This window comes from Flavimaricola marinus, from assembly GCF_900184895.1.
Lineage (GTDB): Bacteria > Pseudomonadota > Alphaproteobacteria > Rhodobacterales > Rhodobacteraceae > Flavimaricola > Flavimaricola marinus.
Map to the genome: position 1 here is coordinate 1 of NZ_FXZK01000003.1, position 435,495 is coordinate 435,495.

At 62.7% G+C, this 435,495-nt stretch carries 414 protein-coding genes, 9 tRNA genes and 3 pseudogenes; 235 read left to right on the forward strand and 191 right to left on the reverse strand.

All coding sequences use genetic code 11. The annotated features are described in order from the left end of the window. A pseudogene (locus tag LOM8899_RS23385) lies at positions 1–1,168 on the reverse strand (hypothetical protein); the annotation flags it as partial. A 183-nt stretch (positions 1,169–1,351) separates the two neighbouring features. Here LOM8899_RS23385 and LOM8899_RS08950 point away from each other — a divergent pair. Beyond that, positions 1,352–2,050, forward strand: coding sequence for an SIMPL domain-containing protein (locus tag LOM8899_RS08950; protein WP_168770509.1), 699 nt, complete (start codon positions 1,352–1,354; stop codon positions 2,048–2,050). Between the two features lie 48 nt (positions 2,051–2,098). On the opposite strand, the gene LOM8899_RS08955 is transcribed toward LOM8899_RS08950, so the two are convergent. Beyond that, positions 2,099–3,397 (reverse strand): O-acetylhomoserine aminocarboxypropyltransferase/cysteine synthase family protein, encoded by a 1,299-nt coding sequence (locus LOM8899_RS08955; RefSeq protein WP_093991888.1) that lies wholly within the window; start codon positions 3,395–3,397, stop codon positions 2,099–2,101. Positions 3,398–3,485: 88 nt separating this feature from the next. Between LOM8899_RS08955 and LOM8899_RS08960 the strand changes: the two genes are divergently transcribed. After that, positions 3,486–3,974 carry a hypothetical protein gene (locus LOM8899_RS08960; protein WP_133065000.1) on the forward strand — a complete coding sequence of 163 codons (489 nt, stop codon included), beginning with the start codon at positions 3,486–3,488 and terminating at the stop codon, positions 3,972–3,974. Here LOM8899_RS08960 and LOM8899_RS08965 read toward each other — a convergent pair. Then, on the reverse strand, positions 3,971–4,972 hold the full coding sequence (locus tag LOM8899_RS08965) for a GT-B fold glycosyltransferase domain-containing protein (protein WP_093991890.1): 1,002 nt from the start codon (positions 4,970–4,972) through the stop codon (positions 3,971–3,973). The genes LOM8899_RS08960 and LOM8899_RS08965 overlap by 4 nt on opposite strands. Before the next feature lie 88 nt (positions 4,973–5,060). Here LOM8899_RS08965 and LOM8899_RS08970 point away from each other — a divergent pair, with 88 nt between their 5' ends. After that, on the forward strand, positions 5,061–5,618 hold the full coding sequence (locus LOM8899_RS08970; RefSeq protein WP_093991891.1) for a hypothetical protein: 558 nt from the start codon (positions 5,061–5,063) through the stop codon (positions 5,616–5,618). A gap of 405 nt (positions 5,619–6,023) precedes the next feature. Beyond that, a tRNA-Gly gene (locus LOM8899_RS08975) sits at positions 6,024–6,098 on the forward strand. 307 nt (positions 6,099–6,405) lie between these two features. On the opposite strand, the gene LOM8899_RS08980 is transcribed toward LOM8899_RS08975, so the two are convergent. From LOM8899_RS08980 to LOM8899_RS09035, 12 genes are all read right to left on the reverse strand, one after another. Further along, a complete protein-coding gene (locus tag LOM8899_RS08980) occupies positions 6,406–7,854 on the reverse strand; it encodes an NAD-dependent succinate-semialdehyde dehydrogenase (RefSeq protein WP_093992256.1) in 1,449 nt (482 codons plus the stop codon). A gap of 29 nt (positions 7,855–7,883) precedes the next feature. Further along, positions 7,884–8,939 carry a biotin/lipoyl-containing protein gene (locus LOM8899_RS08985; RefSeq protein WP_093991892.1) on the reverse strand — a complete coding sequence of 352 codons (1,056 nt, stop codon included), beginning with the start codon at positions 8,937–8,939 and terminating at the stop codon, positions 7,884–7,886. After that, complete coding sequence (locus LOM8899_RS08990) at positions 8,929–9,924, reverse strand: alpha-ketoacid dehydrogenase subunit beta (RefSeq protein ID WP_093991893.1); 996 nt, start codon at positions 9,922–9,924, stop codon at positions 8,929–8,931. The genes LOM8899_RS08985 and LOM8899_RS08990 overlap by 11 nt, the downstream gene beginning before the upstream one ends. Position 9,925: 1 nt before the next feature. After that, positions 9,926–10,930: a thiamine pyrophosphate-dependent dehydrogenase E1 component subunit alpha gene (locus tag LOM8899_RS08995; RefSeq protein ID WP_093991894.1), complete on the reverse strand. Its 1,005-nt coding sequence runs from the start codon at positions 10,928–10,930 to the stop codon at positions 9,926–9,928. 78 nt (positions 10,931–11,008) lie between these two features. Beyond that, positions 11,009–12,313, reverse strand: coding sequence for a M24 family metallopeptidase (locus LOM8899_RS09000; protein ID WP_093991895.1), 1,305 nt, complete (start codon positions 12,311–12,313; stop codon positions 11,009–11,011). 69 nt (positions 12,314–12,382) lie between these two features. Then, positions 12,383–13,453, reverse strand: a complete 1,071-nt coding sequence (locus LOM8899_RS09005) for an alpha/beta hydrolase family protein (RefSeq protein WP_093991896.1) — start codon at positions 13,451–13,453, stop codon at positions 12,383–12,385. Between the two features lie 51 nt (positions 13,454–13,504). Beyond that, positions 13,505–14,536 (reverse strand): ABC transporter substrate-binding protein, encoded by a 1,032-nt coding sequence (locus LOM8899_RS09010; RefSeq protein WP_093991897.1) that lies wholly within the window; start codon positions 14,534–14,536, stop codon positions 13,505–13,507. Positions 14,537–14,561: 25 nt separating this feature from the next. Next, positions 14,562–15,452 carry an ABC transporter permease gene (locus LOM8899_RS09015; protein ID WP_093991898.1) on the reverse strand — a complete coding sequence of 297 codons (891 nt, stop codon included), beginning with the start codon at positions 15,450–15,452 and terminating at the stop codon, positions 14,562–14,564. Continuing rightward, positions 15,449–16,249 carry an ABC transporter ATP-binding protein gene (locus LOM8899_RS09020; RefSeq protein ID WP_168770510.1) on the reverse strand — a complete coding sequence of 267 codons (801 nt, stop codon included), beginning with the start codon at positions 16,247–16,249 and terminating at the stop codon, positions 15,449–15,451. The genes LOM8899_RS09015 and LOM8899_RS09020 overlap by 4 nt, the downstream gene beginning before the upstream one ends. 15 nt (positions 16,250–16,264) lie before the next feature. Beyond that, entirely contained in the window at positions 16,265–17,305 is a 1,041-nt protein-coding gene (locus tag LOM8899_RS09025; protein WP_093991899.1) for an alpha/beta hydrolase family protein, read from the reverse strand. A gap of 11 nt (positions 17,306–17,316) precedes the next feature. Further along, positions 17,317–18,093, reverse strand: a complete 777-nt coding sequence (locus LOM8899_RS09030) for a glutathione S-transferase family protein (RefSeq protein WP_093991900.1) — start codon at positions 18,091–18,093, stop codon at positions 17,317–17,319. Positions 18,094–18,097: 4 nt separating this feature from the next. Further along, on the reverse strand, positions 18,098–19,081 hold the full coding sequence (locus LOM8899_RS09035) for an NAD(P)-dependent oxidoreductase (RefSeq protein WP_093992258.1): 984 nt from the start codon (positions 19,079–19,081) through the stop codon (positions 18,098–18,100). Positions 19,082–19,627: 546 nt separating this feature from the next. On the opposite strand from LOM8899_RS09035, the gene LOM8899_RS09040 reads away from it, so the two are divergent. Beyond that, positions 19,628–20,656 carry a LacI family DNA-binding transcriptional regulator gene (locus LOM8899_RS09040; RefSeq protein WP_093991901.1) on the forward strand — a complete coding sequence of 343 codons (1,029 nt, stop codon included), beginning with the start codon at positions 19,628–19,630 and terminating at the stop codon, positions 20,654–20,656. Positions 20,657–20,661: 5 nt separating this feature from the next. On the opposite strand, the gene LOM8899_RS09045 is transcribed toward LOM8899_RS09040, so the two are convergent. From LOM8899_RS09045 to LOM8899_RS09065, 5 genes are all read right to left on the reverse strand, one after another. Next, positions 20,662–21,699, reverse strand: a complete 1,038-nt coding sequence (locus tag LOM8899_RS09045) for a branched-chain amino acid ABC transporter permease (RefSeq protein WP_093991902.1) — start codon at positions 21,697–21,699, stop codon at positions 20,662–20,664. Then, positions 21,700–22,578: a branched-chain amino acid ABC transporter permease gene (locus LOM8899_RS09050; protein WP_093991903.1), complete on the reverse strand. Its 879-nt coding sequence runs from the start codon at positions 22,576–22,578 to the stop codon at positions 21,700–21,702. Positions 22,579–22,593: 15 nt separating this feature from the next. Beyond that, positions 22,594–23,322, reverse strand: coding sequence for an ABC transporter ATP-binding protein (locus tag LOM8899_RS09055; protein ID WP_093991904.1), 729 nt, complete (start codon positions 23,320–23,322; stop codon positions 22,594–22,596). Beyond that, a complete protein-coding gene (locus LOM8899_RS09060) occupies positions 23,319–24,059 on the reverse strand; it encodes an ABC transporter ATP-binding protein (protein WP_093991905.1) in 741 nt (246 codons plus the stop codon). The genes LOM8899_RS09055 and LOM8899_RS09060 overlap by 4 nt, the downstream gene beginning before the upstream one ends. Positions 24,060–24,143: 84 nt before the next feature. After that, positions 24,144–25,424, reverse strand: a complete 1,281-nt coding sequence (locus tag LOM8899_RS09065; RefSeq protein ID WP_093991906.1) for an amino acid ABC transporter substrate-binding protein — start codon at positions 25,422–25,424, stop codon at positions 24,144–24,146. Positions 25,425–25,700: 276 nt separating this feature from the next. Here LOM8899_RS09065 and LOM8899_RS09070 point away from each other — a divergent pair, with 276 nt between their 5' ends. Together LOM8899_RS09070 and LOM8899_RS09075 are read left to right on the forward strand one after the other, a co-directional pair. After that, entirely contained in the window at positions 25,701–26,177 is a 477-nt protein-coding gene (locus LOM8899_RS09070; protein ID WP_093991907.1) for a (2Fe-2S)-binding protein, read from the forward strand. Continuing rightward, positions 26,174–28,249: a molybdopterin cofactor-binding domain-containing protein gene (locus LOM8899_RS09075; protein WP_093991908.1), complete on the forward strand. Its 2,076-nt coding sequence runs from the start codon at positions 26,174–26,176 to the stop codon at positions 28,247–28,249. Before LOM8899_RS09070 ends, LOM8899_RS09075 begins: the two co-directional genes overlap by 4 nt. Before the next feature lie 45 nt (positions 28,250–28,294). Here LOM8899_RS09075 and LOM8899_RS09080 read toward each other — a convergent pair whose 3' ends face one another. Next, the gene (locus tag LOM8899_RS09080) at positions 28,295–28,837 is read right to left on the reverse strand and encodes an AAA family ATPase (protein WP_093991909.1); all 543 of its coding nucleotides are present in this window, start codon (positions 28,835–28,837) and stop codon (positions 28,295–28,297) included. 12 nt (positions 28,838–28,849) lie between these two features. Then, positions 28,850–32,293 (reverse strand): pyruvate carboxylase, encoded by a 3,444-nt coding sequence (locus tag LOM8899_RS09085; RefSeq protein WP_093991910.1) that lies wholly within the window; start codon positions 32,291–32,293, stop codon positions 28,850–28,852. 170 nt (positions 32,294–32,463) lie between these two features. On the opposite strand from LOM8899_RS09085, the gene LOM8899_RS09090 reads away from it, so the two are divergent. Together LOM8899_RS09090 and LOM8899_RS09095 are read left to right on the forward strand one after the other, a co-directional pair. Further along, on the forward strand, positions 32,464–32,871 hold the full coding sequence (locus LOM8899_RS09090; protein WP_093991911.1) for a hypothetical protein: 408 nt from the start codon (positions 32,464–32,466) through the stop codon (positions 32,869–32,871). A 108-nt stretch (positions 32,872–32,979) separates the two neighbouring features. Then, complete coding sequence (locus LOM8899_RS09095) at positions 32,980–35,373, forward strand: ATP-dependent helicase (RefSeq protein ID WP_093991912.1); 2,394 nt, start codon at positions 32,980–32,982, stop codon at positions 35,371–35,373. A gap of 27 nt (positions 35,374–35,400) precedes the next feature. On the opposite strand, the gene LOM8899_RS09100 is transcribed toward LOM8899_RS09095, so the two are convergent. Beyond that, the gene (locus LOM8899_RS09100; RefSeq protein WP_093991913.1) at positions 35,401–35,997 is read right to left on the reverse strand and encodes a LysE family translocator; all 597 of its coding nucleotides are present in this window, start codon (positions 35,995–35,997) and stop codon (positions 35,401–35,403) included. A gap of 823 nt (positions 35,998–36,820) precedes the next feature. Then, complete coding sequence (locus LOM8899_RS09105) at positions 36,821–37,039, reverse strand: DUF1127 domain-containing protein (RefSeq protein ID WP_093991914.1); 219 nt, start codon at positions 37,037–37,039, stop codon at positions 36,821–36,823. A 357-nt stretch (positions 37,040–37,396) separates the two neighbouring features. Between LOM8899_RS09105 and LOM8899_RS09110 the strand changes: the two genes are divergently transcribed. The 9 genes from LOM8899_RS09110 to murD all read left to right on the forward strand — a co-directional run bounded on the left by LOM8899_RS09110 (position 37,397) and on the right by murD (position 49,018). Then, positions 37,397–38,491, forward strand: coding sequence for an Mrp/NBP35 family ATP-binding protein (locus LOM8899_RS09110; RefSeq protein WP_093992259.1), 1,095 nt, complete (start codon positions 37,397–37,399; stop codon positions 38,489–38,491). Between the two features lie 882 nt (positions 38,492–39,373). Next, a complete protein-coding gene (locus LOM8899_RS09115; RefSeq protein ID WP_093992260.1) occupies positions 39,374–39,823 on the forward strand; it encodes a division/cell wall cluster transcriptional repressor MraZ in 450 nt (149 codons plus the stop codon). A 3-nt stretch (positions 39,824–39,826) separates the two neighbouring features. After that, complete coding sequence (gene rsmH / locus LOM8899_RS09120) at positions 39,827–40,813, forward strand: 16S rRNA (cytosine(1402)-N(4))-methyltransferase RsmH (protein WP_093991915.1); 987 nt, start codon at positions 39,827–39,829, stop codon at positions 40,811–40,813. Continuing rightward, positions 40,813–41,175 carry a cell division protein FtsL gene (gene ftsL, locus LOM8899_RS09125; RefSeq protein ID WP_093991916.1) on the forward strand — a complete coding sequence of 121 codons (363 nt, stop codon included), beginning with the start codon at positions 40,813–40,815 and terminating at the stop codon, positions 41,173–41,175. Before rsmH ends, ftsL begins: the two co-directional genes overlap by 1 nt. Further along, positions 41,172–42,971, forward strand: coding sequence for a peptidoglycan D,D-transpeptidase FtsI family protein (locus tag LOM8899_RS09130; protein WP_093991917.1), 1,800 nt, complete (start codon positions 41,172–41,174; stop codon positions 42,969–42,971). Before ftsL ends, LOM8899_RS09130 begins: the two co-directional genes overlap by 4 nt. An 83-nt stretch (positions 42,972–43,054) precedes the next feature. Further along, entirely contained in the window at positions 43,055–44,557 is a 1,503-nt protein-coding gene (locus tag LOM8899_RS09135) for a UDP-N-acetylmuramoyl-L-alanyl-D-glutamate--2,6-diaminopimelate ligase (protein WP_093991918.1), read from the forward strand. A 28-nt stretch (positions 44,558–44,585) separates the two neighbouring features. Further along, positions 44,586–46,031, forward strand: a complete 1,446-nt coding sequence (locus LOM8899_RS09140) for a UDP-N-acetylmuramoyl-tripeptide--D-alanyl-D-alanine ligase (RefSeq protein WP_093991919.1) — start codon at positions 44,586–44,588, stop codon at positions 46,029–46,031. 4 nt (positions 46,032–46,035) lie between these two features. Further along, positions 46,036–47,118 carry a phospho-N-acetylmuramoyl-pentapeptide-transferase gene (gene mraY, locus LOM8899_RS09145; RefSeq protein ID WP_093991920.1) on the forward strand — a complete coding sequence of 361 codons (1,083 nt, stop codon included), beginning with the start codon at positions 46,036–46,038 and terminating at the stop codon, positions 47,116–47,118. Between the two features lie 493 nt (positions 47,119–47,611). Then, positions 47,612–49,018 carry a UDP-N-acetylmuramoyl-L-alanine--D-glutamate ligase gene (murD, locus tag LOM8899_RS09150; RefSeq protein WP_093991921.1) on the forward strand — a complete coding sequence of 469 codons (1,407 nt, stop codon included), beginning with the start codon at positions 47,612–47,614 and terminating at the stop codon, positions 49,016–49,018. Between the two features lie 81 nt (positions 49,019–49,099). Here the strand turns inward: murD and LOM8899_RS09155 are convergent, their stop codons facing one another. Continuing rightward, positions 49,100–50,281: a BaiN/RdsA family NAD(P)/FAD-dependent oxidoreductase gene (locus LOM8899_RS09155; protein WP_093991922.1), complete on the reverse strand. Its 1,182-nt coding sequence runs from the start codon at positions 50,279–50,281 to the stop codon at positions 49,100–49,102. A gap of 192 nt (positions 50,282–50,473) precedes the next feature. Here LOM8899_RS09155 and ftsW point away from each other — a divergent pair, with 192 nt between their 5' ends. The 14 genes from ftsW (at position 50,474) to recN (ending at position 65,179) form a co-directional block, all read left to right on the forward strand. Further along, a complete protein-coding gene (gene ftsW / locus LOM8899_RS09160; protein ID WP_093991923.1) occupies positions 50,474–51,640 on the forward strand; it encodes a putative lipid II flippase FtsW in 1,167 nt (388 codons plus the stop codon). Then, positions 51,637–52,743, forward strand: a complete 1,107-nt coding sequence (locus LOM8899_RS09165) for a UDP-N-acetylglucosamine--N-acetylmuramyl-(pentapeptide) pyrophosphoryl-undecaprenol N-acetylglucosamine transferase (RefSeq protein ID WP_093991924.1) — start codon at positions 51,637–51,639, stop codon at positions 52,741–52,743. Before ftsW ends, LOM8899_RS09165 begins: the two co-directional genes overlap by 4 nt. 17 nt (positions 52,744–52,760) lie before the next feature. Then, complete coding sequence (gene murC / locus LOM8899_RS09170) at positions 52,761–54,176, forward strand: UDP-N-acetylmuramate--L-alanine ligase (protein ID WP_211096190.1); 1,416 nt, start codon at positions 52,761–52,763, stop codon at positions 54,174–54,176. A 97-nt stretch (positions 54,177–54,273) separates the two neighbouring features. Further along, positions 54,274–54,540: a DUF2484 family protein gene (locus tag LOM8899_RS09175; RefSeq protein WP_093991926.1), complete on the forward strand. Its 267-nt coding sequence runs from the start codon at positions 54,274–54,276 to the stop codon at positions 54,538–54,540. Next, positions 54,537–54,803, forward strand: coding sequence for a DUF2484 family protein (locus LOM8899_RS09180; RefSeq protein WP_093991927.1), 267 nt, complete (start codon positions 54,537–54,539; stop codon positions 54,801–54,803). Before LOM8899_RS09175 ends, LOM8899_RS09180 begins: the two co-directional genes overlap by 4 nt. Then, a complete protein-coding gene (locus LOM8899_RS09185; RefSeq protein ID WP_093991928.1) occupies positions 54,803–55,069 on the forward strand; it encodes a hypothetical protein in 267 nt (88 codons plus the stop codon). The genes LOM8899_RS09180 and LOM8899_RS09185 overlap by 1 nt, the downstream gene beginning before the upstream one ends. Beyond that, entirely contained in the window at positions 55,066–55,989 is a 924-nt protein-coding gene (murB, locus tag LOM8899_RS09190) for a UDP-N-acetylmuramate dehydrogenase (protein WP_093991929.1), read from the forward strand. The genes LOM8899_RS09185 and murB overlap by 4 nt, the downstream gene beginning before the upstream one ends. Positions 55,990–56,107: 118 nt before the next feature. Beyond that, positions 56,108–56,986, forward strand: coding sequence for a D-alanine--D-alanine ligase (locus tag LOM8899_RS09195; RefSeq protein WP_245820488.1), 879 nt, complete (start codon positions 56,108–56,110; stop codon positions 56,984–56,986). Continuing rightward, complete coding sequence (locus LOM8899_RS09200) at positions 56,974–57,885, forward strand: cell division protein FtsQ/DivIB (protein ID WP_093991930.1); 912 nt, start codon at positions 56,974–56,976, stop codon at positions 57,883–57,885. The genes LOM8899_RS09195 and LOM8899_RS09200 overlap by 13 nt, the downstream gene beginning before the upstream one ends. A 49-nt stretch (positions 57,886–57,934) precedes the next feature. Then, complete coding sequence (gene ftsA / locus LOM8899_RS09205) at positions 57,935–59,269, forward strand: cell division protein FtsA (RefSeq protein ID WP_093991931.1); 1,335 nt, start codon at positions 57,935–57,937, stop codon at positions 59,267–59,269. 374 nt (positions 59,270–59,643) lie between these two features. Further along, complete coding sequence (gene ftsZ / locus LOM8899_RS09210) at positions 59,644–61,227, forward strand: cell division protein FtsZ (RefSeq protein ID WP_093992262.1); 1,584 nt, start codon at positions 59,644–59,646, stop codon at positions 61,225–61,227. A 208-nt stretch (positions 61,228–61,435) separates the two neighbouring features. Next, on the forward strand, positions 61,436–62,356 hold the full coding sequence (gene lpxC / locus LOM8899_RS09215; protein WP_093991932.1) for a UDP-3-O-acyl-N-acetylglucosamine deacetylase: 921 nt from the start codon (positions 61,436–61,438) through the stop codon (positions 62,354–62,356). Positions 62,357–62,494: 138 nt separating this feature from the next. Beyond that, a complete protein-coding gene (locus LOM8899_RS09220) occupies positions 62,495–63,361 on the forward strand; it encodes an outer membrane protein assembly factor BamD (protein WP_093992263.1) in 867 nt (288 codons plus the stop codon). 144 nt (positions 63,362–63,505) lie between these two features. After that, positions 63,506–65,179: a DNA repair protein RecN gene (recN, locus tag LOM8899_RS09225; RefSeq protein WP_093991933.1), complete on the forward strand. Its 1,674-nt coding sequence runs from the start codon at positions 63,506–63,508 to the stop codon at positions 65,177–65,179. A gap of 4 nt (positions 65,180–65,183) precedes the next feature. Here recN and LOM8899_RS09230 read toward each other — a convergent pair whose 3' ends face one another. The 3 genes from LOM8899_RS09230 to LOM8899_RS09240 all read right to left on the reverse strand — a co-directional run bounded on the left by LOM8899_RS09230 (position 65,184) and on the right by LOM8899_RS09240 (position 68,836). Further along, the gene (locus LOM8899_RS09230; RefSeq protein WP_093991934.1) at positions 65,184–65,396 is read right to left on the reverse strand and encodes a hypothetical protein; all 213 of its coding nucleotides are present in this window, start codon (positions 65,394–65,396) and stop codon (positions 65,184–65,186) included. Between the two features lie 182 nt (positions 65,397–65,578). After that, positions 65,579–67,384 carry an alpha/beta fold hydrolase gene (locus LOM8899_RS09235; protein ID WP_093991935.1) on the reverse strand — a complete coding sequence of 602 codons (1,806 nt, stop codon included), beginning with the start codon at positions 67,382–67,384 and terminating at the stop codon, positions 65,579–65,581. A gap of 78 nt (positions 67,385–67,462) precedes the next feature. After that, on the reverse strand, positions 67,463–68,836 hold the full coding sequence (locus tag LOM8899_RS09240) for an FAD-binding oxidoreductase (protein ID WP_093991936.1): 1,374 nt from the start codon (positions 68,834–68,836) through the stop codon (positions 67,463–67,465). A gap of 79 nt (positions 68,837–68,915) precedes the next feature. Between LOM8899_RS09240 and LOM8899_RS09245 the strand changes: the two genes are divergently transcribed. Then, positions 68,916–70,613 (forward strand): chloride channel protein, encoded by a 1,698-nt coding sequence (locus tag LOM8899_RS09245; RefSeq protein ID WP_093991937.1) that lies wholly within the window; start codon positions 68,916–68,918, stop codon positions 70,611–70,613. Between the two features lie 72 nt (positions 70,614–70,685). On the opposite strand, the gene LOM8899_RS09250 is transcribed toward LOM8899_RS09245, so the two are convergent. The 4 genes from LOM8899_RS09250 to LOM8899_RS09265 form a co-directional block, all read right to left on the reverse strand. Beyond that, complete coding sequence (locus tag LOM8899_RS09250; RefSeq protein ID WP_093991938.1) at positions 70,686–71,027, reverse strand: DUF427 domain-containing protein; 342 nt, start codon at positions 71,025–71,027, stop codon at positions 70,686–70,688. A gap of 90 nt (positions 71,028–71,117) precedes the next feature. Next, complete coding sequence (locus LOM8899_RS09255; protein ID WP_093991939.1) at positions 71,118–72,917, reverse strand: aminopeptidase P family protein; 1,800 nt, start codon at positions 72,915–72,917, stop codon at positions 71,118–71,120. A gap of 32 nt (positions 72,918–72,949) precedes the next feature. Continuing rightward, positions 72,950–74,827, reverse strand: a complete 1,878-nt coding sequence (gene cobT, locus LOM8899_RS09260) for a cobaltochelatase subunit CobT (RefSeq protein ID WP_093991940.1) — start codon at positions 74,825–74,827, stop codon at positions 72,950–72,952. A gap of 101 nt (positions 74,828–74,928) precedes the next feature. Further along, on the reverse strand, positions 74,929–75,315 hold the full coding sequence (locus LOM8899_RS09265; protein WP_133065001.1) for a hypothetical protein: 387 nt from the start codon (positions 75,313–75,315) through the stop codon (positions 74,929–74,931). Between the two features lie 205 nt (positions 75,316–75,520). Between LOM8899_RS09265 and LOM8899_RS09270 the strand changes: the two genes are divergently transcribed. Next, positions 75,521–76,129 carry an NADPH-dependent FMN reductase gene (locus tag LOM8899_RS09270; protein WP_093991942.1) on the forward strand — a complete coding sequence of 203 codons (609 nt, stop codon included), beginning with the start codon at positions 75,521–75,523 and terminating at the stop codon, positions 76,127–76,129. A 114-nt stretch (positions 76,130–76,243) separates the two neighbouring features. Here the strand turns inward: LOM8899_RS09270 and cobS are convergent, their stop codons facing one another. Beyond that, a complete protein-coding gene (gene cobS / locus LOM8899_RS09275; RefSeq protein ID WP_093992264.1) occupies positions 76,244–77,230 on the reverse strand; it encodes a cobaltochelatase subunit CobS in 987 nt (328 codons plus the stop codon). 380 nt (positions 77,231–77,610) lie between these two features. On the opposite strand from cobS, the gene LOM8899_RS09280 reads away from it, so the two are divergent. The 5 genes from LOM8899_RS09280 (at position 77,611) to LOM8899_RS09300 (ending at position 80,875) form a co-directional block, all read left to right on the forward strand. Then, a complete protein-coding gene (locus LOM8899_RS09280; RefSeq protein ID WP_093991943.1) occupies positions 77,611–78,183 on the forward strand; it encodes a sigma-70 family RNA polymerase sigma factor in 573 nt (190 codons plus the stop codon). Further along, the gene (locus tag LOM8899_RS09285) at positions 78,180–78,875 is read left to right on the forward strand and encodes an anti-sigma factor (RefSeq protein WP_168770511.1); all 696 of its coding nucleotides are present in this window, start codon (positions 78,180–78,182) and stop codon (positions 78,873–78,875) included. Before LOM8899_RS09280 ends, LOM8899_RS09285 begins: the two co-directional genes overlap by 4 nt. A gap of 110 nt (positions 78,876–78,985) precedes the next feature. Further along, positions 78,986–79,546, forward strand: a complete 561-nt coding sequence (locus LOM8899_RS09290; RefSeq protein ID WP_093992266.1) for a fasciclin domain-containing protein — start codon at positions 78,986–78,988, stop codon at positions 79,544–79,546. 200 nt (positions 79,547–79,746) lie between these two features. After that, on the forward strand, positions 79,747–80,211 hold the full coding sequence (gene msrB, locus LOM8899_RS09295; protein WP_093991944.1) for a peptide-methionine (R)-S-oxide reductase MsrB: 465 nt from the start codon (positions 79,747–79,749) through the stop codon (positions 80,209–80,211). A 127-nt stretch (positions 80,212–80,338) separates the two neighbouring features. Next, positions 80,339–80,875: a hypothetical protein gene (locus tag LOM8899_RS09300; RefSeq protein WP_093991945.1), complete on the forward strand. Its 537-nt coding sequence runs from the start codon at positions 80,339–80,341 to the stop codon at positions 80,873–80,875. On the opposite strand, the gene LOM8899_RS09305 is transcribed toward LOM8899_RS09300, so the two are convergent. Then, positions 80,865–81,497, reverse strand: a complete 633-nt coding sequence (locus LOM8899_RS09305) for a J domain-containing protein (RefSeq protein WP_093991946.1) — start codon at positions 81,495–81,497, stop codon at positions 80,865–80,867. The two genes, LOM8899_RS09300 and LOM8899_RS09305, sit on opposite strands and share 11 nt — an antisense overlap. A 75-nt stretch (positions 81,498–81,572) precedes the next feature. On the opposite strand from LOM8899_RS09305, the gene LOM8899_RS09310 reads away from it, so the two are divergent. Next, a complete protein-coding gene (locus LOM8899_RS09310) occupies positions 81,573–81,827 on the forward strand; it encodes a BolA family protein (protein ID WP_093991947.1) in 255 nt (84 codons plus the stop codon). Between the two features lie 3 nt (positions 81,828–81,830). Here LOM8899_RS09310 and LOM8899_RS23065 read toward each other — a convergent pair whose 3' ends face one another. Then, a complete protein-coding gene (locus tag LOM8899_RS23065; protein ID WP_110521979.1) occupies positions 81,831–82,298 on the reverse strand; it encodes a DUF4177 domain-containing protein in 468 nt (155 codons plus the stop codon). Between the two features lie 350 nt (positions 82,299–82,648). Next, positions 82,649–84,160 carry an Asp-tRNA(Asn)/Glu-tRNA(Gln) amidotransferase subunit GatB gene (gatB, locus tag LOM8899_RS09325; RefSeq protein WP_093992267.1) on the reverse strand — a complete coding sequence of 504 codons (1,512 nt, stop codon included), beginning with the start codon at positions 84,158–84,160 and terminating at the stop codon, positions 82,649–82,651. Between the two features lie 223 nt (positions 84,161–84,383). Between gatB and LOM8899_RS09330 the strand changes: the two genes are divergently transcribed. After that, positions 84,384–85,217 carry a transglycosylase SLT domain-containing protein gene (locus tag LOM8899_RS09330; RefSeq protein ID WP_093991949.1) on the forward strand — a complete coding sequence of 278 codons (834 nt, stop codon included), beginning with the start codon at positions 84,384–84,386 and terminating at the stop codon, positions 85,215–85,217. A gap of 12 nt (positions 85,218–85,229) precedes the next feature. On the opposite strand, the gene LOM8899_RS09335 is transcribed toward LOM8899_RS09330, so the two are convergent. Further along, a complete protein-coding gene (locus LOM8899_RS09335; RefSeq protein WP_093991950.1) occupies positions 85,230–86,096 on the reverse strand; it encodes a lysophospholipid acyltransferase family protein in 867 nt (288 codons plus the stop codon). A gap of 116 nt (positions 86,097–86,212) precedes the next feature. Beyond that, positions 86,213–88,762, reverse strand: coding sequence for an aminopeptidase N (gene pepN, locus LOM8899_RS09340; protein WP_093991951.1), 2,550 nt, complete (start codon positions 88,760–88,762; stop codon positions 86,213–86,215). A gap of 96 nt (positions 88,763–88,858) precedes the next feature. Here pepN and LOM8899_RS09345 point away from each other — a divergent pair, with 96 nt between their 5' ends. The 3 genes from LOM8899_RS09345 (at position 88,859) to LOM8899_RS09355 (ending at position 92,424) form a co-directional block, all read left to right on the forward strand. Beyond that, the gene (locus LOM8899_RS09345) at positions 88,859–88,999 is read left to right on the forward strand and encodes a DUF2256 domain-containing protein (protein ID WP_093991952.1); all 141 of its coding nucleotides are present in this window, start codon (positions 88,859–88,861) and stop codon (positions 88,997–88,999) included. A gap of 79 nt (positions 89,000–89,078) precedes the next feature. Continuing rightward, positions 89,079–91,217, forward strand: coding sequence for a malate synthase G (locus LOM8899_RS09350; protein WP_093991953.1), 2,139 nt, complete (start codon positions 89,079–89,081; stop codon positions 91,215–91,217). Positions 91,218–91,374: 157 nt separating this feature from the next. Further along, entirely contained in the window at positions 91,375–92,424 is a 1,050-nt protein-coding gene (locus tag LOM8899_RS09355; protein WP_093991954.1) for an alpha/beta hydrolase, read from the forward strand. A gap of 4 nt (positions 92,425–92,428) precedes the next feature. On the opposite strand, the gene LOM8899_RS09360 is transcribed toward LOM8899_RS09355, so the two are convergent. After that, a complete protein-coding gene (locus LOM8899_RS09360) occupies positions 92,429–93,676 on the reverse strand; it encodes a cytochrome P450 (protein ID WP_168770512.1) in 1,248 nt (415 codons plus the stop codon). A 99-nt stretch (positions 93,677–93,775) separates the two neighbouring features. Here LOM8899_RS09360 and LOM8899_RS09365 point away from each other — a divergent pair, with 99 nt between their 5' ends. Then, a complete protein-coding gene (locus LOM8899_RS09365) occupies positions 93,776–94,555 on the forward strand; it encodes a gamma-glutamyl-gamma-aminobutyrate hydrolase family protein (RefSeq protein ID WP_093991956.1) in 780 nt (259 codons plus the stop codon). A gap of 102 nt (positions 94,556–94,657) precedes the next feature. Here LOM8899_RS09365 and LOM8899_RS09370 read toward each other — a convergent pair whose 3' ends face one another. Further along, the gene (locus LOM8899_RS09370; protein WP_093991957.1) at positions 94,658–103,501 is read right to left on the reverse strand and encodes a Hint domain-containing protein; all 8,844 of its coding nucleotides are present in this window, start codon (positions 103,499–103,501) and stop codon (positions 94,658–94,660) included. A 279-nt stretch (positions 103,502–103,780) separates the two neighbouring features. Here LOM8899_RS09370 and LOM8899_RS09375 point away from each other — a divergent pair, with 279 nt between their 5' ends. From LOM8899_RS09375 to LOM8899_RS09390, 4 genes are all read left to right on the forward strand, one after another. Further along, entirely contained in the window at positions 103,781–104,206 is a 426-nt protein-coding gene (locus LOM8899_RS09375; RefSeq protein ID WP_093991958.1) for a methyltransferase family protein, read from the forward strand. A 126-nt stretch (positions 104,207–104,332) separates the two neighbouring features. After that, positions 104,333–105,910: a Re/Si-specific NAD(P)(+) transhydrogenase subunit alpha gene (locus LOM8899_RS09380; protein WP_093991959.1), complete on the forward strand. Its 1,578-nt coding sequence runs from the start codon at positions 104,333–104,335 to the stop codon at positions 105,908–105,910. A gap of 13 nt (positions 105,911–105,923) precedes the next feature. Beyond that, positions 105,924–107,363, forward strand: a complete 1,440-nt coding sequence (locus LOM8899_RS09385) for an NAD(P)(+) transhydrogenase (Re/Si-specific) subunit beta (RefSeq protein ID WP_093991960.1) — start codon at positions 105,924–105,926, stop codon at positions 107,361–107,363. 133 nt (positions 107,364–107,496) lie between these two features. Then, positions 107,497–108,294, forward strand: coding sequence for a dioxygenase family protein (locus LOM8899_RS09390; RefSeq protein ID WP_093991961.1), 798 nt, complete (start codon positions 107,497–107,499; stop codon positions 108,292–108,294). A 74-nt stretch (positions 108,295–108,368) separates the two neighbouring features. On the opposite strand, the gene LOM8899_RS09395 is transcribed toward LOM8899_RS09390, so the two are convergent. From LOM8899_RS09395 to LOM8899_RS09410, 4 genes are all read right to left on the reverse strand, one after another. Continuing rightward, positions 108,369–108,893: a VPLPA-CTERM sorting domain-containing protein gene (locus LOM8899_RS09395; RefSeq protein WP_093991962.1), complete on the reverse strand. Its 525-nt coding sequence runs from the start codon at positions 108,891–108,893 to the stop codon at positions 108,369–108,371. A gap of 159 nt (positions 108,894–109,052) precedes the next feature. Continuing rightward, the gene (gene yghX / locus LOM8899_RS09400) at positions 109,053–109,940 is read right to left on the reverse strand and encodes a YghX family hydrolase (RefSeq protein ID WP_093992268.1); all 888 of its coding nucleotides are present in this window, start codon (positions 109,938–109,940) and stop codon (positions 109,053–109,055) included. A gap of 118 nt (positions 109,941–110,058) precedes the next feature. After that, positions 110,059–110,601 carry a pseudouridine synthase gene (locus LOM8899_RS09405; protein ID WP_093991963.1) on the reverse strand — a complete coding sequence of 181 codons (543 nt, stop codon included), beginning with the start codon at positions 110,599–110,601 and terminating at the stop codon, positions 110,059–110,061. Positions 110,602–110,642: 41 nt separating this feature from the next. Further along, positions 110,643–111,713 carry a MerR family transcriptional regulator gene (locus tag LOM8899_RS09410; RefSeq protein WP_093992269.1) on the reverse strand — a complete coding sequence of 357 codons (1,071 nt, stop codon included), beginning with the start codon at positions 111,711–111,713 and terminating at the stop codon, positions 110,643–110,645. A gap of 316 nt (positions 111,714–112,029) precedes the next feature. Here LOM8899_RS09410 and LOM8899_RS09415 point away from each other — a divergent pair, with 316 nt between their 5' ends. From LOM8899_RS09415 to LOM8899_RS09435, 5 genes are all read left to right on the forward strand, one after another. Continuing rightward, the gene (locus LOM8899_RS09415) at positions 112,030–113,196 is read left to right on the forward strand and encodes a type III PLP-dependent enzyme (protein WP_093991964.1); all 1,167 of its coding nucleotides are present in this window, start codon (positions 112,030–112,032) and stop codon (positions 113,194–113,196) included. Between the two features lie 137 nt (positions 113,197–113,333). After that, positions 113,334–114,614, forward strand: coding sequence for a DUF3422 family protein (locus LOM8899_RS09420; protein ID WP_093991965.1), 1,281 nt, complete (start codon positions 113,334–113,336; stop codon positions 114,612–114,614). A gap of 84 nt (positions 114,615–114,698) precedes the next feature. After that, positions 114,699–115,505 carry a glycosyl transferase gene (locus tag LOM8899_RS09425; RefSeq protein WP_093992270.1) on the forward strand — a complete coding sequence of 269 codons (807 nt, stop codon included), beginning with the start codon at positions 114,699–114,701 and terminating at the stop codon, positions 115,503–115,505. After that, positions 115,502–116,848 carry an NAD(P)/FAD-dependent oxidoreductase gene (locus LOM8899_RS09430; RefSeq protein ID WP_093991966.1) on the forward strand — a complete coding sequence of 449 codons (1,347 nt, stop codon included), beginning with the start codon at positions 115,502–115,504 and terminating at the stop codon, positions 116,846–116,848. The genes LOM8899_RS09425 and LOM8899_RS09430 overlap by 4 nt, the downstream gene beginning before the upstream one ends. A 128-nt stretch (positions 116,849–116,976) precedes the next feature. Further along, the gene (locus LOM8899_RS09435; protein ID WP_093991967.1) at positions 116,977–118,140 is read left to right on the forward strand and encodes a M20 aminoacylase family protein; all 1,164 of its coding nucleotides are present in this window, start codon (positions 116,977–116,979) and stop codon (positions 118,138–118,140) included. Between the two features lie 55 nt (positions 118,141–118,195). Here LOM8899_RS09435 and LOM8899_RS09440 read toward each other — a convergent pair whose 3' ends face one another. The 3 genes from LOM8899_RS09440 to moaA are packed head-to-tail and all read right to left on the reverse strand — an operon-like array spanning position 118,196 to position 121,516. Continuing rightward, on the reverse strand, positions 118,196–119,233 hold the full coding sequence (locus LOM8899_RS09440; RefSeq protein ID WP_093991968.1) for a glycosyltransferase family 4 protein: 1,038 nt from the start codon (positions 119,231–119,233) through the stop codon (positions 118,196–118,198). After that, positions 119,230–120,504 carry a 3-deoxy-D-manno-octulosonic acid transferase gene (locus LOM8899_RS09445; protein WP_093991969.1) on the reverse strand — a complete coding sequence of 425 codons (1,275 nt, stop codon included), beginning with the start codon at positions 120,502–120,504 and terminating at the stop codon, positions 119,230–119,232. Before LOM8899_RS09445 ends, LOM8899_RS09440 begins: the two co-directional genes overlap by 4 nt. A gap of 1 nt (position 120,505) precedes the next feature. Then, entirely contained in the window at positions 120,506–121,516 is a 1,011-nt protein-coding gene (moaA, locus tag LOM8899_RS09450) for a GTP 3',8-cyclase MoaA (protein ID WP_093991970.1), read from the reverse strand. A gap of 90 nt (positions 121,517–121,606) precedes the next feature. On the opposite strand from moaA, the gene LOM8899_RS09455 reads away from it, so the two are divergent. Further along, complete coding sequence (locus tag LOM8899_RS09455) at positions 121,607–122,116, forward strand: D-galactarate dehydratase (RefSeq protein ID WP_245820489.1); 510 nt, start codon at positions 121,607–121,609, stop codon at positions 122,114–122,116. A gap of 137 nt (positions 122,117–122,253) precedes the next feature. On the opposite strand, the gene LOM8899_RS09460 is transcribed toward LOM8899_RS09455, so the two are convergent. Genes LOM8899_RS09460 through glmU form a run of 4 tightly spaced genes read right to left on the reverse strand, consistent with a single transcriptional unit; the run spans position 122,254 to position 126,325 of the window. Further along, on the reverse strand, positions 122,254–123,024 hold the full coding sequence (locus LOM8899_RS09460) for a DNA alkylation repair protein (protein ID WP_093991971.1): 771 nt from the start codon (positions 123,022–123,024) through the stop codon (positions 122,254–122,256). Further along, a complete protein-coding gene (locus tag LOM8899_RS23855) occupies positions 123,021–123,152 on the reverse strand; it encodes a hypothetical protein (RefSeq protein ID WP_281253213.1) in 132 nt (43 codons plus the stop codon). The genes LOM8899_RS09460 and LOM8899_RS23855 overlap by 4 nt, the downstream gene beginning before the upstream one ends. Then, a complete protein-coding gene (glmS, locus tag LOM8899_RS09465) occupies positions 123,153–124,964 on the reverse strand; it encodes a glutamine--fructose-6-phosphate transaminase (isomerizing) (protein ID WP_093991972.1) in 1,812 nt (603 codons plus the stop codon). After that, positions 124,964–126,325, reverse strand: coding sequence for a bifunctional UDP-N-acetylglucosamine diphosphorylase/glucosamine-1-phosphate N-acetyltransferase GlmU (gene glmU / locus LOM8899_RS09470; RefSeq protein ID WP_281253214.1), 1,362 nt, complete (start codon positions 126,323–126,325; stop codon positions 124,964–124,966). Before glmU ends, glmS begins: the two co-directional genes overlap by 1 nt. Positions 126,326–126,442: 117 nt before the next feature. On the opposite strand from glmU, the gene LOM8899_RS09475 reads away from it, so the two are divergent. From LOM8899_RS09475 to LOM8899_RS09490, 4 genes are all read left to right on the forward strand, one after another. Continuing rightward, positions 126,443–127,105 (forward strand): HAD-IA family hydrolase, encoded by a 663-nt coding sequence (locus LOM8899_RS09475; protein ID WP_093991973.1) that lies wholly within the window; start codon positions 126,443–126,445, stop codon positions 127,103–127,105. Between the two features lie 92 nt (positions 127,106–127,197). Continuing rightward, positions 127,198–128,400 (forward strand): DegT/DnrJ/EryC1/StrS family aminotransferase, encoded by a 1,203-nt coding sequence (locus tag LOM8899_RS09480; RefSeq protein WP_093991974.1) that lies wholly within the window; start codon positions 127,198–127,200, stop codon positions 128,398–128,400. Positions 128,401–128,546: 146 nt separating this feature from the next. After that, positions 128,547–129,005 carry a thermonuclease family protein gene (locus LOM8899_RS09485; protein WP_168770513.1) on the forward strand — a complete coding sequence of 153 codons (459 nt, stop codon included), beginning with the start codon at positions 128,547–128,549 and terminating at the stop codon, positions 129,003–129,005. 171 nt (positions 129,006–129,176) lie between these two features. Continuing rightward, the gene (locus LOM8899_RS09490) at positions 129,177–129,542 is read left to right on the forward strand and encodes an NADH-quinone oxidoreductase subunit A (protein WP_093991976.1); all 366 of its coding nucleotides are present in this window, start codon (positions 129,177–129,179) and stop codon (positions 129,540–129,542) included. Positions 129,543–129,772: 230 nt separating this feature from the next. On the opposite strand, the gene LOM8899_RS09495 is transcribed toward LOM8899_RS09490, so the two are convergent. Beyond that, the gene (locus tag LOM8899_RS09495) at positions 129,773–131,119 is read right to left on the reverse strand and encodes a GGDEF domain-containing protein (protein ID WP_168770514.1); all 1,347 of its coding nucleotides are present in this window, start codon (positions 131,117–131,119) and stop codon (positions 129,773–129,775) included. Positions 131,120–131,356: 237 nt separating this feature from the next. Between LOM8899_RS09495 and LOM8899_RS09500 the strand changes: the two genes are divergently transcribed. From LOM8899_RS09500 to LOM8899_RS09640, 30 genes are all read left to right on the forward strand, one after another. Further along, a complete protein-coding gene (locus LOM8899_RS09500; protein WP_093991978.1) occupies positions 131,357–131,890 on the forward strand; it encodes a NuoB/complex I 20 kDa subunit family protein in 534 nt (177 codons plus the stop codon). A gap of 9 nt (positions 131,891–131,899) precedes the next feature. Continuing rightward, positions 131,900–132,514 carry an NADH-quinone oxidoreductase subunit C gene (locus LOM8899_RS09505; protein WP_093991979.1) on the forward strand — a complete coding sequence of 205 codons (615 nt, stop codon included), beginning with the start codon at positions 131,900–131,902 and terminating at the stop codon, positions 132,512–132,514. Positions 132,515–132,519: 5 nt separating this feature from the next. Continuing rightward, positions 132,520–133,419, forward strand: coding sequence for a sulfotransferase (locus tag LOM8899_RS09510; RefSeq protein WP_168770515.1), 900 nt, complete (start codon positions 132,520–132,522; stop codon positions 133,417–133,419). Next, on the forward strand, positions 133,412–134,308 hold the full coding sequence (locus LOM8899_RS09515) for a sulfotransferase (protein WP_093991981.1): 897 nt from the start codon (positions 133,412–133,414) through the stop codon (positions 134,306–134,308). Before LOM8899_RS09510 ends, LOM8899_RS09515 begins: the two co-directional genes overlap by 8 nt. Further along, entirely contained in the window at positions 134,305–135,543 is a 1,239-nt protein-coding gene (locus LOM8899_RS09520; RefSeq protein WP_093991982.1) for an NADH-quinone oxidoreductase subunit D, read from the forward strand. The genes LOM8899_RS09515 and LOM8899_RS09520 overlap by 4 nt, the downstream gene beginning before the upstream one ends. A gap of 199 nt (positions 135,544–135,742) precedes the next feature. Then, positions 135,743–137,194, forward strand: a complete 1,452-nt coding sequence (locus LOM8899_RS09525; RefSeq protein ID WP_093991983.1) for a hypothetical protein — start codon at positions 135,743–135,745, stop codon at positions 137,192–137,194. A gap of 190 nt (positions 137,195–137,384) precedes the next feature. Then, entirely contained in the window at positions 137,385–137,723 is a 339-nt protein-coding gene (locus LOM8899_RS09530; RefSeq protein ID WP_093991984.1) for a hypothetical protein, read from the forward strand. 121 nt (positions 137,724–137,844) lie between these two features. Continuing rightward, complete coding sequence (locus tag LOM8899_RS09535) at positions 137,845–139,074, forward strand: NADH-quinone oxidoreductase subunit E (protein WP_093991985.1); 1,230 nt, start codon at positions 137,845–137,847, stop codon at positions 139,072–139,074. A gap of 139 nt (positions 139,075–139,213) precedes the next feature. Continuing rightward, positions 139,214–139,987, forward strand: coding sequence for a helix-hairpin-helix domain-containing protein (locus LOM8899_RS23575; protein ID WP_211096180.1), 774 nt, complete (start codon positions 139,214–139,216; stop codon positions 139,985–139,987). Positions 139,988–140,008: 21 nt separating this feature from the next. Next, entirely contained in the window at positions 140,009–140,242 is a 234-nt protein-coding gene (locus tag LOM8899_RS09545) for a DUF5337 domain-containing protein (RefSeq protein WP_306456500.1), read from the forward strand. Positions 140,243–140,301: 59 nt separating this feature from the next. After that, positions 140,302–141,585 carry an NADH-quinone oxidoreductase subunit NuoF gene (gene nuoF / locus LOM8899_RS09550; protein ID WP_093992273.1) on the forward strand — a complete coding sequence of 428 codons (1,284 nt, stop codon included), beginning with the start codon at positions 140,302–140,304 and terminating at the stop codon, positions 141,583–141,585. A 127-nt stretch (positions 141,586–141,712) separates the two neighbouring features. Further along, positions 141,713–141,883, forward strand: coding sequence for a hypothetical protein (locus LOM8899_RS23390; RefSeq protein WP_168770516.1), 171 nt, complete (start codon positions 141,713–141,715; stop codon positions 141,881–141,883). After that, complete coding sequence (locus LOM8899_RS09555) at positions 141,880–142,335, forward strand: DUF3291 domain-containing protein (RefSeq protein ID WP_093991987.1); 456 nt, start codon at positions 141,880–141,882, stop codon at positions 142,333–142,335. The genes LOM8899_RS23390 and LOM8899_RS09555 overlap by 4 nt, the downstream gene beginning before the upstream one ends. A gap of 47 nt (positions 142,336–142,382) precedes the next feature. Next, positions 142,383–142,742, forward strand: a complete 360-nt coding sequence (locus LOM8899_RS09560) for a hypothetical protein (protein WP_093991988.1) — start codon at positions 142,383–142,385, stop codon at positions 142,740–142,742. Between the two features lie 63 nt (positions 142,743–142,805). Continuing rightward, entirely contained in the window at positions 142,806–143,270 is a 465-nt protein-coding gene (locus LOM8899_RS09565) for a DUF3291 domain-containing protein (RefSeq protein ID WP_168770517.1), read from the forward strand. A 155-nt stretch (positions 143,271–143,425) separates the two neighbouring features. After that, on the forward strand, positions 143,426–143,839 hold the full coding sequence (locus LOM8899_RS09570; RefSeq protein WP_093991990.1) for a DUF5333 domain-containing protein: 414 nt from the start codon (positions 143,426–143,428) through the stop codon (positions 143,837–143,839). A 174-nt stretch (positions 143,840–144,013) separates the two neighbouring features. After that, positions 144,014–146,032, forward strand: a complete 2,019-nt coding sequence (gene nuoG, locus LOM8899_RS09575; RefSeq protein ID WP_093991991.1) for an NADH-quinone oxidoreductase subunit NuoG — start codon at positions 144,014–144,016, stop codon at positions 146,030–146,032. Positions 146,033–146,042: 10 nt separating this feature from the next. Further along, complete coding sequence (locus LOM8899_RS09580) at positions 146,043–146,435, forward strand: YNQ4 family lipoprotein (RefSeq protein ID WP_370739320.1); 393 nt, start codon at positions 146,043–146,045, stop codon at positions 146,433–146,435. A 39-nt stretch (positions 146,436–146,474) separates the two neighbouring features. Further along, positions 146,475–147,515 carry an NADH-quinone oxidoreductase subunit NuoH gene (gene nuoH, locus LOM8899_RS09585; RefSeq protein ID WP_093991993.1) on the forward strand — a complete coding sequence of 347 codons (1,041 nt, stop codon included), beginning with the start codon at positions 146,475–146,477 and terminating at the stop codon, positions 147,513–147,515. 1 nt (position 147,516) lies between these two features. Then, on the forward strand, positions 147,517–148,011 hold the full coding sequence (gene nuoI / locus LOM8899_RS09590) for an NADH-quinone oxidoreductase subunit NuoI (protein ID WP_093991994.1): 495 nt from the start codon (positions 147,517–147,519) through the stop codon (positions 148,009–148,011). After that, a complete protein-coding gene (locus tag LOM8899_RS09595) occupies positions 148,008–148,289 on the forward strand; it encodes a hypothetical protein (protein WP_093991995.1) in 282 nt (93 codons plus the stop codon). Before nuoI ends, LOM8899_RS09595 begins: the two co-directional genes overlap by 4 nt. A 4-nt stretch (positions 148,290–148,293) precedes the next feature. After that, on the forward strand, positions 148,294–148,689 hold the full coding sequence (locus LOM8899_RS09600) for a carboxymuconolactone decarboxylase family protein (RefSeq protein WP_093991996.1): 396 nt from the start codon (positions 148,294–148,296) through the stop codon (positions 148,687–148,689). Then, positions 148,686–149,291 (forward strand): NADH-quinone oxidoreductase subunit J, encoded by a 606-nt coding sequence (locus LOM8899_RS09605; RefSeq protein WP_093991997.1) that lies wholly within the window; start codon positions 148,686–148,688, stop codon positions 149,289–149,291. Before LOM8899_RS09600 ends, LOM8899_RS09605 begins: the two co-directional genes overlap by 4 nt. Positions 149,292–149,372: 81 nt before the next feature. Further along, a complete protein-coding gene (gene nuoK / locus LOM8899_RS09610) occupies positions 149,373–149,678 on the forward strand; it encodes an NADH-quinone oxidoreductase subunit NuoK (RefSeq protein WP_093991998.1) in 306 nt (101 codons plus the stop codon). 5 nt (positions 149,679–149,683) lie between these two features. Then, the gene (gene nuoL / locus LOM8899_RS09615; protein WP_093991999.1) at positions 149,684–151,810 is read left to right on the forward strand and encodes an NADH-quinone oxidoreductase subunit L; all 2,127 of its coding nucleotides are present in this window, start codon (positions 149,684–149,686) and stop codon (positions 151,808–151,810) included. Continuing rightward, positions 151,810–153,378, forward strand: a complete 1,569-nt coding sequence (locus LOM8899_RS09620; protein ID WP_093992000.1) for an NADH-quinone oxidoreductase subunit M — start codon at positions 151,810–151,812, stop codon at positions 153,376–153,378. The genes nuoL and LOM8899_RS09620 overlap by 1 nt, the downstream gene beginning before the upstream one ends. A gap of 3 nt (positions 153,379–153,381) precedes the next feature. After that, positions 153,382–154,815, forward strand: a complete 1,434-nt coding sequence (nuoN, locus tag LOM8899_RS09625; protein WP_093992001.1) for an NADH-quinone oxidoreductase subunit NuoN — start codon at positions 153,382–153,384, stop codon at positions 154,813–154,815. After that, positions 154,805–155,581: a biotin--[acetyl-CoA-carboxylase] ligase gene (locus LOM8899_RS09630; protein WP_281253216.1), complete on the forward strand. Its 777-nt coding sequence runs from the start codon at positions 154,805–154,807 to the stop codon at positions 155,579–155,581. The genes nuoN and LOM8899_RS09630 overlap by 11 nt, the downstream gene beginning before the upstream one ends. 11 nt (positions 155,582–155,592) lie before the next feature. Further along, the gene (locus LOM8899_RS09635) at positions 155,593–156,366 is read left to right on the forward strand and encodes a type III pantothenate kinase (protein ID WP_093992002.1); all 774 of its coding nucleotides are present in this window, start codon (positions 155,593–155,595) and stop codon (positions 156,364–156,366) included. Continuing rightward, on the forward strand, positions 156,363–158,054 hold the full coding sequence (locus LOM8899_RS09640) for a ribonuclease J (protein ID WP_093992003.1): 1,692 nt from the start codon (positions 156,363–156,365) through the stop codon (positions 158,052–158,054). Before LOM8899_RS09635 ends, LOM8899_RS09640 begins: the two co-directional genes overlap by 4 nt. A 126-nt stretch (positions 158,055–158,180) precedes the next feature. On the opposite strand, the gene LOM8899_RS09645 is transcribed toward LOM8899_RS09640, so the two are convergent. Beyond that, complete coding sequence (locus tag LOM8899_RS09645; protein ID WP_245820491.1) at positions 158,181–159,779, reverse strand: DEAD/DEAH box helicase; 1,599 nt, start codon at positions 159,777–159,779, stop codon at positions 158,181–158,183. Between the two features lie 185 nt (positions 159,780–159,964). Here LOM8899_RS09645 and LOM8899_RS09650 point away from each other — a divergent pair, with 185 nt between their 5' ends. Next, positions 159,965–160,393 (forward strand): OsmC family protein, encoded by a 429-nt coding sequence (locus LOM8899_RS09650; protein ID WP_093992005.1) that lies wholly within the window; start codon positions 159,965–159,967, stop codon positions 160,391–160,393. A 56-nt stretch (positions 160,394–160,449) separates the two neighbouring features. On the opposite strand, the gene LOM8899_RS09655 is transcribed toward LOM8899_RS09650, so the two are convergent. Continuing rightward, entirely contained in the window at positions 160,450–162,045 is a 1,596-nt protein-coding gene (locus LOM8899_RS09655) for a peptide chain release factor 3 (protein ID WP_093992006.1), read from the reverse strand. 164 nt (positions 162,046–162,209) lie between these two features. Between LOM8899_RS09655 and LOM8899_RS09660 the strand changes: the two genes are divergently transcribed. Continuing rightward, positions 162,210–162,857, forward strand: a complete 648-nt coding sequence (locus LOM8899_RS09660; RefSeq protein ID WP_133065004.1) for a hypothetical protein — start codon at positions 162,210–162,212, stop codon at positions 162,855–162,857. A 218-nt stretch (positions 162,858–163,075) separates the two neighbouring features. Next, on the forward strand, positions 163,076–163,663 hold the full coding sequence (locus LOM8899_RS09665) for a hypothetical protein (RefSeq protein WP_133065005.1): 588 nt from the start codon (positions 163,076–163,078) through the stop codon (positions 163,661–163,663). Positions 163,664–163,666: 3 nt separating this feature from the next. Here the strand turns inward: LOM8899_RS09665 and LOM8899_RS09670 are convergent, their stop codons facing one another. Further along, a complete protein-coding gene (locus LOM8899_RS09670; RefSeq protein WP_093992009.1) occupies positions 163,667–164,677 on the reverse strand; it encodes a Hint domain-containing protein in 1,011 nt (336 codons plus the stop codon). A gap of 147 nt (positions 164,678–164,824) precedes the next feature. On the opposite strand from LOM8899_RS09670, the gene LOM8899_RS09675 reads away from it, so the two are divergent. From LOM8899_RS09675 to LOM8899_RS09685, 3 genes are all read left to right on the forward strand, one after another. Then, positions 164,825–165,604: an SDR family oxidoreductase gene (locus LOM8899_RS09675; protein WP_093992010.1), complete on the forward strand. Its 780-nt coding sequence runs from the start codon at positions 164,825–164,827 to the stop codon at positions 165,602–165,604. Next, positions 165,604–166,167, forward strand: a complete 564-nt coding sequence (locus tag LOM8899_RS09680) for a histidine phosphatase family protein (RefSeq protein WP_093992011.1) — start codon at positions 165,604–165,606, stop codon at positions 166,165–166,167. The genes LOM8899_RS09675 and LOM8899_RS09680 overlap by 1 nt, the downstream gene beginning before the upstream one ends. 82 nt (positions 166,168–166,249) lie before the next feature. Further along, entirely contained in the window at positions 166,250–167,329 is a 1,080-nt protein-coding gene (locus LOM8899_RS09685) for an ABC transporter ATP-binding protein (RefSeq protein WP_093992012.1), read from the forward strand. Here the strand turns inward: LOM8899_RS09685 and LOM8899_RS09690 are convergent. Continuing rightward, on the reverse strand, positions 167,326–167,985 hold the full coding sequence (locus tag LOM8899_RS09690) for a helix-turn-helix transcriptional regulator (protein WP_093992013.1): 660 nt from the start codon (positions 167,983–167,985) through the stop codon (positions 167,326–167,328). The two genes, LOM8899_RS09685 and LOM8899_RS09690, sit on opposite strands and share 4 nt — an antisense overlap. Before the next feature lie 174 nt (positions 167,986–168,159). On the opposite strand from LOM8899_RS09690, the gene LOM8899_RS09695 reads away from it, so the two are divergent. Genes LOM8899_RS09695 through LOM8899_RS09710 form a run of 4 tightly spaced genes read left to right on the forward strand, consistent with a single transcriptional unit; the run spans position 168,160 to position 170,779 of the window. Then, the gene (locus LOM8899_RS09695) at positions 168,160–168,375 is read left to right on the forward strand and encodes a twin-arginine translocase TatA/TatE family subunit (RefSeq protein ID WP_093992014.1); all 216 of its coding nucleotides are present in this window, start codon (positions 168,160–168,162) and stop codon (positions 168,373–168,375) included. 40 nt (positions 168,376–168,415) lie between these two features. After that, positions 168,416–169,033, forward strand: a complete 618-nt coding sequence (gene tatB, locus LOM8899_RS09700; protein ID WP_093992015.1) for a Sec-independent protein translocase protein TatB — start codon at positions 168,416–168,418, stop codon at positions 169,031–169,033. Positions 169,034–169,040: 7 nt separating this feature from the next. Further along, positions 169,041–169,943 (forward strand): twin-arginine translocase subunit TatC, encoded by a 903-nt coding sequence (gene tatC, locus LOM8899_RS09705; RefSeq protein ID WP_093992016.1) that lies wholly within the window; start codon positions 169,041–169,043, stop codon positions 169,941–169,943. Then, entirely contained in the window at positions 169,940–170,779 is an 840-nt protein-coding gene (locus LOM8899_RS09710; protein ID WP_093992017.1) for an ATP-binding protein, read from the forward strand. Before tatC ends, LOM8899_RS09710 begins: the two co-directional genes overlap by 4 nt. Positions 170,780–170,860: 81 nt before the next feature. On the opposite strand, the gene LOM8899_RS09715 is transcribed toward LOM8899_RS09710, so the two are convergent. From LOM8899_RS09715 to LOM8899_RS09800, 18 genes are all read right to left on the reverse strand, one after another. Further along, positions 170,861–172,054 carry a LysM peptidoglycan-binding domain-containing M23 family metallopeptidase gene (locus tag LOM8899_RS09715; protein WP_093992018.1) on the reverse strand — a complete coding sequence of 398 codons (1,194 nt, stop codon included), beginning with the start codon at positions 172,052–172,054 and terminating at the stop codon, positions 170,861–170,863. Between the two features lie 126 nt (positions 172,055–172,180). Further along, positions 172,181–172,822, reverse strand: coding sequence for a protein-L-isoaspartate(D-aspartate) O-methyltransferase (locus tag LOM8899_RS09720; RefSeq protein ID WP_093992019.1), 642 nt, complete (start codon positions 172,820–172,822; stop codon positions 172,181–172,183). Next, positions 172,819–173,604, reverse strand: coding sequence for a 5'/3'-nucleotidase SurE (surE, locus tag LOM8899_RS09725; RefSeq protein ID WP_093992020.1), 786 nt, complete (start codon positions 173,602–173,604; stop codon positions 172,819–172,821). Before surE ends, LOM8899_RS09720 begins: the two co-directional genes overlap by 4 nt. A gap of 73 nt (positions 173,605–173,677) precedes the next feature. Further along, positions 173,678–174,241, reverse strand: a complete 564-nt coding sequence (locus LOM8899_RS09730) for a uridine kinase family protein (protein WP_093992021.1) — start codon at positions 174,239–174,241, stop codon at positions 173,678–173,680. Beyond that, positions 174,238–174,879, reverse strand: a complete 642-nt coding sequence (locus LOM8899_RS09735; protein ID WP_093992022.1) for an SDR family NAD(P)-dependent oxidoreductase — start codon at positions 174,877–174,879, stop codon at positions 174,238–174,240. Before LOM8899_RS09735 ends, LOM8899_RS09730 begins: the two co-directional genes overlap by 4 nt. After that, entirely contained in the window at positions 174,876–175,439 is a 564-nt protein-coding gene (locus LOM8899_RS09740) for a hypothetical protein (RefSeq protein WP_093992023.1), read from the reverse strand. The genes LOM8899_RS09735 and LOM8899_RS09740 overlap by 4 nt, the downstream gene beginning before the upstream one ends. Then, a complete protein-coding gene (locus tag LOM8899_RS09745) occupies positions 175,436–175,792 on the reverse strand; it encodes an iron chaperone (RefSeq protein ID WP_093992024.1) in 357 nt (118 codons plus the stop codon). The genes LOM8899_RS09740 and LOM8899_RS09745 overlap by 4 nt, the downstream gene beginning before the upstream one ends. A 76-nt stretch (positions 175,793–175,868) precedes the next feature. Then, positions 175,869–177,329 (reverse strand): amidophosphoribosyltransferase, encoded by a 1,461-nt coding sequence (gene purF / locus LOM8899_RS09750; RefSeq protein WP_093992275.1) that lies wholly within the window; start codon positions 177,327–177,329, stop codon positions 175,869–175,871. Between the two features lie 112 nt (positions 177,330–177,441). Further along, positions 177,442–178,005, reverse strand: a complete 564-nt coding sequence (locus LOM8899_RS09755) for a CvpA family protein (protein WP_093992025.1) — start codon at positions 178,003–178,005, stop codon at positions 177,442–177,444. Between the two features lie 13 nt (positions 178,006–178,018). Next, on the reverse strand, positions 178,019–179,398 hold the full coding sequence (radA, locus tag LOM8899_RS09760) for a DNA repair protein RadA (RefSeq protein ID WP_093992026.1): 1,380 nt from the start codon (positions 179,396–179,398) through the stop codon (positions 178,019–178,021). A gap of 97 nt (positions 179,399–179,495) precedes the next feature. Then, the gene (locus tag LOM8899_RS09765) at positions 179,496–179,939 is read right to left on the reverse strand and encodes a paraquat-inducible protein A (RefSeq protein ID WP_093992027.1); all 444 of its coding nucleotides are present in this window, start codon (positions 179,937–179,939) and stop codon (positions 179,496–179,498) included. A 66-nt stretch (positions 179,940–180,005) separates the two neighbouring features. After that, a complete protein-coding gene (locus tag LOM8899_RS09770) occupies positions 180,006–180,794 on the reverse strand; it encodes a DNA repair protein (protein ID WP_211096181.1) in 789 nt (262 codons plus the stop codon). A gap of 181 nt (positions 180,795–180,975) precedes the next feature. After that, positions 180,976–181,722: an ABC transporter ATP-binding protein gene (locus LOM8899_RS09775; RefSeq protein ID WP_093992028.1), complete on the reverse strand. Its 747-nt coding sequence runs from the start codon at positions 181,720–181,722 to the stop codon at positions 180,976–180,978. After that, a complete protein-coding gene (locus LOM8899_RS09780) occupies positions 181,719–182,495 on the reverse strand; it encodes an MlaE family ABC transporter permease (protein ID WP_093992029.1) in 777 nt (258 codons plus the stop codon). Before LOM8899_RS09780 ends, LOM8899_RS09775 begins: the two co-directional genes overlap by 4 nt. Then, positions 182,492–183,529 carry an alanine racemase gene (gene alr, locus LOM8899_RS09785; RefSeq protein WP_093992030.1) on the reverse strand — a complete coding sequence of 346 codons (1,038 nt, stop codon included), beginning with the start codon at positions 183,527–183,529 and terminating at the stop codon, positions 182,492–182,494. The genes LOM8899_RS09780 and alr overlap by 4 nt, the downstream gene beginning before the upstream one ends. Before the next feature lie 195 nt (positions 183,530–183,724). Further along, entirely contained in the window at positions 183,725–184,516 is a 792-nt protein-coding gene (locus LOM8899_RS09790) for a COG3904 family protein (protein WP_093992031.1), read from the reverse strand. Continuing rightward, the gene (locus LOM8899_RS09795) at positions 184,513–185,838 is read right to left on the reverse strand and encodes a hypothetical protein (RefSeq protein WP_093992032.1); all 1,326 of its coding nucleotides are present in this window, start codon (positions 185,836–185,838) and stop codon (positions 184,513–184,515) included. The genes LOM8899_RS09790 and LOM8899_RS09795 overlap by 4 nt, the downstream gene beginning before the upstream one ends. Positions 185,839–185,927: 89 nt before the next feature. After that, a complete protein-coding gene (locus tag LOM8899_RS09800; protein ID WP_245820492.1) occupies positions 185,928–186,803 on the reverse strand; it encodes a DUF1194 domain-containing protein in 876 nt (291 codons plus the stop codon). Here LOM8899_RS09800 and LOM8899_RS09805 point away from each other — a divergent pair. Continuing rightward, entirely contained in the window at positions 186,802–187,347 is a 546-nt protein-coding gene (locus LOM8899_RS09805) for a cupin domain-containing protein (RefSeq protein WP_093992033.1), read from the forward strand. The genes LOM8899_RS09800 and LOM8899_RS09805 overlap by 2 nt on opposite strands. 24 nt (positions 187,348–187,371) lie before the next feature. Here the strand turns inward: LOM8899_RS09805 and LOM8899_RS09810 are convergent, their stop codons facing one another. The 3 genes from LOM8899_RS09810 to pyrC all read right to left on the reverse strand — a co-directional run bounded on the left by LOM8899_RS09810 (position 187,372) and on the right by pyrC (position 190,902). Next, entirely contained in the window at positions 187,372–188,865 is a 1,494-nt protein-coding gene (locus LOM8899_RS09810; RefSeq protein ID WP_093992035.1) for a replicative DNA helicase, read from the reverse strand. A gap of 246 nt (positions 188,866–189,111) precedes the next feature. Then, positions 189,112–189,783 (reverse strand): orotate phosphoribosyltransferase, encoded by a 672-nt coding sequence (locus tag LOM8899_RS09815; RefSeq protein ID WP_093992036.1) that lies wholly within the window; start codon positions 189,781–189,783, stop codon positions 189,112–189,114. Positions 189,784–189,834: 51 nt separating this feature from the next. Beyond that, entirely contained in the window at positions 189,835–190,902 is a 1,068-nt protein-coding gene (gene pyrC, locus LOM8899_RS09820; protein WP_093992037.1) for a dihydroorotase, read from the reverse strand. Positions 190,903–191,003: 101 nt separating this feature from the next. Between pyrC and LOM8899_RS09825 the strand changes: the two genes are divergently transcribed. Then, a complete protein-coding gene (locus LOM8899_RS09825) occupies positions 191,004–191,282 on the forward strand; it encodes a hypothetical protein (RefSeq protein ID WP_093992038.1) in 279 nt (92 codons plus the stop codon). Positions 191,283–191,307: 25 nt separating this feature from the next. Beyond that, the gene (locus tag LOM8899_RS09830; protein WP_093992039.1) at positions 191,308–191,919 is read left to right on the forward strand and encodes a hypothetical protein; all 612 of its coding nucleotides are present in this window, start codon (positions 191,308–191,310) and stop codon (positions 191,917–191,919) included. 19 nt (positions 191,920–191,938) lie between these two features. On the opposite strand, the gene LOM8899_RS09835 is transcribed toward LOM8899_RS09830, so the two are convergent. Together LOM8899_RS09835 and LOM8899_RS09840 are read right to left on the reverse strand one after the other, a co-directional pair. After that, positions 191,939–192,874: a hypothetical protein gene (locus tag LOM8899_RS09835; RefSeq protein WP_093992040.1), complete on the reverse strand. Its 936-nt coding sequence runs from the start codon at positions 192,872–192,874 to the stop codon at positions 191,939–191,941. Between the two features lie 112 nt (positions 192,875–192,986). Then, positions 192,987–194,210 (reverse strand): acyl-CoA dehydrogenase, encoded by a 1,224-nt coding sequence (locus tag LOM8899_RS09840; RefSeq protein ID WP_093992041.1) that lies wholly within the window; start codon positions 194,208–194,210, stop codon positions 192,987–192,989. Between the two features lie 289 nt (positions 194,211–194,499). Here LOM8899_RS09840 and LOM8899_RS09845 point away from each other — a divergent pair, with 289 nt between their 5' ends. From LOM8899_RS09845 to LOM8899_RS09865, 5 genes are all read left to right on the forward strand, one after another. After that, on the forward strand, positions 194,500–194,964 hold the full coding sequence (locus LOM8899_RS09845) for a peptidase S1 (RefSeq protein WP_093992042.1): 465 nt from the start codon (positions 194,500–194,502) through the stop codon (positions 194,962–194,964). Between the two features lie 169 nt (positions 194,965–195,133). After that, positions 195,134–196,105, forward strand: a complete 972-nt coding sequence (locus LOM8899_RS09850; RefSeq protein WP_093992043.1) for an XdhC family protein — start codon at positions 195,134–195,136, stop codon at positions 196,103–196,105. Further along, on the forward strand, positions 196,102–197,100 hold the full coding sequence (locus LOM8899_RS09855; protein WP_093992044.1) for a molybdopterin-binding protein: 999 nt from the start codon (positions 196,102–196,104) through the stop codon (positions 197,098–197,100). The genes LOM8899_RS09850 and LOM8899_RS09855 overlap by 4 nt, the downstream gene beginning before the upstream one ends. Positions 197,101–197,198: 98 nt before the next feature. Beyond that, entirely contained in the window at positions 197,199–197,681 is a 483-nt protein-coding gene (locus LOM8899_RS09860; protein WP_093992045.1) for a (2Fe-2S)-binding protein, read from the forward strand. A gap of 120 nt (positions 197,682–197,801) precedes the next feature. Next, positions 197,802–198,590 carry an FAD binding domain-containing protein gene (locus LOM8899_RS09865; RefSeq protein ID WP_093992046.1) on the forward strand — a complete coding sequence of 263 codons (789 nt, stop codon included), beginning with the start codon at positions 197,802–197,804 and terminating at the stop codon, positions 198,588–198,590. A 96-nt stretch (positions 198,591–198,686) separates the two neighbouring features. Here the strand turns inward: LOM8899_RS09865 and infC are convergent, their stop codons facing one another. Continuing rightward, positions 198,687–199,199: a translation initiation factor IF-3 gene (gene infC / locus LOM8899_RS09870; RefSeq protein ID WP_245820493.1), complete on the reverse strand. Its 513-nt coding sequence runs from the start codon at positions 199,197–199,199 to the stop codon at positions 198,687–198,689. Between the two features lie 213 nt (positions 199,200–199,412). Between infC and LOM8899_RS23580 the strand changes: the two genes are divergently transcribed. Further along, entirely contained in the window at positions 199,413–200,327 is a 915-nt protein-coding gene (locus LOM8899_RS23580; RefSeq protein WP_211096182.1) for a hypothetical protein, read from the forward strand. 73 nt (positions 200,328–200,400) lie between these two features. On the opposite strand, the gene LOM8899_RS09880 is transcribed toward LOM8899_RS23580, so the two are convergent. From LOM8899_RS09880 to cysG, 6 genes are all read right to left on the reverse strand, one after another. Beyond that, positions 200,401–201,243, reverse strand: a complete 843-nt coding sequence (locus LOM8899_RS09880) for a ferredoxin--NADP reductase (RefSeq protein ID WP_093992277.1) — start codon at positions 201,241–201,243, stop codon at positions 200,401–200,403. Between the two features lie 67 nt (positions 201,244–201,310). After that, a complete protein-coding gene (locus LOM8899_RS09885) occupies positions 201,311–201,739 on the reverse strand; it encodes a DUF934 domain-containing protein (protein WP_093992048.1) in 429 nt (142 codons plus the stop codon). A 67-nt stretch (positions 201,740–201,806) separates the two neighbouring features. Continuing rightward, positions 201,807–202,544, reverse strand: coding sequence for a phosphoadenylyl-sulfate reductase (locus tag LOM8899_RS09890; protein ID WP_093992049.1), 738 nt, complete (start codon positions 202,542–202,544; stop codon positions 201,807–201,809). Continuing rightward, entirely contained in the window at positions 202,534–204,207 is a 1,674-nt protein-coding gene (locus tag LOM8899_RS09895; RefSeq protein ID WP_093992050.1) for a nitrite/sulfite reductase, read from the reverse strand. The genes LOM8899_RS09890 and LOM8899_RS09895 overlap by 11 nt, the downstream gene beginning before the upstream one ends. Before the next feature lie 3 nt (positions 204,208–204,210). Continuing rightward, positions 204,211–204,510 carry a DUF2849 domain-containing protein gene (locus tag LOM8899_RS09900; RefSeq protein ID WP_093992051.1) on the reverse strand — a complete coding sequence of 100 codons (300 nt, stop codon included), beginning with the start codon at positions 204,508–204,510 and terminating at the stop codon, positions 204,211–204,213. Next, a complete protein-coding gene (gene cysG / locus LOM8899_RS09905) occupies positions 204,507–205,907 on the reverse strand; it encodes a siroheme synthase CysG (protein ID WP_093992052.1) in 1,401 nt (466 codons plus the stop codon). Before cysG ends, LOM8899_RS09900 begins: the two co-directional genes overlap by 4 nt. A gap of 137 nt (positions 205,908–206,044) precedes the next feature. Here cysG and LOM8899_RS09910 point away from each other — a divergent pair, with 137 nt between their 5' ends. Next, positions 206,045–206,506, forward strand: coding sequence for an Lrp/AsnC family transcriptional regulator (locus tag LOM8899_RS09910; protein ID WP_093992053.1), 462 nt, complete (start codon positions 206,045–206,047; stop codon positions 206,504–206,506). 143 nt (positions 206,507–206,649) lie between these two features. On the opposite strand, the gene LOM8899_RS09915 is transcribed toward LOM8899_RS09910, so the two are convergent. Further along, entirely contained in the window at positions 206,650–207,819 is a 1,170-nt protein-coding gene (locus tag LOM8899_RS09915; RefSeq protein WP_093992054.1) for a cytochrome P450, read from the reverse strand. Between the two features lie 59 nt (positions 207,820–207,878). On the opposite strand from LOM8899_RS09915, the gene LOM8899_RS09920 reads away from it, so the two are divergent. From LOM8899_RS09920 to LOM8899_RS09940, 5 genes are all read left to right on the forward strand, one after another. Continuing rightward, positions 207,879–209,666 (forward strand): sensor histidine kinase, encoded by a 1,788-nt coding sequence (locus LOM8899_RS09920; protein WP_093992055.1) that lies wholly within the window; start codon positions 207,879–207,881, stop codon positions 209,664–209,666. Further along, a complete protein-coding gene (locus tag LOM8899_RS09925; protein ID WP_093992056.1) occupies positions 209,663–210,886 on the forward strand; it encodes a sigma-54-dependent transcriptional regulator in 1,224 nt (407 codons plus the stop codon). Before LOM8899_RS09920 ends, LOM8899_RS09925 begins: the two co-directional genes overlap by 4 nt. A gap of 280 nt (positions 210,887–211,166) precedes the next feature. Then, positions 211,167–212,177 carry a DctP family TRAP transporter solute-binding subunit gene (locus LOM8899_RS09930; RefSeq protein ID WP_093992057.1) on the forward strand — a complete coding sequence of 337 codons (1,011 nt, stop codon included), beginning with the start codon at positions 211,167–211,169 and terminating at the stop codon, positions 212,175–212,177. An 80-nt stretch (positions 212,178–212,257) separates the two neighbouring features. Next, entirely contained in the window at positions 212,258–212,974 is a 717-nt protein-coding gene (locus LOM8899_RS09935) for a TRAP transporter small permease (RefSeq protein ID WP_093992058.1), read from the forward strand. Positions 212,975–212,977: 3 nt separating this feature from the next. Beyond that, entirely contained in the window at positions 212,978–214,405 is a 1,428-nt protein-coding gene (locus LOM8899_RS09940) for a TRAP transporter large permease (protein WP_093992059.1), read from the forward strand. A 129-nt stretch (positions 214,406–214,534) separates the two neighbouring features. Here the strand turns inward: LOM8899_RS09940 and tpiA are convergent, their stop codons facing one another. Continuing rightward, positions 214,535–215,278 carry a triose-phosphate isomerase gene (gene tpiA / locus LOM8899_RS09945; RefSeq protein ID WP_093992060.1) on the reverse strand — a complete coding sequence of 248 codons (744 nt, stop codon included), beginning with the start codon at positions 215,276–215,278 and terminating at the stop codon, positions 214,535–214,537. Between the two features lie 90 nt (positions 215,279–215,368). On the opposite strand from tpiA, the gene LOM8899_RS09950 reads away from it, so the two are divergent. After that, positions 215,369–216,292, forward strand: a complete 924-nt coding sequence (locus LOM8899_RS09950) for an isopenicillin N synthase family dioxygenase (protein WP_093992061.1) — start codon at positions 215,369–215,371, stop codon at positions 216,290–216,292. 2 nt (positions 216,293–216,294) lie between these two features. Here the strand turns inward: LOM8899_RS09950 and LOM8899_RS09955 are convergent, their stop codons facing one another. From LOM8899_RS09955 to LOM8899_RS09980, 6 genes are all read right to left on the reverse strand, one after another. Beyond that, positions 216,295–216,585, reverse strand: a complete 291-nt coding sequence (locus tag LOM8899_RS09955) for a TfoX/Sxy family protein (protein ID WP_093992062.1) — start codon at positions 216,583–216,585, stop codon at positions 216,295–216,297. Beyond that, positions 216,582–216,947, reverse strand: a complete 366-nt coding sequence (locus LOM8899_RS09960) for a HesB/IscA family protein (protein ID WP_093992063.1) — start codon at positions 216,945–216,947, stop codon at positions 216,582–216,584. Before LOM8899_RS09960 ends, LOM8899_RS09955 begins: the two co-directional genes overlap by 4 nt. A gap of 216 nt (positions 216,948–217,163) precedes the next feature. After that, positions 217,164–217,520, reverse strand: coding sequence for an SUF system Fe-S cluster assembly protein (locus tag LOM8899_RS09965; RefSeq protein ID WP_093992064.1), 357 nt, complete (start codon positions 217,518–217,520; stop codon positions 217,164–217,166). Between the two features lie 115 nt (positions 217,521–217,635). After that, complete coding sequence (gene arsC, locus LOM8899_RS09970; RefSeq protein ID WP_093992065.1) at positions 217,636–218,040, reverse strand: arsenate reductase (glutaredoxin); 405 nt, start codon at positions 218,038–218,040, stop codon at positions 217,636–217,638. A gap of 30 nt (positions 218,041–218,070) precedes the next feature. Beyond that, a complete protein-coding gene (locus tag LOM8899_RS09975) occupies positions 218,071–218,724 on the reverse strand; it encodes an MIP/aquaporin family protein (protein WP_093992066.1) in 654 nt (217 codons plus the stop codon). Between the two features lie 9 nt (positions 218,725–218,733). Next, positions 218,734–219,063 (reverse strand): ArsR/SmtB family transcription factor, encoded by a 330-nt coding sequence (locus LOM8899_RS09980; RefSeq protein ID WP_093992067.1) that lies wholly within the window; start codon positions 219,061–219,063, stop codon positions 218,734–218,736. Positions 219,064–219,252: 189 nt separating this feature from the next. On the opposite strand from LOM8899_RS09980, the gene tgt reads away from it, so the two are divergent. The 7 genes from tgt (at position 219,253) to LOM8899_RS10015 (ending at position 225,634) form a co-directional block, all read left to right on the forward strand. Continuing rightward, positions 219,253–220,383, forward strand: a complete 1,131-nt coding sequence (gene tgt, locus LOM8899_RS09985) for a tRNA guanosine(34) transglycosylase Tgt (RefSeq protein WP_093992068.1) — start codon at positions 219,253–219,255, stop codon at positions 220,381–220,383. 408 nt (positions 220,384–220,791) lie between these two features. Further along, positions 220,792–223,200, forward strand: coding sequence for an endopeptidase La (lon, locus tag LOM8899_RS09990; RefSeq protein ID WP_093992069.1), 2,409 nt, complete (start codon positions 220,792–220,794; stop codon positions 223,198–223,200). 178 nt (positions 223,201–223,378) lie between these two features. After that, on the forward strand, positions 223,379–223,750 hold the full coding sequence (locus tag LOM8899_RS09995) for an HU family DNA-binding protein (protein ID WP_093992070.1): 372 nt from the start codon (positions 223,379–223,381) through the stop codon (positions 223,748–223,750). A 12-nt stretch (positions 223,751–223,762) separates the two neighbouring features. After that, a tRNA-Val gene (locus LOM8899_RS10000) sits at positions 223,763–223,837 on the forward strand. A gap of 53 nt (positions 223,838–223,890) precedes the next feature. Then, positions 223,891–224,466 (forward strand): histidine phosphatase family protein, encoded by a 576-nt coding sequence (locus tag LOM8899_RS10005; RefSeq protein ID WP_093992071.1) that lies wholly within the window; start codon positions 223,891–223,893, stop codon positions 224,464–224,466. A 51-nt stretch (positions 224,467–224,517) separates the two neighbouring features. Beyond that, positions 224,518–224,593, forward strand: a tRNA-Val gene (locus LOM8899_RS10010). A 111-nt stretch (positions 224,594–224,704) separates the two neighbouring features. Further along, complete coding sequence (locus LOM8899_RS10015) at positions 224,705–225,634, forward strand: pirin family protein (protein ID WP_093992072.1); 930 nt, start codon at positions 224,705–224,707, stop codon at positions 225,632–225,634. Between the two features lie 50 nt (positions 225,635–225,684). Here the strand turns inward: LOM8899_RS10015 and LOM8899_RS10020 are convergent. Both LOM8899_RS10020 and LOM8899_RS10025 read right to left on the reverse strand, forming a co-directional pair. Further along, positions 225,685–225,761 (reverse strand) — tRNA-Ile (locus LOM8899_RS10020). 43 nt (positions 225,762–225,804) lie between these two features. Beyond that, positions 225,805–226,083, reverse strand: a complete 279-nt coding sequence (locus tag LOM8899_RS10025) for a hypothetical protein (RefSeq protein WP_133065006.1) — start codon at positions 226,081–226,083, stop codon at positions 225,805–225,807. A 105-nt stretch (positions 226,084–226,188) separates the two neighbouring features. Here LOM8899_RS10025 and purM point away from each other — a divergent pair, with 105 nt between their 5' ends. Continuing rightward, on the forward strand, positions 226,189–227,232 hold the full coding sequence (purM, locus tag LOM8899_RS10030) for a phosphoribosylformylglycinamidine cyclo-ligase (protein WP_093992074.1): 1,044 nt from the start codon (positions 226,189–226,191) through the stop codon (positions 227,230–227,232). Further along, positions 227,229–227,828: a phosphoribosylglycinamide formyltransferase gene (gene purN / locus LOM8899_RS10035; RefSeq protein WP_093992075.1), complete on the forward strand. Its 600-nt coding sequence runs from the start codon at positions 227,229–227,231 to the stop codon at positions 227,826–227,828. Before purM ends, purN begins: the two co-directional genes overlap by 4 nt. Here the strand turns inward: purN and LOM8899_RS10040 are convergent. After that, a complete protein-coding gene (locus LOM8899_RS10040) occupies positions 227,825–228,817 on the reverse strand; it encodes a Hint domain-containing protein (protein ID WP_093992076.1) in 993 nt (330 codons plus the stop codon). The two genes, purN and LOM8899_RS10040, sit on opposite strands and share 4 nt — an antisense overlap. Positions 228,818–228,912: 95 nt before the next feature. Continuing rightward, on the reverse strand, positions 228,913–230,082 hold the full coding sequence (locus tag LOM8899_RS10045; protein ID WP_211096183.1) for an MFS transporter: 1,170 nt from the start codon (positions 230,080–230,082) through the stop codon (positions 228,913–228,915). 300 nt (positions 230,083–230,382) lie between these two features. Here LOM8899_RS10045 and rnd point away from each other — a divergent pair, with 300 nt between their 5' ends. Further along, positions 230,383–231,540, forward strand: a complete 1,158-nt coding sequence (rnd, locus tag LOM8899_RS10050; protein ID WP_093992078.1) for a ribonuclease D — start codon at positions 230,383–230,385, stop codon at positions 231,538–231,540. A gap of 89 nt (positions 231,541–231,629) precedes the next feature. Then, a complete protein-coding gene (locus LOM8899_RS10055) occupies positions 231,630–232,034 on the forward strand; it encodes a SufE family protein (protein WP_093992079.1) in 405 nt (134 codons plus the stop codon). Between the two features lie 34 nt (positions 232,035–232,068). Here the strand turns inward: LOM8899_RS10055 and LOM8899_RS10060 are convergent, their stop codons facing one another. Genes LOM8899_RS10060 through LOM8899_RS10075 form a run of 4 tightly spaced genes read right to left on the reverse strand, consistent with a single transcriptional unit; the run spans position 232,069 to position 233,996 of the window. Continuing rightward, positions 232,069–232,710, reverse strand: coding sequence for a DUF1638 domain-containing protein (locus LOM8899_RS10060; RefSeq protein ID WP_093992080.1), 642 nt, complete (start codon positions 232,708–232,710; stop codon positions 232,069–232,071). Then, a complete protein-coding gene (locus LOM8899_RS10065) occupies positions 232,707–233,021 on the reverse strand; it encodes a YbjQ family protein (protein WP_093992081.1) in 315 nt (104 codons plus the stop codon). Before LOM8899_RS10065 ends, LOM8899_RS10060 begins: the two co-directional genes overlap by 4 nt. After that, the gene (locus tag LOM8899_RS10070) at positions 233,021–233,239 is read right to left on the reverse strand and encodes a hypothetical protein (RefSeq protein ID WP_093992278.1); all 219 of its coding nucleotides are present in this window, start codon (positions 233,237–233,239) and stop codon (positions 233,021–233,023) included. Before LOM8899_RS10070 ends, LOM8899_RS10065 begins: the two co-directional genes overlap by 1 nt. Before the next feature lie 55 nt (positions 233,240–233,294). Then, positions 233,295–233,996: a cobalamin B12-binding domain-containing protein gene (locus LOM8899_RS10075; RefSeq protein ID WP_093992082.1), complete on the reverse strand. Its 702-nt coding sequence runs from the start codon at positions 233,994–233,996 to the stop codon at positions 233,295–233,297. 176 nt (positions 233,997–234,172) lie between these two features. On the opposite strand from LOM8899_RS10075, the gene LOM8899_RS10080 reads away from it, so the two are divergent. The 3 genes from LOM8899_RS10080 to LOM8899_RS10090 all read left to right on the forward strand — a co-directional run bounded on the left by LOM8899_RS10080 (position 234,173) and on the right by LOM8899_RS10090 (position 235,770). Next, positions 234,173–235,270: a PA0069 family radical SAM protein gene (locus LOM8899_RS10080; protein WP_211096184.1), complete on the forward strand. Its 1,098-nt coding sequence runs from the start codon at positions 234,173–234,175 to the stop codon at positions 235,268–235,270. Between the two features lie 314 nt (positions 235,271–235,584). Further along, positions 235,585–235,661, forward strand: a tRNA-Asp gene (locus tag LOM8899_RS10085). A 32-nt stretch (positions 235,662–235,693) separates the two neighbouring features. Beyond that, positions 235,694–235,770: transfer RNA gene (locus tag LOM8899_RS10090), tRNA-Asp, on the forward strand. Positions 235,771–235,929: 159 nt separating this feature from the next. On the opposite strand, the gene LOM8899_RS10095 is transcribed toward LOM8899_RS10090, so the two are convergent. Then, on the reverse strand, positions 235,930–237,315 hold the full coding sequence (locus LOM8899_RS10095) for a M20/M25/M40 family metallo-hydrolase (protein ID WP_093992280.1): 1,386 nt from the start codon (positions 237,313–237,315) through the stop codon (positions 235,930–235,932). Positions 237,316–237,509: 194 nt separating this feature from the next. Between LOM8899_RS10095 and hemA the strand changes: the two genes are divergently transcribed. The 3 genes from hemA (at position 237,510) to ispG (ending at position 241,294) form a co-directional block, all read left to right on the forward strand. Further along, complete coding sequence (gene hemA / locus LOM8899_RS10100) at positions 237,510–238,733, forward strand: 5-aminolevulinate synthase (protein WP_093992281.1); 1,224 nt, start codon at positions 237,510–237,512, stop codon at positions 238,731–238,733. A 111-nt stretch (positions 238,734–238,844) separates the two neighbouring features. Continuing rightward, the gene (locus LOM8899_RS10105; RefSeq protein WP_093992083.1) at positions 238,845–240,053 is read left to right on the forward strand and encodes a helix-turn-helix domain-containing protein; all 1,209 of its coding nucleotides are present in this window, start codon (positions 238,845–238,847) and stop codon (positions 240,051–240,053) included. Between the two features lie 113 nt (positions 240,054–240,166). Then, positions 240,167–241,294: a flavodoxin-dependent (E)-4-hydroxy-3-methylbut-2-enyl-diphosphate synthase gene (gene ispG, locus LOM8899_RS10110; protein ID WP_093992084.1), complete on the forward strand. Its 1,128-nt coding sequence runs from the start codon at positions 240,167–240,169 to the stop codon at positions 241,292–241,294. Between the two features lie 93 nt (positions 241,295–241,387). Here ispG and LOM8899_RS10115 read toward each other — a convergent pair whose 3' ends face one another. After that, positions 241,388–242,137, reverse strand: a complete 750-nt coding sequence (locus LOM8899_RS10115) for a DsbA family protein (RefSeq protein ID WP_093992085.1) — start codon at positions 242,135–242,137, stop codon at positions 241,388–241,390. Positions 242,138–242,280: 143 nt separating this feature from the next. On the opposite strand from LOM8899_RS10115, the gene LOM8899_RS10120 reads away from it, so the two are divergent. The 5 genes from LOM8899_RS10120 (at position 242,281) to LOM8899_RS10140 (ending at position 249,497) form a co-directional block, all read left to right on the forward strand. Beyond that, the gene (locus LOM8899_RS10120) at positions 242,281–243,441 is read left to right on the forward strand and encodes a pyridoxal phosphate-dependent aminotransferase (RefSeq protein WP_093992086.1); all 1,161 of its coding nucleotides are present in this window, start codon (positions 242,281–242,283) and stop codon (positions 243,439–243,441) included. After that, positions 243,438–244,655: an N-acetylmuramoyl-L-alanine amidase gene (locus LOM8899_RS10125; protein WP_093992087.1), complete on the forward strand. Its 1,218-nt coding sequence runs from the start codon at positions 243,438–243,440 to the stop codon at positions 244,653–244,655. The genes LOM8899_RS10120 and LOM8899_RS10125 overlap by 4 nt, the downstream gene beginning before the upstream one ends. Positions 244,656–244,804: 149 nt before the next feature. After that, positions 244,805–247,306, forward strand: coding sequence for a penicillin-binding protein 1A (locus tag LOM8899_RS10130; RefSeq protein ID WP_093992088.1), 2,502 nt, complete (start codon positions 244,805–244,807; stop codon positions 247,304–247,306). 100 nt (positions 247,307–247,406) lie between these two features. Further along, on the forward strand, positions 247,407–248,534 hold the full coding sequence (gene prfB, locus LOM8899_RS10135; RefSeq protein WP_093992089.1) for a peptide chain release factor 2: 1,128 nt from the start codon (positions 247,407–247,409) through the stop codon (positions 248,532–248,534). Positions 248,535–248,714: 180 nt separating this feature from the next. Further along, positions 248,715–249,497: a DUF2189 domain-containing protein gene (locus LOM8899_RS10140; RefSeq protein WP_093992090.1), complete on the forward strand. Its 783-nt coding sequence runs from the start codon at positions 248,715–248,717 to the stop codon at positions 249,495–249,497. Between the two features lie 169 nt (positions 249,498–249,666). On the opposite strand, the gene LOM8899_RS10145 is transcribed toward LOM8899_RS10140, so the two are convergent. The 4 genes from LOM8899_RS10145 to bcp form a co-directional block, all read right to left on the reverse strand. Then, entirely contained in the window at positions 249,667–250,227 is a 561-nt protein-coding gene (locus LOM8899_RS10145; RefSeq protein WP_093992091.1) for a bactofilin family protein, read from the reverse strand. Then, a complete protein-coding gene (locus tag LOM8899_RS10150) occupies positions 250,217–251,536 on the reverse strand; it encodes a M23 family metallopeptidase (protein ID WP_245820495.1) in 1,320 nt (439 codons plus the stop codon). Before LOM8899_RS10150 ends, LOM8899_RS10145 begins: the two co-directional genes overlap by 11 nt. 224 nt (positions 251,537–251,760) lie before the next feature. Then, the gene (locus LOM8899_RS10155) at positions 251,761–252,570 is read right to left on the reverse strand and encodes a ferritin-like domain-containing protein (RefSeq protein WP_093992093.1); all 810 of its coding nucleotides are present in this window, start codon (positions 252,568–252,570) and stop codon (positions 251,761–251,763) included. A gap of 113 nt (positions 252,571–252,683) precedes the next feature. Further along, entirely contained in the window at positions 252,684–253,157 is a 474-nt protein-coding gene (gene bcp / locus LOM8899_RS10160) for a thioredoxin-dependent thiol peroxidase (RefSeq protein ID WP_093992094.1), read from the reverse strand. Positions 253,158–253,438: 281 nt separating this feature from the next. Between bcp and LOM8899_RS10165 the strand changes: the two genes are divergently transcribed. The 11 genes from LOM8899_RS10165 (at position 253,439) to LOM8899_RS10215 (ending at position 268,729) form a co-directional block, all read left to right on the forward strand. Then, positions 253,439–256,723: a DUF3971 domain-containing protein gene (locus LOM8899_RS10165; protein ID WP_168770518.1), complete on the forward strand. Its 3,285-nt coding sequence runs from the start codon at positions 253,439–253,441 to the stop codon at positions 256,721–256,723. 21 nt (positions 256,724–256,744) lie between these two features. Next, positions 256,745–257,797: a tRNA preQ1(34) S-adenosylmethionine ribosyltransferase-isomerase QueA gene (queA, locus tag LOM8899_RS10170; RefSeq protein ID WP_093992096.1), complete on the forward strand. Its 1,053-nt coding sequence runs from the start codon at positions 256,745–256,747 to the stop codon at positions 257,795–257,797. A 211-nt stretch (positions 257,798–258,008) separates the two neighbouring features. Then, positions 258,009–259,322 (forward strand): MFS transporter, encoded by a 1,314-nt coding sequence (locus LOM8899_RS10175; RefSeq protein ID WP_093992097.1) that lies wholly within the window; start codon positions 258,009–258,011, stop codon positions 259,320–259,322. A gap of 94 nt (positions 259,323–259,416) precedes the next feature. Further along, on the forward strand, positions 259,417–260,004 hold the full coding sequence (locus LOM8899_RS10180; protein ID WP_093992098.1) for a DUF924 family protein: 588 nt from the start codon (positions 259,417–259,419) through the stop codon (positions 260,002–260,004). 120 nt (positions 260,005–260,124) lie between these two features. Beyond that, entirely contained in the window at positions 260,125–261,633 is a 1,509-nt protein-coding gene (locus LOM8899_RS10185; RefSeq protein WP_168770519.1) for a diguanylate cyclase, read from the forward strand. A gap of 105 nt (positions 261,634–261,738) precedes the next feature. Continuing rightward, a complete protein-coding gene (gene lpdA / locus LOM8899_RS10190; RefSeq protein WP_093992100.1) occupies positions 261,739–263,133 on the forward strand; it encodes a dihydrolipoyl dehydrogenase in 1,395 nt (464 codons plus the stop codon). 92 nt (positions 263,134–263,225) lie between these two features. Next, complete coding sequence (locus tag LOM8899_RS23215; RefSeq protein ID WP_133065007.1) at positions 263,226–263,609, forward strand: hypothetical protein; 384 nt, start codon at positions 263,226–263,228, stop codon at positions 263,607–263,609. 85 nt (positions 263,610–263,694) lie between these two features. Continuing rightward, entirely contained in the window at positions 263,695–264,522 is an 828-nt protein-coding gene (locus LOM8899_RS10200) for a methyltransferase domain-containing protein (RefSeq protein ID WP_093992102.1), read from the forward strand. Positions 264,523–264,657: 135 nt separating this feature from the next. Further along, a complete protein-coding gene (locus LOM8899_RS10205) occupies positions 264,658–265,296 on the forward strand; it encodes a hypothetical protein (RefSeq protein ID WP_133065008.1) in 639 nt (212 codons plus the stop codon). Positions 265,297–265,426: 130 nt separating this feature from the next. After that, positions 265,427–268,309, forward strand: coding sequence for an excinuclease ABC subunit UvrA (gene uvrA / locus LOM8899_RS10210; RefSeq protein ID WP_093992282.1), 2,883 nt, complete (start codon positions 265,427–265,429; stop codon positions 268,307–268,309). Positions 268,310–268,369: 60 nt separating this feature from the next. Continuing rightward, on the forward strand, positions 268,370–268,729 hold the full coding sequence (locus tag LOM8899_RS10215; RefSeq protein ID WP_093992104.1) for a hypothetical protein: 360 nt from the start codon (positions 268,370–268,372) through the stop codon (positions 268,727–268,729). A gap of 52 nt (positions 268,730–268,781) precedes the next feature. Here the strand turns inward: LOM8899_RS10215 and LOM8899_RS10220 are convergent, their stop codons facing one another. Further along, on the reverse strand, positions 268,782–268,985 hold the full coding sequence (locus LOM8899_RS10220) for a YgaP family membrane protein (RefSeq protein WP_093992105.1): 204 nt from the start codon (positions 268,983–268,985) through the stop codon (positions 268,782–268,784). Positions 268,986–269,137: 152 nt separating this feature from the next. Between LOM8899_RS10220 and LOM8899_RS10225 the strand changes: the two genes are divergently transcribed. Both LOM8899_RS10225 and LOM8899_RS10230 read left to right on the forward strand, forming a co-directional pair. Then, a complete protein-coding gene (locus LOM8899_RS10225; protein WP_093992106.1) occupies positions 269,138–269,530 on the forward strand; it encodes a hypothetical protein in 393 nt (130 codons plus the stop codon). A gap of 361 nt (positions 269,531–269,891) precedes the next feature. Next, positions 269,892–270,275 carry a hypothetical protein gene (locus LOM8899_RS10230; protein WP_093992107.1) on the forward strand — a complete coding sequence of 128 codons (384 nt, stop codon included), beginning with the start codon at positions 269,892–269,894 and terminating at the stop codon, positions 270,273–270,275. A gap of 126 nt (positions 270,276–270,401) precedes the next feature. Here LOM8899_RS10230 and mmsB read toward each other — a convergent pair whose 3' ends face one another. The 4 genes and pseudogenes from mmsB to LOM8899_RS10245 form a co-directional block, all read right to left on the reverse strand. Then, on the reverse strand, positions 270,402–271,271 hold the full coding sequence (gene mmsB / locus LOM8899_RS23890; protein ID WP_306456513.1) for a 3-hydroxyisobutyrate dehydrogenase: 870 nt from the start codon (positions 271,269–271,271) through the stop codon (positions 270,402–270,404). Between the two features lie 33 nt (positions 271,272–271,304). Next, positions 271,305–272,306: pseudogene (locus tag LOM8899_RS23895) on the reverse strand (enoyl-CoA hydratase/isomerase family protein); the annotation flags it as partial. A 9-nt stretch (positions 272,307–272,315) separates the two neighbouring features. Next, positions 272,316–272,651, reverse strand: a complete 336-nt coding sequence (locus LOM8899_RS10240) for a cupredoxin domain-containing protein (RefSeq protein WP_093992109.1) — start codon at positions 272,649–272,651, stop codon at positions 272,316–272,318. An 82-nt stretch (positions 272,652–272,733) separates the two neighbouring features. Then, positions 272,734–274,233 (reverse strand): CoA-acylating methylmalonate-semialdehyde dehydrogenase, encoded by a 1,500-nt coding sequence (locus LOM8899_RS10245; protein ID WP_093992110.1) that lies wholly within the window; start codon positions 274,231–274,233, stop codon positions 272,734–272,736. A gap of 162 nt (positions 274,234–274,395) precedes the next feature. Here LOM8899_RS10245 and LOM8899_RS10250 point away from each other — a divergent pair, with 162 nt between their 5' ends. From LOM8899_RS10250 to LOM8899_RS10265, 4 genes are all read left to right on the forward strand, one after another. After that, positions 274,396–275,286: a LysR family transcriptional regulator gene (locus LOM8899_RS10250; protein ID WP_093992111.1), complete on the forward strand. Its 891-nt coding sequence runs from the start codon at positions 274,396–274,398 to the stop codon at positions 275,284–275,286. Between the two features lie 46 nt (positions 275,287–275,332). Then, positions 275,333–275,767, forward strand: coding sequence for a CBS domain-containing protein (locus tag LOM8899_RS10255; protein WP_093992112.1), 435 nt, complete (start codon positions 275,333–275,335; stop codon positions 275,765–275,767). A 70-nt stretch (positions 275,768–275,837) separates the two neighbouring features. Beyond that, positions 275,838–276,329 (forward strand): pantetheine-phosphate adenylyltransferase, encoded by a 492-nt coding sequence (gene coaD / locus LOM8899_RS10260; protein WP_093992113.1) that lies wholly within the window; start codon positions 275,838–275,840, stop codon positions 276,327–276,329. Between the two features lie 121 nt (positions 276,330–276,450). After that, complete coding sequence (locus LOM8899_RS10265) at positions 276,451–277,176, forward strand: GGDEF domain-containing protein (RefSeq protein WP_093992114.1); 726 nt, start codon at positions 276,451–276,453, stop codon at positions 277,174–277,176. Here the strand turns inward: LOM8899_RS10265 and LOM8899_RS23395 are convergent. From LOM8899_RS23395 to LOM8899_RS23400, 3 genes are all read right to left on the reverse strand, one after another. After that, positions 277,173–277,331, reverse strand: a complete 159-nt coding sequence (locus LOM8899_RS23395; protein ID WP_168770520.1) for a hypothetical protein — start codon at positions 277,329–277,331, stop codon at positions 277,173–277,175. The genes LOM8899_RS10265 and LOM8899_RS23395 overlap by 4 nt on opposite strands. Before the next feature lie 229 nt (positions 277,332–277,560). Continuing rightward, positions 277,561–278,562, reverse strand: coding sequence for a type I glyceraldehyde-3-phosphate dehydrogenase (gene gap, locus LOM8899_RS10270; RefSeq protein WP_093992283.1), 1,002 nt, complete (start codon positions 278,560–278,562; stop codon positions 277,561–277,563). 105 nt (positions 278,563–278,667) lie between these two features. Further along, positions 278,668–278,811, reverse strand: a complete 144-nt coding sequence (locus LOM8899_RS23400; protein ID WP_168770521.1) for a hypothetical protein — start codon at positions 278,809–278,811, stop codon at positions 278,668–278,670. 320 nt (positions 278,812–279,131) lie between these two features. Between LOM8899_RS23400 and LOM8899_RS10275 the strand changes: the two genes are divergently transcribed. Beyond that, positions 279,132–280,115 carry a DUF808 domain-containing protein gene (locus LOM8899_RS10275; RefSeq protein ID WP_093992115.1) on the forward strand — a complete coding sequence of 328 codons (984 nt, stop codon included), beginning with the start codon at positions 279,132–279,134 and terminating at the stop codon, positions 280,113–280,115. After that, a complete protein-coding gene (locus tag LOM8899_RS10280; protein WP_245820496.1) occupies positions 280,112–280,495 on the forward strand; it encodes a DoxX family protein in 384 nt (127 codons plus the stop codon). The genes LOM8899_RS10275 and LOM8899_RS10280 overlap by 4 nt, the downstream gene beginning before the upstream one ends. Here LOM8899_RS10280 and LOM8899_RS10285 read toward each other — a convergent pair. Both LOM8899_RS10285 and tkt read right to left on the reverse strand, forming a co-directional pair. Then, a complete protein-coding gene (locus LOM8899_RS10285; protein WP_093992116.1) occupies positions 280,470–281,144 on the reverse strand; it encodes a DUF4329 domain-containing protein in 675 nt (224 codons plus the stop codon). The two genes, LOM8899_RS10280 and LOM8899_RS10285, sit on opposite strands and share 26 nt — an antisense overlap. Before the next feature lie 30 nt (positions 281,145–281,174). After that, on the reverse strand, positions 281,175–283,193 hold the full coding sequence (gene tkt / locus LOM8899_RS10290; protein ID WP_093992117.1) for a transketolase: 2,019 nt from the start codon (positions 283,191–283,193) through the stop codon (positions 281,175–281,177). Between the two features lie 311 nt (positions 283,194–283,504). On the opposite strand from tkt, the gene LOM8899_RS10295 reads away from it, so the two are divergent. Together LOM8899_RS10295 and LOM8899_RS10300 are read left to right on the forward strand one after the other, a co-directional pair. Next, positions 283,505–283,996, forward strand: coding sequence for a hypothetical protein (locus LOM8899_RS10295; RefSeq protein ID WP_093992118.1), 492 nt, complete (start codon positions 283,505–283,507; stop codon positions 283,994–283,996). Further along, positions 283,996–284,397 carry a cell division protein ZapA gene (locus tag LOM8899_RS10300; RefSeq protein ID WP_093992119.1) on the forward strand — a complete coding sequence of 134 codons (402 nt, stop codon included), beginning with the start codon at positions 283,996–283,998 and terminating at the stop codon, positions 284,395–284,397. Before LOM8899_RS10295 ends, LOM8899_RS10300 begins: the two co-directional genes overlap by 1 nt. Before the next feature lie 63 nt (positions 284,398–284,460). Here the strand turns inward: LOM8899_RS10300 and LOM8899_RS10305 are convergent, their stop codons facing one another. From LOM8899_RS10305 to LOM8899_RS10340, 8 genes are all read right to left on the reverse strand, one after another. Beyond that, positions 284,461–285,156 (reverse strand): hypothetical protein, encoded by a 696-nt coding sequence (locus tag LOM8899_RS10305; protein ID WP_093992120.1) that lies wholly within the window; start codon positions 285,154–285,156, stop codon positions 284,461–284,463. A 267-nt stretch (positions 285,157–285,423) separates the two neighbouring features. After that, the gene (gene grxD / locus LOM8899_RS10310) at positions 285,424–285,804 is read right to left on the reverse strand and encodes a Grx4 family monothiol glutaredoxin (protein WP_370739328.1); all 381 of its coding nucleotides are present in this window, start codon (positions 285,802–285,804) and stop codon (positions 285,424–285,426) included. A gap of 53 nt (positions 285,805–285,857) precedes the next feature. Beyond that, entirely contained in the window at positions 285,858–286,079 is a 222-nt protein-coding gene (locus tag LOM8899_RS10315) for a hypothetical protein (RefSeq protein WP_093992121.1), read from the reverse strand. A gap of 7 nt (positions 286,080–286,086) precedes the next feature. Then, the gene (locus LOM8899_RS10320; protein WP_093992122.1) at positions 286,087–286,323 is read right to left on the reverse strand and encodes a BolA/IbaG family iron-sulfur metabolism protein; all 237 of its coding nucleotides are present in this window, start codon (positions 286,321–286,323) and stop codon (positions 286,087–286,089) included. A gap of 131 nt (positions 286,324–286,454) precedes the next feature. Next, complete coding sequence (purL, locus tag LOM8899_RS10325; RefSeq protein ID WP_093992123.1) at positions 286,455–288,617, reverse strand: phosphoribosylformylglycinamidine synthase subunit PurL; 2,163 nt, start codon at positions 288,615–288,617, stop codon at positions 286,455–286,457. A 110-nt stretch (positions 288,618–288,727) separates the two neighbouring features. Continuing rightward, positions 288,728–288,943, reverse strand: a complete 216-nt coding sequence (locus tag LOM8899_RS10330; RefSeq protein ID WP_093992124.1) for a DUF6552 family protein — start codon at positions 288,941–288,943, stop codon at positions 288,728–288,730. Between the two features lie 29 nt (positions 288,944–288,972). Continuing rightward, entirely contained in the window at positions 288,973–290,340 is a 1,368-nt protein-coding gene (locus LOM8899_RS10335; RefSeq protein WP_168770522.1) for an ATP-binding protein, read from the reverse strand. A gap of 273 nt (positions 290,341–290,613) precedes the next feature. Further along, positions 290,614–291,519, reverse strand: a complete 906-nt coding sequence (locus LOM8899_RS10340; RefSeq protein WP_093992126.1) for a LysR family transcriptional regulator — start codon at positions 291,517–291,519, stop codon at positions 290,614–290,616. Between the two features lie 158 nt (positions 291,520–291,677). Between LOM8899_RS10340 and LOM8899_RS10345 the strand changes: the two genes are divergently transcribed. The 11 genes from LOM8899_RS10345 to LOM8899_RS10395 all read left to right on the forward strand — a co-directional run bounded on the left by LOM8899_RS10345 (position 291,678) and on the right by LOM8899_RS10395 (position 305,036). After that, complete coding sequence (locus LOM8899_RS10345; protein WP_093992127.1) at positions 291,678–295,073, forward strand: indolepyruvate ferredoxin oxidoreductase family protein; 3,396 nt, start codon at positions 291,678–291,680, stop codon at positions 295,071–295,073. A gap of 93 nt (positions 295,074–295,166) precedes the next feature. Next, on the forward strand, positions 295,167–296,048 hold the full coding sequence (locus LOM8899_RS10350; protein WP_093992128.1) for a lysophospholipid acyltransferase family protein: 882 nt from the start codon (positions 295,167–295,169) through the stop codon (positions 296,046–296,048). Between the two features lie 21 nt (positions 296,049–296,069). Further along, positions 296,070–296,882 (forward strand): glutamate racemase, encoded by an 813-nt coding sequence (locus tag LOM8899_RS10355; RefSeq protein ID WP_093992286.1) that lies wholly within the window; start codon positions 296,070–296,072, stop codon positions 296,880–296,882. Positions 296,883–296,939: 57 nt separating this feature from the next. Further along, positions 296,940–297,968, forward strand: a complete 1,029-nt coding sequence (gene argC / locus LOM8899_RS10360) for an N-acetyl-gamma-glutamyl-phosphate reductase (protein ID WP_093992129.1) — start codon at positions 296,940–296,942, stop codon at positions 297,966–297,968. Continuing rightward, a complete protein-coding gene (ccmE, locus tag LOM8899_RS10365; protein WP_093992130.1) occupies positions 297,965–298,444 on the forward strand; it encodes a cytochrome c maturation protein CcmE in 480 nt (159 codons plus the stop codon). Before argC ends, ccmE begins: the two co-directional genes overlap by 4 nt. Before the next feature lie 49 nt (positions 298,445–298,493). Continuing rightward, complete coding sequence (locus tag LOM8899_RS10370) at positions 298,494–299,105, forward strand: holin-associated N-acetylmuramidase (RefSeq protein ID WP_093992131.1); 612 nt, start codon at positions 298,494–298,496, stop codon at positions 299,103–299,105. Next, on the forward strand, positions 299,096–299,677 hold the full coding sequence (locus tag LOM8899_RS10375) for a holin family protein (RefSeq protein WP_211096185.1): 582 nt from the start codon (positions 299,096–299,098) through the stop codon (positions 299,675–299,677). The genes LOM8899_RS10370 and LOM8899_RS10375 overlap by 10 nt, the downstream gene beginning before the upstream one ends. A gap of 77 nt (positions 299,678–299,754) precedes the next feature. Further along, positions 299,755–301,722, forward strand: coding sequence for a heme lyase CcmF/NrfE family subunit (locus LOM8899_RS10380; RefSeq protein WP_093992132.1), 1,968 nt, complete (start codon positions 299,755–299,757; stop codon positions 301,720–301,722). Continuing rightward, on the forward strand, positions 301,719–302,180 hold the full coding sequence (locus LOM8899_RS10385) for a cytochrome c-type biogenesis protein (protein ID WP_093992133.1): 462 nt from the start codon (positions 301,719–301,721) through the stop codon (positions 302,178–302,180). The genes LOM8899_RS10380 and LOM8899_RS10385 overlap by 4 nt, the downstream gene beginning before the upstream one ends. Before the next feature lie 71 nt (positions 302,181–302,251). Then, positions 302,252–303,028 (forward strand): enoyl-CoA hydratase-related protein, encoded by a 777-nt coding sequence (locus LOM8899_RS10390; protein ID WP_093992134.1) that lies wholly within the window; start codon positions 302,252–302,254, stop codon positions 303,026–303,028. Between the two features lie 442 nt (positions 303,029–303,470). Further along, positions 303,471–305,036: a hypothetical protein gene (locus tag LOM8899_RS10395; protein ID WP_093992135.1), complete on the forward strand. Its 1,566-nt coding sequence runs from the start codon at positions 303,471–303,473 to the stop codon at positions 305,034–305,036. Positions 305,037–305,060: 24 nt separating this feature from the next. On the opposite strand, the gene LOM8899_RS10400 is transcribed toward LOM8899_RS10395, so the two are convergent. The 4 genes from LOM8899_RS10400 to gltX form a co-directional block, all read right to left on the reverse strand. Further along, positions 305,061–305,579, reverse strand: coding sequence for a GNAT family N-acetyltransferase (locus LOM8899_RS10400; RefSeq protein ID WP_093992136.1), 519 nt, complete (start codon positions 305,577–305,579; stop codon positions 305,061–305,063). Positions 305,580–305,694: 115 nt separating this feature from the next. Further along, on the reverse strand, positions 305,695–306,561 hold the full coding sequence (locus LOM8899_RS10405) for a hypothetical protein (RefSeq protein WP_093992137.1): 867 nt from the start codon (positions 306,559–306,561) through the stop codon (positions 305,695–305,697). A 160-nt stretch (positions 306,562–306,721) separates the two neighbouring features. Next, complete coding sequence (locus LOM8899_RS10410) at positions 306,722–308,017, reverse strand: citrate synthase (protein ID WP_093992138.1); 1,296 nt, start codon at positions 308,015–308,017, stop codon at positions 306,722–306,724. Positions 308,018–308,118: 101 nt separating this feature from the next. Beyond that, positions 308,119–309,522 carry a glutamate--tRNA ligase gene (gene gltX / locus LOM8899_RS10415; protein ID WP_093992139.1) on the reverse strand — a complete coding sequence of 468 codons (1,404 nt, stop codon included), beginning with the start codon at positions 309,520–309,522 and terminating at the stop codon, positions 308,119–308,121. Here gltX and LOM8899_RS10420 point away from each other — a divergent pair. Beyond that, entirely contained in the window at positions 309,522–311,714 is a 2,193-nt protein-coding gene (locus tag LOM8899_RS10420; protein ID WP_245820497.1) for a ComEC/Rec2 family competence protein, read from the forward strand. The genes gltX and LOM8899_RS10420 overlap by 1 nt on opposite strands. Here LOM8899_RS10420 and lexA read toward each other — a convergent pair. From lexA to LOM8899_RS10455, 7 genes are all read right to left on the reverse strand, one after another. Then, positions 311,708–312,421, reverse strand: coding sequence for a transcriptional repressor LexA (lexA, locus tag LOM8899_RS10425; protein ID WP_093992141.1), 714 nt, complete (start codon positions 312,419–312,421; stop codon positions 311,708–311,710). The genes LOM8899_RS10420 and lexA overlap by 7 nt on opposite strands. Positions 312,422–312,490: 69 nt before the next feature. Next, a complete protein-coding gene (locus LOM8899_RS10430) occupies positions 312,491–313,684 on the reverse strand; it encodes a molybdopterin molybdotransferase MoeA (protein WP_093992142.1) in 1,194 nt (397 codons plus the stop codon). Continuing rightward, positions 313,681–314,157, reverse strand: coding sequence for a cyclic pyranopterin monophosphate synthase MoaC (moaC, locus tag LOM8899_RS10435; RefSeq protein WP_093992143.1), 477 nt, complete (start codon positions 314,155–314,157; stop codon positions 313,681–313,683). Before moaC ends, LOM8899_RS10430 begins: the two co-directional genes overlap by 4 nt. Further along, a complete protein-coding gene (gene trpC, locus LOM8899_RS10440) occupies positions 314,154–314,960 on the reverse strand; it encodes an indole-3-glycerol phosphate synthase TrpC (RefSeq protein WP_093992144.1) in 807 nt (268 codons plus the stop codon). Before trpC ends, moaC begins: the two co-directional genes overlap by 4 nt. Before the next feature lie 43 nt (positions 314,961–315,003). Further along, positions 315,004–315,714, reverse strand: coding sequence for a DUF3592 domain-containing protein (locus tag LOM8899_RS10445; RefSeq protein WP_093992145.1), 711 nt, complete (start codon positions 315,712–315,714; stop codon positions 315,004–315,006). A gap of 146 nt (positions 315,715–315,860) precedes the next feature. Continuing rightward, positions 315,861–316,877, reverse strand: coding sequence for an anthranilate phosphoribosyltransferase (gene trpD, locus LOM8899_RS10450; protein WP_093992146.1), 1,017 nt, complete (start codon positions 316,875–316,877; stop codon positions 315,861–315,863). Next, positions 316,874–317,455 (reverse strand): anthranilate synthase component II, encoded by a 582-nt coding sequence (locus LOM8899_RS10455; protein ID WP_093992147.1) that lies wholly within the window; start codon positions 317,453–317,455, stop codon positions 316,874–316,876. The genes trpD and LOM8899_RS10455 overlap by 4 nt, the downstream gene beginning before the upstream one ends. 158 nt (positions 317,456–317,613) lie before the next feature. Between LOM8899_RS10455 and LOM8899_RS10460 the strand changes: the two genes are divergently transcribed. Continuing rightward, entirely contained in the window at positions 317,614–319,326 is a 1,713-nt protein-coding gene (locus LOM8899_RS10460; RefSeq protein WP_133065009.1) for a polysaccharide deacteylase family 2 protein, read from the forward strand. A 322-nt stretch (positions 319,327–319,648) separates the two neighbouring features. Here the strand turns inward: LOM8899_RS10460 and trpE are convergent, their stop codons facing one another. The 6 genes from trpE to fabI form a co-directional block, all read right to left on the reverse strand. Further along, positions 319,649–321,160 carry an anthranilate synthase component I gene (trpE, locus tag LOM8899_RS10465; protein ID WP_093992149.1) on the reverse strand — a complete coding sequence of 504 codons (1,512 nt, stop codon included), beginning with the start codon at positions 321,158–321,160 and terminating at the stop codon, positions 319,649–319,651. A 1-nt stretch (position 321,161) separates the two neighbouring features. Next, positions 321,162–323,006: a peptidylprolyl isomerase gene (locus LOM8899_RS10470; RefSeq protein ID WP_093992150.1), complete on the reverse strand. Its 1,845-nt coding sequence runs from the start codon at positions 323,004–323,006 to the stop codon at positions 321,162–321,164. A gap of 60 nt (positions 323,007–323,066) precedes the next feature. Next, on the reverse strand, positions 323,067–324,266 hold the full coding sequence (locus tag LOM8899_RS10475) for an aminotransferase (RefSeq protein ID WP_245820498.1): 1,200 nt from the start codon (positions 324,264–324,266) through the stop codon (positions 323,067–323,069). A 183-nt stretch (positions 324,267–324,449) separates the two neighbouring features. After that, a complete protein-coding gene (locus tag LOM8899_RS10480) occupies positions 324,450–324,950 on the reverse strand; it encodes a DUF2127 domain-containing protein (RefSeq protein WP_093992151.1) in 501 nt (166 codons plus the stop codon). 127 nt (positions 324,951–325,077) lie between these two features. Next, a complete protein-coding gene (gpt, locus tag LOM8899_RS10485; protein WP_093992152.1) occupies positions 325,078–325,593 on the reverse strand; it encodes a xanthine phosphoribosyltransferase in 516 nt (171 codons plus the stop codon). Between the two features lie 32 nt (positions 325,594–325,625). After that, positions 325,626–326,450, reverse strand: coding sequence for an enoyl-ACP reductase FabI (gene fabI / locus LOM8899_RS10490; RefSeq protein ID WP_093992153.1), 825 nt, complete (start codon positions 326,448–326,450; stop codon positions 325,626–325,628). A 187-nt stretch (positions 326,451–326,637) separates the two neighbouring features. Between fabI and pdxH the strand changes: the two genes are divergently transcribed. The 4 genes from pdxH to LOM8899_RS10510 all read left to right on the forward strand — a co-directional run bounded on the left by pdxH (position 326,638) and on the right by LOM8899_RS10510 (position 328,512). Next, complete coding sequence (gene pdxH, locus LOM8899_RS10495) at positions 326,638–327,243, forward strand: pyridoxamine 5'-phosphate oxidase (RefSeq protein ID WP_093992154.1); 606 nt, start codon at positions 326,638–326,640, stop codon at positions 327,241–327,243. Positions 327,244–327,364: 121 nt separating this feature from the next. Next, positions 327,365–327,913 carry a cold-shock protein gene (locus LOM8899_RS10500; protein ID WP_093992155.1) on the forward strand — a complete coding sequence of 183 codons (549 nt, stop codon included), beginning with the start codon at positions 327,365–327,367 and terminating at the stop codon, positions 327,911–327,913. Then, a complete protein-coding gene (locus LOM8899_RS10505; protein WP_093992156.1) occupies positions 327,910–328,383 on the forward strand; it encodes a DUF192 domain-containing protein in 474 nt (157 codons plus the stop codon). Before LOM8899_RS10500 ends, LOM8899_RS10505 begins: the two co-directional genes overlap by 4 nt. 52 nt (positions 328,384–328,435) lie before the next feature. Beyond that, positions 328,436–328,512 (forward strand) — tRNA-Pro (locus tag LOM8899_RS10510). A gap of 24 nt (positions 328,513–328,536) precedes the next feature. Here the strand turns inward: LOM8899_RS10510 and LOM8899_RS10515 are convergent. Continuing rightward, positions 328,537–328,887, reverse strand: a complete 351-nt coding sequence (locus LOM8899_RS10515; protein WP_093992157.1) for an MmcQ/YjbR family DNA-binding protein — start codon at positions 328,885–328,887, stop codon at positions 328,537–328,539. A gap of 19 nt (positions 328,888–328,906) precedes the next feature. Between LOM8899_RS10515 and LOM8899_RS10520 the strand changes: the two genes are divergently transcribed. The 6 genes from LOM8899_RS10520 to LOM8899_RS10545 all read left to right on the forward strand — a co-directional run bounded on the left by LOM8899_RS10520 (position 328,907) and on the right by LOM8899_RS10545 (position 335,245). Then, the gene (locus tag LOM8899_RS10520; protein ID WP_168770523.1) at positions 328,907–329,455 is read left to right on the forward strand and encodes a DUF1697 domain-containing protein; all 549 of its coding nucleotides are present in this window, start codon (positions 328,907–328,909) and stop codon (positions 329,453–329,455) included. 264 nt (positions 329,456–329,719) lie between these two features. Further along, positions 329,720–330,319 (forward strand): HupA family protein, encoded by a 600-nt coding sequence (locus LOM8899_RS10525; RefSeq protein ID WP_133065010.1) that lies wholly within the window; start codon positions 329,720–329,722, stop codon positions 330,317–330,319. Positions 330,320–330,577: 258 nt separating this feature from the next. Beyond that, complete coding sequence (cysS, locus tag LOM8899_RS10530) at positions 330,578–332,041, forward strand: cysteine--tRNA ligase (protein WP_093992160.1); 1,464 nt, start codon at positions 330,578–330,580, stop codon at positions 332,039–332,041. 67 nt (positions 332,042–332,108) lie between these two features. After that, a complete protein-coding gene (cimA, locus tag LOM8899_RS10535) occupies positions 332,109–333,728 on the forward strand; it encodes a citramalate synthase (protein ID WP_093992161.1) in 1,620 nt (539 codons plus the stop codon). 42 nt (positions 333,729–333,770) lie between these two features. Continuing rightward, positions 333,771–334,481: a class I SAM-dependent methyltransferase gene (locus tag LOM8899_RS10540; protein WP_093992162.1), complete on the forward strand. Its 711-nt coding sequence runs from the start codon at positions 333,771–333,773 to the stop codon at positions 334,479–334,481. After that, on the forward strand, positions 334,478–335,245 hold the full coding sequence (locus tag LOM8899_RS10545) for a phytoene/squalene synthase family protein (RefSeq protein WP_093992163.1): 768 nt from the start codon (positions 334,478–334,480) through the stop codon (positions 335,243–335,245). The genes LOM8899_RS10540 and LOM8899_RS10545 overlap by 4 nt, the downstream gene beginning before the upstream one ends. Before the next feature lie 10 nt (positions 335,246–335,255). Here the strand turns inward: LOM8899_RS10545 and LOM8899_RS10550 are convergent, their stop codons facing one another. The 4 genes from LOM8899_RS10550 to cobA all read right to left on the reverse strand — a co-directional run bounded on the left by LOM8899_RS10550 (position 335,256) and on the right by cobA (position 339,210). Then, a complete protein-coding gene (locus tag LOM8899_RS10550) occupies positions 335,256–335,660 on the reverse strand; it encodes a DUF6157 family protein (protein ID WP_093992164.1) in 405 nt (134 codons plus the stop codon). 69 nt (positions 335,661–335,729) lie between these two features. After that, entirely contained in the window at positions 335,730–336,965 is a 1,236-nt protein-coding gene (locus LOM8899_RS10555; protein ID WP_093992165.1) for an MFS transporter, read from the reverse strand. Between the two features lie 43 nt (positions 336,966–337,008). Beyond that, positions 337,009–338,286 carry a cobyrinic acid a,c-diamide synthase CobB gene (locus LOM8899_RS10560; RefSeq protein WP_093992166.1) on the reverse strand — a complete coding sequence of 426 codons (1,278 nt, stop codon included), beginning with the start codon at positions 338,284–338,286 and terminating at the stop codon, positions 337,009–337,011. Positions 338,287–338,361: 75 nt separating this feature from the next. Continuing rightward, complete coding sequence (gene cobA, locus LOM8899_RS10565; protein ID WP_093992167.1) at positions 338,362–339,210, reverse strand: uroporphyrinogen-III C-methyltransferase; 849 nt, start codon at positions 339,208–339,210, stop codon at positions 338,362–338,364. Positions 339,211–339,307: 97 nt separating this feature from the next. Here cobA and LOM8899_RS10570 point away from each other — a divergent pair, with 97 nt between their 5' ends. The 9 genes from LOM8899_RS10570 (at position 339,308) to pgi (ending at position 348,284) form a co-directional block, all read left to right on the forward strand. Then, a complete protein-coding gene (locus LOM8899_RS10570; protein ID WP_093992168.1) occupies positions 339,308–340,357 on the forward strand; it encodes a cobalt-precorrin-5B (C(1))-methyltransferase in 1,050 nt (349 codons plus the stop codon). After that, on the forward strand, positions 340,354–341,082 hold the full coding sequence (locus LOM8899_RS10575) for a cobalt-precorrin-6A reductase (protein ID WP_093992169.1): 729 nt from the start codon (positions 340,354–340,356) through the stop codon (positions 341,080–341,082). The genes LOM8899_RS10570 and LOM8899_RS10575 overlap by 4 nt, the downstream gene beginning before the upstream one ends. Continuing rightward, positions 341,079–341,708: a DNA-3-methyladenine glycosylase family protein gene (locus LOM8899_RS10580; protein ID WP_093992170.1), complete on the forward strand. Its 630-nt coding sequence runs from the start codon at positions 341,079–341,081 to the stop codon at positions 341,706–341,708. Before LOM8899_RS10575 ends, LOM8899_RS10580 begins: the two co-directional genes overlap by 4 nt. Continuing rightward, positions 341,705–342,649 carry a fatty acid desaturase gene (locus tag LOM8899_RS10585; RefSeq protein WP_211096186.1) on the forward strand — a complete coding sequence of 315 codons (945 nt, stop codon included), beginning with the start codon at positions 341,705–341,707 and terminating at the stop codon, positions 342,647–342,649. Before LOM8899_RS10580 ends, LOM8899_RS10585 begins: the two co-directional genes overlap by 4 nt. A gap of 13 nt (positions 342,650–342,662) precedes the next feature. Then, positions 342,663–343,331 carry an alpha/beta hydrolase gene (locus tag LOM8899_RS10590; RefSeq protein WP_093992171.1) on the forward strand — a complete coding sequence of 223 codons (669 nt, stop codon included), beginning with the start codon at positions 342,663–342,665 and terminating at the stop codon, positions 343,329–343,331. A gap of 251 nt (positions 343,332–343,582) precedes the next feature. Next, complete coding sequence (locus tag LOM8899_RS10595; RefSeq protein ID WP_093992290.1) at positions 343,583–344,167, forward strand: HNH endonuclease; 585 nt, start codon at positions 343,583–343,585, stop codon at positions 344,165–344,167. A 331-nt stretch (positions 344,168–344,498) separates the two neighbouring features. After that, positions 344,499–345,953, forward strand: coding sequence for a glucose-6-phosphate dehydrogenase (gene zwf / locus LOM8899_RS10600; protein WP_093992172.1), 1,455 nt, complete (start codon positions 344,499–344,501; stop codon positions 345,951–345,953). 53 nt (positions 345,954–346,006) lie between these two features. After that, the gene (pgl, locus tag LOM8899_RS10605) at positions 346,007–346,678 is read left to right on the forward strand and encodes a 6-phosphogluconolactonase (protein WP_093992173.1); all 672 of its coding nucleotides are present in this window, start codon (positions 346,007–346,009) and stop codon (positions 346,676–346,678) included. Positions 346,679–346,682: 4 nt separating this feature from the next. Further along, positions 346,683–348,284: a glucose-6-phosphate isomerase gene (pgi, locus tag LOM8899_RS10610; RefSeq protein ID WP_093992174.1), complete on the forward strand. Its 1,602-nt coding sequence runs from the start codon at positions 346,683–346,685 to the stop codon at positions 348,282–348,284. Here pgi and LOM8899_RS10615 read toward each other — a convergent pair. Next, the gene (locus LOM8899_RS10615) at positions 348,281–348,883 is read right to left on the reverse strand and encodes a hypothetical protein (RefSeq protein ID WP_093992175.1); all 603 of its coding nucleotides are present in this window, start codon (positions 348,881–348,883) and stop codon (positions 348,281–348,283) included. The genes pgi and LOM8899_RS10615 overlap by 4 nt on opposite strands. Positions 348,884–349,325: 442 nt before the next feature. Between LOM8899_RS10615 and LOM8899_RS10620 the strand changes: the two genes are divergently transcribed. From LOM8899_RS10620 to LOM8899_RS10630, 3 genes are all read left to right on the forward strand, one after another. Further along, entirely contained in the window at positions 349,326–353,006 is a 3,681-nt protein-coding gene (locus tag LOM8899_RS10620; protein ID WP_093992176.1) for a vitamin B12-dependent ribonucleotide reductase, read from the forward strand. 214 nt (positions 353,007–353,220) lie between these two features. Next, positions 353,221–353,925 carry a hypothetical protein gene (locus LOM8899_RS10625; protein ID WP_093992177.1) on the forward strand — a complete coding sequence of 235 codons (705 nt, stop codon included), beginning with the start codon at positions 353,221–353,223 and terminating at the stop codon, positions 353,923–353,925. A gap of 173 nt (positions 353,926–354,098) precedes the next feature. After that, complete coding sequence (locus LOM8899_RS10630) at positions 354,099–356,288, forward strand: NADP-dependent isocitrate dehydrogenase (RefSeq protein WP_093992178.1); 2,190 nt, start codon at positions 354,099–354,101, stop codon at positions 356,286–356,288. Between the two features lie 78 nt (positions 356,289–356,366). On the opposite strand, the gene LOM8899_RS10635 is transcribed toward LOM8899_RS10630, so the two are convergent. From LOM8899_RS10635 to LOM8899_RS10665, 7 genes are all read right to left on the reverse strand, one after another. Beyond that, positions 356,367–357,698 carry an ABC transporter ATP-binding protein gene (locus tag LOM8899_RS10635; protein WP_093992179.1) on the reverse strand — a complete coding sequence of 444 codons (1,332 nt, stop codon included), beginning with the start codon at positions 357,696–357,698 and terminating at the stop codon, positions 356,367–356,369. Continuing rightward, positions 357,695–359,008: an oligopeptide/dipeptide ABC transporter ATP-binding protein gene (locus LOM8899_RS10640; protein ID WP_093992180.1), complete on the reverse strand. Its 1,314-nt coding sequence runs from the start codon at positions 359,006–359,008 to the stop codon at positions 357,695–357,697. The genes LOM8899_RS10635 and LOM8899_RS10640 overlap by 4 nt, the downstream gene beginning before the upstream one ends. Continuing rightward, on the reverse strand, positions 359,008–359,934 hold the full coding sequence (locus LOM8899_RS10645) for an ABC transporter permease (RefSeq protein ID WP_093992181.1): 927 nt from the start codon (positions 359,932–359,934) through the stop codon (positions 359,008–359,010). The genes LOM8899_RS10640 and LOM8899_RS10645 overlap by 1 nt, the downstream gene beginning before the upstream one ends. Positions 359,935–359,936: 2 nt before the next feature. After that, a complete protein-coding gene (locus LOM8899_RS10650; protein ID WP_093992182.1) occupies positions 359,937–360,950 on the reverse strand; it encodes an ABC transporter permease in 1,014 nt (337 codons plus the stop codon). Positions 360,951–361,041: 91 nt separating this feature from the next. Further along, the gene (locus LOM8899_RS10655; RefSeq protein WP_093992183.1) at positions 361,042–362,700 is read right to left on the reverse strand and encodes an ABC transporter substrate-binding protein; all 1,659 of its coding nucleotides are present in this window, start codon (positions 362,698–362,700) and stop codon (positions 361,042–361,044) included. A gap of 475 nt (positions 362,701–363,175) precedes the next feature. Then, positions 363,176–364,117, reverse strand: a complete 942-nt coding sequence (locus LOM8899_RS10660) for a hypothetical protein (protein WP_093992184.1) — start codon at positions 364,115–364,117, stop codon at positions 363,176–363,178. Beyond that, positions 364,114–364,830: a hypothetical protein gene (locus LOM8899_RS10665; RefSeq protein WP_133065011.1), complete on the reverse strand. Its 717-nt coding sequence runs from the start codon at positions 364,828–364,830 to the stop codon at positions 364,114–364,116. The genes LOM8899_RS10660 and LOM8899_RS10665 overlap by 4 nt, the downstream gene beginning before the upstream one ends. A 106-nt stretch (positions 364,831–364,936) precedes the next feature. On the opposite strand from LOM8899_RS10665, the gene LOM8899_RS10670 reads away from it, so the two are divergent. Beyond that, positions 364,937–365,857 (forward strand): hypothetical protein, encoded by a 921-nt coding sequence (locus LOM8899_RS10670; RefSeq protein ID WP_133065012.1) that lies wholly within the window; start codon positions 364,937–364,939, stop codon positions 365,855–365,857. Here the strand turns inward: LOM8899_RS10670 and LOM8899_RS10675 are convergent. From LOM8899_RS10675 to LOM8899_RS10685, 3 genes are all read right to left on the reverse strand, one after another. Further along, a complete protein-coding gene (locus tag LOM8899_RS10675) occupies positions 365,851–366,480 on the reverse strand; it encodes a hypothetical protein (protein ID WP_133065013.1) in 630 nt (209 codons plus the stop codon). The genes LOM8899_RS10670 and LOM8899_RS10675 overlap by 7 nt on opposite strands. Beyond that, on the reverse strand, positions 366,477–367,091 hold the full coding sequence (locus LOM8899_RS10680) for a HEAT repeat domain-containing protein (protein ID WP_133065014.1): 615 nt from the start codon (positions 367,089–367,091) through the stop codon (positions 366,477–366,479). The genes LOM8899_RS10675 and LOM8899_RS10680 overlap by 4 nt, the downstream gene beginning before the upstream one ends. 354 nt (positions 367,092–367,445) lie before the next feature. Continuing rightward, positions 367,446–367,520 (reverse strand) — tRNA-Thr (locus tag LOM8899_RS10685). 284 nt (positions 367,521–367,804) lie between these two features. Between LOM8899_RS10685 and murA the strand changes: the two genes are divergently transcribed. From murA to LOM8899_RS10750, 13 genes are all read left to right on the forward strand, one after another. Beyond that, the gene (gene murA / locus LOM8899_RS10690; protein WP_093992189.1) at positions 367,805–369,073 is read left to right on the forward strand and encodes a UDP-N-acetylglucosamine 1-carboxyvinyltransferase; all 1,269 of its coding nucleotides are present in this window, start codon (positions 367,805–367,807) and stop codon (positions 369,071–369,073) included. Next, positions 369,070–369,537, forward strand: a complete 468-nt coding sequence (locus LOM8899_RS10695; protein ID WP_093992190.1) for a DUF2948 family protein — start codon at positions 369,070–369,072, stop codon at positions 369,535–369,537. The genes murA and LOM8899_RS10695 overlap by 4 nt, the downstream gene beginning before the upstream one ends. Beyond that, on the forward strand, positions 369,534–370,031 hold the full coding sequence (locus LOM8899_RS10700; protein WP_093992191.1) for a GNAT family N-acetyltransferase: 498 nt from the start codon (positions 369,534–369,536) through the stop codon (positions 370,029–370,031). The genes LOM8899_RS10695 and LOM8899_RS10700 overlap by 4 nt, the downstream gene beginning before the upstream one ends. Positions 370,032–370,144: 113 nt before the next feature. Continuing rightward, positions 370,145–371,446, forward strand: a complete 1,302-nt coding sequence (gene hisD / locus LOM8899_RS10705) for a histidinol dehydrogenase (protein WP_093992192.1) — start codon at positions 370,145–370,147, stop codon at positions 371,444–371,446. A gap of 219 nt (positions 371,447–371,665) precedes the next feature. Further along, positions 371,666–372,361: a hypothetical protein gene (locus tag LOM8899_RS10710; protein WP_133065015.1), complete on the forward strand. Its 696-nt coding sequence runs from the start codon at positions 371,666–371,668 to the stop codon at positions 372,359–372,361. 66 nt (positions 372,362–372,427) lie between these two features. Continuing rightward, complete coding sequence (locus LOM8899_RS10715; RefSeq protein ID WP_093992194.1) at positions 372,428–372,907, forward strand: UPF0262 family protein; 480 nt, start codon at positions 372,428–372,430, stop codon at positions 372,905–372,907. A 4-nt stretch (positions 372,908–372,911) separates the two neighbouring features. After that, on the forward strand, positions 372,912–373,397 hold the full coding sequence (locus tag LOM8899_RS10720) for an arsenate-mycothiol transferase ArsC (protein WP_093992291.1): 486 nt from the start codon (positions 372,912–372,914) through the stop codon (positions 373,395–373,397). Then, on the forward strand, positions 373,397–373,798 hold the full coding sequence (locus LOM8899_RS10725) for a ketosteroid isomerase-related protein (RefSeq protein WP_093992195.1): 402 nt from the start codon (positions 373,397–373,399) through the stop codon (positions 373,796–373,798). Before LOM8899_RS10720 ends, LOM8899_RS10725 begins: the two co-directional genes overlap by 1 nt. Then, positions 373,798–374,376: a GNAT family N-acetyltransferase gene (locus LOM8899_RS10730; RefSeq protein WP_093992196.1), complete on the forward strand. Its 579-nt coding sequence runs from the start codon at positions 373,798–373,800 to the stop codon at positions 374,374–374,376. Before LOM8899_RS10725 ends, LOM8899_RS10730 begins: the two co-directional genes overlap by 1 nt. A 147-nt stretch (positions 374,377–374,523) precedes the next feature. Continuing rightward, positions 374,524–374,742: a translation initiation factor IF-1 gene (infA, locus tag LOM8899_RS10735; protein WP_013384801.1), complete on the forward strand. Its 219-nt coding sequence runs from the start codon at positions 374,524–374,526 to the stop codon at positions 374,740–374,742. Further along, entirely contained in the window at positions 374,739–375,344 is a 606-nt protein-coding gene (locus tag LOM8899_RS10740; RefSeq protein WP_093992197.1) for a Maf family protein, read from the forward strand. Before infA ends, LOM8899_RS10740 begins: the two co-directional genes overlap by 4 nt. Next, positions 375,341–376,366: a ribonuclease E/G gene (locus LOM8899_RS10745; RefSeq protein ID WP_093992198.1), complete on the forward strand. Its 1,026-nt coding sequence runs from the start codon at positions 375,341–375,343 to the stop codon at positions 376,364–376,366. Before LOM8899_RS10740 ends, LOM8899_RS10745 begins: the two co-directional genes overlap by 4 nt. After that, a complete protein-coding gene (locus LOM8899_RS10750; RefSeq protein ID WP_093992199.1) occupies positions 376,366–376,545 on the forward strand; it encodes a DNA gyrase inhibitor YacG in 180 nt (59 codons plus the stop codon). Before LOM8899_RS10745 ends, LOM8899_RS10750 begins: the two co-directional genes overlap by 1 nt. On the opposite strand, the gene LOM8899_RS10755 is transcribed toward LOM8899_RS10750, so the two are convergent. Then, complete coding sequence (locus tag LOM8899_RS10755; RefSeq protein WP_093992200.1) at positions 376,542–377,936, reverse strand: SLC13 family permease; 1,395 nt, start codon at positions 377,934–377,936, stop codon at positions 376,542–376,544. The two genes, LOM8899_RS10750 and LOM8899_RS10755, sit on opposite strands and share 4 nt — an antisense overlap. Before the next feature lie 4 nt (positions 377,937–377,940). Beyond that, on the reverse strand, positions 377,941–378,912 hold the full coding sequence (locus tag LOM8899_RS10760) for a quinone oxidoreductase family protein (RefSeq protein WP_093992201.1): 972 nt from the start codon (positions 378,910–378,912) through the stop codon (positions 377,941–377,943). Between the two features lie 155 nt (positions 378,913–379,067). On the opposite strand from LOM8899_RS10760, the gene LOM8899_RS10765 reads away from it, so the two are divergent. The 9 genes from LOM8899_RS10765 (at position 379,068) to LOM8899_RS10805 (ending at position 387,146) form a co-directional block, all read left to right on the forward strand. Further along, the gene (locus LOM8899_RS10765; protein WP_093992202.1) at positions 379,068–379,694 is read left to right on the forward strand and encodes a glutathione S-transferase family protein; all 627 of its coding nucleotides are present in this window, start codon (positions 379,068–379,070) and stop codon (positions 379,692–379,694) included. Positions 379,695–379,705: 11 nt separating this feature from the next. Continuing rightward, positions 379,706–380,587, forward strand: coding sequence for an MBL fold metallo-hydrolase (locus LOM8899_RS10770; RefSeq protein WP_133065016.1), 882 nt, complete (start codon positions 379,706–379,708; stop codon positions 380,585–380,587). A 274-nt stretch (positions 380,588–380,861) separates the two neighbouring features. Beyond that, entirely contained in the window at positions 380,862–381,509 is a 648-nt protein-coding gene (locus tag LOM8899_RS10775) for a GntR family transcriptional regulator (RefSeq protein WP_168770524.1), read from the forward strand. 25 nt (positions 381,510–381,534) lie between these two features. Continuing rightward, the gene (locus tag LOM8899_RS10780) at positions 381,535–382,320 is read left to right on the forward strand and encodes an ABC transporter ATP-binding protein (RefSeq protein ID WP_093992205.1); all 786 of its coding nucleotides are present in this window, start codon (positions 381,535–381,537) and stop codon (positions 382,318–382,320) included. Continuing rightward, a complete protein-coding gene (locus tag LOM8899_RS10785) occupies positions 382,320–383,183 on the forward strand; it encodes an ABC transporter permease (protein WP_093992206.1) in 864 nt (287 codons plus the stop codon). The genes LOM8899_RS10780 and LOM8899_RS10785 overlap by 1 nt, the downstream gene beginning before the upstream one ends. Continuing rightward, positions 383,176–384,033, forward strand: a complete 858-nt coding sequence (locus LOM8899_RS10790; RefSeq protein ID WP_093992207.1) for an ABC transporter permease — start codon at positions 383,176–383,178, stop codon at positions 384,031–384,033. The genes LOM8899_RS10785 and LOM8899_RS10790 overlap by 8 nt, the downstream gene beginning before the upstream one ends. A gap of 27 nt (positions 384,034–384,060) precedes the next feature. Further along, positions 384,061–385,095 (forward strand): ABC transporter substrate-binding protein, encoded by a 1,035-nt coding sequence (locus tag LOM8899_RS10795; protein WP_093992208.1) that lies wholly within the window; start codon positions 384,061–384,063, stop codon positions 385,093–385,095. 94 nt (positions 385,096–385,189) lie between these two features. Further along, the gene (locus LOM8899_RS10800; protein WP_093992209.1) at positions 385,190–386,278 is read left to right on the forward strand and encodes an amidohydrolase family protein; all 1,089 of its coding nucleotides are present in this window, start codon (positions 385,190–385,192) and stop codon (positions 386,276–386,278) included. 1 nt (position 386,279) lies between these two features. Further along, positions 386,280–387,146, forward strand: coding sequence for an NAD(P)-dependent oxidoreductase (locus LOM8899_RS10805; protein WP_168770525.1), 867 nt, complete (start codon positions 386,280–386,282; stop codon positions 387,144–387,146). Positions 387,147–387,246: 100 nt separating this feature from the next. On the opposite strand, the gene LOM8899_RS10810 is transcribed toward LOM8899_RS10805, so the two are convergent. From LOM8899_RS10810 to LOM8899_RS10820, 3 genes are all read right to left on the reverse strand, one after another. Continuing rightward, complete coding sequence (locus LOM8899_RS10810) at positions 387,247–388,236, reverse strand: Gfo/Idh/MocA family protein (protein ID WP_093992211.1); 990 nt, start codon at positions 388,234–388,236, stop codon at positions 387,247–387,249. Continuing rightward, positions 388,236–389,117 carry an NAD(P)-dependent oxidoreductase gene (locus tag LOM8899_RS10815; RefSeq protein ID WP_168770526.1) on the reverse strand — a complete coding sequence of 294 codons (882 nt, stop codon included), beginning with the start codon at positions 389,115–389,117 and terminating at the stop codon, positions 388,236–388,238. Before LOM8899_RS10815 ends, LOM8899_RS10810 begins: the two co-directional genes overlap by 1 nt. A 102-nt stretch (positions 389,118–389,219) precedes the next feature. Next, positions 389,220–390,170, reverse strand: coding sequence for a LysR family transcriptional regulator (locus LOM8899_RS10820; protein WP_093992213.1), 951 nt, complete (start codon positions 390,168–390,170; stop codon positions 389,220–389,222). 92 nt (positions 390,171–390,262) lie between these two features. Between LOM8899_RS10820 and LOM8899_RS10825 the strand changes: the two genes are divergently transcribed. Then, positions 390,263–390,769: a flavin reductase family protein gene (locus LOM8899_RS10825; protein ID WP_093992214.1), complete on the forward strand. Its 507-nt coding sequence runs from the start codon at positions 390,263–390,265 to the stop codon at positions 390,767–390,769. Further along, positions 390,766–391,347, forward strand: coding sequence for a carboxymuconolactone decarboxylase family protein (locus LOM8899_RS10830; protein ID WP_093992215.1), 582 nt, complete (start codon positions 390,766–390,768; stop codon positions 391,345–391,347). Before LOM8899_RS10825 ends, LOM8899_RS10830 begins: the two co-directional genes overlap by 4 nt. On the opposite strand, the gene LOM8899_RS10835 is transcribed toward LOM8899_RS10830, so the two are convergent. Continuing rightward, complete coding sequence (locus tag LOM8899_RS10835; RefSeq protein WP_093992216.1) at positions 391,344–391,736, reverse strand: cupin domain-containing protein; 393 nt, start codon at positions 391,734–391,736, stop codon at positions 391,344–391,346. The two genes, LOM8899_RS10830 and LOM8899_RS10835, sit on opposite strands and share 4 nt — an antisense overlap. A gap of 77 nt (positions 391,737–391,813) precedes the next feature. On the opposite strand from LOM8899_RS10835, the gene LOM8899_RS10840 reads away from it, so the two are divergent. Further along, positions 391,814–393,001: an FAD binding domain-containing protein gene (locus tag LOM8899_RS10840; protein ID WP_093992217.1), complete on the forward strand. Its 1,188-nt coding sequence runs from the start codon at positions 391,814–391,816 to the stop codon at positions 392,999–393,001. 9 nt (positions 393,002–393,010) lie between these two features. Here LOM8899_RS10840 and LOM8899_RS10845 read toward each other — a convergent pair whose 3' ends face one another. The 5 genes from LOM8899_RS10845 to LOM8899_RS10865 all read right to left on the reverse strand — a co-directional run bounded on the left by LOM8899_RS10845 (position 393,011) and on the right by LOM8899_RS10865 (position 397,758). Continuing rightward, positions 393,011–393,904, reverse strand: coding sequence for a polysaccharide deacetylase family protein (locus LOM8899_RS10845; RefSeq protein ID WP_093992218.1), 894 nt, complete (start codon positions 393,902–393,904; stop codon positions 393,011–393,013). A gap of 4 nt (positions 393,905–393,908) precedes the next feature. Next, entirely contained in the window at positions 393,909–394,709 is an 801-nt protein-coding gene (locus tag LOM8899_RS10850; protein ID WP_093992219.1) for an alpha/beta fold hydrolase, read from the reverse strand. Next, positions 394,706–395,812, reverse strand: a complete 1,107-nt coding sequence (locus tag LOM8899_RS10855; RefSeq protein ID WP_093992220.1) for an LLM class flavin-dependent oxidoreductase — start codon at positions 395,810–395,812, stop codon at positions 394,706–394,708. Before LOM8899_RS10855 ends, LOM8899_RS10850 begins: the two co-directional genes overlap by 4 nt. A gap of 93 nt (positions 395,813–395,905) precedes the next feature. Beyond that, entirely contained in the window at positions 395,906–397,225 is a 1,320-nt protein-coding gene (locus LOM8899_RS10860; protein WP_093992221.1) for a TRAP transporter large permease, read from the reverse strand. A gap of 11 nt (positions 397,226–397,236) precedes the next feature. Then, entirely contained in the window at positions 397,237–397,758 is a 522-nt protein-coding gene (locus tag LOM8899_RS10865; RefSeq protein WP_093992222.1) for a TRAP transporter small permease, read from the reverse strand. A 240-nt stretch (positions 397,759–397,998) separates the two neighbouring features. On the opposite strand from LOM8899_RS10865, the gene LOM8899_RS10870 reads away from it, so the two are divergent. Beyond that, positions 397,999–399,075, forward strand: a complete 1,077-nt coding sequence (locus tag LOM8899_RS10870; RefSeq protein WP_093992223.1) for a C4-dicarboxylate TRAP transporter substrate-binding protein — start codon at positions 397,999–398,001, stop codon at positions 399,073–399,075. 153 nt (positions 399,076–399,228) lie between these two features. On the opposite strand, the gene LOM8899_RS10875 is transcribed toward LOM8899_RS10870, so the two are convergent. From LOM8899_RS10875 to LOM8899_RS10895, 5 genes are all read right to left on the reverse strand, one after another. Further along, on the reverse strand, positions 399,229–401,607 hold the full coding sequence (locus tag LOM8899_RS10875; protein ID WP_093992224.1) for a xanthine dehydrogenase family protein molybdopterin-binding subunit: 2,379 nt from the start codon (positions 401,605–401,607) through the stop codon (positions 399,229–399,231). Beyond that, the gene (locus tag LOM8899_RS10880) at positions 401,604–402,098 is read right to left on the reverse strand and encodes a (2Fe-2S)-binding protein (protein ID WP_093992225.1); all 495 of its coding nucleotides are present in this window, start codon (positions 402,096–402,098) and stop codon (positions 401,604–401,606) included. The genes LOM8899_RS10875 and LOM8899_RS10880 overlap by 4 nt, the downstream gene beginning before the upstream one ends. Next, positions 402,095–402,937 carry an FAD binding domain-containing protein gene (locus LOM8899_RS10885; RefSeq protein ID WP_093992226.1) on the reverse strand — a complete coding sequence of 281 codons (843 nt, stop codon included), beginning with the start codon at positions 402,935–402,937 and terminating at the stop codon, positions 402,095–402,097. Before LOM8899_RS10885 ends, LOM8899_RS10880 begins: the two co-directional genes overlap by 4 nt. 182 nt (positions 402,938–403,119) lie before the next feature. Further along, the gene (locus LOM8899_RS10890) at positions 403,120–403,767 is read right to left on the reverse strand and encodes a TetR/AcrR family transcriptional regulator (protein ID WP_093992292.1); all 648 of its coding nucleotides are present in this window, start codon (positions 403,765–403,767) and stop codon (positions 403,120–403,122) included. Between the two features lie 2 nt (positions 403,768–403,769). Continuing rightward, positions 403,770–404,261: an OsmC family protein gene (locus LOM8899_RS10895; RefSeq protein WP_168770527.1), complete on the reverse strand. Its 492-nt coding sequence runs from the start codon at positions 404,259–404,261 to the stop codon at positions 403,770–403,772. Positions 404,262–404,396: 135 nt separating this feature from the next. Here LOM8899_RS10895 and LOM8899_RS10900 point away from each other — a divergent pair, with 135 nt between their 5' ends. The 4 genes from LOM8899_RS10900 to LOM8899_RS10915 all read left to right on the forward strand — a co-directional run bounded on the left by LOM8899_RS10900 (position 404,397) and on the right by LOM8899_RS10915 (position 407,103). Next, positions 404,397–405,353, forward strand: coding sequence for a cyclase family protein (locus tag LOM8899_RS10900; protein ID WP_093992228.1), 957 nt, complete (start codon positions 404,397–404,399; stop codon positions 405,351–405,353). After that, positions 405,350–405,994, forward strand: a complete 645-nt coding sequence (locus tag LOM8899_RS10905; RefSeq protein WP_093992229.1) for a glutathione S-transferase family protein — start codon at positions 405,350–405,352, stop codon at positions 405,992–405,994. Before LOM8899_RS10900 ends, LOM8899_RS10905 begins: the two co-directional genes overlap by 4 nt. A gap of 26 nt (positions 405,995–406,020) precedes the next feature. Then, positions 406,021–406,857, forward strand: a complete 837-nt coding sequence (locus tag LOM8899_RS10910; RefSeq protein ID WP_093992230.1) for a sulfite exporter TauE/SafE family protein — start codon at positions 406,021–406,023, stop codon at positions 406,855–406,857. Between the two features lie 171 nt (positions 406,858–407,028). Continuing rightward, positions 407,029–407,103: transfer RNA gene (locus tag LOM8899_RS10915), tRNA-Phe, on the forward strand. Positions 407,104–407,245: 142 nt separating this feature from the next. Here the strand turns inward: LOM8899_RS10915 and LOM8899_RS10920 are convergent. Beyond that, positions 407,246–408,856 (reverse strand): reverse transcriptase domain-containing protein, encoded by a 1,611-nt coding sequence (locus LOM8899_RS10920; protein WP_211096187.1) that lies wholly within the window; start codon positions 408,854–408,856, stop codon positions 407,246–407,248. A gap of 304 nt (positions 408,857–409,160) precedes the next feature. Between LOM8899_RS10920 and LOM8899_RS10925 the strand changes: the two genes are divergently transcribed. Together LOM8899_RS10925 and LOM8899_RS10930 are read left to right on the forward strand one after the other, a co-directional pair. Further along, positions 409,161–410,471 (forward strand): DUF4365 domain-containing protein, encoded by a 1,311-nt coding sequence (locus tag LOM8899_RS10925; RefSeq protein ID WP_093992232.1) that lies wholly within the window; start codon positions 409,161–409,163, stop codon positions 410,469–410,471. Then, on the forward strand, positions 410,468–411,916 hold the full coding sequence (locus LOM8899_RS10930) for an argonaute/piwi family protein (protein ID WP_211096188.1): 1,449 nt from the start codon (positions 410,468–410,470) through the stop codon (positions 411,914–411,916). The genes LOM8899_RS10925 and LOM8899_RS10930 overlap by 4 nt, the downstream gene beginning before the upstream one ends. A gap of 116 nt (positions 411,917–412,032) precedes the next feature. On the opposite strand, the gene LOM8899_RS10935 is transcribed toward LOM8899_RS10930, so the two are convergent. Continuing rightward, entirely contained in the window at positions 412,033–412,251 is a 219-nt protein-coding gene (locus tag LOM8899_RS10935) for a hypothetical protein (protein WP_093992234.1), read from the reverse strand. A 312-nt stretch (positions 412,252–412,563) separates the two neighbouring features. Here LOM8899_RS10935 and LOM8899_RS23220 point away from each other — a divergent pair, with 312 nt between their 5' ends. Continuing rightward, positions 412,564–412,944 (forward strand): hypothetical protein, encoded by a 381-nt coding sequence (locus tag LOM8899_RS23220; RefSeq protein WP_133065018.1) that lies wholly within the window; start codon positions 412,564–412,566, stop codon positions 412,942–412,944. Between the two features lie 299 nt (positions 412,945–413,243). Then, entirely contained in the window at positions 413,244–413,474 is a 231-nt protein-coding gene (locus LOM8899_RS10945; protein WP_093992236.1) for a hypothetical protein, read from the forward strand. A gap of 28 nt (positions 413,475–413,502) precedes the next feature. Here LOM8899_RS10945 and LOM8899_RS23225 read toward each other — a convergent pair whose 3' ends face one another. From LOM8899_RS23225 to LOM8899_RS10970, 6 genes are all read right to left on the reverse strand, one after another. Then, positions 413,503–413,883 (reverse strand): hypothetical protein, encoded by a 381-nt coding sequence (locus LOM8899_RS23225; RefSeq protein WP_133065019.1) that lies wholly within the window; start codon positions 413,881–413,883, stop codon positions 413,503–413,505. Between the two features lie 8 nt (positions 413,884–413,891). Continuing rightward, positions 413,892–414,863 carry an AAA family ATPase gene (locus LOM8899_RS10950; RefSeq protein WP_093992237.1) on the reverse strand — a complete coding sequence of 324 codons (972 nt, stop codon included), beginning with the start codon at positions 414,861–414,863 and terminating at the stop codon, positions 413,892–413,894. Next, positions 414,860–415,816 carry a DNA-primase RepB domain-containing protein gene (locus LOM8899_RS10955; RefSeq protein ID WP_245820499.1) on the reverse strand — a complete coding sequence of 319 codons (957 nt, stop codon included), beginning with the start codon at positions 415,814–415,816 and terminating at the stop codon, positions 414,860–414,862. Before LOM8899_RS10955 ends, LOM8899_RS10950 begins: the two co-directional genes overlap by 4 nt. A gap of 84 nt (positions 415,817–415,900) precedes the next feature. Further along, on the reverse strand, positions 415,901–416,125 hold the full coding sequence (locus LOM8899_RS10960; RefSeq protein ID WP_093992239.1) for a helix-turn-helix transcriptional regulator: 225 nt from the start codon (positions 416,123–416,125) through the stop codon (positions 415,901–415,903). Between the two features lie 125 nt (positions 416,126–416,250). Next, entirely contained in the window at positions 416,251–416,787 is a 537-nt protein-coding gene (locus LOM8899_RS23230; RefSeq protein ID WP_133065020.1) for a hypothetical protein, read from the reverse strand. A gap of 4 nt (positions 416,788–416,791) precedes the next feature. Further along, complete coding sequence (locus LOM8899_RS10970; protein WP_093992241.1) at positions 416,792–418,009, reverse strand: tyrosine-type recombinase/integrase; 1,218 nt, start codon at positions 418,007–418,009, stop codon at positions 416,792–416,794. Positions 418,010–418,523: 514 nt separating this feature from the next. Between LOM8899_RS10970 and LOM8899_RS10975 the strand changes: the two genes are divergently transcribed. After that, positions 418,524–418,700, forward strand: a complete 177-nt coding sequence (locus LOM8899_RS10975; protein WP_093992293.1) for a helix-turn-helix transcriptional regulator — start codon at positions 418,524–418,526, stop codon at positions 418,698–418,700. Positions 418,701–419,073: 373 nt separating this feature from the next. Next, positions 419,074–419,802, forward strand: coding sequence for a DNA/RNA non-specific endonuclease (locus tag LOM8899_RS10980; protein ID WP_093992242.1), 729 nt, complete (start codon positions 419,074–419,076; stop codon positions 419,800–419,802). 223 nt (positions 419,803–420,025) lie between these two features. Here LOM8899_RS10980 and LOM8899_RS10985 read toward each other — a convergent pair whose 3' ends face one another. Continuing rightward, a complete protein-coding gene (locus tag LOM8899_RS10985) occupies positions 420,026–421,198 on the reverse strand; it encodes an acyl-CoA dehydrogenase family protein (protein WP_093992243.1) in 1,173 nt (390 codons plus the stop codon). 46 nt (positions 421,199–421,244) lie between these two features. Then, positions 421,245–421,571 carry a DUF1330 domain-containing protein gene (locus tag LOM8899_RS10990; protein ID WP_093992244.1) on the reverse strand — a complete coding sequence of 109 codons (327 nt, stop codon included), beginning with the start codon at positions 421,569–421,571 and terminating at the stop codon, positions 421,245–421,247. 168 nt (positions 421,572–421,739) lie between these two features. On the opposite strand from LOM8899_RS10990, the gene LOM8899_RS10995 reads away from it, so the two are divergent. Continuing rightward, positions 421,740–422,432 (forward strand): winged helix-turn-helix transcriptional regulator, encoded by a 693-nt coding sequence (locus LOM8899_RS10995; protein WP_093992245.1) that lies wholly within the window; start codon positions 421,740–421,742, stop codon positions 422,430–422,432. Positions 422,433–422,760: 328 nt separating this feature from the next. Here the strand turns inward: LOM8899_RS10995 and LOM8899_RS11000 are convergent, their stop codons facing one another. The 5 genes from LOM8899_RS11000 to LOM8899_RS11020 all read right to left on the reverse strand — a co-directional run bounded on the left by LOM8899_RS11000 (position 422,761) and on the right by LOM8899_RS11020 (position 430,926). After that, complete coding sequence (locus tag LOM8899_RS11000) at positions 422,761–424,104, reverse strand: TrkH family potassium uptake protein (protein ID WP_093992246.1); 1,344 nt, start codon at positions 424,102–424,104, stop codon at positions 422,761–422,763. A 2-nt stretch (positions 424,105–424,106) separates the two neighbouring features. Then, complete coding sequence (locus LOM8899_RS11005; protein WP_245820500.1) at positions 424,107–424,772, reverse strand: potassium channel family protein; 666 nt, start codon at positions 424,770–424,772, stop codon at positions 424,107–424,109. 143 nt (positions 424,773–424,915) lie between these two features. Beyond that, on the reverse strand, positions 424,916–426,562 hold the full coding sequence (locus LOM8899_RS11010) for a BCCT family transporter (protein ID WP_093992248.1): 1,647 nt from the start codon (positions 426,560–426,562) through the stop codon (positions 424,916–424,918). 160 nt (positions 426,563–426,722) lie between these two features. Then, complete coding sequence (locus tag LOM8899_RS11015) at positions 426,723–429,233, reverse strand: CoA transferase (protein ID WP_093992249.1); 2,511 nt, start codon at positions 429,231–429,233, stop codon at positions 426,723–426,725. Positions 429,234–429,261: 28 nt separating this feature from the next. Next, entirely contained in the window at positions 429,262–430,926 is a 1,665-nt protein-coding gene (locus tag LOM8899_RS11020) for a GMC family oxidoreductase (RefSeq protein ID WP_093992250.1), read from the reverse strand. A 190-nt stretch (positions 430,927–431,116) separates the two neighbouring features. On the opposite strand from LOM8899_RS11020, the gene LOM8899_RS11025 reads away from it, so the two are divergent. From LOM8899_RS11025 to LOM8899_RS23700, 3 genes and pseudogenes are all read left to right on the forward strand, one after another. Next, complete coding sequence (locus LOM8899_RS11025) at positions 431,117–432,022, forward strand: LysR family transcriptional regulator (protein ID WP_093992251.1); 906 nt, start codon at positions 431,117–431,119, stop codon at positions 432,020–432,022. A 265-nt stretch (positions 432,023–432,287) separates the two neighbouring features. Continuing rightward, positions 432,288–432,494, forward strand: coding sequence for a hypothetical protein (locus LOM8899_RS11030; RefSeq protein ID WP_093992252.1), 207 nt, complete (start codon positions 432,288–432,290; stop codon positions 432,492–432,494). Between the two features lie 147 nt (positions 432,495–432,641). Further along, positions 432,642–432,827: pseudogene (locus LOM8899_RS23700) on the forward strand (integrase core domain-containing protein); the annotation flags it as partial. Between the two features lie 226 nt (positions 432,828–433,053). Here the strand turns inward: LOM8899_RS23700 and LOM8899_RS11040 are convergent. Beyond that, positions 433,054–433,593: a recombinase family protein gene (locus LOM8899_RS11040; protein WP_093992254.1), complete on the reverse strand. Its 540-nt coding sequence runs from the start codon at positions 433,591–433,593 to the stop codon at positions 433,054–433,056. Positions 433,594–433,878: 285 nt separating this feature from the next. On the opposite strand from LOM8899_RS11040, the gene LOM8899_RS11045 reads away from it, so the two are divergent. Continuing rightward, on the forward strand, positions 433,879–434,961 hold the full coding sequence (locus tag LOM8899_RS11045; RefSeq protein WP_133065021.1) for a hypothetical protein: 1,083 nt from the start codon (positions 433,879–433,881) through the stop codon (positions 434,959–434,961). The last annotated feature ends 534 nt before the right edge of the window (positions 434,962–435,495 follow it).

Genomic DNA, 435,495 nt, shown 5'->3' on the forward strand with positions numbered 1-435,495 from the left:
GGAGCCATCGCGGAGGCGCCGCCTGCGGCACCGCCGCCGGAGCCGCAGGCGGCTGCGGCGCTGGCTCTGGCTCTGGCTCTGGCTCTGGCTCTGGCTCTGGCTCTGGCTCTGGCGCTGGCTCTGGCTCTGGCTCTGGCTCTGGCTCTGGCTCTGGCTCTGCCTCTGGCTCTGGCTCTGGCTCTGGCTCTGGCTCTGGCTCTGGCTCTGGCTCTGGCTCTGGCTCTGGCTCTGGCGCGACGACCTCGCTCTCGATCGAAGCTAGCTCTTTGTCATCTTCGACTTCTGCCGTTTCCGCGATGACAGCGGGTTTCGCGCCTTCGTATGCAGGCGCATCCTTTGAAGCCGTGGCTGATCCGACGCTATGCGCGATTTCGGCAGCGGAGTCTTCTCCGGCCTTTGAGGTTTCTGCAGGTTGATCCGGGCCTGTCGCATTAAGCGGTTCGGCAGCCTCTTCCGCGAGGGGCGCGGGGTCGAACGGCAACTCAGGCGCATCCGGATCGGGCCGCGCTGTCGAAAGGACGACTTCTTTCGGTTTCGGCCGATTCTCGGCCAGCGGGGCATCTTCCGTTTGCTTTTCTGGCGGAGCAGCGGCGGCTGCGCTTGCCGATGCCGCGGCGGCCCCAGTGGGGGCCTTGTCGGATTTGGCCAGCTTGGCCGGATCGTTGTCGCGCACGAACCGCCGCCCCTTGCCGATCAGTTTCGGGGCATCCTTTGCGAGACCAAAGAGGGGCTCACCGGGAAAGGTCCCGCTTGGAGGCTGCGAAACAAAGGAAATCGGACCGAAATCATGCTCCAGACCGAAGCTTTCGGCCTCGTCCAGTGTTTCGCGGGCAACTGCCGCAACGTGGGTCTGCCCGCCGTAGGATACGAAATCAAAGGCCAAATCGTCGACGGCATAGGGGGTTGCGCCATCCAATGCGGCGCGAACGTCCTCTTCGGATGCGTCGACCTTGTCGATCGTCAGATACTTGACCTGCTCGTTGGGCAGAATCATCTTGCTGTGCATCTCGGCACCGTCTGCAACCGCTTGCGCACGCAGCGCCGCAACATCGGCCGCAAAGTCCTCTGCCTCCAGAGTCACTTCACCGACCGGCTCCCAACGCGACTTGGCGCGGCGCAACAGCCGGAGACCTTCAAACGATAATGACAGCGCGAAATTCGGTTTCATCAGTTGGCTTTAGCATTCCAGTGAACAGGACGAAACACGCCTAGGCGCGCGATCACTTAATTACAGCAGTTTCCCGCCAATGCAAAGAAAGGTGCATTGCACAGAATTGTTGCCTGCGTACCAAGGATCCCGTTGTGAGCGACGTCCCAAGGAGCAATAACAATGTTATCAAAGGAGCTTGTGATGCCCAAATTGTTAAGGCCGATTCTGTTCTGCGCGCTGTTGTTCGCGACGACCGCAACGGCACAGACGTCGGATACGGCCGTAATAACGGTGACAGCTGAAGGTTCGGTTACCGCAGCGCCGGATATGGCTTTCATCAGTGTCGGGGTGGCCGAGCGGCGACCCTCGGCCAATCAGGCACTGGAGGCGATGAGCCTCGGGACCCAGCAAGTGCTCGACCGGTTGACCACCGCCGGCATCGCGTCCGAAGACATGCAAACCGGGCAGTTGTCGCTTCAACCCTACTACGAGTCGTCGAGCCTCGATCGGGAACCGAAGGTGGCCGGATTCGAAGCATACACGACGATCAATGTCAGGGTTCGAGACCTGCCGATTCTCGGGAAAGTGCTGGATGCGGCGGTGCAAGATGGCGCGAATCGCTTGGGTGGCATCCGATTCGACGTATCAGATGCAGAGCCGCTTCTCGATGATGCCCGTCGTGATGCGGTTCGGCGTGCTCAAGCGAAGGCGGAGTTGTTTGTCCAAGCGGCCGGCGTGGAGCTTGGCGCACTGTTGTCCCTCACCGAAGAGGGCGGGCAATTCGGTGGACCCATGGCGATGGAGATGCGGATGATGGACGCCGCGTCCAGCGTGCCGATTGCTGAAGGTGAAATGACGCTGACGGCCACGGTCACGATGATCTACGAAATCGCCCAGTGAACGTAATGTCGGGGGCGGTAGCCCCCGACATGTCCGGTTTGAACCGTGTTAGGCGGTCGCCGCTGCGAGGGCTTGATCGAGATCAGCGATCAGGTCCGCCGCATCCTCGATACCGATAGAAAGCCGCACGACGTTCGGCGCGGCTCCGGCGGCTTCCTGCTGCTCGGGGGTCAATTGGCGATGGGTCGTCGAAGCCGAGTGGATCACGAGGCTGCGGGTATCGCCGAGATTGGCCACATGGCTGAAGATTTTCAGCGCGTTGACCAGCTTAACACAAGCCTCGTAGCCCCCTTTGACCGCAAAGGTGAAGAGACCGCCAGCGCCTTTCGGGCAAATCTTGGCGACGCGATCATGGTAGGGCGAAGAGGGCAGCCCCGCATAGGTGACGAAATCGACCCGTGGATCGTTTTCCAGCCACGTGGCCACCTTTACGGCGTTCTCGACGTGGCGTGCCATGCGCAGCGACAGCGTCTCGATACCCATCAGGGTATAGTGCGCGGCTTGCGGGTTCATCGTCATCCCAAGGTCGCGAAGACCGACGGCAATGCCGTGAAAGGTGAATGCCATCGGGCCGAGAGCCTCATGGAACTTGATGCCGTGATAGGCGGGCTCGGGCGCGCTGAGGGAGGGGAACTTGTCGTTGGCAGACCAATTAAACTTGCCCGAATCGACAATCGCTCCACCGGTGACGGTGCCGTTGCCGGTCAGGTACTTGGTGGTCGAGTGAACGACCAGTGTCGCGCCAAGCTCGATCGGGCGGCACAGGTATGGCGTCGCAGAGGTGTTGTCCACGATCAACGGAATGCCCGCGTCGTCGCTGATGGCCGCAATGGCGGGAATATCGGTGATGTAGCCGCCCGGATTAGCGACGCTTTCACAGAACACCGCCCGAGTGTCGTCGTCGATGGCCGCCTTGACGGCATCCAGATCGTCAAAATCGACAAACTTCGCGGACCAGCCGAATTTGCGGATCGTGTTCGAGAACTGCTGAACAGTCCCGCCGTAGAGTTTGGTCGAGGCAACGACGTTCTTGCCCGGAGCCATCAACGGGAACAGCGCCATGATCTGTGCGGCGTGGCCCGACGAGCAGCAGACCGCCCCCGCGCCGCCCTCAAGGGTGGCAATACGTGTTTGCAGCGCGGCTACTGTGGGGTTCGTCAAGCGGGAGTAGATGTATCCGACTTCCTGCAGGTTGAACAATGCGGCGGCGTGGTCTGCGTCGCGGAATACATATGCGGTGGTCTGGTAGATAGGGACCTGCCGCGCGCCCGTCGCCGGGTCAGGATCGGCGCCGGCATGGACCTGCAGAGTGTCAAAGCCAAGCTTCGGTTCGGTTTCGGTGGACATGGTTTTCTCCCTTGAACAGTGATCGACGTGACGCTAGCTGACGTCGCGTCCTACTACAACGTCGTCCGGTCGAAAGAGGCTGACCAGAATGAAAGAACCATTTGGGCCGATCCGAAGAACACCGTGGACGATGATGTTCTTTGTCGGACCCGCCGTGGCGATGACTGGCGTCATGCTCTGGTTGACGCTCGAAGAGACCGGATCACTTGAAGCGGCCCTTCGATCCGGGGCGACCTTGTCGATCGGGGTCGTCGCCCTGATCTTTGTGATCTGGGGAACGGTAGTGACCAAGCGGCCGATCGTCGTCTTGAGCGAGAAGGGCCTCAGCCTGCCGAACGGCGTGGTGATCGAGTGGGCCGACATCTCCAAGATTGCAACGGGCCAGGACCTCACGATCGTCGTTTCGCAAAACACCGGAGCACGGACAGTGAAACACGAGACTGTCCGTCTGACACATGTGGATGGCGAGGAGACGAAAGTGGTCCTCACCTGGGCCGCCGAAGGGCCGACCGCTGCTGCCGACAGAATAAGGGCGGCGTATGAGTCGCGCGCTGATGAGTCGCGCGCTGAGGCTTAGCGCATCCAAAACTTCTTTTCGCGCAAGACCCTGCGATAGCCTTGCTCCTTGCGTGGCAGGTCGTTTCGATCAAACAGAGCGCGCGCCTTGTGGCCCTGCCCATGGTAGACCATCCGCTTAATCGGGTTGTAATCCTTCAGGATACGCTTGATCCGGTTCGGCGCCGCAACCGCTTCAAGAACCTCGATGGCCCGCTCGTCCTCACGGGCGTAGAGCAATGGGAACATGCGGTAGTGGCAACTCAGATCGCCGTCCAACCCGTCCAGTTCCGGTCCGGGGCGACCGCCGCCTAGGCTGTGGATGACAAGGGGCAGGGCGACCTGATCGAGCCATGGATGGAGCGGCTGCGCAACCATCGGTTCAGGCGGATCAGCCTTGATCCGCGTGGCGTAGTCCGTGAAACGGCTGCCGAATGCATGCGGATCCTGCCCAAGGAACCAGCCAGCATTGAAATAGAGGTAGCGCCGCCAGAACTCATCCGGCTGGGTCAGGTCGAGACTACTTTCGAAATCGAGATCGAACTTGTCATAGAGCGATTTCCAGATGGCTGTGTAGCCGGGCCAATAGAGCTCTTCGACCGGCCAAGTCCCTTCCCGCCGCATCGAGGCACTCGGGCGGTCAAAGCTGCACTTTAGTCGTCCGATATCCCCCGTGATCAGCGTGTCGGAGTCGAAAAAGATGAACGGCTCGTCCGCCGGCAGCGTGGCCAAACCCTCGATCTTGTTGCCATAGGGATAACCCTCACCGAAATGCTTGCTCTGAAAAGGAACAACCTCAGCACCAAGATCATTCAGGGCCGAGACGATGTCTGGACGCATCGTAGGATCGCGCTGCCACAAAGGGCCGCGCTCAGGTTGGGCGACGACCATTTTGCCTGAAAACGTCGGGGAGCATTGTCTCAATGACAGCACAAACAGCAGTGCTTCGTACTGCAGCCGCCCATTGTGGCCCACGATCATGATGTTGAAAGGCTGGCCACCTTTAGGCTTTCGCGCCATTATCTCGCTGTCCGTCAATGATTTTCAGGACAGTATAGATTGAGATGTCAGAGGGCAAAAGCCCAACCGGCATGTGAAAGGAAGAGATATGATTCAACTGTTTATTCCCTTTGTCATCGGGCTTGCCATCGGGATCGAGCCGCCAGAGAAATCCATGCCTATGGCCCAAGCCGGCACAGATGAAATGGTCACGCCAGAGGCGACAGCTGCGCCGCAGGTCACTTTGCCGGGTCAGGCTCTGGCCGATGAATACGCCAACCGTGAGCCGGAGCCGCAAATGGCCACCGGCAAGTTCACGACCGCCATCGAAATCAAGCAAATCATGCTGATGACCAAAGGCAGTTGGGTGGCCATCAACGATAACGACGGTCAGGATATCCTGTACTTCACCCACCTCCTGGCCTGGCGCTGCGGGATGTGGGCAATCCGCTACGGGCTGAACGGCGAGCCCGCCAATACCGAATTGCCGCTCGAAGAATGCCACGAAGATACGACGTCGCCGAATGCAATGACGGATATGGACAACTTTCCGCCCTACGTCTTCCTGCCGCACAACAGCATCGAGTCGGTCTATGTGGAGATCGTCTTCGACGACGGCACCACCGATTTTGCCGTATTTCCGCGGGCATCTGTCTTACTGCCGTAACAAGCCGACGACGCAGGAATGTCGGACGCGAAGGGGGAGGGCGATTGAGCGCTCTCCGGCACGGCGAAGGTCGAGGATAATCGCAACAGATCGGCTTCGATTCAGGACTCTGATACGCCGTGTCTCCGCGGCTGACCGATTCTCGGTCCGAATACCGATCAGTCGGGGCCGACAGCTACGACGGTTCTGATTGGACCCGCGTCGATGGTGGCCCCGACCCGGAATGTCCGCTTGCAAACATGCTATCATTTGGCGGCTAACGCCGGCGATGGGCCGGCTGCGTTCAGTATTCTTGAGCATGCGATCCGCCAAAATCGGTCCGAAGAAAAATTTCTGTCCTGATCGTGCGGTTTTCGCTTGCAGCGCCCGGCGTCTCTTTATAATTCACGCCTCACGATACGGAGTGCGGGCGTAGCTCAGGGGTAGAGCATAACCTTGCCAAGGTTAGGGTCGTGAGTTCGAATCTCATCGCCCGCTCCAATATCCGCCATACCCCGGCGGACATCGATAGGGTCGCCCTCGGGCGACCCTTCGTCGTTTCAGGGCGGCGCTCTCTTGATCCCTTGAAGCCATCAAGTTGTCCATTTCGGTTGCGCTGGCGGTAAGGGCGCATATGCCGACGGCAGTCCGAACTGGCCGCGCGGTGCCAAAGCAGCAAGGAAAGATCGGGTAGGGGCGCCCATCTGGTGCAGTGCAGAGGGCCACGTGGCGCAACACCTCAATAAAAAGCACCGTGGTTCGATTTCAGAACCACGGTGCCATTTGCTTCGGTGCTGGGCTTGCTGAGTTACCAGCTGGCCGAGATATACTGCGTCTCGGTGAATTCCTTGATGCCTTCGTGGCCACCTTCGCGCCCCAACCCGGATTGCTTCGTGCCACCGAAGGGCGCTGCCGGATCCGAGACCAACCCGCGATTCAGGCCGGTCATACCGTAGTCCAACGCTTCGCAGACCTGCAGACCACGCTTGAAATTCTCCGTAAAGACATAAGCGACGAGGCCATATTCCGTATCATTGGCGCGGGCGATGACGTCGTCCTGATCCGTAAAGGTCTGGATCGCCGCCACAGGTCCGAAGATCTCGTCATGCACACAGTTCGCATTTTGCGGCACGTGCGTCAGAACGGTTGGCGGATAAAAGAAGCCTTTTCCATTTGGGCGCTGGCCGCCAAGAACGCATTTCGCGCCCTTCGCAATGGCATCGTCAACGAACTCGGCGACCTTGTCGCGCGTGCTGGCGTTGACGAGCGGACCGACATCGACACCGTCGTCCAGCCCATTGCCCACCTTGAGCGCAGCCATCGCCTCGGTGAATTTCTTGGTGAAGGCTTCTGCGATATCCTCGTGCACATAGAACCGGTTGGCCGCTGTGCAGGCTTCTCCCAGGTTGCGCATCTTGGCTTGCATCGCGCCGGTTACGGCGACATCGAGGTCGGCGTCTTCAAACACGATCAAAGGGGCATTACCGCCCAACTCCATCGCGGGCTTCAGAACCTGATCGGCAGCGGACCGCAGAAGCGTCCGTCCGACGCCGGTCGAGCCTGTGAACGACACCACGCGCACACGCGGATCATGCAGCAAATGATCGACGATGGGCCCGGATTTGCGCGAGGGCAGCACCTGCACGACGCCCGGCGGCACGCCTGCCTCTTCGAGCAGCGGCATCAGCGCCAACATGGTCAGTGGCGTCTCAGACGCCGGCTTGAGGATCACGGGGCAGCCAGCCGCCAGAGCAGGTGCGATCTTACGCGTGGCCATGGCGGCGGGGTAGTTCCACGGTGTGACCAGCACGGCGATGCCCGCCGGCTTGTGCTGCACGATGATCCGCGCACCCGAGGCAGGTGCATGGGTGATCAGCCCGTCGGCGCGGACGGCTTCCTCCGAGAACCAGCGAAAGAACTCGGCGGCGTATGTCGCCTCGCCCATCGCATCGCCTGTAGCCTTGCCGTTCTCCAACGTGATAATGCGGGCAAACTCAGGAAGTCGCGCCGACATCAATTCAAAGGCCTTGCGCAGGATGATCGACCGGTCGCGCGGTGTGCGTTGGGCCCAATCCGCGAAGGCAGCATCAGCCGCATCGAGTGCCACATCCGCATCGGCGATCTCGGCAGAAGCGACAGAGGCCAGAACCTCTTCCGTGGCAGGGTTGATCACGTCAAACCGCTCACCGTCGGCACCGGCTTGCCAGCCGCCGTTGATATAGAGGTCCGTCTGTGGAAAATCGATCTTGTCATTCATGGCGGCGCTCCGCGTCATTAAGGTGCATTTCAAGCGAGGTGGACTAGTGGATCGGCCAATGCCCCAGCGAAATAGGTGAGAACCGCAATCGCAGCGTCATTGGTGAGGTGCTCTGTGCCATAGTCCAAGCCCAAGATGAAGAGACCTCTGCCCTCATCGCGCGCCACAGTCAGAATCGGACCGGAGAAATCGTCGATCAACATCACGCCGGACAGAGCGCTATCCGTGAGATCGCGGAGGATGAGCGTGGCTTCGGCCTCGCTCTCGGTGGGATCGGTGGTGAGTCGGCTCTGGTCCGGATCGATGTAAAGCGTCGGTTGGGCAAATTTCGCTCCCTCCAGCTTTTCCAAGCGGATCACAAGCTCGTCAGTTCGATCCATGGATGCTCTTAGCGCCTGCGCGGCAAATCGGGCAAAGAACACGCCGGGCGGCAGGTCGAGCTTGGCTTGCGACGAGAATTGTTCGCGCAAAGTGGCCAGATTCCTGGCATCGCATACGGCGTCGAGGCGGCCGCGACGCGCTCCGGCGGATGCGGGCGCTATGCTCTGAGCCGCCGTTTCGGTGGCAATGCTTCGCAAGGCAGTCAGGTCTGAAACGTGAAACGGCTGCGAATATCCGGCCTGCACCAAAAGCTCCAGGTCCAGACCTTCTTCCGCGGCGAGCCTGCGGACTTTGGGAGAGGCGAGCACGCGGCCTGAGTGCGTCTTGACGCCGAGAGAATTGCTCGCTTGTGGCGCCTCGGTTTTCGGGGCGGTCGAAGCAGGCTCCGGCGAGGGTGCCGGTTCCGGCCCGGAACGGGATGGCTCCGGCACCGTTTCGTCCCTCTCCCGCGATGCCGCCGCGGAGGCGTCTACATAAATCTTGCCGATCACTTGGCCGACAGGAACCTCGTCTCCTGCTGCCGCGCTGACGCTGCCAAGAAATCCATCCGCCTGCGCCTCGACCTCTTGAACGGCCTTGTCCGTCTCAACCTCGATCAGCGGTTCGCCCTTGACGACTGGATCACCCGGCTCCTTGAGCCATCGGACCAGGACGCCGGTTTCCTGCGCCATCCCCAGCGCGGGCATGATGACCTCATGCGTCATGAAGCATCTCTCCCGCAACCAAACGCGCCGCAAGGGCTGCCACCCGTTCCGGTGTCGGCACGGTCAAATCCTCGAGCGCGGGCGAGAAAGGCACAGGCACGTCCATGGCGCCCATGCGGCACACCGGCGCATCAAGGTGGTAGAAGGCTTTCTCATTCAGACGAGCGGCAATCTCGCCGGTGATCCCATAGCCTTGATGCCCTTCGTCGATGACGATGGCTCGGCTGGTCTTCTTGACGGAGGCCAGAAGGGTCGCCTCATCCAGCGGCACGATGGTGCGGGGATCGATAACCTCGGCGCTGATGCCCTGGCCGGCCAAGATCTCGGCGGCTTTCTCTGCCACCTGCACCATCGACGACGTTCCGATCAGGGTGATGTCGGTGCCCTCTCGCTTGACGTTGGCCTGACCGAAGGGGATCAGATACTCTTCCTCGGGCACCGGGGCCTTGTCCTGATACATCAGCTTGTCTTCAAAGATGACGACCGGATTGTTTTCGCGGATCGCCGTCTTCATCAGCCCCTTTGCCTCGTAGGCGCTGGACGGCATCGCGACCATCAGGCCCGGAATATGCGCAACTAGCGCGTGCAGGGATTGGCTGTGTTGGGCAGCAGAGCGCCGGGTGGCGCCCATATTCGTGCGCAAGACCAAAGGCACGCTGAGCTTGCCGCCTGACATGTAGTGGGTTTTGGCGGCCTGATTGCAGAGCTGGTCCATGACGAGAAAAAGGAAGTCGCCAAACATCAGATCGACGATGGGCCGCATACCGGTCATGGCTGCACCGACGGCGATCCCCATGAAGCCCGGTTCGGCGATCGGTGTATCGACAATGCGGTCGGTGCCAAATTCCTCGACGAGCCCGGAGAGCACCTTGAACGGCGTGCCTGCCTCGGCAACATCCTCGCCGATGACAAAAACGGTCGGATCGCGGCGCATCTCCTCGGCAATGGCTTCGTTGACGGCTTTGGATAGGGTTATCTCACGCATGTCAGCCACCCACCCGCAAAGTTGCGGGGTCGGTCGGGGCATAGACATGCATATCGACCTCGGAGCCGTCGGGATAGGCGGCAGCCAAGGCATAGGCGACAGCATCCTCGGCGTCCTTATACACATCCGCGTCGATCGCCGCCAAATCCTCCGGCGCGACAAGGCCCTGTTCGGTCAGCCAGCGGCCGAAGTTGGTGATTGGATCGCGGTTGCTTTTCCAGTCGGATTCTTCGTCCTTCGTGCGGTAATACTCGCGGTTGATGTCACCCACATGGTGCCCGTGGTAGCGGTAGGTCATCAATTCAATGAAGAACGGACCTTCCCCCTTTCGGGCGCGGGCGATGAGCTTTTGGGACAACTCGTTGACCGCAAGCACGTCCTGACCGTCGACCTGATGAGCTTCGATCCCGAAGGCTTCGGCGCGTGCAACAATAGATCCGGCGGCGATCTCGTCCGTACGGGTATACTCCGAATAGCCATTGTTCTCGCAGGCATAGATCACGGGCAGCTTCCATAGTGCGGCCATGTTCATGACCTCGTACATGAGCCCCTGCGCCGTCGCGCCGTCGCCAAAGAAGCACACGGCCACCTCACCGGAACCGCGGGCCCTCGCACTCATTGCGGCGCCGGTGGCGATCCCCATGGATCCACCCACGATGGCATTCGCTCCCAGATTGCCATTGGACTGGTCGGCGATATGCATCGATCCGCCCTTGCCCCGGCAATAGCCTTCTTCCTTGCCAAGCAATTCGCAAAACATCTGTTTGAACTCCGCGCCTTTCGCCACGCAATGGCCGTGGCCACGATGGGTCGAGGTGATCTTGTCATCTGAGGTAAGAGCCTCGCAGATCCCCACAGCAACGGCTTCTTGGCCGCTATACATATGGGTCAATCCCGGCATCTTCGCGCTCAGGTAAAGCTGGTTTGCCTGATCCTCGAAGGCGCGGATACGAACCATTTGCGTATACATCCGCAGATAGCTTTCGGTGTTTGACGGCTGTGTCATCTGGTGCGACCTGCTCTTTTCTTTGGGTCAAAAATATCCCCGCCGGAGGCTCCGAACCAAGCCTCCGGCGGGCCGTTCTCAGTATCGCGCGGCGATCGGCAACTCTTCGGCGGGGAAAAGGCTGATGACCTCGCAACCGGTGTCGGTGACAACGACTTCCTCTTCGATGCGGGCTGCGGAATAGCCGTCGGAGGCGGGGCAATAGGTCTCGAGGGCAAAGACCATGCCGGTCTCGATCTCCATCGGGTTCTCCATGCTGACCGCGCGGCTGATGATCGGCCGCTCATGCAGCGCAAGGCCAAGGCCGTGGCCGAACTGCAGGCCGAAGGCCGCCAATTCGTTGGGGAAACCAAGGCTTTCCGCGGTGGGCCAAACAGCGGCGACCTTGTCGGTCGTGACCCCCGGTTTGATCAACGCAATTGCCGCATCCAACCACTCTCGCGCCTTCACATAGGCATCCACCTGTGCCGGGGTCGACCGGCCAATGTTGAAGGTCCGGTAGTAGCAGGTCCGATAGCCCTGATAACTTTGCAGGATGTCAAAGAACGCCTGATCGCCGGGGCGGAAATAGCGGTCTGTAAAGTTGTGTGGATGCGGGTTGCAGCGCTCGCCCGCGATTGCGTTGATCGCCTCTACGTCGTCAGAGCCCATCTCGTAGAGCATCTTGTTGGCCATCGCCACAATGTCGTTCTCACGAATGCCCGGCTTCAGCTCCTCCCAAATCATGTGATAGACCCCGTCGACCATGCTGGCCGCTTGAGTCAGCAGATGGATCTCGTCGACATTCTTGATTTCGCGCGCGCCCAGCATGATTTGCTGGCCGTCCACCACCTTCACACCCGCTTCCTGCAAGGCAAAGAACATGGCAGTTTCGGCGTAGTCGACGCCCACGGGCATGTCCGCCACGCCCGCCTTCTTCAGCAACCCATAGATCTCTTCGGCGTAGAGCTTCATCAGGCCAAAACTGGGAGGGATCGTGCCGCGCATACCGACTACGCCGGCGCGCATCCGCTCCGGGTCGAGCCAGTCGCAATACTCGCGGTGGTGGACGGCGGCAGAGCCGAAATCCCAGACATAGGGCTCCTCGTCACCGGCCAGCAGCGCAAACCGGCACATCTTGTCGCGCTCCCACTCGCCGATCTTGGTGCCAGAGATGTATCGGATATTGTTCACGTCAAAGGTCAGCAAAGCGCCACAGCCGCTCTTCTTGAGCGCGTCCTTGGTGCGGCTCAGACGATATCGCCGGAGCCTGTCGTGATCGACGCGGCGTTCAAAATCCACCGCCGTATGTCCCAGTGCGGGCAGATGCCTGTCCCAGCGCCAGTTCGGATCGATATCGCCGGGTTGCAGGATCCGGGGGTTCAGGGCGTTGGTGAGGGTCATGTCTGCATTCCTTTTTGAGACCGGTCTTTTTTGGGTTTGGCATTTGGATCGAGCAAAGGCTCTTTCCTGTCAGGGCGTTAGGATGTCCGCCAGCCAGTCCGCGACTTGCGGCCGGTAGGCATAGGGGCGGTTGTTGGCGACGTGGCCGCCATCCTCGACCATGTTCAGCACGACGGGCCCGCTGACGGCGTCGGCCAGGGCTTCGGCATGGGCCGGCGGGATGACACGGTCCAGCCTGCCGCCGACGACGTATGTGGGGCAGGTGATCTGGTCGGCGACGTCGCGTAGAGACATCCGCGCGGCAACCGCACGAGCGCCGGCGTCGTCGGACGCGCCAGAGCGTGCAACGAAGGCAGCCCGTGTCAGGCCGGGTGCGCGGTCGAAGGCTTCGGCAAAATCGAAGGGGCCGGTCAGGCTGACGCAGGCCTTTATCCGCGGCTCAAAGGCCGCAGCGCGCGGGGCATAGTACCCGCCAAGACTGACACCCCAAACCGCCGCACGGTCTGCGTTCAGATCGGGCCGGGTTTCGAGCCAATCCATCACTGCAGAAACCGGTCGTTCATAGGCAGGCTCGATCGGCAGTTCGAACTCGGCTTCGCCTTGACCCGGACCATCGAACGCCAGCGTGGCCAGACCGCGATCCAGAAACACCTGCTCGTTGGTGTGCATCTCTTCCTTGGTGCTATCCAGCCCCATCACCATGACGACAACGGGGGGGCGCTCTACGCCGTTGGGCCGACGAAGATTGCCGAACAGAGTGTGCGTCTCGAAAGGTATCGACACCCGTTCGCCGGGGGGATCCAGATAGGGCAGGGCGCGTGACCGGCAGGCCACGGCCTTGAGGTGCGCAGCCCGCAACTGATCCTTGTCATGCACGAACAGGAACTTGGCGAAATGGTAGCAGACTCCCGCTGTGGTCAGATGTTCGGCAGCACTCCGGACATGGCCGTCGGCCATAGCGGCATCGCCCATCGCCTCGTGGCGGGCAGCACGCTCCGACCAAGCGGCGCACCATTGGTCCCAGTGGTCCAATCCGCCTGTCACATCCTGAAAGTCGGCCAAAGGCACGCCATTGGTCACAAACCGATGTGACCAGTGAGCGCTGGCAGACGCGATGCGAGGATCCTTGGTGTCGGTCATTCTGTTTCCCAAGTGAGGAGGCGCCGCAGGATGCGGCACCTCCGGTCGCAATCACATGTTGGCGGCTTTCCATTCCGCGACTTCGGCCTCGATTTCGGCGCCGTCGAAGTCATTGGCGCCGTCGATGTAGGCACGGTTCAGCACCTCGGACGGGTCGATCGGCTCGTCGATCATGCCGACTGCCGCCATTTCGGCTATGACACCGGTCCAGATATCGGTGCGCAGGTCGCCGAAGACCTCACCGTCCGGGCGGTGCAGGTCTTGGGCAGCAGTCAGGAAGATCGTCCCAAGCTCTTCGTTGATCCAGTTTTCGGGATCAGCCTCCATCGCCATGGCGCGGGTGGCATCAAGATCGACCAAGCCAGCATATCCCGATTTTGCCCAAGCGCGCAGGAAGCCTTGGATCACTTCGTCACGGTCACCGCCCACGGCGTCGGCGCGAACCGCAAAGTTGTTGGCTGGAGATTCAGACATTTCCGGTGGCAACAGGTTCTTTGTCGTGATGCCCTGCGAGGTGATCGCGACAAAATCGGAAATCGCGCCGACAAGCCCGGACACTTGCCCGGTGGAGAGCGAGTTGGCCAAAAGCGGCGCACTTTCACCAAGCACCGCGATCGTAACGTCGTCTTCGCTCAGGCCGGCGTGGCCGAGAGCCGCGAGGAGCAGCCCTCTGTCGCTCTCGCCCACGATCCCGATGGTTGTGCCGCCAAGATCGCTGAGCGACGTTGCGGGATTGTCCTCGAGAACAAAGATGCCCTCAACGGCGCCGTGCATCACTTCGTAGACCACGTCGAAGTCGAAGCCGCGCACGCTGGCAATGACAACCTCGGAGGGGTCAAGCGAAGCCATATCCACCTGACCATTCTCAAGGAAAGCCGTGGCTGGCAGATCGCCGCCATCCACGAGAGTGACAGAGACACCCTCTTCGGCGAAATAGCCCAAGGCTTCGCCGACGATCAGCGGATACCAGGCGGTGTGACGTGGAAGCGGGGTCAGAACTGTGATTTCCGTCAGGTCTTGGGCCGTCGCGGGCAGCGCGCTGGCCATGACCGCGGTGATAGCGCCAAAAGTCGCGTATTTCATAAGTTATCCTCCCAGATAATGGTCGTTAGACCGGTTCCTTCACTGCCTGAACGGACCGATCTCGCGAGAGGAGGTCGGCATATCGCGTTCGCAGCCGGCGCGATATCTTGGCCAAGAGGGCGTCGTGCTTCCAGAACACGACATGGCGATCAACAAGGCTTGCAGCGCCATAGAGGGTGAGGCCCATCACGGTGAGCATGATCAAACAGGCGAAGGCCTGCGGCAGCAGCAATTGAAAGCTGAACCGCTGGATCAGAACACCGATGCCAACACTTGCGGAGACAAACTCGCCGACGATGGCGCCGATCAGCGCAAGGCTGATCCCGGTCTTGTAACCTGCCATGATGACAGGCATGGCGCCGGGCAATTGCAGGTGGCGAAAGACCTGCCAGCGGCTGGCCCGCAAGGAGGCAAACATCTCCATCCGGTCTTCGTCGACCTGCATCAAGCCGGTCAAGGTGTTGATGAATATCGGGAAAAAGCAAATGATGGCGGCAATGGCGATCTTGGGCTCCATCCCAAATCCGAGCCACGCCACGATGATCGGGGCCACCGCGATGCGGGGCGTGACCTGTAAAGCCACCATATACGGCGACACAAGCCGGCGAAACGTCGGTTGCATTGCGCTGAACACGGCGATCACGGTCCCGAATGCGGCGCCAAAACCGAAACCGATCAGCACTTCGGTCAGTGTGACGAAGAAATCATCCCAGATCAGCTTACGGACGATGGCGAGATCCCACCACGCCACGACCACGTCGAAAGGGGAAGGCAGGATGAGGGCCGAGACCCACTGAAACTGAACCGATGCCTCCCAGATAGCGATGAACACCGCAAACACGATCAGGTGCTGAACCCACGACGGCATGCCCTTCGGTTTTTCCATCGGCACGTCGGAAATCGATGGTTCGGTCATATGAAGCCCCCCAGTGTGTCGCGGATATTGAATGCGGTGTCCGTGAATTCGCGGCTTTTCATCTGTTCGATGGTGCGGGGCCGGGGGAGGGCCACTTCGACTTCGGCGGCAATCCGGCCGGGCCGGGGCGTCATCACGAAGACCCTGTCCGCAAGAAAGACGGCTTCCTGAATGTTGTGCGTGACAAACATGATCGTGGCGCCGATCTGCGATTGAATGCGCATCAGTTCGAGGTTGAGGCGCTCGCGCGTGAACTCGTCCAGCGCACCAAAGGGCTCGTCCAAGAGCAGCAGCTCCGCCCCGGAATTGAGAAGCCGCGCCAGTGCCACCCGCTGCTGCATGCCGCCTGACAACTGCCGGGGAAAGGCCACTTCAAACCCGCGCAGCCCGACCAGATGGAGCAAATCCACGGCCCGTTCCCTGTCCGCCTTGGTAACGGACCCCGCCAGCGTGTTTGGCAAAAGGACATTGTCGAGCACGGATTTCCAATCGAGCAGGGTGGCCTTCTGAAACATCATTCCGATTTCAGGCCGCGGCCCGACCATCGGTGAACCAAGCACGTTGACCCGGCCGGATGTCGGCTTCAGCAATCCTGCGACGATCCTGAGCAAAGTTGATTTGCCACAGCCGGAAGGGCCAATCAGGGAAATGAACTCGCCCTTCTTGATACCGAACGTCGCCTCATGCAGTGCGGTTACCGGGCCGGGGAACTCCATTCCCACCGTATGCCCCGTCACGATGCTCGCACCCTCGCGAGAGGCGCCATTCAGGTCATGTATCTTGGCTTGCGCGGTCATTTCGTCGTCCTTTAGTCAGGATATGAGAACGCGTCCGATCCAGTCGGCCACAAGTGGTCGGTAGAGAAATGGCAAGTTGTTGCAGACGTGATTGCCGTTCGGATAGAGCTGCAACTCGGCTTTCGGCCCGGCCCAGTCGACTTGCGCCTGAGCCTGTTCGGGAGGAAAGATCCGGTCGAGGCCGCCATGAATGACGAGAGCAGGGATATCGCGCGGGGACGTCCCGGACAGTGTGAACCCACCAGCGATATCCCGGGCTTGCTCGGCACTGTCGGCGCCGAGCGTGTAGAGCATATTGTCGCGGTAGACCGGTGGAAAAGCGTCCCACATCTGGCCCAGATCGAAGAACCCGTTGATCGAGACAGCGCAGCCGATCTGATCGATTTGCGCAGCCGCACGAAGCGCGAGCTGCCCGCCAAAGGCCATCCCGACAAGTGCAACGGGACCGGGAAGTGTCACATGATCGAGGATCGCCTGAACGGCAGGTGCAAACTCGTTGCGGAGCGGCCCATGGGCGCGGCCCTCGCCCTGGCCGGGCCCGTCAAACGAAATGGTGGCAATGCCGCGTTTGTGGAAATGCGCTTCAAGCGACGGAAACTCTTCCTTCGTGGAATCCGATCCGGGGATCAGAACGGCCGTGATGCCGCTGCTGTCCGCGGGCACTCGGTGATAGGCAGATAGATGCCCACCTTCGAACGGCACTTTCAGTGGCGTCGCCGGGGGCGCCAGCAATGGCGCGGCCTTGGCGTAAAGCGCCAGTTTCTGCTCAGCTGCCGCAGCCTTTTGCGTCAAATCGTCAAAGAACATGAACTGGGCAAAGTGATAGAGAAGGGATGCACGCGAATAGGCCTCGCCCGCGGTGACAAGGTATCCGGCCTCGAAGGCTGCGTCGCCGTGACCTGCCTGGCTGGCCCCTTCTTCAGACCATGCGGCGCACCAGTTGTCCCATGTTCCGGCGCGTTCCATGATGGACTTGGAAAGGCTCGATGGAATTCCGGCGACCTCCATCCTTGGCAGCCAATGGCCGGCAACTTCGGTCAGTCGATTCTCAGCCATATCGCCTCCAACTAGGTCGCCGCATCAGCGCGGACTTTCGCCAAATGTGGGTATTTCTCAGTGAGCAACGCGCCGTGGTAATATGCGGGCTTGAACGCAGGGGTTGCGCGGATGTTGTCGAGCCACTTGCCGATCTGCGGATGGCGGTCCCACAGGTAACCCAGATTGATGTCGTCCATTCGGACGATCACGGGCATCACCGCGATGTCGGCAAGCGTGATGTCGGGCCCCAACAGCCACGGCCCACCACCTTGATCCAGCCACAGATCCATTCGTTCGATGCCGCGGCTGAGACGTCCCAAAGCTTCGGACATATCGGCGTCTGAAAATCCGGTTTTGCCCATGCGCATCAGGAATTCGCGGCGCAACGGCTTGCTGTCGCACAGGGCCTGGAATTCCGCATCCGACATCGCCTGAAAGTGCGGCAAGAATGCCAGATTATACGATGGCGTCCGGATCGCGGGCGTGGGCACCTCGTCGATGAAGCGCATCATTGCTCGCATGCGAGCAGCTTCGATCGGCGCGGTGGGGCGCAGTGGCGCGATATCCGGAGCGATGTCCTCAAGATACTCGAGGATCACCGCGCTATCGAGCACCGGTCGGCCGTCGTCCAGCAATGCCGGAACGACGCCGTTGGGATTGATCGCAAGGTATTCCGGGCGAAGCTGGTCGCCCGAAAACAGATCCAACTTGTGCTCTTCGAACGCCATCCCCTTGGCGTGCAACGTGTATCGGACGCGTTGGCTACAGGTGGATTGCGGGGCATTATAGAGCACTAATCGGGTCATATCGTCATTCCGCCGCTTGCGCGGGAACTTCCAGCCCGGTCGGGTAGGGCGTTTCCTCACTCTTTAGCTCCAGGCCCGAATGGATCGCGACCGTCTCGAGCATCGTCGTGAAATCGAGCGCCAGATATGCGTCCGTATCTTCCTTTAGCGTCGCCATGCCGAAATGCGCCTGCAGAGCCTCGCGGGTGGTTGCCGTAACTGGCATCGGAACGCCAAGGCCGCGCCCGGCACTCAACCCGAGATCAAGGTCTTTGCGGAGCAGTTCCGGCGTGAAGGTCGTGGTGTAGTCCAGATTGATCAGGGCGTTGCTCTTGTAGCGCGTAAAGATCGAGCCCATGACCGAATTGTTCATGAAATCAAGGAACGCCGCGCGAGGGACGCCTGCCTTTTCGGCCAACACGACGATCTCGATCAGGTTCTGGATAACCACTCCGAGGTGCACGTTGTGGGCGATCTTGCAGAAGCGAGCCAGCTCGCCTTCGCCGACGTAAGACACGCCTGCGCCGGCAATCGCATTGATCATCGGCTCTACTTTGTCGAATGTCGCCTTGGGGCCAGAACATACCGACGAAAGCTTGCCGGATTTTACACATTTGCCGTTGCCGCTGACCGGAGAGGCGATGAACTCGGCGCCACGCTCCGCCAAGCGGGCGCGCATGTCGACGGATTGCTCAACCGCGATCGAGGAACAGTCGACGAAGATGGCCGGGGTCTTTTCACCGGACAAAACACCGTTTTCGCCAAAGTAGACCTGCTCCAGATCCTTGCCCGTCGATACCATCGTGAACAGAACATCCACCCCCGCCAGATCAGCGGGGCTGTCGACGAGCGTCGCGCCCTTGGCTTCCAAAGGCTCCGCTTTGGATCGGGTGCGGTTCCAGACGTGGACATCATATCCGGCTTTGACCAGTCGCTCGGCCATGGGAAACCCCATCCGGCCCATGCCGATCCACCCAAGGGTCAGTTTTGTCATTGTGGGTCCTTCCATCTCGGTCTGCGTCACATGGTGTAAATCGCCGGAAAGCTATCAGCTTGGGAATCAATCTGCGCAATCGGTTGCATAATTGATAAGTGGCTATTTGCTGCCGGTCAAGCGCCTCTGCAATCGTTTGCGCGGCAATATTGCCGCAGCCGTCGGTTCAAGTCTCGTAATCCTAATGCCAGGACTGTCGCGCCGGGGCATGGCTAAACGAAGGCAAGCAACGCCTTGCCAGGGCGTGGTTGAGCTACTGGTCGCCATTTGCTGCGGGCACTCAATCTGCAACCTCGCGCAGCGTGTGCCGATACAGGGCGTGTCCATGATATGGGGGGCCGTTCAGCGGGGGACCGACCCGTAAGGCCGTCGAGGTGCACCGACCTTGATCAAGTCCAATCGGTCAAAGTGGCAAGCAGCAGCACCTTTCCGCCGTGTCGCTATTTGCAATCGATTGCGTTTCGACTATGCGGTTCAGCTGAAACGACCCTGTGCGGCGTTGAATGCTTGGCCACGAGGACGGCATTAAGTAGTATTGTTGGTGAACTGTATGGAAGACGCATGAAAAAGCAGACCCCGACCCTCAGAGACATTGCTCGGGAAACCGGAGTCCACGTCTCGACCGTCTCCCGCGCGTTGAATCCAGTGACCGGCACATCGATCACCGACGATGTGGTAAAGCGGATCAAGGAAGCTGCAGATCGTCTCGGTTACCGCCCGAACCGGCTGGCTGTCGGGCTCCGGACAAACCGCACAATGACCGTCGGTCTCATGATCCCCGATATCACCAACACCATCTTTCCACCCATCCTGCGCGGCGTCGAAAGCGTGTTGGAGCCGCTGGGGTATGCGGTGATCATTGTGAACACCGACAGTATGGCGGCCCGTGAGCATCAGTTGGTCGACGTCCTGCGCGAGCGCGGGGTCGATGGCATCATCCATGCCGCCGTTTTGCGAGACGACCCCAAGATCATCGAAGTCGTCCGGGGTGGCACTCCGGTCGTTACGGTCAACCGGCGGATCGAAGGGGAGGGCATTCCATCCGTCGTAAACGACGACGCGCTGGGTGTTCGGCTTGTGCTAGGCCATCTCTATGACGAGGGACACCGCCGCATCGCCCACGTTGCTGGACCTGCAAACCTCTCGACCGGTCAGTTCCGGCGCAAGGCCTTCAAGTCGGCGGCGACCGAAATGGGATTGAAACTCCCGGCGAAGGCCATTCAACAGGCCAAGAGATTTGACGAAGCAGAAGGGCGGCGCTGTACCGAGGCGCTGTTGGACAGTTGGAACCCGACAGCCATTCTTTGCGCCAATGACAGGCTCGCACTTGGTGCGCTCGAAGTGCTCGAAGAGCGTGGCATCGAGTGTCCGGGTGAGATTTCGGTGACCGGCTTCAACGACATGCCCTTTCTGGATCGCATTCGGCCCGGTCTGACAACCGTTCGGATCGAGCAATTCGGAGTGGGCCAGGAGAGTGCGCGGCTTCTGGTGCGGATGATGACGGAGCCAGAGACCACCGCCCCGTCGGAAACCATTCTACCCGTGCGCTTGATCAAGCGGGGGAGCGTTGCCCCCCCGCCGGCCGAATAGGGCGTTCAATCCCAATTCAGGATTCGCGGCAAGCGGCCCTTTCGGGCGAGCGAGCCGACGATCCCGTGTGGAAAGAACATCAGGCACACGGCCATGATGACGCCTGTGCCCAGAATGTTGAGCTCCGATGCGCCCATCGTCGCCACGAAAAATTCGTTGAACGCGGTCAACAAAATCGCCCCGATGACAGGCCCCGCAATCGTCCCCTTGCCGCCAAGGATGCACATCAACACCATGTAGGCCGCGATCAGGATCACAAGAAAGATAGATGGCCGGATATAGGTCAGATACTCGCCCCAGACGGCGCCGACCATTCCCACAAAGAAGGCCGACAGAGCGAACGCGGTAACCTTGTAGAACCGTGTATCGATCCCTGCGGCTTCCGCCTTGATTTCATCCTTGGACAAGGCTCGCAGGCCCAGGCCGAACTTCGAATGCTTGATCTTGTAAGAGCACCAGACGGTAAAGGCCGCGATGAACAACATGGCATAGTAGTAGGGTAGCTTCGCCCACTGAACGGACAGTTCGGTCGGCGGCAGGGTGACGCCATTGGCACCGCCCACAAATTTCCAGTGATCGAACAGCAGACGCGCGATCATCACCAGCGCGATGGACGAGATGATGAACGACGGCCCGCGGACCCGCAGCGTGATGAGGCCGATCACATAGCCAAACAGCGCCGCGACAAGACCAGCCAGAGGGGCCAGCGCGATGCCGGACCAGCCGTATCGCGCCACCAACATGCCCGCGAAATATCCGCCGATACAGAAGAACACGTTGTGACCCAGTGAGATGTAACCGGCAAAGCCGCCCAGAATATTCCAGCTCGATGCCAAGGCGACGTAGGAGGCCGTGAGAAGGACCATGTGCAGCAGGTAGTTGTAGTTTCCGGTAAACTGCAGGAGGGGCAGGGCTATCAGCAGGATCATTATTGTGATCGGAAACCACGTCGCACGGGTTTGATCCGCCTTGATCCGGAGGGTTTCGTTGTAGGCTTTGCGTGCCTCTAGGACAGCACCGGTTTCTTGCATGGCATCAGACATCTAGACCAACTCCGGCTTTTCGCCGAACAGGCCCTGGGGCCGGAACAGCAAGACGAGAAACAGGGCGAGGAAGAACGTCATGGTCGACCATGTCGAGCCGATCCAAGTGCCCACGAAGGCGGCGACGATCGACAGCGAGAACGCTGCCACGACCGTGCCCAGAATTGATCCCATGCCGCCCATCACGACGAGCGACATCAGGACCGCCACCCACTCCCAGTGCTTGGCCGGGAAGAAGCTGAAGACGAAGGAGGTGAGTGCGCCGGCGGCCCCGGCAAGTCCGATCCCGATGGCAAAGGACATCAAGCCCACCATGTTGACGTTGACGCCCAAAAGGGCCGCCGCCTCACGGTTCTGAGTGGTGGCGCGGATGGCGTATCCAAGCCGCGAGAACTTGAGAAACGCGGCCAACAACCCGATGATCACGATCGAGGTGATCCCCGCGTAAAGCTGCCCTTTCGGGATGAACACGTTGCCGATGAAGAACGCGTCGGTCGCATAGCTTGGCGACGTGACGCGCTGGGTATTAGAGAAGGCCGCGCCGAGAGCGCCTTCGACAATCATCGCAATGGCGAATGTCAGCAGCACCGTCATTTCGGAATAGGTGGCGCTCTTGGCGTCGCGCTCAAAGAATACCTTGTAAAACAGCACACCCGTCGCGGCCAGCACCAAGGCGCAAACCGGTAGCATGATCAACGGATCGATGCCGTATATCCGAAACCCCCAGTATGCGAGGTAAGCGCCGCCGATGATCAGCGAGGGATGCGCCAGATTGACGATCCGCATGACCCCAAAAACAAGGCTGAGCCCGGCGCCCATCAGCGCGAATACCCCGCCCAGCCCAATGCCCAGCACGGCGACCTGAATGATCTGCTCCATGACGTTCCCTTTAGCTCAGGCGACCTTTTGGCCACCCAGATACAGTTCTTGAATACGTGGATCTGCCAGCACTTCGGCAGACGGCCCTTCAAACAAGGTGCGACCCAAATCGAGGACCACGCCCCAATCGGCATGCCTCAGCCCCATGACGGCGTTCTGTTCGACAAGCAGCACCGTCACCCCGGTGTCCGCAATCAGCCGGACAATCTGAAACATCTCGCGCACGATCTTGGGGGCCAGTCCCAAGGACGGCTCGTCGAACATGACGACATCGGGGCGCAGGATCAGCGTTCGGGCCATAGCCAGCGTCTGCTGCTGGCCGCCCGACATCGTTCCAGCATGTTGATCGGCGCGCTCTCTCAGGATCGGGAACCGGTCGAAAATCTCGTCGATGCGCGATGACAAAGCCTTGTCGTCGTTGAGGATATAGCCGCCCATCCGCAGATTTTCGCGAACGGTCATCTTGGGAAACAAAGCCCGTTCCTGCGGGACAAAGGCGATGCCCCGGCGCAGCATCTGATCCGGGCGCAGACCCGCGATGTTCTCGCCCTTAAACGTGATCTCGCCCTTGCGGAGCGGCAACATCCCGGCAATCGCCTTCATCATGGTCGATTTGCCCGCGCCGTTGGGGCCGATGATGCAGTGCACCTTGCCTTCCTGCACGGTCATCTTGGCATCGTCGAGGATTGCCGGCCCGTCGCCGTAGCCTGCCGTGATCCCCTTGATCGTCAGAAAGTCACTCACGCTGCATCCTCCGGCATTCCAAGATAGGCCTCAAGAACGGCAGGATCGTTGCGGACGACGTCGGGCGTTCCCTCGCAGATCACGGTGCCCTGGGCCATGACGACAACCTTGTGCGACAAGCGCATCACCAGATCCATGTTGTGCTCGACGATCAGCACGGTCAGGCCGCGCTCGTTCAGGCGACGGATGTGGGTCATGATTTCTTCCAGCAGAGACATGTTCACGCCTCCAGCCGGCTCATCCAGCAGGATGATCTTGGGGTCCGACATCAGCAACGCGCCGAAATCCATCAGTTTCTTCTGTCCGTAGGACAGGTTCGATCCGTCTTCGTAGGCAATTCTCGTGATGCCGAGGAAATCCAGTATTTCCATGGCTTTGTCTTTTTCTTCCGGCGAGATCGCGGGGCGGAAGAGGCCACGAAATCCGTCCACTTTTGCCTGGACGATCATGTTCTCCAACACAGTCATCTCAGACAGATTTCGGCTGATCTGAAACGTGCGGCTCAGGCCCATCATGGTGATCTTGTTGGGGCGCAACTGATCGATGCGCTTGCCGTCCAGCCAAACCTCGCCGGATGTGGGTTGAACCGTGCGGCTGATACAGTTGAAAGCGGTGGTCTTGCCGGCACCATTGGGGCCAATAAGTGCAGTGATCGTGCCTTGATCTACCTTGAAACTGCAATCATCGACTGCGCGAATACCGCCGAAGTATTTGCACAGGTTTTTGACTTCAAGCATCTTCCAGACCTTCCGGAGTTTGGACGCGGGGCATTTGGAACGGTGCCGGCCACCACGAAACGTGATGGCCGGTCATGGCGAGGATTATTCCCAGCCGTTCTTCGGATGAACAAGGTCGGCCGTGCCGGGGAACTCATCCAACGGATAGACGAAGTTCAACTCTCCGTCGTTCTGCCACTGTGCCATCAGGAAGGGCTTGCCGATCGGCAGGCCGGTTTCATCCCACGCGAACCGGCCCAGAATCGTGCGGACCGGGTCTTCGAGCGTGCGGGCGCTGAGCCACTCGTCGAGAACCTGATTGTCGGTCGTGCCGGTCGCGTTGATCGCCTGGGCCATGGTCTGACAAACGGCGAACGGAATGGCCGAGTCTTCGTCCGGCGCAAAGCCATTGGCCTCTTCGAACGCTGCAATGAAGTCTGCGTTGGTAAAGGGTGCGTCGCCCAAGACCCCTTCGAACGGGGCGTTCGGGTGCCAGGACGTATGAACGAGCACGCCGTTCGAAGCAGAGCCGACGCCCTCGAAATACTCGGCCTGCGTCCCTTGGCTGAGATAGACCATTTTGGGATCGGCGCGCACGGTCTGCAAGGCGCGGGTCAGCTGCGAGGCTTCCTCGGCAGACGCGGTGAGTCCCACGATCAGCTCGGCCCCGGAGTTCTTGATCGAATTGGCGAGGTTGAGCCAGTCGTTGAAGCCTTCTTCGGGCCAGCGCTCTTCCATCACGATTTCCAGACCGGATTCGACCAGATAACCGGGAGCGAGATCGGCGACGAGGCTGCCATCGGCCGGGTCCATGACCTGCTGGCCGAGCAGACCGGCTGCCACGGCGTTGGCAAAGAAGTCATCCGCCCACACAATGGCGACGCTGGATGGACGCTCCGCTTCGTCGACGCGATCCGCAATCAGATCGCGCAAGCTGGAGCCTACGTATTCCGCAGCGTTGGGCTGAAGATAATAGATGCCCTCATACCCTTGGGTGTAGATCCGCAATGCGCCACCGGCCGGAACCGGATGCACAAATCCGTTGCGCGACAAGATGCTGGCCACGGGAAAGGTCAAGCGGCTGGAAAACGTGCCGAACACCGCTTCGACGCCATTGACGTTGATAAATCGTTCATATTGGCTGATCGCCGTCGCATTGTCAGAGCGGTTGTCACTGACCAACAGCTCGACCTGACGGCCCAGCAAACCGCCACTTTCGTTGATCAAATCGACGCAGAGCGAATAGCCCTGCTCGTGCTTTTCGCCCGATACCGAGAAATTACCGGTCAATGGCAGCGACGCGCCGATCCGCAAAGCATCTTGTGCTATCGCCGGTGAGGCAACTGCCGCGGCAGTGACAACGGCTGTTAATAGTTTAGCGTGCATGGTCTCTCTCCCTTGCTCCAGTCTGTAAATTGACCGGTTCATGTAATTGCGCGCTTCGGCGATAAATCATGCACCCTCCTCGTGCGAATTTATCAGAGTGACGCAATCGTTTGCATGCTAGGCGGGAAATTTTTACTTGGCAAGCCTGTCGATGGTGAAATAATTCTCGTTCAGCTGGATATTGTCCATAAGCGCCCTAAACAAACGGTTGCATTGATCGTCGCCATGAGCGCAGTTTAGCGTCGAGATTGGATGCTTCCCACAAGGATGAATGCAATGAGTTGGACCGATTTCGAGCTGAACGGCACCGCAGTCAGGGTGACCGCGTCTCCCCAGACGCCCTTGATCTATGTGTTGAGAAACGAATTGGGACAGACCGGAACCAGATTCGGTTGCGGGCAGGAGCTTTGCGGCGCATGCAAGGTATCCGTCGATGGCGAGATGCGCTTTGCCTGCACATTGCCACTCTCGGAGGTTGCGGGCCGAGAGGTGCACACCGTGGAGGGGATGGCGGAGGACCCGATTGGCTCCGCCCTCCTGGCGGCATTCGAGGCAGAGCGGGCGGGACAGTGCGGCTACTGCCTGTCGGGCATTCTCGTCCGAGCCAGAGCATTGCTGGGGGAGACCCCAAAACCGGACCGTTCGGCCATTTGCGCGGCATTGGATGACCACCTGTGCCGTTGTGGCGCTCATCCCGGAATCATCCGGGCCGTCGCGCGGGCGGCCTATGCACTTGAGGGGCGATCAGCATGACCAATTCGCTCACCCCGAGCCTGGCCGCCGCTCCGGAACTCGGGCGTTGGATATCGCTGGAACGTCAGGGATTCATTGCCTTTCGCACAGGCAAGGTCGAACTGGGGCAGGGAATCGAGACGGCCTTGGCGCAGATCGTCGCCCATGAGCTTGGGGTCGACCTGTCGCGCGTCGTTCCGTTGCAGGTCGATACCGACAACGCCCCCAACGAAGGCGTCACGGCCGGGAGCCTTTCTGTCGAAATCTCTGGGCGTTCCTTGCGCTTGGCTGCCGCGCAGGCCCATTCGGCCCTGATTGCGGCGGCAGCGACCCGGCTAAGTACCACCCCGCCAGAGCTTTCGCTCAGCGACGGTGGCTTCAAGTTGAACGGCACCCTGACGGATTTGACGATCTGGGCCGTTTCGGCAGATGTGGATTGGTCGCAGCACGTGACCGGAGAGGTCGACCCGAGCGCAGGGGGAAACATCATCGGCACCAGCCCGGCGCGGCCCGATTTGTCGGGCAAGTACCGAGGGGGCGGCTTCATCCATGACCTGATCCTGCCGGAGATGATCCATGCCCGTGTCATTCGACAGCCCACCCGGCTGGCTCGGCTCGTGAGCGTCGATGAGGATTTTCTCGCAAGGCGCTATACCGGTCTTTCGCTCTATCGCCGGGCCGACTTCGTTGCCGTGATGGGCCCCGACGAGGCCAGCGTGTCGCGCGCCCACGATGAAGCTGATCGGTTTACCCGCTGGAGCGACGAGCCCTCCCGTCGGACGACCATGCCGCCAGTGCAGACCGAAAACATCGGCGACACCTATTCCGACACCGTCGAGATGACATACGAGGCCACCTTCAGCCGCCCCAACATCGCGCATGCTTCCATCGGGCCCAGTTGTGCGTTGGCTCAGTTTGCTGACGGTCGGCTGACTGTCTGGACGCATTCTCAGGGGATCTTCGAACTCCGAAAAACAATCGCCATTTGTCTCGACATGGACGAAGCGGACTTGCTCCTGATCCACGCCCATGGCTCCGGGTGCTATGGTCACAACGCAGCCGACGACGTCGCGCTCGATGCGGCGATCTTGGCAATGGCAAAGCCCGGAACGCCTGTCCGGGTGCAATGGTCGCGCCAGGACGAGCTTTCCAAGGGTCCGGTCGGCGCCGGGATGAGCCACCGCATCCGCGCGGCCCTTGTCGATGGCAAGGTGGCGGCGTTGTATTCCGAAATCGACAGCCAACCTCATGCCCAACGCCCCGGAAACGGCGGTTTCCTCAACCTCACATCGGCAGAGGCCCTCGATCCGGCGCGTATCCCGACACATGTTTCTGATTTGCCGCTGACCCGCGGGGGAGGCGCCTCGCGCAATGCAGTCAGCTTCTATGACATCCCTCACCAAGCCATTGTTCGCGTGGATGCCACCTCGAGGATCAGAACCTCGGCGCTTCGATCTCTTGGGGCGCATCTGAACATCTATGCCATCGAGAGCGCGATGGACGATCTGGCCGATCAAGCCGAAGCCGATCCATTGGATTTCCGATTGGCGCATCTGTCGGACCTGAGGGCAAAGGCCGTGCTGGCCAAGGCGGCAGATATGTCCGGCTGGGTCGACGCGGCAGGATCTGAGGATCGCGGGTTCGGCCTTGCGGTTGGGCGATACAAGAACAAGGGGGCCTGGCTCGCCGCCGTCGCCGAGGTGTCGGTGACAGAGGAGGTCTCGGTGTCGCGGCTATGGCTCTGCTGTGACGCAGGCGTGCTGATCAACCCCGAGGGAGCCCGGTCCCAGATCGAAGGCGGCGCCATTCAAGCCATCAGTTGGACATTGAAAGAGGCGGTCCCGATCACGGATGGCGTTATCGCCCCATATGACTGGGAAAAGTACCCGATACTGAGGTTCTCGGAGGTGCCGCGGATCGAAACCGAATTCATCGTTGATCAGAGCGCGTCGCCGCTTGGGGCAGGCGAGGCCGCGCAAGGTCCTGTTGCTGCGGCCATCGGCAATGCCGTCGCGCGGGTGCTGCAAAAGCGGATACACCATCTTCCGCTGAGCCGAGAGCGCATCATGGCCGCGCTTCTGGCAGACGAGTGATGTTCCAGAGTTCGAAGCTCATCGGCATATCGGGGCCAAAGGCAATCATCGGTGTGAGAGGATCGCGGCGACGAGATCCTGAACTGGCGCGCTACTGTCGAGGCAGATGACAGGACAAGCCAAGGTGGCAAGCCATTCCTCATGGCGCTTGCGGCTTCGCCCCTTGAACTCCGGATCGTCGTAGCGGCTCGCCCAACGCAGAAACGCCTGATGAGCCTCATAGAGAGGACCGCCGGCGGCCAAGAGGTCGGCATCCGGGCGATTGGCTTCGCGTGCGGCGAGGCGGGCCAACCGGATGTCAGGGTCAAGGGTGAGGAATACCGCCAGATCGAATTCCGGGATCAGCTGATTGCCCCAGCCCATGAGCGATCCGGTCAGCACCCAAGCAGGGCGGGGAACAAACAAGCTGCGCATCAGAGCCAGCCGTTCGTCATCCGGGCGTTTGGTCTGATAGGGCGGGTTCGACGGATACCAATAGAAGTCGTCGGTATCGTGGCAAGGCACCGACCACGCCGTGGCCAGTGCCCTTCCCAACGTGGTCGTGCCCGATGCGCTTGCCCCGGTGATATGCACCCGGCAGGGCGTCATTTCAGCCGTCGATCATTCAAGTTCGATGAGCAGATCCTTGGCATCGATTTGTGCTCCTGCCGTGACATGAACAGCTTTGATCGTCCCGTCACGTTCTGCGTGGATACCGGTTTCCATCTTCATGGCTTCGATGGTTAGCAGCAAGTCACCCTGCTTGACAGGTTTGCCTTCCTGCGCGGCAATCGTCGCGACGACGCCGGGCATCGGGGCGCCGATATGATTGGGGTTGCCCAATTCAGCTTTCGGACGCCTTGCCGTCGTGGCCGCAGCCTTGCGATTGGGCACGCGCACCGTGCGCGGTTGGCCGTTCAATTCAAAGAACACCCGAACCTCGCCGTCATCCGTGGTGTCGCCAACGGTCTGCAGGCGAATTTCCAGCGTCTTGCCGGGATCGATCTCGGCGGTGATCTCTTCGCCCGGTTCCATGCCGTAGAAGAAGGTCTTCGTGGGCAGAGTGCGCACCGGACCATAGGTCTCGTGGCGATTGGCATAATCGGTGAAGACCTTGGGATACATCAGGTAACCGTTCAGATCTTCGCCGTCGATCTCCTTGCCACCTAGATCAGTGCTGAGCTTGGTGCGGACAGCCTCCAGATCGACAGGGGTAAGGGATTTGCCGGGACGCTCGGTCATCGGCTTCTCACCCTTGAGGATCTTTTTCTGGATCGCCTTCGGCCATCCGCCGGGAGGCTGGCCCAGATTGCCCTTCATCATGTCGATGACAGAATCCGGGAACACAACCTCGACTTTTGGATCCTCGACCTGCGCCCGCGTCAGGTTCTGGCTGACCATCATCAGAGCCATATCGCCGACGACCTTCGAAGACGGGGTAACCTTGACGATATCTCCAAACATCTGGTTCACATCCGCATAAGTCTGAGCGACCTCGTGCCAGCGCTCCTCAAGGCCCAAGGACCGGGCCTGCGCCTTGAGGTTTGTGAACTGACCTCCCGGCATTTCGTGCAGATAAACCTCGGATGCAGGCGCTTGCAGGCCTGACTCAAAGGCGGCGTAGTGGGCGCGCACCTGCTCCCAATAGTTCGAGATTTCGCGGATCGAGCCGATATCCAACCCGGTGTCACGGTCCGTGCGGGCAAGGCTTTCGACGATCGAACCAAGGGTCGGCTGAGAGGTATTTCCCGACAGCGAATCCATCGCCGCATCCACACAGTCGACGCCGGCGGCCGAGGCCGCAAGCACGGTCGAGATTGCGGCACCCGACGTATCATGGGTGTGGAAGTGGATCGGCAATCCGACCTCCTGCTTCAGCGCGGTGACAAGCGCCGTTGCCGCTGGCGCTTTGAGCAGACCCGCCATGTCCTTCAGGCCCAAAACATGGGCGCCCGCGGCCTCAAGCTCTTTGGCCATGCCAACATAGTATTTGAGATCATACTTCGCACGGGCGGGATCATTCAGATCGCCGGTATAGCAGATGGTGCCCTCGCAAACCTTGTTGGCTTCGATGACCGCATCCATCGCAACGCGCATATTTTCGACCCAGTTTAGGGAATCAAACACACGAAACACATCGACGCCGGACGTGGCAGCCTGAGCGACAAAGCTCTGAACCACGTTGTCCGGATAGTTGGTATAGCCAACGCCGTTCGACGCACGGAGCAGCATTTGCGTCAGCACATTCGGCATGGCGGCGCGGATGTCGCGCAGGCGCTGCCAAGGGCATTCCTGCAAGAACCGGTAGGCGACGTCAAAGGTCGCACCGCCCCAGCACTCGACCGAAAACAGGCCGGACATTTTCGCCGCATAGGTCGGCGCAATCCGAATCATATCGATCGAGCGCATACGCGTCGCCAAGAGGCTCTGGTGACCATCGCGCATGGTCGTGTCGGTCATCAGCAGCTGGGGCTGGTCCAACATCCATTGCGCCAGGGCTTTGGGGCCGTTCTCCTCAAGGATTTGGCGGGTGCCGGATGGGGCATTGCCGATCTCCTGCACCGGAGCGCGAGGCACCTTGAGATCCTTGGGAGGGCGCGGGCGGCCGTCCGTCTCTGGGTGACCGTTGACGGTGATGTCGGCCACATAGGTCAGGATCTTGGTGGCGCGGTCGCGGCGGGCCTTGAAATCAAAGAGCTCCGGCGTCTCGTCGATGAACTTGGTGTGGTATTCGTTGTTCAGGAACGTCGGGTGGCGAAGCAGGTTCTCGACGAAAGCGATGTTGGTCGACACGCCGCGAATACGGAATTCGCGCAGAGCGCGGTCCATGCGGGCGATGGCCATCTCGGGCGTCGGGGCGCGGGCGGTCACCTTGGTCAAAAGGGAATCGTAGAAGCGAGTGATCACGGCGCCGGAATAGGCCGTGCCGCCGTCGAGACGGATACCCGGGCCAGTCGCCGAGCGATACATCTGGATGCGGCCATAGTCGGGGATGAAGTTGTTGAGCGGATCCTCGGTCGTGACCCGGCATTGCAGGGCATGACCGTCAAGTTTGACGTCATACTGGCTCGCACATCCGGTGGCCTCGACGATGGACTTGCCCTCTGCAATCATGATCTGGGCGCGGACGATGTCGATGCCGGTGACTTCCTCCGTCACCGTATGCTCGACCTGAACGCGAGGGTTCACTTCGATGAAGTAGAATTCGCCCGAATCCATATCCATCAGGAACTCGACCGTGCCGGCGCATTCGTAGTTGACGTGCTGGCAGATCTTTTTGCCCAGATTGCAGAGCTGCTCGCGCTGGGTCTCGCTCAGGTATGGGGCAGGGGCACGCTCGACGACCTTCTGGTTGCGGCGTTGCACCGAACAGTCACGCTCCCAAAGGTGATAGATCTGGCCATGGCTGTCGCCAAGGATCTGCACCTCGACGTGACGGGCGCGCATGATCATCTTTTCGAGGTAGCCTTCGCCGTTGCCAAAGGCGGCTTCGGCCTCGCGGCGACCTTCGAGAACCTTTTCCTCCAACTCGTCCTCGCTGTTGATCGGGCGCATACCGCGACCGCCGCCGCCCCAGGAGGCTTTGAGCATCAAGGGATAGCCAACCTCTGCGGCCTGTTTCTTGATCAGGGCCATGTCCGTGCCGAGCACTTCCGTGGCGGGGATAACCGGAACATCGGCCTCGATGGCGACGCGACGGGCACTGGCCTTGTCGCCGAGCTGGCGCATGGTCTGGGCCTTGGGGCCGATAAAAGTAATGCCCGCTTCGGTGCAGGCATCAACGAATTCAGGGTTCTCGGACAGAAGGCCATAACCGGGGTGGATCGCGTCGGCGCCCGACATCTTGGCGACGCGAATGATCTCCTCGATGCTCAGGTATGCCGCGACAGGTCCGAGACCTTCGCCGATCCTGTAGGCCTCGTCCGCCTTGAAGCGATGCAGGCCCAACTTGTCTTCCTCGGCATAGACCGCAACGGTCTTTTTGCCCATCTCGTTGGCGGCGCGCATGATCCGGATCGCAATTTCGCCACGGTTCGCGATAAGAATCTTCTCAAAATCAGCCATCTGGGCCCCCGTTGTGCAGTTGCAGCATTATTACGAGGGAAGTGCAGCCGCGTAAAGCATCAGACGAGGTGGCCCGCGACAGCAAGACATTTCAATGCGCCAAGACGGATTGCGATGGCATACTTCGGTCGGCCTTGCCATTTGTTAACCTTTTGTTAACTATTTGATGCATGGCCGGAGAGATCGAACTTGCTGCAATATTGTGCGCCTTCGTTTTCGGGGGCAAAGCCGAACAGGCGCATCACTATGTGGCATCGGGGCAAGATCACTACATCAAGGTGGACTGCGAAACCGACACGCATGTGATAGAAGTCGGTCTCGACAACAAACGCGGGTCGTTCGACAGCGTGCATCAGGCCGTGTTCGCCGCCTATCTGACGGGAAAGGCGCCGATGGTCGTAATTATCGACACCAACGGTCGCGAGGAAAGCCAAGAGTTTCAGATCGAAACCGTGGCTCAGAGTTTCGGCGTGGCCTACGAGACTTGGACGGAAGACGAGCTGGTCAGGATGCAAATGACTTGGCCGTTTCGGGTGGAGAAGCCCGCGCCCTACATCATTGGGGCGGCGCTCAACTGATCCGTTCGGGCCGTTGAGTTTTTTTGCCAAGATGAAAAGGCGGGCGGCGTTGTGAACAGAACGCGAACAAGGCTTTTCCTGACGGGCTTGCTGGGCTAGATTGGGAATATGAGTAGTTTTTCCGATGAAGACGCCTTCGAGGCCGCCACAGTGCCATTGTCGCGTATGGCCATGGCCGCGCGCCCGATGCCCTATCTGGAGGGGTTGAACCCCGCGCAGCGCGCGGCGGTCGAGGCTTTGCAGGGGCCCGTTCTGATGCTGGCGGGTGCCGGAACCGGGAAAACCCGGGCCCTGACGGCCCGGATCGCGCATTTGTTGACGACCGGCACGGCGCGCCCGAATGAAATCCTCGCGGTGACCTTTACCAACAAGGCCGCGCGCGAGATGAAGCACCGGATCGGCAAGCTTCTGGGCGAAGCCGTCGAAGGGATGCCGTGGCTCGGCACCTTTCACTCGATCTGTGTGAAACTGTTGCGCCGTCATGCGGAGCTTGTCGGGCTCAAGTCGAATTTCACCATCCTCGATACCGACGACCAAATCCGCCTACTCAAGCAACTGATCGCGGCGGAAGGCATCGACGACAAGCGCTGGCCCGCCCGGATGCTTGCCGGGATCATCGACAATTGGAAGAACAAGGCGCTGACGCCGGACAAGATCCCGTTGTCCGACAGCGGCGCGTTCGATCACAAGGGCGTCGAACTCTACGGCGCTTATCAGACACGGCTTCGCGAATTGAACGCCTGCGATTTCGGCGATCTGCTGCTGCACATGGTGGTGATCTTCCAATCCCATGAGGATGTGCTCGATCAATACCGGCGCTGGTTCCGGTATATCCTGGTCGACGAGTATCAAGATACCAACGTGGCACAGTATCTCTGGTTGCGGCTCCTGGCGGGCGGGCACAAGAATATCTGCTGTGTGGGCGACGACGATCAGTCCATCTATGGCTGGCGTGGCGCCGAAGTCGGCAACATCCTGCGCTTTGAGCAGGATTTCCCGGGGGCCGAGGTCGTCCGGCTGGAGCAGAACTACCGGTCCACCGCCCATATCCTCGCCGCTGCCTCGGGCGTGATCGCGGCAAACAAAGGACGTCTGGGCAAGACGTTGTTTACCGAGGGCGGCGACGGCGAATTGGTCCGACTGATCGGCCATTGGGACGGCGAGGAAGAGGCCCGCTGGATTGGCGACGAGGTCGAGGCGATGCAGCGCGGCACCCGGGGGATGGACCCGATGGGGCTGGACAGCATGGCCATTCTGGTCCGCGCCAGCCATCAGATGCGCGCTTTCGAGGATCGGTTTCTGACCATTGGCCTGCCTTACAGGGTGATCGGCGGGCCGCGCTTTTACGAGCGTTTGGAGATTCGGGACGCGATGGCCTATTTCCGGCTCGCCGTTTCGCAAGACGACGATCTTGCATTCGAGCGGGTCGTGAACACCCCCAAGCGCGGACTTGGTGATAAGGCCGTGCAGACGATCCAGCGGACGGCTCGGGCCAATGGGGTATCTTTGGTCGAAGGGGCGCGGCTCGTCTGTGAAGGGCGGCTGCTCGGCGGCAAGGGGCTCAAGGAACTGACGCTTCTGGTGCAGGGCCTCGATCGCTGGCACGGTCAGGTCCGCGCCGAGGCGGACACCCATGTCGAGCTGGCCGAAATGATCCTCGACGAAAGCGGCTACACCGGCTTCTGGCAGAACGACAAGACCCCCGAGGCACCCGGGCGGCTGGAAAACCTCAAGGAACTCGTCAAGGCGCTGGAGCAATTCGAGAACCTGCAAGGGTTTCTCGAACACGTCAGCCTGATCATGGACAACGAGACTGAGGAGCAGGGCGAAAAGGTCTCGATCATGACCCTGCACGCCGCCAAGGGGCTGGAATTCCCGGCCGTGTTCCTGCCCGGCTGGGAGGACGGTCTGTTTCCGTCGCAGCGGTCGATGGATGAAAGCGGTCTCAAGGGGCTCGAGGAAGAACGACGGCTCGCTTATGTCGGGATCACGCGGGCCGAGCGGATCTGCACGATTTCCTTTGCCGCGAACCGGCGGGTTTACGGTCAATGGCAATCGGCGCTGCCGTCGCGCTTCATTGACGAACTGCCGGCCGACCATGTCGAGGTGCTGACGCCGCCCGGTCTCTACGGCGGGGGCTACGGCGCGGCGGGCATGGCGGCGCAGGCCTCGCCGCAGATGCAGGGCATGGACCGGTCCGACCTGCATCAAAAAGCGGCGAGCGCCGATGTCTACAATTCGCCGGGCTGGCGCAGGCTGCAATCGCGCAGCCAGCAACGCGGCATGTCGATGCCCTCCGAAGCAAAAAACATGACGATCGATCTCGACGCCGTCAGCGCATTCACCGAGGCGGATCGGGTGTTTCACCAGAAGTTCGGCTATGGCGAAGTCATGGCAATCGAAGGCGACAAACTGGTCATCGAATTCGACAAGGCGGGCGAGAAGAAGGTCGTCGCGCGGTTCGTTGTCAGTGCCGAGGCTGCGGACGACGTCCCGTTTTAGCCCGGCCATCAGGCGAGGCGGGATACCTCACTCGAACAGAATGGGGATCAAGGTCAGAACCAAGAGGCCGGCCATGGTCCAGTTAAAGAGGCGCAATCTGGCGGGGTTCGTCAAAAACCGGCGCAACTGCGTGCCCAACCCAGTCCAGACCGTAATCGACGGGAGATTGGTGCAGGCAAAGATGCCCGCCACGCTCAATGCGCCCCACAGTCCCGATCCGTCTGGCGTATAGGCGGATACCGCCGTCAGCGCCATGTACCACGCCTTTGGATTGACCCATTGAAATGCCGCCGCCTGCAAAAAAGTCAGCGGACTGCCGGTCGTCTCTTTGGATTTGGGCGGCGCAGCGTTGGCGATCTTCCACGCCAGATACAGCAGGTAGAGAACACTCAGGCCGGTCATGACCGCTTTGGCCATGGGGTATAGCGCAAAGATCTGACCCAGTCCGATCCCGACCATCGTGACCATGAATGCATGTCCGAGCGAAATCCCCAGCATATGCGGAATTGTCCGGCGCATGCCGAAATTGGCCCCGGAGGCCATGAGCATGAGATTGTTCGGCCCCGGCGTGATCGAGGACACGAAGGCAAATCCAAGCAGTGCGAGAAAGAGGTCGATCGTCATGGGCGGACAATACGCAGCGCTCCGCCGGATGACAGCGCAAAACAATGCGGTCAGGCGTTTTCCGAGCGGCGTTTCAGGCGGTCCAAGAAACGAAAAGACCGGCTGCGATCCGACCCAGGGAGGAGGAGAGGGGCGGGCCACAGCCGGTCTGGCATTCCCGTGACATCCCTCAGGGAGGAGGAGAGAGGTCTGTCACGCAGCACGGTTCCTCAGGGAGGAGGAGAGAGAAACCGCGATCCTTGGCTGGAGTGCGGCGGCATCAGGGAGGAGGAGAGATGCCGCCGCTCCAGTCAACGAGCGCTCAGGGAGGAGGAGAGAGCGCCCGAATTCTATGTTGGTGCGGCGGCATCAGGGAGGAGGAGAGATGCCGCCGCTCCAGTCAACGAGCGCTCAGGGAGGAGGAGAGAGCGCCCGAATTCTATGTTGGTGCGGCGGCATCAGGGAGGAGGAGAGATGCCGCCGCTCCAGTCAACGAGCGCTCAGGGAGGAGGAGAGAGCGCCCGAATTCTATGTTGGTGCGGCGGCATCAGGGAGGAGGAGAGATGCCGCCGCTCCAGTCAACGAGCGCTCAGGGAGGAGGAGAGAGCGCCCGAATTCTATGTTGGTGCGGCGGCATCAGGGAGGAGGAGAGATGCCGCCGCTCCAGTCAACGAACGCTCAGGGAGGAGGAGAGAGCGTCCGAATTCTATGTTGGTCCAATACGGCGGCACCAGGGAGGAGGAGAGGTGCCGCCGCTTGGTCTTTGCCTTGCGTCTTTCTGGGAGGAAGCAGACGCTTGGCGATACCGGCCGGATTAGGGAGGAGCAATCTGGCCGGAATGGAATTACTTCGTGTCGTAGGCCGCTTCGATTGCGATCGCGCGGATCGAAGAGCGGTGGATGCCCAGATCGGCCAGTTCACGGTCCGAAAGAGTGTCCAGCTCGGTCATTGTAGACCGGTAAACCTTGTATTTTGCATAACGGTCGGCCAGAGAAGCCCGGAGACCGGAGAAACGTTCGCCAAAGGTGGCGCCGAAAGTACGTGTGTCGGTTGCATATGCCATTGCATGCGTCCATTCTGTTCTTGCGGCGTTCAGTGCCGCGGTGTCTGCTCATGTGCCCATCGGGGGCGGTGTTTGGCGTCTCTCTTTCTGAGAAACTGCCGAGCGATGTTTGCGCTCTCAGGAACCAATTTAGGGAAATGCTGCGACTGCACAATCCCAAGAACTCGCAATGCTGCTATGCAGCAATTGCATGTGAATTACTGACCTATAAATGCCCGCTTCCAGCCGACATGCCCAAGCATTGTGCGGGCAACGAACAATGGGGTGGTGAACGGCTTGCGATTCAGGGCGCGTCCAGCGAGTGTGCCGCGCAATACGGCGGTCATCCGGACGCTGCCGATCCTTGGAGGGAACCAAATGAGCGTTACAATACAGGATGTTAGGAGCGCACTCGCGAAACTCGCGCTGCCAAATGGCGGTGATCTGATTTCGCAAGATATGATTCGAGCACTTTCTGTTGATGATGGCGCCGTCCGCTTCGTGATCGAGGCCGCAACGCCGGAATCGGCACAGGGCATGGAGCCATTGCGCAAGGCCGCCCAGGCGATCGTGGAAAGGTTACCCGGCGTCACATCGGCAAGTGTCGTCCTGACAGCGCATGGCCCGTCGGCAAAAGCTCCGCAAAAAGCGCCGGACTCCTCCGAGCCGCCGTCGCTCAAGATCGGTCGCCACCCCACACCGCAGGCCGGCCCGCAGAGAATCGCCGGGGTCGATCGCATTCTGGCGGTAGGATCCGGCAAGGGCGGTGTCGGCAAATCGACCGTCGCGTCGAATCTCGCCGTGGCTCTGGCCAAGCAAGGCCGCAAGGTTGGTCTGCTCGACGCCGATATATACGGCCCCAGTCAGCCGCGGATGATGGGCGTCAGCGACCGGCCGAAATCCCCAGACGGCAAGACCATCATTCCGCTCAAGGCGCATGGGGTCACTATCATGTCGATCGGGCTCATGCTGGATCCGGCCAAGGCCGTAGTATGGCGGGGGCCGATGCTGATGGGCGCGCTGCAGCAGATGCTGGGGCAGGTGGAGTGGGGCGAGCTCGACGTTCTCATCGTCGATCTGCCCCCTGGGACGGGCGACGTGCAGCTCTCGCTTTGCCAAAAGACCGATCTGACCGGGGCGATCATCGTGAGCACCCCGCAGGACGTCGCCCTCATCGATGCGCGCAAGGCCATCGACATGTTCGATACGCTCAAGACGCCGGTGCTAGGGCTGATCGAAAACATGTCTCTCTATATATGCCCCAATTGCGGGCACGAAGCGCACTTGTTCGGGCATGGTGGTGTCGCCGCCGAAGCCGAACGGATCGGTGTGCCGTTCCTTGGTGCCCTGCCCATTGATCTCGACACGCGGCTGGCAGGCGACAACGGAACGCCGGTCGCAGCGGGCGAGGGGGCCATGGCCGCGTCCTATGCCCAGATCGCCAAGGGGCTGATCGCCGGCGGCATCGCCTGATCGGCGAAAAAAAACGTCGACATATAGTAGTGTGAATTTTTCAACGAACGGTCCCGTCGCACATCCGCGGCGGGACCGTTCTCTTTCATGGGTCAGAAATCGGCCTTTGCGCACATTTTCTGTCGAAGTCCGGGGCAAACCTTCCCCTGGAGGGCCGAATGACGGATTCCCGCGGCCGTTCCTGGGATCGGCTGGGTCGCTTGGGATTTCATGGAATCGCGCCGCCGAACGTCGGTTGCGATTGGGTCGATTAGAATCGAATCCCATGATCCTTTCGGATTCGGCCTAGAACCGAGCGAAAACCGTCTGGGATCGGGTGGGTCGGTCTGGGGCAAAGGGGTCGGGGGCGGGATCGAGCGGTCGGCCAGAAAAGAAAAATGCCCAAGACGATACTCGGCGCTACCTGCGACAAAGCACAAGATATTGATTACGCTTCGCTGAAAATCACAATCTAGTGGGTCAAGGATTGTTTTCAATGGATGATCAATTGTGAAAAATGCCGTGGCAAACCGGCACTTCCCATGATTTCCCATTGCCACCCATGGTTTCCCTAGTCATAAAGAGAACACGGAAACGAGAGGCAAACGAACAAGGGGCGACAAAGAACCCCGCTAAGGTAAACGAGGCAGTTTCATACAGGCTCCTCTCATTTTCGAACAACGAGATCCGGCGCGCGAGCGAGCAGACATCCCCCCAGGTGGCGCGCGCAGTCGGACTTCCCGGAAACGGGACGAGGGCGGCGGATCATGCAGTGGCAGCAGCATGATCCGCCGTTTTCACATCCAAAATAGCACAACTGGGCGGGTTACGGAAAGGGTCTAGGAGCCGATGCTCCCCAGCTTTACAGGTGAATACCCGCAGAAGGTGGACGGAAAGGGACGCATGTCCATTCCGGCCGACTTTCGTGGTGTCCTGGAAAGCCGCGACCCAAAGTGGACTTCCGGCCTCGCTCCCCGACTTGTTCTTCAATACGCCGACACCCTCAAGGATCACCTACGCGTCTATGCCATCGACGAGATCGAGCGCATTCGTGCCGGTATCGAGCGGCTGCCTTCGGGCATCAACAAGAGGGGCCTTGCGCACCTCTACATGGCGCAGACCGTAACGATGGAAGTCGACAAGGATGGCCGCATCGTGCTGCCCATCCGCCTGCGGCAGAAGCTCGGGCTCGAGGAGGGCGAAGTCACCTTCCTGGGCTACGGCAGCTATTTCGAGATTTGGCGGACCGAGACCTTCTCGGGCACCAAGGCGATGGAAATCGGCAACTGGATCGAGGCGATGGACCCCGACTTCGATCCGCTCAGCCTCATTGACGCATTGCCGGAGGGTTGACGGATGGCCGCCGCTGCCGCGATGCCAGATAAAAGCCCCCACATCCCCGTTCTGCTTGGCCCGCTGCTGGCCGCTGTCGCGCCCGTCACGGGTGTCTGGCTGGATGGCACCTTCGGGGCAGGGGGCTACTCCAAGGGGTTGCTCGAAGCTGGTGCGGACCGGGTTATCGGTGTCGACCGCGATCCGCTCGCATTTACCCTCGCCGCCGATTGGGCAGACAGCTACGGGGATCGGCTGATCCTGCGCGAGGGGACGTTCTCCAAGTTGGATGACCTGGCGGGGGAGCCGCTCGACGGCATCGTCCTCGATCTCGGGGTCTCCTCGATGCAGATCGACACGGCCGAGCGCGGCTTCTCCTTTCAGAAGGACGGTCCGCTCGACATGCGCATGGGGCGCACCGGTCCGACCGCCGCAGATCTCGTCAACGAGATGGACGAAGCGGACCTTGCCAACATCCTCTATCTCTACGGCGAAGAGCGGGCCTCGCGCCGGATCGCCAAGGCTATCGTAGCTGCCCGGCCGATCACCACGACCTTGGAGCTGGCCGAGATCATCTCGCATTGCCTCCCGCGCAAGAAGCCGGGGCAAAGCCATCCCGCGACCCGCAGCTTTCAGGCGCTCAGAATTGCCGTCAATGACGAGTATGGCGAGCTTTATCAGGGGCTTGCCGCCGCCGAGCGGGCGCTGAAACCCGGCGGGCTTCTAGCTGTCGTCACGTTCCATTCGGTCGAGGACCGGATGGTCAAACGCTTCATCCAGCTGCGGGCAAATGCCGGTGGAAATGCCAATCGCTATGCGCCGGAACTGGAGCGGGCCGCCGCCCAGTTTGAACAGGTCACGCGCAAGGCGATCAGCGCAGATGAGGACGAACTGGCGATCAATCCGCGCTCGCGGTCCGCGCGGCTGCGGGTGGCACGGCGCACCGATGCGCCGGCGGGCGAGATCGCCGCCAGAGATCTTGCTATGCCGATACTGAAGGGAGAGCGTTGATGCGCGGGTTCTTGAATGTTGCGGCCTTCTTGGCCGTCATCGGACTGGCCTTCTGGGCCTATCAGCAAAACTACCAGACTCAGGAGCAGTTGCGCGAGGTGCGCCAGTTGCACGCTCAGATCGGCAGCGCGCACGCCCGGCTCAAGATGCTGAATGCCGAATGGGCTTATCTGAACCGGCCCGACAGACTGCGCGACCTGGCCGACCTCAACTTCGATCGGCTCGGCCTCGTGCCGATGTCGCCCGAGGCCTTTGGGCGGGTCGAGCAGGTCGATTACCCGATCATGCCGCTGGGGCTGATCCTCGATCCGATCGAGGTATCGTCCGACGGCGGTGCCGCGAGTGACGAGGATCCGCTATGAATTATGCCGCTCTCCGTCGCCCGCTGCGCCCGCTCGCCCGCATTCTTCGCGCCCGCGATACCGGCGAAGATCCCGAAGAAATCGCTCGTGAGAACCTGCGGCTGCGCCACGAGCAGATCGCGCTCAAGGCACGGGCCCGCGCCGAATCCCGGCTGCTGGTCATGGGGCTCGCGTTCCTCTGTGCATTCTGTGTGATCGGCCTGCGGATGGGCGTCATCGCCCAGACCGACCCAGAAGAGCCACGCGCCGCCGCAACCGGCAATCCGATCATCGGCCAGCGGGCCGACATCGTCGACCGTAACGGACGGATACTGGCGACCAACCTCGACACGCACGCGCTCTACGCCCAACCGCGCGAAATGATCGATCCGGCCCATGCCGCGACAGAGCTTGTGCGGATTTTCCCCGAATTGGACGAAGAGCGCCTGTTGCGCGATTTCACGGGCGAGCGTCGGTTCTTGTGGATCCGTCGTCAGATCAGCCCAGAGCAGCTTCAGGCCGTCCACGACATCGGCGAGCCCGGCCTGTTGTTCGGGCCCCGCGAGATGCGGCTCTATCCCAACGGACCGATCGCGGCGCATATCCTTGGTGGTGCCAGCTACGGCCGCGAGGGCGTGGACAGCGCCGAAGTGATCGGCACCGCCGGGGTCGAGCGGTTCTTTGACGCCTATCTGCGCGATCCGGCCCGCGAGGGCGAACCCCTGGCGCTCTCCATTGATATGACGGTGCAGGCGGCGATGGAGGAGGTGCTCGGCGGCGGCATGACCCTGCTCAACGCCAAAGGGGCGGCGGCTGTCATCCTCGACGTGCACACCGGCGAGATCATGGCCATGGCCAGTCTGCCCGACTTTGATCCCAACAACCGCCCGCCGGTGCTGACCGAAGGCGATCAATCCGACAGCCCACTGTTCAACCGGGCGCTGCAAGGGGTCTATGAACTCGGCTCCGTGTTCAAGATCTTTGCCGTTGGCCAGGCCGTCGAACTGGGGCTGCTCAACGCCAATACGATGATCGACACTCGCGGCCCGCTCACTTGGGGGCGGTTCCGCATTCGCGATTTCCACGACTACGGCGCGCAACTCAGCGCCACGGACGTCATCGTCAAATCGTCCAATATCGGGACCGCGCGGATTGCCTTGCAGATCGGGGCGGAACGGCAGCGCGATTTCCTCGGGCGGCTCGGCTTTCTCGAACCGACCCAAGTCGAAATGATCGAAGCGCCCACCGGTGCGCCGCTCTTGCCGCGCCAGTGGTCCGAGATTTCGACAATGACGATCTCATACGGCCATGGGCTGAGCGCATCTCCGCTGCATCTCGCGGCAGGATACGCGTCGCTGCTCAACGGCGGGACTCGGATCGTGCCGACATTGCTGCGCCAGGATGGGCCGCAGCAGGGCGAGCGCGTGGTCCGGGAGGACGTCTCGGCCGTCGCACGCGACATGCTGCGCGCAGTGGTCACACGCGGAACGGCCAGCTTTGCCGAAGTGCCGGGCTATGAAGTCGGCGGCAAAACCGGCACGGCGGACAAGCCGCGTCCCAACGGCGGCGGTTACTACGACGACAAGGTCGTGGCGACGTTTGCCGGCGTGTTCCCGGCAAACGACCCGCAGTACGTCATCATCGTGACACTCGACGAACCCGTCGAGACATCGGGCGCGCAACCACGCCGCACCGCCGGTTGGACGGCTGTGCCCGTTGCCGCCGAGATGATCCGGCGGACTGCGCCGCTGCTCGGACTGAGACCGCAGGTTGAACTGGCCACGCTCGACGGTGTAGTGGTGTCTGCAGAAAACTGACCCAACATAAAGTGGTCGTCAGCCCCTCCGGGCGCGGCTGGGGCTGTTGGGCCGGTCTCATTTGGCCGTGGGGTAGGTGCAATATGGTAACGCCGAAACAAAGCACGCTGGCACAACTTGGGCTTCGGGCGCAGGGCGGACGCGAGGCCCAGATCAGCCACCTGACGATTGACAGCCGCGAGGTCAGGGACGGCACGCTGTTCGCCGCGCTGCCCGGCACCCGCGTGCACGGGGGCGAATTTATCCAGTATGCCCTGCGGATGGGCGTCAGCGCGATCCTGACCGATGCCGAAGGTGCGGCCATCGCCGCCGATGTGCTGCAAGGCTCGGACGTCGCGCTGGTTCTGGCCGAAGATGTCAGCGCGACGCTGGCTCAAACCGCGGCGCTCTGGTTCGGTCGGCAGCCCGAAACGATGGTGGCCGTGACGGGCACCAACGGCAAGACCTCGGTCGCATCCTTTGCGCGGCAGATCTGGATCGCGCTGGGACATAAGGCGGTCAACCTCGGCACCACCGGCGTCGAAGGGGCCTGGACGCACCCGCTCAAACATACCACGCCGGACGCGATCACGCTGCAAAGGGCTCTGGCCGAGGCGGCGCAGGCCGGTGTGACCCACGCGGCGATGGAGGCCTCCTCGCATGGGCTGGATCAGCGGCGGCTGGACGGCGTGATGCTGGCGGCGGCTGGCTTCACGAACTTCACTCAGGATCATCTGGACTATCACAAGACCTTCGAGGCGTATTTCGCCGCCAAGGTCGGGCTCTTTGGCCGGGTCTTGGGCGATGACGGGGTGGCTGTCGTGAACCTCGACGATCCCAAGGGGGCCGAAATCGCAGCGCTGGCCACGGCGCGCGGACAGGAGGTCATCGGCACCGGGCGCAGCGCGGACGCCCGTCTGAGGCTGACAGGGCAACGGTTCGACGCCACCGGGCAGGAGCTGGCGTTTACCTGGCAGGGGCGGGCGCATCAGGTGCGGCTCGAGCTGATCGGAGGCTTTCAGGCGCAGAACGTGCTGGTGGCCGCAGGGCTGGTGATCGGGGCAGGGGAAGAGCCCGACGCGGTCTTTGCCGCGCTGCCCGAGCTTGTCACGGTCCGTGGCCGGATGGAGCTTGCCGCGCGGCGCGACAACGGCGCGTCGGTCTTTGTGGACTACGCCCATACCCCAGACGCCGTGGCCACCGCGCTGTCGGCGCTGCGCCCGCATATCATGGGCCGGTTGATTGCAATTATCGGCGCCGGCGGCGACCGCGATGCCAGCAAGCGGCCGTTGATGGGGGCAGCTGCCGCCGAACATGCCGATATCGTCATCGTGACGGACGACAACCCACGTTCCGAAGATCCCGCACAGATACGATCCGAGGTCATGCAGGGTGCGCTGAACCACGGGGATGCCACCAAGGTCACCGAATTCGGAGACAGGGCCGAAGCGATCCTGCGCGGCGTCGATGCCCTGCAGCCGGGCGATGCCCTGCTGGTGTGCGGCAAGGGCCACGAGACCGGACAGATCGTCGGAGACGATGTGCTGCCCTTCGACGACGTAGAACAGGCCAGCGTGGCCGTCGCTGCGCTGGAGGGCCGGCTGTGAACGGCCCCGCCATTCGGAAGGTCGCACCATGACCCCGCTCTGGACGTCCGCCGACGCCGATGCCGCAACCGGGGGGCGCAGTACGCGGCTCTGGCAAGCCAATGGCGTCTCCATCGACACGCGAACCCTGCAACAGGGCGATCTGTTCGTCGCGCTCAAGGCGGCACGCGACGGACACGACTTCGTCGCGCAAGCCTTGGCCGGCGGTGCGGCAGCCGCGCTCGTCACGCACCGTCCCGAAGGCGTGGCCGAGGACGCGCCGCTGCTGATCGTCCCCGATGTCCTGCAGGCCCTCGAGGCTCTCGGGCAGGCCGCCCGCGCCCGCACATCGGCCAAGGTCGTCGCGATCACTGGGTCGGTCGGCAAGACCTCGACCAAAGAGATGTTCCGCGCGGCCCTCTCCGGGCAGGGCCGGACCCATGCCGCAGAGGCCAGCTACAACAACCATTGGGGGGTGCCGCTCACCCTCGCGCGGATGCCGGCCGATACCGAATTCGCGATCCTCGAGATCGGGATGAATCATCCGGGCGAGATCGCACCGCTGGCACGCATGGCTCGGCCCCACGTGGTGATGATCACCACGGTCGCCGCCGCGCATCTCGAAGCATTCGAAAACCTCGATGGTATCGCCGTCGAGAAGGGCTCGATCTGTGAAGGGCTGGAGCCTCATGGCGTCGCCGTGGTCAACGGTGATGTCGAGCAGACCGGGATCCTTCAGGCGGCGGGCCGACATGCCGGAGCCAAGGTGCTGACCTTCGGCGAAAGCGAAGGGGCCGACTACCGGCTGGCCGATATCGTGGTCACGGACGTGGCGACCGTCGGGGCGGCGAAACACGACGGCACCGAATTCGTCGTGAAAGTCAGCACGCCGGGGCGGCATTTTGCAATGAACGCGCTGGGGGTGCTGGCCGCGGCCACCGCGATGGGGGCGGATACGGCCCTCACGCTCATCGGACTGGCCTCGTGGCAGCCGCCCGCCGGGCGGGGCAACCGCGAAAAGGTCGTCATCGATCCGCTCAACGACGGTGAGGTCATCGATCTGATCGACGACGCCTTCAACGCCAACCCCACGTCGCTCGGGGCGTCGCTCGTCGTGCTGGCCGTAGCGCCGACCCATGACGGCGTCGGCCGGGTATCCCGTGGACGGCGGGTCGCGATCCTCGGCGATATGCTGGAACTCGGGCCGGAAGAGATGCGGCTCCACGCCGATCTCGCAAACCTGCCGGCACTCCGGGAACTCGATATGATCCATTGCGTCGGACCGCGCATGCGGCAGCTCTACGACCTGTTGCCAGAGGCGCAACGGGGCCGGTGGGCAGAGACGGCGGAAGCCATGTTGCCGCAAGCCGCCCGGCTCGTGGACAGTGGCGATGTTGTCCTCGTCAAGGGATCAAAGGGGAGCCGGGTCTCGCTGATCGTTGACGCCATCCGGAAATTGGGGCAACGGACGCACTCAGACGATCAAGGGGCCTGATCTTATGTTGTATTGGTTAACCGCTCTGTCGGACGGTGGCGACTTCTTCAACCTGTTTCGCTACATCACCTTTCGCGCCGGCGGCGCGTTCCTGACCGCACTGGTCTTTGGGTTCATCTTCGGATTGCCGCTGATCAACGTGCTGCGGCGGACGCAAGGCAAAGGCCAGCCGATCCGCAGCGACGGGCCCGAAGGGCACTTCGTCAAGGCAGGCACGCCCACCATGGGCGGCCTTCTGATCGTGGGGGCGCTGCTGACCTCCACCTTGCTCTGGGCTCGGCTCGACAATCCGTTCATCTGGATGGTCCTGTTCGTCACCATGTCCTTTGCGTTGATCGGTTTCGCGGATGACTACGCCAAGGTGCGCAAACAGACCTCCGCAGGTGTATCGGGCAAGCTGCGTCTGGCGATCGGCCTGCTTGTGGCCGGGCTCGCCGGCTACTGGGCCGCGCAGTATCACCCGCCGGAGCTGGCCAGCCAACTCGCGCTGCCGATCTTCAAGGACACCCTGATCAACCTCGGCATCCTCTTCGTGCCGTTTTCGATCATCGTCATCGTGGGCGCCGCCAACGCGGTCAACCTGACCGACGGGCTAGACGGGCTTGCCATCATGCCGGTGATGATCGCCGCAGGCACCTTTGGGGTGATCTCCTACGCCGTTGGTCGGACGGACTTCACCGAATACCTCGACGTGCATTATGTCCCCGACACGGGCGAGCTTCTCATCTTCGCCGCAGGGCTGATCGGCGGGGGCCTCGGGTTCCTGTGGTACAACGCCCCTCCCGCGGCTGTCTTCATGGGCGACACCGGTTCACTGGCCCTTGGCGGAGCGCTCGGAGCCATCGCGGTGGCCACCAAGCACGAGATCGTGCTGGCCATCGTCGGCGGCCTCTTCGTCGTCGAAGCACTCTCGGTCATCATCCAAGTGCTCTACTTCAAGCGGACCGGCAAACGGGTGTTCCTCATGGCCCCGATCCACCACCACTACGAAAAGAAGGGATGGGCCGAGCCGCAGATCGTGATCCGGTTCTGGATCATTAGCCTGATCTTGGCGATGATAGGCTTGGCAACGCTGAAGGTCCGCTGACCCTTTTACTGGTCCCGGCTGACAAAGCCGGGACGCGCCCGACCCTCCCCCCGGGAGGGCGCGTGACCACGTCTCAGCCCACACACCCCCAGCAATTGCGTGTCTCCATAAACCGCAAAGCCCAACCGCCCCAAAGCGCCCACCCAAGGCTCAGGCGCGTCCCTCCGCACACCAGTGAGCCCAATTTTGTACCGCCCCAAAGCAATGGGCGGTGATACATCTGAATATCCTCGCGCACCATTTGGATTGGATGGGCCTAACGCCAGAGGCAGAGTTTCTCTGGTGTCATGCGCTGGCATTCCAAAAGGCCACGTTACCCACCGATCAGCCAAACATCGGCAACCTTAGAATGGTCCACGCCACCCACTTCCCCGACCCCTAGCCACCGAAAACGAGACCGACGGGATACCGACGGCAGACCGACGGTTTGTCCAAAGCGCCCTTGCGGCCCCGTCAGATCACAGGAATATGGGGGCAACAAAGGGGTGGTGCGATGATTCCAGTTCGGGGATATGAGGGAAAAACCGTTGCGGTTCTTGGGCTTGGCCGCTCTGGCCGGGCCGCGGCAAGGGCGCTGCGCGACGGAGGAGCCACCCCTGTGGTCTGGGACGACAGCGCAACAGGGCGCGACGCCGCCGAAGCTGACGGTTTCGAGCTGCGCGATCTCACAAAAGCCCAGGCTTTTCAGGATGTTGCGGCCATCATCACTTCCCCCGGTATCCCGCATCTCTACCCCGCACCGCACCCGGTGATCGCCGCAGCATGGGAGGCCGGCGTCCCCGTCGACAACGATATTGGCCTTTTCTTTCAAAGCTTTGCGAGTGAAGGCTTCGAGGATTTCGACACCGCCCCCCGCGTCGTCGCGGTCACCGGCTCCAACGGCAAATCCACTACTTCGGCCTTGATCCACCATATCTTGGCGGAATGTGGGCGGCCCTCCCAATTGGCGGGCAACATAGGGCTTGGGGTGATGGACCTCGAACCGGCCGTCGACGGCGAGGTCGTGGTGCTGGAGTTGTCCAGCTACCAGACCGATCTAGCCCGGTCGCTCACGCCAGATATCGCCGTGTTTACAAACCTTTCGCCCGACCACCTCGACCGGCATGGTGGCCCCGGAGGATACTTTGCGGCCAAGCGGAGGCTGTTTGCCGAAGGCGGCCCTGACCGTGCAATCATCGGAGTGGACGAGCCCGAAGGCTTGTACTTGGCGAACCAACTGGCACAAGGGCCGACGGACGACCGGGTGATCGCGACCTCCGTGACGCAAAAACTCACCGGCCCCGGCTGGCATGTCTTTGCGCGTAAAGGGTTTTTGGCCGAGTGGCGCAAGGGGCGACAGGTCGCCTCAATCGACCTGCGCGACATTCCGGGCCTGCCGGGAAGCCACAATCACCAGAACGCCTGCGCAGCATTCGCGGTCGCGCGCGCCCTCGGTCTCGGCCCCAAAGCCATCGAAGCCGCGCTCCACAGCTACCCCGGCCTGCCCCATCGAAGTCAGAGGATCGCGGAGAAGGACGGCGTCGTTTTCGTCAACGACAGCAAGGCCACGAATGTCGATGCAGCGGCGAAGGCCCTGTCTGCATTTCCGAAAATTCGCTGGATTTGTGGAGGTTTGGAGAAGGAGGGCGGGCTCGAGGCCCTGCTTCCGGCGGCTCGGTCGGTGACGAAGGCATATGTGATCGGCCGCGAAGCAGAAGCCTTTGCGCGGCAGTTGACGGGTATTGCGGCTGAGGTCTGCACCACGATGGAGCGGGCCGTCACGCTAGCCATCGAGGAGGCGGAGCCGGGGGAAACCGTCCTGCTAGCCCCCGCGGCCGCGAGTTTCGACCAGTATGACAATTTCGAACGCCGGGGCGACGACTTTGTTGCCTGCGTCGAGGCGGCGCTCGCGGCGCGATAAACTAAGCCAAGTGCTGCGGAGGGTGCGGGAGCCTTCGGCGAGAGTTTATCTGCCAAGATGAAATGGCAGACGCTCGTCCGTTCAGGATTTGCTCGCGATGGCGGTGCCGGCGGCCCAGCCCGACGACCACGCCCATTGGAAATTGTAGCCCCCGAGCCAGCCCGTCACGTCGACTGCCTCGCCGATGGCATAGAGGCCGGGCAGGGCGGTTGCCTCCATACTGCGGGACGAAAGCCCCTCCGTAGCGATACCGCCCAAGGTCACTTCCGCGGTCCGGTAGCCTTCGGTGCCCGCCGGGCGCACGACCCAATTCTGAAGCGCGTCGGCGATTTCTGTGAGCCGGGCGTCACTTTGGTCGGCAAGATTGCCTTTCCAGCCATGCATGTGGGCCAGATAGTCGATCAACCGGCCGGGGAGCAGTTCGGTCAGCACCGTTGTAAGGTTGCGTTTTCCAGATGTCGCACGTCTGGTCCGGAGCCAGTCGAACGGGTTCTCGGTCGGACAGAGCGTGAGGGTTACGTCATGCCCTTCCTGCCAATAGGAAGAGGCCTGCAATACGGCTGGGCCAGACAAGCCGCGGTGAGTAAACAACAGCGCCTCGTCAAACGCTGCCGCGCCTGTCGACACCCGTGCAGGAGTGGCGATCCCTGCGAGGGACTGAAAACGCTCTGCCGGAAAGGTGAACGGGACGAGAGCGGGGCGGGTCTCTGTCACGCGAAGGCCAAAGCGTTCCGCAATGTCATAAGCCAAGCCGGTCGCCCCCATCTTGGGGATGGATTTACCGCCCGTTGCGAGCACTAGATTGTCTGCCGTCAGCTGGTGAGAAGCGCCCTTGCGGGTCAGCAGGGCGGTGAATTGTGCCCCGTCGTGCCCGACATGTTTCACTGTCGTGTCCAGCCAAAGCTCCGCCCCGGCGTTTTTGACTTCGGTGGTCAGCATGTCGACGATCTGGGTGGCTTTGCCGTCGCAAAACAGTTGTCCCAAGGTCTTTTCGTGCCAGTCTATGCCATAGCGATCGACGAGAGAGATGAAATCCCATTGAGTGTAGCGCTTGAGGGCCGATTTGCAGAAATGCGGATTCTCGGACAGGAAATTCGCCGCACTGGTGCCAAGATTGGTGAAGTTGCATCTTCCGCCGCCTGAGATGCGGATCTTTTCGCCCGGCGCCTTTGCATGATCGATGATCAACGTGCCGGGCCCGGCGTGCGCCGCGCAAAAGAGGCCTGCCGCACCGGCGCCGAGTATGAGCGTTTTGACATGCATGGGCCTGACGTGGCCTGAAATGCCGCTTGGTGCAAGTGGGCAGGTAGCCGTGTCGCCTTGGTTTTCGGCGCATTTGTGGCGGTCTGTCTCTCGGAAAGCCACCAAAAGACTGGCTTCGCAGAGCGTTTGCCGCTAGAATTGCGGCAGACCTGAGGCGAACTCGGGCGTTTTGAGGCAAATGGCGGTCACTCCATGACGGAAATGGTCTATGGGACAGTCCCGGTTCGTACCGGGGATCCAGTAATTCCACGTTGGTGGCGGACAATCGACAAATGGTCGATGTCCTGCATTCTGATGTTGTTCGGCATCGGGCTGATGCTCGGTTTGGCCTCGTCGCCGCCCCTTGCTGCGCGAAACGGGCTGGACCCGTTCTACTATGTCAGTCGGCAGGCCTTCTTTGGCGGAGTGGCGATCGTCGTGATGGTCGTCACGTCGATGATGAACCCGCAGCTGGTTCGTCGTTTGGCTGTCTTGGGCTTTGTCGGAGCCTTTGTCGCGCTCGCCTTGCTGCCGATCTTCGGCACGGATTTCTGCAAGGGGGCTGTGCGCTGGTACAGTTTCGGCTTTGCGTCGGTCCAGCCTTCGGAGTTCCTGAAACCCGGCTTCGTCGTGGTGGCGGCGTGGTTCATGGCGGCTGGCCAAGAGATCGCGGGCCCGCCGGGCAAGACCTATTCCTTCGTTCTTGCTGTGATCATCGTCAGTTTTCTGGCACTCCAGCCCGATTTCGGACAGGCCGCGCTGGTCCTGTTTTCGTGGGGGGTCATGTATTTCGTGGCCGGGGCGCCGATGACGATCTTGGTGGGCCTTGCCGGTCTCGTCGTCTTTGTCGGCACAATCGCATATGCCGAAAGCGAGCACTTCGCCCGGCGTATCGATGGGTTTCTCAATCCCGATGTCGATCCGACGACCCAGCTTGGCTATGCCACCAATGCCATCCGCGAGGGGGGCTTCTTTGGTGTCGGCGTCGGCGAGGGGCAGGTGAAATGGTCGCTGCCCGATGCGCATACCGATTTCATCATTGCCGTTGCGGCCGAGGAATACGGACTGATCTGTGTGCTGGTCATCATCGCGCTCTATACCACCGTTGTCGTTCGGTCTCTGATGCGCTTGATGAAAGAGCGCGATACATTTGTCCGCCTCGCCGGCTGTGGTCTGGCCTGCGCATTCGGGGTGCAGGCAATGATCAACATGGGAGTGGCGGTGCGACTCTTGCCGGCAAAGGGCATGACGCTGCCGTTCGTGAGCTATGGCGGTTCGTCATTGATTGCCGGCGGCATCGCAGTCGGCATGTTGCTCGCGTTTACGCGCACCCGTCCTCAAGGCGGCATGAGTGACATCTTGGGGCGGGCAGGTCGGTGAAAGCGCCTCTTCTGGTCATTGCAGCAGGCGGCACTGGCGGCCATATGTTTCCCGCTCAGGCACTGGCGGAGTCGATGCTTAGCCTTGGTTGGCGGGTGCGGCTCTCGACCGATGCCAGAGGTGCGCGATACGTCGGCGGCTTTCCCAAGGCTGTGGAAATCGACGTGGTGGGCAGCGCGACCTTTGCCAGAGGCGGACTTGCGGCGAAGGCTCTTGTGCCTTTCCGGGTCGCTGGCGGAATTGGTCTTTCGATGGCGAGAATGTTGCGGGATCGGCCCGAAGTGGTCGTGGGCTTTGGCGGCTACCCGACGATTCCCGCGATGAGCGCCGCTTGGACGCTGCGCGTCCCGCGGATGATCCACGAACAGAACGGCGTTCTGGGGCGGGTCAATCAGCTCTTTGCTCGCCGGGTCGACCACGTCGCTTGTGGCACCTGGCCGACGGAACTGCCGACAGGCGTCACCGGGATACACACCGGAAACCCTGTGAGGAGAGCGGTTCTCGACCGAGCCGGGGCACCCTATATTCCGCCCGGGGACTACCCCATGTCGCTGTTGATATTGGGCGGCAGCCAAGGCGCGCGGATCCTATCGGACATTGTGCCCCAAGCCATCGCGAACCTGCCGGATGAAGTGCGGGGCCGGGTCCGGGTCAGCCATCAGGCACGGCCGGAAGACCTTGATCGAGTTGCCGCATTCTATGCCGGCGAAGGGATCACCGCCGACGTGCAAACCTTCTTCGACGATGTGCCCGAGCGCATGGCAGAGGCCCAGTTGGTGATTTCGCGGTCGGGCGCCTCGACGGTCGCGGATGTCAGCATCATCGGCAGGCCCGCGATCTGGGTGCCGCTTGGGCAGGCGATCCGCGACGAGCAGACGGCCAATGCTCGGCAATTGGTTGATGCCGGTGCCGCGATCCTGATCCCGGAAAGCAAACTGACGGCCGAAAGCCTGACCGAGCAGGTCGCCAACGTGCTGGAGAGTGCCGATGGCGCCCAGCAAATGGCGCGCGCCGCTTTGGGCTGTTCGACGCCTGACGCCACAGAACGCCTTGTCGCCCTTGTCGAAGACCTCGCGGTAGGCCAAAAAGGAGACCCCAAATGATGGATGGAAACCCCCTGATGATTGCTGCGACAAAACTTCCAATGGACGTGGGTCCGATCCATTTCGTCGGCATCGGCGGGATCGGCATGTCGGGCATCGCCGAGGTGTTGCTCAATCTGGGCTATGTCGTGCAGGGGTCGGACTCCAAGTCTTCCAAGATCACCAAGCGGCTGCAATCGCTTGGTGCACTGATCTTTGAAGGGCAGCGGGCGGAAAATCTCGAAGGTGCCGAAGTCGTCGTGATTTCCTCGGCGATCAAGCCGGGAAACCCGGAGCTGGACGAAGCGCGGCGGCGGGGCCTGCCCATCGTGCGGCGGGCCGAGATGCTGGCCGAGTTGATGCGCCTCAAGTCCAACATCGCCGTTGCAGGAACACACGGCAAGACCACGACCACGACGATGGTCGCCACCTTGCTGGACGCCGGCGATTTCGATCCGACAGTGGTCAACGGCGGGATCATCCACCGGTTCGACAGCAACGCCCGGATGGGGCAGGGCGAATGGATGGTCGTCGAGGCGGACGAGAGCGACGGCACCTTCAACAGGCTGCCCGCCACCATCGCGATCGTCACCAATATCGACCCCGAGCATATGGAGCACTGGGGCAACATCGAGAATCTGCGTCAGGGGTTCTACGACTTCGTATCGAACATCCCGTTCTACGGTGTGGCGATCTGCTGCACCGACCATCCCGAAGTCCAATCGCTGGTCGGGCGGATTACCGACCGCCGGGTGCTGACCTTTGGATTCAATGCCCAGGCCGACATTCGTGCGACAAACCTGACCTACAAGGGCGGGGTCGCCCATTTCGACATCGCGCTTCAATCCGAAGGTGCGGTGATCGAGGGATGCACATTGCCGATGCCCGGCAATCACAACGTGTCGAACGCCCTCGCCGCCGTTGCCGTGGCGCGGCACCTTGGTATGAAGCGCGACGCGATCCGCGAGGCTTTGGCGGCTTTCGCGGGGGTCAACCGGCGCTTTACCAAGGTGGGCGAAGTGAACGGCGTCACAGTCATCGACGACTATGGCCACCATCCGGTGGAAATCGCCGCGGTTCTCAAGGCGGCGCGGCAAGCGATTGCCGACACCGAAGGGGCGCGGATCATCGCAGTGCATCAGCCGCACAGGTACAGCCGCCTTTCAAGCCTGTTCGAGGATTTCTGCGGCTGCTTCAACGAAGCGGACGTCGTCGGGATTTCCGAAGTCTTCGCAGCAGGTGAAGATCCCATCCCCGGTGCCGGTCGCGACGACCTCGTCGCGGGCCTGATCCGGCATGGACATCGGCATGCTCGTGCGGTCACGTCCGAGGATGATCTTGAGCGTCTCGTGCGCGAACAGGCGCGTCCTGGCGATATCGTGGTCTGCCTTGGGGCGGGTACGATCAGCACCTGGGCCACCGGCTTGCCTGCTCGACTTGAGGCCAAGGCGTGAGGCCGACGCGGCATAAGGGGGGCGCTGCCCCCCGCGCTTTCGGCGCTCCCCCCGGGATATTTGTGACCCAAAGAAGCCAGAACGCGGAGGCGGTCTCGTGAGTACGCCCCTCGTGCTTGGTTGTTTCTGGGTCTTGCTGGCAACGGTGACGGCCCTGCTGCCGATGCGCCGTCAGTTCATTCCGGGATCGGTCCTGTTGCTGAGTGCGCCAGTCCTGCTGGTTTGGATAGGTATCGCCCATGGTTGGGTCTGGGTGGTGGTTGGTCTGCTCGCGTTTGGATCGATGATGCGCAATCCCTTGCGCTATCTCGTCGCGAAAGCACGAGGCCAGGAACCTGAATTGCCGGAGGAGCTACGCTCATGAGCCTGTCGCTGGTTCTTGCCTTTGTCTGGTTGATTGTCGCCAATGTGTTGGCGCTGATCCCGAGCCGTGACAATCATTGGCAGCGGGCCTACGCGCTGATCGCTCTGGGTGTGCCGTTGCTCGGGTTCGTGACCTGGCAAAATGGTCCGATCGTCGGGATCATTCTATTGATCGCAGGCGTCAGCGTCTTGCGATGGCCTGTGATATACCTTGGCCGATGGTTCAGGGCGCGTATTCTGGGCGGCAAGAAAGAAGTCCAGTGATGGCGGCCGTTCTTCCGAGCCTTGCAGCTTGTGTTGCCGGGGCCATTATTGGCTGGGCCTTGGTCCGGTGGGCCAATATCGCGGTCGCGCGGCTTTGGGCCATCGGACTGCTGCTGGCGGTCATCGTGATGTTTGGCATTGGCATTGCCAAGGGCGAGGAAAGCGGTCTGGCCCTCGTGGTGTTGGCCACGATGTTTGTCCTTCCGGGCTTAATTGGATCGGTTTTTGGCATGGTTCTCACCGAATGGCGGATGCGCGACCAATGATGGAGATGCCGCAAGTCCGAGGCGTACTGACCCCGAACCGGCCACTGTCTGACTTGACGTGGCTGCGCGTCGGCGGCCCGGCGGAATGGTTCTTTCAACCGGCCGATGTGTCGGATTTGGCGGCTTTCCTTGCCGCCCTCGATCCGGCGGTGCCGGTGTTTCCGATGGGAGTGGGCTCCAACCTGATCGTGCGCGATGGCGGGGTGCCCGGTGTTGTGATCCGGCTGGGCCGCGGGTTCAACGGGATTTCGATCGAAGGCGATACCGTGCGGGCCGGGGCCGCGGCATTGGATGCCCATGTGGCCCGCAAGGCGGCCGAGGCTGGGCGGAACCTCACGTTCCTGCGGACCATTCCGGGAAGCATCGGCGGGGCGGTTCGCATGAATGCGGGTTGCTATGGCGATTACGTCGCCGACGCGTTGGAAAGCGTGTCGGTGGTCTATCGCGACGGCACCCAAGCGACGATCTCCGCCGCAGATCTGCATTTGGCGTATCGGAGCAGCACCTTGCCCGACGGTGCGATCATCGTCGAAGCACTCTTCCGGGCGCCGGCCGGTGATCCCGCGGCACTGTCAGAGCGAATGGCGGAGCAAATCGCCAAACGGGATGCGACGCAGCCCACCAAGGACCGCACCGCCGGATCGACGTTTCGCAACCCTGCCGGATTTTCCTCCACGGGACAGGCGGATGACAGCCACGATCTCAAGGCGTGGAAGGTGATCGACGACGCGGGGATGCGCGGAGCGCGCCTCGGCGGCGCGGTCATGAACGAGATGCACTCCAATTTCTTGACCAATGCGGGCGGCGCCAGTGCCGCAGACCTCGAAGGATTAGGCGAAGAAGTCCGAAAAAAGGTTTACGCCGCCAGCGGCATCACGCTAGAATGGGAAATCATGCGGATCGGCGTGCCGAAGGCGTGATTTCAAAAAGATAGACGCCCAAAAATGGGTGCTAGGGCAGAATGACGGGCCGAATAATGGCCTGCGATTGAGGCGGTTGGGAATGTCGAGCGGGACAAACCCCAGCGTGGTTGTAATAATGGGTGGCCCGTCAGCAGAGCGCGACGTGTCGCTGAGCTCCGGTCGTGAGTGTGCAGCAGCGTTGCGGGAAGCAGGATATGTGGTGACCGAGGTCGATGCCGGCCCGGACTTGGCCGTGCGCCTGACTGATCTCAAGCCAAATGTCGTCTTCAACGCCCTGCATGGCCGCTGGGGCGAGGATGGTTGTGTTCAGGGCCTGCTGGAATGGCTCCGGATTCCATACACCCACTCTGGCGTTCTGGCGTCTGCCATCGCGATGGACAAGGAAAAGACCAAGGCCGCCTTTCGCGCTGCCGGTTTGCCTGTCGTCACCAGCCAACTTGCCCTCAAGTCCGATATCAGTGCCCGGCACGTGATGGAGCCGCCCTACGTGGTGAAGCCCTACAACGAGGGTTCCTCCGTTGGCGTCTATATCGTGCAGGACAAGGCAAATGGCCCGCCGATGATCGACGAGGCGATGCCCGAGACGTTGATGGTCGAAGCCTATGCGGCGGGGCGCGAGCTGACCACGACGGTCATGGGCGACAGGGCCTTCACCGTCACCGATATCGTGACCGATGGCTGGTATGACTATCATGCGAAATACAGCGTCGGCGGCTCTCGTCATGTGCTGCCCGCCGACGTGCCGGGCGAAATCTTCGATGCCTGTATGGAGTATGCCCTGCGGGCGCATCAGGTGCTGGGCTGCCGTGGTCTGTCGCGCACCGATTTTCGCTGGGACGAAACGCGCGGGCTGGACGGTTTGATCCTGCTCGAGACGAATACTCAGCCGGGCATGACACCCACGTCTCTGGCTCCGGAACAGGCGGCCTTCGTAGGGATCAGCTTCCCGCAATTGTGCCGCTGGTTGGTAGAGGATGCCTCATGCGATCGTTGATCTCTGGCCTGCGCCGCCGCAAACCCGACGTAACCGCCGAGGCCGTGGCGATCCGGCGTGACCCGGCCCCTACCAAGTGGAACTACCGGTATCAGCGCCTGATGCTGACGCCAGCGTTTCGGGCTTCCGTGCGGATCGGCCTGCCTGCGTTTCTGTTGGTGTTCATCGCCGGCGCGTGGTTCAGCAACGAAGCCAACCGTGCGGCCCTCAACGACAAGGTTTCCGAGTTGCGCGAGGCCGTCCAGAACCGGCCCGAGTTCATGGTGACGGACCTCGCTGTCACCGGTGCCGACGTCGCCTTGGCAGCGGCAATCCAGAGCCGGCTGGATGTGGAATTTCCGATTTCATCCTTCGATCTCGAATTGCCCGAGTTGCGGAACACCATTACCGAACTCACCGCGGTTCAGGATGCAATCGTGCGGGTGAAGCCCGGTGGCACGCTGGAAATCGTGGTGACGGAACGGCAGCCCGTTGCGGTCTGGCGGCACACGGATGGGCTTCGGCTCATTGACGCCGAAGGCGTGATGACCGGCATGATCCCATCTCGCGCCGACAGGCCCGATCTGCCATTGATTGCCGGTGACGGGGCCAAGGACGGTATCGCCGAGGCACTGATGCTTTTTGCCGCGGCCTCGCCTGTGCGCGAGCGTATTCGGGGATTGGTGCGCATGGGAGAGCGGCGTTGGGATCTGGTGCTCGACAACGGCCAGCGGATCATGCTGCCGACCGAAGCGCCCATCACGGCGCTCGAACGGGTGATCGCGCTGGACCAGGCACAAGAAATGCTCAGCCGCGATGTCGCCATCGTCGACATGCGCAATGGCGATCGACCGACCTTGCGGCTCAATCCAATGGCGGCGGCAATTCTACGACCCACTGGGGCAGGTGGCGAAAGATGACGACAAAGACAAAGACAACACCAACACTTCAACTTGGGGCAGGGCAGTGATGCGGGATCTATATGACAGCCAGCGGGCGATGCGGCACATGCGCCGGGCGGCGATGCAGCGTGGGGTGGTGGCCATCCTCGATGTAGGCAGCTCGAAGATCGCTTGCCTCGTTTTGCGATTCGATGGTCCGGAACGGTTTCGCGAAAGCGACAGCGTAGGCTCGATGGCCGGACAATCCTCGTTCCGGGTCATCGGGGCCGCGACGACCCGTTCCCGCGGCGTGCGCTTTGGTGAAGTCGATGCCATGCAGGAAACCGAACGGGCAATCCGCACTGCGGTGCAAGCCGCGCAAAAGATGGCCAACGTGCGGGTCGATCACGTCATCGCCTGCCTGTCGGGCGCACGGCCCCGCTCCTATGGTTTGGACGGTGCAGTGAATGTCGAAGGCACAGTGGTCACCGATTCCGATATCGGTCGGGTGCTGGCGGCCTGCGAAGTGCCCGACTTCGGCGTCGACCGCGAAGTCCTGCACGCACAGCCGGTCAATTTCGCGCTCGACCATCGCTCCGGCCTGTCGGACCCCAGAGGGCAGATCGGCAATGAGCTGACCACGGATCTACACCTGCTCACGGTGGACGCCACGATCCTGCAAAACCTGCTGTTCTGCATCAAGCGCTGCGACCTGGAATTGGCCGGTCTGGCATCCTCGGCCTATGTTTCGGGTATCTCCAGCCTCGTCGAAGACGAACAGGAACTGGGCAGCGCCTGCATCGACATGGGCGGCGGCTCGACGGGCATCTCGGTGTTCATCCGCAAACACATGATCTACGCCGACAGCGTGCGGATGGGCGGCGATCACGTCACCTCCGACATCTCCATGGGTCTGCAAGTGCCCATGGCCACCGCGGAACGGATCAAGACGTTCTACGGCGGCGTTGTTGCCACCGGCATGGACGACCGAGAAATGATCGAGATCGGCGGCGACACTGGCGACTGGCACCACGACAGACGCACGGTCAGCCGCGCCGAACTCATCGGTATCATGCGGCCGAGGGTCGAGGAGATCCTTGAAGAAGTGCGGATGCGGCTCGATGCGGCCGGATTTGAATACCTGCCCAGCCAGCAGATCGTCCTGACGGGCGGGGCGAGCCAAATTCCGGGCCTCGACGCTATGGCCTCCAAGATATTGGGGCAGCAGGTGCGCTTGGGGCGGCCATTGCGGGTGCAGGGCTTGCCGCAGGCCGCGACTGGGCCGGCTTTCTCCGGGGCCGTGGGGCTGTGCCTGTTTGCGGCTCATCCACAGGACGAATGGTGGGATTTCGACGTGCCGACCGAACGGCACCCTGCGCGGTCTTTCAAACGTGCCGTGAAATGGTTCAAGGACAACTGGTGAGAGACCGCGATACGCCAAACATGGCGGCGAAAGGCAATTCTTGCGTGACGCAATAGTCGAATTCCGTTAACGTCGTCATTGGCTACATCCGAAAGAGGTGCGCCACAGGCCGAGCAGGGCCCAAACACATTCAATGTCCCGCCTTCCACGTTTCGTGGGGGTGCAAGCCGGTTTCGGCTTGTGGTTCGGTCCGGCAATTACCCTAGATATGACAGTCTTGGCGAAATACCGCGTATTGTGGCACTTTTTGTGCTACATTTTGCGGTTTTTTGGCGTTTTTTCCGTGACGACCCCGTGCACAGCCATTAGTATCGCGCTAAGACAGGCACGAATGCCCGGTGGGACGGGCCCATAACAAACAGGCGGACAGCGCGATGGCACTCAATCTCTCTATGCCGGGGCACGAAGACCTCAAGCCCAGGATCACCGTATTTGGCGTCGGCGGCGCTGGTGGAAACGCGGTCAACAACATGATCGAAAAAGAACTCGATGGTGTCGAGTTCGTGACCGCCAATACCGATGCGCAGGCTTTGCAGCAATCGCGCGCCACGGCGAAAATCCAGATGGGCGTTAAGGTCACCGAAGGGCTCGGCGCTGGCGCGCGGGCGACCGTCGGTGCCGCAGCGGCCGAAGAGAGCATTGAACAGATCGTCGACCACCTCGCGGGCGCACATATGTGCTTTATCACCGCTGGTATGGGCGGCGGCACCGGGACAGGGGCCGCACCGATCATCGCTCAGGCCGCACGCGAACTTGGTGTCCTCACCGTTGGCGTCGTGACCAAGCCGTTCCAGTTCGAGGGCGGCAAGCGCATGAAGCAGGCCGATGAAGGCATCGAAGCCCTTCAGAAGGTCGTCGATACGCTGATCATCATCCCCAACCAGAACCTGTTCCGGTTGGCGAATGAGAACACCACCTTCACCGACGCCTTCGCTCTGGCCGATGACGTGCTCTACCAAGGTGTCAAAGGCGTAACCGATCTGATGGTGCGCCCCGGCCTGATCAACCTCGATTTCGCTGACGTTCGCGCCGTAATGGACGAAATGGGCAAGGCGATGATGGGCACGGGCGAGGCCGAGGGCGACAACCGCGCCGTCGAGGCCGCCGAAAAGGCCATCGCGAACCCGCTTCTCGACGAAATCAGCCTCGAAGGCGCCCGCGGTGTGTTGATCAACATCACCGGCGGCTACGATCTGACGCTGTTCGAACTCGACGAAGCAGCCAACAAGATCCGCGAAAAGGTCGACCCGGAAGCCAACATCATCGTCGGCTCCACCCTCGACACCTCGATGGAAGGCAAGATGCGGGTTTCGGTCGTTGCAACCGGCATCGACGCAGCCGTCAAGAGCGCCGATTTCCCTGTGCCGCGTCGCTCCATGTCGCAGCCCCTGCGGGAGCGCGTCAGCCAGGAAGTCGCACCTGCACCCGCTCCGGCACCCGTGGTCGAGGAAGCGCCCGTCGCAGCACGTATCGCACCTGAGCCTGCACCGGCACCGGAGCCTGTCGTCGAAGAGCCGACCCTGTTCGACGAGCCGGAATACGACGACGTTGCCGAGGATGACAACTACGAAGACGACGCGCTGCCGCCGCCAGCGTATCAGCCACGGCCAGAGCCTGCGATGGATGCCACGCCGGAGAGCTTTGTCGCACCCCGTGCTCCCGCTGCCGGAACCCCGTCGCCCGAAGCACTGGCCCGCCTGCGCGCCGCTGTTCAGCAGGGCGGCGAAAATCGTCGCCCCGTGGCCGAGCCGGTCGCGTCTGCGCCTCGCACAGCCGACGGCGAGCGCCCGCGTTTTGGTATCGGTTCGCTGATCAACCGCATGTCCGGCGGCCAGGGCGAAGCACCGCAAGCAGCACGCCAGCAGCCGCGCGTCAGTGCTCAGCCCGTCGAGGCCGAAGCTGACCCGGATCAGGAGCGGATCGAGATTCCCGCCTTCCTGCGGCGCCAAGCCAACTAAGCAAGACGCAGCGTCATTTCAGAACGGGCCGCCATAGTGCGGCCCGTTTTCCTTTTCAATACAACAAATTACGGACAGGCTGTGGCATCAGTTGACGTGGGCGTCACGGATGTTTCAGACCGTTGCAAAGAGTGAGTTGAGCAATCGGGCGAACCGGATTAACCGAAGATAGGTCAAAATTCGTTAAGAAACCTGAGGCAGAATCCAAGTGCAACGCACGCTCTTAAAGCCAGCTACCTTCGCCGGAACAGGCCTCCATTCGGGGCGTCCTGCCCGTATGGTCGTGCGTCCGGCACCGGCGCATACAGGTATTCTGTTCAAACGAATGGACGTGCCCGCAGTCGAGGCGATCATACCCGCACTTTGGGATCGGGTCATCGTGTCGCCATTGAACACGCGTATTGAAAACGCCTTCGGGCACAGTGTCTCCACGATCGAACATCTGATGGCGGCTTTGGCCGGCTGCGGCGTCCACAATGCGCTGGTCGAGATCGCCGGGCCGGAAGTGCCTGTGCTGGACGGTTCGTCCTCGGGTTTCGTGCGCGGGATCATGGCGGCAGGCCTTCAGCGGCAGGGCGCCGCTCTTGATGTCATTGAAATCCTGCAGCCTGTCGAGGTCTGTCAAGGCGACGCAACCGCCCGGATCGAACCGGCCGCGGGCGTCAGCATGGATTTCACGATCGAGTTTCCCGACGAAGCGATCGGCTATCAGCACAAGTCGCTCGACCTGTCGAACGGCGCATTTGTGCGCGAGCTTTGCGACAGCCGGACCTTCTGCCGCCGCGCAGACATCGACGCGATGCGCGCCGCGGGCAAGGCGCTCGGTGGCACCTTCGACAACGCGGTCGTGGTAGACGGGGCCGAAGTGCTGAGTCCCGGCGGACTGCGTCATCCGGACGAAGCCGTGCGGCATAAGATGCTGGATGCACTTGGCGATCTTTCGACCGCCGGTGTGCCGATCCTCGGGCACTACGTGGGCAACCGGGCAGGTCATGCCCTGACCAACCAGTTGCTCAGAGCGATGTTCGCGGCGCCGGATTCGTGGCGTTTGCGGCGTGCGGATGCGGCCTTGGCGGCGCGGCTTCCGGGTGCGGGGCTTGCCCCTGCCGATCTCGAAGCGGTCGCCTGATACTGCTTCGTGAGCACAGGCCCGCCGCATCGGCGGCAAAAGGCATTTTGCCCCCCGAATTTTCATGTTAGACGTTTGGAAATGTGAGCAAAGAGCTTCGCATCGATGGATGAGGCACAGGCGATCGGAACCCATGGCATGAAATTGTCTGGCCAACGAAAATTGAACCAGCGCATTGGTCGCAAACTCTGGATCGCAGGCGCTCTCGCGCTTGGGGTATTGGCGGGGTGCGATACATTCGATCCCAAGGCTGACGGGGCTTTGGACGGGTTCACGGCCGAACAGATCTTTCAGCGGGGCGAAGCCGAGCTCAATCGCGGCCAAGAGGACGACGCCGCGTTCTATTTCGGTGAAATCGAACGGCTCTATCCGTATTCCGAATGGGCAAAACGCGCGTTGATCATGCAAGCGTTTTCCTATCATCGGGATCAGGATTACCCGAACAGCAGATCCGCCGCTCAGCGGTATCTGGATTTCTATCCTGCCGAAGAGGATGCCGCCTACGCGCAATACCTTCTGGCGCTGTCATACTACGACCAGATCGACGCCATCGGGCGCGATCAAGGGCTGACGTTTCAGGCGCTTCAGGCCCTGCGGGCCGTGATCGAGCGCTATCCGGACAGCGAATATGCCCAAGCGTCCATCCTGAAATTCGATCTGGCGTTCGACCACCTCGCTGCCAAGGAAATGGAGATCGGCCGCTACTACCTCAAGCGGAATCATTTCGCCGCCGCTGCGAACCGGTTCCGGGTGGTCGTCGAGGATTTCCAAACCACGAGCCATACGCCGGAAGCCCTGCATCGTCTGGTGGAAACCTACTTGTCTTTGGGCCTGACCGACGAGGCGCAGACCGCTGGCGCCATTCTGGGATACAACTACCAGTCGACGGAATGGTATCAGGACAGCTTCGCTCTACTGACAGGGCAGGGGCTGGAGATGCGCTCGGTGGGCGATAACTGGCTGTCAGCGATCTACCGGCAGGTTGTCCGGGGCGAGTGGCTCTGACCGGGCGATCTTTCGCCTGACGGTGGGATCGTCCAGTTCGTTTCCAGGCCATCTTACCTTGCCGCACTGGCTTGTGGTAAGCTGTCCCTTGACCCACATGATCTTGCGGTCCATCAAGAATCAACTTTGCCAATTGGGGCCGTCATGCTGCGCAGTCTCGACATTTCGGACATGCTGATTATCGACCGGCTGAACCTCGCGTTTCAGCCCGGATTAAACGTGCTGACCGGTGAAACCGGTGCCGGCAAATCGATCCTGCTCGATTCCCTTGGCTTTGTGCTTGGCTGGCGGGGGCGGGCCGAACTGGTCCGCAAAGGGGCGGCTCAAGGGGAAGTGACCGCGACCTTTGATCTGCCTGATGATCATGCCGCTCATGCGGTTCTGGCAGAGGCCGGGATCACGGCCGAGGACGGCGAATTGATACTGCGTCGCATCAATACACCCGATGGCCGCAAGACTGCGTGGGTCAATTCCGTCCGCACCTCGGGAGAGGTCTTGCGGGCGTTGTCCGACACCCTTGTCGAACTGCACGGTCAGCAGGATGATCGCGGCCTGCTCAATCCACGCGGCCACCGCGCGCTCTTGGACGATTTCGCCGGGGTGACGGCCTTGCTGGAGGATGTTCGCGCAACATGGTCTGCAAGGCGCGCCGCTGACAAGGCTCTGAAAACGGCAATAGAGGCAGCCGAGGCGCTGCGGGCCGAGGAAGACTACCTGCGTCACGCTGTTTCCGAACTTGATGCACTTGCCCCGGAACCGGGGGAAGAGGCGCTCCTCGACAAGGAGCGGCGCGGCATGCAAGCGGCGGAGCGTATCCGCGAGGATGTCGCGCGGGCGCATGCCATCGTCACGGGCGACGGCGCCGAGGGGATGGTCAGCGACGCAATCCGATGGCTGGACGGTGCGGCGGCCTCAGCCGAAGGGCGACTTGAGGCTCCGCTTGAGGCACTCGCGCGGGCCGTGGATGCGCTAGGAGAGGCAGAGCAGGGGATTGCAGCCTGCCTCGACGCGCTGAACTTTGATTCGCACGCATTGGAAGCCGCCGAAGAGCGGCTCTTTGCGATCCGTGCCCTGGCCCGGAAACACGACCAGCTTCCGGACGACCTCGCCGACTTTGCCGAAACCTTGCGCGCTCGGCTGGAGGCGCTCGATGCCTCGGAGAAAGACATCGGAGAGGCGGAGGCCGCCTTGCTGCGTGCGGACAAGGCCTACGACAAGGCCGCGAATGCGCTGACCGCCGCCCGGACCGCAGCCGCCGAAAAACTGGCCAAATCGATGGCGGCAGAACTCGGCCCGCTCAAGATGGAGAGGGCGATCTTCACCGTGCAGATCGAGCCCGGCACACCCGGCCCCGACGGGCGGGATGACGTGTCCTTCCGGGTCGCCACCAATCCGGGGGCACCCGCCGGGCCGTTGGACAAGATCGCGTCGGGCGGCGAATTGAGCCGGTTCTTGCTGGCGCTCAAGGTTTGCCTGACGCAACAGACCGTCGGGCTGACGATGATCTTTGACGAGATCGACCGTGGGGTCGGTGGCGCGACCGCGGACGCCGTCGGTCGGAGGCTCGCGGAACTGGCAGAGGCCGGTCAGGTTCTTGTTGTGACGCACAGCCCGCAGGTTGCAGCTCTCGGAGCGCATCATTGGCGTGTGGAAAAGGCCGTCGAAGGACGCGGCGAGAGCGAGGTCACGACCTCGCGGGTGGTGCCTCTGAACCCGAGCGACAGGGTCGACGAAATCGCGCGGATGCTGGCCGGCGACCGGGTCACCGAGGCGGCCAGAGGTGCGGCACGCGAGCTGCTGTCCGGAACCGCGGCCTGACCGATTATTCGAGACTGAGGTCTCTTCGCTGGCGCACCCGCTGTGCTGGCAAAGGCAGTCTGAGGCCAAAGAACAATCCCAGCTTTTGACCTGTGGCAAACAGGACGAGCCGCCCGGAATGCGAAAAAACAAGCACAGCGGGGGTCTGTTTCGCGCTGAAATACAGTTGCGCCATTGCCAGCCCCCCGCCGGTCTCGTCGCCACGGCGATCTGCCATGACTGGTCTGAATATGGCAGCTCTCAGCGGCAAATACACACCGCGTCGTCCGCCTTTGATCTATGTGCTCTGGTGCCTTTCGGCGATTAGAAACCAATCTACTGAATGACTCCAACCTATCGCCAAGGGCTTTTCGCGCGCATCACCCATTTGGGGTAATTTACCGGAAGGTCAGGAATTCATTACTCAGTCGGCGCCACGATCTTGTCGATTTCCGCGAGGACGTCGCGCCATTTCAAGAAGAAAGCCAATTGGCCGGCATCCGGATAGACCCGGAAGTCGATCCAAGGGTAATCGCGCTGATGATCGGCCAGCGTGTCCCGTGGGACTTCGGGATCCTGCAATCCGTTGAAGAATATGACCTTGACGTGGCCGGGGCTTCCCGCAGGCTTGGTGGCCGCCGCCTCGAGCGCGGCGAGTTCGGCCGTCCAGTTCGAGGTTTCGTAAGCGACGACGAGGCGGGCGAAGGGCTCATGCGCCGAATGACCGTCCGACAAGGCCACCTCCGACCCGCAAACCATCGCCTCGAAGACCTCGTCGATCTCGAACGTCGCGACATCGGCCGCGGATTTCCCATAGACGGCATGGACAAAGGCCGACTTGCCCAACCGGTTGGCCAGAGCAAAGCCAGCCTTGACCATGAATGGCAACAGATGCGGTGTGTATCGCGCTCCAGCGAGAATGAAGCGGTGCCACTTGTCCATCCTGTCGTATTGAGCAGGCAAGGTGAGAGGGAGCACACCGGCGGCACAGAGCACGGCAGACACCCTTTCGGGATAATTCGCGTGCAGGGCAAAGGCGAGATAGCTGTCCGAGCCAAGGCTCAGGACAGGGACCTTCTCGGCGCCGAGATGGTCGAGGACGGCCACCAGATCATCGACGAGTTGTGTCACGAGAGGCGTATCGCGCGGCAAGGGATCGGATTGGCCATACCCGGCTCGGACGGGCACGATGATCTTCAGGCCCTTGCGTGCGGCTTCCGCCTCTGCGCTGGCTGGCCACCGAACAAGGCCATAGTCCAGATGCAGATAGAGACAGGGTCTGCCCTCCGGATCACCTAGTATCAGGAAATCCTGCTGCCGTCCGTCCGGCAGGGTGATGCTTTGGAACAGACGCGGGGCGAGGCTTCCCAGTCCGGTCGAGCTTTCGGGAATTTGTTCCGAAACGCTGCCGGTGTATTGCGCCATTTCCATGGTCGAGAGGGTCAGCCGGATCAATTCCGCCTGCGACCGGGTGCCTGTCTTGGACAGGATCGCCTTCACTTGCGCCCGGATCGTTTCGATCGACCGGCCTCGTTCTTCGGCGATTTGGGCCAGGCTGTGACCTTCGGCGAGGGACCGAACCACCTTGCCTTCTGCCGGTGTCAGAGAAAACGCGCCGCGCAGCAGTTTGGTAAAACCCTTTGGCCAGCCCAGTTCGGATGTGACCGCGATGACGAACGGTTGACCCTGCGCGGGACGAACCACCCGGAGGTGGACAAGCATGATGCGATCATCGCGACGGGTCTGCACACGCAAAATGACAGGCTCGCCAGAGTTTGCGCGCAGCATACGCTCGGTCTGACGCGCCAATTCCTCGGCCTCGCCATCGCCCAGTGCCAGATCGACGAGCTTGGCGCCCTGTGTCACCCCCAGTGCCAGTGCAGCTGCCGCATTGATCCGTGCGACGGTCAGGGTCTGATCGACAACAAACGCAGCAGATCTGTCGATCTTCGCAAGCAGATGGGCAGGATCGACGATCTGGTCCGATCCCGTGACCTGCGCCAACATCCGCTCGGCACGATGAAAATGGCTTTCGAACTCGGCAAGGCGCAGGGAAGGGTTCGACGTGTCGTTGGCCACGCTGCGTTGCGGCCCGATCATCGCTTCCCAATGGTCAAGAAGGGCCTCATAGCGCAGCGGATCGATCGCGACCTCGTAGAGGTCGTCGATCACCTGATCGGTCAGGTCGGTGCTATCGGTAGGAGGGTCTTCCTTGTACGCGTTCATTTGACAGACATCCCTAGGGATTTGACCAAATGGTAAGAACTTTGACCGATTCAGGAAAGGATTCTTTCCTGTCGGTCCCTAGTTCTGGGCGACGAGCTTGCCCGGATTGAGCAGATCCTCCGGGTCGAGCGCGCGCTTGATCGTTCGCATCACGTCCCAACCTGCTCCATGCTCGGCCTGCATGTAGCGCAATTTGCCCATGCCAACGCCATGCTCGCCGCTCACCGTTCCGCCATAATGCAGGGCGCGTTCCGAGATGCGGTGGCTCAGATCGTCGACGGCGGCGCGGTCCTCGGGATCATCGGGATCGAACAAGAGGATCGCGTGAAAGTTTCCGTCGCCCACGTGGCCCAGGATCGGACCGTCGAGCCGGCTTGCGGCGATGTCGGCCTGTGTCTCTGCAACGGCGGCGGCGAGATGAGAGATCGGGACGCAGGCATCCGTCACCAAAGCACGTTTGCCCGGATTTGCTGCCATGACGGCCCAGTGGGCCTTGTGGCGGGCTTCCCACAGCTTGGTGCGGTCTTCCTGCCGGGTGGCCGTGTCGATGCCACGGGCGCCATGATCCGCCGCGATCTCGCCAAAGCGTTCGGCCTGCTCGGCGACGGCCTGATCAGAGCCATGAAACTCCAGCATCAGATGCGGCAACTCCGGCAAACCGAGCCCGGAATAGGCGTTTACGGCAGCCACGGCGACCGCGTCGATGAATTCGATCCGGGCCATTGGTATGCCCATCTGGATCGTTTCGGTGACCGCTTCGACCGCGTCGTTCAGGCTGTCAAAGGCGCATACGGCGGCGCTGATCGCCTCGGGCTGTCCTTGCAGGCGCAGCGTCAGCTCCGTGACAAGGCCCAGCGTCCCTTCAGAGCCGACCATCAGGGCCGTGAGGTCATAGCCCGTCGAGGATTTGCGGGCACGGGTGCCGGTCTGAATCACGCGACCATCGGCCAAGACAACCTCGAGGGCGCGGACGTTGTCACGCATCGTGCCATATCTCACGGCGGTGGTGCCGCTGGCGCGGGTCATCGCCATGCCGCCAAGCGTCGCATTCGCGCCGGGGTCGACCGGAAAGAACAGTCCGGTCGCGCGGAGCGCCTCGTTCAGAGCCTCCCGAGTGACACCGGGCTGGACGCGCACATCCATATCCTCGGCATGAACCTCCAGAATTTGATCCATTCTGGAGAAATCGACCGTGACGCCTCCGCGGATCGCGAGCCCATGGCCCTCCAGTGAGGTGCCGGCGCCCCATCCGATGACGGGGCAGGCCTCCTGCGCACAAATCCTCATGATCTGTGAGACTTCTGCCGTTGAAATCGGCCAAACGACCGCATTGGGCGCAATCGGAGCGAAATGGCTTTCCGACCGACTATGGTGGTCCAGTTCTGCCTTGGTGCGACTAAACCGATCGCCTAAGAGGGTCTTGAGGTGTTCAAGGGCCGTTTCGATGGTCATGATCGCTCCATGGACTTGGGGAGGGCAAGGTGTCGCGAGACAAGGCAAAGGTCAAGGCCGGGGGAGCGGGCGAACCCGCATGATCGAACCGGCTGAAAAGCAGACCAAGGCGCGACCGACGGCGTTCGCAAGCGCGGTGAACGGCATCGCACGTGGTTGGGAGGTCTTGCGCACACGGGGGCCGAGCGAGGTCCAATTCTGGTTCATCGCACTACTTGTCGGGATCGCAAGTGGATTGGCGGCCATCGCCTTTCGCTTTGGGATCGAAAACCTCCAGGCGTGGATTTACGGTACGGACAACGTGCTCCAGTTGCACAGCCATATCGCCGGATTGGACTGGTGGTGGATCTTCCTGATCCCGGTGGGCGGCGGCCTCGCCGTCGGGCTGCTGTTGGACCGATTCACCGACGACGGGCGCGTGCGTGCAGTGGCCGAAGTCATCGAAGCGGCCGCGCTCAACAACGGTCGGGTGCAGCGGCGGCGCGGACTGGTCTCGTCGCTGGCCAGCCTCATCACCCTGTCGACGGGCGGATCATCTGGGCGGGAAGGGCCGGTCGTGCACCTCGCGGCGGTCTTGTCGAGCTATGTGGCTGGCTGGATCCGGGCAGACGGCATTCATGGGCGCGACCTGCTGGGCTGTGCGGTGGCGGCGGCGGTCTCGGCCAGCTTCAACGCCCCGATCGCCGGGGCGCTCTTTGCGCTGGAGGTGGTGCTTCGGCACTTTGCGGTGCATGCGTTTGCTCCGATTGCGATTGCCAGCGTGGCGGGAACGATCATCAACCGCTTGGTTTACGGGGACGTGACCGAGTTCGTCCTGCCGATGCAGTCGGCGTTGGAATTCTATGTCGAGTTGCCTGCGTTCATGATGCTTGGGCTCCTGTCCGGGATCATGGGGGTCGTGCTGATGCGGTCGATCTTCTGGGCCGACGACATCGCCAACGGCTGGCAAACGGCCACCGGGCTGCCGCGCTGGGCACGGCCCGCCGTCGCCGGAGCCATGTTGGGGGCCTTGGCGATCTGGTGGCCTCACATCATCGGGGTCGGCTACGAAACCACATCGCTGGCGCTGACGGGGGACCTCGTGCTGCGAGAAGCCGTCGTGTTCATCGTGCTCAAGGTCGCGGCGGTGGCCATCACGATGGGCGGGCGCATGGGAGGCGGGGTGTTTTCACCATCGCTGATGGTCGGTGCCCTGACGGGACTGGCCTTCGGGCTAGTCGCAACGTCGGTGTTTCCAGAGGTCTCGGGCGAACAATCGCTCTATGCGCTTGCGGGCATGGGCGCGGTGGCTGCCGCGGTGCTCGGGGCGCCGATTTCCACCACTTTGATCGTATTCGAGCTGACCGGCGACTGGCAAACCGGGCTTGCGGTGATGGTGACGGTGTCGCTCTCCTCTGCATTGGCGAGCCGAATGGTGGACCGGTCCTTCTTTTTGACACAGCTGGAGCGCAGGGGGGTGCACCTTGCTGCGGGGCCGGAGGCGTGGCTCTTGGGAACGTTCGACGTGCAAAGCATCATGCGGTCCCCAGACCATCCACGCGGCGCCAAGGCAGAGGCCTGCCAAGAGCTGGTGTTGGCGGGAACCTGGCTGGACAAATCGGCGACGCTCGAAGAGGCGATGCCGCTCTTCGAGAAAACCAATGCCGCATTTCTGCCGGTTGTGCATTTCCCGGGCGACGACGCGCCCCCGGAAGTCTGGGGCGCGCTGTTTCAGGTGGATGCGCTCAAGGCACTGAACAGGGCGCTGGTTTCGACCGCGGTCGAGGAACATTCCTGATAAGGCGAAACACACTTGCGACGCAGCCCGTTGCCGGCGCTGCGTCGTGAGTTTATTGGCCAAGATGAAGGGTCAGACCTCTTCGACAGTGACCTTATCGGCGTAGAATGCCAAATGGCCTGCAATCTCTTCCAAGCCGGGCTTCGGGTTTTCATAGGACCAGACAGCGTCCTTGATCGCACCGCTCTTTGCGATGATCGAGAAATAGGTCGCGTCGCCCTTGTGGGGGCAGGTGGTTTGCGTGTCCGACGGCTCGAGAAAGGCCATCGCGATGTCGGCCCTCGGAAAATAGATCACGCTGGGGTAATCCCCTTCGGTCAGTTGCAGCGCGTTCGTGCTCTCGCCCAGCACCGCACCGCCAGCGCGCACGACCCAAGTGCCGGTCGCGGGCCGTATCGTTATGTGGTCGGCCATAGATCTCTCTCCCCAAGGATTGAGCCGCCATTGGTAGGGCGGCGATATGACACCGAGGTGTCAAAATATGCGATGATTGCCATCGCGACATCAAAGTGCGGCGCAGGCCTGTGTCAGCCAAATAAGTGTGGCGTCGTCGACCCTTGGTCCGATGTGCTGCAACGTAGCGGCATGATACCAGTTGATCCAGTCCCGTTCCTGCGGCGATAGGCGATCGGTCAGGATCAACCGGCGATCGAAAGGGACCCAAGTCAGGGTCTCGAATGCGAGCATGTCGCGGTCGTCGCCGCCGCTGATCTTCGGGGCCGCGATGACGGCGATCAGGTTTTCGATCCGGATACCGAATGCGCCTTCGCGGTAGTAGCCCGGCTCGTTCGACAGGATCATGCCTTCATCCAACGGCACGTCCGAAATCCGCGACAGGCGTTGCGGCCCCTCATGCACGCTCAGGTATGCGCCGACACCGTGGCCCGTGCCGTGATCGTAGTCGCGGCCCAGTGTCCAAAGCGGGAACCGCGCCAGGCTGTCGAGGTGACCGCCGGTCACGCCGCGCGGAAACCGAGCCCGGCTGATCGCGATCATGCCTTGCAGGACAGCGGTATAGCTTTCGGCGGCGTCTTCGGGCGGCGGGCCGACCGCGATTGTCCGGGTGATGTCGGTCGTGCCGTCAAGGTATTGGCCGCCGCTATCGACGAGCAGCAATTCGCCATTCCGCACGGGACGGTCGGTATCCTCCGTCACCCGGTAATGGACAATGGCACCATGCTCACCCGCGCCGCAGATGGTTTCGAAACTGATGTCGCGCAGGGCGTTGGTCGCCCGGCGAAAGCCTTCCAAGGCCTCGACCACGGCGATCTCGGTCAGGCCACCTTTCGGCGCTTCGGCATCCAACCAGGCAAGGAACTGAACCATCGCGGCCCCATCCCGCAGATGGGCCGCTCGGGCTCCCTCCAGCTCTACCGGGTTTTTGCACGCTTTCGGCAGGGAACAGGGGTCCTGGGCTCGGGCGATGTCGGTGCCCGCAGCCTCCAGGATGGCGCGCACCGCTTCGGGGGCCGAGGCGGGATCGAGCCGAACCGGGCCGAACAGGCCGGCCAAAGCCGCTTCGAACTGGTCGATCGGGTGCGTGGTGACGTCCGGACCCAGATGCTGCACGATCACGTCGGTCTTGCCGGGGTGGGCAAACAACAGCACCTTCGCGTCGTCGTAGAGGATGGCATAGCATTGCGGAACGGGGTTCCGCTCTATGTCCGCGCCGCGAATGTTGAGCAGCCACGCGATGCTGTCTGGCAAGGTCAGCACTGCCGCCGGCTGACCGGCATCGCGAAGTGACTTGGCCAATCGCGCGCGTTTCTCGGCGTGGGGCTCACCGGCATTCTCGATGGGATATGCCGAGAAGGGCGGCTTGGGCGGGGCAGGGCGGTCTTCCCAAAGCGGATCGATCAGGTTCGGGCCCGGCCGCAGGGTGATACCTGCGGGCGCCAGCTTTGCCTCCAGATCCGCGATGGCCTTGACCGTATGGAGCCACGGGTCAAAACCGACGACGGCACCGGATGTCAGGTGCTTGGTCAACCAATCCGCCAGATTGACCTCGGGCCAGTTGACCGGCGTGAACTCCGGCGCCACCTGGCTGCACACCTGCACGCGGTAACGGCCGTCCACGAAAACGCCGGCCACATCCCGAGTGACAACGGCAAAGCCCGCAGAACCTGTGAACCCGGTGAGCCACTTCAACCGCTCGTCACAGGGGGCGACGTATTCGCCCTGAAAGGCATCCTCGCGCGGGACGATCAGGGTATCGAGGCCCTGCTCGACCATCGCACGGCGCAGTGCTGCAAGGCGGGGCGGACCCTGCTCAGGACGACTGGTCACTTCAAAGGTCTGAAACATCCTTTGGTCCTCTCTGTCAGGGGTGTGCTGAATTAGCTGACCTTGCGCATTCCCAAGACGCGGGCGCGCTTGCGGGGATCGCTATCGAACAGGCTCGCGAGTTGCTCGGTCATAGCGCCGGCCAGTTGATCGACATCGGTAATGGTCACGGCGCGATCGTAATAGCGGGTCACGTCATGGCCGATGCCTACGGCGATCAGCTCGACGGCTTTGCGACGCTCGACCATATCGATCACATCGCGCAGATGCTTTTCCAGATAGTTGGCGGGGTTCACCGACAAGGTGGAATCGTCCACCGGCGCACCGTCCGAAATCACCATCAGGATCTTGCGCGCCTCGGGGCGATGCATCATCCGGCGATAGGCCCATTCGAGAGCCTCACCGTCGATGTTCTCCTTCAGCAGTCCTTCCTTCATCATCAGGCCCAGATTTGGGCGGGCGCGGCGCCACGGGGCGTCGGCGCTCTTGTAGATGATGTGGCGCAGATCGTTGAGACGGCCCGGCTGGACCGGGCGCCCCTCGGCGAGCCATTTTTCGCGGCTCATGCCACCCTTCCAGGCCTTGGTGGTAAAGCCGAGAATCTCGACCTTGACCTGACAACGCTCCAGCGTGCGGGCGAGCACATCGGCGCAGATCGCGGCAATAGAGATCGGACGGCCGCGCATAGAGCCGGAATTGTCGAGCAGCAGGGTCACGCAGGTATCGCGGAACTCGGTGTCCTTCTCGATCTTGAAGGACAGAGGCGTCGTCGGGTTGGCGACAACGCGGGCCAGACGACCGGCATCCAATGTGCCTTCCTCAAGGTCGAATTCCCATGAGCGGTTCTGCTGGGCCTGCAAACGACGCTGCAGCTTGTTGGCAAGGCGGGACACCGCGCCCTTCAGCGGCTCGAGCTGCTGGTCGAGATAGGCGCGCAACCGCTCGAGCTCGGCAGGTTCGGCCAGATCCTCGGCCCCGATCTCTTCGTCGAATTCGGTCTTGTAGACCTGATAGTTCGGATCGGCGTCCGAAATCGGCTGCGGGGCAGGCGGCTCCAGTGGAGCCTCGCCCTCGGGCATCTCGGTTTCTTCGGCCTGCTCGGAATCGGCCTGATCGTCCATGCTGACCTGCGCCTGCGAAGGATCCTGCTGGTCTTCCTGAGTTTGCTCCGGGCTGGCTTCGGCATCCTCGCTGTCGGATTCGTCCTCGCCCTGGCTGTCCTGCTCTTCCTGATCCTCGCTGCCGTCCTCGGCCTCGTCCTCTTGGTCGTCGTCCTGCTGATCGGGATCGTCACCCAATTGGTCGCCGTAGCCCAGATCCTTGATGATCTCGCGGGCGAGCTTTGCAAAGGCTTTCTGGTCGGACAGCAATTCGTCGATGTTGCTCAAATGGTCGCCACAGTGATCCTCGATAAAGCCGCGCCACAGGTCCATCACGTTGCTGGCGCCCTCGGGCAAATCGCGCCCGGTGGCCAGATGGCGGATCAGGTAGCCGGCGGCCACCGACAAGGGTGCATCAGCGGCATCGCGGATCTGGTCATAGCCTTTGCGGCGGGCCTCAGCGCCGATCTTGGCGTCGATATTGCCCGCGGTGCCGGGCATGTGACGGGCACCGACCGCCTCGACCCGTGCCGTCTCCATTGCATCATAGAGATCACGGGCCATCTGGCCCTGAGGCATATACCGGGCCGACGTCTTGGCGTCGTGAAACTTGTGGCGCAAGGCAAAGGCGTCGGCCGTGCCACGTGCCAACAGAACCTCGTCGCGGGTCATGCGGCGGCTGATCTGCGGCAGACGGATCGTCTCGGCGGTCTGACCCGCCGGATCGACGCTATAGGTCACCGCCAGATCCGGATCGTCGGCCATGACCTTGGTGGCCTCTGCGAGGGCCTTCTTGAAGGGATCGGCGGGATTGTCTGTGGGCTTGCTCATACGCCAGATAAATCACCGGAACAGGGCGGGGGCAAGGGCGGCCTGCATCGGAAGCGCACCGCAAACAGCACGGTCCGTCCGGGGCTGGGCGGCGTGACCGCTCAGCTCAACAGAAGGGATGTGCAGCCGAGGCGCAGGCGCTCGGCAGCGCGTTGCGCCCACAGGGCATCTGCGGGGTCGTCGTTGAACGTCGCTCGGGTCAATAGTGCGGCGTGGGCCATCTTGGCCGAGATGCGCCAATGCAGGATCTGGCGGGCCTGATCCGGGGCCATGGTGGCCTCGATAAGGTCCAGCATGGCGGCGCGCTGCATCTGCGTTTGCTCGGAGCCTTCGCCATCAAACATCCATTGGTATTCCATGAACGCAGACAACCGGCCCGCACAATTCGCGAATGTGCGCAAAGGGTCTGTCGTTTGGGCCTCGGCCACTTCGACGGTCTGAGCCAAGCCCGCCAGACAGAACCCTGCAATGCAAAGAACCTGTCTCATGTTGCCCAGCATACGGGCGGAAAATGAACAAATCGCACATAAAATGAGCGACTTGTGAACAATTTCGGCCGGGATTGCGTTAATGCCACGGCGACCGAGGTGTTCCGCGCAAATCCGCACATTCAGTGCGCGATTACAGGCGATGCACATGGCCGCGCTTCGGCCCAGATATGGGACATCGAATTAAATCCAACCGGAGTTAGACATGTCCACCCAAACCCCCAAAATCGCCGTCATCATCAGTTCCACCCGCGCTGCCCGTTTCGCAGACAAGCCCGCCGCATGGCTGATGGCCCAAGCGGAAAAGCGCGATGACTTCACGGCCGAGCTCGTCGACCTGCGCGATTTCGATCTGCCGTTCTTTGACGAAATGGCATCGAACAAATACATGCCCAGCCAAGATCCCAAGGCATTGGCATGGCAGAAGAAGATCGCGGAATTCGACGGCTACGTCATCGTGACCGCCGAGTATAACCACTCGATCACCGGCGCTCTCAAGAATGCGCTCGACCAGGCCTATGTCGAATGGAATCGCAAGCCTGTCGGCGCGATCGGCTACGGCGGCGTTGGTGCAGCCCGTGCGATCGAGCATCTGCGCGGCATCGCAGTCGAGCTTGAGATGGTGCCAGTGCGGACAGCCGTGCACATCGGCGGCGCCGACTTCATCGCCGTGCACCCGATGGGCGCCAACGGCGAGATGGAGACCATCGAGGCGCACATCAGCGACGCGGCCACCACGATGTTCGACGAGATCGTTTGGTGGGCAAACGCCACCATGGCGGCACGCGCACCCGCAGCGTCCGAGGCAGCCTGATCCGAACGGCCGGGTGGGGGCCGATCCCCACCCATGCGCTCGAAACAAGAACGCCCGGTCTGCATGGCAGGCCGGGCGTTACTTTGCGTGGGTGTCTCGCCTGCGGCGCAGGGATTACTTCATCGCCATCGATGCGGCACTCTCGGGCAATTCCTCGTCGAAACAGCGCTGATAGAATTCGGCCACGGTCTGCCGCTCCAATTCGTCGCACTTGTTCAGGAACGACAGGCGGAACGCATAGCCGATGTTGCGGAAGATCTCGGCGTTCTGGGCCCAGTTGATGACCGTCCGGGGGCTCATGACGGTGGACAGGTCACCGTTCATGAAGGCGGTTCGGGTCAATTCGGCGACAGTGACCATCTGGCTGATGTGCTTGCGGCCTTTGTCGGTGTTGTAGTGCGGGCTCTTCGACAGAACGATCGCCGTCTCGGCATCATGGGACAGATAGTTCAACGTGGCGACCAAGGACCAGCGGTCCATCTGGGCCTGGTTGATCTGCTGGGTGCCGTGGTACAGGCCGGTCGTGTCACCAAGGCCGACAGTGTTGGCGGTGGCAAACAGACGGAAATAGGGGTTCGGGGTGATGATCTCGTTCTGATCCATCAGGGTCAGCTTGCCGTCATGCTCCAGCACACGCTGGATCACGAACATCACGTCGGCGCGGCCGGCGTCGTATTCGTCAAAAACGATGGCGACGGGATTGCGCAGGGCCCAGGGCAGGATGCCTTCGTGGAATTCAGTAACCTGCTTGCCATCGCGCAGCTTGATCGCATCCTTGCCGATCAGGTCGATCCGGCTGATGTGGCTGTCGAGGTTGACGCGCACGGTCGGCCAATTCAGGCGGGCGGCGACCTGCTCGATATGGGTGGATTTGCCAGTGCCGTGATAACCCTGCACCATGACCCGGCGGTTGTGGCTGAAACCTGCGAGAATTGCGAGGGTGGTATCGGGGTCGAACTTGTAGGTCGAATCCACCTCGGGAACGCGGTCGGATCCGGCGGCAAAGCCTTTGACCGTCATGTCGGTGTCAATGCCAAAAACCTCACGCACCGAAATGCTTTCGGTGGGTTTTTCCATCATCTGGCTGTTTCCGTCGGCCATGTCTTCGATCCTTTCCGCCCCAAGGGGCACCATGGATGGCTGCCCTCGTATCGCATTCTCTAGTGAAGCATATGGCGGACGGGTTCAAGGGCAAGGTCGGGGCCGCAAACGATCAGCGCACGGGTCTGCGCAATCGGAGCGAGGGGACGCTGGCAAGCGGTCCCGAGGCGCGAGATCGCGCGGTCTGCCAAGGTCCTCCGCATCGTCCTGCGCGCGCCCGTCGCAGGCAATCCGCGTCAACGGCCTCCTTCGTTCCGCAACGGGCAGGGATGCGGGCCACGGTCCCGCGATGTTGGGTCCGTTCCCCGTAAGAAGAGCATTTGCGGTTCTGCGAACACATAGACCATTGAAAACCCGGTCGGAATGGTGACCATAGGCGCATGGAGTCTGCATCGCCCAAGGGTCCTTCCGCGGCTGCGCGTGAAGTCGAGAATCTGATCCTGCAGGTGGCTCTGCGGGACCGGGCAGCCTTCAAGTCGCTTTATGACAGAACCTCTGCGAAACTATTTGGGGTCTGCCTGCGTGTGTTGACCGACACAGCAGAGGCAGAGGACGCCTTGCAGGAAATATTCGTCAAGGTCTGGGATCGGGCCGACCGGTATCAGGCCAATGGGCTCAGCCCGATGACGTGGCTGATCACCGTGGCGCGAAACCATGCCATCGACCGACTGCGTGCGCGCAAATCGGCCGCTGGTGGCGGGATGGACGAGGCGGTCGATATTGCCGACGGCGCTCCGGGGCCCGAAGCATTGGCCATCGCGTCTTCGGACCGGGGCCGGATCGTGGAGTGTATGGGCCAGCTAGAGCCCGACAAGGCCGACGCCGTGCGCCGTGCCTACCTCGAAGGGGAGAAATACGACGAACTGGCCGCACGCTATAGCGTGCCGCTGAACACTATTCGCACATGGCTGCGCCGCAGCCTGATCAAACTCAGAGAGTGCCTGTCGGCATGATGGATGAACCGGACATGGACGAGCAGGAGGCCCGGATCGCGGAATACGCGCTGGGACTGTTGTCACCGCAGGAGGCAAAGGCCTTCGAAGATGCCATGGCGGGCGACGCCGTGCTGCGGGCGTCCTATGCCATCTGGGTCGAAAACCTCGTCAGCCTCACCGACGACATTGCGCCCGTGGCACCTCCGGCCAGCGTCTGGTCACGAACCGAGGCGAAGCTCTTTGCCGCCGACCCTGGTCGCACCAAGCCGTCTCTCCTACGGCGCTGGGGGCTGGCGCCTGTGGGCTTTGTCGGCCTCGCGGCCGCCGTGGCCTTTGCGGTATTCATCAATATCCCGGTGCAGTCGCCCCCCTTCAACCCGGCCTATCACGCAGAGGTCGTCTCCGAAGACGGGACATTCGTCGTGCAAGCCGGCTTCGATCCGGCCACGGCGACGCTGCGGGTCATTCGCGAAGCTGCCGAGCCACGCCCCGACCGGGTGCTGGAACTTTGGGTGATCGCAGGAGACAATCCGCCTGTGTCTCTCGGCGTGCTGCCCGAGGATCAGACTGTCGATCTGCCTGTTCCGGTTGCCTTGCAGGGGGCCGTGCAGGGCGGCCTGCTGGCGATCTCCGACGAGCCACCGGGCGGATCGCCCACCGGGGCGCCGACCGGCGATGTGCTCGCCGTCGGGCCGCTCACTCTCCTGTGATCGAGAATTCGAACGTCCTCTGAAACTCATTCCTCCGCCGGTCCGTGTCTTCGTCGATCTGGGCAACACCGCTCTGGTTCGAAACGACGAAAGTCACATTGGAGGATACCATGACCATCAAGACCATTCTGAGCGCGACCGCGGCGATCTGTATCGGAACCGGCGCACTGGCCGATGCCCACGCAACAAACCCGATGGTGGGCGGAGCTGAAATGCTGCCCGAAATGAACATCGTGGAGAATGCGGTCAATTCGCCGATCCACACCACGCTCGTCGCCGCCGTTCAGGCCGCCGACCTCGTCGACACGTTGATGGGGCCGGGCCCGTTCACCGTCTTCGCTCCGACCGACGACGCATTCGGCATGATCTCCGAAGACTCGCTCAACGCGCTGCTTCAGCCGGAAGCCAAAGCGCAGCTGCAGACCGTGCTCACCTGCCACGTGGTCGGGGCCGAAGTCTTCTCCGACGCCATCGCCGGCATGATTGCAGACGACAACGGCATGCATCCCGTTCCGACCCTGGGCGGCTGCACCCTGATGGCGCAGATGGACGGCGACAACATCACGCTCACCGACGAAAACGGCCGGGTCGCCACGGTGACCATCGCCGATGTCGATCAGTCGAACGGTGTGATCCACGTCATCGACCGGGTCATGCTGCCCAAGCAATAAGGGCGCTGATCGAGCGGTGCGATCCCCTCCGGGATCGCCAGAGCCCTCCTTTTGGCGGTGTGGTCAAGGCGCCGTCAAAAGGTAAATGTGGCGGGGTCGCCCCCATTACGGCCCTGTCACATCATCGTGCGTCGCGTCCAATTCTCTTTCCTGGGCGCGGCGCACTTTGCTACCCCATAGGAAACCGGAAGGATAGCACGATGAACCGCAGAACCTTTACGCAACTGGGTCTTGCCGGCCTGCTGAGCAGCGCCGCCACCGGGCTTCGGGCTCAGAGCTTCGAAGTCACGCGGACAGATGCGGAATGGCGGGCAATGCTGACCGATCTGCAATACCGAGTGATGCGGCGCGAGGGAACCGAGCGGGCGGGCTCCAGCCCTCTGGACAAGAACTACGCCGCCGGCACCTATATCTGTCGGGGCTGCGCCCTGCCGCTCTACCCCTCGACCACGAAATACGACAGCGGCACCGGCTGGCCCAGCTTTTGGGACAGCCTGCCCGGCGCAATCGGAACCAAGCCGGACAATACTCTGCTGACGGCACGCACAGAAGTGCACTGCCGGCGATGTGGCAGCCATCTCGGGCATATCTTCGACGACGGCCCCGCACCGACGGGCAAGAGGCATTGCCTGAATGGTGTGAGCCTCATCTTCCAAGCGGCCTAGCCCCCCGAGAAACTAGGCATCTCCTGCGAATGGAAACACTTAGTTTCGCATTTTAGGGAATGCGTGGTGCGCTCCAGCCTGTAGGTTGTGGCAATTGTTGGTGTGTATTCGAATCAAGGAGATGCCAATGCGCATGGGTATTGCGCGCTGGCGGAGGCTGAGCCTCGGTGAGCGTCGGCTGGTTTTGGGGTGTTTGATCACCGCGATCCTTGGCGCCTTTCTGGCACTGATCGTCGTGCTTCGGCTCGATCCCGACGCTGTGTTTCAGCGGCCGCTCAGTCTGTATGAGCAGTGGATCTTGGTGGCTGGTGCATTCGGCGGCGGGGCGGGCGTCATTCTGGCGCGCGATCGGCTCGGGCGGGCCGGGATCATCAAGCCATTGGCCGGCCTTGTCATCATGACATTCGTCGCCGCGATCATCGGCGGCACCCTGGCGTTGCCGCTCTATGGAACGATGTTCGGTCCGTTCACGCTTGCCGTGATCTTCACGGCCTCGCCGATGATCGCCGCGCTCTGGTTCGCCAACGGGTTCGCGGTGCACCTCATGGTGCGCAGCTGGCACAGTGAGCGGGACAGCATCTTCGGGGCCGCCCCGCCAAAACCGATCCTCCAAAGCGCAAGCGATCAGATCACCCGGCTCATGCGGTTCGGCATCAATCCTTGAAGCTGCGGCTGCTCTTGATCTGATCCCACGCCCAGACCACTTCGGTGAGCTGTTCTTCCTGACTGCGGTCGCCACCGTTCATGTCAGGATGAAGAACCTTGATGAGCGCCTTGTAGGCTTTGCGGATTTCGGTCTTCGTCCAGTGATCCTTGGCCTCGAGGATCTCGATCGCGCGACGTTCGGTCGGCGGCAGCTTGCGGCCGCCCGAGATGCCTTTGCCGGGGTTGCGCGTGGCGTTCGCCCCCAACACCTGATGCGGGTCGTCGACGCCCAGGCGGGCCCATGCACGCTGCTCCTCGGAGCGTTTGCCGAACGGCTTCGTCTCGCGCTCCCAGACCCGGTCCTTGTCCTGCTGGTCGGTGAATTCCTGTTCGGTCGCACCGTCAAAGAAATTCCACTTCAGGTTGTATTCCCGAACGTGGTCTTTGCAGAACCAATAGTAGTCGTCCAGAATATCCGGGCTTTTCGGTGCGCGATACTTCCCGGCCTCTTCACAACCCGCATGGTCGCATTCACGGGTAGAGGTCTCGAAGGCCCCCGACATGCCACGGCGGCCCCGCGGATTCTTCTTCTTTGAGGAGGACACCGACATATCAAAACCAAAGGGGTCGTTCTTCGCCATGCGCTTTACCTTTCCGACTCGGACGCATGAGTTTAAGCCGGGCAGCGTCAGATAGAAGGGGGCAGAGCAAAAATAATGGGGCTTGAAAAAAAGATTCGCGGCGCGTTAGAGAGCGCGTTCACGACAAAGCACCTCGAAGTGATCAACGAGAGTCATCTACACGCTGGGCATGCAGGCGATGACGGCAGCGGCGAAAGCCATTGGCGGATCGTGATCGAAGCCGAAGAGCTCGGCGGCATGTCGCGACTTGCGCGACACCGGGCGGTGCACGCGGCTCTGGGGCCGCAGATCATCAACCAACTTCACGCGCTGGCTCTCGATATCCGGTGACGATTACTCGGCGGCAACCTGCGACCGGTCCGGCGCCTGCACCGGCGTCGGATTGGCCGTCGGCACCGGGTCGACGCCACGGGTAAGTGTCTCCGCCACGCGCGGATCGGGGCTTTGCAGTTGCGGCGCCGTCCCTGCGGGAGCATCGCGCACGATCACCGGGGCAGGGGCCGTCTGCGCTGGCATGTCCACAGGCACGGCCAGTGTCGGGGCGGGCGCCGGCGCTTCTGCCGGCACGGTCAGCGCCCGGCGAAAGACCAGCATGTTCTGAAATACGGTCACTCGACCGGTCAAACCCTGGCGTTCTTCGCAGGGCAGCGAATCGGTGCGCTGGTATTCCCAGCCGTCCGCGGCCGCGTCGTTCATCAAAGTGGTCAATGCGTTGGCAAACTGGGCCTCTGTGCCCTTGATGCCTTTGGCCTTGAGGCCGCGTTTCGGGGCCGGAACCACCTTGTATTCGAACTGTGCCATGTCAAAAACTCCCCAGATCACCGGGACGTTTTATCAACAACACCCTCCAACTCCAAGGATTCGCTTAACACTTCCAGAAACGACCAATTGAAGCGCGCGATCCATGTGATCCCAGTCACGCGCAACCTCTGTCTGGCCGATGGTGAAGCTGATCAAGGCGGCCATCTGGAAAACACTCTGCCTGACAGTAGCGCACCCGATGGTCGCCGCCTCTATGCCGTTTTGATCGGGTGCTGCGGTTGGCAGTGCCATCTTGGCGTTAACCATTTCGGTGGACCGGGTCGAACCCAATCCACCGAGAATGACACCGAAGGGATACCGACGGCAGACCGACGCTTTTTCCGACGTGCTTAGAGGCCCAGCTTCGCTGCCACGATTTGGTTAACGGCAGCCGGATTCGCCTTGCCGCCTGTCGCTTTCATCACCTGCCCGACAAACCATCCGGCCAGTTTCGGGTTGGCCTTGGCCTTCTCGACCTGAGCTGGATTGGCGGCGATCACCTCGTCGACAGCAGCCTCGATGGCGCCGGTGTCCGTGACCTGCTTCATCCCGCGTTTCTCAACGATTTCAACGGGATCTCCGCCTTCTGTATAGACGATCTCGAAAAGATCCTTGGCAATCTTGCCGCTGATGTCCCCGCTCGAAATCAGGCCCACGATGCCGCCCAGTTGCGCCGGGCTGACCGGGCTTTCGGTGATCGCGCAATCGTCCTTCTTCAGGCGTCCAAACAGCTCGTTGATGACCCAGTTGGCCGCGAGCTTGCCGTCGCGCCCTTGCGCAACCTCTTCAAAGTAAACGGCATTTTCGGCCTCGGCGGTCAAGACGCTGGCGTCATATTCGCTCAGACCAAAGTCCTTGACGAAGCGGGCTTTCTTTTCATCCGGCAACTCAGGAAGTCGGGCCGCAATATCGTCGACCCAGGCCTGATCGATCTCGAGTGGCAGCAGGTCAGGGCACGGGAAGTATCTGTAATCATGCGCTTCTTCCTTGCTGCGCATGGACCGGGTCTCGTTCTTGTCAGGGTCGTAGAGGCGGGTTTCCTGCACCACGGAACCGCCATCCTCGAGGATCGCGATCTGGCGCCGGGCCTCATGATCGATGGCCAGCTGTATGAACCGCATCGAGTTCATGTTCTTGATCTCGCAACGCGTACCGAGGTGGGAAAAGTCCTGAGTTTCCTGATACTTCTCGTAATCGCCGGGGCGACAGACCGAGACGTTCACGTCGGCCCGCAGGTTGCCGTTCTGCATGTTGCCGTCGCATGTTCCGAGATAGCGCAGGATTTGGCGGAGCTTCAGCACGTAGGCCGCAGCCTCTTCCGGGCCGCGGATGTCAGGGCGGCTGACGATTTCCATCAGCGCGACACCCGTCCGGTTGAGGTCCACGAACGACATGGCCGGATCCATATCGTGGATCGACTTGCCGGCGTCTTGCTCAAGGTGAATGCGCTCGATCCGGACCAGCCGGGCCACACCTGGTGCCATATCGACGATCACTTCGCCTTCACCCACGATGGGATGGTAGAGCTGGGAAATCTGATAGCCTTGCGGCAAGTCGGGATAGAAGTAGTTCTTGCGGTCGAATGCGCTGCGCAGATTGATCTCCGCCTTCAATCCAAGCCCGGTGCGCACTGCCTGCGCAATGCAACCCTCGTTGATGACAGGGAGCATGCCGGGCATGCCGGCATCCACGAAGGCCACGTTGGAGTTCGGCTCCGCACCAAACTTCGTCGATGCGCCGGAGAACAGCTTTGCCGCAGTCGCGACCTGGGCATGAACCTCAAGGCCAATCACCAATTCCCAATCGCCAGTCGCACCGGCGATGACTCTAGGGGCAGGGGACTCGTAGGTTAGGTCGAGCATGGCATGGTCCTTTGCGGCGAAGCGGTTGCGATGCACTGTCTAGGCGCAGTCGGGCGGCGCTTCAAGCAGGGGAACCGCTCTGAAATGCGCCGGCGCCGTCAGCAGGATCGCGCATCACCCCCGGCGGGAAATTGCCGAGGATGAAGTGTCGATCGTAAGAATCTGTTTTTGTGCAATTCTTTGCGCTTGCCCACGGGGGTGGTGATCGGGCATTGTCCGCGGCATGCTCGCGTCCAAGAGATTCCTTGGGGGGATACTCTCCGCCTTTCTTTGCCTGTCGCTGCCCGCCAGCGCACAGGTTGCAGCTGCTCCGACAGGTGCAGACGTATTCGAGGCGTTGCCAGCTCTGTCCGGGTTCAGACCAGTGCCGCGTCCCGACCACATACTGCGGTATCCCGTCGAGGTGCAAACCGGAGCGACTCTTCGCCCGAAAGCGCGGATGGCGTTCCTGCCTGCTGCCCAGTGGGATGACCGGCGCGAGGGCGCACTTTGGACACGTGCCGCGATGTCTGCGATCCGTGCGAATGCTCCGTCGCTCGCCACCGTCGTGCCTCGCGATATCGAAACCTGGTGTCCCGGATACGCGTCGAACCCACCGCATCTGCGTCAGGCGTTCTGGGTCGGCATGATGTCGGCCTTGGCATATTATGAAAGTACACACCGCCCGGATGCCGTCGGTGGCGGCAATCGATGGTTTGGACTGCTGCAGATCTATCCGCCCACCGCACGCGGCTATGCATGCCGGGCACGCACCGGCGCCGCGCTGACCGACGCGGAAGACAACCTGAGTTGTGCCGCGCGAATTCTGAATGTCACGGTCGCCCGCGATCGCGCCGTGGCGCTGCACGATGGGCGTTGGCGCGGGGTCGCGGCGGATTGGGGGCCGATGACGACAGCATCCAAGCGGAATGCGATGGCGGCGTGGACCCGAGAGCAAAGCTACTGTCAGGTTCAGTCGGCCGTCGCACGCGTCATCCGTCCCGTCGCTCGTCCTGCTGGGCATGCGTTGACGGCCACATTGAGCACCTCAAATCTGAGCCCGGAATCGTCTCGCTGAAGCGGGCGGACGTCAGGGTCTGGTGAGCGACAAGGGAGACCGTGTCGCCCGAACAAGGCTGACCGTAGGGGCGTCACGCCCGCCGAGAGCAAGCGTGGCCTTGCGCAACATCTCAATCCCTTGCTCGGAGGAGGCGGGCAGAGAAGCGGGCGAAATCGGCTCACCAACTGTTGCCAGATATGGCTGGCGCGACTTGTTCAAGGTCTCATGAAACAGGGTAATGTCCCGCAATGTCGGATGAATGAGGTCGAGGATATAAAACAGCGCCGAATTGCGGGCGCGCAGGTTGACCGGGATCACAGGCAACTCGAACTTACGCGCCAACATGGCAGCGGACGCCATCCACGGACGCTCGTAGAGCCGCAACCCGCGACGCTTTGCCAGCCGACCGGACGGGAAAATCACACCCATGCGGCCGTCCTCGACGGCCTTGCGCGTAAAGGCCATCGTCTCACGGGTCTTGCCGTGACTACGCTTGTCCTTGCGCCATTCGACCGGGGCGATCATGTCTTCCATCTGAGGGAGAATTCTCAGGATGTCGCGGTTCGCGTAAAAGAACAAATCCGGGCGCTCTTTAGCCAAGAGGTGCCAGAGGATGATGCCGTCTGCGATGCCCGTCGGATGGTTGCAGACGATCATTGCCGGGCCATGACGCGGGATGTTCGACAGCCCCGTGACCGATACATCACGGGCCAATAGCTCCGCCATCTTCCACATGATCTCGGACGTCGGCGCATCGCGAAATTGCTCGGCCAGCTCAACCGTCCGACCATAGGAAAGCGACCAGTTCAGAACGTTACGTGCCGGTTTCGCCCAGGGCTTTTCGGCAAATAGCCAAGGAGCGCGCTCCGAAATCAGGGGATCAATGCGTTCTTTCATTCCGGGCCACTACAATTTCTAAATCACGTAATTTTGACACTGCTCTATGAGCAGGATTCCCACAAGTTGACCATAACAGACTGCAAAGGTTTCGGCAAAAGCCGGCTGAGTTGCATTTATCCCAGCAGTCGATCGACCATTTCCGCCGTGTCTCGTGACAAGCCGGGAGCTGTAGCAATTTGGCGCAGGGCGTCGCGCATATGCGCCTGCCGCCCGGCGTCCCAGCGGGACATCGTCTGAAAGGCCGTGGTCATGCGTGCAGCGACCATTGGATTCATGGCATCCAGTCGGATCAGCCAATCGGCCAAGAGCCGATAGCCCGCTCCATCGGCGCGGTGAAAGCCCGCTTGATTGCGTGGCAGAGCACCGACGACGGAACGGAAGCGATTTGGGTTTTTCCAATTGAATGCAGGATGTTGTGTGAGCGCCTCGGTGACGGCGACCGCATTTTCCGGTTCGGCCGAGGCGACTTGGAGAGCGAACCACTTGTTCATCACAAGGCGGTCCTTTGACCAATGCGCCTCAAATGCAGAGAGTGCGTCGCGTCCGGCGTCAATCGACAGGAGGGCGGACAAGGCGGCCAATTGCTGCGTCATATTGTCGGCTGTATCGAACTGGGCCTGAGCTCTGGACGGACCATCGGACAGGCTGAGATATCTCAGCGCCGCATTGGTCAGTGCGCGTTTCCCCGCGGCAGAAGCATCGGGCGAGAATGGTCCCGTCAATTGGTGTTCATCATAGAGCCGGGACAGAATCGCTTGGCAATGGTTCGCGATTGCCTCACGCAAGGCTTTGTGGCTGGCGTAGATGCGGTCCGGATCGGGCGTGTGACCAGCATCGAAGAGCGCCTGAGCGAGGTTTTCTTGAGAGGGGAGCGCCAATAGCATTGCGCGATACGCCGGGTCCTTCTCCTCGTCGGCGATGGCCAGCCTGAGCGCGTCGAGGAACGCGCGGTCAGGCTTCGCGTCATCAAGGATCATCGCCGTCAAGCCAGCCCGCGCGAGGTTTTGCCCGGCTTCCCATGCGTTGAACGGATCGGTGTCGTGCGCGAGCAGGAACGCCTGCTCGGCCCCGGTTTGAGATTGCTTCAAGATCACCGGAGCGGAGAATCCGCGCAGGATGGAGGGCAACGGTCGGCCCGAAAGCCCTTCGAAGTGGAAGCTCTGCTCTGCTTGCGTCAACTCCAGAACAGTGGTCGGCACGACCTCTTGCCCGTTTTGACCAAGCAGCCCAACGGCAACCGGGATGACGAAGGGGTGCTTGACCGATTGGCCGGGCGTGGAAGGCGTCTCTTGCGCCAGATGCAGGGTGTAGGTTCCGTCGACGAAGCTGTCCGTCACTGTGATGCGAGGCGTGCCGGCCTGTTGATACCACCGTTTGAACTGGGCGAGGTCGCGGCCGGTGCTGTCCTCGAACACGGCGAGCCAGTCTTCGATGGTCGCCGCTTCGCCGTCATGCCGGTCGAAGTAGAGATCGAGTGCGCTCTGGTAGGCCGCGTCGCCCACGAGGCGCTTGAGCATGCCAATGACCTCGGCGCCTTTCTCATAGACGGTCGCGGTGTAGAAATTGTTGATCTCGACAAAGCTTTCGGGCCGCACGGGGTGCGACAGCGTGCCGTTGTCTTCTGGAAACTGAAAGGCCCGCAGGTCGATGGCGTCGACGATCCGCTTGACCGCGTGTCCGCGCATATCGCCGGTGAATTGCTGATCGCGAAAAACGGTCAAACCTTCCTTCAGGCAGAGCTGAAACCAATCACGACAAGTGATCCGGTTCCCGGTCCAGTTGTGGAAATACTCGTGGGCGATGATCGCCTCGATCCGCTCAAAATCGGAATCCGTCGCGGTTTCAGGGCTGGCCAGAACGGCGCTGGAGTTGAAAATGTTCAAGCCCTTGTTTTCCATCGCGCCGGCATTGAAATCATCCACGGCAACGATGTTGAAAATGTCTAAGTCATATTCGCGGCCGTAAACCTCTTCGTCCCAACGCATCGACTTTTTCAGGGCGTCCATCCCGAAGGCGCATTTGCCGATGTCATCCTCTCGCACCCAGATGTTGAGCGCGACATCGCGCCCAGATTGCGTCGTAAAGCTGCCCGTATGAGCGATCAGATCGCCGGCCACGAGGGCGAACAGATAGGCAGGCTTCGGCCAGGGATCATGCCACTCGGCCCAGCCTTCGCCGGAGCCTGTGGGGTTGCCGTTCGACAACAGCACGGGCAGATCGCTCTCGATCCGGACCGTGAATACCGCCATCACGTCGGGCCGGTCGGGATAGTAGGTGATCCGGCGAAATCCCTCTGCCTCACATTGGGTGCAATACATGCCGTTCGACATATAGAGCCCCTCCAGCGCGGTGTTGGCATCAGGGGCGATCTCGACCTCGGCTTCCCAAATGAACGGCGCATTGGGCACCTCGCAGGTGAGGCCGGTGGCGCTGATCGAGGGCGTGATTTCGGCGCCGTCGATCTTGGCCCAAAGCAGAGACATGTCACTGCCGTGCAAGACAAAATCCTTGGTGGTCGCATCGGGATTGGGTCGAAAGCTGATCCGCGAAACGACCCGCGTCGCTGCTGGGGCAAGCCGGAAGGTCAACTCTACCGTTTCGACCAGATAGGCCGGCGGGGTGTAGTCCTTGAGGTAGATGGTCTGGGGGCTGGCGTCGTTCATCTCGGAGCCTTTCTTGGGGTCATCGGAAGGTAGGGCGGGCTTGATCGGACGACAAGCTCCCCTTGCGGCCAGAGGGCTGCGCTCTAGCTCAGCCCCATGACCAAGATGCGCAAGAAATCCGATCTGCCGCAAAAGACCTGCCAGACCTGCGGTCGTCCCTTTGTGTGGCGGCGCAAGTGGGCCAAGGTCTGGGATCAGGTTCGCTATTGCTCGGACCGCTGCCGCGCCGGGCGATAGCGGCCGTGTTGCTCCCGTTGGTGGCGTGGCGTATGTCTTTCGCAAGCCGAGGAATTTCTCGATCAGGGGGACAAGCAAAATGACGGATCGCGTGGCACGGGCAGGCCTTCAGGTCGCCAAGGAAATGGCTGACTTCATTGAGCAAAAGGCGCTGCCGGGAACGGGTGTGGAAGTCGACCGGTTCTGGGAGGGTTTCGCCTCGCTTGTCTCTGACCTGAGCCCGGTCAACAGGGATTTACTTGCCCGTCGCGACACGATCCAGCGCCAGATCGACGACTGGCACATCGCCCGCAGAGGGCAGCCCCACGACCCGGATGCCTATTTGGCGTTTCTCAAGGAGATCGGATATCTCGTGCCGGAAGGGGAGGATTTCCAGATCGATACGGCGAATGTCGATCCAGAGATCGCGACCGTGCCTGGCCCGCAGCTGGTTGTTCCCATTACCAACGCCCGCTTTGCCATCAATGCCGCGAATGCCCGGTGGGGCAGCCTCTACGATGCGTTTTACGGCACCGATGCGATGGGGGTGACCCCGCCAAAGGGTGGCTATGACCGGGGCCACGGCGCGCGCGTCGTGGCGCGGGCGCGGGTGTTCCTGGACGATGCCTTCCCGATCAAGGGGGCCAGCCACGGCGACGTTTCGCGCTATTCGGTGCAGAACGGTGCGCTGATGATCGACGACAAGCCGCTGGAAACGACCGAAAAATTCGCGGGCTACCGCGGCCCCGCGCGGGCGCCGGATGCGATCCTGTTGGTCAACCACGGCCTCCATGTCGAGCTGATTTTCGACCGGGCCCACCCGATCGGCAGCCGCGATCGTGCACTCTTGGCCGATGTGCGGTTGGAAAGCGCGATGTCTGCGATCATGGATTGCGAGGACTCCGTCGCCTGCGTCGATGCAGAGGACAAGGTGCAGGCCTATTCCAACTGGCTGGGCCTGATGAAGGGCGATTTGCAGGCGTCCTTCGAGAAGGGCGGCAAGGTGATGACCCGCGTCCTTGCCGACGATCTCGACTATCTGGCGCCCGATGGTAAGCCTTTGAAACTCAAGGGCCGGGCGCTGATGCTGATCCGCAATGTTGGGCATCTGATGACCAACCCCGCGATCCTCGACGCCGACGGCAACGAGGTGTTCGAGGGGCTGATGGACGCTGCCGTGACGACCCTGATCGCGATGCATGACCTCAAGCGCGAGGGCGGCAATTCGCTGCATGGATCGGTTTATGTGGTGAAGCCCAAGATGCATGGGCCCGACGAAGTGGCCTTTGCCGACGAGACGATGACCCGCGTCGAGGCCTTCCTCGGGCTGCCGCAACATACTGTAAAGATTGGCATTATGGATGAGGAGCGGCGCACGTCCGTCAACCTCAAGGAATGCATCCGCGCGGCCAGACATCGGGTCGCGTTTATTAACACCGGGTTTCTCGACCGCACGGGCGACGAGATTCACACCTCGATGGAAGCCGGCCCGTTCAGCCGCAAGGATTTCATCAAGCGCAAATCGTGGATCACGGCCTACGAGAATCAGAACGTCGATATCGGTCTGGAATGTGGCCTGATGGGCAAAGCGCAGATCGGTAAAGGCATGTGGGCGATGCCTGACATGATGGCAGCGATGATTGAACAAAAGATTGAGCACCCGCGCAGCGGTGCCAATTGCGCCTGGGTGCCGAGCCCGACGGCGGCGACGCTGCATGCGTTGCACTATCACAAGGTCGATGTGATCGCCGTCCAGAAGCGGCTCAAAGCGGGTGGCCGCCGCGCCTATGTGACCGCGATCCTCGACATTCCGCTGGCCTCCTATCGCCGCTGGACACCGGCCCAGATCACCCGCGAAGTGGAGAACAATGCGCAGGGCATTCTGGGCTATGTGGTCCGCTGGATCGATCAGGGTGTGGGCTGTTCGAAGGTGCCGGACCTCAATGATATAGGGCTTATGGAGGATCGCGCGACCTGCCGCATCTCGGCTCAGGCCATTGCGAACTGGATGCATCATGGGGTGGTTTCGGAAACCGACGTGATGGAGGCGATGCGCAAGATGGCCGCCGTTGTGGACCGTCAGAACGCGGACGACCCGGCCTATACCCCGATGGCGCCCGGCTATAACGGGATCGCCTTTGCGGCCGCGTGTGACCTTGTTTTCAAGGGCCGCGAGCAGCCCTCGGGCTATACCGAACCGGTGCTGCACGCGCGCAGGCTGGAATACAAATCCGCCTGAGTCGCAAAGAGGTTAACGGGCCGAAATCGGCTGCGGTCTGCCGTCGGTGCGACGTCGGTATCGCGTCGGTGTCGGTGGCCAAATCCGCCCCTTTAATTCAGCGGGCGATCCGATAAGCTGTTGGTGAGCCAACCATATTGGGATCGCGTTTTTTACCATGCCCTTGCCCGTCATCACCCAAGCCCAAACCGTCACCACGCCTCGCCTGACCACCCGTGTTCTGACCCCCGGAGACCCGGCCGGTGTCCCTGTCCTGTTCGTTCACGGCAACCTGTCCGCCGCGACGTGGTGGGAAGAGACGATGCTGCGCCTGCCGCCGGGGTTTCGCGCGATAGCACCCGATCTGCGCGGATATGGCGAGGCCGATCCGGCGGCGCTGATCGACGCCACTCGTGGCCTGCGCGATTTTTCGGACGATCTGGCGGCGCTGATGGATGAGATGGATATTTCCGCCGCGCATATGGTGGGCCATTCGCTCGGCGGCGGCATTCTGTGGCAGATGCTGGCCGATCACCCGGACCGCGTGCTGTCGATGGTGCAGGTGGCCCCGTCGTCGCCTTATGGCTTTGGCGCGTGCAAGGCCGACGGCACCCCCTGTTTCCCGGACAATGCCGGCAGCGGGGCGGGGGCGGTGAACCCGGAGTTTGCCAAGCTGCTTGCCGAAGGAGCCACCGGCGACGAAACCCCGTTTCATCCGCGCGCCATCCTCAACACCTATGTCTGGAAGCCGCCCTTCGTGCCGGAGCGCATGGAGGACATCCTTGCTTCGGCTCTGGCCCAGCAGACCGGCCCGCAGGCCTATCCCGGCGATGCCGCCCCGTCCGAGAATTGGCCCACCGTCGCGCCGGGCAAGTTTGGTGCGATCAACGGGATGGCACCGATCTATCAGACCGACCCGCTGGCCTTTACCCGCGCTCCGAACACGCCGCCGATCCTGTGGATCCGGGGTGCCGACGATCCGATCTGCTCGGATGCGTCGCTGTTCGATTTGGGCACCTTGGGGCAGGCGGGCGCCGTGCCCGGCTGGCCCGGCGACGAGGTGTTTCCGCCGCAGCCGATGATCGCCCAGACCGAAGCCGCATTGGCCGCCTATGAGGCGAATGGCGCCAAGGTCGACCGCGTGGTTCTGTCCGATTGCGGCCATTCGCCGTATCTGGAGCAGCCCGGCCCATTCGATGCCGCCCTTCATGCCCATCTGGCGGGCTAGGGCGCTATTTCGGGGCGAGCCGCACCGGTAGTTTACTGAACCCGTTCAGCCCGACCCGCCGAAGCCGCTGCGCCGCGCCGTCGAGTTGCGCTTGCGGATAGCGGTCGAGCAGCGTCGTGATGGCGACCTGCGCCTCGGCGCGGGCCAGTTGCATCCCGAGGCAGACATGCGGCCCGGTGCCGAAGCCCAGATGCGCGTTGGGGCGTCGGTCTGCGGTGAAGGCCGCGGGCTCTGAATGCCGCGCCGGATCGTGGTTGGCCCCGATCAGCAGCGCCGCCACCTGATCGCCGGCCTTGAGCGCCTGACCCTCGAACGTGGTGTCGCGGGTGGCAAAGAGCGGCTTTGTCATCATCACCGGGCTGTCGTGGCGCAACACCTCTTCGACCAGCAGCCCGACGGTTTCGGGGGCCGCGATCAGCCCCTGCCGCAGCGCGTCGTCTTGCAGCACCCTGTGCAGGGCGTTGCTGATCAGGTGCACCGTCGTTTCGTGTCCGGCGATGAACAGCACCACGACCATCGCGAGCAGTTCGTCGTCGCTGAGCCGGTCTGTTCCGTCGCGGACCTGCACCAGATCGCCGATCAGGCCGGGCCGCGGTGCCGCCCTCTGTGCCGAGAAATCCGCCCGGAAATAGCGCGTCAGCCGCCACAGGCCGGGCAGGGCGCGGGCGATCCCCCACGGCGTCACCGGCCCCGATACGGGGGAGACCCAATGCGCGACCTTGCCCTGATCCTCCTCCGGCACGCCGAGCAGCGTGCAGATTGCCGTCAGCGGCAGCGGCCTGGCATAGCGGCTGACGATGTCGCAAGGCTTTGCCGGATCGGCGCTGTCGAGCAGGGTGTCCGCGATTGACCGCAGCTTTGGCCGCAGATCGTCGATCGAGCTCCGCGCAAAGGCGCTGTCGACCATTCCGCGCAGCCGCGTGTGGTCGGCTCCGTCCTGCCCCAAAATGCCGGCGAGCAGCGGTTTCATGAACCCCGGCAACCACCAGAACTTGGCGCTGAGCGGTTTGCCCCCGACCGTCCCGAAATCGCGCACGAAGAGGTCGGGCGATTTCAGCAAGGCCCGCGCTCCGGCGTCGGTGGTCGTCAGCCAGACCTGCCCGATAAGCGGAATCCGCGTCCGCACCAGCCCGCCTTCGGCCCGCAGCCTCGACAGCGTTTCGTCGGGGTCGGTCAGGAATGCCGGGTCTGTCAGATCGAGCTGCATAGCCGGACTGTCGGTTCTTTGCCCCCATGCCGTCAAGCTGCTCAATATTATGGCATTTGCACCGCATCTTGGCATTGCCTGCCGGAAGTAACCTTTTCATGCCAGTCTCGGCGTTATATTGAGGCCACAAAGAAGGGGAAATGCATGGCCCGTCCAATCATCGGCATTATCAGCAACTCCATTTTGATCAACGAGAGTTACCCGGCCCATGCCAGCGGCATCATCAATGCCGAGGCGGTGTCGCAGGTGTCGCAATGCCTGCCCCTGATGATCCCCGCCGATCCCGATCTCGTCGATCTGCCCGATCTTCTGGACTCGGTCGACGGCATTCTGCTGACCGGTGGTCGCGCCAACGTGCATCCCGACGAATACGGCGAGCCGCCGACCCCGGCCCATGGCGATTTCGACCGTGGCCGCGATGCGCTGGCGCTCGAGCTCGTCCGCGCCTGTGTCGAGCGGGGCCAGCCCCTGATGGGCATTTGCCGCGGATTCCAAGAGGTGAACGTGGCGATGGGCGGCAGCCTCTATCCCGAGATTCGCGATCTGCCGGGCCGTGACAACCACCGGATGCCCCCGGACGGCACGCAGGAGGAGAAGTTCGCCCTGCGCCACGAAGTGACCTTTACCGAGGGTGGCCCGTTTCACCGGTTGATGGGCTCGACCAAGGTGATGACCAACACCCTGCACGGGCAAGGCATCAAGGTGCCGGGTCCGCGTGTGAAGATCGACGGCCATGCCCCTGACGGCACGCCCGAGGCGATCTATATCGACGGCGCCCCTGGATTCACCCTGTCGGTGCAATGGCATCCAGAGTGGAATGCGGCCGCCGATCCGGTGTCGCGTCCGTTGTTCACTGCGTTCGGCGATGCCGCCCGCGCATGGTCGGTTGCCCGCCGCGCCGGCCCGGTTCGGATGAGCGCCTGACGGCGGCTGCCCCGGTTTGGGGCGCGGTTTCTGCTCGATACAGACGAAAAGGCCACCTCGCACATGCTGAGGTGGCCTTTGTCGTTCTGTGGGAGCGCCAGATCAGAGGATCAGCGCCGCCTCGTGTTTCTTGAGGCACCGGCGTGCGGTCTTGCCGTAGCTGCGGGGTAGGGCGCGCAGTTCGGGGAACAGCGTGAACAGCTCTTCGCGGGCGGCCTTCGTCACCGCGGACAGGCCGATTTCGCCGGGGTGGAAGCTTTCGGTGGCGGCCCCTTCGGCAAAGACGATCTCGTGGTCGTCGAACAGCATGTGGATGTAGGTGACTTCGCCACCGGTTTCGATCGTGACGTCGCGCCCGTCGACCAGATGCTTGGCCGCGACGAGCACTTCGCTTTCGCCGAAGAGCAGTTCCGCCCGGTAGCCTTGGAACAGCATCCGGTGCTGTGGCGAGACCAGAAGATCGCTTTCCAGCCCGGTCACGACGCCCGGCCGAATCCGGATCGGCGCAAAGTTCTCAATGGCGGGCACTGTGCGCTGACCGATCCAGCGGATCGGCTGCAAGCCGTGATCGCGGGTGACGACCATGTCGCCGATCTCCAGCGTTTCGATGGCCCGCGCCCCGCGCGGCGTGGCGATCTTGGTGCCGGGGGTGAAGCAGATGATGTTCTCGACCTCGTTGAAGGTGAGCAGCGTTCCGTCATCGAGCAGCACCGAGCCGGATTTGCTTCCCGACCCGTCATCGACGGTGACCAGCGTCGACATGTCCGCCAGCGTGCCCAGTTGCAGGGTATCGCCGCTGGTTTCGCCGCCTGAGCCGCCATCGACCGTGATGGTTCCATTGGACGTCTCGACCAGGTCTTCGAGGATGAAGATGTCGTCGCCGTCATCGCCGTAGGCATCGTCGCCGTCTGCGATGTTGATCGTGTCGTTGCCGGTACCGCCGAAGAGCTGGTCTTCGCCGCGCCCGCCAAAGAGCGTGTCGTTGCCGGTGTCTCCGACCACCACGTCGTTGCCGTCGCCGCCGAACAGGGTGTCGTCGTCGCCGTCGCCGTCGAGGTAGTCGTTGCCTGTCCCACCTGCGATTTCGTCGTTTCCGGCACCGCCCAGCAGGCTGTCATCCCCGGACCCGCCGAGCAGTGAATCCTCGCCCGCCCCGGCAAAGACCGAGCCGCCCGCCGAGTCGGCCGCCATGTTAACGGTGTCGTTGCTGTCGGTCAGGTTGAAGGCTTCGACGTCGTCGAAGGTGTTGAACGAGATGCCGAAATTGAAAGTCCCGTCTTCGTCGTCGGAATAGGTGACGTTGACGCCGGTGTTGATCGCGCCGAGCTCGACGAGGTCGAAATCGTCGCCGCCCGATCCGCCGACGATGGTATCGTTGCCCATGTCGTCGGCACCGATGAAGGCATCGCGCCCGTCGCCACCGTCGAGGATGTCGTTGCCCGCCCCGCCGAAGAGCGTGTCGTCGCCCTCCTGACCGCTGAGCGTATCGTTCCCCGTTCCACCGTAGAGCGTATCGTTGTCGTTGCCGGCCCAGATTTCATCGTTGCCCGCGCCGCCAAAGAAGGTGTCGTTGCCTTGCCCGTCCAGCCCGGTGCCGATCCCGATCTCTTCGTCGAAGACGTCGTCGCCGTCGCTGCCCAGCACGCTGTCGTTGCCGTCGAGCGTCTGGATATAGGTGTAGCCATTGTCGGCGCTGGCATCGACGACGTCGGCACCATCGGTCAGGATCAGCTGCTCGATTTCCGAGAAGGTGATGGTGTTGCCATTGACCAGATCGGTCACGACCCCTGCGCCTTCGCCCGTGAACAGCACCGAGACGGGGTTGGTGGCGAAGCTCAGATCGAGCGTGTCGTAGTTGTTGCCGCCCTGGCCGCCGACGACGAGGTCGTCGCCCCAGTCGTCGCCGTTGACAGAGATCGTGTCGGCATCGTCGCCGCCGTAGATCGTATCGTTGCCGCCTCCGCCGTTGATTTCGTCGTCGCCCGCGTCGCCGTGGAGCGTATCGCTGTCGGAGCCGCCGGCGAGGTTGTCATTGCCCGCGCCGCCGTAGGCCACGTCGGCCCCCAGCGAGGTGACCAGATGGTCGTTGCCGGCGCCACCGAACAGGCTGTCGTCGCTGCCGCCGCCGTAGAGGCTGTCGTCGCCGTCCTCGCCGTAGAGCACGTCGTTGCCGGCCTGCCCGTAGAGCTCGTCGTTGTCTGCGCCGCCGTAGACGACGTCTTCGCCTTCGCCCGCGAATACGGTGTCGTTGCCTGCGCCGACATAGACGAGGTCGTCGTTGCCGGCCTCACCGGGCAAGATCGCGTCGTTGCTGTCGATCTGGTCGCCGTCGGGGTCGACGTGGTTCGTGGCGTCGAGGAAGTCGTCGCCTGCGGTGCCGGTGACCGTCCCGTCGGCGTCGATGATCAGGTTTTCGATTTCGGTGAAGGTGATCGTCTTGGTGTTGCCCGAGCCGTCCGTCACCTCGACGCTGCCGGAATAGCTGTTGCCGTCCGCGTCCAGCGTCTGCACCAGATTGCTGTAGGAGGCGAACTGGCTGAGATCGAGCGTGTCGTTGTCGGACCCGCCGGAGCCGCCGTCGACGGTGATCCCGGAGGTAAAGCCGCCGGAGCCGTCGGTTTCGCTGGCGTCGATCAGGATGCTGTCGTCGCCGTCGCCGCCGTAGATCGCATCGCCCGAGCCGCCCCGCAGGGCGTCGTTGCCCGCCTCGCCGAAGAGCTGGTCGTTGCCCGCCCCGCCTGCGAGGCTGTCGTCGCCGTCTTCGCCGTGCAGCACGTCATTGCCGCTGTCCCCGGACAGGCTGTCATTGCCGAGCCCGGTATACATCGTGTCGTCGCCCGAGCCGCCAAAGACGGTGTCGTCGCCGCTGTTGCTGGAGCCGACTTCGTCGTCGATGTAGTCGTTGCCGGAGCCGCCGTAGACGGTGTTGGACCCGGTGCCGTAGTAGACCGTGTCGTTGCCGTCGCCGCCGTAGATCTCGTCGTTCCCGTTCCCGGAGGAGACGGTGTCGTTGCCGGTCCCTGCGATGACGATGTCATCGTTGGGCGCGGCGCCCGGCGCGGTGGCATCCGAGGTGTCGATCTTGTCGCCTTCGGGATCGCCGGTATAGGAGATGTCGATGTCGTCGTCGCCCGATGTCCCTTGCACGGTGCCGTCGTTGCCGACCGGGATCCCGATCGCCTCGAGTGCCGCCGGATTGCTGAACACCGAGGGGGCGATGCCGAAGAGCGTGACGCTTTCGCCGCCGACGAAGTTGAGCACCGCGTTGCCCGACCCGTCGTCGCCCACGGTCACGTCGGAGGTGGTGACTGGCGTGGTCCCCCCGTCCGAGGTGAGTGCCGTCACATCGAGCAGGTCGTTGCCGGTGAAGGTGCCGTCGCCGTTGTCGGTGGGCGCTTCGAAATAGTAGATGACGTCGGAGCCGTCGTTGTCGGAGAACACCACGACGTCCTGATCGCCGTCCGCAGACCCGAAGCCGTCGCTGCCGAGGCTGATCACGTCGTCGCCCGCGCCGGCGTCGATGGTGTCTGCGCCCATGCCCAGTTCGACCGTATCCGCCCCGCCAGAGCCGATGACGCTGTCGGCGTACCCCGTCAGGTTCAGCGCCTCGATATTGGTGAAGGTGGCTGTGTTTCCGCCCGATGTGAGGGTGCCCATCTCGGGGTTGAACGGCTGGAGCGTTTCGAGATCCACCGTGACGCCGCTGGTCAGCCCGCTGGCATCGAGCACGTCGCCGCTGGTCTCTGTGCCTTCGCCGCCGTCGATGCTGTCGGTGCCGAAGCCGTCTTCGAGCACGAAGATGTCGTCGCCCTCGGCGCCATACATCGTGTCGTCGCCAGTGCCGCCATAAAGCGTGTCGTTGCCGCCGCCTGCGGACAGATCGTCGTTGCCCGCGCCGCCGAAGAGCGAGTCGTCGCCCGCGTCGGAGCCTGCCAGAAGCGTATCGTTGCCGTCGCCGCCGAACAGAATGTCGTTGCCGGTGCCGGTGTCGATGTAATCGTTGCCCGCATCGCCATAGGCGGTGTCGTTGCCGGTAAAGCTTTCGATGACGTCGTCGCCCGCGCCGCCGTAGTTCAGGTCGTCGCCTTCCTGACCGTAGAGCGTGTCGTTGCCGGCTTCGCCTTCGAGCGTGTCGTTGCCTTCGCCGCCGTAGAGCACGTCGTCGCCTTCGCCGGCGCGGATGGTGTCGTCGCCGAGGTTGCCTTCGATGATGTCGTCGTTGGCCGCGGCACCCGGCAGGTGCGCATCGCCGCCGTCGACCACGTCGCCGCCGGGATCGCCCATGTAGCCCGCGTCGATCAGGTCGCCGAATTCACCGCCCGACACGGTGCCGTCGGAATAGGGGATGCCGATGGCGTTGAGGGCCGCGGGCGTGCTCAGATCGGCAGGGCTGACCCCCACGAGCGTCAGAACCGCCGTGCCGGGGAAGGTGAGCACCGCGTTGCCGTTGCCGTCGTCGCTGACCACCACGTCATTGACGTTGACCGGGGTCGTCCCGTCGGAAGTGATGCTACTGACGTCGATCTGGTCTTGTCCGGTGAAGCTGCCGTCGCCGTTGTCGATGGGCCCGGCAAAGCCGATCACCGAATCCGGCCCGGAGAGCTCGCCCAGGATCAGCGTGTCGGTGCCGCTGCCCAGGATGATGTTCTCGATCTCGGTATAGGTGGCGGTGTAGGTGCCGTCGGTGAAGCTGCCGCTTTCCGAGCCGCCGTCGGTGAGGTCGAGGCTCAGATCGTCGGTGACGGCGGAGAGGTCGAGCGTATCGCCGAGGACTTCGTCTTCGCTGTCACCGAAGTAGGTGTCGTTGCCGAAATTGTTCTCGACGACGTGGATGTCGTCGCCATAGCCGCCCCAGACGTAGTCGTCGCCTTCGCCGCCATAGACCGTATCGTTGCCGAACGAGCCGCGCACATAGTCGTCGCCGTCGCCGCCGAAGACGGTGTCGTTGCCCAGATCCCCGTTCATGGAATCGTTGCCCGCGTCGCCGTGGGTCTCGTCGTTGCCGCTGCCGCTTTCCAGCAGATCGTTGCCGGCGCCGCCGAAGAGCGTGTCGTCGCCGTCGACGCCATTCACGGAATCGTCGCCGTCATCGCCGTAAAGCTCGTCGTTGCCGCTTTCGCCGATGACGGTGTCGTTGTCGTTGCCGCCGTAGACGGTATCGTTGCCAAAGCCGCCGAAGATTTCGTCGTTGCCGTCGTTGCCCAGGATCACGTCGTCGTTCGAGCCGTCCTGCGCGTCGTTGCCATCGACGACATCGCCATTCGGATCGTCGGTGTAGCCATCGTCGATGAAGTCGTCGCCCGAGGTGCCGTCAACGGTGTAGTTGAGCATCGGGATGCCCATGGCGTGCAGCGCCTCGGGGCTGGAGACGGCGCTGGGCGCGATCCCCAGAAGCGTCACCGATGTGTTGTTGGGGAACGTCAGAACGGCGTTGCCCGAGCCGTCGTCGGTGACCACCACGTCATCGACGGTGATCGGCCGACCGGCGACGGTGATCCCGCTGACGTTGATCTGGTCTTGTCCGGTAAAGCTGCCGTCGCCGTTGTCGATCGGCCCTTCGAAGCCGCTGACCACGTCGTTGCCGTCGTTGTTCTGAAGCCCGATGAAGTCGACCGCCCCGTCGGCGCCGCCCAGATCGATCCGGTCGTCTCCGGCGCCGCCCATGATCATATCGCTGCCCGCGCCGGAATAGACCGTATCCGCCCCGGACGAGCCCATGACAAAGTCGTTGCCTGCGCCGAGGCTCAGGATCTCGATGTCGGAGAAGGTCAGATCGGACCGCCCCTGCGCAATCGAGCCCATCTCCGGCCCGGAGAGGAAGATCTGCAGATCCGAGGTCAGCGCGGTAGTGTCGAGCGTGTCGCCGAAGGTCTCGCCGGTGTCTCCGCCAAAGATCGAGTCCGCCCCGAAGCCGCCCAGATCGTTGCCGAGGGTAAAGATGTCGTCGCCGCTTTCCCCGTAGTGCGTATCGGTGCCGGAGCCTGCGTTGATGATGTCGTTGCCGTCGCCGCCGAAGGTGGTGTCATCGCCGCGCCCGCCTTCGATGGTGTCGTTGCCGGCCCCGCCATAGACCGCGTCGCTGTCGTCGCCGCCGTCGAGCAGGTCGTTGCCGTCGTCGCCGCCGATGGAGTCGGCGTTTGCGCCGCCATAGATGCTGTCGTCGTTGGTGCCGCCGCTCAGCTTGTCGTCGCCGTCGTCGCCATAGATCAGGTCGCGCCCGTCGTTGGTGCCGATGACGGTGTCATTGCCGGTGCCGCCCCGCACGACGTTGTCGCCTTCACCGATGGTGATGGTGTCGTTGCCTGCATCGCCCCAGACGCTGTCTTCGCCGTCGCCTGCATTGATCGCGTCGTCGCCGTCGCCGCCGAAGATGCTGTCGCCCGCCTCGCCCCCGGACAGGCTGTCGTTGCCTGTGCCGCCGTAGAGCGTGTCGGACCCGTCGTCGCCGAACAGCGTGTCGCTGTCCGCGCCGCCGAAGAGCGTATCGTTGCCTTGCCCGCCATAGGCCAGATCAAGCCCGGCGTCGCCTTGCAGCACGTCGTTCCCGGCGCCGCCATAGAGGCTGTCGTCGCCCGTTCCGCCAGCCACGCTGTCGGCATCGGCCCCGGAGTAGACTTCGTCGTTGCCGGTGCCCGCGTCGATCGTGTCCCGCCCGTTGCCGGTATAGACCAGATCGTCGTTGCCGGTGTCCCCGGCCAGGATGGCGTCGTTGCCGTCGATCACGTCGCCCGAGGCGTCCGGCCCGGAGCCTGCGTTGATCGTATCGGCGGCACCCGTGCCCAGAATGACCCCGTCGCCGTCGGGCAGCCCCATCGCGATCAGCGCGTCGAGGCTGTTCACGTCGGCCTCGGCCACGCCGACGAGAGTCAGCGTGCTGCCGTCGGGGAAGGTGAGCAGGGCGTTGCCCGATCCGTCGTTGCCCACGACGACCTGTTCGGCAAAGACCGGAAGCCCGTCGGCGGACTGCATCGTCGAGGTGTCGAGCTGATCCTGTCCGGTAAAGGTGCCGTCGCCGTTGTCGATGGGGGCCGCGAAGTTCGTGACCGTATCGTTCCCGAAGCCAGAGCCGAGCACGAGGATGTCGACGTCGCTGTCGGCCCCGACGTCGATCACGTCGGCGCCGAGCCCGCCCCTGATCGTATCCGCCCCGGTGCCGCCCGAGATCGTGTCGGCGCCGCTGCTGCCGATGACGCTGTCGTCGCCGCCCATCGTGCTGACGTCGATCCCCGAACCGAGCGCGCCGTCGACGATATCGTCTTGGTCGGTGGTCTGCACATGCTCGATTTCGGCGAAGCTGCCGGTGGCGGCAGAGCCTAGAAAGTCGAAGCTGCCTGCTTCGGAGCCGGTGTAGCTGATATCCACGCCCGAAGTGGTGGCGAAGGTGTAGAAGCCAAGCGTGTCGGTATCGCCGCCGCCGATGTCTTCGCCGCCGAAGACCTGGCTGCTGTCGTGGTCGTCGGTGACGGAGATCCAGTCGTCGCCGGTGCCGCCATAGATGGTGTCGTCGCCGTAGCCGCCGGTCAGGTCGTCGTTGCCCGCGTCGCCAAAGACGGTGTCGTTGCCCGCGCCGCCGACGATCGAATCGTTGCCGTCGCCGCCATAGATCGTGTCGTTGCCCGCGTCGGTGCTGAAATCGCCGAAGCTGTCGTCGCCGCTGCCCATCTCGACGTAGTCGTCGCCTTCGCCGCCGGTGGCGCTGTCGTTGCCGTCGCCGCCATAGATGCTGTCGTTGCCGGTGCCGCCGTCGATCTGGTCGTCGTCGCTGCCGCCGAGCAGCACGTCGTCGCCCGCGTCGCCAAAGATCGTGTCGTTGCCCGCACCGCCGTCGATCTCGTCGTCGCCGTCTAGGGCGGGGACGGTGTCGAACTGCACGTCGGTGATCCAGAGCGCCTGACCGGAGTTGCCACCGTTCTCGTAGATGATCTCGACCGAATGGACCGGGCCTGCGATCTCGACGAGGATCGAGCCGCCCGCGTCGGCCTGAGAGCCGGAGCCTGCGCCGGTGACCGTCTGCCCGTTGAGGCTGTCGTCACCCAGAATGGTGATGGTCACGGCGACCGGATTGCCGTCGGCATCATAGGCGTTGACCGTGACGATATCCTGGTGCGAGCCGGCGTCGATGTCGTTGACGAGGAACACGACGTTTTCGACTTCGTCCGACAGGTTGGCCCCGTCGTCGGCGTTGAACACCAGAGTCGCGGTCACGTTGCCGCCGAAGCTGCCGCCGTTGAGGTTGACGCCCGAGTTTGTGCTCAGGCTTTCGCCCCCGACATATTGCGTGGCGTTGGAGGCCACGACGCCGGTATTGCCGCCGTCGTTGTTGAAGTTGACGGTCACGTTCATGCCGCCGGTGTCTTGGGTAAAGCCGCCGGCGAGGTTCGTCCCGTTGGGGGTGCCGCCGGTGACCCATTGCAGCGTTTCGGTGCTGCTGGTCGTCGCCGTGGCCTCGTCGCCGTGGATCGTGTCGTCGCCGTCGCCGCCGAGGATGCTGTCGTTGCCGCCGCCGCCGGCGATCACGTCGTCGCCGTCGCCGCCATAGACCGTGTCGTTGCCGTCGCCTGCCGCGATGGTGTCGGCGCCGGTGCCTGTGGGGCTGGTGGTGGCGCCGCCATAGATCGTCTCGGACTGGCCGGAGCCGCCGAGCGTCTGATCGCCGGCGCTGCCGAAGATGTCGTTGTCATAGGCGGGCACGCTGGTGGCGCTGGCGCTGCTGACGCTTTCGATGGTGGTGCTGTCCGGCACGAAGTAGACATTGCCGTCGGTGCCCAGCACATAAGTGCCGGTGGCGACCTGATCGGTGACGGTCACGCCGTTGTCGACGCCGCTGAAGGTCCATGTGCCGGTGCCGAGGGTGCTGTCTGGATTGAACCCCAGCATCGCCAGAGCGATTGAGTCGTTCGCATCCAGTTTTCCATCGGCCAGATCGACCAGATACCCTTGCGCCATTGTCAAACCTGCTCTTTTGCCCGGCGGTCTTTGCCGCCCGATACCCTCTTTTCGGCGCACACGTGGTGAGCCTCATACGGATGTTTCCAAATTCAGGACTATCCAAGGCTCTGGGCGGCAATTGGTTCGGCTTGGGGCGATTGTGGGACAAAGGCGGCCGAATTGCGGCCGTCGGCATTTCGCCGCCCCTTTCCCGCCACAGTCCCGATCGCGAATTTCCGGGCCGGCGCACTGCCGAAGGGGCGTGACAATGCCCCGTGCTCCGGTCATCCTAGTGCCATGAAGTGGCTCGATATCCCTCCTGTCTGGCTTGTCGGCGCATTGATCCTTGCCTGGATCGACAGGCGCGGGGAGGGCGGCTTTGTCTGGATCGGCACGTTGATCCTGATGGCCGGCTTGGTGCTGATGGCCGCTGCAGTGCTTCAGATGATGAACGCCCGCACCACGCCGGTGCCGCATATGCAGCCTCGCAGCCTGGTCTCGACCGGCATTTTTGCGATCTCGCGCAATCCGATCTATCTGGGCGATCTGATGGTTCTGGCGGGCTTTTGCCTGCGCTGGGGCGCGTGGTGGTCCTTGATCCTCGTTCCATTGCTGGCGTGGGTGCTGACCCGCCGTTTCATCCTGCCCGAAGAGGCCAGATTGCGCAGCGCCTTCGGCCCGGCCTTTGACGCCTATGCCGCCCGCACCCGGCGCTGGATTTGACCCTAAGTAAGGCGCGAGGCGCAGATATCGCTTCGAATACTGTTATTGCGGGGCGTAGTCGCCTTGTGAAACGATCTTGCGCGTTATAATGCAATATTAACGCTATGATTTTGGAGGGGATGGCCCGTGAAGATCGGTGCACCGAAAGAAGTATTTGAGGGAGAAGCGCGCGTCGCCATGACGCCCGCCTCGGCGAAGGACCTGCAAAAGCTGGGTCATAGCTGTGTCATCGAGACCGGGGCAGGGATGCTCGCCGGCTTTTCGGACGCCGCCTACAAGGAGGCCGGTGTCGAGGTGGTCAAGACCGCCGCCGCCCTGTTCAAGGCCGCTGAGGTCATCGTCAAGGTCCGTCCGCCGACCGAGACCGAGGTCAAGCGTCTGACCGAGGGCCAGACCGTCATCTCGTTCTTCTATCCCGGTCAGAACGAAAAGCTGATGGCGGCCGCCAATGCCAAGGGCGCATCGGTGATCGCGATGGACATGGTCCCTCGGATTTCCCGTGCCCAGAAGATGGACGCCCTGTCGTCGATGGCCAATATCGCGGGCTACCGCGCGGTGATCGAGGCCGGCAACAACTTTGGCCGCTTCTTCACCGGGCAGGTGACGGCCGCGGGTAAGGTGCCTCCGGCCAAGGTGTTGGTTGTGGGCGCTGGTGTGGCCGGATTGGCCGCCATCGGCACCTCCACCAGCCTTGGCGCGATCACCTACGCCTTTGACGTCCGTCCCGAAGTGGCCGAGCAGATCGAGAGCATGGGCGCCGAGTTCGTGTTCCTCGAGTTCGACGACAGCGAGTTGCCCGATGGGGCCGCGACCGGCGGCTATGCCCCGCCGTCCAGCCCGGAATTCCAGGCCAAGCAGTTGGCCAAGTTCCGCGAGATCGCGCCGGACATGGATATCGTCATCACCACCGCCCTGATCCCCGGCCGTCCGGCGCCGAAGCTCTGGACCAAGGACATGGTCGAGATGATGAAGCCCGGTTCGGTCGTCGTGGACCTTGCCGCCGAGCGTGGCGGCAACTGCGATCTGACCGTGATGGACGAGAAGATCGTCACCGACAACGGCGTGACCATCATCGGCTATACCGATTTCCCGAGCCGGATGGCGGCGCAGTCCTCGACGCTTTATTCCAACAATATCCGTCACATGCTGGCCGATCTGACCCCCGAAAAGGACGGTGTGATCGACCATAACATGGAAGATGACGTGATCCGGGGCGCAACCGTTACCCACAAGAACGAGATCACCTTCCCGCCGCCGCCGCCCAAGGTGCAAGCGATTGCCGTGCAGGCCAAGAAGGAAAAGCCAAAGGAACTGACGCCCGAGGAAAAGCGCGCGCAGGATGTCGCCGCGTTCAAGAAAGAGACCCGCAATCAGGTGGCCCTGCTGTCGGTCGGTGCGGTTCTACTGCTGGCCGTGGGTCTGGTCGCCCCGGCGAGCTTCATGCAGCACTTCATCGTCTTTGTGCTGGCGGTGTTCGTGGGCTTTCAGGTCATTTGGGGCGTGGCGCACAGCCTACACACCCCGCTGATGGCCGTGACCAATGCGATCTCGTCGATCATCATTCTGGGTGCCTTGACCCAGATCGGATCGGGCTCGGCCCTGGTCGTGATCCTCGCCGCGCTCGCGGTGTTCATGACAGGCATCAACATTTTCGGGGGCTTCCTCGTGACACGGCGCATGCTCGCCATGTTCCAAAAGTCGTAAGGGAGACGGGATAATGGAATTCGGTTTTACAACAGCGGCCTATGTCGTTGCGGCGATCCTTTTCATCCTGTCGCTCGGCGGGCTGTCGGGGCAGGAGAGCGCCAAGCGCGCGGTGTGGTACGGCATTGCGGGCATGGCGCTTGCGGTGGCGGCGACGCTGATCGGACCCGGCTCGGGATTGTGGCTCTTGTCGATCATCCTGATCGCAGGCGGCGGCGTGATCGGCTATCAGCTGGCCACCAAGGTCCAGATGACGCAGATGCCCGAGCTTGTCGCGGCGATGCACTCTCTCGTCGGTCTGGCGGCCGTCCTTGTTGGCCTGATCGCGCATTTCGAGATCTCGCGGGTGACGTCGCTGATGGCGTCGGGCTTTGACGGGTCGGAGTTTGCCACCTTTGGGGCGCTCATTGCCAAAAAGACCGCCGTGGAGTTGAACATTCTGCGTGTCGAGCTGTTCTTGGGCATCTTTATTGGGGCCGTCACCTTCACCGGATCGGTCATTGCCTATGGCAAGCTGGCCGGACGGGTGAATTCCGCCGCGGCCAAGCTGCCCGGCGGTCACATGCTCAATGCAGGAGCGGCCATTCTGTCGGCCCTGTGCCTGATCTGGTACTTCAACACCGGCGGCTTCTTCCCGCTGTTCCTGATGACCTTGGCCGCTTTGTTCATCGGCTATCACCTGATCATGGGTATCGGCGGTGCCGACATGCCTGTCGTGGTGTCGATGTTGAACAGCTATTCCGGCTGGGCCGCGGCGGCAATTGGTTTCTCGCTCGGCAACGATCTATTGATCGTGGTCGGTGCGCTGGTCGGTTCGTCCGGTGCGATCCTGTCCTACATCATGTGTAAGGCGATGAACCGGTCGTTCGTCAGCGTCATTCTGGGCGGCTTTGGCGGCCCGGCGGGCGAGCAGATGGCTATCGACGGTGAGCAGATCGCCATCGACAGTGACGGTGTCGCCACCGCGCTGAACGAAGCCGACAGCGTCATCATCATCCCCGGTTACGGCATGGCCGTGGCGCAGGCGCAGTCGGCCGTGGCCGAACTGACCCGCAAGCTGCGCGCCGCTGGCAAGGAAGTTCGTTTTGCGATCCACCCTGTCGCGGGCCGTCTGCCCGGTCATATGAACGTGCTCTTGGCCGAAGCCAAAGTGCCATATGACATCGTCATGGAGATGGATGAGATCAACGATGATTTCCCGTCCACTGACGTGGCCATCGTCATCGGCTCGAACGACATCGTGAACCCGGCCGCACAGGACGACCCGAACAGCCCGATCGCGGGCATGCCGGTTCTGGAGTGCTGGAAGGCCAAGCAGGTGTTCGTGTCCAAGCGCGGGCAGGGCACCGGCTATTCCGGGATCGAGAACCCGCTGTTCTTCAAGGAAAACACCCGGATGTTCTATGGCGACGCCAAGAAATCGCTGGACGAGCTGCTGCCCAAGATCAACTGATCGGCAAGCCGCACAGCATCGAACACAGCCGTAGCTTCACCGCTGCGGCTGTTTTCTTTTCCCGGGCCAATTTTTCTGCAACGGAATTGGCGGGTATGTGCGTTGAGCCTGTGACGTCAGAAGAGGAGACATCATGTCAGACCACGAAAAGCATGATCACGATCACGGATTGGCCCACGACCTGCCGCGCCTGTTGGGCCGACGCTCCGTCTTGTTGGGCCTGGGCGGCATCGCCGGAATGGCGGCCACGAGTGCCAATGCACAGGCCCTGTCCTGCTTTGCCACCGCGCCGGAGACCCAAGGCCCGTTCCCGGCCAACGGCTCGCCGTCTCGCCGCAGCGAAACGGCCTTTAACGTGCTGAGCGAGCAGGGTGTGATCCGCTCCGACGTGCGCACCAGCTTTGCCGGGATGAGTGGCGAGGCCGAGGGCGCGCCGTTCACGCTTCATCTCGATCTTGTCGACGTCAACGCGGGCTGTGCCGGGCTTGAGGGTTTGGCGGTCTATATCTGGATGTGCGACGCCGAGGGCCGGTATTCGCTCTATGAGATCGAGGATCAGAACTATCTGCGCGGCGTCGGCATCACCGATGCGCAGGGTCGGGTCAGCTTTACGTCGATCTTTCCGGGCTGCTATTCCAACCGCTGGCCGCACATCCACTTTCAGGTGTTCGAGAGCGCCGAGGCGGCATTGTCTGGCCAAGACAGCCTGTTGATAGCACAGGTTGCCTTGCCGCGGGCGGAGTGCGAGGCCACCTATGCGAGCGCAAGCGTTTACGCCCCGTCGGTGCCGAACCTGAGCCGCCAGACCTTTGAGCGCGACATGATCTGGCGCGATAACAGCGACGCCGAGCGCGAACAGATCATGCTCAAGATGACCGGCGACGTGGTGTCGGGCTATACGGGCACCACGCAGATCGGCCTGGCCCTCTAGGCCGGCTGCCGAAGTCCATAAAAAAGGGGCGCCCCAGTAATGCGGCGCCCCTGATCGTGTCCGTGGAGTGGTAGTTACGTGTTGCGCTTGCGCCGTACGATCCCCAGCCCGCCAAGTGCGATGGCCAGAAGCGGCAGCGAGGCCGGCAGCGGCACGGCGGCGATTGTCGTCGCGATGTCGAACGAGAAGCTGTGCACCGGCTCGGGGTTGAACATGTTGGCGAAGGTGACCGAGATCGAATTGTCGGTGAAGCTGGTCGCCAAGATGTCGGCCGTGTTGCCCGAGGTGAGCGTGAGACCGGTGATGATCGACCCGTCGTCGGTGTCCAGCCCGGTGATTTCCCACGTGGTCGCGGCCCCGACGCTGCCGTAGTTGGTGATGTCGTAGACGAACTCGACCGAAGAGGCCGAAACGTCGGCGGTGATGATCCCGGCGTAGTCGGCTTCGGTCCCCGGATCGGTGACGGTGCTCTCGACGTCCACATAGTCGAAGCCATTCGCCGAAAAGACGAAATTCGCGGTGTCGGCCAAGAAGGTTGCGGCGTTGGCGCTCATGGGCAGCAAAGCGGCAAGGGCGGCGGCGGAGAGTATCTTGTACACGGTCAATTCCTAACGAGTCACATTTGCGCCCGTCGTAGACCGGGGGCGGGCGATGCGAAACGGGGAAAAAACCGGAATGGTTAGCGCAGGTGGCGTCACTTCCGCCGGGTCATCCCGGGATTGGCGGCACCCCGATGGGTCGAGGCACCGCGCCGTGTGTCAGCCAAGGTGGGTGTTGAACCAGCCCAGCGTCCGATCCCACGCCAGTTCGGCGGCGGCTTCGTCGTAGCGCGGAGTGCTGTCGTTGTGAAAGCCGTGGTTCACGTCCGGGTAGATATGCGCCTCGTAGGTCTTGTCGTTGGCCTGCAACGCGGCCTCCATCGCGGGCCAGCCTTCGTTGATCCGCTCGTCGAGCCCGGCATATTGCAGCAGGAGAGGCGCTTCGATCCTTGGCACGTCTTCGGCCGCCGCCTGCCGTCCGTAGAACGGCACGCCAGCGCCGAGCTCCGGGTAGGCGACCGCAAGCGCATTCACCACGCCGCCGCCGTAGCAGAAGCCCGTGGCGCCGACCTTGCCGGTGCTGTCCTCGTGGCCGAGCAGGTATTCGAACCCGGCGAAGAAGTCGTTCATCAGCTTGGTCCCGTCGACCGTCCGCTGCAGATCCCGGCCTTCGGCGTCGTTGCCCGGATAGCCGCCGACAGAGGTCAGCCCGTCTGGCGCCAATGCGATGAACCCGGCCTTGGCCAGCCTGCGGGCCACGTCCTCGATGTAAGGGTTCAGGCCCCGGTTTTCGTGGACCACCAGAACGGCGGGCAGGGGGCCTGTGGCGTTGGCGGGCTTGACCATATAGCCGCGCACCTCGCCGTGACCGTTGGGCGAGGGATACATGATGTATTCGGGCAGGATGTCTTCGTCGTTGAAATTGACCTGCTGGGCCAGCGCATAGTTGGGCGACATCATGTTCAGAAGCGCCATCGCGGTGACGCCGCCGACGGCGAATTTGCCGGCCTTGTCGAGAAACTCACGTTTGGTGATCTGGCCGTGGGCGTAGAAATCGTAGAGTTCGAGCAGCTCTTGGTCGAAGTCCTTTGCGGTCATCCGGGTCATGCGCAGCCTCCTGTTGCGTGGGGTGATCGGCGTCACCTCGGGCCCCATGTTAAGCGACGCCCGTTGTCTGGCAACGCACGATTGCGTAAGGTGAGCGGGCAAGCGGCGGGCCGCTGCCTCAGCCGTCTTTCCACTGCCCGGAGGCCAAGCCGTCGAGCGACCAGTCGCCCACCCGCCAGCGCACCAGCCGCAGCGTTGGAAACCCGACATGCGCCGTCATCCGCCGCACCTGCCGGTTTCGCCCCTCGCGGAGTGTCAACTCGATCCATGTGTCCGGCACGGATTTGCGAAAGCGCACCGGCGGATCGCGCGGCCAGAGGTCCGGCGCCTCGATCAGCCGCACTTGCGCGGGCCGGGTCGGACCGTCCTTGAGCGTGACGCCGCGCCGCAACGGTTCGAGATCGGCGTCGCTGGGCGCGCCTTCGACCTGCACCAGATAGGTCTTGGCCAGCTTGTGCGCCGGATCCGCGATCCGTGCCTGCAAGCGCCCGTCATCGGTGAGCACCATCAGCCCTTCGCTGTCCCGGTCCAGCCGGCCGGCGGGGTAAACCCCCGGCACGTCGATGAAATCCGAAAGCGTGCGCCGGGGCGACGGGCTTTTGCTATCGGTGAATTGCGACAGCACGTCGAAGGGCTTGTTGAACAGGATCACGCGGGTCATGGCGAGGTTGTATCCCGCGCCGGCCTCGCGTGAAAGTTGCTTTAGAGGGCTGGCCGCATGAATAGCCCGTCGACGCGCCCCACATTGTCGTGGGCGATCCCCCAATTCTGCCGGGTGTTCTCGAAACGCAGTTCGAACACGTCGAAGCCGTTGTCATCCACACCGAGAAACCGCGCTTCTTGCAGAGCGCCGGCCTTGACGAGTTCCTGCCGTGCCATTCCCTCTTGCGGTCGCATCAGTTCGGCCAGCGCCGGCGTGATCCGGGCATAGTCGATCTGGCCCGACAGGTGCTCGTCGATTAGCCGCCGCAGGGCGGGCTCGCTCTCGGCAAGCGGTTGCCGCGCGGATTTGCGGTCGGCCAGAGCCACCTCCGCCTCTGCCAGTTCCTTGGCGGTGGTGCGGGTGGCGCTTATCTCTTGCCCGTTCTGGTGGATCGTCAGCCCGGTGACGTCGCCGCCGCTGCGCTGGATCGTGATCTGCGCGGGCACCAGTTTGAGGAAATAGGCGTCGGGCGCTTCGGCGAACATTTCGACCTGCGGCTGGGCGTTCACACGGATGAACAGTTTGCCGTCCTCGGCCTTGATTTCGCAGAAGCTGTCATCAAAGAGCCGGTAGGCGCCGGGCAGGGTGCCGAGCGCTTCGGCGGGCATGTCGATGGCGGTGCGTGGCCGGGCCTGTTCGTAGCGCTTCCATGCGATGTCGTCGGTTTGGGTGTCCAAGGCTTGGGTCTCCTTTGCGAGGGCGATGAGATCACCGATGGGCAGGGCATGGCCTTCGGTCAGCGCGGGTCTGAGCGCCGCGATCCGCGCCAGTGCCGCGTCGATGTCGCGCCGCTTGTCGGTCAGGTGCTGCTCTTGCATTTGCAGAAGCGTGGCGAAATCGGCCCCACCGGGCGCCAGCGCCTCGCCGATCTGCGACAGGCTGAGCCCCATGGAGCGCAGCGTCAGGATCTGGTTGAGCCGCTCGATTTCCGCAGGCCCGTAGACTCGCCAGCCCTTGGCCGTCCGCTGCGGGGTGAGCAGGCCGCGTTCTTCGTAGACCCGAAGCGCGCGGGTGGTCAGCCCGATTTCGCGGGCGCAGTCGGCTGCGGTGAGGTGCTGATCTGTGGTCATGGCCTTGCCTTTGGTGAACGACTCGCAGGTGTAGGGTATGACCCAAGGTCCGGTGCAAGGACGAAAATATCCCCTGAACCCGCCAGATTGACGGTTTGCGCCCCGCGCCGAAAACATTTTTCGCGCGCTGCAATTTTTCTCTTGATCCGAATCCGGTTTGGCCCCAAATGCAGCGCCATAGACGCCAACGCACGCGCCTCTGGCCGAGTAGCAGTCAACGCACACGTGTTTACGTAGCGACGGTAACGTCTCCCTTGGAACTGAGCGGTCTTGGGCGGGTGAAATCCGTTATGGCCGGGTCTACTGGAGATGACCAATGACTGTACACTTTGGTGCCCCCGCAGTGCGGGAGGCCGTCCCATCCCGTCTCGATACCTTCATCGCATCGCGCGAGTTCGATCACCCGACCCTCGTCATCGACGTGGACCGGGTCGAGCAGCAATACAACGCGCTGAAGGCGGGCCTCGGCCGCGCCGACATTCATTACGCCGTCAAGGCCAACCCGGCCCGCGAGATCATCGAGCGTCTGGTTGCGCTGGGCTCGCATTTCGACGCCGCCAGCCGTGGCGAAATCGAGCTGTGCCTTGGTCTGGGTGCCCATCCCGACACCATCTCCTTTGGCAACACCATCAAACGCGCCTCCGACATCGCCTTTGCATGGAACGCCGGGATCACCCTGTTCTCCGCCGATGCCGAGGAAGAGCTGGAGAAGATCGCAGAGCACGCCCCCGGCGCCTCGGTCTATATCCGACTGATCGTCGAGACGTCCGAGGCCGACTGGCCGCTCAGCCGCAAGTTTGGCTGTGACCGCGATACCGCGATCCGTCTGCTCGGCTATGCCAAGGAGCTGGGTCTGAACCCGGTTGGTTTCTCGTTCCACGTTGGATCGCAGACCCGTCGCGCCGAGATGTGGGCCCCCACTCTCGATGCGCTGGCCGAGATCTGGCACGCTGCCCGCGATGCGGGCCACGAGTTGACCTTGCTCAACATCGGCGGCGGTTTCCCGGCGTTCTATGGTGAGGCCATCGAAGCCCCCACCTCCTATGCGTCGCGCGTGATTGAGCAGGTCGAGGCTCGTTTCGGTGCCGTTCCACAGATCATGGCAGAGCCGGGCCGCGGCATGGTCGCCGAGGCCGGTGCCATCGTGGCCGAAGTCATGCTCGTCAGCCGCAAGTCGGACCGCGACGTGCACCGCTGGGTCTATCTGTCGATCGGCCGTTTCTCTGGCCTGGCCGAGACCGAGGGCGAAGCGATCCGCTATCAGTTCGAGACCGAGCGCGACGCCGATCCGATGGGCCCCTGCATCATGGCAGGCCCGTCCTGTGACAGCGCAGATGTGCTTTATGAGAAACGCCCGATGAACCTGCCGCTGACGCTGAAGTCCGGCGACCGCATCGTTATCCGCAACACGGGTGCCTATACCAGCACCTATTCTTCGGTCTGTTTCAATGGCTTCCCTCCTCTGGACGTGGTTGTCATCTGACCTCTGACACGCAAGCCTGCGGCGCACGGTATACCATCGTGCGCCGCTAAGCGTTTCAAAGAAGGGCATTTTCTGGCTTTACAGGTGTGTCGATCTCGCTAGGTAGGAAGCCAACCAAGCGCGAAGGTCCGCCCCAGATGAGCCCGATTGCCGATCATCCCCTGCGATATGCCCTGTCCAACGAGCTGCACGCCCGCCCGTTTCCAACGGTCACGGCCCCAAGCCGCGCGGCCTATCTGGCGCTCAAGCCCGCCCAGAACGCCGCCGGCCGCGATCGCGACGCGGACCGCGCACATCTGATCCAGTTGCTCGACCGTTTCGGCGCTCAGCACCCGCAGCCCGGCGCGACCCATTACTCCGGCCAGATCGGCAAGCACATGCTGAAATGGGAGAGCCATACCGAGTTCGTCACCTACACGATCTTTGGTGACGGAGTGGCCGACCGTCCGTTCGATGCCGCGACCTTTGCGGTGTTTCCGACCGATTGGATGGAAGCTGCCCCCGGCACGCGGATGACCTCGGCCCTGATCCGCATCGAGGAGGCCGGCACTGACGAGAGCATCCTCAAGAAGGTTGAGGATTGGTTCGTTCTGGAAAGCATCGCGGTGAGCCGGGTTCTGGACAACGAGTTGGTGGTGGCGGGCGATTTCCGCATCGATCCGGCGGGCCATATGCGGTTTGCCGTGTTTGCCCGCCCCGGGACGGGCGATCGTCGCATCGGTCGCGTGGTCCAGCGCCTGTGCGAGATCGAGACCTACAAGTCGATGTCGATGCTGGGCCTCGCCCGCGCCCGCGACCTTGGCCCCCAGATGAACGCCGTCGACGTCAAGCTGTCGGCCCTGTTGTCGGAAATGGTCGGCCCATTGGGTGATCCGGCCGAGACCTTGCAATCGCTGCTGTCGATTTCCTCCGAGCTGGAGAACATCGTCGCCAAATCGAATTTCCGCTTTGGCGCGACGGGGGCCTATGAGACCATCGTGAACCAACGCATCGAGGTGCTGCGCGAGGAGCGGATGGAGGGTCGCCAGACTTTTGCCGAATTCATGGTGCGCCGATTTGATCCCGCGATGCGGACGGTAAAATCGACCGAGGCACGGCTGCAATTGATGTCCGCCCGCGCGGTTCGTGCCGCCGAGTTGCTGCGCACCCGCGTCGATGTCGAGCGGTCTGCCGAGAACCAGAAGATCCTCGCCAGTCTGGACCAGCGCGCGGACCTGCAACTGCGCTTGCAGCGCACCGTCGAGGGCCTGTCGGTGGTGGCGATCAGCTACTATGCCCTGAACCTCGTGCTCTATCTGCTTGGCCCGTTGGAATATGCCACCAACACCAGCAAGACGATGTTGGCCGCCTTTGCCACGCCTGTGGTCGTTATCGCGGTCTGGCTGATGGTGCGCCGCATCCGCAAGCATCTGGACTGAGCCGGGGCCGCTGCTGACGGCTTTTGTCTGCCCGCAATAGCGGGTATCACCGAGCCTGACGGTGCGGAGACAAATGCCATGACCATGACCAAGCAGGTGATCTGCATCAACTGGGGCACGAAATACGGCCCCGCCTATATCAATCGCCTTTACGGCATGGTGGCCCGCAATATCACGCCGCCGTTCAGCTTCACCTGCTTTACCGACAACCCCGCAGGCATCCGCGAGGAGGTCTTGTGCGAGGAGTTGCCGCCGATCGCGGTGGAGATGCCGACGGGCACCCTTGGCATCTGGCCGAAATCCCGCCTGTGGGGGCCGAAGCTCGGCTCGCTCACGGGCCCGGTCCTTTTCATGGACCTTGATCTGGTCGTCACAGGCAGCCTCGATCCGTTCTTTGAGTTCGGAGCGCCCGAGGACGTGATCCTGTCGCGCAACCCGTCGAACCCGCTGGAAAAGCTGGGTCAGACCAGCGTGTTCCGGTTCTCGGTCGGCTCTCTGTTACCGCTACAGCAGCGCTTTGAGGCCGATCCGCAGGGCGTGGCGGACGAATACCGCTTTGAGCAGCGCTTTGTGACCCGCAATGCGCCGGGCGGGGTGAGCCTGTTTCCGGCCCCTTGGGTCCGTCATTTCCGCCGCCATTGCCGCAGGCCGTTTCCGCTGAACTATCTGCTGCCGCCCAAGCTGCCCGCCGATGCTCGGATCGTGATCTTTCCCGGGTCGCTGGAGCCTTACCACGCCATCGAGGGCCGTTATGACGAGGCCTCGCCGGTGGAGACCCCGCTTGGCCATCTCGCCCGCACCTTTGGCAAGGGCCGCACCGAGGGCGTCTGGGCGCATTTGCGCCATTACATCCTGCCGACCAAATGGGTCGAAGAGCACTGGCGCGAATGATCCCGTTTCCGATTTCCGACGCCAGCCCGATTGCCCATCCCGGCCCGCCACCGGCCGAGGCCGATGTGGTGATCGTTGGCGGCGGTATCGTCGGGGTGATGACCGCGTGGCATCTGGCCCGAGATGGTGTCCGGGTGGTTCTGATCGAGAAGGGCCGGGTGGCGGGCGAGCAGTCCTCGCGCAACTGGGGCTGGATTCGCGCGCAGGGCCGTGATGCCGCCGAGTTGCCGATCGTGGTCGAGGCGGGGGCGCTGTGGCGCGATCTGGCCGAGACCATCGGTGAGGATCTGGGCCTGCGCCAGACCGGCGTTGCCTATCTGGCCAAGGACGCCGCCGAGATGGCGGGCTATGAGGCGTGGCTGCCCAATGCCGTCGCCGCGGGGGTCGACAGCCGCCTGCTGGGCTCTGCCGAGGTGGCTGCGCTGCTGCCCGAAGCCGCCCGCACATGGGCCGGTGGCTTGTGGACGGCCACCGACATGCGCGCCGAGCCGTGGGTTGCCGTGCCGGCCTTGGCCCGAGCCGCAGTGCGCGAGGGGGCGCAGATCGTCGAGGGCTGTGCGGTGCGTAGCCTCGACGTCGAAGCGGGCCGGATCGCCGGTGTGATCACCGAGGCGGGCCGGATCAAGGCAGGGTCGGTTGTGGTCGCGGGGGGCGCGTGGTCGTCGCTGCTGCTTCGTCGGCACGGCATCGCGCTGCCGCAACTGTCGGTCCGGGCCACGGTGGTGGCGACAGAGCCGGGGCCGGAGGTGTTTTCCGGCGCGGCGGTTGATGGCCTTTTGGCGTGGCGGCGCAGGCAGGACGGCGGCTTTACGCTCGCCCCGTCGGGTTATCGCGAACTGTTTGTGGGGCCGGACGCATTTCGCCATCTGCGGAAATATGCTCAACAGATCTATCAGGATCCGCTGGGCACCCGCCTCTGGCCCAAAGCCCCCAAGGGGTTCCCCGATGCCTGGGGCACGCCGCGCCGCTGGGACGCCGACAAGCCGAGCCCGTTCGAGGCGATGCGCGTCCTAAATCCCGCGCCGAACCACGCCAGAGTGACCAAGATGCTCCGCGATTTCGAAGCGACGTTCCCCGGCCACGGTCCGGCGAGGGCAAAGGCCGCTTGGGCGGGGATGATCGACACCATGCCGGATGTCGTTCCGGTGGTGGACCGGGCCGAGAGCCTGCCGGGCCTGACCATTGCGACGGGCATGAGCGGCCACGGGTTCGGCATTGGCCCTGCCTTTGGCCGGATCGCGGCGGCGCTGGTGCAGGGCAAGGAGCCGGGCCACGATCTGAGCCGGTTCCGCCTGTCACGCTTTTCGGATGGATCGAAGCTGGTTCTGGGCCCGAGCCTTTAGCGGCGACGATGATCGCCAAGCTGTGACCGGCCGCGACGGGCTGACCGCCGTGCGCATCTTGCGCTTGCCCGTCGACCGCGACATTGTTTGCCTGTCCATCACACCACAGACCCAAAAGGGGAACCGCCATGCCCGTCAAGAATCGCTTTGCCGAAATGCTGCCGGAGATCACCGCGTGGCGCCGCGATTTGCACGAGCACCCGGAGATCCTGTTCGAGACCCACCGCACGGCGGGCATCGTCGCGGACAAGCTCAGGGCCTTTGGCTGTGACGAGGTGGTCACCGGCATCGGCCGCACCGGCGTGGTGGGTGTGATCAAGGGCAAGACCGACACCAAGGGCAAGGTCATCGGCCTGCGTGCCGATATGGACGCCTTGCCGATCCTCGAGGCGACGGGCGCCCCCCATGCCTCCAAGACCCCCGGTGCGATGCATGCCTGCGGCCACGATGGCCATACGGCGATGCTTTTGGGCGCGGCGCAGTATCTGGCCGAAACCCGCAATTTCGACGGCACGGTCGTGGTGATCTTTCAACCCGCCGAAGAGGGCGGTGGCGGTGGCCGCGAGATGTGCGCCGATGGCATGATGGATCGCTGGAAGATCGACGAGGTCTATGGAATGCACAACTGGCCGGGCCGCCCGACCGGCAGCTTTGCGATCCGTCCGGGCGCGTTTTTCGCCGCCACCGACCAGTTTGACATCGTGATCGAGGGCAAGGGCGGTCATGCCGCCAAGCCCCATGAAACGGTCGATTCCACGGTGGTCGCCAGCCATCTGGTGCTCGCCCTGCAGACCATCGCCAGCCGCAACGCCGATCCGGTGGAGCAGATCGTGGTTTCGGTCACCTCGTTCGAAACCTCGTCAAAGGCCTATAACGTGATCCCGCAGCGGGTGCATCTGAAGGGCACGATCCGCACCCTGAGCAAGGAGATGCGCGCCATGGCCGAGGCGCGGTTGCAGGCGATTGCCGCCAACACTGCCGCGACGTTCGGGGCGGTGGCGCAGGTCACCTATCACCACGGTTATCCGGTGATGGCCAACCATGACGAACAGACCGATTTTGCCGCCGAAGTGGCCAAGAGCATTGCGGGCCAATGCGACGAGGCCCCCCTGATCATGGGCGGCGAGGACTTTGCCTATATGCTCGAAGAGCGGCCCGGCGCCTATATCCTTGTCGGCAACGGCGATACCGCTGCGGTCCATCATCCCGAGTACGATTTCAACGACGAGGCGATCCCTGCGGGCTGTTCCTGGTGGGCGGGCATCGTGGAGCAGCGTTTGCCGGCCGCCTGAGCTTGTGACGCGGGAGGACGCCTCCGGCGGGGCCGTATTTGGGGCCAAAAGAAGCTTAGTTGTCGCCGAGAAGCTGTCGGTAAATGCGGATGAGGGCGGCGGCTTCGTCTTCGATGCGGAAACCCGATAGCGCCCGGGGGCGGCAGTTGGCGGCCCATGCGGCGAGCAGGTCGGGCTGGTCGAGGATCTGGGCGATGGCGGCTTGGAGCGCTGCCGGATCCTCGGGTGGGATCAGGTTGCCGGTTTTGCCGTCTTCGACGATTTCCTCGAAGGCGCCGACCCGTGTGGCGATGCTTGGCACGCCGCAGGACATGGCTTCGAGCGGGGTCAGCCCGAAGCCTTCGTTGCGTTGCGGCGCGATGTAGAGGTCGATCGCCTGAAACCACGGGGCGATGGTCCAGCCCTTGTCTTCGGGCAGGATCCTGATCCGGTCGGAGAGGTCTGCCGCGGCGATTTTCGCCTTGAGATCGTTGGTGAAGCTGACGAACTGCTCTGTCACGCCGCCCATGATGATCGCTTGCGCGTTCGGGTGATCGGGCAGGGTGGCGATCATGGCGTCGACGAAGAGGTCGGTCCCTTTTTGCGGCCGTATCCGCCCGAAACAGCCGATTAGCAGGGCGTCGGGATCGAGGCCGAGGCTCTTTCTGTGGGCCGCTTTGTCGGGGTGGGGCGCGAAGGTGTCGGTGTCGATGCCGTGGTGGATGACCTGTGCGGGCAGATCGAGAAAGGCGGCGGAGCGCGCCGAGGTGGCCACCAGCGCGTCCATCTGCCGGATCAGCCATTTGGTATAGCCCGAATGTTGCCTCTGGGCGGCGGAGGTGAACAGCAGTTTGAGGTTCTTGCGCCCGATGTGTTTGAGCGCCAGACCGGCCAGCATTTCAAGGTTGCGCCGGGCGTGCCAGACCCGTGCGGGCTTGCGCGGCAGGGTGAGCGTGCTCAGGAGCGGAATTTGCGGGATTTCGGGCGGGAGCCTTGGCCCCGTGGTCACGATGTCGATCGATTTGGCCTGAAGCGGCACCAGCCGCAACACCGTGGAGGTGACCCCGGAATAGCGCCGTTTGAGATTGGGGGCGATGACGGCGGGGCTGGTCATGACGTGCCTTTCGCGGGCAGCAATGCGAGCAGGGCGCTGGCGGTTTCGGTCAGGCTATTGGCCTGTGCGCGGTAGGTTTTCAAGGCGTTTGCGCCCAACGTCTTGGCCTGATCGGGCGCGAGGAGCAGCGAGCCGATGTCGGTTTGCAGGCTGTCGGTGCGGCAGAGTTTGGCCGCACCCGCTGCGCTGAGCGTGGCCCAGTCGTCGCGGCAATTCTCGAGATTGGGGCCAGTGAGAAGTGCTGTGCCGAGAGCCGCGCCCTCCCATGGATTATGCCCGCCGTTCGGTGTGAGGCTGCCGCCCATGAAGGTCACCGGGGCGAGCCGGAACCAGAGCCCCATTTCGCCCAGCGTATCGGCCAGAAACACTTGCCGTTCAGGCAGTTCGCCGGCGCTTCGCCGGGTGAGGCTGAGCCCCGAGCTCTCGATCTGGGCGGCGAGTTTGTCGGCCCGTTCGGGGTGCCGGGGGGCGAGGATCAGGCAGAGATCGGGCTGCGCCTCGAGCAGCGCCCGGTGCGTCGCGAGCAGGAGTTCGTCCTCGCCCGGATGGGTCGAGGCGGCGAGCCAGAGCGGCCTTTTTTGCAACGCCGATTTCATCCGCCGTCGCAGCGCGGGCTGATCGGCCAGAGGCGGTGCGGCGGATTTGAGATTGCCAGCGGCCGTCACGTTGGGTGCGCCGAGATCGCGCAGCCCTTGGGCGGTGCTGTCGTTTTGCGCAGTGATCAGGCTGAACCGCGAAAACAGCTCTCGCGCGGTCTTGCCGAACCGTGCCCAGTTGCGCAGCGAGCCTTGCGACATCCGCGCGTTGATCAGGGCGAGAGGCGTGTCCCGCGCAGCGGTGCGCTGGATCAACTGCGGCCAAAGCTCGCTTTCCACCAGCACCAGAAGGTCTGGACTCCAGTGGAACAGGAAGCGCGTCAGGATGGATTTGCTGTCGAGCGGAGCGAATTGGTGGAAGGCCTTGTCGGGCAGCCGTTCGGCGAGGATCTTGGCTGAGGCGGCGGTGCCTGTGGTGATCAGCACGTACAGATCGGGGCGCTCGGCGAGCAGCTTGTCGATCAGGGGCAGTGCGCTGAGGCTTTCGCCCACGGAGGCCGCATGCACCCATGCCAGAGGCCCGGCGGGCCGGGCCTTGGTGGCCTGCCCGAAGCGTTCGGCGGCGCGTTTGGCGCTGATCCCCTGGCTGGTCAGCTTGTCGGAAATGCGCTTGGACAGAAGCGGTGCGGAGAGGTTGGCGAGCCCCGAATAGAGCCGCAGGGGAAGGGTCGTCATCTCAACCGCCGGTGTGGCTCATGTGGCGGGTCATCTGGCCTGCAACCTCTTGGCGCGTATAGTCAAAATCGTGGCCTTTGGGTTTCAGCGCGATGGCCGCCCGGATCGCATCCTCGAGCGGGGCGTCGGCCTCGGAGGCGCGCAAGGGCGCGCGCAGGTCCGAGTGCCCTTCCTGCCCCAGACAGGTGTAGATTTCACCGGTGCAGGTGATCCTGACCCGGTTGCAGCTTTCGCAGAAATTGTGGCTGAGCGGGGTGATGAAACCGACCTTCTGGCCATTCTCAAACTGCACGTAGCGGGCCGGACCGCCGGTGCTGAGTGGCAGATCGGTGAGCCTGTGCCGCGATTCAAGTTCGGCCCGTAAGTCCTTGAGGGACCAGTATTGTCCGATCCGATTCTCGTTGCCGATGTCGCCCATGGGCATGACTTCGATGAAGGTCAGGTCCATGTCGCGGCTGGCGCACCAGTCGGTCAGCGTGTGCAGCTCGTCCTCGTTGAAGCCTTTCAGCGCCACGGTGTTTATTTTCACCCGCAGGCCAGCGGCTTGGGCGGCGTCGATGCCGCGCAGAACTTGGCTTAACCGACCCCAGCGGGTGATTTCGGCGAACTTAGTATCGTCCAAAGTGTCCAAGGACACGTTAATCCGCCGCACACCGGCGTCGGCCAGATTTTTTGCAAATTTTTCGAGCTGGCTGCCGTTGGTCGTGAGCGTCAGCTCCTTGAGGGCGCCGGTGGCGAGGTGCCGCGACATGCCGTCAAAGAACGTCATGATGCCGCGCCGCACCAGCGGCTCGCCGCCGGTGATCCGGAGCTTCTCGACCCCGAGCCGCACGAAGGCCGAGCAGAGACGGTCGAGTTCTTCGAGGGTGAGCAGATCTTTCTTGGGCAGAAAGGTCATGTTTTCGGACATGCAGTAGACGCAGCGAAAATCGCACCGGTCCGTCACCGAAACCCGCAGATAGCGGATCGCGCGGGCAAAGGGGTCGATCAGGGGGGCGGCGCTCTTGTCCATGCCCGCAACCTATGTCTGGGCGGGACCCTGCGCAAGGTGGGGCTTGCGGATGGTTGCCAGCGGGCGCGGGCCGCGCGTATCTTGCCGGCTATGAAACATACGATTCCCTTGGCCGGACTGGCCCTTGCGTTCACGTTGAGCGGTTGCACCGAAGCTCAGTTTACCGAGTTCTTTTCCCCCGGTTCCGGGACGGAGGGCGCCGTGCCGGCCTCGGTCGACGTGCCGCCCGAGACGCTGGACCCGACGCCGCCGCCACCGCCGCCGCCAACGGCCAACACGGCAGACGAATTCGACACCACCACCGCCGAGGATCGCGCCGCCGCGCTGGCGGTGCCGGAGCCTGCCGGAGAGCAATCGCTCGGCACCACATTGGCGACCTTGGGCGACCCTGCCGATCCGGGAATCTGGATGGAGACGCCTTTGGTCACAGAGCTCGTCATGGGCCGCGTCGAGGTGACTGCTACGGGCAAGACGGTGGTTCTGGAGCTGCGTCCCTCGGGCGGCGAAGTCGGCTCTGGCAGCGAAATATCCCTGCCTGCCATGCGCTTGCTGGAGATCCCGCTGACCGCCATTCAGGAATTGGCGGTGTTCGCCGGCTGAGCCGTTAACCTGTCAGACCGCCGCGAAAACGCCTTGCGGTATGCCGTCGGTATCACGTCGGTATGGCGTAGGTGCCGGATTTCGCCCCTTGTGGACGGCCTGATCGTGGCCACAAGGGGCGCCGCCTTGGCGTGATCTTAACTTTCGTCTGGGCTGCTCTGATCCGACGCATTCTCATCCGGCGCGTTTTCGTCTGCGGCGCTGTCCTCGACAGGGGCGGCGGGCGCGTCGGGCAGGTGGCGCGAGGCTTCTTTGACGGCGAAGGGCTTCATCTTGTCGCCATGCGCGGCGAGAAAGGCCCGCGTCCGATCGGGGTCGTGCTTGGACAGATCGCGCAGCCACCAAGCGATGGCCTTCTGGATGAACCACTCCCGGTCGGGCACGTAGCTGGCAGCCCAGCCGAGCACCCGTTCGCGAATTTCGAGGTCTTGCGCGGAGGGATTGTTCTGTTTCGTCCACGGCAACGTGATGACGAGGGCGGCGCGGCGGGTCCAGAGCTCGTCGGAGGTGGTCCAGGCTTCGACGGCGTCGATCCGGCTGGGATCGGCCTTGAGCCGCTTTTGCCCTGCGATGCAGGCGTGATCGGCCAGCGCCCAGCCGTCGAAATCCGGCACCCATGATTGGATCAACTGCCACGCGCCTTCGTCATCGGGCCGGATCCGCGCCTGTTCGAGCAGTTTGGCGGCCAGCATCCGGGCGTCATGCACGTCGCTTTCCCAAAGCCCCTTGGCCAGTGCGAGCCGGTCGTCCAGCGACAGGCTGTTGCGCAGATCGCGCGCCAGATCGCTGAGCACGGGGGCGCGGACGCCGAGGTAGCGCCGCGGCAGCTTGTGATAGGCCAGCATCCCTGCGGCGTCGCCTTCGTTGCCGATGGATTCCAGATGCGCGAGCGTCTCGGTCGGTGTCATGTGATGATCCCTGTGGCAGAGCCAGTGGTTTGCGTGGAGCGCCGTGCCGTGTTCGGCCCCATGAAGCCGACCTGTCGCGCGGGGGCGAAGCTGGTCGGTTCGAGGGGGGCGGGGGACTGTCCGGCCATCTATTCGACCGTCACCGACTTGGCGAGGTTGCGCGGCTGGTCCACGTCGGTCCCTTTGGCAAGTGCGGTGTGGTAGGCCAGCAGCTGCGCCGGGATGGCGTAGAGGATCGGCGCGAAGAGCGGGGCGACCTCGGGCATGTGCAGGGTGCGCCATGCGCCGTCGCCCGCCTCAGCGATTCCCCGGGCATCGGTGATCAGGAGCACCTTGCCGCCGCGGGCCATGACTTCTTGCATGTTGCTGACCGACTTGTCGAAAAGCTCGTCATGGGGGGCCATGACGATCACCGGGACGGTCTTGTCCACGAGGGCGATGGGGCCGTGCTTGAGCTCGCCCGATGCATAAGCTTCGGCGTGTATGTAGCTGATCTCTTTGAGTTTCAGCGCCCCTTCGAGCGCCAGAGGGAACATCCGGCCGCGTCCGAGGAACAGGATGTCGCGCGCCTCGGCCAGCTTGGCCGCGATCCGCTTGCTGTCTTCTTCGATGGCGAGCGCCTGATTGACGAGGCCGGGCATGCCGCGCAGGTCGGTCAGGTGGCTGGCCAGTTCGGCGTCGCTGATCTTGCCGCGCTGGTGGGCGGCGGTGAGCGCCAGAAGCGCCAGCGTGACCAGTTGGCAGGTGAACGCCTTGGTCGAGGCGACCCCGATTTCGGCCCCGGCGATGATCGGCAGGGCGACGTCGCTTTCCCGCGCGATCGAGCTTTCGGGGACGTTGATGACGCTGACGATCTTGTCGGCCTTGCCCGTGCAGTAGCGCAGGGCGGCCAGCGTGTCCGCCGTTTCGCCCGACTGGCTAACGAAGAGCGCCACGGTTCCTGCGGGGATCGGCGGCTCGCGGTAGCGGAATTCGGAGGCCACGTCGATGTCGACGGGCAGGCCGGCGAGTTGCTCGAACCAGTATTTGGCGACCAGCGTGGCGTAGCTCGCCGTGCCGCAGGCGACCATCGACAGCCGCGCGACCTGGTTGAAATCAATCCCGAGATCGGTGATTTGCCCGTCTTTGATGTAGTGGTTCAGGGTATCGGCCAGCACCGATGGCTGTTCGGCGATTTCCTTGGCCATGAAGTGCTTGAACCCGGCCTTGTCGACGCGGGTGGCGTCGATCTGGATCGTCCGCATGTCGCGCTGGACCACGGCACCGGAGGCATCGCGGATCTCGACGCCTGCGCGGGTGACGACGGCGCGGTCGCCTTCCTCGAGATAGGTGATCCGGTCGGTCATCGGCGCCAGCGCGATGGCGTCGGAGCCCACGAACATCTCTCCGTCGCCATGCCCGATGGCCAGAGGCGAGCCTTTGCGGGCGGCGATCAGCAGGTCTTCTTCGCCGTCGAAGAGGAACACCAGCGCAAAGGCCCCTTCGAGCCGGGCGAGGGTCTTTTCGGCGGCGTCGCGGGGGGCAAGCCCCTGATCGAGATAGTGTTTGGCCAGAAGCGAGACGACTTCGGTGTCGGTATCGGTTTCGTGGCTGATGCCGTGACGGGCCAGATCCTCGCGCAGGCTGCGGAAATTCTCGATGATCCCGTTGTGAACGACCGCGACGGGGCCGGACTGGTGCGGGTGGGCGTTCTTGACGCTGGGCTCGCCGTGGGTGGCCCAACGGGTGTGGCCGATGCCGGACTTGCCGGGCAGGGGGTCATGCACCAGCAGGTCGGACAGGTTCACCAGCTTGCCCAAGGCCCGCCGCCGGCCGAGCGCGCCGTCGTTGACGGTGGCGATCCCGGCGCTGTCATAGCCGCGGTATTCGAGCCGTTTCAGCGCCTCGACGAGGATGGGCGCGGCTTCGTGACTGCCGAGGACACCGACGATTCCGCACATTATTCGGCTCCTTTTTGCTTGGCTGCCTTTGCGGCCTTTAACTTTTCGAACAATCGCACGGCGAGGCCGGGCTTGTTTTCCTGCCGTGCCCGCCCGATGGCGAGATCGCTGGCGGGCACGTCGCGGGTAACGATGGTGCCGGTGGCCGTCATCGCGTTGTCGCCCACGGTGACCGGCGCGACGAGCAGGGTGTTGGAGCCGATGAAGGCATCCTTGCCGATGACCGTCCGATGCTTGAAGACCCCGTCGTAATTGCAGGTGACGGTGCCTGCGCCGATGTTGGTCCGGGCGCCGACATCGGCGTCGCCCACATAGGTGAGGTGGTTGATCTTGGCGCCTTCTGCGACCTGGGCGTTCTTGACCTCGACGAAATTGCCGATCCGCACGTTTTCGGCCAGTTCGGCGCCAGGCCGCAGACGGGCAAAGGGCCCGACGATGCTGCCGCGGCTGACGTGACAGCCTTCGAGGTGGCTGAAGCTGCGAATCCGGGCCTCGGATTCGATCGTCACGCCGGGGCCGAAGATCACGTTGGGCTCGATCACCGCGTCGCGCCCGATGTAGGTGTCGAGGCTGAAGAACACGGTGTCGGGGGCGACGAGCGTCACGCCGTCCTCCATCGCGGCGTCGCGGGCGCGCGACTGAAAAGCGGCCTCGGCGCGGGCCAGTTCGGCGCGGGTGTTGATCCCCAGCGTCTCGGCCTCGTCGCAGCGCACGACGGTCGCCGAAAGCCCCTTGGACCGGGCGATCCCGACGATATCGGTGAGGTAGTATTCCTCGGAGGCATTGTTGTTGCCGACCGCGTCGAGCAGCAGGTAGAGCGTCGCGGCATTGGCCATGACGACACCGGAATTGCACAGGGTGATCGCCCGTGTCGCGGCGTCGGCGTCCTTGAATTCAACGATTTCAGTCAGTTCGTCGGCATGCGTGACCAGCCGCCCATAGCGCGCGCTGACGTCGTAAACATCAAAGCCAAGCACGACCACGTCGTAGTGTTCCCGCGCGGACTGCATCGCTTCGAGCGTTTCGGCCCGGATGAAGGGCGTGTCGCCGTAGAGCACGACCGCATCGCCGGGGGCGCCGTCCATCGCCTCCTTGGCGGCCAGCACCGCATGACCGGTGCCGAGCTGCTCGGTCTGCCGCACGCAGAGCGCGGTTTCGTCGTGCGCCTTGGCCGCCGCGTCGACCAGATCGCCGCCGACTCCGGTGACCACCACCGTCCGGTCCGGCGACAGGGCGGCGGCGGAGGTCATCGCATGCACCAGAAGCGGGGCGTTGCCGATTTCATGGAGAACTTTGGGCAAGTCGGAATTCATCCGGCTGCCTTGCCCTGCGGCCAGAATGATGGCGCTGATCGCTGTCACGGGATGCCCCTCGTCGTGGAATATTGCAGTGCTTGCACCACATGTTGCCTTGTATCGCAAGCGTGCCCCTTCACTTCGCCTTACGCTTCGTTACAGAAGGGCCAAAAGGGGAGCCTCATGCGCACGGTGATATTCGATCTCGACGGCACGCTGATGGACACGTCCCGCGACCTGATCGCGGCGGCGAACGCCTGTTTCCGATCTCTGGGGCTGGGCGATGTCCTCGACCCGGTGGCCGATGCCGCCACCGCCCTGCGTGGCGGCCGGGCGATGCTGACCCTCGGTTTTGACCGCACCGGCAGTCACGGGCCGGAGGAGGTGGATCGCCAGTATCAACCGCTCTTGGCCGCCTATGCCGAGGCCATCAACACCCATACCACGATCTATCCCGGTGCCATGGAGGCCGTCGAGCGCCTCAAGGCCGATGGCTACCGCGTGGGTATTTGCACCAACAAGCCGGAGGCTTTGGCGCAGGACTTGCTTGTCCGCATGGGTGTTCGCGATGCCTTTGGGGCGCTGGTCGGGGCCGATAGCCTGCCTGTCCGCAAGCCCGACCCGGAGCCGCTGCGCGAGGCGGTGCGCCGTGCCGGGGGCGATCCGGCGCGGTCTTGTCTGGTGGGCGATACCATCACCGATTCCCTGACCGCCGAGGCTGCGGGCGTGCCGTCGATCCTCGTGACCTTTGGCCCTGCCGGAGGCGATATGGCGGCGCTGAACCCGGCGGCCCTGCTCGATCACTTCGACGATTTGCCTCTGGTCGTCGACCGTCTGGCGCTCTGACGTGGCGCGGGCCGGCGTGCGGAGCCTGTGTTTGTCCCGGTCACGGCAGCGCTTCATTGACGCCGGCCGCGCGGCCCCCCATTCTGCGCCCCATGACCGAACGCTTTGAAGGCAGTTTCACCCAGCAGGAGCCGATCCCGGAGGACGGGATCGCGGCCGCCCTTGCCGTGATGCGCAATGGCCGGCTGCACCGCTATAACACCGCCCCCGGCGAGATCGCGGAAGCGGCGCTTCTGGAAGAGGAATTCGCGGCCCTGACCGGGGCCAGCTATTGCCTTGCCGTGGCCAGCGGCGGGGTGGCGATGACCACCGCCTTGCGCGCCAGTGGCGTCGGCCCCGGCGACCGGGTGCTGTCGAACGCCTTCACGCTGGCCCCGGTGCCGGGCGCGATTGCCGCCGTGGGCGCTGTTCCGGTGTTTGTCGAGGCCACCGAGGCCCTGACCATTGATCTGGAGGATCTGGCGGCCAAAATCGGGCAGGCGAAGGTGCTGCTCTTGAGCCATATGCGCGGGCATATCTGCGATATGGAGGCGCTGATGGCGCTGTGCGATGCCCACGGCGTGACCGTGATCGAGGATTGCGCCCACACGATGGGCGCCCATTGGGGCGGCGTGCAGAGCGGGCGCTTTGGCCGCTTTGGCTGTTTCTCGACCCAGACCTACAAGCATGTGAATTCGGGCGAGGGTGGCCTGCTGATTTCCGATGATGCCGAGGGGATGGCCCGCGCGATCGTGCTGTCGGGCAGCTATATGCTCTATGATCGTCACCGCGCCGGGCCGCCCCCAGAGGCCTTTGAGGCGGTGAAATATGAGACCCCGAACATTTCGGGCCGGATGGACAACCTGCGCGCGGCGATTCTGCGCCCGCAATTGCGCGCCTTGCCCGAGCAGGCCGCCCGCTGGAACGCCCGCTACCGCGTCGTCGAGGCGGGGCTGCGCGATCTGGCGGGGCTGTCGCTGATCCAGCGCCCGGCTAAGGAGGGCTTCGTCGCCTCGTCGTTCCAATTCCTGCTGCCGGGATGGGAGCCGCAGGCCGTTCGCGCCGTATTGTCCCGCTGCCTCGACCGGGGGGTTGAGCTGAAATGGTTCGGTGCGCCGGAGCCGGTGGGCTTTACCTCGCGCTACGACAGCTGGCGCTATGCGCCGGCGTCGCCGTTGCCGCGCACCGATGCGGTGCTTGCCGGGCTTGTCGACATGCGGTTGCCACTGACCTTCTCGCTTGATGATTGTGCCCAGATTGCCCGGATTATTCGCGCCGAAGTGGCGGCCGTCTGGCAATCCGAGGCGGCGATTTAGCGCGCGTTGCCATAAACTTGCCTAGGTATTGGCCTAGGAGAGTGTGCATGGCCAGATCCCATTTGAGACTCGTGCATGACACGGCGCCGTCGCGCCGTCGCCCGCGAAAGCGGTCCCTGTCGTTTTGGCGAAAACGGGGGCGGGGGATGCGGATCGAGACCAAGCTCAAGGCGGTCGTCCTGATAGGGCTTCTCGGGCTGGTGGTGCTGCCCGGCGGCTCGGATCTGGCGCTGACGCTGGTCCGGCCGGTGCAGGCCGAGGCGAGCACATGTCGCGTGACCTCGATCACCGATGGCGACACGGTTCGCCTGTGGTGTCCGAACGGCGAGGGCGGCCCGGCCCGGTTGACCGGATTCGATACGCCCGAATTGTTCAGCCCCGAATGCCCGTCGGAATATGCCGCGGCGTTGGCGGCCAAATGGTATCTGCGGCAGGCGATTTGGGGGGCGAGCGAAGTGCGAATGGTCCGCGAGGGGACGGATCGCTATGGCCGGCTGCTCGTCGCCATGGAACTGGATGGGCAGCCCCTGCGCCAGTTGATGATCGAGGCGGGCCATGCGCGCCCCTATGCCGGCGGCCAGCGGGCAGGGTGGTGCGCGGCCTGATGTCGCGGCTGTGATCCCTGTCTGTGCACTGCGGTGGAGACCGGTGGTTTTTGCGCCGTGAAGCACCCGCCTTTGGTTGACCCCGCCGGGGTCGCCGGGTAAGTGAGAAGTCAGCCGTTATTCCGGCCGCGCCCCGAGGGGCCAGGCCCGCACAGCAAAGGACCGTCCCCCGTGGAAGACCTTTTGAGAAACTACCTGCCGATCATCGTGTTTCTGGGCCTTGCGATCGCTCTCGGTGCGATCCTGATTCTGGCCGCTGTCGTGGTGGCGGTTCGCAACCCCGATCCCGAGAAGGTCAGCGCCTACGAGTGCGGGTTCAACGCCTTTGACGATGCCCGGATGAAATTCGACGTCCGCTTCTACCTCGTCTCGATCCTGTTCATCATCTTTGATCTCGAGGTGGCGTTCCTGTTCCCTTGGGCCGTCGCGTTTCAGGATGTGAGCATGGTGGGCTTCTGGTCGATGATGGTGTTCCTCGGCGTGCTGACCATCGGCTTTGCCTACGAATGGAAAAAGGGCGCGCTCGAGTGGGAGTGATCCCGCTTTCGCGCCCGGTCCGTCCGGACCTGTCCTTCTGACCGATTTCAATCTCTGACGCGATCTGGCCGATGGCGGCGCGGCGTGTTGCCGGGCCGAAGCCTTTCGCGATAGCGGATGTCATCGGGTTGCGTGACCTGCGAAATGACGTGACCTGCGAAATGACGGCGCCTGCGAAATGGCGGCGCCTGCCGCGCTGTCCTACCCGGCGGCACCGCCTCGGGGTGGCGCTAGATGGCCAGCGCGATGCTGCTCTTGAACACCACCGGATTCGACAGATTGCCCCGCTTGGCCTGATACATCGCCTCGTCGGCGTTGCTGAGCAGCGTGTCCCAGTTCTTTGCCTGACTTGAAAAGGCGATGCCGATGGCGACCCGCGCCTTGTAGCTCTGCTTTTCATAGGTGAAGTCAGGGGTGGTGAGCAGGGCGATCCGCTCGGCCACGTGTTTGGCGGCGATTTGCGGGGAGTCGTCGAGAATCAGGCAGACGAATTCGTCGCCGCCCATCCGGGCGACCCGGTCGCTCTTGCGGACCGCCGCACGCAAACGCTGTGCCGTGGCCTTGATGGCGGCGTCGCCCACCCGGTGCCCGTGCCCGTCGTTCAACTGCTTGAGCCCGTTGAGGTCGATGTAGATCAGCGCAATCCGGCCTTCGGCGAAGGACTCCTGCACGTTCTCGCTTTCGGTCTCTTCGAGAAGCCCGGTGCGGTTGAGCAGCCCGGTGACCGGATCGGTCCGGGCGCTGACCTTTTCGCGCATGAACGCCTCGGTTCGCTGGGACGAGATTCGCCCGATGGTCCAGCTTACGATGACGATCAGCAGCACCAACAGTCCGACCGCCGGTGCGACGTGTCGCAGCAGGGCGCGTCCGGGTCGCGGCGCGGGCCAGGTCAGCCGCGCCAACGGGACGTCGTTGATCGAGGTAAGAAGCAGACCCGCGCTATCCTCGGCGGCCGTCTCGGAGATCGGCTGCAGGTCCATCCCGTCGATCATCAGGGCGCTGCCGATGGCGTCGGGCCGCAGCCATTTGCCGCCGATGATGATCGGCATGTCGTTGCTGGTCAGCCCGTCGATATTGTCCGGCTGTATCCGCCCGACGGCGATCATCGCGATCCGCCCGTCGGCGTCGACGAGCCCGCTCGTCATATGGTAGGGAATGAGCCGGGGCATACCGAACGCCTGGAGCGCGGCGGCACCGACCGAGGCGTCATAGAGGCCGAGATCGGATTCGTAAGTGTCTGTGGCATAGGCATGGGTGGGCCGCCCGTCGGCCGCGAGGAAATACAGGAAATCAAAGGTTTCCGCATCCCCGGCGCCGCTGCCGAGATTTTCGTAGAGCGCCTCGTCGTCGCCGTCCCGATACCATTCCCAGGCGGCGGTCCATTGCCCGTAATCCTCCGTGACCAGCGCGTTCTGCTCTGTCCTGATCTCGATCGTCGTCTCAACCAGCCTTTGCGCCTCGATCCGGGCGAGTTCGTCCGTCATCGAGGTGATCCACACCAGAAGCGATACGATTGTCACGACGGCGATCGCGCCGGTTCCGAAGGTCGTCCAGAAGAGCCTTTTGGGCAGGTTCATAGTGCAGCCTCGCGCGCGCCAGTCTGTGTCATCATTCTCGCAAACGGAGTAGGACGATATGATTAAGGAGCTGTTAACGAGTTGCCGCCTGTCCTTGGCCGTCGCCGGAAATGCGCCTTGGATGCGTGCTTTGACCGTTGTGTCGCCTTGACCTTTTGGGGTGTGCGACATACTCCGAGAGGCGATACATACGCCGGACCCTGTCTGGCGCTCGATCGGACGCAGGAGAGCCATCCTATGGGCATCGCTACGGGACTGAATGACGCAGGCGCCGACCGTGAGGTCGCCACCCAGGAGTTGAACCGCGAACTGCAGGACAAGGGTTTCCTTGTGACCTCGACCGCGGACATCATCAACTGGGCCCGCACCGGCAGCCTGCACTGGATGACGTTTGGTCTGGCCTGCTGCGCCGTCGAGATGATGCACACCTCGATGCCCCGTTACGACCTCGAGCGGTTTGGCACGGCCCCCCGCGCCAGCCCCCGCCAGTCCGACCTGATGATCGTGGCCGGCACTCTGACCAACAAGATGGCCCCGGCGCTGCGCAAGGTCTACGACCAGATGCCGGAGCCGCGCTATGTGATCAGCATGGGCTCTTGCGCCAATGGCGGCGGCTACTACCACTACAGCTATTCTGTCGTCCGTGGTTGTGACCGTATCGTGCCCGTTGATGTCTACGTCCCCGGCTGCCCGCCCACGGCAGAGGCGCTGCTATACGGTATTCTTCAGTTGCAGCGCAAAATGCGCCGCACCGGCACGATTGTAAGATAGGGGCCTGATATGACCGAGGCACTCAGAGAACTTGGCACTCATCTGGAGACGAAGCGCACCGATTGCGTCGTCTCTTGGGAGGTCGCCCATGACGAGCTGACCGTGACGGTCGCTGCGTCCAACATCGTGGGCTTTGTCGAATTCCTCAAGAACGATGCCGCCTGCCGTTTCTCGTCGCTGGTGGATATCACGGCGGTCGATTATCCGGGCCGCGCCAAGCGATTTGACGTGATCTATCACTTCCTGAGCATGTATCAGAACCACCGTATCCGTCTGCGCGTGCAAATCCGCGAAGAGGATATGCTGCCCTCGATCATCAGCGTTCATCCCAGCGCCAACTGGTTCGAGCGCGAGGTGTTCGACATGTTCGGCATCCTGTTCTCGGGCCACCCGGATCTGCGCCGCATCCTGACCGACTATGGTTTCCGCGGCTATCCGCTGCGCAAGGATTTCCCGACCACCGGCTATACCGAAGTGCGCTACGACGAGGTGCAAAAGCGCGTCGTCTATGAGCCGGTCAATCTGGTGCAGGAATATCGCCAGTTCGATTTCATGAGCCCGTGGGAAGGCGCCAAATACATCATGCCCGGCGATGAGAAGGCCGACGGAGAGGCCAAGGGCTGAGCGCCTTGCCTGCTGCCGTCGACCCCCGTTTCGCCAAGCCGGACTGCCTGTTCTATGTGATCGGTGCGCAGAAATCGGGGACGTCGTGGCTGCACGACTATTTCCTTGGCCATCCCGGCATCCACGTGACCGCGTGGAAAGAGGCTGATTACTGGAACACCGTCCGTCCGCCGTTTGACGTGAACACCCGCCTGCCCGGTGCCTTGGCCGAGCAGGAGAAGGTGCCGCGCCTGCTCCGTCCGTTGCTGCCGCCCCTGATCAAGCGCCGTCATGCCAATCAACGTGCGGTCCGGGATGTCGCCAGAGGTGCCGACACCGGCGCGCATACCGGCTACGCCGATCTGCTGTTCGAGCATTACAAGGGCCAGCCCGCTCTGGGCGAGGTGAACCCGCAATACGCCCGGCTCGGCGCCGAGACCTTTGCCGAGATGGCCGCAATGGCCAGCAACGTCCGTTTCGTCTTGATCATGCGCGACCCGGTGTCGCGCGTCCTGTCCCGTCTGCGCCAGACCGCGGAACGCGCGGGCAGGGACCCCGTGCAGATGCTGACCGAAGCGGTGACCGAGGGCGCCGAGTCCGATCTGGTCCTCCGCTCGCGCTACGACCTCGTGCTCGATGCGCTCAATCAGGCCGTCGCCCCCGAGCAGGTGGCCTGCTTCTTTTACGAGACCCTGTTCCAGCAATCCGAACTGGACCGTTTGACCGACTTTCTCGGCGCGGCCAGCCGCAAGGGCTGGACCGGGCGCAAGGTCTTTGCCTCGAAGGGCGCATCGTTCGACGTTCCGCCGCAGGTGGACCGCGATCTGATGGCGCTGCTCGCCCCGACCTATGCCGCCATTCGCGCCCGCTTTGGCGACCGCGTTCCGGCCAAGTGGCGCAGCACCTCGGGCCTCGTCGATGCCTGAGCAGCCGATCCTGTTTTGCGTCGGTGCGACCAAGGCCGGCACGTCATGGCTCTATCGCGCCTTGCACGAGCACCCCGACTGCGCACTGAAATCGGTCAAGGAGCTGCATTACTGGGACACCTTCGATCCGGCCATCCGCACCAAGCAGATCGAGGCGTTGCAGGGTCGGTTCGACAGTTTCATGGCGACCAAGGCCGAGGCGCAGGCCGAGGGCCGCGGCTGGCAGGTCAAGAACATGCAGCGCCGCCTGCGCGACATGTCCGGCCTGATCGACGTGCTCTTAGGCGACCGCACCGGCGACGCCGCCTATCTGGAGTGGCTGACCGACGCCGCCGCCCCCCGGCTGGTGGCCGATATGACCCCGAACTACGCCCTCTTGTCCGAGGACGTGCTGGCCCGGATGGTGGCCCGCTGCCCCGAGGCGAAGTGGGTCTATCTGATTCGCGACCCGCTCGACCGGCTGTGGAGCCACGTCCGGATGCAGGCCCACCGCCAGCGCCAGCCTCACGAGACCCATGAACAGAAGTCCAACGGCACCTTGTGGCGAATCCTCAACAAGGGTCACGAGACCCATATACTGGACCGCGGCGACTATGAGGCGACTGCCACCCGATTGCGCAGGGTGATCCCGAAGAATCAATTGCGCGTGGAATTTTGCGAGCGATTGTTTACGCCGGACGGCTGGACCGATATGTGCAAGTATCTAGATCTTGGTGTCACCGAGGTCGATGGCGCCGACAGGGCCCATGAGGGCCCCAAGGCACGGATGAAAGAAGAATTGAAACCGCAGGCAATACGGTTTCTAAAGCGGCAATACGATTGGGCGGCTCAGGAGTTGGGCCCGCTGCCGGACAACTGGCAGCATAATCTGGCGAGGGGATTCGCATGATGGACGGCGATATTCGGACGAACACCTATGATGACGGCTCTGTCGACGCCGTCACGGGCGAGCAGAAGATCCGCAATTTCAACATCAATTTCGGCCCGCAGCACCCTGCGGCCCACGGTGTGCTGCGCCTTGTGCTGGAGCTGGACGGCGAGATCGTGGAACGCTGCGACCCGCATATCGGCCTGCTGCATCGCGGCACCGAAAAGCTGATGGAATCCCGCACCTATCTGCAGAACCTGCCGTATTTCGACCGTCTCGACTACGTCGCTCCGATGAACCAGGAACATGCCTGGTGCCTGGCCATCGAAAAGCTGACCAACACGCCGGTCCCGCGCCGCGCCAGTCTGATCCGGGTCTTGTATTCCGAGATCGGCCGGGTGCTGAACCACCTTCTCAACGTCACCACTCAAGCCATGGACGTTGGCGCTCTGACGCCCCCAGTCTGGGGCTTTGAAGAGCGTGAGAAGCTGATGGTGTTCTACGAGCGTGCCTGTGGCGCCCGCCTGCACGCCGCCTATTTCCGCCCCGGTGGCGTTCATCAGGATCTGCCCGATCAGCTGATCGAGGATATCGACGCTTGGACGACCCCGTTCCTCGAATTGCTTGCCGATCTCGACGGTCTGCTCACCGAGAACCGTATCTTCAAGCAGCGCAACTGCGATATCGGTGTGATCACCGAGCAGGACATTCAGGACTGGGGCTTTTCCGGCGTGATGGTCCGCGGCTCCGGCCTTGCGTGGGATTTGCGTCGTGCGCAGCCCTATGAGTGCTATGACGAGTTCGAGTTCCAGATCCCCGTCGGCAAGAACGGCGACTGCTACGACCGCTATCTCGTCCGCATGGAGGAGATGCGCCAGTCGGTTCACATCATCCGTCAGGCCTGTGAGAAGCTCCGCCACGAGAAGGGCGATGTCATGGCCCGAGGCAAGATGACCCCGCCGACCCGTGGCGAAATGAAGACCTCGATGGAAGCCCTGATCCATCACTTCAAGCTCTATACCGAAGGTTTCCACGTCCCCGCCGGGGAGGTCTATGCCGCCGTCGAAGCCCCGAAGGGCGAGTTCGGTGTATTCCTCGTGGCCGATGGCACCAACAAGCCTTATCGCGCCAAGCTCCGCGCCCCCGGCTATCTGCATTTGCAGGCGATGGACTTTGTCGCCTCTGGTCACCAGCTGGCCGATGTGGCCGCGATCATCGGCACGATGGATATCGTGTTCGGCGAAGTGGACCGCTGATTTCGTTGATCGAGAGGACGCCGCCCCGGATCGGGGGCGGTGTTCCACCGGCCCATGGCCTTCATCGCGCCCTGCCGCGACTTTGACCTGACCCATCCCATTTTTTCGTAGCGCCATCGCCCTTCTCTGGGGCACGATGCCTCTGCGCGCCGTAAATTATCCGGCGCAGAGAGTATTGGGATGACGAAAGGCAATTGAGATGAAAAGGTTTTTTGCACTTTTGGCGGCAGTGTCGGCAGCCGGTGCGGTGCAGGCGCAGGACCGCCCGAACCGCGTGATCATGGCGGATTTTCTCCGCGAGGCGGGCTGTTCGACCACGATGGACGGCCTGTTGGCCTTTGATCGGATCGCCCCGTCGGACGTGCAGGCCGCGCTGAACGAGATGCTGAGCCTTGGCTTTGTCGAATTGACCGCCGATGGCGGCTTTGCCCTGTCCCCGGCGTTGTGCGGCATTCCGAACGCTCCGGGCGAAGAGGTGCTGACCGCCGCGATCCGCCTGCATGGCTGCGTGATGACAGAATCCGTCGCGGAGGAGAACCTCGCGGTGTTCGGGCTGAACCGGACCAACACCACCGGTTTCGTCGACGCCCTGATCGCCCGTGGTCACGGCGCCTTGGCCAACGGCGAGACGTTTTCCCTGTCGTCCGACATATGCGCCGGGGCGGCGCTGGCCCCGTTGCCCGATGCCGAGCCCTTTGATCCGGGTGCCGTGCTGGTGCAGGTTCTGGTCGAGAACGGCTGTCAGCTGACCGAGGCCGAGGCCGCGTCGATCCTGCCGGGCCTCGGCGTCTCGATGGATATGGCCGAAAACGCCGCCGAGGCGTTGATCGCGTCAGGGCAGGCAAGCTGGGCAGGGGATCGCCTGATCGGTGATCCGGTGTTCTGCGCGACGGCGCTGGGCGCCCCCCCGGAGGAAATCGAGGCGCTGGCTCAATCGCGCCCCGCGTCCGCGCGGGACCGCTTTGTCCAGATGATGTCTGACGCGGGCTGTTCCATCACCGAAGACGAGTTCGAGGCCGTCATGGCCCGCTATGCGCTGACCGAGAACGAGGCCGAGACCGTTGCCGAGGTGCTCATCGGATCAGGTCAGGCGATGATGATGGGCGGTGTCTTTATCCTCGACCGTGCGGTCTGCGACAGCGTGCCGGCATCGGATCCGTCGCCCGAGGCCACGCCGCTGGATCGCTTTGTCGCCGCGATTCGCGCCAATGATTGTGCGATGACCCAGGAACAGGCCAGCGCCCGGATGGCCGAAATCGGTCTGACCATGCAGGATATGGACGATCTGGCCGATCATCTGATGGACACCGGGCAAGCCAGCGTCGTGGATCGTGCCCTGGTCCTGTCGCCGGAATTGTGCGCCGCCGCCCCGGTTTCGCCGTCGCAGACCGCGGAAACGGCCGCGGACGCCCCGGTGCAGGCTCAGGTGGTCGCCCCGAGCCGCGTCACGCTGGAGAGCTTTGTCGCCGCGGTTCATTCAGGCGGCTGCCGTATGACCGCCGAAACCGCTGCCAGCTTTACCGAGGAGACCGGGGCGACCTTGCTGCAGTTGCAGGAGATGGCCCAGACCCTGATCAATCTGGGCCTCGCGGTGGGCGAGGGCGACGATCTGGTCCTCAGCGAGATGTATTGCGAGAGCTATCGCCCCTAGTTGGACCGCCCCGTCCGGTGCCTGACCGTGCCCGGCACCGGGGGGCCATTGGGTGCCTTCGGGCGGGCTGCGCTCCGATGTCCCGCATGGATGCGTGGCAGTCCCTCTGGTGCCTGCCGCTGAGCGTGGTATTCATGAGGGCAGATGCCCGCATCCTGTGTTGCACCGTCATTCAAGAGGAGCTTGCCCCGTGATACCTGGTCTTTTCCGTCCCGCCTCCGCCCTGCGTCTGTCTGGACTGACAGTGGCTCTTGCCGTGGCCAGCGCCTGTGTTCCCCTGACCTCGACGGCGCCCGAGGCGATCGCCCCGCCGCCACCGCCGCCGCCCCCCGCCGAAGTGCGCCTCGTGGCCGCCATCGAAGCGCAGGGTTGTGAGCTGACCTCGGACAACGTGGCAACGGTTCTGCTTCAGGCCAACCTGACGCAGGCCGAGCTGGCCGAGATCACCCCGCGCCTCGCCGAAGCGGGTCGTGTCGAGGTGGCCGGTAGCGGTGCGCTGCGGGTTTTGACCGATCAGTGCACGGCATAATGGTTGATCTGAACGGAATCGTCGCGGCAGTCCTTGTCTTTGGCGGCTTGGGATTCCATACCGTGCCTATGCTTATCCTGACCGCTGCGACCGGCGGCGCCATGACATTCGGAATGATGTAATGCTACGCAGACTGCACCCTGACCAGCCCGAGAGCTTTGCCTTTACCCCTGCCAATCAGGCGTGGGCCGAGGCCCAAATCCTGAAGTATCCCGAGGGTCGTCAGGCCAGCGCGATCATTCCGCTGCTTTGGCGTGCGCAGGAACAGGAGGGCTGGTTGAGCCGTCCGGCCATCGAGCATGTCGCCTCGATGCTGGATATGGCCTATATCCGCGCCCTCGAAGTCGCCACGTTCTACTTCATGTTCCAGCTTCAGCCTGTCGGCTCTGTCGCCCACGTCCAGATTTGCGGCACCTTGTCCTGCATGATCTGCGGTGCCGAGGATCTGGTGGGCCTGTGCAAGGAGCGTATCGCCCCCAACGCCCACGATCTTTCCGCAGATGGCAAGTTCTCTTGGGAAGAGGTCGAATGCCTCGGCTCTTGCGCCAATGCGCCCATGGCCCAGATCGGCAAGGATTACTACGAGGATCTGACCGTCGAGAGCCTTGCTCATATCCTCGACGAGCTTGCCGCCGGTCGCGTGCCGACCCCCGGCCCGCAGAATGGCCGCTTTGCCGCGGAGCCGAAATCCGGTTTGACGAGTCTGACCGAGCACAAGGACAGCAGCCTGCCGCAGAACGCCAGCGTCGCGCTCGCCACCGATATCGGCGATACCGTCAAGCGCATCGACGGCACCGAAGTGCCGCTTCTGGCGCCTTGGGTCGCGAACTCCGGTCGCACCCCCGGAGCTCCGAATGCTCCGGCCGCCGAGGCGGACCGCACGCCCCCGCAGCCTGCCCATAGCCGGACGAAGCCGGCCGCCTCCGCGGCGGACCCGGCGCCCAAGCTGCCCGCCGGTGAGGAGCCGATTTCGAAGGCCCCCGTCTCTGACGAGCAGTCGATTGCCAAGCCCGACACCGATGTGACCGGCAATGTGCCGAACGAGTCGATTTCCGAGGCGGATGCGCCGACCCCCGCCGCCGACGTGGCACCGTCCGGCGCCGAAGTGTCGGAAGCCGCGCCCGAGCGCCTTGATTCGCCCCAGGGTGGCACGGCGGACGATCTCAAGCGGATCTCCGGCGTCGGTCCGAAACTCGAAGGCGTTCTCAACGAGATGGGCTTTTGGCATTTTCACCAGATCGCCAAGTGGGGCCCCGCCGAGATCGCCTGGGTCGATAGCCGCTTGAAATTCAAGGGCCGTATCGAGCGTGACGACTGGGTGTCGCAGGCGAAGGCCCTTGCCGAAGAGTAAGCCGATCCTGCGCGCTCCCGACCTGTCGGGGGCGACGTCAGTCTTTGTTATGACCTTTTCCGGATTTCCCCTATGTTATCCGGGGGCGCGGGTGCCGCGAGGCGGTCGCGCCGACGTGTGTCATAACGGGAGAGTATGAATGCCTGATCAGTCAGATAAACTTCGCTGCACCATGGCGTGCTGGGCCATGGCGTTGCTGGCGGGCGCGCTGGCGGTGATCCTGTTGGTCCTGCTCGGCGGCATGTCATGGCCCGGTGCGATCTTTACCGGGGCGCTTTTGGCGGCTGTTCTGGGCGGCATTCTGATGATGGTGCTGTGCACGCCGTTGCCGACCCCGGAGGAGGCCAAGGCCAACCTCGACGCGGCGAAGCCCCCCGGATCGGCCAGTGGCTCTGCATCGTCCGCGGCTGCGGGTGCCGGATCGGCCGCGGTCGCATCGGCAGCGCCGGCAGCGGTTGCAGCCCCGCCGCAACCCGAACCCGTAGCCGAACCCGCACCTGAGCCGGCCCCAAAGACGGCACCTGAGCCGGACCCCGAGCCTGTGGCCGCCGTGGCCCCGGTGGCGGAGCCCGTTGCCGCACCGGCCCCAGCCTCCGCACCGGCTGCGCCTGCCACCGACAGCCCCGGCACCAAGCCGACCCTGCTGACCGAGGCCCGTGAGGGTGGTGCCGACAATCTCAAGGAAATCAAGGGTGTCGGCCCCAAGCTGGAGGGCATGCTGAACGAGATGGGCGTTTATCATTTCGATCAGGTGGCCAGTTGGACCGCCGCCGAAGTGGCGTGGGTCGACGACAACCTCAAGGGCTTCAAGGGCCGTGTCAGCCGCGACGGCTGGGTCGATCAGGCCAAGATCCTCGCCGCTGGTGGCGAGACCGATTTTTCCAAGAAGGTCGGGGACGGTGGTGTCTATTGACCGCAAATCAGGAGCCCGCCGGTGAGTAGGAAACCGCAGATGGCGGCCGATACGAAGCAGGCGAGGGCGGGCCGTCGCGCCGCTCTCGTGATGGCGGGCACCGGGATTTTCTGGATTGCCGCCATCTTTTTGGGCAATCAGATGGAGTGGCCCGTCCGGATACGTGCGCTTTTTGACCTCATCGCCCTTGCGGGCTTTGGTCTGTCATTGTGGATGACGTATCAGGCGCGTAAAGCAGGACGGGACCAGACGTAACCGCCGCAATTCAGGCGAAACCAAACCGGGCGGTGCCGCTCGGACGTGAAGGGCAGACTATGCTGAAAGATCAGGACCGGATTTTCACCAACCTCTACGGCATGCATGACCGCACCCTGAAGGGTGCGCAGGCGCGTGGCCATTGGGATGGCACCAAGGACATTCTGGCCAAGGGCCGTGACTGGATCGTGGACGAGATGAAAGCCTCTGGTCTGCGTGGCCGGGGCGGGGCGGGTTTCCCGACTGGCCTGAAGTGGTCCTTCATGCCCAAGGAAAGCGACGGTCGCCCGGCCTACCTTGTCGTCAACGCCGACGAATCCGAGCCCGGCACCTGCAAGGACCGCGAGATCATGCGCCATGATCCGCATACTCTGATCGAAGGCTGCCTGATCGCCTCTTTCGCGATGAATGCCCATGCCTGCTATATCTATATCCGCGGCGAATATATCCGCGAGAAGGAGGCTCTTCAGGCCGCCATCGACGAAGCCTATGACGCGGGTCTTGTCGGCAAGAACGCCTGCGGATCCGGCTGGGATTTCGAGATCTTCCTGACCCACGGTGCAGGCGCTTACATCTGCGGCGAAGAGACTGCCTTGCTCGAAAGCCTCGAAGGCAAGAAGGGCATGCCCCGGATGAAGCCGCCGTTCCCTGCGGGCGCCGGTCTTTATGGCTGTCCGACCACGGTGAACAACGTCGAATCGATTGCGGTCGTGCCGACCATTCTGCGCCGCGGCGGTTCGTGGTTCTCCAGCTTTGGCCGCCCCAACAACGCCGGCACCAAGCTGTTCGCGATCTCGGGCCATGTGAACAACCCCTGCGTCGTCGAGGAAGAGATGTCGATCTCGTTCCAAGAGCTGATCGACAAGCATTGCGGCGGCATTCGCGGCGGCTGGAAGAACCTCAAGGCGGTGATTCCCGGTGGTTCGTCTGTCCCGTGCCTGACCGCAGAGCAGATGGACGGCGCGATCATGGATTTCGACTGGCTCCGCGAGAAGCGGTCCGGTCTGGGCACCGCCGCCGTGATCGTGATGGATCAGAGCACCGACATGATCAAGGCGATCTGGCGCTTGTCCAAGTTCTACAAGCACGAGTCCTGTGGTCAGTGCACCCCGTGCCGCGAAGGCACCGGCTGGATGATGCGCGTCATGGACCGTCTGGTCAGAGGCGAGGCCGAGATCGAAGAGATCGACATGCTCTTCGACGTGACCAAGCAGGTCGAGGGCCACACGATCTGTGCTCTGGGCGATGCCGCCGCATGGCCGATCCAGGGTTTGATTCGCAACTTCCGCGACGAGATCGAAGACCGCATCAAGCACAAGCGCGGCCCCATCGCCGCCGAGTAGCGGCGTCGTGGCGCTCGGCATCCTTCTGATGGTGGCCGCCTGGGTCTGCCTGACTTTGTCGCTGTGGTTTTAACATGCCGCCGACAGGGAGGGACTGCCGGGCTGGCTCTGGCCGCTGGTGCCGACTTTGGCGGTTCTGGGCCTCAGCTATGCGGGCTGGCGTTGGCCCGAGACGATCACGCAGGATATGGTCACCGCCGCGATTGGCGCGGGGTATTTCCTGTTTGCCGGCATGCATCTGATTCTGGCGTTCAAGCGGTTGCGCCGGACGCGGCGTGAGCGCGGGGCGGTGGCGTGACCCATCTGGCTCATTTCAACTGGGCGGCGCTGCTGGCGCCGACCGGGGACCCGTTGGTCGCAGAGTTCGTCGACAATACGGGCCGGGTGAATGCGATTGCAGAACGATCGGCGGGCTTTGTCTGGCGTCATGGCGACGAGGACGTGGCGGGCCGTCGCATCGGCTGGCCGCTGTTCACCGAGGCCCCGACCATGATCGCGTCGTTCTCCGTGTGGGAGAGCCCGGAGGCGTTCAAAGCCTTTGTTTACAAGACCGTCCACGGTGCCTTTTTGCGCCGGGGGGCCGAATGGTTCGAGCGGGGCGGCTCTGTGAATTATGCTCTGTGGTGGGTGCCCGAGGGCCATATTCCCAGCATCGAGGAAGCCCGCGACCGGGTGGAGCAGTTGCGCGCGCATGGCCCGTCCGAGGCGGTCTTTACCTTGGCGACTTTGCCCGCCTCATCAAAGCGTTAACCACCTCTGCGCTAGGGTTTCCGGGTTCGTTTGACCGGAGCCCCGCGATGTTTGCCCGCCGCAGTTTTCAACGCCTGACCCTGGTGGCGCTTTTGCTCGCCTTTCAGTTGAGCGGCTGCAAGCCGGGGATTTTTGCGCCGGTGCCTTATCAGATCGAGGTCGAGGAGGAGCCGTTTGACGTGCGCCGCTATGGGTTTCTGTCGCGCGGTGGCTTTATCGAATATGCGCCGGTGAACGTGCGTCGCCCGACGCAGTTGGGCCTCGGCCTTGAGGAGCGTGCCTTGGCGGAGCGGGTTCTGGCCGCATATTGCAACTGGTTTGGCTTTGGCGTGGCCCCGCCGGCGGCGACCTATTGGACTGAGGACGGCACATGGCATTTCGCGCAGGGTTGCGTCCGCCCGGTGTGAGGCCCTATGCCTTTGCTCCTTTCATGCGCGGATTTCCTGGCCCGCGGGGGAACGGAGACGGCGATGCAACATCCGGTGGGCCATCATCTGGCCGTTCTGAACTTTGGCACTCTCAGATACGACTGGGACGACCCCCGAGTCGCCCCGTTTCGGGAGGCGTTGGAGACCGTCAACGCCATCGGCCGCCGCAGCCCCGGCTTTGTCTGGATGCTCGACGAATCGCAGATGGACGCCGCCCAGACCGACGCCGCCGGCCCGTTCGGGGACAATCCCCGCACCGCCTCGACCCTGTCGGTCTGGACCGACGCCGCCAGCCTGATGGCCTTTGTTCACAAGACCTTACACGCGAAAATCCTTGCCCGCGGCGCGGAGTGGTTCGAGCCTGACGACCGCAGTCACGTTGTGCTGTGGTTCGTTCCCGAGGGGCATCGCCCGACGGTGCAGGAGGGTATGGACCGATTCCGCCTGTGGCAGCGCAGGGGGGACTGTCCAGAGGCGTTTCACCCTGCATTCCTGAGCCGGGCCTGATACGCCGACGCCACTGCACGAAACGTGCAGGAATCCGCCCAAGGCATTGCTAATCCGCAAGGTGATATTGAATAGCGCCCACCGCTGACCGAGATGAAAAGGGCAAGCGCAGTCAATAAGCCGGACAACCGGCGTATAAAGTTAGGTAAAATACCATGTCGTTGAAACGCAATCTGATCCACTCGCTCCTCTTGATCACCGGTTTTGTCATCGTGGCCGGCGCCACGGCCGCCAAGCCCGGTCTCAACAACGAAGCCCGCATCACCAATGGCCTGATCGACACCGCCATTGCCTATGAGATCGGACGTAAATGCGACAGTCTTGAGCCCCGTATCATTCAGGGCATCAATTTCCTCTACGAGCTGCGCAGCCATGCCCAAAGCCTTGGCTATACCAGCGCCGAGATCGATTCCTATATCGAGAACGATGCCGAAAAGGACCGTCTGGAGGCCATCGCCCGCGACCGTCTGCGCGCCCTTGGCGGCGTCGAAGGGGAGTGGGAGACCTATTGCGAGGTCGGCCGCGCCCAGATCGCTGCCGGCACGCAGATCGGCCGCTTGCTGCGCTAACGTTGGGCGATTGACCCTCTGAAATCAGAAAACCGGCGGAGCAGGAAGTTTTTCCGCCGGTTTTGCGTGTCAACCGTCTGGCATAGACGGACGAGTGCGGTTAGGAAGACGAACGAGACCGCCGCACCCCAGCGTGGGGCCGCGAAAGGCGGCAAGGGAACAAAGGGCCTGCCCATGTCCGATCTGCGCACGATCATCATCGACGGAAACGAAGTTCAGGTTCCGGGGGCGATGACCCTCATCCAAGCCTGCGAACAAGCCGGGGTCGAAGTCCCCCGATTCTGTTATCACGAGCGTCTGACCATCGCTGGCAACTGCCGCATGTGTCTTGTCGAGGTCGTCGGCGGTCCGCCGAAGCCTGCCGCCTCTTGTGCGATGCAGGTCAAGGACCTTCGCCCCGGCAAGGACGGCGAGCCGCCCGTCGTCAAGACCAACAGCCCGATGGTCAAGAAGGCCCGCGAGGGTGTGATGGAGTTCCTCCTGATCAACCACCCGCTCGATTGCCCGATCTGCGATCAGGGCGGCGAGTGCGATCTGCAGGATCAGGCGATGGCCTACGGCGTCGATTTCAGCCGCTACCGCGAGCCGAAGCGTGCCACCGAGGATCTGGATCTGGGCCCCTTGGTCGAGACCCACATGACCCGCTGCATCTCCTGCACCCGCTGCGTCCGCTTCACCACCGAGGTCGCCGGTATTCACCAGATGGGCCAGACCGGCCGCGGTGAGGATGCCGAGATCACCAGCTATCTCGGTCAGACCCTCGATTCGAACCTTCAGGGCAATATCATCGACCTGTGTCCCGTCGGTGCCCTCGTCTCGAAGCCTTACGCCTTTACCGCCCGTCCCTGGGAGCTGACCAAGACCGAGTCGGTCGATGTGATGGACGCCCTCGGCTCCAACATCCGTGTCGATACCAAGGGCCGTGAGGTCATGCGATTCCTGCCCCGCAACCATGACGGCGTGAACGAGGAGTGGATCTCCGACAAGACCCGCTTCGTCTGGGACGGCCTGCGTCGTCAGCGTCTGGACACGCCGTATATCCGCGAGAACGGCAAACTGCGCAAAGCCGACTGGCCGGAGGCGTTGGCCGCGGCCGCAGCCGCCATGAAGGGCAAGAAGGTTGCCGGTCTGGTGGGCGATCTGGCTCCCGTCGAGGCGGCATATGCTCTCAAAGCCCTGATCGAAGGGCAGGGCGGCAACGTCGAGTGCCGCACCGATGGCGCAAAGCTCCCTGCCGGCAATCGTGCCGCCTATGTCGGCACCGCCTCCATCGAAGACCTCGATGCCGCCGACAAGATCCTGCTGATCGGCACCAACCCCCGTCTCGAAGCGCCGGTGCTGAATGCCCGCATTCGCAAGGCGTGGGCGCGTGGTGCCGATATCACTGTTGTTGGTGAAGCCGCCGATCTGACCTACGAATACGAGCATATGGGCACCGACCGTGCCGCGCTGGCCCATGTGGCCGGGCTCGACATGGCCGAGTTGCAGGACAAGAACTGCGTCGTGATCCTTGGCCAAGGTGCGCTGATGGCCGAGGACGGCGCGGCCGTTCTGGCCACCGTGCAGGGCATTTGCGACAAGTCCGGCGGCAAGCTGCTGGTCTTGCACACCGCGGCCTCCCGCGTCGGCGCAATGGACATCGGCGCAGTCACCGAGGGCGGCGTCATGGCTGCGCTGGACGGGGCCGATGTGGTCTATAACCTCGGCGCCGATGAGGGCGACGTGCCGGCCGGCCCGTTTGTCATCTATCAGGGCAGCCACGGTGATCGCGGCGCCCACCGCGCCGACATCATCCTGCCGAGTGCTGCCTATACCGAGGAGAACGGCCTGTTCGTCAACACCGAGGGCCGTCCTCAGTTGGCCCAGCGTGCCAGCTTCCCCCCCGGTCAGGCCAAGGAAAACTGGGCGATCCTGCGTGCGCTGAGTGCCGAGCTGGGCGCGACCTTGCCCTACGACAGCCTCGCGCAGCTCCGTCAGGCGCTGGTCAAGGCGCATCCGCATCTGGGCGATATCGACGAGATCGCGGTGTCCGAGGCCGCTCCGGTCGAGGCCGGCGCGCTGGGCGAGGGTGCGTTCGTCAGCCCGGTGAAGGATTTCTATCTGTCGAACCCGATTGCGCGGGCCAGCCAGTTGATGGCGGAGCTGAGTGCCGGCGCGAAGGCGCGGCGCGAAAGCCCGATGGCGGCGGAGTAGGGCAGGGGACGTGGCCTTGCGCTTGATATCCGGCCTGATGGCGGTTTCGGCTCTTGCGGCTTGTGAAACGCCGGATGTCGGTGTCGCCGCGGGAACTCCGGTCTACGGCCCGATCGAAACCCGCCTGCTGGACGGAGACCTCGTCGGGTTTCGCGTCTCGATGGAGGGAGCGACACAGGCCCGGGACGTGGAGAAATATGCAGAATGCGCCGCAGCGCAGTATGCATTGATCCGGGGTTACGGATTCGCCCGGCATGTGCGCACATTGGTAGAGGTTTCATCTGGAAACTGGCGCGCGGATGCTGTTTACACCATCTCGGCGGCCCTGCCTCCGGGAGAACGAACAATCGATGCCGAAGTGACGGTGGCCGACTGCGGCTTATCCGGCATACCAACGGTCTAGGGAACAGGGCTCAAAGGAACGGGCCCAAAGGAACGACGAATGGTTGAATTCTTTACCACCACCAACCTTGGCATTGTGCTGATGGTCCTTGGCCAGTGTCTATTGGTTCTGATCCCACTTCTGGTGGCGCTTGCCTTCCTGATGTATGCCGACCGCAAGGTCTGGGCCGCGGTGCAGATGCGCAAGGGCCCGAACGTGGTTGGCGTATTCGGTCTGCTTCAGTCCTTTGCCGATTTCATCAAGTATATCGTCAAGGAAGTGGTGGTCCCCGCCGGGGCTGACAAGGGCGTGTTCTTCCTTGCCCCGATGATTTCCTTTGTCATGGCCGTCATCGCCTGGGCGGTGATCCCGTTCAACGAAGGTTGGGTGCTCTCCGATATCAACGTGGCGATTCTCTATGTCTTCGCGATCTCCTCGCTCGAGGTCTACGGCGTGATCATGGGCGGATGGGCGTCGAACTCGAAATATCCGTTCCTCGGGTCGCTTCGCTCTGCCGCGCAGATGATTTCCTACGAAGTCTCGATCGGTCTCATCATCATCGGTGTGATCATCTCGACCGGTTCGATGAATTTCGGCGCCATCGTCGCCGCGCAGGATACCGGTTACGGCATCCTCGGCTGGTACTGGTTGCCCCATTTCCCGATGCTGTTCCTGTTCTTCATCAGCGCCCTCGCCGAGACGAACCGCCCGCCGTTCGACCTTCCCGAAGCGGAATCCGAGTTGGTCGCAGGTTATCAGGTCGAGTATTCCTCGACCCCGTTCCTGCTGTTCATGATCGGCGAGCTGATGGCCGTGGTCCTGATGTGCGCCCTGGTCAGCCTGATGTTCCTCGGCGGTTGGCTGTCGCCGATCCCCGGACTGCCGGACGGTGTCTTGTGGATGATCCTTAAGATGGGCCTGTGCTTCTTCATGTTCGCAATGGTGAAGGCCATCACGCCCCGTTACCGCTATGACCAGCTGATGCGTCTGGGCTGGAAAGTGTTCCTGCCGATGTCGCTGGCCTGGGTCGTGCTGGTGTCTTTCCTTGCGAAATTCGAAATCCTTGGCGGGTTCTGGGCCCGCTATGCAATCGGAGCCTGATATGACGCAGATCGACTATACGCGCGCCGCCAAGTATTTCCTGCTTCAGGATTTCTTTCAGGGATTCAAGCTGGGGATGAAGTATTTCTTCCGCCCCAAGGCCACGGTGAACTACCCCCACGAGAAGGGCCCGCTGTCGCCCCGCTTCCGCGGTGAACATGCCCTGCGCCGCTATCCCAATGGCGAAGAGCGTTGCATTGCCTGCAAGCTCTGCGAGGCGATCTGCCCCGCACAGGCCATCACCATCGACGCCGAGCCTCGCGACGACGGCAGCCGCCGCACCACCCGTTACGACATCGACATGACCAAGTGCATCTACTGCGGCTTTTGTCAGGAAGCCTGCCCGGTGGATGCCATCGTCGAGGGTCCGAATTTCGAATTCAGCACCGAAACCCGCGAAGAGCTCTACTACAACAAGGAAAAGCTGCTGGCCAACGGCGATCGTTGGGAAGCCGAGATCGCCCGCAATCTGGAACTGGACGCTCCGTACCGATGAGCATCAATCTGTTCATGTATTTCGCTCTGGGCGCGACCACCTTGTTGTTGGTTGCGCAATACGCCTGGTCTGTCGGCTTTTTCGAGAAGAAGACGATCAAGGTGGCGTTGGACGACGCATGCCCGGACGATTTCGCGTCTGCCCCGGCGGACCAGGAGATCGCGGCGCAGCGCCGTGAAAGCGGACGTGCGACAGGCCGGTGGACGGAGCAGGCCGGCACCACGCCGGACGGAGCAGTGATGATCCTCGAGACGCGCAAGCCGTGTAGGGAGCTATAGTCACATGACCGACAACCCCTTCGAAGCGATGATGAAAGCCGGGCAGGACTGGGCCAAGGCCCTCAACCCGGCACTGGAATCCTTCACGCCCAAAGGTTTCGAATCCCTGTGGCCCACCATGCCCAAGGATATGATGGAAGCCTTCATGGGCAAGGGGTTGAACCCGGAAGGGCTTGATGCCAAGACGCGCCTGTTGCTGACCCTGATGGGGCTGACCGTGCTGGGCGCTCAGGCCGAGGCGCAGATCCGCCTGACCGTGCGCCATGCAGTCGAGGCCGGCGCCACCCCGCAAGAGGTCGCCGAGACTATCGCACAGGCCGGCATGTTCGGCGGTGTGCCCGCAATGACCAAGGCGATGGAACTCGCCACCGAGGTTCTGGACAAGGACATGAGCGAATGACTGTTGCTGCCTTCACCTTCTATGCCTTTGCCGTGACGACGATCACGGGCGGTCTGATGACCGTGCTGAGCCGCAATCCGGTGCATTCGGTTCTGTGGCTGATCCTCGCGTTCCTGTCCTCGGCGGGCCTGTTTGTCCTTCTCGGGGCAGAGTTCGTGGCGATGCTGCTGATCATCGTCTATGTCGGTGCCGTCGCGGTGCTGTTCCTGTTCGTGGTGATGATGCTCGACGTGGATTTCGCCTCGCTGAAGGCCGAGATGACCAAATACATGCCGCTGGGCCTGCTGATCGGGGTCATCATCCTGATGCAACTGGCGCTGGCCTTCGGTGTCTGGGGCTACGACGAGGCCGCGCAGGCCCGTGTCGCCGCCCCGACCGGAGATTTCCCGAACACCGGTGCCCTCGGCCTGCTGCTCTATGACAAATACATCCTGCTGTTCCAGCTGGCCGGTCTGATCCTGCTCGTCGCCATGATCGGCGCGATCGTTCTGACCCTGCGCCACCGGATCGACATCAAGCGCCAGAACATCGTGGCCCAGATGATGCGTGATCCGGCCAAGGCGATGGAACTGAAAGACGTGAAGCCGGGGCAGGGTTTGTGATGGAATGGTGGGGATGGGTTGCGATTTCCGTGGCGCTTGGCGCTGCCGCACTGACGACAAGGACAAAGAGGGACGCCCGCAATGATCGGACTTGAGCATTACCTGACCGTCGCGGCGGCGCTATTCGTCATCGGCGTCTTTGGCCTGTTTCTGAACCGCAAGAACGTGATCATCATGCTGATGAGCATCGAATTGATGCTCTTGGCGGTGAACATCAACATGGTCGCCTTTTCGTCCTTTCTGGGCGATCTGGTGGGGCAGGTCTTTACCCTGTTCATCCTGACCGTCGCCGCCGCCGAGGCCGCGATCGGGCTTGCCATCCTCGTCTGTTTCTTCCGCGTCCGCGGGACCATCGACGTTGAAGACGTCAACGTGATGAAGGGCTGATCACAATGGAAACCATCATCCTTTTCGCCCCGCTCGTCGGCGCCCTGATCTGCGGTTTCGGCTGGAAGATCATCGGTGAGAGTGCGGCCCAGTGGACGGCGACCGGCCTTCTGTTCCTGTCGGCGTTCTTCAGCTGGATCGTGTTCCTGTCGCATGACGGCGTGACCGAGAGCATCACCGTGCTGCGCTGGATCGAAAGCGGCACCCTGAGCACGGACTGGGGCATCCGCCTCGATCGTCTGACCGCGATCATGCTGATCGTGATCACCACCGTTTCGGCTCTCGTCCATCTGTATTCGTTCGGCTACATGGCCCATGACGACAACTTCAACGAAGGCGAGAGCTACCGCCCCCGCTTCTTTGCCTATCTGTCGTTCTTTACCTTTGCGATGCTGATGCTCGTCACCTCCGACAACCTCATCCAGATGTTCTTTGGCTGGGAAGGCGTGGGCGTGGCCTCGTATCTGCTGATCGGCTTCTACTATCGCAAGCCGAGCGCCAACGCCGCCGCCATCAAGGCATTCGTGGTCAACCGTGTGGGCGACTTCGGCTTCGCCCTCGGCATCTTTGCGCTGTATTTCCTCGTCGACTCCGTCAAGTTCGACGACATCTTCGCCGCCGCCCCGACGCTGGCCGAGACCCAGTTGAGCTTCCTCTGGACCGAGTGGAACGCCGCCAATCTGGTCGCCTTCCTGCTGTTCATCGGCGCGATGGGCAAATCGGCGCAGTTGTTCCTGCACACATGGCTGCCTGACGCAATGGAAGGCCCGACGCCCGTGTCGGCCCTGATCCACGCCGCGACCATGGTCACCGCCGGTGTGTTCCTTGTCTGCCGGATGTCGCCCGTCTTTGAATATGCCCCCGAGACCAAGACTTTCATCGTCTATATCGGTGCCTCAACCGCGTTCTTTGCCGCGACCGTGGGTCTGGTCCAGAACGACATCAAGCGCGTCATCGCCTATTCGACCTGTTCGCAGCTGGGCTATATGTTCGTAGCCGCCGGTGTCGGTGTCTATTCCGTGGCGATGTTCCACCTGCTCACACACGCCTTCTTCAAGGCGATGCTGTTCCTCGGTGCCGGTTCGGTGATCCACGGGATGCATCACGAGCAGGACATGCGCAATTATGGTGGTCTGCGTCACAAGCTGCCCCGCACCTTCTGGGCGATGATGATCGGCACTCTGGCCATCACCGGCGTAGGCATTCCGCTGCTCTACCTCGGCTTCCCCGTCGGTTTTGCCGGCTTCGTCTCGAAGGATGCGATCATCGAGAGCGCCTTTGCCGCCGATGCGGGCTATGCCTTCTGGATGCTGGTGATCGCCGCGCTGATGACGAGCTTCTACAGCTGGCGCCTGATGTTCCTGACCTTCTATGGCAAGCCGCGCGGGGATCATCACACCCACGAGCATGCCCATGAGAGCCCGAATGTCATGACCATCCCGCTGGCGGTTCTGGCCGTCGGTGCGATCTTCTCGGGCATGGTCTTCTACAAGCCCTTCTTCGGCAGCGACGAGAGCGTCGGCAAGTTCTTTGGCGTGCTCGAAGCGTCCGAGCATGCCGAGGAGACCGACCACGCCGCCGGGTTTACCCTGATCGCTCCGGCCTACGCTGCCGGCGAAGAGACGGACGATCACGGCGAGGACGGCGATCATGCCGCCGTGTCCTGGCCTTCGGAGCCGGGCACGGGCGCCATCTTCAAGCACCCCGACAACCATGTGCTGCACGAGGCGCACGGCGTGCCCGTCTGGGTCAAGCTGTCGCCGTTCTTTGCGATGCTCATCGGCTTCGGTCTCGCCTATCAGATGTATATCCGTCGCCCGGACTGGCCGGCAAAGCTGGCCGAAAACCAGCGCCCCTTGTACGAGTTCCTTCTCAACAAGTGGTATTTCGACGAGATCTACAATTTCATCTTTGTCCGTCCGGCGATCGGCCTTGGCAACCTGTTCTGGAAGCGTGGCGATGGCAACGTCATCGACGGCGGCATCAACGGGCTGGCGATGGGGATCATCCCCTTCTTCACCCGCCTCGCTGGCCGGGCGCAGTCTGGCTACATGTTCACCTATGTCTTCTGGATGGTTCTGGGGATTGCGTTGTTCCTCACATGGGTCACGCTGTCGGGGAGTGCTGAATAATGGGCAACCTTCTGTCACTCACCACCTTCATTCCGCTTCTGGGCGCGCTGATCCTTGCGTTGTTCCTGCGCGGGGACGACGCGGCGGCGCAGCGCAATGCCAAGTGGGTGGCGCTGGCCACCACGGTGTTCTGCTTTGTGGTCTCGCTGTTCATCCTGTTCGGCTTTGACGCCAGCAACACCGACTTCCAGTTCGTCGAGGACAAGGAGTGGCTTCTGGGCCTGCGCTACCGCATGGGCGTGGACGGCATCTCGATCCTGTTCGTGATGCTGACCACCTTCCTGATGCCGCTGGTGATTGCCGCCTGCTGGGACGTGACCCACCGCGTCAAGGAATACATGATCGCCTTCCTGATCCTCGAGACGCTGATGCTCGGCGTGTTCATGGCGCTGGATCTGGTCCTGTTCTACCTGTTCTTCGAGGCCGGTCTGATCCCGATGTTCCTGATCATCGGTATCTGGGGCGGGGCGAACCGCATCTATGCGTCGTTCAAGTTCTTCCTCTACACCTTCCTCGGCTCTGTGCTGATGCTGGTCGCCATGGTGGCGATGTTCACCCAAGCGGGCACGACCTGTATCGCGGCCTGTGGCTCCGGCCCCGAGCTGCTCACCTATACCTTCGCCTCCGAGAGCTTCCCGCTGTTGGGCATGCAGGTCATGGGCGGCATGCAGACGCTGCTGTTCCTCGCCTTCTTTGCCTCGTTCGCGGTGAAGATGCCGATGTGGCCTGTCCACACGTGGCTTCCCGATGCACACGTGCAGGCCCCGACGGCCGGCTCCGTGGTGCTGGCGGCGATCCTGCTCAAGATGGGTGGCTACGGCTTCCTGCGCTTCAGCCTGCCGATGTTCCCGGTTGCCACCGATATCTGGGCGCCGATGGTGCTGTGGCTGTCCGCCATCGCCATCGTCTACACCTCGCTCGTGGCCCTTGTGCAGCAAGACATGAAGAAGTTGATCGCCTATTCGTCCGTCGCCCATATGGGATACGTGACCATGGGGATTTTCGCGGTGAACCAGCAGGGGCTGGATGGCGCGATCTTCCAGATGATCAGCCACGGTTTCGTGTCCGGCGCGCTCTTCCTCTGCGTCGGCGTCATCTACGACCGGATGCACACCCGCGAGATCGACGCCTATGGCGGTCTGGTCAACCGGATGCCGGCCTATGCGATGATCTTCATGCTGTTCACGATGGCCAATGTCGGCCTGCCGGGCACCTCGGGCTTCATCGGCGAATTCCTGACGCTGATGGGCGTCTTTCAGGTCAACACCTGGGTCGCCGCAGTGGCCACGACCGGTGTGATCCTGAGTGCCGCCTATGCCCTGTGGCTCTATCGCCGCGTGGTTATGGGCGACCTCATCAAGGAAGCGTTGAAGTCGATCACCGACATGACGAGCCGCGAACGCTGGATCTTTGCGCCTCTGGTGGTGATGACCCTGCTCTTGGGGGTCTATCCTGCTCTGGTGCTGGATATCATCGGTCCGAGCGTGGCCGCCCTTGTGGATCAAGTTGACGTGGCCGTGGCGGAATTCGATGCCGCCAGCCAGTTTGCCGCCGTAGAAGGACAATAAACGATGCTCTCTGCCGATATTCAGGTTGTCCTGCCGGAGATGGTCCTCGCGATTTATGCGATGATCGCCTTGCTGGGCGCGGTCTACACCGTGAAGGACGGGGCGGCGTCGCTGCTGGTCTGGATCACCAGCGGCATCTTTCTGGTCCTCGCCCTGTGGATCGGGGCCAGCAACGGCACCCATATCGCCTTTGGCGGGACTTTCGTCGACGACGGCTTTGCCCGCTTTGCCAAGGTCGTCATCCTCATCTCGGCCGCGGCGATCCTGCTGATGTCCGAAGGCTATATGTCCCGTCACGGATTGCTCCGGTTCGAGTATCCGCTGCTCGTCGCTCTGGCGACGGTCGGCATGATGGTCATGGTGTCGGCGGGCGATCTGATGTCGCTCTACATGGGCCTCGAGTTGCAATCGCTTGCTCTGTACGTCGTGGCCGCGCTGCGCCGCGACTCGGTCAAGTCGACCGAAGCCGGCCTGAAGTATTTCGTGCTGGGCGCGCTGTCCTCCGGTCTGCTGCTCTATGGCGCCTCGCTGACCTACGGCTATGCCGGCACGACCGTGTTCTCGGGCATCATCGAAGCCACGCGCGACGGCGTGTCGCTGGGCCTGTTGTTCGGTCTGGTCTTCATGCTCGCAGGCTTTTCCTTCAAGGTTTCGGCCGCTCCGTTCCACATGTGGACCCCTGACGTCTACGAAGGCTCGCCCACGCCGGTGACCGCGTTCTTTGCGACCGCCCCCAAGGTGGCTGCGATGGCGCTCTTTGCCCGTGTGGTCCACGACGCCTTTGGCGGCGTCGTCGGCGACTGGCAGCAGATCGTGGCGTTCCTGAGCGTCGTGTCGATGTTCCTTGGCGCGATTGCCGCCATCGGCCAGACCAACATCAAGCGCCTGATGGCCTATTCCTCGATCGCGCATATGGGCTTTGCCCTGATGGGTCTTGCCGCCGGCAGCGCCTTTGGCGTGCAGGCCATGCTGATCTACATGGCGATCTACGTCACCATGAACGTCGGCACCTTCGCCTTTATCCTGAGCATGGAAAAGGACGGCCGCGTCGTCACCGACATCGCCTCCCTGCAGATGTATTCCAAGCGCGAGCCGCTCAAGGCGCTGGCGATGCTGGTTCTGATGTTCAGCCTTGCCGGTGTGCCGCCGATGGTTGGCTTCTTCGGCAAGTTCTACGTGCTCCGCGCCGCCTACGAGGCGGGCCTCGGCTGGCTGGCTGTGGCGGGTGTGGTCGCGTCGGTGATCGGGGCGTTCTACTATCTGCGCATCGTCTACTACATGTACTTTGGCGAGGACAAAGAGGCGCTCGATCCCGGCATGTCGCCGGTCCTGTGGGGCTTTCTCATGGGCAGCGCGGTGGTGATGGTCGTGGGTGTCTACAACCTGTTCGGCATCGAGCCCGCGGCCGCGCTCGCGGCGGCATCGCTTGTCAACTGAGGCGACCGGACGCGCTCTGCCCTGGCCAAGTGGCTATGGGCGGATCGTTTTGGACGAGGTGGACAGCACCATGGCCGAGGCGGCGCGCATCGTGCGCACCCTCGACAAGCCGACATGGATCATGGCGCATCGCCAGACCGAGGCCCGGGGCCGCCGCAACCGGCCGTGGTTGCAGCCCAAGGGCAACCTCGCCGCGACCCTGATCTTTCGCCCGCAGGCCACGCCGCAGGAGGCCGCCAAGCGCTCCTTCCTTGCGGCCAATGCCTTGTTCGAGGCTCTGTCGATCTATGTCGACCGTAATCGCCTTGCCCTGAAGTGGCCCAACGACGTGCTTCTGAACGGCGGCAAGATCGCCGGTATCCTGCTGGAAAGCGCCTCACGTGGCCCCTATGTCGATTGGCTGAGCATCGGCATCGGCGTCAACCTCACCAGCGCTCCGACGCCGCCGGATGCCCCGGACAGCGCCACGGCGTTTCGCCCGGTGTCCTTGATCCAAGAGGGCGGAGAGCGCATCGGCCCCGAGCAGTTCCTGACGACGCTCGCCGATGCCTTTGCCACCCAAGAGGCCAAGCTGGCCGCCTTTGGATTTCCGCGTATCCGCGAAGATTGGCTCCGCAATGCCGCGAGGATCGGTGAAGAGATCACCGCCCGCACCGGCAAGGAGACGATCAAAGGTATCTTCGATACGATCGATCAGGACGGCAATCTGATCCTGATCACCTCACGCGGCCCACGCAGCATCGCGGCGGCGGACGTATTTTTCTGAAAGGCCATAGCATGCTTTTGGCGATTGACTGCGGCAACACCAACACCGTTTTCTCGATCTGGGACGGACAGTCCTTTCTGGGAACATGGCGCACCTCGACCGAGTGGCAGCGCACGGCGGATCAGTATTTCGTCTGGCTGTCGACCCTGATGAAATCCCGCGGTCTGGATGTGACGATCGACGAGGTCATCGTCTCGTCCACGGTGCCCCGCGTGGTGTTCAATCTTCGGGTTCTGGCCGACCGTTATTTCGGCACCCGTCCCCTCGTGGTGGGCCGCGCCGATTGCCTGCTGCCTGTTCCGCCTCGGGTGGAGGAGGGGGTCCGCCCCGGCCCGGACCGTCTGGCCAATGCCGCCGGTGCCTTTGATCGTCATGGTGGCAACGTCGTCGTCGTCGATTTCGGCACCGCCACCAACTTCGACGTGGTCGCCGCCGATGGCGCCTATGTCGGCGGTGTCATCGCGCCGGGTGTGAACCTCAGTCTCGAAGCCCTGCACCAAGGTGCAGCGGCCCTGCCGCATGTGGATATCAGCCGCCCGGAGAAGGTGATCGGCACCAATACGGTCGAGTGCATCCAGTCCGGCGTCTTTTGGGGATACACCGGATTGGTCGAGGGGATTGCCTCGCGCATTAGGGCTGAATATGGCACACCCATGAAGTTGATCGGCACGGGGGGTCTTGCGCCGTTGTTCGCGCAGGGCGATGCCCTATTTGACTTGGTCGAGGACGACCTGACGATGCACGGCCTGACCGTCATCCACCAATATAACAAGGAAAATGCATGAGCCGCGCTCCGAAATCTGCCAAGGCAGCCGACCGTCTGATTTACCTGCCCCTGGGCGGGGCGGGTGAGATTGGTATGAATGCCTATGTCTATGGCTATGGCGCCCCCGGCAAGGAACGTTTGATCGTTGTCGATTTGGGGGTGGCGTTTCCCGATATGGACACGACCCCCGGTGTGGACCTGATCCTGCCCGATATCGCGTGGCTCGAGGCCCGCCGGGAACAGATCGACGCGGTGTTCATCACCCATGCTCACGAAGACCATGTGGGCGCCGTCGGTCATCTCTATGACCGTCTGCGCGCCCCGATCTATGCCCGCAAGTTCACCGGCGCTCTGGCCCGGATGAAGCTCGACGAGCATGGCGCCCCCGAAAGTGCGCTCCGTATCGTCGAGAAATGGCCCGAAACCGTGACCGCCGGGCCGTTTACCGTCGGCTTTGTCCCGATCAGCCATTCCATCCCCGAGAGTGCCGGTCTGGTGATCGACACCCCCGAAGGCCGGGTGATCCACTCCGGCGATTTCAAGATCGACGAAACCCCGGTCGTCGGCGAAGCCTTTGACCGGGCCTTGTGGGCCGAGGTGGCCAAGCCCGGCGTGAAGGCGCTCGTCTGTGACAGCACCAATGTGTTCAGCCCGCTGGCGGGCCGTTCCGAGGGCACCTTGTCGCCCGCGATCGAGCAGTTCCTGCGCGATGCCACCGGCATGGTGGTCGCCACGACCTTTGCGTCGAACGTCGCGCGTCTGAAAACGATTGCCGTGGCTGCCGAGCGGGCGGGCCGCTCGATCTGTCTGTTGGGCCGCGCGATGCGCAAGATGGTCGATACCGCTCAATCGACCGGTCTGCTGCCCGATTTCCCGGCAACCGTGTCGCCCGAAGACGCGGCGGGCATGCCCCGCCAGAACGTGCTCCTTCTGGTCACCGGCAGTCAGGGCGAGCGCCGTGCCGCCTCGGCCCAACTGGCCCAAGGCTCCTATCTGGGCCTGAGCCTGAAGGAAGGCGACACGTTCCTGTTCTCGTCCAAGATCATTCCGGGCAACGAGCGCGGCGTCATCCGCATCATGAACGCCCTGTCCGAGAAGGGCGTCGACGTGGTCGACGACGATGGCGGGAAGTATCACGTGTCCGGCCACGCCAACCGCCCCGATCTGGCCGAGATGCACCAGATCATCAAGCCGCAGTTCCTGATCCCGATGCACGGCGAGCACCGTCACCTGCGCGAGCATGTGAAGCTAGGCGCCGAGACCGGCCTGCAAGGTATCGTGGCCGTCAACGGCATGATGATCGACCTCAGCGGCAATGCGCCGAAGGTGGCCGAGTATATCGACACAGGCCGCACCTATCTCGACGGCACGGTTCAGGTCGGCTCGATGGACGGTATCGTGCGTGATCGCATTCGCATGGCGTTGAACGGTCATCTGACCGTCACCATGCTGATTGACGAAAACGACGAGCCCCTGGGCGATCCGTGGGTCGAGCTGATGGGCCTGCCGGAGGTGGGCCGCTCCAAGGCGCCTCTGGTCGACGTGATCGAGCAGGACCTGAGTCAGTTCGTCAATCGCGCCAACGCCAAGACGCTGCGCGACGAGGACAAGCTGGACAAGGAGCTGAAGCGTATCGCCCGTCAGACCGCCTCGGCCGAGATCGGCAAGAAGCCAGAAGTCACCGTGGTGGTCAGCCGCCTGAGCTGAGCCGGACAAGACGACAGGGGCAGGGCGGGTTTGCACCCGCCCTTGTCACCTGATGTATTGGCAACCACCGGCGCCGGACTGACTATGCAAAACAAAGGTGGGCCTCGGCCCACCTTTTTCGTTTTGTCAGCCGCGTCGTTCGTCGAAGCTCTTGAGGATGAAACTGGGCGTATCGTCGCCCATGCCGACGACCTTGTCGTCGCGGTTGTCGCGCCGCCCGCGGCCGCCACGGTTGCGATCGTTGCGCTCTGGACGGGCCTTGGCCTTTTCGGCGGGCGCCGCGCGGGCAGGGCGCTCTGCCGGGGCGTCGGCTTTGGCCGTTGTCTCGGCCTTGGAGGTGTTAGGCTTGGACGTGTCGGCTTTGGACGCTTCCGGGGCCTCGACCTCGGCGGCCTTGGTGGCCGTCGATTCGGCCTCCGGTGCTGCCTTTTCCGCTGCGGGTTTGCGGGTGCGGCTCCGGCTGCGGCTTCGCGCCGGCTTTTCGGACTGTCCGCGTCCGTCGTCTTCAACATCGCCTGTCGGCTTTGGCTGATTGGCGAGCGGATTGTCGAGGCGCGGGATCTCGGTTTGCAGCAGGCGTTCGATGGCGTCGAAATTCTTTTCGTCGCGCGGCACGCAGATCATCATCGTGGTGCCTTTGCGGCCGGCCCGACCGGTGCGCCCGATCCGGTGCACGTAATCTTCGGCATGGCTCGGCACGTCGAAGTTGAACACGTGGCTGACTGCCGGAATGTCGAGACCGCGTGCGGCAACGTCGGAGGCACAGAGGAATTTGATCGAACCGTCCCGGAAGCCGTCGAGCGTCCGCATCCGCTGGCTTTGATCCAGATCGCCGTGGATCGGCTCGGCGTTATAGCCGTATTTCTTGAGCGATTTGGCGACGATGTCCACGTCCGTCTTGCGGTTGCAGAAGATGATCGCGTTGGTGCACTCGGCGCCTTCGCCCTCGATCATCGCCCGCAGCAATTCGCGTTTTTCGCGGGCTTCGGCATCCTTGCGGCTGCCTTTGAACATCACGACGCCCTGCTTGATGTTGGCACCGGCGGTGGCGGCGCGCGCCACTTCGATCTTGGCCGGGTTCGACAGGAAGGTGTTGGTGATCCGCTCGATCTCGGGCGCCATGGTGGCCGAGAAGAACAGCGTTTGCCGGGTGAAGGGTGTCAGCCCGAAGATCCGTTCGATATCGGGGATGAACCCCATGTCGAGCATACGGTCAGCCTCGTCCACCACCATTATCTGCACGCCGGTGAGCAGCAGCTTGCCGCGCTCGAAATGGTCGAGCAGGCGGCCGGGTGTGGCGATCAGAACGTCGACACCACGGTCGATCAGCTGGTCCTGCTCCTTGAAGCTGACCCCGCCGATGAGCAGCGCCTTGGTCAGTTTCACGTGCTTGGCGTAGGTGTCGAAGTTTTCGGCCACCTGAGCCGCCAATTCCCGCGTGGGGCAGAGCACGAGGCTGCGCGGCATCCGCGCCCGGGCCCGTCCGCGTGCCAACATGTGGATCATCGGCAGCGTGAAGCTGGCAGTCTTGCCGGTGCCCGTCTGGGCGATGCCCAGAACGTCCCGCCCGCCGAGCGCCTCGGGGATGGCCCCGGCTTGGATCGGGGTGGGGATGGTGTAGCCGGTCTCTTCGACGGCGCGCAGCACCTTTTTGTCGAGTTTCAGGTCGGCAAAAGTGATGTTTGCGACCTCGGGTGTGCTGTCGTCTATCGGGGTATCGGTCAATTTGGGCCCTTTCGCGTTGTTGCGGCCTTGTGATGGCCGCATACTTTGCGCGGCCCGCCCGGCCGGATTGCCGATGCGTCGATGGCGCTCGCCATATGCCTAAATGCCTGCGGGGTCAAGGAAAGCGCGACGGAACGATTCCGCGCCTGTTCCGTTGTCTAGTATTGGACACAAGGGAGAATGATATGATCCGCAAGCATGGCACAGCCCATTGGAGTGGCAGCATCAAGGAGGGTGGAGGCGAAGTTTCGACGCAGACCGACGTGTTGAAGAGCGCCCCCTACGGCTTTAACGCCCGTTTCGAAGGTGGCCCCGGCACGAACCCGGAGGAATTGATCGGCGCGGCCCATGCGGCCTGCTTTGCCATGGCGATGAGCCTTGGTCTGGGCAACGAGGGCCTGACCGCCGACGATATCGATGCAAAGAGCACCGTGAGCCTCGAAGAGGTCGATGGTGGTTTTGCGATCACCAAGATACACCTCGACGTGACGGCGAAAGTGCCGGGTGCGACGCCCGAGAAGTTCGCGGAGGTGGCGGAAGCCACCAAGAAGGGCTGCCCCGTCTCGAAGGTGCTGACCGGCGCCGAGATCACGATGGACGCGAAGCTCGTCTGACCCGGATCGCCCCCGCCGACTTTGCTCTGCGGGGGCAGGCCGCGACATTTGTCGCGTCAGACCATCATTTCCTTGGTCGCCGTCAGCTTTACATCCGGGTAATCCCGCCCGATCCGGTCGATGTCCCATTGCAGCCGGGTCAGATAGACCAGATCGTCGTCGTTGTCGGTGGCGATATGCTGCTTGTTGACGTTGACGAATTTCTCGACGGCGGCCTTGTCACCCGCGACCCAGCGGGCCGAAGTGAATTGCGAGGGGCTGAAATTGACGGGCAGGCCGTATTCCATCTCGATCCGGCTGGCGAGCACTTCGAATTGCAGCGCCCCCACGACGCCGACGATAAAGCCCGATCCGATCATCGGTTTGAAGACCTTGGCGGCGCCTTCCTCGGCGAATTGCATGAGCGCCTTTTCGAGGTGCTTGGCCTTCATCGGGTCGCCCGCGCGGACCTGTTGCAGCAGTTCCGGCGCGAAGGAGGGGATGCCGGTGGCCCGGATCGCCTCGCCTTCGGTCAGCGTGTCGCCGATCCGCAATTGCCCGTGGTTGGGAATGCCGATGATGTCGCCGGCCCAGGCCTCTTCGGCCAGTTCCCGGTCGGCGGCGAGGAAGAGCACGGGCGAGGAAATCGCCATGACCTTTTTCGACCGCACGTGCGTGAGCTTCATGCCGCGTTCGAAATGCCCCGACGCCAGCCGTACGAAGGCGACCCGGTCGCGGTGTTTCGGGTCCATGTTGGCCTGCACCTTGAAGACGAAGCCGGCCACTTTCGGCTCTTCGGGGGCGATGTCGCGGGGCGATGCCTTCTGAACCTGCGGCTCCGGCCCGTATTCCCCGATCCCTTCCATCAGCTCGCGCACGCCGAAGCTGTTGATCGCGGAGCCGAACCAAATCGGGGTCATGTGCCCTTCGAGCACCGATTGCGGGTTGAGGGCGGGCAGCAGTTCGCGGGCCATCTCGACCTCTTCGCGGAGCTTTTCCAGAAGGTCTGCCGGAATGTGATCGGCCATGCGCGGATCGTCCAGACCGTCGAGCCGGATGCTGTCGGCGACCTTGTTGCGGTCGGCCTTGTCGATCAGTTCGAGCCGGTCGTGCAGCAGGTCGTAGCAGCCGATGAAATCGCGCCCGACCCCGATGGGCCAGGAGGCGGGGGTGACGTCGATGGCGAGGTTTTCCTGAATCTCGTCGATGATCTCGAAGGTGTCCCGGCTTTCGCGGTCCATCTTGTTACAAAAGGTCAGGATCGGCAGGTCGCGCAGGCGGCAGACCTCGAAGAGCTTGCGCGTCTGGCTTTCGACGCCCTTGGCCCCGTCGATCACCATGACCGCCGCGTCGACCGCCGTCAGGGTGCGGTAAGTGTCTTCGGAGAAATCCGAGTGACCGGGCGTGTCGACCAGATTGAACCGGAAGTTCTTGAAATCGAACGACATCGCGGAGGCAGAGACCGAGATCCCGCGGTCCTTCTCCATCTGCATGAAGTCGGACCGGGTGCGCCGCGCCTCGCCCTTGGCCCGCACCTGACCGGCCATCTGGATGGCGCCCCCAAAGAGCAGGAATTTCTCGGTCAGCGTGGTTTTCCCGGCGTCGGGATGCGAGATGATCGCAAAGGTCCGGCGGCGGGCGATTTCAGGCGGGAGATCGGGGCGATTGGTCATGCTGCCTGCTAGCCTCTGCAGAGGAAAAGGGCAATGCCCCCGCAATAGCGTGGCCGGAATGACACCTTTCCCTCAAGTCACGACTTGGACACGGTTTGTTCATGTTCAAGCCCTACGGATTTGTCAAACATCGCCGTGATGACACAAAACCAAAGGAATTCCTGATGCTTCGTTTCGCTCCCCTGTTGCTTCCCCTCGCTCTTGCCAATTGCGGCGCAATCCTCGCCTCGATCGAATTGGCCGGTCGTGTCGATGAGGCAGAGCGCCTTGAGGCGTTGATCGCCACCGCGGACGAAAGCGATCTGGCCGCCATTTCGGACGACGAGATCAACCAGCGGCGGGCCAATGCATTGCAGGGGATCGCGGACGGTAATCCGGACGCCGGTATGGTCCGCTACAACGGTCAGGCCGCGATGGAGGTGCCGCAGGGCAACAACACCCTGATCCTCTCTGGCCTTGCCACGATCGACGCCAATTTCGCCAACGACACGATCAGCGCCGATTTCAGCGACTGGCTGGGCTATAACGACGGTGACACCCTTGCCAACACGGCCAGCGGCGACGTGGTCTTCAGCAACGGTGTGATCGGTGACGAAGACGCGGCGTCGAACATCTCGGGCGACGTCAACGGCACCCTGACCTTCAAGGGCGACGAGTATTCCGTGGACGGCGTGATCGACGGCCAGTTCGCAACCTTCCAAGGCTCTGAGGGCGTCGGCGGCGTGACCCTTGATGACCAGACAACCATCACGATGAACGGCGAGGTCGTTCCTGATGCACAATTCGGTTTTGCCGGCGAAATCGCAGACTGACGCCCACCTCGGGCCTGATCGCTTATCGCAAGAAACCGGTCCGCATCCGCGGGCCGGTTTTTCGATTCCGGTGCCCGCGCGAGCACGCCGATGAACGCGCCGCGTCGCAGGGTCTAGCGAATGACGCCACGGTCCGATCCGCCGCCCCATGAATGATTTGACACCGCGCGGGGAGAGTGGCTTACCAAACGGTAAGCAATTCTTTTCGGGAGAAAAAAGTGAACGTGAGTCGTGCTTTGGTTTTGGCGGCCGTGCCGCTGGTCTTGTCTGCCTGTTCCACCACTTCGGGCAGCACCGCAACGCCGCAGGTGCAGACCTTTGACAGCCTTCAAGGCTATTTCAACTACACCGATCAAATCCTTGCGGACATCGGTGATTCCTATTTCGACGAACCGTCCGAACTGCAACCGGGCGGCAGGTCGCAATACGTTGGCGTCATGGAGATCGGCGACGATCTTGGCGTGCTGGCGGCGGGCGCCTTATCCCTGAACGTGAACTTCTCGGATTCGACGGTCTCGGGCACGGCGTCCGATTTCGTGGATTTCGAGGATTTGCCGGTTTCGGGCCAGTTGAACATCACGAACGGCAATATCGACCGGAATGCCGATCTTGTCTACGAATACACTTTCGTCGCGGATATGGACGGCCGGCTGACGACCACGCCGCGAGAGGTGATCGACGTCAGCTCTGTCATCTTTGGCGATTTCTTTCAGGATCAGGCCTATGTGACCGGCGGCGCGACGGGGGAATATACCCTGAACGGTGTCGATTATCCGATGTCCGGGTTCTTCGCGGCAGAGCGATAGACCCTAGTCGGACCGGGACGCCCGCCGCAAGAGATCGACCGCGTCGGGCGTTTCCATCAGCTTTGCGCCGACTTCGTAGTTGGCATGGGCCCGGCGGCTGTGCGCCCCCTTGACCTGTGAGCGCGCGGCGTCGGGCAGGGCGGGGCTGGTCCGTTGGTCGATCAGCAGGCTCTCGGCGGCGATGCCTTCGGCATAGATGATCTGGTGTTCGTCAAAGAGCAGCTGGAAGTAATCCACGAAGCCGCCGTCCTGCCGCACGACGGAGGTTCCGTTCACAAGGTGCCGCACCTTCACGAGCACTTCGGACCGGCCCGCGCCGAGCTTGTCCTCGCGCTGATAGACGAAGATCCGGTGGTCGGGGCTGAGCAGCAGATCGTTTTCGTTGTGAAGCGTTCCCTTGCGGATCACGACCGGGGCGAAATCGCCCACCGCCCGCAGCGTCGTCTGCCCGATCCAGCGGATTTCCTGCGGACCGTCGTCGCGGGTGAGCACCCGGTCTCCGACCTGCAAAGCTTCGATCGGCCGTTGTTCGCCGGAGGCCATCGTGATGTGGGTCCCGCGCGAGAAGCTGACACAGGCGACCTCGGCAAATCGGGTGCCGGCGGCGTCCCTGTCGATCCCGACGAGCCGGTATTCGATATCGGGCTCCAGGCTGGCGAGCGGCAGGATGTAGATGTCGGCCACGGCTCCGTCCTCGACTTCGACGAGGATCAGCACTTCGTAGGTGCTGCTGTCGGGCGCCATCAGCGTGACGCAGCTGTCGAGGTAGACCGAATGCCCGGTCTTGCCCAAGGCGCTGCCCTGCGCGACGGTAAACGACCGCGGCCCGTCGCCCAGAACGATCGAGAGCCGCCCGCGCGTGGCCCGCCGCCCCAGCTCGTAGATATCGTCCATCACCAGTTCGTCGGCAAAGGACATGGCCTCGCCTTCGGCAACCCCGTCGGTCACGCGAAAATCGCTCGCCCGGTAGACAGGGAGCGACTGCGTCGCGGCGATGTCTTGTGCCTGTGTCATTGGAGTGCGGCCGTACCTTTTCATGACGCCGGGAGAATGGCATCGTATTGTGACGAGTTCAGGCCGACAGTCGGGCACTGTTTCGGCATTGTTGCTGATCCGACGGGCCGATGCTAGGTCCGATCTGAACTGGAAAAGGATTGAACCATGGATTTGGGCATCAAAGGCAAACGCGCACTGGTATGTGCGGGGTCAAAGGGATTGGGCCGGGGCTGTGCGGAGGCATTGGCCGAGGCGGGCGTGGATCTGGTGCTCAACGCGCGCGGCGCGGAGGCGCTGGAGGCGACCGCCGCCGAGATCCGTGCCAAGCATGGCGTCGATGTGGTCACCGTTGCTGCCGACATCACCAGCGACGAGGGCCGCGCGGCCGTCCTCGCGGCGGCCGACGGCGTCGATATTCTGGTCACCAATGCGGGTGGCCCACCTCCCGGCCTGTGGTCGGATTGGGACCGCGACGATTTCATCGCCGCTTTGGATGCCAATATGCTGACCCCGATTGCCCTCATGCAGGCCGTGCTGCCCGGCATGATCGACAAGGGCTGGGGCAGGATTGTCAACATCACCTCCGGCTCCGTCAAGGCGCCGATCCCGCAGCTTGGCCTGTCGAATTCGGCCCGCGCCGGTCTGACCGGATTTGTCGCTGGCACCGCCCGTCAGGTGGCCGGCAAGGGTGTGACCATCAACAACATGCTGCCCGGCATTCACGCGACCGACCGGGCGATCAGCCTTGATACCGGCGTCTCGAAGGCGCAGGGCATTTCGCTGGACGAGGCCAAGACCCAGCGCGAAGCGACGATCCCGGCGGGCCGCTATGGCACCGCGGAAGAGTTCGGCGCGATGTGCGCGTTTCTCTGCTCCGAGAAGGCCGGATTTGTCGTCGGTCAGAATATCCTGCTCGATGGTGGTGCCGTGAACGCGACGCTCTGATGCGCCTTGTCTACGTCTCGCATCCGGAGGTGGTGATTGATCCTGACGTGCTGGTCCCTGACTGGCATCTGAGCGATCTGGGCCGCCGCCGGACCGAGGCTCTTGCGGCGCGTGGCTGGCCGGGCTCCGGGCTGCGCATCGTCAGCAGCCCCGAGACCAAGGCCATGCAGACCGCCGGCATTCTGGCGGCGGGCGCGCCTGTCGAGCTGGATGCCCGGACCTCGGAGGTGGATCGCACCGCGACGGGCTATTTGCCGCACGAGGCCCATGAGGCACAGGCGGATGCCTTGTTTGCCCGACCGGAGCAAAGCACGCGGGGCTGGGAGCGGGCGATCGACGCGCAGGCCCGCATGGTTGCCGCTCTGGCGGATCTGGTGGCCGACGGCCGCGACGTGATGATGGTGGGCCATGGCGGCGTCGGAACGCTGCTGTGGTGCCACGTTTCGGGCCGCGCGATTGCCCGGTCTGAGGATCAGAGCCGTGGCGGCTGTGTCTGGCAGGCGCGGCTGGCTGACGGGACGTGGCATCTGGCCCACGAATGGCGCGTCTTCGAGGACGTTTGACCGCACCCGCCGCCCTTGCGGGCATTGCGGGTGGCTGCTATCTGCCACTTAATCCGATTGAAATGCTAGGGTTTCGCCGCTCGTGACCACCGCGCCCCGCCTCGAAATTCGACAGATCAGCCGCAGCTTTGACGGCCGCCGCGTCGTCGATGACGTGTCCCTGAGCATTCAGCCCGGGCAGGTGACCTGCCTGCTGGGCCCCTCGGGCTGTGGCAAATCCACCACCCTGCGCATCATCGCCGGGGTCGAGCGGCAGGACAGCGGCGAGGTCTTGGTCGATGGTCAGCTGATCAGCGATGGCGTCCATGCGGTGCCGCCCGAGGGCAGGGGGATCGGCCTGATGTTTCAGGACTTTGCCCTGTTTCCGCATTTGTCTGTCATGGGCAATGTGGCCTTTGGCCTGTCGGACAAGTCCAAGGCCCGCGCCCGCGTCGAAGAGTTGCTCGCCCGCGTCGGCATGAGCCGCCATATCGACCGGTTTCCTCATGAATTGTCGGGTGGCGAGCAGCAGCGCGTGGCGCTCGCCCGTGCTCTGGCCCCACGCCCGCACATCATGCTGATGGACGAGCCGTTCTCCGGCCTCGACGATCGTCTGCGCGACGACATCCGGGACGAGACCCTTGCGGTGCTCAAGGCCGAGGAAACCGCTGTTCTGCTGGTGACCCACGAGCCGGGAGAGGCGATGCGCATGGCCGACGAGATCGCCCTGATGCGCGATGGCCGTATCGTCCAGCGCGGCGCGCCCTATCATATCTACAATGCCCCGGCAGACCGGGCTGCTGCTGCATTCTTTAGCGATATCAATGTCATACCGGGAAAAGTTCAAGGCGCTCTCACCGAGACGCCCTTTGGCCAGTTTCTCGCCCCCGGCGTTCCTGACGGCACCGAGGTGGATATCGTGATCCGGCCGCAGCACCTCAAGATCGACTTTGACCGCCATGGTCGCGGCCCCAATCCGACGCCACAGGACGGCACCCCGGCCCGCGCCGTCGTCGAACGCGCCCGGTTCATGGGCTCGGAGAGCCTTGTGGAGTTCCGCATGGATTTCGACGGATCGGCGCTGAAGGCGCTGGTGCCGTCGGTGTTCCTGCCCAAGGTCGGCACGCCGCTGTGGCTGATGATCCGCCGGGATCGCTGTTTCGTGTTTCCACGCGCCAGCTAGCCCGACAGGGCCCGGAAATCCGCCAGCGTCGTTCCGGCCTCGGCCACGAAGAGCTGCGGCAGCACCCGCAGGTTCTGGATCTGATCCAGCCTCAACACCTTGAAATCCCGCTGCGTTTCGCTCCAGACGGTGACGGTCCAGATCCGCCCCCAGTAATCGAGCGCCAGAGGGCGGATGATGTCTTCGCCGGTGTCGAGCTGCACCTTGATCTTTTGCCGCGCCCGGATCGCCCCCCGTAGAGGGGGCATGTGCTGATAGCCACGCGCGGCTTCGGCAAAGGGATAGACCGCCGCGCCCCAGCCCTGTGGCGGGGTCGAGCGGTCTTCCGGCAGCAGCGCGTCGATCTTGGCCGAGAGCGACCGGGCCGCGGATTGCAGCTCGCTGTCGCCAGCCTCGCCCACGACCGAGAGCCCGAGGTGCAGTGCTTCGAGTTCGGTCAGCGTCAGGTTCAGCGGCGGCAGGCTGATCGCGGCGGTGGCCTGATAGCCACGCCCGCGCTCGCCCTCGATCGGGACGCCGGAGGCCGAGAGCGTCTCCATGTCGCGGTAGACCGTTCGCAGCGAAACCCCCAGCTTGTCGGCGATGTCCTGCGCCCTGTGCAGACGCCCGTCGCGCAGGATCTGGATCAGGTCATAGAGCCTGTCGGTGCGCGCCATGATGCCTCCTTTTGACGATATTCTGGCAGTTGACAGTATTTTGTCACAAAAAGCGACCGTGATCTGATCAAGCGGCGGTTTTGCCCCTTTTCGCAGGGGCCCATGCCGCGTAGACCGTGCTCTGCAATTTATCTGGTGGTCCTTGGGTGATCGCCGTGTTGGGAGACTTGGAACATGCTAAACAACATCGGCCTGCCGGGCCTTCTCTTGATCGCTGTCGTGGTGCTCGTCCTGTTCGGACGTGGCAAGATTTCGTCGCTGATGGGCGAAGTGGGCAAGGGCATCACCGCGTTCAAGAAGGGCGTGGATGACGGCAAGAAAGAGCTCGAAGAGGGCATGGCGGAGTCCGCGCGTGACGTGACCCCGGAAGAAGACAAAGACAAGGTCTGATCCCGGTCTTTGGTGATCTGAATGCGCTAGGAGCGGTTTGATGTTCGGAATGGGCTGGAGCGAGATTATCCTCGTGGGCATCGTGGCGCTGATCGTTGTCGGCCCGCGCGATTTCCCCAAGATGTTCCGCACGATGGGGCAGATGACGGGCAAGGCCCGTGGCATGGCCCGCGAGTTCTCCAGAGCGATGGAGGCCGCGGCGGACGAGAGCGGCGTCAAGGACATTTCCAAGACCATCAAGGCGGCCGCCAATCCGACCGCCTTCGGCACCGAGAAGCTGCGCGAGGCGACCGGCCTGAGTTCAAAAAACGTCAAGCCCGGCGGTGCCACCGAAGCCCTCGCCAAGGAGCGCGCAGAGAACAAGGCCAAGATCGAGGAGGCGCTGGCCAGCGCCGCCAGTCGTCGGGAGGCCAAGATCGCGGCCGAAGAGGCGCCTTCGGCCGCTCCGACGCCTGCCTCCAAGCCTGAGCCCGCTTCTGCACCCAAAGCCCCCGCAGCCAAGGCCGCCAAGCCGAAGTCAGCGCCCGCCAAGGCCGCGAAACCGAAGGCCGCGAAGCCGGCGGCAAAGCCCAAGGCGACCGCCGCGAAGGCCCCGAAGCGCACGCCGAAGCCAAAGCCTGCCGCCACACAGACCCCGAAGGCCGACAGTTCAGAGTGAGCCAGATATGAGCAACGCCGACGAAATCGAAGACAGCGCCGCACCGCTGATCGAGCATCTGACCGAGCTTCGCAGCCGGCTGATCTGGTCCTTGGTGGCCTTTGTCATTGCCATGGTGATCTGCTTCACCGTCTGGAACCCGATCTTCAACTTTCTGACCTCGCCGCTGTGCAGCGCGCTTGCGGATCGCGGGCAGGATTGCACGACCTACCTGCTCAGCGTGCAGGAGGGCTTCTTCCTCGCGATCTCGATCTCGCTGTTTGGCGGGCTGGTGCTGTCGTTTCCGGTGATCAGCTATCAGATGTGGCGCTTTGTGGCCCCCGGCCTCTACAAATCCGAGAAGGGCGCGTTCCTGCCGTTCCTTCTGGCCTCGCCGATCATGTTCACGCTCGGCGGGTTGTTCGCGTTCTATATCATCACGCCGCTGGCCTTTAACTTCTTTCTCGGCTTTCAGCAGGCGGGCACCTTGCTGGAGGGCACCGGCAGCGACACCGGCGTGGCCGGTATCGCGTTTCAGGGTTCCGCGCAGTCCTATGTCCTGCTGACGATCAAGTTCATCGTGGCCTTTGGCCTGTGCTTTCAGCTGCCTGTGCTGCTGACCCTGATGGGCAAGGCGGGTCTTGTCAGCGCCGTCGGTCTGGCCGGCACCCGCAAATACGCGATGGTCGGCATTCTGATCGTGGCCGCACTGGCGACCCCGCCGGATGTCGTCTCTCAGGTGATCCTGTTCGTCGTGGTTTACGGCCTGTACGAAGTGTCGATCCTCTTGGTGAAGCGGGTGGAAAAGCAGCGTGAGGCCAAGCTCCGCGCCGAGGGCCTGTGGTTCGAGGATGACGATCTGGAGGATGCCGAGGAGGCCGCCGACGTGGCCGATGCGGAGGCTGACGCGACAGACGAGCCGAAGACATGACCGATCCGCTGGACCGGATCGCCGCGGCGCTGGAGCGAATGGCTCCGGCCCCGCAGCCCGCCCCTGATTTCGACGCGGCAGGCGCTTTTGTCTGGCAGCCGGACCCGGATCGCCTCGAGCCGGTCGCGCGCGTCAACCGCGTGGACATCTCAATGCTGGTGGGCATCGACCGCGCCCGCGATATTCTGATGGCCAACACCACCCAGTTCGCCAAGGGTCTGCCCGCGAACAACGCCTTGCTCTGGGGCGCGAGGGGCATGGGGAAATCCAGCCTCGTCAAGGCTGTGCACGGCGCTCTTAATCCAGACTATCCGCAGCTGAAGGTCGTCGAGATCCAGCGCGAGGATCTGCAGTCCATCGGTCGCTGTCTGGCGCTGCTGCGCGGCTCGGACGCCCGTTTCGTGCTCTACTGCGACGACCTGTCGTTCAGCCATGACGATGCCCATTACAAGTCGCTCAAGGCGGTTCTGGATGGTGGTATCGAGGGCCGGCCGGACAACGTCGTCCTGTATGCCACGTCGAACCGTCGCCATCTGATGCCCCGCGATATGATCGAGAACGAGCGTCAGAGCGCGATCAATCCGTCAGAAGCCGTGGAGGAGAAGGTGTCCTTGTCCGACCGATTTGGTCTGTGGCTCGGCTTTCATCCCTGCGATCAGGATCAGTATCTGGAAATGATCCGCGGCTATTGCGAGGCTTACGGCGTCGAGATTTCGGACGCCGATCTGCGTGCCGAGGCGATCGAGTGGCAGGCGACCCGTGGCAGCCGCTCTGGCCGGGTGGCATGGCAATTCTTCACCGATCTGGCGGGCCGTCGCGGCGTCACGTTGGCGTAGGGGCAGTCTGCCCCCGCCTTTGTCGCTATCACCGAGCCGACTGCCCCAAAGGGCGGCGGGGGTCATCGCCCGCCGCTGACGTCAGGGCAGGAATTCGGCCGGATCGACGCTGTCGGTGCCGCGACGCACCTCGAAGTGCAGGAAGCTCGGATCGCCGGGCAGCACCTCTCCGATCACCTGACCTCGGCTTACGTTCGTGTCCCGCGCGACCGTCAGGTTGGTCACATGGGTGTAGACCGTCAGCAGGTTGTCCGGGTGCCGGATCACGACGATCTGAATGCCGGCGGTATCGGTGGTGATCGCAGCGACCGTTCCCGCTGCGGCGGCCTTGACCGGAGACCCGGCGGCGGCTCCGATGTCGATCCCGTCATTCCGTCCCCGCGCATATTCGCGGATGATGCTGCCCTGTGCGGGAGTGACCATCGCCGCGCTGCTTGCTGCCGGCGCTGATTGCTGGCTGCCCAGATCGGGTGCGACGCTTTCGGGTTCTTCCTCGGGCGTGCTGCTGGCCACCGGGGGGGTGGTCTCTTCCGGCAGGGGGGCTGCGGCGCTTGGCGGGATCGGGGCGATGCTTCCGGTGCCGGGGGCGGCGGTATCCACAACCGGCGCTGCCACGGTGCCGACCGTTCCGGCGGGCGGGATCAGCAGGAATTGCCCTTCGCGGACGGCGAGGTCGCCGGTCAGACCGTTCCATTCGGCAAGGGCGTTGACGTCGACGTTATAGACCCGCGCGATCGAATAGGCGGTCTCGCCCCTTGTGACTTGATGCCGGATCGGTTCCACGCCGGATTGGCTCGATGGGGCGGTTCCTTCGGCCCGGTCGATGGCGTCGGAGGCAAGTGTGGTGACACTGACCTCGGGCGCCGGCTGGATCGGGCCCGTGGTGGCGGACCCGGTGGCGGGCGAGGGCTCCGCGACCCGTGAGGGCAGGGCGATGATCTCGTCGCGCCGCAGCGCGACGTCGGGGGCGATCCCGTTGTAGGCGGCCAAGGTGTTGGCGTCGAGCCCGAGCCGGGCGGCGATGGATTGCACGGTGTCGTCCCGCTGTGCGACGACGACCTGATAGTTCGGGTAGGAAATGATCCCCCGGTCATCGGGCCGGGGCCGGTTTGCCGCGGTCGAGAGCGCCGCGGTGGTGTCGAACCCGTTGGTGACGTCGCGCATGTCCAGATCGAAGGGCTCTGTGCAGGCGGACAGGATCGCCAGTGCGGCGCCTGTCAGGCAGAGCTTGCCGATGCGGGAACGGGGCCGGTCGAATGGGGGTATCTGCTGCATCTCATGTCCTCGGTCGCTGATGGGCCCTTGTGGATCGGCCTCTTTTCGCGGTCGTCTACCAACTCTCATACACCTCTTGCGGGCGCTTGTCTGTTTTTGCCGGCCAACCCGGGCCGCGGGCTGGTCCTAGTCTTGCCCGAGCCCTTCGACAAGGGGCACGAACCGCACGGCGCGCAATTCCTCGTAGTCGAAGCCGTTCTCGGTCCGGTTCACCCGGATCAGGCTTTGCACGGTGTCGGACTGACCGACCGGCAGCACCATGATACCGCCGATCCGCAGCTGGGCCAAGAGGGGGCCGGGCGGGTCCTCGGCGGCGGCCGTCACGAGGATCTTGTCGAACGGCGCCTGATCGGGCAGCCCGTGGCTGCCATCCGCGGCGAGCGCGGTGATGTTGGTCAGATCGAGCTGATCGAAGATGAGCCGCGCGTTGGCAACCAGCCGCCGATACCGCTCGACCGTATAGACCCGCCGGGCGAGATGGCTGAGAATGGCCGCCTGATAGCCGGAGCCGGTGCCGACCTCGAGCACCTTGTCGCGCGGACTGATCCCCAGCGCCTGCGTCATCAGGCCCACGACCGACGGCTGGCTGATCGTCTGGCCGCAGGCAATCGGCAGCGGCATGTCGTCATAGACCCGATCCTCGAAGATCCCCCGCACAAAGAGCGCCCGGTCGACTTTCTCCATCGCCTGCAGGGTGCGGGCGTCGGTGACGCCCTTGGACCGCAGGGCGAAGAGAAATTGCATCTTGGCGTCGGCGTCCCAGGTCACTTGAACAGTTCCTGTAGCCCGGCGAGCGCGTCGTGCGCCGTGAGGTCGGCGCGCATCGGCGTGACCGAGATGTAGTCGTCGAGGTTGGCGGCGGCGTCGGTGCCATCGGCTGTCCGCTCGTCCTGCCGGCCGCCCTTGATCCACAGGAACCGTCGGCCAGAGGGCGACAGGTGTGGTTCGACCGAGAAGGTCGTGTTCTGGCGGAATCCCTGGCTGGTGATCTTCGTGCCTTTGACATCCGCGCCCGGTATAGGCGGAAAGTTGATGTTGTAGAACAAGCGGTAGTTATGGGTGTCCCAATGCCCCTGCGCCAGCAGGGTCTGGACCACCGCCGTCCCATGCTGGGCGGCCGCCTCGAACGCATCGTCACGATTGACGTTCCTAGGCCCGTAGAACTGCGACAATGCGATCGCGGGAAGCCCTTGCAGCGCCGCCTCCATCGCGCCGCCGATGGTGCCTGAATAGAGCACGTTCTCGGCGGCGTTGTTGCCCCGGTTCACCCCCGACAGCACCAGATCAGGCGGGCTATCCTTCATCACGTCGTGGATCCCTGCCAGCACGCAATCGGCGGGGCTGCCCTCGGCGGCGAAGCGCCGTTCGCCCAGTTCCGCGATCATCATCGGGTGGGTATAGCTGATGCAGTGCCCGACCCCCGATTGTTCGAATGCGGGTGCGACGGTCCACACCTCACCCTTTGGTCCGGCAATCTCGCTTGCAATCGTGTGCAGCACCTTGAGCCCCGGTGCGTTGATGCCGTCGTCATTGGTGATCAGGATACGCATATGAGCCCCTTATGTGTGTAGCACTTTCCTATGGCAGAGCCCGCGACGCGGCAAGGCTGACGCGGCTATTCCGTTACAGTGCGACCGGCAGAGTGCCGTCCAGGACGAGATCCGCGCGAGATGCGGGCGCTTCGCGGGCGACATAGTCGTTTTCCTCTGCCTGCCAGACTTTCCATTGCGCCAAGGCGTCGGCCCCGTCTCGGGCCAGCCCTCGTTCCAGTCTCAGCGATTGCGGCACGTCGATCCATATCCCGAAAGACAGGAAGGGGCGAAATCGGGCGCGGCTGCTGCTGACACCTTCGAGCAGGATGATCCCGCCGGGCGGCACGGTTCGCCAGTCGCCCAGAGCCTTGCTGTGCCAATCGTAGCGTTGGTAATGCGCAGGTCGATCTGCCGCCAAGGGCGTCAGGACTTGCTCCATCAGACTGTCATCCCAATCCAGCGGGTGGTCCGGGCTGGCAAAGTCGTCTGTGGCGATGACAGGCGCTTGCACTGCACTTGCCAGCGCGGCGGCAAGCGTCGATTTGCCCGCGCCGCCCAGACCGTCGATGGCGACGATCCGGCTGCGCATTCCCTGCGGTGGTGTGCTGGTATGGATCTGACGGGCGATCTCGGCCAGGGCAGGGTTGCCTGTCATTCGCCCAGAATGAGGGGCAACAGACGCGCGGCCTCGGTGCCCGGATCGGCCAGCGCGGACCGGTCTTCGCCGGGAAAGAACCGTCCGCGCAGTGCCGTGGGCATCGGCTTTGGGGCGAGGATCCGCACCTGTGGCCCGGTCTTGACCGTTTCCGCCTGCCACGACCGGGCGAGGGCGATCTGCGCGGCCTTGGTGGTGCCGTAGTGGCCGAAGAACTTTTCGCCCCCGCGCGGGTCGTCGAAGAACACCGCCCGGCCGGTGACGCCCAGAAGCGGGCTGACATAGCCGATCAGCCGCGCCGGCGCGCGCAGGTTCACCGCGACCGAACTGTCGAAATCCTTGTCGGCCAGAGTGGCGGCGGGCGCGAGGGGCCCGGCATGGATCGCCGTGTGCACCCAGAGGTCCAGCCCGCCCCAGCGGTCGTGGATCGACCGGCAAAGCTGCTGCATGGCTTCCGGCACGGTGATGTCCATCGGCGCAAGTGTGGCCTGCCCACCTGCGGCCTTGATCCGGTCGTCGAGGTCTTCGAGCGCGCCGACGGTCCGCCCGACGGCGATGATGTGATGCGTCGGCGCGAGCGCCATGGCCAGAGCGGCGCCGAGGCCGCGGCTGGCACCTGTGATGAGGGCGGTTTTCAAGCGGTTCGCTCCGTTGCATTGTGCACGACCCGAAGCTCGGCCCGGGCGGCGTCAAGATCGCCCTGCGCCCCGATCCAGTCGCAAAACCGGTCGAAGTCTTCGGGCATGGTTTCCAGCGTCATGTCCATGACGTGAGTCTTGTCACGCAGGAAATGGTTGATATTGGCGGTGACCGTATCGACGTAATCACGGCAATATTCAATGAGCGGCGTTTTCCACGCCCGATTGCGCGAGCGGGCGAGGATGTCTTGCCGGTAGGCCCGGATGATCCCCTGATTGGCCCGCTGGGTAAAGCTCTCAGCGACCTCCTCGGGATTGCGCGTCAGGTGCACATAGGCAGCCCTGTCCCCCCAGGCCATGTCCAGCCGCCCGAGCAGCCACGCCAGCCGATTGTCGATCTCGATATGCCGTGGCGGGAAAGCGAACCTTTCCGGCCCCGTGGCGTGCGTCAGGCTTTCGTGGGCCGATGTGTGGCTGGAAAGGTGGGCGCAGGCCCGGCTGAGCGTCATCGAGCCGCACCGACCGGTGCAGAGCACGATGATGGTCGACGGCATGCTCATGCCCCGATCTCCGCCAGACGCAGGGCGACGATCCGGTCAACGAGCGTTTCGGGCAGGGGGTGAGCCGGGGTGAAGAGCACGCCGCTCTTGCTCCATTTGAACCCGAGCGCGTCGATCTCGTCCGTGATTTGCGGAATGATCCCGCCGGAATGCGGATAGAGCCCGCAGTGTTTGGCGAAACCGGCATATCCGGCGACCATCTTCTTGCCCAGACGGAAGCCGGGCATGGCGTAGGACATCACCTCGACCGCATCGGGCAGAAGCGCGCGCAACTGCTGTCGCAGCGCCCCGAGAGCCCGCTGCTGATCGCTGGGCAGGGCGGCAAGGTAGCTGTCTGGCGTGATCGTGGTCATGGCAAATGCTATGCCCAGTCTTCGACCGCCGCGCAAGCGGGCCGGACGGGATTGAGTTTATTGGCCAAGATGAAGCCTATTCGGCCGCTGTCTTCATCTGAAATCCGGCGTCGATCATATCGGCAGGCTCGACCGGGTATTCGCCGGAGAAACACGCGTCGCAATACTGTGGCTGGGCCTTGTTACGCCCGCCGGATTCGCCCACGGCGCGGTAGAGCCCGTCGAGTGAGATGAACCGTAGCGAGTCGACGCCGAGATGCGCGCACATCTCGTCTTCGGACATGTTGGCGGCTAGCAGCTTTTCCCGGTTCGGCGTGTCGACCCCGTAGAAACAGGGCCATGCCGTCGGCGGGGAGGCGATGCGGAAGTGCACTTCCTTGGCGCCCGCGTCGAGGATCATTTCGCGGATCTTGATCGAGGTGGTGCCCCGCACGACGCTGTCGTCCACAAGGATCACCCGTTTGCCCTTGATCAGTGCCCGGTTGACGTTGAGCTTGAGCCGCACGCCCATGTTGCGGATGCTTTCGGTCGGCTCGATGAAGGTCCGGCCCATGTATTGATTGCGGATGATTCCCATTGCGTAGGGGATGCCGCTTTCGAGGCTGAAGCCGATCGCGGCGGGCGTGCCGGAATCCGGCACCGGGCAGACCAGATCGGCATCGACCGGCGCTTCCTTGGCCAGTTCGCGCCCGATGGCTTCGCGCGTTTCGTAGACCGAGCGGCCACCGAGGATGCTGTCGGGCCGTGAAAAGTAGACGTGTTCGAAGACGCAGAACCGTGGCTTTTGCGGCCGGAAGGGGAAGTGGCTTTGCACCCCCTTGTCGGCGGAAATCACGACCATTTCGCCCGGTTCGATCTCGCGCACCAGTTCGGCGCCGATGATGTCGAGGGCGCAGGTTTCGGAGGCGAGCACGAAGCCGTCGCCGACCTTGCCCAGCACCAAGGGCCGCACGCCGAGCGGGTCGCGGCAGCCGATCAGCTTGCTTCGCGTCATGGCGACGATGGAAAACGCGCCTTCGACCTTTCGCAGCGCTTCTTCCATCCGGTCGGGGATCGTCCGCCCCATGGACCGCGCCATCAGGTGGATGATGCATTCGCTGTCGGACGAGGACTGAAAGATCGACCCGCGCTCGATCAATTCGCGCCGCAATTGCACGGCGTTGGTGATGTTTCCGTTATGCGCGATGGCGGCGCCGCCCATGGAGAATTCGCCAAAGAACGGCTGCACGTCGCGGATCGCTGTCTGTCCTTTGGACCCGGCGGTCGAGTAGCGCACATGCCCGATCCCGATAGCGCCCGGCAGCGTTTCCATCACTTTCTGAGAGGTGAAGTTGTCGCGCACGAGCCCCATGCGGCGGGCTTGGTTGAAGCCGGTTTCGGTATCGTGGGTAACGATGCCGCCGGCCTCTTGTCCCCGGTGCTGAAGGGCGTGCAGCCCCAGAGCGATGAAGTTGGCCGCATCCACCACGCCGACGCAGCCGAAGATGCCGCATTCTTCGCGCAGTTTGTCGTCGTCAAAAGGATGGGCGGGGGGCATGTCAGGTGCGGTCTCGATGGACAAGGGGCAGCTCCGAATCCGATGTGTCAAGCGCCCCCCTGATAGTCGCTCAGGGGGGGAGTGTCACGAAACTATAGCAATCGGGCGGGCCTTACTCGGTCACGACGCCGCAATCGCCCACCAATTGCTCGTATTGGGTGGTGATCCAACCAAGCGCCTGCTCCGGGTCGCGCTCTTCGATCTGGCCGGTGAGGCGCGAGAACACGGCGGCCGAGCGGCTGTCGTCGACCATCGGGATGGACTGCGCCGAAAGCACCGTTTCGTAGACGAAGAACGCCACGGCGACGAGCAGGATGCCCCGGAACACGCCAAACAGGAACCCGAGGCCCTGATCGACGCCGCCGAGCGCGGAGCGTTGCACCAGAGTCGAGAACAGAGGCGTGAAGATCGAGAAGATGACCAGCGCCACGGCAAAGACGGCGGCAAAGGCGCCGATGATCGAGAGCTCACAGCTGTCACCGATGAAATCGCCGACCACGGGGATCTGGCGGATCAGCGGCTGCACCTGATCGGCGAAGATGAACGCCAGAATGGTCGCTGCGATCCAGCCGAGGATAGCCAGAGCCTCGCGCACGAGCCCGCGGCTGTAGGCCAGCAGAGCCGAAAGGACGATGACCAAAGCCACGACGCCGTCAACGATGGTGAAGTCTTCCATGGGTCTCTTCTTCTTATCCGTTGTCGCCCGGCGAAATGCCGAACACCGCTTCGATCACACCTGCCAGATCGCGCATTTCGCGCATCTCCAGCCCTGCGCCGCCTCCGCGTTTGGTCAGAACCGGCAGAATGGCCGAGGTAAAACCAAGTTTCTGCGCTTCTTTCAACCGATTTTCGGTTTGAGCCACCGGTCGCAGGGCACCAGAGAGGCTGATCTCGCCGAAAATGACACAGGTTTCGGGCAGGGCGGCGTCTTCGCGGGCGGAAACCAGCGCACAGGCAACGGCCAGATCCGCGGCAGGTTCGCTGATCCGCAAGCCGCCGGCCACGTTCAGATAGACATCGAGCCCGGTGAAGGAAATGCCGCAGCGCGATTCCAGCACGGCGAGGATCATGTTGAGCCTGCCGCCATCCCAACCGACCACAGACCGCCGCGATTGGCCAGGAGCGGCGGGCGAGACGAGCGCCTGGATCTCGCACAGGAGGGGCCGTGTTCCTTCGATCCCGGCAAAGACCACGGAACCGGGGGCTGGAGTGCCCCGTTCGGAGAGGAACAAAGCGGAGGGGTTCTTGACCTCGGCCAGCCCCTTGCCCGTCATCTCGAAGACGCCGATCTCGTCCGCCGGGCCGAAGCGGTTCTTGACCGCCCGCAGGATTCGGAACTGATGGCCGCGCTCGCCCTCGAAATAGAGCACGCAGTCGACCATGTGCTCGACCACGCGGGGGCCGGCGATGGCGCCCTCTTTGGTGACGTGGCCCACGAGGATCACGGCGATATTGCGCGTCTTGGCGAAGGTGGTGAGCTGATGCGCGGCGGCACGGACCTGAGAGACCGAGCCGGGGGCGCTTTCGACGTTGTCGGCCCACATGGTCTGGATCGAATCGATGATCACCAGGTCGGGGTTTTCCGCCTCGAGCGTGGTGAGGATGTCGCGCAGGTTGGTTTCGGCGGCCAGATGTACCGGGCTCTGATCGAGGCCGAGCCTGCGCGCGCGCATCTGGACCTGCGCCGTCGATTCCTCTCCCGTGACGTAGATCACTTTGAGGCCGTTGCGTGCGAACCGCGCCGCAGCCTGCAACAGCAGCGTGGATTTGCCGATGCCGGGATCGCCGCCGACGAGAATCGCGGAGGCTGCCACCAGTCCGCCGCCCAGCACCCGGTCGAGTTCCTCGACCCCGGCTCTTGTGCGCGGGGGAGCGGCCTCTTCGGTCGCCAGATCGGTGAGCGGGATCGTCCGCCCGCGCTTGCCGCCGAGCGATTTGGCCTTGGGGCCGGCGGTCAGCGGCTTGTCTTCGACGATGGAGTTCCAAGCGCCGCAGGCTTCGCAGCGCCCGGACCATTTGGAGTGCGCGGCGCCGCATTCGGTGCAGGAAAAGGAAAGGTCTTTGGCCATCACTGGGTTTTGAACTGTTGCGCCGGAATGGGCAATGGGATGCGGCTTGGGATTTTCCCCTCCGGGGGGAGTTTTCCGGCCAAGATGAAGGGCGGCCTCAGTCCTTTGCCTGCCGCTGCGTGAGTGTGGAGATCACCAAGGACGCGAGAATGCAGGCGGTGAAGAGATAGAGCCCCCATGCGGTTTCGACGCGCCCGACGCCGATGCCTTTGGCGACGACCACGTAGAGGGCGATGAGAAAAACGTCGGCCATGGCCAGTTTGCCGAGCCACGACAGGACCGGGATCAGTTTGCGCTTGAGCAACCCGAAGTGGATGAGCGCGATGCCGATGGTCTTCATCATCGGGGCGAAGAGGGCGAGGGCGGTGACGAGCAACGCTAGGACGGGATCGGTGCCCCAGAGGCTTTGCAGGCCGGAGATGACGCTGATTTCGGACAGCGAAAACAGCGGCAACAGCCCGGCCTTGAGCAATGGAGCGAACCACGAGATCGGGAACAGGATCAGTAGCGCCAGATTGGCGGTGCGTAGAGTGGTCAGCATGGCGCGGCCCCGGATCGTTGCAGGTGTCAGGTGGGGCCGGGGTGGTCGCGGCGCAAGAGGCGCGGGCTATTCCGCGGCGGGCTTGGTCATCGTGACCACATTCGCGGGGCGGCTGGTTTTTGCGTCGGGATCGGCCTCGTCGGTGGACTCGGGCGCATCGAAGCCTTCGAAGGAATAGCCCAGAGCGGGAAGGGCGGATTGCAGTTCCTCATCGAGTCGGGCCAGTTGCGAGGCGACGACGCTCTCTTCCAATTCGATTTGTTGTGCCCATTTGCGGATTTCGCGGCAGGAATGCTGCGCTTCGATGATCCGGGCCTGCTGGTTCTCTGCTTCGGCCTGTCGCTGCCGCAGAAAATCCTTGGCCCGCGCGACGCGTTCGTCGGAATAGACGTCCGCCAGCCGCCGTGCCTGCTGGCTCATCTGGGCGGCGACGGTGAGGATGTCGGTCTCCAGCTCGGCCAGATCGGGATGATCGCGCAAATAGGTGAGCCGCTCGCGCACGGCATCGAATTCCGACGACAGCGTGAAGACGCCGGACCGATCGGCGGTGTGGCAGACGTGAAAGGCACGTGCGACGTCATCCATGCTGATCTTGAAATCGCGGTGGCTGCGTTCGAGGGCCAGAAGGCGCGATTGCGAGGGGATGAAGAAGAACAGGAGCAAAAACAGCGTCGTAACGCCGATTTGCGTGGCGTGCCCCGCATAAAGATAGGTGTAGTCGCCGAACTGTGCTTCGAAGGTCAGCCAAGGCATGATCCCGAGCGCGCAAAGGATGGTGTAGACCAAAAGCGTCAATCCCACGATCCCCAAGATCATCAGGGACAGAACCTGCATCGCCTGCGCTGTTCGAAGCACTATCGAGCCATATGTCACGCTTGTTCCCCCAAACCACTGAACGATCAACAAACTCCATAGTAGGCGAAAAGTTGCCGTCCGCCCAAGAAAAATGGTTAATTTGTGGCAAATAGCTGAAATTGTTAAAACAATATCAGTAATTTGTGGGCGGTTGTTGCGGCAACGGCGACAATCGCGCGGTTCAGCGCAGGGTTTCAATCGGCCCTTCGGCCCGTCCGTGGATGAACTGATCGACGTAAGGGTCTGAACTGGCATCCATTTCCGAGGCTGGCCCCGTCCAGCGGATTTTGCCGCCGTGAATCATCGCCACGTCGTCGGCGATGGCACGGACCGAGGTCATGTCGTGAGTGATGGTGATGGCGGTGGCCCCCATCTCGGTCACGATCTGGCGGATCAGGTCGTTGATCACGCCGGCCATGATCGGATCGAGGCCGGTCGTCGGCTCGTCGAAGAAGATGATCTCGGGGTCGGCGCAGATCGCGCGGGCGAGGCCGACCCGCTTCTGCATCCCGCCCGAAAGCTCGGCCGGGAGCCGCTCCGCCACTTCGGCGCCGAGCCCGACGCGGGCCAGCTTTTCGATGGCGATGGATTTGGCCTCGGCCCAGGGCCGCGCCAGTTCGCCTCGAAGCAGACGAAAGGCGACGTTCTGCCAGACCGGGAGGCTGTCGAACAGGGCGCCGCCCTGAAACAGCATCCCGAATCGCGCCAGAAACGCGTCGCGCGGCACCCGTGTCACATCGCGCCCATCGACGGTGATGCTGCCGCCATCGGGTGTCACCAGCCCGAGGATGCATTTGATCAGAATGGATTTTCCGGTACCGGAGCCGCCGATGACCACCATCGAACGGCCCTTGCCGACGGTCAGGTCGACGCCACGCAGGACGTGGTTCGATCCAAAGCTCTTGGTGACGCCGGAGAGGGTTATCATGACGAAAAGAACGCCTCTGTCAGAATGAAATTGGCGGCGAGGATCAGCACCGCCGCGGCGACGACGCTGGATTTGGTCGCGCGCCCGACCCCCATGGCCCCCCGGTCCGAATGCATCCCGAAATAGCACCCCATGAGGGCTGCGATGAAGCCGAAGGCGGCCCCTTTGGTCAGCGAGGACAGGATGTCGAGCCATTCGAGGAAATCGACCGTGTTCTTGAGATAGGTCACGGATGTGAAGTCGAGCCGGTAGGTCGCCACCATATAGCCGCCGAATATGCCGATGATGTCACCGACGGCGACGAGCAACGGCATCACCAATGTCGCGGCGAGAACCCGTGGCATGGTGAGGTATTTCATCGGATTGGTGGAGAGGGTGACCAGCGCGTCGATTTGTTCGGTGACCTTCATCGTGGCGATTTCGGCCGCAATCGACGAAGTCACGCGTGCGGCGATCATCAGCCCGACAAGCACCGGCCCCAGTTCCCTCACCATGCCGATGGCGACGATCTGCGGAACCACCGCCTCGGCGCTGAACCGCGCCCCTCCGGAGTAGATTTGCAGTGCAAGCGCGCCGCCTGTGAAAAAGGCGGTCAGCCCGACGACGGGCAGCGAGAAGTAGCCGATTTGCAGCAGCGCCGCGCCGAGCTCTCGCGGGTAGAAGGGCGGTCGGACGATGTGGCTGACCGTCTGGCCGGTAAAGATCGCAAGCCGTCCGATGGAGGCCAGTCCGCCGAGCACGAGCGCGCCGAGGGCTGCCAGAAGCCGGATCATCGCGAGGTATACCGCCGGGTATAGCGCGCCCCGAGCGAGGTGAAGATCTCGTAGCCGATTGTCCCGGCGACCTCGGCCAGATCGTCGGCGCTTTGATGCGGCCCGAGGATGGTCAGGTGCCGCGGGTCTTCGCCCAGATCGGTCACGTCGACGGTGATCAGGTCCATCGACACGCGGCCGATCAGGGGGCAGGGCGTGTCGTTGTGCCAGAGCGTCGCCTTGTCGGAGATCGCCCGCAACAGACCGTCGGCATAGCCCGCGGAGACGGTCGCGATCCGGCTTCGCCGGGTGGCTTGCCATGCGTTGGCGTAGCCGACCACCTCGCCTTCGTCGATGTCGCGGATCTGCACGACGGGCAGGTCGATCTGCACGGTGCGTGTCGCCTCGGCGAAGGGCAGTCCGCCGTAGAGCCCGATGCCGGGCCGGGTGACGTCGAAATGGTAATCGGCCCCGAGCAGGATGCCGCCGGTCGCGGCGAGCGACCGCGGCACGTTGAGCCCGTCGGTCATTTGCCGAAAGATGTCGAGCTGATAGGCGTTCATCGGGTGATCCGGCTCGTCGGCGCAGGCCAGATGGCTCATCAGCAGCACGGGCCGTTGATCGAGCACGACTTCGGCCACGGCGGCCCACTCTTCCCATTCCATCCCGAGCCGGTTCATCCCGGTGTCGAGCTGCACGCCGAACGGATGCCCGGGAAGCGCCTCGAGGTGCCGCGTTAGCTGTTCGAGCGAGTTGATCATCGGCGTCAGACCGAGATCGGCAATCATGTCTGTGTCGCCGCGCATGTGCCCGGAAAATATACCGATTTCCGGTCCGGGGCCGACGGCGTCACGGACTGCGGCGCCTTCTTCGGCGACGGCCACGAAGAAGCGTTTGCACCCGGCATGGGCGAGCGTGCGGGCGACTCGTGCCGCGCCGAGCCCGTAGCCGTCGGCCTTAACCACGGCCGCGGTTTCGCTGTTGCTCAGTTTATCCAAAGCCCGCCAGTTTGCGGCGATGGCGTCGAGGTCGATGGTCAGTTTCGCTGTGCTCATGCCGGGTCTTTTGACAGGTGCCGTTGTGGCGGGCAAGAGGGCCGGACGGCTTTGGACAAACCGTCGGTCTGCCGTCGGTATCGCGTCGGTGTCATTGCGGCAGAGGCGGGGGCGCTATGGGGGCTCTGCCCCCGTAGTGGCGCCGCGATGGCGAAGCGGGCAGAGCGGCCCCCCGGAGTTTTCCGGCCAGGTGAATCAGTCGCCGTCGGCGCTGGTCAGCTTGTAGGCTTGCAACTCGTCCGGCTGGAGCAGGTAGATCTCGTCCGGGGGCGTGACGAGGGCGTGTTGCATGATCGCCGGGTCGATCTCCATTTCGATCAGGTAGGCCATGACCTCGCCTTGTCCGCGCTGGATGTCTTCGACCGCGAGGAAGGCGGGCAGGGCGACGTTCTCGCCAAAGAAGTGCTGATGCACGCCCACCCAAGCGCCGTCTTCGACCTGCCGTGTGGTGCCGCCGGCGAGGATGTAGGGGCAGGCCGAGAGGCAGACATCGGTTTCGGTCATTCGGGTGCTGGCTGGCATGGCGCGGATTAGCCGCCCGATCGCCAGCGCATCCCCGACCGAGCCGCCCGGCGAGTTCAGAAAGATCGTGTCGGGCGGTGTCGTCTGGGTGCTGAGCCAATCGGCGAACCGCTCTGCGTCGCCCGGCGCGATGGAGCCGGTGAGCGTGAGCGCCTGTCCGCCATCAAACGGCCCTGTGTCGAAGGCGAGCCGTGTCGGCATGTCCTCCGTCGCGGGAATCGGCCGTGTGCCGGGCCGCGGGGTGCGCTGCGTCAGGTCGCGTGGGGCGTAGCGCCGGGTCTGATCGCCGGGGGCTGTCGGCGCGTCGAGGGCGGGCGCGCGCGACGGGCTGATCAATGTCGGCAGCACCCGCATCAAATCCGTGCCGAACAGGATCAAGGCCATGCCGCATTGCAACGCGAGAATCGCGGTGAGCCAGCGTTTGACCGGGTGCTTGCCGGTTGGCGTTTCGGCGGCGTCGGTCATTCGGCGGGACGTGTGCTGTCGATCGCCGAGAGCGTGGGCGATTGCTTGGGCGGTGCGGGGCCGGGGATCGGTGGCGCGGCGTGCTGTTTGCCGGGACCGGCCTGCACGGTTTCAACGTCGCGGAGCGCCTGCAGCGCGGCCCTGAGTTCGGCCAGCGTCAGTTGATCCTCGGCGGAGATATTGTCCCGCCCGGTGCGGATCGCGGCCTGGGCGATTGCCGTAATGAATACCAACACGGCGGGTAGCAGGTCGATGGCGATGGCACCGGCCCATGAGGGCACGAAGTTGCCCGCGTAGAGGATCACCGCGTCGGCGGTCGAGATCGGGGTGTAGACGGTGTCTTCGGGCTGTTGCATGGCCATGACGGATTCGGCGGCAAGCTGGAGCGTTTCGGCCCGCTGGCCGAGCACGGTCATCACCGAATCGATGGTGGCCTGTTGTCCGGCCCGTGTGTCGGCGCTCGTCCCGTCGAGTTGCGGCAGGATCACCGATTGCGCCAGATCCTGCGCGGAGCGTTGCACCAGTGGCGCGACGGAGAGCTGCCGCAGCCGGGTGATCACGTTGGCCAGTCGCACGGCCTCTTCGCTGAATTGCACCGAGCGCGTCTCGACCGGGCCGGGGGCGACGGTGAGCGCCCGCATCCGGCTGAGGATCGCGTTGCCTTCGGCGAAGGCGGCGCCGACGAGGGCGTCCTGCGTGCTGATCTGCGCCTCGAGCCCGGTGAGTTCGTCCGCCTTTTGCCGCAAGAGCCGGAATACCGCCCCTTGCCCGGCAAAGCCCGACAGATCGCCCGAGGCTTCCTGTTCGGCCAGATCGGTGAAGCTCTGGCGCACGCGGGCGACGTCCCGTTCGAGCGATTGCGCGGAAATGGCGATGGTGTTGGCCCGCTCCAATGCCGCTTGGTAGTTCTGCACGGTGGTGGCGAGGTGCTGTTCGACCGCGGCCGCCCCGGCCAGGGCCGCTGCGTTGAGCCATGACGACATGGCGATGATCGCCACGGACCCCAGCCCCATCGAGGCCAAGAGCCCCAGCCGCGAGGCCATCGACCGCATCGCGGGCAGGAGCCGCATCATGTACGACCAGAAGACGAAGATTCCGACCGAGACCGCCACCGAATAGGCCATGGCCGCGAAGACGCTGAGCGCGCCGGTGTCGTCGAGCAGCGACGAGACCCCGAGGTAGGTGTAGATCCCCGATGCCACAGCCAGCACGGCCAGAGCCGCCCCGGTGAAGCTGTCGAGCCAGTTCAGGTGGCCTTCGATTTCGCGGGCGTGCCGCATGCCGCGCATCTCGGTTCGGCTGAGCCGATTGTCGTCCTGCATTGTCTCACCCACCTGTTGCTTGCCTGCAATATAGGGCCAGCCGCTGCTCGGTGCGAGTCGGCTCTGATGACAGTTTGGTCAGGGCGGGTTCAGGGCTCGCGCATGTTTTGATTGCGCCGGAACCACATCTGTTCGCCGATCAGGCAGTTGTAGCCTTGGGCAAGGGTGATTTGCTCAGGGGCCGGCGCTGCATCCGCCAGTTCGAGGACGAGCTTGCGGGTGACCGCTTCGGCGAAGTCCTCCCACCGGGTGACAGGGATGACGAAGGCGCCCGGCCCGCCGATGACGCAGTTGGCGTAATAGACATCGAGATCGTCGAGCCGCATTCCGGCGGAGCCGGTGCCCCGTGTCATCAGTGGCAGACCGTTGATGGTGATCCCCCGTGCTATGGCCTGATCCCGCGCCTCGGGGGCGGGCCGTCCCTCGTTGTTGGGTCCGTCGCCCGAGATGTCGATGACCCGCCGTAACCCGGCATAGCCGTTGCCGTCGATGTAGTCGGCCCCGAAGTCGATGGCCGCGTGGATCGACGTCCGCAGCTGGGTCGTCAGCCGCCCGACGCGCAGGACGTCGGCAAAGGCGGTGAGGTCGTCTTCGCCCCGGATCAGCGTCCAGTCCATGATGATCCGCTGCCGACCGGCCCCGGCCCATTCCACATAGGCCAGCGCGATCTGCCCGGTCATGCTGTCCCCGATGGCCGTGACCACCTGCGGCGATGTCAGCGCCGTGGCGTAGCCCTGCCGTTGCAGCGCCAGTTCGCTCGGCGACATCGACCGCGAGACGTCGACCAGCAGCAGCAGTTCGACGTCGACCTCGGTCTGTTGCGCCGAGAGAGGGCCGGCCAAGAGGCCGAGCAGGAGGGCGAGCACGCGCATCATGTCAGAAGTGTAGCGGCCCCGGCGCCCTTGACCAGCGCCGGGTGCACCTGCCCTAATCGCGCCGAGGAGCCAACTGAGGGAGGACATCATGGCACTGCCGACAATCCGCGTTACGCGGGAGGAAATGCGCAAGCGCGTTGCGCTGTTTTCCGAGATCAAGGGATTCGACGGGGGCTTGCCGGACAGTGACCACCCCGACGCGAAGCGCACGCTGTTCAACGTGGTCGGATTTCAGCCCCCCGAGGGCGAGGCAGGGGCCACGTCGAGCCCGGTGGGCGCGAACGCCGCCCGCAACGCCGCGATCAAGATCAGCGAGGGCTTCAACCTCGGCTATTGCAAAGCCTATCCCGGCAAGGGCCCGATGATGCACAACCACGACACCAACGAGACCTTCATTCCGATGACCGGCCGCTGGGAATGCTCATGGGAGGTGGATGGCAAGGTCGAAGCCTTTGAACTGGGCCCCTACGACGTGATCTCATTCCCGCCGGGCGTCCAGCGCCGGTTCATGAACGTGACCCATGACGAGCCGGATCAAGAGCATCTGTTGATGTTCGTGATCGGCGGGAATGGCCCGAAAGCGGAGTTTTCGCCCGAGGTGATGGTCGATCTCAAGGAACGCGGGCTGGTCTAGGGGGACAAGCGGCGAAGCGGGCGGTCAGAAACCGCTCTCTTCGCCTTGCTGCCATGGCTGCACGAGGTTGCCAAAGCGGGTAAAGCGCCCCTCGAAGCTGAGGTCCACGGTGCCGATGGGCCCGTGCCTTTGCTTGCCGATGACGACCTCGGCCTTGCCGCGCAGACGCTCCATATCGTCTTGCCATGCGGCCATCTTGTCCAGCTCGTGATCGCCGGGCTTTTCGCGCTCTTTGTAGTATTCCTCGCGGAACACGAACATCACCACGTCGGCGTCCTGCTCGATCGAGCCGGATTCGCGCAAGTCGGAAAGCTGCGGGCGCTTGTCCTCACGGCTTTCCACTTGGCGCGACAGCTGCGAGAGGGCCACGACCGGGATGTCGAGTTCCTTGGCAATCGCTTTCAGGCCCTGGGTGATTTCCGAGATCTCGTTGACCCGGTTGTCGTTCTTGCCCGAGCCGCGCAGCAGCTGGAGATAGTCGACGAAGAGCGCGTCGAGACCGTGGGTCCGTTTCAGTCGCCGCGCGCGGGCCGCGACCTGAGAGATCGGCAGGGCAGGGGTGTCGTCGATGAACAGCGGGCAGGCTTCGAGCGCCTTGGCCGCCTCGACGAAGCGGCGGAATTCCTCTTCGGTCATGTCGCCGCGCCGGATCTGCTCGGAGGGCACTTCGGACGCCTCAGAGAGGATACGCGCGGCAAGCTGCTCGGCGCTCATCTCGAGGCTGAAGAACCCGATGACCCCGCCGTTGACCGCACCTTCGGAGCCGTCGTGCAGGGTGCCTTTCTTGTAGGCCTTGGCGATGTTGAAGGCGATGTTGGTGGCCAGCGAGGTCTTGCCCATCGACGGCCGTCCGGCGAGGATCAGAAGGTCGGACTTGTGCAGACCGCCGAGCTTCTTGTCCAGATCGTTCAGGCCGGTCGAGACGCCGGCAAGTCCACCGTCGCGCTGATAGGCGGCGTTGGCGACCTGCACCGCATCGGTGACGGCGCGCAGGAACGATTGGAAACCGCTTTCAGAGGTGCCTTGTTCGGCGAGCTTGTAGAGCTCTTGCTCGGCCTCGACGATCTGCGCCTTGGGCTCGGAGGCCACGTCGATCTTGGTCGCCTTGGCGGCGATGTCCCGGCCCAGCCGGATCAGCTCGCGCCGGATCGCGAAATCATAGATGATCTGGGCGTAGTCGCGCACCGCAAAGGCCGAGATCGCGGCACCCGCAAGGCGGGCCAGATAGGCCGGTCCGCCGAGCTCCTTGAGCCCCTCGTCATCCTCCAGAAATGCCTTGAGCGTCACCGGGCTGGCCAATGCGTTCTTGGAGATCCGGGCGGCCGCCACCTCGTAGATGCGTGCGTGGACCGGATCATAGAAATGATCCTTGGTGATGATCGACGCAATCCGGTCGAAGACGTCGTTGTTGGTCAGGATCGCGCCCAGAAGCTGCTGCTCGGCTTCGATCGAATGTGGCATGACGTCGTCGGTCGCGGCAGCGGTGCCGGACGCATTGAAGGCGGCGATTTCGTTCATCAGGCAAGTCCCCCGTTTGGCCCGCACAGCACTGATCCCACCGAAGCGCTCTGCGTTCGCGGGTCATACAGGCATGAGGGGCGCGGGAGCAAATTGTATATGTCTGTGGATGGTCTGTGGAGAAGCATGTCCATACGTCATCTTGCCCTGTGAGGGGGGACTTGGTCAACATCTGGTAGGTGCGCGGGGGGCGGCGGCGTTGCCGACGCTTACGCTTTCCGCAGCGTCAGGTGCAGTGCCGCCGGATCAGGCGGCGGGCAACCAGCCGCCCGGATCGCGCAGATAGCTTTCGACGGAATCGAGCGTTGCGGCGTCGAAATAGTCGCCCCGCCGCGCCTCGGCCAGCACGTCCCACCATGTGCACAGATGCAGCAGAGTGATCCCCTCTTTAGCCAGATTTTCCGTCACATTCGGATGGATGCCGTAAAAGAAGATCACGGCGGTATAGTTGCAGCTGGCGCCGGTTTCGCGGATCGCATTCACAAAGCTGACCTTGGAGCCGCCGTCCGTCGTCATGTCCTCGACGAGGACAACCCGCTGGCCCTCGGTCATCGCCCCTTCGATACGGGCGTTCTTGCCGTAACCTTTGGGCTTCTTGCGCACGTAGGTCATCGGCAGCGCCAGCCTCTCGGCGACCCAGGCCCCAAAGGGAATGCCCGCCGTCTCGCCGCCCGCCACGTTGTCGAACGCCTCTGGCCCGGCCTCGCGCATGATCGTGGTGGTCAGGAAATCCATCAGCACCGAGCGAATGCGCGGATAGGAAATCAGCTTGCGGCAATCGACATAGGTCGGAGCCTTCTTGCCGGAGGCATGGGTGAACGGCTCTGTCGCGTTGAAGCTCACCGCCCCGATGTCCAAGAGCATCCGCGCGGTCAGGCGGGCAATTTCGGCGGGGTCGGTGAAGGTCGAAGGGATCATCAGCGCGCGGTCCTGTTTCTTTGGGTTCTAAATATCCACTGCCTGACGCCGTCACACAGCGACGTGCCAGTGGAGGGGGAATCCGGGGTCAAAGACGGTGACGGGCCCATCCCCGGTCTCGATCCGTGTGGGATAGGAGATCGGGTCGCCCTTGGTCAGGGTGATAGTCTCGTCATTGGGTTTCAGCCCATAGAATTTCGGCCCGTTCAGCGCGGCGAAGGCCTCCAGCGCCTTCAGCTTGCCTGCCGCCTCGAACACTTCTGCAAGGCAGGAAATCGTGTTCGTCGCCGAGAACACCCCCGCGCAGCCGCAGGGCAGCAGCTTGTTCGCATCGGTGTGCGGCGCGCTGTCGGTGCCCAGAAAGAACCGTGGGTCGCCAGACACGGCCGCCTGCACGAGTGCCACCCGGTGCTTTTCGCGTTTGGCCACGGGCAGGCAGTAGTAATGCGGCTTGATGCCCCCTGCCAGAATGTGGTTGCGGTTGATGATCAGGTGGTGCGTGGTGATCGTCGCGGCGAGGTTCTTCTTGCTGTCGCGCACGTAATCCACCGCGTCCTGCGTGGTCACGTGTTCCATCACCACCTTGAGATCGGGGGTCTTCTTGCGCAGCGGTTTCAGCACCTTGTCGATGAACACCGCTTCGCGGTCGAAGATGTCGACGCTGTGGTCGGTCACTTCGCCATGCACGCAGAGCGGCATCCCAATTTCGGCCATCTTTTCCAGCACGGGCCGGACCTTGGCAAAGTCGCGCACGCCGGACGCCGAATTGGTCGTCGCCCCGGCGGGGTAGAGTTTCACGGCAGTCGCAATGCCGGCGGCATGCGCATGTGCCACGTCTTCGGGATCGGTCTCTTCGGTCAGGTAGAGCGTCATCAGCGGGGTGAAGCCCGCCCCTTGCGGCCAGATTGCGTAAATCCTGTCCCGGTAGGCCGCGGCTTGTGCGGCGGTGACCACGGGCGGCACCAGATTGGGCATCACGATGGCCCGGCCAAAGTGTCGCGCGGTTTCCGGCAGCACGGCGGCCAGCATTGCGCCGTCGCGCAGGTGCAGGTGCCAGTCGTCGGGCTTGCGCAGGGTGATTTCGCTGCCCGTTGGCAGGAGGGTGTCGAGTTGTGCCATAATTCGGTGATTACACCGACGAACCCACGCTGACCATAGCCTCTTGCGACCTTGTGTCCGCTTGGCGATAGTTAGGCAGCAAGCAACGGGAGGAACCCATCATGCTGGCCTTTATCATTGCGGTCGTTGCCGGATTTCTGACCCCTGCCGCCGAGGACGCGCTGGCCAAGCCCATCGAGGCGATGATCCGCAAACATATCGTGCTCGAACCGGGCGAGCGCCGGGTGCTGGCGTTCGTATTGGTGATGCTCGTGGCCGGGATCGCTGCGAACCTGCTCGACAGCGGCAGCCCGTTCTGGGTGATCCTGGGCGGTGCGCTGGGCTATTTCGGCACCCGTCTGGTCGCCGCCGCCCGCGCCGCGATGGACGCCCGCCGCTAGAACAAGAACCTTGAGGAGAGCATTAATGAAAATCATTCCAACCACAGGGCTGGCTCTTGCCGTTTTGGCCGGGCCGGCGGTGGCGGACTGCTTCGATCAGTCTGCCCTGACCCGTGGCCTGACCGTGCGCTATGACAACAGTGATTTCACAACCATTCGTCGCACTGGCGATGGCTATCAGCAGATCGACGAATTCTACGATGCGGGCGATTCGATGATGCGCTTTCGCGCTCATCGCGGCGTCTACTTCGTCGAGGAATACGAGCCGGGCCCCGATGGCGCGCCGATCGACGGCACCGGCCTGATCATCGAGTTTCCGGTCGATCCTGCGACCTTGCCCACCCCTGCGGCGGGGGTGGAGTGGACCGGCGAAACCGTCAACATCTTTGACGATGGCACCCGACGCCCCGAAGTGGCCACCGTCGGTTTCGTCGCGGCTCCGTCGATCAATCTGTCAGGCTGTGACTACGAAGTGCTCCGCACCAACGTGCATTACGATTGGGGTGACGAGGGCTGGTTGCGGCTCCGCTACGCCTATCTGCCGGCGATTGGCACCGCGCTGCTGCTGTCGAGCCAGTTCGATGGCGAAGACCCGTTCACCTACACACCCGTCGCTCTGGAACAGGCGACGAAGTAGACCCGTCCGCCTTCGCCGCTCAGGCGGAGGCGACCTTCTGCCGCGTGGCTGCGGCCTCGATCTTGGCCAGCCGCTCTTCGAAGAATCCCGCATCCGACGTGCCAAGCCCGTAGCGGCAGAGCCGTGCCGCCAAGCCGGGCCGCTCATCGACTTCGAGCCGTTTGAGCAACGTCCGCAGATAGGTCTGGCTGTCGCGCCGCGCCCGCCAGAGCTTGGCGAAGCTGATGTTCGTCAGCGTTCCGGCCATGGCGTGTTCGATCAGCGGGAACAGGCAGTCCATGCTTTCCAGCGCCACTTCGATCCGTGGCCGCGCCAAGCGGCAGGGCAGAGCGGTGACGTTGCTGCGCCGGAACAATGCGGCGTGGATTGCGTCGGCCTGCATCGTGGGATCGAAGCAGACAAACGCTTCTTCGACCGCGTCGATCATGTCTGGCGCATATCCGAACCGAGAATTGAAATCCTTGCGCCGCGCCTCTGGATAGCGCCGGTCCCAGCCGGCATAGGCCGGATCAAGCGTGGCCACGGGCCGCATCATGAGCACTGTCGCTCCCGGCGCCGCGACGGAAAACGCCCCCGCCGCATAGCCGCCCTGATGGGCGCCATAGAACAGGACGTTGTCGAAATCCTCGAAGAACCCGTCGTCGATCAGCCGGTCGATAAAGCCGTAGAGCCGCGCGCCGCGGAACCAGGAGCTATCCTCGGCCAGAATCGTCAGCAGCGACCAGCCGTTTCGTGTGACCAGATCAAAGCCCAGCGGCGCTCCGTTTGGCCGCGCCTGTGCTGCGCTGCGCAATTCGAACGTCACCAGAAGCCGCGTGCCGGCATCGATGAACAGGGCGGCGTGTTCGTCCCCCAGCCTTTCGAGATAGCCGTGCTCTTCGCCAAGTTCGTCAAGCGCTTGGAACCAATCGTCTTTGGACAGTCCGGAGAGATCGCGGGAGAGATCTGGTGTCATTCAGTAACGTCCGATCGTTTTGTTTTGATACCGCAGCGCATGGCAACGGTACTAGGATCGTATTTGGGCGAAATTGGGCAAAGCGGGTGATGCTTTTGCGCCCATGCCGCGCTCAGAAGAAGGCTTGCAGCCCGGTCTGTGCCCGCCCGAGGATCAGCGCGTGCACGTCATGGGTGCCTTCGTAGGTATTCACGGTTTCCAAGTTTATCATATGACGGATGACCTGAAAATCGGCGGAAATCCCGTTGCCGCCGTGCATGTCGCGGGCGTGCCGCGCGATGTCGAGCGCCTTGCCGCAATTGTTCCGTTTCATCAGGCTGACCAGTTCCGGCGAGGCGGTGCCGGATTCCATCATCCGCCCCAGTTGCAGCGCCCCTTGCAGCCCGAGCGCGATGTCGGTCTGCATGTCGGCCAGCTTCTTCTGGAACAGTTGGGTCTGGGCCAGCGGTTTGTCGAATTGCTTGCGGTCCAGCCCGTATTGCCGTGCGCCGTGCCAGCAGGCCTCGGCGGCCCCCATGACCCCCCAAGAGATCCCGTAGCGTGCCCGGTTGAGGCAGCCGAACGGCCCCTTGAGCCCCTCGACGCCCGGCAGAAGCGCGTCCTCGCCCACCTCGACATTCTGCATCACGATCTCGCCGGTGGTGGAGGCCCGCAGGCTGAGCTTGCCGCCGATCTTGGGGGCAGAGAGCCCGGTCATCTCCTTTTCCAGCACGAAGCCCCTGATTTTGCCATCGTGTGCCTCGGATTTCGCCCAGACCACGAAGACATCCGCAAACGGCGCATTCGAGATCCACATCTTGGAGCCGTTGAGGATGTAACCGGTTGCGGTCTTTTTGGCGGTGGTCTTCATCCCCGAGGGGTCGGAGCCTGCGTCCGGCTCGGTCAGCCCGAAGCAGCCGATCAGCGTGCCGGCCGCCAGTCCGGGCAGGTATTTCGCCCTTTGTTCCTCGGACCCGTAGGCATGGATCGGATACATCACCAGCGAGGACTGCACCGACATCATCGACCGGTAGCCCGAATCGACCCGCTCGACCTCGCGCGCGACCAGCCCGTAGGTGACGTAGCCCGCCCCGAGCCCGCCGTATTCCTCGGGGATCGTCAGCCCCAACAGCCCGGCTTCGCCCATCTCGGCAAAGATGTCCGGGTCGGAGGCTTCGGTCATGTAGGCTTCTGTGACACGCGGTTGCAGCCGGGTCTGCGCGAATTCGCGGGCCGCGTCGCGCAGCATCCGTTCATCCTCGGTCAACTGATCCTCGAGCCGGAACGGATCGGCCCAGTCGAACGCTCCGAGCCCGGGGCCGAAGCCGCTGGCGGCGATCTTGGTGCTCTGGTTCATCGGGCGCTCCTTGGTCTGTGATTGACCAACAGGCTACTCCGCCGCAGGGGAGGCGGCAAGTCGACCGGTGGAACCGTTTTCGAGCCAGAATGACGCATCCCGCGCCGAATTCGACGCGGAAATCGGGGCTACGGCACCTCGTAGTGCGAAACGGCTACAGTTGGTAAGCAGTGGGTAATCCTGGCTTGTTATTGCATATCAGGCTCGGCAGACTGAGAAGCAGTCAGCCGAATTATCGGCTTTTATCAAAGCGGTGATTGGGAAGGTCGCCGGACATTAGGAGAAGAGAATGATTAAGAGAACATTGGCGGCGCTTGCAACGATGGCCGCGGTGCTGGGAACGTCTGCGGCGGCTTGTCCGGATTGGCAGGGCCGTCCCTATTTCGGCACCGTGGAATTGTATGCCGGTTTCTCCCCCGATCCCTATGTGCGCAATGTGACCGCCGGCGGCACCAACGATCTGGCCCGCTGTGGCCTGAACGCGGCGGGCTATGTGACCAGCCGCCCTGACTTTGACCTGTACTGGCGCGGGTCGTCTTCGCAGATGACCATCGCCATCGAGGCCCGTGCCGACGCCGTTCTGTTGGTCAATGCCCCCGACGGCAGCTGGCATTACAGCGACGATTATCGCGGCACCAATCCGGCAATCACCTTCTACAACCCCCAGGAGGGCCTCTACGATATCTGGATCGGTTCCTATGACGGTTCGCGCCGCAACCCGGCCCGCTTGGTCTTTACCGAATTCAACTACTGATCTCCTGACGGCATGAAATCGGGCGCGCCCTTTTGCGAAGGGCGCGCTTTTGCTTTGCTGCTCCTTCATCCGCGCTGCCGCTGATGCCCGGCTGTTGAATTATATGCCGCTGCCATCCACAACAGAGTATGGTGGACATCGATCCCCCCTGTTGCCTGGAGGCTGTCTCATGTCATCCGATCCGATTTCTATCCCTGCGCTCGCGCTGGACTGGCATCGTTCCGGCCGGGGCGCCGTGTTGTCGACCGTCGTCGAGACCTGGGGCTCCGCTCCGCGTCCGGTGGGTAGCCAGTTGGTGATCGACGCCGAGGGCGCGATGGAGGGCTCGGTCTCTGGCGGTTGCGTCGAGGGGGCGGTGATCCTCGAGGCGATCGAGGCACTTGGGTCCGCCGCGCCGAAACTGCTTGATTATGGTGTCAGCGACGACGAAGCCTTTGCCGTGGGTTTGGCCTGCGGTGGCCGCATCCGCGTGATTGTCGAGCCGGTGGGATCGGTCTTGCCAGAGCCGCTGCTGTCCGAACTGGTCGCCGCAGAGGCCGCCCGCCGCCCTGTCGCCCTCGTGGCTGATCTGGAGGGACCGGACCGTCATCTGGCCGACCCTTCGGCCTATCCGGACCGCTTTCGCATGGACCGCTCGGGCGTGGAGCCGGATGGCCGCACCTTTGTCGCCATTCACAACCCGCCTTTGCGCATGGTTATGGTGGGCGCCGTTCACATCGCCCAGCCCTTGGTGCAGATGGCCCGCGCCTGCGGCTATGACCCGGTCCTCGTCGATCCGCGTCCCGCCTTCGGCTCGCAAGCCCGTTTCCCCGGTGAGACTATCCTCGACGACTGGCCCGACGAGGCGCTGGCGGCCCATGGCCTTGATCCGCGCACGGCTGTCGTGACCCTGACCCATGACCCGAAGCTCGATGATCCGGCCATCAAGGCCGCCTTGGCGTCGGACGTCTTTTACCTTGGGTGTCTGGGATCGACCCGCACCCATGCCAAACGTGTGGACCGCCTGCGGGAGGCCGGCTTTTCCGAGGCGCAGATTGCCCGGATCCATGCGCCCGTCGGCCTTGATATCGGTAGCCGCAGCCCGGCGGAGATCGCCGTCAGCATCATGGCCGAGATCACCCAGACGCTGAGGCGCGGATGAGGTTCGGACCGGTTCCGGTCGCCGAGGCCGAGGGCGCCTATCTGGCGCATTCGGTCACGGTCGGGAAGGGCAAGCTCCGCAAGGGGCTTTGCCTCGGGCCGGCCGAGATCGACCTGCTGCGGGAGGCCGGGCGCGCCGAGGTGACGGTGGCGCGCCTCGATCCGGGGGACGTGCACGAAGACGCCGCCGCCGCCCGTGTCGCCTCCGCGCTCTTGGCGGGGCTTGGTGCCTCTTTGCGGGCCGGGCAGGCGGCCACCGGTCGTGTGAACCTCTATGCCCGCGAGGCGGGGCTGCTGGCGGTGGACCCCGACGCCGTGACCGGCCTCAACGCCGTCAACCCGTCGATCACCCTCGCGACCCTGCCGCCTCTGCAAAGGGTTGCGCCGGGCGATATGGTCGGGACGGTCAAGATCATCAGCTATGCTGTGCTGGAAGCGGACCTGCAAAGGGCCGCGCATCTGGCGGAAGGGGCCATAGCCTTTCGAACACCACGCCTGCGCACCGCCTGCCTGATCGAGACGCAGGTGCCGGGCCAGACCCTCGCGCCCAAGGGCCGTGCCTCTATCCGTGCCCGGCTGGAGCGGCTGAATATGACGCTGGCGCCCCGGATCGTGGTGCCACACGAGGTAGCACCGTTGGCCGAGGCGGTTGCGGCGGCGGAATCCGACCTGGTCTTGATCCTGACCGGATCCGCCACCTCCGACCTCGACGACGTCGCCCCATCGGCGGTGCGCGGGGCAGGCGGGACGATCGAACGCTTTGGCATGCCGGTTGATCCCGGCAACCTGTTGTTTCTGGGGGCGCTGGGCGGCAAGCCGGTGATCGGATTGCCAGGCTGCGCCCGGTCGCCCGCGTTGAACGGGGCGGATTGGGTTCTGGAGCGGGTGATCTGCGCCGTTCCCGTCGACAGCGCGGCGATTGCCGCGATGGGGGTGGGCGGATTGCTCAAGGACATCGCGTCGCGGCCGCGCCCACGCCGGACCCCGTCCGCCTGATCCCGACCTTGGCAAATGTCGTCAAAGTTCAGCCTTCTAAACCGGGGGGCGCCGTGATTATATCATCCGCAAAGCCGAAAGACTGACGGGAGCGCTGAATGACCGACGTAAAGATGACAGTGAATGGCCAGCCCGTTTTGGGCCAAGTCGAGGGCCGGACCCTGTTGGTGGACTTCCTGCGGACCGATCTGAAGCTGACCGGCACCCATGTGGGCTGTGACACAAGCCAGTGCGGGGCTTGTCTGGTGCATGTCAACGGGGCTGCGGTGAAGGCCTGCACCATGTTTGCCTTTGAGGCCGATGGTGCGGAGGTCACCACGATCGAGGGGATGGCGGAGCCGGACGGCTCGTTGAGCCGAATTCAACAGGCCTTTCAGGATCACCACGGGTTGCAGTGCGGGTTTTGCACCCCGGGCATGGTGATGAGCGCCGCGGCCCTGCTGAAGGAGACCCCCAAGCCGACCGAGGCGGAGGTGCGTGCCTATCTGGAGGGCAATATCTGCCGCTGCACCGGATATCACAACATTATCAAGGCGATCATGGCGGCGAGCGGTCAGGATGTCAGCGCGGCTGTGGCCTGACACGGGCCGGTGAGCGGTGCCTGTGTCAGCCCGATGCGGCGCTGATCCCGACAACCGACTGCGCGTATTTACGAGGCGAGGTGAGGGGCGACCCTCCGTCCGAGAGAAGGAAGACTTCAGATGTATGCGTTTGAGATTGAGCGCCCGACAACGATAGCAGAGGCCGTTGCGGCCTTGGCGGCGGACGAGGCGCAGGCGCTGGGCGGCGGGCAGACCCTGATCCCGACGCTCAAGCAACGTCTGGCCGCGCCCGAGACCTTGGTCAGCCTGACCGCGATACCGGAAATGCAGGGCCTGTGCATGTCGGACGAGGGCGCGCTTTGCGTGGGGGCGGCGACGACCCATGCGCGTGTCGCCGCAGAGGCGAAAGCGTTCCCGGCGCTCGCGGCTTTGGCCGGCCATATCGGTGATCCGGCGGTGCGCAATCGCGGGACCTTGGGCGGGTCCTTGGCCAACAACGACCCCTCGGCGTGTTACCCGGCGGCTGTTCTGGGAACTGGTGCGACGATCAAGACGAACGCCCGCGAGATCGCGGCGGACGACTATTTCCAAGGCATGTTCGCCACCGCCTTGGAAGAGGGCGAGATCATCACCGAGGTGCGCTTTCCGGTGCCGACCACGGCGAGTTATCAGAAATTCCTGCAACCGGCATCGCGCTTTGCCCTCGTGGGCGTCTTCGTCGCGCAATACCCCACGGGCGTGCGGGTGGCGGTGACCGGCGCTTCGGAGGAAGGCGTGTTTCGCTGGGCCGAGGCCGAGGCGGCGCTGAGTGCCGATTTCGGGGTCGAAGCTCTTGCCGGTTTGGCCGTATCGCCCGATGGGATGATCGCGGATCTGCACGGCACCTCTGAATACCGCGCGCATTTGATCGGTGTTCTGACCAAGCGGGCAGTGGCTGCAGCGATCTAGCGCCGACCAGTCGGACGCCGACAAACAAAAAGCCCGGCAAAACTGCCGGGCTTGCGTCGTCGCTATCGAAGTCAGGCCCGAGACGGGCCGATTCCGTTATTTGGTGGGGCCGATCATCATCACCATCTGGCGACCTTCGAGACGTGGCATGTTCTCGACCTTTCCAACTTCGGTGATGTCCTCGGCGACCCGTTCCAGCAGCTGACGTCCCAATTCCTGGTGCGCCATTTCACGGCCGCGGAAGCGCAGGGTCACCTTGACCTTGTCGCCGTTCTCGAGAAACTTGAAAACGGACCGCATCTTCACGCCGTAATCGTGAATATCTGTGTTCGGCCGGAACTTTACCTCTTTGATCTCAATGATCTTTTGGTTCTTGCGGGCTTCGGCCTCTTTCTTCTGGGTCTCGTATTTGTATTTGCCGTAATCCATGATTTTACAGACAGGCGGCGTCGCATTCGGCGAGATCTCGACCAGATCGAGACCGGCCTCTTCTGCCAGGCTGAGCGCCTTTTCCGGGGTCACGACCCCGACGTTTTCGCCTTCTGCGCCGATCAGGCGGATTTCGGTTCCCCGGATACGCTCGTTCACGCGGGGGCCGGTGTCACGCACGGGTGGTGCGTTGTGTGGTCTACGGGCTATGGCCTTTTTCCTTTTGGCTATTGCAGGGTTCGCAGGGGCCAAACTAGTCGTTGGTGGTGCTGGTTTCAACCCGGAAAACAAGGGGTCGCGCGGATCGCGCTTTTCCTCGGCTTTGGTTTCTGGCATAGCAATCGCGAGGCCTCAGAGGGGGCCAATGGATTGAGAACCGGAAGGATCTAACAGATGAGACGCATAGCGATTATCGTCATCGCACTGGCCGTGGCCGTGGGTGGCTATTGGGCCTACAGCCAAAATCAGGCTCGTCAGGCCGCCGAGATTGCCGCCGCCGAGCAGGCCGCCGCCGAAGCGGCTGCCGCTGCCGAAGCTGCCGCAGCAGAAGAGGCAGCCGCGCTCGCCGTCGCCGAGGCCGAAGCTGCCGCTGAGGCAGAAGCCGCCGCACTGGCCGAAGCCGAGGCCGCTGCCGCCGCGGAAGCCGAAGCTGCTGCGCTGGCCGAAGCTGAAGCCGCCGCTGCCGCCGAAGCCGAGGCTGCTGCCCTGGCCGAAGCCGAAGCTGCCGCCGCTGCCGAAGCAGAGGCTGCGGCCGCCGAAGCGGAATCCGCCGTCGAGGAAGCCGTTGACGCTGCCGAGGAAGCCATCGACGAGGCCGTGACCGAGGCCACCGAAGCTGTGGAAGCCGCAGCAGACGCAGCCACAGAAGCAGCCGAAGGTGCGGTCGAAGCCGCCGCCGAAGCAGCTGACGGAGCCGCCGACGCGACCACCGAGATGGCCGACGACGCTGCCGACGCGACCACCGAGATGGCCGACGACGCTGCCGACGCGACCACCGAGATGGCCGACGATGCCGCTGACGCGACCACCGAGATGGCTGACGACGCTGCCGACGCGACCACCGAGATGGCCGACGATGCCGCCGACGCGACCACCGAGATGGCGGAAGAGGCTGCGGGCGAAATGTCGCTCGACACGCTCCTCGACCCGGCCAATCTTGATGTCGAAGCTGTGACATCGGTGATCGAAGGGTCGAGCCTCGATGACACCACCAAGCAGACCCTGATCGGGGCCCTGGAAGGTGCGGCGAACAACCCGTTGTTGCTGAACACCGTGCTGGATCAGATCAAATCGGCGCTCGGTCAATAATCCGAAGCCAACACAAAACAAGAACGCTGCGCAGGAGACTGCGCGGCGTTTTTCATTTCAGCGGTGTTTGCGTTCAGCCGACGAAGGCTTTCTCGATCACGAATTGCTTGGGATCGGAGTTCGCCCCTTCCTCGAGACCCGCAGCCTCAAGCAGAGCCTTGATATCCTTGTTGAAATCAAGGCTGCCGCAAACCATCGCCCGGTCGGTTTCGGGGTTGAGCGGCGGCACGCCGAGGTCGGCGAAGAGCTCGCCGTTTTCGATCAGCGTGGTGATGCGGCCCATTTTGGGGCTCTCTTCGCGGGTCGTCGTCGGATAGTATTTGATCTTGGCGAGGTTCTCTTCGCCCAATAGCTCGATCATCATCTCGTCCGCCTTGAGACCCTCGATTAATTCGCGGCCATAGGTCAGCTCTGCCACTTCGCGGCAGGTGTGGGTGATGATGATTTCGTCGTAGTCCTCAAAGGTCTGCGGTTCGCGCAACAGGCTCGCGAAGGGGGCAAAGCCGGTGCCGGTGGCAAAGAAGTAGATCCGTTTGCCCGGCAACAGCGCATCATGCACCAAGGTGCCGACGGGCTTTGGCCGCAGAATGATCTGATCGCCCGGCTGGATATGCTGAAGCCGCGAGGTCAACGGGCCATCGGGGACCTTGATCGAATAGAACTCCAATTCGTCGTCCCAGGCCGGGGAGGCGATGGAATAGGCCCGCAGGAGCGGTTTGCCGTTGTCGCCCAACAAGCCGATCATCACGAACTCGCCCGAACGGAACCGCAACGAGGCCGGGCGGGTCACACGAAAGGCGAACAACCGGTCGGTATAGTGGCGGACCGAAGTAACGGTCTGCGCATCGGGCAGAGTGGGGATGGCGCGCGAAACGGGAGAGGCGTTGACGTCGGTCACTGGTTTTTGCTCGGTCATAAATGTCATGGCAGCCCCATCGGGCCGCCCTCCGTGATAGTCTGTGAGAAGGGTCAAGGAAAGGGGGTCAGGCCGAGGCGGATGCGCGCAGGCGGGCCTGATAGTCGTGGGCTTGCCAGTCGGCTCGGGCCAACCACTGCTCCTCGGGCTGTCGGGCGGCCAGTTCGTCGGAGATCTCGACCTCGTCAAAACCGGACCGGCGGGCCATGGCGTATTGATCGGCGATAACATGCCCCTTGGCGCGCAAACGGCCGGTGAACCCAAGCTCGCGCAGGCTGCGGGCGTGGGTGAAGCCACGGCCATCGGCAAAGGACGGAAATTCCGCCACGATCATGTCGACACCCTCGAGGCGTCCGGCCATAGCGGCCGGATCATCGCCGGGGGCAACCAGCACGGCCGCAGGCAGCCGGCCGTTCGCGGCGACCTCCGCCAGCGGCACAGCTACGCCTTCAAACGTGTCGGGACCAAAGCCCGTATCGGTCACAATTACGCTCATCTCTCGCCTTTCCGGGACCAGCGCCCCGCTTCTTTGGGTTCTAAATATCCACGGCCACTCGGGCGTCTCAGGCGCTGGCCTCGGGGCCGCGCACGATCTTGCCGTCGACGAAGTGGATGCCGCATTCTTCCTTGCTCAGGTCGCGCCAGCGACCGGCCCGGGGATCTTCGCCGTCATTCACACGCGTGGTGCAGGGAGCGCAGCCGATCGACGGATAGCCCTTGGCCACCATCGGATGCCGCGGCAGACGGTTCTCGGTGATGTAATCCTGCAGATCGGAACTCGTCCAATGGGCAAGCGGATTCACCTTGATCCGGATGTCGGCCTCGTTCTCGAAGAACTCGAGATTGGTCCGCGTACTGCCCTGATAGCGCTTGCGCCCGGTGATCCAGCTGTCGAACTCCTTGAGGGCGTTCTGCAGCGGCTCGGTCTTGCGCAGGGCGCAGCAGGCATCCGGGTCGTGCAGGTGCAACAGCCCTTCGTTATCCCGCTCGAACACTTGTGTCCGGTCGGCCTTGATCGTGCGCACATCCGCGAGGTGCAGCCGTTCGCTCAATTCGAGCTGATAGGTCAGCGTCTCGGCAAAGAGCATCTCTGTGTCGATGAAGATGACCGGCGTCTTTCGGGCCATCACCGAAACCATGTGCAAAAGCACCACGGATTCGGCACCGAACGAGCTGACGAGGGCGATTTTGCCCAAGTCCGCGTCGCGCAGCACCTTCTCCATCACCGAGGTGGCGGAGTGGTGTTTATAGCGCGTGTTCAGCGCCGCAATCCGTGCGGGCAGGGGGGTATCAAGCGGCATTGGCTTTGTCCTCTTGCGCCGGATAGAGCGCGGCTTTGAACGGGGCCATGCCCACCCGCCGATAGGCTTGCAGGAAGGTTTCCTCGTCCGAGGCGCGCAGTTCCAGATAGGCCAGCACAATCCGTTCGATTGCCGGCACGATTTCGTCATAGGCAAAGCCGGGACCGGCCCGCTCGCCGACGACGGCGTCTTCGGTGCCGTCTCCGCCCAGCGTGATCTGATAGTTCTCGACGCCCGCCCGGTCGAGACCGAGGATGCCGATATGCCCGACGTGGTGATGCCCGCAGGCGTTGATGCAGCCCGAGATCTTGATCTTCAGCGGCCCGATCTCGTGCTCGAGCTTCAACTCGTCAAAGCGCGTGGCGATTTCCTGGGCGACGGGGATCGACCGGGCCGTTGCCAGCGCGCAGTAGTCCATGCCGGGGCAGGCGATGATGTCGGAGATCAGGCCGATGTTCGCCGTTGCCAGATCGGCTTCCCGCAGCGCGGCATAGACCGCTGGCAGGTCCGACTTGTGCACATGCGGCAGAATGACGTTCTGCTCGTGGCTGATCCGCAGTTCGTCGTGCCCATAATCCCGCGCCAGCTGTGCCAGAACGCGCATCTGATCGGCGGTCGCGTCGCCCGGAGTGGCGCCTTGCTTCTTGATCGAGACGGAGACGATGGCGTAGCCGTCAGCCTTGTGCGCCGTCAGGTTGGTATCGCTCCAGGACCGGAACGCGGGGTTCGCGGCCTTGGCGGCCTCGAAACCTGCGGTGCTCGCCTGCTTGAAGGCCGGGGCGGCAAAGTGTTGTTCGATTTGTGCAAGCAATTGCTGGTCAAACCCGGCAAATCCCGCTTTGATCTGTTCGAATTTTGCATCGACCAACTCGCGGATCTTGTCCAAACCGTTCTCGTGAACGGTGATCTTGATCCGCGCCTTGTACTTGTTGTCGCGTCGACCGAGCAGGTTGTAGACGCTGACGATGGCTTCGACGTAGGGCAGGAGATCGGCCTTGGGCAAGAAGTCCCGCAGCACCTTGCCGACCATCGGTGTCCGGCCCAGACCGCCGCCGACGATCACTTCGAACCCCGGCTCGCCCGCGTCGTTGCGCACCATCCGCAAACCGATGTCGTGGGCGCGAGTGACGGCCCGGTCGTTCGGGCTGCCTGTGATGGCGATCTTGAATTTGCGCGGGAGGAACTGGAATTCCGGGTGATCGGTGGACCACTGCCGCAGCAATTCGGCGACCGGGCGCGGGTCTTCGATCTCGTCTGCCGCGGCGCCGGCGAAGTGGTCGGCGGTCACGTTGCGGATCGTGTTCCCGGAGGTCTGGATCGCGTGCATTCCGACATCGGCCAGTGCGTCGAGCATGTCCGGCACGTCGGCCAGCTTCGGCCAGTTGTACTGGATGTTCTGCCGGGTGGTGAAATGTCCGTAGCCCTTGTCATAGGTCTCGGCCAGATAGGCAAGTTGGTCCATCTGGGTGCTGCTGAGCGTGCCGTAGGGGATCGCCACCCGCAGCATGTAGGCGTGCAGTTGCAGGTAGAGCCCGTTCATCAGGCGCAGCGGCTTGAACTCGTCTTCGGTCAGGCTGCCGTCGATCCGGCGGGCAACTTGGCCACGGAATTGCGCGGTGCGTTCGCGCACGAATTTTTCGTCGAAGTCATTGTAGACGTACATGGATCAGACCTCTGCCTGTTTGCCGTGGGCGTAGTTGGATGGTCCGCGTGTCCGGAAGGCTTCGCGGAAATGGGTGGGCAACGGTCCGTCGTCGCCCGGCTTGGCGTCGACGAGGTAGGGGCCGACGACGACGTCGGGCTGGCCCTGTGCATGCAGCAGGCGGATCTGGGCATGGGCCTCGTCGTCGATCAGCTCGGCCTGAGCCATATCCGGCGACCAGCGGTCGTCCTCGGTCAGCCAGACGGCGTCGCCCTCGAGCAACCGGTTGGCGGTGATGACTTTGGGTGTGAAGGCGCGGCTCATAAGGCGATCTCCTGCGCTGGAAGGGTTTGCGCGATGTCGACGGCCTGACGCGGGGCGAGGCCATAGAAGGTGAGGGCGGGGCCGGTCAGTTTGGCCTCGCTGAGAGTTGGCTCCAGCCGGGCCAGCGTGGTGGCGAGCACCCGCTGGTCGGCGCGGCTGACGTTTTCGATCACGGTGACGGGCGTCGTCGGATCGGCGCCGTGCATGAGCAGCCGGCCTTGAATGAACCGGGCCGATTTCTTGCCCATGTAGATCGCGGCCACTTCGCCGGGCCGCGCCAGCGCCTGCCAGTCGTGATCGGCGAAACCCTTGGTGTCGTGCCCCGTCAGGAACCGCACGGAGGAGTTGCGCCCGCGCTTGGTCAGGCTTTGCCCCAGCGACGCGACGGCGGCGGAGGCCGTGGTGATCCCCGGAATGATCCGCCAGGCCACGCCCGCCTCGTCGCAGGCGTCGATTTCCTCGTCGAGCCGCCCGAACACGGTCGGATCCCCGGATTTCAGCCGCACGACATGCGCGCCTTGCGCCGCGTGGCTGACGATCATCTCATTGATGTCGTCCTGTGCCATCGAGGAGCCGAAGCCCTCTTTGCCCGCGTTGAGCATGATCGCCTCGCGCCGGGCCAGTTCGAGGATCTCGGGGCTGATCAGCCGATCATAGATCACCACGTCCGCTGCCTCGATCGCTTTGCGTGCCTTGAGCGTCAGCAGGTCCGGATCGCCGGGGCCGGCACCGACGAGATCGACGGAGCCTTCTTTCTGCGGCGCGTTGAGATGCTTGCTCAGCAGCGCCTTGAGCGCCGGTTCGATGGCCTCGACGCCGTCCTGTTCGAGCGTTTGCGGCCCTGTGCTGTCGTAATACTCGGACCAGAATGCCCGCCGCTTGCCCCCCATCGGCAGGGCGTCGGCGGCCTTGCGGAAGGTCTTGCCGATGCGCGCCAGAAGTCCGAGAGAGGCCGGGAGCCGCTCTTCGAGATCGGATTTGATCCGCCGCGCCAATACGGGGGCCGCGCCCTCGGTGCCGATGGCGACGACGACCGGATCGCGGTCGACGATGGCGGGGGTGATGAACTGGCTGTCGGCCAGATTGTCGACGAGGTTGGTCAGGGCGCCGTCTGCCTGAGCCAGCCGGGCGACACGTGCGTCCTCGGCCGCGTCATCGTTGGCCGCGTAGAAGAGCGAGGCGCAGAGCGCGTCGCCGGGTTCTATCGCCCGCGCGATCAACCGGATCTCGCCGCTGGCGGCGAGCCGGTGCAGCTCTGGGTCGGGGTTTGCGGCGACGACGGTCAGGTGTGCATCGGTCTTGCGCAGCAGGCGCAGTTTGGCCAAAGCCGTTTCGCCGCCGCCGGAGACGACGACCCTGCGGCCTGCCACGGCCAGAAAGATCGGAAAGTGCTGCATTGGACACCCGTTTGATTTCTAGCCTTCAATATAGAACATTGTTCTGGTTTTTGGCTACCAGTGCGGGTAGATAAGAACATATGTCCCAATATGCCGGGCATGGAGGCCTAATGTTCTGAAATCGAGGGGTGTGGCGAATGGCGTTTCGGATAGACGAGACAGATCGGAAAATCCTTGCCGAAATGCAGGCCGATGCAAGCCGCTCTCTGGATGAGATCGCCCGTGCGGTGGGCAGTTCCAAGACGCCGGTCTGGAATCGCATCCGCAAACTCAAGGAGGCCGGCGTGATCCGGCAACAGACGGTATTGCTGGACGCCGAGGCGCTTGGATACGAGGCGACGTTCTTTGTGCTGATCCGCACCAGCGAGCATGAGGCGGAGTGGCAGGCCAAGTTTCTGGCCGCCCTTCAGGCCCGCCCCGAAGTGCAGGAGGCGCACCGACTTGCGGGTGATATCGACTATATCCTGAAGGTTCGCGTTCAGAATGCCCGTGCCTATGATGTCTTTTATCAGGCCTTGATCAGCGAGGTCCGTGTGTTCAACGTGACCGCCCTGCTGAGCATGGAAGAGATCAAGTCCACCGTCGCTCTGCCATTGTGAGCGCCTTTCAAGCAGTGCGCTTCCGCGCATTCCTGATTTTTGACATCGGTGACCTGTCGCCAATCACCAAGCAGTGCGTCGGCGGCATTGGCCGGGTTTGAGTTTATTGGCCAAGTTGAAAGCGACACGGGGCGCTCTGAGCGTCAGGTGGTGACCATCAGTTTTTCCAGCCCGTGGAAATGGTAGAGGTCCGCGTAGCGCGGTGCTTCGGCGAGTTTGAGCGTCGGGCAACGTGTGAAGAGCGCGTCCAGGCCGATCCGGATTTCCAACCGTGCGAGCGGTGCGCCGACGCAGAAGTGCAGCCCGGCGCCGAGGCTCGTGTTGGCGGGGCCCTTGCGCGCCGGGTCGAAGGTGTTCGGGTCGGGATAGGCTGCCGGGTCGCGGTTGGCGGCGCCGAGCAGGCAGGCGATCTGGTCGCCACGTTTGAAGTCGTGCCCGAAAAGGGTGATGTCGTCGTAGACCCAGCGCCGGAACATGTGCAGCGGCGCGTCGAACCGCAGGATTTCCTCGGTGCAGGCCTCGGTTATGTCGCAGCGTTCGTGGTCGAGCAGGGTCGCGGCACCATTGCCGAGCGTGTGCACGGTGGCCTCGTGCCCGGCATTGAGCAGCAGGATGCAGGTGGAGATCAGCTCTTCGGTGCTGAGCTTTTCCCCATCTTCCTCGGCGGCGATCAATTGGGTGATCAGATCGTCGCCGGGCCGTTGCCTTTTCTGATCGATGTAGTCCGTGAGGAAGGCGGTGAATTCGCGAGAGGCCTGAGCCGCATCTGTTTCGATCTGTGCGGTGCGGCGCGCCTGATACATGGCGACCATGGCATTGGACCAACGCAGCAAGTCGTCGGCCCGATCCTCGGGGACGCCGAGCAGCCGACAGATGATCGTTACCGGCAGTGGCCGTGCGAAGGCGTCGAGCAGGTCGAAGGCGGTGCCGGGAGGCGGGAATTTGTCGATCAGCTCGTGGCTGAGAGCAGTAATGTCTGGTGCGAGTTCGCCGATCCGTCGCGAGGTGAAGGCCCTGAGCACCAGCCCCCGCAGCCGGGTGTGCTTGGGCGGTTCGACCTCGAGCAGCGAATGTTCTTCGATATCGTAGAAGGGCGCCAGTTCGGGTGGCACCGGGCCGGCAAGTTCGGCCGGAGTTTCACGCCCCAGCCGCCTGTCGCGCAGGATTGCCGAGACCGCCTTGTGCGACACCGCGCAGGCGATGTTGTAGTCGGTCCACCAGAACAGATCCCCCGCACGGCGCGCGGTATCGTAGAACGGGTAGGGGTCTTGGACGAATGCGGGGGCGGTGGGCGATTGGCTGAACTTTTCCATCTCGAACCGTTGCCAGCCCCCTCTGGTCAATGCAAGCCCCCTGCGGATAGAGTCTGCCCATGACAGGATCAAAGATCAGTCGCGCCGGTGGAGTGCTGGCATTTCTGCTGCTGGTGGCAGGGTTTGCCGCCGGTGTGTGGACCTTTGGCTATCGCGAGGCGCTCGATCAGATGTCCCGTCGCGGCGAGGCCGATCTGGCGCTGGCCGCCGATCGCCTGACGGCGGAATTGCAGCGGTTTCGCGAACTCGCGGTGCTAATGGCCGACCACCCGGATCTGACGGCGCTCATCACGGGCGGGACCGGGGCGGAGGAGGCGGCCGAGTTGTTGCGTCAGGTGGCTGACAAGACCGGCTCGCTCGATATCTTTCTGGTCGATGCCGAGGGACGTGAGTTGGTCGCCGCCGAGCCAGTTTCCGGCGTTGTCACCCATGTCGAGGCACCCTATTTCGACCGTGCCATGCAGGGTGCGCTTGGCGTCTATCACCAGCTGAGCGACCGTTACGGCCGCCGCACGTTCATGTTCGCGGCCCCGATCTTTTCGGTGGATGGCCCGGTGCTGGGCGCGGTGGTCGTGGCCACCGACGTGGAGGAGGTCGAAGCCGGCTGGCGCGGTGATCGCCCGACGATCTTTTTCACCGACGAAATGGGCGTCATCTTCGTATCGAACCGGTCGGAGCTCTTGTTTCGGTCGCGGGTCGGCGATCCGGAGGAGGCCAGTCAGAGCCTGCGCTATCCTGCTGGCCGGGTGACCGCCTTCGTTTCGCACAGCCCTGGCATGGTCGGCGTGCACGAGGTCTGGGCCGTGGATGGCGGCCCCTATGTTCCGGCCCGCGCCTTGCATCTGACATTGCCGTTGCCGGTCATCGGTCTCGAAGGCGAGGCGCTGATCGATGTTGCTCCGGCACGGCAGGTCGCCGATTTGCAGGCTGCGGTGACGGCGGCCCTGTGTCTCGCTTTTGGCGCTTTGCTTTTTCTGGCGACCGAGCGCCGCCGCACGTTGGCGGAGGACAACGCCAGATTGGAGGCCCGTGTGGCGGATCGGACGGCGGAATTGCGGGCGATCAATGCCGATCTGATCCGGGAGGTGGCCGAGCGCACTGCTGCCGAGGCCCGTCTGACAAAGGCGCAGGCCGATCTGGTGCAGGCAGGCAAGCTGAGTGCGTTGGGGCAGATGTCTGCGGGTATCAGTCACGAGCTCAATCAGCCTTTGATGGCCATCGGGTCGTTTGCGCAGAACGCTTTGGCCTTTCTTGAGAAGGACAGGCCGGATCGCGCGGCCGAGAACCTGAGCCGGATTGCCGAATTGACCCGCCGCATGGGCCGGATCATCCGCAACCTGCGTGCCTTTGCCCGGCAAGAGAGCGCGCCATTGGCCGATGTGGACCTTGTTCCCGTGGTCGATGTGGTGCTGGAAATGGCCGGAGCGAAGGCGCGTCAGGCCGAGGTCGAGGTGGTATGGCGTCGCCCCGAGGCCCCTGTTCTGGTCCGGGGCGGTGAGGTGCGCTTGCAGCAGGTGGTGCTGAACCTTGTGACCAATGCGATTGATGCGATGGCGGCGAGCCCGGAGCGCCGTGTGGAGATCGAGATATTTCCGGTCGATGCCGCTCGCGTCGCCGTGAGCGTGCGCGATACCGGTCCGGGCATATCGGAGCCGGAGCGTATATTCGATCCGTTCTATTCCACCAAGGCAGTGGGGGCCGAAGAGGGCATGGGCCTCGGTTTGTCGATTTCCTATGGCCTCGTTCAGTCCTTTGGCGGTGCGATCCGTGGCCGCAATCATCCGGACGGTGGCGCGGTGTTCACGATCGAGCTGGACCTTGTCGCGCGGCAAGAGGCGGCGGCATGACCCGCCGTGTGCTCTTGGTGGACGATGACCGAGAGGTCCGCGAGGCTTTGGGCCAATCGCTGGAGCTGGCCGATCTCGATCCGGTGTTGGCGGGCTCGTTCATCGAGGCCAAGGATCATCTGGATCGTCGTTTTGACGGGATCGTCGTGACCGACATCCGGATGCCGGGCCGTGATGGCTTTCACCTGCTGTCTCACGCCCATGTGCTGGACCCTGACTTGCCTGTGATCCTGCTGACCGGCGAGGGTGACGTGCCGATGGCGGTTCGCGCGATGGCCGAGGGCGCATATGCCTTTCTGGAGAAACCCTGTGGCCCTGCGGAATTCCTGACCATTGTCGAGAAGGCGCTGAAGGCCCGCGCACTCGTGCTGGAGAACCGTCGCCTGCGCCGCGAGGTGGAGGCGGGGGATGCCGCGTCACGGATGCTGGCCGGTCGCTCTGCGCCCGCTCAGCATCTGCGCGAACAGGTGCGTGCGGTGGCCCGTGCTACTGCCGAAGTCCTCGTCACCGGGGATGCGGGGTCCGGCACCCCGAAGGTGGCCGAGGTCATCCATTTGTTGTCGGCGGCCTCATCGCGCCCCTTTGTGAAGCGCGCCGCAGCGGGGCTGAGCGTCGAGGCGTTGGAGGCCGCGATTGCGGATGCGCAGGACGGCTCGCTCTATCTCGACGAGGTCGGCATGTTGCCGGGGGCGTCCCAGTTTGCCTTGCTCGACCGATTGGAGGGCGGCATGGCGCCGCGTATCCTTGCCGGAACGACACGGGATCTGAACAAGGAGGTGTCGGAAGGCCGTTTCAACGCCGATCTCTATTACCGCCTCGACCTGATGCGCGTCCGGATTCCGGCGTTGCGCGAGCGTAAGGAGGATATTCCTTTCCTGTTCCGCCATTACGTCGCTCAGGCCTGTGAGCAGGCCAATCTGACGCAACCCGACGTGCCGGCGGACATGCTCGCCCGCCTGATGTCGCAGGACTGGCCGGGCAACGCCCGATCCCTGATGAACGCCGCGATGCGCTTTGTCATGGGGCTGGGCGAGGGCGAAGAGACCGAGGCGCTGGGCCTTACCGAACAGATGGCACAGGTCGAACGGGCGCTCTTGATCGAGGCTCTGCGTCGCCACGGCGGCCATGCCAGTGACACGGCGCGCGCTCTGAAACTGCCTCGAAAGACCTTCTACGACAAGCTCACCCGGCACAATCTGCGGGCGGAGGACTATCGCTAGCCGGCCGGCATCCCGTGCTTCTGCTCGGGCTGTCTCGATCGCAGTGTGCGGATTTCCGCACATATACCGCTAACATATGTGTGAGGATTCGCCACCACGGGCCCGCTCCCGCTTGGCAGCCCGCCCGCCTTTCGCGGTAAGTGCCTGTGTAGAAATGGATTCACCCTGTTCTTCGGTCGCGCAATAAAATGTCTTGCCTGTGTCGGGGCGCTAACCCTTTGTTAGCGTCAACGCATTCCGGGAGGGAGTGCGTCCAGAATATTCATGAAGAGGGAGAGACATGAAATTCCTGTCATTCGCGGCCACCGCCGCCGCCGCCGCTATTGCCGCATCCGCCGTATCCGCCGACCCGATGGGCTGTGACGAAGGCGAAGTCGTCGTCAAGTTCAGCCACGTCACCAACACCGACCGCCACCCCAAGGGCATCGCCGCCACGCTGCTGGCAGAGCGTGTGAATGCCGAGATGGACGGCACGATGTGCATGGAAGTGTTCCCGAACTCCACGCTCTATACCGACGAGCAGGTGATCGAGGCGCTTCTGCGTGGCGACGTGCAGCTCGCAGCGCCTTCGCTGTCGCTGTTCGAGAGCATCACGAAAGCCTACCGCCTGTTCGACCTGCCGTTCATGTTCACGAACATTCAGGCGGTTGACGCGTTCCAGGCCTCCGAGACCGGGCAGAACATGCTCGACGCCATGCAACGCCGCGGCTTGCAGGGGCTTGCCTATTGGCACAACGGCATGAAGCAGATTTCGGCCAACGTGCCGCTCGAGCTGCCGACCGACGCCAATGGTCTGAAATTCCGGGTGCAGCCTTCCGACGTGCTTGTCGCGCAGATGGAAGCCATGGGCGCATCCCCGCAGCCGATGGCCTTCGCCGAGGTTTACGGCGCGCTTCAGACGGGCGTTGTCGACGGCCAGGAGAACACATGGTCCAACATCTATGGCCAGAAGTTCTTTGAGGTGCAGGACGGCATCACCGAAACCAACCACGGTATCATCGACTATATGGTCGTCACCTCGGTCGATTTCCTCGACAGCCTCGATGCCGACACCCGCGACCAGTTCCTGTCGATCCTCGACGAAGTGACCGCGCTGCGGAACGCGGAATCCACCCGCGTCAACGCCGAGGCTCGCACGGCGATCATCGAAGCCGGTGGCGTGGTTCGCGAACTGACACCTGAGCAGCGTGCTGCATGGGTCGAGGCGATGCTGCCGGTCTGGGCGCAGTTCGCCGACGAAGTCGGTCAGGAGAACATCGACGCCGCGCAAGAGATCAACAACAGTCTCTGATCCGTCAGGCTGAGGTATCTTGAAGGCGGGGCTGGTAATGCCGGCCCCGCCGCACCGACTTTCAGGGGAGGGGCCGCGTCATGGCGGGATACAAGTATGAGCCCAAGTCCGGGTTCTCGCGTTTCGTTCACAATTTCGAAGAGACTGTCATCGCCCTGTTGCTGGGCCTGATGACGTTGCTCACCTTTGTGAACGTGGTGTTGCGGTATGTGTTCAACAGCTCTTTGATCTGGAGCCTCGAAGTGGTTCTGGTCATGTTTGCATGGCTGGTTCTGTTCGGCATTGCCTACGGCTTCAAGGTGACGGCCCATCTGGGTGTGGACGCCGTGGTCAACCTGTTCGAAACGCCTGTCCGGCGGATACTCGGCCTGCTTTCGGCAACATTGTGCGTCGTCTATGCCCTGTTGCTCCTCAAGGGGTCGTGGGATTACTGGGCGCCTTTTGCCGATTTGCCGAAGACCACGGGACGGGTCTTTCCGACTGGGTTCGACTGGGAGGCCCGCCGGTTCGGGTTTCAGGAAACCGGCCAAATTCCCATTCCCTTCGACTGGCTGAAAAGTTGGCTCGAGCAGACCTTCAATACCTATGAACAGAGCGGTCAGATCCTGTTCGACGAATATTCCAAGATGCCCGTGCTGGTCCCTTACGTGATCCTTCCGGTCGCCTCGCTGCTGATCCTGTTTCGTGTGATCCAGGTGCTGTTGCGGATCGTCCGTGGAGAGCAGGATCGCCTGATCGTCAGTCACGAAGCCGAAGAAGCGGTCGAGGAAGTCGCCGCCATGAACAGGGAAAACTGAGCCATGGACGTTTTCCTTCTCTTTGCGATGATTGTCGGCCTTTTGTTTCTGGGCGTGCCGATTGCGGTCAGCCTCGGCCTGTCGTCGATCATCTTCTTGCTGGCCCTGTCCGACGTGTCGCTCGCCTCCGTGGCGCAGTCGATGTATCAGGCCATGGCGGGTCACTACACCCTATTGGCCATTCCGTTCTTCGTGCTCGCCTCGTCGTTCATGTCGACCGGGGGTGTCGCGCAGCGCATCATTCGGTTCGCCATTGCCTGCGTCGGTCACTTGCAGGGCGGCCTCGCGATCGCGGGCGTTCTGGCCTGCATGATGTTTGCGGCCTTGTCCGGCTCCAGCCCGGCGACCGTGGTCGCAATCGGCTCGATCGTCATCGCGGCGATGCGGCAGGTGGGCTATACCAAGGATTTTGCCGCCGGTGTCATCTGTAACGCCGGCACCTTGGGCATCCTGATCCCGCCCTCCATCGTGATGGTCGTATACGCCAGCGCGACGGATGTCTCCGTGGGACGGATGTTCCTAGCGGGTGTTTTCCCGGGCATTCTGGCGGGTCTGATGCTGATGGTGACGATCTACGTGATCGCCCGCATCCGCAACATGCCGAAAGGCGAGTGGCAGGGCTGGGGCGAGGTCTTCGACAGCTTCCGCGACGCGCTTTGGGGCCTGTTGCTGATCGGGATCATCATGGGCGGCATCTACGGCTTTCCGGCGATCCGTTTTCAGGAGGGTCTGAGCCTGTTCTATTGGCAGGGCGGTATCTTTACCCCGACCGAGGCGGCGGCCGTCGCGGCGGTCTATGCGTGGATGGTCGCGATCTTTATCTATCGTGACATGGGCCCCTTGGCTGCCAAGGATGGTGGTCGCCCGATCCCGCTCTGGCGCAAGCCGCAGGCGTTGATCACCGGCTTTTTCCACGCCGATACCCGCAAGACCCTGTTTGAGGGCGGCAAACTGACGATCACGTTGATGTTCATCATCGCCAATGCGTTGCTGCTCAAGCATGTGCTGACCGACGAGCAGATCCCGCAGCATATCGCCGAGCAGATGCTGGGGGCCGGCCTTGGCCCGGTGACGTTCCTCATCATGGTTAACGTCATCCTGCTGATCGGTGGTCAGTTCATGGAGCCATCTGGCCTGATCGTGATCGTGGCGCCACTGGTGTTTCCGATTGCAATCGAGCTGGGCATCGACCCGATCCATCTGGGCATCATCATGGTGGTCAACATGGAGATCGGGATGATCACGCCGCCGGTGGGGCTCAACCTGTTCGTGACCTCTGGCGTGGCCGGGATGAGCATGATGGCGGTCGTCCGTGCGGCGCTTCCGTTCCTTGCCGTGCTCTTCGTGTTCCTGATCATCATCACCTACGTCCCGTTCATCTCGACGTGGTTGCCGACGACCGTGATGGGGCCGGAGATCATCGTGAATTAGCGATGATCAAACGGGGCGCTACCGCGCGCGCCTGTTGTCTGAAATCGAAAAGGCGACGCATCCATCGGTGCGTCGCCTTTGCTTTTCGTCGGACCCTCCGGGGGGGGATATTTGAGACCCAAAGATGGGTCAGGCCTGTTCGAGCGCCGTGACGATGGGCGAGAAGTCGGCGGCCTTGAGGCTTGCTCCGCCCACCAGCGCTCCGTGGACATGGGGGATGGCGAATATCTGGGCGGCGTTGCTGCCTTTGACCGATCCGCCGTAGAGCAGGCTGAAATCGCCACCGTCGCCGAACCGTTGACCGAGCGCGCTGTGCAGGGCCGCGTGGACTTCGCCGATTTGTGCTTCGGTGGGGGTGAGCCCGGTGCCGATGGCCCAGACCGGTTCATAGGCGATGACTGTCGTGGCGGCGGTGGCGCTGTCCGGGACCGAGGCTTGCAACTGCTCGTCGAGGATTGCCAGCGTTTCGCCGGCTTCACGCTGTGCCAGAGTCTCGCCGATGCAGATGATTGCGGTGAGCCCGGCCTGGGTGGCCGCTTCGGCCTTGGCCCGGACGAGATCGCTGGTTTCGCCGTGGTCCGTCCGCCGTTCGGAGTGTCCGACGATCACGTAGCTGGCGCCTGCGTCCTTGAGCATCTGCGCACTGAGGTCGCCGGTATGGGCGCCGGAGACGTTGGCGTGGCAGTCCTGCCCGCCAAGCCCCAATGCGTGCGAGCCCTTGGCCGTGGAGGCCGCTGCGATCAAAGTCGCGGGGGGGCAAAGCAGGACATCGACCGACGGGTTGGGGTGGGCCGCGATCAATGCGGCGATTTCGCTCAGGCTTTCGCTTGTGCCGTTCATCTTCCAGTTGCCGGCGGCGAGTTTCTTGGCCATGGTTTTTCCCCCTTGAGACGCATGCTGCGGATGATTTGATACTGTGGTAGCAGGCCCTCATCATGGGGTGAAGGCTAGGAGTTCGATCAAATGACACAGATACCCAGTGTGAATGCCCGCGATCTGTTGGACCGTTCCCGCCCCGGTCATGCCGAGGCGGCGTCTGCCGTCCGTGAGGGGGCCATGGAGATCGGGTTTCTGACTGTGCACGACACGCCGATCTCGGCCCATGAGGTCGAGACCGTGCTGGACAGCTATCGCGCCTTTTTTGCCTTGCCGACCGATCGGAAGGCCGAGGTAGATATGGCCCGCACGAAGGCCAATCGTGGCTGGGGCGCGTCCGGGTCCGAGCAGGTGAGCACGGAGGCCAATCCCGATTACAAGCAGGTCTTCGACGTTGGCTTGGCTCTCCCGGAGGGCGATCCGCTGGCGGAACTGTCCTGTTATGCGCCGAACCAGTGGCCCGACGCGCCCGCCGAGTTTCGCGCGACGCTGGAGGCCTATTATGCCGCGGCCACGACCTTTGCCCTTGATCTGCTATGTGCCATCGCGGCGGCCGTGGGCGAAGACCCGGCCTATTTCCGGACCCGGTTTTCGCGTCCGATGGCGCTGTTGCGTGGCAACTATTATCCGACCCGACCGGCGGGGGCTGGTGCCAAGGATTTCGGTATCGCGACCCATACCGACTATGGCTGCCTGACTCTTCTGGCGACGGATGGCACGCCCGGTCTCGAGGTGCGCAAGCGTGGCGGCGGGTGGATCCCGGTTTCGGCCGAGCCCGGCACATTCGTGATCAACTTTGGCGAGATGCTGGAGATGTGGACGGAAGGCCGTGTGAGGGCAACGCCTCACCGCGTGGTGGGAGGGGCCGACGAGCGCCTGTCAGTGCCGTTGTTCTTCAACCCCGACCATGACGCCAACGTGGCCCCCCGCGGAAGCGACAGGGTCATTCGGGCCATCGATCATCTGGAGCGCCGCTACGCCGAGACCTACGTCCATCTGCAAGCCGGGTGAGATCAGAGCAGGCTGAGGGCGGCCCGGGCGTAGCCGACTGCCGTCTCGGGGTCGTCTAGGGCGTCCTCCGGCAGAGCCCAGTAGGGCATGGTGTGAAACTGCTCGGTTTCCTGTCCGTAGAGCGCCGCAGGGTCTTTGGTCTTGAGGTAGATCCGGCCGGTGCTGGACAGAAGTGCGAACACCGTGCCGTCCCGGTAGAGACACATCCCGCCGAACATTTTGCGTTTGGTGAGGCCGCCCAAGCCCGAAAACAGATCGACAGCGAAGGCGATATCGCTGTCGTCGATGCTCACTTCGGCGCCGAAAGCGCGTCGTCGAACTTGATTGATTCGCCGCATCCGCAGGCGTCGACCACGTTCGGATTGCGGAATTTGAAACCGCTTTCGAGCAGCGACGTCTCGTAGTCGACCTCGGTGCCGAAGAGGAACATCTGCGCCATGGGCGCAATCATGACACGGGCACCGTCCTGCTCGACGATCTCGTCGAGCGGATTCACCTCTTTTACGTATTCCATGGTGTATTCCATGCCCGCGCATCCGCCCTTCTTGACGCCGATCCGAAGGCCCTCGTGGCTGTCCTTTGCCATCAGCTTGGCGATTTGAGCCGCCGCTTTGGGCGTGATGGTGACAGCTTGTTTGCCGGGAATGCCGAACATGGTGTTCTCCTGTTTCACGCTCAAAATAGGCAAGCGGGCCCGATGTCTCAAGCCCCGTGCACGGGTGGGACCACCAAACGACCGGATTTGCCGGAGTTGGTGTCTTTGGTGCTGGTCAATGCAGGGGCGGGCAGGTCGGCTTGTTGCGCCATCTTGGCCGGTCGCTTTGACCGCAATGGTCGTGACAGTGTGTGAGAGCCAGCCGAAGCCGCAGGCCTACATGAAGCCCAGTTCGAGCCGGGCCTCGTCGGACATCATGTCCATGCCCCATTGCGGCTCCCATGTCAGATCGACGTCGACCTGTTTGACGCCGGCCAGAGGCTCGATCGCCGAGGCGACCCAGCCGGGCATTTCGCCGGCCACCGGACAGCCGGGAGCGGTGAGCGACATGATCACGCTGACCGCGCCTTCGTCGTCGATCTTGATCGTGTAGATCAGCCCGAGATCATAGATATTGACCGGAATTTCCGGGTCGTACACGGTCCGGCAGGCATCGACGATATTATCGTAGAGCGGGTGCTCTGTGGACGATGGCTCGATCAAAGGGGTGCCTTCGAGTTGAGTGTCGGGCATGGCGAGATCCGTTCCGGTCTGTGTGTTTCTGCAATCCTGACTTATTATATAGGGTTTATGCCCTGTGGGGTAAAGGGGCGCATTGGCGCGCGGCGGTGCTTGACACGGGTCACGCCTATGGGACCAGCGCGTTTCCATCCTCTTTGCGGAAATCCTCGGGGGGGAGGGCTTCGAGCAGGTCGAGGACCTTTTCGCTCGGCCGACAGAGCCGAACCCCTTTGGGCGTGCAGACGATGGGTCGGTTCACGAGGATCGGGTGCGCAATCATGGCGTCGATCAAGGCGTTATCGGAGATCGCCGGGTCGAGCAGGCCCAACTCTTCGGCGGGGGACTTGGAGGTCCGCAGGGCGTCGCGTGCCGTCATGCCGGCCGCGGCGAATAGCCCCAGCAATTGCGGCCGCGTCCAGCCGGTTTCGAGATATTCGATTACATCGGGGCTGTAGCCTGCCGCCCGAACGATGGCCACGACATTGCGCGAAGTCCCGCAGTTGGGGTTGTGGTGAATGACGACGGGAAACATGGGTGTCTTCCTTAAGCTGAGAAGGGCGGTCTATGGCCGCTTGAGAAACCATTGACAGAACAGTGTGGCGCAGACCGCTCCGGCCAGTTGCGCCAGCACGAAACCGGTCAGGTCGAGAGGACGGATCCCGGAGAACGTATCGCTAAAGCTGCGTGCGATGGCGACTGCCGGATTGGCAAAGGACGTAGAGGCGGTGAACCAGTACGCTGCCGTGATATAGAGCCCGACCAGCCAGGCGATCGACTCCGGGGCCGATCGTTTACCGACGAGAATGGTGAACATCAGCCCGAAGGTTGCCACACCTTCTGAGAGCCATTGAGCCGGCCCGGTCCGGACGTGCTGGGAGGCTTGAAGCAGCGTCTGGTCGAACATCGCATGGGCGAGCACCGTCCCGGCGATACCACCGATGATCTGGGCGGCGACATACGGCAGGACGTTGCCCCAATTGTGCTGCCCCAAAACGGCGAAACCGAGCGTCACGGCCGGATTGAAATGCGCCCCGGAGATTGGCCCGAGCAGGGTGATGAGCACGACCAGAATGGCGCCTGTCGGCAACGTATTTCCCAAGAGCGCCAAGGCAACATCGTCGGTCAGCGTCTCGGCCATGATGCCGGAGCCGACCACGGTGCAGACCAGAATCGCGGTGCCGAGTGCTTCGGCGGTCAAACGGCGCGGATCGGGCATCCTGGCTCCTCAGCAGCAGGCGAGCGTGTCGAGCGCCGGTTGGCACAGCGCCGGATTCCCGCCGCAGCAATCCTCGAGCAGGAAGGTGAGGAGCGCCCGCAGCTGAGACATGTCTGCGAAATACCGGATCGACCGCCCTTCGCGCCGGTTGCTCACTAGGCCTGCGTTCAGCAAGACGGTCAGATTGGCCGAAAGCGTGTTCTGCCGGACGTCGAGCTTGCCGGCCAGATCACCGGCGGACAGCCCCTCGGCGCCCGCGATGATCAGAAGACGGATCACGTCGAGGCGAGTGCTTTGTGAAAGGGCGCCGAAGGCGGTGAGTGCAGATGATTTATCCATAAATCGTGAATTATGGAAGTGATTACGGTTTGTCAACGTGGTTCACGACATCGCAAGGTGCCGACCGATGGCTGATGGCGCATCCGTATTTGGGGCCAAAAGAAGCCGAGCGGGGGCTTTGGACCCCCGCGGGGCTTTTCATTCGAAGGGGAACGGGGCAGAAGGCCGCGGAACGAGAGGGATTTCGGTATGCCTGAGAAGTTTTCATTTGCCCTTGCGGCCACAGACGGGGCGGCCCGGACCGGCACCATCTCGACTCCGCGAGGCGACATAAGAACGCCGGCGTTCATGCCCGTCGGCACGGCGGCAACCGTCAAGGCGATGATGCCTGAGAGCGTCGCGGCCACGGGTGCGGACATCTTGCTGGGCAACACTTATCACTTGATGCTTCGACCGACCGCGGAGAGAATTGCGCGTTTGGGCGGGTTGCATGATTTCATGAATTGGCAACGCCCGATCCTGACGGATTCTGGCGGATTTCAGGTGATGTCCCTCGCCGATCTGCGCAAGCTGACCGAACGTGGCGTCACCTTTCGCAGCCATATCGACGGCTCGAAGCACGAGTTGACCCCCGAGCGTTCGATGGAGATCCAGCGTCTTTTGGGCAGCGATATCGTCATGGCATTCGACGAATGCCCCGCGTTGCCCGCGGATCGAGACCGCATTGCCGAAAGCATGGCCTTGTCGATGCGATGGGCGGCCCGGTCTCGTGATGCCTTCGGGGACCGGCCGGGCCATGCCTTGTTCGGGATTCAGCAGGGCGGTCTGGAGCGCGATCTGCGAGAGCAGAGCGCCGAAGCCCTGCGCGACATTGAGTTTGACGGCTATGCGGTCGGCGGGTTGGCGGTGGGCGAGGGCCAGGAGGCGATGTTTGGTGTGCTCGACTTTGCGCCGGCAATGCTGCCGCAGGACAAGCCCCGCTACCTGATGGGCGTAGGCAAGCCCGATGATATCGTTGGAGCCGTGAAGCGCGGTATCGACATGATGGATTGCGTGCTTCCGTCTCGCTCGGGGCGCACCGGCCAAGCCTGGACCCGCCGAGGGCAGGTCAACATCAAGAACGCCCGCCATCAGGACGATCCGAGGCCGCTCGACGAGGCATGCACTTGTCCGACCTGCAGAGGCTATTCCCGTGCCTATCTGCATCACGTGTTCCGGGCCGGTGAAATGATTTCCGGTATGCTTCTGACGTGGCATAATCTGCATTACTATCAGGAGCTTATGTCGGAGATGCGCGCGGCCATCAGCGAGGCTCGGTTTGCGGCCTGGGAAGCGAGCTTTCACGACCTCCGCGCCGAAGGCGACATCGCGCAGTTATGAGGGATCGACGTCCGTTGGACGCCTGTGCTGATAGCTTCGGGCGCGGGGACGGTTCTTACTTGGCGTGAGTCTGAGCATCCTGACGCGCAAGGATGCGGGGTCAGGACGCTGAAACGGTGCTTTTGCCTGAAGACCGCGCGGCGCAAATCTCAATTCCCTGTTTTCCGCCTTTTTGCCCGGTGATTTGACGGAAATTTGCGAAGAGTTGAGGGCAAAAACACGACTGCCTGTCCGGGCCGAAAAAGAGATCGCGCTTGCGACCCAGTCGGAGGAAAGGCATTGTGAACTTAGTCCGGAACGCTTGAAACCGGTGGTGCCTTGCCCCAAGTATGTGCTCTGACAGGAGACCACCCTTGGGTTGCCTTTGATAGGGACCGCGGCGGTCTTGCCAATAACAAGGATACGAGCATGCAAACTCCCTTAGCCGCATCGTACCCGGTGCTGCCGCTGCGCGACATCGTGGTTTTCCCGCACATGATCGTGCCGCTCTTCGTGGGCCGCGAGAAATCGGTGCGGGCGCTGGAAGAAGTGATGGCCGACGACAAGCAGATTCTGCTGTCCAGCCAGATCGACCCCGGCGTCGATGATCCGTCCTCAGACGGCATCTACAAGGCCGGTGTGCTGGCCAATGTGCTGCAACTGCTCAAACTGCCCGATGGCACCGTGAAGGTGCTTGTCGAGGGCAAGAGCCGTGTGCGCATCACCGAATACCTTCCCAACGACCGCTTCTTCGAGGCGAGTGCCGAGTATCTGACCGAGATGCCGGGCGACGAGGAGACCGTGGCCGCGCTCGTGCGCAGCGTCGCTCAGGAATTCGACCGCTATGCCAAGGTTCGCAAGAACATCCCCGAAGAGGCGCTCTCGGCGGTGACCGAAGCCAACGAACCGGCCAAGCTGGCCGATCTGGTCGCCGGCCATCTGGGCATCGAAGTGAACCAGAAGCAGGACCTGCTGGAAACGCTGAGCGTGGCGGAGCGGCTTGAGAAGGTTTACGGCCTGATGCAGGGCGAGATGTCCGTGCTGCAGGTCGAGAAGAAGATCAAGACCCGCGTGAAATCCCAAATGGAGCGGACCCAGCGCGAGTATTATCTCAACGAGCAGATGAAGGCGATCCAGAAGGAACTGGGTGACGGTGAGGACGGCCAGAACGAGGTCGCCGAGCTGGAGAAGCGCATCGCCGAGACCAAGCTGAGCAAGGAGGCCGAAGAGAAGGTCGCCGCCGAGCTCAAGAAGCTCAAGAACATGTCGCCGATGAGCGCCGAGGCGACTGTTGTACGCAACTACCTCGATTGGATCCTGTGCCTGCCGTGGGGCGTCAAGAGCCGCACCAAGAAGGATCTGACGCTGGCCCAGAAGGTGCTGGACGACGATCACTACGGCCTTGAGAAGGTCAAGGAACGGATCGTCGAATACCTCGCCGTGCAGCAGCGCTCGGCCAAGCTGAAGGGGCCGATCATGTGCCTCGTCGGCCCTCCGGGCGTGGGTAAGACCTCGCTGGGCAAGTCTGTCGCCAAGGCCACGGGGCGCGAATTCATCCGCATCTCGCTCGGTGGCGTGCGCGACGAGAGCGAAATCCGCGGCCACCGTCGGACCTATATCGGCTCGATGCCCGGCAAGATCATCCAGGCGCTGAAAAAGGCAAAGACGACCAATCCGCTCATCCTCCTCGACGAGATCGACAAGATGGGTCAGGATTTCCGTGGCGACCCGGCGTCTGCCATGCTCGAGGTGCTTGATCCGGAGCAGAACGCGACCTTCATCGACCACTACCTCGAGGTCGAATATGATCTGTCGAACGTGATGTTCCTGACCACGGCAAACTCCTACAACATGCCGGGGCCGCTTCTTGATCGGATGGAGATCATCTCGCTGTCGGGTTATACCGACGACGAAAAGCGCGAGATCGCCAAGCAGCACCTGATCCCGAAGGTCATGAAGAACCATGGTCTGAAGGCAAAGGAATTGCAGATCAGCGACGACACGCTGACCGAGATGACCCGCACCTATACCCGCGAGGCCGGTGTGCGGAACCTTGAGCGTGAGCTCTCGAAAATCGCCCGCAAGGCGGTGACGAAGATCGTGCGCAAGGAACTCGATACCGTGTCGGTGACGCCGGACAATCTGTCGGATTATCTGGGCGTGAAAAAGCACCGTTATGGTCTGGCCGAGCTGGAGGATCAGATCGGGGTCGTGACCGGCCTTGCCTATACCTCCGTGGGCGGCGAGTTGCTCTCTATCGAGGCGCTGCGTTTGCCCGGCAAGGGCCGGATGAAGACGACGGGTAAGCTGGGCGATGTGATGAAGGAATCCATTGAGGCGGCATCGTCCTATGTCCGCTCCATCAGCCCGCAGATCGGGGTGAAGCCGACGAAGTTCGACAAGCTGGACATTCACGTCCACGTGCCGGACGGGGCGACACCGAAGGATGGTCCTTCTGCCGGTTTGGCAATGGTCACCTCGATTGTCTCGGTGCTGACGCAAATCCCCGTGCGCCGCGATATCGCGATGACCGGCGAAGTGTCCCTGCGCGGCAATGCGATGCCGATCGGTGGTCTCAAGGAGAAGTTGCTTGCTGCTCTGCGGGGCGGGATCACGACGGTTCTGATCCCCGAGGAAAACGAGCGTGATCTGCCAGAGATCCCGGACAACGTGAAAGAAGGGTTGACCATCATCCCGGTCAAGCACGTGTCGGAGGTGATCAAGCATGCGCTTGTGTCGCAACCCGAGCCGATCGAGTGGGACGAAGAGGCCGAAGAAGCCGCGGCCCTAGCATCAGCCAAATCCGTCGACGGCGGTGCGGGTGCGGTCACCCACTGACCTTTTCCGGCTATGATTTGAGAACGGGCGTCCATTCGGGCGCCCGTTTTCTTTGCGGCCCTCAAGGCGATGACCTCTGCTCCGACCGCGCGCCCTTGCTAGGCCTATCTAGCTTATGGTCTTGGCAACCCGATCCGTATAGCCTTTGACAAAATCTTTGGCCCACAGGAGCAGGCACATGGCGACGAAATCCGCAACTTCTTCGAAAACGGCAGAAGTGAAGCCTGTTCTGGTGGCGTCCGACGGTGCCGCGGCAGAGATTGCACCGACGCTGAAGGTTCAGGTCAAGAAGAAGGAATTTCTGGAGCGCGTCGTGGAACGCTCTGGCATGCGGCGAGGCGATGCCAAGACGGCGATGGAGGCGACGCTTGCCATATTGGGCGAGGCACTGGCCAATGGCGAGGAGGTCAACATCCCGCCGTTCGGCAAGGCAAAGGTCAACCGCGAGAAGGAGACACCCCGCGGCAATGCCTATTCATTGCGCCTCGTCAGGAACCGTGTGGACCTGACGACGCAGGAGACTCTTGCAGAGGACGGCAAGGACAGCTAAATGACCCCCCACGGGTGATTAGCTCAGTGGTAGAGCGCTTCGTTCACATCGAAGATGTCAGGAGTTCAAATCTCTTATCACCCACCAGAATTCGGGGCGCATCCTGCGGGATGCGCCTTTTCTGTCTATAGGGGCCGCAGATGAATTTACCCGAGCTGTTTGTCATCCGTCACGGCGAGACCGAATGGAACCGCGAAAGCCGTTGGCAGGGCGATCTGGATTCGCCGCTGACAGAGCAGGGCAGGGTGCAGGCCCGCGCCGTCGGTGCCATTTTACGCCGAGAGGGGATCACCCCGGCGACGCATCGCTTCTATGCCAGCCCGCTCGGTCGCGCCCGTAAGACGGCCGAACTGATTCTCGGGACCGTGGACGGGATCATAGAGGATGCTCGCCTGCGCGAAATTTCGGTGGGCCAGTGGACCGGCCTGAGCCGCGACCAGATTCGCGCCCAGTCGGACTTGCCGGAGGATGCCCACTTCCTCGACTACTACGCCAGTGCGCCGGGCGGCGAGCCGATCGAGCACCTGTTCGCCCGTGCCGAAGCCTTCTTGGGGTCGCTGACCGGCCCGAGCGTTCTGGTGACTCACGGGATCACGTCGAGGGTTCTGCGAACGGCCGCGATGGGCTGGGGGCCTGACCGCCTCAACGAGTTGCCGGGGGGGCAGGGTGTCGTCCATCACGTCCTCAACCGCCAGCACGCCGAGTTGCATCCATAGGGAAAAGAAGGGCTTGCAGCGGCGACGAGACTTGGCTATCCGGTGCACCGCGGGTGGTTAGCTCAGTTGGTAGAGCGTTTCGTTTACACCGAAAATGTCGGGGGTTCGAGCCCCTCACCACCCACCATTCCTCCTCCGCAGGGTTCTGTTCAATTGCGCACGGAAGCCTCGTTATGCTGGCCAATTGTGCATGAGGGCGACGCCGACTATCCTTTTTGACAGAAAAGGAGACACGGAAATGAGCTGGAACCCCATCCTCGACCCCGACTATCCAATTGGCGATGCCGTCGATTCCATCGACACGGTCATCGTTCCCCGCGCCCATGATCTGGGCGGTTTTGAAGTGCGTCGGGCCTTGCCGTCGGCAAAGCGTCAGATGGTTGGCCCGTTCATCTTTTTTGATCAGTTCGGCCCGGCGGAGTTTCTGACGGGCCAGGGCGTCGATGTGCGCCCGCATCCCCATATCGGCTTGGCCACGGTTACCTATCTGCAGAACGGGCGGATGCATCACCGTGACAGCCTCGGGACCGACACCTGGATCGAGGAGGGGGCCGTCAATCTGATGACGGCTGGACGCGGGATCACTCATTCAGAGCGCATGGATGACAGCGAACGCCCGGTGACGTTGCAGGGGCTCCAAAGCTGGATCGCCTTGCCCACGGACATGGAGGACAGCCCTGCGGCCTTTGCCCATGTGTCAGCCGACAAATTGCCGGTTCTGGATGCCGAGGGCAAATTCCTGCGTCTGATCCTTGGCTCTGCCTATGGCGAGACCGCGCCCGTCGAGACTCCATCCGAGATGTTCTATCTGGAGGTGATCCTGAAATCCGGTGCCGCCATTCCGTTGCCAGAGAATCACGAGGACCGCGGTGCCTATGTGCTGAGCGGTTCCGTCACCGTCGCAGGGCAGGACTTTGACGCGGGCCGGATGCTGGTTTTCCGGCCGGGCGACAATGTCAGCCTCAAGGCGGGGCCGAATGGGGCCCGCTTGATGCTGCTCGGAGGCGCTGTGATGGACGGGCCGCGTCACATCTGGTGGAATTTCGTCGCGTCGTCGAAAGAACGCATTGAGGCGGCCAAGGAAGCGTGGCGGGCGGGCGACTGGCAGCACGGTCGCTTTCAGTTGCCGCCGGGGGACGACGACGAATTCATTCCCGCGCCGGGGTAGGTGGGGGATGTTTCCTGAGTTTTGCGAATGTCCGCATCTACTGGGGAAAATGGTAGGCCCGGCAGGACTTGAACCCGCAACCAAACCGTTATGAGCGGTTTGCTCTAACCAATTGAGCTACAGGCCCCCGTCCTCTCCGTCGCAAAACCGGGGCCGGGGGTCAAGCGCGATCAGTCATCCAGAGGTGCATCGCGCCGTGGATTCGACCCCAGAACCTGCATCAAAAGGGCAATCATCGCTGCTTCCTGGTCGGTGGTGATCGACGGATCGCCATCGAGGTCGGCCAGGGCGGCGATCGCGTCGTCGGACAGGGGGCCGATGTTGACGTCAGTTGCCGCGGGAATCGCTATCCACGGACCGTCTATGCCCAGAGGCAACGGGTCTGACCCTGCCGAGAGAGCGGGCGAGGCGATTAGTGCGAGGAGCGGGAGGAGGCGGTGAAATGTCATGTCCTCAATTTGACTCAAAGCCATTGAAGCCGGGTTAACGCCGCAAAGATTGCACCTGAGCCGGTGTTGGTCTAACGCTGCGCAAACTTTCGGGCTCTGGGGGCTATGATGACGATCAAGAACGGGCTGACCTATGCGGCCGCTGGCGTGGATATCGACGCAGGCAACGCGCTTGTCGAGCGAATCAAACCGGCGGCCAAACGGACCAATCGGGCGGGCACCATGTCTGGCCTTGGTGGATTTGGCGCGCTGTTCGACCTCAAGGCCGCGGGCTATTCCGACCCCATACTCGTGGGCGCGACCGATGGCGTCGGCACCAAGCTGCGCATCGGTATCGACACCGGCCACGTCGACGGCCTTGGCATCGATCTGGTCGCGATGTGCGTCAACGATCTGGTGTGCCAAGGGGCCGAGCCTCTCTTCTTTCTCGACTACTTTGCCACCGGCAAGCTGGACGTCGATCAGGCCGCTCGCATCGTGGAGAGTATCGCCGAGGGCTGTGTGCGCTCTGGCTGTGCGTTGGTGGGCGGCGAAACCGCCGAGATGCCCGGCATGTATGCCAAGGACGATTTCGACCTAGCCGGCTTTGCCGTTGGCGCGATGGAGCGGGGCACAGCCCTGCCAGACGGCGTGACCGAGGGGGATGTGATCCTTGGCCTCGCCTCCGATGGCGTTCATTCCAACGGTTATTCGCTGGTCCGCAAGGTGATGGAGATGGCCGGGATCAATTGGGACACGCCCTATCCGCATGGGGACGTGACGGTGGGCGAGGTGCTGCTGACGCCGACACGCCTGTATGTCCTGTCCGCCCTGGCTGCGATCCGGGCCGGCGGCGTTCATGGGTTGGCCCATATCACCGGCGGCGGCCTGACCGAGAATCTGCCCCGCGTCTTTCCCGAGGGGTTGGGAGCCGAGATTGATCTGAATAGCTGGGAATTGCCGGATCTGTTCAAATGGCTTGCCGACCTCGGCGGCATCGAGGGGCGCGAGCTGCTCAAGACGTTCAACTGCGGCGTCGGGATGACCCTGATCGTCGCGGCCGACCGCGCCGATGCGCTGGCTGACCAGTTGCGGGCCGAGGGCGAGACCGTCTACCGGCTTGGAACTGTCATCAAGGGCAGCGGCGTCACCTACAAGGGGCAGTTGTGAGCACTGGGCATAAGCGGACCGCGATCCTGATTTCGGGTGGCGGTTCGAATATGGAGGCTTTGGTGCGGTCGATGACCGCGGACCATCCTGCGCGCCCGGTTCTGGTGCTGTCGAACGATCCGGAAGCCGGCGGGCTGGCCAAGGCCCGCAAGCTCGCTGTGCCGACCTTTGCCGTCGATCACAGACCATATGGCAAGGACCGGGTCGCATTTGAGGCAGAGCTCAGCCGGATACTCGCCGCTGCGAAGATCGATCTGATCTGTCTGGCAGGGTTCATGCGCGTCCTGACGCCCGGTTTCACGGCCGATTGGAAGGGACGGATGCTGAACATCCACCCCTCTCTTTTGCCTAAATACAAGGGGCTGCATACCCATGCACGGGCGTTGGAGGCAGGCGACACGGAGCACGGTTGCACGGTTCACGAAGTGACAGCGGATCTGGATGATGGTCCGATCCTCGGGCAGGCAAAGATCACGATCGAGCCGGGAGATACTCCCGACAGCCTCGCCGCGCGGCTGCTGCCGTTGGAGCACCGGCTGTATCCTGCCGTGCTTCGCCGGTTTGCCGCAGGCGACAAGTCTCCGGTCTATCTCTAGGCGACCACCCGGGCTTCCCATGCCTTGAGACACCGCCGTGCGGTGCCTGGTCGGGACGCTGTTCCGGCAAGCTCGGGGAACAGTTCGATGATCTCCGCCCGGGCGTCTCTTGTCATGGACCTGAGGGCCATATCACCCAGATGAAGGCTCTCGGACGGGATGCCTTCCGCAAACACGATCTCGTGCCGGTCAAAGGTCATGTGGTAATAGCTTACTTCACCACCGCTGATCTGCCGGATGGTCTGATCGTTGACCAGATGCTTGGCCGCGACAAAGACTTCGTCTTCGCCAAAACAAACCTCGGCCCGCCAGCCCCGGATCAGCATCCGATGCTCGGGCGAGACCACAAGTTTCCGCCGGTTGCCAAGGCTTCCGGCAGCGAATTCGATCGGGGCAAAGCGCCCGAGGGCCGGCACGGTGCGTGCGCTGATCCATCGGATCCGCTGTGGCCCGTGATCGAGCGTGTGCACGAAATCGCCAACCCGAAGATCCTCGATCCGCCTTGTGCCGTCAGGCACCCTGATGCGTGTACCCTTGGCAAAGCAGGGCACAATGGGCGGGGTCGACGGGAATGCGTCGAATTCCAGTTGTTCGGATCGAAGCGGATACTTGCCGGGCCCGTATCGCACATCGCCTTCTTCCAACCCGTTGACGTCGAACACGATGTTGTCGGGGCTCGTGAAGATTTGATGCTCTGACGAAGACGCCCGGCCCTGAAACTGATCGTCTTGCGGGTTCAGGCTGGAATAGATCGGAGGCGAGGGCGGATCGGTGTCTGGATAGGCATAGATCGCGACGAACTGACCGTTTTGAAACGAGCCGTCGCCATCGGTGACTTGGGTGATCTCGACCCGAAAGATATCTGTCTCTGACCCAAGCGTCTCCACGCCGTTCAGGGTGACCTTCACGCCGTTACTGTTCCCGCTCATCGACACGGAATCGTAGATTCCGATCTGATTGCCGGTCAGATAAATCGTTTCGGTGGCCACCGCTCGGCCCCTCTGAGACTGTGCCCCCCCGGGCGCCTCTTATTTTCATTAACACTATCGGTAAAATTGTGTTCAGGCAAGTTGGCTGTCGCGATCTATTTGATCGGCTGAATCGGTGTTGTATCCGCTTGCAACGCATATTCGGCAAGGGCCAGCCCGACCGCACCTGACACGGCGAAACCGATGGCCAGATACAGAGCCTGTCCGTCGTAGGCCGCGCCCAGACCCATCGCGAAAAGGGCGGCGACGAGGCTGGAACCGGAGGCGATCAGCGAAGCGCCCAGCCCGGCCATCCGGCCCAAACTCTGCATGGCCATTGCATTGAGATTGCCGAAAAGAACGCCAATCGCAAAGAAGCTGCCAAAGCAAAGCCCCATGAACACCGCGAGCGGCGGAGACCCATCATGCGAGAAAGAGGCAACGGCGAGCAGCACGCCCGAGCCGGTCAGGCCATAAAACCCCGCCCGTGCCATCCTGTTCATCCCGAACCGCGAGACCAGCGATCCATTGAGGAACGACGCCAGCCCTGTCGCCGCCGCAATGACCGCGAAATAGACCGGAAACCCGGTGCTGATGGCATAGGCATCGTAAAACAGATCGACCGCCGTGCTCAGAAACAAGAGTTGCGTTCCGAACACCAGTCCAGTGGCCAAGATGAGTGCAGAGACCCGCCCACTGGCCAGAATATGGCCAGCGTTTCGCGCCAAGGGCAGAAGGCGCAGCGGCACCCTGCGTGCCTGCGGGAGGGTCTCTGGCTGACGCAGGGCGACCCAGAGCCCCAAGGTCAGTGCAAATGCGAGATATGCGGCAAAGATCGGCCGCCAGCCGGCCAGCAGGATGACCCCTTGCCCCAGAAACGGTGCCAGCATCGGCACAAAGATGATGATCGAAAATATCATCGACATGACGCGGGCCATGGCGTCGCCCTCGAACTGATCGCGGATCATCGCTCGGGTCGCGATCTTGGGTCCGGCGACCCCGACGCCTTGCAGAAAGCGCCCCAGAACCAGCACCTCGATCGAACCGGCGAACAGGGCGAGGAGGGTGCCGGCCAGATACAGCCCAAGCCCCAGAAACAGCGCAGGTTTGCGTCCGATCGCATCGGAAATCGGCCCGATGGCGATTTCTCCAAATGCCATGCCGAGAATGAACAGCGAGATGATCGACTGTGTCGAAAGAGGCGGCGCGGCCCCCAGCTCTAGGCCGATCGCCCGCAGCCCCGGCAACACCGCATCCATGCTCATCGCCGTAAGCGAGGTGAGCATGGCATAGAGCAGGATATGTTCGCGGGTCCGGGGGATGTGCCTGGCGCCTTGTTCGTGCGGATATTCAATCCTGCTGATACGCCGCTGGTTGGACGGAGACCAGTGCAGGAATACACGCTTAGATAGTGCGATCCTCCCGCCGGTGATGGTGATCGTGCAGGCGCTGCGCGCCGTCGGCGGACGGTCGCAGCCTTGCGGCCGCGAAGCCTTTCCTTTGGTAAACCATTCGCCTAGACTGTTGAAAAGCCGTCAGACCGGCACCCCGGGGCACCGGAACGGGTTAAAAACAGGCAGGCCGCAATGCAAGTTATCACTACCACAGACGCTTTGGCAGAATACTGCGCCAAGGCAGCGACTGTTCCCTATGTGACCGTCGATACCGAGTTTCTCCGCGAGCGGACCTATTTCGCCAAGCTCTGCCTCGTGCAGGTGGCCATGCCGGGAAACACAGACGAAAATGCCGTCTTGATCGACCCGCTCGCCGAAGGCATCAGCCTCGAGCCGCTGTATGACCTGTTTCGCAACGAGGCGGTGGTCAAGGTGTTTCATGCCGCCCGGCAAGACCTTGAAATTTTCTGCGTCGATGCGGACGTGATCCCGAGCCCGCTGTTTGATACCCAGGTCGCGGCGATGGTTTGCGGATTTGGCGAACAGGCCGGATATGAGACCTTGGTGCGCAAGATCGCAAAGGCCGAAGTCGACAAATCCTCGCGCTTTACCGATTGGTCGCGCCGCCCGCTGAGCCAGGCGCAGATGAAATATGCCTTGGCCGATGTCACGCATTTGCGGGTGGTCTATGAATACCTTGCCGCCGAGCTGGAAAAATCCGGCCGTGCGCGGTGGGTTGCGGAGGAAATGGCGGTGCTCAACGATCCGGACACCTATCTGGTCGATCCGGAAAAGGCATGGATGCGCATCAAGACGCGCACGACATCGCCCAAGTTTCTGGCGATTGTCCGTGAATTGGCCAAGTTCCGGGAGACTTATGCCCAAGACCGCGACGTGCCGCGCTCGCGGGTGTTCAAGGACGATGCGCTGATCGAATTGGCCTCGACCAAGCCGCAGAACGAGCAGGATCTGGGCCGCTCGCGCCTGCTATTGCGTGAGGCGCGTCGTGGCGACATTGCCGAGGGTATCCTTGCGGCGATTCAGACCGCGCAAGCCTTGCCGCAAGAAGAGCTTCCCAAGCCGGACAAGCAGCGCCAGCAGATGCAGGTGAACCCCGCATTGGCGGATTTGCTGCGCGTCCTTCTGAAGGCCAAGGCGGAAGGCGAGGGGGTTGCGCAGAAGCTGATCGCCACCTCGGCCGAGCTGGACATGATCGCCAGCGGTCAGCGCAAGCTGCCGTCGCTCAGCGGCTGGCGCGGCGAAGTGTTCGGCACCGACGCGCTATTGTTGTGCGAAGGCAAGGTGGCCCTGATGGCCAAGGGCAACGACGTGGTCACCATCCGTCTCTAGCCGGCATCGGAAGTGCGACCCTGACGGGGGTGGACGTTGGTCGTCCGCCCACCTAAGTCCTGAGATGACAACACCGACAGGAGCCCGTCATGGCCACGGAAGCCTTTGAAGAAATCGCGGAAACCTTTGATTTTCTGGACGATTGGGAAGACCGCTATCGTCATTTGATCGACATGGGCAAGGCCATGCCGCCGCTGGACGACGCCTTCAAGGTGCCGGCCACCAAGGTCAACGGCTGCGCCAGTCAGGTCTGGCTCGTCCCGCATCGCGACGATGGGCTGTTCCGGTTCGAGGGCGATAGCGACGCGATGATCGTCCGGGGCCTGATTGCGGTCCTTGCGGCGCTCTACAACGATCTGCCTGTCGATGAGGTGGCCAAGGTGGATGCGCGCGCCGAATTGGGCCGGTTGGGCCTTAACGAGCACCTGTCCGCGCAGCGTTCGAACGGGGTGAGGGCAATGGTCGAGCGGATCGGGCAATTCGCGGCGGAGTGAGTCTTGGGGCTCTGCCCCAAACCCCGGGATATTTTCAACCCAAAGAAGGGCCGAGCCGCGCCAGGGCTTTTTCGAGGTCGCCGTATCCTGTCCTGCGATGCTCGAAGGCGAGGCCGAGGCGATCAGCATGGGATCGTGCCAAGTCCGTCAGGGCCGGATCATCCGTCTGTGATTGGTAGACCAGCTTTGTGTAGTTGCCGAAATACATGTTGCGCAATTCGGGATGCCGGTCGAGCCCAAGTGGCCGCCAGACGAAGGCATCGAACTGTTTGACCAAGAAGTCGGTCAGGTAAAAGGCGGTGATCTCGTTGCGCTCTGCGAAGGCTGCGTTTCCCTCGAAGAAGCTGTAGCAATGCGGGCCTTCGATCATTCTGACGCCCAAACGGTCGCAGGCGGCCTGCAGGTGCCCTCCGGTGCCGCAATCCGCATAGACCACGAAAATCGTCTCGTAGTCCTTGCGGTGCTTTTCGATGGCCTGCTCGACCCGCGGCGTGATCTGTTCGGGATGATTGTGCAGGATCGCCGGCAGACACTGCAGGTCGAGATGGGTCCAGTTGTTGGCCCGTTTCAGCGCCAGGATTTCATGTGCCAGCGCCCCGCAAGCCAAAAGCAAGACTGACCCCTTGCCCGTGGCGGCAAGTCCGGATTGGGTAAGCGACTGGTCGTCGAGTGTCATCGCAATCTGACAGCGGTGCCGTAGGCGACGATCTCGGAGGCGCCGTTCATGATCGCGGAGGTTTCCATCCGAAATCCGATGACCGCGTTGCCACCCATCGCCTTTGCCTCTTCGCACATCCTGTCGATTGCCTGCTCGCGGGCGCCGGCCAGCATCGAAGAGTAGCCCTTCATCTCTCCGCCGACGACGTTGCGCAGCCCGGCCATGATATCGGTGCCGATATGTTTGGCGCGCACTGTAGCGCCGCGCGCCAGACCGAGGGTTTCCGCGACGTCGCGTCCGGCGACTGAATCTGTCGTGGTGATCAACATTATTTCTCTATCCGATCGTAGTGATCGTCTTCGTCATTGCCCAAGCGTTCGGCAATGACCCGCCAGATGATATAGGCAACCAAAGCGGTCGGGATGGCGATCGCCAAAGCACCGCCCGGGCTGACGGTCGAGGCCACGAGGATCGACCCCACCCAGATCGTGGCACCGGCCGCGGCAACCACGATCACGAGAATGAGCATCAGGCGTTCTAACGGCATGGGCATCTCCTTTGCCCAATAGATAGGAACGAAATGGGCGGAGGGGTAGGGGCGGCTAGGCTGTCGCCCCCTGATTATGCTTGCGCGCCACGAAGGTCTTGGCGGTTTCCACGGCGACGGCCGCGTCGCGGCAATAGGCGTCAGCCCCGATGGCTTTGCCGAATTCTTCGTTCAAAGGCGCACCCCCGACGAGCACGATGTAATCGTCGCGGATACCCTTTTCCTTGAGGGTGTCGATGACGACTTTCATATAGGGCATGGTCGTCGTCAGCAGGGCGGACATGCCAAGGATATCGGGCCCTTCCGCTTCGAGAGCTTCCATGTAGCTCTCGACGGCGTTGTTGATCCCCAGATCGACCACTTCGAAGCCTGCGCCTTCCATCATCATGGACACGAGGTTCTTGCCGATATCGTGGATGTCGCCTTTCACGGTACCGATCACCATCTTGCCGACGCGCGGTGCCCCGGTTTCGATCAGGAGCGGCTTGAGGATCGCCATCCCGCCTTTCATGGCGTTTGCAGCCAAGAGCACTTCGGGCACAAAGAGAATACCGTCCCGGAAGTCGTTGCCCACGATGGTCATGCCGCCGACCAGAGCCTTGGTCAGCACGTCGTAGGGGGCCCATCCTCGTTCGATCAGGATGTTGACGCCTTCTTCGATCTCTTCTTTGAGACCGTCGTAGAGGTCGTCGAACATTTGCGCGACGAGATCCTCGTCATCAAGTTCGGAGAGGATGATTTCGTCGTCGTCAGCCATTGGGTTCCCTCTCGTGGGGCATGTTGGTGTTCGTCTGATTTGCCGCAAAAAGCGGTTTCGCGTCTGAATGGTTTGCGACACTGCCTGACGCGCGACCGACGCAAGATCAATGGAATAATGCGCAGGAGGATCATGAGCCTATTTCATGCGTTCCTCTTTTGTTCTAAAATGGCCGCATGGATGCAGTGACGCCAATTCCGTCGAGCCGCCGAAAGGGCCGTGCCGCGACGAGCAATCAGACCAACAGATTCGAGCGTTTGACGCGGATCGCAACCGACGATGGTTGGGATCTGTCCGAGGACTTGCCGCCCTTGCGAACAGAGGTAACGGATGAAGTGCCGCGCCGGGTGATCACGAGGAATTCCTCGCCGGATCTGTCGTTTGACAGGTCGATCAATCCCTATCGCGGTTGTGAGCATGGGTGCATCTATTGCTTTGCGCGTCCGTCGCACGCCTATCTCGGGCTCTCGCCCGGCCTCGATTTCGAAACCCGGCTGATCGCCCGGCCAGAGGCGCCCGATGTGCTCCGCAAGGAATTGATGGCCAGGCGATACAGCCCGAAGGTCATCGCCATCGGGACCAACACGGACCCCTATCAACCTATTGAAAAGACGCGCGAAATCATGCGCGGATTGTTGCAGGTTCTTGCTGAATTCAACCATCCGGTCGCAATTGTCACCAAAGGCAGCCTGATAGAGCGGGATATCGATATCCTCGCGCCGATGGCCGATAAAGGTCTGGCGAGGGTTGGAATCTCGATCACGTCGCTCGATCCGAAAGTGGCCCGTGCGATGGAACCGCGAGTGCCGGGACCAGCGAGAAAACTGCGCACGATCAAGCTTTTGTCCGAGGCCGGTATCCCGGTGAGGCTGATGGTGTCTCCTGTGGTGCCCGCCCTGACAGACCACGAGCTGGAGGCGATCCTTGCCGCTGGTGCCGATGCCGGTGCGGTGGCTGCTTCGTCCATCGTGCTTCGCCTGCCCAGAGAGGTCGCCCAGCTGTTTCGCGACTGGGTGGAAGAGACGTTCCCGGACAGGGCGGCCCGGATCATGGGGCGGGTGCGGGAGCTGCATGGGGGGCGGGACTATGATCCGGAATTCGGCGTCCGGATGACGGGGCAGGGGAAATGGGCCGAGATCCTGAAGCAGCGGTTCGATTTGTCCTGTCGCAGACTGGGATTGGACCGACGGTTGCCGCCATTGCGCACCGATCTGTTTCGCGTGCCGCCAGCAGCAGGCGAACAACTGGACTTGTTCGGGCCAAAAGACCGTTAACCAAGGTTGATGGGTATGAAGCGACGGGATCGGCCTGCGGTAAGACGTCGGTCCGACGTCGGTATCGGGGCGGTGTCGAATTCGGTTGGCTCGGCCGCCCGAAATCGTAAACCGCGCGTCACGGTCGTGCCAGAACCACTTAATATCCGGCCGACGCGGAGGCAGGCCTATGGGGCGACATTCCTCGCTTTTTCCAAGTGCAATGACCGCATTCGACCGCCCCGGCAAAAAGCCGGCGTTTCCCGTCTTGACGCGCCCAATCGTGCCGCTTAGAAGCCCCACTACGTTCGGCGAAAGCAGGACGACAGTATCGCGCGGTTGTAGCTCAGTTGGTTAGAGTACCGGCCTGTCACGCCGGGGGTCGCGGGTTCGAGCCCCGTCAACCGCGCCACTGTCATCCCTGAAATTCGCCAGATTAAATGCGCGGTTGTAGCTCAGTTGGTTAGAGTACCGGCCTGTCACGCCGGGGGTCGCGGGTTCGAGCCCCGTCAACCGCGCCATTTATCTCCTCTCCCTCGATATCCCGATGCCGACCTGATCGAGATGTGCGGCACGTCGTGCCGCATGCCTCCGGCGGGGATATTTCAAACCCAAAGAAGTCATGAGCGCTCGCCCTCCTTCTTTGGGTCAAAAATATCCCCGCCGGAGGCTCCGACAGATCAATCGGCGCTGAGGGCGTCGAGGATGCGAGCCCAGCTCCGCATGCCTCTATGAAAGCTGTCCATCGAGTATTTTTCGTTGGGCGAGTGGATCAGATCGTCGTCCCGCCCGAATCCGATCAGCATCGAATCAAGTCCGAGGATGGATTTGAAATAGCCGGCGATCGGGATCGAGCCGCCGCCGCCGACAAAGGCCGCCGGTCGTGGCCATTCGAGTGATAGCGCTTGCCGCGCGATCTCGAAGGCCGGATCGGAGGTGGCCATGACGCTTGCGGGGGAGCTTCCGTGCCCGTGGAACTCGACGGTGCAGTCGCCGGGCAGCAGCGCGCGCACCATCTCTCGGAAGCTTTCCCTGATCTTGTGCGGGTCCTGGCTGCCGACCAGACGGAAGCTGATCTTTGCGCGTGCTTCGGATGGCAGTACCGTCTTGAACCCGTCACCGGTGTAGCCCCCCGTGATCCCGTTGACCTCGCAGGTGGGCCTTGCCCAGATCATTTCCAGAACCGACCGACCGGCTTCGCCTGCCGGCTCTGACAGCCCGACATCCGCCAGAAAGCCCTCTGCGTCGAAGCCCAATGCCTCCCACTGCGCCCGAAGCTCGTCGCTCAGCTCCGGCACCCCGTCGTAGAAGCCGGGCACGGTCACGCGGCCCGTGTCGTCGTGCAGAGCCGCAATGACCCGCGCCAGAACCCGGATCGGATTGATCGCCGGTCCGCCATACATGCCTGAATGCAGGTCCATGTCCGGCCCCTTGATGACGATCTCCTCACCGAGAAGTCCGCGTAGCATCGTGGTGATCGCCGGGGTTTCGTCGTCGAACAGCCCGGTGTCGCAGATCAGCGCGATGTCGGCGTCGAGTTCCTCGCTGTTTTCCTTCAGAAACGGAATGAGCGAGGGCGAGCCCGATTCCTCTTCTCCTTCGAAAAACATCGTCAGTCTGGTCGGCAGGGTGCCGTGCACCGCTTTCCAGGCCCGGCACGCCTCGACGAACGTCATCAGCTGTCCCTTGTCGTCTGCCGTGCCCCGACCGCGGATGACCTTGCCCTTTGGCGTGTCCTCGACCTGCGGATCGAAGGGATCGTTGTCCCAGAGGTTCAGCGGATCGACCGGTTGCACGTCGTAGTGTCCATAGAACAGTAGGTGACGACCGCTGTCGCCCGCGTGCCCGACCACCATCGGGTGCCCCGGTGTGTCCCGCTTCGACGTCTCGAACCCGATGGATTGCAGGTCTTTGACCAGCCAGTCGGCGGCGCTGTCGCAATCCCCCGCGAAGGCGGGATCCGTCGAGATCGACTTTATCCGCAACAAATCTTTGAGCCGCTCAATCGCGGCGGGCAGGTCGTTGTCGATGTGCTCGAGCACTGCGGAGAGACGATCGGTAGTCATTGGAAGCCCTTTTTGATCCATGTCAAAGCGCAGCCTAGGCCTTGTCCTTCAGAAGTCCATAGAGGGTGGCGCCCTGTGCATCTGCACACAGGGGCGTCAATTTGTAGCGTATTGCCCTGCGAAGGGGCACTCTATATCAACCAAGAACGCTTAGGACGATTAAGCCTGCTGCACGGAAGAAGGGGATGACCCAAGTGGAATACGACGCCCAGCTTGATGCTGCCATTGGCCGCTTGCACGAAGAAGGTCGCTACCGGACGTTCATCGACATTGCCCGCCGTCGCGGTCAATTCCCCCACGCGACATGGTCCAAGCCCGATGGCACCGAGGTGCCTGTCACGGTGTGGTGCGGCAACGACTATCTCGGAATGGGCCAGCATCCCGTCGTTCTGGCCGCCATGCACGAGGCGATCGACGCTGTCGGTGCCGGCTCTGGCGGGACCCGCAACATCAGTGGCACGACCGTCTATCACAACCGGCTGGAGGCTGAGTTGGCCGATCTGCACGGCAAGGAAGCGGCCTTGCTGTTCACCAGCGCCTACATCGCCAATGACGCGACGTTGAGCACGCTGCCCCGCCTGTTTCCCGGCCTGATCATCTATTCCGACAGCCTCAACCATGCCTCGATGATCGAAGGTGTCCGCCGCAACGGTGGTGCCAAGCGCATCTTCCGCCACAACGATCTCGATCACCTGCGCGAGCTTCTCGCCGCCGACGATCCCGCCGCACCCAAGCTGATCGCCTTTGAGAGCGTCTACTCGATGGACGGGGATTTCGGCCCGATTCGCGAGATTTGCGATCTGGCAGACGAATTCGGCGCTTTGACCTATCTCGACGAAGTGCATGCCGTGGGCATGTATGGCCCCCGCGGTGGCGGTGTGGCCGAGCGCGACGGGTTGATGGACCGCGTCGACATCATCAACGGCACGTTGGGCAAGGCCTTTGGCGTGATGGGCGGCTATATCGCGACCAGTGCCAAGATGGCGGATGCGGTTCGCTCTTATGCGCCGGGCTTTATCTTCACCACCTCCTTGCCCCCGGCGATTGCCGCCGGTGCGGCTGCGAGCGTGGCTCACCTCAAGCAGGATCAGGCGCTGCGCGCCGAGCACCAGACACAGGCCAGCATCCTGAAGCTGCGCCTCAAGGGCCTTGGCTTGCCGATCGTGGATCACGGCAGCCATATCGTTCCCTTGATCGTGGGCGACCCCAAGCACACCCAGTTGATGTCGGATATGTTGCTGTCCGATCACGGGATTTATGTCCAGCCGATCAACTTCCCCACGGTGCCCCGTGGCACCGAGCGTCTTCGCTTTACCCCGTCGCCCGTTCACGGTCCGCGTGAAATGGATGCACTTGTTAAGGCATTGGACACTCTTTGGAGCCACTGTGCGCTGAATCGTGCCGAGCTAGCCGGTTAAGCTTTTCTGCCCATGCATCGATAATTCGTGTATGCTAGGGAAAACATAGTAATTCCTTTAACAGCGAATCGTTGTTGAAGCGGGCAGGCACAAGTACGGCGGGATTCGGGGATGATTGGGCGCGGCTTTCGACGCAATAAAGCCACGGAAGAAGTTGAAGCCAAGGGCTTTGACGCTTTCGAGTTGCGTCTTGGCGATCTCATGCGCGGTGAGCGGGCGACCATGGGCAAGAGCCTGTTGGACGTTCAGCGCGAGCTGAAGATCAAGGCCGCCTATATTGCGGCGATCGAGAATGCCGACCCTACCGCCTTTGACACGCCCGGTTTTATCGCCGGCTACGTCCGGTCCTATGCCCGCTATCTGAATATGGACCCCGATTGGGCGTTCGAGACGTTCAGCCGTGAAAGCGGTTTCGCGACGGCGCATGGCATGTCTGCGGCCGCGTCGTCGGTCAAGCCGAGCCGTGAAGAGCGGCTGGCCGCCGGTGGCAGCGGCAAGGATATCTTCGTGTCGTCCGCGACCCCGTTCATCCCTGCAGGCGAGCGCATGTTCTCGGGCGTCGAGCCCAAGGCCGTCGGCTCCATGCTGGTGCTTGTCGCTCTGATCGGTGGCTTGGGCTATGGCGGCTGGTCGGTCTTGCAAGAGGTGCAGAAGGTGCAGTTCGCGCCGGTGGAGCAGGCTCCGACCGTCGTCGCAGAGATCGATCCGCTGTCCGGTGGCACTCGCCCCGAAGCCCCATCCCCGACTGAGGTCGCGACGATCCTGCCGTCTCCCGAGGCTCTTGATCGGCTCTATCGCCCGCAGGCGCTTGATGTGCCTGTGATGGTGGCCCGTGACGGGCCGATCGTGGGGATCAACCCCGCCGCCGGCGGCGTGCTGGTCGCGGAAGCGCCAGACTTGCCGACCGCCGCGCAACTGGCACAGGCCGAACCCGTCGCACCGGCGCAGCCTGACCTGTCGGGCGTGCGCGTGACCGAGGGGCCTGCTCCCGAGGTGATGCTGGTCGCTGTGCGTCCGGCGTGGGTCCGCGTCCGTTCGGCCGATGGCAGCACACTCTACGAAGGCATCATGGATGCGGGCGACAGCTATGCCGTTCCTGCGACTGAAGAGCCTGCGACACTGCGGATCGGCGAATCCGGCGCCGTCTATTTTGCGGTGAACGGTACCGCCTACGGCCCTGTCGGGCCGCGCGGCACGGTGACATCGAATGTTGCCCTGTCGGTCGAGAACCTGACCTCGACCTATCAAGTGGCCGATCTGGATAGCGATTCCGATCTGGCCGAACTGGTCAATGTGGCCGAAGTTCAGATTTCCGAATAAAACCGGCGTCTTTTAGGCGAGACAAATCGCCCGCATTTGCGTGAGAGCCGTTGTGACGGGCTGTCCGTCTGCTTAGGTTGACGTCAAACAGCCGAACCAAAAGGCCGATTGCAATGTCTATCAACCACATTCGCCCATGGCGGAACATCTATCGTCGCACTTCTCGCAAGATCATGGTGGGCAACGTCCCTGTGGGCGGCGACGCCCCGATCACCGTGCAGACGATGACCAACACCCTGACCACCGACGTCAAGGCGACGATCGAGCAGGTGCAGCGTGCCGCCGAGGCGGGGGCCGATATCGTCCGCATTTCGGTGCCCGACGAGGAGTCGAGCCGGGCGCTCAAGGAGATCGTCCGCGAGGTGAGCGTACCGATCGTGGCCGATATTCATTTCCATTATAAGCGTGGGATTGAGGCCGCGGAGGCGGGCGCGGCATGTCTGCGTATCAACCCCGGCAATATCGGCTCTGAGGCCCGCGTAAAGGAGGTCATCAAGGCTGCCCGTGACCACAATTGCTCGATCCGCATCGGTGTGAATGCAGGCTCTTTGGAAAAGCATCTGCTCGACAAATATGGCGAGCCGACTCCGGATGCGATGGTTGAAAGCGGTCTCGATCACATCAAGATCCTGCAGGACAACGACTTTCACGAGTTCAAGATCAGTTGCAAAGCCTCTGACGTGTTTATGGCCGCCGCCGCCTATCAGCAACTGGCCGAGCAGACTGACGCCCCGATCCATCTGGGCATCACCGAGGCCGGTGGTTTGACATCCGGCACCATCAAGAGCGCCATCGGGCTTGGCAATTTGCTCTGGATGGGGATCGGCGACACGATCCGCGTGTCGCTTAGCGCCGATCCGGTGGAGGAAGTGAAGGTCGGCTATGAGATCCTCAAGTCCCTGGGCCTGCGCCATCGCGGTGTGAATATCATTTCCTGTCCGTCCTGCGCCCGTCAGGGCTTTGACGTGATCAAGACCGTGGAGATTCTCGAAAAGCGGCTGGAGCATATCAAGACCCCGATGAGCCTGAGCATCATCGGTTGCGTGGTCAATGGCCCCGGCGAGGCGCTGATGACCGACGTGGGCTTTACCGGCGGCGGCAATGGCTCTGGCATGATCTATCTGGCGGGCAAGCAGAGCCACAAGCAGAGCAACGAGGATATGATCGAGCATATCGTCGAGCAGGTGGAGCGCAAAGCCGCGGAACTGGAAGCGGCGGAGGCGGCGACCGCGGCGGAGTGATCTGACCGCCGCGACCTGTCAAAAGGTGCGCCTTGCGGCGCATTACCTTGTCTTCGCCCCCCTATGCGGGGGGCTCAGCTGCGGGTGACTCTGTCAGTTGCCTCGCACTTCGGCGAGGATCAGCTCCATTTGGTCGAGCGGCACGTAGCCGCGCAGCATTTGATCGTCGAACACGAAAGTCGGCGTGCCGGAGATTTGCATCTGGTTGGCCAGTTGCCGGTTGGTGGCGATGATGCCGTTGACCGCGTCGCTATTCATCTCGGCGATGATGCTGTCGCTGTCCAGGTCGTAGGCTTCGCCCAGCCGCGACAGGCTGTCGAGCGTGATGTCGCCGCGGAAGGTCATCAGGGCGTCGTGCACCAGTTTGTAGGCTTCGTCACCGTCGACCTGTTGGGTCGCGATGGCGAATTGTGCGGCCAGCACCGATTGTTCGCCCAGAATGGGGAATTCCTTGATGATGAACCGCACGTTGCCGTCCGCGGAGATCAGCTCTTCGACCTCGGGGAAGGCCCGTTTGCAGTAGCCGCACCGGTAATCCATGAACTCGACGATGGTGACGTCGCCCTCCGGGTTGCCCCCCACGTAGGAGAAGCCGTCGTTGAACAGCGCATCCTGATAGGCGCGCGCCAGGTCGACGTCGGCGTTGGCTTGCGCCTGCTGCTCGCGTTGTTCCAGAACGCCGATGGCCTCCATCAGCACTTCGGGGTTCTCCAGCAGATAGGCCCGGATCTCGGCGCGGAAGGTTGCCCGTTCCTCGTCTGTCATGGACGCGAGGTCCGTGGCGGCGGCGGAGCTGCCGAGGGCGAGGGCCAGAAGTGGGCCGGAGATCAGGCGTGTCAGCATGTTGTCATTTCCTGTTGCGTGGTCGGCGGCGGTCGTCTGTTCGTGCCGCCGTCAGATCATACCCATTGCGTGGTGCCAAGGTCTGTCCATTGACGCGCCCCCCGACCCCGGTCCATTACAGGAGCAAGAATAGAGGGCAGGGGATGAAAAACTCAACCCGGGGGCAGGTCGATCCCTTTATCGTGATGGATGTGATGGAGGCCGCTCGCGCCGCTGAGGCGGCGGGCCGGCACATTATTCATATGGAGGTGGGCCAGCCCAGCACCGGTGCGCCTGCGGCCGCAATTGCCTCTTTGCGCGACGAGATGTCGCGTGATGCCTTGGGCTATACTGTTGGTCTTGGTCTGCCGGAACTGCGCGTCCGCATCGCTCGGCACTATGCCGAGTGGTACGGCGTGACCCTCGATCCCGCCCGTGTCGTGATCACCTCCGGTGCGTCGGGCGCCTTCATTCTGGCCTTTACCGCGCTGTTTGACGCGGGGCAGCGGGTCGGCCTCGGTGTCCCTTGCTATCCGTCGTATCGGCAGATTTTGCGGGCGCTGGATTTGACTCCGGTCGATATTCGCACCCGGATGGAGCATCGCCTGCAACCGGTTCCCGCGCAGATCACCGCCGATCTGGACGGGCTCATCGTCGCCTCGCCCGCCAATCCGACGGGCACCATGCTGGACCGCGACGCGATGGCCGCATTGGCCGCAGCCTGTGATGCGGCCGGGGTGTCGCTGATCTCGGACGAGATTTACCACGGGCTGAGCTATGGCACCCGCGCTGTGTCGGCGTTGGAGGTGACGGACGAAGTCTATGTGATCAACTCGTTCTCCAAGTATTTCTCGATGACGGGTTGGCGCGTCGGCTGGATGGTCGTCCCGCAGGATCATGTGCGCATTGTCGAGCGGCTGGCCCAAAACCTGTTCATCTGTGCGCCTCACGCGGCGCAACGGCTGGCCCTCGCCGCGATGGATTGCACCGAGGAGCTGGAGGCGAACGTGGCCGTCTATGCCGCCAACCGCGATGTGTTGATGCAAGGGCTTGCGCAGGCCGGATTTGCCACACTGGCCCCGCCGGACGGGGCGTTTTACGTCTATGCCGACGTGAGTGCCTATACCGATGACGCTCGCGCCTTTGCCGCGGAGATCCTCGCCGAAGCCGGTGTCGCCGTGACCCCCGGATTGGACTTTGACCCGACCGAAGGGCAGGGCTGGCTGCGATTTTCCTATGCCCGCTCGACCGAGGATGTGACGGAAGGCGTGGCCCGTTTGGTACGGTTCATGGCGGGGCGGCAAAAGATGAGGGCTTTGGCATGAGGCGGATGCTCTTGGCGATGGTGTGCGCCGCTTTGGCATCGCCGGTATTGCCTCAGGACTTCAGTGGTTTGGCCCGTCTCGACGTGGCCCAAAGTCAGGTCCGCGACGCAGGCACCGGTATTGCGGTGACGCTCTATCTGTCTCAAGCGGTGCCATACCGCGTCTTTACGCTGGAGGAGCCGGCCCGTCTGGTTCTGGATTTCCGCGAGGTTGATTTCCGAGGGGCGAGCAGGGCGGCGCTGCTGAATGCAGACGGGGCCGTGGACCTGCGCTTTGGCGCGTTGCGCCCGGGCTGGTCGCGTCTCGTCATCGATCTGGCAGGTCCGATGGTGGTGACCGAGGCCGGGATGGCTGTCGACACTCTCGACGGGACGGCGGATCTGCGGGTGCTGTTGCGTGCGGCCAGTGCTGCGGAGTTTGCGGCCGCCTCCGGCGCGCCGCCGGATCCCGACTGGGACTTGGGCGTCGACCTGCCTGCCGCGCTGGAGGCTGTCGGGCAACAGGAGGACGGCCCCGTCGTGGTGGTGATCGACCCCGGCCACGGGGGAATCGATCCCGGGGCCGAGCGGGCCGGAGTGATCGAAGCCGACGTGATGCTGCAACTGGCGCTGGAATTGTCCGAGGCGCTGGCGCGGGCCGGCGGCTTTGCCCCGGTTCTGACACGCGAGGCGGACATCTTTGTTCCCTTGGCGGAGCGCATGACGCTGGCTCGTGCGGCGAATGCCGACGTGTTGCTTTCGCTTCACGCCGATGCGCTGGACGAAACCACAACCCGCGGCGCATCAGTCTACACATTGTCGGCCGAAGCGCAGGATCAGGCCAGCGAACGCATGGCGGAGCGGCATGATCGCGGGGATCTGCTGGCCGGCGTCGATTTGTCGGGGCAGGACGATACCGTCGCCACCGTTTTGATGGATCTCGCCCGGCTGGAGACCGGACCCAGTGCCGAGCGATTGGCCCAATCCATTGTAACCAGTCTTGGCGACGCAGGTGCCCGGATGAATTCCCGCCCCCGTCGTGAGGCGCAGTTGGCGGTGCTCAATGCTGCCGATTTCCCGAGCGTTCTCATCGAAGTGGGATTCTTGTCCAACGACACCGACCGTGCCCTGATCGCGAGTGCCGAGGGCAGGGCGGTGATCGTGGCGGGGCTGGTGCAGGCCCTGCAACGCTGGCGAGCCGATGAAGAGGCCCGCGCCCCACTGATCCGCCAATAGCATGCCTGACCTGATCTGCCGGGCCCCGACCCCATGACCTAAACGTGAGCGGGCAATTGCCGCTTTGCGCCCTGCACCGGGCGATGATCTTTTGACCATCGCCCGGCGGCCCCATATAAGCGGGACGAAACTAGGGGGTCGTTCTGCCCATGCTGCGCTTTATCATGTCGTTTTTCGGTGGCATCTTTTCGATGGTCACCCTCGGGGCCGGGATGGCCGCGCTGACGATGGGCGCCGTTTTCTATATGTATGGCCGTGATTTGCCCTCTTATGAGGTGCTGTCGCAATACACCCCGAAGACGATCAGCCGGATTTATTCCGGCGAGGGCCGCATCATCGACGAATTCGCCGTAGAGCGCCGTCTGTTCACCCCCGCCGAGGACATCCCGGACCTGATCAAGCACGCCTTTGTCAGTGCCGAAGACCAGAATTTCTATACCCACCCCGGCTTTGACATTCGCGGTATCGCGGCGGCGGCCGTCGAGGCGGTGCGCGGCCAGGGTCTGCGCGGGGCGTCGACGATCACCCAGCAGGTGATGAAGAACTTCCTTCTGGACGGTTCCCGCACGGCGGAGCGCAAGATCAAGGAGATCATCCTCGCGGTTCGCATCGAGCAGGCGATGGACAAGGAGCGTATCCTCGAACTGTATCTCAACGAAATTTTCCTCGGGCAGAACAGCTACGGCGTCGCCGCTGCGGCTCAGGTCTATTACAACAAGCCTCTTTCGCAGTTGACCGCCGGCGAAGCCGCCTATCTGGCCGCTCTGGCGCAGCGCCCCGGCAATTTGCACCCGGTGCGCCAGTCTGAGGACGCGATCAACCGCCGCAACTACGTGCTGCGCGAGATGTTTGAGAACGGTTACATCGACCGCGCGACGATGGAGGCCGATCAGGCCGCACCGCTGCGCACGGTGCAGAATGGCGATTACGAGAGCTTTCGCTCGACCTTGCCGCCGCGTGACTATTTCACCGACGAGATTCGTCGCCAGCTGAGCGCCAACTTCGGCGAGGACGAATTCTTTGGCGGTGGCCTCTCTGTGCGCGCGACCATCGACCCCGATCTGCAGATCGAAGCGGCCCACGCCCTGCAACGTGCGCTGGAGCAGTTCGATCGCGGCCTTGGCCGCTGGCGGGGCACCGGCAAGACCATTGCGCCGGAAGACCTCGAAACCGAGGAACGCTGGCGTGCCGCCTTGGCCGAGACATCGATTGCCCGCGACATCACTCTGGAAAACACGTGGTATCCGGCCGTCGTGCTTGAGATTGGCGACAGCCAGATGCGTCTGGGCATCGAAGGCTGGGAAGAGGGCGACCCGGAGCCGGTCGTTCCGCGCAACGACATCGACTGGATCCGCGGCAATTTCGCGGAGAACTTTGACGTGGGCGACGTGGTTCACGTGCGCCGGATGACCCAGGACAGCGACGGTTCGTTCATCCGCTGGACGCTGCGTCAGGTGCCGCAGGTGCAGGGCGGGTTCATGGCGATGGACGTCAACACCGGCCGGGTCTTGGCGATGCAGGGCGGATTTTCGTATCAGCACAGCGTCTTCAACCGCGCCACGCAGGCGCGTCGTCAGCCCGGCTCCGCCTTCAAGCCGTTCGTCTTTGCCGCAGCTCTTGATAGCGGTTACAGCCCTGCAACGATCATCGTCGACGCCCCGATCGAGATCAACACGCCGCAGGGTGTCTGGCGTCCGCAGAACTCGTCCAACCGCTACTACGGCCCGACGCCCCTGCGCACCGGGATCGAGCAATCGCGGAACCTGATGACCATTCGTCTGGCCCAAGAGGTCGGTATGAACGTCATTGCGAACTATGCCGAGCGGTTCGGCGTCTATGACGACATGAACGAGGTTTTGGCGAACTCGCTGGGCAGTCAGGAGACGACGCTGTTCCGTATGGTGGCCGCCTACGCGATGTTTGCCAACGGCGGCGAGCGCGTCGAGCCGACGCTGGTGGACCGTGTGCAGGACCGCTATGGCAACACCGTCTATCGCCACGATCAGAGCATCTGCCCCGATTGTCAGGACATGGCGCTGGCCTCCGGGCAGGCCCCTCGTATCCAGACCGACCGCGACCGCATCATGAATGCCGTGACCGCCTATCAGCTGACGTCGATGATGGAAGGTGTGGTCCAGCGAGGCACCGCCCGTGGTGTGAACCTGCCGGTTCCGATCGCAGGCAAGACAGGCACGACCAACGACGCCAAGGATGTGTGGTTCGTGGGCTTTTCCTCGAACATCGCCGCCGGTTGCTACATCGGCTACGACACCCCACGCTCGATGGGCGGGGCCTCTGGCGGCGGTGTCTGTGCGCCGGTGTTCGAGGCCTTCATGCGTCAGGCCATTCAGGAATACGGCGGTAGGGCGTTCCGCGCCCCCGACGAGTGCCGCTTTATCAAGATCGACCGGTTCTCCGGTGCTCGTCTGCCGGATTCGGCTTCGGGCGACAATGTGATCGCAGAGTGTTTCCGCGACGGCGAGGAGCCGGTGTTCGGCATCACCTTCGACGGTGGCTTTGCGATGGCGGCGGACCTGCCCTTGGTGGACGAATTGCAGGCGACACGCACGGCTCCGTCGGCTTCGGGCGGCACGGCACAAATTGGCCCCCGCGCGAGCTTTGGCAGCCTGTCGTCGGGTGGCCTCTACTAAGGCGGAGAGCGGAAAACCCGAACTGACTTCGGGTCGCTCTCTTGCCCGTTCTGCCAGCAACGGATAGACCCTGTCTCAGCCCTATACAGGACCATCTGACATGCGCGCCGAGACGCAAAATACCATTGCCGCGATTGAAAAATCCCTGAAACTTCTAGCTCAACGGCTGGATTGGGACACTGCCAAGCACCGTCTGGAGGAGTTCGACGCCCGCGTCGAGGATCCCACCCTTTGGGACGATCCCGAGGCGGCGCAAAAGCTGATGCGTGATCGTCAGATGCTGGTCGATGCGATCGGCAATTACGAATCCCTGTCTCGCGATCTGGCCGACAATGTAGAGTTGATCGAATTGGGCGAGATGGAGGGCGATGCCGACGTGGTGACCGAGGCCGAAGAGGCCCTGAAGGCCGTTCGCGCGACCGCCGCCCAGAAAGAGATCGAAGCCCTGCTCGACGGCGAGGCGGATGGCAACGACACCTTCCTCGAGATCAACTCGGGCGCGGGCGGCACCGAGAGCTGCGACTGGGCCAGTATGCTTGCCCGGATGTATGTTCGCTGGGCCGAGAAGAAGGGTTACAAGGTCGAGCTGCAATCCGAGAGCCCGGGCGAAGAAGCCGGGATCAAATCCGCCGCCTACAAGATCAGCGGTCCGAATGCTTACGGTTGGCTGAAGTCGGAGAGCGGTGTTCACCGCCTCGTTCGTATCAGCCCCTATGATGGCGCCGCGCGCCGCCATACGTCGTTCAGTTCGGTCTGGGTGTATCCCGTCGTCGACGACAATATTGAGATCGAGGTGAACCCCTCGGACATTCGGATCGATACCTATCGCTCCTCGGGTGCCGGTGGTCAGCACGTGAACACGACCGACTCGGCCGTTCGGATCACCCACATTCCCACCAATATCGTGGTGACCAGCTCGGAGAAATCCCAGCACCAGAACCGCGATATTGCGATGAAGGCTCTGAAGTCCCGTCTGTACCAGATGGAACTGGACCGCCGGAACGCGGCCATCAACGAGGCCCACGAGAACAAGGGCGACGCAGGCTGGGGCAACCAGATCCGCTCCTATGTCTTGCAGCCCTATCAGATGGTCAAGGACCTGCGCACCGGTTTCGAGACGAGCGACACGCAGGGCGTTCTCGATGGCGATCTGGATGGTTTCATGGCGGCGACGCTTGCCTTGCAGGTCTCGGGGATGAGCCGGGCGGACGCCACGGCGGAGGACTGATTTTCGCAACCTCCGGCGGGCCGAACTGCCGCGTCGCGTCCGTCAGGCGCTTGTCCTCCGATCGCCGCGTGACGTACGCGACGCCCGGCGCACCCTGTGACCGATGGCCCCAGGCAAGGCGCTCCCCGCTTGACAGGCCCTTCCGGACTGTCGCCAATGGTGACGAGAGGGGGAGGGCAGATGACGAAGACAGTAGAACTGCGCCCGGCCGATATTTTGCCCGAGGTCGGATCGGTGACGCTCCACGAACTGTGGTTGTGCCTGAAGGCGGGCGTCTACGATTTCCGCCGCGCTCCGGCGTTTGGGCTATTCTTCAGCGCCGTCTACGTGCTCGGCGGATTTGCCATGCTTTGGCTAGGCGCGGGCCATGTGACCTGGACGCTGGCGACGGCGCTCGGCTTTCCGCTGGCTGCCCCTTTTGCGGCCGTGGGGCTTTACGAGGTCAGCCGTCGGTTGGAAGCTGGCCTGCCGCTGGTCTGGAGTGAGGTTCTGGGCGTCGTCTGGGCGGAGCGTGGCCGACAGATCCCGTGGGTCGGTGCCATCATCGTCTTCTATTTCCTGTTCTGGACCTTCCTTGCGCATATGATCTTTGCCCTCTTCATGGGGCTGAGTGCGATCACCAATATCTCGGACAGTTTCGCTCTGTTTCTGGGCCCGGACGGTCTGCGCATGATCGCGGTCGAGATGGTCGTGGGCGGGCTGCTTGCGTTCTTGCTGTTTTCTCTGACGGTGGTGAGCCTGCCGCTGTTGCTGGACAAGGAGGTCGATTTCGTCACCGCGATGATCCTGAGTGTCCGCGTGGTGTCGGCGAACCTGTTTGTGATGCTGGTCTGGGCGGGACTGATTGCGCTGATGACCCTCGCGGCGCTGCTGCCTTGGTTTCTTGGCCTGATGGTGGTGCTGCCGGTGTTGGGCCATGCAACGTGGCATCTGTATCGCCGGGCGCTGTATGAGCCCTACTGAGCGTTGACGTCGCCTGATCCGAATGCCGCGCCTGCGGCGCGATTTCTCCTTCTCTCGCCCCCCTCCGGGGTGCGCTCGGATAGGCGCTCGTGGCGTCGTCGTGCATCAACAGAAGAGGCGCGGCCCCTGTAGGTGCCGCGCCTGACGTTTTGTACCGGTCGGACCGCTTTTAGCTGCCGGTCGTAGGCTTCGCGCTCGGGGCGGAGGTACTGGCGCTTGACGGGGCCGAGGTGGTGCTGCTCGACGGCATGGTGGGCCGGGGTGCACCGGTGCTCAGCGGATCGTCCTGCCGTTGCACGGAGCCTTCGAAATGGGCGCCGGATTCGATGGCGATCGTCTTGTGGATGATGTCTCCTTCGACGCGCGCCGACGAGGTCAGCCGCACCTTGAGACCGCGCACCCGGCCAACGATCCGGCCGTTGATCACGACGTCATCGGCGACGAGTTCGCCCTTGATCGTGGCGCCTTCGCCGATGGTCAGAAGGTGCGCCCGGATGTCGCCTTCGATCTGGCCTTCGATCTGGATGTCGCCGGAAGTCTTGAGGTTTCCTTTGATGTGCAGATCAGCGGACAGCACCGATGCTGGCGGCTTTGTCTTGGGCGCGGCAGACGGGGTATAGCTGCTGCTGGCCGAAGAGGGGGCCGGGCTGCCTGTGGCCGGAGTTGAGGCCGGGGCGGCATTGTCGCCGGACTTGGGGCCGGGCTCGTTGATTTTGCTCTTAGAAAACATCTCTTCCAGCTCTTATGTAGATCATCGGGTTGACGGGATTGCCACCGACACGGACTTCATAATGGAGATGAGGTCCGGTCGAACGTCCAGAATTCCCCATATCACCGATCCGGTCGCCGCGCGAGACTCTTTGGCCAACTTGAACGTTTATTCTGTTCAAATGCGCGTAACGGGTCTCGATGCCGAACTCGTGCTGGATCTTGATGAGCCGGCCATAGCCGGACGACCAGCCGGCGCTCGTGACGACGCCATCTGCGGTGGCATAGATCGGCGTGCCGATCGGCGCCGCGAAATCGGTGCCGGCATGGAGCCGGCCCCAACGCTGGCCGAAACCGGACGTAAAGCGGAAATCGGATTTGACGGGCATGTCGAAGGGCGCCCGCTCTGCCGCGATCCTGTAGAGATTTATCCGGTCCATCGAATTGAGGATGGCGTTGGCCCGCAGACCGTCTGCATCCGGCTCTCCGCCCATCGTCGAGAAGGAGAGCGGCGTCAGCGGACCGCCGGTGCCGGAGTAGCCACGCCGCACCTGATTGATGAGGTTGTCCGGATCCATGCCGGCGGCACGGAACATGTCGTCGAGCGGCTCGACCGACACCAGCATCGCTTCTTCGAGCTGGCGGAAAATCTCGTCGTTGCGCTGATCCATCTGCTCGATCCGCGCCTCGAGTTCGGCGGCATGACCAAGGGCGAATTCCGCATCGGCGGCGATCATGTCGCGCTCTTCGGCGGTGTCGGCCAGTGCGGCGGCCAGAATATCGACCGTTCCGGTCAATTCGTCCGTGGCGGCCCCGCCGATGGCGCCGCCATTACCATCCTCGAGTGCGGTTTCGAGGGAGGCGAGCCGCTCTTGCGTCTCTGTCCGCTCCATCATGGTCCGACGCAATGTCGATTGAACGACGTCGAGGCCGGTCTCGAGTTCGCGCCGCCGGTCTTCGGAGCGCAGCAACTCGGTCTGCATGATGGAGATCTGCTCGAGCGCGGTCGAGAACCGGTTCTGTGCGGCGACCGCTTCGGCCAGGCGCACGTCGCGTTCGGCGGAGAGTGCGTTGAGCCGCTCTTCGTAGACCATCTTGTCGCGCTGCGCCTGCGCACGGAAATTTCCGGCACCGATGCTGTCCATCAGCAGAACGGCGGTGGCGATGATCGTCCAGCCGACGATCAGGGTGCTGCCGGTCCAAGCCAGGAGTTGTGTTTCGGGCTTCAGCCGGATGAAACGGGTTTGTTCGTCGGACCGCAGAAACAGTCGTTTTTCAGGAAAACGCTTCTCAAGCGCAGCGTGTAAGGCTTGTCCGATCCTAGTTCTCAACTGATCTTTCCCGTCCCTTGGTTGGCCCCGTTTGGCCATGCCTTTCCGTGCGAGGCGCTGATCCCAACAGCGGACTCACGAGGTCGGGGATACAAAGCATGTGGGTCACACGCAACAAATTTGCGCAAAAACACACACTTTCAGGTGCTTGCTGCATCAAACAGGCGGGTTTTTGCCGACGCGTGCGCAACCTTGCCGATACACTGTGCGCAAATGCCGCGGCGTCAGGCCTCTTCTGCGAGCGGCCAGTAGAAATCGGGCGGGATTCCGGCTTCGGCCCGCTTTTCCTCGTTGAACGGCGGTTTCAGCGTGGCGTGGAAGTAGCGTCGGACCAGATCGTGGAAGGCCACGGTGGGGTCGAGCTCGTGCCGCCCGCAGAGAAAGTGGAACCATTTCGAGCCGTAGGCGACGTGGTGCACCTCTTCGGCATAAATCACCTTGAGCGCCTCGACCGCCTGTGTATCGCCGTGTTTTTCGAAAAGCTCGATCATCCCGGGTGTCACGTCGAGCCCGCGTGCCTCGAGCACCATCGGCACGACGGCCAGACGCCCGAGGAAGTCGTCCTTGGTGTCGCGTGCGGCCCGCCAGAGCCCTTCGTGAGCGGGCAGGGCGCCGTAGTGGCTGCCCTTCGCCTCAAGGCAATCGCACATCAGGTTGAAGTGCTTGCTTTCCTCGTCCGCCGATTTGACCCAGTCGTCGTAGAAGCCGATCGGCATCGGCGTGTCGCAGAAGCGGGCGATGATGTCCCAGTGCAGGTCGACGGCGTTGAGTTCGATATGTGCCACGGCGTGCAACAGAGCGATCCGTCCGGCCGGATTGCCCGGCTTTCGCTTGGGCATGTCTTTTGGGCTGAGCAAGGCTGGGGCCTCTGGCCGGGCCGGGTTCAGCGGCGGGAAGCTCTTGCCGATCTCGGGGGCTTCACCCCTGGCCCGCGCGGCCTGCCATGTCGCGGCGTGCTGCCGCGACAGCGCGGTCTTGGCCCGCCCGTCGGCGGTGGTGAGCACTTGGGTGGCCATTTCGGCAAGGCTGAGCATTGGCAATCCTTTTGAAGCGGCAATGACCGCAGGGGGCGCGTTGTGTCGGCCCGATCAGAGCAGAATTGAAGTGAGGTGGGTTTGGCCACCCCACTCTTGTCGTGCCCCGATGATCAGAGGCTGCGAGTGGCTTCGAGCACTTCTTCGACGTGCCCCGGCACTTTGACCTTGCGCCAGACCCGGGCGATCTTGCCATCACAGTCGATCAGGAAGGTGGCCCGTTCGATGCCCATGTAGGTCTTGCCATACATGTTCTTTTCGACCCATGTCCCGTAGCGCTCGCACACGTCGCCATCGGCATCGGACAGCAGCGCGATCTTGAGATCGTATTTGTCCCGGAATTTGTCGTGCTTTTTCACCGGGTCTTTCGATACCCCCAGCACGACCGCTCCGGCGGCGGCAAAGTCATCGGCCATTTCGGTGAAGGAGATCGCCTCTTTGGTGCAGCCGGGCGTGTCGTCTTTCGGATAGAAATAGAGCACGACCTTTTTGCCCGCGAAATCGCCGAGCGACAGGGTGCCTTCGCCGTCGCGTGGCAGGCTCACGTCCGGGGCTGCGTCGCCCGCTTGCAGTGGCTGAGAAGTCATGATCCGCTGTCTCCTTTGGGGTAAGTGATCTATCAGTCTTTTGTTCTAGGCTGTGACGCGCGAAGATAAAGGGCAAAGGACGCCAGACACCGAAGATGACCGAGGCCGAGCCGCCAGCCGAACAGGATCCCCCCGGGTCGAACACGCCTGACACCGGGGCAAAAACGGACGACGTTTCCGCGTCGACTCCGCCGGTGGAGCCGTCTGCCGTGGCTCCCGCCGCGCCGCCTCAAGTTCCACCCGCTGCCTCTGCGCGTCGGGGCGGACGCATCTCTTGGTACATGCTGTTTCACACTGTCCGCGGGCTGTTTCTTTTGTCGCTGATCCCCGTGATCTTTCTGGCGCTTGCCCCGGTGTTGCTGATTGGTCAGGAGATCACCGCCCCGACCTGGGTCAAGACCCGTGTCGAGCAACAGGCCGCCCGCGTACTCAACGGCGGCGCGATCACATTCGGCTCGATCACTGTCGAGGTCGGCCGTGACCTCCATCCCGTCATTCGCATGACGCAGACCGAAATGCGGGATGCCGAGGGCGACGTTTTGGCCCGTGTGCCGGTGATCGACGTCGCAGTGTCGCCGCGCGGATTGGTCTTTCTCCAAGAGATGCTCCCCCAGCGCATCACGCTGACGGGCGCACAAATCGCGCTGCGCCGCGCCTCTGACGGTTCGGTGGCGATCGCCTTTGAGGCCAGCGCCCCAGCGGCGGGGCAGGCCGACAGCTTGACGGCGCTGCTGGAGACCATCGATCGGACTTTTGATGCCCCGGCACTGGCCGCCCTCGAATCCGTTCGCGCCGAGGGCCTGATCGTCAATTACGAGGATCTCCGCGCCGGTCGGGCATGGACCGTCGATGGCGGCACGCTTCTGTTGGCGATTTCCAAGGACGAAACCGCGCTCAACGGCGATTTCGCCTTGCTCGCCGGCAGGGATTTCGTGACCGAAATCGGGCTGGAGGTGACCAGCGCCCGGGACAGTCAGGCCGCCAGCATCGCGATCCAGGTCACAGACGCGCTGGCCCCCGATATCGCCTCGCAAAGCCCGGCCCTCAGTTGGCTCGGCCTTCTGGATGCGCGCCTGAGCGCTCAGCTCGTGGGAAGCCTCGAGCCTGACGGCGAGGTTGGAGAGCTGGAGGCGCGCCTCGATATCGCGGGCGGTGTTCTTCAGCCGGAACGCGGTGCCCGCCCTGTCGCGTTCGAGGGCGCCCGCGCCGTGTTGGGCTATGACCCCGGTCTTGATCGCATCCGGTTCGACGAGGTGTCGGTGATCAGCGAGTGGGGCAGGGTGTCCGCCAACGGCCAAGCCTATCTGCGCGAGCTGACCGACGGCTGGCCCGAGGCGTTGATCGGCCAGTTCACGCTGACCGATATCCTGCTCGATCCGCCGGATGTCTATGACGCGCCGGTCCGCCTTGCCTCGGCGGGCGTCGACTTTCGGCTCCGCCTTGCGCCCTTTGCTCTCGATGTCGGTGCGTTTCACATCATCGACGTGCCGCCGGTGACCCTTGCCAGCGCCGACACCGCCGTCGCCCAGAGCCTGACCGATGCCGCGACCGCTGCCCGGATCGACGGCCATGCCCGTGTGACGGCCGGTTCGGACGGCTGGCGTGTGGCGCTGGATGCGGGTGTCGACCGCATCGACATCGCCCGTGTGCTGGCCCTGTGGCCCACCGCCTTCAAGCCGGGAACCCGCCGGTGGTTTGTCAATAATGTTCGACGGGCGACAATGTCGGATGTCACGGCAGGTCTTCGGATCGAGCCGGGTCAAGAACGCCCGGTGATCGCCATGACACAGGCATTTTCCGATGCCGAGGTCAGGGTGCTTCGCCATTTGCCGCCAGTCAGGGCGGCGTCGGGATCGGTGGCGATCCAGAACAATGCGCTGACGGTGATGCTCGATCAGGGGCGTATGGCGGCTCCGCAAGGTGGCACGGTCGGCCTGGCCGGTTCGGTTTTCCGCATCCCGGACAGCCGGATCAGACAGCCCCCTGCGACCCTGCATCTGGAAACCCAAAGCACGATCACCGCCGCCCTTTCGATCCTGGATCAGCCGCCGTGGTCGTTCATCTCGAAAGCGGGCCGCGAGGTGACGATGGCGCAGGGCCGCGCCCGTGCCAGTGCCGATGTGCAATTTCGCCTGCGCCCCCGTGAGGACGGGGACCGGGTGCTCTTTGACGTCACCGCCGATCTGACCGAGGTCCGCTCGGACGTATTGGTGCCGGGCCGCACATTGGCGGCATCTGCTCTGCGCCTGTCCGTGGATCCGGAGGGATTGGAGATCACCGGCCCGATGCGCCTTGGCCGGGTGCCGGGTGATGTGACCTTCCGCACCGGATTTGGTCCCGATCAGTCGGGTTCGGCCACCGTGACCGGCGAAATCGAACTCTCGGAGCGGTTTATCGACGAATTCGGCATCGGTTTGCCGCCGGGCATGGTGACCGGGGCAGGGCGTGGCCAGATCGATCTGGCGCTGGGCGGAGGCCCGCCGCGCTTTTCGCTGACCTCGAACCTGAGCGGCATTCGCGTCAGCATCCCGTCGCTCGGCTATACCAAGCCGCAGGGCAGCACCGGCCGCTTCGAGATCTCGGGCCAGTTGGGCGAAGTGCCGCGCGTGGACCGGGTGGCCTTGGATGCCGCAGGTCTGGATGCCGTGGGCCAGATCACTCTGAGCCCCTCCGGTGGCTTGGACCGCGCCGAATTCTCGCGCGTGCGTCTGGGCGGCTGGCTCAACAGCCCCGCGACGCTGGTGGGCCGGCGCCCGAACCGCCCGCCCGAGGTGCGCGTGTCCGGCGGCACGCTGGATCTGCGCCGCGCCCAGTTTGGTGGCAGTGGCGGCGAGGGTGGCCCGATGACCGTCTCGCTGTCGCGGCTTCAGGTAACCGAGGGCATCGCCCTGACCGGCTTTCGCGGAGAGTTCAGCGGCGCGGGCGGTTTCAACGGCAGTTTTACCGCGCAGGTCAACGGCGGGGCCGAGATCCGCGGATCCGTCGCCCCCGGCGGCGGCGGCACCGCTGTCCGTATCGTGAGCAACAACGCTGGGGCCGTGATCTCGTCTGCCGGGTGGCTGGAGAACGGTGTCGGCGGCACGCTGGATGCCACCCTGACCCCGGCCGGGGCCGAAGGCGTCTATGACGGCCGCGCCCGCATCGCGAATATTCGCGTGCGAGACGCGCCCGCGCTAGCCCAGCTGATCGACGCCATCTCCGTGGTCGGCCTGTTGCAGCAGTTGGACGGGCAGGGGCTTTCCTTTACCAACGTCGATGCCGCGTTCCGGATATTGCCCGACCGCATCTCCGTGTCGCAGGCAAGTGCGGTCGGACCCGGTCTTGGCATTTCGCTCGATGGCACTTACACGCAGGCCGACCGCCGGATGGATTTCCGGGGCGTGATCTCGCCGCTCTACCTGCTCAACGGGGTGGGGGCGGTGCTGACCCGTCCCGGCGAGGGCCTGTTCGGTTTCAACTACACCCTGCGCGGGCCGGTGGGCAGCCCGTCGGTACAGGTCAACCCGCTGTCGATCCTGACGCCGGGGATGTTTCGAGAGATCTTCCGCGCTCCGCCACCGGGGTAGCGCGGCACATGGGGGCGCGACGTGAAGCTGTCGGATTTCGATTTTGACCTGCCGGAGCAGTTGATTGCGGTGCGCCCGGCGCGTCCCCGGTCGTCGTCGCGCTTGCTGGTGGCCCGTGGCCCCGAGACGGTGGAGGCTCACGCCATCGACCTGCCTCGGTTTCTCAACCCCGGTGACCGGCTGGTGTTGAACGACACCAAGGTGATCCCCGCCCGCCTGACCGGCCAGCGCCATCGCCCGGGCGCCCCCGGAGAGGGCACCGCCAAGATCGAGGTCACCTTGCTGGAGCCGCGCGCCAATGGTGCTTGGGCGGCCTTGGTCAAACCGCTCCGCAAATGGCGCGAGGGCGAAACGGTTGTGTTTTCCCCCGATCTGAGCGCGGTTCTGGAGGCCCGCGAGGCAGATGCCGCACTCGTTCGTTTCAACCTGACCGGCGACGATTTCGACGCGGCGCTGAACGCTGCCGGGGCGATGCCCTTGCCGCCCTATATCGCGGCCAAACGTCCCTCGGACGAGGCCGACAAGGCCGACTACCAGACCCTTTGGGCCGACAAGTTGGGGGCGGTGGCCGCCCCGACCGCGTCGCTCCATTTCGATGAGGCGCTGATGGCGGCGCTGGCCGAGCGCGGCGTGGACCTGACCTATGTGACCCTGCACGTCGGGGCGGGCACCTTTCTGCCGGTGAAGGTCGATGACATCAGCGAGCACAAGATGCATGCCGAATGGGGCGAGGTCTCGGAAGCCGCCGCCGACGAGATCAACGCCACCCGCGCCGCCGGGGGGCGGGTGATCCCGGTGGGCACCACGGCGCTGCGTCTGATCGAGAGCGCCGCCTCCGAGGCAGGCGTCGCGCCTTGGCGCGGCGATACCGACATCTTTATCACGCCCGGCTACCAGTTCCGCGCCGCCGACGGCTTAATGACGAATTTCCATCTGCCGAAGTCGACCCTGATGATGCTGGTCTCGGCATTGATGGGGCCGGAGCGCATTCGCGAAATCTATGCCCACGCCATCGCGCAAGGCTATCGGTTCTTCTCTTATGGCGATGCATCTCTGCTGTTACCCAAGGGATAGCGGCGCGACCCAGACCTGGTAGGTTGAAATCGAGGTGGCGCGGGGAAAGACTGCGGACAGGCGGCCGGGTGCCGGGTCCGTGAGGCCGGGTCTTTTGGCTCTTGTGAACGCAAGACTACGACACTAGGGGTCGCTGGTGAGCATCCGGCCGGTGGCTCGTCTCACTAGACCCGACTGGTCATTCCATTCGAACGAGAAGGCGGCACCGCAGATGTTACAGGTATTCGGCCATTCATGGGCCTTGTTTCTGGGTATGTTCATGCTGATGATCGGCAACGGTCTTCAGGGCACGTTGCTGGGTGTGCGTGGTGAAATCGAAGGGTTCTCGACGACCGCGATGTCTCTGGTCATGTCGGCCTATTTCCTCGGTTTTCTGTTCGCCTCGCGCATGGTGCCGAAGTTGATCCAGAAGGTGGGCCATGTTCGCGTCTTTGCCGCCCTCGGCTCAACGATCTCGGCTGTGCTGATCCTGTATCCGGCTCTTGCGGAACCCTGGGTCTGGACGCTTGGTCGCGCGATCATCGGGTTCTGCTTTTGCGGCGTGTATATCACCGCCGAAAGCTGGCTAAACGATTCCGCGACCAACGAAACCCGCGGTCAGGCATTGTCCGTCTACATGATCGTTCAGATGGCGGGCATCGTCGTGGCCCAGTATATTCTGACCCTCGGCGATGCGTCCGGCTTTATCTTGTTCATCGTCCCGTCGGTTCTGGTGAGCCTCGCCTTTGCGCCGATCCTGCTGGCGGCCGGCAATTCGCCGACCTTCGAGACCACCAAGCCGTTGTCCATTCGGCGCCTGATCGAAGCCTCTCCGCTGGCCTGCATGGGTATGTTTCTGCTGGGTGGGGTGTTTGCCGCGCAATTCGGGATGTCGGCTGTCTATGCCACCCGCGCCGGCCTGACCGTGCCGCAGATTTCGGTCATGGTGTCGATCACCTACGTCACCGCCTTGTTCCTCCAGTATCCGGTGGGCTGGCTGTCGGATCGGATGGATCGGCGCATCCTGATCATCGGGTTGGCCTTTGCCGGTGGGCTTGGGTCGGCGTTGTCGTTCTTTATTCCCGGCTATTACCTGCTGATCCTGATCAGTGCGGGCATCGTGGGCGGGATGTCCAACCCGCTTTATGCGCTGCTGATCGCCTATGCCAACGACTTCCTCGAGCGGGAAGACATGGCCGCCGCGTCGGGCGGGCTGTTGTTCGTAAACGGGGTGGGCGCGGTATCCGGCCCTCTTCTTGTCGGCTGGGCGATGGATAACATCAGCGTCCATGCCTATTGGGCATTCATCGCGGCGCTGATGCTGACGCTCGGCGCCTACGGCCTGTGGCGGATGACTCGGCGGGCGACGACGACGTCGGTCGAGGACCTTGTGTCCTATGCTCCGATCACCGCCAGTGCGTCTCCTGTGATGGCTGTCGCGGCTCAGGAGATCTATATCGAGACCGAAGAGGATTCTCATTCCGAAGATGCCTCGGATCCAAGCGCAACGCGCGGTGGCCGTCCCGAAGATGCGTCACAAATGTAACTAAGTTGCATGGGTCGATCGGCCATTGGTTGTCAGGCTTCAATAACTCTGCAACCAATTCCCAGCATAGGCACAGATAGCTGGGAGATTTGGCTTGGAAACGCCGGACACGATATTGCGGTATTGGCTCGACGAGGTCGGGCCGGAAGGTTGGTACACCGGTTCGGCGGCGCTCGACAGTGAGGTGCGCGCAAGGTTTCTTTCGACCTGGCAGGAGGCCATGTGCGGAGCCTGCGGTCTCTGGCTGACCAGCGCGTCGGGATCATTGGCCTATATCATTCTGACCGACCAGTTCTCTCGCAACATGTTTCGGGGCACGGCACAGGCCTTTGCCTCCGACAACAACGCCCGCGCCGCGGCCAAGATCGCGCTGAGCCGGGATTGGGACATGCGCATCAACGAGCCTGCCCGGCAGTTCTTTTACATGCCGCTGGAGCATTCCGAGAACCTGATCGATCAGGATCGTGCCATTCGCCTGTTTGCGTCGCGGATGCCCGAGACGGGCCGGTCCAACCTGCTGCATGCCAAGACCCACCGTCAGATCATCCGCATGTTCGGCCGGTTTCCGTTCCGCAACGCCGCCCTTGATCGAGCCAATACCGCGCTGGAGCAGGAATGGCTCGATGCCGGGGGATATGGTGCTGCCTATCGGGCCCTCGAGGCCGAGGCCGCCGACGCCTGAAACCCTGAGTTTCGATTAAAAACCGATGGGTTTCGGCGCTCTCGGTTAAGTCGCTGTCAATGACCGATGGATCATCCTGCCGCTGAAAGGCTCCAACCTTTCGAGCAGGAGAACAGTCGTTTGAAAGACGAAAAAGAGAGACGTTCGACATCGGCGTCCAGACCATCGTGGGACGCGGGCGCGGAGTCGGATTCCTCCGGGGCCGCGACCCTGGCTACCGAAATCATGAACATCATGGAGCAGGGAATCGTCGTCTGGTCCGGCGACGGGTATTGCGAGTTGCACAACACCCGCGTCTATCAGGTGCTCGAACTGTCTGGCGACGATTTGCAGATCGGCACCTTGCGCGCCGATTTTCGTCAGAAAGCGGTGGACCGGGGCGACATGTCGGCCGAGGATCGCGCCTATTCGGACGGCAAGGTGCAGGCACATCAGCCCTATGCCTTTGATCGCCATCTGCCTTCGGGCCGGGTGGTGCTGACGTCTGGCCGTCCGACGCGCGGTGGCGGTTATGTCGTCACATTTACCGATGTCACCGAGGCCCGTCAGGTGGCGCGCGATCTGGCCGAGGCCAAGCTGGCGGCAGAGGCTGCTCAGACGCAGGCGCTGGAAATCCTGGAAGAAGAGCGTGCCCGTCAGGCCGAGGCGCATATGCTCAGCCAGTTGGATGAGTGGCTGCAATCGTGCAAGACGCTGGAGGAGCTGTTCGAGATCGTGCAGCGCTTCATGGCCCGATTGCTGCCCGGCGGGGCAGGGGAGCTCTATGTCTATTCCAATTCCCGCGATGTGCTGGACGGTGTCTGTCAGTGGAACACCGAAGCGATGCTGCCCCATATCAATGCCGACAACTGTTGGTCGCTGCGCCGGGGACGGGCCTATGAATTCCAGAGGGGCGAGTTGTGCTTTGCTTGCGAACATGTGCAGCAGCAGGCCCATGACGACGATCCGGCGCATTATCTGTGTATTCCGATTGTCGCACATGGCGATACCGTCGGGATGCTGCACATCCGGTTCCTCGAGGCCAACGTCCCGAGCGGCGGCGTCAGCGACAGGATGCACTTTGCCGCCCGCTGCGGAGAACACATCTCGATGGCGATCGCCAATGTGAAGCTGCGCGACGAATTGCGCGATCAGTCGATCCGCGATCCCCTGACCGGCCTGTTCAACCGTCGCTATTTCATGGATGCGATGCGCCGCGAGGTGTCCGTGGCCTCGCGCAAGGGCGCCAGCTTTGGCCTGATTTCCTTCGACGTCGACAAATTCAAGAACTTCAACGACAACCACGGCCACGATGCGGGCGATATGGTGCTTCGCTCGATCGGCCAGGTCTTGAGCGACGTGATCGGAGCGGCGGACGTGCCCTGCCGCATGGGCGGCGAGGAGTTCGCCATCCTGATGCCCGGGGCCGATGCGCAGGCCGCCAGCAAACTCGCCGAGGCGCTCAGGGAAGCGATGCCGGAACTGCGTGTCCGTTATCTCGACAGCATTCTGCCGCCCATCAACATTTCGGCCGGTGTTGCCGCCTATCCCGACAGCGGCCTGACACCGCCCGTTTTGCTGCGCCGTGCCGACGAGGCCCTTTATCTGGCGAAGGCCGAAGGTCGCAACTGCGTGCGCTGTGCCGAGTGAGCCGTGAATTGCGTCAATCAGTTAGCCGCCATGCGATCTGGTCTCTGGCCTGCTTTTCCAAAGTAGTTTAGCATCAAACTAATTTGGAACTTGGAGGAGACGGCGATGGCTGGCAAAAGCTTTGACTTGATCGTAATTGGTGCTGGCCCGGGCGGGTATGTGGCAGCCATTCGGGCGGCGCAGTTGGGCCTTAAGGTCGTCTGCGTGGAACGGGAACACCTTGGCGGCATCTGCCTGAACTGGGGCTGTATTCCGACCAAGGCACTGTTGCGCTCTTCCGAAGTGTTTCACCTGATGCACCGGGCCAAGGAATTTGGCCTGAAAGCCGAAAACATCGGTTACGATCTGGATGCCGTGGTCAAGCGCTCGCGCGGTGTTGCAAAGCAATTGTCCGGCGGCATCGGCCATCTGTTCAAGAAGAACAAGGTCGAAGTCGTGATGGGCGAGGCCAAGTTGGCCGGCAAGGGCAAGGTGTCGGTCAAGACCGACAAAGGCACCGAAGAGCTTTCTGCCAAGAACATCATCGTGGCGACCGGCGCCCGTGCCCGCAATCTTCCCGGTCTGGAAGCGGATGGCGAGCGGGTCTGGTCCTACAAGCACGCCCTTGTCCCGCCGCATATGCCCAAGGACCTGCTGGTCATCGGCTCCGGCGCGATTGGGATTGAATTTGCCAGCTTCTTCAACACGTTGGGCGCGAACACGACCGTTGTCGAAGTGATGGATCGGATTCTGCCGGTGGAAGACGCTGAGATCAGCGCCTTTGCCAAGAAGCAGTTTGTCAAGCAGGGCATGACGATCATGGAAAAGGCCGTGGTCAAGAAGCTCGACCGCGCCAAGGACAAGGTCACCGCCCACATCGAAGTGGGCGGCAAGGTCGAGACCAAGGTATTCGACACCGTGATCTCTGCCGTTGGTATCGTCGGCAACGTCGAGGGGCTCGGCCTCGAAGAGGCTGGCGTCAAGATCGATCGCACCCATGTGGTGACCGATGAGTATTGCCGCACCGGCGTCGATGGTGTCTGGGCGATTGGCGACATCGCGGGCGCTCCGTGGCTGGCCCACAAGGCGTCGCACGAAGGTGTCATGGTCGCCGAGATGATCGCGGGTGGCCATCCCCATGCCGTCAAACCCGAAAGCATCGCGGGCTGCACCTACTGCCATCCGCAGGTGGCCAGCGTCGGCTATTCCGAGGCGAAGGCCAAGGAATTGGGCTATGAGGTCAAGGTCGGCAAGTTCCCGTTTATCGGAAACGGCAAGGCCATTGCGCTGGGCGAACCCGAAGGCATGATCAAGACGGTGTTCGATGCCAAGACGGGCGAGCTGCTCGGGGCCCACATGGTCGGCGCGGAAGTCACCGAATTGATTCAGGGCTATGTGGTGGGCCGCCAGTTGGAAACCACCGAAGAAGACCTCATGGCGACTGTGTTCCCGCATCCGACGCTGTCCGAGATGATGCACGAAAGCGTTCTCGACGCATACGGCCGGGCGATCCACTTCTAGGCGCCGCGCGGCAGACGAAACTTGCGTGACGGCAATGGAATCGGCCACTGTAGCCAAGTGTTCGATTTCTTGCTGTCACGGAGGTTTGCGGGATGTTTCGAGCTTTCTCGGTACTCGCGGCGCTAACGTTGGCATGTGCTGCCGCCGCTCAGTCGGTGATGGGCGAGTATCACGCGGTCATATCCCCACAGGATATGGTCAATTCCCAAGGCCAAAGGCTTGGTCATTTTTGTGCCATGGTGCAGCAGGACCGCGCCAATTATCATCGGTTTGGAAGGCGCGATCCGACGGATGAGGGCGATCCCGTGTTTTCCGACCGGACGCTGCGCGGTCGGATCGTCAATACCTGTGAGTTGACCGGTGCCGCCGGCATCATGGCGGATCAAGCGATGCGCGGCACGACCGTCTTTATCCGCGTCAGAATACTGAACGACGGTGGCCAGATGCGCGTGCTGGTGGGCGAGTGGGCCGGCTGAACTGCGTTCTGCGACACTGAGGCCGACGTTTCTTGCCAAACAGAGCCAATCGCGCAAGGCTGCAACAATTGTTCAGGAGCACAGCATGGCCGACCCATTTCAGGATCTGAATGCCGCCGATCCCGCCTTTGTCTCACGCATCGTCGACATTCTGGAGGCCCGCGCAAAAGAGCCGCTGATGGTCGAGATCATCGAGTCCTATCTCGAGGCGCTGCCTTGGGTCGGGATCGATCTGGCCGTCGAGGTCGGCTGTGGAACTGGCCCAATCACGCGACGAATGGCCGACCATGCCGCCCGCGCGGGCCGGGGAGGGCAGGTCGAGGGGCTGGAGCCGTCGTCGGCGCTGGTTGCCGCCGCGATCGAATTGGGACAAGGCATGGACAATCTGAGGTTTGCCACCGCAGACGGCACCGCATTGCCTCATGAGGACGGCACTGTCGATGTCGTCGTCTACCACACCGTGCTGACCCATGTGACCGACCCGGTTGCGCTATTGACCGAAGCCCGCCGCGTGTTGCGCCCCGGCGGGCAACTGGTGGTCTGTGACGCGGATTTCTCGAAAGCCTCGTTCGCGAGCGGACCGGACGATCCAATGGGCGTCTTTGCGCAGAGCTTTGTCCGGCGTTTCGTCACCGACGCGTTCACCGTCGGAAAGCTGCCGGCGATGGTCCGGCTTGCCGGGTTCGAGACCACTCGATTCGATGTGTCCAATCGCATTACGACATCGGACGATGGGATGATCCATTATGTGCAGATGTGTTCCGAGGCGATGGTTTCCGAAGGGCTGATCGGTCAACCCTTGGCCGAGGCGCTGCTCGGCGAGTATGCCCGCCGGCGTGCGCTGGGCGAGCTTTACGGCTTCATCCCCTTTGCCACGCTGATTGCCAACAAGAGTGACGCGGACTCGGCCTGACCGCGGCGCGTGACCAATGCCACACCTCTCGAAGACGCCCCGATCCGGGCGCATTTGATCTTGGGCCTCTCACAATCCTGACGCAATGTGTGCCTAGCCAAGCATCTGATAATCAAGCAGATTGAGGCGCAGGATATGATGATGAGAACACTCGCGGCGGCGGCCCCGGCTTTGGCCCTTTTGTCCGGCTGCGGTGCGATTGCCTTGGGCGATCCGACAAACAGCGGCTTTGCCGTCCCCTCGGCGACCGGGCAGTTGAGCGAGGTGCAATCGTCGACAGCGGTCGGCGGGTCCGATTTCTCGAGCCTCACCGGAAACGGATATGGCTATCAGGTCGGCTCTGTGTCGAATGACGGGCTGCAAGGTTTTGCCGGATTGGTGCCCGGCGCCAGCGTCGCCCCGGCGACGACCCCGGGTCTTGTCACGATGGAGGGCGATTTCGAGCTCGCCTACATCGGTTTCATTCTGGCGGTGGACACGGAGGTGAGCGGATCGGCCGTGACGGATCAGGGGCGTTTGACGATGAATGTCGATTTCTCGGACGGATCGGTCACCGGCTCCGGCACCGGGATCGACAGCTTCAGCAATTTCCTGCTCAACGGCAATGCGCTGGAAATCGACGGCACCCTGACGGGCAACCAGTTGAACGGAACGGCGACCTACAACGGTGTGACCGGGCCTATGCAGGGTTTGATCGGGTCGAATGAGGGAATCGGCGTGTTTCAGGGCCATACCGATGGCCAAGTTCATGCCGGCGGTTTCATCGTCAACTAGCCCCCGATTGATGTCCCAAGTTGCACCTGCCCAAAAATAGTTCTAAATGTTCCGTTAATGTTCTAGTTTTGGGGTGGCGGACTGTGCCCGACTCACTATGTGGTGGGCCTGTCACCTTGGGGGTCACATCATGCCGGAAATGAAACAAATCGAGGTCCGCGGCGCGCGCGAGCATAACCTCAAGAATATCGATGTGGATATTCCGCGCGATAAGCTGGTGGTGATCACCGGGCTTTCGGGTTCGGGCAAGTCGTCGCTCGCCTTCGATACGATCTATGCCGAGGGTCAGCGCCGCTATGTCGAGAGCCTGAGCGCCTATGCGCGTCAGTTCCTCGACATGATGGAAAAGCCGGATGTGGATCACATCAGCGGCCTGTCTCCGGCGATTTCGATCGAGCAAAAGACGACCTCGAAGAACCCCCGGTCGACCGTCGGCACGGTGACCGAGATCTATGACTACATGCGTTTGCTGTTTGCACGCGTCGGCACGCCCTATTCGCCTGCCACCGGCCTGCCCATTGAGGCGCAGCAGGTGCAGGACATGGTCGACCGTGTCATGGCGATGGAGGAGGGCACCCGCGGCTACCTGCTCGCGCCGATCATCCGTGACCGCAAGGGCGAATACCGCAAGGAATTCGCAGAGCTGCGCAAGCAGGGCTTCCAGCGCGTGAAGGTCGATGGAGCCTTCTACGAATTGGACGAGCCGCCGACCCTCGACAAGAAATTCCGCCATGACATCGACGTGGTCGTCGACCGCATCGTGGTGCGCGAGGGGCTGGAGACACGGCTGGCGGATTCCTTCCGCACCGCTCTCGACCTTGCCGATGGCATCGCTATTCTGGAGACAGCCCCGGGCGAGGGCGAAGAGCCAGAGCGTTTTACCTTTTCCGAGAAATTCGCCTGCCCGGTGAGTGGCTTTACCATCCCCGAAATCGAGCCGCGCCTGTTTTCGTTCAACGCCCCGTTTGGCGCCTGTCCGAAGTGTGACGGCCTTGGCGTGGAGCTGTTCTTTGACGAACGCCTCGTGGTGCCCGATGTGACGCTGAAGATCGCCGACGGTGCCTTGGCCCCGTGGCGCAAGGGCAAATCGCCGTATTTCCTGCAAACCATCGAAGCGATTGCCAAGCACTACGGGTTCAACAAGAACGCCCGTTGGAAAGACCTCGATGAAAAGGTCCAGAACGTGTTTCTGCGTGGCTCGGGCAAGGAAGAGATCAAGTTTCGCTACGACGAAGGCGGTCGGGTCTATCAGGTTGAGCGCCCGTTTGAGGGTGTGATCCCGAATATGGAGCGCCGCTACCGCGAGACCGACAGCAACTGGATCCGCGAAGAATTCGAGAGCTATCAGAACAATCGGCCCTGTGGCACTTGCGGTGGATATCGCCTGCGCCAAGAGGCTTTGGCGGTTAAGATCGGCAACCCCAAGGCCAAGGGCAAGTTGCTGCACGTGGGGCAGGTCGTCCAGATGTCGATCCGCGAGGCCTATGATTGGTGCGAGAGCGTGCCGGCGGATTTATCTAAGCAGAACAACGAGATCGCCCGCGCGATCCTCAAGGAAATTCGCGAGCGCCTTGGGTTCCTGAACAACGTGGGCCTCGAGTATCTGACGCTCAGCCGCAACGCGGGCACGCTGTCGGGCGGTGAGAGCCAGCGTATCCGGTTGGCCAGCCAGATCGGTTCGGGCCTGACCGGTGTGCTCTATGTGCTCGACGAGCCATCGATCGGCCTGCACCAACGCGACAACGATCGCTTGCTGACGACGCTCAAGAACCTGCGCGATCAGGGCAATACCGTCATCGTCGTGGAGCACGACGAAGAGGCGATCCGCGAGGCCGACTATGTGTTCGATATCGGCCCCGGCGCGGGCGTGCATGGCGGGCAGGTGGTGGCCGAGGGCACCCCGGCCGACATCATGGCCAATAAGGCGTCGATCACCGGCCAATACCTTGTCGGGGAACGCGAAATCGCGGTTCCGACGACCCGCCGCAAGGGTAACGGCAAGACGCTTGAGGTCGTGAAGGCCACAGGCAACAACCTGCAGAACGTCACGGCCAAGTTCCCTCTGGGCGAGTTCGTCTGCGTGACCGGCGTATCCGGTGGCGGCAAATCCACGCTGACCATCGAGACCCTCTACAAGAACGCCGCGATGAAGCTGAACGGCGCACGCGAGACGCCCGGCCCCTGTGAGACGATCAAGGGGTTCGAGCATCTCGACAAGGTGATCGATATCGACCAGCGCCCGATCGGCCGCACTCCGCGCTCCAACCCGGCGACCTATACCGGGGCCTTTACCCCGATCCGCGATTGGTTTGCGGGCCTGCCCGAAAGCAAGGCGCGAGGCTACAAGCCCGGCCGGTTCTCGTTCAACGTCAAGGGTGGCCGTTGCGAGGCTTGTCAGGGCGACGGCCTAATCAAGATCGAGATGCACTTTCTCCCCGATGTCTATGTGCAGTGCGAGACCTGCAAGGGTGCGCGATACAATCGCGAGACTTTGGAAATTCGCTTCAAAGGCAAGAGCATAGCCGACGTTCTTGATATGACGGTCGAAGACGCGCAGGAGTTCTTCAAGGCGGTGCCGAGCATCCGCGAGAAGATGGACGCCCTCTGCAAGGTGGGTCTTGGCTACGTCAAGGTTGGTCAGCCTGCCACGACACTGTCGGGCGGTGAGGCGCAGCGGATCAAGCTGGCCAAGGAGCTGGCGCGGAGGTCCACTGGACGGACGCTTTACATCCTGGATGAGCCGACCACCGGTCTGCATTTCGAGGACGTGCGCAAGCTGTTGGAGGTGCTGCATCATCTGGTCGAGCAGGGCAACTCGATGATCGTGATCGAGCACAATCTGGACGTGGTCAAGACCGCCGACTGGATCATCGACATCGGTCCGGAAGGCGGCGATGGCGGAGGTGTCATCGTGGCGACCGGGACGCCCGAGGATGTGGCCAAGGTCGAGGCCAGCCACACCGGCCGCTATCTGGGCCCCATGCTGGAGGCCCGTAAAGTGGCCGCAGAATAGCCGAAGATCGGTCAATTTCCCTTCCTAGCCTTCGTTTGTGGTCACAAACGGAGGTGCAACATGTGGAAGATCGTGGGACTGGCGTCCCTTGCACTTGTTCCGGCGCAGGCGGAAGGGTCTCAGCCGATCAAGGAAAGCCTCGTGGAATGCGCGGTTCTGATCGAGGCGCTACTCGGCCCCGATCTGCCTCCGCCCGGCGAAAACCCTCAGTTTGATCTCTACGTGGAATTCGAGACCGCGTTGCGCGATGAAGCCGTTCAACTTGGCGGGCAAGCCTATGTCGACGAGATGGCCGTTGCCAAGCTCGCGACGTGGGAAACCCGTTGGGACGAGGGCGATTGGGACAATCCGGCCAACCGCGGTGAGTTGGCCGATTGGATGAGTTATTGCACGAGCCTTGCCGATCATTTGCAGCTTTGATCGGCGCCCCGGGCGGGGCGCTGTCTAACGACAACGCGACCCGCAGAGCCGCTTATTTCATTGGGCAGGTGTTGATACCCAGCATGGAATAAAGCGGGCAGGTGCCGATCAGGCCGGTGATCAACGGCACGATCCCGATCAGCTTCGCATAGTGCCAGAACCCGCCGGCCGGCTCCGCAAAGAACCAGATCAGCAGGGCCGCGCCGACAACCACGCGCAGAATACGATCAACAGAGCCTTCGTTCGTCTTCAACATGACGGATTCCTTTCTGGAAACACTGTCGCCAGATTGCGCCGAGCTATCAGACTCCGCATTGATCCAAATCAATTGTGGTTCATCCGTCTTGGGTTTTCTTGATCGAAGAAAGGGTCCGCGCTAGCGTTGAGCACCTCACAGCGGAGGATGCAATGTCTGACGACTATACGAAGGGCCGCTTGGGCGGTGTGCCGAACGACCCCACATCCTCCTCTTACCAATTGGGGCTCGCAGAGCGCACCGCTTACAACTCTTCGAATTATCCGATGGAGCGCAGGACCAAGGGTGGTTCAATGCTCCCCGGCAAGGGCGATGCGCCTTTGGCGACCGGGCTGGTGCTCTGGCTTGGCCTCACGTGGGTGGCGTTCGAATTGATCAACGCCCAGCAGCCGTGGTGGCTGGTTGCCGCTGCGTTCTTTGGCCCCGCTCTGTTGGTGATCGCGTTGCGCAAGATCAAGCTCTTTCGCTGGCTCATCGACGGAGCCGCACTGGTGATCTGCCTGCTCGGCGTTGTTCGTTTCTTTGACTGGTATAATGGCGGCTAGCCGCAGCGGCGGGCCTCGAGCAGGAGCGGCATGGCGCTGAAATCGCGGCCTGCGCCGGCTTTGATGTCAGCGAATTGCCTTTAGAACGCTGCCGGTGCCATTTTATTTTGGGGTCCGCGATAGCTGGAATGAGTTGCCGTTTCAGAGGCGATCGGCTTGTCCCGCAGATGTGCTTTCGTCATCGGTTGGACCGGCTCTGATAGCGGCGGTGCGATCGTGCCAAAGGCTCGCTGGAGGTCGTGGGCATTTCGGCCGAGGTCCGGACCCGATGCGGAAGCCTCACATATTGGCCTCAGAGGTGCCGGTTTTCCGCCTTGGGAGGCGTCTATGCTTCGTCAACATTTTGAAGCGGAGTGGTGTTATGTGGAAAATCGTTGGTGTTTCGGCCTTGGTGCTAGGCCCCATGCAGGCAAACGCATCGCAGCCGCTGGAAGAGCGTCTTATCGAGTGTGCGGTGATGATCGAGGTCTTGATCGGTCCCGATGCACCACCGCGGGGTGAGGACCTGCAAACCGATATCTGGCGCGACTTTGTGGATATGATGACAACCGAAGCCATCCGATTAGGCGGTCAGAGCTATGTCGAAGACGTGTCGATGGCGAAGCGCAACATGTGGGAGGCGGAATGGAATGAAGAAAACTTTCCCCCGCCTCTGGATGTAAGGATGGGCTTGCTGTCTGAGTGCGTTGGGGTGGGGGACTATTTGTATCGCGACAACCCGCCGCGACTGCCTTCTCGTTCGTAGTAGAGCCCGTTGAGGTCGCGCAGGACAGGGCCGACTGAGCCCTGCTTCGGTTTCAATACGGCGGGTCTCTTTCTGGAAAGAAGGTCCCGAAGAGCGCCTTTTCAGGGCCGCCGGCCTTGTTGTCGATCAACTGCGATGTCGGTCGCGGAACCGCGGCAGCATGGCGCTGAAATCCCGGTCTGCGCCGTCTTCTTCCTCGACGAATTGCGCATAGAGCGCGGTGGCGACGGCCCCCATCGGGGTGTCGGCGTCGACCGCTTCGGCGGCGGTCTGGCTCAGCCGCAGGTCCTTGAGCATCAGGTCGGCGGCAAAGCCCGGTTTGTAGCCATTGTCCGCCGGGCTGGTCGGCCCGATCCCGGGGGCGGGGCAGTAGGCGTTCATCGACCATGACGACCCCGATGAGGTCGAGACCACGTCGTACATCGCCTGCCGGTCGAGCCCGAGTTTGTCGGCCAGCGCGAAGGCTTCGCAGGTGGCGATCATCGTGACCCCGAGGATCATGTTGTTGCAGATCTTGGCCGCCTGACCGGCGCCCGAAGCGCCGCAGTGGACCGCCTTTTGCCCCATGATGTCGAACAGTGGTTTCGCAATCCCAAAAGCTTCGGCGCTGCCGCCTGCCATGAAAGTGAGCGTGCCTGCGGTGGCTCCGCCGATCCCGCCGGAGACGGGCGCGTCGACCGCCATGAGGCCTGCGGCCTGCGCTTTTTCCGCCACCGCGCGGGCGCTGTCGACATCGACCGTGGAGCAATCGAGGTGCAAAGCGCCCGCCGACATTGCCGGGTGGATCTGTTCGGCCACCGCGCGCAGGATTTCCCCGTTGGGCAGCATGGTGATGACCACATCGGCCCCTGTCGCGGCCTCGGCAGCACTCTGCGCCATGGTGATGCCGTCAGGCTGCGCCGCCGTGTCAAAGCCCGTGACCGTGTGACCCGCCGCCACCAGATTGGCGGCCATTGGCGCGCCCATGTTGCCCAACCCGATAAAGCCGATCTTCATTCCTGTCTCCTCCAGTGAAAGGGCGGCGTCGCCCAGAGGCATCGTCATACGAAGAAGATCGGCTCCGGTCACCCCCTCCCAATCGGAGTGCTTCCACTTGGGACTGCGGTCCTTGTCGATGATCGCGGCGCGGATTCCTTCGAGGAAGTCGCCGTGCTCCATGGCGCGCGCGGTGAACCGGTATTCCTGATCCAAGGCGTTTTCGATGGTGGGCCGGGTGCGGGAGCGGTGTACCAATTCCACTGTTGCCGCCATGGCAAGCGGCGAATTCCGTGCCATGAGCTTCAGAGCGTGCTGGATCCCTTCGCCGGGGCTGGCGGGCATGGCGCGGTAGATGTCGCCGAGCCGTTCACCACCAAAGACGGCGTCGATCTCGGGTTGCCACTTCGCCAACCGGCTCGCGGGGGCGGGGAGGGCGGCCGCGTCGATCAGCGACCAGTCCCCGGTCTCGGTCAGCGCGTCGATCAGAGCGGGCCAGGCGGATTGGGGGATGTAATAGTCGGCAAAGCCGCAATGCAGCGCATCGCCCGCATCCATCCGGTCGCCTGTCAGCCCGAGGTATTCCCCCAGACGCCCCGGCGCCAAAGCCAGCAGCAGGCTGCTGCCCACGTCCGGTACCAACCCGATCCCGCATTCGGGCAGGGCGATCTTGGAGGTTTCACCGATGATCCGGTGGCTGCCGTGGCACCCTACGCCGACGCCACCGCCCAGCGTGTGCCCTTGCAGGAATGTGGCCACCGGCTTTGGGAAGTTGAACAGGGCGGCGTTCATTCGGTATTCGTCGCGCCAGAAGCGCCGCCCGTAGTCGAAATCGCCAGCCACCCCGGTGGCATACATCTGCGCGATGTCGCCGCCGGCGCAAAACGCCTTGTCGCCCGCCGCGTCGATCACCACCATGGCGACCCGGTCGTCTTCGGCCCAGTCGCGCAGGGCTGTGTGGATGTGCAAACAGGCGGCATGGGTCAGCGCGTTGAGCGCCTCGGGCCGATCGAGGGTGATGCGGCCAATCCGGCCTTGAATGCGTGCGGTGATCATGGGGAGCGGTCAGGCGACGGTGATTGAACCCTTCATATTGCGATGGAAGTTGCAGAAGTATGTGTAGGTGCCCGGATTGGAGAAGGTCAACTGCGCGCTCGCATCGCGCCCCAAGCGTCCGGTATCAAAGGCCCCGCTATCGGCTGTCGCCGTATGTGGGGCGTTGTCGGCGTTGGTAAAGACGACCGTGTCCCCTGCGGCGATGGTGATGCTGGCCGGCGAAAAGGCAAAGCCCTGAATTGAGACCTGATGGGTGGCTGCGCGGGCGGCGACGGCGAGGACGGGCAGAGCCGCGACAGAGCCCGCGGCTCTGTGCAGCATTTGGCGGCGCGTGATCTTGGTCATGTGTGAAATCCCTGAATGAAAAATGGATAGGGGCAGCGTCGCGCAACGCTGCCCCTCTTGTCCACTCAATATTCGGAGAAGATCAGTCCATCGGCTTGAAGTTGAACGCCGAGCCTTCCTTCATGCCCGAGGGCCACCGGGAGGTGACGGTCTTGGTCCGGGTGTAGAACTTGAAGGCGTCCGGACCGTGCTGGTTGAGATCACCGAAGACCGACTTCTTCCAGCCGCCGAAGGTGTGGTAGGCCAGCGGCACCGGGATCGGCACGTTGATCCCGATCATGCCGACGTTGACCCGCGCAGCAAAGTCGCGTGCGGTGTCGCCGTCACGGGTAAAGATCGCAGTGCCGTTGCCATATTCGTGATCCATGGCCAGCCCGAGCGCTTCCTCGTAAGTCTTTGCCCGCACGGTGGAAAGCACGGGGCCGAAGATCTCTTTGCGGTAGATCTCCATGTCCTTGGTGACGTGGTCGAACAGGTGCGGCCCGACGAAGAAGCCGTCTTCGTAGCCCTGGAGGCTGAAGTCCCGCCCGTCGACGACCAGTTTCGCACCTTCGTTCACGCCGGATTCGACCAGACGCAGGATGTTGGCCTTTGCCGCCGCGGTGACGACCGGGCCATAATCCACATCCTTGCCGGAGGTGTATGGGCCGACTTTCAGCTTTTCGATCCGGGGGATCAGCTTGGCGACCAGCGCGTCGGCGGTCTCCTCACCGACCGGAACGGCGACCGAGATCGCCATGCAGCGTTCGCCAGCGGCGCCGTATCCGGCACCGATCAGGGCGTCGGCGGCCTGGTCGAGATCGGCGTCGGGCATGATGATCATGTGGTTCTTGGCACCGCCGAAGCACTGAACCCGCTTACCGTTCGAGCAACCACGGCCGTAGATATATTCCGCGATCGGGGTCGAGCCGACGAAGCCGATCGCCTGGATCACATCGTTGTCGAGGATCGCGTCGACAGCCTCTTTGTCGCCGTTGACGACCTGCAGGATGCCCGGCGGCAGACCGGCTTCTTCCATCAGCTCGGCCAGCATCAGCGGAACCGAGGGATCGCGCTCGGAAGGCTTCAGAATAAAGGCGTTGCCGCAGACGATGGCGGGGGCGAACATCCACATCGGGATCATCGCGGGGAAGTTGAACGGGGTGATGCCTGCCGTCACGCCGAGCGCCTGCCGCATGGAATACATGTCGATGCCGGGGCCGGCGCCGTCGGTGAACTCACCCTTCAGCATCTGGGGCGCGCCGATGCAGTATTCCACGACTTCGAGGCCGCGCTGCACGTCGCCAGCGGCGTCGGGGAGCGTTTTGCCGTGCTCGCGGGAGAGTGCTTCGGCCAGTTTGTCCATGTCGCGGTTCAGCAGGTCGACGAATTTCATCATCACCCGAGCCCGGCGCTGCGGGTTCACGGCCGCCCATTTCGGCTGTGCTTTCTCGGCAATCTCAACGGCCTGAGCCATCTCGTCGGCATTGGCCAAGGGCACGCGATACTGCACCTCGCCGGTGGCGGGGTTGTAGACGTCGGCGAACCGACCGGAGGTGCCTGCGACATGCTTGCCGCCAATGTAGTGGGTGAGATCGGTCATGAAGATTCCCTTAATCTGCACGCGAGAGGCTGTCGGGGTAACAGGTCGGTATCCCGTCGGTATCGCGTAGGTGACGTTGCGGCGCTTATAGCCTTGCAATTTTCTGGGTAAAAGGGACAGTATGTCAAAATCATCTTGCATGAATGCAGGTATGGAGAGGCCATGACAAACTGGGACGATCTGCGGGTCTTTCTCGCCGTGGCCCGCGCCGAGAGCCTGACCGCCGCCGCCCCTGTGCTGCGGCTCGATCCGGGCACGGTCAGCCGCCGCATCGCCCGGCTGGAAGAGACCCTCGGCGCCGCGCTGTTTGCGAAATCTCCGCAGGGCTATGCGCTGACCGACCGCGGGGCGCGGTTGCGCGATCATGCCATCGCGGCCGAGGCCGCGCTTCGCGAGGGTTTGGAGGAGGGCGCCGCGACCGAAGGGCTGACCGGACAGATCCGCATCGGCGCGCCGGACGGTTGCGCCAACTTTCTGCTGCCGCAGGTCTGCGCGATGATCCGCAAGCAGAACCCGGGGCTGGAGGTGCAGGTGCTGGCCTTGCCCCGCGTGGTGAACCTGTCCAAGCGCGAAGCCGATCTGGCCGTGACGGTCAGCCCGCCGGACGCGGGCCGGCTGACCGTGCAGAAGATCACCGACTACCAGTTGCACCTGGCCATGCGGCGCGAACAGGCGCTACCTGCCTCGGTCAAGGACCTGACCGGGCAGCCCGTGGTGGGCTATATCCCCGACATGATCTTTGACGCGGCGCTGGATTATCTGGGCCCGCTGGGCGAGGCGGGCGTGCAACTGGCATCGAACTCGGTGTCTGTCCAGTTGCAGATGCTCCGCCAAGGGGGCGTCGGGATCGTGCATGATTTCGCGCTGCCTTTCGCCCCGGAGTTGCGGCGTGTGCTGACGGACAAGCTGCACCTGACCCGCGCGTTTTACCTCGTTCGCCATACCGCCGACCGCAGATCGGACCGGATCAACAGATTTGCCAAGGCGCTGATGGCGGGGCTACGCGCGGAAGTTGTGCGCCTCGAACGCATCGTTTCGGATCAAGAGGCTTGACAGAGACCCTCTCGCGAGGGTCGATTGAACCAAAGAGGAGGATCAGATGACAATCAGTAAGGTTTTGAAGTCCAAGGGCGAGATGGATGTGATCACGGTGTCACCCGGTGCCAGCTTGGCCGAAGTGGCCGAGATCCTGAGTGCGAACAAGATCGGTGCGGTTGTCGTGTCTCCTGACGGGAAGGCGGTCGCGGGAATTCTCTCGGAACGCGACATCGTGCGCGAGATCGGCAAGCGCGGCCCGTCCTGCCTGACCGATCCCGTGACCGAGGTGATGACCTCGAAGGTGACGACCTGCACCGCTCAGGACAGTGCCATCGAGATCATGCAGATGATGACCAGCGGCCGCTTTCGCCACATGCCGGTGATGGAAGGCGACGACATGGTCGGTTTCATCTCGATCGGCGACGTGGTGAAAATGCGGTTGGCCGAGCTTTCGATGGAAAAGGAAGCCTTGGAAGGGATGATCATGGGGCACTAGCCCCGGTTCACCCTTGCATTGCGTTGCGCAATAATGTTGCGCGGCCCTGAAATTGACGATGAGGACCACCATGCGCACAGGGCTTTATCCCGGCACGTTCGATCCGGTGACACTGGGCCATACCGACATCATCCGCCGCGCCTGTTCGCTGGTGGACCGGCTGGTGATCGGTGTCGCGATCAATCGAGACAAATCCCCGCTGTTCAGTCTGGAGGAACGTGTTGCGATGGTCGAAGCCGAGACGGCGGCGATCTCGCAAGCGTCGGGCTGCGAGATCGTGACCCATCCATTTGAAAACCTGCTGATAGATTGCGCTCGCGATGTAGGCGCCTCGGTCATCATCCGTGGCCTCCGCGCCGTGGCCGATTTCGAGTATGAATATCAGATGGTTGGCATGAACCGCGTGCTGGACGACAGCGTCGAGACGGTGTTCCTGATGGCCGAGGCCCAGCATCAGGCGATCGCGTCCAAGCTGGTCAAGGAGATTTGCCGCTTGGGCGGTGATGTCACGGCCTTTGTGCCGCCGGCGGTCAAGACCTCGCTCGAGGCCAAGTTTCAATAGCCATAGGCCGGGTCGACGCGGATCGTAACCATTCGTTAACACTTGGCCCGCTATCCTGCGGTCCGGAGGTCAAGATTTGGGAAGCGTTGTCCGCCTTGACAGCGATCGGGTCAGAACTGTCATGCCGAACCATGTTTGGCGTGGCATGTCGCGTCCCGATCTCCGATTTGTCGCCGTGGTCGTCGTCGCTTCGGTCGTGTCGTCGGTTCTGACGACCCTTCTCGTGGTTGGCCCCTTAGTCGAGGCCATCGTGCCGGCCATCGTGATCCCTGCCGTCGTATCCCTTCCGGCGTCGATCTACATGGTCCGCCAGAGGCAGAAAATCCAGATGCTGAACATGCAGCTGGAGGATCTGCTTCGCCGTGATCCCCTGACCGGGGTCTTGACGCGCCGCTATTTCCTGAACGGCGTTCAGTCCGCGATGGCGGGGGGCGGGGTGTTGCTCGTCATCGACGTGGATGCCTTCAAGTCGGTCAACGACACCTGGGGCCACCCCGCAGGGGACCGGGTCCTGACCGAGATCGCGGGCCGGATTGGCCGGGCGGCCGGTCCGGACGTACGGGTGGGACGCCTCGGCGGCGAGGAGTTTGCGGTGTTTGCCGCGGGTGTCGGGTTGACGGACGGTCAGCGTCTGGGCGAGGCCCTGCGGTCCGAAGTGGCCGCCATGCCGATCTCGTTCGATGGCACGGCGATCACCTGCACGATCAGTATCGGTCTGTCGATGGTGCCCTCGGATGCCGAGGACGTCGATCCGTTCATGCGCCTTGCGGACAGGGCGCTCTATACCGCCAAGCAAGCCGGGCGCGACCAGGTTTGCCTGGCCGAGCCGTTGGAAGCGCGGGCTTAGCCGTAGACGGCCTTGCGGGCGATGGTGTCGGCGTCGCCGTGATAGATGTTCAGATCGAGCGCGATGTCGATGGGCAGTTTTGCCAGCTCGTCACGGGTGCGCTTGTAGGCGCGTCGTTGGGCGATGCGTGTGCGAAGCGTTTCAAGAGTGATCATTTCGATGCCTCCTATTAGGCGTTGTCTCGTGATCAAACCTAGAGATGCTGCGCTGCAGCAGAAGGGCCGGCAGCGTCGGGTCTGCCTTGCGCCGGTTGCATAGCGACATCGGGCGCACAGCAAAAAGCCGCCCCCGATACGGGGACGGCCTTGTCTGTGTCGATCTGGCGGCGCGGGCCCTTGTGAGGGCGGGCCGGTCGTCGCCGACCTGACCCTGCCGCGCCTTTGCTCAGATCAGTTTGCCCATGGCGACAGCGGTGTCGGACATCCGGTTGGAGAAGCCCCACTCGTTGTCATACCATGTCAGGATGCGGACCATGCGGCCTTCCATGACCTTGGTCTGATCCATGTGGAAGATCGACGAATGCGGGTCGTGGTTGAAGTCCGACGACACCAGTGGCTCGTCCGTATAGCCCAGAACGCCTTTCAAGGGGCCGTCGGCGGCGGCCTTGATTGCGGCGTTCACTTCTTCGACGGTGGTGTCCTTGGCCGCCATGAAGGTGAGATCCACGACCGAGACGTTCGGCGTCGGCACCCGGATGGCCACGCCGTCCAGCTTGCCCTTGAGCTCTGGCAGCACCAGACCCACGGCCTTGGCGGCCCCGGTCGATGTCGGGATCATCGACAGCGCGGCGGCGCGGGCGCGGTAGAGATCCTTGTGCATCGTGTCCAGCGTCGGCTGGTCGCCGGTATAGCTGTGGATCGTCGTCATGAAGCCTTTTTCGATGCCGATGGCGTTGTTCAGCACATAGGCGACGGGCGACAAGCAGTTTGTCGTGCAGGAGGCGTTGGAAACGACGATGTCATCGGCGGTCAGCGTGTCGTGGTTGATCCCGAACACGATGGTCTTGTCGGCATCCGTGCCCGGTGCCGAGATCAGAACCCGCTTGGAGCCGTTCTCGAGATGGGCCTGACACTTCTCCTTGGAGGTGAAGATCCCCGTGCATTCCATCACGATATCGACGTCGCCCCACGGCAGATCGGCCGGATTGCGGATCGCTGTCACCCGGATCGGGCCGCGACCGACGTCGATGCTGTCTTCGGTCGTGGTCACTGTGGCGGGGAACTTGCCGTGCACGGAATCGTAGCGCAGCAGGTGTGCGTTCGTCTCGACCGGACCCAGATCGTTGATCGCGATCACCTCGATATCGGTGCGACCCGATTCAATGATGGCCCGCAACACGTTACGACCGATGCGGCCGAAGCCGTTGATTGCCACTTTGACTGCCATGGAAATGTCCTCCGAATGCAGGGTATTGGAGCCGGGCAGGGTGCCGACCCTCGCTGTCGCCAACATTGCGATTTATGACCAAAGGTCAACCGTGAAGGCCCAGGATTAGCGCCAGAACGCCATAGTTTGAATCAAATCCAGAGCTTTGCGCGCGACAAAGACCCCGGCCTCCCAATGCAGGACGAAATGGTCGAGGGCAAAGAAGCCGACGATGCACAGAAACAGCGCGATGGCGATACCGTTTGTCATGCCCAAGCCCATATCAGTCCTTTTGGCGGGGGGAAATCGGGACCTCGCGCCGCCGTCAAACTCTTTGTCGGTGTGGCCGTCGGACGAGGGCCCGATCGCCCCGGATCCGCGCTGCATCGGCGCGCCCGACCTTGCCCGCCCGTCCGGCCCTTCCGACAAACTGGCGCGCTGCGGGATCGGAATCGCTGCTCATGCGTTGGGATTGGCCGGCCCGGATCGCGCAAAGTGGCCTCGTCCGTGGCATCGACAGCCCGGGACTGCTATGCGGGTGGGACATGGAGACCAGCCCGTAAGGGTGCAGGAAAGATTCGGAGCCTGATATGAGTGGATTACTGGCGCTGCTGGACGATGTTGCAGCCATTGCCAAAGTTGCAGCGGCCTCGGTCGACGATATCGCCACCCAAGCGGTGAAAGCAGGGGCCAAGACCGCCGGCGTCTTGATCGACGATGCCGCGGTGACCCCGAAATACGTGACCGGATTTGCTCCTGAACGCGAACTGCCGATCATCTGGCGCATCGCGATGGGCTCGATTCGCAACAAGATGTTGATCCTCCTGCCTGCCGCCCTGCTGATGAGTGCCTTCGCCCCTTGGCTGATCACGCCGCTGTTGATGTTGGGTGGCTCGTATTTGTGTTTCGAAGGCGCTGAGAAAATCTACCATTGGCTTCGACCGCATGGTCACGGCCATGAGGACGCGATGGTCCAGGCCGATCTCAGCCCCAAAGACCCCGCCCACCTCGAAGAAGAGCGGGTCGCCGGCGCGATCAAGACCGATTTCATCCTGTCGGCCGAGATCATGACGATCTCGCTTGCCGCGATCCCCGAGAGCGGATTTGCGTTCGAGGCGGCGACGCTGGCCCTGGTAGGTATCGGCATCACAATTGCGGTTTACGGCAGCGTTGCTCTGATCGTGAAAGCCGACGACGTGGGCCTGCGCATGTCGACGCATGGCCGTCTTGGCCTGACCCGCACGCTGGGTCGCGGTTTGGTCCGTGCGATGCCCGGTTTTCTCAAGGCTCTGACGGTGGTCGGCACCGCCGCAATGCTCTGGGTGGGCGGGTCGATCATCATTCACGGCTTGGACGTTCTGGGATGGCCCCTGATCTATGATGAAATCCATCATTTGGCGGTGATCGCGGCGCAGGCCGTTCCGGAGGCCCTGAAGGGCGCTGTGGAATGGTCCGTGACTGCTGGGCTGGACGGGGTGTTGGGCCTGATCTGGGGGTTGGTCCTGATCCCCGTCACGACCCGCATCCTGATGCCGCTGATGGGGCTGTTCAAACGCTCCGAGGCCGCGCATTGAGCCTTGGCTGGCGCGATGCCGCGCTGCTGTTCGCCCGCGTGCTGATTGCCCTGCTGTTTCTGGGCGGTGCCGTGCAAAAGGTCCTGAACCCGGCCGACGCCATGAGCCTCTTGGCGGGGTTTGCGCTGCCGGTGGCGCTGATCTGGCCCGCGATGCTGTTCAACGCGGCGGCGGGGGTGGCCCTGATCCTCGGGCAGTGGACGACGCCGGTGGCGTTGCTGCTTGCGGCCTATTGCGGGGTGACGAGCGTGTTCCACTGGCTCCCGGACGACCCATGGCAGATGACGATTTTCGTCAAGAACTGGGCGATTGCCGGCGGTTGCCTCGCGCTGGCGGTGGCCGGACCGGGCCGCTTTAGCGTCGGGCGCGCAGTTGGCTGACCGTGTAGCTTGACCGGATGCCCGCCTCGTCTTGCGGCACGAACCCCGGATCGACCGCAACGCAGCCTTGCCCGCAGACCAGAAGCGCCGCTTGCACGTCTGTTTCGATCCGCCAGATCCGCCCGCCCGGCGTGCTCACATAGCCGTCGATCCCGAAAGAGAAATCGCCCAGGAGATCTTCGGGCGAGGGCACTTCGTTGTCATACCCCCGATCGTAGGCGCCGTGGGTGTGATAGCTGGCGAAGACGTTGGGCCCCGGACCGGGCTGAGTGCAGCTGGCCAGTGTCCCGCGCACGGGCGAGGTGGCGCTGATCTGCCCCGCCGCATCGACGAGGAAATAGCCGCAGAATTCCCGCCGCTCCGCGAAAGAGCGCGGTTGCAGCCCGTTGAGGAAGCTGGTGGCAAAGGCATCCGCCCGCGCGGCATCCGGGCTGGGCCGGGCAAAGCTGACCGGCTGCGTGGCGCCGCTGACGCTGATCCCGGCGCCCCCACCGGTGACGGTGGTACCGGTGCCCGCCGGAACGGAGAGCAGATCCGTCCCGAGGGCGCCTGTGCTCGACCCCGGCGGCACATAGGTGCTGCCGCCGGTCGGAGCGCAGGCAGACAGGGCGAGCGCGGAGGCCAGCATGAAAGACGTCAGTTTGATCATGCCGGGCCTCCTGCGCGCGCCGTTGGCTGCTTATTTGATGAGCGATTTCACCTTGGCGGCCGTAGCCTCCGCAGTGATGCCGAACTCCTCGAACAGCGTTTCAGCGGGCGCGGAAGCCCCGAAATCGTCCATTCCGACGTAGCCGGCCTTTTCGCGCCGTCCGCCTTCGCCCATCAGCCACCGATCCCAGCCAAACCGCACTGCGGCTTCGATCGCCACGCGGACGGGGCCGGGGGGGAGGACCTTGCGCCGGTAGGCGTCGGGCTGCTGCTCGAACAGCTCCCAGCAGGGCATCGAGACGACGCGGGTGCCGATCCCCTCGGCTTCCAGCAGGGCCTTGGCTTCCAGCGCGACGGAGACTTCGGAGCCTGTGGCCATCAGGATCGCCTTACGCTTGCCTTCGGCCTCGGCCAGAACATAGGCCCCTTGGGCTGTCAGGTTCTTGGTCTTGTGCTCTTTGCGGACGGTGGGCAGACCCTGACGGGTCAGCGCCAGCACAGACGGCGTGGTTTTCGACGTGAGCGCCCATTCCCAGGCTTCGGCCGTCTCGACCGTATCGGCGGGCCGGAACACGTTGAGGTTCGGCGTCGCCCGCAGCATCGCCAGATGCTCGACCGGCTGGTGCGTCGGCCCGTCTTCGCCGAGGCCGATGCTGTCATGCGTCATGACATAGACCACGGGTGCCTTCATCAGCGCCGACAGGCGGATCGCGCCGCGCGCGTAGTCGGTGAAGCACATGAAGGTGCCGCCGTAGGGCCGGACGCCGCCATGCAGCACCATGCCGTTCATCGCGGCGGCCATCCCATGTTCGCGCACACCGAAGTAGACGTAGCGCCCCTTGCGGTTCTCCGGGTTGAAGGTGCCCAGATCGGAGGTCAGCGTGTTGTTCGAGCCGGTCAGGTCGGCAGAGCCGCCGATCGTCTCGGGCATCACGGGGTTGATCACTTCGAGCACGTTCTCGCTGGATTTCCGGGTCGCGACCTTGGGCGCGGATTCGGACGCCTGCTTCTTCAGCGCGCGAACGCGAGCGGCGAGGGCCTTGGGCGCGTCCATATCGAACTGCCGCTGGAAGGCCGCCTGCTTGGTGCTGCTGAGCTTTTCGAACCGGCTTTGCCATTCGGCATGGGCCTCGGCCCCGCGGGCGCCCATGGCTTCCCATTCGGCCTTGATGTTCTCGGGGATCTCAAATGGGCCTGCGGTCCAGCCGTAGGCATCCTTGGCGGCCTGAAGCTGGGCGGCATCTGTGAGCGCGCCGTGCCCCTTGGAGGTGTCCTGCGCGGCGTGACCCAGAGCGATATGCGTCTTGCAGGCGATCATCGAGGGGCGCGGATCGGCCTTGGCGGCGGTGATCGCGGCGTCGATGGCGACCGGGTCGTGCCCGTCGATTTCCTGAACATGCCAGCCGGAGGCCGCGAAGCGGGCGGGCTGGTCGGTCTTGTCGGCAATCGAAACCTTGCCGTCGATGGTGATCCCGTTGTCGTCGAAGAAGACGATCAGGTGACCCAGTTGCTGCATCCCGGCAAGGGCCAGCGCCTCTTGGCTGACGCCTTCCATGAGGCAGCCATCGCCAGCCATCACATAGGTGTGGTGGTTGATGATGTTCTTGCCCCAATGCGCCCGGAGCGATTCCTCTGCCATCGCGAAACCGACGGCATTGGCCAGACCCTGACCCAGCGGCCCGGTTGTCGTTTCGATCCCTTCGGCGTGGCCGTATTCGGGATGCCCGGCGGTGCGGGCGCCCCACTGGCGGAAATCCTTGAGCTGCTGGAGCGTCATCTGCTCGTAGCCGGTCAGGTGCAGCACCGAGTAAAGAAGCATGGAGCCGTGGCCGGCCGACAGGATGAACCGATCCCGGTCGGGCCAATGCGGTGCCTTTGGGTCGAACCGCAGGTGATTTTGGTAAAGCACCGTGGCCACGTCGGCCATGCCCATCGGCATTCCCGAATGCCCGGAATTGGCGGCGGCGACCGCATCAAGAGTAAGTGTGCGGATGGCGGCGGCCCGCATCCAGTGGTCGGGGTGTGCGCTGCGCAGGTCTGCGATGTCCACGGGGCTATCCTGTCTTGATTGGCGAATGATTTCACAGGTGGTCATAGCAGGGCAGCCCCCAAGATCAAGCAAGCATCGCATCGCATCAACGCCGCGTGGTAACCCCTTTATTCCAAAGGGCTAAGGGTGTTTGATGCTGGCTGCGGGATGGCTTAGGCTAGCGAGAACGACGCCCGATTCGCTCGATTTTCCGTCAAACCACCGCGAACGCGGGGCATTCGGAGCCGGGAAAACAGGGCGTCTTGGGCCGGGGACAGTATTGTGAGGCAAGGCGACCGGCACGGACCGGGTTGCTGGAATGGGGCAGGGTTATGAACGATATCATTGAGTTGGAAGGCCGCATCGCTGCAGCCTTGGGTCGCATTCGACGGCAGGTCGAGGCCATGTCGCCGACCCGGACCGACGCAGACGATGCCGACAAGAGCGCCGAGACCATCGCCGCTCTGACGGCGCGTCTGGACGAGGAACGCACCGTCAACGCCCAGTTGGAAGAGCGGGTTCGCGCCCTGAAGGACCGTCAGGACGGCCGATTGTCCGAACTGGAGGCCCAGGCAGAGGCCGGGACCAAGCGCCTTGCCGATCTGGATACCGAATTGCAGCGCCTGCAGGCCGTCAATACGGAGTTGCGTGCCGTCGCCAGCGAGATGCGCCGCGCGCTTCAGGACGAAGTCGCCGATCCTGAACTGGTCAACCGCGCCGCAATCGCGGAATTGGACGCGGTTAGCGCCGCCCGCGACGCCGACCGTGCAGAGGTCGAGGCCATATTGTCCGAACTTGCACCGCTGATAGGGGAGGGCCGGTAATGCCTCAGGTCGAGATTGATATCGGTGGACGCACATTCGAAGTCGCCTGTCAGGACGGGGAGGAGCCGTTTCTGCGTGCCGCCGCCAAGATGCTGGATACCGAAGCCAGCGCCCTGTCCACCCAGATTGGCCGGATGCCCGAAGCCCGGATGCTGCTGATGGCGGGTCTGCTGCTGGCCGACAAGACCGCCGCGCTGGAGGACAAGCTTCGCGAGGCCGAGGGCCGCATCGAGGAGATGGTCTACAACGCCGAAATGCGTGCCAAGCGCGAAGCGGAGGCCGAGCCTCAGCGGGTGGAAGTGCCGGTGGTGCCTGCCGAGGTTCTCGAGATGCTGGCCGAAGTGGCGGCGCAGTCAGAGGCGCTCGCGGACGCGGCAGAAGAGCGGATCGGCGCCGCCTGAGCCTAAACGTCGCCGGTTTCGGCCCTCTGCCGGTCTTGCCGAGAGTGGCCGAACCGCCCCGTGTCAGGGTCGTTCGATCACCCGCCCGATGGCCAATGCCAGATCGATGAACTGTTCCATCTGCTCGGCCGACGAGGTGCCGTGGCCGAGCCGCATCCGGAAGCCGTCCGGCCCCAGAATCACAATCGGCTGGCTCATGTCGTTTGCGCGCTGCGCCGACCATTCGCGAATCAGCTTTGCGATGTCCTTGAGATCGAAGGCCCGGGACGGGTCTTGGGTGGCCAGTATGCTGACGCCATCGGGCGCGGGCTGTGCGGTGAGTTGGTCGATCATCGGTAAGACGGCGGCGCTCGCGGCCTGACCGAGGAGCTTTTGCGCCGAACCGCCGCTCGTCCCGTCGAGCATCTGATGGGCCTGATCGACCAAGGCGTCGCGCCCGGACGGGCCAATGACCAGCAGCGCCTCTGGCCAGATCGGCTCTGGCCCCCGAAAATCAGTGGTCTGCCCTGTCGCCCCGCCGAAAGGAGTGGTGGGCGCGAGGCGCCGCGCCTCGGCCTGCCAGTGCACGCCGCTGCGGGCGCTGAGCCGCAACACCGCCGGGCGTCCGAGCGATTGATTGGAGACGTTGAGCGACCAGCCGCGCCGCGCCGCGAGCGCTTGCATGGCTTCGTGATTGGCGATTTCGCGTTGCCGCAGCCACAGCATGCCGGCAAAGCCGCATGCGATCACGACCACGAGGATGATGAGACCGGTCAGCATGGCTGGCCCCGCAAATGGCTATGCGGAGGCATCCGGTCGGTGAGACCGCGCAAGAGGGGCAAGATGACGATGAAGGTCCAAAGCTGTCCCCCACAGCTTTGTCTCGCAACTTTTAAAAGCGGGCGCACCACGGCTCCCAATTGATTGACAGCTTTGGGTCAATCAACCACGAACGCCTCGCAATTCAAAGCATTGTGGCCAAAGTAAGGCGGGATCGACTGGCGGGGTGTTGCATTCCCGCCAGTGCTGCGGCGCGGGCTCCGCGCGTCAGGCGTTGGCTTCGCGGATCTTGTCGGCGGCGGCCTTGTCGAAGGGGACGCCGTTCTGTTCGAACAGCGTGTCCAGCTCGCCCGAGAGCGTCATCTCGGTGACGATGTCGCAGCCGCCGACGAACTCGCCCTTGACGTAGAGCTGGGGAATGGTCGGCCAGTCGGAGTAGTCCTTGATCCCTTGGCGGATGTCGGCGTCTTCGAGCACGTTGACGTCGGCAAACTCGATCCCCATGAAGTTGAGAACGCCAGCCACGCGGGAGGAAAACCCGCATTGCGGCATCATCTTGGTGCCCTTCATAAAGAGCACGACGTCGTTGGCGGCGACGGTGTCTTTGATTTTGGTTTCGGCGGGGTTTGTCATTTTGGTCTCTTCCATTGGGTGAGTGTCCTTTGCGCCAAGATAAGTCGGAGCAGGGCCGAATTCCAGCGCTAGTCGTCGTGTTTGGCGGTGCGGGCGCGGGCGGCTCCGAAGGTGGCGCGGTGCGGGCGTTTTGCAGGTGGCGTGGCGGCTGTGCTGACGACGGTCGCTTTGGCGGGATCGGCTGTGCGCTGTCGTCGTCGGCGTGATCGGCTGCGGATTGTCGGCACAAGCCCGCCGAGGATCAGCAGGATTGCGATTCCGATCTGGATCAGGAAGGTTGCCGCACTCACGCCTTGCTCAGTCGGGGGCTTTGGTGGTCAGCGCCAATGCGTGCAGGTCGCCGTTGGCGCCGTCCATCTTGCCCTTGAGCGCGGCATAGACGGCCCGTTGCTGTTGCACCCGGTTCTTGCCCCGAAAGCTCTCGTCGATGACTTCGGCTGCGAAATGCGCGCCGTCATCGCCTTGCACGTTGATTTTCGCGTCGGGAAAACCTTCGCGCAGAAGGTCGTGGATTTCTTGGGCGGTGATGGCCATGATCTCTCCTGTGTGACGCGCAAAAGGTAGGGTTTGGCGCGTCGATCTTCAAGCGGTAATGCCGCCGCCCGTGGCAATGGCGGAGCCTCCGGCGGCCGTATTTGGAGCCAAAAGAAGCAACCGGTGTGCGGTCAGCCGACGGCTGTGGCGAAGGCTGTGGTGTAGAGCGTCTGCAGGTCGCGCATATCGCCCGAGCTGTCGCCGAACCCGAGCGTGGTGCCGCCGATCTGCCCGATGGACTGGGCAGGGACTTTGTCTGCCTTGGCCGCGTCGAGCAGGGCCTGGGCGGCATCCGGTGCGCAGGCGATGAGGTAGCGGGCCTGATCCTCGCCGAAGAGGGTGCCGATGTCGCTGGTGCTGATGGTGGCGCCGGTGTTGGCGGCGTGGGCCAGCTCGAAGGCCGCGAGGGCGAGGCCGCCGTCGCCGAGATCGGTGCAGGCCCGGATGTTCGCGTGCTGGGCGCGGATGAAGTCGCCGTGCTTGGCCTCGGTGGCCAGATTGACGGGCGGGGCGTCGCCTTCGATGCGGTTGAAGGCTTCGGTCAACAGGGCGGATTGCCCGAGGTGGCCGTGGCTCTCGCCGATCAGGATCAGGGTGTCGCCGTCCTGGGCGGGGCCCGCGATGATCTGGCCAAGGTCGGTGAACAGCCCGACCGCGCCGATGGTGGGGGTGGGCAGGATGCCGGTCCCGTCGGTTTCGTTGTAGAGCGAGACGTTCCCGGAGACGATGGGCATGTCGAGTGCCGCCACCGCTTCGCCGATCCCTTGCAGCGCGCCGACGAACTGCCCCATGATCTCGGGCTTTTCGGGATTGCCGAAATTGAGATTGTCGGTGGTGGCGAGCGGCTTGGCCCCTTGCGCCGTCAGGTTCCGGTAGGCTTCGGCGACCGCTTGTTTGCCGCCCTCGACGGGGTTGGCCTTGACGTAGCGGGGCGTGACGTCGCTGGTGAAGGCGACGGCCTTGTTGGTGCCGTGGATCCGCACGATGCCGGAGCCGTGACCGGGGGTGCGCAGGGTGTCGGCCATGACCTGAGTGTCGTATTGCTCGTAGACCCAGGCCTTGCAGGCGTAGTTGGGGCTGCCGATCAGCGCCTTGAGACCGTCGATCGGGTCGATGGCGGGCACGTCGCTGAGCGGGGCTGCGGCGGGCGTCGGATCCCAGGGCCGGTCGTATTCGGGGGCGGAGGAGGCCAGGGTCGACAGCGGCAGGTCGGCTTTGACCTCGTCGTTGTGGACGATGAGGAACCGGTCTTCGGAGATCGTCTCGCCCACGATGGCGAAATCGAGATCCCATTTCTCGAAGACCGCACGGGCTTCGGCTTCGAGTTCTGGCTTGAGCACCATGAGCATCCGCTCCTGGCTCTCGGAGAGCATCATCTCGTAGGCGGTCATGTTTGCTTCGCGCTGCGGCACGTCTTCGAGATTGAGCTTGATGCCGAGCCCACCCTTGTCGCCCATCTCCACGGCAGAGCAGGTGAGCCCGGCGGCTCCCATATCCTGAATGGAAATCACCGCGCCGGTGGCCATCAGTTCGAGCGTGGCTTCCATCAGCCGCTTTTCGGTGAAGGGGTCGCCGACCTGCACGGTGGGCCGCTTTTCTTCGATCGTGTCGTCGAATTCGGCGGAGGCCATGGTGGCGCCGCCGACACCGTCGCGCCCGGTCTTGGCCCCGAGATAGACGACGGGCATGCCGACGCCGGAGGCCGCCGAGTAGAAGATCTTGTCCGCGTCAGCTAGCCCGGCTGCAAAGGCATTCACGAGGCAATTGCCGTTGTAGGATTTGTCAAAGCGGACTTCGCCGCCCACGGTCGGCACGCCGAAGCAGTTGCCGTATCCGCCGACGCCTGCCACCACGCCGGAGACCAGTTGCTTGGTTTTCGGGTGGCTCGGTTCGCCGAAGCTGAGGGCGTTCATTGCCGCGATGGGCCGCGCGCCCATGGTGAAGACGTCGCGCAGGATGCCGCCCACGCCGGTGGCCGCGCCTTGGTAGGGTTCGATGTAGGAGGGATGGTTGTGGCTTTCCATCTTGAACACGATGGCCTGACCGTCACCGATATCGACGACGCCTGCGTTTTCGCCGGGCCCGCAGATCACCTGTGGCCCGGTGGTGGGCAGGGTGCGCAGCCATTTCTTGGAGGACTTGTAGGAGCAGTGCTCGTTCCACATCGCGGAGAAGATCCCCAGCTCGGTGAAATTGGGCGCCCGGTTCAAGAGCTGGATGATCTTGGCGTATTCGTCACCCGAGAGCCCGTGGGCTGCGATCAGAGCGTCGTCGATTTTAGTTTCGGTTGTCATGGCAAAGCCCCCGCGCGATTTGCTGCGTTCTTATGGCAGGTCTGCCTTGGGGGAAAGGGGGCGTGTGTTTGGCCGGTGCCACGGGTGGCCGCCGGATGCGGAAATCTGGATCACGAATTGAGGTAGCCGGTCGAGATCGCGACAAAGGCGCCCACGTGGACGACCATAATGGCCCGGTCTTTCCACATGACACCGACGACGAACCACAATGTGATTCCGACGATAAAGGCAAAAACGTTCCACGGAACGATGTTGAGTCCTGTCAGCCCATATCCCACTAGCTGCACCGCGGTTGCGATCCATTTCACGACATCGACGCGCTGCATCCGCTTTTCTCCGGTTGGGTCCAGCGGTGCTAGCAAGAAACAGGTGGTTTACCAAGCGCGGCGTCTCTGGCGCTTTGCTCGGCGGCGGGGAGGTAAAGTCGGACCCGGGTGCCCTTGCCGATTTCGCTTTGGATGTCGAGGCTGCCTCCGGACTGTTCGGCAAAGCCCTTTGCGACGGAGAGGCCCAGCCCGGTGGCTTCGCCGAATTTGCGCGTCGTAAAGAACGGCTCGGTGACGCGGGGCAGGTCGGCTGCGGCGATCCCGGTGCCTTCGTCGTAAATGTCGAGGCGCACGAAATTGCCGGATGGCGGTCCGGTTTCCAGCATGGATGGGCGCCTGGGTTGCTTGGCTATGGCCGCGTCGAGCATGACCAGCCCGCCGTTCGGCATCGCGTCGCGGGCGTTGATCAGCAATTGGATCAGTGCTGCGTTCAACTGGTTGCGGTCGGCGATCACAGGGGGCAGATCGGGCTGGACCTCGTAGTGGAATGCGACCTCCGGGCCAAACAATCGCGCCGTGACCAGCCGTAGATCGGCCAGGTATTCGCCGAGATCGAGGTGGTCGGGCTGCATCCGCGCCTTGCCGGACACGCTGAGCAGTTGCGCCACGAGTTGCGCCCCGCGTTCGGCGGCTTGCCGGGCGGCGGCAATGGCGGCTTTCTCTTCGGTCTTGCTGCGTGCATTGCTGTAGAGATCGAGATTGCCGAGAAGCGTGGTCAGCAGATTGTTGAAATCGTGGGCAAACCCTCCGGCGAGCCGGCCGACCGCATCGTGCCCCTTGGCGCTGAGCCCAGCCTTGAGAACCCCGCGCATCTTGTCGCGGTCGCTCATCGCATCAAGAGCGGTGGCGTGGAAGTAGCTGACCAGAGCGATGGTGATCGTCAGGATCATGCCGTTTTGGACAAGCGGGGCCTCTGCATCGAGCTGAAGCAATCCGATTGCGATCAGGGTGAGGGTATTGAGGAGATTGTTGATGCGCTGAAGCTGCGACCCTCGGGGCGTGGCGGTCATGCCGTGAATCAGCTTGCCGACCATGAGGGCAGCGCCCGACAGCATCAACACCTGTTCGTGTTGCACCAGAAACCAGAGGATCACCGCCGAGACCAGCACCGACAACAGGGTCTGTCCCAGAATGACGTGCCGATAGATGCGATCCGACCAGGTCTGCTTGAGCTGCGCCAGTTTGCGCCGCGTGATCAGCAGCGTCGTGCAATAGACGATGAGCGCCATGAAAGGGGCGGGTTTGGACAGCAGCACCCAGATCAACAGGGCCGGAATGCCAAGTCCCGCGATTCGGGCGATCACCTCTCTGCGCTGGAGGCTCTCGAACCGGTCGACATAATCTCGCGCTTCCAGATCCGGTGCGTCGTTGCCTCGCCTGTTTGCAAGCAAGTACACGTCGCGAAGCTTCGATGTCGGGAAATGCATTAAGGGCGGATCCGGTGGCGGCATTACCAATTTGATAAGCCGACAGGATGGCACTGGCCAGAAAAAAGCCGGGCACAAAGGCCCGGCGAAGTCCAACAGGGAGGTTGAAGATGATGAGCATTGCTGCAGCATCTGCTTCGATTGATCAAATAGGCAGCAGTTTGTGAACGATCAAGACTTAACATGTGAATGGAATAGCAAAGCCGCTATGCGCACAGCGCATGGCGGGGCCGTCCTTCGATGTCAGGCTGCTGCGGCGTCTCTGATCCGGCGGCGGTGGGCGATGATCTCGTCCTGAACGAAATCCCGGAAGACCATGATCCGCTTGGACTGCCGCAACTCCTCTGGATAGGCGAGAAACACCGGCACTTCGGAGGATTCGAAATCGGGCAGCACCCGCACCAGCGAGGGGAAATCCTCGACCAGATAGTCGGGCAGCACGCCGACCCCCAGATCGTTGAGCACCGCTTGCAGCACGCCGAAGTAGTTGTTCACGGTCAGCAGGCTGGGCACATCGTGGGTGAGCAGGTGGCCGACCAGCGCCCGGCTGGCCTCGACCTGTGGCGATGCCGGGCTGAGCGAGATCAGCCGGTGGCTGCCGATATCCTCGATGGTCTTCATCTCGCCGGCTTGCTTGATGTAGTTCTCCGACGCGTAGAGCCGCATCCGAAGCGACATCAGCCGTTTGCGGATCAGGTCCGACTGTGACGGCTCCTTCATCCGGATCGCCACGTCGGCCTCGCGCATCGGCAGATCGAGCACCCGCTCTTCGAGCATCAGGTCGATCTTGAGCTCGGGATATTTCTCGTAGAGCTTTGGCAGGCGCGGGGCGAGCCAGAGCGTGCCGAAGCCGATCGTGGTGGTGACGCGCAATTCGCCGAAGGCTTCCTCTTCGCTGTCGCGAATCCGGGCTGCGGCCGCTTCGAGCCGTTTGTTCATGGCCCGCGTGGCATCGAACAGCAATTCGCCTTGTTCCGTGAGGATCAGGCCGCGCGCGTGCCGGTGGAACAGGGTGGTGTTGAGCGATTCCTCAAGCCCGCGAATTTGCCGTGAGACAGCCGATTGCGACAGGTGGAGGCTATCCCCTGCGTGCGTCAGGCTGCCGGCGTCTGCCACAGCGTGAAAAATCCTTAGCTTGTCCCAATCCATCACGTTACCTTTGGTTTACCCGTCCTACTCGTATCATTGTCCTCTTAACCGCCACTTTAGCTGAAAGACAAATGATGATTCTGCGTTCTTTTCGTTCTTTGGGGTGCACCCGGCGACGTTGTCCTGTTTAGTCCGATGAAATCCAATGGAGGTCAGCGGTGAGCCGTCGAGCGGTGAGTCTACACGACAAATACGATTTGGCCAAATCGCCAGTGCTGCTGAACGGCACTCAGGCCCTTGTGCGCCTAATGATGATGCAGAAAAGCAGGGATGCTGCTGCCGGTTTGAACACGGCTGGTCTGGTGACCGGGTATCGCGGATCGCCCCTTGGTGCCGTCGATATGCAGATGCAGCGGGCGGCGAAGCCTTTGGCGGCCCATGACGTCACGTTCATGCCCGGCCTGAACGAAGATCTGGCAGCCACCCATCTTTGGGGCGCCCAACAGGCCGAACTGCGCGGCGAAGGCCGTTTCGACGGCGTATTCGGCCTTTGGTATGGCAAGGGCCCCGGCGTCGACCGGTCGGGCGATGCGATGCGTCATGCCAATCTGGCCGGAACCTCGCCGCATGGCGGCGTGTTGATGGCCCTCGGCGACGACCATACCGGCGAAAGCTCGACGACCTGCCATCAATCGGACTTTGCTTGCGTCGATGCCCAAATCCCGGTGATTTCGCCTGCCGGAGTGCAGGAGATCCTCGATTTCGGCCTCTATGGTCTGGCGCTCAGCCGCTTTGCAGGCGTTTGGGCGGGGCTGAAGTTGATCAAGGATACTGTCGAGGTCACGTCCGTCGTCGATGCCCGGCCCGAGCGGATGCAGTTCGTGACGCCAGATTTCGCCCTGCCTGACGACGGGCTGAACATCCGGCTCGGCGATCATTGGGTTGCCCAAGAACACCGTCTGGTCAATTTCAAGCGTCAGGCCGCGCAGGCCTTTGCCCGCGCCAACGGCATCGATCGTCGGGTCTGGGGTAAGCCGGGGGCGAGGATCGGCTTTGTCGCGGCCGGCAAGAACTGGCTCGATCTGGTCCATGCCCTGCAATTGCTGGGTCTGGACGGGCCGAGCGCGGAGCGGGCGGGGATCACCACTTACAAGATCGGCCAGACCTGGCCGCTGGACGCGTTGAGCCTGCTGGAGTGGGCCGAGGGCCTCGATCTGATCGTCGTCGTGGAGGAAAAGCGCAAGCTGATCGAGCCCCAGATCAAAGAGGCGCTATTCGACGAGCGCCGCCAGACCCGCGTCATGGGCGGCAGGCGCGGCGGCATCGGTGCGCCGGTGCTGTTTCACGAGGAAATGTCGCTGGAGCCCGTGGCGATCGCCGAAAAGCTGGGCGAGATCCTGATGCAAGAGGGCCGTGGTGGCGCCGCGCTGCCCGAGGCCCTGGCCCGCATCAAGGACGCCCGCCGCGCCGACAACGCGCCGGAACTGGCCAGCCGTTTGCCCTATTTCTGCGCCGGTTGCCCGCACAACACCTCGACCAAGGTTCCTGACGGTGCCCGCGCCGGGGCGGGGATCGGCTGTCATACGCTGGTGCTTTGGATGGATCGCAACACGTCTGGCTGGACCCATATGGGCGCCGAGGGGGCGAACTGGGTCGGTGAGGCACCGTTCTCAAAACGCGAGCATGTGTTTCAGAATATCGGCGACGGCACCTATAATCACTCGGGTATGATGGCGATCAGGTCCGCCGTGATGGCGGGCACGACGATCACCTACAAGATCCTGTTCAACGACGCGGTTGCCCTGACCGGTGGGCAGGGCAACGACGGCGGTCTGGGGCCGGATCAGATTTGCCGCGAATTGCTGGCGATGGGCGTCGCGCATGTCGCCATGGTGCATGATCCGGCCGAAGATATTGACCTGAGCATCTTTCCCAAGGGGATCACGATCTACGAGCGGGATCGGATGCCGGAGGTTCAGGATAGATTGAGTAAAATCAAAGGTGTGTCGGCCATTGTTTACGTGCAGACCTGTGCCGCGGAGAAGCGTCGCCGTCGCAAGCGCGGCAAATTCCCGGACCCCGACAAGCGGGTTTTCATCAACACCGACGTGTGCGAGGGCTGCGGCGATTGCGGGGTGCAATCCAATTGCGTGGCGATCCAGCCGGTCGAGACCGAGTTGGGCCGCAAGCGGGCGATCGATCAATCGAACTGCAACAAGGATTTCTCTTGCATCAAAGGCTTTTGCCCGTCGTTCGTGACGGTCGAGGGCGGCACCCCGCGCAAGCGCGCGGCTGCCGATTTCGAGCTGCCCGAGGTGCCCGAGCCTGCTTTGCCCAAGATCAGTGGGACGTGGAACATGGTCATCACCGGCGTCGGCGGGACGGGTGTCGTGACGGTCGGGGCGACGCTGGCGATGGCCGCCTATCTGGACGGCAAGGGTGCGTCGATGATGGAGATCTCGGGCCTCGCGCAGAAGGGCGGCTCGGTGCATATTCACTGTCGTGTGGCCGAGAAACCCGAAGATATTCAAGCGGTTCGCGTCGCAACCGGAGAGGCCGACGCGGTGCTGGGCTGTGATCTTGTCACCAGTGCCGGGGCCAAGACGGTGGGCCTCATGGCGACCGGGCGCACAGGGGCGGTCGTCAACAACCATGTGACCGTGACCGGGGCGTTCACACGCGATACCGAGTTTCGGATACCGGACGATCAGCTGATCGTCGCATTGGAGGCGCGCCTGCGCGAACGGGTGGATTTCTTTGACGCCACCGCCTTGGCCGAGGCGCTGTTGGGCGACACGATCTATGCCAACTCGATGGTGCTGGGCGCGTCTTGGCAGCGTGGGTTGATCCCCATCGGACGCGAGGCGATCCTGGAGGCGATTGCGCTGAACGGCGCCGCCGTCGCGCAGAACCAACGCGCCTTCGAGCTGGGCCGCTGGGCAATCGAGCAACCAGCCGAGGCGGCAAAGGTGGTCGGTTCAAAAGTGCTAGATAAGCCAATGACGTTGCAGGAAAAAATTGATTTCCGTGCGGAGCATTTGGCGGCCAATCAGGGCAAGCGGCTGGCCCGTCGTTATCGTGAGATGGTGGCACGATTTACCGATCCCCGGTTGCGCGAAGCCGTGGCAGAAGGCTATCATAAGCTGTTGTCCTACAAGGATGAATATGAAGTGTCGCGATTGCTGCGCCAAAGCCGCGCTCAGGCGGAGGCGGCGTTCGAGGGCGACCTGCGGCTGACCTATCATCTGGCCCCGCCGTTGTTCGCCAAGGAAGGCCGCGACGGCCGCCCGATCAAGCGCGGCTTTACGGGGTGGATCGAGCGGGCCTATCCGTGGCTGGCGCGCGCCAAAGTCTTGCGCGGCACGCCGTTTGATCCGTTTGGCCGCACTGCGGAGCGTCGGATGGAGCGCGCTTTGATCGCGCAATACGAGGCCGATATGGAAAAGCTGGTGGTGCAGGTCGTGAGTGACGCCGCCGTTGCCTTGGCCCGGTTGCCGCTCGACATCAGGGGCTTTGGCCCGGTCAAGATGGCCAACGCGGCCAAGGCCGAGAAGCGCCGCGAGGAGTGCTGGGCCGCGATCCGGCAGAGCCCGCTTCAACGTGCGGCGGAGTAATCGGCCTTGTCGTCATCATTTCGTCATCCGGGATAGCTATTCTGCCGGGGGCAGATTAGCTGCCTTGCACGGAACATCGGGATTTGACCCAACATGGTCACCAAACATATCGCCCGGGATATCACCTATGCCAACAGTGCGGCGTCGCGCGGGGGCAGAGTCCTTGTCCGGGCCTTGGAGAACGCGACGGGCCGGTTGACCCTGATCCGCAAGGCGCGCGGCTATGACGCCGAGGTCGCTTCGGGCCGCCTGTTCTGGGATGTGATCTGCGAACGCTACGGCCTGAACCTCGCGCTTGCGGGCGGATCGCTGGAGTCGATCCCTACGGAGGGGCCGCTGGTTCTGGTGTCGAACCATCCTTACGGCATTCTGGACGGCCTGATGATGGGCCGCATCCTGTCGGACCGGCGCGGTGGCGATTTCCGTATCTTGGCCAATGATGTGTTTTGCAGGTCGCCCGATCTGGCGAAGGTGATCCTGCCGATCAACTTCGACGAGACGAAAGAGGCGGCCCGCATCAACCTTGAGACCCGCGCCGAGGCGCTGCGCTATCTCGCTCAGGGCGGCGCGGTCGGGGTGTTTCCGGGTGGCACGGTCAGCACCTCGGCGGGCCTGTTCGGCAGACCGATGGACCCGCAGTGGCGCAGCTTTACCGCCAAGATGATCGCCCGGTCCGGCGCAACAGTGGTGCCGGTGTTCTTCGAGGGATCGAACAGCCGATTGTTCCAACTGGCGAGCCATATTCATTCGACCCTGCGCCTTGGCATGTTGATCCGAGAGTTCAAATGCCGCGTCGGCACGGACGTGCGCGTCGTGGTGGGAGAACCCGTCTCGCCGCTGGCCCTGCAACAACATCGCTCCGACCCCAAAGCGATGATGGATTTCCTCCGCAAATCGACGTATGACCTATCCCCAACCCCGGTCAGATCAGACCGGCTGGGGCACGAGTTCGAAGCAAAATACCGGGCCCATTGAATGGCCCTGAGGGGCGCGATCATGGCAGTGGGCATCTTTGACAGCGGATTGGGCGGATTGACGGTGCTGGACGCGGTGACGCGCAAGCTGCCGGACCTGCCGTTGGTCTATTTCGGCGACAACGCCAACACGCCGTATGGTGTGCGCACCGCGGACGACATCTATGATCTGACCGTTGCGGGCACGCAGCGCCTGTTCGATGCGGGCTGCGACCTCGTTCTGCTGGCCTGTAACACCGCCTCTGCGGCCGCCCTGCGCCGGATGCAGGAGGGCTGGGTGCCCCGTGACAAGCGCGTCTTGGGCGTGTTCGTGCCGCTGATCGAGGCGCTGACGGAGCGGCAGTGGGGCGACAACTCTCCGCCGCGCGAGGTGGCCGTGAAGCATGCAGCTCTGTTTGCGACCCCCGCCACGGTCCGCAGCCGGGCCTTTCAGCGCGAGTTGGCGTTCCGCGCCATCGGTGTCGATGTCGAGGCGCAGGCCTGCGGCGGTGTCGTCGATGCGATCGAGGAAGGCGACATGATCCTCGCCGAGGCGCTCGTTCGCAGCCATGTCGACGCGCTCTTGCGCAAGATGCCGGAACCGGACGCCGCCGTTCTGGGCTGCACCCATTATCCGCTGATGGAGGAGGTGTTTCAGGACGCCTTGGGCCCCAACGTGCGGGTGCTGAGCCAGCCCAACCTCGTGGCCGAGAGCCTTGCCGATTACCTCAGCCGCCGCCCTGAAATGGCTGGGGCCGGCACCGAGAGCCTGTTCCTGACGACGGGCGACCCTTCCAAGGTTTCCAATCAGGCCACCCGCTTTCTGCGACGAAAGATCGCGTTCCAGGCAGCCTGAGTGATACATTGCACCAAAGCGGTGCGCTTCCTACATACCTCCTGACAGGAGACTACCATGACCTACAACGTCGCGATCCTTGGCGCGTCCGGCTATACCGGCGCGGAGCTGGTGCGGATCATTGCCACCCATCCCGGTCTGCGGATCGCTGCCCTTTCGGCCGATCGCAAAGCGGGGCAGGCGATGGCGTCGGTCTATCCGCAGTTGCGCCATCTGGACCTGCCGGTGCTGCAGACCATCGAAGAGATTGATTTCGGGACAATCGATCTGGCCTTTGCCGCCTTGCCCCACGGACTGAGCCAGGCGCTGGTGCGTGATCTGCCCGAGACGGTGAAGGTCGTCGATCTGGGCGCCGATTTCCGCCTTCGCGATCCGGCGGAATACGAGAAGTGGTATGGTGCGCCGCATGTGGCGGTCGAGTTGCAGAAGACGGCGGTTTACGGCCTGACCGAGTTCTACCGCGACGAGATCAAGGGCGCACGTCTGGTCGCCGGCACTGGCTGCAATGCGGCGACGGTGCAGTTTGCCCTGCGCCCCTTGATCGAGGCCGAGCTGATCGATCTCGACAACATCATTTGTGATCTCAAGAACGGGATCTCGGGCGCGGGCAGGTCGCTCAAGGAGAACATGCTGTTCACCGAGCGGGCAACCGATGTTCTGGGCTATTCCCAAGGCGGCAAGCACCGCCATCTGGGCGAATTCGATCAGGAATTCAGCGCCATCGCGGGCCGCAAGGTCGAGATCATGTTCACCCCGCACCTTGTGCCGATGAGCCGGGGGATTTTGGCGTCGTGCTACCTCAAGGGCGATGCTGAGGCGATCCATGCCGCGCTGAGTGCCCGCTATGCCGATGAGCCATTTATCGTGGTGCTGCCGTTTGGGCAGATGCCGGGCACCGGCGCGGTTGCGGGATCGAACTTTTGTCATATCGGCGTGACGGGCGACCGCGTGCCGGGGCGGGCCTTGGTCGTGTCGACGCTGGATAACCTCAACAAAGGCTCCTCGGGGCAGGCGGTGCAAAACGCCAACCTGATGCTGGGCCTGCCAGAAACGGAGGGCCTGATGTTGGCTCCTGTGTTCCCATGAGCGGCTTCAAGAGCCTCAAGAAGCGCCGCCGAATCCAAGTGATCGTGCTGGCTTTTGCTGCGCTGGCCGTTTCGACCGCGATCATCGGCTATGCGATGCAGGACGGGATCAACTTCTTTCGCTCGCCCTCACAGGTGGCCGAAGAGCCGCCCTCGCCGAACGAGCGATTTCGCATCGGTGGGCTGGTCGAAGAGGGCTCTTTGGTGCGCGGTCAGGGTGAGACCGTCAGCTTTCGCGTGACCGATGGCGGCGCGTCGATCCCGGTGACCTACACCGGTATTCTGCCTGACCTCTTCGAGGAGGGCCAAGGCATGGTCGGTCAAGGAAATTACATCAACGGCACCTTTGAGGCCGTTGAAATCCTTGCCAAACATGACGAGACTTACATGCCCGCCGAGGTCATTGATGCGCTGAAGGATCAGGGCGTCTATGTCGAGCCGGACGCCGCCGCGAACGGTGGTGCTGTCACGAATTAAGGTTTTTGCCTGACCCTTGGCCTCCTGAGTTTCATGGGGGCCGAGGCCGATGCAGACTGTAAGAGAGATTGCCACAGAGATTGTCGCCCGCGAGGGCGGCTATGTGAATGACCCCGACGATCCGGGCGGGGCCACGAATTACGGTGTGACGATCCACACCATGCGCCGTCTGGGGCTGGACCTGAACCGCGACGGCCAGATCACGACCGCCGATGTGCGAGCGTTGTCGCGTGAGCAGGCGGTGCAAATCTTCATCACCCACTATTTCGAGCGCCCGCGCATTGCCGCTTTGCCGGACTCGCTCCAGCCGAGCGTCTTTGACATGTATGTCAACGCAGGGTCGAATGCGGTCCGTATTCTGCAACGGCTGGTGCGTGATATGCGCATCGAATGTTCGGTCGACGGGCTGATCGGTCCTCAGACCGTCGGCGCGGTCCGGCAGGCGATGACGAGCGCGCCGGAGCATTTCGTGGATGCCTACGGGATTGCGCGACGCAATTATTACTACGGTCTCGCAGATGCCCGCCCGAGCAGCCGCAAGTATGCCCGCCGCCGCGACGGCGGGAAGGGTGGCTGGATCACCCGCGCCGAGGAGTTCATCTCGCCCCGTTATCACCTGACGGAGGCGCAGCATCGACAAAGGACAGCGGCATGGGCATGATCGGCAACGTCTTTGGGTTCCTGTTCGGGAACGGTCGCAATGTGATTACCGAGACGGCCGAGGTGTTTCGCGTGAATGCCGAGCGGGCCGACCAGCGTGCGACGACCCTTCAGGCCGGCGCCCTTGGTCAGCTGGCTGCGGAATTCGCGCAACCGCAAATCGGCTGGTATGACCGGTTTATCAACGGTCTGAACCGCTTGCCGCGACCCATGATGGCGCTGGGGACACTTGGTCTGATCGGATCGGCGATGGTCAATCCTGTCTGGTTTGCCGAGCGCATGGTGGGCATCGCGCTGGTGCCGGAGCCGCTGTGGTGGCTGATGGGGGCGATTGTGAGCTTCTATTTCGGGGCTCGCTATCAGACCCAGGGCCAGCAATTTCAAGCGTCGATCGCCGATACCTTGGCCCGCGTGCCACAGGTTCAGGCCGATCTGGCGGGGCTTGCCGCGTTGCAGGATGGCCCTGTGACGCCGCAGGTCGCGGACGCGGCCCCGGATGCGCAGGCCACCGCTCAGGCGATCATGCCGACCGACAATCCGGCGCTGGTCGCATGGCGGGCGCAGGCGGCCTGATCGGCCCCTCGTGAATGTGACAACGTGACCGCGCGGGTTTCATTGGCCCGCGCGGTTTGCCGCACTATAAGTGCGATATGATTACAGAGCTTGGACATTTCGCGCTGATTCTGGCCTTTGCCATCGGCATCCTGCAAATGATCGTCCCGATGGTGGGCGCCCATAAGGGCTGGCGAGGCTGGATGGCCTTTGCGGAGCCTGCGGCGACCTCGCAATTCATCCTCGTCAGCTTTGCCTTCGCGGCCCTGACCTGGGCTTTTGTGACCTCGGATTTCTCTCTGCGGCTCGTCTATCTCAATTCCCATTCGGCCAAGCCGTTGATCTACAAGATCAGCGGTGTCTGGGGCAATCACGAGGGTTCCATGCTCTTGTGGATCCTGATCCTGACGCTGTTCGGCGCCTGCGCGGCATGGTTTGGCGGCTATTTGCCGGCCCCGCTGCGCGCCCGTGTGCTGGCGGTTCAGTCGGCGGTGACGGTGGCGTTCTATGCCTTTATCCTGTTCACCTCGAACCCGTTCCTCCGCCTTGAGACGCCGCCATTTGATGGCCAGGATCTCAATCCGCTGTTGCAAGACCCCGGCTTGGCGTTTCACCCGCCGTTTCTCTACCTCGGATACGTGGGCCTGAGCATGTCGTTCAGCTTTGCCGTGGCGGCGCTGATCGAAGGCAAAGTCGATGCCGCATGGGGCCGGTGGGTCCGCCCGTGGACCTTGGCCGCGTGGCTGTTCCTGACCATCGGGATCGCGCTCGGTTCCTGGTGGGCCTACTACGAATTGGGCTGGGGCGGATTCTGGTTCTGGGACCCGGTCGAGAACGCGTCGTTCATGCCGTGGCTTCTGGCCGCCGCCCTGTTGCACTCGGCGGTGGTGGTCGAAAAGCGCGAGGCGCTGAAATCCTGGACGATCCTGCTGGCCATTCTGGCCTTTGGCTTTTCGCTTCTGGGGGCGTTTATTGTCCGCTCTGGCGTGCTGACGAGTGTTCACGCCTTTGCCAATGACCCCGAGCGGGGCGTCTATCTGCTGATCATCCTCGGCATCTTCCTCGGTGGGGCGCTGACCCTCTATGCCGCGCGGGCGGGCGAGATGGAGGCAAAGGGCGTGTTTTCGACCGTGAGCCGCGAGAGCGGGATCGTGCTCAACAACATCCTGCTCGCCGTCTCTGCCTTCGTGGTCTTTATCGGAACGATATGGCCGCTGTTTGCCGAGATGATCGTGGGGCGCACGCTGAGTGTCGGTGCGCCGTTCTTTGATGCCGCCTTTACGCCGTTCTTTATCGCGATCGCGATTGCCTTGCCTCTGGGCTCGATGCTGGCGTGGAAGCGCGGCAGCCTGAGCCGCGTGGCGCGCCCGCTGCGAGGCGTCTTGCTGGTGTCCGTGGCGCTTGCCGCCTTGGCCTATGCGATCCAGTCCGGCAATTCGGCCGTCGGGCCGGTGGGCGTCGCCTTGGGCGCTTGGGTTGTCCTTGGCGCAGTCACCGACGTCTGGCAGCGCACCGGGCGGGAAGGGTTTGGCAAGCGCCTTGCCCGGCTGCGCAGGCTGCCTCGCGCTGATTGGGGCAAGACTGTAGCTCATGCGGGCCTCGGCGTGACGATCTTTGGCGTCGCGGCGATTACCGCGTGGCAGATCGAAGACATCCGCGTGGCCGAGATCGGGGATCGTTGGGCCGTGGGCCAATTCGAAGTCGAGTTGCGCCAGATCGAGCAGGCACAGGGCCCGAACTATGTGACCACCCTGGCGACGATGGCCGTCTGGAAAGGCGACCGCGAGGTCGTCGTGCTGACGCCGGAGAAGCGCTTCTATCCTGTCGCCTCGATGCCGACCACGGAGGCGGCGATTTCCAACGGGATCCTGCGCGACCTCTATCTGGTGATCGGAGATCCACAGGTCGGCGGCGGTTATGCGGTGCGAACCTATATCAAGCCGTTCGCCAACTGGATCTGGGGAGGAGCCATGTTCATGGCCCTCGGTGGGCTGATTTCGTTGTCGGATCGGCGGCTGCGCGTCGCCGCGGGCGCACGCCGGCCCGATGCGGTGCCTGCGGAATGAGTGCCGTGTTGCAGAGATGTGCGGCTGTCGCCGTGGCGCTGTTTCTGTCCGGCGCCGCCTGGGCCGTGCAGCCGGGCGAGATGCTCGACGATCCGGCGCTGGAGGCCCGTGCCCGCGAGATCAGCGCAGGATTGCGCTGCCCGGTCTGCCGTAACGAGAGCATCGACGAAAGCAACGCTACATTGAGCGCCGACCTGCGCCTGTTGGTCCGGGAAAGGCTCGTGGCGGGCGACACCGACCAGGAGGTCGTCGATTTCGTTGTCTCGCGCTACGGCGAGTTTGTCCTGCTTCGGCCCGATGCCTCTGGTGCCAATCTGGTGCTGTGGCTGGCCGCGCCGGCCTTGCTGCTGATCGGTCTGGGCATCGGCTGGACGACGATCCGGCGCCGCCAACCGGCCAAGGAAGAGGCGTTGAGCGACGCCGAAAAGGCGCGGCTGGACGAGATAATGCGATCCTGACGTCTGGTTGCGCTTTCCTCCGCCGCATCAATCCCTAGATTGCGGGTAACAGCGGCTCGAAAGGCACCCAAATGCAGTATCAGGCGATTACTCTGGACATCGAAAACGACATCGCGGTGATCACGCTGAACCGGCCCGACGTGATGAATGCGCTCAACACCCAGATGCGGGCCGAGATCACCCACGCGGTCAAGGCGTCCGAGCAGGAGGCCCGCGTGATCGTGATGACGGGTGCCGGGCGGTCGTTCTGCTCTGGCCAGGATCTGGGCGACGGTGGCAATGCCGCGAACCTCGATCTGGAGCGGACGCTCCGCGACGAATATGTACCGATGCTGAAGGCGATCTTCGACTGCCGGGTGCCGACGATCAGCGCCGTCAACGGGGCGGCTGCCGGGGCGGGGGCCAATCTCGCGCTTGCGGCCGACGTGGTGATCGCCTCGGATGCCGCCTATTTCGTGCAAGCCTTTACGCGTATCGGCCTGATCCCGGATGCCGGTGGCACCTATTGGCTGCCGCGTCAGATGGGGGCTGCCCGCGCGATGGGCGCGGCACTCTTTGCCGACAAGGTCAGCGCCCGCCAAGCGGCCGATTGGGGGATGATCTACGAGACGGTCGGGGCGGATGTCTTTGACAGCCATTGGCGCGATCGGGCGGCCCATCTGGCCGCTGGCCCTACCGAAGCCTACCGTCATCTCAAGACGGCAATCCGGGCGTCGTTCGAGAACAGCCTGGACGAGCAGTTGATGCTGGAATCCCGGCTGCAGGGCAAATGCGGTCAGACCCGCGATTTCCGCGAGGGCGTGGTGGCCTTCCTTGAAAAGCGGCCGGCCCGCTACGAGGGGCGCTAGGCATAGCCGCCCTTGGTGCGCTGCTGCGAATATTCAAGGGCTGCCGGGAGCGAGGCCGTGTCTGAATGTCGGACGCAATCCTGCCGCAATTGGCGCGGCGGCTTATGCCCGCGTCTCAATCTTTGCGGCTCCGCAATTTGCCGAAGCTGGTTAATCGGGCGATTTCAGCGGGCTAGCTGGTAGCGTGCGTGATCGGCACCGATGAAGTCAGGAGAATTGACCGCAGTTTGCCCGGCCGTTTCACAAAATATTCACAGAATCACATCGGTGAGAGCCCGCGATGTCAGGTGACAATCCTGCGCTCTCTAAGGCATCATTTCCAAACTGGAACCAATGACACACGTTTAGGTTGTATTTGGGCTATATTGTGGCAAGAGCCTTGCCCGGATGGCCGGGTGAGTGAACTGATCTCGCAGGTTTTTACGCTTGTGGGAGAGTAACCATGTCAAATACGCCAGCGGCGACGATCATTTTGGGGTGCGACCCCGAAGTGACCCTCAATATCTATGAAGACGCCGGATCGCTTCTGTTTCTGCTCGATCAGCCCGAAGGTGCTGACGCGGTAGATATCGATGGGATATTCTTTGATCTGAACACCACGTCCAGCGTTGAAAGCCTTTCGGTTTATCCGTTCGTGGACACGGCACAGGTGACCGGTTTTGAGAATGTCATCGACTCGACGACCACGCTCAGCAATGGCGCCTCGGTGCCGCAAGCCTATGACGTGGGCGTGCAGTTCGGCTCCGTCCCCGGATCGACCGAGGGCGAGTTCAACGATGTCGGCTTCAACATCACAGCGACCGACGGCACGCCGCTGACCATCGACGATCTCGATCTGGACAACATCGCGCTTGTGGTCGATTCCGATACCGATGCTGGCAAGGTCTTGACCGTGGGTGGCGCGCCGGAGACGCTGCTCGAAGAGGACTTCGACGATATCCACGATCCCGACGACAGTGCGGCCATCGTCTCGGACGATCGGTGGGACGTGAAGAACGACCAGCTCTATACCGATGGCTACAATGACGGCAAACTGGTCTTTGCAAAGGTCGAGACGGACAAAGCCGTCGCGTTCAGCTTCGATATCCGCGCCGAGAATGCCCACGCCTTCGAGGACGGTGGCTGCTATGGCGATACCTTCCGGGTCGAAGTGAACATCGACGGGCAGGGCTGGGTTCTGCTGGACGAGTTCGTGGTGGACGAGCACACGAACACCTTCACCGGGTCCCTGACCGGCCAGACCTTTGGCGAGGACAGCACATCGCTGACCTATGACGTCGATGGTGCGGGCGACAGCGTTCAGTTCCGTTTTGACAACGACGCGACAAGCTCCGACGAGCAGTTCTATATCGACAACGTGACGATTCAGGCCGAGGGCGACGCTTGTCTGCCTCTGGATCTGTGCGACCCGGCGCCGAGCGAAGTGTTGATCGACGAAGACTTCGACGACATCTGCGATCCAGACGACAGCGCCGCGATCAAATCGGATGACGGTTGGGACGTGAAGTATGATCAGCTTTACACCGATGGCTGCAACGACGGCAAACTGCTCTTCGAGCAGGTCAGCACCGATGAACCTGTCGAGTTCGCCTTTGATATCCGCGCCGACAACGCCGACAAGTTCGAGGCCGACGGCTGCTATGGCGACTCGTTCAAGGTCGAGGTCAACATCGATGGCGAAGGTTGGGTTCTGCTGGACGAGTTCGTGGTGGACGAGCACACGAACACCTTCACCGGATCGCTGACCGGCCAGACCTTTGGCGAGGACAGCACCACGCTGACCTATAACGGCGGCGTGCTGGATACGGCCGATCAGTCTGTTCAGTTCCGGTTCGACAACGATGCCAGCGCGTCCGATGAGCGCTTCTACATCGACAACGTCACTCTCGAGACGAACCCAGACGGCTGCGCCCCTGTTGATGACGAGCCGGAGGACGATCTCGAGGATTGCTGGACCGACACGTCTGACGACGACGATGATGATGATTGTTGGTGGTGGTTCTGGTAAGAGTCAATCCCTTGCCGCGCCCGGCTAGGTCGGGCGCGGCAGAGTGAGATAGACGCTGTGTGACCAGACGCCCTCGATGCAGTAGGTGTTTTCCGCCGTGCCCGAGACCTGGAACCCCAGCGATTTCAAAAGGCCTGTCGACGCGTCATTGCGTGGGTCGACATCTGCCGTAAGCGCCTCCACGTCGAGGACGGACCAGAGGTAGGGGATGATGGCGCCCATCGCCTCGGAAACGAGCCCTTGTCGCCAAAAGTCCGGGTGCAGGATGAACCCGACTTCGTTCTCTTGGTAGTGCCCCGCGGTTCCAATGGCTTTTCCATCCTTCTCCAGAACGAAATAAGTCACGGGCGGTGTCGCCGCCGAGACAAGCATCCGGTCGAGATAGGCTTGGAAGGCGCTGGCGGAGGCGTAGGGCGCGCAGGACCAATAGCGCATGGCGTCCGGGTTGCTGTAGATCGTGAAGAGATCGTCCAGATCCGAAGCGGCGGGCGCTCGCAGCGTCAGACGCGGTGTCTTCAGAATTTTTGTCGGGCTTTGTGCCATTGCCCCCCTCGCATTTTTCGTTGCGCTCTGGGCGGTGTCGGACAGCGGAGGCCGCTTGTCTAGGGGCTTGTGTGGTCCGGACAGCGGGCAACGCCGTCCGGACCGGAGAGCTGTATCAGCCGCCGACGTCGTTGTAGCCGGTCACCGTGACGATCACCAAGGCCTCTGCGCCACCGTCGATGGCATAGCTGAATTCGGTCGTCGCGCTGTCGCGCAGGCCGAGATAGCCAAACTCGCCGTTGGCCGAGAAATTCACCGTGCCGTCGGCGTCGATGACCATGAGGCCACCATTGCTGCCGGTGACCACGGCGCCGATGTTGGCGGCGTCGCCATTCACGGCGGCAACGTCAGAGAGGTAGGGATCGGTGCCGGTGGTGTCGTTGAACAGGATCGTATCCGCGCCACCGTCCAGCAAATCGCCACCGTCGTCGAAGTTGTCGAGGTTGCCGACTGTCAGCGTATCGAGCACGGCGACGTTTTCCGGGGCAGGGGGCTCTTCCACGTCGGGGGCCGTGCCGCCGAGCTTGAGCGAGTCGTTGCGTGCTCCGTCGACTTCCCCGACGGAGGTCAGCCGCACGGCGAAATCCTGCAGCGCCACATCGGCCAGCGTCAGGGCCTCTGTGTCGTGGCTGATCACGAAGGTCGTGGTCTGGATGTCGTCCTTGGAAATGCCCTGCGTGCCGATCTGCACGCCGGCATCGAATTCGCCGTACTCGTTGAGCACTTCACCGTTGATGTTTACGCCTTGGCCCAGGTTGGTGACGTCATTCGCTTCGAACTGCGAGTCGGTGGCGTCCGTGCCCACGACGGAGAGGCCATCAGCCAAGCTGTCGTCCGCAAGGTCGAAGAACAGCCCCTGCAAGTCGCCTGTGTAGGTTCCGTCGAGGACGGTCACATCGAACTGAAGGTTGCCGCCGTCAACTTCGGTGATCGTCACCTCAACGTTGACGTCGCCTTCGATCGTGAAGGTCATGGTGCTCATGTCTGCCTAATCCTTGTGCCACTGTGTCTGAGACTTGAACCATCGGGATAGGAACTGATCTTGGCTCAATTGTGGAATGGATGGGGCAAACGTGTTGATTTCGTCTTAAGGCCGTCGCGATCGAAAAGGGCCGCACCATTTTCTGGTGCGGCCCTCTTGTTCAGCGGTTTTCGATATCGACGTAGTCGCGCCGCGTTTCGCCAAGATAGAGCTGGCGGGGGCGACCGATCTTGAGCTGTGGATCGGCAAGCTGTTCTTTCCACTGGGAAATCCAGCCCACGGTCCGAGCCAGCGCAAAGATCGGGGTGAACATCGAGGTCGGGAAGCCCATCGCTTCGAGGATGATGCCCGAGTAGAAATCGACGTTCGGGAACAGCTTCTTCTCGGCGAAATACGGATCTTCGAGCGCCTGACGCTCAAGCTCCTTTGCGACCTGCAGGATCGGGTTGTTGTCCACGCCGAGCAATTCGAGCACCTCGTCGGCGCTCTGCTTCATCACCTTGGCGCGTGGATCGAAGTTCTTGTAGACCCGGTGGCCAAAGCCCATCAGGCGATAGCTGTCGTTCTTGTCCTTGGCGCGGGCAATGAATTCGGGGATGCGGTCGACCGTGCCGATTTCCTTGAGCATCTCGAGACAGGCTTGGTTGGCGCCGCCATGTGCGGGCCCCCAGAGACAGGCGATACCGGCGGCGATACAGGCGAACGGGTTGGCACCCGACGACGAGGCCAGACGCACCGTCGAGGTCGAGGCGTTCTGCTCGTGATCGGCATGCAGCGTAAAGATCCGGTCCATCGCGCGGCTGAGGATCGGATTGGCCTGATATTCCTCTGCCGGGACGGAGAAGCACATGTTCAGGAAGTTGGACGCATAGTCGAGATCGTTGCGCGGATACACGAACGGCTGACCGATCGAGTATTTATACGCCATCGCCGCAATGGTCGGCATCTTGGCGATAAGCCGGATCGAGGCGACTTCGCGCTGGTGATCATCGTTGATGTCCGTGGAGTCGTGGTAGAACGCCGACATCGCACCGACCACGCCGACCATTGTGGCCATCGGGTGTGCATCGCGCCGGAAGCCACGGAAGAAGTTGTGCATCTGCTCGTGGATCATCGTGTGACGGGTCACGAGGGTTTCGAATTCCTCCAACTGGGTTGCCGAGGGCAGCTCGCCATAGAGAAGCAGGTAGCACACTTCGAGGTAGTGCGATTGCGAGGCCAGCTGGTCGATGGGGTAGCCCCGGTGCAGCAGCTCGCCCTTTTCGCCATCGATGAAGGTGATGGTGCTGTCGCAGGCGGCTGTCGACGTGAAGCCGGGATCGTAGGTGAACACATCTGCTTGCGCATAGAGCTTGCGGATGTCGATCACGTCTGGCCCGTTGGTTGGGGAATGGATGGGAAGTTCGGTAGTCACCCCATCAATGGTCAAGGTCGCGGTACGAGTGGTGTCGGCCATGGAATACTTCCCCTTCTGAGGTCCGTCGCGGCATGGGCCTGCGACGGGGGTTGCCTGTCGTCGTCGGCCTTCGGTACGCCACAAAAGTGACGAAACCGTTTTCAGCCGTCCGAAGCTTGCATCCGGGCCAGGGTTTCATCCCTGCCCAGGACAAGCATCATATCGAATACGCTGGGAGAGACGGATCGTCCTGCAAGTACGGCGCGGAGTGGCCCCGCCAGCTTGCCCAAACCAAGCCCGTGATTTGCGGCGATCGCCTTCACGGTCTCTTCCAATGTGTCGCGGTTCCAGCTAGCACTTTGCAACTGCGGCGTCAATTCGCTCAGTATACCACGGGATACATCGGTCAGTTGCGAAGCGGATTTCTCGTCCATCTCGATCGGGCGCGACGTCAGAACAAAGTGTGCTTTTTCAAGCAGTTCCGGCAGAGTCTTTGCCCGCTCCTTCAGGCAGTACATGGCGCGCTCCAGCCCGTCGGCCTGTTCCGCGGTCAAGGCAGGCGCACCGGTCGCCGCCAGATATGCCTGAATTTCATGCAGCAGCGCAGCATCCTCCGCGATGGCGATGTGCTGGCCGCAGAGGTTCTCCAGCTTCTTGGTATCGAACCGCGCGGGCGACTTGCCGATTCCGTCGAGATTGAACCATTCCCGCGCCTGAGCGTCGGTAAAAAACTCGTCGTCTCCGTGGCTCCAGCCAAGCCGCGTGAGATAGTTGCGCATGCCCGCAGCGGGGTAGCCCATTGCCCTGTATTCAGCGGCGCCGGTCGCGCCGTGCCGCTTTGATAGCTTCTTGCCGTCTGGCCCGAAAATCAAAGGGATATGGGCCATGACCGGAACATCCCACCCCATCGCCTTGTAGATCATTCCCTGACGGAAGGCGTTGGTCAGATGATCGTCGCCCCGGATCACGTGGGTGACGCCCATGTCGTGATCGTCGACGACGACCGCCAGCATATAGACCGGGGTGCCGTCCGAACGCAGAAGGATCATGTCGTCGAGCTGATCGTTCCCAAGCGTCACGCTGCCCTGAACCGCATCGTCGATCGTGGTGGTGCCGTCCTGCGGTGCCTTGATCCGGATCACGTAGGGCGCGTCGGGGTGATCGGACTCGTCCACGTCCCGCCAGGGCGAGCGGAACAGCGTCGAGCGGTTTTCGGCCCGGGCCGTTTCGCGGAACGCCTCGATTTCCTCTTGGGTCGAAAAGCACTTATAGGCCTTTCCCGCCGCCAGCATCTGGTGGGCGACCTCGGCGTGCCGCTCGGCCCGCGACGCTTGGCTCAGTGGCTCGCCGTCCCAATCCAGCCCAAGCCACGACAGGCCATCGAGGATCGCGGCGGTGTTTTCCGGCGTCGAGCGCGCCTTGTCGGTGTCTTCGATCCGGAGCATGAACGTGCCGCCGTTTGCCCGTGCAAACAACCAGTTGAACAGCGCGGTCCGCGCGCCTCCGATGTGCAGGGCCCCGGTGGGCGACGGGGCAAAGCGGGTGACGACGGGGGAGGAGGACATTGGAAATTAACCTTTCGTTCACCAAGCTCGGGCTAGGCTTCAGCCGTTGGGATACTCAAGGGCGGGTCATAGGACAAGTGCGGCTGACGGCTCTTTTCATAGAGACGAGCCTGAACCAACGGGGACACCTGTTTGGCTGGGTGCCTGTCTTTCTTGGGCTCGGCATCGGAGCCTACTTTGCCCTGCCGGTGGAGCCCGTCGCGCTGGACTTTGCGGTCATTGCCGTGATTGCGGCCGCAGCACTGGCCTCGATCCGGCCTTTGGGCGCTGTGCTCGGGCCGGTTGCCGTGGCCGTGGTGCTGACCTGCGCAGGCTTCGGGCTGACGGCGGCGAGAAGCCACGCAGTCGCCGCGCCGATCCTCGGGTTTCGATACTACGGTCCGATCGAGGGTCGCATTGTCGAGATTGACCGCTCCTCCTCCGACGCGATCCGTTTGACGTTGGATCAGGTCCGGCTTGACCGGATGTCTCCGGAGAGAACGCCCGCACGGGTCCGAGTCTCGCTTCATGGCGATCAAGGCTGGATCAACCCGGTGCCGGGATTGCGCGTAATGACCACGGGGCATCTGTCGCCGCCGAACGGTCCGGTGGAGCCGGGCGATTTCGATTTCCGGCGGATGGCGTGGTTCAGTGGCTTGGGCGGGGTCGGCTATACCCGCAATCCGGTTCTTGCGCTGGCGCCAGCCTCGGAGGGCAGGGCGGGACTGGCGGTGGACCGTATGCGCACGGTCCTATCCCGCGCCTTGCAGGAGCGGGTGGACGGCGACGCGGGCGGCTATGCGGCGGCGGTGATGACGGGCGACAGGTCAGGATTGAGCCAAGAGGCCAATGACAATATGCGAGCGTCGAACCTCTATCACCTCGTCTCGATCAGCGGGATGCATATGGGGATGCTTGCCGCGTTCGTCTTTGCAGTGGTACGCACCGGGGTAGCCCTGATCCCGCCACTCGCGTTGCGGTTCTCGGCCAAGAAAATCGCGGCGCTGGTCGCGCTGCCGGCGGCCGCGTTTTACCTCGCGCTTGCCGGGCGTGATGTGCCGACCGAGCGGGCCTTTGTTATGGTCGCGGTGATGTTGGTGGCGGTGCTTCTGGACAGACAGGCGCTGACCCTCAGGTCGGTCGCCATTGCGGCGCTGATCGTGTTGGGCTTTCGGCCCGAAAGCCTGACAAATCCCGGATTTCAAATGTCTTTTGCGGCGGTCGTCGCACTGATCTTTGCGTTCAGCAGGATGCCGCACCCGTCGGGAGATCGGCCATTGTGGAAGCGAGCGAGCCTGCCCGTCCTAATGCTGCTATTCTCATCGCTTGTGGCGGGAACGGCAACGGCCCCCTATGCGGCGGCCCATTTCAACCGGATCGCGCATTACGGGCTGATCGCCAACCTCCTTGCTGTGCCGCCCATGGGGTCGCTGGTGATGCCCGGTGGGGTCATTTTGGCCGTTTTGGGCCCGATTGGTTTGGAGCAGCCTGCCTTGTGGATGATCGACTATGGCTCGCGGTGGATTCTGTTCGTGGCCGATCAAGTGGCAAGCACCGACGGCGCAATGTCTGCCGTGCCCAAGCCGCCCGATGCGGTCTTGCCGCTTATGACGCTGGGGCTGCTGTTCATCGTGCTGTGGCAGGGATGGTCACGGCTGGCTGGGCTGGTGCCCGTCGCCGTGGCGCTATGGCTGTGGATTGGGGCAGAGCGTCCGGCGCTGCTGATCGCGGACTCGGGGGCCTTGGTCGGGCTGATGACGGCCGAGGGACGGGTGCTGTCCAAAGCGCGGGGCGATAGCTTCGCCGCCGAAAACTGGCTGGAAAATGACGGGGTGATGATCTCGCAAGAGCGCGCGTCCTCTATCGCGGGGTTGGATCGCGAGGGCAGAGTAACGCGGCTGGCACTCGGAGGGGTGCAGGTCGTGCAGGTGTCGGGGAAAACGGCACTGGCTGCGTTGGGCGGGTGTGGCGGTGCGGATGTTCTGATCTCGAATGTCGCGGTGGAGCAGGACCTGCCTTGCGATGTTTATGACATGATCCGACTGCGCGACACGGGCGCACTGTCCGCCAGCGTTCAGGACGGGGCGCTGCGGATCACGACGGTCAGAGACGCCTCCGGCGCGCGATTGTGGCACGGGGCCAGCGACAGTCCCGGTGTTCTGGGCTGGCTGTTCGGGGACATCCTAGCCCCCGAAGCCCCTGAAACTCAGTAAGTGCGGATAAGGCCCACCAATTTGCCCTGCACGCGCACCTGATCGTCACGGTAAACCCGTGTCTCGTAGGCGGGGTTCGCGGCTTCAAGTGCGATCATGCCGTTCTGGCGGCGGAACCGTTTCAGCGTGGCTTCCTGTTCGTGGACCAGAGCGACCACGATATCGCCGGTCTCGGCGGTCGAGGTCTCCCGGATCACCACGACGTCGCCATCGTTGATGCCCGCGTCGATCATTGAATCGCCATTCACCTCCAACGCGTAGTGCTCACCCGATCCGAGCATGGATTGCGGCACGGCCACATTATGCGACACCTCGGAAATCGCTTCGATCGGAACACCGGCAGCGATACGACCCATGACGGGCAATTCCACTGCGCCGAGCGATTCTACGTTCATTGCACCGCGTGGTTTGGGCGCAGTTGGCTTGTCGCCTTCGATCACACGAGGTGAAAAATTCGACGATTTCTCCTTTGCACGATCCTTGGTGATCATGGCATCGGGCAGCTTCACGATCTCGAGCGCCCGGGCCCGATGTGCGAGCCGCCGGATGAAGCCGCGTTCCTCCAAAGCGGTGATCAACCTGTGAATCCCGGATTTGGACCGCAGGTCGAGCGCTTCTTTCATTTCGTCAAACGACGGTGGCACCCCGTCGCGCTGCACGCGTTTGTGGATGAACTCCAGAAGATCGAGCTGTTTCTTTGTCAGCATTGGCGCCTCTCAATGGTGCAAGTTTTCCCATTGTTCTACGCATGTTCCTGTTTTGTGTCAACGCGGATGTCAGGTGGGCAGGACGGTGACGGCGGCACCTGCGGGCTGGGCCGCGTCGCCTGCGGGCCGGATCAGCAGGCAGTTCGCCTCGCTGAGAACGGTCAGCAGCGAGCTGTCCTGACGGTCGAAGGCCGTGACTTCGCGGCCATTCGTGCCTTCATGCATCCGCGCCCGCATGTAGTGCGCCCTCGGCCCGTTGGCACCGACAGGCGCGGCGAGACGGGCGGTCAACGGTGCGGGAAGAACGTCGCTTTCTCCGAGCATCTGTCGGATCATCGGGACGAGGAACAGATAGCCGCAGACGATGGCGGACACCGGGTTTCCCGGCAGCCCCAGATAGGGGCGTCCCTCTCCAAATTGCCCTGCAATCAAGGGTTTGCCGGGGCGCATGGCGATTTTGTAGAAGGACTGCTCCAGACCCAGCCGCGCGCCGACCTTTGCCACGAGGTCGTGGTCCCCGACCGAAGCCCCACCGATGGTGACGGCCAGATCGGCAAACCGCATGTCTTCCATGATCGCTTGCAGCGCATCTTCGCGGTCCGGCGCGATCGGCATGATCGTGGCCTCGCCGCCGGCGGCTTCGATCATCGCTTTGAGTGCGAAAACATTCGAGGCGATGATCTGATCGGGACCCGGATTGCCGCCGGGCATGACGAGTTCATCCCCGGTGGCCAGCAGCGCCACCTTGGGGCGCATCCGCACCGTTGCCTCCGGCACGTTCATCGCGGCCAAGAGCGCCAGTTCGGCAGGCCCGAGCCTGCGCGGGGCGGTCAGGCTGTGGTCCATCCCGAAATCCGCGCCGAGGGGACGGATGTTGGGCCCGTTCCCCAAGCTCGGCAAGAGGGTGATCCGGTCGCCGTCGCGCGACACGTCCTCTTGGATGACGACCTGATGGGCTCCCTCCGGCACCGGGGCGCCGGTAAAGATCCGGGCGGCCTGACCGGGCTTCAATGCGCCGCCCCATGCATGGCCTGCGGCGGCTTCCGCGACGACTTCGAAGCTGTCGCCGGGGGCGACCGAGGTGGCGGCGACGGCGTAGCCGTCCATTGCGGAGGCAGAGAACGGTGGCTGCGCCCGGGTGGCCCTGGCCGGTGCCGACAGCACCCGCCCGGCGGCATCGGCCAAAGGCACCTGTTCAGAGGGCAGCGACACCTCCGCCGCGAGAGCGAGGCATCTGGCCTGCGCCTCGGCAACCGTTATCACGGCGTGGCCTCGAACCGCCCGGATTTGCCGCCGTCTTTCAGCGTGACCCGGATGCCGCCGATTTCCATCGTCTTTTCAACGGCTTTGAGCATGTCGTAGACGGTGAGGGCGGCGGCGGAGACCGCGGTAAGCGCTTCCATTTCGACGCCGGTCTGGCCTGTAGTCTTGACCGTCGCGCTGATCCGCACGCCGGGCAGAGCCTCATCCGGGGTCAGTTCGAGGCTGACCTTGGTGATCGGCAGGGGATGACAAAGAGGGATCAGATCGGCGGTCTTCTTGGCGGCCATGATGCCTGCCAGACGGGCGATGCCCAAGACGTCGCCCTTTTTCGCGGTGCCGGCGGTCACATGGGCCAGCGTCTCCGGGGTCATCACGACATGCCCCTCGGCCACGGCAATGCGCGAGGTTACGGCCTTGTCCGACACATCGACCATATGGGCCTGGCCCGCGGAGTCGAAGTGGCTGAGGCTCATCCGCCCGTTCCCAAGAGTGGCCGGGCGAGCAGGTCGCGGGTTGCCTGGGTGACGTCGGGCTGCCGCATCAGGCTTTCCCCGATCAGGAAGGTGCGCGCGCCATACGCCGCCAGATCGGCCAGATCCTCGGGCGTGGTCAGCCCGCTTTCCGCGACGATGATCCGGTCGGTGGGGACCACGCGGGCAAGCTCGCGGGTGGTGTCGAGCGTCACCTCGAATGTCTTGAGGTTGCGGTTGTTGATCCCGATGAGCGGCGACTTGAGGTTGATGGCCCGGTCGAGCTCGGCCCGGTCGTGGACCTCAATCAGAACATCCATGCCGTAGCTTATCGCGGCGTCCTCGAGTTCGATCGCCTGAGCGTCCGAGACCGAGGCCATGATGATCAGGATGCAGTCGGCGTGAAGCGCGCGTGCCTCGGCCACCTGATAGGTGTCATACATGAAATCCTTGCGCAGCGCCGGCAGGGAGGTGGCCTGCCGTGCCGCCGTCAGAAAGGACTTCTCACCCTGGAAGGACGGGGTGTCGGTCAGCACGGAGAGGCAAGTCGCGCCACCGGCCTCGTAGGCCTGCGCCAAGCTGGGCGGATCGAAGTCCGCACGGATCAAGCCTTTGGACGGGCTGGCCTTTTTGATCTCGGCGATCAAGCCGTAGCCGGTTTTGCCGGCCTCGATCAGGCTGTCAGCAAAGCCGCGTGGAGCGGGCGCTTCGGCGGCGGCGGCCTCAACATCTGCCAAAGGGACCGCGGCCTTGGCGGCGGCGACCTCTTGCAGCTTGTAGGCTTTGATTTTGTCGAGAATATCCATGCCGCGTTCTTAGCGCCGCGCGGGGAGGTTGGAAAGAGGCGGATCACGCGGTAGGCGGGATCATCACCTGTTCGGGATGGTGCGGATGCGACAGCACGTCGATCGTCGCACCAGGGTGGAATGTGCCGTCGTCAGCCCGCAACGGCAGCGCCTTGACCGAGCGCCCGTCGGGGAGGGTCAGGCTGAGGATGGTCCAGCCGTTTTGCTTGGTGATGCCGGTGACGGTGGCCTTCACGGTGCCGCCCGTGGTCTTGAATCGGTGCACCTTGGCCGCATGAGTCCAGATGAGACCGCCCAGAAGGCCGGCACAGACCAGCATACCGAGCCCGACCCAGCCGGCCGCGTTGCTGTTGGATTGCGTGCCACCGGGCTCAAGCTCGATCCGCTCCGGATCGTCGGGCAGATAGCGCACCCAGACCCTGTCTCCGGTATCGACCCGCTCATAATAGCTGCGGTCGACGAAATGTTCGACCTGCTGGATTTCGAGCGTGTCCTCCAGCGCCGACCCGGTCGGAAACATGACGGTGACGTAGTAGTTCGCACTCACCCGTGCGACGGTGCCGGACCCGGTGCTGGTGGTCGCGGGGCGCATGACGCGGCGGGTGTCGACGATGGTGGCCTCGGCTTCGATGCCGCGTCGTTCCATCTGGCGGGCGTCGGATCCTATGGCGATCCAGGCAAAGAACGCAAGTGCCGCCATTGCCAAGGGAATCAGGGCGATCCAGCCTTTGTGTTTCCAGAAATCCGTCAGCATCGGAACCCTCGTTTGCCAGGAATGTTGGCCGAAGGCACAGGATTGGTCAACGCTCGGGCATCGTATGGGCCGATCCGCCACCGCGCAGGGCCAAGGTGGTGAGAGGTGGAAACGGCAGCGGCTCCGGGCAACGACAGGGGCGGAGATCAACCGCCTGTCGTGACCCGTGCCAATGCTTCGATCGCCCGCTTGGCGGCCCCGGAATTGATGCTCTCACGACCCAGAGCGACGCCCTCACGCAGGCTCTCGACCTTGCCGGCCACCAACAGGGCCGCCGCGGCATTGAGCAGCACCGCGTCGCGGTAGGCGCTTTCAGCGCCATCGAGCAGGGCGCGGAAGGCGATGCCGTTGTCTTCGGGGGTGCCGCCGAGGATCGCCTCGAACGGATGCACCGGCAGGCCCGCATCTTCGGGGTGCACTTCGCGCATGGCGATCATGCCGGACGACAGTGCCGCCACCCATGACACCCCGGTGATCGTCAATTCGTCGGTGCCGTCAGAACCGTGGACGAGCCACGCCGCCTCGGAGCCGAGCGCGTTCAGCGTTTGCGCCATCGGCGTGATCAGATCCCGGCTGAACGCGCCCGAAAGCTGCCGCTTGACCCCGGCCGGGTTGGTCAGCGGTCCGAGAATGTTGAATATCGTGCGGGTGCCAAGTTCGGCGCGGGTCGGCATCACATGCTTGATCGCAGGATGGTGCATCGGCGCCATCATGAAGCCGATGCCTGCCTCTTTGAGCGCCCGCTCCACCACGGCCGGCCCGACCATCACATCGACGCCCATCTGGCCAAGGGCATCGGCGGCCCCTGATTTGGAGCTGAGGTTGCGGTTGCCATGTTTGGCCACCGGCACACCGGCGCCCGCCACGACAAAGGCGGTGGCGGTAGAGATGTTGAGAGTGCCCTTGCCGTCGCCGCCGGTGCCGACGATGTCGATGGCGCCATCGGGGGCCTTCACCGGGTTGCACTTGGCGCGCATCACGGCGGCAGCGGCGGCGTATTCCTCGACCGTCTCGCCACGGGTGCGCAGGGCCATCAAAAGGCCACCGATCTGGCTCGGCGTGGCGTCGCCCTCGAACAGGATCTCAAAGGCCGCTTCGGCCTGCTCTCTGGTCAGCGGGCCTTCGGCGGCGGCGTGGATCAGCGGCTTGAGGGCGTCGCTCATGCCGCCACCGGGACCGTCTTGAGGAAATTGTCCAACAGCGTGTGTCCATGCTCGGAGCGGATGCTCTCGGGGTGAAACTGCACGCCGTGGATCGGCAACTCGCGGTGTTGCAGGCCCATGATGGTGCCGTCGTCCAGCTCTGCGGTGACTTCAAGGCAGTCGGGCAGGCTGTCCCGCTCGACGACCAGACTGTGATAGCGGGTTGCCTTGAGCGGGCTTGGCAGGCCCGCGAACAGGCCCTTGCCGGTGTGGTGCATGTCGCCCAGCTTGCCATGCACGATCTCGTGGCAGCGCACGACCTTGCCGCCGAATGCCTCGCCAATGGTCTGATGGCCGAGGCAGACGCCCAAGAGCGGGGTCCGCGTCTCGGCGGCCGCCGACGTCAATGCCAGACAGATGCCGGCCCGCGCCGGATCGCAAGGGCCGGGGGACAACACGATGCCCGACGGGCGCAGCGCCATGGCGGCCTGCACATCCAGCGCATCGTTGCGGTGAACCGCGACCTCGGCCCCCAACTCTCCCAGATAATGGACGAGGTTGTAGGTAAAGCTGTCGTAATTGTCGATCAGAAGCAGCATCTTGTTGCCCTTGGCCAAATTGGGGGCTACCGCCCGGGCAGGCCCTGACGGTATAGTTGCGGCCATTCATGGGCTGCAAGCGCCCGGCCCGTCAAGGTCCGGTCCGCAGTCTGAGGCCTGAGCAGGGCGCAAAAGGCAAAGAAAAAGAGGCGGGACACGTGTTTCGAGGATTTTTTTCGGGCGGGTTGTTGGGGCTGATGGTCTCGGGATTGGCATTGGGCACAGCGTCACTGGTGGGCGAACAGCCCGCAGGGGACAGGCCGCCGATGTCGCCCCAGGTCAATGCACCGGGCTTGGCCGAAGGCAGTGGCGAGATCATTGGCGGCGGTTCTGACGCGGTGCCGGGTGGTGCGGTGGATCCCGGCGGTGCGCCGGCGCCCTCCGAGACGCCGGAAGTTGCGATGCCGGACGTCGATCCGGCCTTGCCGGCTGCGGACACCGCCTCGCCAGTGGCGCCCTCGGCAGACGACGAGGGGCAAGACCTTGCCGCGCCCGCACCGGCGGTCTCTGCCCCGGATGTGATTGCCGGGGCCGAGGCGCCTGTCCTGCCCAACCCCTTGGCCCGCGCGCCAGAGCCACCCGTGGCCGAGGCTCTTGTGGAAGTGCCCTCCGATCCGGTGGCCCCTCCGCCCAGCGACACGCCGCCAGAGCAACCGCTTGCCGCGCCCGAGAGCGCCACCCCGGACGCGACCGTCGTTCTCGTCGAACCGGAGCCGGCCGAGCCAGCCCCGGTCATCGTCGAGATCGCCCCCAACCCCGCGCCGGAGACGGTGCCCGAGACTGTCGCGACGACCGATCCAGAGCCCGCCGACAGGCCGCAGGCCGAGACGGAAAGTCCGACGGATCAACCGCTTGCCGCGGATGCGGGTGCGCCGTTGGTGGTGCCCGGGGCGAATACCGCGACGGCCCCCGACGTCTCGGCGGAGGCCCCTCGGATGGCGGAACCGACCACTGAGGAAGCCGCCCCCGAATCGGTCGCGGACCTTTCGCCAGAGCCGGTGACCGAACCACCGACTGAACCCCAGACCGAAACTCCGACCGAACCGGCCGCTCCGAGGATTGCCTTGCAGGGCGACGGTTCCAATTTGCCCGGCGGCACCGACGCGGTGCGCGTGATCCGCCCAGGCAGCGCACCTGCGGAACCGGTAGAGGAGGCCGCAGAGCCGGCTCCTGACGCGGCCCCCGACGAAGACGCGCCGGCGCTCGAACGCTATGCGTCGAGCTACGAGAACCCGGAGAACAAGCCCCTGATGTCGATCATACTGATCGACGATGGCAGTCTCGGTGGCGGGGCTGTCGCCGCCGTCAATGCGGTGCCGTTTCCGGTGACGATCGCGCTGGATGCGCTGTCCGAGGACGCGGCGGCGAAGATGTCTGCCTATCGCGCCGCGGGCATCGAAGTCATGGCAGTAGCGGCCGTGCCCGAGGGCGCTTTGCCCTCGGATGTGGAGATCACTCTGGAGGCTGCCTTCGCGGCCTTGCCCGAGAGCATCGCTCTGCTGGATGTGGGCGCGGGCGGGCTGCAATCCGATCGCGGCGTGACCGAGCAGGCGATGGCCCGGCTGGCGCAGGATGGTCGCGGATTTGTGACGCAATCCCAGGGTCTTAACATGGCGCTCCGCAGTGCCGAGGCGGTGGATGTTGCGGCAGCCGTGATCTACCGGGACCTCGATTCCGAGGATCAGGATGCGCGTGTCATCCGGCGGTTCCTCGATCAGGCGGCATTCCGTGCCCGCCAGCAGAGCGGTGTCGTATTGGTGGGGCGGGTCCGTGCCGACACGATTTCGGCGCTCAGCCTTTGGGGCACGGCGAACCGGGCAGGGCAGGTGACGCTTGCGCCTGTCTCGGCAACTCTTCTCGGGGCCGAATAGGGCGGCGCGACTCACTTCGTTCACGTGCCTGATCGGAGAATTCGGCGTTCGGTATGCCGTCGGTATCGCGTCGGTATGGCGTAGGTGCCATGGTCCGGCGCCGGTGTCCGGTCGAGAGTTAATGGCGCGCGCGCAGATCGTAAGATCATGCAACGGCCTTGGGTGCGCGTGGCCGGTGGCGGATGCCTCCGGCGGGGATATTTGAGACCCAAAGAAGGGTGGGTCGGCGCGATTGTCCTGCCTTCATCTTGGCCGGAAAACTCCCGCCGGAGGCAATAAGTCAAATCGCGCGGACCGCCGTGACGGAGCGAACCCCGACGTGCTAGTTGCTGCCGTCGCGCCGGAACCGCGTGGCGTCTTGTGCCGCGCGCCGCAGGGCGTTGGATTTGTGCACGGTCTCCTGGTATTCGGCTTCCGGATCGCTGTCGTAGACCACGCCGCCGCCGGCCTGAATGTAGAGCTTTTCATCCTTGAGGATCGCGGTGCGCAGGGCGATGCACATGTCCATGTCGCCATTGGCCGAGAAGTAGCCCAGACCGCCGCCGTAGACGCCGCGCTTTTCGGGCTCGAGTTCGTCGATGATTTCCATCGCCCGGACCTTGGGGGCGCCGGAGACCGTTCCTGCCGGCATGCCCGCAAAGAAGGCCGAGAGCGCGTCCTGGTCTTCGGCCAGTTCGCCCACCACGTTCGACACGATGTGCATCACGTGGGAATAGCGTTCGACGATGAATTCCTCGGTCGGCCGCACGGTGCCGATCTTGGCCACCCGCCCGACATCGTTGCGCCCGAGGTCGAGCAGCATCAGGTGTTCGGCCAGTTCCTTTTCGTCGGCCATCAAATCGGCCTCGTTGGCCCGATCCTCGACCGGCGTCGCGCCCCGTGGCCGGGTGCCCGCGATGGGTCGGATCGTGATTTCCCGTCCGAAGACCCGCACGAGGATCTCGGGGCTCGCGCCGACGACCTGAAAATCACCGAAGTTGAAGAAGAACATGAAGGGCGAGGGGTTCGTCCGCCGCAGGCTTCGGTACAGTGCGAAGGGCGGTTCGTGGAACTCTTGTGTCCACCGCTGCGACGGGACCACCTGGAAGATGTCGCCTGCGCGGATGTAGTCCTTTGCGGTTTCGACCGCGGCCCGGTAGCCATCGGGCGAGAAGTTCGAGACCGGTGGCCCGGCCTCGATCGGTGCGGCAAGGTGCCGGCTGTCGGTGGGCACCGGCCGGTCGAGCGCCCGCTGAGCGTCCATCACCCGTTCGGCGGCCTGTGCGTAGGCCGCCTTGGCGTTGAGCCCGGACGTCACCCATGCGGGCGCGACGAGGATCACCTCGCCTTTCACCCCGTCGAGCACCGCGACCACCGAGGGCCGCAGCATCACCGCGTCGGGCAGCCCCAGCGGATCGGGGTTCACGTCGGGCAGGTGTTCCACCAGCCGGATCATGTCATAGCCCAGATAGCCGAACAGCCCCGCCGAGGCTGCGGGAAGGTCGTCGGGCAGGTCGATCTTGCTTTCCGCCAGAAGCGCCCGAAGCGAGCTGAGCGGGTCGCTGCCTTCTTCGACGAAGGCATCATCGTCGTAGCGTGCCGCCCGGTTGATCCGGGCGCTGGTGCCGCGGCAATCCCAGATCAGATCGGGGTTCATCCCGATGATCGAATACCGCCCGCGCACTTCGCCCCCTGTCACGCTTTCCAGCATGAAGGCGTGTTTGCCAGCCCCCGAGAGCCGCAACATCAGCGATACGGCCGTGTCGAGGTCTGCGGCCAGCCGGGTATAGACGATCTGGTTCTGCCCGGCGCTGTAGCCCGCGCTGAAGCTGTCGAAATCGGGAAGCAGGCTCATGTCACTGGTAATTCGCATGCACCGCGGTGATCGCGGCCTGGTTGATCGAGACATCCGTCCGCGCCTGCACCGATGCGGTGAAGATGCTGTAGATGTCCTGTGCAATGCCCTGGCTGGTCCGGGCGGCGATGGCTTCGGCTTCGGCGGCCATGGTCGGATCGTCCATATCCACCGGGGCGATATCGGTCAGGTGCACCAGCACCGTCAGCCCGGTCTCGTCCGAGATCACCCGCGCTTCACCCAGTGCCATGTCGAAGACCTCCGCCATGAGCCCTTGCGGAGTATCGGGGATGAAGTTTCTACGGATCGCGTTGGCCTCGGAGGTGACCGACAGCCCGAGATCGCTCATCGCGGCACCGTTGCCGACCTGCGCCTGCAATTCTGCCCCGACGGCGCCGACCGCTTCGGCCGTGGCCCGATCGACCCGGTCGGCGATGACCTGTTCGCGCACCTCGTCGAGGGGGCGCAGGGCAGGGGCCACGATCTCGTCGACCCGCAGGGTGAACAGCCCGCCATCGTCAAGCTCGCTCAATTCGGGGAACGCCCCCACCTCGGTGGCCATGGCCTGCTGCCGGAACAGATCGTAGGCGGCGATGCCGTCGCTGACCTCTTCGGACCAGTCGATGGTCCCGAGTTCCAGCCGTGTCTGTTCGGCGAGGTCTTCGATGGCCGCACCGCCGGCGATCAGATCGATGATCCGGTCGTATTCGCCCGCGATGACCCGGCGTGCTCTGTCGCGCCCCAGTTCGGCGCGCAGATCGGGGGCGGCCTCTTCGAAGCTGATCTCTTCGGCGCCAAGGATCGCGTTCATCCGAAACAGCGCCGGTCCGAGCGAGGTCATCACCGGCCCGACCACATCGCCGGGGGCGGCGCCGAACACCGCCTCGCTGGCCGCGCCGAGATCGTCGGCCGCGACGTCGCCCAGATCCACGTCCGCCAGATCGAGACCCCGGTCGGACACCAGCGTGTCGAAGTCGGTCTCGCCCGCGGTCAGCGACGCCATGGCGTCGTTCGCCTGTGCCTCATTGCCAAAGACCAGCCGTTCGACGAGCCGCCGTTCCGGCTGCACATAATCGTTGATCCGGGCGTCATAGAGTTCGCGCACGGCGGTGTCGTCCACCTCGACCTCGTCCTGGATCATCTCCGGCAGGATCGCGGCGTAGGTGATCTTGCGGATCTCGGGCGCGGTGTAGGCCTCGGGCGTCGCCTCGTATTGTGCGAGCATGTCTTCCTCGGTGGGCGCCGGCAGAGGATCGGTGAGGATATCGGCGGTGAGCGGGGCCCAGTCGAAACTGCGCCGTTCACCGACGAAGTTCAACATGGTGTCGGCATAGACTTCCGCCTCCGGAATGCCGCCCAACACCGCGCTTTGCAGCAGGGTGCGGGCCATGTCGTCGCGCAGGCCGGATTCGAATTCGCGCTCGGTCAGTCCGTTCCGGTCGAGGGTGAAGCGGTAGGCCTCCCGGTCAAAGCTGCCGGAGATGCCCTGAAAGGCGGGGATTTGCACCACACGCTCGGCGACCCGTTCGTCCCCGACGGAAACGCCGAGCTGCGCCACTTCGTTGTCGAGCACGGCGGTCGAGACCACCTGGCTGAGCACGGCCCGGTCGATCCCGAAGGCCTGCGCCTGCGGAAAGCTGAGCGGCTGGCCCAACTGGGCGGAAAACGCGTCGATCTGCTGGGTCAGGGCATTGGCGTAGGTCTGCACGCCGATGTCCTTGTCCCCGGCGGAGCCGATGGACCGGATATTTCCCGACAGGTTCGTCGTGCCGAAGCCGATCAGGCCCACGAACAGCAAACCCAAGATGATCCAGACGCCGATACGGCTGCCTTTGCCCTTTGCCATTGTGGCCACTCCCCTAAAACTCCGGCCATTCAATAGGGGTCTGGGCGGGTGCGTGCAAGCCTATGTGCGGTGGGCGAACGGCAGCCCGGCGAGACGGTCGAACAACAGGCCCACTCCGGCCCGGTCGATGTTGGCGAAAGCGACACGTACCTGAGTGTCGCCACCGGGGATTTCGGGGGGCATGAACATGGTGCCGGGAAGCAGCAGCACACCGGCCTCGGCCACCAGTTTCCGGGCGAAATCAGCCGAGGTCATGGCGAAGGGATGCTCCAGATAGGCGAAATAGGCGCCGCAGCCGAGCAGTTTCCAGCCTTGGGCGGCGAGCTTCGGCATGTTGTCGGCGATGGCGGCCCGGCGGTCGAGGATCTCGGCCCGTTCGCCGGCGAGCCACTGGCTGAGATTGCGCATCCCCCAAAGCGCGGCGCGTTGGCCGATCTGGTTGGGGCAGATCGCGACCGTGTCGAGAAACTTCTCGGCTTCGGCGAGCCGCGCGACACTGGCCGTCATCGCGCCGACCCGGTGGCCGGTCAGGCGGTAGGCCTTGGAGAAGGAATAGAGTTGGATCAGCGTGTCGTCCCAATCCGGATCGGAAAACAGATCGTGCGGCGCGCCGGTGCGGCTGTCGAAATCGCGGTAGGTTTCGTCGACGATCAGGGCAATGCCACGGGCGCGGCAGAGATCGAAGAACCCGCGAAGGGTCTCGGCGGGGTATTCTACGCCGCCGGGGTTGTTGGGGCTGACCAGCACGATTGCGCGGGTGCGGTCGGTGATCAAGGCGGCCGCATCGTCGGCGTCCGGGATCAGGCCGGCGCCGGTGGGCAGGGGCACGGTCGTCACCCCGGCCATATCGTTCCACATGCGGTGATTGAAGTAATAGGGCACCGGCAGGATCACTTCGTCGCCCTCGGCGCAGAGCGTCATCAGGGCAGAGGCATAGGCCTGATTGCAGCCGGAGGTGATCGCGACCTGATCCGCGCGGATCTGCCCGCCGTAGCTGTCCGACCAGTGACCGGCGACTTCAGCCCGCAGCTCAGGCAGGCCCAACACCTGGCCGTAGAGATGCGCCTCCGGCTCGGTCAGGACGATCTGTGCAATCGCCTCCAGCATCTGCGGCGGCGGCGGGTCCACCGGAGCGGCCTGACTGACGTTGATCAGGGGCCGGTCCGCCGGGTGGGTGACCCCCTCGAGCCAACGGCGCGCCTCCATCACGGGCGGGGCAAAAGTGGTGGCGGTGCGGGCGAGGGCGCGCGTGGACATCATTCGGACTTTCCAAAATGCGCGCCTGCGGCGCACGACATTTGTTTTGTTGCCTCCGGCGGGGATATTTGCAACCCAAAGAAGGGAAGCGCGCGCCTCTGCTTCTTTGGGTCATAAATATCCATTCGACGAGGGCCACAGAGAGCCGCGACTGGTGGTCGGCGCCGCGGCGTGGAGCGGACCCGATCAGCCCTTGGTCTGATCCTCGGCGCGCAGCGCCTTGTATTCGATCCAGATCAGCCAGATGACAAGGATGTCGATCACGGTCAGGACGATCATGATCGCGCCTTCTCCGTGATAGTATTTGTACATCTGATAGGCGATAAATCCGACCAGCGCCGCGATCGAGGCCGGATAGGCCCATCGCAACCCAGCCAGAAGTGCCAGCACGGCACCGAGGTTCAGGAGGCCGTGGATAACGAAGTAGAGCGTGTAGAAGTGGTCCGCATCGGGCGGCAGTTGCGCGATCTGGTGAGTGATCCAGAGTGCGAACGGATCGTTGGGGTCTTCGGTCAATTCGGTTCTGGCGAGGAAGGTGGATACGTTGGTCAGTCCGCCCGGGACGGCGAATATCGCCAGCCCGGCCAGCAGCTGCGTCAGCCCGAGCCCGCCTTTGCCGACGAGGGACACAACCAGGGCGAGATGTGCCCAAGGCCGTTTGCGGGGGAGCGTGGTGCTCAGGCTCATCGTTGCGACATCCTTATGTCGGAGCGCTGTGCGGGCACCTCCGGTGGCCTTGTTTGGCCCTGTTCAGGAAGGGGCACCCACCGGTTCCGCCGCGCCGCTTTTAGCTGCGCGGACGAGAGTCGCGGTGTCAGTCCTTGCCCCGGTAGGGCTCTACATATTGCAGCGCCATATCCCACGGAAAGAAGATCCACGTGTCCTGGCTGACCTCGGTGATGAAGGTGTCGACCTGTGGTCGCCCTTTGGGCTTGGCGTAGACCGTGGCGAAATGCGCTTTGGGATAGAGTTCCCGCACCAGTTCCAGCGTCCGCCCGGAATCGACCAGATCGTCGACGATCAGGATACCGGTTCCGTCGCCCATCATGTCGGCATCCGGGGATTTGAGGACCGTCGCTTCGGATTGGGTTTGATGGTTGTAGCTTTTGACGCTGATCGTGTCGACCGTCCGGATATCCAGTTCTCGTGCCATGATCATTGCCGGGGCCATGCCGCCACGCGTGATCGCCACGATCGCCCGCCAGTTTCCGTCATCGGGCCCGTGCCCGTCGAGCCGCCACGCCAGTGCCCGGCTGTCGCGGTGGATTTGATCCCACGAAATGTGAAAGCCCTTTTCATGGGGCAGGCGGTCGGAGGGGCGTGTGCTCATGTGTCTTCTTTCTGGTGGATGGCCCGACGGCGTCAGCCTTCGTCCTTGCGATTGGGCGCTTCGATATCGGGGGCGTCGACGGCCTTCATGCCGACAACGTGGTAGCCGGCGTCGACGTGATGCGTTTCGCCCGTCACCCCGGACGACAGATCGGACAGAAGATACAGCGCCGAGCCGCCGACCTCGTCGATGGTGACGTTCTTGCGCAGCGGCGAGTTGTACTCGTTCCATTTCAGGATGTAGCGGAAATCGCCGATCCCCGATGCCGCCAGCGTCTTGATCGGGCCGGCAGAGATCGCGTTCACCCGGATGCCGTCCTTGCCCAGATCCTCTGCCAGATACCGCACCGATGCTTCGAGCGCCGCTTTGGCGACCCCCATGACGTTGTAATGCGGCATGATCCGTTCGGCCCCGTAGTAGGTGAGCGTGATGGCGCTGCCGCCCTTGCTCATCATCTTTTCGGCCCGCTGCATGACGGCGGTGAAGGAATAGACCGAGATGTCCATCGTCATGGTGAAGTTGTCGCGGCTGGTGTCGACGTAGCGCCCGCGCAATTCGTTCTTGTCCGAGAAACCGATGGCGTGGACGATGAAGTCGAGACCGTCCCAATGCTCCTTGAGTCCGTCGAAGAGCCCGTCGATGGACGCCTCGTCGCCGACGTCGCAGGGTAGCACGATGTCGGAGCCCAGAGAGGCGGCCAGCGGACCGACCCGCTTTTTCAAAGCCTCTCCCTGATAGGAGAAGGCCAGATCGGCACCCGCGTCGGAGAGAGCCTTGGCGATCCCCCATGCGATGGATTTGTCGTTGGCGAGCCCCATAATGAGCCCGCGTTTTCCCTGCATCAGCCCTGCCGTCATGGACCTGCCCCCTTGGATTCAGATTGTCACGCTGCCGCCACAGGCACAGGCCAGGGGCAAGAGCCTGTTTTGTTTAGGCGATTGCGGCCCCTGCATCAAGACAGAGATGGCTGTGTCGCATGGGGGCGTCTGGGCATTGTAAGTCGGCAGGGCGGGGCGTAGGATTCGCACCGTAAGGAGGCCCTTGATGAGCGACCGAACCGGTATCTTTGCGGGGGACGACCCCTTTGTTCTGGCGCAATCGTGGATGAGCGAGGCGGCCAAGTCCGAGCCGAGCGATCCCAACGCGATTGCCCTGTCGACCGTCGATCCGGACGGCATGCCCAACGTGCGCATGGTCCTGCTCAAGGAGATCGAGCCGGACGCCTTCGTGTTCTATACGAATTACGAAAGCCAGAAGGCCATCGAAATTGAATCCTCCGGAAAGGCCGCTTTTGTGCTACACTGGAAGTCGCTGGCACGCCAAATTCGGGTCCGCGGGCTTGTAAGCCGCGAGGATGGTCCGAAGGCGGAAGCCTACTATGCCTCCCGGTCGTTGCAGAGCCGGTTGGGCGCTTGGGCGTCGGCGCAGTCCCGCCCGCTTTCGTCGAGGGCGGCGCTCATGGCCGAGGTGGCGCGTGTAACGGCCACCAAGGGGACCAATCCACCCCGGCCCCCGCATTGGGGCGGATACCGGATTGTCCCGATTGAAATGGAGTTCTGGGCCGATGGTGCGTTTCGACTGCACGATCGGTTCCGCTGGACGCGGGAGACGATCGAAATGCCGTGGAAAAAGACCCGATTGAACCCCTGAATTTCACGCTTCGTGAATTGCAGGGGGTTGCGACGCCCTTGTTTATATGCGCATTGTTGCATGGACTGCTCAGAAAGTGCTGTCCAAGTAACGAAACCGTGATGCCTGTGGAAGAATCTTAATGGACACGTCCGACAAGCGAGATCGCCTCGAAGTTGAGGGCCGGGTAAAGTGGTTTGACCCTGCAAAGGGGTTTGGTTTCGTTGTATCCGACGAAGGTGGGCCTGACATCCTGCTGCACGCCAACGTGTTACGCAATTTCGGGCAGAGTTCTTTGGCCGACGGGGCGGGTATCCGTCTGGTTGTGCAGCAGACCGAGCGTGGGGTTCAGGCCTACGAGGTTCTCGAGATCACCCCACCGGAGAATCCTGCCGGTGCGGGCCTGACCGACATTGCCGAATACGATCCCGAATATATCGCCAACCTGCCGCTTGAGCCGGTTCGGATAAAGTGGTTCGATAAGGTCAAGGGCTTTGGCTTTGGCAATGTGTTCGGCCAGGATGAGGATATTTTCGTGCATATCGAGGTGCTCAGGCAATCAGGCTTTTCCGATCTCGCGGTCGGGGAGGCGGTCTGCCTGAAGGTGATCGAAGGCAAGCGCGGTCGCATGGCGGCCGAAGTGCTGGCCTGGGACATGGCTGTCCGGCAACGTCGGGAACGGTCTGAATGAGACGATGGATTTCGGTCGCGCTCTTGCTGCTGAGTGCCGCGGGGGCCAGTTCTGCTGCCGCCGCCTGTCGCGAGGATCGCGTCACCGTGCGCGGCGACTGGGGGCAGGCGAATTTCACCGTCGAGGTCGCGGATGACAGCGCCGAGCGCGGTCGCGGCCTGATGTATGTGGAACAAATGCCGACGATGGCGGGCATGCTGTTCGTCTATGACGCGCCGCAGCGCGCGACATTCTGGATGCGCAACACGCTGATCCCGCTCGACATGCTGTTTGCCGGCCCGGATGGCACTGTCCTGACGGTTCACGAGAACGCCGTTCCCCTCGACGAAACCACCATCGACGGCGGCGAGGGCGTGAAATTCGTGCTGGAGATCAACGGCGGCATGGCCGGCCGGCTTGGCATCGAGCCCGGTGATGTGCTGCAACATCCCTCGATTGGCGCGGCCGCAGCGGCCCCCTGTGCATCTTAAACACTTTTGGGGCTTTTCAATCGCTGCCGCCCGTCTTATGAGGGCGTCGGTTCGGGGCGTAGCGCAGTCTGGTAGCGCATCTGTTTTGGGAACAGAGGGTCGGGAGTTCGAATCTCTCCGCCCCGACCAATTTCACTAAAATCGACGGGTGGCTCAGCAGCCGGGGTAATCCCCGAGCGTGGCTTGCATCTTTTTGGTCAGCCCTTTGCGGATGATCCGGTAGGACGCTTCGATCCGGTGCCGCAGTTCGTCTGCCTCAGTGCCGTCGGGCAGGCTGATCCACGATTTGTGAAAATAGGCGGCCTTTTCACCGACCCCGAGGCTTATCAGCATTTCGGCGGTTTCGATGCTGTCGGTTTTCACGGAGGTCGAGGTTTGCAGCGATCCCCGGCAGGCAAACATCTTGCCGCCCACCTTCCATGCATCGTGCTCTCCGCCCCACGGGTCCGAGACCTCGGCGCCGGGCAGGGTGCTGCATATTTCATTGACCAGATCGCGGCTCATGGTGCCAGTATGGCGGGGAGTGAGTGAGGGATCAACGATCATGGCCGAGTGGGTGGCGTTACTACGCGGCGTGAACGTGGGCGGCGGAAACAAGGTGCCGATGGCCGATCTGCGCGCCTTGGCGACCGGGTTGGGCTGGACCGATGTCCGGTCCTATATCGCCAGCGGCAACCTCGTGTTCTCCGCCGAGGGGCAGGCCGGGTCTTTGGCTGCGGCCCTCCGACAGGCGATGGTGGCCCGGATGGGCGTCGACGTGCCGGTGCTGGTCCTGCCGGGCGCTGCCATCCGCGCGGCTCTGTCCGACTGTCCGTTTCAACCCGAGAAGGGCAGCCACGTCCATGCGTTCTTTCTCTGGTCGGAGGCCGTGATCGACGAGGCCGTGCTGGAGGCGCATCGCGCGCCAACCGAGACCTTTGTCTGTCAGCCCCGGATCGCATGGCTGCACGCGCCGGACGGTATCGGCCGATCGAAATTGGCCGAGCGCATGTCCCGGGTGGTCACCGGCACCGAGGTCACGGCGCGCAATCTGAACACGGTCGCCAAGCTGGCCGCGATGCTGACGCCATAGGCGCAGGAATATGATGTCTTTCTAGTGGTTTGAACTGCGATGTTGATGCAGGATCCGTAGAGGCGACGGAGGCGGCCGCCTTGTGAAATCGCGCGGCCGGACCGCCCTTGCGCGGCCGGAAAAACGCCCGGGCGATGCCCAATTTCTGACGATTTGCGTGGGCTTTTTGCGGGTGCGGCGTGTCCGCCGTCACGACATCGAGACAGGGGCGACCAAAGAACCGTTCATAGGTCGATCGCCCGAATTGCAGAGCAGGAGCGTAGCGTGAGACAGTATTTCGGCTTGGCCATTGTTATGGCCGTTCTATCGGGTTGCGGTGTCGAGAGCATCGACGCCTCGCTCGATCCGGCGGTGAACGATGCGGTGACGTATCAGCAGCTCTCGGCGATCAACGATGAGTTGCGCCGCGATTCCGCCCGCCAGATGGCTGAGGAAGGCGTGACCCACCAGCTGCCTGCGACGGGCTCGGTCACATATGTCGGCACCGCGTCTTTCAGTCTCGATGCCTCGCCTGCCATTCTGGCCCTGGCCGAGTTGCAGGCGGATTTCGGCAGCGATGCGATCTCTGGCAGGCTGTTCGATTTCCGTGCCGGTAGCGGAACGGTCTTTGACGGCACGCTGGCGATGACCAATGGCACGATCGATCCGAGCGACAGTTCGGTGATTGTCGATATTTCGGGCAACCTGACCTCGGGTTCCGCCGCGATGGCGACCGTCGATGTTACCGGGAGCTTCGATGGCCAGTTCATTGGAGACGACCACGGCTATCTGCGCGGATATACCACCGCCGAGTGGGTGACGAATGCGGGCACCGCGACCGAGCAGACCCAGACCATGCAGGGTGAGTTGACCGCAACCCGGTAGGACCGAACCGCAGGGCCGCCCGGCGGGCGCCGAGGGCGTGCGCGGGTTCGCCTCGGGCCGGGCGGATGTGTCGCAGCAAATGCTGGACGCATCCGCCGACCGGTGCTAAGACCGGTCTCATGAAGAGCCTGTGCATCCAGATTTGCATTATTATTCCCTGCTGAACACGTTCGCGGGCTGCTCTTTCACGTTTCCTTTTTGACCTGAAACCGATAGGCCCGCGGCGAACCCGCGCCCTGTGCTGCGTTTGAGGACAAAATGACGACTATTCAGCTCTACAACACTGCGACCCGCCGCAAGGCCCCGTTCGAGCCGATCGATCCGGCCAATGTGCGGATGTATGTCTGTGGCCCCACGGTCTATGACCGGGCGCATCTGGGCAATGCCCGGCCTGTCGTTGTCTTCGACATTCTGTTTCGCCTGCTGGCCGAGGTGTTCGGCCCCGATCACGTGACTTACGTGCGCAATTTCACCGATGTGGACGACCGCATCAACGAGACCGCGCAAAAGCGCAAGGCCGCGGGGGCCGAGGGCACGTTGGAGCAGCTGATCCACGACCGCTCTGACGAGACGATTGCGTGGTATCATGCGGATATGGACGCACTGGGAGCCTTGCGCCCGACCATCGAGCCCCGCGCGACCGAGTGGATCGGTGCGATGGTGTCGATGATCGAGGGTCTTGTGGCGTCGGGACATGCCTATGCCGCCGAGGGGCATGTGCTGTTTTCGGTCGAGAGCTATCCCGAGTATGGCGCGCTGTCGGGCCGCAGCGTGGACGACATGATCGCGGGCGCCCGTGTCGAGGTCGCCCCCTACAAGCGCAATTCGATGGATTTCGTGCTGTGGAAGCCGTCGCCGGACGATCTGCCCGGTTGGGACAGCCCGTGGGGCCGGGGCCGTCCGGGTTGGCATATCGAATGCTCTGCGATGGCCTATGAACTGCTCGGTGCCCGGTTCGACATTCACGCCGGTGGCATGGACCTGCAGTTTCCACACCATGAGAACGAGATCGCCCAGTCGTGCTGCGCCCATCCCGGCGAGGGCTTTGCCGATGTATGGCTGCATAACGAGATGTTGCAGGTGGAGGGCAAGAAGATGTCCAAGTCTCTGGGCAACTTCTTTACCGTCCGCGATCTGCTCGACAAGGGCGTGCCGGGCGAGGTGATCCGCTTTGTCATGCTGAGCACCCATTACCGCAAGCCGATGGATTGGACCGACGCGAAACGCGCCGAGGCCGAGGCCACTTTGCGCGGCTGGTTCGGCATTCTGAAGGCCCATGGATATGGGCCGCAAACGGTGTCGATCCTGAAGGAGGCCGGTGATTGGGTGCAGGATCCGGAGTTTCTGGGCGTCTTGGCCAATGATCTGAACACGTCGGGTGCTATGGCCCGGTTGCATGTGCTGTCCAAGGCCCGGACGGCCGCCAAGTTGGCCCCGTTTGCGGCCGGGCTGGAGCTGATGGGCTTCGTCACCGATTGGGCCGATCTGGCCCGGCTGTCGGGCGCGGACGAGACGCCCGCCGTCGATGCCGATGTGGCGGCCAAGGTCGAGGCCCTGATCGCCGCCCGCGCCGCCGCCCGCGCCGCCAAGGACTGGGCCGAGGCCGACCGTTTGCGTGACGTGCTCAACGACGCGGGTGTTCGCGTCACCGATCTGGGCGGGCAGGCAAGCTGGGAGCCGGGGCCGGAATTCGATGCGTCCAAGCTGGAGGGTTTGACATGAGCCTGTCCGGGGTGGCGGCGTCGAGCCGTCCGTATTTGGGGCCAAAAGAAGCCGGGAGGGCGGTCTGATGGAACGACTGTATCTTTTTGACACGACCTTGCGCGACGGTCAGCAGACACAGGGCGTGGTGTTCTCCACCGAGGAAAAGGTGCGCATCGCGAAGGCTTTGGACGATCTGGGCATTGACCATGTCGAAGGCGGTTGGCCCGGTGCCAATCCGACCGACAGCGCGTTTTTCGAGGCCGCCCCGGAGATGCGCGCGACGCTCACCGCCTTTGGCATGACCAAACGGGCCGGCCGGTCGGCGGCCAATGACGATGTTCTGGCCTCGGTCATCAATGCCAAGACCCCGGCGGTCTGTCTGGTGGGCAAGTCCCATGATTTTCATGTGACCACCGCCTTGGGCATCAGGCTGGAGGAGAATACCGAGAATATCCGCGCCTCCTTTGCCCATATCGTGGGCCTGGGTCGCGAGGCCCTGTTCGATGCCGAGCATTTCTTTGACGGCTACAAGGCGAACCGTGCCTATGCGCTGGAAGCCATTCACGCCGCCTATGCATCTGGCGCTCGTTGGATCGTGCTGTGCGACACCAATGGCGGCACGCTGCCGCAGGAGGTCTATCAGATCGTGACGGAGGTGATCGCGTCCGGGATTCCCGGTGATCACATCGGCATTCACACCCATGACGATACCGGCAATGCCGTGGCCAATTCGCTGGCCGCCGTGGATGCGGGGGCACGTCAGATACAGGGCACATTGAACGGATTGGGCGAGCGGTGCGGCAATGCCAACCTGATCACGCTGATCCCGACGCTGCTCCTCAAGGAGCCTTATGCCAGCAAGTATCAGACCGGCGTCACGCTGGAGGCGCTGACCGGGTTGCGCAAGGTGAGCCGGATGCTCGACGAGATCCTCAACCGCGTGCCGTCGAAGCAGGCCCCTTACGTGGGCGCCAGTGCCTTTGCCCATAAGGCCGGGCTGCACGCCAGTGCGATCGCCAAGGACCCGACGACCTATGAGCATATCGATCCCGCCTTGGTAGGGAATATGCGCATCGTCCCGATGTCCAATCAGGCAGGTCAGTCGAACCTGCGGGTGCGCTTGGCCGACGCGGGGCTGGAGCTCGATAAGGGTGATCCCGCGCTGCTCCGCATTCTCGACCGCATCAAGGAACGCGAGGGGCAGGGCTATGCCTATGACACGGCGCAGGCCTCGTTCGAGCTGCTGGCCCGCGCCGAGATGGGCCGCCTGCCGTCGTTCTTTGACGTCGAACGCTACCGCGTGATTTCGGAGCGCCGCCGCAATGCCAAGGGCGAGTTGGTGGTCGAATCCGAGGCCGTCGTGACGGTGACCTTGCCCGGTGGCGCAAAGACCACGAGTTTCTACAAGAACGAGGGTGAGACCGAGCAGCAGGACGCCGGCCCTGTCAATGCGCTCAATCAGGCGCTGTCGAAGGATCTGGGCCCGTATCAGGCCTATATCGACGATATGCGTCTGGTCGATTTCAAGGTCCGTATCACCAATGGCGGCACCGAGGCCGTGACCCGCGTGATTATCGACAGCGAGGACGCACAGGGTCGTCGCTGGTCGACGGTCGGTGTGTCGGCCAATATCGTCGATGCCAGTTTCGAGGCGCTTGTGGATGCCGTCGTCTGGAAGCTGGTCCGGGACGGGGCGCGGTCGTAGAGGGCGGGCCATGAGTTTTCCTGCCAAGATGAAGGGGCCGATGTGAGCGCTTTTTTCACTCTGCACAGCGCGTTGCCGCGTGAGGGGCCGGGGCTGCCCGAGGATGTCGCCTGGGCGGCCGAGGTTGCCGGTGTGGCCGTTGACGCCCGGATTTGCGATGCGGCTTGTGGGCCGGGGGCCGATGTGGCCGCATTGCTTCTCGCTGCACCGGAGGGCCATGTGACCGCAGTGGACAGGCATGCGCCATTTGTCGAGGTGGTGGCCGAAACCTGGGAGGGCGATAGGCGGGTGTCGCCGGTTGTCGGCGATCTGGCCCGGATCGGCGGACCCTATGATTTCATCTGGTGCGCCGGGGCGCTCTACTTTCTGGGGTTGGAGGCTGGTTTGCGCTTGTGGCGCGAGGAGGCCCTCGCTCCGGGCGGAGCGGTGGCATTTTCCTATCCCTGTTATCTGACCGAGGACCCTTCGCCGGAGGCTGTGGCGTTCTGGGAGGGGGAGGGCGATATTCCGACCGTGTCCGAGATCGCGCGGGCGACAGAGGCGGCGGGCTTTGAGCTTTCCGCCTCGCGGGTCGTGTCCGACGCCGCTTGGGAGGCCTATTACACCCCGATGGAGGCGCGTATCGCCCAGTTGGAGCCAGCCGCGGAGCCGGAACTTGCCAAGGTCTTGCAGGAGGCCCGACAGGAGGCCGCGTCCTGGCGTGAGGTGCGTGACCAATCGGGCTATCTGCTCTGCGTGGCGGTGCCTGCATGAGCGTGAATGCCTGCGCCGAGATCGTTCGCAAATCCGACCCCGACAGGTTTTTGGCGGCGATGGCCGCGCCGGTGCCGCTGCGCCTGCATTTGTTCGTGCTCTTTGCCCTCAACATCGAGGCCGCCCGCGCCCCTTGGGTGACCGACGAGCCGCCGATCGCGGAGATCCGGCTGCAATGGTGGCGCGACGCCGTGGCCGAGATCGCCGCCGGCAAACCCGCCCGCGCCCATGAGGTCGCGGCTCCGCTCGCGGAAGCGATGCAGGCGACCGGGTGGTCGCCCGAGACGCTGGATCAGCTGATCGCCGCCCGCCGCTGGGATATCTATCGCGAGCCGTTCGAGGATGAGGCCCACTTTGCCGAGCATCTGGACCATACCGCCGGCCATCTGATGTGGCTTGGCTGTGTCGCGGCAGGGGCTGCGCCTGCGCTGGAGCCTGCCGCCCGTGCCGTGGCCCGTGCGCAGGGCATCGCGGGCTGGTTGCAGGCTGTCCCTGATCTGGAGGCGAGGGGCCGGGTGCCGCTGCTGGATGGCCGCCCTGACGGGGTGCGCGCGCTGGCCGAAGCGGGCCTTGCGGCATTGGCGCAGGCAAAGGGCACAGACTTCGGTGCCGCGGTGCCGGTGATCCGCACCGCATGGCGGGCGGGGCCGTTGCTCCGCTTGGCCAAGGCGGATCCCGCTGCGGTGGCCGAGGGCCGGTTGACGACGTCGGAGTTCAGCCGCAGAGCGGGGTTGATCTGGCGCTCGGCCTTGAAACGCTGGTAGCCGGGCGCGCCTAGCGTCCCTTGCCGGAGCGCATTCCGGGCGTCTTAGTGATGCTCTCATCAGCGACGAGTGAGGCGAATTCCGGGCTGTTGCGGGCGATGAGGCTGACCTTGCCCTCGCCGTCGTGGTGCACACCCCAGCCGTAGGTCTTGACCAGTGGCGAGGCCCGCAGACAGGGCTGCCCCTTGGCGAAGATTTCTTGCCGCAGGTCTGCATGATCGCCGCTGTCCAGCCCCCGTCGTGTGGCCGTGATCTGCACCAGAAGGTCGTCGCTGGTCATCTGGTAGGGCGCGTCGATCAGCGCCGCGTGCTGGAGGGCGGCGACGGTTCCCGGCTTGGGCGGGGCGACGCTGGCCTCGGCCCTGCAATCGGGCGAGGGCAGGATCAGCGTGTTGGTGTAATTGGTGCTGTGCATCGCGCCCCCCCGGAAGGTTGATGGGCCGATGATTGACCGGGGCCGACCCCCGGTCAAGACCGACGGGGATCAGGCCCGCGCGGTGGCCTCCGGCTTGAGCCAGAGCCAGACCAGCGAGCCGAGCGCCAGAGCGATGAAGGGCGCCATCGCGAGGTTGACCATGTTCCAGCCTTCGACCGCCGACCCGCCGGCGCAGTTGAGCATGCCGCCCGAGGCGATGCTGGCCATCGTCACCGCGCCAAAGACGATCATGTCGTTCATCCCCTGCACGACGCCCCGCTCGTGTGGCGCATGCGCCCCGGCGAGCATGGTCGTGGCGCCGATGAAGCCAAAGTTCCAGCCGACGCCGAGAAGGATCAGCGCCCCGAAGAAATTCCCCAAGGTGACCCCCGACAGCGCCACGACCCCGGCCATGGCGAGGACGGCCAGACCGGTGGCGATGATGACCTTGCTGCCGAACCGGGCAATCAGGTGCCCGGTGAAGAACGACGGCAGATACATCGCCACGACATGCGCCGAGACGATGTCGTTGGCGTTGGACCCGGTGAACCCGCAGCCGAGCACGGCCAGCGGCGTCGAGGTCATCACGAGGTTCATCAGCGCATAGCTGATCATGCCGCAGATGATCGCCACCCGGATCGTCGGATCGCGCAGCAATGCGCCCCGGCTGCGCGGTGCGGGCGCGAATTCGGGGGCCGGTTCGCTATTGGTCCCGCCCGGCAGGTCGAGCAGCAGGAACAGCCAGACCCCGACGAGATTGAGAACGATGATCGCCAGATAGGTGCCCAGAAACGGCACGACGAAGGCGTCCATCACGACTTTGTTCAACTGCGGCCCGAAGATCGCGGACAAGAGCCCGCCCGCCATCACGTACGAGATCGCCTTGGGCCGGTAGCTGTCGGATGCGGTATCGGTGGCGGCAAAGCGGAAGAACCCCTGCGCCGACATGTAGATCCCCGTCATGTAGGACCCCAGAAGCAGCAGCCAGAACAGGCCCAGATAGAGCCCCAGCGCCGAGATCGCGGCCCCGACGCCGCCGGCCAGCGACCCCAGCACAAAGCCGTATCTCCGCCCCCGTCGTTGCATCAGCGGCGAGAGCCAAGGCGCCGTCGTCATCGACCCGAACACGATCATCGAGATCGGCAGGGTGGCGAGACAGGCGTTCCAGCCGATCATCCCGCCCGCCAGCCCTCCGACGACGAATTGCATGGGCACCTGCGCGCCGAGGATCGCTTGGGCGCCGACGAGGACGAGCACGTTCCGCTTGGCGCGGCTGTCGTCGGGGATAAGGGCTGAGTCTGTCATGCGGATTGCGTAGTCCTTTGAATAGGCCTGCGCAATCGCTCAGTCAGGCCTTGTCGATGAGATGGGCGAATGAGCCGCAGGTCCGGCCCTGTCGCAGCCCCATCGGCGGCAGGGCCGTGCCTTCGGCGTCATGGGCGCTGAACAGTGGTGGGCCGTCGGCCGAGAGCGTCGTGGCATAGTGAAATTCGTGCCCGTTCCAAGCGCCGCTGAACGGCCCTGCGCTGGCGTGCAGTGTTCGGTAGCCCAGATGCAGTTTGCGCTGGGCAAAGCTGGTGCGAAGCCGCAGCAGCCCGGCCATACGATGGGTCTCGCCGGCGGCGTCGGTGAGGCTGTCCCCCAGCAGCATATATCCGCCGCATTCGCCATATATGTCAGTGTCTTGCGCGGCATTTCTTAGGCTTTGCATGAAGCGGCTGGACTGCGCCAGTGCGTCTGCATGTAGCTCCGGGTAGCCGCCGGGCAGATAGATCAGATCGGCCTCCGGCACCGCATCGTCGGCCAGTGGCGAGAACAGGCGCAGCGTCGCACCGGCGTCTTGCCAGTCGCGCAGCAGGTGCGGATAGGCGAACCGGAACGCCCGGTCTTGGGCGATGGCGATGACCTGTCCGGGGGGGCGCTGTGTCTGCCGGGCCGGGGCCGGGATCGGCGCGGCGGTGTGCGCCAGCGCCAGCAGGCCCGGAATGTCGAGATGTGCGGCCATGGTCTGGCTGGCGGCGCGAAGGAACGCCTCGAGGTCGCTCTGCTCTTCGGCCTGCACCAGCCCGAGGTGCCGGGAGGGCAGTTCGATGGCGCTGCTGCGTGGCACGGCGCCGAGGATCGGCAGGCCGAGCGGGCCGAGCGCCCGGCGCAGCATCGCCTCGTGCCGCGCCGACCCGATCCGGTTGAGGATCACGCCGCCGATGTGCACCTGCGTGTCGTGGTTGGCAAAGCCCGCGACCACGGCGGCGACGGAGCCTGCCATCCGGGCGCAATCGACCACAAGCACCACAGGCAGGCCAAGGATACGCGCCAGATCGGCGCTCGCGCCGCGTCCGTCGGGCGGTGCGCCGTCGAAGAGCCCCATCGCTCCTTCGACGATCAGTGGCACCTCCGGCGGCGTCTGCGCGAGTTGGCGCAACCGTTCCGGCGTCATCGCCCAGGCGTCGAGATTGGGGCAGGGCGCACCGGAGGCCGCCTCGTGGAAGCGCGGGTCGATATAGTCGGGCCCGGATTTGGCGGAGAGCGCGGGGACGTTTTGGTCGCGCAGCGCCCGCAACAGCCCGAGGGTGATCGTGGTCTTGCCGCTGCCGGAGGCGGGGGCGGCGAGGATCAGCCCCGCCATGCTGTGCCCGTGGCGGCGGAGGAGCCTCCGGCGGCCGTATTTTGAGCCAGAAGAAGCGGGCGTTGGCGCATGGTCTCAGGCGCTGGCGGCGGTGCCGTCGTCGCGCCCGAGCGGATCGAGATTGCGCGGCGGCGCGCCAGCGGCCTGGGATTGCCAGTCGAGCACTTGCCGCATGAGCACCGCGCGGCCGACGCAGATGATGGCGGGCGGTTCGAGTTTGGCGTTGGTGATGTCGGCCTCGATGCTGCCGAGCGTGGTTTCAAGCACCTGTTGCTCGGCGGTGGTGGCGGTGGTGACGACGGCGACCGGTTCGCTCATCGGCCGACCTGCTGCGATGAGAGCGGCGCTGATTTGCCCGATGTGCTTCATCCCCATGTAGATCACGATGACCTGGCTGCCCTTGGCGATGGCGGCCCAGTCGAGCGAGGAGGGGGTGTTGCCTGATTGGTCGTGCCCGGTGACGAAGGTGACCGATTGGTTCACGTCGCGGTGGGTGACCGGGATCCCCGCATAGGCCAGCCCGCCGATCCCCGCGGAGATGCCGGGGATGATCCGCACCGGGATCTCGTGCTGGATCAACGTCTGCGCCTCTTCGCCGCCGCGTCCGAAGACGAAGGGATCGCCGCCCTTGAGCCGCAGCACCCGTTTGCCTGCCCGCGCCAGTTCGATCAGCCGCAGCGAGATGTCGCGCTGTTGCGGCGAGGGTTTGCCGCCCCGCTTGCCTGCGTAGATATGCTCGGCCTGTGGCGCCCAGTCGAGGATCGCTTCTTGCACCAGCGCGTCATAGACCACCACGTCGGCTTGCCCCAAGGCATTCAGCGCGTGCAGCGTCAGCAATCCCGGATCGCCGGGACCGGCGCCGCAGAGCCAGACCCAGCCGGGTTCGATGGTGGGCCAGTTGTGAGGGGGCAGCTTGGGTGTCATGCGCTCTTTATGCATCGCGCCGATGCCGGGTGAAAGAGGGCAAACGACGATCAGTTGTCCATTGGCGGCATTCGCTTGCCTGCCTATAGTCCGCCCGATGGATGACGCTGTTCCCAAGACGCTCCGCCGTGGCTGGACCACGGGCGCCTGTGCGACCGCTGCGGTGAAGGCGGCGCTCCTGCATTTGTGGGGCGGGTCGTTTCCCGAGCAGGTGCAGATCCGCTTGCCCAAGGGTGAGGAGCCGGTGTTTGCGGTGGCCCACTCCGCCAGTGGTGACGGCTGGTCGGAGGTGGGCATCGTCAAGGATGCGGGCGACGATCCCGATGTGACCCATCAGGCGATGATCGTGGCCCGTGTTGCGCCCTCGGACGGCGGCGTGCAGTTTCGTGCGGGCGAGGGCGTGGGCACTGTGACCAAGCCCGGTTTGCCCATTCCGGTGGGCGAGCCTGCGATCAACCCTGTCCCTCGCGCCATGATGGATGAGGTGGTGGCCGAGATCGCCGCCGAGATGGCCCGCGCCCCGGATGTGCAGATCACGATCAGCGTCCCCGGTGGCGCCGAGATCGCCCGCAAGACATGGAACCCGCGGTTGGGCATTCTGGGCGGGCTGTCGATTCTGGGGACGACCGGGATCGTCCGTCCGTTTTCTTGCGCGGCCTGGATCGCCTCGATTCATCGCGGCATCGACGTGGCCCACGCCGGTGGGCTGGACCATGTGGCGGGCTGCACCGGCAATGCCAGCGAGGCGGCGGTGCAGGCGCTCTACGGTCTGCCGGATCATGCGATGCTGGATATGGGAGACTTTGCCGGGGGCCTGATCAAGTATCTGCGCCGCCATCCGGTGCCGCGCCTGACCATTGGCGGTGGCATCGCCAAGCTGACAAAGTTGGGTCAGGGGGCCGTCGATCTGCATTCTGGCCGGTCGCAGGTGGATTTTGCCGCCTTGGCCGCGCTGATCGGGGAAGACCGGATCGCAGACGTGAATACCGTGTTGGAGGCTTATCAGATCGCCGGTCCGCCCTTGGCCGAGGCGGTGGCGGAGGCGGCGCTGATCCAAGTCCGCAAAATGCTGGGCGATGTGCCGGTTTCGGCGGATGTGGTGATCACCGACCGCGCCGGGCAAGTGATCGCAAGGGCGGGTCCGTGACCCTATTGTTGCTTTCCGGGACTGGCGAGGCTGTGGCCGTGGCTCGGGCACTGGCGGAGGAGCACCGTCCTGTGCTGGCTTCCTTAGCCGGGGCGACCCGCAGCCCGAAGCCGCTGCCCGTACCGACGCGGGTGGGTGGTTTTGACGGGGAGGCCGGGTTTTGGCGCTGTGTGCAGGACAATGACATTACGGCGGTATTGGATGCGACCCATCCGTTTGCTGAACGCATCACCCGCCGCACGGCGCGGCTCTGTGCGGAGCGGGGCATGCCGTATCTGCGGCTGGACCGTCCGGCTTGGCAGCCGCAGCCGGAGGATCGTTGGGTGATGATCCAGAGCGAGGATCAGGCGGCGGCGCATGTTGGGGCCGGGCAGGTTGTATTTCTGGCCACCGGGCGGCAAACGCTGGAGCGGTTTGCGGGGCTGGCCGTTGCGCAGGTGATCGCGCGGGTGGTCGATCCGCCGCAGTCGCCTTTCCCCTTTGCGGGTGGCAGGTTCGAGGTGGGCCGACCGCCGTTTGATGTCGCCTCGGAGGTAGCGCTGTTTCAGCGGCTGAAGGTCGATTGGCTGGTAGTCAAGAATGCCGGCGGATCTGGCGGCTGGGCCAAGCTGGAGGCCGCGAGAGCGCTGGGCCTGCCGGTTCTGATGCTGGAGCGGCCCGCACGGCCAGAGGCCCCCGTGGTCGAGACGGTTGCGGCCGCGCTCGGCTGGGTGCGCGCGCTGTGACGGGCCGCATCATCAAGGGCGATGCCTGCGTTGTCGAGGGCGCTGCGTGGCTGGCCGACCGCGAGCCGCGCTTTGCCCAAGCGCTGGCCCTGACCGGGCCTCTGCCGCTGCGCCTGAAGCCTGACGGTTTTGCCGAGCTTGTCTCGGCCATAGTCAGCCAGCAGGTGAGCACCGCCTCTGCGGCGGCGATCTGGGCGCGGGTGGACGCGGCGGGCATGACCGCGCCGGAGTCTATTCTCGCGGCCAGCGATGCCTACCTGCAAGGCTGCGGCCTGTCACGCCCCAAGTTGCGCTATCTGCGGGCCTTGGCCGAGGCGGGGATCGATTATGCCGCTTTGCGCTCGGCGCCCACCGAGGAGGTGATCGATACCCTGACGGCGGTGACCGGCATTGGCCATTGGACCGCCGAGATTTACGCGATGTTCAGCCTTGGGCGTGCAGATGTCTTTGCGCATGGCGATCTGGCGCTGCAGGAATCGGCGCGGGTGTTGTTCGGCCTGACCGAGCGGCCCACGGAAAGGCAGATGCGCGGAATGGCCGAGGCGTGGTCGCCGTGGCGGTCGGTGGCGGCACGGATACTCTGGGCCTATTACCGGGTCAACAAGGCGCACGAGGGGATCAGGTGACGCAGTTGGATCACAAGGCTGTTTTGGCCCAAGTCTCGCCTGCGGACCGGGCCCGGCTTACGGCGCGGTCGGACGTGGCGGGCCTCGCGCATCTGGCGGGGCATGTCGGGGTGATCGTCGTCACCAGTGCCTTGATCTGGTCCGGCGTGCCGGGCTGGTGGCTGCTGCTGCCGGTGCAGGGGGTGCTATTGGTGTTCCTGTTCACGCTGGAGCACGAGTGCACCCACAAGACCCCCTTCGCCAGCGCGCGCTTGAACGAGGCGGTGGGCCATCTTTGCGGGGTGGTGCTCGTGCTGCCCTTCACGTGGTTTCGCTATTTCCATCTGGCTCATCACAAATGGACGAACCTGCCGGGGCAAGACCCGGAGTTGGACGGCCCGCCGATCCGGACGTGGGCGCAGTGGCTGCGCCATGTCTCGGGCATTCCCTATTGGGTTTCCGAGATACGGTTGCTCGGCCGGTTGGCGCTGGGTCAGGAGCGCCCGGCCTATCTGCCCGAAGCCGCCCGCCAAAAGGCCGAGCGCGAGGCGCGGGCGTTGATCACGCTCTATGCCTTTGCGGTGCTGTCGCTGTTTTGGTCGAGCGCGGTGCTTTGGCTGTGGATCGTGCCGGTGCTTCTGGGTCAGCCGGTTCTGCGTCTGTATCTGTTGGCCGAGCATGGCGATTGCCCGAAGGTGGCCAACATGCTGGTCAATTCGCGGACGACCTTCACCGGCCCGGTGGTTCGGTTTCTGGCGTGGAACATGCCCTATCACGCGGAGCATCACGCTTGGCCGACCGTGCCGTTCCACCAGCTTCCGGCGCTGCACGGCCGCATGCAGGCCCATCTCGGTGTGACGGCCAAGGGTTATGCGGCGTTCAATCGCGCCTACCTTGACCGTCGCGGCCTGTTGCGGGGCGGAGCAGGGGCGGCTACACCACCCTCGACACCACGGACCTAAGCGAGGGCAGGCCATGACACGAGCACTTCAGGCGCAGCGCAAAGAGCCACTGAGCGGCGAGTTGCGGTCTGCCGTGATATTCCTGCACGGCTATGGCGCCAATGCGGCCGACCTGATGGGTCTGGCCGATCCGCTGGCCGAGCATATGCCCGACACCCTGTTCATCGCCCCCGATGCGCCGGAGATGTGCGCCGGCTCTCCGATGGGCTTTCAATGGTTTCCGATCCCGTGGCTCGACGGTTCCAGCGAACAGGAAAGCCAGGAGGGCATGGATCGCGCCTCCGAAGACCTGAACGCCTTTCTCGACGGGGTGATGGTCGACGAAGACCTGCTGCCGGAACAGGTCATGGTCCTGAGCTTTTCGCAAGGCACGATGATGGCGCTGCATGTGCTGCCGCGCCGCGAAGACCCGGTCGCCGGGTTGGTCGCCTTTTCGGGCCGCCTGCTTCAGCCGGAGCTTTTGGCCGACGAGGTGGTCTGCCGCCCGCCGGTCCTGCTGATCCACGGCGATCAGGACGACATGGTGCCCGTGCAATCGCTGCCCGAGGCCGCCGAGACCCTGCAAGGTGCCGGTTGGAAAGAGGTCTATGCCCACATCATGAAAGGCACGGGCCACGGCATCGCACCGGACGGATTGTCCGTGGCGCTGGCCTTCATGCGCGACAGGCTGGGGATGGGCTGACCGCCCGTCTGGCGGAGATCCTGCCCAAGCCATTCTCGGATCGCCCATTTTTTGCGCTTTGCCCCTCTGAGCGGCCCGCGAACGCATTGTCATTCGACTGTCATCCGGGGCGGCTATGCCTTGGATGCGGGCACCCACATAGCGGGGCTTGCTCTAGGGCGGACACGATATATAGTCCGTCTTGAGCAAGGTCGGGACCATCGCTCCCGACGTTGTCTGCGAAGTGGGCGCGGTGGAGGGAGATGCGGCAGATGGACATGGACTTCAGAACGAATTTTGTGCGCGACCCTGCGACGCTCAAGCAGCATCCTGCACTCGTTCTGAATGCCGATTACCGCCCCTTGTCCTATTATCCGCTGTCGCTGTGGCCGTGGCAGGATGCGGTCAAGGCCGCATGGCTGGACCGGGTCGATATCGTGGCCGAATACGACGAGGTCGTCCACAGCCCGTCGACCGTGATCCGGATCCCGTCGGTGGTCGTGCTCAAGGACTATGTGAAGCCGCAAAAGCGCGTGGCCTTTACCCGGTTCAACCTGTTCCTGCGCGACGAGTTCTGCTGCCAGTATTGCGGGGCCAAGGGCGATCTGACCTTTGATCACGTGGTGCCACGGGCGCGGGGCGGGATCACTTCGTGGGAGAACGTGGTCGCGGCCTGTTCGCGCTGCAATCTGCACAAGGGGTCCAAGAGCCTGCGCCAATCCGGCCTGAGCCTGCGCAAGGCGCCGCGCCAGCCGGCCTCGGAAGAGCTGCGCAACGTGGGCCGCAAGTTCCCGCCCGGCCATCTCCACGACAGTTGGGTCGATTTCCTCTATTGGGACGCAGAGCTCGAAGCATAGGGGGCTGAAGGCGCTGGGCGTTCATGGGGTCGGCAACCGGCGCCCGACCGACAGGCGTCTTGCCGTGCGACGCAACCGCCGTGTCGGGGCAGCAAAAGGCCGTGATGCCGCGCGTGACGAAAAGGCTGTTCGAGAAAGCGAAACGACCACCCAGATCCGCTGCGACGGGCCACGCCCGACATTGAACCACCGCCACCGGCCGGTGGCCCCCGGCGGCGATCATGCCGAGCTAGAGATTGCACCAGCCCGCCGCGCCGCGCTAGACTTCGACGGTAACCCGGGCTAAGAGCAGGCCAACGGTCGATAGCGCTAACATCAGACGAGGGCAGTCATGGTATCCAGAGTCATTCCGGTCGATCCGTTCGATCTTGTTATCTTTGGCGGCACCGGCGATCTGGCCCGGCGCAAGATCCTGCCCGGCCTGTTTCGGCGGTTCCTCGCAGGGCAGATGCCGCCCAGTTCGCGCATCATCGGTGCGGCGCGCTCCGACATGGACGCCGAAGGCTACCGGGGGATGATCCGCGAGGCGATTGCGGAATTCGGGGGCGACGAACGCGATCAGTCCGATCAGATCGAGGCGTTTCTGACCCGTCTCGAATATGTCGCGATCGATGCCATGGGCGATGGCGGCTGGGCCGATCTTGCCGAATTGATGCAGCGCGACGTGGTGCGGGCCTTTTACTTCTCGGTCGCGCCCTCGCTGTTCGGCGCTCTGGCGGAGCGGCTCCATGTGCACAAGATCGCAGGCCCGCAGGCCCGGATCGTTGTGGAAAAGCCATTCGGCCGCGATCTAGATACCGCGCGCGAATTGAACCAGACCCTCGCGGAGCATTTCGACGAGAGCCAGATCTATCGGATCGACCACTATCTGGGCAAGGAAACCGTCCAGAACCTGATGGCGGTCCGCTTTGGCAACATGCTGTTCGAGCCGCTGTGGAACAACCACTACGTCGATCATATCCAGATCACCGTGGCCGAAACCGTGGGCGTCGGCGGCCGCGGCTCCTACTACGACAAATCCGGCGCGATGCGCGATATGGTGCAGAACCACCTGATGCAGCTTTTGTGCCTGATCGCGATGGAACCGCCGAGCCGCTTCGAGGCCGACGCGCTGCGTGATGAAAAGCTCAAGGTGATCCGGGCGCTGGAGCCTGTCGCGCCGCATCATATCGTGCGCGGTCAATACGAGGCGCGGGGCGACGAGCCGAGCTACCGCGAGGATGCCGAGAACCCGAAGTCCTTTACCGAGAGCTTCATCGCGATGAAGTGCCATATCGCCAACTGGCGCTGGGCCGGCGTTCCGTTCTATCTGCGCACCGGCAAGAAGCTGCGCGCCCGCAGTTCCGAAATCGCGGTGGTCTACAAGGATCTGGGCCATTCGATCTTTGAGGGCGACGAAGCCCGTCACCGCAACATCCTTTCGATCCGGTTGCAGCCCAACGAGGGCATCGACATGCAGGTCACGATCAAGGAGCCGGGGCCGGGGGGCATGCGCCTTGTCGATGTGCCGCTCGACCTGACCTTCGCAGAGGCGCTGGGCGAGTCGGGCCACGAAATTTCGGATGCCTATGAACGCCTGATCATGGACGTGATCCGTGGCAACCAGACGCTGTTCATGCGTGGCGACGAGGTCGAGGCCGCATGGCGCTGGACCGATCCGTTGATCGAAGGCTGGGAAGCGCGCAATGATGTGCCAAAGCTCTACGAACCCGGCTCCAGCGGCCCCGAGGATGCGCTGATGTTGATGCATCGCGACGGTCGGCGCTGGCGCGAGATCAAGGGCTGATCGCCCGAACCGCACGTCGAAGTTCGATCCGTTGACACAAAGGAGCATTTCAAATGGATATCGTCGAGTATCCTGACATTGAGATGATGATGATGGATCTGGCCAACAAGTTGGCCGGAGAGCTGCGTTCGGCGCTGGATCACAACGATTTCGCCAGCATCGCCGTGCCCGGCGGCACCACTCCGGGGCCGATGTTCGATTCGCTCTGTGCCGCCGATCTGGACTGGTCGCGGGTCAATGTGATGCTGACCGACGAACGCTGGGTGCCGGAGACCTCCGAGCGGTCGAACACCCGCCTGTTGCGCGAGCGTCTGCTGACCGACCGCGCCTCCGCGGCCCGGTATGTCCCGCTCTATACCGGGACCGATACGCCCGAAGAATCGCTCGATGCGCTTGAGGCGACGCTGAAGCCGGTCTTGCCGCTGACTGTCCTCTTGCTCGGCATGGGCACAGATATGCATACGGCGTCGATCTTTCCGGGGGCCGACCGTCTCGACGATGCCTTGCACGGCCATGCCCGCGTGGTGCCGATGCGAGCGCCGGGCGCGCCGGAACCCCGGGTGACCCTCTCGGGCATGGTGCTGCGCGATGCGATCAATGCGCATATCCTCATCACCGGCGCGGAAAAGCGCGAGGCGATCGAACGTGCGCGCCACCTCTCGGCCGAGGAAGCGCCGGTCTCCATCATGCTACGCCACGCCACCATTCACTGGGCAGAAAGCTAGGATCATGTTTCAAACCCTGAAAGACCACCTCGCCATCGTCGCCGACCGCCGCATCGAAGACATCTGCGACGCCGAGCGTGCCGCCGATTTCTCGGTTCAGACCGGCGATCTGGTGTTGGACTATGCCAAGACCAACATCGATCCCCATGCCCGCGACATGCTGATCGACCTGCTCACCTCGACGGGCGTCGCAGAAAAACGCGAGGCGATGTTTACCGGCAAGCCGATCAACGAGACCGAGGGCCGGGCGGTGCTGCACACGGCGCTGCGCAACCTCGACGGGGCGCCGGTCATGGTGGATGGGCAGGACGTGATGCCCGAGGTTCTCGCCACGCTCGACCGGATGTCCGACTTTGCCGAGGCGGTCCGCGACGGCAGCTTCAAGGGGCAGGGCGGCAAGATCACCGATGTGGTCAACATCGGGATCGGTGGCTCTGACCTTGGCCCGGCGATGGCCGTGCGCGCCCTCAGCCCGTATCACGACGGCCCGCGCTGCCATTTCGTCTCGAACGTCGATCCGGCCGATATTGCCGAAGTGCTGCGCAGCTGCGATCCGGCGACGACGCTCGTGATCGTCGCCTCCAAGACCTTTACCACCATCGAGACGATGACCAACGCCCGCACGGCCAAGGCATGGATGGGGGAAAGCGTCAGCGATCCCGCGGCGCAGTTCTGTGCATTGTCCACCTCCGCCGAAAAGACCTCGGCCTTCGGGATTCCCGGCGACCGGGTGTTCGGCTTCGAGGATTGGGTGGGCGGCCGCTATTCCATGTGGGGTCCGATCGGCCTGAGCCTGATGATCGCCATCGGCCCGGATGCGTTTCGTGCGTTTCTGCGTGGCGGGCAGGCGATGGATACCCATTTCCGCGCCGCCGACTGGCACGAGAACATGCCCGCCTTGCTCGCTCTCGTGGGCATCTGGCACAATCAGGTCTGCGGCTATGCCACCCGCGCGGTTCTGCCCTACGACAACCGTCTGGGCCGGTTGCCCGCTTATCTTCAGCAGCTCGAGATGGAGAGCAACGGCAAGCGCGTCAGCATCGACGGGGCCGATCTGCCCTACGATTCCGGCCCTGTGGTCTGGGGCGAGCCCGGCACCAATGGTCAGCATGCGTTCTACCAGCTGATCCACCAAGGCACGCGGGTGATTCCGTGTGAATTCATGGTCGCTGCCCGTGGCCACGAAGAGGAATTGCACCACCAGCACCAGCTGCTGATAGCCAATTGCCTTGCGCAGTCCGAGGCGCTGATGCGCGGTCGCAGCCTCGACGAAGCCCGCGAGATCATGGCCGCCAAGGGCCTGACCGGCGACGAGCTGGATCGTCAGGCCCGCCACCGGGTGTTTCCGGGCAACCGCCCCTCGGTGACGCTGGTCTATCCGACGCTGGATCCGTTCACGCTGGGCCAGATCATTGCGCTCTATGAACATCGGGTGTTCGTCGAGGGCGCGATTTTGGGGCTGAATTCCTATGACCAATGGGGCGTGGAACTGGGCAAAGAGCTTGCCACCGCGTTGCAGCCGGTGGTCGAGGGGAACGCCGGGACCGAGGGCAAGGACGGCTCGACCGCCGCGCTCGTCGAGTATCTGCGCCGCAACGGGGCCTAGGGCGTCAGCGGTGTGCCGCCGGCGCTGACCAGCAGGTCGCGCACGATTTCCGCGATCATCTCGTCGGGCAGGCGCACCTGCGCCACGCCGCCGTCGAATTGCGGCACCCGGATATAGTTGTCGGCGGTTACGAGATATCCGTCGGTGGTGGCGCTGGTCTGGAAACCGATCACATAGGTAGGCAGCGCCTCGACCGTGCCGTCATGGGCCAGAATCAGCGCGGCGGCAGAATCGGGGCTGGGCAGCGTTTCGCAAGTGACGGTCCCCTGTGTGGGGCGGCGCGCGGTCTGGCCCGGCGCGTTGCAGGCCGCGAAGGCGGCTCGGAGCAGATCTGTCGGATAGCTCGCGAAATAGGCCGTTTGCGCGCCCGGCGCACCGGGAGAGACCTGCGGCGCCGGGCTGCACCCCGCAAGAATGAGCGCCAAAACAATGGCATATGCCGAATTTCCGGGCAGGGCGGGGCGGTTTGCTACGGTCACGCCTGTCTCCACTTGGTTGATGTAATCCTGACACAGCGCCTCGGGCGAGAGAAGCGCCATCGCGTCGCGGAGGGACACCAGATCGTGAGCGAAAGAGAATCGGTCGACCGGTTCACCCATATTCTGAGCACCGCTGGATAAGCCTGCGCGGGTGTTGAGATTCTTGCCCCGACGTCAGCGGAGCGGATTCATTTACCTTCTGGGGACAAGTCGGGGGATGAATCGGAGAATAATCAACCCGTGGTATATTCCGGGCTGGGTCAATCGAAAAAATACAGCATATAGTATTAAAATTCCGTTGACCCACGCGGGCGATGTGGTCCAGTTTGTGCTCGCTGACCGAAGAGACACAACATCTAGGCCGGGCAGCGCGGGGACGGAATCAAACAAACCAAGGGCGCTTTGAAGTGTGCCACGTGCTTTGGCGCACTGGTTTTCTTTGCCTGTCTTTCACCGCGTTGACCCCTCCACGTGCAGACGGCGGCAGGCAAGGTGCGATGCGCAGAGCGTCGTGAAGTTAAACAATCAGACGTCGCAGAGACGGCGATCAGAGGGGCAAGTCATGAAGATTGAACGCGCATTTACCGCCAAGGGCAAAGACGCTTACGCCGGAATCGAATTCCGCTCGGGCTCCTCCGAGATCCGCAACCCTGACGGCACAGTCGTGTTCAAGCTCGAGAACCTCGAAGTCCCGGTGAAATGGAGCCAGGTCGCCTCGGACGTGATCGCTCAGAAATACTTCCGCAAGGCCGGCGTGCCCTCCAAGATCAAGCGCGTGAAGGAAAAGGGCGTGCCCGAGTTCCTGTGGCGCGGTGTGCCGGACGAAGGCGCCGAATTCGGCGGAGAGACCTCCGCCAAGCAGGTGTTCGACCGTCTGGCCGGCGCATGGACCTATTGGGGCTGGAAGGGTGGCTACTTCACCACCGAAGCCGACGCCCGCGCCTATTTCGACGAAATGCGTCACATGCTGGCGGCCCAGATGGCCGCTCCGAACAGCCCGCAGTGGTTCAACACCGGTCTGCATTGGGCTTACGGCATCGACGGTCCGGCGCAGGGCCACTACTATGTCGACTACAAGACCGGCAAGCTGACCAAGTCGACCTCCTCCTACGAGCATCCGCAGCCGCACGCCTGCTTTATCCAGGGCGTGCAGGACGATCTGGTGAACGAAGGCGGGATCATGGACCTCTGGGTCCGCGAGGCGCGCCTGTTCAAGTATGGCTCCGGCACCGGCACCAACTTCTCCCATCTGCGCGGCGAGGGCGAAAAGCTGTCGGGCGGCGGCAAGTCCTCGGGCCTGATGGGTTTTCTCAAGATCGGTGACCGGGCCGCCGGGGCGATCAAGTCGGGCGGCACGACCCGCCGCGCCGCCAAGATGGTGATCGTCGATGCCGACCACCCCGATATCGAGGATTTCATCAACTGGAAGGTCATCGAAGAGCAGAAGGTGGCGTCGATCGTCGCGGGCTCCAAGATGCACGAGCAGAAGCTGAACGGCATCTTTGCCGCCATCCGTTCCTGGGACGGCGCCGAAGCCGACGCCTTTGATCCCAAGGTCAACGACGGCCTGAAGACGGCGATCCGCGAGGCCAAGAAGGTCGCGATCCCGGACACCTACGTCAAGCGCGTGCTGGACTATGCCAAGCAGGGCCACACCTCGATCGAATTCCCGACATACGACACCGACTGGGATAGCGAGGCCTATGCGTCGGTCTCGGGCCAGAACTCCAATAACTCGATCCGCGTGACCGACGCCTTCCTCAAGGCCGTCGAGGAAGACGGCGACTGGGAGCTGATCAACCGCAAGGACGGCGGCGTCGCCAAGACGATCAAGGCCCGCGATCTGTGGGAGAAGGTCGGCCATGCCGCATGGGCCTGTGCCGATCCGGGCATCCAGTATCACGACACGGTCAACGCCTGGCACACTTGCCCCGAAGACGGCCCGATCCGCGGATCCAACCCGTGCTCGGAATACATGTTCCTCGACGATACAGCCTGCAACCTTGCGTCGATGAACCTGCTGACCTTCTTCAAGAACGGCGAATTCCAGTCCGACGCCTATATGCACGCCACCCGTCTGTGGACCCTGACGCTGGAGATCAGCGTGACCATGGCGCAGTTCCCGTCCAAGGAAATCGCACAATTGTCCTATGATTTCCGCACCTTGGGTCTGGGCTATGCCAATATCGGCGGCCTGTTGATGAACATGGGTCTGGGCTATGACAGCGACGAAGGCCGGGCCATGGCCGGTGCGCTGACCGCTGTGATGACCGGCGTGTCCTACGCCACCTCGGCAGAGATCGCCGGTGAGTTGGGCGCGTTCGCAGGCTATGAGCGCAACGCCAAGCACATGCTCCGCGTCATCCGCAACCACCGCAACGCGGCCCACGGCAACACCAGCGGCTACGAAGGCCTCGACGTGAAGCCTGTCGCGCTGGACCATGCCCGCTGCCCCGATCAGCGCCTGATCGAGCTGTCGATGTCGAGCTGGGACGAGGCGCTGCGCCTTGGCGAAAAGCACGGCTACCGCAACGCTCAGGTGTCGGTCATCGCCCCCACGGGCACCATCGGTCTGGTCATGGATTGCGATACGACCGGCATCGAGCCCGACTTTGCACTGGTGAAGTTCAAGAAGCTCGCCGGTGGTGGCTACTTCAAGATCATCAACCGCTCTGTTCCTGCCGGTCTGGAAAAGCTGGGCTACGGCTCGGCTCAGATCGAAGAGATCGTGAGCCACGCTGTCGGTCACGGCACCTTGGGTCAGGCTCCGGGGATCAACCACGCCTCGCTGATCGGTCACGGCTTTGGCCCGAACGAGATCGCCAAGGTCGAGGCCGCGCTGCCGAGCGCCTTCGACATCCGCTTTGTGTTCAACCAGTGGACGCTGGGCGAGGATTTCTGCACCAAGACGCTGGGCATTCCGGCTGAAAAGCTGAACGATCCGTCCTTTGACCTGCTCCGCTCGCTGGGCTTTTCCAAGGCCGAGGTCGAGGCCGCCAACGATCATGTCTGCGGCACCATGACCTTGGAGGGTGCGCCGCACCTGAAGGAAGAGCACTACTCGGTCTTTGACTGCGCCAACCCCTGCGGCAAGAAGGGCAAGCGTTTCCTCAGCGTCGACAGCCACATCCACATGATGGCCGCGGCCCAGTCGTTCATCTCGGGCGCGATCTCCAAGACGATCAACATGCCCAACGACGCGACGATCGAGGATTGCCAGAAGGCCTACGAGCTGTCGTGGTCGCTGGGCGTCAAGGCCAACGCGCTGTATCGCGATGGATCCAAGCTGTCGCAGCCTCTGGCCTCTGCGCTGATCGAAGACGACGACGACGCCGCCGAGACACTGGCAACGGGGACACCGCAAGCCAAGGCCGAAGTGCTGGCCGAGAAGATCATCGAGAAGGTCATCATCCAGGAGGTGCGCAACCGCGAACGCGAGAAGATGCCGCAGCGCCGCAAGGGCTATACCCAGAAGGCGATGGTCGGCGGCCACAAGGTCTATCTGCGCACCGGCGAATATGCCGATGGTCAGTTGGGCGAGATCTTCATCGACATGCACAAGGAAGGTGCCGGTTTCCGCGCCATGATGAACAACTTTGCCATCGCGGTGTCGGTCGGTCTGCAATACGGGGTGCCGCTCGAGGAGTTCGTCGACGCCTTCACCTTCACCAAGTTCGAGCCGGCCGGCATGGTTCAGGGCAACGACAGCATCAAGCAAGCGACCTCGATCCTCGACTACATCTTCCGCGAATTGGCCGTGTCCTATCTGGATCGCACCGATCTGGCGCATGTGAAGCCCGAGGGTCATTCCTTCGACGACATCGGTCGCGGCGAAGAAGAGGGCAAGTCCAACATCCGCGCTCCGAGCGAGACGGCGGCCAACAAGTCCTTGGAAGTGCTCAAGCAAATCAGCTCCACCGGCTATTTGCGCAAGCGGGTGCCACAGGATCTGGTGGTGTTGCAGGGCGGCATGGGCTCTGTCGCCTTCGACGGATCGAGCGATCCGCAGACCGCGCTGGCAACCCTTGTCCCGGCGGTGAGCGCCGCGGCGGGCCAGACGATCACGTCGGTGTCGACACAGACCACGACCGCCACGAGCAGCACCAGCCTGACGGCACGCGACAAGGCCAAGATGCAGGGCTACGAGGGTGATCCTTGCGGCGAATGCGGCAACTACACGCTGGTGCGCAACGGCACCTGCATGAAGTGCAACACATGCGGCGGCACCTCCGGGTGTAGCTGACAAGATTAGGGGCGGGCGGGCCGCAGTTTCTGCGAAACCGCTCTCCCCGCGCCGCAGATTTCCCTTGGGAAATCCGCGGGTTTTCCGAGGCGGGTGCGCTCGCCTCTGACGTGGATCAGGCCGCAGGCAAAAAACACCGGGCGGTACAAATAACTGAGCTTGATTCGCGAACCTCGGGGCCCCTTCGGGGGCCCCTTTTTCCTTGAGGGTGCCGATGCCGTACAGAAGCCTGAACCCCGACAAGATCATCGCGACGGCCACCAAACTGGAAGCCCGCGTGGCGACCCGATTTCCAGAGTCCGGCCTGCGACTGGTGGCTGTCGAACTGGTCGTGCTCAGCGGCGATATCGCCCGTGCGGCTCACAAGCTCGAAGGCCCGATCTGGAGTTTGCGCCTGCTGTTGCTGGGCGTCGTGATCTGCGGGGCGCTGACCTTTGCCTATGTCGGCACGTTCCTGTCCTTTGACCGCCTAACCGGAATCGCACTTCGCTCGGTCGAGAGTATCGAGGCGGTCATCAATACGGCCATCCTTGCGGGGCTGGGCCTGACCGCCCTGATCAAGACCGAGGCCCGGATCAAGCGCGACCGGGTGATCGGCCACCTGCATTCGCTCCGCTCGATCGTCCATGTGATCGACATGCACCAACTGACCAAGGACCCGGTCGTCCTTTTGGCCGGCTACCAGCGCACGGCCGCCTCGCCGGAGCGTCTGCTGACCCCGGCGGAACTGACCCGCTACCTGGACTATTGCTCCGAGATGATTTCGATCACCGGCAAGCTGGCGGCCCTGTTTTCCCAATCCGTCACCGACGAAGGGGTGATCGAGGCGGTCAACGACATCGAGATGCTGGGCAGCACCCTGTCGCGCAAGGTCTGGCAAAAGATCATGCTTTTGGAGAGCCGGCTCCCGGATATGTGAATCGGCCCGAGGCTGCGCGAGGTCGATCCCCTGCGTGGCGACGCTCATCCGGCCCACCGCCGCATCGCGCGTTGTCCTGTGGTTGCCAATCGAAGTCGTATACAACGGTATACTGTCGACGTCCGCGATCACTTGGGGTATGCAGTGGCAAAACCACTTCCAAGGGGATTCCCATGTCCGATATCATCTATACCAAAGTGGACGAAGCGCCGGAATTGGCGTCTGCGTCGTTGCTCCCGATCATCCAGTCCTTCGCGGCTGCGGCCGGGGTGTCCGTGGGCACAAAGGATATCAGCCTGGCGGGCCGCATCCTCGCGGCGTTTCCCGAGCATCTGAAGGAAGACCAGCGCCAGTCCGACGATCTGGCCGAGCTTGGCCGGCTGGTGAAGACCGCCGAAGCCAACGTGATCAAGCTGCCGAACATCTCGGCCTCGGTGCCGCAGTTGGTCGCCGCGATCAAGGAGCTTCAGTCGCAGGGCTATGCGATCCCCGACTACCCGGAGGCCCCTGCGACCGACGCCGAAAAGGACGCCCGCGCCAAGTATGACGCGCTCAAGGGCTCTGCCGTGAACCCGGTTCTGCGCGAGGGCAATTCCGACCGCCGGGCGGCCAAGGCCGTCAAGAGCTTTGCCCAGAACAACCCGCATCGGATGGGCGACTGGACCGCAGACAGCAAGACACATGTGTCGTCGATGTCGGGCGGTGATTTCTTCTCAAACGAAGTTTCGGCCACGCTGGACAAGGACACCACCGCCAAGATCGTGTTGGTGTCGGACGAGGGCGAAACCGTGCTCAAGGAGGGCGTCAGCTATCCCGCTGGCACCGTCGTCGACGCCACCTTCATGAGTGCCGCCGCGCTCAAGGCGTTTCTGGCCGAGCAGATCGAGGCGACCAAAGACGAAGGCACCCTGTTCTCGCTGCATATGAAGGCGACCATGATGAAGGTCTCCGACCCGATCATCTTTGGTCACGCCGTCAAAGCCTTCCTCGCCCCGGTGTTCGAGAAGCACGCCGCCGCGATGGCCGATCTGGGGGTGAACCCGAACGCGGGCCTCGGCGATCTGCTGGCGCGGGTCAAGGACAACGCCGCGATCATGGCCGATATCGATGCCTGCATGGCCGCCCGTCCGCCGATGTATATGGTGGATTCTGACAAGGGGATCACCAACCTGCACGTCTCGTCCGACGTGATCATCGACGCCTCCATGCCTGCGCTGATCCGCGCTGGCGGCAAGGGCTGGGGCCCGGATGGCAAGGAATCCGACACCAACTGCGTGATCCCGGACAATTCCTATGCACCGGTCTATGACGAGACGATCAAGTTCTTCAAAGAAAACGGCAAGCTGAACCCGGCCACCGCAGGCACCGTCCAGAACATCGGCCTGATGGCGCAGAAGGCCGAGGAATACGGCTCTCACCCGACCACCTTCGAGATCCCCCATGCGGGGACCGTCAAGATGATCCTCGACGACGGCACCGTCCTGCACGAGCACAAGGTCGAGGCGGGCGACATCTGGCGCTCTGCCTCCGCCCGCAAGGCGCCGATCGAAGACTGGGTGAATCTGGCCATCGACCGCCAGAAGGCCGAAGGCTGCCGCGCGATCTTCTGGCTGGATGCGGACCGCGCCCACGATGCCGAGCTGATCGCCTATGTCACCCCGATCCTCGAGGCCAAGGGCGTTGCCGACAAGTTCGAGATCATGGCCCCGCGTGAGGCGACCCGCGCCTCGTTCGAGACCATCACCAAGGGCGAAAACACCATCGCGATCACCGGCAACGTGCTGCGCGACTATCTGACGGACCTGTTCCCGATCCTCGAGCTTGCGACCTCGGCCAAGATGCTGTCGATCGTCAAGCTGATGAACGGCGGCGGCCTGTTCGAGACCGGGGCAGGCGGCTCTGCCCCCAAGCACGTGCAACAGCTCGTCGAGCAGAACCACCTGCGCTGGGACAGCCTTGGTGAATTCTGCGCCTTGGGCGAAAGCCTGACCTTCCTTGCGGATGTGAAATCCAATGAGAAGGCCCGCGTGCTCGGCAAGGCGGTGGATGCCGCGACGCAGGGCATCCTCGACAATGGCCGCTCGCCTTCGCGCAAGGTCGGCGAGCCTGACAACCGCGACAGCCACTACTGGTTTGCCCGCTACTGGGCCGAGGCGCTGGCCGCGCAGAGCGACGATGCCGAACTGGCTAAGCATTTCGGCCCGATTGCCGAGGCGCTGGCCGCGAACGAAGCGGCGATCCTGTCCGAGCTCGCCGCCGTTCAAGGCCCTGCTGTCGACCTGGGGGGCTATTACAAGACCGACGCCGCCAAGACCGCCGCCGTGATGCGCCCCTCGAAGACGCTGAACGACATCATCGGCTAAGTCGGTTTTGTGATGCTTCGGGCCGCGCCTCCGATGATCGGGGCGCGGCCCGTTCTTTGCGATTGCCGCAAGATCGGGTCAGCCGAGCACGCAGGCCGCGAGGTGATCCGGTCCGCGCCGGGTTAGCTTGATGTCTTCGGCCTGCCGGAACCGGACGCGCAGCTTTGTGCCGGTGGTTTCGGCCAGTTCCAATGCATCCCGGAAGGGCTGCGGCACGGCCTCTGATGCAAGCACCGCCGCCATCTTTTGGGCCGCGTCCGCATCCTCAAACACCAGTGTTCCGGCAAAATCGCTCTCACGCGTGACGTCTGTCAGCGTGTCGCAGAGTGCCTCGTGTCGTTCAAGAATGCGCACGATATCGTCAATCTCCCAGCCGCATTGTGCGGTGGCGACAGGACAGCGTGTGTGAAACCGGCACCCGCGTGGCGGCCGCGCCGGATCGGGCACGGCACCGTCCAGAACCGCCTTGTTTTCGCTGGCTGCCCCCGCCGGGCCGAGATCCAGCTTGGCGGCCATCAGCGCCCGTGTATAGGGGTGGGCCGAGGCGTCGAATATCGACCGTGTTGGTCCTGCTTCCACCACCTTGCCCAGATACATGGTCACGATCCGGTCCGCCATGTGTTCGACCACCGACAGATCATGGGTGACGAAGAGATAGGCGAGGTTCCGTTCGGCCTGTAGGTCGTTGAGAAGGTTCAGGATCTGGGCCTGAACCGAGACGTCCAGCGCGCTCGTCGGCTCATCGAGGATGATCAGCTCTGGATCGAGCGCCAAGGCCCGGGCAATCGAGATCCGCTGTCTCTGCCCGCCGGAAAACTGGTGCGGATAGCGGTAGAGGTGCTGCCGACCGAGCCCCACTTGTTCGAGCAGTTCGACGACCCGTTCGGTCAGATCAGAGCCGGAGGCCTCCTTGTGAACCCGCAAGGGCCGTCCGACCAGGTCAATGACAAGGTGACGGGGGTTGAGCGACGAAAAGCTGTCCTGAAACACCATCTGGCAATTGCGCCGAAACCGGTTCTTGGCCTCGATGGGCATGGTCTCGATGCCGTGGGCGGCGTTGATCGCGGCCAGCGCCGCGTGTCGCTCTGCTTCGGGCAAGGTCTGGGCGGCGTCCAAAGCAGCGAGGCTGCTGCTGTCGAGGTCGTAATAGGTCTGCCCCGAGGTCGGCGCGATCAGCCCGCTGACCAGCCGCCCCAACGTGGTCTTGCCGCAGCCGGATTCGCCCACGAGCCCGAGGGTTTCGCCCCGTCGGATGTCAAAGCTGACGCCATCGACCGCCCGCACCTGACCGACCACCCGCTGAAGCGCTCCGGACCGGATCGGGTAGTGTTTGGCCACATCGCGCACGCTGAGCAGGGTGCCGCCGTCCTTGCTCGCATCGGGGGTAAAGCTCGATTGCAGCCGGGTCATGCGCGGGCCCTCGATGCTGTGGTGATCGGATGCTCCAAAAAGCAGGCGACGTCGTGTCCGGCGCTGACGGGCTGTAGTGCCGGGTCGTGGCTGGCACAGGGCCCGTGCGCCTTTGCGCAGCGGTCGGCAAACCGGCAGGACGGCCCCGGATCGATCAATTCGGGCACCGATCCCGGGATCGCCGCCAGTTGTCCGCGCGGTGTGCGCGTGGTCGGCACGGCCGCCAGCAGCCCTTGGGTGTAGGGGTGGCGCGGGTTGGTGAAAAGCTGCTCTACGTCGCCGATTTCGACGACCCGCCCGGCATACATCACCGCGACCCGGTCGCAGATGTGGCGCACCACGGACAGGTCGTGGCTGATGTAGATGACGCTGCTGCCACGGCTGGTCTGCAACTGCCGGACCAGATCGAGGATCCGCGCCTGCACCGTCACGTCGAGCGCTGTCGTCGGCTCGTCTGCGATGATCAGATCGGGGTCACAGGCAAGCGCTTGCGCGATCATCACCCGCTGCCGCATCCCGCCCGACAGCTCATGCGGAAAGCTCTGCATGACCCGTTGCGGATTGGGGATCTGCGTCTCGGAGAGCGCCGCGGCGATCCGTTCGTCCAACGCCTGCCGGATGGCCCGGTGTTTGCGCCGCATGGCGCCCGAGAGCTTGACCAGGAGGCGGTCTGTGCCGCGGTCCTGCTGGCTGGCCAAACGCCGAAGGGCCGAGGCTTGCCAGCCCGGCTGGTCCTCCGCGATCCCGGCAGCGGCCAAGAGGTCGGCATGACGATGCTGCAGGAAAACCTCGCCCAGTTGCTCGCCTATGGTCAGCGTCGGGTTCAGCGCCTTGCTCGGATCCTGAAAGATCATGGCGATCCGATCGCCCCGGATATCGCGCATCCGCGCGTCCGAGATCGTGAGCAGATCAAGGCTTTCGATGCCGGTCTGGTCGCATGTGGTGCACCCTTGGCCACGGCATTTCGGGCAGGGGGCGGGCCTGCGCCCGCTGTCGTCGCAGCGTTCGCAGCCGTCGCCTTGGCAATCGGGGCAAGTGGTCTGCGGCCGGAACATGACGCTGCCGCCTGCCAGAATGCCCGGTGGCACCGGCAAGAGCCGCAGAAACGCCCGCCCGGTGACGGATTTTCCGCAACCGGTTTCCCCCACCAGCCCCAGCGTTTCACCGTCGCGCACGTCGAAGTCGACGCCGTCGACGGCATGCACTCGTCCAGCCTTGGACTGAAAGTGAACCTTCAGCCCCCGCACCGAGGCGATGGTGACAGGCGTGACGGGTCGCGCCGATTTGGTGTCGGACATCTCCATGCTCATCACCGGCCCTCCGTGCGGGGATCTAGCGCGTCGCGCAGCCCGTCGCCCACGAGGTTGAACGCCAGCGCCCAGAGAAAGATCATCAGCCCCGGAAAGGTCGACGCCCACCAGCGGCCAGAGGCGATGCCCGCTTGCCCTTCGGACACCAGCACCCCCCATTCCGCGATCCCGGATTCCGCCAGCCCGATGAACGACAGGGTCGCTCCGATCAGAACGATGGCCCCCATATCGAGCGTGGCTTGCACGATGACCGGCGTGGCCGCATTGGGCAGGATGTCACGGAAATAGATGTTGAGCCGGCTGTCTCCCATGATCCGGGCGGCGTCGACGTAGTCGTTCTGTTTCACCAGAATGATCTGCGCCCGCATGATCCGGGCGTATTTCACCCAGAATACAAGGCACAGCGACAGGATGATGTTGGTGAACGACGGCCCGAGGATGGCGGCAATCGCCAGGGCAAAGATCAGTTCGGGGATCGACAGGAACACATCGACGATCCGCATCAGGATCTCGTCGATCTTGCCACCCACCATGCCCGCGATGCTGCCTATGGCGGTGCCGATCACGACTGTGACCGAGACCACGATGATCGACAGTTGCAGCGATGTTCGGCTGCCCCAGATGATTCCGTAGAGCACATCGCCGCCGGTGTTGGTGGTGCCCAACGGGTGGTTCGGGGTGCCGGGCGGCATCCGCAAGGCGCCCCAGTCGCGTGGCATCTGATAGGGGTCTGGCGCGTTTGGCGTGGTCAGCCACGGCGCGAACAGCGCCATGCTCAGCATCAAGAGGATGATGACAAAGCCGAAGATCGTCGTCGGGTTCGACAGGATCTTGACGGCCAGTTCGCCAGAGCGCCGCATACGCACCCGCAGCGCCGTTTCGCGGGGCAGGGACGGGCGGCGGAGGGGGGAGGATGCATCTGTCATGCTCAGTCCCCCAACCGGACGCGCGGGTCAAGCTTGGCATAGATGATGTCGACCACCAGATTTGCCAGCAGGAACAATACGCTGGTGAACAGCACATAGGTCATGATCGTGGCCTGATCGCCGCGCACCACGGCGTCGGCCATCCAGCGCCCAAGGCCTGGCCATCGAAAGATGATCTCGGCGGCAATCGCCCCCTGCATCAGAAACGCGATGGTCAGGCCGATCACGGTGACCGTCGGCACCAGCGCATTACGCTTGGCATGCCGCTTGAGCACCAGCCGTTCAGGCAGGCCCTTGGCGCGCGCCGCATCGACATAGTCCTGCTGGAGTTCTTCGATCAGGGATGACCGCATCATCCGGGCAATGATCGCCACCCCGCCAAAGCCCAGCGTGATCGAGGGCAGAACGAGGTGCCAAAGCGCGTCGAGCAGAGCGGTCAGGCTGCCCGCGAGGATCGAATCGATGATGTAGAACCCTGTCGGGTGGGCGATGCTTTCCCAGATGTCATTGGTGCTGCGTCCGACCGGGAACCAGCCCAGATTGGCCCAAAACACGATGAGCAGCAGGATGCCAAACCAAAACAGCGGCAGGCTGGCGGCACTGACCGCGACGATCCGGGTAATATGGTCGGGCATCTTGTTGCGGCGCACCCCGGCATATGTCCCGAGCCACAGCCCAAGCGCCACGGCCACGATCGCGGAGGTGATCGACAGCTCCATCGTCGCCGCGAATTTCGCCGGAAAGACGTCGGCAACCGGGGCGGAGGCCACACCGGACCAGCCGAAATCGCCCTGAAACACGCCCTTGAGCCAGTAGAAATACTGCACCGGCAGGGGCTTGTCCAAATTGAAGCGCTGTTCGATTTGCAGCACCTCGGCGGCGGACATCTCGTGGCTGAGATAGACCCCCACAGGTGAGCCCGCGATGCGGGTCAGCGAAAACACGATGATCGACACCCCCAAGAGCAGGATGGGCAGCACGATCAGACGTCGGATGATATAGTCGCGAAGTTGCATGGGGCCTCGTCTGGCTCAAATGGGGCAGGGTGGTGGGCCGGAGCAGGCCCTTGGCATCCGGTCAGACGCCAAGGGCCATGTCGGTCGGCGCCTAGTTCTGCTTGTCGTAGAGCGCGAAGTTCATCGACGGGCGTGGCCACAGCGGCTGGATCACCATGCCCTTGATGGTGTCACGATAGGCGGTGACGGCCCCTTCCTGCGCCCCGATGAGCCACATCGGATCGTCGTAGAGCACGCGCTGTGCCTCTCCGATCAGGTCCGCGCGGGTCGCCGGGTCGAGCTCTTGGGCAATCGCGTCGATCAACGCGCCGACGGCCTCGGGATCGGCGTAGCCGTTGGCAAAGCCGTGCACCTCGCCCCATTCGCCGTCGGGATGGGCATAGGTCTCCAGATAGGCCGACGGGTCTGCCGCTGGATCGCCGTTCTTGGCCCACATGGCATATTCGACCGGGCTTTGGGCCAATGCCTCGTCAAAGACCGCCTCGGCCACTCCGGCCACGTTGATGCGGAAGTTCGGGTTCAGCCGCTCGATTGAATCCTTGAGGATCAGGCACTGAATTTCGAACAAAGACCCGGATTCGACGACAACCGAGACGGTGAATCCTTCGTCCCAAACACCGGCTTCGCGGAACAAGCGCTCTGCTTCGGCCAAATCCTGAGTGTCATAGATCGGGGCTTCTGGATCATACCCAAACACGCCGATTGGCACGTAATGCGGATTGACCTGACCAAACCCGGCGAGGGCGCCATTCACGAAGGCGTTGTAATCGAAGGCGTAGTTGAATGCCTTGCGGATACGGACATCGTGAAAGAAGTCGAGCGGGATTGTATCGCCCGACGGCAAGACGCCTTCGGGGATGTTGAGGTTGAACCCGATGTGCAGCGGCTCCAGCAAGAGCCCTTCGCCGTAGACGATAACGCCTTCGACGCCTTCAAGATCAGCAATATAGGAAGGATCGGTCTCGACCGTATCAAACTCGCCCGCGCGCAGGCCCAGCACCCGCACGTCCGGATCAAGCCCGAATTCCCAGCGCACGTTGTCAAAGGCTGGCGTGCCCCAATAGCCGTCGTTGACTTCGATCGTCAGGTTCTCGGTGCGGTTCCAGCCCGCAAGCTGATACGGCCCGGTGCCGACAGGATTTCCCGAGAGAAACTCGTTTGGCTCACCTTCGGCGACACCGCCGTTTGCCTCGACCGCGTCCTGGCTGACGATGGAGGCTGTCATCGGTAAGACCGACGAATACAGGAAGCTTGCGTCAATCTGGTTCAGCGTCACTTCGAAAGTGAAATCGTCAACGACGCGCATCTCGGCGATCTTGTCGCTGAGAATATCAGAGGCCCCTTCGGGCATCGCCATTTCAATCACCCGGTCCCACGAATACATCACATCGTCGGCCGTGAACGGGGTGCCATCGTGGAACACCACGCCTTCGCGCAGCGGGAAGGTGTAGGTCAGCCCATCCTCCGAGATCAGCCCATTGTCGCGGGTTGGCACCTCTGTCGCCAACGACGGCAACAAATCGGCAGAGTCGGCCCCGACCGTCAGCAGCCGATCATAGACGTGAAAGATGACCGCTTCGCCGCCCGCGCCCGGTTCGACCTGCGATGGGTCGAGCGTGGCGGGTTCCTCATCCGCGCCGTGCACGATGGTGTCGCGCATGTCCTGAGCAAAGGCACCTGTGGCAAAGAGCAGGCCGATGGCGGTCGTCACGACCAGTGGTCGCAATTCGAGACGTCTTTCGAAGTTCATTGTGGTTTCTCCCCCCTGTGATCGCTCAACCTGCGAAACCTCTTAAACACGTCTCCTCGTAACCCTCAGCTTGCGCAATCGTTTGCACCGGCAAGCGTAGCAAAGCGATGTCTTTGTGTCTACGGTTTCACCGTGACGCGCATGTCGGGGGGATGGGCCGCAACCAAGATGTTGTGACTGTTGGTTAATACTAGGCGGGCGGGGGCGGGGAGGCGGGCCAAGACATGCGACGGAGAGAGGCACCCCCGTGATCCCGCGACCGAAAGCAAGACCCGGCGAAGCGGGATTCTCTGCCCATTGCGTCCGCGTGCCAATTCACACGGCTAACCAATACGCATGACGGCTGTGACGCTCATCGCCCCGGGGAGACGCACACGCCGCATCCAACCTGCAACTCAAAATGGCTGACCGCCGTAATCAGATGCGCCGCGTTGCTATCGGATAGAAAAGCGGCACCATCGAGATGATGCGCTCCTCACCCCTTCCGTTTCTCAAAGAATGGTAACAGCAACGGGGCAATCAGTGAAAACAGCAAGGACAGCGCCAAGAGGCCCGAGCTTGCCGCTGCCCGCTGTATCCAGTTGGGACGCACCAACAGTGCCTCGCTGCGGCCAGCATAGGCGATTTCAACCATGCTGTTGGATTCGACCCCGAGGCCCACGACATGAATGCCCGCTTCGCCATCACTGTCCATGGTGATAGAGCCCGACACCTGATTGGAGAAGAGCCTTGGCTCGTCCAACGGCTCTTCATCCTCACATGGCGAAATCCAGTTCCTCTTGCACACTATGCGGATCGCATCGCCGCGCCGGATTTCGCCCTGCCGGGTGACGTCAGGAGACCACGAGGGCAAGAACCGCGCCAACAGTCCCTGTTCATAGATCGTATACTGGCCTTCCAGCACATAGCCGGTCGAGCCTGCGCCGATCTCTTGGCCGATGGTCACATGGCCGACGAAGGCGAGCGCACCGTTGCGCTGTGCGTCCTCGTGCGAGAGGATGAAGACGGTATTGGCGGGCCAATTTGACCCCTCGTTCAACGACGTGATGCGCAGGTCGTCTGTCGTCCAGTCGATCCGAAGCTGTTGGCCCCGGACCCATTCATAGTCCTCGTCCGGCAAGGTGAGTTGGCTCGCCATCGCGCCACAATCAGGATCGGTAAGATCACGGTCCAACGACGGAGCGCAAACGATGGCGCCATCCAGATTCCACTGCAGCGGCTCGCCCATGATCTGGACCTCCGCCGAAAGGCTGCGTGCCTGAAGCTGAATCGTCCGCGTAGGGGCAAGCAGGATCAGAACGGTGAGCAAGACCATGATGGCGAGCGCGAATTGAGCGGTTTTGCCAGCCGCTACCATGCGGCGAAGGGTGCGTCGGATGGCACCGAAGGGCGGACGAGGATCCGGCGCCTCTGTCATCTTGTGTCGATCAGGATTGTCTCGATCCGGCCCCGACGTCCGTTCTTGATCGGCTGTAATTCCACATAGAATTGCGTCATGTCGAGCGGCAGTGGCAACACGCAACGCTGATCGAAGGCCACCGAGATATCGGCGCCGATCGGCTCGCATTCGACGCCGGAGCCCTGCTGCGGATAGGCGACGACCCTGTCGGCGTCAAAGCTGTTCACAAAGATCGCAAAGCTATCGCCGGGCCGTGCATCGCGCCACAGGCCGAGGGCGTTTGGCGTGTCGTCCGTCACGGCGTCGCAATCGTCGCGAGTGATGCGAATGCCAAAGCCTTCGGGGTGCAGGCTCGTGATGATGCCGTCATGCTCGGAATCGCGCAGGTGCGGCACCTCGACGGGGGCGGTCAGGTCTTGCGGCATGTGATAGGTGTTCACGCTGTCATACAGCCCGTCAGACGAGTTGGTCCGCACGCAAAAATGCGGGGCATCGGCCCATCGCGCCGGGATCAGAGCGTGCAGATCGGCCTCCGCCGACCCACCCAGAAACTGAAGCCCCACAACCCGCGCGCCGCCTGTGTTGGCCTCGGGGCGGACGGATTCGTTGAAAGGCTCTGTCACCAGACGCGCCTCTTCGGCAGTGGACGGCGCAGGCAAACTGGTCAAAACTGAGAGCAACCCCGCTGCGAGAGCCGTCATCATGCTGAAATTGGTTTTGTCGTTTGTCACACTAGTCACCGTGGCTACAGCATCTTGGGCGCAACCTGTTCGAATCGACGCCTACCAAAATGGGCAGGGCTTCATGTTCAAGGATAGTGGCATCTGTTGGGTCTTGATGCCAAGACATTTGCTCGACGATCTGGACGACCGGTTCGAGGCGGAAACCTCGCCCGCTCCGTCGCTCTTTGGCAATGGAACCGCATTCGCGGATTTCTGGGACGGCATGGATTTCGCCATCGGCAATCTGCGGCAGGCGGCGGGGGATACCGCTTGCACCGCCAGTCTCGAGGACATCTCGCAGACCCGCCTGGTGGCTGGGCGCGTCCAACGCGGATTTCTGCGCTATGTCGAAATCGGCGGAAATGTCGTCGATTACCCCATGACCATCGTGGATACCGGCGATCACAAGACATTTGACGCCGAGTTCACCCGCGCGGGCGATCGGGCGTTTCAGGGCATGTCGGGCGGGTTCTTCTTTGCGCAGGGCCAGCCTGTGGGCATGGTGGTGCGAAGCCCGGATGGCGGGCTGCGGATGACCTTCATCCGGATCGAAGAGATCGCCTTTGCCACACGCCAGTGGCTTGCGGGACGGTCCCGCAACGTGGTGCTGGTCCCCAACGCCCAAGCGGCAGAGCGCGGGCAACTACCGCTGCGCCTGCTCGACTATGGCACACCTCCCGTGTCACCGGACACCTCGGCCGAGGGGCTGGCGAACGCGACGGGGGCCTATCATTTCGACTTTACCGGCCCCACGACGCTGACCTTCGGCGTCGGCGAGGGGGCCGCCGCGGTCGGCGTCAGCCGGGTGCGGGTGGTCTCCGAAGGTGACGGGGCCAAGCCACTGGGCATACGCATCATGATCGACCCCTCCGAGGGCGGCGGCAACCCGCAGCGCTTTGCCCGTGGCGAAATGGCGCCCGATGGCACATTCGACACCAGCGACCGCGCCGAGCGCTTTGCGCGGCGGGTAATCATCGCAATTGACAGCGTGCAGGGCGCTGGCCCGGTGCGGATCGACCGGGTCGAAGTCTATTGAAGCTGGCCCAATAGCGGGATCGTCAGGCTGATCGGGCCGGTGAACTGATTGCTTGAAAAGCTGTGACTGATCGAACCGACCAGTTCGCCGCTATCATTCAGCCGCGCCGTGCCCCAGGCGGCACCGACAAAGAAGCTGACCTCCGTCCCGCCCAACCGATTGAAGCAGTCGTTGGGGCGGGTGGGAGAGCCAAAGCAATTTTGATCCTCCAGATAGGGACCGATCGGGATCGGAAAGCTGCCGGTTCTGTCAGAGGACAACGACCCATTGGCGTTCATCCACCGGGCAAACCCCGAGTTGACCTCCTCTTCGCCCTCGACAGAGGCAAAGGCGATCAAGGTGGGTTGGGTCTTTAGATAGGCCTCCAGCGCCACGCCGCGGGCGACGCCGCTGGTGCTGCTGAGCCCGGCACGCAGGGCCAGCCGCTGCATCGCGGCATCCCCCGATGCCAGCATCAGCCGCATGGCCGTGAGCGCCTTTTCCTCGTTCGGGCCGTTCAACACCTCCATCAATTGCTCCAGCTCCGATGTCGGTGCGTCGAGCGCTCCGAGGATCTCGGCGGCAGTGGATTGCGCCACCGCCGGCAGAGGCATCAGCAGCGCCAGCGCCATAGCTCGGATCATGGGCGCACCGGGATCGAGACGGGCACCGACGGTGTCATTCTGCCAACCTGCACCATTCCGGTCAGGACGCCTTCGGCATTCAATGTCAGTGGTGTCCAGCGCTGCCAGAGATTGATCGCGACGTTGGATTCACTCAGCGTGACAAGGCAGTAGCTGGCACTCGCATGATAGTCATAGCAGCCATTGGCATCGTCGAAGCCACCGACCTTATGAGACACGAACCCTGTGCCTTGCCCATCCACGGTGCCGTTGACGTTGTTGAGACTGCCGGTAAACGAGTCCAGGTCCAGCGACGAACCGTCAATGAAAATGTCCAGAACCGGGCCGCTGTCGAAATAGGCTTTCAGCGCGGCGCGGCGCACGGCAGGGCTGGTGCTGGTCAATCCATGTTGCAGAGCCATCCGGCTGACCTGTTCGTCCTCCAGCCCGATCATGATCTGCATGGCGGCCAGAGAACGCTCGGGATCCGGATCGTTGAGCAGCGCAGCATACTCGTCGATCGCGTCCATCTTTTCGTCGACCATCGCGGCAATGTCTGCCGCCGAGGTCTGCGCCCATGATGGGCCTGCCACGCACAACAGCGCGGCTGTGATCAGTGGAATGTATTTCATTGCAAACGCTCCCATACCTAAATCAATGCGCTAAACACTACTTCAGCGAAATAACGGGTCAAGCTGCGAGTCGAGATACAGGGGCAAGCCTTTGACACGGCAAACAATATCGAAGGAGGCACAACGCCGGCCCCTTGGGCCGCTTGCGTTATCGCCAAAACCCCTTCGATTTGACGCAAGTAGGGGCCAAAGGCGCAGAACTGTCGGCTCAAAGGAGCGAATAGGTGCGGGCGCAATGGCTCGCCGGTTTATGTCTCGCCCGCCGATTGTGGCCGCTCTGCAAGCCGTTTCTGCAACAGCCGTCAGCGAATACGTCGCTCGGGCGGCAAATAAGGTCATGAGATTTTCGGGAGATGGTGCTGCAGGGGAGGATTGAACTCCCGACCTCTCCCTTACCAAGGGAGTGCTCTACCACTGAGCTACTGCAGCTTTCGTGACGGGCCTTTTACAAGGACAGCGGCAGAGCGCAAGGGGTATTCTGCCATTCCGGCGCTGTCTTTTGAGGTGAGCTTCGGACGCTGGACGCGCCGCGCTGTCCGAAGTATCAACGCCTCCATGAAAACAGCCCGTCAAAACCCGCCAAATCAGGCCGATCGCAAAGATCGCCTCAAAGCTGCGCTCAAGGCGAACATCGCCAAGAGGAAATCGCAGGCAAAAGCCAAGAAGGCGGGGGCAGGCCCAGAGGCAGAGACGCCGGCAGAGAAAGAGTAGTCATGGATTCCATCGTCGTTCGCGGGGGCAAGCCCCTCAAAGGTCAAATCCCTATTGCCGGCGCCAAGAATGCCTGTCTGGCCCTGATGCCGGCCACGCTGCTGAGCGAAGAGCCGCTAACCCTGACCAATGCCCCCCGTCTGAGTGACATCAAGACGATGACCCTGCTGCTGCAATCGCTCGGTGCCGAAGTCACCGGAATGCAGTCGGGCAAGGTTCTGGCGATGACCAGCCACGCGCTCAACGGCGAGAGGGCGGATTACGAGATCGTCCGCAAGATGCGGGCCTCGAACCTGGTGCTTGGGCCGCTCTTGGCCCGCCACGGCCAAGCCATCGTGTCGCTGCCCGGCGGTTGCGCCATCGGCGCCCGTCCGATGGACATTCACATCGACGCGCTCACATTGATGGGCGCAGAGATCGAGCTCAAGGACGGCTATCTCTTCGCGACCACCAAGTCGGGCCTCAAGGGGGCCGTGGTCCCGCTGCGCTTTGCTTCGGTCGGGGCGACGGAGAACGTGCTGATGGCGGCCACGCTGGCCAAGGGCACGACCGTGATCGAAAACGCCGCCCGCGAGCCCGAGATCGTCGATCTGGCCCGCTGCCTGCGCGGCATGGGCGCGCAGATCGAGGGCGAGGGCACGTCGCGCATCGAAATTCAGGGCGTCGACCGGCTGGGCGGGGCGACTCACCGGGTGGTCACCGACCGAATCGAGCTTGGCACCTACATGCTGGCCCCGGTCATCGCCGGCGGTGAAGTCGAATGCCTCGGCGGCACGCTGGAACTGGTGGCGGCTTTTGCCGAAAAGCTGGACGCCGCCGGCATCTCGGTCACCGAGACGGATGCCGGGCTGAAAGTGTCCTGCAAGGGCGACCGCCCCAAGGCCGTCGATGTCGTGACCGAGCCGTTCCCCGGCTTTCCCACCGATTTGCAGGCTCAGATGATGGCGATGCTCTGCACCGCCGAGGGCACATCCGTGCTCGAGGAAAAGATCTTCGAGAATCGCTTCATGCACGCCCCCGAACTGATCCGGATGGGCGCCGATATCGAAGTGCACGGCGGCCACGCCACAGTGAACGGTGTTGCCAAGCTGAAGGGCGCGCCCGTGATGGCGACCGATCTGCGCGCCTCCGTGTCGCTGATCCTCGCCGGGTTGGCGGCCGAAGGCACGACGCAGGTCAACCGCGTCTATCACCTCGACCGCGGCTACGAGCATGTCGAGGACAAGCTGGGCGCTGTGGGCGCCGATATCGAACGGGTGCCGGGATCGTGACCAGAGACGCCAGTTTCAAGGACGGCGCCGACAAGCCGCTGCGTCTGCAAGCGTTTGACGCCGACGACCTCGCGGTCATTTCGGCGCTGGTGCAGGACGCGGTGTTTCCGGCCGATGAAATCCGCTGGATCGCGCGCGAGCGCCGCTTTGCCATTCTGTTGAACCGGTTCCGCTGGGAAGATGCCGGCCAGACCCGTTCGGCAGAGCGGGTACGGTCGCTGCTGGTGATCGACGAGGTCGAGCGCGTGCGCAGCCAGGGTGTGCCAAAGGGCGATGCGGAGACCGTCCTGTCGCTGTTGTCGCTGGTCTTCGAGCCGGGCGACGAGGGGCGGGGCAGGGTGGTCCTGACCTTGGCCGGAGACGGCGTGATCGAGATCGAGGTCGCTGTCCTCGAAGTGGTGCTGCGCGATGTGACCCGGCCCTACGCGGCCCCCTCCGGCAGGGCGCCCTCGCATCCGGAATGACCTTTTCCGTCCGTCCTCTGACCGGGGCCGATGCCGTGGCGTTCCGCTTTGTCCGGTTGGAGGCGCTGACCCGGCATCCAGAGGCCTATGGCTCGGTCGTTGCGGATTGGCAGGGGCAGCCGCTGTCGGCCTATGTCGACCGGATCGAGAGCGCGGTGATTTTCGGGCTCTTTACCGACAAGGGTCTGGAAGGGCTGCTGGCCTATACCCGTGAGACCGGAAACGCCGCGCACCGCGCTGCGCTGAACGCGGCCTATGTGCGCGAGACTCGGCGCGGCAGCGGCGCATTCGCCGCGATGTTGGAGGCCGCTTTGGATCAGGCAAGGGCCGACGGGGTGGCGCAGGTCGAGCTGATGGTGTCGGTCGAGAACGCCGCTGCCAAGGCCGCCTATGCCCGCGCTGGCTTCGAGGTTGCGGCGATCTGGCCCCGTGCGCTCTGCGTCGAGGGTCGCTATGTCGACGAGGCGCTGATGATCCGGCGAATGGACGATTGACCTCGCGGGGTCGTCGCCGCGACAAGGCCCGGATGTTTTGACGAAATGAAGAGGGGCACCCCATTGATGCAAATGTTCACCCTCGGTATTGACCCCGCAGGAGGCCCAATCTGATGCCGGTGTTTTTGCGCTTTGACGATCCCGATTTCGATGCTGCGTTCGCCGCCCTTCTGGGGGCCAAACGTGAAGAGGCGGTCGACGTCGACGAGGCCGTGGCCGCGATCATTGCCGATGTTCGGGCCCGCGGCGATGCGGCCGTCATCGAGCTGACCGCCCGCTTTGACAGGTTGGAGCTGACGCCGGAGACCCTGCGCGTCTCGGAGACCGAGATCGACGCCGCCATCGCGCAAGTGCCACCCGCCGAGCGCGACGCGCTGGAGCTGGCCGCCGAACGTATCCGCGCCTATCACGCCCGCCAGATGCCCGAGGATGCCCGCTGGACCGATGCGGCCGGGGCCGAGCTGGGCTGGCGCTGGTCGCCTGTCTCGGCGGCCGGGCTTTATGTGCCGGGGGGGCTGGCGTCCTATCCATCGTCCGTCTTGATGAACGCGATCCCGGCCAAGGTCGCCGGCGTGCCGCGCCTTGCGATGGTGGTGCCCAGCCCGGACGGCGTGCTTAACCCCTTGGTTTTGCTGGCCGCGCGCCTGTCTGGGGTCGACGAGGTCTACCGCATCGGCGGAGCGCAAGCGGTTGCGGCGCTGGCTTACGGGACCGACAGCATCGCCCCGGTCGACAAGATCACCGGGCCGGGCAATGCCTTTGTCGCCGCCGCCAAGCGCCGGGTCTTCGGCAAGGTGGGGATCGACATGATTGCCGGCCCGTCCGAGATCCTCGTGATTGCCGATGCCGACAACGACCCCGACTGGATCGCCCTCGATCTGATGAGCCAGGCAGAGCATGACGAGAGCGCCCAATCGATCCTCATCACGACCGACGCCGACTTCGGCCGCGCCGTGATGAAGGCCGTCGACGACCGCTTGCAGAGCCTGACCCGCCGCGCCATCGCCGGGGCCAGCTGGCGCGACAACGGGGCCGTGATTGTGGTCTCCGATCTCGATCAGGCGGCGCGGCTGTCGGACCGGATCGCGCCCGAGCACCTTGAGCTTTGCGTCGCCGACCCCGAGGCGCTGTTCGCCAAGATCACCCATGCGGGCGCGGTTTTCCTCGGTCAATGGACGCCCGAAGCCATCGGCGACTATGTCGGCGGGCCGAACCATGTGCTGCCTACCGCTCGGTCGGCGCGGTTCTCGTCGGGGCTCGGCACGCTGGATTTCCTCAAGCGGACGACGGTTGCCCGGATGACGCCAGAGGCGCTGCGGGCCATCGGCCCCTCTGCCGAGGTGCTGGCCGCGTCGGAAAGCCTCGAAGCCCACGGCCTGAGTGTCACCGCACGGCTCAAGCGTTTGAACAGCTGACGAAGCTCTTGATTTTCCACGGGTCCGCCGCATAACCTCCGGCCATTGAAGGCTCTTGGCGGGACGGTGCCGCGGGGTGTGAACGCGGTTGCAGGCCGGCGTATTGTGCCGAGCCGAGCGGCCAAGAATGGAAATTGCAATGGCGACGGGCAAAGGCCCGTCAGGTGCGGTCAGCCGCCGGGTCGCGCCGGCGCCACGGCCAGCGATGGGGACGAGGCGATGCCCGAGACGATCCGCTCTGAGATGGTGATGTCCTATACGCGGGTGCGACTGGCACTCGGGCTGTTGGGGATGATGCTGCCGGTGGTGCTGCTCATCGGGGGGCTTTTGCAGGAACCGGGGATCGAGCCCACGATCAGCGATTTCTATCACACGCTCTACCGCGACATCTATGTCGGAACGCTCTGCGCCATCGGGGTCTTCCTGATCTCCTACCTTGGGTATCGCCGGGAACCGGGCGAGATCATCGACGACGACTGGCTGGCCACGCTTGCCGGGATCGGCGCGTTCGGCATGGCCCTGTTTCCCACGCCCAGCCGAACCGGAGAGGTCGAGACGCTGACACAGGCGGTCGTCGGGCTGGGGGTGACGCCGGTGGTGCATTACATCTTCGCGTTCATCTTCTTTTGCAGCCTGTCGGCGTTCTCGTTCCTGAAATTCGCACGGACGGCCAAGCCGGGGCGGCGCAGGCTCTATGTCCTGACTGGGTGGATGATGTTGATTGCGATGATCCTGACGTCCATCGGGGCGTTCATCAAAAACTTCGTCGGAGGACCGGCCGCGGCTTTCGTGATCGACCACAAGCTGATCTTCTGGTTCGAAGCGATCGGGATCTGGGCCTTCGGATTGGCATGGATCGTCAAGTCACGCGCCGATCTGCAAACCGTTCAGACCGTGACCGCCAGCAACACATAGGCAAATCGGATTGCGAAGCACGGGTCTCTGGGTTACCTCGGACGAGCCTCAAGGACGGACCTTGCCATGACCCATATCTCCGCCATCACGCTCGACGATACCAACCTGCCGCCGCCGACGCCCGAAATCGAGCAAGAGCGCAAGGTGGCGATGTTCGATCTGTTGGAAGAGAACAGCTTCGTCCTGCCCGGTCGGGAAGGGCGGCCCGCGCCAACGGGGCCGTTCGCGCTCAGCCTCGCGATCCGTGAAAAGCGGCTGGTCTTCGACATTTCCGATGCCAAGGGCGGCCCTGCTGCCACCTTCCACCTGTCGCTCGGCCCGTTTCGGCAAGTGGTGAAGGACTATTTCCAAATCTGCGCCAGCTATTTCGACGCGGTCAAGACGCTGCCGCCCAGCCAGATCGAAACGATCGATATGGCCCGCCGGGGCATCCACAACGAAGGGGCGCGCGTCCTGCAAGAGCGGCTCGAGGGCAAGGCCGAGGTCGATACCGACACCGCCCGCCGCCTGTTCACCCTGATCTGCGTTCTGCATTTTGGAGGCTGAGCAGGTGCCGACGGACCCCTCCGCCAACCCCCTGCCGCAATCGGTCCTCTTTTGCTGCGATCATAATGCCGTGCGGTCCCCGATGGCCGAGGGCATCATGAAGAAGTTCTATGGCATGGACTGCTACATCCAGTCCGTCGGGGTCAAAAACGATCTGGAGATCGACGGCTTCGCCATCGCCGTCTGCGCCGAGATCGGAGTAGAGCTGTCGCGGCACCGGTCGCGCAGCTTTGACGAGATGGAGCAATGGGGCGACGACCTGTCGTCCTTTGATCTCGTGCTGGCGCTGTCTCCGGCCAGCCAGCGCCGGGCGCTTGATCTGACCCAGTTTTATCATATCGAGGTGGAATACTGGCCGATCCTCGATCCCACAGGATTGGGCGACGCCCGCGAAGACCGGCTCGTCGCCTATCGCCAGAGCCGCGACATGATCGTGCAGCGGTTGATCGCCCGCTTTGGCCCGCCCCGAATTCAAGAGGATGAAACCTGATGACCGATGCGACCCCCGTGCTCCGCGCCTATTTCGATGCCTTCAACGCGGGCGATACCGACGCGATGCTGGCCTGCGTCACCGACGACGTGGCCCATCACGTGAACGAGGGACAGATCCGCACCGGCAAAGCCGCCTTTGCGGAGTTTTGCGCCCACATGTCCCGCTGCTACCGCGAGGAGCTGACCGACATGGTCCTGTTTTCCGCCGGTGCCGGCACACGCGGGGCGGCCGAATTTATCGTCAACGGCACCTATCTTGAAACCGATCCCGGCCTGCCAGAAGCCAAGGGGCAGAGCTACAGGCTCCCCGGCGGCTCGTTCTTCGAGTTGGAAGACGGCAAGATCTCTCGCGTCACCACCTATTACAATCTGGCGGATTGGCTGCGTCAGGTGTCGTGATGGTCGATGTTCGTCCCCTTACAGGGGCTGATCTTGAGGCCGTGCTGCCTGATCTGGCGCGGCTTCGGATCGCGGTGTTTCGCGACTGGCCATATCTCTATGACGGCGATTTCGACTACGAGCACCGCTACCTGCAAAGCTACCGCGAGAGCCGTGGGGCCATACTGGTCGGCGCCTTCGACGGTGCCCGCCTCGTCGGGGCGGCAACCGGAACCCCGCTGGAGGATCACGCCGACGACTTCGCCGCAGCCTTTGAGGGCGAGCGGCTGACCGAGATATTCTACTGCGCCGAAAGCGTGCTGCTGCCCGAATATCGGGGGCAGGGGATCGGGCACCGGTTCTTTGACCTGCGCGAGGATCACGCCCGCGCCCTGGGCCGCCGCATTTCGGTGTTCTGTGCCGTGGTTCGGCCTGACGACCACCCGTCGCGGCCCGCCGGGTATCGACCGCTCGACGGGTTCTGGACGGCGCGCGGCTATGCCCCGCTGCCCGGTGTGGTGGCCCGATATAGCTGGACCGATCTGGGTCAGCCTGCCGAGACGGCCAAGGACATGCAATTCTGGGGGCGCTCGCTGTGAGCCTTTGCCTGCCGATTGCGGCGATTTGACCGCTTTTCCCACGCTGCAACCGTGCCTGTCGGCTGATTAGTGCTTGAAAACCCGGCAGCATGGACGCATATGGTGGCTCGTCCGTAGTTTTGGCGGACAGTGAACCACGGAGAGACCATGGCCAAGGAAGAACTGCTCGAATTCCCCGGTGTCGTGAAGGAGCTCTTGCCGAATGCGACGTTCAGGGTCGAGCTGGAAAACGGCCATGAGATCATCGCGCATACGGCAGGCAAACTTCGCAAGAACCGCATCCGCGTGCTTGCAGGCGACAAAGTGCAAGTCGAGATGACCCCCTACGATCTGACCAAGGGTCGGATCAACTACCGATTCCGGTGACGACCGTCAGGCCCGATGCGGGCCTGAGGCTGGTTTTGGGATCGGCCTCGCCGCGCCGGTTGGAGCTGCTTGGCCAGATCGGCCTCGCACCCGACGACATCCGCCCCCCCGATATCGACGAAACGCCGCGCAAGGCCGAAGTGCCGCGCGACTATGTCAACCGGATCGCCCGCTCCAAGGCCGAGGCTTTGGTGCTGGCCGACGACGAGGTCGCGCTTTGCGCCGACACCACCGTCGCCTTGGGTCGCCGCATTCTGGGCAAGCCCGCAGACGTGGCCGAGGCGCGGTCCTTTCTGGAAATGCTGTCCGGGCGCAAGCACCGGGTGATCACCTCGGTCGCCGTGCGCAGGGGTGCGCGGGTCTGGGTCAAGGACCAGATGACTAGCGTCGATTTCAAACGCCTGTCGCGCATAGAGATCGACGCCTATCTCGCCACCGGCGATTGGCAGGGCAAGGCCGGTGGCTATGCCATCCAAGGCCCGGCGGGCGCCTTCGTGCCGTCGATCAACGGCTCGTTTACCGGCGTCGTCGGACTGCCGCTGTCGGTTGCCGTGGGGCTGCTGACCGCCGCCGGATACCCCGTATATGGAGACGCGCCATGAAGGGCCGCCGCATTGTGCTTGATCATCTGAACGGGGCCGAGGCTGCCGCTCTGCTCGTCGATGGTCGTCTTGAAGACCTGCTCATCGATGACGACACCGCGCCGCGCGTCGGGGCGATCTTTCGCGGCATCTGCGACCGGCCGCTCAAGGGGCAGGGCGGCATGATGCTGCGTTTGCCCGACGGCGCCGGCTGGTTGCGCAACGTCAAGGGGATGCGGCCCGGTCAATCGGTGCTCTGTCAGGTCACCGGCGTGGCCGAGGCGGGCAAGGCCGTGCCCGTCACCGACCGGGTGCTGTTCAAGAGCCGCTATGCTATCGTGACCCCCGGCGCTCCGGGGCTGAACATCTCGCGCCGGATCAATGACGACGACGAGCGCGACCGTCTGCACATCATCGCCAAATCCACCATGGAGGGCGAGTTTGGCCTGATCCTGCGGTCCTCCTGCGAGGGGGCCGACGAGGACGAGATCGCCGAAGACATCACCGCGATGCTGGCCCTTGCCGAAGCGGTCCACGGCGACGCCGAAGGAACCGAGCCAGAGGCGCTGACCGAAGGCGACGGGCCGCATGTTCTGGCATGGCGCGAATGGACGGCCCCGGACGTGGTGACAGAGCCGGGCGGGTTCGAGCGTGAAGGCGTGCTCGACCTGATGGAGGCGTTGAAATCGAGCTATGTGCCGCTGGACGAAGGCTCGATGTATGTCGAGCCGACCCGCGCCTTGGTTGCGGTGGACGTGAACACCGGCTCCGACACTTCACCCGCAGCAGCGCTCAAGGTCAATCTGGCGGCGGCGCGGTCCTTGCCACGGGCGTTGCGTTTGCGCGGTCTTGGCGGGCAGATCACCGTCGATTTCGCGCCGATGCCGAAATCCAACCGCAAACAGCTCGAGCAATCCTTGCGGGCGGCGTTCCGCAACGATCAGATTGAAACCAGCCTCGTAGGGTGGACGCCGATGGGCCTTTTTGAACTGCAACGCAAACGCGAGCGACCGGATCTGGGCCGCTTTATCCGGGCGATCTGATGGCCTGCCCGATGTGCGACAGGCAGACCGATCCCAAGTATCGGCCGTTTTGCTCGAAACGCTGCGCCGATCTGGACCTGTCGAAATGGCTGAGCGGATCCTATGCCATTCCGGGTGAGATCGCCGAGGATGACGACCCCGATCTGCGCGACGATCCGGGCCGCTCGGAGCCGCACTAGATCAGGCCGAGCAGCCGCCACCAGAGAAAGGTGAGCGGCAGGCCGACGACAAAGCTGGCCACCGCCATCAGCGCACAGATCCGGGTCAGTGCTCCGGTGGGGATCTGCGCAAGCGCCATCGCCACGATCAGCGGCGGGGCCTGATAGGGCAGGATAGTGTTGCCGATCCCGATGGAATGGATCATCGCCAGCGTCTCGATCGACCAGCCCGTCGCCTCCGACATCGACCCCGCCAATGGCACCAGAATGACCGGCGTGGCCGGCGCGATGGTCAGATGCGTGACGACGGTAGTGAAGGCGGTGGTGGCATAGAGATCGCGCAGCGCGCCGCCCTGGCCCAGACCCATCAGCGGGATCAGCGCATCGGCCAGCGCAGCGCTCAGCCCGGTCACCTGCGCCGCACCGCTGACACAGAGGACCCCTGCAATAAAGAAGGCGGGCGACAGGTCCACGTCGTTCTTCATGGCGTTGCGGTCCATGACGCCAAGCGCCGGCCACAGGATCAGGGCGGCGATGCTCAGCGCGATCCATGCGGGCGCGATGCCATGGACGAAGTCGGTCGCCCAAAGCGCGATGGCGATGGCCAGCAGGATCAACAGGCGCCATTGGCCCTTGGTCAGCGGGCTGGGGGCGTCCATTCCGTCTGTCGGGTTGGCCGCCGGGGGGGCAGGGGCCAAGTCGGGCGCAAACCGCAGCATCAGCCAGACCAGCACCACCAGCCGCACGAGGTTGATCGGCCATTGCTGGATGAAATAGCCGCCGTAGGGCAGGGTAAAGCCGTAGAGCGCCTCGATCATGCTGGTTTCCACGATCACCGGCAGGTTCGCTGTCAAAAACGCGTATGTGGGCATCAAGGTGCTGCAGGCCGCCGTGATGGCGAGCCCGATGGCTTGGCGAGAGCCCGCGCGGAACCCCATCGCCTCGGCCAGCGCGACCGAGATCGGCAACAGCACCACCACGCGCGGGATGGCCGACGGCACCAGCAGGCCCAAACCCAGCCCGCAGGCGGTCAGCAGCCAGACGGCCCGACCGTAAGAGGTGCCCGTCCGGGCAAACAGCCGCAGGGCGATCTGCCGTCCCAGCCCTGTCGAGGTGATGGCCGATCCCATCACAAGCCCCGCGAACAACAGCCAGAACCCGCTGCTGGAAAATCCGGCAAAGATCACGTCCGTGCCGACCAGCCCCGAGCCGAGGAAAGCCAGAAACGTCAGGATCGCGGTCAGTGTTTCGGGCAGGATGCGGGCCGCGAACAGCGTGATCGAGGCGACCGACAGGGCGGCGGTCCGGGCCAGCGCGTCCTCCGGCGCGGACAGCAGGAACACCAGCGCCGCAGCCGACACCGCCAAGAGAGAGATCAGTCTGGCAAGCCCAAGGCTGCGCAGGGCGGTCATCGGATCAAGGGATCAACACGGTCGAGCCGGTCGTCGTGCCGCTCTCCAGCGCGGTGTGCGCCTCAGCGATCTCCGACAATGGGCGGCGGGCGTTGATGTTGACGTGCGGCGTTCCGGCCAGCAGCCGGTCAAACAGCTCCGTCGCGGCATGCTCCAGATCCGCCCGCGCCGCCATATAGTGCAACAGCGTCGGCCGGGTGAAAAAGAGCGAGCCGTTGTTTTGCAGGGTCAGCGCGGCTACGGGTGGCGGCTGACCGGTCGTCGCCCCGAAGTTCACGAACATCCCCATCGGCGCGAGGCTGGCGAGCGAGGCGTCGAAACTGGCGGCACCCACGCTGTCATAGACCACGGGCACTCCCTTGCCGCCGGTGATCTCGCGAACGCGGGCGGCGATGTCGTCGGTGTTGCGGTCCAAGGCATGGGCATAGCCCAGCTCCTTGATCAACGCGCAATTCGCAGCCCCGCCTGTGACCCCGATCATCTCGGCGCCCAGATCGGCGCCCCACTGGCCGGCCAATTGGCCAACCCCGCCCGACGCGGCCCAGAACAGGACCGGATCACCCTTTTGCACCTTGTAGGTGCGGCCCATCAGGTAGGACACGGTCAGCCCCTTGAGCAGGGTCGCGGCGGCCACCTCGTCGCTGATGCCATCGGGCAGCTTGACCATGCGGGCGGCAGGAACGTTGCGGTGGGTGGCATAGCTGCCGGGCAACATGGCATAGGCCACACGGTCACCGACCTGCAGGTCCACGCCGTCGCCCACGGCAACGACACGGCCCGCCGCTTCGGTGCCCATCGGGGCGGGAAGCGGCAGCGGGATCGCACCGGATCGCTGATAAGTGTCGAGATAGTTCAAACCGATCGCGGTCTGTTCCAACTGGACTTCGCCCGGTCCCGGAGGCGGCAGATCGATTGTCTCGAACTCCAGAGCGTCCGGTCCGCCGGGGACCCTGATCACGACGCGGGTGGTTTCCATGTGTGCTCCTCCAAAGCATGACACGACGAGGCTAGAACGCCGCGACGGCATGTGCCAGCCTGCGCGGATCAGATGATGCGATACTGTGCATCGGAATTTGTAATCGCAGGCAAGGGCTTGGTGCTCTATCTCTGTATCAGCGAGGGAGGACCGGAATGATCGACCTATACACCTGGACCACGCCCAACGGGCGCAAGGTCTCCATCATGCTCGAAGAACTGGGGGTGCCGTACATGGTTCACCCGATCAACATCGGCAAGGACGAGCAATTCGCCCCCGATTTCCTCAAGATCGCGCCCAACAACCGGATTCCCGCCATCGTCGATCAGGAGACGGGGCAAACCCTGATGGAGACGGGGGCCATCATGCTCTACCTGGGGCAAAAGCACGGGCGGTTTCTGGGCGAGGGCGACAATTACTGGCGGATGATCGAATGGCTCATGTGGCAGATGGGCGGGCTTGGGCCGATGCTGGGGCAGGTGCATCACTTCGTGAAATACAATCCGGGCAAGTCCGAATATGCCGAGGAGCGTTATTCCAAGGAGGCCAGCCGCCTCTACCGGGTGCTGAACGCCCGGCTGGAAGGACGCGACTACATCGCCGACGAATACACCATCGCCGATATGGCGTGCTGGCCGTGGGTGTCGCGCTTTGAATGGCAGGGGATCGATCTGGCGGGCTTTCCCAATGTGCGTGACTGGTATTTGCGGCTGGCGGATCGTCCTGCCGTGCAGCGGGGCTATCAGATACCGCATTTCGTCACCGACATCCCGATGCCGTGAAGGAGACCGCCATGACCGACCGCAAGACGCCCGTTCGCCCCGTCACCTTTCGGTTCCCGCTGGGAGAGGCATGGATCAGCACGATCCTCGACGGCGCGCATGTGCGCGACGCCGTGCGCCCGCCGTTCATGCTCGACAAGGACGATGCCGAGCTTCGGGCCATCGCCGCCGCCGCCGGGCTGCCGTGGGACAAGTTCGAGAACGGCTATGCGCCGAGCCTCGTGGACACCGGCGACGAGGTGGTGCTCTTTGACACAGGCTTCGGCCCCGGAGGGCGCGAGGCGGGGGCAGGGATGCTGCGGTCGCGGCTGGCCGAGCTTGGCTACCAGCCCGAGGATATCGACGTGGTAGCCTTTACCCACGTCCACCCCGATCACATCCTCGGAGTGATGGAGGGCGACGGCCTCGCCTATCCCAACGCCCGGCACGTCATCGGACAAGTGGAGTTCGACGCCTGGAAAAGCGGTGAGACGATCCCCGAAAGCCGGTCGGGCAATCGCGACATGTTCATGAAGCTGATCGCGCCGCTGGAAGATCAACTGACCTTCGTCGAAGGCGGCGACAGCATCGGCACGGGGATCGTGGCCGAAGAGGCCTTCGGCCATTCTGCCGGGCACATGATGTATCGGGTCAGCAGCGGCGGCAAAGAGGCGCTGATCTGGGGCGACGTGACGAACCATTATACCTTCTCGCTCCAGCATCCCGACAGCCCCGTCGGCTTTGACGACGACAAGCCCGCCGCAAAGGCGACGCGCAACCGGGTTCTGGGGATGGTGGCGGACGCGCACACGCTCGTCGTGGCGCATCACATGCCGTTCCCCGGCGTCGGCTATGTCGAGCGACGCGGCGACAGCTATGGCTGGGTGCCTGCCACCTACGAGTTGTGGATGTAGCCCTCTGGTTGCGTGATATTTTCGAATAGTCACTATCTGCGTTTCTGAAATGTCAGCCGACTTCTGACGAAACCCGCCACTCCGGCGGGTTTTTTCGTGGCTGGAATCGCCAGTGAAATAGACCACTTGGCTGCTTTTCAGCGGTTTTGTGTGCCGCGGTATGCCGACACATTCAGCGCGTCCTGCGCCGGGGACGCACCGAGAGGCGCCGGCATTGACCGAATCCTGCGACAGGAACAGAGTTGGTGAAATTTCACGGATGTGGGAGTTTGACGTGAATCTGATCCGGCACAAAGTTCTCGACCAAATCCGGCAGGACATCCTGTCCTGCGGTTTCCAGCCCGGCGAAGAATTGCGTGAAGCTGAATTGGCGGACCGTTACGCCGTATCGAAATCACCGGTGCGCGATGCGCTACAACGGCTGCAATTCGAAGGGCTGGTGGAAACAGAGCCGCGCCGGGGCCACAGGGTCACGCCGATTTCGGTGGCGGATGCGCGTGACATTCTGGAGATGCGCGAGACGCTCGAACTGGCCGCCGCCAAGCGGATGGTGCGCGACGCGAGCGAGGAGGATCTCGCGGGGCTCGATGCGTGGCGCGAGGCCGATGTCAGCGATATCCGCGCCTTCGCCAGCTACAATCGCGGATTTCACGTGGCCCTGTCGGACCTGTCCGGCAATCGGCGGCTGGCCGAGGAAATGCGCCGGCTGCTGGACGCCTACGAGCGGCTCTGCCTCGTCTCGCTGGAGCGGCTGCGGGCCGATCAGGGCGATATGGGACAGGCGCTCGAGGACCACTGCGACCTGATCGACGCCTTGCAGGCCCGCGATGCGCGGGCGGCGGCGCGGATTTCACAACGGCATGTCCGCCGGTCGCGCGGGCAGATCATGAAGGGCTTGGAAAACAGGCCGATCGTCGACTGAGCATTGGGCTTAAAGGGAGGACGGAATGAACGTGATGGCGAGCCAACCGAGCAAGACCGACAGCGTGGTCGGCGCCCAGGGACTGGGCAAGACCTTCGGCGGAGGCGCCGTTGTCGCGCTAGAGGATGCGTCGTTCGACATTCGCCCCGGATCGTTCGTGTCTCTGGTCGGGCCGTCGGGCTGTGGAAAATCCACGCTTCTGCGCTTGATCGCCGGGCTGATCGAGCGCACCTCCGGCAATTTGCAGGTTCACGGCAAAGAGGTCACCGACCCGCGCACCGATGTCGGGATGATGTTTCAGAAGGCGACGCTTCTGGACTGGCGCACCGCCGTCGAAAACGTGCTCTTGCCCACCGAGGTCAGCCGTGCGGTCACCAAGGAAGATCAAAAGAACGCCGCGGAATTGCTGCGTATGGTGGGGCTCAAGGATTTCCTCTTTGCCTTCCCGTCGCAACTGTCCGGCGGGATGCAGCAACGGGTCGCTCTGGCGCGGCTGTTGCAGACCGGGGCGGACGTGCTTTTGCTCGACGAGCCCTTCGGCGCGCTGGACGAATTCACCCGCGAGCGGCTGAACGTCGAACTGATGCGGATCGTCAAGGAAGTGCAGGCCACGACCCTGTTCGTGACCCACAACATCGCCGAAGCGATTTTCCTTGCCGATCAGGTCTTTGTCATGACCCCGCGTCCGGGCCGGATCGCCAAGATCGTGGACGTGCCGTTCGACAGGCCGCGTCCGCTGTCGATCCAGACCTCGCCCGAATTCAACACGCTGGTGGCCGAGGTGCGCGACATTCTGGGCGAGGATCACTGATGTCCGTGCATGACGCCATACCGATGCCGGAACAACGGGGCGGGCTCAGCCTGCGCAAGCGGCGGCTGATCATCCACGCCTCGATCTTTCTCGGGCTGATTGCGCTGTGGGAAATCTGTAGCCGGCTCGGCTGGCTCGACCCCCTGTTCTACCCCCGGCCCAGCAGCATCCTGCATTCGTTCTGGCTGATCTATTTCCAGAATGCGAATGTCTGGTATCACCTCTATACGACGATGGTCCTTGTCTTGGCGGGCTTCATCGGCGGCTCGATCCTCGGGATCGGGCTCGGAGCGCTCGTCGGCTTCAATGCCGTGATCCGGCGGTTTCTGAAACCCTACGTGATCGTGCTTGAGGCGACGCCCCGGATCGCGGTGGCGCCGCTGTTGATCGCCGCCCTCGGATTCGGCGCAAGCTCGAAGATCGCGATCATCGTTCTGGTGTGCTTCTTTGCTCCGTTTATCAATACTTTGTCCGGCGTCGTGAATGTGAACGAAGAGCGGCTCGAGCTGTTCCGTTCGCTCGGGGCCAGCAAGATGCAGACGCTGCGCAAGCTGGTTCTGCCCGATGCGGTGCCGGTCATCATGGCGGGCGAACGGCTGGCACTGACCGCGGCCCTGTCCGGGGCGCTGGTGGCCGAATTCATCCAGCGCGACAAAGGGATCGGTTCGCTGATCCTCGTCTATTCGCGCAATCTGAACATGGCCTCGGCCTTTGCGTGCATCTTCACGCTGACGATCCTCGGTTTCCTGATCTTCCGCGGGATGGAGTGGCTCGACCACCGCATCGCCTATTGGAAGAACGAGGCCGGGATGGAGCGCGTCGCCGCGAAACGTGCAGCCCAGATGGGAGACCTCAATGTCTGATGTATCCTCACCCAAGGCACCCGGCACCGCCGACCACCTGATGTTTCGGATCCTGCCGCATCTGGTTCTGTTCGCCGTCCTGCTGCTGATCTGGGAAATGGCCGTGCGGACCGGGATCATCACGTCGATCATCATCCCGGCCCCCAGCAAGATCATCGGCGCGATCTGGGAACTCTACGTCACCAAGGGCACGATCTACCGGCACTTCTTCATCACCTTCACCGAAGCGGTGGTGGGCTTTGCCATCGGCGCGGGCGTTGCCGTAACGCTCGCGGTCTGTTCCGCCCTCTGGGATCCGTTCAAGCGCTACGTCTCGCCCTATGCGATCGTGCTGAACGTGACGCCGGGGATCGCGCTGACGCCGATCATCATCGCCTGGTTCGGCTATGGTATGGGATCGAAGATCGCGCTGGCGGCGGTGATCTCGTTCTTCCCGATCTTCGTGAACACGCTGACCGGCCTCATCCAGCGCGACGAAGACCGCGAAGAACTGTTCCGCTCCATCGGGGCCACAGACGCGCAGATCTTTCGCAAACTGCGGGTGCCGGCCGCGCTGCCTCTGTTGTTTGCTGGGCTCAAGATCGGTCTGACCACGGCGTTGATCGGCGCGGTCGTGGCCGAGTTTGCCCAAGCCACCGACGGTGTCGGCGTGCTGATGAGCCGGTTCTCGTTCCAGCTCAACATGGCGGCGTCTCTGGCGACCCTGCTCAGCATGACGGTAATCGGTCTTATCTTGTTCTATTCCATGGAATTTCTCGACGACCGGATCGTGTTCTGGCGTCGTGAATCGCGCGGGGCCGCCGCGTCCCGTGCAAAGGCCCGCGCGTGGAAATCGCGCATGGGTCAATAACGTCAATCACTCTGGGAGGAGAAAACGATGAAGATGTTCAAGGCAATGATGCTTTCCACGGCATTGGCCGTCACGGCGGCCCCAAGCGTGAGTTTCGCGCAGGAAACCGTCAACATGATCAACCCGCTGCCCCGGTCGATGGTGTTCTATCCGTTGGTCGTGGGCGAGGCGCTGGGATATTTCGAGGCCAACGGCGTCGAAGTGAACCTGCTGCCCTCCGACACGTCGATCCCCTACGTGGCCTTTCTGCAGAACGGGCAGGCCGATCTCGCGATGCTCGACCCGAACGAGACGATCAATGCGCTGAACGCAGGCGCCAACATCAACACCGTCTACGAGGTGATGCAGAACGCGCCCGAAGGCGTCGTTGTGCTCTCCGATGGCGAATTCGGGGCGATGGGCGATCTCGTCGGCACGACAGTCGGGCTCGTGTCCGACCGGGATCGGGCCTTCCTGCAGGCCGCGCTCGATATCGCGGGCCACAGCATCGACGATGTCGACACGGTGGTGCTGGGCGAAAACGGCCCGACGCTGGCGGCAGCGATCCGGGGCGGCAACGTCTCGGCCCTTGTCGGGTCGGTCAATGACTGGGCCAGCCTTCAGGCGGCAGGGATCGGCCTGACGGCGATCACTCCGGACGAGCTCAAGGCGAGCCCGGCCAATACCTTCGCGATGGATGCCGCCATGGTCGAGGAAAAGCGTGAGGCGCTCGAAGGCTTCATGCGGGCCTGGTCGATGGGCATGTATGCCTCGATCGTCAATCCGGAGGCCGTCGAGGCGATCATGCGCGCGAACGTGCCCGAGGAATGGGAAGACGAACTCGCCGGCAAGACGCTGTTCGACATCGTGCTGACCATGAACATCGGCTCGACCGAGCGCTACGGCGATCTGCAAAGGGACGTCTGGGCCGAAATCCAGCCCCGGATGCTGTCCTCTGGTGCGATCGAGCAAACGGTCGATGTCGATACCTTCCTGAACGACGCCTACATCGAGGCCGCGAATGACTTCGACAAGGCACAGGTCGAGGCAGATGCCGCAGCTTGGCTTGCCGAAAACATGTAGGACAGGCGTCTGACGCCTCGTTTTCAAAGATGCCGCCGGGCTCGGGCTCGGCGGCACAGTGACCCGACAGACCCTTTTTTCAGGATCCCATCCCATGACCCATGCCACCATCGATACGCCAGACCTGGGCGACGCCATCAACCGCTACGGCCCCACGTCCGGACGGCCCGCCCCGACAGACCAGCTGCGCCTCGACAGCAAGACCGTGGATATCCATGCCCATGTGATGATCCCCGCCGGGTTCGAGTATATGGGCCCGCATATGGACGTGTCCAAGATCGCGATGGTCAAGCATTCCAACGCCGAAACCCGCGCCATCAACATGCAGCAAGACAAGGACCGGACGATCGCCATGACCGACCGGGACGACCGGCTGCGGGTGCTCGACGCGATGGGCGTCGACATGCAGGTCGTGGCCCCGCCGCCGTTCCAGTGCTGGTATCAGTCGCCCGCCGAGCATTGCATCAAGGGCTCCGAGATCGTCAACGATGGTCTTGCCGAATGGGCCGCTGGTGCGCCCGACCGCTTCGCCACGCTCGGCACCCTGCCGATGACCGATCCCGATGCGGCGATCAAGGAGTTGGAGCGCTGCATGGGCCCGCTCGGCATGAAGGGCGTGCAGATCCTCACCAATATCGACGGCGAAGAAGTCGCCAGCCCGCGCTTCGAGCCGGTGCTGAAAAAGGCCGAAGAGCTGGGTGCGCTCATCATGCTGCATCCCAACGGCTTCACCCACGGCGAGCGGTTTCAGGACTACTACTTCGCCAACGTCATGGGCAACCCGCTGGAAACCTCGCTCGCGGTCAGCCACCTGATCTTCTCGGGCGTGATGGAGCGGTTGCCCAACCTCAAGGTGCTCGCCGTGCACGGCGGCGGCTTCCTGCCCGCCTATTCGGCGCGGATCGACCATGCATGGGGCGCGCGCAAGGACAGCCACGCCAATCTGCCGCACCCGCCGACGCACTACCTGCGCAAGATGTATTTCGACTCTGTGGTGTTTTCGAACCACCAGCTCGAATACCTCGTGCAGACCTACGGGGCCGACAAGATCGTCATGGGCACCGACTATCCCTACGATATGGCGGATTATGATCCGGTGGGTCACGTCGCCGGGTCCGGGCTGGGCGACGAGGCCAAGGCAAAGGTCGGCGGCCTGTCGGCTGCGGCTCTCCTGGGGCTGTAACATGCCTGTTGCGATTATCGGACTTGGGATCATGGGGGGCGCCTACGGGCGCAACCTGATCAAGGGCGGGGTCGAGGTCATCGGCGTCGATCCCGCCGAAGCGGCCCGCGATCGGCTGACGGCCGCCGGCGGGCAGGCACACGCCGAACCGGGGCCGTGGATCGCCGAGTGCGATCTGGTGATCCTGTCGCTCATCTCGCCGGCGATTCTGGACGAGGTCACGACGCAACTGGCCGGTCTGCTGGCCGAAGGTCAGGTGGTGCTCGAGACCGGCACTTTCGCCATGAAGGACAAGCTGGCTGCGCGCGACAAGATCGGCTTCGCCGGTGCCACACTTCTCGACTGCCCTGTCAGCGGCACCGGTGCGCAGGCCAACGTGGCGGATCTGGTGATGATGGCCTCGGGTCCGGCAGCGGGGATCGCCCATGCCATGCCCTACATCAAGCACTTCACCCGCGCGGTGATCGAGGCCGGCGAATTCGGCGCCGGGATCCAGCTCAAATACGTGGCCAATCACGCGGTCGCGCTGCACAACACCGCAGCGGCCGAAGTGCTCAACTACGCCGATGCGCTCGGGCTCGACCGGGACACCGTCTACAAGTTGCTCAGCACCGGGGCGGGGCAGTCGAAAATGCTCGACCTGCGGATGCCTCTGATGATGGCGCACGACTACGACCCGCCCACCGCCAGCCTGAAGATGTTTGAAAAAGACATCAGCGTCATCGGCGCAGACCTCAAACGGCTCGGCGTGCAGGCACCGCTCTTCGATGTGGTGGAGGGGCTCTACACGACCGCGATCCAGGATCTGCCAGAGCAATACGACGCCGCGGCCGTCTTCGAGGTCTACCGCTCCGGCAAAGCGCGCTAAGCCGCTTCTTTGGGTCATAAATATCCCGGGGGGTGAATTGGCCGCACGGCCAAGAGGGGGGCAGCGCCCCCTCCTGTCTACCTCCGGTCCCCGAACGCCGTCAGGGATATACCACCTGACCGGTCTCGGCCGATTGCACGATCGCCTCCAGCACCTCGATGTTATGGACCAGCTCAAACGAGGTGTAGGGATAGGGCGCGCGGCCTGCGATCGCGGCGGCCCAGGCTTCGAGATTGGCGGTCACGCTGTCGGTCCACTCGAAATTGATCATCTCGTTGTCGTCGATCGAGCGATAGCACTCCATGGTCACAGCACCGCCGGGGGTGTCGGGATGGGTGGCATTGCGGATCTCCACCCACATGTCCGATCCAAAGACATGGGTGCGCAGGAAATGCGGCGTGTGCAGGATCGCTTGCAGGGTGGCGGTCATGCCCTCCTCGAACTGCAATTGAACGCTGACCACGTCACCGGTCTCCCAACCGAGCGAGCGGTCGGCGGTGACGGCGGCCACGCTCTTGACCCGGCCAAAGAACGAGATCAGCAGATCGGTCAGGTGTATGCCCATCTGGGTCATGCCCGCCGCCGGGGCCATCGCCTTCGAGGTGCGCCACGACGTGGCATCCAGATGGATCAGCTTGTCATGGCTGAACGCCAGCTCCGAATGCATGATCGTGCCCAGATCGCCCGCCGCCAGCATCTCGCGCAGACGCAGGATCGCAGGCTCGAAGCGGCGCTCATGGCCGACGCCCAGAACAAGGCCCGCCGCCTCGCAGGCGGCGACACTGGCGCGCGCGCCATCGGCGCTCAGCGACAGGGGCTTTTCGCAAAAGACATGCTTTCCGGCGGCCACGGCCTGCAGGACATGGCTGTCGTGCTGGTCGTTGGGAGAGGTCAGGATCACCGCCTCCACCTCATCCGTGAGGGCCTCGGCATAGGTCGCCACAGGCGTCAGACCCATCTCGCGGATCGCATCATGGGCGGCCAAGGCAGGCTCGACCACCAGCCGCAGGTCAAAACCGTCGTTGTCCTTGAGACGGCGGGCGATATGCTGGCCCCACCAGCCAAAGCCTACAAGTGCGGTGCGCAGCATCAGTTGTCCTCCCCTTGGCCGTAAATGCCGTAGAGCGACGTGTCGTAGCCGGTCCAGCCCTCGTTCGCCGCGACCTCGGCCTTGGTCCTTGCGGCGGTGATCACCTCCGACGAGACGCCGTGCCGGGCGGCCAGCGCCTCCATCAGCTTCATGTCCTTGACGCCGTTGGCAAGGCTGAGCGAGACACCGCCCGGATCGCCGGTCTCGCGCATCTTGGCGACGGGGGGCAGACGGGTCTTGGCGGCACCGATGGCACCCGAACTGTCGACGAGGATCGACACCGCCATCTCGGAATCGACGCCTTGTCCGATGGCCAGCCCCAGGGCTTCGCCGACAGCGCCCCAATAGACCATCAGCGGCAGGTTGATGGCGAGCTTCATCGCCGCGCCGTGGCCCACCGGGCCCAGATGCTCCAACCGGCGGGTGATCAGCGCCAGCGCCGGTTCGGCGGCGGCAAAGGCCTCCGGCGTGCCGCCCGCCAATCCCAGCAAACTGCCCGACCGGGCCGGGCCGATGGTGCCGCCCACGGGGCATTCGAGGAACAGGCCGCCCTTGGCCGTGACAGCAGCCTCCAGCGCCTGCGTGCGCTCGGGCGAGGTGGTGCACATCTCGACGATCACCGTGCCGTTCAGCGGGGCAGAGCACAGCCCGCCTTGGCCGAAATAGGCGGCTTCGATGGCAGCGTCGTTGGCCAGAAGGCTGAGCACGATGTCAGAGGCGGCGGCCAGCGCGGCGGGCGTGTCGGCCTGCTCGGTGCCGTCGATCCCTGCGGCCTTTGCGGCGGTGCGGTTCCAGACGCCGACCGGGCTTTGGCCCTGCTCGACCAGCCGGTCGACGATGGCGCGGCCCATGTTGCCGATCCCCATGATCCCGATACGCATGTGATCCTCCCTCATCATTCGCCACCATGATAGCGCGGCGCTATCCGATTGGCTGAGAAATCAGAGGGGTGTGCATCATCTTTTGCGATGCAGGGCTTCGGCTTATCCGATAGCCGCATGGCCCAGATCGGCCCAATCCTCGAGGATCAGGTTGGTGTGGCGGGTCAGATGCTCGGCCAGCAGGCGTGCGGCGTTGGGCAGGGGGCTCTCGGTCTTTTCGACGATGACATAGTCAAAGCTCATCGGCGGGTCGGTGAGCACGTTGAGCTTGCGCGACACGCCATCCTTGTCGGCATAGCACAGCGCCGACGGCAGGATCGCCAGCCAATCGGTCTTGCCCACCAGTTCGATGGTGCCGAGCATCCCATCCATCTCCATCAGCTCCGCCACGTGAACGCCGTGGGCCGACAGCAAGCCTTCGATCCGCTTGCGGCGGACGTTCTGGCGGCTGGGAACGATCAGCCTCGCGCCCGACAGAGCCGACAACGGGGCAGGGCCGAGGTGAGGCCATTCGGGCAGGGCGCCGGGGCGGCCCATGATCATCTCGCGGTCTCGGGCGACGAATTTCGCGGTCAGACCGGCGGGAATGTCGCCCGAGGGGACCACGGCGAAATCCAGATCCCCGTCCAGCACCCGGCGCATCAGCGATCCGCTGTATTCCTCCAGCATCGAAAGCTCGACCTTGGCGAACTCGGCCTTGAAGGCATCCAGCGCCGGGATCAGCACCGACCGGGTCAGCGACGGGATCAGGCCGACGCGCACGAGGCCCGCGACCTCGCTTTGCATGTCCGTCACCGCCGCCTCCGTCGCCATCAGCGCCTTGAGGATCGCCTGTCCGTCGCGATAGACGAGCTGGCCCGCCGGGGTCAGGGTGTATTCCTTGCGATCGCGCAGCAACAAGGGCGTGCCCAGCTTCAGCTCCAGGTTCTTGACCTGGGTCGACATACCCGACTGGGTCGCGTTCTCGCGGGCGGCCGCCTTGGAGAAGGACTGCTCCTCGTAGACCGCGATAAAGGCACGCAGGGCGCGTATGCTGATCCGGGGGATGGGCATTGGTTGTCCAATCGCTTTTTGATATGCTGCCTATAGCAAAGTATCATTTTCCATGATTTGTCCAGTGGGCTAGGTTACGAGACATCAGATCAATGGAGACGACGCCCGTGTTGGACAGCAGCCCAGAATTCGATCCCCGCGCCCTGCGCGACGCCTTTGGACAATTTGCCAGCGGCATCACCGTCGTCTCGTTGCTGGATGGTGACGGACGGCCCACGGGCGTCACGGTCAGCTCGTTCTCCTCGCTGAGCCTTGAGCCGGCGCTGTGCCTGTTCTCGCTGGGCAAGTCGCAGATGAGCTGCAAGTGGATCGACTCCGGAAACGGGTTCAACATCAACATCCTGAGCGCCGAGCAAGAGGCCTCCGCATGGCAATTCGCCAAGCCGCTCGAAGACAAGTTCGACGGCGTCGAATGGTATGCAGGGCGCAACGCGCTTCCGGTGCTGAAGGGGTCGCTCTGCCATTTCGAATGCGCCAAATGGAACGTCTATGACGGCGGCGACCACATCATCGTGGTCGGCCAGATCACCCATTTCGAGCGCGGCGACGGCGATCCGCTGCTGTTCTATCGTGGCAAGATGGCGACCGTCGCGGAATGAGCCGGCGACATCCCGGGCCCGACCTCGATCATCTGACCGAGGCGCAGGCCCGCGTGCATGACGCCATCAAGAACGGGCCGCGCGGCAACGTGATCGGCCCGTTGCGGGTGTGGCTGACCAATCCAGAGATGGCCGAAAAGGCGCAGGCGCTCGGCCAGTATGCCCGCTATGACAGCAGCCTGCCGCCGATCCTGTCGGAATTGGTGATCCTCGTGACCGGGCGCTACTGGTCCTCCGGGTTCGAATGGGCGCAGCACGCGCCGATCGCACTGGAGGCGGGGCTGGACCCGGCCATCGTCGCGGCCATCGGGCAGGGGCGGCGCCCCGAGTTTACCGATGAAACACAACGGCTTGTCTTCGACTTCGCCGCGGAATTGCACCGGGACAAGGTGGTCTCCGATGCGACCTACGGGCAGGTCGTCGAGGCGATGGGCGTGGACGCGGCGGTCGATATCGTCGCGATCTGCGGCTACTACACGCTGATTTCCATGACGATCAACGCCTTTGACATCCCGGTCGGAGACGGGGCCTCACTCCCCCTGATCGACACCGCCCCCGCCGAGATGTTCCGCCGCTAGATCAGCGGCGGGTTCGGGCCACCGAAAAACTCGACGGTGGTAAAGCTCAGCATCGTATCCCCAATGTTTTCAAGGTCATGGGTCATGCTCTCGCCCGGACCATAGCTGTGGTGCTGGGTGTCGCCGACGGCATAGTCCATCTCGACGACACGCCCGTCACCATAGCGCGACCGGGCGCGGCCCGCGCTTGTCGCGGTCCAGAAATAGTCCTGCACATGGGTGTGGAACGGCAGACGCTCGCCCGGCGCAAGGTCCAGCAGCCAGACGCGCACCCTGTCGCTTTCGCTCACGATGCGCGATCCGACGCGGCCATTGGTGCCGGCCTCGGCCAATTCCGCGCGCAGCGCGTCCGACCAATGCGGACCGGTGAAGATTTCGTCTTTCGCCATCTTTTCACACTCCTGCCGTTGTCTTTTATTTATAACTCGATAAACAAGAGAGGCCAAGAGGAAGTGGATCAAAGAGTATGACAAAGCGGGCGATTATCAGCGGCGGATCCATCGGCGGGCTGTTTGCGGCCGCCGCCTTGATGCGGGCCGGCTGGCAGGTCGACGTGTTCGAGCGCACGGATGTGGAGCTGGCCGGGCGTGGGGCAGGGATCGTCACCCACAAGGCACTGATCGAGGCGTTGCAGGCGGTTGGTGCATCGACCGAGGATCTGGGCGTGTCGGTGCAAGAGCGGGTCGCCTTCGACAAGGCGGGCCAGCCCGTCGCGCGGATCGACTATCCGCAGATCGTCACCTCCTGGGACCGGATTCATCAGCTTTTGCGGGTGCTCATTCCCGATGATCGCCATCACCTCGGGGCGCATGTCGCGGGCTATGCGGATCACGGCGACCGGGTCGAGGCGGTCCTGACGGACGGGAGGCGGGTCGAGGCCGACGTGCTCATCGGCGCTGACGGTTTCCGCTCGTCGGTGCGCGGTCAGATGCTGCCTGACGTGCAGCCCGAGTATTCGGGCTACGTGGTCTGGCGGGCTCTGGCGCATGAGGCGGATTTGCCCGCCGAGGTGCGCGACGCCGTGTTCCCGCATTTCGGCTTCTACGCGCCGACTGGCACCCAGATCATCGGCTATCCCATCGCGGGGCCGAACAACGACCTGCGGCCCGGCCACCGCCGCTATAACTTCGTCTGGTATGCGCCTGTAAAGGCGGCGGATTTGGCCGATATGCTGACAGACGCATCAGGGCATCTGCACCACATCTCGATCCCGCCACCGCTGGTCCGCGACGCGGTGATCACAGCCGTCGAGGCGCAGGCCCGCGAGATGCTTCCGGGGCCATTCGTGCAGATCCTCGCACAAAGCGAGCGGCCGTTCTTCACCCCGATCTACGATCACGCCAGCCCGGTGATGGCGCAGGGGCGCGTGGCGCTGTCGGGCGACGCCGCCTGCGTGGCGCGGCCCCATGTGGGGATGGGCGTCACCAAGGCGGCCTGCGACGCGCTGGCTCTGGCGCGGCATCTGGCCGACGGCCCCGTCGAAGAGGGGCTTCTGGCCTATTCCGCCGAGCGTGTACCCGCCTCGAAATCGGCTCATGACCGGGCGCGGACGTTGGGGCGGTTCATCTTTGACGACAGCGTGCCGAACCCCGACGGGCGGAGCAATCCGCGGCTCGACGAAATCATGCGCACCACGGCGATCAACGTCGCCTGAGCGGCTGGCTCAGATCGGGGTCTCCGCCCCGATCCGCAGCATTTCGCCGGTGTACCAATCGCCGATCTCCGAGGCGGTCATGAAGACGGCGCCCTCATGTTGTCCAACATAATCAAGAAGTTGCTCCAGATACTTGATCCGATGAGGCACGCCCGTGACATAGGGGTGGATCGAAATGGCCATCACGCGGGCATTCTCGGCGCCTTCTTCGTAGAGCCGGTCGAACTGATCGCGGCCCCGGTTGAAGAACTCGTCCGAGCGGTGCGCCTGTAGCGGATAGACAGTGATGTCGTTGGTCTCGACCGTGTAGGGTATCGTGGTGATATCGCCGAACGGGGTCTGGATGGCCTGCGGCAGATCGTCGATGACCCAATCGGCGACATATTCGATCCCCGCCTCGCGAAGCAGATCGAGCGTTTCCTCGGTCTCGGTCAGGCCGGGGCTTTCCCATGATCGGACGGGCTTGCCCGTGAAATCGCTGATCGCCTTGACCGCATCGGCAATCGCGCCGCGCTGATCCTCGAGCTTGTGCATCGGGCCCTGGACGAAGCCGTGGCCCATGAACTCCCAACCCGCCTCGAGCCCGGCCTGCGCGATCCGGGGGTAGGAGTGACAGACGTTGCCGTTGATCGCCAGCGTCGTTGGGATGCCGCGATCCACCAGCGCCTTGTGCTGACGCCAGAAGCCGCTGCGCATTCCGTATTCGTGCCAGGACCAGTTCGGCACGTCCGGCAGCAGGGGCTGGCCCATCGGGGGCGGCAACACGGTGCGCGGCATCGGGCGCTCGATCTGCCATTCCTCGACGTTGAGGATCACCCAGACCGCCAGCTTCTTGCCATCGGGCAGATGCAGGCGCGGGCGGTCGACGATGGCTTGATAGGGAATCCGGTCTGTCAAACGCATGGGGTCAGCCTTTCAGGATGCCCATCAGCGCCGCGTCAAAGGCGGCAGGGGCGTCGATATTGATGATATGCGCGGCGTTCGGGATGCAGGTATAGCTTGCACCCGGCGTGGCGGCGGCCATCGCCTCCATCGCGGCGGCAGGCGCGCCCAAGTCTTGCGCACCCGAGATGTAATGGGCGGGCACGGTCAAGCCGCCCAGATGGTTCAGATAGCTCAGCGTCTTGAGCGCCTCGGCGCAGGCGATATAGCCCGCATCCGTGGTTCTGAGGAACTCGGCGTGCAGCTTTGCCTCGATCTCGGGATGGGCCGCGCGGGTCGGCGGTGTCAGCCAACGCTCGATGGTGCCGGGCCAGATCGAGGCCAGTCCATTGGCGGTGATGGTGGCGATCCGGTCGTCCCAGCTTGTCACGAAGGGCGGCGGGTTGTCGGCACGGGCCGCACAGCAGACCAGCGCATCCAGACGCTCCGGCGCCGTCAGGCCGAGGCCCAAGGCGGTCATGCCGCCCAGCGACAGCCCGACGAAGGTGGCCTTGTCGACCTCGAAATGATCCATGACGGCCAGCGCGTCCGCAACCAACCCGTCAAAGTCATAGGGGCCGGCCGGGGTGTCCGACCCGCCATGTCCGCGGGTGTCATAGCCGATCACGCGGTGGGTGGGCTCCAGCGCCGCACGCTGGCCCTCCCACATCGACAGGGTCGCCCCGAGCGAGTTGGAAAACAACACCACAGGCGCATCGCCCCTCTGGCCGGTGTCCAGCGCATTCAGCGAGAACCCATCGCGCGGCACCCTCACCATGTCGGTCATTGCGCGGCGACGCCTTCTTGGCCGATCGCCTGATTGATCAAGGGAAGCGACTTTTCAGCCAGCAAGATCATCGACTTGCGGCCGAGATCGACGTCCGCCCAATCCTTGCCCGCATAGAGCAGGGTGCCGAAGTCACCGACCTCGTCGCGCAGCTTGAGGATGTCGTCGGCCACCTTGTCGGGCGTGCCCCAGATCACGCAATCATTCAGAACGCCGTCCAGCGTCACCTCGTCGTCGTGCATCTCCTGATCGGCTTTGAACAGGTTGGCGCGGCCGTGCTTCTTCATCTTGGTCAGAAGCTGGCTGTAGTAATAGCGGTAGGGGCTCTGCGCACCCAGCGCGTATTCGCGTGCGGTGTCCATGTCGTCTGCGACAAACACCGATTTCGCCACCCGCCAGTTGGCCGGATCGGCCGGGCGGCCGACGCGCTCGCAACCCTCCTTGTATTTCGGCCAATGGGATTTGACCCATTTGTTGAGCAGGAAGTTGGCCGAGATCGGATCCCATCCGCGGGCGGCGGCTTCCGTCACGCCTTTGGAGAAGGGGGCGACCGCGGTCACGACGATGGGCGGATGCGGCCGTTGCAGCGGCTTTGGCATGATGCCCTGACCGATTTCCGGCAGCATCTGGGTCTCGGTCGTGATGTTCCAGTATTTGCCCTTGATGTTGTAGGGGGCATCGGATTCCCAGATCTTGAGAACGGTGTTGATGCCTTCGAGGAACATCTCCTGCCGATTGGCGTCGAGGCTGCCAAAGACCTCCGCATCGGTGGCCAGACCACCGGGCGAGATGCCAAAGATGAACCGCCCGTCGAGCATGTGATCGAGCATCGCCACTTGGCCTGCGACGGCGGCTGGATGGGTGTTGGGCAGGTTCACCGTTCCGGTGCCCAGCTTGATCTGCTTGGTCGCCGCAGCGATCCACGCGATAAAGCTGATGCAGTGGGTGATATTCTCCGCCGCATCGGTGGTGTGCTCGCCCACATAGGCTTCGGAAAAGCCCAATTCGTCGGCCAGAAGGAACGCCGCCCTGTCTTCGTGCAGGGATGTGCGCCAATCCTTGCCCACCGGGTGAATAGGCATCGTGAAAAAGCCAAGTTTCATGTCGTGCTCCGCATTGCTTTGGCCAAATCTAAGGCCAATGACCCGTCAGGGAAAATTATGAATGCCGCATGATTTTATCACAAAATGCGATACTCACAAAAGCGAACCCGGCAGCATGGTCGCAATACCCGGAAACGAGATCACGATCGCGGCCGCCACGAGGATCAGCACGAAATAGGGCGACGAGCCGATGAAGATCTTCTTGAGCGTCGCGGTCTTGTCCGGAACAGAGCCGCGCACCGTATAGACCAACAGGCCGAACGGCGGCGACAGCAGGCCCGCTTCGATCACAAGAATGCCAAAGATCGCAAAGGCAATCGGGTCATATCCCAGCGACATGGCGATGGGCGAGAAGATCGGGACGGTCAGCAGGATGATCGACACCGAGTCGATCAGCATGCCGAGAACCAGCCAGATCAGCGTCATCAGGCCGAGGATCATCAGCGGCGTGAGATTGCTGTCGAGGAACATGCCCTGGATGTAGTTGACGCCACCGCCAAGGGCCAGAAGCCGCGAATACATCTGGGCCGCAATCAGCAGGAACATGATCGGCGCGGTCGTCCGGCCGGCCTGATACATCGATTCCATGATGTCGGCGATGCGCATGCCCTTGATGACGCCCAGCACGAGCGCGGCGAGCACGCCAAAGGCCGCGGCTTCGGTCGGGGTGAAAAAGCCCAGCCAGATGCCGCCGATCACGATCATGATGAGGGCCAGAATGCCCAGCCCGCCGATCAGCTCGGAGCGGTTTTCCTCGCGGCTCGGCTCGACGAGCGGCTTGTCATAGGCCGGCGCGATGGACGGGTTCATGATCGCCGCGATGATGACGTATCCGCTGAACAGCAGCGCCAGCAGGATACCGGGGCCGACACCGGCGATGAACAGGGCACCCACCGACATCTCGGTCAGGATCGCCCAGACGATCAACAGAACGGACGGAGGGATCAACATGCCGAGGCAGGCGGAGCCGGCCACCGCACCAAGGGCGAAGGTCTGCTTGTAGCCCAGCTTCTTCATCTCGGGATAGGCGATGCGGCTGAACGCGGCGGCCGAGGCGATGGACACGCCGGTCACGGCCGCGAACACCGTGTTGCCTGCGATCGTGGCGATCGCCAGACGGCCGGGCAGGCGGCGCAGGGTGCGGTCACAGATGCGATACAGATCGCTCGCCGCCCCGCTTCGCCATATGAAATCGCCCATCAGGACAAACAGCGGGATCACCGCAAACACATCCTTCCTGACCGCCTCATAGGCCGTGTTCGAGATCAGCGAGACGGCGGCTTCGGTATTGCCGCGAAACATGATGTACAGGCCAAGGCCGGAACAGACCGCCAGCGATACGCCGATATGCACACCCAGCAGGATGAGCACGATCAGCAAGACCAGCATGTAAAGAACGATTTCTCCACCCATTGCGCAGCTCCTCAGTTGTCGAGCCGGGCGAGAGCGCCGGGGGCTTCGAGTTCATCCAAAAGCTGACCGCGCCAGTCGAGCACGATCATCCACGCATAGGCGAGCATGCCAAAGACCGACATCGCCGCAATCGCACCGCGCACCGGCCAGGTCGGCACCCGCAGGGAGCCTTCGCCCTCGTATTCACCGATCCGGTAGGCATCCATGAACGACGGCCAAGTGCCCCAGAGCAGCGCCAGAAACAGGGCGCAGCCCAACAGGGCGGCAAAGGTGCGCAGCAGGCGGCGCAAGACCGGGGGCAGGGCGTCCGACAGGATCGAGGTCCGCAACATCGAGCCGGAGTAGATCGCCAGCGGCAGTTGCAGGAAGGTGATCGTCACCACCGAATTCTGAAGTATTTCCTTGGTGCCGGGGATCGGACTGGAAAACAGGATCCGCCCCAGAACGTCGGCCCCCACGAGAAACGCCAATCCCAGCGTCCATACCGCCGATACGATGTGCAGCACACGTGCTGCCCTGATTTGCCCGCCCATCAATCGCCTCCCTACGCTTCCGGTCGTGTTGAGGTAGGACGCTAAAGGATGATGTCAGGGGGTCAATAGAGATAGTTAGCAAGTGATAAATTAAACTTGGATTGGGTGCCATGACGCTTGACCACGTTGCGGGTCTGTGCAGAGATTGTCATAGTTAGCGAACGATAAATAACGCCCAACATCGGGCGCGGCGCATAACCAAGGCGGCTCCGGCCGTGACATACTCTGGGAGGAGAACACATGAACACATTCTTGAAAGGGACGGTCGGTCTGGCTGTGCTGGCAGGGGCCGTCGGCGCGGCGATGCCGGCGATAGCCGACACCTTCACGCTGCGGATCGGCTCCGGCCACCCGAACGGCCCTGCGATCTATGTCACTGACACGGCGAACTTTTTCGTGCCCGAAGTCGTGCGCCGCGTGGCCGAAGAGACCGAGCACGAGATCGAATTCGTCGAAGGCTACGGCGGGGCCATCGCGGGCGTGGCCGAGACGCTCGAAGCGGTCCAGAACGGTATCCTCGACATCGGCGCCTATTGCATGTGCTTCGAGCCGGCCAAGCTGTTCCTGCACAACTTCCCCTACTATGCACCGTTCGGTCCGGGCGATTCCGCGGCCAACGTCGCCAATGTGCGGGCGGTCTACGATCAGGTGCCGTGGCTGACCGAACAGTTCAGCGCGGAATACGATCAGCAGCTTCTCGGCCTGCACGGCTGGGACAACTACCACCTCGGCACCACCAATCCCTGGGCCACCGTGGCCGATCTTCAGGGCGTGAAAATCGGCGGCGCGGGGCCAAACCTGCCGTGGCTGGAATTCGCGGGCGCGATCCCGGTGCAGTCGACGCTGCCCGACGGCTACATGTCGCTGCAAACCGGCGTGTATGATGGCTGGCTGATGTTCCCCTCGGCCTATCTCGGCTTCAAATTCTATGAGCCCTCGCCGTATTACACGCTGATCGGTTTCGGCCCGATGGCGGTGAACGCGCTGACCATCAACACCCGGTCGATGGAGCGTCTGCCCGAGGACGTGCAGGCGATCATCCGCGAAGTCGGTGCCGCCTACGAGGCGCAGGCCGGCGAGTCGCTGAACGCGGCGCAGGCGCGGGGTTTGACAGGTCTCACCGAGGCCGGTGCCACGGTGACGACGCTCGGCGATGACGTTCGGGCCGAATGGGCCGAGTCCCTCGTCAGCTTCCCGAACCAGCAGGCCAAGGACGCCGATGGTCGCGGGATGCCCGGCACCGAGGTGATGAATGCCTACCTCGCCGCTGTGACCGCCTCCGGCTATGAGTGGCCGGTCGATTACGCCATCGACTAAGCACAGGTCTTGCGAAAAGAGCGGGGCGGCAGAGTGATCTGCCGCCCCGTCTTGCATTCTTGCCAGAGCGCGGTTCGGGTGAGCACCGAAAACGATACCGACGTGATACCGACGGCAGACCGACGGCATACCGCAGCCGGTTTCCGCCTCGGCTCAGTTGCGATTAATCACTTGTAAAACCCGTTCCGGAGTCATCGGCATTTGCCAGATCGACTTGCCCAGCGGCGACAGCGCGTCGTTGACCGCATTCATGATCGCGGCAGGGGCGCCACCGGTTCCAGCCTCGCCCGCACCCTTGGCGCCCAAGACACTGGTCTTGGTCGGCGTTTCGATGTGAGCCACTGTTATTTCAGGCATTTCCGCCGCCATGGGCACGATGTAGTCGGCCATCGTGGCGTTCATCAACTGGCCCTCGGGAGAGTAGAGACACTCCTCATACAGCGCCCCGCCGATGCCCTGAACCACGCCGCCGCGCACCTGTTCGTCGACCAGCATCGGGTTGATCACCCGACCGCAATCCTCGACAGCCCAAAAGTGCAGAACCTTGACGAAACCGGTCTCGATATCTACTTCAACATGAGCCGCCATCGCCCCGTTTGTAAACACAAAAGGGAAGTCGGAGACCCTGTAGTGACGGGTCGCGATCAGCTCTGGTTTCAGGTCCGACGGCAGCTCGTTTCCGCGGTAATAGACGGTGCGGGCAAGGTCCGCGAGCGGCATCCGTTCGTTGTCGGTGCCAGCATCGACGACACATCCGTTTTTTATATCAAGGGCTTCGACCGGTGTTTGAAGCAAGACGCCCGCCACCTCCAGCACTTGTTCCTTCAGCGCATGGGCGGCCTGCAACATCGCTTCGCCGCCAATGCCAGCGCCCCGCGATGCCCAGGTGCCGCCGCCATAAGGGACCGTCTTGGTGTCTCCGGTTGAGACCTTAACCCGTTCAATATCCACACCAAATACGCCTGCGGCGATCTGGCCGAGGATCGCATTCGTGCCTTGTCCCTGCTCGGTGATCGAGGATGAAATGTGAAGCGCACCGCCCGCATCCAGCCGGACGGTCGCGCCATCCTGACTGGCGATCGGCGCCCCACCGATCCCGTAGAACATCGGCGACGGATTGGTCACCTCCACCATCGAGACAAAGCCGATGCCACGGTAGACGCCAGCTTTACGCTTTGCCTCTTGATCGTCGCGTAAGCCTTTGTAATCCATAATCTCCGTGAGCTTTTCCAGCGCCTTCTGGTGGCTGAGATCGTCGAGCTTCATGCCCGAGGTGGAGTTGCGCGGATAGCTGTCGTCGGCCATCAGGTTCTTGCGGCGCACATCGACCGGATCCATCCCGATGGATCGGGCGCAGTCCTCCAGCAGGCAATCGGCGATGGCCATCGCAATAGGGTGCCCAACGGCGCGATACTGGCACATCAAAGTCTTGTTTTGAAACACAACTCTGCCTTTGGCGCGATAGTTCTCCATCGCGTAGGGAGCACCCGTCAGGTTGAGCACCTGATTGCACTCGATCGCGGAGGTGCGCGGATACATCGAGAACGGCCCGATGCCGGTGAGGTCGTCAAAGTCGATGCCGACGATGGTGCCTTGCTCGGAAATGCCCATCTTGGCCGTCACAACGTGATCGCGCGCGTGAATGTCGGTCATAAAGCTCTCAAGCCGGTCGGCGATGAACTTCACGGGTCTGTTCAATAGCTTAGCCGCCACTCCTGCAGCGATTTCATCGCCGTATGTGTGGATCTTGATGCCAAAGGAGCCGCCGACATCGTTGGAGATGACGCGCACGTTCTCTTCGGCGATGCCAAGGTGTTTCGAGTATATGACCTGCATCATGTGCGGTGCCTGACCAGAGTAGTAGACGGTCAGTTGCTCTTCCGACGGGTCGTAGTCACAGACCGTCCCACGCGATTCCAGCGTCACGCCGGTGTGCCGGCCAAAGCGGAACTGCCGCTCGACGACGGTGACGCCGGGCGCGGCAAAGGCGCTGTCGATATCGCCCACATCGACGGTGCGTTCCCAAGCAAGGTTGCTGTCGAATTCGCTATGCAGAACTGGGGTTTCGGCATCCAGCGCGGTCTCGGAATCGACGACGGCGGGCAGTTCTTCGAGGTCCGGGTCGATCAATTCGCAGGCGTCTTCGGCCTGTGCCCGGGTCTGCGCGATGACCATAACGAGGGGCTCGCCCTGCCACCGGGCCGCATCCACCGCAAGCGGGTGCTGCGGGGCAGAGCGGAGCCCGGCCAGATGGCTCAGCACCCCGACATAGGGTGTCACGTGCTTCGAAAGCTCCGCGCCGGTATAGACCGCGACTACACCGGGCGCTGCGCGGGCCTCGGTCACGTCAATTCCGTTGATCTTGGCGTGCGCATAGGGCGAACGATAGAACGCCGCATGGACCATGCGGGGCAGTTGCAGATCGTCGACGAAGCGTCCCCGGCCGGCGAGGAGCCGGGCCGCATCCGCACGAGGGGTGGGCTGTCCGATGTAGCTGTTCGGCTTGTCAAAGATCATGGCTGGACCGGTCATGCGCCTGCCTCCTCGGTGGTCGCGTTTTCGGTGATGACGTCGCAGATCGCCTCGACGATGGACTGGTATCCGGTGCATCGGCAGTAATTGCCCGAGATATGCTCGCGGATCGCCGCCTTGTCGGCCGCGCCGCCCGCGTCGATATAGCTGAGCGCAGAGGCCAACATGCCGGGTGTGCAAAAGCCGCATTGCAGGGCGTTGCGCGCCGTGAAGGACCGGATCAGGGCAGCAGAGCGCCCGGAGTCCGAGAGGCCTTCTACCGTTGTGACTTCGGTCCCGTCAGCTTGGACGGCCAGCATCAGGCAGCCGCGCACCGCGTCGCCGTTGACCTCCACAGTGCAGGCCCCGCAGACCCCGTGTTCGCAGCCGACGTGGCTGCCTGTCAGTCCGACGTCATGTCGAAGAAAGTCGACTAGATTCAGCCGCACGGGCACGGTCGCCGTGATGTCTTCGCCGTTGATTTTCAGGGTGATGTTGGCGGTTTTGCTCATGTCAGCATCTCCTTGAGTGCCCGCTTCAGCGCGACGCCTGCGTAGTGGGCGCGGGTTTCGGCGGTGATCTTGGTGTCGCCCTGAAAGTCGATCTCGGACAAGTGCGACAGGGCGCCGGCGATGTCCGTACCGTCGGTGCCGTTGAGCGCATCTTCCAACGCGGTGACGCGCAAGGCGCGGTCCGCCACGCCGAAGAAGCCGATCCTCAGCCCGGCGAGTGGGGCGATGCCACTGGAACGGATGGCAACGCCCGCCATTGCGTAATCGCCGTGGCGTTGCACCAATTCGTGAAAGCCGAAGCTGTCGCCCGGTTCGATCTTTGGCAGCAGAATGCTGGTGATCAGTTCGTCCGGTTCGCAGGCGGTTTCATAATATCCAAGGAAATAGTCGTCGGCGGCCACGTCTCGTGGGCCGTTCGGCCCGTCGAGCGAAATCACGGCGCCCAAGGCCAAGAGGATCGCCGGCATCTCGGCGGCCGGATCGGCCAGCGCGACGCTGCCACCGATGGTGCCGCGGTTGCGGATCGCATCGTGGGCAATGTGGGGCAGGGCGGCGGCGACCAGCGGTTGGATCTTTGCGAGATCGGGAAACGCCTCAAGTTCGCAGTAGCGCGTCATCGCGCCGATCCTCAGACCCTGTGGCGTCTGCTCGAGGCCGCGCAGTTCGGGCAGGCCGGACAGATCCACCAGCATCTCGGGCGTCGAAATCCGGAAGTTGAGCATCGGCATCAGGCTTTGGCCTCCTGCAAGCGGCTGTGCGCCGCCTTCGCCTGCTGCAAGAAGTGCCAGTGCCTCTTGCAGTGAACTCGGCCGCGCATAGTCGAAATCGGGCGCTTTCATGTGATTTGATCCCCCCTTTGCGGTCTCGCGGGGTGAAGGGCCACACCGGTCGACCGACGATCTTTCACGCTAAGTTATCGAATTATAAATTAGGATCAAGCGCCGAAGTGTCGCCAGCCCGAAAGGTGCGTCCTTCGGTGATCCTGAGCGTTGCGATTTTCGGCAAACGTGGGAAAGGCTGGCTAGGTATCGTTGGCGAGTTTGCCCGGAAGGACCGCCAAGAGTGCCTCGATAGCCGTCGCAATGACGGTGTCCTGGTCGTCCGAAACATTGCTTTCGTAGATCAGTTTGCGCACGCCGTAGTAGAAAATGCCGCCATGCATCGTCCAGACAAATTCGACCTGGGCGTCGGTCGCCTCGGCGGGGGGCAATCCGGCTTCGTGGCGGGCTTCGGCGACGATCGGCTCTAGAATGCGGCTCCGCACCAGACGCAGATAGCGGCGGTTGATGTCGACCCCCTTGAGGCCCGAAAACAGAAAGATCCGCATCCACTCCCGGTTGAAGATCACGTCGGTATATACGTTGTAGAACTCGTTCAGCCTGTCGCTCAACGGGCGGCTACGGTCCGCCAGAAGATCGCCCCATTCCGGCTGCCACCGTTTGACATAAACGGCATCATAGACCTCTGAGATCAGATCCTCTTTCGACGGAAAGTAGCGGTAGAGCAGGGGCTGCGTCACCCCTAGTTTCTTGGCCAACCCGCGGGTCGAACTTTCGAATCCCTCCTCGGCGAAGAAATCGATCGCCTTGAGGATGAATTCCTGTCGCCGTTCGGCGGAGGGAAGCCTGCGCCGTTTAGGCTCTGCTTCTGGAGATTTGTCCTTGGCCAAGGTCACGCATCCTGCCAGTTCTCCCCGATCTTCAATTTGTGCCCCACCGCGAGGCCCTGCATCAGGGTGGTTTCGATAAAGCAGCCTTTCTTGGCGGCGTCCAGAAGCCTGTGTTGATCTTGTGCGGAGGCTGTGCTGTCAAGGTCAACATCGAGTTCGAAGCCGACTGGGGAGGTCGTGTAGGGCTCGTTGCCGACCTGTTCGCCGTTCCAATGCAGCTTGGCGCGCACCGCGACGGCGCCGACGGGCACGTCCAACCGTTTGGAAAAGGCCCGGATCTGCGTCATCAGGCATCCCGTCAGAGCCGCGGTGAACAGCGCGAGCGGTGGCGGAGCCGTGCCGTCGCCGCCGTGGAACGGGCCCTCGTCCGTGGCCAATTCGAACCGTTCCTTCATGGCGGGCCATTCGACCGAGATATCGTTGCGCATCTTGCCCGAAGCCTTTCCGACCCCTTCAAAGATCACCTCGAAACGTTTGATTTTGTCGTCGGCCATTCGGCTCTCCATCGGTTTGGTTATCAACTGATAAAGAGCAGCATTTGCGTGTCGGTGACAAGCTCGAAAGCAGATTGACAACCACGAGAAATAAGTTGTCAGTTGATAAATAAGCGCAACGAGGGGAAGAATACGATGGCCAAGCTGACTCGCCAGGATATCTACGACACTGCCAAAGAGCTTTCCAATTGGGGCCGCTGGGGCGACGACGATCAGATCGGTACGCTCAACAATGTGAGCCCCGAAGACGTGGTCAACGCGGCCAAGCTGATCCGCAAGGGCAAGACCTTCGCGCTAGGGCTCGACCTCAAGGAAAAGATCCAGTCGGGTCTTTTTGGGGGACGCTGGAACATGATCCATCAGATGCTCGCCACCGGCACCGATGCCGTCGTCGGAGAGCAGGACGGCGACGGAAAAGCCTATCTGCGCTATGCCGATGACGCCATCAACCTGCCGTGCCAGGGCAGCACCCAATGGGACGCGCTGTGCCACATTTTCCTCGATGACAAGATGTATAACGGCTATCCGGCGACCGACGTCACCGTGAACGGCGCCAAGCGTTTGGGCATCGAAAACGTCCGCGACAAGATGGTCGGCCGTGGTGTTCTGCTCGATGTCGCTCGCTGGAAAGGGCTCGATAGCCTCGCCGATGGTTATCCCATTACGAATGCCGATCTGGATGGCTGTGCGGCCGCGCAGGGGGTCGAAATCCGCAAGGGTGATTTCGTGATCGTGCGCACCGGTCATCAAGAACGCTGCCTCGCGGCCGGCGATTGGGCTGGCTACGCGGGCGGTGACGCTCCCGGTCTCGCCTTTGAGACGGCCCATTGGATCAAGGGCAACGACATTGCAGCGATTTGCGCGGATACATGGGGCTGCGAGGTTCGCCCGAACGAGACCGATGAGGCCAATCAGCCGTGGCACTGGGTGGTGATTCCCGCCATCGGAATCTCGATGGGCGAGATCTTCTACGTGAAGGAGCTGGCTGAGGACTGCGCCGAGGACGGTGTTTACGAGTTCTTCTTCACCGCACCACCGCTGCACATTCCGGGCGCGGCCGGATCCCCCATCAATCCACAGGCCATCAAGTGATCCTCTGGGGCCGTGCATCCTCGGTCAACGTTCAAAAGGTGCTTTGGGCGCTCGATGAATTCGGCGCGACTTACGAGCATCGCATCGTCGGAGGGAAGTACGGCGGATTCGACGATCCCGACTTTGCGAAACTCAGCCCGATAAAGCGGATTCCGGTCCTCGAGGATGGTGGCCTAGGCGTCTGGGAAAGCCACGCTGTTCTGCGCCATCTGGCCCGGCGTCTGCCTGACCATCCGCTGGGGCGGAGTTACGCCGATTTCACGCAAGCGGCGCAGATCGATTCGTGGCTGGATTTCGTCACCTCGACGCTGCAGCCGCCGTTTATCGGCCTGTTTTGGCAGCTCGTCCGCATGACGGAAGCGCAGCGAAACCTCGCGCTGGTCGAGGCGCATCTTGCCGCCCTGACCGAAGGGTTGACGGTGCTTGAAACGGTGCTGGCGGACGGACGCGACCATCTGGTCGGCTCTGATTTGAGCATTGCCGACATCGGCGTTGCCACGATGCTGTACCGGCTTTTTGACGTGGCCCCTCAACTGAGCCAGACTGCTCCGAAGGTATCCGCCTGGCATGCCAAAATGGCGGCGCGACCTGCCTACGCGCGGCATGTCGCTGTCGGCTACGATGAATTGCGCCCGGCGTAACCGCCCAACGGAAAGGTTTGCCCATCATGGAGCTGTTTCTGAGCCTGACTGACGGGTTCACGCTGCCGATCCTTGGCATGCTGATTTTCGCCGGCGCGTGCATCGGGATATTGGCAGGCATCTTTGGTGTCGGCGGCGGCGCGGTGAGCGTTCCGGTGTTCTTCGAAACATTCCGGGCGACCGGGGTGACGGACGATATCGCCATGCCGCTGGCTGTCGGCACTTCGCTTGCGATGATCATTCCAACTTCGATCCTATCGGCGCGATCCCATGCCGCACGCGGCACGGTGGACATGTCGGTCATCAGGGCGTGGGCGGTGCCTGTGTTCGTCGGGGTCGCGATCGGCAGCGTTATCGCGCGCTATGCCGATCCGGTGGTCTTTCAGGCCGTCTTCGTCTTGGTCGCGGGCGTCAACTCATTCAAGATGCTCTTCGGTTCGGCAGGGTGGAAGCTGCGCGACACCATGCCGGGCCGTATCGGCAACAGCATCTACGGTTTGATCACCGGCCTGCTTTCCGCCCTGATGGGAATCGGAGGCGGCGCGATCTCGAACTTAATTTTGACGTTGAACGGCAAACCGGTGCGAGAAGCCGTCTCGACCTCGGCCGGGGTAGGGGTGATTATCGCCATACCGGGCACTGTCGGCTATGTCATCGCAGGGTGGGGCAAGACCGGCCTCCCACCGGATGCCGTGGGGTTCGTGTCCGTGATGGCACTCGTTCTCACCTTGCCGGCAGCGATGCTGACAACCCGGGTGGGCGTCTCACTGGCGCACAGTTTGCCACAATCGATCCTGGGCAAGCTTTTTGGCCTGTTTCTGGCATTGGTTTGCATCCGATTCTTGATTGAGATCTTCGGCTGAGCCGTCCGATTTCGCGGCCGGCTCCATCGCCTCAATGGGGCGGAAAGCTCTGCAACATCATACCGAGTGCGATGATAATGCATAATCAGAGCAAAAGCCTATGGACACCCACGCGCACCTCGCCTAATACGCTCCCACCCGACGAGTTGGACAGCCCAACTCGCCTCCGGTGCCCGGGTAGCTCAGGGGTAGAGCAGTGGATTGAAAATCCTCGTGTCGGTGGTTCGATTCCGCCCCCGGGCACCATTTAAATCAAGCGAAAACAACATGTTGCGAGTTGATGAGCTTGTTGTGTGATCGCCCAATATGAGCCGGGGTATCATTGGGGTAGCAATCTGCGCGTTTAGGTATCCAGCAAGCCGATAAAGATGCGTTTGCGCATATTGGCTTACGGCAGAGTTGAAACCCAAGCCTTTAGCTCTGAAATAGCAACCGCAAGCTGCCTTTGTGGAGAAACGCTTCCATCTTTTGCAACGTAGGCAACAGGGCCACCTTTGTGGATGATGCCGAATACCGCATATTGCTTGTTCATTAACGGACCACCAGACATCCCTTGCCCGAGCATTTGGGAAACCTCAATCAGGGGAACTGCGCTCTTGGTCGTCAGGGAGCTTATGCTTCCTTGTCTAATGTTGAGTTGATCACCTGGTCCGTAGGTTGGGAATCCTGCAGCTAAGGTATTTGCTCCAACTATCGGGGAACCTGTGAATGACTCCAGCTCGAAATACTCTGTCGAGGAAATTGAATGTTCGAGGATTGCTAGGTCTCGGTGCGCGCAAATGTGCTTAACCGTTACCTTGAACCTGTTGGCGGTTTTCAAGGGGTGGAATATCTCGATTTCCGATGCTCCGTTGACGCAATGAGCGGCAGTCACGAGGCCGACGCCGTCTAAGAAGAACGCCGTTCCAGTATCGTCTTCAGTTTCGACCACCCATATCGCTCGATCCACGATTTCAGCTTGAGTGGGATGGACCTTGATCGGCTTCGCAGGAAAACAAGTGTTGTAGCGTTTGGCCAAGCCACGGAAAACTGGGTCAGATTGGCCCTTCACAAAACCTATCCATGAAATTTTGCCTTGAAGATGCGATTGAATCTTGCAGGTCTTGCCGAAGCGCGTCTTCAACTCTGCCTGAGCGGCGGCGGGGCCATGCTTTTCAACCTTGAACAATGCGGTCCGAACGTTTCTGACATACCGTCGGTCAACGTTCATTCCCTCATTAATCTTGATCCCTGTTACTATCCTTCGCGAATTCTTGTCCGCATAATGGATTTTCTCTGGATTCAACTCGAAGCCATTGTTTCTGATTATCGAGCGAAGTTCATCGGACAGCTTTTCCTCAGCGACTTTTCCGGGGTCGGGGCGGTCGCCTTCAAACAAAGCTGTAGGCGGTTGAAAACTCGAAAGCGTTATGTCGTCGGCATATCGTGTGTAGAGAAGCCGATGTTCCTTGGAGAATTTCATTAGGGCTTTGTCGAGGCGGAAGCAGATCATGTTGGAAATCACGGGGCTGCTAGGTGCCCCTTGTGGCAAGCAATCGTTGTTTGCGCAAATCCGTGCAACTATTTCGGCCACATCTTTATCGATGCCAATACTTTCAAGCAGTCCTTGTACTCGAGGCTCTGTAATCGTCGGAAAGAAGTTTTTGAGGTCCACGTTTAGGATGAAACGGCGACGCAAATGTGACTCGGCGTTTGAGCGAACAGACCGATCAGGCACGAAGCCATGAACTGGCTTACGGGGGTTATACAACTTCGCAAGGCTTCGCGCGATCTTTTGCTGCAGCATCTTCAGCCGGTAATCTGGCGCACTGATCAGTCGAGTCTTTCCGGAACGTTTTGAAATGTTGAAATGCGAATACATCCGACCACGAAACCACCAAATTTTCTTAAGTTCAGCAGGGGAAACACCAAGGTGTTTAAGAAGTTCGTCTTTGCTCGTTAGCTCAGGTGGAATTTTTGTTCGGCTCGCGCCGCCAAATAAATAGAACAGGCTTGGCACGAGGTTTCCCCTCCAATCGCCCCATGTGCACATAGCTCATGTTGGGCGCACGTTTCTTGTGCAGACTTTTGCTCTTACGCCGCAGTTACGACAGCGCGTTTGCGAGGGGAAACCTCGTGCATCAAACTTCGCGCACCTTGGAAAAATGCGCAACCAGAAAGCGAAACAAATACTTCATGTCAATTGACCGAAGTGCTATCGTTCGAGGATTGGCCCTAGGTAGTCGGCACGTGATGGAAGGTGTTTTATACACATCTTACTGTTGTTGCCTCTGAGATATCGACAACATTTAGTGATTGTACGCATGGCAAAGAAAATTTCGCGTTCTGACGCAATTGGAGAACAAGGGATCGCGCACATCCGCAAAATTGTCGCCGCGATGGAGTATTTGTTTTATGAGACCGGGGGTGTTGAGGCAGGGATCGACGGCTCTATTGAAATACGCGATCCAGCGACTGGCGAAGTGGCAAACCAAATTGTGCAATTTCAGAGCAAGGCGACCCGCAACCCACTTCCCGGGAAGTCCGAATTGTCATTTAGTTGGCCCTGCAACGAGAATGATATCGACTATTGGACATTTGGCACAGCGCCAGTTGTCTTAATTGTGGTCGATGTGAAAAATGACAAGGCTTACTGGAAAGATATGCGCGCGTGGTTTGGTGACCCACAGAACCGTGCTACACGGAAGGTCGTGTTCGATAAATCTGCGGACTTGTTCAACGCGGATGCCGCATCGGCGTTGCGGGAGGTGGCGCAGACTGCGCGTCCGGGCAGCTATTATTCTGCACCACGTCAATCTGAATGGCTCACGCCAAACTTGCTGCGCGTGTCTGCTCTTGCCAAGACGATTTTTTGGGCACCGACCGACGCAAAAAGCGTGCGTGAATTTTGGGGGCGTGTGCAGGAGCATGTGCGATATCCACCGGGAGAAACGATCTTGCGAGGCGGCGCAGCGCTATCTTTCCATGACCTTGACACCCATCCTTGGCGCGAGGCGTGTGACACCGGCGCCATGGAAGAGTTTGATGTCTCCGAGTGGTCCCACTCTGATGACCCTGACCGCGAACGGGACTTCGTGGCATTGTTAAACTGTGCGATGAAAGAGATGGTGAGGCGCGAGATGAGCTATGATCGCCGCCATTATTCGTTATATTTTCGTCCAAACCCCGGCGGTCGAGAACGCAAGATAACATACTTCGCTGAAGCGAAGAAGGCGGATCGCTCCGTAGCCAAGCCCTATAGGACAAAGGACGGACAGGTTAAGTTCTGGCGGCATTCAGCATTCCAGTGGCAATTTATCCGCATTGGCGAGGAGTGGTATGTACAGATTACACCGACATACCATTTTACTCGGAATGGCAGGGAAAAGGACAAATTCGGAGGCGAGCATTTAGCAAAAATAAAGCGAATGGAGTGGAACAACGATGTGCGTGGGCAATTTGGCATGTGGCGTGCATATTTGGCGACTGACACGCAGACCGATATGTTTTCTGATGCTTATCCGTTCCTTTCGTTCGCTCCCGTTGAGAAGTTGGCAGCAGATTTCGGTGTGCCGGATGAACTTTGGAAACCAGTGAGAGAGACGCCTGCTGATATTGAAGGGCTGTTGATTTGATGAAGCTATCCCATCTGCCCGAGCCGGAATTGGAGTTCGGACAGGCACATCGCCATATCGACATCCGCTACGGATTGATGGACTACGGCCCATTCGACGCGGGCCAAACTGGCGCGCCCACTGCAGTTCGCGTAGGTCTTATTGGCGACAGCGAGACGGTAGAAGGTACCGGAGAATGGCTTGCTCGATGTCGTGTCGGCATTGAAGGAAAAGCTGAAACTCGCCTAACCACCCTTTATCCGCCTTTTCCCGGCAGCACGGAAGAAGGGCCTTTCCGTATACCTTTTATTTGTGATGAACAAGACACCCGTACTATTTCCGCACGGGCACTAACCAAGCTTAAGAATACCAATCCATTGGACCTTTCTGACCGTTATGCCGATCTGTTCGTTGCCGAGCTTAGGGCACTTGCCGAAGGAAATACTCGCCCAGATGTTGTACTACTCGCCCTTCCACTTTCGGTGATCGCATCAGTGAATGCCACGGGCGACGATGACCAAGTTGTAGAGGGCGGAGTGGTAGCCTCGGGTGTGGATTTTCGTGCCCGTATGAAAATAGCGGCGATGGAATTTGGACTGCCCATTCAAATCATTTGGCCTACCCTTTACGACCGTACGATAAAAATCCCTCGGAAGGTAAAGACTGACAGTGTCCGCGAGGTGCAGGAAGACGCAACGCGCGCTTGGAACCTGTTCACGGCGCTGTACTACAAAGCTGGTGGCCTGCCTTGGCGACTGGCGCGGGACTCTCGACAACTCCGTTCCTGCTTCATAGGGATCAGTTTTCACGAGTCTCAGAACGGTGAGTATCTGGAAACAAGTACCGCGCAAATGTTCGACGAACGCGGCGAAGGTATGATCTTGCGTGGCGGGCGGGCAGCGAAACTGTCTGACGACCGACGGCCCTACATGACAGAGGCCCACGCTCATGATCTACTGTCACGCTCTCTCCAGAACTTCTTTGATCAACATTCTCACTTTCCAGCGCGTGTTGTCTTGCACAAAACTTCGCCGTTCCACAGGGAAGAAATGTCTGGGTTCGAAGCTGCGATAGATGAACGGGGCATCGACAATCTTGATTGCATGGCAGTTGCACCGTCGTCTTTTCGTCTGTTCCGCAATGGGCAATTTCCGCCCCTGCGTGGCACGCTGTTACGCTTGGATCGTGATCGCGCTGTCCTGTACAGCCGAGGTGGGGTGGATTTCTACAAAACCTACACTGGCATGTATGTTCCAAAACCGTTGCTGATCAGGTCGCAGGCACCATCTCAACCAGTAACGCACAACGCTGCCGAGATACTTGCACTGAGCAAGATGAACTGGAACAATACTCAATTCGACAACCGAGACCCCATCACCATCGCTGCGTCACGTAAGGTTGGTAAAATTCTCAAGTATGTTGGCGAAGGCGACCGAGTGCAGACCCGCTACAGTTACTTCATGTAACAGAAAACCGGCACTACCTTGCCATTTTTGCGGCGGATCGACTTTTGAGTGCTATGCAGAAAAAAGAGCGGCGCAAAAACGCCGCCCAAGAGTAATGCAGCGAAATCAGCGATGCTCTATTTGGAGCTAACAGATGAAGCGCTCAACGTGCAGCGCGCCTCCTTTTCGGCGGCGGACCCTTTCACCCATTGCCACGGTGTGCGCGGCTTGCGAGCCTTAGCCAGTTCGGGGTTCTGTTTGGCGTCGCTGGCAGCAGCACGCAAGCGCTCGCGGGCTTCGCGCGGGTCGATCTTTAGTTCGTCGCATAGTGCTTTCAGCGTGATGATGTCGGTCATGTCGATCTCCTAGTTTCTGATGCAGATCGATAAGACGTGATCAGCAGGCATGTCAGGGACAACCCCAGAACGTCTTTAGCTTTTCTCGCATTGCTGCTACCACTGATCTCGACATGGCAGACGCGGCCATGTTGGGGCTTAGAAACCCTTCACGTACTAGGTCGAGATATCGGCTGAACACCTTTGACCCTATGGTCGGGGTGCCTGTGTTATACAACAGGCCCCGGCTAAAGGCACAGGGACCGTGTACGTGCGGTTTTCTAACACCCCGATCACCAGTCAATTGCGAGGGCGCTCGCGGATCGGGGTCTGTTGGAACTGTCAATATCCAATCCCATTGCATGGGCTGAGCGAAAGACCTTGCCTGATTGTGCAGGCGTCTACGTCATCGCCCGTGGCAAACCAGAAAACACCGTCTACATCGGCCGGACTTGGGGTGCGAAAGGTATCCGCAACCGTATCCGGACCTTTCATAGGTCAGCGGTGACGGGACAGAAAGGGCATGCCGGAGGTGTCACATTCCATGGTGTGTTCGACGGCGACGCATCCGACCTGCTCGTGTCCGTGCACCTGCCAGATGGTATCGACACTAGGCCGGAAATCTTGCGCCCGTACATCGCCTATGCCGAACGGCGGCTGATTTGGGAGTATGTTCGCGTCCATGGACGTTTGCCTGCGTGCAATTCTGAGTGACCCGTAAGTAACTCCGAGGACGGAGAGCCTAAGGCGCGCGCGGCGGCGTTACATTGAGCCAGAGGGCCTCGTGGCCGTGACGAACGACGTGTTGCGACACGAGCGCCGCTAAGGCCAGTGCTGGCCCCTGTGCGCCGCGCAGAGCGTCAAGAGCTTCGGCTTTAAGTGTAGCGCCCCACGGCTGTCCCTAGCATATCTCATCCTGTGGTCTCACCCCACCGCGCGGGAATTACCCTGACGGGCTGCGGTCCCCGATCTTATTGCGCTGGCATTGAAACCAGCCAGCGAGGAAACCGGCAATGACCATACGCGCGACATGGGCCTTTAACGGCCAGACCAAAACCATCTTGGGCAATTGGCATCGCCTTTGGTGCCTGCTGTTTGGCCCGCTCTACTACCTGTTCAAGGGGATGTGGTTGTGGGCAATCCTTTCGCTGCTCACGGCCAACGGCCTGTGGATCGGCTTCCCACTGTTCAATCGCGCCGTCGTGCTGCGCCACTATCATCGCAAGGGCTGGGTGCAGGAATGACCATAAGTGCGCCGACCCAAGCAGTTTGTTACCCAAGTGGAACCCAGCGGGCAGTGCCGAAACCCAGCGCTGACGCGGACCGCATGAAAAGGCTCAGTGATTTGGCTCCGGCTCGAACCCGACAGACTGATACATGATCATCGGGTCGGTCTGAGGCGTTCTGCTTAGTGCCCGATGCGACGCTGGCACTGAGCGACCACAGGAGGATGTGGGGGAGGCGTTTTTTTAACGGCGCGTGCCCTACGGGCGGACGAGGGGTCATATCGACTGCCGAGGTTTTCGGCCCTAAGCCGCTGCCGCCCCCGAAATCAAGATGCTCAAGTTTCTCATCTTCCTCATCAAAACGGTGACAACCTTGGATTTCGATGTTGCTCACGATGTTTCTGAGAAAGTTGATCAACTTGAGCATCTTTGGCTCTAGGACTCGGCGAGTTTCCAAATCCACGTCTTCCCATTTTTCTCGGATTTGACGCCCGCCTCGCGCTTGGCCCGATTCAGCGTCGGGCGCGAGATTTCTGCATCGGCGGCCCGTATGAAAAGCTCCGCTGAAGGCATAGGCCCCTTTGCCAGTACCTCACGCAGGAACTCTACGGCGCGCGCTTCCTCGCTCTGGTCGTCCTGCCCCTGCCGCTCCAGATCATCAGCGGAATAGTGGGTGGTACCGCGCCATTCGATGATCGGGAGACCCTTGGGCTGAGGGACGATTTCGTAGACGAAGCTTTTTGGTTTTGCCCCAATGTTGTTCTTGACCTGCGCAAGGATGCGCAAGTTGTCGTTCTCGGGATGCTTCGCCACTGCCAACGCGGTTCGTGCCACGCCGATCACGTCTATTGACCCGACCCCGCGATATATGGCCTTGCCCTTGCCGCCTTTCGTCCAATGCCTCATCGCGATAACGGCCGGCCCATATTCCTTGAACAGTCGGTCAAGTTCATGAAGCGCGGCGCGGATGGAAGTGGGTTTGCCTAGATCGACTTTGCCCGAGAGGAAGGAATAGAGCGTGTCGATCACCACCAAGTCCGGGGTGTGCTCGTCCAGCTCCTCGCGAAGCCGTACTAAACCTTTGTCGTCGAACAAAAGAAAATCGTCGAGGACACGGACCCGTTTTAGGTCCGCCCCCATTTGCTCCATGCGCGGCCTGATTGTGTCAGCGGCGTCATCCTCCGAACTAATGTAGAGGACATTGCCTTTGTCGACCCTTGATCCATCGGGCAGTTTTCCACCTGTGGTCACCAATGCGCCAAGGTGCATACATAGATATGATTTCCCCAGTTCGGGGTCACCTTCGAGAATGGTTGTTTTCTCGTAGGGAATCAGCGAGTCCCAGAGCCAGTCGATTTCCTTGGCGGCGATCTCGTCCAGCGTGCGAAATATATCGTTCTTCGTCATTGTGCGGCCTCCACTCTCGCGATGATGCGCGATACCTCTGTTTCCAAGGCGTCTAGGTCGTCTCCATATTTGTCGCGGAAGTACGGGCTGGTCCAAACAGCACCAGCGATTTCGTCAATCGACGCTCCAACTTCATGAAGGCCAGCGATTATGGAAAAGATGCGACGCGAACGGTCCGGCGCTTGCGCGGTATTGTGCCTCAAGAGATGGCCCGTCGTGACTTTCAGTTTTGGCCTATACTTCTTCCAAACCGAAATACGGTCATGTCCATGAGGGTTCATTTCCAACGCCTTCGGCTCCGCCACATGAGTCTCGTTGCCTTTAGTAAGAAGCTTCGGACGTTTCGTGATCAATTGCGGTTCGAAATGCAAAAGAGGGATGAAAGGCTTATCGTACACCGGCTTGTGGTTAAATGACCCCGGCAGCCGAAGCAGCTTGTTCGCCGCGCTACCGCCTTTATCGCCGCCATGCCTGTAAGCAAGAGCTTTGGAAAAGGCGGATGCCTGCGCTGCGCTGTGGGGACGATCCCAACGCCAAAGCGCCTGAGTACGGCCCGGTGAGGTTTGCCATACAAACGAGGGTTTCGGATCGAAGGCGAAGGGGTCTGCTTCGTCCACATCACACCATCCAAGGCGTGTCATGACCACGCAAGCGGCCAACCTACGGGGACGTGCATACACGTTGGGGCTAAAATACTGGTCAAACTTGTGACGATCATAGCGCTGAAGAATACGGTCAAAGGTTACCTCGCCATGTAAGGGAAAAAACTTGTCGATCATCTTCGTCGAGCCTTTACGCCGGAAACAGAGGTTTCCAAAAATGGAACTCCCCCGGTTTCCGGGATTGTGCCAGAGGTCACAGAGGAAATCATATTGGTCTTGCAACACTTCATGCTTCGGTGCGCCTTCGTCCATTAGTGCAGGAAACTCAGTCCTGTATTTGTACTTTTCCATTAGCTGTTCTTTCATGCAGGCACGCCACAAGGCGCACGCGAAAGCGCGTGGCATAGCTGTGGCGGCGTTTAAGTGGAGTGCCGTTTAATATTCGGCGTAATGTGTACGGGTGCGCTCATCGGCGCGGTCAGCGAGCCAGTCCTGAATCTCGGACATAAACCATGCAACCGAGGTGCCACCCATTCTAATGCGGCGCGGGAAACGCCCATTCAGCTCCCATCTGAGCAAAGTTGTTCGGCTTACATTAATGCCCATGCGCTTTAGGTCCTCGCGCGTGGCTAAGGTCTTGCGACCATCTTCGATTTTCATCGGTGTCTCCTTCAAATTTATAGTGAAGGAATGCGCATTCCGTCGATTTCGCTGGTGATGTTTTAGCAATCAGCAAATTGAAGGTAGCGGATGCAAATCGGTATAAAAATTGGACGGAAATCAGGTCACTTACTGATTTGATTTTTACGCCGACCGGGTTTTGCGAGGTCAGCGCGTCCAGTATGTTCAATGGCTAACTTACGTGCCTCTTTGAAAGCGCGGTCTGACAAGCGTGGAAATCGCTTTTTTGCCTCCTGCCGGAGCAATGCAAACGGGGGTATCTCTCGATCTTGATCCGAAAGCATTTCTACTAACCACTCAAAGCAAAGCCGTTTATCGCGAAGGGTTGGATTCACAGGCAAGGCTTCGTCACCACGGAGAATGCGGCGAAGTTGGTGAGCATGAATGCGGCATTTGACTGGCTCGTTCATTCCGTGATGGAAAACAAGGTCCTCACGCAGCATGAAGCGAAAGTACTCTTGGTCGGCATCCTGTGGTCGCAGGTCGCCGATTTGTTTGAGGTCTTGTGTCGTCCAATGAGCGCCTACATCACCCGATCTCAAGGCATTTCGCAGGATCGTAAGCGTCTCGCGATGCTCAATGCTCTTTGGGTTTTCGATGGTATCTAATCGCCATTCATCCCCAAAGGTCTCTTGGCCCACGATGTCAAATGCTTCCCTTGGACCGATGAATGGATTGGCTTGGGATAGTGGGGGCTTTGGCATCTTGCAATTCGACCAGTTTTGAAATGTGTTTCGACCACGCGCCAAGGGCTTCGCGCTTTTCGTCGGCATATGAATAAACATTGTAGATTGCGGCCACGCCTGAGACCACACCTGTTTTGTGATTCAATAGCGCCTCAGTCACGGGCTGTGGGACGCCGAGTTGCGCCATATTGGTGGACATCGTGCGGCGCAAATCATGATTGATCCAAGGCTTTGTGCCTTCGGGCATGGCCCTGTCGAGTCGCTCTTTCAGGCGACCAAAACCCGACACTGGCGATTTGCCAGTTGTCGTGAATACGAAATCCGAATTGAGGAATCTCGGCACTTTGCGCAGCACATCCAGCATTTCGTCGGTGATCGGTACGGTGTGCTGTTTGCCGTTCTTGGCGCGCTGGGAGGGAAGGGTCCAAAGGCGTTTTTCAAGGTCAAGTTCCGACCAGCGCATCTCGGCGACCTCGGCGCGTCTCTGGCCGCTGAGGATCAACAGCTTCATGCAATCCCCGAAAGGATAGCCTTCGGCGTCACAGGCCGCCCATAGCGCGCCTAGCTCGTCGTCAGACAGCACACGCTCGCGCGACTGTTCTTTGGATGGCGGCTTCATACCTGAAATGGGGCTCGCATCGATCATTCCGCGTTCCACACACCAACCCATGAGATGTTTTAGGTGGGCAAGCGCGCGGTTCGTGCTGATGGGTGCCGACTCTTGGATAATGTCGCAGGCTTTCACGACATCGGCGCGCTTTATTTCACCGATCCGTTTACCGTGCAGGGTCGTGAAATTGCTAAGCAGGGCTTCCTTCCGCCTCCAATCCCGATTGTGTATTTTGGCATACTTTTCGATGTATTCAGGGATCACATCGCCCAGAGAGGGTTTGGTTTCTACTTCAACCCCTGTGTGGTCTTCAAAACGCCCTGTCTCAATTTCGTAAAGGACCTGTCGCACCCGTTCCCGTGCTTCTGAAAGCGAAAGCACGCCAAAGCGACCTATGGTCAGTCGCCGCATCTTCCCGTTAACGCGCTTGTGCAGGCAGAAGGTCTTGGTGCCCGTCTTGCTGACGCGAAGGACCAGTCCCGGCATTAATTCATCTCGAAACTCAAGACGCTTCGACGGATCGGGCTTCTGGGCCTCAATGAACTTGGATGTGAGTTTGCGTATCATGCACCCACAATAAGACGGGCAGAGGCGCTGCGTCAGGGACAACCCTAGACGGTTTGCCGGGTTTTGGTGCGACTTGAATAGGATTGAAAAGGTTGCGCCATCAAAAGGTGCTGTGGGTATCACTCGGGTAGCAGGAGCGGCGTGCTTGAATGCTTCGGTGTGATTTGGATTGAGACGATCTGCCAAGCACAAAGTTTAATGGTATCAATCGCCAATGCGACGAGTTGAGTATTTCTTAGACAGAACACACGGATTGCAAGACCGTTTGAAAATCCTCGTGTCGGTGGTTCGATTCCGCCCCTGGGCACCACAAATATACGCAATGTTCTGTTTTATAATGAAAAAATAGTTCGCGTTAGTTTTGGTCCACCTTATAGTCCCCCCAAATTTCTGTGAAACAGTGTGTTGCGATGTTCAGCCTAGGCGTCCCAATGCCCGCGGGTCTAGGCTAGCGACGCCTAGGTTTTCGTAACCCTGGGGCATCGCGATGCTCTTCAATCTTGGAGAGATCGTGATGCGGATACTATCAAAAAAGCAGGTGAAGGAGTTGGTCTTGTACTCACCTCAGCACATCGCACGGATGGAAAAAGCCGGGACGTTCCCTAAGCGGATACAACTTGGCCCAAACCGGGTGGGATGGGTGGAAGACGAAGTGCTGGACTGGCTTCAGCCCCGGCTGGAAAGCAGATAGCCTCTTGCGGTGCTCCCCACTTGGGAGCAGGGAGATGGTCAGGTGTGCACAACTTGGTCATCTCCACCACCGTCTGCATCGCTTTCGGTCCAAATCTGTCGTCCGTTGTTGCAGCCTATGCTGCAGCGCGGCCTACCCGAATCTGACACTGATGCGAGACACGTCAGAGCCAGGCGAACTCTGCTTTGACAGGACTGCATCGGGAGGCCGCAACTGGACGAAACGCCTCATATCCAGCGGCTAAACGGCAATCTCCTTGCTCTTCGAGTTAATCATTCAAAAGGCTACCGATCAAAGAATTTGTTATCTGGAACGAGTCTGAAGTAGGCTTATCAAGGAAGACGATATCAGGCAGACATGGGGAATTCAGAAGATGAACGATCCTTTTCAGATGCAGCCAGAACTGCGCTACGGAGCCCCAGTGTGTGACCAAATACTGACAGGCCGTCACTTCACGATCGGTTACTCTTGGTACTTTAGGCAGGCCAAATGGACACTAGAAATCATTAATCGAAACGATCACCTCTTAACTGAGGTCGAAAGACGCGATCACTTCCGTGCAGACACACGGATTCCACATCGGTTTCGAGCTAGTCTCGACGCCTACAGGGGAAGCGGTTTTGATAGAGGGCACCTCGTCGCGAGCGCCAATCAAGACGTACAGGAGATACAAAACAGCGAAACGTTTCTCCTTTCGAACATGTCCCCCCAGCGCCCCGAATTCAATCGTAGGCAATGGAGCCGGTTTGAGGGCGCCGTCCGCGAATTGAACGAGCGAGAAGATGTTCTCGAGACCTATGTTCTTACTTGTCCCGTGTTCTACTTCGGGGAACTAGTCCAGACTATCGGGGATGATGACGATGAATATGGTATCGATGTCCCCGTGCCTCACGCATTCATCAAGAGTGTGCTCACAGAAGATTTGAGAGGGCGTTTGTCGTTGTGGACATTTGAAATGAAAAACGACGTGCTTGATGGGGAGCTCGGTGACTACATTGTGAATACATATGATGCGGAACAGATCGTGGGGGGGCGCTTTTGGGACCGGCTGAGTGGGGGCGATATGCACGAACAAAAGAGAAACCCAAGACCGATGTGGTGACGGCCCTTTGCTGCCATTCACTCACGGATCGGCATGCTGCGGCGCGGCCCGTCATTGCGGACATTCGCGCAACGTGCAGCATTTTGGTGGCTCAAACGTCGGTCTGCGGGACGAAGTGACTATTGGCTGCAGCTGCGCCAACAACTGCTTCCGAGTAGATCGCTAATAAACCTTTGGACTCGTTACATGTTCTGGTTTCAGTCGATGCAAGATGTCCTCCTCTTTAACCGATCTGATAACCAAGTCCGTCCATGCCAATGCGAATACGGCCAAGGGCCTCCAGAAAGGTGGCATTCGCTGCAACGTGATGCGTCAGACAACTGCTGTCGCGCAGGCACTTTTGCAGCGCATTCGTGCGGGCGATTGATGCTGCCCCCCCTTGTGCATAGGCCATACGAACAACTTCGCTACATTGATGTACGGTGCTGACTCCGACAAGCGAGGCATCGCGGATTGCCTGCGTTGGCATCTTTGGGAGGTTCTTGCGGGCGTCCCAGACGGCATCAGCAGTGGCATAAAGCGCCAGCCGACACGACAGCACGATGCCTTCTGCCCGCTCCAGCATGCAGATCGCTTCACTGTTTGACGCATCCCCCAGACCCGTACTGGCACCAGATGAATGCACTAGCCGCGCGCGGGCCTCGTCCAACGCGCGTCTTGCGATGCCCAGATGGGTCGCTGCAGCGCACATCGTTATGAGCCAGGTGCCTGTGGCAAAAATTCCGGTATCCAAGCCAGAGGTGATCGTCACCTCGGGCCATTCGAATATCTGTTGATCAGGAATGAACAGATCGTCGAACACAACGCTGTGGCTGCCAGTGGCCGCCAACCCGCCAGGGTCCCACGTTCGCTTGATCTTGGCTTCGCCGCGCTGTGCAAGTGCAACGATGCGGGTCGGTGGTTCGTTTTTCTCGGTGCCTGGCTTAACGAACATGCCACCCAGAAAAGTGGCCGCAGTGCACCCAGTGGCAAAAGCCCATTCGCCCGAGATTTGCATGCCGCCAGGCACGAATTCAGCACTCTGGATGCGTGGCAGATTGGACCAGGCGATGCTGATATCAGGGTCGGCCATGGCTTCAGCGACAAAGGACTGATTGGCAACGTTGGCGAGCAAAGCACTACAAATTGCACCATGCGCACACGCCCAGCCAGTCGATCCGTCACTTTCGGCAAGCGCGATTATCAGATCTAGCCAATCGCGCGTACTTCCGCCAAGTCCGCCTTGTGACCGGGCAACGAGCAATCGGTAGACACCTGCGGCCTTAAGTTTTGCCACAAAGTCGTCTGGCAACTGCTTTGCACCCTCGAATTCAAGCGCCCGGTCCCGTGCTTCTGCCGCGAGTCCGGCGGTCGCCGATCGCAAAACCTCCAGCTCAGAATTTGATGTTCCATCCATGGTTTACCTCCTTGATCAAAATAGCTATGCAACCAGCGGTTCAGGCTCAGCCCGCACGCAGGTAGGGGATCGCACCTGCGATGTCAGTATCATCAATGACGTGAAAATTGCTGACGCTTCCCGCCTGCCGTGCCTGGCCATAGGGTGCATATTCGGGATCGGTCGAGAAGTTGTCGAGTGCCTCGCGGGTCGGAAACTCCAGGATCGCGATCAGAGTGCTGTCTTTGTCAGCGCCTTCCAGAGTTTCGATCCTCCCACTCCGAGACAGATAACGACCACCATGTTTTTCAACAAGTTTGTGGACGTTTGTCGCGTATTCCGGAACCCAGCCGTCATTTGTGACCTTGATGTCGGCGATAAGATAAACAGTCATTTTCGTTCTCCATTTCCAAGGCGCAGCGGATGTGCTGCGCCGGGTATGGGAAGTTTGCAGAACGCCGTTGATCCCAGCTAGTCCCAAGACTGGATCGGGTGATACAGTTTCTGGACTATGCTTAGACAAAAAAGTGCCTACCCTAAGTTCAAATTGGAAAGGTTGACCATGTCAAACGCCGGATACAAACAGTTCTGCCCGCTCGCCATGGCCGCCGAGGTGCTTTGCACACGCTGGACTATGGTTCTGCTTCGCGAAATGATTGCAGGCTCAACGCGTTTCAACGACCTGCGCCGAGGGGTTCCAAAGATGTCTCCGACGCTTTTGTCGCAACGTCTAAAAGACCTCGAAGCGGCGGGGATCGTCGAAAAGAGACCGGTGCCGTCCGAGAGGGGCGTGTTCGAATATCGGCTCACGGACGCTGGTCAGGACTTGCGCGAGGTTGTGATATCCATGGGAATGTGGGGGCAGAAGTGGGTTGAGTCATCCCTGTCCCTCAAGAACCTCGACCCATCGCTTCTGATGTGGGACATGCGCCGAAACCTCAATCCGGATCCTTTACCGAAACAGCGTGTGGTCATTCAGTTCATCTATCACGACCTCCCGTCTACCAAACAGAACTGGTGGCTCGTGATCGAAGCGGCGGGTGACGTCGATCTTTGCTGGGCGGACCCGGGATTTGACGTCGATCTTTTCGTCACCACTGATCTGCGGACCATGACGGCTGTCTGGATGGGCATTACGAACGTAGCCGCGGAAGCCGATAAGTTCGAATTTAGCGGCGCACTTGAGATTTCCGATTCCATCCAGACTTGGCTCGGACTAAGTCCCTTCGCAATTCAACGAAAACTAATTGCGTAAGCTTGGATTGCGGGGAAGTCCCCTCCGCAGACATCCGACAATCGAAAATTCTGCACAATGTATGAATGGCCATTTTGGGCTCAAGGTCGACCTCGGATACGGCGCTGCATTCGCTCAATCTTGGCCGTGGTTGGCGACACGACCGGCCCAAAGCTGTCGTCCGGCAGACACCTGCAATGCTGCGGCGCAGCCCGTCGAACCAGCCATTCGCCGCGACCGCGAAATATGATAGCCGACGAACACAAAGTCTGCGGGACAATGCCGTCGTCCGCTACGACCGCGGAGAAATTGGTCAACGAAAAAATGTGCCGACTGAATCGATTTCCCGTCACCCCAGATAGATTTGACCAGCTGGATACTTCACCTTCGGCACGCTGCGGGTGGCGAGGAAAAAGCCGATCGCCAGAGGTCCGACCCGTCCGACGAACATAACCGTCATGATGATGGCGCGCCCGGTGCCATCAAACTCGCTCGTGACCCCGCGCGACAGGCCCACCGTTCCAAAGGCGGAGGTGACTTCAAACGCAAGGTCGATGAATTGACCGTCATGGTTGATCGACATCACAAAGATCCCGGTCAGCACAAGGAGCATGGATGTAGTTGTGAGCGCGAGGACCTTCATGACCTCATCCACCCCGAGAGACCGACCAAAGGCATGCAATGTGGTCTGACGCCGAAAGAATGCAACCGTTGCAAGCAGCAAGACGAATAGCGTGGTGACCTTGATCCCGCCGGCTGTTGAGGTGCTGCCGCCGCCAACCAGCATGAGTGTCATGGTCAACATGGTCGTGCTCTCATGCATCCCGCCGGTATTGATCGTGTTGAACCCGGCGGTGCGCGGCGTAACACCCTGAAACCAGCTGGCCCATAGCTTCTCAGGCACACTCAAAGCCCCCAACGTCTCCGGGTTTCGCCATTCCAATAGCCCGAACATGACCCCGCCCCAGACGATCAGGATCGCGGTGCCGACAAGCATCAGCTTGGAGTGCAGGGTCAGTTTGCGCCAGTTTCGCGTTTTGTAAACATCGCCCACCACGATGAAGCCAAGCCCTCCCAAGATGAACAGGGCCGGGATCACCAGATTGATAATCGGGTTCCCAACCCATTGCGAAAGACTGTCGGGATGCAGGGCAAACCCGGCATTGTTGAAGGCGGAGATCGAATGAAAGACCGCCTGCCACAGGCCGTTCCATCCAAATTGCGGCACAAAGACAATGGCCAGCAAAACTGCGCCCACCGCCTCGCAGGCCAGCGCAATTACAAGGATCATGCGGGCGATATAGGTGAGGTTTGACAGAGAGGTCTGGTTCAAATCTTCACGCAGGATCAGCCGCTGTGGCAGGCCTACGGGAATGCCCAGTGCCCCAAGCAGCAACACAGCGAAGGTCATCAACCCGAGCCCGCCCAGTTGGATTAGCACCGCGATGACCGCTTGGCCAAAGCTGGTGAAGGCGGCGCCGGTATCGGCCAGCACAAGCCCCGTAACGGTCACGGCAGAGGTCGAGGTAAACAGCGCCTCGCCCAGCCCAATCCCGCCGTTATGCGAAATCGGCAGCCATAGCAGGATCCCCCCCAGAACGATGAACCCCATGTAAAACAGGGATAAAAGCGCAGGGGCCGGGATCTTGAGAGACCCGTTCCCCCCGAGGCGATTGCGAAACGCCGGGCGCATGGTCAGAGGCTTGCCGCGAAACTTTGCAGGTCGTTGCGCTGGCCGAGCAGCAACAGCAGATCATCGCATTGCAGCGTGCAGTCGGCACCGTCCTGACCAATAAACTCGGTCCCCCGCATAACTCCGATGCAGCGCAGATTGTAGGCCGTGCCATGGGGTAGCTGCGTCAAGGCGCGCCCTTCAAGGCTTTTGGGGATGCGAAAGTTAACGACATGGTAGCCATTTCCAAGGCTGACGTAGTCCCGCAAAAGCGGGTTGTGCAGGATCTGCGCGATATGCTGACCGATCTCGACCTCCGGGTGGACGATTCTGTCCACACCGAGCTTTTTCAGAATGCGGTGATGGGTCTTGGTCGTGGCCTTGGCCCAGACGGTCTGTACGCCAACCAGTTTGAGGTTCATCGCCGACAGGATGCTGGCCTCCAAATCCGACCCCATCGCAACCACGGCGGTATCACAGTCACCAAATCCAGCATCGCGCAGCGCAGCATCATCACGCGCGTCAACGATCATGGCTTGCGACAGGGTTTCTGCAAGGTTGGCAACGCGGGCCTCGGAAATGTCGATGCCGATGACGTGGTTGCCAAACCGCTGCAATTCCTTTGCAACAGAACTTCCGAAGTAGCCCAAACCAACGACACCGAAAGTGCGGTTTTTGATTTTTGCCAAGCTTGTGCCCATCCTGTCTGGCCGGTTTCGCAGAACATTGCCGCGATGCAGAACGATGTCAACAAGCGCTCATACAGAACAGTCAGGAGTGTGAAGGACGCCGCAGAGCGAGTTTCAGGGCCTCGCTCTGCAGCCGTTTGCAATCAGGTTTCGAGGTGTACGCTTTGCACACCGTTTCGTTCACGAATTCCGTCTTTGATGACAGCCTTGACCAATGCCACGCACATCAGGAACATCACAAAGCTGAATGGCAGCGCACCAATCACCATGGCTGTCTTGATCGCGTTGAGCCCGCCAACCAGAAGCAACCCACCCACGACAAGGCTGAGTGCGACACCCCAAAAGATGATGTGAACCCGGCCTTTCGGGCTTTCCTCTCCAGCGGCGTTGATGGTGTTGACGATCAGGATCGCGGAGTCCGCCGTTGTGACCAGATAGGTCAGCAGGAGGACCACCACGATGGCCGCCATGATCCAGGCCAGCCCGCCGCTCAGGATCAGGTCGAGCATGACAAACAGCTGGCTCTCCTGGCCGGCACCGGAAATGGCATCGCCTGCGGAGCCGTTCAGCGTCATGTCGATGGCGGTACCCCCGACAACGGTGAACCAGATGAAGCACATCAGCGACGGGACCACGATGGCACCCATCACGTATTCCCGGATGCTGCGCCCGCGCGAGATACGGGCAAGGAACACGCCCACGAAAGGCGCAAAGGCGATCCACCATGCCCAGTAGAACACCGACCAGCCACCCTGCCATGAGGCGAGCGCATCGCCGGTTTCCGTGCCGTCGGCGTGCCAGACGGTAAACAGAAGGCTGGGCAGTTCGGTCAGGTAGGCGATCAACCCCGAAAACAGCGCACCAAGGCCAAAGAACGTGGACCCGAACAGGATGAAGAAGGCCAGCAGGAAAAAGCTAAGCCCCATGTTCAGGTTCGACAGCCACTTGATGCCCTTGCCCACACCCGAAAGTGCCGACAGGGTCGAAGCCCCGAGGATCACGATCAGGGCAACCACGATGCCAGCAGCCGTGGGTTTCCCGTCGGCCATGACGATCCAGTCCCCAAAGCCCACCCGGTTAAGCCCGGCGACAAATTGTTCAACGCCAAAACCAAGGGTTTGCGCCACGCCAAGGATAGTCGCCACAACCGCGACAATATCCACAACATGCCCGACAGTTCCCGACATGCGCTTGCCGAACAGCGGGGTCAGCCCGGAACGCACGGTCAGCGGGAGGTTCCGGCGATAGGAAAAATACGCCAGTGAAAGCCCGACGAGCGCATAGCAGGCCCAAGCCGACAACCCCCAATGCAGGAACGACCATACATACGCCGCAGTCACGTTATCCGCCGCGGATCCAGTCGTTTCGCCCATGATAACATTGGGGTTATTGGCGAAGTGATACATTGGTTCGGCGGTGGCAAAGGTCAGCATGCCAATGCCGATGCCGGCACCGAACATCATCGAAAACCACGAAAAGCGCGAAAATTCAGGGCGGTCGTCAGGCAGACCCAGTTTAAGGCGTCCAGTCATGGGGATCAGGGCCAGCGCGATGCAGAGAATCAAGAACAACGCGACGACGTAGATATACCAACTCGCAAAACTCTTGAGCATAGCGCCGTTCATCGCGTTCAGCACGGCGGCCGCGTTCTCGGGCACGCTGATGGCCCATACGATCAATGCGGCAACAAGGATTTTGGACGGGATCGCCACGCTTTTGGCAAAACCGGAATAGAAACCGGTGTCTGCGGTCGGAATCTCAAGATTCATCAATGGGGGTTTATCTGCCATGTTTCCTCCGTTTTGGCACTTAGGCGCGGACAGCCTCCTCCGTTCGCCAAACATCTGTTTGACGTGACAGTCCCGAACCTGATGGACAATGCAGCGCGCCAAGAAATCGACGCAGTGCAGTACGACGAAGGAAGCAGACCGCCCCCTTCGCCCCCGGCCCTTAACTGGGCAGGTATTCTGTACTCCAACTTTCGCTAACCTGGCCGGATTTCAACATCCGCTCGATCGCGGCATCGGAATATCCGAGATCACCGAGGATCTCTCGCGTCGACGCGCCAAATTTCTCGGTTGGAGGCAGGGCAAATACCCGCCCGCGCGAGGGGCGGACAGCATAGGGATCCAGTTGAATGACTTCATGACCGCTTGGGTGATCAGCGTACTGCGAGAAAGAATAGCTGCCCCGATCGGTGCCGGGAGTGCCATCTGGTTCGCGCAGGTTTTCCGACCGTAGCGCCTCGATATTGTGGCAGATCGCGCAGCCGATATCTGCCGCACGCAAGCGCGCGATCCATTCGGTCGCGGGATGCGATTGGAATGCGTTGGCCAGGTATGCCGCGCGCTCCTCTTCAGGGATATCAGGCAGGTCTTCAAGGTTTTCGACATTGCGGAACCGCTGCAGATCAGACTCGTAAGCGCTGAGCAGGATATAGACGCCCGAAGCGGTGCTGTAAAAACGGCTGAGGGGATCATAGCCGTTGACCTCAGGGCCAGAGGGCTCATCGAATAGCCCGCGCCCACGGTAATCGTATGCGAAGGGCATCTGCAGCAACCCGCTGTTGGCGCTAAGCGAGGTCCGCCCGCGCCCGATCCTCCCGAAACGGTGTTTTTGATACAGCGCGGCCGCGACCGCCAACGCGCCACCAAATCCGCACATCACGTCAATGGTGCCGACATGGGCGTGTTCTTCGGGGCGGTCCATTGCACCGCCAAAGCGCAACATGATACCCGTGGTGGCCTGCACCAGATCGTCATAGCCGATGTAATCGGTGCGCACGCCGCGCCGCACACCGCTGAAACAATCGAGTTTGCAGAAAATCGCCTCGGGGTTCAGTTTGCGCAGGCTGTCTGCGTCCAGCCCCATGCGCTTGATCTGGCTGTCCGGCGCGTTCCAGAAGATCACGTCGACGGATTTCACCAGATCCTCCAACACCTTGCGCCCGTGTTCGGACTTGGCATCGGCAAGGATCGACTTTTTACCGCGTCCCTGGCTCAACCCATAGATCACGGTGTTCCAGCTGTCATAGAGCGGGGTCGCAGGGTCGAGCTTGATAACCTCGGCCCCGAACCGCGCCAGATAGCTGGCTGCATGTGGTCCGGCGATCACGTTGCACATGTCCAGAACGCGAACGCCCGACAGCCAGCCCTCTTGCTCGATCCCGTCTTCGGAGTCGGGAATGTCGGTGCGCAGCTTGCGCAGCACCTTCAGGGCCTCATCCACCTCGACCCAGCGGCGCGGTTCGGGCGATAACGCGTCTTCTCCGCTTTCCTCCATCCAGACCACCGGGCCGGGTTGGGTCATTTCGCCATAGACCGGGTCCCAGACATCAATCATCAGGCGGGAGGCTTCAGCATATTCGTCGTTGATCCACTCTTGCAGCCAACGTTGCGGCGCACCCGGAATGCCCGCGCGTCCGAACAAGCGCTTCCATTCATGTGAAGTGCGGGTCATAAACACCTCTTTCATGCGCGCGGCGATCTTGTCGGCCCATTCCTTCGGCATCGGGTAAACGCCAAGCGAGGTATCGGACACCCACTCGGACTGCGGTTTGTAGGTATCGTCCTCTTCCTGCAGCCCCTCTTCGATCATCTCATCGTAAAGGCCCAGCACCTCAAGGCAGCGGCGCGCATGGTGTTTGTGACTGGGGCAGACCACATAGAACATCCGCCCGTCCTTACACATGTAACTGCGAAAGAACGGGTCGAGCAGTTCCTGCAGATCCTCGTAGGACACATTCATCGGCAGACCTTCGACGCGCCGCCGTTCGATCTCGATCTCGCGCTGGGTCAGGTAGCGTTCCGGCATGTCCGACACCTTGATGGAGTTGTAGCACAATCCCTCCATCACGGCTGCCGCCAGCGGCACCTCGATCTGGTCGCCCAAGCCGGTCAACTGACGTGATTGCAGCGCCAGCACGGTCGCCGAGGCCGCAATCTGCGAGGCATAAGCAGATGACAGCGGCAGCGGCGAGAACGAGGGGTTCAACCCCATCAGAACGCGGTTCAGCCCCATGTCGGTAAACACGCCCGAACTGGCCGCAACCACGCTTTCAAAGGCCCGCAATTCGCGGTGCTCGGCATCGTTCGAGGCAAACCCCGGCAAAGAGACGGTGATCAACTCGGGCCGCTCTTCGCGCATCGCGGCAAAATCAATGCCCAAGGCGGTCAGTTTTCCGGGGCGGAAGTTTTCGACGATGATATCGGCCTCGGCGCAAAGCGCGCGGGCGTCGGCCAGCCCTTGCTCGGATTTTAGGTCAAGGTTCACGATCAGCTTGTTGCGCATCAACGTCGCATTGGCCGGGCTGTCCCACATCGGCCCGTCGGGCGGGTCGATATGCACGACAGTGGCGCCAAGGTCTCCAAGCAACATCGCAACGGCGGGTCCAGCAATGTACTGCCCGAAATCGACCACTTTAACCCCGGTCAGGGGAAGGTTGGAAAATGAGTTGCGCATGTTTCCTCCGATTGACAAAGACGCCGACCTACTGGCTGGCAAGAATCCAACGGGCTGCCTTTTCCGCGATCATCAGGGTCGGGGAATTGGTGTTGCCGCTGGTGATTTCAGGCATGACGGACGCGTCAACGACACGCAGCCCCGACACCCCCTTGAGCCGCAAATGCGGGTCGAGCACGGCAGTGTCATCATCTGCCCGTCCCATCTTGACCGTGCCAACCGGGTGAAAAATCGTGTTGGCGATGTCGCCGGCCAGCTTGGCAAGGTCCTCGTCGCTCTGGTATTGCGGGCCGGGCTTGTATTCTTCGGGCTGGTAGGGCTGCATCGCGGGCTTCGACATGATCTCGCGCACCTGGCGCAAGCTGTCGGCGGCGACCTTGCGGTCATCTTCGGTGGCCAGGTAGTTGGGCGAGATCATAGGCGCATCGCGGAAATTGTTTGAGCGGATGCGTACATGACCCCGGCTGGTGGGGTTGAGGTTGCAAACGCTGACCGTGATCGCCGGGAAATCGTGCAGATCCTCGCCAAAGGCTTCAAGGCTGAGCGGCTGCACGTGATATTCCAGATTGGCATGCGTCTGGGAAGGATCAGAGCGGGTGAAGGCGCCCAGTTGACTTGGCGACATGCTCATCGGGCCGGACCGCTTCAGCAGGTATTCCGCACCGATCATCGCCTTGCCGAGCATGTTGCCGGCAAGGGTGTTGAGCGTGCGCGTGCCTTTCACCTTGTAAACCGCGCGGATTTGCAGGTGATCCTGAAGGTTTTCGCCCACCGGCGCGTCACGCAGAACCTCTATCCCGTGCTCTTGCAACAAAGCAGCGGGGCCAATCCCCGACAGTTGCAGAATTTGAGGTGAATTGATCGCTCCGGCCGACAGAATGGTCTCGCGGCGGGCTGTTACCGACACGGTCTGGCCCTTCCGGTTGACCTGCGCACCGCTGCAACGCAATGCGCCGTTCTCATCCCTTGCAAAAGTCAGCTTCTCGACTTGGGCCTCGGTCCAGAGCGTTAGATTGGGCCGTGATTTCGCCGGACGCAAAAAGGCCTTCGACGTATTCCAGCGCCAGCCCGACCGCTGATTAACATCGAAATAGCCGACCCCGGCGTTGTCACCGCTGTTGAAATCGTCGGTTTTGTCGATCCCCGCCTGGGTCGCCGCATCGGCAAAGCTGTCAAGCACGTCCCAACGCAGGCGCTGTTTTTCGACCCGCCATTCGCCGCCATGTCCGTGCAAGTCGGAAAACCGGCTGTTGTCGCCGGTCTTCGGATCGCCCCCGCCATCCAGCTTCTGATGGTCCTCATGAGCCATGAAATCGCGCAGGCAGTTGTCCCAGTTCCACGCGTCCTCACCGCTGAGCTTGGCCCAGTTGTCATAGTCACGCGCCTGACCGCGCATGTAGATCATGCCGTTGATCGACGAACAGCCGCCAAGGGTCTTGCCACGTGGGTAGCGCAGGGTCCGACCGTTCAGCCCCTTGTCGGCCTCGGTATTATACATCCAGTCGGTGCGCGGGTTTCCAATGCAGTACAAATAGCCAACGGGAATATGAATCCACGGATAGCTATCGACCTTCCCGGCCTCCAGCAGAAGCACCCGGTTGCCGGCATCCGCGCTCAGTCGGTTGGCAAGCAGACAGCCCGCCGAACCACCGCCAATCACGATGAAGTCGAAATCGTCCTCGATTACTGACATCGTGGCACACCCTCCTGCTTGCTCAACGGCAGTGAGGAAAGCACCAGCCCGCAGCGCTCCGCCCCCAAGCCGAGGCGGGTTGGATGCGGTGCGATACGCTCCTCCCTGCGTATCAATTTCCGAAGGTGTAGAAAGCCAAAGGGCACATTCCTAATGACTTAATTTTCAGCTTGATATTAAATTCCTTAATATGAAGAGATTCTTTAACCCCAACAACATCTTGGCCTTCGTGACAGTGGCACGAGAAGGCAGCGTCTCGCGTGCAGCAGAGATCCTGCACCTCACCCAGCCAGCGATTAGCCACCAGATCAAGCGGTTGAGCGAGGAGACAGGAATCATCCTGTTCAGGCGCACTCCGCACGGGCTTGACTTGACCGCAGATGGCGAAACCCTGCTGCCCAAGGCCGAGCAGGTTTTGAACGCGATGGCCGACCTCCGACGCATCGCAAGCACGCAAAGCGGCCAGATCTCGGGTAAGCTGCGGATCGGCACCATTGTGGACCCCGAATTCATCCGCCTTGGCCAATTGCTGAGTGGCCTGAAAAAGAACCACCCTGGAATCGTTACCGAACTCGTTCATGGGATCAGCGGTGAAATCCTTGATAAACTGAAACGCCGAACAATCGACCTCGGTTTTTATCTCTGCGACCCCGAAGAAATCGGCCAAATCCCGTCGGAACAGCCACTTCATACCCTGAAACTGGCTCAATTTGACTATCGCGTCATCGCCCCGGTGGGCTGGGAAGCGAGGGTCGTCAATGCGTCATGGGCCGAACTCGCGGCGCTGCCATGGATCGGTACAACTCCGGTTTCTGTCCATAATCGTCTTTTGACCAAGGTGTTTTCTCGTCACGGCGTCGTGCAGAATTCCATGGCGCTGGTCGACCACGAGGCATCGATGCTGGAAATGGTGCGATCAGGCGTTGGGCTCAGCCTTTGTCGAGAGTCAATCGCGCTGCACCAACGTCAGGCCTACGGGTTGACTATCTGCGAAACGCAACGAATTCCTGCCTGCCTTTGCATCCTAGCTTTGGACGCGCAAAAAGACGTACCGATAATGGCTGCGCTCTTCGATCAACTCGAAGCGGTCTGGTAGGTAGACTTGGCTGGTGGGAGCCGCTGTTGTTCCAAAACAGAGAGTACTGTTGCCCTCCTGAGCGCTAATCTACGCTGTTAGCAGTATCAAGAAACGAGTTCAGAACCAGCGATCTGGCAGAGTACTTTGTAAAGCCCGCGATCATGCCAAACTCGCCGACGCTGCAAAACGCAGTATTCGCTCCAGCGGACTCCTTGCCGACCTCGGATGCGGCGCAGCCTCCCGTGATAGTGTGCCGTGTCAACGTCGGGTTCCCATCAGCACGTTGCACCGCAAGATCGGTTCCCTGGTGAAAAGCGGATACCTGCGGCGGGAGCCGCGCGGAAAATCCGTCTATATCAGTCCGACAGAGAACACGAATATTGAACTGGACAAGTCATTCGAATCCATGGTCGAGACATTGCGCCGCCTATACAACGGCGACCTTGATTTTGAAATGAAGGCCTTTTGCGGCATTGATCATCCGACTTGAAAAGCTGTGATGATGGTTTGACCTAAGCCTGCGGATCCCATTCCGACCAAACGAAAATCCAGCTCCGTTGATGGCGTGGACCCGCGCCCCTTCGCCCTGCATGGCAGCGGCGTGCATGTAAGGGCGGCGCCAGCCGCGATCCCCGCCAACCTGCGCTACGCCTGGAAGATGATCACGGCCTGGCGCGACGACTATAGCCATCACCGCCCCAACGAGAGTTTGGATTGGTTCATACCGAGAGAGTATCAACAACGGTCAATAGAGGTCCAAACCCTGAACAGTGCGAACGAACAACCGAGGCCTCCAAGGGGGCAGGCCACCACGGATGAATAGCCGGTTCAGGGAGGTTGCAGCGCGGCGATTGAAAACGCAATGAAGGGCCGGTCGTGGCTCGTGGCGCCTTCAGAAACCCCGGACTTTCCAAAGGTCAATATCTGCGCATTACTGCCCTTGGTTAAGGGCGCGGCATGGTTGGATGGGTATTTCGGTCTCTGGATGGCCGGTTTTGCGTTTCCGAGGCGTGGGCCGAGCACTTGCAGCGAATTCACACTTTCCGCCCTCATGCGCGCATGATCGTCTGCCTGCTGACCCCAAACAGTCGCGCAATTTCCGTCACCGGGCGGTTGTCCTCGTCGCGCATGCGCCGCACTTCAAGCCGCTGTTCAGCTGTTAGGGCGGTCGGCCTTCCTCCGACCCTTCCTCGCTTTCTCGCTGCCGCCAGGCCCTCAAGTGTTCGCTCAACGATCCGTTCACGTTCAAATTCGGCGATTGATCCAAAAACATGAAATATCAGGCGACCCGCTGGAGTGGTCGTATCGATGTCTTCCCCGAGGGACTTAAACCCAGCGCCTCGCTCCCGAATGATCTCGACGATCTCCATCAAGTCTCGGAGCGAGCGCGCCAATCGATCATACTTCGTCACGATCACAACGTCGTCCCTTCGCAACTGCTCAAGCAAGCTTTCAAGCTCAGGGCGTTGACGATTCTTGCCCGTCTTCTTCTCCTTAAAGACCCGCTCTGCTCCGGCCGCCGTTAAGGCGTCGATCTGAGAATCCAGAGTTTGGTCGTCGGTTGAGACGCGGGCATATCCAAAAATCATTGACTGAGTGTACCAAAAAGGCGTTCAAAACTGAAAGGTTTTGGTTGGGGATATTGGACGAGGAATAGTCATAGATTCCATTGACGTCGCTCGGGTGTCCGAAAACGACCGTTTCTGGCCGCTGGGTTGCGGAAATATTCTTGTCCAAATAGTAAACGAGTGAGGCCCCACAAAACGTTATTGAAAGGTCGCTAATTTATGTCTGAAATCCTTTATTATCCTCACTATTCGCCTAGCACATCTCACCTTCGAACACTGCTTCTATTCTATAATGAGGTTAGTTCGATGGTTCCGATGGTGGACAGTCAAAATGTACTGGCCCGTGAACATATTAGCGAGATTAATGATCACTTTGGTCGATCTACTTACAAAACGATTGATACATCTTGGAAATTTCACGCATGGGCCGAAAGTGACACGTTTGCGCTCGCGGAATTCAAAGCTCTCTTTGGAAAACAGAAAACGAACGGAAAGAAGCTAGACTCCCGTGATCTTAAGGTCCTTAGGGAAGAACCTCATTCGTCAGAAAAGCGTTCAAAGTTGATTTCTGCGTTTGTACGGCAGGGATGGCGGTTGGTGGCAGCGCAGAAAATTCCGTGGCAGTTGTTGAAGGATATGGAGGACACTTCATTAGCTATTTCCCTCAACGCTGTAATTTCAGACAGCGATGGCAGGACAATCGAAGAAAATCCAATTCTCATGAAGGGGCCGCTGGCAAATTTTTTCCTGGCACGGCTTGCGCGTGAGATAGCTGGTGAGACCGGCTTGCAAACAATGACGTTTGACCAAAACAGCTATTCTAGCCATGCGCTAAAGGATGGTGCCGCCCGAGCACAAGTATCAAGCGAAATTGCTTTAAACATTACTTTGCCTATCGTTGTACCTCCGGGAATTGAGGCTTTGAATGTTGGGTATTATGCGGAGCTGAGGGACGAATTTCGTCAAACCAGAGATAGACTCAACACGATTTCAGACGCGCTGTCAGTTCAGATGGGTCTGAACACTGCGCCAAATGAGCGAGTTTTCTTTGAACGAGTGCAGGACGCACACTCTGACTTTCTCCATGCAATGCACCGCGCTGAACATACGATGCGGCAAGAAACCTATGGCAGAATGCTCAACGGGGCTCTCACAGTTGGGGCTTCCTTGGTTGGAACAGGACTTGGGTTTGCCTTCACTAACGCTTTTGTTGGGGGATTGATAGGGGCCGGTGGCGGATCACTTTTATCGTTTCTAGGTTCGAAACAGAGCACCATCGTGAGGGATGATTATGGTGACATGGCAAGACAAGCCGTTATGGCTAGAGCAAAAGTTAGCAAACAACTGGCTACGCAAAATCGGGTCCTGCAAAATCATTTAGGTCTCTAGTTGTTACATGCCAGATGATCACATAGACCCTCGGCGCTCCTCGTTCTTCATGGCAAGATCGGTTCTGAGGGACATTCGGGAAGGGGTCGCGCGAAGATTGTGTCGATTGAGATGTAAACAACCCACTGTTTTTGATGCCGACGTTCTGTCTGTCAGTGGGTTTGGGTTATCAAGCTGGAGAAGCGACTTGCCGCGTGTATAGTGGTTTTTAGATTTTTTGGAGGCGCTCAATGAAGACACTTCTCCCATGTTTGGCCTGTGGTGAACTCATTGGTCGGAACGCGCAAACATGCCCCAAGTGCGGAGAGGCAAACGGGGAAATCCATCGTCTCAAAGGCATTCGAGTGCAACATGGCTGCTCGCTTGATGAGGCCAAGCGCATCCTGGCCAGACAGATGGAGTGACAATGGCGTGCCCCCATCGGGTGGTCCGGTTTGATTGTTAGTGCATCGTGGGCCTCTGGTCCATTGTGACGATGCTTTCTGGCGCGGGTGGGCGATAGCCTAGTGCGCTGTGCGGCCTGACGGTGTTGTA

Excerpts from the sequence above, each read along its gene's own strand:
- tatC (WP_093992016.1), top strand. The coding sequence starts at position 169,041 with ATGAGCAACGCCGACGAAATCGAAGACAGCGCCGCACCGCTGATCGAG.
- tgt (WP_093992068.1), top strand. The coding sequence starts at position 219,253 with ATGCCTGAGAAGTTTTCATTTGCCCTTGCGGCCACAGACGGGGCGGCC.
- LOM8899_RS10455 (WP_093992147.1), bottom strand. The coding sequence starts at position 317,455 with ATGCTGCTTCTGATCGACAATTACGACAGCTTTACCTACAACCTCGTC.
- rsmH (WP_093991915.1), top strand. The coding sequence starts at position 39,827 with ATGGCCGCCGCTGCCGCGATGCCAGATAAAAGCCCCCACATCCCCGTT.
- LOM8899_RS09025 (WP_093991899.1), bottom strand. The coding sequence starts at position 17,305 with ATGGCTGAGAATCGACTGACCGAAGTTGCCGGCCATTGGCTGCCAAGG.
- LOM8899_RS09270 (WP_093991942.1), top strand. The coding sequence starts at position 75,521 with ATGTCCACCCAAACCCCCAAAATCGCCGTCATCATCAGTTCCACCCGC.
- LOM8899_RS09475 (WP_093991973.1), top strand. The coding sequence starts at position 126,443 with ATGCGCACGGTGATATTCGATCTCGACGGCACGCTGATGGACACGTCC.
- alr (WP_093992030.1), bottom strand. The coding sequence starts at position 183,529 with ATGAGCACAGCGAAACTGACCATCGACCTCGACGCCATCGCCGCAAAC.
- LOM8899_RS10670 (WP_133065012.1), top strand. The coding sequence starts at position 364,937 with ATGCCAAGACATTTGCTCGACGATCTGGACGACCGGTTCGAGGCGGAA.
- nuoL (WP_093991999.1), top strand. The coding sequence starts at position 149,684 with ATGGAAACCATCATCCTTTTCGCCCCGCTCGTCGGCGCCCTGATCTGC.
- LOM8899_RS09775 (WP_093992028.1), bottom strand. The coding sequence starts at position 181,722 with ATGATAACCCTCTCCGGCGTCACCAAGAGCTTTGGATCGAACCACGTC.
- LOM8899_RS10015 (WP_093992072.1), top strand. The coding sequence starts at position 224,705 with ATGAGCTGGAACCCCATCCTCGACCCCGACTATCCAATTGGCGATGCC.
- LOM8899_RS09840 (WP_093992041.1), bottom strand. The coding sequence starts at position 194,210 with ATGAACCAGAGCACCAAGATCGCCGCCAGCGGCTTCGGCCCCGGGCTC.
- LOM8899_RS10680 (WP_133065014.1), bottom strand. The coding sequence starts at position 367,091 with ATGAAATACATTCCACTGATCACAGCCGCGCTGTTGTGCGTGGCAGGC.
- LOM8899_RS09810 (WP_093992035.1), bottom strand. The coding sequence starts at position 188,865 with ATGAACGAAATCGCCGCCTTCAATGCGTCCGGCACCGCTGCCGCGACC.
- LOM8899_RS10840 (WP_093992217.1), top strand. The coding sequence starts at position 391,814 with ATGACAAAGCGGGCGATTATCAGCGGCGGATCCATCGGCGGGCTGTTT.
- LOM8899_RS10095 (WP_093992280.1), bottom strand. The coding sequence starts at position 237,315 with ATGACTACCGATCGTCTCTCCGCAGTGCTCGAGCACATCGACAACGAC.
- LOM8899_RS09075 (WP_093991908.1), top strand. The coding sequence starts at position 26,174 with ATGACCAATTCGCTCACCCCGAGCCTGGCCGCCGCTCCGGAACTCGGG.
- LOM8899_RS09045 (WP_093991902.1), bottom strand. The coding sequence starts at position 21,699 with ATGTCTGATGCCATGCAAGAAACCGGTGCTGTCCTAGAGGCACGCAAA.
- LOM8899_RS09780 (WP_093992029.1), bottom strand. The coding sequence starts at position 182,495 with ATGATCCGGCTTCTGGCAGCCCTCGGCGCGCTCGTGCTCGGCGGACTG.
- LOM8899_RS09805 (WP_093992033.1), top strand. The coding sequence starts at position 186,802 with ATGGCACTGCCGACAATCCGCGTTACGCGGGAGGAAATGCGCAAGCGC.
- LOM8899_RS10755 (WP_093992200.1), bottom strand. The coding sequence starts at position 377,936 with ATGACCGCCCTGCGCAGCCTTGGGCTTGCCAGACTGATCTCTCTCTTG.
- LOM8899_RS09900 (WP_093992051.1), bottom strand. The coding sequence starts at position 204,510 with ATGAGCCGCGCCTTCACACCCAAAGTCATCACCGCCAACCGGTTGCTC.
- LOM8899_RS09995 (WP_093992070.1), top strand. The coding sequence starts at position 223,379 with ATGGCGACGAAATCCGCAACTTCTTCGAAAACGGCAGAAGTGAAGCCT.
- trpD (WP_093992146.1), bottom strand. The coding sequence starts at position 316,877 with ATGAGCGACGCCCTCAAGCCGCTGATCCACGCCGCCGCCGAAGGCCCG.
- gatB (WP_093992267.1), bottom strand. The coding sequence starts at position 84,160 with ATGCTCGACCTAACCTACGAGTCCCCTGCCCCTAGAGTCATCGCCGGT.
- LOM8899_RS10175 (WP_093992097.1), top strand. The coding sequence starts at position 258,009 with ATGTTACAGGTATTCGGCCATTCATGGGCCTTGTTTCTGGGTATGTTC.
- nuoI (WP_093991994.1), top strand. The coding sequence starts at position 147,517 with ATGACGCAGATCGACTATACGCGCGCCGCCAAGTATTTCCTGCTTCAG.
- LOM8899_RS09290 (WP_093992266.1), top strand. The coding sequence starts at position 78,986 with ATGACCATCAAGACCATTCTGAGCGCGACCGCGGCGATCTGTATCGGA.
- LOM8899_RS10925 (WP_093992232.1), top strand. The coding sequence starts at position 409,161 with ATGGCAAAGAAAATTTCGCGTTCTGACGCAATTGGAGAACAAGGGATC.
- LOM8899_RS09365 (WP_093991956.1), top strand. The coding sequence starts at position 93,776 with ATGGCCCGTCCAATCATCGGCATTATCAGCAACTCCATTTTGATCAAC.
- LOM8899_RS10370 (WP_093992131.1), top strand. The coding sequence starts at position 298,494 with ATGCAGACTGTAAGAGAGATTGCCACAGAGATTGTCGCCCGCGAGGGC.
- LOM8899_RS09605 (WP_093991997.1), top strand. The coding sequence starts at position 148,686 with ATGACTGTTGCTGCCTTCACCTTCTATGCCTTTGCCGTGACGACGATC.
- LOM8899_RS09715 (WP_093992018.1), bottom strand. The coding sequence starts at position 172,054 with ATGCAGCAGATACCCCCATTCGACCGGCCCCGTTCCCGCATCGGCAAG.
- LOM8899_RS09825 (WP_093992038.1), top strand. The coding sequence starts at position 191,004 with ATGCTGGCCTTTATCATTGCGGTCGTTGCCGGATTTCTGACCCCTGCC.
- moaC (WP_093992143.1), bottom strand. The coding sequence starts at position 314,157 with ATGAGCCTCAGCCACTTCGACTCCGCGGGCCAGGCCCATATGGTCGAT.
- LOM8899_RS09480 (WP_093991974.1), top strand. The coding sequence starts at position 127,198 with ATGACCGAACGCTTTGAAGGCAGTTTCACCCAGCAGGAGCCGATCCCG.
- LOM8899_RS11025 (WP_093992251.1), top strand. The coding sequence starts at position 431,117 with ATGAAGAGATTCTTTAACCCCAACAACATCTTGGCCTTCGTGACAGTG.
- LOM8899_RS10845 (WP_093992218.1), bottom strand. The coding sequence starts at position 393,904 with ATGCGTTTGACAGACCGGATTCCCTATCAAGCCATCGTCGACCGCCCG.
- LOM8899_RS09135 (WP_093991918.1), top strand. The coding sequence starts at position 43,055 with ATGGTAACGCCGAAACAAAGCACGCTGGCACAACTTGGGCTTCGGGCG.
- grxD (WP_370739328.1), bottom strand. The coding sequence starts at position 285,804 with ATGGAAGAGACCAAAATGACAAACCCCGCCGAAACCAAAATCAAAGAC.
- LOM8899_RS09060 (WP_093991905.1), bottom strand. The coding sequence starts at position 24,059 with ATGCTTGAAGTCAAAAACCTGTGCAAATACTTCGGCGGTATTCGCGCA.
- LOM8899_RS10750 (WP_093992199.1), top strand. The coding sequence starts at position 376,366 with ATGGCCTGCCCGATGTGCGACAGGCAGACCGATCCCAAGTATCGGCCG.
- LOM8899_RS09695 (WP_093992014.1), top strand. The coding sequence starts at position 168,160 with ATGCTAAACAACATCGGCCTGCCGGGCCTTCTCTTGATCGCTGTCGTG.
- cimA (WP_093992161.1), top strand. The coding sequence starts at position 332,109 with ATGGAACGACTGTATCTTTTTGACACGACCTTGCGCGACGGTCAGCAG.
- LOM8899_RS09950 (WP_093992061.1), top strand. The coding sequence starts at position 215,369 with ATGACACAGATACCCAGTGTGAATGCCCGCGATCTGTTGGACCGTTCC.
- argC (WP_093992129.1), top strand. The coding sequence starts at position 296,940 with ATGACCTACAACGTCGCGATCCTTGGCGCGTCCGGCTATACCGGCGCG.
- LOM8899_RS09155 (WP_093991922.1), bottom strand. The coding sequence starts at position 50,281 with ATGCATGTCAAAACGCTCATACTCGGCGCCGGTGCGGCAGGCCTCTTT.
- LOM8899_RS23575 (WP_211096180.1), top strand. The coding sequence starts at position 139,214 with ATGCCTGATCAGTCAGATAAACTTCGCTGCACCATGGCGTGCTGGGCC.
- LOM8899_RS10860 (WP_093992221.1), bottom strand. The coding sequence starts at position 397,225 with ATGGGTGGAGAAATCGTTCTTTACATGCTGGTCTTGCTGATCGTGCTC.
- LOM8899_RS09730 (WP_093992021.1), bottom strand. The coding sequence starts at position 174,241 with ATGACAGGCAACCCTGCCCTGGCCGAGATCGCCCGTCAGATCCATACC.
- LOM8899_RS10715 (WP_093992194.1), top strand. The coding sequence starts at position 372,428 with ATGACCCATATCTCCGCCATCACGCTCGACGATACCAACCTGCCGCCG.
- LOM8899_RS09195 (WP_245820488.1), top strand. The coding sequence starts at position 56,108 with ATGGGTGGCCCGTCAGCAGAGCGCGACGTGTCGCTGAGCTCCGGTCGT.
- LOM8899_RS09385 (WP_093991960.1), top strand. The coding sequence starts at position 105,924 with ATGGAATTCGGTTTTACAACAGCGGCCTATGTCGTTGCGGCGATCCTT.
- LOM8899_RS11015 (WP_093992249.1), bottom strand. The coding sequence starts at position 429,233 with ATGCGCAACTCATTTTCCAACCTTCCCCTGACCGGGGTTAAAGTGGTC.
- LOM8899_RS09020 (WP_168770510.1), bottom strand. The coding sequence starts at position 16,249 with ATGACCGCGCAAGCCAAGATACATGACCTGAATGGCGCCTCTCGCGAG.
- tpiA (WP_093992060.1), bottom strand. The coding sequence starts at position 215,278 with ATGGCCAAGAAACTCGCCGCCGGCAACTGGAAGATGAACGGCACAAGC.
- LOM8899_RS09435 (WP_093991967.1), top strand. The coding sequence starts at position 116,977 with ATGCCCGTCAAGAATCGCTTTGCCGAAATGCTGCCGGAGATCACCGCG.
- uvrA (WP_093992282.1), top strand. The coding sequence starts at position 265,427 with ATGCCGGAAATGAAACAAATCGAGGTCCGCGGCGCGCGCGAGCATAAC.
- LOM8899_RS10215 (WP_093992104.1), top strand. The coding sequence starts at position 268,370 with ATGTGGAAGATCGTGGGACTGGCGTCCCTTGCACTTGTTCCGGCGCAG.
- cysS (WP_093992160.1), top strand. The coding sequence starts at position 330,578 with ATGACGACTATTCAGCTCTACAACACTGCGACCCGCCGCAAGGCCCCG.
- nuoF (WP_093992273.1), top strand. The coding sequence starts at position 140,302 with ATGCTGAAAGATCAGGACCGGATTTTCACCAACCTCTACGGCATGCAT.
- purM (WP_093992074.1), top strand. The coding sequence starts at position 226,189 with ATGATGACGATCAAGAACGGGCTGACCTATGCGGCCGCTGGCGTGGAT.
- LOM8899_RS10995 (WP_093992245.1), top strand. The coding sequence starts at position 421,740 with ATGTCAAACGCCGGATACAAACAGTTCTGCCCGCTCGCCATGGCCGCC.
- LOM8899_RS10330 (WP_093992124.1), bottom strand. The coding sequence starts at position 288,943 with ATGCAGCGCGTCGATGTCGTGAAATGGATCGCAACCGCGGTGCAGCTA.
- LOM8899_RS10760 (WP_093992201.1), bottom strand. The coding sequence starts at position 378,912 with ATGGAAACCACCCGCGTCGTGATCAGGGTCCCCGGCGGACCGGACGCT.
- LOM8899_RS09565 (WP_168770517.1), top strand. The coding sequence starts at position 142,806 with ATGCAACATCCGGTGGGCCATCATCTGGCCGTTCTGAACTTTGGCACT.
- LOM8899_RS10410 (WP_093992138.1), bottom strand. The coding sequence starts at position 308,017 with ATGGCCGACACCACTCGTACCGCGACCTTGACCATTGATGGGGTGACT.
- LOM8899_RS10075 (WP_093992082.1), bottom strand. The coding sequence starts at position 233,996 with ATGGCTGACGACGACGAAATCATCCTCTCCGAACTTGATGACGAGGAT.
- cobS (WP_093992264.1), bottom strand. The coding sequence starts at position 77,230 with ATGGCCGACGGAAACAGCCAGATGATGGAAAAACCCACCGAAAGCATT.
- LOM8899_RS08980 (WP_093992256.1), bottom strand. The coding sequence starts at position 7,854 with ATGAATGACAAGATCGATTTTCCACAGACGGACCTCTATATCAACGGC.
- LOM8899_RS09115 (WP_093992260.1), top strand. The coding sequence starts at position 39,374 with ATGTCCATTCCGGCCGACTTTCGTGGTGTCCTGGAAAGCCGCGACCCA.
- LOM8899_RS09220 (WP_093992263.1), top strand. The coding sequence starts at position 62,495 with ATGAAATTGTCTGGCCAACGAAAATTGAACCAGCGCATTGGTCGCAAA.
- LOM8899_RS11020 (WP_093992250.1), bottom strand. The coding sequence starts at position 430,926 with ATGTCAGTAATCGAGGACGATTTCGACTTCATCGTGATTGGCGGTGGT.
- surE (WP_093992020.1), bottom strand. The coding sequence starts at position 173,604 with ATGCGTATCCTGATCACCAATGACGACGGCATCAACGCACCGGGGCTC.
- LOM8899_RS10055 (WP_093992079.1), top strand. The coding sequence starts at position 231,630 with ATGGCCACGGAAGCCTTTGAAGAAATCGCGGAAACCTTTGATTTTCTG.
- LOM8899_RS10080 (WP_211096184.1), top strand. The coding sequence starts at position 234,173 with ATGGATGCAGTGACGCCAATTCCGTCGAGCCGCCGAAAGGGCCGTGCC.
- LOM8899_RS09505 (WP_093991979.1), top strand. The coding sequence starts at position 131,900 with ATGACCGAGGCACTCAGAGAACTTGGCACTCATCTGGAGACGAAGCGC.
- LOM8899_RS09080 (WP_093991909.1), bottom strand. The coding sequence starts at position 28,837 with ATGACGCCCTGCCGGGTGCATATCACCGGGGCAAGCGCATCGGGCACG.
- LOM8899_RS09030 (WP_093991900.1), bottom strand. The coding sequence starts at position 18,093 with ATGACCCGATTAGTGCTCTATAATGCCCCGCAATCCACCTGTAGCCAA.
- LOM8899_RS11000 (WP_093992246.1), bottom strand. The coding sequence starts at position 424,104 with ATGCGCCCGGCGTTTCGCAATCGCCTCGGGGGGAACGGGTCTCTCAAG.
- LOM8899_RS10595 (WP_093992290.1), top strand. The coding sequence starts at position 343,583 with ATGGACATGGACTTCAGAACGAATTTTGTGCGCGACCCTGCGACGCTC.
- LOM8899_RS10650 (WP_093992182.1), bottom strand. The coding sequence starts at position 360,950 with ATGCAACTTCGCGACTATATCATCCGACGTCTGATCGTGCTGCCCATC.
- LOM8899_RS10320 (WP_093992122.1), bottom strand. The coding sequence starts at position 286,323 with ATGGCCATCACCGCCCAAGAAATCCACGACCTTCTGCGCGAAGGTTTT.
- LOM8899_RS09440 (WP_093991968.1), bottom strand. The coding sequence starts at position 119,233 with ATGACCAGCCCCGCCGTCATCGCCCCCAATCTCAAACGGCGCTATTCC.
- nuoG (WP_093991991.1), top strand. The coding sequence starts at position 144,014 with ATGTCCGATCTGCGCACGATCATCATCGACGGAAACGAAGTTCAGGTT.
- LOM8899_RS09635 (WP_093992002.1), top strand. The coding sequence starts at position 155,593 with ATGCTTTTGGCGATTGACTGCGGCAACACCAACACCGTTTTCTCGATC.
- LOM8899_RS11010 (WP_093992248.1), bottom strand. The coding sequence starts at position 426,562 with ATGGCAGATAAACCCCCATTGATGAATCTTGAGATTCCGACCGCAGAC.
- mraY (WP_093991920.1), top strand. The coding sequence starts at position 46,036 with ATGTTGTATTGGTTAACCGCTCTGTCGGACGGTGGCGACTTCTTCAAC.
- LOM8899_RS09815 (WP_093992036.1), bottom strand. The coding sequence starts at position 189,783 with ATGATCCCTTCGACCTTCACCGACCCCGCCGAAATTGCCCGCCTGACC.
- LOM8899_RS09485 (WP_168770513.1), top strand. The coding sequence starts at position 128,547 with ATGCGGATCGAGACCAAGCTCAAGGCGGTCGTCCTGATAGGGCTTCTC.
- LOM8899_RS09430 (WP_093991966.1), top strand. The coding sequence starts at position 115,502 with ATGATCCCGTTTCCGATTTCCGACGCCAGCCCGATTGCCCATCCCGGC.
- LOM8899_RS10875 (WP_093992224.1), bottom strand. The coding sequence starts at position 401,607 with ATGACCGGTCCAGCCATGATCTTTGACAAGCCGAACAGCTACATCGGA.
- LOM8899_RS09370 (WP_093991957.1), bottom strand. The coding sequence starts at position 103,501 with ATGGCGCAAGGGTATCTGGTCGATCTGGCCGATGGAAAACTGGATGCG.
- LOM8899_RS10850 (WP_093992219.1), bottom strand. The coding sequence starts at position 394,709 with ATGACCGACATGGTGAGGGTGCCGCGCGATGGGTTCTCGCTGAATGCG.
- LOM8899_RS10070 (WP_093992278.1), bottom strand. The coding sequence starts at position 233,239 with ATGCCGTTAGAACGCCTGATGCTCATTCTCGTGATCGTGGTTGCCGCG.
- purL (WP_093992123.1), bottom strand. The coding sequence starts at position 288,617 with ATGACAACCGAAACTAAAATCGACGACGCTCTGATCGCAGCCCACGGG.
- LOM8899_RS09010 (WP_093991897.1), bottom strand. The coding sequence starts at position 14,536 with ATGAAATACGCGACTTTTGGCGCTATCACCGCGGTCATGGCCAGCGCG.
- trpE (WP_093992149.1), bottom strand. The coding sequence starts at position 321,160 with ATGAGCCTGCTTCCCGATTTCGACAGCTTCAGCGCGGGCTACAGCGCC.
- gpt (WP_093992152.1), bottom strand. The coding sequence starts at position 325,593 with ATGAGCACACGCCCCTCCGACCGCCTGCCCCATGAAAAGGGCTTTCAC.
- LOM8899_RS10630 (WP_093992178.1), top strand. The coding sequence starts at position 354,099 with ATGTCCGATATCATCTATACCAAAGTGGACGAAGCGCCGGAATTGGCG.
- LOM8899_RS10970 (WP_093992241.1), bottom strand. The coding sequence starts at position 418,009 with ATGATACGCAAACTCACATCCAAGTTCATTGAGGCCCAGAAGCCCGAT.
- fabI (WP_093992153.1), bottom strand. The coding sequence starts at position 326,450 with ATGACGGCAGGGCTGATGCAGGGAAAACGCGGGCTCATTATGGGGCTC.
- LOM8899_RS09830 (WP_093992039.1), top strand. The coding sequence starts at position 191,308 with ATGAAAATCATTCCAACCACAGGGCTGGCTCTTGCCGTTTTGGCCGGG.
- cobA (WP_093992167.1), bottom strand. The coding sequence starts at position 339,210 with ATGACACCCAAGCTGCCCCCTCACAACTGGCCCACCATCGAACCCGGC.
- pepN (WP_093991951.1), bottom strand. The coding sequence starts at position 88,762 with ATGAACGACGCCAGCCCCCAGACCATCTACCTCAAGGACTACACCCCG.
- LOM8899_RS09230 (WP_093991934.1), bottom strand. The coding sequence starts at position 65,396 with ATGGCAGATCGCCGTGGCGACGAGACCGGCGGGGGGCTGGCAATGGCG.
- LOM8899_RS09975 (WP_093992066.1), bottom strand. The coding sequence starts at position 218,724 with ATGCCCGATCCGCGCCGTTTGACCGCCGAAGCACTCGGCACCGCGATT.
- LOM8899_RS10745 (WP_093992198.1), top strand. The coding sequence starts at position 375,341 with ATGAAGGGCCGCCGCATTGTGCTTGATCATCTGAACGGGGCCGAGGCT.
- LOM8899_RS09265 (WP_133065001.1), bottom strand. The coding sequence starts at position 75,315 with ATGAGACAGGTTCTTTGCATTGCAGGGTTCTGTCTGGCGGGCTTGGCT.
- LOM8899_RS09755 (WP_093992025.1), bottom strand. The coding sequence starts at position 178,005 with ATGGAAGACTTCACCATCGTTGACGGCGTCGTGGCTTTGGTCATCGTC.
- LOM8899_RS09035 (WP_093992258.1), bottom strand. The coding sequence starts at position 19,081 with ATGGAAGGACCCACAATGACAAAACTGACCCTTGGGTGGATCGGCATG.
- LOM8899_RS08985 (WP_093991892.1), bottom strand. The coding sequence starts at position 8,939 with ATGACGCATGAGGTCATCATGCCCGCGCTGGGGATGGCGCAGGAAACC.
- LOM8899_RS10060 (WP_093992080.1), bottom strand. The coding sequence starts at position 232,710 with ATGACACTCGACGACCAGTCGCTTACCCAATCCGGACTTGCCGCCACG.
- LOM8899_RS10140 (WP_093992090.1), top strand. The coding sequence starts at position 248,715 with ATGACGAAGACAGTAGAACTGCGCCCGGCCGATATTTTGCCCGAGGTC.
- LOM8899_RS10145 (WP_093992091.1), bottom strand. The coding sequence starts at position 250,227 with ATGTTTTCTAAGAGCAAAATCAACGAGCCCGGCCCCAAGTCCGGCGAC.
- LOM8899_RS10780 (WP_093992205.1), top strand. The coding sequence starts at position 381,535 with ATGAACGTGATGGCGAGCCAACCGAGCAAGACCGACAGCGTGGTCGGC.
- lexA (WP_093992141.1), bottom strand. The coding sequence starts at position 312,421 with ATGCTGACAAAGAAACAGCTCGATCTTCTGGAGTTCATCCACAAACGC.
- ftsZ (WP_093992262.1), top strand. The coding sequence starts at position 59,644 with ATGGCACTCAATCTCTCTATGCCGGGGCACGAAGACCTCAAGCCCAGG.
- LOM8899_RS09330 (WP_093991949.1), top strand. The coding sequence starts at position 84,384 with ATGCTCGCGTCCAAGAGATTCCTTGGGGGGATACTCTCCGCCTTTCTT.
- murB (WP_093991929.1), top strand. The coding sequence starts at position 55,066 with ATGATGGAGATGCCGCAAGTCCGAGGCGTACTGACCCCGAACCGGCCA.
- LOM8899_RS09670 (WP_093992009.1), bottom strand. The coding sequence starts at position 164,677 with ATGACACAGGCACAAGACATCGCCGCGACGCAGTCGCTCCCTGTCTAC.
- ccmE (WP_093992130.1), top strand. The coding sequence starts at position 297,965 with ATGAGCGGCTTCAAGAGCCTCAAGAAGCGCCGCCGAATCCAAGTGATC.
- LOM8899_RS10790 (WP_093992207.1), top strand. The coding sequence starts at position 383,176 with ATGTCTGATGTATCCTCACCCAAGGCACCCGGCACCGCCGACCACCTG.
- LOM8899_RS09895 (WP_093992050.1), bottom strand. The coding sequence starts at position 204,207 with ATGTACGTCTACAATGACTTCGACGAAAAATTCGTGCGCGAACGCACC.
- LOM8899_RS10805 (WP_168770525.1), top strand. The coding sequence starts at position 386,280 with ATGCCTGTTGCGATTATCGGACTTGGGATCATGGGGGGCGCCTACGGG.
- LOM8899_RS09965 (WP_093992064.1), bottom strand. The coding sequence starts at position 217,520 with ATGCCCGACACTCAACTCGAAGGCACCCCTTTGATCGAGCCATCGTCC.
- LOM8899_RS10380 (WP_093992132.1), top strand. The coding sequence starts at position 299,755 with ATGATTACAGAGCTTGGACATTTCGCGCTGATTCTGGCCTTTGCCATC.
- LOM8899_RS10165 (WP_168770518.1), top strand. The coding sequence starts at position 253,439 with ATGCTGTTTCACACTGTCCGCGGGCTGTTTCTTTTGTCGCTGATCCCC.
- lpdA (WP_093992100.1), top strand. The coding sequence starts at position 261,739 with ATGGCTGGCAAAAGCTTTGACTTGATCGTAATTGGTGCTGGCCCGGGC.
- LOM8899_RS10005 (WP_093992071.1), top strand. The coding sequence starts at position 223,891 with ATGAATTTACCCGAGCTGTTTGTCATCCGTCACGGCGAGACCGAATGG.
- LOM8899_RS23395 (WP_168770520.1), bottom strand. The coding sequence starts at position 277,331 with ATGATCACTCTTGAAACGCTTCGCACACGCATCGCCCAACGACGCGCC.
- LOM8899_RS10550 (WP_093992164.1), bottom strand. The coding sequence starts at position 335,660 with ATGCACAGCACCAATTACACCAACACGCTGATCCTGCCCTCGCCCGAT.
- LOM8899_RS10480 (WP_093992151.1), bottom strand. The coding sequence starts at position 324,950 with ATGAGCCTGAGCACCACGCTCCCCCGCAAACGGCCTTGGGCACATCTC.
- LOM8899_RS10975 (WP_093992293.1), top strand. The coding sequence starts at position 418,524 with ATGCGGATACTATCAAAAAAGCAGGTGAAGGAGTTGGTCTTGTACTCA.
- LOM8899_RS09515 (WP_093991981.1), top strand. The coding sequence starts at position 133,412 with ATGCCTGAGCAGCCGATCCTGTTTTGCGTCGGTGCGACCAAGGCCGGC.
- LOM8899_RS09570 (WP_093991990.1), top strand. The coding sequence starts at position 143,426 with ATGTCGTTGAAACGCAATCTGATCCACTCGCTCCTCTTGATCACCGGT.
- LOM8899_RS10900 (WP_093992228.1), top strand. The coding sequence starts at position 404,397 with ATGGCCAAGCTGACTCGCCAGGATATCTACGACACTGCCAAAGAGCTT.
- LOM8899_RS10405 (WP_093992137.1), bottom strand. The coding sequence starts at position 306,561 with ATGAGCACCATGACCTTCACGATCGAAGGCGACGTCAACGTTGAGGTG.
- trpC (WP_093992144.1), bottom strand. The coding sequence starts at position 314,960 with ATGGATATTCTCGACAAAATCAAAGCCTACAAGCTGCAAGAGGTCGCC.
- LOM8899_RS09185 (WP_093991928.1), top strand. The coding sequence starts at position 54,803 with ATGGCGGCCGTTCTTCCGAGCCTTGCAGCTTGTGTTGCCGGGGCCATT.
- gltX (WP_093992139.1), bottom strand. The coding sequence starts at position 309,522 with ATGTCCTCCTCCCCCGTCGTCACCCGCTTTGCCCCGTCGCCCACCGGG.
- LOM8899_RS09455 (WP_245820489.1), top strand. The coding sequence starts at position 121,607 with ATGAAACATACGATTCCCTTGGCCGGACTGGCCCTTGCGTTCACGTTG.
- LOM8899_RS10635 (WP_093992179.1), bottom strand. The coding sequence starts at position 357,698 with ATGACCCGGCTGCAATCGAGCTTTACCCCCGATGCGAGCAAGGACGGC.
- LOM8899_RS09280 (WP_093991943.1), top strand. The coding sequence starts at position 77,611 with ATGGAGTCTGCATCGCCCAAGGGTCCTTCCGCGGCTGCGCGTGAAGTC.
- LOM8899_RS10560 (WP_093992166.1), bottom strand. The coding sequence starts at position 338,286 with ATGGCGGGGCTGATCCTCGCCGCCCCCGCCTCCGGCAGCGGCAAGACC.
- LOM8899_RS09240 (WP_093991936.1), bottom strand. The coding sequence starts at position 68,836 with ATGACCATCGAAACGGCCCTTGAACACCTCAAGACCCTCTTAGGCGAT.
- LOM8899_RS10515 (WP_093992157.1), bottom strand. The coding sequence starts at position 328,887 with ATGAGCCGCGATCTGGTCAATGAAATATGCAGCACCCTGCCCGGCGCC.
- LOM8899_RS09525 (WP_093991983.1), top strand. The coding sequence starts at position 135,743 with ATGAAAAGGTTTTTTGCACTTTTGGCGGCAGTGTCGGCAGCCGGTGCG.
- moaA (WP_093991970.1), bottom strand. The coding sequence starts at position 121,516 with ATGGACAAGAGCGCCGCCCCCCTGATCGACCCCTTTGCCCGCGCGATC.
- LOM8899_RS09420 (WP_093991965.1), top strand. The coding sequence starts at position 113,334 with ATGAGCCCGATTGCCGATCATCCCCTGCGATATGCCCTGTCCAACGAG.
- LOM8899_RS09065 (WP_093991906.1), bottom strand. The coding sequence starts at position 25,424 with ATGCACGCTAAACTATTAACAGCCGTTGTCACTGCCGCGGCAGTTGCC.
- LOM8899_RS09495 (WP_168770514.1), bottom strand. The coding sequence starts at position 131,119 with ATGAACCTGCCCAAAAGGCTCTTCTGGACGACCTTCGGAACCGGCGCG.
- LOM8899_RS09095 (WP_093991912.1), top strand. The coding sequence starts at position 32,980 with ATGAGTAGTTTTTCCGATGAAGACGCCTTCGAGGCCGCCACAGTGCCA.
- LOM8899_RS23855 (WP_281253213.1), bottom strand. The coding sequence starts at position 123,152 with ATGGCCGGACAGTCCCCCGCCCCCCTCGAACCGACCAGCTTCGCCCCC.
- LOM8899_RS09305 (WP_093991946.1), bottom strand. The coding sequence starts at position 81,497 with ATGGCGAAGAACGACCCCTTTGGTTTTGATATGTCGGTGTCCTCCTCA.
- pyrC (WP_093992037.1), bottom strand. The coding sequence starts at position 190,902 with ATGGCACAACTCGACACCCTCCTGCCAACGGGCAGCGAAATCACCCTG.
- LOM8899_RS10065 (WP_093992081.1), bottom strand. The coding sequence starts at position 233,021 with ATGTTGATCACCACGACAGATTCAGTCGCCGGACGCGACGTCGCGGAA.
- LOM8899_RS10950 (WP_093992237.1), bottom strand. The coding sequence starts at position 414,863 with ATGACGAAGAACGATATATTTCGCACGCTGGACGAGATCGCCGCCAAG.
- LOM8899_RS10130 (WP_093992088.1), top strand. The coding sequence starts at position 244,805 with ATGCTGCGCTTTATCATGTCGTTTTTCGGTGGCATCTTTTCGATGGTC.
- LOM8899_RS10355 (WP_093992286.1), top strand. The coding sequence starts at position 296,070 with ATGGCAGTGGGCATCTTTGACAGCGGATTGGGCGGATTGACGGTGCTG.
- yghX (WP_093992268.1), bottom strand. The coding sequence starts at position 109,940 with ATGACCCGGATGACCGCAAAGGACTTCGACCAAGAGCTGCTCGAACTC.
- nuoH (WP_093991993.1), top strand. The coding sequence starts at position 146,475 with ATGGTTGAATTCTTTACCACCACCAACCTTGGCATTGTGCTGATGGTC.
- LOM8899_RS09960 (WP_093992063.1), bottom strand. The coding sequence starts at position 216,947 with ATGTTCGGCATTCCCGGCAAACAAGCTGTCACCATCACGCCCAAAGCG.
- LOM8899_RS10275 (WP_093992115.1), top strand. The coding sequence starts at position 279,132 with ATGAGTGGATTACTGGCGCTGCTGGACGATGTTGCAGCCATTGCCAAA.
- LOM8899_RS10660 (WP_093992184.1), bottom strand. The coding sequence starts at position 364,117 with ATGACAGAGGCGCCGGATCCTCGTCCGCCCTTCGGTGCCATCCGACGC.
- LOM8899_RS09850 (WP_093992043.1), top strand. The coding sequence starts at position 195,134 with ATGTCATCCGATCCGATTTCTATCCCTGCGCTCGCGCTGGACTGGCAT.
- LOM8899_RS10340 (WP_093992126.1), bottom strand. The coding sequence starts at position 291,519 with ATGGATTGGGACAAGCTAAGGATTTTTCACGCTGTGGCAGACGCCGGC.
- LOM8899_RS10820 (WP_093992213.1), bottom strand. The coding sequence starts at position 390,170 with ATGCCCATCCCCCGGATCAGCATACGCGCCCTGCGTGCCTTTATCGCG.
- msrB (WP_093991944.1), top strand. The coding sequence starts at position 79,747 with ATGAACCGCAGAACCTTTACGCAACTGGGTCTTGCCGGCCTGCTGAGC.
- ftsL (WP_093991916.1), top strand. The coding sequence starts at position 40,813 with ATGCGCGGGTTCTTGAATGTTGCGGCCTTCTTGGCCGTCATCGGACTG.
- LOM8899_RS09500 (WP_093991978.1), top strand. The coding sequence starts at position 131,357 with ATGGGCATCGCTACGGGACTGAATGACGCAGGCGCCGACCGTGAGGTC.
- LOM8899_RS10730 (WP_093992196.1), top strand. The coding sequence starts at position 373,798 with ATGGTCGATGTTCGTCCCCTTACAGGGGCTGATCTTGAGGCCGTGCTG.
- LOM8899_RS10725 (WP_093992195.1), top strand. The coding sequence starts at position 373,397 with ATGACCGATGCGACCCCCGTGCTCCGCGCCTATTTCGATGCCTTCAAC.
- LOM8899_RS10400 (WP_093992136.1), bottom strand. The coding sequence starts at position 305,579 with ATGGCACAAAGCCCGACAAAAATTCTGAAGACACCGCGTCTGACGCTG.
- rnd (WP_093992078.1), top strand. The coding sequence starts at position 230,383 with ATGCAAGTTATCACTACCACAGACGCTTTGGCAGAATACTGCGCCAAG.
- LOM8899_RS09130 (WP_093991917.1), top strand. The coding sequence starts at position 41,172 with ATGAATTATGCCGCTCTCCGTCGCCCGCTGCGCCCGCTCGCCCGCATT.
- LOM8899_RS10865 (WP_093992222.1), bottom strand. The coding sequence starts at position 397,758 with ATGGGCGGGCAAATCAGGGCAGCACGTGTGCTGCACATCGTATCGGCG.
- LOM8899_RS09890 (WP_093992049.1), bottom strand. The coding sequence starts at position 202,544 with ATGCCGCTTGATACCCCCCTGCCCGCACGGATTGCGGCGCTGAACACG.
- LOM8899_RS09200 (WP_093991930.1), top strand. The coding sequence starts at position 56,974 with ATGCGATCGTTGATCTCTGGCCTGCGCCGCCGCAAACCCGACGTAACC.
- LOM8899_RS23065 (WP_110521979.1), bottom strand. The coding sequence starts at position 82,298 with ATGGCACAGTTCGAATACAAGGTGGTTCCGGCCCCGAAACGCGGCCTC.
- LOM8899_RS10245 (WP_093992110.1), bottom strand. The coding sequence starts at position 274,233 with ATGACCGATCTCACCCACTACATTGGCGGCAAGCATGTCGCAGGCACC.
- LOM8899_RS09740 (WP_093992023.1), bottom strand. The coding sequence starts at position 175,439 with ATGAGCATGCCGTCGACCATCATCGTGCTCTGCACCGGTCGGTGCGGC.
- LOM8899_RS10990 (WP_093992244.1), bottom strand. The coding sequence starts at position 421,571 with ATGACTGTTTATCTTATCGCCGACATCAAGGTCACAAATGACGGCTGG.
- LOM8899_RS10555 (WP_093992165.1), bottom strand. The coding sequence starts at position 336,965 with ATGACAGACTCAGCCCTTATCCCCGACGACAGCCGCGCCAAGCGGAAC.
- LOM8899_RS09235 (WP_093991935.1), bottom strand. The coding sequence starts at position 67,384 with ATGAACGCGTACAAGGAAGACCCTCCTACCGATAGCACCGACCTGACC.
- LOM8899_RS10625 (WP_093992177.1), top strand. The coding sequence starts at position 353,221 with ATGCCGTACAGAAGCCTGAACCCCGACAAGATCATCGCGACGGCCACC.
- LOM8899_RS10870 (WP_093992223.1), top strand. The coding sequence starts at position 397,999 with ATGAACACATTCTTGAAAGGGACGGTCGGTCTGGCTGTGCTGGCAGGG.
- LOM8899_RS10785 (WP_093992206.1), top strand. The coding sequence starts at position 382,320 with ATGTCCGTGCATGACGCCATACCGATGCCGGAACAACGGGGCGGGCTC.
- LOM8899_RS09655 (WP_093992006.1), bottom strand. The coding sequence starts at position 162,045 with ATGACCAATCGCCCCGATCTCCCGCCTGAAATCGCCCGCCGCCGGACC.
- LOM8899_RS09410 (WP_093992269.1), bottom strand. The coding sequence starts at position 111,713 with ATGACCACAGATCAGCACCTCACCGCAGCCGACTGCGCCCGCGAAATC.
- LOM8899_RS09110 (WP_093992259.1), top strand. The coding sequence starts at position 37,397 with ATGAGCGTTACAATACAGGATGTTAGGAGCGCACTCGCGAAACTCGCG.
- purF (WP_093992275.1), bottom strand. The coding sequence starts at position 177,329 with ATGCCCCCCGCCCATCCTTTTGACGACGACAAACTGCGCGAAGAATGC.
- LOM8899_RS10800 (WP_093992209.1), top strand. The coding sequence starts at position 385,190 with ATGACCCATGCCACCATCGATACGCCAGACCTGGGCGACGCCATCAAC.
- LOM8899_RS09425 (WP_093992270.1), top strand. The coding sequence starts at position 114,699 with ATGACCAAGCAGGTGATCTGCATCAACTGGGGCACGAAATACGGCCCC.
- nuoN (WP_093992001.1), top strand. The coding sequence starts at position 153,382 with ATGCTCTCTGCCGATATTCAGGTTGTCCTGCCGGAGATGGTCCTCGCG.
- LOM8899_RS09920 (WP_093992055.1), top strand. The coding sequence starts at position 207,879 with ATGACAGGATCAAAGATCAGTCGCGCCGGTGGAGTGCTGGCATTTCTG.
- LOM8899_RS10390 (WP_093992134.1), top strand. The coding sequence starts at position 302,252 with ATGCAGTATCAGGCGATTACTCTGGACATCGAAAACGACATCGCGGTG.
- LOM8899_RS09600 (WP_093991996.1), top strand. The coding sequence starts at position 148,294 with ATGACCGACAACCCCTTCGAAGCGATGATGAAAGCCGGGCAGGACTGG.
- LOM8899_RS10220 (WP_093992105.1), bottom strand. The coding sequence starts at position 268,985 with ATGTTGAAGACGAACGAAGGCTCTGTTGATCGTATTCTGCGCGTGGTT.
- LOM8899_RS10675 (WP_133065013.1), bottom strand. The coding sequence starts at position 366,480 with ATGATCCGAGCTATGGCGCTGGCGCTGCTGATGCCTCTGCCGGCGGTG.
- LOM8899_RS10500 (WP_093992155.1), top strand. The coding sequence starts at position 327,365 with ATGGACACGTCCGACAAGCGAGATCGCCTCGAAGTTGAGGGCCGGGTA.
- LOM8899_RS09925 (WP_093992056.1), top strand. The coding sequence starts at position 209,663 with ATGACCCGCCGTGTGCTCTTGGTGGACGATGACCGAGAGGTCCGCGAG.
- LOM8899_RS09835 (WP_093992040.1), bottom strand. The coding sequence starts at position 192,874 with ATGACACCAGATCTCTCCCGCGATCTCTCCGGACTGTCCAAAGACGAT.
- LOM8899_RS10770 (WP_133065016.1), top strand. The coding sequence starts at position 379,706 with ATGACCGACCGCAAGACGCCCGTTCGCCCCGTCACCTTTCGGTTCCCG.
- LOM8899_RS10305 (WP_093992120.1), bottom strand. The coding sequence starts at position 285,156 with ATGCTGACCGGTCTCATCATCCTCGTGGTCGTGATCGCATGCGGCTTT.
- LOM8899_RS09050 (WP_093991903.1), bottom strand. The coding sequence starts at position 22,578 with ATGGAGCAGATCATTCAGGTCGCCGTGCTGGGCATTGGGCTGGGCGGG.
- LOM8899_RS08960 (WP_133065000.1), top strand. The coding sequence starts at position 3,486 with ATGAAAGAACCATTTGGGCCGATCCGAAGAACACCGTGGACGATGATG.
- murD (WP_093991921.1), top strand. The coding sequence starts at position 47,612 with ATGATTCCAGTTCGGGGATATGAGGGAAAAACCGTTGCGGTTCTTGGG.
- LOM8899_RS10285 (WP_093992116.1), bottom strand. The coding sequence starts at position 281,144 with ATGATCAAACTGACGTCTTTCATGCTGGCCTCCGCGCTCGCCCTGTCT.
- LOM8899_RS09460 (WP_093991971.1), bottom strand. The coding sequence starts at position 123,024 with ATGACACCGACCGAGACGCTCGCGCATCTGGAATCCATCGGCAACGAA.
- LOM8899_RS10230 (WP_093992107.1), top strand. The coding sequence starts at position 269,892 with ATGTGGAAAATCGTTGGTGTTTCGGCCTTGGTGCTAGGCCCCATGCAG.
- LOM8899_RS09800 (WP_245820492.1), bottom strand. The coding sequence starts at position 186,803 with ATGATGTCCTCCCTCAGTTGGCTCCTCGGCGCGATTAGGGCAGGTGCA.
- LOM8899_RS10375 (WP_211096185.1), top strand. The coding sequence starts at position 299,096 with ATGGGCATGATCGGCAACGTCTTTGGGTTCCTGTTCGGGAACGGTCGC.
- LOM8899_RS10125 (WP_093992087.1), top strand. The coding sequence starts at position 243,438 with ATGAGGCGGATGCTCTTGGCGATGGTGTGCGCCGCTTTGGCATCGCCG.
- LOM8899_RS09085 (WP_093991910.1), bottom strand. The coding sequence starts at position 32,293 with ATGGCTGATTTTGAGAAGATTCTTATCGCGAACCGTGGCGAAATTGCG.
- murA (WP_093992189.1), top strand. The coding sequence starts at position 367,805 with ATGGATTCCATCGTCGTTCGCGGGGGCAAGCCCCTCAAAGGTCAAATC.
- LOM8899_RS10045 (WP_211096183.1), bottom strand. The coding sequence starts at position 230,082 with ATGCTCACCTCGCTTACGGCGATGAGCATGGATGCGGTGTTGCCGGGG.
- infA (WP_013384801.1), top strand. The coding sequence starts at position 374,524 with ATGGCCAAGGAAGAACTGCTCGAATTCCCCGGTGTCGTGAAGGAGCTC.
- LOM8899_RS10590 (WP_093992171.1), top strand. The coding sequence starts at position 342,663 with ATGACACGAGCACTTCAGGCGCAGCGCAAAGAGCCACTGAGCGGCGAG.
- LOM8899_RS10945 (WP_093992236.1), top strand. The coding sequence starts at position 413,244 with ATGACCATACGCGCGACATGGGCCTTTAACGGCCAGACCAAAACCATC.
- LOM8899_RS09140 (WP_093991919.1), top strand. The coding sequence starts at position 44,586 with ATGACCCCGCTCTGGACGTCCGCCGACGCCGATGCCGCAACCGGGGGG.
- lon (WP_093992069.1), top strand. The coding sequence starts at position 220,792 with ATGCAAACTCCCTTAGCCGCATCGTACCCGGTGCTGCCGCTGCGCGAC.
- LOM8899_RS09860 (WP_093992045.1), top strand. The coding sequence starts at position 197,199 with ATGACCGACGTAAAGATGACAGTGAATGGCCAGCCCGTTTTGGGCCAA.
- LOM8899_RS09355 (WP_093991954.1), top strand. The coding sequence starts at position 91,375 with ATGCCCTTGCCCGTCATCACCCAAGCCCAAACCGTCACCACGCCTCGC.
- LOM8899_RS09885 (WP_093992048.1), bottom strand. The coding sequence starts at position 201,739 with ATGAGCGTAATTGTGACCGATACGGGCTTTGGTCCCGACACGTTTGAA.
- LOM8899_RS10835 (WP_093992216.1), bottom strand. The coding sequence starts at position 391,736 with ATGGCGAAAGACGAAATCTTCACCGGTCCGCATTGGTCGGACGCGCTG.
- arsC (WP_093992065.1), bottom strand. The coding sequence starts at position 218,040 with ATGTTTCCCGTCGTCATTCACCACAACCCCAACTGCGGGACTTCGCGC.
- LOM8899_RS08990 (WP_093991893.1), bottom strand. The coding sequence starts at position 9,924 with ATGCGTGAGATAACCCTATCCAAAGCCGTCAACGAAGCCATTGCCGAG.
- LOM8899_RS09910 (WP_093992053.1), top strand. The coding sequence starts at position 206,045 with ATGGCGTTTCGGATAGACGAGACAGATCGGAAAATCCTTGCCGAAATG.
- LOM8899_RS09680 (WP_093992011.1), top strand. The coding sequence starts at position 165,604 with ATGCGCCTTGTCTACGTCTCGCATCCGGAGGTGGTGATTGATCCTGAC.
- LOM8899_RS10255 (WP_093992112.1), top strand. The coding sequence starts at position 275,333 with ATGACAATCAGTAAGGTTTTGAAGTCCAAGGGCGAGATGGATGTGATC.
- LOM8899_RS09745 (WP_093992024.1), bottom strand. The coding sequence starts at position 175,792 with ATGACCACGATCACGCCAGACAGCTACCTTGCCGCCCTGCCCAGCGAT.
- LOM8899_RS10620 (WP_093992176.1), top strand. The coding sequence starts at position 349,326 with ATGAAGATTGAACGCGCATTTACCGCCAAGGGCAAAGACGCTTACGCC.
- LOM8899_RS10985 (WP_093992243.1), bottom strand. The coding sequence starts at position 421,198 with ATGGATGGAACATCAAATTCTGAGCTGGAGGTTTTGCGATCGGCGACC.
- LOM8899_RS11040 (WP_093992254.1), bottom strand. The coding sequence starts at position 433,593 with ATGATTTTTGGATATGCCCGCGTCTCAACCGACGACCAAACTCTGGAT.
- LOM8899_RS09535 (WP_093991985.1), top strand. The coding sequence starts at position 137,845 with ATGCTACGCAGACTGCACCCTGACCAGCCCGAGAGCTTTGCCTTTACC.
- LOM8899_RS10910 (WP_093992230.1), top strand. The coding sequence starts at position 406,021 with ATGGAGCTGTTTCTGAGCCTGACTGACGGGTTCACGCTGCCGATCCTT.
- LOM8899_RS10025 (WP_133065006.1), bottom strand. The coding sequence starts at position 226,083 with ATGACATTTCACCGCCTCCTCCCGCTCCTCGCACTAATCGCCTCGCCC.
- LOM8899_RS10795 (WP_093992208.1), top strand. The coding sequence starts at position 384,061 with ATGAAGATGTTCAAGGCAATGATGCTTTCCACGGCATTGGCCGTCACG.
- LOM8899_RS09595 (WP_093991995.1), top strand. The coding sequence starts at position 148,008 with ATGAGCATCAATCTGTTCATGTATTTCGCTCTGGGCGCGACCACCTTG.
- LOM8899_RS10710 (WP_133065015.1), top strand. The coding sequence starts at position 371,666 with ATGCCCGAGACGATCCGCTCTGAGATGGTGATGTCCTATACGCGGGTG.
- LOM8899_RS09795 (WP_093992032.1), bottom strand. The coding sequence starts at position 185,838 with ATGCAGGACGACAATCGGCTCAGCCGAACCGAGATGCGCGGCATGCGG.
- LOM8899_RS09100 (WP_093991913.1), bottom strand. The coding sequence starts at position 35,997 with ATGACGATCGACCTCTTTCTCGCACTGCTTGGATTTGCCTTCGTGTCC.
- LOM8899_RS10120 (WP_093992086.1), top strand. The coding sequence starts at position 242,281 with ATGAAAAACTCAACCCGGGGGCAGGTCGATCCCTTTATCGTGATGGAT.
- LOM8899_RS09650 (WP_093992005.1), top strand. The coding sequence starts at position 159,965 with ATGATCCGCAAGCATGGCACAGCCCATTGGAGTGGCAGCATCAAGGAG.
- LOM8899_RS10825 (WP_093992214.1), top strand. The coding sequence starts at position 390,263 with ATGGAGACGACGCCCGTGTTGGACAGCAGCCCAGAATTCGATCCCCGC.
- pdxH (WP_093992154.1), top strand. The coding sequence starts at position 326,638 with ATGAGCGACCGAACCGGTATCTTTGCGGGGGACGACCCCTTTGTTCTG.
- LOM8899_RS08955 (WP_093991888.1), bottom strand. The coding sequence starts at position 3,397 with ATGTCCACCGAAACCGAACCGAAGCTTGGCTTTGACACTCTGCAGGTC.
- LOM8899_RS10615 (WP_093992175.1), bottom strand. The coding sequence starts at position 348,883 with ATGGGTGAACCGGTCGACCGATTCTCTTTCGCTCACGATCTGGTGTCC.
- LOM8899_RS10955 (WP_245820499.1), bottom strand. The coding sequence starts at position 415,816 with ATGGAAAAGTACAAATACAGGACTGAGTTTCCTGCACTAATGGACGAA.
- LOM8899_RS10765 (WP_093992202.1), top strand. The coding sequence starts at position 379,068 with ATGATCGACCTATACACCTGGACCACGCCCAACGGGCGCAAGGTCTCC.
- LOM8899_RS23400 (WP_168770521.1), bottom strand. The coding sequence starts at position 278,811 with ATGACAAACGGTATCGCCATCGCGCTGTTTCTGTGCATCGTCGGCTTC.
- LOM8899_RS09935 (WP_093992058.1), top strand. The coding sequence starts at position 212,258 with ATGGCGGGATACAAGTATGAGCCCAAGTCCGGGTTCTCGCGTTTCGTT.
- LOM8899_RS23225 (WP_133065019.1), bottom strand. The coding sequence starts at position 413,883 with ATGCTCAAGTTGATCAACTTTCTCAGAAACATCGTGAGCAACATCGAA.
- LOM8899_RS09915 (WP_093992054.1), bottom strand. The coding sequence starts at position 207,819 with ATGGAAAAGTTCAGCCAATCGCCCACCGCCCCCGCATTCGTCCAAGAC.
- cobT (WP_093991940.1), bottom strand. The coding sequence starts at position 74,827 with ATGAGCAAGCCCACAGACAATCCCGCCGATCCCTTCAAGAAGGCCCTC.
- LOM8899_RS10855 (WP_093992220.1), bottom strand. The coding sequence starts at position 395,812 with ATGAAACTTGGCTTTTTCACGATGCCTATTCACCCGGTGGGCAAGGAT.
- LOM8899_RS09675 (WP_093992010.1), top strand. The coding sequence starts at position 164,825 with ATGGATTTGGGCATCAAAGGCAAACGCGCACTGGTATGTGCGGGGTCA.
- LOM8899_RS09250 (WP_093991938.1), bottom strand. The coding sequence starts at position 71,027 with ATGGCCGACCACATAACGATACGGCCCGCGACCGGCACTTGGGTCGTG.
- nuoK (WP_093991998.1), top strand. The coding sequence starts at position 149,373 with ATGATCGGACTTGAGCATTACCTGACCGTCGCGGCGGCGCTATTCGTC.
- LOM8899_RS09350 (WP_093991953.1), top strand. The coding sequence starts at position 89,079 with ATGACGGATCGCGTGGCACGGGCAGGCCTTCAGGTCGCCAAGGAAATG.
- LOM8899_RS10240 (WP_093992109.1), bottom strand. The coding sequence starts at position 272,651 with ATGACCAAGATCACGCGCCGCCAAATGCTGCACAGAGCCGCGGGCTCT.
- LOM8899_RS10655 (WP_093992183.1), bottom strand. The coding sequence starts at position 362,700 with ATGAACTTCGAAAGACGTCTCGAATTGCGACCACTGGTCGTGACGACC.
- LOM8899_RS09040 (WP_093991901.1), top strand. The coding sequence starts at position 19,628 with ATGAAAAAGCAGACCCCGACCCTCAGAGACATTGCTCGGGAAACCGGA.
- LOM8899_RS10225 (WP_093992106.1), top strand. The coding sequence starts at position 269,138 with ATGTCTGACGACTATACGAAGGGCCGCTTGGGCGGTGTGCCGAACGAC.
- LOM8899_RS09855 (WP_093992044.1), top strand. The coding sequence starts at position 196,102 with ATGAGGTTCGGACCGGTTCCGGTCGCCGAGGCCGAGGGCGCCTATCTG.
- LOM8899_RS09640 (WP_093992003.1), top strand. The coding sequence starts at position 156,363 with ATGAGCCGCGCTCCGAAATCTGCCAAGGCAGCCGACCGTCTGATTTAC.
- ftsA (WP_093991931.1), top strand. The coding sequence starts at position 57,935 with ATGCGGGATCTATATGACAGCCAGCGGGCGATGCGGCACATGCGCCGG.
- LOM8899_RS09845 (WP_093992042.1), top strand. The coding sequence starts at position 194,500 with ATGATTAAGAGAACATTGGCGGCGCTTGCAACGATGGCCGCGGTGCTG.
- LOM8899_RS09445 (WP_093991969.1), bottom strand. The coding sequence starts at position 120,504 with ATGACGACCCTTCCCCTGCGGCTCTATTCGGGGCTCGCCAACCTCTCC.
- LOM8899_RS23215 (WP_133065007.1), top strand. The coding sequence starts at position 263,226 with ATGTTTCGAGCTTTCTCGGTACTCGCGGCGCTAACGTTGGCATGTGCT.
- LOM8899_RS09765 (WP_093992027.1), bottom strand. The coding sequence starts at position 179,939 with ATGCTGACCACTCTACGCACCGCCAATCTGGCGCTACTGATCCTGTTC.
- LOM8899_RS08970 (WP_093991891.1), top strand. The coding sequence starts at position 5,061 with ATGATTCAACTGTTTATTCCCTTTGTCATCGGGCTTGCCATCGGGATC.
- LOM8899_RS10895 (WP_168770527.1), bottom strand. The coding sequence starts at position 404,261 with ATGGCCGACGACAAAATCAAACGTTTCGAGGTGATCTTTGAAGGGGTC.
- LOM8899_RS09520 (WP_093991982.1), top strand. The coding sequence starts at position 134,305 with ATGATGGACGGCGATATTCGGACGAACACCTATGATGACGGCTCTGTC.
- LOM8899_RS10250 (WP_093992111.1), top strand. The coding sequence starts at position 274,396 with ATGACAAACTGGGACGATCTGCGGGTCTTTCTCGCCGTGGCCCGCGCC.
- LOM8899_RS08995 (WP_093991894.1), bottom strand. The coding sequence starts at position 10,930 with ATGACACAGCCGTCAAACACCGAAAGCTATCTGCGGATGTATACGCAA.
- ispG (WP_093992084.1), top strand. The coding sequence starts at position 240,167 with ATGTCTATCAACCACATTCGCCCATGGCGGAACATCTATCGTCGCACT.
- LOM8899_RS09005 (WP_093991896.1), bottom strand. The coding sequence starts at position 13,453 with ATGACCGACACCAAGGATCCTCGCATCGCGTCTGCCAGCGCTCACTGG.
- LOM8899_RS10570 (WP_093992168.1), top strand. The coding sequence starts at position 339,308 with ATGGATGACGCTGTTCCCAAGACGCTCCGCCGTGGCTGGACCACGGGC.
- LOM8899_RS10205 (WP_133065008.1), top strand. The coding sequence starts at position 264,658 with ATGATGATGAGAACACTCGCGGCGGCGGCCCCGGCTTTGGCCCTTTTG.
- LOM8899_RS10545 (WP_093992163.1), top strand. The coding sequence starts at position 334,478 with ATGAGCGTGAATGCCTGCGCCGAGATCGTTCGCAAATCCGACCCCGAC.
- LOM8899_RS09180 (WP_093991927.1), top strand. The coding sequence starts at position 54,537 with ATGAGCCTGTCGCTGGTTCTTGCCTTTGTCTGGTTGATTGTCGCCAAT.
- LOM8899_RS10700 (WP_093992191.1), top strand. The coding sequence starts at position 369,534 with ATGACCTTTTCCGTCCGTCCTCTGACCGGGGCCGATGCCGTGGCGTTC.
- LOM8899_RS09105 (WP_093991914.1), bottom strand. The coding sequence starts at position 37,039 with ATGGCATATGCAACCGACACACGTACTTTCGGCGCCACCTTTGGCGAA.
- LOM8899_RS09015 (WP_093991898.1), bottom strand. The coding sequence starts at position 15,452 with ATGACCGAACCATCGATTTCCGACGTGCCGATGGAAAAACCGAAGGGC.
- gap (WP_093992283.1), bottom strand. The coding sequence starts at position 278,562 with ATGGCAGTCAAAGTGGCAATCAACGGCTTCGGCCGCATCGGTCGTAAC.
- bcp (WP_093992094.1), bottom strand. The coding sequence starts at position 253,157 with ATGACTTCTCAGCCACTGCAAGCGGGCGACGCAGCCCCGGACGTGAGC.
- LOM8899_RS09940 (WP_093992059.1), top strand. The coding sequence starts at position 212,978 with ATGGACGTTTTCCTTCTCTTTGCGATGATTGTCGGCCTTTTGTTTCTG.
- LOM8899_RS09335 (WP_093991950.1), bottom strand. The coding sequence starts at position 86,096 with ATGAAAGAACGCATTGATCCCCTGATTTCGGAGCGCGCTCCTTGGCTA.
- LOM8899_RS10295 (WP_093992118.1), top strand. The coding sequence starts at position 283,505 with ATGAACGATATCATTGAGTTGGAAGGCCGCATCGCTGCAGCCTTGGGT.
- LOM8899_RS10115 (WP_093992085.1), bottom strand. The coding sequence starts at position 242,137 with ATGCTGACACGCCTGATCTCCGGCCCACTTCTGGCCCTCGCCCTCGGC.
- LOM8899_RS10470 (WP_093992150.1), bottom strand. The coding sequence starts at position 323,006 with ATGGCAAAGGGCAAAGGCAGCCGTATCGGCGTCTGGATCATCTTGGGT.
- LOM8899_RS09310 (WP_093991947.1), top strand. The coding sequence starts at position 81,573 with ATGGGGCTTGAAAAAAAGATTCGCGGCGCGTTAGAGAGCGCGTTCACG.
- LOM8899_RS10300 (WP_093992119.1), top strand. The coding sequence starts at position 283,996 with ATGCCTCAGGTCGAGATTGATATCGGTGGACGCACATTCGAAGTCGCC.
- LOM8899_RS10880 (WP_093992225.1), bottom strand. The coding sequence starts at position 402,098 with ATGAGCAAAACCGCCAACATCACCCTGAAAATCAACGGCGAAGACATC.
- LOM8899_RS10640 (WP_093992180.1), bottom strand. The coding sequence starts at position 359,008 with ATGAGCATGGAGATGTCCGACACCAAATCGGCGCGACCCGTCACGCCT.
- LOM8899_RS10265 (WP_093992114.1), top strand. The coding sequence starts at position 276,451 with ATGCCGAACCATGTTTGGCGTGGCATGTCGCGTCCCGATCTCCGATTT.
- LOM8899_RS09285 (WP_168770511.1), top strand. The coding sequence starts at position 78,180 with ATGATGGATGAACCGGACATGGACGAGCAGGAGGCCCGGATCGCGGAA.
- murC (WP_211096190.1), top strand. The coding sequence starts at position 52,761 with ATGATTGCTGCGACAAAACTTCCAATGGACGTGGGTCCGATCCATTTC.
- LOM8899_RS10200 (WP_093992102.1), top strand. The coding sequence starts at position 263,695 with ATGGCCGACCCATTTCAGGATCTGAATGCCGCCGATCCCGCCTTTGTC.
- LOM8899_RS10155 (WP_093992093.1), bottom strand. The coding sequence starts at position 252,570 with ATGCTCAGCCTTGCCGAAATGGCCACCCAAGTGCTCACCACCGCCGAC.
- LOM8899_RS10105 (WP_093992083.1), top strand. The coding sequence starts at position 238,845 with ATGATTGGGCGCGGCTTTCGACGCAATAAAGCCACGGAAGAAGTTGAA.
- LOM8899_RS09690 (WP_093992013.1), bottom strand. The coding sequence starts at position 167,985 with ATGGCGCGCACCGACAGGCTCTATGACCTGATCCAGATCCTGCGCGAC.
- LOM8899_RS10810 (WP_093992211.1), bottom strand. The coding sequence starts at position 388,236 with ATGCTGCGCACCGCACTTGTAGGCTTTGGCTGGTGGGGCCAGCATATC.
- ftsW (WP_093991923.1), top strand. The coding sequence starts at position 50,474 with ATGACGGAAATGGTCTATGGGACAGTCCCGGTTCGTACCGGGGATCCA.
- LOM8899_RS10505 (WP_093992156.1), top strand. The coding sequence starts at position 327,910 with ATGAGACGATGGATTTCGGTCGCGCTCTTGCTGCTGAGTGCCGCGGGG.
- mmsB (WP_306456513.1), bottom strand. The coding sequence starts at position 271,271 with ATGAAGATCGGCTTTATCGGGTTGGGCAACATGGGCGCGCCAATGGCC.
- LOM8899_RS09980 (WP_093992067.1), bottom strand. The coding sequence starts at position 219,063 with ATGGATAAATCATCTGCACTCACCGCCTTCGGCGCCCTTTCACAAAGC.
- LOM8899_RS23580 (WP_211096182.1), top strand. The coding sequence starts at position 199,413 with ATGAGACGCATAGCGATTATCGTCATCGCACTGGCCGTGGCCGTGGGT.
- LOM8899_RS09345 (WP_093991952.1), top strand. The coding sequence starts at position 88,859 with ATGACCAAGATGCGCAAGAAATCCGATCTGCCGCAAAAGACCTGCCAG.
- LOM8899_RS09000 (WP_093991895.1), bottom strand. The coding sequence starts at position 12,313 with ATGACCCTCACCAACGCCCTGAACCCCCGGATCCTGCAACCCGGCGAT.
- LOM8899_RS09660 (WP_133065004.1), top strand. The coding sequence starts at position 162,210 with ATGCTTCGTTTCGCTCCCCTGTTGCTTCCCCTCGCTCTTGCCAATTGC.
- LOM8899_RS09790 (WP_093992031.1), bottom strand. The coding sequence starts at position 184,516 with ATGACCGACGCCGCCGAAACGCCAACCGGCAAGCACCCGGTCAAACGC.
- LOM8899_RS09090 (WP_093991911.1), top strand. The coding sequence starts at position 32,464 with ATGGCCGGAGAGATCGAACTTGCTGCAATATTGTGCGCCTTCGTTTTC.
- pgl (WP_093992173.1), top strand. The coding sequence starts at position 346,007 with ATGGATATCGTCGAGTATCCTGACATTGAGATGATGATGATGGATCTG.
- cysG (WP_093992052.1), bottom strand. The coding sequence starts at position 205,907 with ATGCAGCACTTTCCGATCTTTCTGGCCGTGGCAGGCCGCAGGGTCGTC.
- tatB (WP_093992015.1), top strand. The coding sequence starts at position 168,416 with ATGTTCGGAATGGGCTGGAGCGAGATTATCCTCGTGGGCATCGTGGCG.
- LOM8899_RS09710 (WP_093992017.1), top strand. The coding sequence starts at position 169,940 with ATGACCGATCCGCTGGACCGGATCGCCGCGGCGCTGGAGCGAATGGCT.
- LOM8899_RS10815 (WP_168770526.1), bottom strand. The coding sequence starts at position 389,117 with ATGCGTATCGGGATCATGGGGATCGGCAACATGGGCCGCGCCATCGTC.
- LOM8899_RS09865 (WP_093992046.1), top strand. The coding sequence starts at position 197,802 with ATGTATGCGTTTGAGATTGAGCGCCCGACAACGATAGCAGAGGCCGTT.
- LOM8899_RS10885 (WP_093992226.1), bottom strand. The coding sequence starts at position 402,937 with ATGAAAGCGCCCGATTTCGACTATGCGCGGCCGAGTTCACTGCAAGAG.
- LOM8899_RS09405 (WP_093991963.1), bottom strand. The coding sequence starts at position 110,601 with ATGACCCGCGTGATCCTGTTCAACAAGCCCTTCGACGTGCTGTCGCAA.
- LOM8899_RS09620 (WP_093992000.1), top strand. The coding sequence starts at position 151,810 with ATGGGCAACCTTCTGTCACTCACCACCTTCATTCCGCTTCTGGGCGCG.
- LOM8899_RS10980 (WP_093992242.1), top strand. The coding sequence starts at position 419,074 with ATGAACGATCCTTTTCAGATGCAGCCAGAACTGCGCTACGGAGCCCCA.
- LOM8899_RS09070 (WP_093991907.1), top strand. The coding sequence starts at position 25,701 with ATGAGTTGGACCGATTTCGAGCTGAACGGCACCGCAGTCAGGGTGACC.
- LOM8899_RS09300 (WP_093991945.1), top strand. The coding sequence starts at position 80,339 with ATGCGCATGGGTATTGCGCGCTGGCGGAGGCTGAGCCTCGGTGAGCGT.
- LOM8899_RS09930 (WP_093992057.1), top strand. The coding sequence starts at position 211,167 with ATGAAATTCCTGTCATTCGCGGCCACCGCCGCCGCCGCCGCTATTGCC.
- radA (WP_093992026.1), bottom strand. The coding sequence starts at position 179,398 with ATGGCCAAAGACCTTTCCTTTTCCTGCACCGAATGCGGCGCCGCGCAC.
- LOM8899_RS11045 (WP_133065021.1), top strand. The coding sequence starts at position 433,879 with ATGGTTCCGATGGTGGACAGTCAAAATGTACTGGCCCGTGAACATATT.
- LOM8899_RS09880 (WP_093992277.1), bottom strand. The coding sequence starts at position 201,243 with ATGACCGAGCAAAAACCAGTGACCGACGTCAACGCCTCTCCCGTTTCG.
- hisD (WP_093992192.1), top strand. The coding sequence starts at position 370,145 with ATGCCGGTGTTTTTGCGCTTTGACGATCCCGATTTCGATGCTGCGTTC.
- LOM8899_RS10385 (WP_093992133.1), top strand. The coding sequence starts at position 301,719 with ATGAGTGCCGTGTTGCAGAGATGTGCGGCTGTCGCCGTGGCGCTGTTT.
- LOM8899_RS10475 (WP_245820498.1), bottom strand. The coding sequence starts at position 324,266 with ATGATGTCCACGCGCGCCCTCGCCCGCACCGCCACCACTTTTGCCCCG.
- LOM8899_RS08950 (WP_168770509.1), top strand. The coding sequence starts at position 1,352 with ATGCCCAAATTGTTAAGGCCGATTCTGTTCTGCGCGCTGTTGTTCGCG.
- LOM8899_RS10445 (WP_093992145.1), bottom strand. The coding sequence starts at position 315,714 with ATGCTGACGGATTTCTGGAAACACAAAGGCTGGATCGCCCTGATTCCC.
- LOM8899_RS10645 (WP_093992181.1), bottom strand. The coding sequence starts at position 359,934 with ATGACAGATGCATCCTCCCCCCTCCGCCGCCCGTCCCTGCCCCGCGAA.
- pgi (WP_093992174.1), top strand. The coding sequence starts at position 346,683 with ATGTTTCAAACCCTGAAAGACCACCTCGCCATCGTCGCCGACCGCCGC.
- LOM8899_RS09415 (WP_093991964.1), top strand. The coding sequence starts at position 112,030 with ATGACTGTACACTTTGGTGCCCCCGCAGTGCGGGAGGCCGTCCCATCC.
- LOM8899_RS10350 (WP_093992128.1), top strand. The coding sequence starts at position 295,167 with ATGGTCACCAAACATATCGCCCGGGATATCACCTATGCCAACAGTGCG.
- LOM8899_RS10935 (WP_093992234.1), bottom strand. The coding sequence starts at position 412,251 with ATGACCGACATCATCACGCTGAAAGCACTATGCGACGAACTAAAGATC.
- zwf (WP_093992172.1), top strand. The coding sequence starts at position 344,499 with ATGGTATCCAGAGTCATTCCGGTCGATCCGTTCGATCTTGTTATCTTT.
- LOM8899_RS09390 (WP_093991961.1), top strand. The coding sequence starts at position 107,497 with ATGTCAGACCACGAAAAGCATGATCACGATCACGGATTGGCCCACGAC.
- LOM8899_RS09245 (WP_093991937.1), top strand. The coding sequence starts at position 68,916 with ATGATCGAACCGGCTGAAAAGCAGACCAAGGCGCGACCGACGGCGTTC.
- LOM8899_RS10395 (WP_093992135.1), top strand. The coding sequence starts at position 303,471 with ATGTCAAATACGCCAGCGGCGACGATCATTTTGGGGTGCGACCCCGAA.
- coaD (WP_093992113.1), top strand. The coding sequence starts at position 275,838 with ATGCGCACAGGGCTTTATCCCGGCACGTTCGATCCGGTGACACTGGGC.
- glmS (WP_093991972.1), bottom strand. The coding sequence starts at position 124,964 with ATGTGCGGAATCGTCGGTGTCCTCGGCAGTCACGAAGCCGCGCCCATC.
- LOM8899_RS08965 (WP_093991890.1), bottom strand. The coding sequence starts at position 4,972 with ATGGCGCGAAAGCCTAAAGGTGGCCAGCCTTTCAACATCATGATCGTG.
- prfB (WP_093992089.1), top strand. The coding sequence starts at position 247,407 with ATGCGCGCCGAGACGCAAAATACCATTGCCGCGATTGAAAAATCCCTG.
- LOM8899_RS10830 (WP_093992215.1), top strand. The coding sequence starts at position 390,766 with ATGAGCCGGCGACATCCCGGGCCCGACCTCGATCATCTGACCGAGGCG.
- LOM8899_RS09560 (WP_093991988.1), top strand. The coding sequence starts at position 142,383 with ATGTTTGCCCGCCGCAGTTTTCAACGCCTGACCCTGGTGGCGCTTTTG.
- LOM8899_RS09255 (WP_093991939.1), bottom strand. The coding sequence starts at position 72,917 with ATGTTTCAGACCTTTGAAGTGACCAGTCGTCCTGAGCAGGGTCCGCCC.
- recN (WP_093991933.1), top strand. The coding sequence starts at position 63,506 with ATGCTGCGCAGTCTCGACATTTCGGACATGCTGATTATCGACCGGCTG.
- LOM8899_RS10960 (WP_093992239.1), bottom strand. The coding sequence starts at position 416,125 with ATGAAAATCGAAGATGGTCGCAAGACCTTAGCCACGCGCGAGGACCTA.
- LOM8899_RS09375 (WP_093991958.1), top strand. The coding sequence starts at position 103,781 with ATGAAGTGGCTCGATATCCCTCCTGTCTGGCTTGTCGGCGCATTGATC.